Genomic DNA, 461,373 nt, shown 5'->3' with positions numbered 1-461,373 from the left:
AGTCATCCAATACTTCATAAGTCATTTTGGGTGTTAGGTTTTTTGAGGCAAAGTAAGTATTTATTAATGGACGAAGGGTACTAGGTTTTTGAAAAGTAATAAAATCATAAGCCATCAAGTCCTCAATTGCATAGCTTTGGTTGCTTGAAAGAGGGTGATCCATCCCGACAACAAAAATGACTGGTTGTGTATGGAAAGGGGTAATTTTCACATCAGGGAATTGTTCCATATCAGGAAAAGAGTCATTACCCGCAAAAAAAACGACATCGTATTTACCATCCTGCAGCTGATACAGCAGATTAACCGTATTATTTTGATTTCCTCTAATTTTTACGGGACTGATTTTTGAGTACTCCGCCAGCAGATTGGTAATAAAGATTGGTCCTAAAGAATACACAAAACCTAAATCAATCTGGCCGCTTAAAGCATTAGTAAGAGCATAAATTTCTTCCTTTCCCACCTCCAGCTCGTTTAATGATCGATAGGCTCTTTTCTGAAACAGTGCGCCATATTTATTCAGCTGAACCCTTCTGCCAATTCGATCGAAAAGCTGAACCTCTAGTTCTTTTTCCAAATTATTGATTGATTTGCTTAATGCTGGCTGACTAATAAATAAATCCTCTGCGGTCTGCTGCATATTTTGGGTCTCTGCTAAATGCAAAAAATAGTGCAACTGTTGGATATTCATCAAATCCCTCCTCGCTTCTAGTATAACTCAACCGATAACTTGAAGTTATTAAAATCAGAAAAAGTGCTATTGGATTATATGAAAACGCTCGCTTATGATAAATAAAAAAGGATACCCGTTCTATTTTTTGAAGTATATAAACGTCTAACGAGGAATGAAATGAAGCCTATGAGCTACTAAGTAGAAGGGAATACGGCGTTAAAATCAGAATCATTTCTCAAAAAGGAAGACCAATAGATTAATAAGGAGGAAGCAGATTGGGTAAAACAAGCAAGTCAAAGATTATGACAGCAGAAGCAGCTGCTCAATTGGTTAAGGATGGTGACGTAGTTGGCTTCTGTGGTGCTGGTGGGGGAATTACTGAACCAACCACAGTCATCACAACCTTAGCAGAACGGTTTAAAGCAGAACAGCATCCGCAAGATTTAACCTTGATCCACACAACGGGGTTAGGGGATCGAAATGATCGAGGGATGTCACCATTGGCTCAGTCAGGCATGGTTAAGCGCATCATTGGCGGTCACTGGGCTCAGTCGCCTAGATTAGCTGAAATGGCTGAAAGGAATGAAGTCGAGGCTTACAATTTCCCTCAAGGAGTCATTTGCCAGTTAACGAGAGCTGCGGTTTCCAAACAGCCAGGGATTTATACTCATGTAGGTTTGGGAACCTTTATTGATCCAGATCAGGCTGGCGGCAAGCTAAACGAAAAGACACAAGAGGAATTAGTAAAAAAAGATACCATTGATGGCAAAGAGTATCTTTTTTATAAAGCAACGCCGATTGATGTTGCAATCATTCGTGGAACCACAGCCGACAGTGACGGCTATATTTCGATGGAGGATGAAATCATTTATGCGGATGCCTTAGTTTTGGCACAGGCTGCTCACAATAATGGAGGAAAAGTAATTGTTCAGGTTCAAAAGGTAGTGAAGGCTGGGACATTGCATCCGCGACAGGTGAAGATTCCTGGTTTTTATGTAGATGCATTGGTAGTAGACGAAAATCAAACGCAACTGTACAGTGGCGGTGTAAATCGGTTTTTGTCTGGTGATTATACAGCTTGTACCGATTCAACCGAGCTGATTACCTTGAATCAACGAAAGGTTATCGGACGCCGAGCACTGTTCGAAATCGCTGCTGGCAATGTTGGCAACGTCGGTGTCGGAATTGCGGACGGGATCGGTATTATTGCTCGTGAAGAAGGACTGCAGGATGAATTTACCTTAACCGTTGAAACCGGGGCAGTTGGTGGCGAATCGGCGCAAGGAATCTTCTTTGGAGCGACTTTGAATAGTCGGGCATTGATGGAAATGCCCGCTCAATTCGATTTTTACGATGGCGGCGGCTTGGACGCCTGCTTCTTAAGCTTCGCCGAGGTAGATGCTAAAGGAAACGTTAACGTGCATCGCTTCAACGGCAAAATTGTCGGTACCGGCGGCTTTGTCGATATTTGCCAAAATACTCAGAAGGTGGTCTTCTGCGGCACTTTAACGGCGGGCGGCTTAAAAACTGAAATTAATGAAGAAAAAATTGAGATTCAACAGGAAGGCCGCTTCAAGAAGTTTATTGAAGAAGTGCCAGAGATTACCTTTAACGGAACCGATGCGATTGCTCGGGGACAGGAAGTCTATTATGTGACTGAACGAGCAGTCTTCAAATTGACGGAGGAGGGGTTAGAGCTGATTGAGATTGCTCCAGGAGTGGATCTTGAAAAAGATATTATGCAGCAAATGGCTTTCCGACCAAACATTGCGGAAAATCTGCAAGTGATGGACGGGCGCCTATTTAATCCAAGTGTTATGGGAATCCAAGAAGAATGGTTAAACAACCAATTAGGAGGAAAATAAAATGACAGAACTACCATTGAAAGTCGGCGATTCGTATTCTTACACTAAAACGATCAGCGAGTCGGATGTTTACATGTATGCAGGGATTACTGGCGACTTCAGCCAAATGCACATGAATGCGGAGTTTATGAAAACAACGCCTTACAAAGAAAGGATTGTTCATGGGGTACTAACCTTTTCCTTTGGGTGCACCGCTTCAACGATGATTCAACAACAGGCAAAAGCAGACATACCAAGTGTTTCCTATGGTTATGACAAATTACGCTTCATAAAGCCAGTCTTTTTTGGTGATACGGTTACGGCGAAATATACGGTGAAGGAAGTCGATACTGAAGCAATGAAGACCTATGCTGATGTGGAAATCTTTAACCAGCATGATGAGATATGTGTCTTTGCACTGCACATTTTGAAATTCATTCCTGAAGAGGAGCTGGATCAATGAGAATTTGTTTTTTAGGCGCAGGAGCCTTAGGCAGCTCGATTGGCGGAACCCTCGCTAGAAATGGCAAGGAAGTCTATCTGGTTGACCAATGGCAGGAGCACGTGGATCAAATCAATCAGCATGGCTTAATCTTTCTTGAAGACGACCAGGAAGTCAGCATTCCGATTAAAGCAGTCACTGATCCCTCGACATTAGAGGAGATGGACATTGTAGTTGTTCTTGTAAAATCCTTTGCAACTGAACAGGCAATGAAGCAGGCTATCCCTTTAATTGGAGAGCAAACGGTCGTTTTGTCGCTGCAAAATGGGTTAGGCAATGAGGAAATTATTGAACAACAGGTAGGCAGCGAAAAGATTATCGGCGGCAAAGCCTACGTTGGAGGTGTATTAGTTGCTCCTGGCAAAGTCATTCCAGGGGTGGTAGGTAAAGAAATCTGTATCGGTGAGATGGATGGTCAACAGACCGAACGGATTCAAAAAATTGCCAATGAATTGAACGACGGCGGCATCATCACCAAAATCAGTGAGAATATCAAAGGCATGATTTGGGATAAAATGCTGATCAATGTTGCTACTGGGGCTGTGGCAGGGATTACAGGTCTGCCCTATGGGGATCTCTATCAAGTTCCAGAGATTGAAGAGACAGCGTTTGCCGCAATTGAAGAAGCCATTGCGGTGGCTAAAGCTAATAATATTACTCTTTCATCAGAAAATCCACGAACGGTTTGGGAAAAGGCAGCAGTCGGCTTGCCGTATGGCTTCAAGACGTCCATTTTACAAAGTCTTGAAAAGAAACAAAGATCCGAAATTGATTTTATCAATGGTGCCGTTGTACGCTGGGGTAAAAAAATGAGTATTCCAACTCCGTTTAATCAAGCGTTAACTGCTTGTGTGAAGGGGATTGAAGTGATAAACGAGGGCGGCTTCCGTGAATAAAGCATACATTGAACATGTGGCTGTTTATGTCACTGATATTGACTGGTATCTTGAATTTTTTGAAAATACCTTGAACTTTACCGAGCGCATGCGCAAAGAAGAAGCCGGACAACCAAGACAGGTTTGGCTGTATGGCGGCATTCAACTAATTGAAGTTCCGGAAAATCATACTGCTGGCAAGCTGGGACATTTAGGTATTATGGCTGAAGATCAGCAGACTGCCTTGGAAAAAATTCGCACTTATGAAGTGAAAACCTTGCCTCAAGGTGAAAATTGGTTAGAGCTGCCAGATGGTCTATGTCTGGAGATTCTGCAGGCAAAAACAGGAACTGTAGAAAAAGCCTTGCAGGTGGCTCCTTGGCAATAATTATTGAAGGAGAAAGAACATGAAAAAGATTTTAATGCTGCATGGAGTAAATCACAACATGTTTGGCCAACGTAATCCGAAACATTATGGAACCGTGACTCTAGATGAAATTAACCATAACATGGCCAGCTTAGCCAAGGAGCTGCAGGTTGACATTGCACACTACCAAACTAATAATGAAGGCCAGATGGTAGAACGAATCCACCAAGGCTATCAAGAAAAGGTTGACGCGGTGATTATCAATGCAGGAGCTTGGACTCATTATAGCTACGCAATTCGCGATGCGTTGGAAATATTAGAGGTGCCGTTCATAGAAATGCACATGTCCAATGTGCATGCTCGAGAAGAGTTTCGGCATCATTCAGTCCTTGCCGAAAAAGCAGCAGGCGTCATCTGCGGCTTTGGCTTTGAAACCTACCAGCTAGCTTTGCGAGCAGCTGTGTCGATTAGTCATTAGAGCCTTTTTAAAGCAAGTTAGAAATACTGATTAACAATAGCGCATCGGTTAAATAACCTGCTGAAGAGGTAGGAAATCGCCATACAGTTTTCAGCCGTGTACAGATATTTCATCAAATTATTAAAATTTTGTTCTTAAAGATGCATTTTTGCTATACTGTATGCATAAGAGAGGTGCAATTTTTTGGATAAATTATTTATGACGTTTATTGTGTATGCCTTTATCGGCTGGCTATGGGAAAGTATTTACTGTTCGATTAAAGCCCGGCATTTTGTCTATCGCGGCTTTTTACTTGGACCCTATTGTCCTGTATATGGCTTTGGTGTTTCTGCTGTGCTGCTGCTAGTTCCTAGTAATGCAGGGACACTGCTTAATCTGTATTTCAATATTGTAGTAATTGTAACCATCATTGAATTTGTCACCAGCTGGCTCTTGGAAAAGCTGTTCAACATGAAATTGTGGGATTATACTCACGTTCCGCTGAATATTGAAGGTCGAGTAGCTGTGCCAGTTTCCCTGTTTTGGGGTGTTGGCTGCTTATTGCTGATTAAAATTATCAATCCAATGATTCAAGATGCAATTCATGATTTTATTACTGCTACCAACCATCTAGGTCCCATTATTTTGGCTGCTTTGTTTGCCAGTGATGTCCTTTCCACACTCTTTTTCACTCTTACGACGAAAAAAGAAGTGGAAACTGTGGTGGATACCTCTGATCCTGAAAATGCCGCAATAAAAGAGTTCCGCTTGAAGCATTTGGTGACCAATCACAAATCTTCTGCTGGCCGAAATAAAGTGTTGAAACTGTTGGAGAGCAGACCAAAACAGCTCAAGCACCATAACTTGAGTCGAATCATCAAAAACTACCCGAACTTGAAGTTCCACAAATAAACGCAGAATCACCTAAAGTCAATGAATGCCCAATATAAAGGGGTTCATTGGCTTTTTTTAGGCGCCTTCCAAAAAGATTATTTCCGTTTATTCCGTTTGCGATTCTTTTTCTTACCGGTTTTCTTTCGTACCACCTTTTCTATCTCAAGGTCCTTTTCTTCTTTTGTTTTTTTACCATAGGCAGTTGAATTTTTCCAGCTGGGCATTCGATCCGTCGGGGTCTTGCCAGCCTTTTTCTTCTTCGACTTGTCTGAAGGTTGTCTCTGCTCCAGCTGATCAGCAGGCGGTTGAGCGGACGTAGTTGACTGAGCGGTATTCGAGTTTTCTTTGACACCATTCTTCGGCACGGATTTTTTTGTTGATTGTTTGTTAGCTGGAGCTTCTTTCGGTTGGTTTTGGACTGATTCTTTTGGTTTATGGAAGGGATCTTCTTCGTTTCGAACGTCAAAGTCGCGGAAGCGTTCATCGATGGCAAAATCCACCCAAACGACTTCGGTAAACTGGCGCAGGCCATCCTTTTGGAAAATGGTCAACTCGCCAAAGATATTTAAAAGATCGATGCGTTCTTTGGTTGTTAGACAAGTGACGACATTGCTCAGACTCCAGGTGTGCATTTTATTCTTTTCGTCCAGGAAAGAGGCCTTCAAGTTTAACTTTCTTTCACCGGTTTGTACACCAGAAGTAAGTGCTGGGCGCAGAGGTTTTATGTGTAGACGAGTTTCCTCGGTAAGCTGGTGGTATTCTTTTTGGTTTTTATATAAATGGCTGATAACCAGTTGCCACTCTTCTTGTGTAAAATAATCCTCAAAATAAATGCATAGATGGCGAACGGAAGCCGGAACTTCTCCCTCTAAAAATATCTTACGAATCAAATTCTTCGCCAAATAAGAAAAATCACCCACATAAAAAGCATTGCGAACCATAACGACTACAGCCGCTTGGATTAGATGCGCCACATTTTTTGAATGATGCGTCGCCTCCTCTTTTGAAGCTTGATAAGCTTGTTCAAATTTTAATTCAAGATTTTCCCGTTTTCGAGTGCTAAAGATCGTCCGTTTTTGAAGTTCAGTTGTTTTCATAGGTAAGGCTCCTCTTTTTAAGTAATTATTTTTTAGTAGTCAAAATGAATAGTTGCTTCTTATCAAGTTTACTATATGAAAAGTCTCTGAATTAGCAAATATTTTTAAAAAAATTAAACGAAAAAAATAAAAAACGATTGACTGATTTTCCAAATATCCTTTTGCACGAAATAAAGGGTTTTCGGTAGTTTTAAAATAACGATTTCAGAATAATTTGGTTAAGGTAATTATTTTTATTTCAGGAAAAAATAGATATGTTCTGAATGGATAGCCTATTTTCACCTATAATCAAAGAAGAATATTTAGAGGAGGAGACTTATGAAGTGGATCAAACGAGTGTCAGCTGGCTTATTGATAGCACTGACTACAAGCATTCTTCTTTATATTGTTAGCTTTATACTGATCTGTCCTGCAATAAACGATGCCAGAGCAAAAAAATTCGAAAAAAGCTATGCCTCAATAGCATTGCCTCCCGAAACAGAACGGATTGAAACCTACAGCTTTTGCGGGAATACAACTGGAACCGGCAATCACGTGGAAATTTGGGCTGGAGTTCTAGTCAAATCAGAGCTTTCTGTCCCAGAGATAAATCGGTGGTTTGAGACGGCGGCACTTCCTGAGCCAGCTTATGAGCGATTGGTTTGGTCTGTGGCAGAGGATCTGTCTGCTAACTATCCAGCAATGAATAGTTTGATCAAATTTTCTCAACTGGAACAGCTGGAAAAATCTGAAGGGTACTACATCATCGGGAGTTTTCATGACGCAGCCACACAACATGACAGCAGAGGACATTAAGTATGGTTTTGCTAGAGGGTATCAAGAGCGCATTTAAGTATTTAGACAAACTTTGGATCTTAAATAACAAATGATATAATAATTGCAATTAAGAACTGGAGGGGTCTAAGCATGAGCAAGAACCGAACGTTCGAAAAAGTAGAGGAAGCTGCGTATTTAACTGGTGTCTAAGAAAGTGCGAAAAACGCAAAAGCACTTCAGACAATTAGGTTCAATTAAGGAACCACAGCTGTTGGGTGTTCGGGAGCTTGATTTAAGATCACGTGAAAAGGTGAGGGACGTATTAGGTGAGTGAGAAGAAAGAAGTCAAACGGATTGTTGAAAAATACCATAAAAGTATATTTGAGTTATCGGAAAATGCAACGATTGAAGAGTTTAAGACGGTGATGAAGTATGTAGTTGAGCAAACGAATTTAAAGCAAGAAGATTTAAGAGACATGGAAAAGTAAAGGATTCGCAACATCATACTTAGTTTGACAGGAAGAGCACACTGCTTTTTATTGAAAGGGAGATTTCTATATGAGAAGAATAACTTTATTATCTTCGGTCTTAATATCCATTTTCTTGCTGACCAGCTGTAGAAATGTGGGTGAAAAGGATAGCAGTAGTTCGGATAGTCTGGTCTCTACTCAAGAAGTATCATCAATAAGCCAACATTCAAGCTCTAAAGAAACAGCGGCTGTTAGCACTACCAGCACCTCGGAGACAAGGGAGTCTGTCGTGGATACTAGCAATCTATCTGCTGATCAAATGAAGCAGTGGGTTGCAGCCATATGGCGTAAAAGGACCAACGTGGATCTTTTACAGGATTCGAAATACGAAATTATTTTAGAAACCAAAGAGGACCAGCTATTATATGCTAGAGTTGAAGCAGCAGATGTCCAGATCGACACACTAGATGTATTTAGAGTGAATAGTGACGGATTTTTGGAAGAAGCAGGATATTACTTGAGCCAACCGGACCAAGATTGGATTGTAGTATCCAAAAAATATTTAGATACCAGCATGGTGGAGCGGAAAGCACCGGCTGAAGAGACTAGTCAGCAGGGAGGACCATCTGATCATGAAAGAGCCGAAATGGTCAGAACAACAATGCAGCAAAATCAAGGCTTTGACGAAAATGTTTTGGCTGCCATCCCGGATGAAGAAATACTAGCTGCTAACGCTGGCAACGCAACGAACAGTCAAATTGCTCAAACTGCAGACAATTTACTAAAAAAATATCCTGAATTGCAGCAGCCTTAGGATAGAAAGTATAAATTAAACGGATTGTAGAGAAAGGGCGATAAAAGGATGACTGACCAACAGATATGATTGCAAAAAAATTTGAAATCTGTTGGTGAATAGGCTCTGTAGCAACGAAATTGGTTGAGATAGAAAATTAAGAGCAGCGAAAGCAGTTATTAACTATTTTTTGAAATAGATGCTTTTTGAAAAATCTTTTCCGGTTTTCGAGAAGCGTCTATTACGTTTATTTATGAAGTGATGTATTGATGTTGCTAGACGAAATCGTCTAAAAGCCAAGATGATTTTTGCTTCAGCAGCAAGAAAGAAGGAGAAAATGAAATATTTTATTGCGGATCTTCATTTTTATCATGAAGCTGTGATTACGTTTAGCGATCGTCCATTTCAGGATGTCACCGAGATGAATAAACAGTTGATTACTAATTGGAATAAGGTGGTGAAATCACCAAAGGATGAAGTTTATATTTTGGGCGATTTCGTTTACAGAGGAACGGGTGAACAAGCGAATCGAATCCTAAAAAAGCTGCGTGGCAGAAAATACCTGATTAAAGGAAACCACGAAAACTATTTAAAGGATGAGGATTTTGATTCTACGCTGTTTGAATGGGTGAAGGATTACTATTCGTTTAAATACAATAAAAGAAGATTCGTCTTATTTCACTATCCTATTTTGGAATGGGATGGCTTTTATCAAGGAGCCATTCACTTATATGGTCACGTTCATAATACGCGTGCGGCTTACTTCAAAGATATGTTAGGAGTAACTGCTATGAATGTCGGAGTAGATATGATTGGCTACAAACCCATCAGCATTGATGAGGTGGTACAGGTTGTGAGTCAAAGAGAACTGGCTTAGCAGCACATTTTGCAACCATCAATGATAGGAAAAAGTCATCGCACGCCTTTTTGGTCTGCGATGATTTTTGTTTATGTAAATAGGTTTCTACTGTAAATTATCCACTGATTCCTCTAATGCTTGGAGATTCTAGAATAATTTCGCGGTTTTTTTAAAAGGAATTAGGAGGGAAATCCCAGGTAGCGGATGAGTATTCAATGAACCGAATAGTCCAGAACTATAAAAAAAATCCTTTACTTTTCTAATGTTACCGATTACAATTAACTTGTACCCGGTTGTACATGCTGTGATAGTCTTGTACACTGTTGATTATGCTTGTACATTTACAGCGGGAACAAAACGAATATCGGAGGTGATCAAATGATCATTAACAGAGAGGTTTCAAAGCCAGTTTATCTTCAAGTAGCAGATTATTTGCGAAACAATATTTATGCTGAAGAATGGGGGAAGGGAGAACAAATACCGTCTGAAAATCAAATAATGAAATCTTTAGAGGTTAGCAGGGGAACAGTAAAAAAAGCAGTGAATTTACTGGTAGAAGAAGGTTTGCTGTATCAGATTCAAGGAAAGGGCACGTATGTAACCGAGGACAATATTTCTTACTCTCTCGGCAAAGGATTGCTCTCATTCGCTGAATCCTTGGAGGGTCAAAAATTAGCTTATGAAACCGAGGTCATCACTTCTGAGTTTCGCAAAGCAACGAAAGAGATCGCTTCAAGGTTGAATCTTTCCGTCGGAGAAGAGTATTTGTACATGAAACGAATTCGGTCTGTTGAAGGTGAAAAGGTAATGCTGATCGAAAACAGGATCAACAGCAAGCTGTGTCCTGGAGTGGAAAACCATGATTACAACAAAGAAAGTTTGTTTAAAGTGATGGAAGAGGTCAGCGGAAAGCACATTGCTTACTCTGAAAGTAGATATGCTGCCAGAGTGGTCGGGGAAAAAAGAGGCAAAGAGCTAGAGGTTGCTCCAGACTCACCGGTCCTACATCTGGAACAATTAGTCTATTTAGAAGGAGGATTGCCGGTAGAATTCGGAAATGTATGGCTGAAGGCGAACAAGTACTACCTTGGAACGGTACTTCAAAGGGAGGAAATGTAAGCATGCCGTTAGTAAATGGTTATACACTATTAGACATTATCAAAGAAAGAAAAGTGATCGCAGGTGCTTTTAATACCACGAATCTGGAAACAACAGTAGGAATTTTAAGAGCAGTTGAGGAAAGTGGCATCCCCACCTTCATTCAAGTGGCACCGACCAATATTAGCTTGGCTGGTTATGAATATATCGTGGATATGGTTGCTCGCTATGCTGAAGATATGGACACACCGGTGGCCTTGCATTTGGATCACGGGAAAAAATTTGAAGATGTTAAACGGGCAACTCGGGCTGGCTTTACATCGGTAATGATTGATGGTGCAGCCTATGATTTTGAAGAAAATATTGCATTTACCAAAAAAGCAGTCGATTTTGCCAAAGCCTATGGGATTCCGGTAGAAGCTGAGTTAGGTGCTATTCTTGGAAAAGAAGATGATCACGTCAGCGAGGCGGATTCGAAAACCGATCCGGCCCAAGTCAAAGAGTTCGTGGAACGAACTGGCTGTGATATGTTGGCTATTTCAGTAGGAAATGTCCATGGTTTGGAAGATGAACCGCGAATTGATTTCGCTTTACTAGAAGAAATCAATGAAGTTTCACCAGTACCGTTAGTCATCCATGGTGGATCAGGGATTCCTGACGAACATATTCAGCAAATGGTTCATTTCAATGTTGCCAAGATCAACATTGCCAGCGACTTGCGGCAAAGTTATATTAAAAGCGTTGGAAGAGCGTACGAAGAAAACAATCAGGAAGCGAACTTAATCAAAGTCCTTCAAAACGCAGAGGATGCGGTATTTGAAACTGTGTATGCCAAAATTTTGAGCATGAATGCCGTGGAGGTTTGCCAATGAGTGAAGCACTAACTAATGTAAAAAATATTTTTGTGAACATTGAAGCGAAGGATTTTCCTGAGTTAATCAACATCATTTCTCAACCATTGATTGATGATCAAGATGTTGTGACAGAGTATCCAGAACAGGTAATTAAGCGAGAAGAAGGCTTTCCGACCGGCTTGCCAACTGAACCGATCGGCGTGGCAATCCCACATACCGATGCCAAATTTGTTCATAACAATCGCGTAACAATTGCTACCTTAAAAACCCCAATACAAATGGAAGTTATGGGCGGGATGGATGACACAAAGATTGAGGTATCAATTGTCTTTTTATTGGCGTTGGGTCAGTCAAATAAGCAGTTAAATATTTTGCAAAAGCTGATGGCTATTTTACCAAAAGCTGAATTATTGGAGCGGATTAAACAAGGAACAAAAGAAGAAATTTATCAAATAGCAAGAGAAGAAATCAACCTTTAGGAGGAAAAAAGATGGCTAAAAATTTATTGTTTGTGTGTGCAACAGGTATCGCAACGTCAACCGCGGTAACGGAAAAGGTAATGGAGTTCTTGAATGAAAAAGGAATGAATGATGTGAACTATTCTCAAACAAATGTAGCTTCTGTACAGCAAAATTCAGATGATGCGGATTTGATTGTTTCAACTACGAAAATTCCATATGAATTAGAAACACCAGTGATCAATGGTTTGGCGCTAATTACAGGTGTGGGTGAAGAGAAGGTATTAAACGCAATTTACGCTCAATTAAAAGGAGAATAGTATGGAGAATATCTCGCAAACTTTATATGATGTGGTACAGTACATTCTGGGGTTTGGACCGACTGTAATGCTGCCTCTCGTTTTGTTTATCTTAGCACTAGTTTTCAAAATAAAACCAGCGAAGGCATTGCGTTCATCCTTAACTGTGGGAATTGGTTTTGTCGGTATTTATGCAATTTTTGATATTTTGACCAATAATGTAGGTCCTGCAGCGCAAGCCATGGTTGAGCAAACAGGAATCAATCTTCCAGTAGTTGACTTAGGTTGGCCGCCTTTATCAGCAATTACTTGGGGATCTCCTATTGCACCATTTGTTATTCCGTTAACCATGCTGATCAATATTATCATGCTGGCAATTAACCAAACGAAAACTGTTGACGTGGACATGTGGAATTACTGGCACTTTGCGCTTGCAGGAACACTTGTCTATTATAGCACAGGAAGTTTCTGGTTGGGAATCCTAGCGTCAGCAGTGATTGCGATTATTGTCTTGAAAATGGCTGACTGGGCAGCTCCTATGGGGGAAGAATATTTTGGACTGGAGGGCATTTCGATGCCAACCGTTTCTTCTATTACATTCTTTCCGATCGGTTTGCTGGGCAATCGGATCATCGATATGATTCCAGGAATCAGAAAAATTGATATTAATCCGATTAGTATCCAAAAGCGTTTTGGTATTTTTGGCGAACCGATGATGGTTGGTACCATTTTGGGACTATTACTGGGTGTAGCAGCAGGATATGATTTGAAAGATATTTTATCAACAGGGATCAGTATCGGAGCAGTTATGTTTATTTTACCGCGGATGGTCCGTATCTTAATGGAAGGCTTGCTTCCAATTTCTGAAGCTATCAAAAAATTCTTAAACAGTCGCTATCCAGATCGTGACGATTTGTATATTGGATTAGATATTGCTGTCGCAGTAGGAAATCCAGCGATTATTTCAACAGCTTTGTTATTGACACCTATTGCAGTAGTATTGGCCTTCATTTTACCGGGAAATACCGTGTTGCCATTGGGTGATTTGGCGAATTTGGCGGTTATGGCTTCGATGGTGGTTCTTTCTACTAAAGGAAACGTGTTCCGTGCCGTTTTAATTGCTATTCCAATCATGATTGGCGATTTGTATATTGCTTCGGCGATCGCACCATTTATCACAGGGATGGCTAAAGATGTGAATTTCAGTTTTCCAGAAGGTTCCAGTGGTTTGGTTTCCAGTTTCCTGGATGGCGGAAATCCCTTGCGCTTCTGGCTGATGCAGATATTTAATGGCAACATACTTGCTCTGATTTTAATTCCGGTTGTTGGCATTGCTTTGTTCTGGTTGTACAAAATTACCTACAAGCAAACGCATATGGTGGAAGAGCCTTCAGCAGCAGAAGGGAAGTCAATAAATGGCTAAAAAGTTTTCCATAACAATTGATATCGGAACGACTAATTCTAAAGTCTCCCTTTTTGAGATCGCCACTGGTAGATTGGTTTCTCGTGAAAGCTTTCAAACAAGTAAACAACAGGATCAGTTTGGTGAATTATTTGATTTAGACAAAATTTGGCATCAATTGTTGGAAATCTTGACGACTTTTGTAGCAAACAACACTGGAGACATTGATTCGATCAATATCTCCAGTGTCGGTGAAGCTGGTGTATTGGTGAATTCACAGGGGCAGGTAGTGACACCGCTAATCGCTTGGTATGACAAGCGTGCTGCGGAGTATGTAAATGCCCTGACCGAAAAGCAAAAGCAGCGTATCTATGAAATTACTGGATTGCCGGCCCACACGAATTATAGTCTGCCTAAAATCAAGTGGTTAGTGGATCATTTCGCCCTTTCTGAGGAGCAAGCTTTGACCTGGTTAAACATTCCCGACTTGTTTTGCTTCTATTTGACAGGAGAAATGAAGACGGAATTTTCGATGGCTAGTCGAACGATGTGCTTTGATTTGCAGCAGCGATGTTGGTCCCAAGAAATTTTGGCCATTTATCAGCTGCAGGAGCAGATTTGTTTTCCGCAGGTGATTGGTTCAGGAGAGATTGTTGGCTGGACTTCTACAGGGCAATCTGATTTATTGAAAGAAGAACGCATATCGGTACGAATTGCGGGCCATGACCATATGGTAGGGGCTTTGGGAATCGATATTCACGAGAAGGATTTGCTGAATTCCACTGGAACGACTGAGGGATTACTGTTGATCAACAACCAACCATATTTAGAATTAAAATCGTTTCAGGAATCGTTGTCGAATGGTATTTTTACCGATCCGCATTATTATACGCTGTTCTCTTCGATGCCGACCGGCGGCAATGCCTTTGAATGGTATCAAAACTTTTTCAACATTAATCAGGCTGACTTTGAACAGGACTGCAAGGAGTTGTATCAGCAGTATTTGCAGGACCAAATTTCATTGGAGGATCCTGTGATCTTAATTCCTCATTTGAATGGGTCAGGTGCCCCTTTTAAAAATGGTCGGTCTCGTGGGTTAATGTATGGGATTAGTTTGGAGACCCGCAGAGAAGATGTCTTGTTGGGGATTATTTTAGGGCTGTGTCTGGAGATGAAGCAGGTCGCTTCTTGTTTCCAAATGGAGCAGGTTAATCGGGTAATCGCCATTGGTCCGGTAATAAAAAATCCTTTGTGGGTTCAATTAAAGGCCGATGCCTTGAATAAGGAAATCAGTGTTACCAAGATGGAAGAAGCAGTTTCCTTTGGGGCTTTGAAAGCAGCATACCCAGACTTCAGCTATCCAACGGATTATCAAGTTATAAAGCCTAATGCCAAGCAAGTTGAGTCCTTTAATAAATTATTGGACAAGTATTCCTACTTGTATGAGTCTAAACGATTTTTAGTAGAAGAAAATTTTCACCAAGGGTCTTTGGATGAACAAACAGCTCTTGGGAAAAGTTTATAAATCAAACAGTTTTTTCAAGCTTTTTCAAAAACGAAAATAGTGTAAACTAAGTCAGCCATAAGAAATGTTTTCTTTTGGCTGACTTTTTATGTACAAAGTTTTTAAAATTCTACTGTGCTGAATGACTTAAATTATCCGCTAATTCCTCTAACGCTTGGCGATCACGAATAAGGTAATAATTTTTTTGTTTTTCTAAAATCTGTGCATCACGAAAATTAGTGATTGTTCGTAAAAGGTGGCGATAGCTGACATTTAGAATGGACGCGCAGGTAGTCAGGCGGGTTGAAAATTTCCCGTTGTCATGATGGGCTAAGATAAATTTTGCAAGCCGAGTTTCGACTGGCTCAGTTAACGAATTAGCTAGATTAATGCCTGAATTTAGACGGTAGCTCAGCAGTTGGCAAATATTTTGTAAAAAACAAACATCCTGCTGCAAGGCACTGCGGTACTTATTCAAAGGAATGGAGACACAAATACACTTAGTGACTGCTTTAACACTGCTTTTCGGTAAAAGCCCCCATAAAGAAGACGCTTCTCCCAAGGGTGTAGCTGGTGTGGCAAAATCAATACAAATATTTTGAGTGTCGGAAGGATAGGAATAGACCATCACACTGCCTTCCACTAAAAAGTATAAAAAGTCCGAGGTGGTTCCTGTTTGAATTAAGTGCTCATCCTTTTCAAAGGACTGCAGAGAAGCCATCGCTAAAATGTCTGAATCCATATAATTTTGCAGGTCATGCAGCTTTACGTAGGCAGTCAGCTGCTGAACGTCGCGAATCTTCTTCATGAAAAACCACTCCTAAAGCATTCTTTTCCTCATTATAGCTTAGAATAGATAAGGGCTCAACACGAACGATTATTCTTATTCCTTTGTAAATTGTATGTAAAAATCGTGTAAAATAGGACGCATGTCACTTCTTTATTTTTGAGAACTTGCTATGATTTAGAAGTAATAGAAATTATTTCCAACAGGGGGAGAAAAAATGCAGTTCAAACAGTTAGCAAAAGGCTTCATGGGTGTGATGTTACTAGCAGCTTTATCTGGTTGTGGTTCAGGAAATACAAGTGATAGCTCAGAGGATGCAAGCAAAGAAAAACTGGTTGTCCAGTTCGTACCAACCAATAATGATGGCAGTATGGAGGCAAAAGCAAAACCCTTTGCTAAATATTTATCGAAAAAGTTGGATCGTGATGTAGAGGTAACTTTGGCGACGGATTATTCAACCATTGTTGAAGCCATGTCCTCAGGTCAAGTAGATGTGGGCATCATGCCGCCAGCGGCCTATGTACAAGCAAAAGATATGGATGCAGCTGAAGCAATTTTGACTTCACAGCTAGGTGATTATGACCAAGAAACGGGCTTGCCGTTAAAAGATAAGCTAACCAACACCTTTAAGGGAGAAGTACTGGTTAAAGCAGACAGCGATATGAACAAGCTGACGGATCTAAAAGGAAAAAATATTGCCACACTGAGCCCGAATTCAGCCAGCGGCTACATTTATCCCGTGGCAGAATTAAAGGATGCTGGAGTTGATCCAACCACTGATGCCAAAATGACAACTGTTAATGATATTCCAAGTGAAATCACCGCTGTTTTAAATGGACAAATGGACGCGGCGTTCGTATTTGAAGGAGCCCGTAATATTTTTGGTTCAAGCTTTTCCGACAATGATCTAATGAAGGATTTGAAAGTATTGTATTTGACTGAAGGCGATATTCCGAACGATGCAATTGCCGTTCAACCGGATATGGACAAAGAATTAAAAGATGAAATCAAAAAAGTTTTCTTGAGTATGAAGGATGACGAAGAAGGAAAAGAAGCGATGTCTTTATGGAGTCATCAAGGCTATGAAGAGGCTGCTGATTCAGCCTACGACACCATCCGAGAATACACTAAAAAAGCGGCAGAATAAAACAGCAGCGAGTGTCGACGAACCTGTCGACACTCGTTTAAAAATGGAGAACGAGCATGATTATTTTTGAAAATGTTTCAAAGGTTTATCCCAATGGGGTGATTGGCCTGCAAGATATTCATTTAACCATTGAAGACGGCGAGTTTGTCTCAATCATCGGGCTAAGTGGTGCAGGAAAGAGTACCTTACTGCGGTCAATTAATCGGTTAGTCCCGATTACGGATGGCAATATTCAGATTAATGGAACATCCATTACTAAAGCCAACAAGCGTGAGCTGCGAATGATTCGTCGTCAGATCGGTTTGATCTCTCAGAGCTTTAATCTGGTGAAACGCAGTACGGTTCAGAAGAATGTTCTATCTGGCAGATTGGGCTATTATTCCACTTGGAAAAGTATCTTAGGGTTGTTTACGCAAGAGGACTATCAGCGAACAAAGGAAGCGCTGGAAACGGTCGGTCTATCGGATAAGCTGCAAACGCGGAGTGATGAACTTAGCGGTGGACAGCAGCAGAGAGTATCGATTGCCAGGGCGTTGGTTCAACAGGCGCCGATTATTTTAGCGGATGAACCGGTGGCCTCTCTAGATCCTATCACCACTCAAAAGGTAATGGAGGATTTGAAAAAAATTAATCAAACGATGGCGAAAACGGTCATTGTCAATCTTCATTCGGTGCCATTAGCTCGTGAGTTTTCCACCCGGGTGATTGCTTTAAAAGCAGGACAGGTAGTGTTTGATGGCTCACCAGAAGCTTTGACGGATGAACAATTAACGCAAATTTACGGCAAAGCAATTTTTGAAGAAAAGGCAGGAGAAAGCGATGAGATTGAAAGAGACCGTTCACTTTAATTGGTACAAGCATCTGCTGGTTCTGCTATTTTTAGTCCTTTGTTTTTCAGCAAGTGTCCGTCTGACCTCAGCTGACTTTTCAGTGGTAGTTACTAATTCCAGCCAAATGACTGCTTTTTTAGCTCGGTTCATTCATCCTGATTTTAGTTATTTACCAAAGCTGGTGAGTCCGATGCTTAAGACTTTGCAGATGTCTTTAGTAGGAACAGTGATCGGAGTAGTTCTAGCTATCCCGATTAGTTTTCTAGCGACGACTGTAGCGACTGAAAATCGGTGGTTGTCAACGGTTTTTCGCTTCTTGTTAGGGTTAATCCGAACGATTCCGAACTTATTATTAGCAGCACTTTTTGTGGCGATTTTTGGGATCGGAGAAGCAACTGGGGTACTAACAATTGCTGTGTTTACCTTTGGGATGGTCTCTCAGCTGATGTTTCAAGCGATTGAAACAATCGACTTTGGCCCAATTGAATCGGCTGCTGCAGTAGGAGCGACTAAACTGCAAATCGCAGTCTGGTCAATTGCACCACAGGTTTTGAGTCAATTTGCCAGTTATGCATTTTATGCTTTTGAAGTGAACGTGCGGGCATCGACGGTGCTGGGTTATGTAGGAGCTGGCGGTATCGGAGTGATCTTGAATTCGTCGCTAGCCTTGTTGAATTATGAACGAGTGTCGATCATTATCCTAACAATCTTAGTGACAGTAACCTTGGTGGACAAATTGAGTGAACGGGTAAGGAGGTCGTTACTATGATGATTCGCGAGATGAATAGAAAAACCCTGCTTTCTTTCGCCGTTTTGCTGCTCCTGATTGTATTGTCAGCATTCAATTTAGACTATTCTGGCTTAAGTACCTTTTCTCTTTCAATGGGGATGGATGTGTTGCGAGGACTTGCTCAACCGGATTGGCATTTTCTATACGATGGCAGTGGGGAGGATTTAGTGAGTTTGCTGCTGCTGACGATTGGTATTGCCTGTTTGGGTACAATGATTGCGACCGTTTTAGCCATTCCACTGACGTTGCTAAGTGCTGTGAATTTATGGAAGGCCCATCCTTTAGTAACTAAAATCGGGAAATTTGTTTGCAATGTACTGCGGGCTTTTCCTGAATTAGTCTTTGCAATTATCTTTGTTAAAGTGGTTGGACCGGGTCCTTTTGCTGGTGTAATGGCAATCGGCGTCCATCAAATTGGGATGCTGGGCAAGCTGTTCACCGAAGAAATGGAAGCGATGGATGAACGTTTAACCGAAGAGGTGGAAGCTGTCGGAGCAAACTTCTGGCAGACGATTTTCTTTGTGCGGGTCCCTTATTTAATGCCGATCTACAGCTCTTTAGCTTTAAACCATTTTGAAATTGCGGTCAGAAGTGCAGCGACTCTTGGTTTAGTTGGGGCTGGGGGGATTGGGGCCCCGTTGATTTTCGCAATTCAAACCCGGTCTTGGAGCAAGGTTAGTATTATTTTGATCGGTGTAGTTGTCACCGTGTTTATTTTAGACCAAATAACCGGAATTATAAGAAAGAAATTGAGATAAGCTATGAACATATTGCATATATCAGATATACATTTTCGCAGAGAATACGAAACCAGTGAAGAAGGCTATAAGGGGATGCTGGCAACTATGCAAAGTCCGCTTATTCCGCTGGGCGAGTGTTTGAAGCACCTGAAAAAGCACACAACCCTTGATTTAGTAATCATTAGCGGAGATTTGACTGAGGATGGCGAGATTGAAGACTATCGCTATTTGAAGGAATGGCTGCAGGGGGCTCTAGGCGAGACCAAGATGATTGTAACTTTAGGCAACCATGATATTAAGGAGAACTTTTGGGTTGGCTGGTTTGAGGAAGCCGCAACTTCCAAGCCCTACAATGAAGTAGTGGCGTATCCAGAGTTCACGGTGATTTCCTTTGATAATTCCAGCTATGGTTATGCGGATGGGATTGTTGATGAGCAACAGTTTCAATGGCTGGAAAAGACCTTAGACGAATGGAAGGATCAGCCGATTATTTTAGTGACGCATCACCATTTATTGCCGCAGCAAAGTAATATGCCTAAATGGCCGGGAGCGGAACGGTTTTTATCCGTGATTGAGCCCTACGATATTCGATGCATTTTAAACGGACATACGCATCATTTTTTTATCGATGAAATTAATGGGATTCCTTATTTTACTGTAGCCAGCATGTCCTTTGTTGGAGAAGATGTAGGGGAAGGGCTTGTACGTTTTGAAGAGCGGCATGGCTACAATCTCTATCAGTTGGAGCAGGGCAGAGTGACTCGGCAAACTTCAGAGAATTTTTTGTCCGGCCATGTCTTAAAAATTCTCGATATGCGTCAATAAGAAATGAACGTCAAGAGACCGAATCGTTTGTCCTTCGGTCTCTTCAGCATGAAAAATGAATAGGAGCGATACGATTGAAGATAACCTTTCTTGAGACCAGTGATATGCACGGCTATGTCTATCCCACCAATTATGCTGGTGAGCGTGATCTAGCCTTTGGTGCAGCCAAGGCAGCAATGAGATTGAAGGAATTGCGGTCACAAGCTGAGGGACCCGTTATTACGATTGAGAACGGCGACTTTATTCAAGGCTCACCGTTAAGCTATTACATTGCCCAAGGAGAGCACTCAGTAAGTGCTTTGACCAAAGTCATCAACTTAATGGATTACGATGTTCAAGTTATCGGTAATCATGAGTTCAATTATGGTCGAGACTATTTGCAGTCGGCTATTACCAGCTACAAAGCACCGGTATTAGCAGCCAATATTTTGAATGAAGCGGGAGAGCCCTACTTTGGCAAAGCTTATACTATTATTGAAAAATCCGGAATAAAGATTGCTGTTTTAGGATTGGTCACCCAATACATTCCGCATTGGGAGAAGCCTGCCACCCTCGAAGGAATTACCTTCGAAAGCATTGTTGAAACAGCTAAAAAATATGTGCCAATGCTAAAGCAGCAAGCAGATCTGGTGGTAGTCAGTTATCACGGTGGTTTTGAAAGAGATTTGTCGACTGGTGAACCAACAGAAGCGTTGACTGGAGAAAACGAAGGGTACCGATTAGTGCAGGAAGTATCAGGTATTGATGCTCTTTTCACGGGGCATCAGCATCGAACCATCGCTGCAACGGTTAAGGGTGTGCCGGTAGTACAGCCAGGATACCGAGGAAGTCAGATTGGCGAAATCCAATTAACTGTTGAAAAAAAAGCTGGAAAGGTAATCGTTACGAATAGTTATACTGCTTTGCATTCGCTTGAAGAGGTCACAGCAGATCCGCAAATTCTTGCTGCTGTAGAGCCAGTCGAGGCGGAATTAGAAAACTGGCTGGATCAAACCTTAGGACGAGTTGAAGGAAATATGCAAATTAATGATCCAATGGGCGCGCGTTTAGTGGAGCATCCCTATATCGAATTTATCAATCGGGTACAGCTGTCCGCCAGTGGTGCACAAATTTCTGGGACCGCCCTGTTCAACAATGAAGGAAAAGGCTTCGGCCAAACAATTACCATGCGAGATGTCATTACGAACTATATCTATCCTAATACCTTGGCTGTAATTAAGGTCAGCGGAGCAGATCTGCGCGCAGCATTGGAGCAAACTGCCAATTACTTAGCTGTTGAAAATGGAAAAGTCGTCTTCAATCCAGCTTTTATCAAACCAAAGCCACAATACTATAACTATGATATGTATGAAGGGATTAACTATACGATTGACATGAAACAACCGGCTGGTCAGCGAATTACTCATCTGACATTCCAAGGCCAGCCAATCACGCCTGAACAAGAGCTGGAAGTAGTCACGAATCAGTATCGGGCCATCGGTGGTGGCAATTATGCCATGTTTGATGCTGAGAAGATCGTACGAGAGATTCAAGTAGATATGACAGAACTTATCGCCGATTATTTGAAGCAGCATCCAGTGATTAAGGCTGAGACCAACCAGAACTTTCAGGTAGTTTTGTAAAAAACGAAAAACAAGTTATATGTACAGCAAAGGGGGAGCGAACGAATGCTTCCTCTTTTTTATGGCAGAACTACATTAGGAGAATAGAGAGTGCTCGAAAATAGATACGAAGTTCTTTTTTTTGTAGTTTGTTGTCAGTATTCAGTACAACAAATACAAAATATTGAAATGTAAACGGTTTTATTGTATCCTTAGGGAAAGAAAAATTGTAGGAGTAATTGATATGAATAAAGAACATATGAAGTATTTTGATGACATAGACTATCACATCATCAAACTACTTAAGGATGACGCACGAATGTCTTCATCGAAAATTGCGAATAAGCTGGGAATCAATGAACGAACAGCACGAAGAAGGGTCGATCGTCTGCTTGAAACAGGGGCTATGCGAATCACAGCAATACTAGATCCTAATGACTTTGGCTATACAAACATAGTGGACATGTATATGCATGTCGAAGAGGAAAAGTATGAACAGACCCTTACGCAGTTTAAAGCGAACTCTTCCGTTGCTTATGTAGCAAAAGGGTGGGGAGACGACAATCTAATCATTCAATCACGATTCAAAAGCAGCGAGGAAATGAATTCATTCTTGAATGAATTTGTCGCAAACCTGGAAGGGGTGAAGCTGTCTCATTACGTTATGGTACCTAAAATTCTATCCAATATTGATTCCTGGATGCCGAATGAAGAAGATTTTAAACAAACCAATAAATTGGATCAAAAATAGTTTAATGAGTGGAAATAGAGCTGGCGTATACCGTCAGCTTTTTTTATTTACCCTTTTTATTTAAATAATGAAATGGGGATATTTTATATATTTTTCTGACAACTCACGTCTAACTCTTATTGACAGCGTTTGCAAACGTATGTATAATACGTAATATATTAACAAAAGTACATATATGTATCTATATCATGTCCGATTCGGACATTAGGTATTTTGATCAAATACCTAAAAAATTAGGAATGAATGGGGAAGGGGTAAAAAGAAATGGTAAGACACTTTTTGGATTTAATGGATTTTTCGAATGAGGAAGTTTACAAAATGATTGATCTCTCTCGCAAGCTTAAACGTGCAGACAAGCTGGGTGCTTGTCCTAAGATTCTTGAAGACATGAGTTTAGGAATGATTTTTGCTGAATCATCGACACGCACACGGATATCCTTCGAGGTTGCGATGACAAAGCTTGGTGGTCATGGACTGTACCTGCGACCAGGAGAAATTCATCTGGGCAAATCTGAAACAGTTAAGGATACAGCTTTGGTTATGTCGCGATTGCTGGATGCGGTAGAAATCAGAACCTGCGAGGATGAGGACATTGCTGAGCTGGCTGAGCATGCAGATGTTCCGATTATTAACGGAATGGGAACGTATTTACACCCTGTCCAATGTCTTTGCGATCTGGTGACAATGAGCGAACACCTGCCAGAGGGCAAAGAAATTTCTGATATTACTTTGACATTTATTGGCGATGCAACTATTTATGAAAATGTGGGTACAGCGCTCTCTCATATTTTGCCGCGATTGGGTGCGAATTTTATCTACGCGGTTCCAGAAGGTTATGAAGCAGAAGAAAGCTTTTATGCACCTGTGCAAAAAGCAATTGAAGAAGGCGGAGGCACCTTCAGCATTATGCATGATCCAGTTGAAGCAGTAAAGAATGCTGACTACATCTATTCTTCTGTTATGTGGTACGAAGGCTTTGATTCGGATCGAGAAAAACGGACAAAAGATTTTCTGCCAAAATATCAAATAAACGAGGAGCTGGCTGCACAGGCCCCAGATCACGCAATGTTTATGCATTATCTACCTGCACAACGAGGCTATGAAATGACTGATGCGATCATGGATCATGAACGCTCACTACTTTGGGATCAGGCAGAAAATAGATTGTACGGCGAAATGGGCTTGCTGGTTTATTTGTTGGAGCCTCTGAAGAAAAAGGCTTCCGCGGAAGTGAAGGCGCAAGAAACTGCACGAATAGAAACATGGATCGCCGAAAACATGTAACGATCCGGAAAGGATTAAAAAAATGGAACAGGAAAATAGTACAAAAGCGTTAGGAAAAGTAGACGTGTACTTAGGGATTATTTGCGCAATACTTTTCGCGGATGTTATCGTCTCAAATACATCGCTGGGTCCTTCTGTAATAGCTTGGTGGCTTATTATCGGTATTCTATTTTTTATCCCCAATGGCTTGGTAACCGCCGAATTAACTGGAACCTATCCAGACAAGGGAGGAATTTACGGCTGGATTAAAAAGGCATTCGGCTCGAAATGGGCTGCCCGGACCTCCTGGTTTTATTGGATTAATTGTGCTCTTTGGATGCCTTCCGCTTTCATTTGGGTTAGCGGTGCATTATGCAATACATTTTTTCCAAATGCCGGCTATTTTGTAGAGGTGTTGATTAGTATTGTGATCACTTGGGTGGTGATCTGGCTGGCAACACGACGGATGTCGGAAAGCAAGTGGATTGTAAATCTGGGTGGTGTTAGTAAAATACTGATTTTCTCATTAGTTATTCTTGCTGGGATTTTCTATTTAGTTAATGGAAATTCAAGTCAAAATGTTGTTACTGCACAAACGATGATGCCGACAGTCGGCGATGGACTAGTTTATCTGCCGGTCATTTTGTATTGCTGCTGTGGAATGGAGATATTGGCGGCCAATGCGCATGAAATGCAGAACCCAAGGAAGGATTTGCCTAAAGCTGTTATGCTTGTGGTTATTCTTACCATTGTGTTTAATATGTTTGCTTCATGGTCTATTCTGCAGGTAGTCCCAGTTGGGGAATTGGATCTAGTCACTGGTTTGAATCAGGTGCTGCGGGTTGCTTTTCAGGCAGATTGGATTGTCATGTTAAGTTCACTAGTTCTTCTATTTAGTGTAAGCGTCCAGATTATTACTTGGTCGCAAGGAGGAGCTAGAGGAGCATCGGAGGCTGCACAGGAAGGTGAGCTTCCGGCTTTCATGGGGAAAGATAGTCCGAAAACGGGGGCACCAACAGGAGCATTGATTGTCACAGGAATTGTCTCAACGGTAGTGATTGTTATCTATGGCTTTATGGCAAGCAGCGCAGCAGATTTGTTCTTTACACTTCTGGCGTTCAGCTCTATTCTGTTTTTTGTTCCCTATGCAATCATGTTTCCGGCTTATATGAAGCTTAAAAAGATTGATGCCCATGCTGACCGTCCTTTCACGGCCCCAGCCGGTCCGGTTCTTGCCGTGATTTGCGAAGTTGTTTTGATTATTGGAATGGTCCTGTTTGTTTGGGTACCTGGACAACCCTTTGATACAGCTTATTCTTTGCCGATTATTATTGGCTTGATTGTCACGGTATTGATTGGCGAGTATATTGTAAACAGACAAATTAAAAAGAATACTAAACAAACCGACATGCTTAAGGAGGTAAGATACAATGGCGAAAACAATCAGTAGTACACCCAAAAAAGATGGATTCCGAATGCCCGGTGAATTCGAGCCGCAAGCAGGAATTTGGACTGGCTGGCCCCTGCGGCCGGATGTCTGGCGTGCCAATGCGCGACCTGCGCAGCAAACTATGCTGGAGGTCATCAAAGCAATCGCAAAATTCGAACAGGTTACCGTTATTTGCACCGAGGCATATTATGACTATGCGCGAACAGCTTTGCCTGAAGATGAAAACATACGTCTGATAGAAATGTCCTATGATGACTGTTGGCTTAGAGATTGCGGAACTACCTTTGTGGTGAACGACAAAGGAGCCTTACGAGGTGTAGACTGGGATTTCAATGCATGGGGCGGGTTAGAAGAAGGCTTTTACTTTCCATGGGACAAAGATGACAAAGTAGCGAAAAAAATGTTGGAGATCGAAAACAAGGATAGATACAAAGCGCCATTTATTCTAGAAGGCGGTTCGATTCACAGTGATGGCGAAGGAACCATTTTAACCACTGAGGAGTGTTTGCTGGAGCACAACAGCAATCCAGAAATGGGAAAAGAAGAATACACGGAAGCCTTAAAGGACTATTTAGGAGCCGAAAAGGTAATTTGGATTCCTAAAGGGATTGCTTATGATTCTGTTTATGGCCATGTAGACAATATTGCTTGTTTTGCAAAGCCTGGTGTAATCTTGATGAGCTGGACAGATGATGAAGCAGATGAACAATATGCCATTTCGCGAGAAGTATATGAATTTTTGTCCAAACAGACAGATGCAAAGGGAAGAAATTTCGAGATTCATAAAATTACGCAGCCAAATCCAATCTTTTATACGAAGGAAGAAGCGGAAAGCTACAATTTCACAGATACAACCACTTCTTATGTAGAAGGGGATCGAATTGCTGCCTCGTACATTAATTTCTTAATTGTGAACGGGGGAATTATTTATCCGACCTTTAATGACGAAGAACAGGATGCAGAGGCCAAACGAAAGTTAGAAGAAGTTTTTCCGGGTCGAGAAGTAGTTGGGGTGATGTCGCGGGAACTGATTATGGGTGGCGGAAACATCCATTGTATGACCCAGCAACAGCCTAAAGTCTAAAGCTGGAGGGAGAAGCAATGTCTAGAATTGTTGTCGCTTTAGGAGGCAATGCGTTAGGAAACACCCCTAAGGAGCAGGAACAGCGAATTAAAAAAGCAGCGGCTGCATTAATTGGCTTGATTGGTTCAGAAAATGAGATCATCGTCAGCCATGGAAATGGTCCTCAGGTGGGAATGATCCATTCGGCTTTTGATCTAGCCAGTAGGCAAGATGACAGTATTCCAACCATCGATTTGCCAGAATGTACAGCGATGAGTCAAGGCTACATCGGTTATCATTTACAACAAGGACTAAAAATGGAATTGCAGCGCCAAGGGATGCCCTGGAATGTAGCAACGGTTGTAACTCAGATCGAAGTTTATAAAGACGATCCTGCTTTTGAACATCCAACAAAGCCAATTGGACGTTTTTACGATCAAGCAACCGCCGAGAAAATAATGAGCAAAGATCCGCAGCAACGATTGGTTGAAGACTCTGGACGAGGGTGGCGCAGAGTCGTCGCCTCTCCTAAGCCCATTGATATTGTTGAAAAGGATTCCATTCTAAATTTGCTTAACAATGAGTATATAGTCATTGCTTGCGGTGGAGGCGGGATTCCAGTTATCGAAGAACAGAATCAGCTGGTTGGAATTCCAGCCGTAATCGATAAAGATTTTGCGTCAGCTAAGTTAGCAGAGCTGGTAGCTGCTGATTGCTTGATCATTCTTACCGCAGTTGATCAGGTAGCTATTAATTTTGGAAAACCAGAGCAAGAAAATATTGGTGAAATGTCGGTTGCACAAGCTAAAAAATATTGTGAAGCAGGCCATTTTGCAGCAGGCAGCATGCTGCCCAAAATTCAAGCAGCCATCGAATTTGTCGAAACTGCGCCAGGACGAAAAGCCATCATTGCTTCACTAGAAAAAGCGCCATTGGCAGTAAAAGGAGAATCCGGTACATTGATTTATCACTGATGCCGGACTTATATCAAGAATGGAATTTTGGTAAAGCAGGCTATTTGTTTATGGGTCATTCGGATACTGACAAGCAAGCAGTTTCCGAATTTATAGAATGATTTGAAAGAGGGAACGATCTTCTGTTCCTTCTTTTTTTGTTTTCTTTTTGCGGGCAAAAGAGTACTCTATAGTCAAAGAAACGCATTGCTTTCTTAATTTTGTCATCATAAGGAGTGGTAGAATGTGCACAAGTCTCACTTTAACCAGTCATGCAGAACATCATTTTTTAGCTAGAACAATGGATTTTGGGTTCCAGCTTGACGGCAGACCGGTTGTAATTCCTCGAAATTATGAATGGAAATCTCAGCAGGGAATACAAAAAACAAAGTATGGCTTCGCTGGTACAGGCAGAAATTTGGAAGAATACTTTTTAGCAGAGGGTGTTAACGAAAAAGGCTTCGCTGTGGCAGAGCTGTATTTTCCAAATGAAGCGAAGTACAATACAACGACTCAGAAAGAAAAAGTAAATTTAGCTCCCCATGAATTTATTATGTGGTTATTAGGTCAGATAGGAAGTATCTCTGAACTAAGAGAAAGAATTACAGAAATTAATTTAGTGGAAGAAGCCATCCCGATGCTGGGCTTTATCCCGCCGCTGCATTTCATTGTTACAGATAAAACGGGAGAGACAGTGGTTCTCGAATCCGATAGTGGGGAAATGGTGGTTAAAAGTAATCCAGTGGGAGTCATGACCAACAGTCCTGATCTTAGCTGGCATTTGAAAAATTTGAATAATTACTTGAATATTCAACCCACTAATTTTCCAGCCAAAAAAATTGACGAGTATGTGATTCAACCTTTTGGGCAAGGATCAGGGACTTTTGGCTTGCCAGGAGGCTATACATCACCTGAACGTTTTGCTCGAGCAACCTTTTTGCGAGCGTTGACCGATACGGGCGAAACAGTCGAAGAAGGAGTAAACGCAATTTTCAAAATACTTAACAACGTGACGATTCCCAAAGGTGTAGATATTAAGGACGATGGTTCCAGTGATTACACGCAATATCGAGCGGCGCTTGATGTGACTGAGTTAACCTACTATTTTAATCCTTATGAATCTCCAGAAGTATTCAAGCTTACTTTAGATGAAACGTTGCTAGCTAAGAAGGAACCGACAGAATTTGCTTATGCTGCGACCTTCAAGACGACCGACTTAAATACAAAGAATACTTGAGTTAAATAAGAACGAAAATCAATATAGACTAACAAACAAGCGACTTACTCGTAAAAAGAGCAGGTCGCTTGTTGGTTGTTGTTACTCGTTTGAATTTGCCAAAAGAATCTATGTTCTAAAACTTTTACAAAATTGGAATATAAATGTCCGTAAGACTTTTGTCCCTCATATTTTTAGGCGGCTCGGTAATGTACATTTCAAAGGGTACGGCATCTCGTGGTTTAGCCTTGTCTTTAAACAGCCATTCTTGATACATATATTGCCATGCCTCGCCGTACTGAGCAGCCGACAGCTCAAAGTGTCCCACACCAAATTTACCAGAAATACTGGATTCGCAAATTGATCCACTTTCGGTTACTTCAGCATCAACTGAAATCGTCATTGCGACACTTGTGCGCAGGTTTTTACCATCTGTAATAAAAGGATTGTCGTCATAAATGGTTAAAACCTTTGTTTTGTCAGGAATAATTAGGTTCTGAGCAGTTGCAAAGTCAAATAGTTCTTTGAATAGCTTTCTACTCTGCTTTCTAAATTCAGCATAGCTTCCTCTAAAACGAACATAGATAATTCTTTGGTCGGTTAATTCTTCGGTAGTAATAGTGATTGGTTCAAGCATAATCATTGCCCTCCTTGTATTTACTCTGTCTTACAAAGACTATTATTCCACGAACCAGTGAGCAGTTCTTGACGATTCTTGCTGTTTTCGATAATTTAAGGGGCTTACGCCAAAATGTCTTTTAAACGTTCGGCTGAAGGAACTGGAATCATTGTACCCATAGTCCAGCGCAACAGTTGTTATGGAAGTCTTCGGGCTGACACATAAAAAAATTGCAGCCCGCTCTATTTTGAAACGGGTAACAAATTCGTTAACAGTTTCCGTGGAATACAGTTTAAAAATCCGATGAAAATGAAATTCAGACAAATGAGCATTGCTTGCTAAATCCTTTAAGGATAAAGGTTCCTTTAAGTGCTGTTCAATGTAATCCTCGGTTTTATTGATGAGTCGAATGTAGGTCTGTTTAGAAATTGCTTCGTTCGTTTGCTTCGTCATTTCATTAGTTCCTTATCTATTCATTCGGCAGGTGGGTTACCCACTCTAGATGATTATAGCAAATTCATTAACTTGATTAAATTTGGAAAGGACCCTTTTTCGCTGTTGCCATTTAGCCAAGGGGATTGACTTAAACGAAATATACTATAAAGTTTAATCTATTAACCTACCTGATTTGAGAGGAGTGAACGTTATGACACCTACTGGAAATTTTCCCTTTGCCATTCACGGCATCATTGGTCAGCACTGGACTTCCAACAGCGACAGTAATCTGCGTATTTTATTTGGCATTCGCGGTAGCTGGCAAATTCTAACCGAAGAGTCTGTTTATGAGATGTCAGCAGAAGACGTGCTGGTTTTAAATGCTTTTCAGGCAGCACAGGTTACGGCAACCAGCGTAGATTCGGCCCTTTTTTTAATCGAAATTTATCGAGAAGAAATAGAAAATCAGTTAAATATCCAGTGGACTCCGGTTTTTGATTGCAATTCAATGGCCGAGAAACAGTTTGCCTACCAGGAAAAAGAATTCAGCCAGCTTAGGGAAAAACTGCTGGCCTGTCTCGCCACCTTTTATGATTTAAAGGAGCAGAATCAGTTTGCTGTTTACGAAAAATTCTTCAGTATGCTGAGCTTTCTTAAAAGCCATTTCCAGAGGTCCGATTTCCAGATTCCGGCAGCTTATGATGAAAAAATTCAACAGGTCTTAACCACTATTCATTTAAATTACATGAAGCCGCTGACCTTGCAGCAAATCGCCGAGGAGACTTTCTTGTCTTACCATTACTTATCTCGCAAGTTCAAAGAAGAGGTGGGTGTTTCGTTTAAGGAATATCTGACGACCTATCGGTTAAAAAAATCGGCAACTGCTTTGCGAATTTCGGAGCAGTCGATTTTAAAGATTGCATTGGAAAATGGCTTCACCAATAGCAAAGCCTTTCATTTAGCTTTCAAAAATTATTACGGAATCACTCCCAATGACTATCGCCATCAGCAAGCTTCTGAGATGCTCGAAGTTGGCGATGGAAAGAAAGTAAAGGCAGATAATTTTGAGCTGTTGGAGATTGAAGCAGCCATGCTGGTATTATCCAATTTTATGGTACAAAAGGATCCAGAGGAGTTTCTAGAGCCGAAGCAGCTGGAACGACAGATTCCCTTAACTAAACCATTAAAACCGCGGAACACCCTGCCGAAAATTTTAAATATCGGCCATTGCAGCAATTGGTTGCGAGGGGATGCTCAACAGGCGCTGTTAGAAACCTGTCAGGGAATCAGTTTTGACTACCTGCGTTTTAACGATGTACTGATTGAAAATCAGCTGATCATCGATACCTTTGAAATTTTACCGAACCATGCGCAAATGAGCCGTTTAATCAGCTTTGCGATGGAAAATCATTTGACTCCAATCATCCATTTTAAGATACCTAAAGACAATCAGACTGAATTTTCGAGTTGGCTGGAACCTCGTTTGAAGGTACTTCAGCGATTGGTGGATGAGTTCGGCGACAGTTCGAATACGTGGCATCTGGAATTCGATCTTGATCCGCTGCCAGTCAATTTAAAGGAAAATTTCTTATTCTTTTACCAGCAGATGCAACGTATTTTTGATCAGCCGACGATTGGTTTAAATGTAGGGGCTTTGTATCGTTCACCAGTTGTTGATCAGTTAGAAGAATTTTTAGCTGATCTGAATGAACAGCACCTAACGATTGCGTTTGTTGATTACCGCAGTGACCCTAGTGATGACTATTTATGGGATGAGCTTCCCAAAAATTTATTGAAGGATTACCAGGAATACAATTTGACAACGTTAAAGGCTTTGCTGGAAAAATACCATTGCGGTGGAAAAGTTTTCCTCAGTGAATGGAACACCTTAATTGGTAAAGGGACTACGCTGAGAGGAACCTTCTTCCGATCTGCTATCATGTTTAAAGATATTCTTTATTTAGCGGCAGAAATTGAGGGGATCGGTTTTTGGCTAAACAATAGTATTCAGTCAAATAGTCCGGAACAACCTCTTACTGGGCAAAATCGCTTAACCTTATATGTGGGCCATCAATTGAAACGGCCAGTCTTTTTCGTTCTTCAAATGTTTGATCGAATCAAAGGATCGGTTTTGTATCAGGAGGAATCCATTTACCTGACGCAGCAAGGACAGACACGCTATTTATTGTTGCTGAACCCTACGTATTTTAACCCGGCGATGAGTATCGATGAGACGTACATGATGTATCAATCGCAGCTGATCAAGCTAGAGCTGCTGCACCTGGAGTCAGGTCCTTATCAAATCAATACCTATACGTTAGATAAGGATCATGGTGGGATTTATAATGAAGTTTTAAAAACCAGTGGGCTGGAATTAGTGGATCAGGAAGCAACCGATTATTTAAAACAAGCAATCCTGCCTCAATTGGAAATTTCTTGTATCGAGGTGGAGGAACAGTTGACGTTCAAAGAGCTTCTCAGCTTCAACGCCTGTCGCCTTATTCAAATAAAGCCGTTGCACAATTAAAAGTGTAACGGCATTTTTTGTCTTCGAGAATATTTTTGTCAAATTCCAGCAAATAAATCTTATTTATGAGACAAAATGTGCAACTCTTTGTGAATCCGCTTTCTTTATACTTTAGATATACCAAACGGGGCCCTAAAAAAATAAAGAGGTGTAGTAGATGGACAGAAAGGTTCAAGAAACAACTGAAGTATCCGCCGTCTCCAAAAAAAGCAGTGTAGGCATTGTGTTTGCATTAATGGCAGGTTATTCCATGGTTTATATGGATAAGTCGATGGTTTCCACAGCAATTATTCCCATTTCACAACAGTTTAATTTAGATTCTGGTCAAACAGGATTGATTATGTCGTTCTTCTTCTTAGGTTATTCCTTAATGCAAATTCCTGGCGGCTGGCTAGCGGATAAGATAGGTGCCAAAAAAGTGCTGATGCTGTCGTTAGCGATTATTTCTTTCTTTTCTTTTGCTTTTGGCATGGTCAGCGGCTTGATGCTGTTTATGATGATTCGCTTTTTTGCTGGTGTCGGTCATGGCGGCTATCCGCCAAGTGTTTCTAAAGCCGTTGCCAATAATTTTCCGCAGGAACGACGGACATTTATTCAATCCATGATTTTATCAACTTCAGGGATCGGCGGGATATTAGCCTTTACTCTAGGTGCGAATTTAATTAGTCAAAGCTGGCGCTTAGGCTATATCGTTCTGGGCAGTCTATTTGCAGCAGCGTTTATCTTAGTCGGCATTTTTGTACCAAAAGATCTTCAGCTATCTAAGAAGGAACAGGCCGCTAAAATTCCATTTAAAGAAGTCATTGCTAATCGTAATGTGTTGACGTTGTTTGTTGCGATGCTTTTATTGAACTTCCTGCTTTACGGAAATATTTCCTGGCTGCCAACGGTCTTAGCCCAAAAATTTAGCTTAGAAATCACGCAAGTGGGTTATTTACTGGCGGTTAATGCAATTTTCCAAACGATCGCTACTATGTTTGCTGGAGTCCTGCTGTCGAAATTATTCTTAGGCAAAGAAAAAATCTTCATTCTTGGGGCAACCATTATCTCAGCGATCTTTGTCGTAGTGTTTGTTTTATCTAGTAATTTAATAGTAGCGATGGTGGCTTTGATTCTGTTAAGCATGATCTCAGTTTCGGCCTTTACCGCTATCTTTACTCTGCCGCATAAAATCATGGATGGTTCAATTATCGGCTCGGCCATTGGCATCATTAATACTGGCGGAACATTGGGCGGCTTTTTGGCACCAATGATTCTAGGTCAATTGATTAATCTAGGCGGCGGTTCGTTCACTATTCCATTCGGTTTTATGGCATTGGCAAGTATATTGTGCGGATTAACGGTATTAACATTAAAAGATAGGAGTCAAGAATAATGACAAATCCCAAAGAACAAATTTCCCAAATGATTGAAGCAAAACGTGACAAATTTATTGCAGCAGCTGACCGTATTTGGAGCACGCCAGAGACGCGTTTTGCCACTGAAAAATCAGTCCAGCCCTTCTATGAAATTTTGGAAGAAGAAGGCTTCGAAGTTGAAAAAGGCTTAGCCGATATGGATCATTCCTTTGTGGCAACATATGGCTCTGGCAAACCGATTATTGGTATTTTGGCTGAATATGATGCACTTAGTAACTTAAGCCAAGTTGCTGATTTGGGTGAACAAAAAGCAGAAGTACCCGGCGGCAATGGTCATGGCTGCGGCCATAACTTATTAGGAACAGGTGCGCTAGCAGGAGCAGTCGGCATCAAAGACTATATTGCGGCCAATCAGCTGGAGGGAACTATCAAATTGTTTGGTTGTCCAGCAGAAGAAAGCGGCTATGGGAAGGCTTATATGGCTAGAGCAGGTTTATTCGATGAATTAGATGTGGCTCTATCTTGGCATCCTTGGGATATTAGCGGGGCATGGTCCATTAGCAGTCTGGCAGTTTATCAAGTGTATTACCATTTCAAAGGAATTTCAGCTCACGCAGCAGCTGCACCAGAACAGGGCCGTAGTGCGTTAGATGCAGCAGAATTGATGAATGTCGGTGTACAATTCCTAAGAGAACATATCATTGATGATGGTCGTGTACATTATGCCTTTACAGATGCTGGCGGTGAATCAGCGAATGTCGTGCAGCCAACGGCAAGCTTGTATTACTTCATTCGGGCACCTAAGATTGAACAGGTGGAAGAAATTTATCAACGGGTAAACAAAATTGCGCGAGGCGCAGCGATGATGACCGAAACAGAAGTAACGATTGATTTTGATTCTGCCTGCTACAACTATTTACCAAATCATGCAGTAACCACAGCGATGTACGAAAATCTTTTAACTGAAGGAAAAATGAACATAGGCCAAGAAGACCAGGATTATGCACAGCGCTATTACGACAGCTTAACCGATGCAGCAAGACAGTCCTTAGTCATTCGCGCAAAACAATTTACACCTGAAGCAGATGAGGCGGAAATCCAACGCTTGGGTTCATTACCAATTGCTGAACAAATTCAGCCCCTCGTTTTTTCTAGCGCGACCGCCGGATCAACGGATGTGGGGGATGTCAGCTGGGTCTGTCCAACTGCTCAAATCTTTGTCGGCTGCGAACCGCAAGGAACACCTGCTCACAGCTGGCAATGGGTAGCAAATGGCACATCTTCAGTGGCTCATGAGGGCTTATTAGCTGCAGGGAAAACGATTGCCGCAACAGCCTATGACTTGCTGACCAAACCGGAATTAGTTCAACAGGCTAAAGAAGAACATCAAAAAACATTGGCTGGTGAAGTTTACAAATCGGCCATTCCAGCTGAGGTTTTACCAAGATAAACAAAAAGGGGCTATTCAATGGAACAATTAAAGTATTCAAGTATTTTTGATATCATAGGCCCCATCATGATCGGTCCCAGCAGTTCGCATACTGCTGGGGCTGCTCGTATTGGGAAGGTTGTACGTAAAATTTTTGGCGAACGACCAGATACGGTCGATATTTATTTGTACGAGTCCTTCGCCAAAACCTATCGCGGGCATGGCACTGATATCGCACTAGTGGGTGGTTTATTGGGAATGGAGCCCGAAGATCCGCGCCTCAGTGATTCCTTAAAAATTGCTCATGAAGAAGGCATGGAAATTCTATTTGTACCGAAGCAGGAAAAAGCCGAACACCCTAATATGGTGCAGCTAAAGCTCACTCGAGGGACTCACGTCTTAACTGTTACCGGTATTTCCATCGGCGGCGGAAATATCCAAATTTCTGAAGTGAACGGCTTTAAGCTGTCTTTATCCTTAGGAATGCCGACCTTTGTTATTGTGCATCAAGATGTACCAGGGATGATTGCTCATATCAGTCAGCTCTTTTTTGATGCCGAGGTCAATATCGGTACGATGTCCGTTTCCCGCGAAGCAGTCGGGGAGAAGGCTATCACAGTTATCGAAATCGATGAACGCAACGAAGCAGTCCAAAATAAAATAAAAGCGATCGATTCAGTATTCAGTGTTTCTTATTTCGAATAAAGGAGGCTTTCGATGTTTTACAGTATTGAAGAGCTGGTGGAACAAAGTCAGGACTATGAGAATATCAGTGAGCTGATGATTGCTACCGAAATCCAATTAAGCGGCCGTACACGGGAAGAAATTATTCGTTTGATGGAGAAAAACCTGATAGTCATGGAACAGTCCATTGACGAAGGTGTAGCCGGGGTTAAGTCAGTGACCGGACTAACTGGCGGCGATGCGACTAAATTGAACAGCTACCTTGATTCAGGAAATTTTCTAAGTGGTGAAACGATCTTGACTGCGGTTAGAAATGCGGTTGCTGTCAACGAAGTGAATGCAAAGATGGGTTTAATCTGTGCCACGCCAACTGCTGGCAGTGCTGGAGTAGTTCCCGGTGTTTTGATGGCCTGTCGCAAGCGTTTAAACTTGAGTCACAGCCAACAACTCGAATTCCTCTTCACTGCTGGTGCATTTGGTTTAGTCATTGCCAATAATGCCTCAATTTCTGGCGCAGAAGGCGGTTGTCAGGCAGAAGTTGGTTCAGCCAGCGCGATGGCTGCAGCAGCCTTGGTTCAAGCCAATGGCGGTACAGCCCACCAAGCGGCCCAAGCTGTCGCAATTACTCTGAAAAATATGATGGGCTTGATCTGTGATCCAGTCGCGGGCCTCGTTGAAGTTCCTTGTGTGAAGCGAAATGCTTTAGGCTCCTCACAGGCCTTTATTTCAGCCGATATGGCCTTAGCTGGGATCGAAAGCGTTATTCCTCCCGATGAAGTCGTTGAGGCGATGTATCGTGTGGGGCGCCAAATGCCTAGTATCTTCAAAGAAACCGCAGAAGGTGGGTTAGCAATGACACCAACCGGTCAAAGACTGGCCAAAGAACTGATGGTCAAGGATTAAAAAATGAAAGCATCGAAGTTTATTGTTTCGGACAATAGACTTTGGTGCTTTTTTAGATTCTTTTAAATGAATTATTTTATCATTCTTCAGTTTTTTTATGATGCGATTAATCAAACAAAATAATTGCAAGCCTTATCATTGTTGAAGTATCAGCTCTCGTCTGAATTACCAAAAAAAACCTCGACAGATAGCTAAAGTTTTTCAAAAATTATCAGACAAAACACTTGCATCCGAAAGGAAAGAGCGTATAATGACAAGTTGTCACATGACAAGGTGTCATTTGTCATTTAAAAGAATTTTTTTAAAGGGAGGAGGGAAAGATCGTGCCTAAAGAAACCTTTTATCATCTGTCGGAAAAAAAGCAGCAGCGCATCATGGATTCGGCGAAAAAGGAATTCTCCAGAGTACCATTAGGAGACGCTTCGATTGCTCAGATTATCAAAGACGCAGGGATTCCCAGAGGCAGCTTCTATCAATACTTTGAAGACAAAGAGGACTTATATTTCTATTATTTTCAAAGTATGCGCCGAAATTTTCAGCAAGAATTGAATTTGGCAGTTGAACAGGCCGAAGGAAATTTATTTGACGGATATGAGCTTTATTTTTCCAAAATGGTTAAAGAGGTTTTACAGGGAACACATGCAGCTTTTTATAAAAACATGTTCATGAGTATGGATTATCGTTCGTTTAATAAAGTTGCCCCTCATTTTGGTAAAAACCCCCATGCTGCATGTTCTCCAGAACAGCAGTATAAAGAACAGTTTCAGGAGTTTTACGAGCGAGTAGATATAACTCTTTTGAAGGTAACCAATCAGAAAGAATTGAAGCTTTTGGTTAAGATGCTGATGCACATGGTTTTTTCGACGATTGCCGAGGGTTATAAACAAATGAAAGAAAACGATGACCACTCCATTGACGAGGTCATGGCGGAATTTAATTTGAAGTTAAGCTGGTTAAAAAGCGGCGCCACCAAAGAACGAATAGATAAGGAAGGTAATAAACGTGAAACTATTTAATTATTTACGCAAATACTGGTATGCCATCCTCGCGGCGCTGATTCTGTTAGTTGTCCAAGCGCACAGTGATTTGACATTACCAGGTATTACATCAGACATCGTGGATGTAGGGATTCAACAAGGTGGATTAGAGACAGCTACTCCAGATACCATCCGAGAATCAACCCTTTCAGCGATCGAGCTCTTCATGACCGATGCTGAAAAAGAAACAATTAAAGAAAATTACAAAAAGACGACAGAAACAGTTAAAGGAAAAGACATTCCTGTCTATGAGCTTCATCTAAAAGATGGCATGACAAAAGAAAAGCTAGCTAAAATTTTTGAATTGCCAATGTTTATGCTGGCTACATCCCAATCAAAAGAGTCAAAGGATGGACAGGAAGCTAAAGAAATTTTAGACGAATACAAACAATTAGGGACAGAGGGCAAGCAAGCCCAAGAATTGGGAAAAGAAGCCCAAGAGTTAGCGCAAGAAGCCCAAGAAGCGGGAGCAGCAGCACAAACGGCAGCAGCCTCTGGTGATCTGGCAACCGCACAGGCAAAGGGTGCTGAAGCAACTCAAAAAGGCGAACAAGCGCAAGAAAAAGGCGAGCAAGCCAAATCTATTGGTGATTCTATCACCCAAACACAAAAGGAATTACCTGCAAAAGTCGAAGCTGCTCGGAAGGAAACGAAAGAGGGCTTAGGCGATGTCGGGCAAGATTCTTTGAAGACGGTTGGGGTTCAAGTAACCTTAGCTGAATACAAAGCACTCGACAAGGACACCAAACAAATTCAAATGGATTATATGATCAAACGAGGAACAGAAATGCTGATTCTGACATTGATTTCAGCAGTCGCAGCCATTTTGGTTGGTTTAATCGCTTCGCTGGTTTCTTCTTCAGTCGGTAAGAGCTTGCGGGTGGGTCAATTTGACAGAATCCTGCAATTCTCAAACACGGAAATGGAGAAATTTTCTCCAGCATCCTTGATTACACGTAGTACAAACGATATTCAACAAATTCAAATGGGTCTGGTAATGACGATTCGGCTGGTTCTGTATGCTCCGATTTTAGGAATCGGCGGTGTTTACGAAGTCTATAAAACCGGAACAGGCATGGGTTGGATTATCGCATTAGCTGTCGGATTAGTTTTGATTTTAGTGTTAACTCTATTAGGCTTTACTATGCCAAAATTCAAGAGTTTGCAAAAATTAGTCGACCGAGTGAACTTGGTTTCTCGAGAAATCATTACTGGCTTACCAGTTATTCGGGCCTTTTCTCGTGAAAAATACGAAGAAAACCGGTTCGACGTTGCCAATACAAACCTGATGAAAACTCAAATGTTTGTGAACCGCAGCATGTCAATCATGATGCCAATTATGATGCTGTTGATGAACGGGATTTCTGTATTGATTGTCTGGGTCGGTGGTCACAATATTGATTCTGGTCAATTACAAGTTGGGGATATGATGGCTTTCATTACCTACACGATGCAAATTGTTATGGCCTTTATGATGCTTTCAATGGTTTCAATTATCTTACCTCGTGCCAACGTTTCTGCAGGGCGTGTGGATGAAGTCTTAGCAACAGAGCCAACAATCATTAATCCGGAACAACCACAAGACGACCATGATTTCAAAGGTCAAGTGAAATTTGAAGGAGTAATCTTCCGTTATCCAGATGCTAATGAAGACGTGCTGCATCATATCAATTTTACTGCTAAACCGGGAGAAACCACGGCCATAATCGGTTCCACTGGTTCAGGGAAATCGACAGTGGTTAACTTGATTCCAAGACTATTTGATGTAAGCAGCGGCAGAATCACTATTGATGGTGTTGATATTCGTCAAATGAGCTTGCATAAGCTGCATGACCTGATCGGCTTTGTTCCGCAAAAAGGGGTTCTATTCTCTGGAGATATTGAATCCAACATTAAGTTTGGGAACATCGAAGGTATATCCGATGAACAAATGAAAAAAGCCGCTCAAATTGCTCAAGCAGAAGAATTTATTAATGACAATGAAGCTGGCTATGAACGCCATATCTCTCAAGGAGGAACCAATGTCTCCGGGGGACAAAAGCAACGTTTGTCTATTGCACGGGCATTAGCAAAAGATCCTAAAATTTTAATCTTCGATGATTCACTTTCAGCCCTAGACAACAAGACCGACATTGCTTTGCGTCGTGCTCTAGCTGAAAACGTCAAAGGCATTACACAAATCATCGTTGCACAAAAAATTTCAACCATCCTTCACGCGGATAATATTATCGTACTAAATGAAGGGCGTATCGTGGCGCAAGGAACCCACGATGAACTGATGGAAACATCACCTGTATACCAAGAAATCGCTTCTTCACAGTTGAGTAATGCCGAATTAGGCTTGGAAGCAGAATAGGAGGGGAAGGAAATGGCAGAAAATAAACAGCAACGCCCGCAAGGCGGACGCGGGCCAATGGGCGGCGGCCGAGGAATCGCTCCTGGCGAAAAAGCCAAGGATTTCAAAGGCACCATCAAAAAATTAGTTTCCTATATAGCAAGTTATAAGATCCCCGTCTTCTTCGTCATGATTTTTGCGGCGGCATCGACTATTTTCAATATTTGGGGACCAAAAATCCTATCAAAAGCAATTACCGAATTATTCAATGGCTTGATTAAAAAATATCAAGGCACCGGAAGTATCAATTTTGATAAGATCGGACACATTTTACTCTTCATGCTGGGACTTTACTTAGTTGCTTCCGTTTTCGGAATCATGCAAGGTTGGATTATGTCCACCATTACACAAAAAATTACGTACCGTATGCGGAAAGAAATTTCAGAAAAAATCAACCGCATGCCAATGAACTACTTTGAAAGCCGGACAACCGGTGAAGTCTTATCACGTATCACGAATGATGTGGATACCTTAGGACAATCCTTGAACCAATCAGTTACTCAGTTGATTACATCCGTCTTCACCATTGTCGGAGTCATTGTCATGATGTTATCGATCTCCGTACAGATGACCGGGATTTCTATTCTAATCGTACCGATTTCCTTGCTTTTGATTACAGTAGTCATTAAGTTCTCACAAAAGCATTTCAAAACCCAACAAAAATACTTGGGGATTATTAATGGACAAGTCGAAGAAACAGTCGGCGGCTACAACATTGTGCATCTCTTCAATGAAGAAGAAAATGCCCTAGCCGAATTCAAAAAGCAAAATGAAGTATTGTTTAAATCCGCTTGGAAATCTCAATTTCTTTCTGGATTGATGCAGCCAATCATGAACTTTGTTGGTAACCTAGGGTATGTAGCCGTAGCGATTATCGGTGGGATTTTAGCCTACAATGGAACTATCACAGTTGGTGATATCCAAGCCTTTATCCAATATGTACGTAACCTAACACAACCAATTGCTCAGCTGGCACAAGTATCAAACATGCTGCAATCCATGGCAGCAGCAGCTGAACGTGTTTTTGAATTCTTAGGTGAAGAAGAAGAAGCTCAAACCGTCGAAAACCCAGTCAAAATCGGCAAGGTTAAAGGCATGGTTGACTTTGATCACGTTAAATTTGGTTATACACCAGATAAAATTATTATTAACGATTTCAGCAGTCACGTCGATCCAGGACAAACCGTTGCAATCGTTGGACCAACCGGTGCTGGTAAAACCACAATGGTTAAACTGCTGATGCGCTTCTACGATGTTAATTCAGGAGCAATCAAAATCGACGGGCACGACATTAGAGACTTCAACCGTGCAGATCTACGCGAAAATATCGGGATGGTTCTTCAAGATACTTGGTTATTCAAAGGAACTATCATGGACAACCTGCGCTACGGAAGACTTGATGCGACGGACGAAGAAGTATACGCAGCAGCCAAAGCCGCTCACGTAAACCACTTCATCGAAACCTTGCCTGGCGGCTACAACATGGAATTGAACGAAGAATCATCCAATATTTCTCAAGGACAAAAACAATTGCTGACGATTGCACGTGCTATCTTAGCAGATAAACCAATCCTGATCTTGGATGAAGCAACCTCTTCAGTCGATACTAGAACCGAAGTATTAATCCAAAACGCCATGAACAACCTAATGACCGGCCGGACTTCCTTCGTTATCGCTCACCGTCTATCTACGATTAAGGATGCAGATAAGATCCTTTACATGCAAGACGGCGATATCAAGGAACAAGGAACACACGAAGAACTATTAGCCAAAGATGGTTATTACGCTGCGTTGTACAATTCACAGTTTGATGAGTTGGCAGGGTAGGAAGTTAGATAATAAAACTACCAGTGAAATGTTGATGAGACATTTTGCTGGTAGTTTTTTTGTAGTGTGAAGGATTGTCTTAAAATTCTTAGAAACATTTCTGTGAACAATTTTTTGGATAAGGAATCTCATATAGCCTTTTTTGAAAGTCTTCAAAATAAATGGAAATGATTAACCATCTGCGAGAATCAATCAAACTATTCTTACAGGTGGTCGATCACTCTATTGGACTAAAACAGCATGGCTTCTTCTATGATGCCTTTGAGCCCTATACGCAGTAGGTGATTGATCATGGTACTTTTTGAAAATCTTTGAGAAATAAGAAGGACTGCTAAAACCGCAAACTTTACTAATATAATCGACAGACCAATTTGTTGTAAAAAGAAATTCCTCGCTTTGAGAGATTCTAAATTCAACAAGATATTTTTTTAAAGGTGTTCCGACGTGCTTTACAAAAATGCTAGAAAGATAGGATCGATTAATGTTTAATCTGTTTGCAATATCGTTTACAGTTAGCTCTGTTCCATAAAAATCTTCAACGATAGCAATAGCTTTCCGAACATAATTCTCTGCAGAAAAATTATCAGAGTTGAATACTTCTTCCTTCGTATACTCCTCATTACCAATTTTTGACAAGAGAATTAAAAACAACCCATTTATATATAAGTCATTAATGGTAGTGCCTATATTGACTTCAATAATGCTTTCAAGTAAATTTTTGATTTCTTCAAATTTTTTGTTGTCTATTTCTCTAGTGAGTGTCGGGTAGCTTAATCCCAATCTACTCATGAAGTGACTAGCCAAGCCTCCATGAAATCCTACCCACGAATAGGTCCAAGGATCAACTTCATCCGCTTGATAAAAAATCATTTGATCCGGTTCAACAAGAAAAAGCTGACCAGCTTCAATCAAATATTCTGTCCTATTTACAATTAACTTTCCCTTTCCAGAAAGAACAAAATGTAAAAGATAATAGGGTCTTGAACCAGGACCGTATGAATGAAGTGCTAGACACTCTGAATGGCCACAGAACCTTATTTTTAGATCATTCCAAGCAGAGTCACGATAGAGATTTAAATTTTCTATTTCCATTTAACAAACCTCCCAAGTGTAAAATTTAACCAACAAAAGTTATAGAGTAGCCAACAAATATAGCTAACGATATGAGACAAGTCTATTATATTATATAGTCATTAGCAATACATGATTTGAAATAGTCTTGCAAATAATGGTTTTGCTGCGCTTACAAAAAAAATATTTTGATCGATGTTTTATATGCATGTTATTTTAATGGTATTATCGTGATGGAGGGAGAAAACAAAAGTGTTAGTCTGTGATAGAGTTGAAAACCAGATCTTGTGAACAGTATCTTATAGCCAACAAATAAGATTTTCCTTAAAAAATGAAAAGGTTTGCTGAATGAGACTGATACTCTATGTTTCAATTCATGACTATATTTTTTAGAAAGACAAAGGTTTTAGAATAGTTAAACGATATCAATTGATTACAAAATCAACGATATATAGATTATATTTTCGAAAGGATGAGAAATTTGAGGAATTTTGCAAAAACGCCACCAAAGGGATGGAATAGTTGGGATGTATATGGCGCATCAGTTACTGAAGAGGAAGTACGCCGCAATGCAGTTGTAATGGCGACTAAATTAAAACAACATGGATGGGATTATGTAGTAGTAGATATTCAATGGTATGAACCAGGTGCTGATTCTGCTGCATATCATGTGTTTGCGCCATTAAACATTGACGAATTTAGCCGAGTAATGCCTGCTGAAAATCGTTTCCCTAGTGTTAAAGATGGAAACGGATTCAAATCTTTAGGTGATTATATCCATAGTTTAGGATTGAAATTTGGAATTCATATTTTGAGAGGGATACCTCGTGAAGCTGTCCATAAACGGATGAATATTAAAGGGTCAGATAAAACAGCCGATCAAATCGCAGTTAATAGCATTTGTCCTTGGAACTCGGATATGTATGGTGTAGATGTAAGTATGCCTGAAGGACAGCTTTATTATGATTCACTACTAGAAATGTATGCGGAATGGGGAGTTGACTTTATCAAAGTGGATGATATTGCTTACTCTACTATCTATCGTGAAGCACACCTTGCCGAAATTACCGCTATCAGAAAAGCCATTGATAAAACTGGAAGAGAAATTGTTTTATCCTTATCGCCAGGACCAGCACGTTTGCAAGACGGGAGTTTCTTACAAGAAAATGCAAATATGTGGCGACTAACAGACGATTTCTGGGATGATTGGGAATTATTATATGATATGTTTGATCGCTGTAATTATTGGTCACCGTTCATCAAACCAGGAAATTGGCCGGATTGTGACATGCTGCCTTTAGGACACATTGGTATTCGGTCTGGAGAACGAGGAATGCCAGATCGAATGACAAATTTCACGAAGCCAGAGCAAAAAACCATGATTACATTATGGTCAATATTCCAATCGCCATTGATGTTTGGTGGAGAATTGGCAGACTTGGATGAATGGACATTGGGACTTTTAACAAATGAAGAAATTAATGCTATGCACACAACACTCAACAAGCAGAAGCAAGAATTTAGAAATGAAGAATGGATCGTTTGGTCTGGAGAAAATGATCAAAACAACTATATAGCTATTTTCAATGTTTCAAACACCGATCAGGCTATCCCTTTGGACTTGATGAACGAATATATTTCGATGGATCAAGCAATTGAATTATGGTCAGGAGATACGAAAGAAATGTTTGATAACAAACTTGAGAGTCACGGCTGTGCAATCTTTAAACTGTAATTAGGTCTAAAAAAAAGCTAGTCGTATACACATACTAATTTACGTTGGAAGGTTAGTTTTTTCAGATTAACTAACCTTCCTGAATAATATGCTGGCTACTGATATCAATAAAAAGACATTATTCATTTTGTGTTTATCAATAGACGAAGAAAGGTTTTGAATATAATGGATACAATAGGTAAAAGCCTAAGTATTAAGGAAAAAATGGCTTATGGGTGTGGGGATGCGGCGAGTAATATCATTTGGGCTTCAATGGGTGCTTTCATGATGTTCTACTATACTGATGTTGTAAACATCAGTGCAGCAACCATTGGTACTATCTTTTTAATCTCTCGAGTGATTAATGCGATTGTAGCACTGACAACAGGTTGGCTAATTGATAATACAAAATCAAAATATGGTAAAGCAAGACCATGGTTATTATGGTTTGCAGTACCATTTGCAATTGTTACTTTTGCGATTTTCTCTGTTCCAGATGTTGCGAAACTGTATCAAATCATTTATATATTCATTGCTTACAATGCCATGATGAGTGTTTACTCGCTAATTAATATTCCTTATGGATCAATGGCAACAATGATGACGAAAGATCAGTACCAAAGAACACTGTTGAATATTTTTAGACAATTATTTGCTCAAATCGCTAGTTTGCTGGTTACAGCATTTACGTTACCGTTAGTAAAAGTTTTTAGCTCTTTTGCTGGTGAAAAAACAGCTTGGAGTATTGTTTATGGTATTTTTGGCGCTGCGGCGGGTATATTATTCATTCTTTGTTTCTTAGGGACTAAAGAGCGTATCCATGAAAACGAAGTAGTCAAGGAAGAAAAAATCAATATTGCTAAAGGAATGAAATCGGTACTGAAGAACAATTATTGGGTGATGCTAATGGTAATCTCTATCAGTATCAATATCTTTTTTCAAGCAATCAGCACTGTAAACACGTACTATTGTAAAGCTGTTTTACATAACAGCAATATGATTGGAATTTTGAACACAGCTTATATAGTTCCAGCCATTATCACATTCTTTTTTGTTCATTTAATTGTGAAGAAATTTGGTAAGGGGTATACTACAATGTTTGGTTGGATTATCATCTGTGCTAGTTATGTTGTATTATTGCCGTTTACAGAAAACCATCTAGCATTAATTATTACTTCAGGGTTACGTGGTGTAGGGTATTGTTTCTTATTGGCTGTTTCATCTGCAATGGTTAGCGATGCGGTTGAATATGGTGAATGGAAAACGCATGTACGTGTTGAAGGTTTAACTTTTAGTATGCAAGGTTTTGTTGGGACAATTGCTGCTGGTTTGGTAACGGCATTCATCGGAGGAGTACTTGATTTTAGTAAGTATGATGGAACACTTAGTTTCGGTCAAGAACAGCCAGGCTCTGCAGTTTCTGCAATCAAGATATTGTTTATTGCAATGCCATTTATCGTAGGGATTCTAAATGTTATCTTACTTAAGTTTTATAAGTTGGATAAAATGTACCCTAAAATCATTGAGGATTTAAACGTAAGGAATAGTGTAGCTACAAATTCTTAGTTGGAAATAATTTTTGCAGACAAAGTATAAATTGTTTGCAAAAAATTATCAGTTGAAAGAAAGCGCTTCAAAAGGAGGGCACTAATGAAATCAGTAACTGTTGAAGACGACCAAGAATATAAGGAAGACAAAAGGCAGCGTAAGGGCTTTAAGACATCTCTTTCAGAAAAAATCGCTTATGGTATGGGGGACGTTGCTTGTAATGTAGTCTATGCGCTGACTTCAGGGTTGTTAGTCTATTTTTATACGAATGTTATCGGTGTTCCTGCTGGGGTGGTAGGAACGATCTTACTGGTGTCGAGAATATTCGATGGTATTTCAGATTTAGCGATCGCACAATTAATGGACAAAATTAATTCGAAACATGGAAAAGCTAGGGCTTGGATTCTATGGATGTCTGTTCCTTACGCGCTAACAGCTGTTGCACTTTTTGTGGTACCGGCTAATGCGACATTAACAGTCCAAACGATCTATATTTTTATTTCTTACAATTTATGCACAACAATTGTATATACTGGATTGAATTTACCGTATTCAGCGATGGCGCCACTGATGACAAATGATGATGATGATTTGGCCAAACTCAATTTATTTAGAATGTCAATGTCACCAATCAGTAACATGATTGTGACAGCATTAACTCTTCCATTTATCAATAGGCTGGGTGGTGATCAAAAAGCTTGGATTACTGTGACAGCTGTCTACGGTGTTGTTGCATTTGGTATGTTGATTTGGACTTTTCTTGGTACCAAAGAAAGATTTCATACAACCGCAGCGGCCGAGGCCGAGGCACTTCCATTTACACAAAGGCTAAAAGCAGCCGGACAAAATAAGTATTTCATCATCATGTTTATGACTGTCATTTGTTTATCAATCTATCAAAACGTTAATGGGACAGTATCTACATACTATGCTCAATATATTTTGGGAAATGCTGAATTGATGGGCTTGATGCAAACATTCGAAAAAATTCCATGGATTTTGGGAATCATGTTTATGGCTCCGTTAATTAAACGGTTTGGTAAACGAAACTTAGTTCTTTGGGGAGCAATCTTATGTGTAGCAGCACAAGTACTAATTATATTCAGCCCTAAGAATTTGAATTTAATTCTTTTTTCTGCAGTGTTAAGAGGACTTGGCGAAGCCCCAATAAATGGGTTAACATTTACTATGATTGCTGATGTGATTAATTACGGTCATTGGAAAACGGGGATTCGTGTACATGCATTGATCTTTTCAACTTTCACAGTAGGACAAAAGTTTGGAGGAGGAATTACTGGTTGGGCTATCGGCCAACTATTAGAAGTCTCTGGTTTTACTGGTTCTGTCAGAGAAGTCCCTTCTGCAATATCTATGGTACAAAATCTGTATATTTATGGAACTATTATTGCATGGGTAGCAGTAGCTATTTGTATGCTGAAATACAATTTAGACAAAGAGTATGACAAGGTAATGTTGGATTTGGAAAAACGAGAAAGTGAGAAATTATCGGTTTAAAGTTATGTGGTTATATTTTTCATTTCAGATTTTTAATATGCAGGCCAATCATTTTATTGATAATGATTGGCTTTTTTTTGTCTGAACCAGGGATTTGTAAGGGATCTATGATTATTATTTTTTAATATTCTTTTTGCGAACTAATAGTGAAGTGAATAATGCAAAGTATAACAAGTCCAAAAAGAGATAGCGTATTGTCATACAGGCAAAAAATAATGAGGATCTTTTTAAATGTAGCTGCTAATACTAAACGAATAATTTGCTTACTCGACACATATTGCTTGTGACAACTGCTAATGAATGTACGAAAAGTAAAAATTATCAGAAGATAATCAATCGACTCGTTTCCTTAGAAAATAAGTAAAAAAGAATGTCGAACACTCCATGTTCCTTGTTTGTCGACAGCCTAAATCGAAGAGAAATTACACTCTTCGATTTTTTGCTTTGATAAGAAATCGAGCAGCTATTCAAAACTACATAACCAAATAGAAAAACTCGAGCAGTCAGCCCTATTACCAAACTTTATAAACTGCCTTAACACTTTCATGATTAATGATGAAAAAAGGCGGTCTTTTATCAAAGATGGAAATCTACTATGATAAATATAAGAGATAGTGAGAATGTCAGTTTAACATTCGAATCAAACGATTTTTTTCTCTTAAGGAAAATTATTACGTTAAGTCGAGGAGGTGAAAAAATGGAAAAAAGTATGCGACGACGAAATCAATTACTCTCCTTATTGCTTTCAGAAAGCGAATATAGAGCAACCGATTATTTTAGTGATAAGCTGGAAGTTTCAACTCGGACAATTTTGAATGATGTCAATTTTTTGAATAAGGAATTAGCCAAAAAAGAGATCGAGATCGTCAAAGTCCCTCGGCATGGAATCAAGTTAGTTGGGATTGATGGAAATATCAGCCATATCTGGGACATTTCTTTAGAAAACGAGGGAGATGTTTATGATGTTTTAGGCAGGAGAGAAGCGATTCTGCGGCAATTATTTATGCGTCCGACAGGTCAATTTCTCGAAGTGATGGAAAGGCATTTCTTTATCTCTGATTCGACACTAAAAAAAGATTTGGATTATTTACAACATTATCTGCGCCACTTTGAGGTAAAAATTTGCCAAAACAAAGGAAAAGCGTTCCTTAAAGGGCCCGAAGCCAATATCCAACAGTCTTACCAGAATTTTTTGATGACGAAATTCCCCGATACCTTGCTGGTAAACAACGATGAGTTGATCGTTCAATTAAGCAATTATTTCTCGAAGACCTTGATTCAGTTAGTCAAAGATACGTTAGAAAAATTTTCGGATATCTTTTACAGCGACATTTCAAATAAATATTTTTCAGCAATTTTTCTTACACTTTTATGTTTGCTTACTCGCGCAGAAAAGGGCTGCCACATGACGATTGAAGAGAAGAAGAAGAATGAACTGGAGGATTTGGCACTTTATACTCAATCCTATGAAATTTGTTCCTTCATTTCAGCGAAGCGTTCAATTGAGCTTTGGTATCCTGATATTTATCATTTGTCTGAAACGTTGTATGCCATGAACGTCAAGCCGTACCATAAATCAACGAAAAGTTATAACAGCTGCTACCAGGAAGTGGTAGAAGAATTGACGTCTGACTTGGGCAATTTATTAAATATCGATTTTTCTGGCGACCAAGAATTACATGATTCATTGATGAGTCATATTGTTCCGATGATTTATCGTTTGCGTCGCAACATATTGATCAAAAATCCTTTTATGGAGGAAATAAAAAATCGGTACCTACTATTATATTCCATGATGTGTTATGCCACGAGTAGTCTAGCTCAGCGCTTTTCGATTGAAATTACAGGTGATGAGATTTCTTTTTTAGTAATTTATTTTCAAGTTTCCTTGGAACGAAAGTATGGAGTGAGTTTTCGCAATATCTATGTGATTCTTTCGCGAGGATTGATCACAAGTGATTTGATTTACACGAAAATTCGTCGAATCATTCCTCATACCGACAAAGTGATTCAACTAACTACGAAAGAATTTGAGCAGGTGACATTGAATTTTCATGATGTTGTCGTTACTACGGATAATACCTTAAAAGCAAGGAACATCGTATACATCTCTCCAATGATCAAGGACGAAGAGATCAGTCGAATCGTTCATACTTACTATAAACGTTACAACGCAACCGCAAAAGAAAATTCTCACGTTCAGCACCAATGGATCAATCCAGAGCTTATTTTCCTTCAACAGCATGTGGAGAATAAGGAAAAGTGTTTGAACTTTATGATTGAAAAATATCAAGAGCTGGGAATTGCAAAAGAAAATTTTGGTGAATCCGTTTGGGTTCGAGAAAAATTAGGAGATACCAGTTTTTCTGTCAGCGTTGCCATTCCCCATGCAGATCCTAGTGAAGTCAATCAAACATCGATTGGAATCATGACGCTAGATAAGAAAATAAATTGGGGAATCAACAATGTTAATGTGATTCTGTTTTTCGCTATTTCAGATACGGACATTGATACGGCGAAGAGTAAAATCACCGGTTTGCTTGAATTTATCGAGAAGGAGGAAAATGTTGAAAAGCTGATTCAAGTAACGGATAAGCAGACTCTTTTAGAATTAGTGATGGGTGAAGGGAGTGCAATCTAGGTGGCTGACTTTTGGGATGAAATGTACTTAGATGAACATTTAGTAGATTTAGAAATAAACGAAGTAGACAATTTTTCTTCATTGGCGGCATTAGCCAATCGTCTTGAAAAAAATCAGTGTGTGAATGGAGAGTTTAGTCGAGCAATTCAGGACCGGGAAAAAGAATTTTCGACGGGCTTGCCCTTAGAAAATGTCGGGGTTGCGATTCCTCATACTGATTCGGAGTATGTTTTTAAGCAGTCGATGGCCATTGGTATTCTGAAGAATCCAGTGATGTTTGAAATGATGGGCTCACCAGAAGTCTTAGTTCCAGTAAAAATCATTTTTATGCTGGCGATCAAAGAGCCTAAGAAACAACTGGAATTTTTACAGGCATTGATCGAGATGTTTCAAAAAGATGAAAAAGTCTTAGCAATTGTTCAAGCCAAAACGGCAACGGAAGCCGTCAAAAAAATGAAGCAGAATTTAAAATGAGGACGTGGAAAAGATGAAAAACATTCTATTAGCTTGTGGTTCAGGTATTGCAACATCAACAGCAGTAAACGGAAAAATTTCAAAAATTTTGGATGAAAATGGGTATAAAGGAAAGTATAAAATTACCCAATGCAAAATTTCAGAGGCACCAAATAAAGCAGTAAATTATGATTTTTTGATTTCTACAACCGTGATACCTAAAGGCTTGGACTGTGAATCTGTTTCGGGTGTGTGCTTTTTAACGGGGGTCAATACGAAACCAACGATTGACAGAATTATTGAATTGATGGAAATGTAATCAGTAGTTAAGAATACGAGTAGAAAAGGGGAATAGTCATGGATGCTATTATCAATGTGTTTCAATTTATTCAGGGCTTGGGTGTATCCGTTGTAATGCCAATTGTGATCTTTATCATTGGTTGTGCCTTCAGAACAGGTGTGGGTCAGAGTCTTCGCGCAGGTTTGACGGTAGGGGTAGGCTTCATTGGTTTGAACTTGGTCATCAACTCGTTATTAGGAACCAGTCTTTCGCCAGCGGTGCAGGCGATGGTGGATCGTTATGGATTAAGTTTATCGACGATTGATGTGGGATGGCCGGCCTCTGCGGCGATTGCAATGGGCTCAACGGTAGGATTGATCATCATTCCATTAGGCTTGTTGGTAAATATTGTGATGCTGCTGACAAATACAACGCAAACAGTGGATGTAGATATTTGGGATTACTGGCATTTTGCTTTTACTGGTGCTTTGGTAGCCATTATCACTGATACTTTGTGGTTGGGAATTTTTGCGGCAGTTGTCAACATGGTCATCATTATGGTTTTGGGAGATGTTACCGCTTCAGAGGTGGAAAAATCGCTAGATCTGCCGGGGGTTTCACTGCCTCACGGATTTACCACCGCCTATGCTCCGATCGCGATGGTGATTAATAAATTGATCGATATGATTCCAGGCGTAAGAAATATCAATATCAACATGGATACAGTGCAAAGAAGATTCGGTGTATTTGGTGAACCAATCTTAGTAGGTACCTTTTTAGGAATAATTATCGGGATCATTGCAGGGTACGATGTGACACAAGTATTGACATTAGGAGTTTCATTAGGAGCCGTTCTGGTTTTGATCCCTAAAATGGCTGCTTTGTTGATGGAGGGTTTGATGCCGATTAGTGACGCTGCCAGCGAATTCATCCAAAATCGATTCCAAAACCGCGGAAAAATTTATATTGGCTTAGATTCTGCAGTTGGTGTAGGACATCCGGTAACATTAGCAATCTCATTTATTTTAGTCCCCTTGTTGATTTTCTTAGCAGTTGTCTTGCCAGGAAATACGGTCATGCCATTTGCTGATTTAGCTGTTATACCATGGATGTTCGTATTAATCACACCTATCGTAAAGGAAAACGGATTTAGAGGATTAATCGTCGGTTTGATTGTCTTGATTTTCGGGTTGTGGATCGCTACAGACTTAGCGCCAATGATTACGACTGCTGCGAACAACGTGAATTTCCAAATGCCAGAAGGCGCATCGCAAATTTCATCTATTTGTGACGGTGCGAATCCATTGACTTGGGCGTTGGTCCGCTTAAATGGTCTCGGCTATATTGGTACGGGAGTTGGGGCCTTTGTTGCTTTGGCAATGGCTATCTGGAACCGTAACCGAATCAAAAAAGAAGCTTCGCAGTTCCACGATGGAGGAGAAGCTGCATAATTCTTTTGTATGGAAAAGGGGAAAGAACATATGAAACGATTCGAGTATGATAAAACATTGTACTTTATCGATGTCCCTGTTACAGGAGTAGTCTCATTAATTGTTTTTCTCATCGCAGTTGGCTCAATCATCACCAATCACATACCAGAGCTAATGTTCCTAATTGGAATCGTTGCTTTTTACAGCTTTTGGAACGCACTTGTGGCAAAAGTTACGCCAAGAGAGATAAACGTTGATGGAGAAATGCTAACTTTGCGTTCATTTAACCGAGTAGATGCCTACGATTTAACCCTGTTGAAAAGCTTTAAAATTCGTGAGTTCCCAACGGCAGGAAAAATGTTTCTGCGAATGGATGGCGGCGGAGTGCTAAAAGGACGTTATTGGTTGAATACGAAAAATTATAGTGAGGGTCAAGAGCTGTTTCGATTATTACTGGATATGGAGTATGAAAAACATCCAGAGTCATTGAAAGCTCGTGCTAGAAGAGTAAATACGGAGTATATTGCTCTTGCCAAAAAAAAAGAGGCTAGATGATGTTAGAAAAAGAAAAAGCAGAAATGATCGCTGCAGGAATAAAATTGGATCGCTACGGCTTGATCTCCTTATCGGGAGGAAACGTAAGTGTACGAGTGAACCCAGAGACGTTACTAGTTACGCCTAGCGGAATGATGTACGAAGAGATGGTTCCCGAAGATGTCTTAGTAATGACTATGGATGGCAAGGTAATTGAAGGAGAACACCGTCCGAGTGTTGATACGGTCGCTATTCGCTACATTTTCCAACAGATGCCTACAGTTGACGCCGTCATTCACACCCATCAACCCTATGCTACGGGAATTGGTTTGGTGGTGGATCAGATCGATTGCGACGTTACAACACTTGCGAATACAGCAAAAGGTCCAGTAAATGTGGCTCCTTATAGTTCAGCAGCCAATATTGATATGGGTTATGCAGTGGTTGACCATATCGGAGATCAATTGGCCGTAGTGCTGAAGAATCACGGGGTCGTAACTGTGGGTAAAAACCTGAAAGAAGCCTTATACGCTGCCGTATATCTAGAAGAAGCTGCTAAGACATTATATGTAGCGCACTCTTACGGAGGCGATATCGCTAAACTGAACGAAGAACAGATTCAGACTGCTGTTGAAGTATTTAAAGAGTATGGTCAAGTTAAATAGTAAGTAGTGTTAGCTTGAGATAAATGATTAAAGCCTATCTGCCGTTTTTTGGCAGATGGGTATTTTTGTGTTTGTAGAGGAAGAGAGGACGGATTTGTTGCGGGGGATTTAAGCACATAAAGAGGTTGCTGATGTTTGGTCATTTCCTAATACATTAAAGTAGTGATCCATTTTTTATCTGATACTCGTTAACGATTTTTTAATTAAAACATTTCCCTTCCCAAAAATAAACTAAAAGAATACACGAAGAACTACCAACCAAATGCGGTTATTACACTACACTTTACAATTCACAATTTGATGAGTTCGCTGGATAGGCGTTCTGATTTTCTACAGATAAGTTGTAGGAAAATGAGGTTCTGCTGAAGCTGAATGATTTATCTAGCACAGCAATAATCCACACTTTTAATTGTCCAGATATTATATTTTTTGTTTAGATTTCAAAAAACTCCTCCATAAACAGAGGGCATAATCGTAAATTGAATTATCAAACGTCTGCCAATTAGAAATGTTGCTGAAACAAAGATTAGCCAAGTATCTTTACATATATAAAGGACTCGGTCAAACGTTCGATAAGAAGTTTGAGAGTAATTTCATAGAGCTAATGAATAGTACTTTGTCACTTTGTGGTGACAAAGTATGTAATGCGATGTATTTGTAAGCGTTATACAATGTGCTTAACAACACGAGGAGGATATATATGAGTGGGATTATTGATAAGAGAACAATATTTTTAGACAGTATTTTTGCCGATAAGCAAAGTTTACTACAAGATATTGCAGACACTGCAGTTGAACTTCAAATTACTGATCAAGCATCAGAGATTTTTAAGGAACTAAATGATCGAGAAAATACACTGTCTACTTCAGTGGGAAAGGGAATTGCAATTCCTCACTGTAAATCAAACATCGTCAAAAATTCAAAAGTATTTTTATATCGTTTGAAGGAAGAAATAGCTTGGGATGACGAAGAGAATATTAAACTAGCATTTGCTATTATAACTAATAATGATAGTTCCGATCATTTGTCCATCTTGGCGAAACTTTCTAGAAATTTGCTAAAAGATACTTTTTTGAATCAGATTAAAGAAGCAAAAACTTCCGAAGAAGTTTTTGAAAAAATCACTAGTATTTTAGATTAGGAGTGGAGATTATGAAAAAAATCGTAGCAGTTTGTGCTTGTCCAATGGGAGTTGCTCATACTTATATGGCTGCTGATGCAATCGAGGAAGCAGCAAAAAAATTAAAAATGAGTGTAAAAGTAGAAACTCAAGGAGCTGGCGGAATCGAAGATAAGCTAAAACCAGCAGATATTTCAGAGGCAGATATGATCATTTTTGCAACTGCAGTGAAAGTCAGTCAGATTGAGCGTTTTGAAGAATATGAAGAAAAAATCGTTCGCGTGACATTAAAAGAAGCTATTAATGAAAGTGAGAGGATCATCTCAGACAATATCGCAAAGGAGAATGAATAATGAATAAGCAAAAATTACAGGATTTGCAACAGCATTTAATGACAGGAATTTCATACATGATTCCTATCATCGTTCCTGCTGGAATTATCATGGGAATCGGAATTATGTTTGGTCAGCTAGCCGGTTTTGATGCTTGGGATGCGACGTTGTTAGATGGTAATGACAGTGTCCGAAAATTGGTTGGTTGGTTAACTCAAGTAGCAGGTGCGGGTATGATGGGTTTAATGTTCCCAGTATTTTCGGCATTTGTTTCTTATAGTATTTCGGATAAACCAGGTTTAGCTCCAGGGTTCATCGGAGGCTATCTAGCAAATGTTATGGGATCTGGATTTTTGGGAGCAGTGGCTGTTGGTTTGTTTGCTGGTATAGTAGTTCAGTTTTTAAATGACCATTTAAAATTTAGTCGTACCTTCAGACCAGTGAAAACGATGTTTATCATTCCCGTTTTCTCTACTATTTTTGTCATTATATGCAGCTATTTTGTCATTGGTCCAATTGGATTGATTCTGGTGGACTTGATCACAAAATTTATTAACGCAGTTGGGGAAACTGGAGAAGTGGCACTGGCTTCAGTGATTGCAGGTTCAATGGCATTTGATTTAGGCGGACCAGTAAATAAGACTGCACTGGCGCTGTCCATGCAACTGAATACTGATACAGGAGCTAATGCTTGGGTACCAGCAATGATTGGCGCAGTTATTCCAGCCATTGGAATTGGCCTGGCTACATTATTAGATAAACTAATTTTGAAGAAAGCAGTCTACAATGATCAAATGAAAACCGATGGAATTGCTTGTTTCATATTGGGTTTTATGGGAATATCAGAAGGAGCTATTCCATTTGCAATCAAAGATCCGTTGTTTATGATGCCCTTAAATGTTATCGCATCTGCTACTGGCGGCGCATTGGCAGCCCTTTTTGGAACGAAAGCTGTAACAGGTGTGCCTGCGGCCATTTGGGGTTGGCCGTTAGCAACGAATCCATTAGGTTGGGTAGTTGCAGTAACGGTGGGATCTATGATAGTTTGTGCAGGTGCTTTGATTAGAGGCAGCCAACTAGCAAGAAGGAAAGAGAAAGAAAAAGAAGCAGTGGTTTAACCAAGATGGACTGAATTCTGGGAAAAGAGGGTAAGGATGAATCAAACATTGAATAGAATAATAGACCTTCTCCTGCAAAGCAATCAACCAGTATCCAGTGCTCGGTTAGCCGAAAGCGTAGGAGTCAGTCAACGAACTATCAAACGATATATGAAAGAAATTCCCGATTCTCTTCTGGATGTTTCATTTAATATTCAATCAGATAAAAATGGTTATCAATTAAATATTGGACAGGCTGATCGGATAAAATTATCAGAACGTTTAGTAAATACAGATGAAACACAAGATCGAATCGAAGAAGAAGCGAATCTATTCATGTATTTAGTTTTAAAAGGAGAAGCAACGATCGATAATATGGCAGATCACTTCTTTTATTCCAAAAATACCATAGTTAAAAAAATAGAATTATTGAGACAAGAGCTTTCTGAATATAAAATTGAAATAACTCGTTCAAACAGAGGGCTGGTATTAGCAGGTAGTGAGTCAAATATCCGTAGAGCGATCTTGATTTTCTTAAGATTGGAAGATCCAGAATGTCAGCAGTTAATTGACGACTATTTCCAGGAGAAAGATTTCACAGGGCAAATCTATCAGTTATTAATTGATGAATTGATTGCCGCTGATATCTCATTCTCTCAAGAACAAATACACTTGATTTTTAGAAATATTCTAATTGCTTTGATTAGAATCCCTTTCGTTAGTGAAGAACAATATCAAGAAGAGGATGTTCTGATCTATAAAAACTATATTGTCGTAATGAATCTGGATCGTAAAATCCAAGAAAAATTTAAACTGCATCCGAACCAATCAGATTTATTTTATTTGTCTGTCTTATTTGGAAATATCATGTTTACAGAAGAAAAAGAACGCGAAATACGCATGTCATTTTTTTATGCTTTAGAAAAATTGGATAAGCAATACAATGAAGTTTTTTTGGATAATAGTCGGATTACAAACAATCTATGGAAACATGTGATGATCAGTATACAACATCTTACTTTTGGTATATTTCTTCAAAATCCTTTAAAAGATATGATCAAGAAAAAATATTTTTTGGCATATGAATATGCTACATTTTTTTCGAATGAATTGTCTAAGCTTTTGAAGATCACTTTTTCCGATGAAGAAATTAGTTACTTTGCTCTCCATTTTCAAACATATCTTGAGGAGATGAAGGAAGAAGAAGTTTATCGAGCGATCGTTGTTTGTGAAAATGGTGTGGGGACGTCTTCTCTTGTAAGAATGCAGTTGGAAGCAAGATTTTATAACTTGAAAATAAAAAAAGTAATTCCAAGGTATCTTGCAGAACAACAGAATTACGAGGATATTGATTTTATTATTTCTACTCACCATCTGGACGCTGTTTTGCCGAAGGAAGTTATTTATGTAAATGCAGTTCTGACCGACCAAGATTTTAAAACAATCAATAACTTCTTGCGTTCATCCATGAGTACCAGCTATTTAAAATCACTTTTTCATGAAGAACTGTTTTTCAGTCATGCCAAGCTGAAAAATCGTGGAGACGTCCTTGGTTTTATCAGTGATATCTTGATCGAAAAAAATCTGTTGAAAGAAAACGAAAGAGATCAGATTATTGAAAGAGAGAATTATGCAGCGACAGACATTCTTCCAGGAGTGGCAATCCCGCATTATGTAACGAAAGAAAAAACCTTTTTTTTCTTTGTAAAATTAGAGCAACCAATTCTGTGGTCAACAGAAAACGTTTCTTATATTCTTTTTGGAGGTATAAATGTTCAAGAAAGAGAAAGCAAAAAAATCTTTCCTTACTTGGTTAAAAAATTTCAAAAAGAAGAGTTTAGAAAACGCATAGATCAAATGGACTCTTTTGAGGAGCTACTACAAATTTTAAATGAAGGATAGATGCAATTATGTTAAACATTGGCTATATTGGATTTGGAAAAAGTGCCACTAGGTACCACATTCCCTATTTGTTAACACGCAAGGATAAAATCAGAGTCAAAAAAATTTATTCGCCTATAGTGAATAAAGAACTGATCGAACCATTAGGATTAGAAAGGACTAGGTTTTGCGAAACATTGGAGGAGTTATTGACAAGTACAGATGTTGAAATGATTACTATTTGTACCCCACCCACCACTCACTATGAACTAGCGATGAAAGTATTAAAATCAGGCAAGCATGTGTTAGTCGAGAAACCTTTTTGTGCAACGGTAGCAGAAGCAGAAGAAATTTTTACTTATGCCAAAGAACATAAGTTGATTGCGATGCCTTATCAGAATCGACGGTATGATAGTGAAATGATTGCTGCTAGAGAGGTGATCGAATCGGGTGTACTGGGTGATATATTTGAAGTTGAATTTCATTTTGATCGCTATCGTCCAGAAGACGAACGCCCAGAAGGAACTGTTTATGACGGTGAATTTTATGGGTTGGGCATTCATCTGTTAGATAAAGGAATCTCTTTATTCGGTATTCCTGACAAAGTATTTTATGACATTCGCACACTTCGCAAAAAAGAGAACCCAGACGATACCTTTGAGATGCAACTTTTTTATCCAGATCGGAAAATTATTCTAAAAGTGAATCAACTGATTGCTGCTGAGTATCCTTCATTGAGAATGAATGGAAAACTGGGAAGCTTTGTTAAATATGGAATGGATATGCAGGAGACGTACCTAAAAGAGACTATTATGCCTGATCAAGAAGGATTTGGTGAGGATAAAAATCAGATCATCTTGTCTATCGCTCACGGAGAAGAGATAGAAATTCAAGAAAAGTCAACGCCAATTGGTGATTATGGTAAGGTTTACGATGCAATGTATGAATCAATCAAAAATGGTCAGGAGAAGCTAGTCAGTGATGAAGAAGCACTGACAAATATGCGTATCCTTTCAGCAGGAATAGAAGCAGCTACGCCTCGTTTGGTTGAGTTATAAAAGAAACAGATTTTGAGAGTGATTAGCAAGATAAAATAAGAGCAGAAGAGAAATCATTATCGATTTTCCTTCTGCTTTTTACATGATGAGCTTAGGGCATCAAAAAACTTAAAAGGAACCTCGAGTTGCCATGCTCGAATTGCCAACGTTGCTTGAGAGAGAATGATTAATGAGCAAAAATAGGCTAGTCTGCTTTTTCGTCAGACTAGCTTGCTTCATTTAGTAAAACGTACTCGGATACAGAACTTACACATGCAATAGAACTGTAGAAACTCCCCACCCTATAACACCAAAGTGTTTTCTTATACGTCTGTAACCGGAATCAACCAATTGCACAGCTGGCACAAGTATCCAACATGCTGCAATCCATGGCGGCTGCTGTTGAGCGTGTTTTAGAATTCTTGGCGAGGAATAATCATCCAACATCTCTCAAGGACAAAAACAACTGCTGACGATCGCTCGTGCTATCTTAGCAGACAAACCAATCCTGATCTTGGATGAAGCAACCTCTTCTGTCGATACCAGAACCGAGCTGTTAATCCAACAAACCATGAACAACTTAATGGCTGGTCGGACATCCTTCGTTATCGCGCACTGTCTATCTACGATTAAAGATGCAGATAAGATTCTTTACATGCAAGGCGGCGATATCAAGGAACACACGAAGAACTACTAGCCAAAGATGGTTATTACGCTGCGTTGTACAATTCACAGTTTGATGAATTGGCAGGGTAGAAAATAGTCGATAGAAGTCAGTGAAATGGCGCAACTCGTTCGTTTCACTGACTTTTTTTAATTGTTTAGGCTTAGACTTGTTTTTATCGGAATGTTTGAAATAAGACTAGTACAAATCTGAGTACGAAATTTTACTTACTAATAGTAAGATGCTATGGTGAACTTAAGAAACGAGTAACGAACATTCGAGGGCGTTATTCCATACAGGAGGTTTTCACCATGACAGTTATTATTCCAGCCTTTCAACTAAGTGCCACTGCACGTATTGGTAGTGTGGCTTTGAAGGTAGCTAATTTAAAACAGATGACTCGTTTTTATCAAGAAGTGATTGGACTGCAAATCTTAGAACAAACCCCAGTCAAAAGTACCTTGGGTGTTGACAATACGACATTACTAGAATTATATGAGGTGCAGGAACCGTTGCCTGTGACGCCTAAAACAGGGTTGTATCATGTGGCCTTTTTATTACCAACTCGAAAGGATTTAGGGAATGCGCTGCTGCACTATTTAACGATCAAAGCGCCTTTAATCGGTGCCAGCGATCATGGCTACAGCGAATCCCTTTATTTAAATGATCCTGAAGGCAATGGCATCGAAGTCTATCATGATAAACCGCAAAGCCAATGGGATATTCGTGACGACGGTGAGATCGTAGGTGTGACACTTGAGATGGATGCTGAAGGGGTCATTGCTGCCAAGGATGGTAGCCGAGATGGTTTTCCAGCCGGAACGACGATTGGTCATGTTCATTTGAAAGTAGCAGATCTGATAGAGACAGAAAACTATTTTACTGAAGTTCTGGGATTGTCCTTGAAAAATAATTTTGGCGATCAAGCGAAATTCTTTGCGGCAGGGGATTATCATCACCATATCGGGTCTAATGTCTGGTTAGGAAAAGATATTCCAGCCATGACAGAGAAGGATCTGGGATTGGATTATTTCAGCTTCGTAGTACCAGACCAAGCAGAGTTGGATCGTCTGGAGAATCACTGGAAGAATCAGATCGATTATACTAAAGACGAAAACGGCAATTTAACAGTCGTCGATCCCAATGGCATTACCATGAAGTTTGAAAGCTAGAACAGGCAGAAAGCTGACGGATAGCTATGAGAAGAGTGCTAAAAGAAGAAGTGGTTGCAGATTCATTGCAGCTGCTTTTTTCGATGTCAGGCTAGAAAATGAAATTACCAGCGGAATGTCCGCTCAACATTCCGCTGGTAATTTTTGGTGAGCTAATATTCTTCTTCCTTCAGACCGAATACAAAGTTTTCAAAATCCTTGGCTAGAAAAGTAATCGTATAATCAAATTCTTGATCAATATGAACGACCGCAGGCTCTTCCTGAGTGCCATATTTTTTATAATCTAAGAAAACCATGTCATGACCAGCAGAAGGACAGTCACAGATAGCAATACCAATATCTGGATAACCCCATTCCTCAATCCAAAATCGACTGCCAAATTCTCCCAGCAAGGCATTTTCCCCAGCCAATCCAATATTCAGAAAACCATTAATCGCAATTCCTGTCTCGGACCAGCTTGTCGGTGTCTTTGTTTCAAATTCTGTCCTAGTTGGGATTCCCCCATTATGTTTTTCCATGAAAGAAACATAGGAATCTGACAATTTATAACCTAACTGCTCCTCAATAATTTGTCTATCAGATACAGTGAAGTCAGCTCCTTCATAATGTTCTTTTGCATAAGTTGATTCTTCCCAAAAGGATTGAAAGTCGAAATTTTCCCAAACGTCCATAGGTGAAGCCTCCTTAATTAATTATTTTTATTGCTAGTAAGACAATGAATTCAGCATCTTATCCGCAAACATCAATTTAATAACAACTTTGTGTCATTATAAAAAATCACTCCCGCTTGAGTAAGCCGAACAACTGATTCTTACCATGATGGATAAGATGATAGTTTGTTCGGTTTTTTTGCAATTATTTAGATGATATGGAAGAAGGGAAAATTAACTTTAACACTTTCGTCACATTTTTGTTTTCGGATACCCCTAACTTCAGTCGTGGGAGGAGAAAACAATTGGCTTAGCCGAAAGGCGCTCCTTTTCCGAATCCTCCTTCGATAAATACCTCTTTCAATACGTCTTCCCGAGCAACACGCTCATTTTTTTTCAGTTAGAACATTGATACCAGCTTCGTAATCAAGAGCCTCTGCAACCTGTTCCAAAATTGCGTTACGCATAAATTCGGAAACACTGACTCCTTCAAATGTAGCCAGAGATTTCACTTTTTTATAATCTTCTTCAGGTATGCGGATTGTAGTAGTCATAATTGTTCAACTCCTCTATGTCTAAAGCTTTTTACGCAATTTCAAGGTTTATTGGCACTAACTGCTGAAGTGTCCATGAATTTTGAGGATACAACTTTGTAGGTAGCTGGATAGCCATTAGAAAGATCCTGTTGCTCTAATTGTCCCGAACTATTTATCCGAAACATATCAAGCGTATCGATCTGTTGCTCGCTGTGTTCTACTCGAACATAGGCATAACCGTCATGATTTTCTACAGATAATTTGTAGGGAAATGAGGTTCTTCCCGAGCTGAATTGTTTATCTAGCACAGCACTAACCCACTCTTTTAATTGATCAGAAGTTAAATTCTTTGTATCGACAGTTGTGCTAGAAGTGTTTTCTGTGGGGTTCTCTTCTGGGCTGAGAGACCAAGTAATAGTGTGTCCATTATCATCAGTTGTCCAAGAATCAAATGAAATAAGCCCATCAGTTAAAGTGTAAGGAATATTTCGTTCTCCAATAGCTAGCGTATCATCGGTCAATGTGTATGAGGTATCGTGATCTGGTCTATAAGTACCTGCTAGCTCTACATGGACAGTAGAATCATCAATAAAGTAAAATCCAGCTACTCCATCATGTATTAAGTTTTGAGGAGCCTTATTCTCTTCCATTGCTTTAGTGGCATCTTCACCATCATATAGGACTGGCGCCATAGAGAATCTTTGCCCCACTAGCAGTTTTCGTGCGTTACTTATAGTATCGGATGCATTATCAAACGAATCAGCGGTATCGTTGCTCTGTTTTTCCGAACTACTATTGATAATTCTACTATCAGTTGTTGAACTACTAATAGATTTTTTTCCAATACTGCTAGTTTGTTTAGTAGAGGTCGCTGTTGTATTTGTATGGGATTGTTGACAAGCACCCAGTAAAAATATGGTTGCTAATAGAGTTGCAGCAAAAATTTTCCTTCTCATTTTAGTCCTCCTACTTATGATTAACATGTAAGTTTATTTAATAATATGATTATATCTCACCAAGGTTGCATTGAATAGATCCCATATTAGGGGTAGTAAATGATTAGGGTAATGCAAATCTGGGTTATTCCATACTATACTGCTAATTTTTCTTTTTTTTCAACTGATTATTTAATAAAAAATAGAACCATTTATAAGCATGTGAATAAGAATCAGGTTGACAAATAAACCAAGTTGAATAACACTTGTTATATGGGGAAGTCAAAGCGAGGTATAGGAGATGGGTAAGAAAGTATTTATCAGTCATTCAAGCAAGGATCAAGCGTATGCAACAATTTTTGTAGAACTACTTAAAAATTTTGGTTTCCGAGAAAAAGATATTTTCTGTAGTTCGATGTATGCTACTGGTGTTAAGTATGGTGAAAAAATTTTTGAACGCCTAAAAGACGAATTAACAGATGGACCAATCATGCTTTATTTGCTGTCGCAAAATTATTACGAAAGTGTGGTTTGTTTGAATGAGATGGGAGCATCCTGGATGATGAGTGAAAAACATTATCCCGTGGCGCTGCCTCATTTTGACGTGGGAAAAATAGTTGGAGCGCTTGGTTCAGATCAGTTAAGTTTGATTGCGGGAGATCAGTTCAAGGCTGAAGATCTATTTTATTTAGTAGAAGAAATCAGCTCAAGTGCCGATGTTTCTTGGCCGGGGTCTGTTAAATTACAACCCATTATGTATATTAAGCCAATTCAAGAGCAGATGAATGAAGCTTTATTGGAGAGTGAGTCTTTACGTCCTGTAGAAGATGATGACCTCTTTGAGACTGTACTAGGAGAAAAAAGAGATGTTATGGGAGCAAATAAAGGAAAAGTTTACTGTTACAAACTTCCTAAGAATATCCTACCTGAATATTTAAAACCATTAGATGATATTGAGACAACTGAGAAAAAGCAATTCTTGTTCATTTGGACAACACAGGGAGAATTTGAAGAAGGAGACAAGGTTCGCTTCCGGTTAAAAGCAAGCGAGCAGAAAGATTTTCGAGATGTTGGGGTATGCCGTAATGTTTATGTGGATTTTATTGAGTCCGTTTAAAAGTAAAATAATTCGTTTTTTAAAAGACTAATATTTTTCATCAGCAATGAAGGAGTAAAATAATTGAGTACTAGAGAGCAAGCAATCTTATATTGGATTCTAATTGCTATATTGTTAATCGTCTTATTTGGAAGAAAAAATGGTATTTTAGATTCTTTAAGAGATGTTATCAAGTATACAATAGAACTTCTTCTAAATCCGATTTCAATTGTAATATTAGTAGCTAATCTTATTTATTTAGTACTAGCTTACTATTTCGTGTATACAAATAAGCTAGGGATATCTCTATGGTATATAAAAGACTATTCGATTGTTCTACTTTTTTCGGTATATCCAATTGTTGAGTATTTAAAAGAAACAGACCTTAAACAGTTGGCACGTAATAAAAAGACAGAATTATTCGGTATTGCTGTAGTGCCCTTATTTATTAACTCTTCATACACCTTACCTGTTATTTTAGAAATGATATTAGTATTTGTCTTAATAGTTCTCGCATTGCTTAAAACCATTGCAGATCATATGGACGATGCGAAGATTGTTTCTAATTTTTTCAATTTCTTTTTAGTGAGTATTTCTTTGTATATGCTTCTTAGTTCATTTGCTCAATTTGTTAAGAATATTGATGACATTTTCACGCTAGATTTTTGGTTGTCATTTGGATTAGAACCATTGGTTTGGATAATAAATATACCAATAATTATCTTAGCTAGAGAGATGATAAAAATTGAGAGAAAAATATTATTTAGTGATCGGAAGAACAGGCTAAGGTCATATATATATTATTGCAGGGTACTCTTAAGAAGAAAGTGGATGTTTAGGAAATATAAAAATATCAATTACCATCTATCTAAATATATTCAGGAAGCAAAGGAATTATCTGCTATTGGTGGGAATAGAATTTACATTAAGCTAAATAGGAATGGTTTATCTAACGAGGAATTAATAGCTATTGCTACTGATGCTATCTTAGGACTAAACACAGTTACTAAGATTACTACTCAAAGAGAAAAATATCCAAATGTTGTAGAGATTGTAGATGAGAACGAAAAAATATGTATTTTTTGGCAAGACAATTTTTTAGCTCCAAAATGGAGAGATACAAGAATTGACGGATTAAAGACAACCGAATTGTTAGAGGGTATTAAGTTAGTTGTGCACTGAAAAAAATATTAGGTTTAATTTATGTGAATGGTAATCCTTCATATAAATTAAATTTAGAGAGGACAGATAAAAAACGTGGAAGAAAATTGAGGGAAATAAAGAGTTATTCAAGTCAATAAAGACAGCTATGAAATATTTTGAATTGGAGTTAAATGGAGATTGGATGGAAAAACTTAGGTCATCGTACGAACGAAAACGCTGAGGGGATTTCGCGGGATATATTGTGTGTGTTGAGAATATTAGAGCTAGATAAGAAAAGGAAATATAGGAAAAGCATGATGTCTAGTTGAGACGCTGCAATGGGGGCTTAAATTGAAAGAAATTAAAACGATAGACACAGAAGAGGCAGCTAATAATTTTTTGAAGCTTCTATCTGAAAATAAAACTTATTTTCTAAATGGGGTTTGGGGTAGCGGCAAGACCGATTTTATAAAGCAAGTAGAAAATTTAGCTAGTGTTAAAACAAAGTTAAAATTTGTATATCTTGATTTATGGAACGTAAAAGATGAACGAACCGTTACGAATATTGCTTTCAATAATTTTTATAGATTTAGATCATTCTTTTTTAAAATACTCGTAATACTTTGCGTTGTGATTTCTATTTTGATGACCGATTTCGTTAATTTGGGATTTGAATCAATATTTCGTGATAGTCAATTATGGTGGGTTCTCAAAATAGGTGGGGTTGTTGCAGTGTGGCAATTTTTTAAAGTTAAGTCTGATCTGTTCTTTAATTATGGTTTTAAAAGGCAATTGATCTTTTGGGAAAGAAAGGCAATAAAAAATAAAGTTTTGATAATTGATGATTTCGATAGAGTATCTTTTGATAAGCAACAAGAGGCATATAAGTTATTCAATACTTTGAATGGTAAATTACCGATAGTTTTTTTAGGAGATTTTACAAAAGTTTCTATGAATGAAGATAACTATTTGCAAAAAATTATTGATCGGTATATTGAGCTACCTTATTCTTTACATCCAAAAAGAATTTGGGATTCCTATTTTAGTGAGTTAGAAGGGATGCTTGATTTTGAGATAAAGGATGATTTGAAAAGTCTATTTATTCATGGAAATAGAAATATCCGTGAACAAGTCCATTTCAATGATTATGTAAATCTTGAATTTTTCGAACGTGAGAAGCTCGGTCATGTCCAAGTAAACCAACAATTACTGTTGATTTATCTGTACCTCTTTCACAAACGTTATTACAAAAAGATGCTTGCTGGTTGGCTTCCAGATTATACTGTTAAAGAAACAGATGGTGATAACAATACAAATTGGTTGTATTATTCACACACCAACAATAAAATATTCAAAAGTGAGTTTGAGAAAATAATTTATGAAATTCTAGATGACAACGAAGAATATCCCAAGGGATACAGAAGCAACGAACAAGGTTATTTTGTACTTGAAAGCATTTCGAATTTGTCAATGAAAGAGGCATTAGATATTTTGAATGACGATACACAAATTAGAAAAAGCTTTATAGATCATGGAGCGAGAACAGATGATTTTTATGGTTTCATGATTGCAAAATATAAAAAGTGGTGGCCACATACTCGGCATGATCAAGTAGCGAGTAGTTTAATACGAGGAGAAAAACTGTTTGTAAATGATGAAATCAAATGGATAGAAGAACTGGTATTTCAGCTCTTAAGAGAGGGAAAAATGTCTGATTTAACCAATTGGTTTATTGATGAAATTGTCAATAGAGATCTATCTTATTTGACATTTGATACTAATTACGAACAAGCGGTCTATATAAATAAATATTTTGTAGAAAAATATTTGGAGAACTTTGATTTATCTCAAAAAATACATCTTTATAATTTCTATCAGATTTTAAAACACAAACAGGTGCTTGAATTATTCAAAGAACAAATAATAGAAATCGTAGTAGATAAAGTAAAATATCAAGAACAGAAGAAAAAAGCCTATCTTTTATCCATGTTAGTTCTCAATGAGGAGAACCATTGGATTGAATTTAAGGATTGGGACGAAACTATCAAGAGTAGGGTATCGGATTTAGATGATGCAGATTTTATATTATTTTGGAGGCTATATAGAATTTTAACTGTAAAGAATAATAGTTTGGATAATAAACTGGAAGAAATAGATAAGCTAGAGTTATATACGGGTCGAATTGATCCAGGAAACTCAGAAGATATAGAAGAACAATTTGATAGGGAGATGATTGGTTTAATTTCTGGAAGATTGCAAGTAATATCTGCCAAATATGATACTCCCCTTTTCTATACAAATGGAAAAACTACAAGAACCGATCTTTAGATTTTAGTAGTAGTGTTACTAAGAAAGCCTATACACAGAGCGTTATAGGCTTTTTTAGTGTAATAAGGATTAAAATAAAGTGTATGGAAATTGAATTTTTGCTGTATAAAACCACTTAAAGTCCAAAATACTTAGATAATTCAGTACTACAAGACCGGCTACATTTTTGTGATAGAATTTTTCAATTGAATACCAATAATACGTTATTTTTCCATAATAGCCGAAATTATATGAGCAAGATATTCTTTGATAGGCATACTTTTTGTTTCATAGCATTGGATTTTTTTTTCAGCTATCTTAGTATTATCAAAGAATAGATTATACTTTGCAATGTAGATTAAATCATTAGTAGCAATGTCTAGTATATTGTCAGTATTCAAGCCTTTATAAAGATTTACTTCAGATAGAACTTTATTTACCTTTTTCAAGAGTTTTTCGCTTTCTTCCTTTGTAAGTTGTATCGGTTTAAGTTTAAGGACTTTCCAGTCTCCTCGGGCAATATCTATAGGAGAGAACGTTTGCATTATTTTTCGTGTTTTATTGTAGTATAAGCTTTTTGAGTTCATTTGATTGATCTCTTTAACAGTTCTTCGAATGAAAGTTTCTTCATCGTTAGCAAACATATAACCATCATTCACTAATTGATTAAGGGTCTGTTGTATTTCTTTTTTAGAAGAATTATAAACTTTATTCGAATATGTTTTAATACTATTTACGATTTCGTTTGGAGTTGGGTAGTAAGTTCTGTATTTGAAATGCTTGATAAACACATCATTGGCTATGTCTCTTAAAATTTGCTCTGACACGTAGTTGTACAAAGTGAATTTATCTGAATTTTTTGTAAAGAATAATTTGAAATCAAAAATTCTTTCATTACTATAAATTATGTCTCTCATACATAATTTCGAAGAAATTGACATCAAAACAGGTTTCTTATTATAAGTAATGGAAATTATGAAAACACCCTGATCAACAGAATCAACAAAAGCTTCTGGGGCCAATTTATTATTCAGTTGATTAGTGTAACTCTTTAAGAAGTTTATAGTTTCAATGTTTTGAGCAATTTGGGGTGAAATGACACCGTTGTTTCTTTGTGTTGCGGTTATAATTTCTTTTGCATTAGGCTGCTCGTTTTCGATTTTAATAGCCAAAGAACGTGGTAGAAAAATAAGCTCGCCCTTGTCATTGTTAGGAAATTCATTGATTTCTTTGCGTAATAAAGAAAAAGCCTTAAGTTGTTCTTCTAAGTCGCTAGCTTCAAGATAACTATTGGCTTTGTTAGAACCGAATTTTACATATCTTCTTACATAGGTCTTTAGCTTTTTTTCAATAGATTTAAACTCATCAATGTAATTCTGAGGCAAAATATATTTTGTTGAGTTGATAAAATCTCCTTGGTAATAAATTTCTCGAATATTTGGGATAGATTTTAAAAGTTCATTATAACGCGCTAATTCTTTAGCATTATTTACCAAACGATTGGCCTTTTTTAATGCACTGAAGTTATTTATACAGGTTCCACCTATAGTAATAACTTGCTCTGTATATATATTTTTGATATCAAATAATTCTACTAAATCAGGTCTACCACACAAACTGCACTTTATTTTTTTTTCACTATTGATTTTTGGAATATTATTTATTGCTTCCCATTCATTGGTACAGACTTTGATTAATTCTTCTTTTTGCATTTTGAGAATATCCAACTGTTTAGAGGATAGAGACTTCTCATCCGGCATGATTTTTCTATCTTTTTCGAGTAATGGTAATAGAAAGTGGAAGTTAGCATCATTCTTTACGGCAGTGCTGTAATTAAGCAGTCTACAATCAGTTTTCTTTAATAAAGCTTGCATAGAGACCTCCTGATAAAAATTAAAATTCTATTCTATTATATCACTAAAAGAACTTATGTTCACTTTTTAATTTTTTTAAAGCTGAATATTTCAATCTAAAAATAATTAAAAAAAGCCGGAATACTTTAGTATTCCGACTCTTTAAGCTAAATATACAGCTAGTTATTGATTTAGTTGGTGGGGATTCTGGTGGGGAACATAGTAAATTTAGCTCTATTTTATCCATTATACAACAACAGAAATGCTGTTAAATCAATGTTATGGCTTCAACTTCACTTACTCTTTTATTCCCACTCAACCGTAGCAGGCGGCTTACTCGTAATATCATACACAATCCGATTCACATGATCCACTTCATTGACGATCCGCACAGAAATCTTTTGCAAGACATCCCATGGGATACGAGCGAAGTCGGCAGTCATGCCGTCGATTGAGGTTACTGCACGGATACCGATTGTGTAATCGTAGGTACGGCCATCACCCATAACGCCAACTGAACGGATGCCTGGCAAGACAGTGAAGTATTGCCAGATGTCGCGGTCTAAGCCGGCATTGGCGATTTCTTCACGCAGGATGGCATCTGATTCGCGGACGATTTCTAGTTTTTCTTCAGTGATTTCGCCAAGGACACGGATACCTAAGCCTGGTCCTGGGAAAGGCTGGCGCCATACGATTGAGTCTGGCATGCCAAGCTGAGTTCCTAGTTCGCGGACTTCATCCTTGAATAAAGTGTTTAATGGTTCGATCAGCTCAAATTGCATATCTTCTGGTAATCCACCTACGTTGTGGTGAGATTTGATGGTTTGAGCTGTTTCGGTACCGGATTCGATTACGTCGGTATAAAGGGTTCCTTGAGCTAAGAAGGAAATGCCTTCTTTACCAGCTAGTTTAGTTGCCTCATCATCAAATAGGTAAACAAATTCATTTCCAATGATTTTACGTTTTTGTTCTGGGTCAGAAACGCCAGCTAGTTTGTTTAAGAAACGGTCTTTGGCATCGACACGGATAATGTTCAGGCCGAATTTTCCGCCTAAAGCTTCCATTACCTGTTCGCCTTCGTTTTTACGTAATAAACCGTGGTCAACGAAAATAGATGTTAATTGGTCACCAATGGCTTTTTGCAGCAGCACACCAACAACAGATGAGTCTACGCCGCCGGATAAGCCAAGTAAAACTTTCTTATCGCCGACTTGTTCGCGGATTTTTGCGACTTGCATTTCGATAAAGTTGTCCATGCTCCAGTCGCCTTTACAATGACAAACTTCGTAAGCAAAGTGGCGCAGCAAATCGTTTCCGTATTCGGAATGACGCACTTCTGCATGATACTGGATACCATAGAAGTTGCGAGATGTATCTTGAATTGAAGCAATTGGACAGTCAGCAGAGGTTGCAACTGTTTCAAAGCCTTCGGGTACTTGAGTAACAAGGTCGCCGTGGCTCATCCAAACCGTTTGCTCTTTAGGGGTGCCTTCGAATAAGACAGCATCATCAGAAGTAACCTCCAGTAATGCTTTTCCGTATTCACGGTTTTGAGCTGGTTCAACTTTTCCGCCTAGGTTGTAAGTAATCAACTGCATGCCGTAACAGATTCCCAAGATTGGAATACCCAGTTCAAAAATTGCTGGATCAATCGAGAAGGCACCTTCATCATAGACACTGTTCGGTCCACCGGAAAGGATAATTCCTTTTGGCTTCATAGCTTTTACTTCTTCAGCAGTGATGCGGTGGCTCATTAGTTCTGAGAAAACACCGAATTCACGGATACGACGAGTGATCAATTGGTTGTACTGGCTACCGTAGTCCAGCACAATGATTTTTTCAACGTCAGTCATTTCGTTGGCAACGTTTGTCACAATTATTCCCTCTATTCTTATAGTTTTATTTCAAAAGCAGAGCAAGCTCGGCTTTTTTTGCATGAATTAATAAGGTGGTCTAATACTTGCGTAAATAGACTTCATCAATTTTATGATGCTTGGCCTTGTGCATGATAATATCAGCTCGGCCGCGTGTTGGCAAGATATACTCTTCTAAATTAACCAAATTCACTTTTTGCCATACATCTTCTGCCATTTCGAGAGCGGCTTTGCGATCACCGATGGCATATTGATAATAGTAATTGTCTGGGTCCTGGAAGGCCGTGTCCAACAAAGCCTCAAAACGTTCCAAATACCATTTCTCAATCAAATTGGAATCAGCATCGACAAAGACTGAAAAGTCAAAAAAGTCGCTGATATAAATTTGCTGGTTAGCCGGCAGCTGCAAGGTATTGATTCCTTCAACAATTAGAATATCCGGCTGATGAATGGTTTCGTATGACCCCTCAACAATATCGTAAACATTATGGGAGTAAATCGGAATTTGAATGTTTTCCTGCCCTGATTTAACTTCGTTCAAGAAAGTAATCAGCTTTTCCATATCATAGCTTTCAGGAAAGCCTTTGCGATCCATAATTCCCCGGTCCTCTAAGACTTTGTTGGGGTAAAGAAAGCCATCCGTAGTGATCAGCTGGACTCGTTGATGCTTGAACAAACGACCTAGAAGGGTTTGTAGCAGTCGAGCAGTGGTACTTTTTCCGACGGCAACACTTCCAGCGATGCCGATGATAAATGGCGGCATTTTCACGTATTTATGCAGGAAAAGTCCTTTACTCAAACTCAAGGATTCCGCCTCTTTTTTGTATAAATGAATTAAATGGCACAATGGAATATAGACATCTTCCACATCCTGCATGGAGATGCGGTCATTTAAGCTTCGAATACTTTCCAATTCTTCTTCGGTCAAAGGGGTATGTCCGCTGGTATAAAAATCTTGCCACTGTTCCCGCGGAATACGATAGTAATTGATCTTGTCCTTCATGACGGCCTCCTTTGATAACTGCGCTTAATTTTATCACAAAAAGGCGGTTTTCTGGTGGGTTTTACAGGAAAACCGCCTTTTTTTCTTCTATAAAAGGATGTATACGTCATTTTAACGGAAAAAAACACCGAAAAGCTATGGGAAATCAGGGAGTTTCATCTATTTTTTAGAATTGGTCACCAGAAGAGTATGATTGGCGACTTCGTGCTATCATAGTAGAAAAGAGGAGGCACACGTGATGAAAACAATTGCTTTATATGGCGACAGCTTAATGACAGGCTTGATGAATGGTGAAACTAGTGATATTCTCAATCAGTACGTGGTCAACGAACTGGCAGACATGGGATTTCCTGGTTATGAGATTTTGGAGTTTGGCAAACGAGGAGAAGGCTCCGCTGAGGGGTTGGAACGCTTAGACGAAGTAGTGGCAGCCAATGCTGACTTTGTTGTGATTTGTTTTGGCACGAATGATTCGGTTAAATACAAAGACCCGATTGACGTTTATGGCGACAATCTACGTAAATTGATTGGTGCTTTTTCCACAGAGAAGGTGATCGTGTTAACTCCTGGCTATGTGAACACAGAAATCCGCATCGAAGCTAGCAATGATCGCCAGCAGGAATATGCTGAAATGGCAAAGCAAGTAGCGAAAGATATGGGTGTTAATGTGATTGATTTGTATCATCACATGACAATTTATCCCGCACCGAAGGAATTCCTTCAGGATGACGGCTTGCATCCATCTGATGAAGGGTACCACTTCTTAGGTGCCTTAATTGCCAGAGATATCAAAAATAAATTATTGACTATATAAATGCTGAACGTTGATGTTAATGTGGATCAGCCAGAATGGTCGGACATCAAACGAGTAAAAATTTTAATCATTAAGGAGAAACAATGAGCAATCACTATTATTCAGAAAATCCTGAGACCGCTCACGATCTAGAGCAGTGGTCCTTTGAGCTGATGGGCAGGAACTTTCACTTTGTAACAGACAGTGGTGTGTTTTCCCGTCAAACAGTTGATTACGGTTCGCGAGTATTAATTGAGCAATTCGACAATAACGAGTTGCCGGAAGGATCGATTCTAGATGTTGGCTGCGGCTATGGTCCAATTGGTCTGGCTTTGGCCTATGGAACAGGCCGCAAGGTGGAAATGATTGATGTTAATAATCGTGCAGTAGCTTTGGCTCAGGATAACGCCAAGCGCAACGGGCTAGAAGAGCAAACGGACATTCATCAGTCCAACATTTATGAAGAACTGCATCAGGATGCTTATGCAGCGATCGTCACCAATCCACCGATTCGTGCAGGTAAAAAGGTGGTGCATCAGATTTTGGCTGATGCAGAACCATTGCTGAAAATCGGTGGTACTTTAACAGCCGTGATCCAAAAGAAACAGGGTGCGCCAAGTGCCAAGAAGAAAATGGAAGAGATTTTCGGTAATGCCGAGATTGTTTCCAAGGATAAAGGGTATTATATCTTAAGAAGTAGGAAAGAATAACCAGAGTTGCCGTAAATGGAGAAAATTTACGGCAGCTTTTTTTATCAGTCGTACTTTTCGCAGTTACGTTAAGACAGAAAAGGGTTGTCGATTAAGAACAGATAATCCAATAGAGAAGTTTAGTACGATGATATGCGTGAGAGGATCAGACCCATTTTTCCGTTCTTTGGAAAAATGGTCCCTTAAAGAGGAACTAGTTATCAGTCGTACTTTTCGTAGTTACGTTAAGACAGAAAAGGGTTGTCGATTAAGAACAGATAATCCAATAGAGAAGTTTAGTACGATGATATGCGTGAGAGGATCAGACCCATTTTTCCGCTCTTTGGAAAAACGGTCTCTTAAAGAGGAACTAGCTATCAGTCGTACTTTTCGCAGTTACGTTAAAACAAAAATGGACTGTCGATTAAGAGCAGATAATCTAATAGAGAAGTTTAGTACGATGATATGCGTGAGAGGATCTAGCTGCTCTCAAGCACACAGCAGGCAAATTTCTTTTTACCAATTAGTGAGAAAGGCTTGCAGGATTAGAAGTAATAACGGTATAATCACATTAAATCAAACTATTTCACAAATGTGATTGTTAGGCTGTTTAGATTTGGGGGAAACGAACGATGTATAAAGATGAAGATAAACTGCTGGTTCGAATTGCCGAGATGTACTACCAGGAGGACAAGAATCAAAGTCAGATTTCCAAGGAATTGAATATTCACCGCAGTACCATCAGCCGTCTGCTAAAGCGCTCCAGAAATGAAGGGATCGTTACGATTTCCATTAATTATGATAAAGCAGGCACCTATGATTTAGAAAAGCAGCTGCAGGAGAAGTACGGGTTAAAAAAAGCAGTCATTGTACCCTCTGCACCGGAGTTAAATCGGACCCAAAAGGACAAGCTCTTAGCCAGTGGTGTTGGGGAGTACTTAACAGAGATTTTAGCGGATGACATGATAATTGGTTTTTCCTGGGGAGAAACCATGTCAGCAATTCCCGAAGGCTTAGGAAGTTACACAGTGAAAAATATTACTTGTATTCCAATGATTGGTGGGCCATCAGGTCGGCTAATCAGTGACTATCATGTGAACACCATTTCTTACGAAGCGTCGAAAAAAATGAATGGTCGAGCCCTGCTGATTGATTCGCCTGCCTTTCCAGAAACGATCGCCTTGAAAAAGGCTCTAATGGAAAATGAGTTCAACCAAGAGTTGATTGATTATTGGCGCAAGCTGGATATTGCTATTTTAGGCATTGGCAGTCCTAACTTGAAGGCCAGCGAAAGCTGGAAACAATTCTATGGTGAAGATGTTTTGGCTTATTTGGAAGGTAAAAAAGTTATTGGGGACGTGGTTTCCCGCTTCTACAATTCAGAAGGCCAGCACATTGAAAACGAATTGGATGATCGCTTAATTGGTATTGACATCAGTGATCTGAAACGGACGCCTTACCGCATTGGGATTGCTTCGATGGTGGACAAAGCGCCAGCAATCGCCAGTGCCTTGAAGGGTGAATACATTAATGTTTTAGTAACGACGGAGGAAACAGCGAGGAAAGTACTTGAGGGGTAGGAAAATCCTACCCTTTCTTTTTAAGGAGGAACGGCGATGCAGGTGATTCGGCTGCTGCAAACAACGTTAATTTTGCTTAATCGCAAAAAAGTTACTGCTAACGAGCTGGCAGAACGATTCCAAGTGACTCCGCGGACAGTCTATCGAGATATTGATGCCTTGAGCTTGGCGGGTGTGCCGGTCTATTCGATCAAGGGACGCAACGGCGGGATTTTTTTGGATGAATCTTTTCATGTAGATAATACGTTGATGGAAGAGGAACAGGATGACCTGCTTTTAGCCTTGCATTTACTGCAATCGATCGGTTTGGCTGATACCGAAGAGCTAATGGAGAAGCTGGGAAGTGTTTACGATTGGAGCAATTGGCTTTCGGTGGACTTGAGTCAAGAAGGCTCGATTCACAGTGAGACCTTTGCGAAATTGAAGCACGCCTTATTTAATGAGCAGGAAATTCAATTTACCTATTACACTGAATATGGTCAGACCCGCTTGATTCGGGCAGCGCCAAAACGTATTTTGTATAAATATCAAACTTGGTATTTGTTAGCCTATCATTTTTCTAAAGACGCTTGGGAGGTTTATCCTTTACGAAGGGTAAAACAAGTGGTTTTTGGGCCTAGGCTCGTATCTCCACTACCGCCGGAAGAATTAGACTTTCCCAAAATTACGGTTAAGCTGCGCTTCAGTAAACGGATTTCCTACAAACGTTATGATGAATTTTCCGAGCTTGTGTTGGTGGATAATCCTGATAGCAGCTTCGAAACAACGATGGATTTTGCCATTTTCGATGATTTATACCGCTTTTTGCTGCCACTGGGTAAAAATGTCCAGATTCTAGAGCCGCAATGGGTAAAGGAGAAGGTCGTAGCATATACACAGTCTTTTTTAGAAAATCAACTTTAATATGACAGGTTCTGGCACTTTGATCCGTTATGATTAAGCAAAAGGAGGCGCTAGCTATGACATTTGAACAAATTGCTAAACCGGATCAATGGATTGTCTCACAAACCTTTACGGTACGAGTTGAGGAAATCCCCAAAATTATCGGCCCCACCTTCATGAAATTAGGTGGTTTGTTGCAGGAAGAAGAAATAAGAATTCTAAGTACACCATTTGTCTCTTATAAGAATATGGAGGACGAAGGAAAGCTTGATGAAAATGCGATTGAGATGGAGGTTGGGTTTCCAATTGCGGAAAAAGTAGAAGTTCCTAGTGAAGTAGATTGCTATTACTTGCCATCTTATCAAGCTTTATCTGCACTGTATGTTGGCCGCTATGAAGATATGACTGGGATCTACTTGGAGATGCTTCAGGAAATCAAAAACATCGGCGGGAAATTTTTAGGGATTTCCTACGAATATTATTTGAGCGATGAAGAGATTCCGCCGGAAAAACAGGAAACAATTTTAGAATTAGTGTATGAATCTAAGTAAAAATAGAACAGTGACAACTTTCGTTGGTTAACAATAAAGACAAGAAATTTTGGTTTTACAGCAAAATTTCTTGTCTTTAAATTTGTTCTTCCGTGTTTAGGATTTCTAGTTAACCATTGGTGGAGTTCCTTCGGCATTGCCAACAATCGCATCCATTTGAATCAACGCGCCTTTTGGCAGCTCGCTGACACCGACGACGCGACGGGCAGGCGTACCTTCTGGGAAAAATGTCCGATATACTTCGTCTACCGCAGTCATATCTGACATGTTTTTCACAAAAATATTGACCTTCACTACATCTTCCATTACATGGTCGACGCTCTCGATTACGGCTTTGATATTCTTTAAACATTGCTCTGCTTGTGCTTTTACATCATCAGCAACGATCTCATTAGTAGCTGGTGCAATCGGTAATTGCGCCGAAAGATTATTATAATGAGAAAAGGCGACGGTTTGTGTGCCCAATGAACATTTCCAAGCAGCAGAAGTATTGTTCGCTTCAAGGATTAATCCGTGACGATCCTCTACGGCTTGCGGCGGCGTGCCGTCGCCATAAGACACCACGGCTTCAATCTGCACATCTGCCCCTAGCGGCAAATCTTTAACTGCCACGACAGTCCGTGCCGGAAGATAACCCACCGTTCTTGCGATTCCAGAGTCAGGGAAAAACGTACGATAGGCATCGTTAACCGCTTTCATTTCGCTCAAATTTTTAACAAAAATAGTTGTTTTAACGATATCATCCAATGGAACATCAACACTTGTTAAAATTGCTTTGATATTTTTTAAGCATTGTACAGTCTGTACCTTGATATCACCGGCTACCATTCGACCAGTTTGTGGATCAATCGGTAATTGTGCGGACAGGTTTGTGTAGTGAGAAAAAGCGACAATTTGACTAGATAAAGCACAATGAGGTGCTGTCTCAGTGTGATTGGTCAGCTTAATTAAATCACCTGCCTGTGGTGCTTCTGGAATCGTTCCTTCACCATTTGAGAGCAAGGCTTCTACTTGAATCAGTGCATCCATCGGCAAAGAGTCGACTGCAACGACTGTTTTTGTTGGAAAATAGTTTGTAAAATACGTTTGGTATACTTCGTCCGCAGCATCTAAATCGCGAAAATCCTTGATAAAGATCGTCAATCGTACGACATCGTTCATAACATGATCGATACTTTCGACGATGGCTGCCACATTTTTAAAAGCTTGCTCAGCTTGTGCTTTGAAGCCGCCATCAACTAATTTTCCAGTTTGCGGGTCAATCGGCAATTGTGCTGAAAAATTATTGTAATGGGAAAAAGCGACAGTCTGTGAACTTAACTCATCCATTGGTGCATTTTTTGTGTTTCTTGCTAAAACTACGTTGTCTTTACTCATAATTACTTCCTTTCTGGATCTGTGATGTGTGGATGAGCCCTCAGTGTAGCCGTGCCTAGGGTCAATCCTAAAAACCTTAATAGAATAGGCATGATGAATCAAATTCTCTTTTTTAATACAAGGGCTCCTTTCATTTAACCACCATTATAAATAGCCTCTTTACCATAGTAAAACGAATGATTATAATACATCCATAAGCAATTCTAATGGAGGATAAAAAATGATCTCAAAATACAGTGTGTTTTGCCAAGTGATCGAAACTGGGAGTTTTACAAAGGCCGCGCAAAAATTAGGCTATTCTCAAAGTGCGGTCAGTCAGATTATCAAATCGTTGGAACGGGAATTAGGCACCCTTCTGGTTAATCGAGGAAAAGACGGTATCCTCTTGACGAGCGACGGAGAACAATTTTTTCCCTATTTGCAAGCGATCGAAGTTGCTGAAAAACAGTTGGCAAAAAAGCAGCGGGAGCTGCATGGCTTAGAAGCCAGTACAATCCGTATTGGTGCATTTAACAGTGTCAGTAAAAATTTCCTGCCACAGCTGATGGGAATGTTCAAGCAGGAGTATCCGCAGGTCAGCTTTGAGCTTTTTCAAGGAGAGTCCTCCAGTATTGGCAGCTGGATCAAGAATGATCAGGTTGATTTCGGGTTTTTAAATCACCATAGTGTCGAAGGGGTAGAGACACAGCCGATTTATCACGATGAGATGTTGGCGGTTTTGCCTAAGGATCACCCATTATCTGCTGAAAATAAAATTAGTTTAAAGCAGCTGGCACAGGAGACCTTTATCCTTTTAGACGAAGGAGAGTTTAGCGTTGCATTGAAGTCCTTTTCTCAAAAACAGCTTGAACCCAACATTCAGTACACAATCTATGATGACTCTGCAATTCTGGAGATGATCCAGCGGCGTATGGGGGTGTCAATTATGTATAGTTTGACATTGGCTGGCTTGCAGGATAAGGTAGCGATTCTTGAGATCACAGAACAACCAGAGCGAACGGTTGCTCTTGGCTGGCGCAACTGGCAAACGATGTCTCTGGCTTCACGCCGATTCGCAGAATTTATTTTAGAGAATATATCCAAGCTTCAGCCAGAGGGAATTCATGGAGTAAGATTTGTGGAGCGATAGGTTGCGAAGGAAGCGATCATTCTCCGAAAAATAAGCTGGATCATCATAAAAGGACAATGCCTGTTTTTACGATGATCCAGCTTCATTCGAAAGTTTCTTACTAATGAGAGCGATACAAAGTGCAGCTATAGCTGCGAAGGCTAGTTATTCTACGCTTATACAACTGTAGCTCTGCTTCAATCAAGTCCCCCAAAAAAGCGTCAGGATTAATCAGTTAGCACATTTTTTGCTACTAAATGAGGAAAATTTTCTAACAGCAGTTGAATTAGATAATACCGCTCCTGTAGATTGACTGAAAGCTGCAGCAAATCCTCCATCGGTTTCAATGCTTCCTGCAGCAAGACATCCAGAGCACGTCCTTGCGTTTTTACCCAGTCCTCATCCTCTGGCGTAATGGCCAGCGGCTGCTCCTTGAAAAGAATTCGTTCCAGTAAACACCCTGTATGAATAAACAGCTTAGTCAGAAGATTGTTGCTGAAGTTTTCCTCCAGCTGTTTTTCCAGCTCTTCGATAAAATGCATCAGCATAGGTGTAATCTTGTTGGCTGACAAGTACATCAGATATTTATCTAAGGTTTCTTGACACAGCTGCAGAACTAAACTTTGAGTCGCTTTCTCGATGGAATGTTCCTTCTGTGCTGGGGCTCGTTCTTCTCCTAAAAGATACAGCAGCTGATTCAGCCCTTGTCCCATTAAAATATCATTCAAGGAGAGGAACGGCGAGGTTAGATTCTTGGGTTCAATACTGCCGATGACACTAACCACTTCTTTGTCCTGAGAAGTGGAACGAATTAATTGACCAACTTCCTGCTGGGTTCCGTTCAATGGAATGATCTGTACATCATAAATGTGGTTCTCACGCAAAAAGTCGCCGATGATTTTTTCCAGAAACAGGGCTACCCCTTCGCCAGAAGAGCAGACCGTATAAATGACCCGATTCATCCGAATCGACAGGTACTCCTTGATTTTCCGCTGCAGCTTGTCGTTTTGCAGTTCGGACATTTTGGCGATATCTGCGACAATGTGTTCTGCAGTTCGCGAAGTGAACAGGACCTTTCGGACACTTTCCAGAATAATCAAAATATCTGTTGTTTCCATTACATAGAAATTCTGATCCTCTGATTGCTTGATTTGCTTGTCCAGCTGAATCAAGGAACCCATATCCACAAAGAGAATCCACGAGTGAGTGGAAGGGAAGCTTTTGACCACCTTTTCAATCTCTACCACTGTTTCAGTTGGACTCATTGTCAAAGGCATATCTAATCCTAAAACAATATCCGTATTCAACAAATGGTTGATCGTATTGGCCAAGCTAGTAGCGGTAGCTTCACCATGGGCCACCACTAAAAAACGAATCTCCTGGTTTTGCCGTCCTTCAATCAACGTATGAATGATGGTAGCTAAAACGGTCAGCTCATTGGTATCACAGACGATATTGAAGCGTTTCTCAATGATTTCAACCATTTTTTTGGCGGTTTTAACTGCCTGATCGGATAAATGAATTTCATCCTCAGGGAACACTGTATTCACTCGTTTACCATTGGACTGCTGAATATTTCGGATAAACAACGCCAAAGACAAATAAATATTTTCCTCAAAATTCAGCTTATATTCCTCGACTAAAAGCTCTGCCAGCACTGCTGATATCTCTTGGGTCAGAGGATCGAACAATACTGAGTAGCTGTCTTCGTATAAGGTGTTTTTACTAATTTCCAAGGTATATTCATGGAACAACTGCTCTAAATCAACACTGCCTTTAGAGGTCAGTAGCTGATTCAAATAGTAATTAACAAAATCATGTTCAATGACTAGTTGGTCAGAAGGTTTTTCCTTCGGAGTAGGATAAATCACCAGCTTATCCGTTGGCAGCAGCTTTTCTACTAGGTTTCTTTTTTCTTGGGATAAGGCTTCCTTGCGCTGCACAATGTACGTTGGCAGCATTTTACTAGTGACATGAACCCGGGAAGAATTATTTTGCCGAGTTTCTAAATAAGCCCGGGCAATTGTCAATTGCAGATCGCTGCGCAGCTGGCCTAAGTTGCCCTTTGCTGGGTAACAGCTCAGCAGGAACAAAGCATTGCGAGAAAATTCCACCGGAGAATGCAGCTTTTCCGCTTCCTGTCGACTGTAAAATTCAAGCAATTCCAAACGTTCCTTGGCTCCCCGTTCTTCCAGATTCGGCAACCAAATTGTCGCGGGAATTCGTCTTAAAAAGGTAGTTAACAAGTGGTTGCTGACGGTTTCGGTGGTTGCACCAATGATCAATACCTTGGAGGTTCGTTCATTGGTCGTTTCTCCCATCCGGCGATAGGTGTGCTGATCCATGAAATGAAACAGCATCTCCTGTCCCTCTGGAGGCAACCGATGAATCTCGTCTAAAAACAACACCCCGCCATCTGCAGCCTCAATCAATCCCGCCCGTTCCTCATCCGCACCGGTGTAAGCACCTTTGCGGGTACCAAATAGCATACTCATTAAAAACTGAGGATTGGTAGCATAATCGGCACAATTGAAACGAATGAAGGCACTATCCTCTTTAAACACGCCCTCGGTTTGTCCATAGTGATACATCACTTCCGCAAATAGGCTCTTACCGGTACCAGATTCTCCCAGCAAAAGGGTATGCAGCCCAAAAGGTGGATACAGAATCGAGGCCTTCGCTGACTGAATAATTGGGGATAAGCTGCCAGCGGCCCCAATCAATGAACGGAAGGGGTCGCCTTGATCGTTTGCTTGGACTGGAGCCTCCAGTAATTCGGCCGCCGACTGGAACAATAGATCCTTGGACTGGATTTTTCCACCCAGCAGGACAGCGATTTGTTCCGCATCCAAATAGCGTACGGGCTTGCCTTTAATTTTGATCAGTTTCAATTCCCTATGAAGCTGATTTAAATCCTGAGAAACGTTGTTCCGCAAGATATCTGTTTGCTCCGCCAGATCCACCGAAGTAATTCCGACTTTTTTATCCGATAAATCACTGCGCTGAATGTTTTTCGTATATTCTTTTACAAGCGTATGAATTTTATTGATCCGTTTCATTATTTCCTCCTATCCGTATTCATAAATCGTGTTATCCGTCTTATTTTTTTCATTCTAACGGAAAGCGTATTGATTATCAATCAGCTACCGGCTTTTTTTATCATCTGAGTCGAGGGAATACGGTTCTTAATCCGTATTGGCACGGCACTTGCTTTATAGTAAAGCGAAGAGGAGGGATCAGCTGTGAAGGAAGTTGCAGTCGTATTAATGAGTCATGGTTATTATGCGCAGGAGGCACTAAAAAGCGCTGAAATGATTATTGGAGAATTAGATAATGTCGCCACTATCGCGGTGACACCGGAGAAAGATTTGGATGCTGTAGTAAGTGAATTACAGGAAGTATTAGAAACGGTGGATGATTCAAATGGGGTGCTGTTGCTTTCTGATATTTTAGGTGGAACCCCAAGCAATGTTGCTGGAACAATCGTTATGACAAAGGAAAATGTTTTAGGCATTACCGGCTTCAATCTGCCAATGCTGCTGGAATTATTTGTGAATCGACAAAAGACATTGGAAGAAATCAAGGAGATTCTTTGTCAGTCGCATCAAAACAGCTTCAACGTATTGAACGATATTTTATCACGAAAGGAAGACGAAGAAGATGAGTATACAATTAGTTAGAATTGATGATCGCTTGATTCATGGTCAGGTAGTGACAGGTTGGGTGAATGAATATGGAATTGAACAGATTATTATTGTGAATGATAAGTTAGTAAACGACTCGGTTCAAAAATCCGTTTTGATGATGACCGCACCAGCCAATGTAAAGGTTCATGTATTTGGAGTAAGCCAATTCAATACCATTGTTAAGAAAAATCCAATCAAAAAGAAAACCATGCTGCTGTTCAGCAATCCGATTGATGTTCAGGATGTTCACCAAAACGGCTTGTCATTAGAATCAGTCAACGTCGGTGGTATTCGATACAACGAAGAACGCAACAACCGCCTGTCAAAAGCAGTATCAGTGACAGATCAGGAAAAAGCTGCTTTGGATGCGATGATTGCAGATGGGGTAGATGTATTTATTCAAATGGTACCAAAAGACAAAAAAGAAACATTAAGCTAAGGGGGAAATGGGATGTTACAATCGGCTATTCTTGTTGCAATCTGGGCTGGGATTTGTTCCTTGGATGATAAGGGGCCACAGTTTGGGTTGCGCAGACCGTTGCCATGTGGGGCAGTTGTAGGGTTATTATTAGGAGATTTAGGCCAAGGCTTAGTAATTGGTGCAACACTTGAGTTAATGTGGATGGGCGTCGGAAACGTTGGGGCATACAGTTCACCGGATGTAGTGTCGGGTGCAGTTGTAGGAACAGCTATGGGAATCCTGACTGGCGGGGGCGTAGCTGCCGGAGTCACCATCGCGGTTCCAGCCTCAATTCTTTGTCAGCAATTATTAGTTTTATGGAATACCGCTGCCAGCTTTATTATTCACCAAGCCGATCGAGCAGCTGAAAATGGCGACTTCGGTAAAATCAAGTTTATTCAATATGAAGGAGTACCATTTCTCTTCTTGATCCGTGCAGTGCCAGTATTTATGGCAATCTATTTAGGATCAGACACAGTCGAAAATATTTTGAATGCTTTACCAGAATCAATTATTAATGGATTGAGTACCGCCTCCAGCATGATTCCAGCAGTTGGGATTGCTATGCTGTTGACTATGATGTTAAAAGGCCGGATGTGGGTTTTCGTTTTGCTAGGCTTTACGCTAGTTGCTTATTTGGATCTACCACTTTTAGCTGTTTCTTTCATCGGAATTGCGGCAGCTGCGGTCTATGATTTGGCAGCCAATCAGAAAAATAGTGCTCCAGAAGAACAAACGGTTAATCAAGTATCAGAGGATGAGGAAGGGAGCTATGATCTCTAATGATGGAAGAAAGTAAAATTACTAAAAGAGAATTGAATAAAGCCTTTTGGCGAACAAATGTTGGTTCGATTTCTTTTGGCTATGAGCGTATGCAGACATTAGGGATGCTTTACAGCATTCTTCCCAGCTTAGAAAAGCTCTATCCTGAAGAGGATAGTGAAGGTAGAAAACGGGCAATGAAACGGCATTTGGAATTCTTCAACGGCATGACTACTATGAATGGCTTAATCGCAGGTGTAGTAATTGCCATGGAAGAGAAAACCAGTGAGGATGAGAAGGAATCAGTTATTGCCTTGAAAACAGGAATGATGGGACCATTAGCCGGTTTAGGGGACAGTTTAATGAAGTTCACTTGGCTGCCAATCTGTGGCAGTATCGGTGCTTCCTTAGCCTTGGAGAAAAATGCTTTAGGTCCGATTTTGATGCTGGTAATGTTTGCCTCAGTCAACATTTTGATGCGCTATTATGGTGTTCACTATGGTTATAAAAAAGGTATTGACTTGCTGACTACGGGCGGTAGTGCTATGATTCAACGAATTTCTACGATGGCAAATGTTTTAGGTTGTACTGTCGTAGGCGGTTTGCTGGTGAATACAGTTAAAATGAGTGTCGGTATCAGTTATAAAATTGGTGAAAATGAAATTGTTGTTCAGGAAATGCTGGATAAAATCATGCCGAACCTTTTACCAATGCTTTTAACAGTGGGCTTTATCCTAGCCTTGAAAAAGACTAAAGGGAAACATGCCGTTTCTTTCATCGTTGGCACCTTGGTCTTTGGTGTGCTGCTTTCAGTATTAGGAATTCTTGCATAAAATTGGAGGACGATCAGTGATAAAACAACCATATACCTTACCAGATATTGATTTTTATCGGGAAGGCGACCAGTGTGAAGTAACCTTTTTGAATCCTGACCAGCAAGCTTGTCAGCTGCTAGTGGGTAAATCACCCGAAGAAGTAACGCAAGTATTAACGGAAACATCGTCAGCTTCATTTTCTTTTGAATTAAAGAAGGAACAGGGGCCTTATTATTACCAAATAGAAGGAGCCGTGAATAGTCCGATCTTTGGTGAACGATTGCTGCCTTTAACGGGTGCAATTAATGTTCGAGACATGGGTGGTTACCGTACTAAAGATGGCCAACAGGTGAAATGGGGGCTGTTGTACCGTGGCGATCAGCTGAGTCAATTGACGGAAGCCGACATTACTTACCTGAAACGAATAAATTTCCATAGTATTATTGATTTCCGCAACGACCAGGAAAGGGAGTTGAATCCTAATTATTCCTTTGCCAGTGTCAAAAACTATTACAAGTGTGATCCTAATTCAACTGTTTCCGAAGCGGCTGGGGCAGTCGTCAGCTTTGAAGAAGAAAATAAATTGATTGTTAAGAATTTAGAGAATGGCGCGGTACCACCAGAGGAATTAAATGGTTCTGGCATTATTTTCCATAAAAATTATCGTGAATTTGTGACTTCTGATCATGCTAAGGAGTCTTTTCGGGAGATGCTGAAGGCATTGCTGAAGGAAGAAAATTTGCCAGCCTTTATGCATTGTCGCGGTGGTAAGGATCGAACTGGTTTTGGTGCTGCGTTAATTTTAGCCATTATTGGTGTTGAACGTGAAGAGATTATCAAGGATTATTTGATTACTCAAGATGTTCGAGAAGAACGTACCAAATTCAAGATGGCACAATATGCCAAGTATACAGATAATCAGGATGTCTTAGATTATTTAGAAGCGATGATCGATACTCGAAGAGATTATTTAGAATCTAGCTTCGCAACAATTGATGAGAAGTATGATTCAGTGGAAGACTACGTAAAATCAGCACTGGGAATTACTTCAGAAGAAGTTCAAGCATTGAAAAACCTGTATTTAACCGCATAAAAAAGCCGATGACTAAGCAAATAGCTTGGTCATTTTTTTAGCTTCTTTCAGCACAAATGTGAATTACAATTAAATAAATTGCAAAAAGTTGTTGACAACGTTTTCTTAAGAGGCTAGAATACAAAGTGTAACAAACGTTAAATGTAAATCACAAATGTGTAAAAGAGGTGCGAAAATGGATTGGCTAGAAATAGAAGGTAAAACAGTGATTGTAACAGGCGGATCTTCAGGGATTGGGGCAGCAATTGTCAAGACGTTGTGTGAGTTAGGTGTACAGGTGGTTAATGCCGATCTGCGAGAAGGCAGCTTCCAGCACGAAAATCTTCTGTTTAGCACCACAAATGTGACAGATCCTGAATCCGTCCAGCAAACTGTTGAAAAGACAGTAGCAACCTTTGGTAAAATCGATGGCTTGGTTAATAATGCCGGTATTAACATTCCAGCATTGTTAGTAGATGAGAAACAAACCGAAGCTGGAAAATTTGAAATCAACGAGGCGATCTTCAGCAAAATGATCGACATCAATCAAAAAGGTGTTTATTTAATGGGACAGGCTGTTGGACGAGAACTGGTCAAACAAGGCACAGGTGTAATAATCAATATGTCCTCCGAGTGCGGCTTAGAAGGTTCCGAAGGTCAAAGCGTTTATGCAGCAACGAAAGCCGCTGTGAACAGCTTTACACGATCATGGGCCAAAGAGCTAGGTAAAAAAGGAGTTCGTGTGGTGGGAATCGCTCCAGGAATCATGGAAGAAACGGGACTGCGAACGATTGAATATGAAACAGCGTTGGCTTATACGCGGGGCATTACTGTTGAACAACTTCGAGCAGGGTATACCAACACCAAAACAATTCCCTTGGGACGCGATGGAAAATTAACTGAAGTGGCTGACTTAGTGGCCTATTTCCTTTCTGATCGCTCAGGCTATGTAGATGGTGTAACCGTAAATGTAGCTGGCGGCAAAACGAGAGGCTAGGTGAAGAAGATGAACAAAGTAATTTTAGTGGCTCATGGCCAACTAGCTCATGAGATGAAACGCTCGGCCGAAATGATTTTCGGTGAGCTCTCGGATTTCCAGTCAGTGGAATTTTTGAAGGAGGAAGGCTTGGACTCAATCCAGCAGAAAATCAGCCAAGCTATGACAGATGAAACAGCCGATTATTTAGTTTTAGCTGATTTATTTTGTGGGACTCCTTACAATGCAAGTTGTGCAGTTGCCATGAAAAATACGCAACAGACTATTGAAGTTGTTTCAGGAATGTCTCTGCCATTAGTATTAGAGGCAGCTAGTATGCTTCAAGGAAATAATTTATCTAGCATTGTGAAACATATTACAAGTGTTGCTGGCGATACAGTCAAATCTTTTAGCGAACAATTAATTGAAGAAGAGGAGGATTTCTAAATGCAAATCAAGTTAGCACGTATTGATGACCGATTGATTCATGGACAGGTGGCAACTGTTTGGGCCAAAGAGGCTGGTGCGGAACGAATCATCGTAGTTAGTGAAGAGGTAGCCAATGATGAGGTACGTCGTACACTGGTAAAACAAGCGGCACCTCCAGGAATCAAAGCCAATATCGTCAATGTCGAAAAAGCAGTCAAGGTTTACAACAATCCTAAATATGCCGATGAAACAGTCTTTTATCTGTTTACCAATCCAGGAGAAGTACAGGCAATGGTGGAGAGTGGCGTGCCTATTCAATCAATTAACATTGGCGGTATGCACTTTAAGAATGGCCGGACTCAGGTAACGAAGGCTGTCTCAATCGATCAAAAGGATGCAGTGGCGTTTAGAAAGCTGACTGAAATGGGTGTGGAGTTGGATTTACGCGTCGTAGCGACCGATGCAAAAGGTGACTTTGAAGCGAAATTAAAAGAAGCTGGTTTTTAAAGAGAGGGGTTAAGTACCAATGGAATTATCAATGATTCAAATTGTTCTTATTTTTCTTTTTTCATGTATTTGCGGGATGGGCAGTGTATTAGATGAATTTCAAACCCATCGTCCATTGATTGCCTGTACCGTAGTAGGGTTAATCTTAGGCGACGTAACTACAGGAATTATTCTAGGCGGAACCTTAGAACTGATTGCATTAGGCTGGATGAACATTGGGGCAGCTCAATCTCCAGACTCAGCTTTGGCCAGCGTCATTTCAACGATTCTCGTTATAGTTGGTCATCAGGATATCCAAGCAGGGATTGCGATTGCCTTGCCAGTTGCGGCAGCCGGACAAGTTTTGACGGTCTTTGCTCGAACGATTACGGTGGCCTTCCAGCATGCAGCGGATCGTGAGGCTGAGAAAGCGAACTTTAACAAGATTATCTTTATACACTTTAGTGCCTTGTTCGTTCAGGCTTTGCGGGTAGCTATTCCGGCAACAATTGTCGCAGCTTTTGTTAGTGCTGAAATGGTAACAAACATGTTGAATATGATTCCAGACGTTGTAACTGGTGGTTTGGCAGTGGCGGGTGGCTTTATCGTAGTAGTCGGTTATGCGATGGTCTTGAACATGATGAGCGTAAAATATCTGATGCCATTTTTCTTCTTAGGCTTTGTTTTAGGCGGATACTTGGATTTCAGTTTATTATCCTTCGGGATTGTCGGATTAATCATTGCGTTAATCTATGTACAATTGAATCCGAATTTTAAAAAGCAGGAAGCTGCTGGCGGAATGGTAGCAGCAGTAGCCGGCGGCGATTTAGCAGACGATGAACTAGAGGACTAGGAGGAGTTAACGATATGGAAACTACGGTAACAGAAACTAAAGCGCCCGTGCAGTCAAAAATTACTAAGCAGGACTTAATGCGTACGTTCTTTTTTTCAAACTTTCAACAGGCATCCTTTAATTACGAACGAATTCATGCCTTAGCATTTTGTGTGGACATGATTCCAACAATTAAAAGAGTTTATCATACAAAAGAAGAACAAGCTGAAGCACTGAAACGCAACATGACATTCTTCAATGTAACACCAGCGGTTTGTGGACCGGTTATTGGTGTGACCATGGCGATGGAGGAAGCAAAAGCCTCTGGGGCAGATATTGACGAAGGAACCATCAACAGCTTAAAGATCGGATTAATGGGACCACTTTGTGGCGTAGGTGATCCACTAGTTTGGGGAACCTTACGTCCGATAACCGCAGCGATGGGTGCGTCCCTGGCATTAAGTGGCAATATTCTTGGACCACTATTGTTTTTCTTTGCTTTTAATGCGGTGCGGATCTCCATGAAATGGTTTGGATTAACTTACGGCTTCAGAAAAGGAATGGATATTGTTTCGGATCTGTCAGGCAACTTGCTGCAAAAATTAACCGAGGGTGCCACAATCTTAGGCTTATTCATTATGGGCGTACTGGTTACCAAGTGGACCACTATTAATATACCGCTGGTTGTTTCCAGAACTGCGGGTGCCGATGGTCAAGAAGTTATTACAACGGTGCAAAATGTATTGGATGATTTAGTTCCAGGTCTTTTAGCACTAGGCTTAACACTATTAATGATGCGCTTATTGAAGAAAAAAGTCAGCCCCATTGTATTGATCTTTGTCTTGTTTGCGGTGGGGATTATCGGCTACGGATTAGGAATTTTAGCGTAAATATTGGAGGATAATGATGAAAACGAAAGCAGTTCGATTGTATGGCAAAAAAGATTTGCGTTTGGAAGAATTTGAATTACCAGAAATCAAAGACAATGAAATTTTAGCATCAGTTATTACTGACAGTATCTGCATGTCTACCTGGAAGCTGGCCAATCAGGGCGGCGATCACAAGAAAGCACCAGACAATGTAGCAGATAATCCGATCATTGTCGGTCATGAATTTTGTGGTGAACTGCTGGAAGTCGGCGGCAAATGGGCCCACAAATACAAAAAAGGCGAACGGTATGTTGTACAGGCCAACCTGCAATTAACAGATCGTCCTGATTGCCCAGGGTACTCGTATGCTTATACCGGTGGCGATGCTACCTACATTATTATTTCAGAAGATGTAATGAATCAGGATTGCTTGATTCCTTACAAGGGGGAGACGTATTTTGAAGGATCACTGATTGAACCCTTGTCTTGTGTGATTGGTGCTTTTGAAGCAAATTATCATTTAAAAGACGGCAGCTATGAACACCAAATGGGGATTAAACCAGATGGGAATTTGTTAATCATGGGCGGTACTGGTCCAATGGGTCTGTTGGCTATTGATTATGCTTTGCATGGACCGATTCGTCCGAAGCAATTGATTGTTACCGACCGCGATCCTGAAAAATTGGCTCGGGCGGAAAAACTATACCCAAGTCAAGACGGTATTACAGTTCAATACGTAAATGTTGGTGCAGTAGAAGATCAGGTAGCTTTACTTAAAGAAAAAATTGACGGTGGCTTTGATGATATCTTTGTAATGGTACCAGCGGAACAGGTTGTAACTGATGCGGCAGATATGCTAAATCCAGATGGTTGTTTGAATTTCTTTGCTGGTCCACAAAATAAAGAATTTTCAGCCAAAGTGAATTTCTACGATGTACATTATTCATTTACTCATTTTGTAGGAACTTCAGGCGGTAATACTGAAGACATGCGTAAAGCGGTGAAGTTGATTGAAGATAAACAGGTTAAGGTAGCGAACGTGGTTACCCACATTTTAGGGCTGGATGCAGTGGCTGAAACGACATTGAATCAACCAGCAATTGGTGGTGGTAAAAAATTGGTTTACACTCATAAACAAAGTGACTTAACCAAACTGTCGGAAATTGATCCAGACTCTGAGTTAGGAGAAATTCTAGCTGAAACTGACGGAATTTGGAGTAAGAAAGCAGAAGAGTATTTACTGAAAAGTTATCCTGAAATATAAACATGAAAGACTAGCCGATCAATTTCATAAGGGATCGGCCAGTCTTCTTTTTTTGTTTATAAAGAGCTTTTAAGAAATTGTACCGTATTAGTGTACGCTTCCTCAGCATAACCTTCGCCGTGGACAGTTCCTTTGATTAGTTTAATTTCAGAGGGAACACCTTGTTCTGCCAAAGATTTCTGCAGCTTGTAAACTCCTGATAATGGTACCAGCTCACTCAAGGAGTTGGCCAAGAAAAGCGGCCCACTATTGGCGGAAACTCGTGATAAAGGATCGGCCTGCTTCAGTAAGTCCAGATCCTGATTAACATAGTTTAGAATGAACCATTTGTAGAATGGATCGTTAGAGCCGTCCTGATCGATTTTGGAACTATCCTGTTGATCAAAATGAGGCTTCTGATTTTGGGAGGCAACCACTTCAGGGTGTTCAACTACCCAATCATACAAGTCAATAATTCCTGACCAAGATGCTGCTGGAATACCTTTAGATAAAGCTAATTCAATCGCCAAATTGCCACCAGCTGATGAACCCAATGCAGTTATTTTATTTGCAATATGATAGTCACTTCCAGCCAACCAATCATAGACTGCCAGAAGGTCCTTTCGAGCAGCCGGGAAAAGATGATCTGGTGCTAGACGATAATTAGATACAATTACTAGAAAATTGTCAGCAGCCAGTCTTTCTGCCAAAGTTGTTTCCTTGCTTTTATCGCCTCGGAACCAGCCGCCACCGTGGATTAAAATAATCGCTGAATCGATTTTATCAGGCTCATAAATATCTAAAGTTAGTTGATTCTTTTGATCATAAACAACATCTTTCTTCATTCCAATGCCCTCCCTAAATTAGATCGTTCTCAGGTGTTCTTTCTGGTTGCAATTCTGCTATTTTTTGTAAAATTGCCAATAACTCTTGATGAGCATGATCGTATGAATCAATTTGATCACCAAATTCTTGGTTGAATCCATCCAAACCACCTTTTACAAAAGAGTATTCATATTGATAAACAGCGTCATATGCCTGAGTAAATTGCTTCAGTAAATCGGTTTGCTGATCCAGTTGTAAAGTTAATTGGATGGTCCGGAAATCCGTGTAGCCTAGTTCAAATTGAACAGCCCAAATCCGTATGAATTCATGCTGATTTTTGATATGCAGGAAATGATGTTCCGTATTCCAACTTAAGTTTTTAATAGCTCCTAAAACATCTAACATTTTTCTGCCTACTTTCTGTGAGTGCCTAGAGTATTGTTTGTTTTAAATGTTACCAATTTCTATTATCTAACTTACGCCTATTTTCTTTTTTTATAAAACATTTTTACCTGTTAAGGATAGTCTTTAATAAAAGTAAAGATTAGGATTCTGAGTTTCTGATTTCTTTAAATATAGGATTTTTTGAAAAATGCTTTCTTTCTAAATATCTCTTTGCTAAACTGAGGGAAAACAGGTGAAAGGAAATGCTGGATGAAAATCACAATAAAAGAGATTGCAGAGATGGCTGGTGTTTCAGTAACGACAGTTTCACAAATTTTGAATAATAAAGGCAGTCGCTTCAGTGAGCAGACGCGAAAGAAAGTCTTATCGATTGTAGAGGAATACCAATACAAACCGGACTTTTTTGCAGCAAATTTAATTAACAGACATTCCAAAACTATCGGAATGATTGTTCCAGATGTAACAGATTTCTTTTTCTCTAAGATTATTGAAGGGGTGGAAAGCTACCTAAATCCGCTAGGCTATATGATTATCCTATGCAATTCAAGACATGATAAGGAGCAAGAAATTCGTTATCTAAATGAATTGTCTCACCGTTCAGTAGATGGTATTTTGCTAGCAACGCCAAGCCATCTATCCCCCGAACAGTCATTGGAAAGTGATTTTTATTGTGATCGTCCGATCGTGTTGATTGACCGTGGACTAAACGAACGTGACTGGGGCCAGCTTTTGGTAGAGGAGTATGCGGGAGCACAAGAAGTTGTTCGGATGCTGGTGAATAATGGCCATCGTCATATTGGGATGCTTAAGGAAACAGAAGGTTACTATCAATTGTCTGAACGAGTAAATGCTTATCGGCAGGTTATCTTTGAATATCAGCTTCCCTTTGATGAGAACTACATTAGTAAAGGAGATATGACAATTGCTGGAGGCTATAAAGCCGCGAAAGAATTGCTAAAAAATGATAAAATTACTGCTATTTTTTGTGGAAATGACGAAATGGCGATTGGCTGTTATCAGGCAATTTACGAAAGCGGACGTAAAATTCCCGACGATATTTCGGTTGTGGGGTTTGATGGATTAGAAGTCAGTCAATACATGGTACCGCCGTTGACAACAGTGTTCCAGCCGAGTTTTGAAATAGGATTTTCAGCAGCTAAATTTCTAGTGGACGCAATCAATTTTCCTTCTCAGAGAATCCCGAATAAAATCTTCCAAACTAAATTAATTATTCGTGAGAGTGTGGAAAGAATAGTTGAGGCTTGACAATTTAGCTTCTTCTCGTTATAGTAACGATGGTAGCGTTTCCTAAAAGCGTTTCCGTTTTGAGTAAACTGTTTTACTAAAGTGGTTTACCTTTTGGTTTTTTAATGTATAATTAGTTTGAAGTTTGGAGGCAATGCTATGAGAATGGTGGACTTGATCGAGAAGAAACGTGATGGAAAAACCTTAACGAAAGATGAAATTGAATTTATTGTTAACGGCTACACAGCCAAAGAAATCCCTGATTATCAGATGAGTGCCTTATTGATGGCCATTTTTTATCAGGATATGACAGATGAAGAAATTTCCAACTTAACCTTAGCAATGGCAAACTCTGGAGAAATTATTGATCTTTCCTCCATTGAGGGAATTAAGGTGGATAAACATTCTACCGGCGGTGTAGGAGATACAACGACATTGGTTTTAGCACCTTTAGTAGCTAGTGTGGGTGTACCTGTTGCTAAAATGTCTGGACGAGGCCTTGGCTTTACCGGTGGTACATTAGACAAATTTGAATCCATTCCTGGTTTTCGTATCGAGTTATCCGATCAAGAATTCATTGACATTGTCAACAAGAGTAAGGTTGCTGTGATTGGTCAATCGGGGAACTTAGCACCGGCTGACAAAATGCTGTATGCACTGCGGGATGTAACTGGAACAGTTGGATCTATTCCATTGATTGCCAGTTCTATCATGAGTAAGAAGATCGCTGCTGGCGCGGATGCTATTGTGTTGGATGTGACTACTGGCGAAGGTGCATTCATGAAGAACTTGGATGACGCAAAACGATTGGCGCAGACGATGGTGCGTATCGGCAAACTGGCAGGTCGGCAAACAATGGCTGTTATTTCTGATATGTCGGAGCCTTTAGGTGAGGCAGTAGGGAATAGTTTGGAAATTGTTGAAGCAATTGATACACTTAAAGGTGAGGGCCCAGAGGACTTAACTGAAATGTGTTATGTTTTGGGCAGTCAAATGGTAGTATTAGCAGGCAAAGCAGAAACATTAGATGAGGCACGACAACTGTTGAAGAAAGCACTGGATTCTGGTAAGGCACTAGAAAAATTCCGCGAAATGATTGAAGACCAAGGCGGTGATAGCTCAGTAGTGGATCATCCTGAAAAATTGTTGACAGCCCGTTATCAAAGCGAGCTGCCAGCCAAAGAAACTGGCTATGTAACCAAACTGGTGGCAAATGAAATTGGAATTGCAGCAATGCTGCTAGGTGCCGGACGCAAAACTAAGGAAGATGCTGTTGATCATGCAGTTGGTATCAAGCTTCACAAAAAGATCGGTGAAGAGGTAGTGGCCGGTGAATCGCTGTTAACTATTTATGCTAACACTGAAGATATTCAAGAGGTAGAAAAACTACTTTACGAAAATATTGAAATTGGCAGCCAAGCGGTTGAACCAACATTAATACACGGTATTGTTACCGAATGAGAGGATGGAACACATGGAATTAAATCGAATGATTGATCACACGATCTTAAAGGCAGATGCAACGAAGGATGATGTGATGAAAATTATCGAAGAAGCAAAAAAATATCATTTTTATTCAGTCTGCATTAATCCTACTTGGGTAAGCATGGCAGCTAAGGAACTAAAAGGTGCACCGGTTGCAGTCTGTACCGTTATTGGTTTCCCTCTAGGGGCTAACACTTCTGAAGTGAAGGCTTTTGAAGTCAAAAATGCAATTGAAAATGGTGCAGATGAAGTAGACATGGTGATCAACATCGGCGAATTGAAAGATGGTAATTACGGTAAGGTGCAAAAAGATATCGAAGCCGTTGTAAATGCTGCGAAGGATCAAGCTTTAGTAAAAGTGATTATTGAAACTTCTCTGTTAGACCGCGATGAAAAAATCAAAGCCTGTGAATTAGCAAAAGCAGCAGGTGCAGATTTTGTTAAAACATCGACTGGTTTTTCAACTGGAGGAGCAACTATTGAAGATGTGAAGCTGATGCGGGAAACTGTGGGTCCAGAAATGGGTGTGAAAGCTTCTGGTGGTATTCACAACGCAAAAGAAGCAATGGCAATGATCGAAGCCGGTGCGACTCGTTTGGGTGCCAGCTCGGGCGTAGCGATCATGAACGGTTTATCTGGAACAGGCTACTAATTTCAAATTCAGCAATTAGGAGACAACATGACAGCAAAAAAGGAATGGATCGATGTAGCAGTCGACGCTTTAAACAAGGCTTATGTACCTTACTCACATTTTCCAGTAGGTGCTTGTCTAGTTACAAAAGATGGTAAAATTTATCAAGGTTTAAATATTGAAAATGCTTCTTACGGCTTAAGCAATTGTGCAGAAAGAACAGCTTTTTTCAAGGCTGTATCTGAAGGGGAAAGGGAATTCAGCCATTTAGTGATTGCGGGGCATACGCCCCAACCAATTTCTCCCTGCGGAGCTTGTCGTCAAGTCATGGCAGAATTTTGTGAACCAAGCATGCCAGTAACCTTAGTCGGTGACAACGGTGTTCAAAAAGAAATAACCGTTGAAGGATTACTGCCATATATGTTTACCGACAAAGATTTATAAACTTGTTCATTCAGTCATCTGACTGTTGAAAAAATACCATACTTTAGGGGGCTTTACAGAAATGAAAAAAGCAAAATTATTTGGTCTAGGCGCAGTGGCGTTGGCTTCAGTGCTATTACTAGGTGCATGTGGCGGCGGTGGCGGCACAACTGACTCATCAGGCGGCGGTTCAGCTTCAGGCGGCGATGCAGATCACAGTGTTGCAATCGTAACAGACATCGGCGGGGTAGATGACCGTTCATTTAACCAATCAGCTTGGGAAGGTTTACAAGCCTGGGGTAAAGAACACAAAATTGAACGCGGTACTGGCGGATATGATTATATCCAATCAGACAATGCATCACAATACACGACCAACATTGATTCAGCAGTTTCTAACGGATTCAAAACAATTTTTGGTGTAGGTTACCTATTGGCTGATCCAATTTCAGCAGCAGCAGACACAAATCCAGACACAAACTTCGTAATTATTGACTCTGTTATTGAAGACAAAGATAACGTTGTTTCAGCAACCTTTAAAGACAATGAAGCAGCTTACCTTGCAGGTGTAGCAGCAGCTCATACAACTAAGACTGACAAAGTTGGTTTCATCGGTGGAGAAGAAGGCGTCGTTATTGACCGTTTCGAAGCTGGTTTCGTTAAAGGTGTAGAAGACACTGCTAAAGAAATGGGCAAAGAAATTCCTGTAGATGTTCAATACGCAGCATCATTTGGTGACCCTGCAAAAGGGAAAGCTTTGGCAGCAAACATGTTTGATAATGATATTGACGTAATTTACCATGCTTCAGGCGGTACTGGTAATGGTGTATTCTCAGAAGCAAAAGCTCGTAACGAAAAAGTTGCAGCAGATGACAAAGTTTGGGTTATCGGTGTAGATAGCGACCAACAAAATGAAGGTAAATACAAGGACAAAGATGATAAAGAAAGCAACTTCTGTTTAACTTCAACACTTAAAGGTGTGGGTGCAGCAGTACAAGATATCTCCACTCGTGCGTTGAACGACAAATTCCCTAGTGGCGAACACTTAGTATTTGGTTTGAAAGACGGCGGCGTTTCATTAACAGATGGTTTCTTATCTGATGAAGCAAAAACTGCAGTGAACGAAGCTAAAGAAAAAGTCAGCGATGGCGATGTAAAAGTTCCAGAAAAACCATAAATAAATAGTTTTACCATAACCTCTTTTTAGAGGTTATGGTATCCTTCTTTGTTTAATTAAGCTGCACAGAGTGCGCGGTTTAATTAAGGGAAGAACCCCTTTGATAGTTAATGGATGTCTAGGTCTTAAAAAGTGATAGGATGTGAAAAAAGAGTGGCAGAAGAACAATATGTCATTGAAATGCGCAACATCACCAAACAATTTGGCACCTTTAAAGCCAATGACAATATCAATCTGCAGATCCGCAAAGGCGAGATTCACGCGCTTTTAGGGGAAAACGGTGCCGGAAAATCGACACTGATGAATGTTTTGTCAGGGTTATTGCAACCCACTTCTGGTGAGATTTTAATGGACGGACAAAAGGTCGATATCTCCAGTCCCACTAGAGCCAACCAACTGGGAATTGGAATGGTCCATCAGCATTTCATGTTGGTAGATGCATTTACCGTTACCGAGAACATCATTTTAGGCAGTGAGCCTACCAGCGGAATTACATTGGACAAGAAGAAAGCTGCTGAAGAAATCCAGCGATTGTCGCAGGAATATAAGCTGCAGGTTGATCCAAGTGCATATGTCCGGGATATTTCAGTAGGGATGCAGCAGCGGGTCGAGATCTTGAAAACCTTATACCGTGGCGCAAACGTACTGATCTTTGATGAACCAACAGCCGTATTAACACCACAGGAAATTGATGAATTAATTGAAATCATGGACGGGCTGGTTAAGGAAGGCAAATCAATTATCTTGATTACTCACAAATTGGATGAAATTAAGAAGGTAGCTGATCGTTGTTCTGTTATCCGACGCGGGCAATACATCGGAACTGTTGACGTAGCAGATGTCAGCTCACAGCAATTAGCTGATATGATGGTAGGTCGTTCGGTTTCCTTTAAAACTGACAAGAAACCGGCAACTCCAGGAGAAGTAGTTTTATCAGTCAAGGAGTTAGTCGTTAAAGAAAGTCGTGGACTGGAAGCTGTTAAAAAACTTAGTTTAGATGTGCATCGCGGGGAAGTTCTGGGAATCGCCGGAATTGATGGCAATGGACAATCGGAATTAATTCAGGCATTAACGGGTTTGCGTAAGGTGGAAAGTGGTTCCGTTACACTTAACGGTGCGGACATCACAGGTAAGAAGCCTCGTCAGATCACTGAATCTGGAGTGGGGCATGTGCCAGAAGACCGTCACAAGTACGGATTGATTTTGCAATTATCTTTATCAGAAAACATCGCTTTACAAACTTATTATCGTACACCTTTAAGCAAGTCGGGTGTCTTGAATTACAGCGAAATGGACAAATATGCAACTCGGTTAATTGAAGAATACGATGTACGTACAACAAGTGAAAAAGCTCCTGCTGGTTCACTATCAGGTGGTAACCAGCAAAAGGCGATCATCGCTCGTGAAGTTGACCGCGATCCAGATTTGTTGATTGTCTCTCAGCCAACTCGTGGGCTGGACGTAGGGGCGATCGAATATATTCACAAACGTCTAGTAGAACAAAGAGATAAAAATAAAGGGGTTCTTTTAGTAAGTTTTGAATTAGATGAAATTTTGAATGTCTCTGATCGAATTGCCGTAATTCATGCAGGAGAAATCACTGGGATCGTTGATCCAAAAGAAACCTCTGAAAATGAATTAGGTCTGTTAATGGCTGGTTATAGCTTGGAAGAAGCAAGGGCAGAATTACAGAAGGCAGGTGAGGCAAATGAATGATCGTGCAGAGAGGATCAGAAATATACTAGTACCAATTATTTCAGTTGTTTTAGGCTTCGTTTTGGGCGCGTTATTGATGCTGATAACCGGTTATAATCCGATTGTTGGATACAATGCGATGTTTAGTGCGGCCTTTCAAAGTACGATGTCCGTAGGAGAAATCCTAGTTGGTGCAGCACCTTTAATATTCACTGCGTTAGGATTCTCGGTAGCGAACTCAGCAGGATTCTTTAATATCGGGCTTTCTGGACAAGCATTGTGCGGCTGGGTTGCTAGTGTTTGGGTTGCTTTAAGCATGCCAGATTCTCCTAAAATTGTAGTTGTAGGGCTGGCAATTATTGCTGGCGCCTTAGCCGGAGCGGCAGCTGCTGCAATTCCTGGGGTTTTACGAGCATTTTTTGGAACAAGTGAAGTTATTGTAACAATTATGATGAACTACGTACTACTCTATGTAGCCAATCATATTGTCAACAATGTCATGTCTGAGGATATTATCTCAAACAAAGGGGTAACCAAAATCGTTGGCATGAACGGAACACTCCGGGCACCATGGCTCACACAAATTTTTGGCGGCTCCCGAATCAATTTGGGTATCTTTTTGGCATTGATCTTTTTAGTAGTTGTTTGGTTCTTAATGAAGAAAACAACATTAGGTTTTGAAATTCGTTCGGTTGGTTTGAATCCATTTGCTTCTGAATATGCAGGGATGAGCAGCAAACGTACAATTATTGTTTCTATGATTATTTCAGGACTTTTGGCAGGTCTGGGTGGTGTTGTTCAAGGGATTGGTACCTTCAATAATTACTTTGTGCAGGGAGCATCAATCAGTATTGGGTTTGACGGAATGGCCGTCTCCTTGCTAGGAAACGGCAGCTCTATCGGAATATTATTGTCGGCCTTGCTATTCAGCGTACTGAAGCTTGGTGGACAAGGGATGCAGTTTGCCGGAATTCCAAGCGAACTAGCAAACAGTGTTATTCCATTAATTATCTTCTTTGTTGCCATTAACTATGTTGTTCGTTTAGGTTTGGCAAAGGTTTCTGGAAGTAAAAAACAGGTGGAAGTTGTTGAGGAAAAAAGTAAGCCAAATGAGGAAAATCAAGAAGGGGGCGAGTTGTAATGAATATGCAATTACTAAGTTCATTAATTACCCAAACGTTAGTGTATTCAGCGCCTCTGATCTTAACGGCTCTTGGTGGCGTATTTTCTGAACGAAGCGGGATTGTAAACGTTGGTTTGGAAGGAATCATGGTAATGGGTGCCTTCACTTCTGTGGTATTCAATTTAAGCTTCGCGGATCAGCTTGGAGCTATGACCCCGTGGTTTGGAGTGCTGGCAGGTGGGATAGCCGGAGTAATCTTCTCCCTGTTGCACGCAGTAGCAACTGTTCATTTTCGAGCCGATCATATTATCAGTGGGACGGTAATGAATTTACTGGCACCTCCTTTAACGATCTTTTTAATCAAGGTTATTTATGGGAAGGGTCAAACGGATACCATTCAACAACAATTTGGGTATTTCAGTTTTCCTGGTCTTAGCAAAATTCCGGTAATTGGCGATCTGTTCTTTAACAATACAAGTTTACCGGCTTACTTTGCTATCTTGGTAGCAGTTATCTCTTGGTTCATTATCTTCAAGACAAAGTTTGGTTTGCGCCTGCGTTCAGTGGGTGAAAATCCATTGGCTGCAGATACGCTAGGAATTAATGTGTATGCTTTACGCTACTCAGGAGTTCTAATTTCAGGCTTCCTTGGTGGGATGGGTGGTGCGATTTTTGCTCAGTCAATCGCTGGACGTTTCGCTTCAACTACCATCGCCGGACAAGGTTTTATCTCAATGGCAGCGATGATTTTTGGTAAATGGAATCCATTAGGTGCAATGGGTGCGGCAATTTTCTTCGGATTTGCCCAAAACCTAAGTATTGCTGGAGCTAATTTACCATTGATCTCTGAAATTCCAGATGTCTATCTGCAAGCAGCACCATATGTATTAACAATTGTAGTTCTAGTGTTATTCCTAGGAAAAGCCGCTGCACCAAAAGCAGATGGTGTTAACTACATCAAGTCAAAATAAAAACTTTTTGTATCAAAGGGTGGGACTATGGGACACGTTTCTTAGTCGCGCCCTTTGCTAGTTCCACTTTTTGCAGTTTATTTAGCTAAAGTAGTTTTACATGAAGTATAGACTGTATAAAGCAAAAGTTCTTAGTGGAATAGTATACGTATGAAGATGAGACAATTTTCCTAAGAAAATTGTTACCTTACTAGTGAGTTAGTTTCTCAGTCCAACTTTTCGCAGTTTGGACATAGTTGATAATCATATTCATGACTATCAAATAAACTAAGCTGTTTAGTTGGATGAGATACGTACAAAAATAGCAGTTTTTTTTCTCAGAAAAATTACCACTTTACTAGTGAGTTAGTTCTCAGTCCAACTTTTCGTAGTTCTTATTTAGTTGGTAATCACCCTCACTTTACTTAGTCTGAGAAACAAAATATACTGTAACAACAAAAGTTGACCTTCGATTCTTAGATGAATAACGAATTTTGTCTAAGATTGGAAAGTGAATGATGAGTTAAGGTTTAATTTCGAAGACTTCTAACAAAAGTCTTTCGTTTTATCATTGGAACAAATCAATCAGAAAGAAGGAATTAGAAAATGTTTAAACGCATACATTTAGTTGTAATGGATTCAGTCGGGATTGGTGAAGCACCAGATGCAGATAAATTTAATGATGTAGGTTCAGATACCTTGGGACATATCGCAGAAGAAGCAGGATTGACTATTCCCCACTTGGAACAGCTGGGTCTTGGCAGTATTCGTCCGTTAAAAGGGGTAAAAGACGTAGAAAATCATGATGGTTATGCAACTAAATTGGAAGAAATTTCTGTAGGCAAAGATACCATGACTGGACATTGGGAAATTGCCGGTTTGAATATTCAAACGCCATTTCGTGTGTTTCCAGAAGGCTTCCCGCAAGAATTACTAGATAAGATTACTGAGTTTTCTGGCCGAGGAATTATTATGGGCGCAAATAAACCATACAGCGGGACCGAGGTTATTGCTGATTTTGGGGAAGAGCAAATGAAGACGGGTGATTTAATTATCTACACGTCAGCTGATCCGGTTCTGCAAATTGCTGCACATGAAGAAATCATTCCACTAGAAGAATTGTACCGTATTTGCGAATACACACGTGAAATTACTAAAGACGATCCTTACATGATTGGTCGGATTATTGCTCGACCTTACTTAGGCGAACCTGGGAACTTTACTCGGACGAGCAACCGTCACGACTATGCATTAGATCCTTTTGGTAAGACTGTTTTAGATTCTTTAAAAGAAAACGGCAAAGATGTGATTGCAGTTGGAAAAATCAACGATATTTTCAACGGACAAGGAATTACTGATTCAGTTCGTACCAAGAGCAATATGGACGGTGTTAATCAACTGCTGAACGTCATGAAAAAAGACTTTACCGGTTTAAGTTTTACTAACCTAGTTGATTTTGATGCCTTGTACGGTCATCGTCGTGATGTTGTAGGCTATGCTCATGCGATTGAAGATTTCGATTTGCGCATGCCAGAAATTTTAGATGCCATGGAGGAAGATGATTTATTACTGATCACCGCTGATCACGGGAATGATCCAACTTATCCAGGAACAGATCATACCCGGGAATATGTTCCTTTGTTGGTTTATAGCAAGCAATTAAAAGGAAAAGGCAAATTACCACAAGGATATTATTCAGATATCGCGGCAACGATTGCCGAAAATTTTGATGTACCAGCAACTGAAAATGGTGAAAGCTTCTTAAAATTATTAAAGTAAACACGAGTCAGTTAAAAGGTCAGAATTACTGTCTTCAAAAGATAAGCATAGGTAATTATAGGAGGATATTATGATTGAGTTACAAGAAAAGATTCAGCAAACAGCAGCATTTATCCAAGAACGAGGTGTTGAAGAGGTCGAGTTTGGTTTGATCTTAGGTTCAGGTTTAGGTGAACTGGCAGAAGAGATTGAGGATCCAGTGATTATTTCTTACAACGAAATTCCACATTTTCCAATTTCAACTGTAGTGGGACATGCAGGTCAATTGGTTTACGGCACACTGGCGGGAAAAAAAGTCTTAGCTATGCAAGGCCGCTTCCATTTTTATGAAGGCAATCCAATGGAAACTGTTACCTATCCGGTTCGTGTAATGGCCGCTTTAGGTATTCATTCAGTAATAGTAACCAATGCTGCTGGTGGAGTGAATGAACAATTTACTCCAGGCAATTTGATGCTGATCACGGATCATATTAACTTTATGGGAACCAATCCATTAATCGGGCCAAATGATGAAAATATGGGTCCACGTTTCCCGGATATGAGTTCGGCTTATAACAAAGAGTATCAAGAAAAAGCACGTGAAACTGCTGAGAAGCTTTCACTAGATTTAAAAGAAGGCGTCTATATGGGCTTCACTGGACCAACTTATGAAACACCAGCAGAGATCCGTATGGCTCGCGCAATGGGGGCAGATGCTGTTGGGATGTCCACTGTTCCAGAGGTTATTGTAGCAGTTCATAATGGTTTGAAGGTATTAGGAATTTCTTGTATCACCAACTTAGCAGCTGGTATGCAGGCTAACTTGAATCATGCGGAGGTCGTGGAAACAACTGAACGCGTCAAGGAAGACTTCAAAAAATTGGTAAAAGAAACTTTAGCCGTTTTATAGTAAAATTAACAGAGACTAAAAAACAGGAGTGAAGAAAAGAATGAGCGTCCATATCGAGGCCAAAGAAGGCGAAGTTGCTGACAAGATTTTATTACCAGGAGATCCATTGCGAGCGAAGTTCATCGCGGAAAATTTTTTAGAAGATGCAAAATGCTACAATAATGTTCGCGGCATGTTAGGATTTACTGGTACGTATAAAGGTGAACGTGTATCAGTTCAGGGAACGGGTATGGGAATGCCATCTGCTGGTATCTATGCCCAAGAGCTGATTCAATCCTATGGTGTGAAGAAATTAATTCGCGTGGGGACTTGCGGTGCTTTATCAGAAGATGTTCATGTTCGTGACTTGGTTTTGGCTCAAGGAGCAGTAACCAGCTCTTCAATGGTAGCGAAGCACTTCCCAGATTTTCATTTCCCACCAATTGCGGACTTTGCTATGTTGAAAAAAGCTTATGAAGTTGCGGCAGAGAAAGGCTTCACAACTCATGTAGGAAATGTTTTATCGGAAGATACTTTCTATAAAGATGATATGTCACCAACATTCCGCTTGGCAGAGTATGGTGTGATGGGTGTAGAAATGGAAGCGGCGATCCTTTATTACTTAGGTGCAAAATTCCATGTTCAAGCCTTGGCAATCATGACTGTAAGTGATCATATGATCACAGGGGAAGAAACTACTGCTGAGGAACGACAAAATACTTTCAAAGATATGATTCATGTTGGACTAGAAACAGCCATCGCAAAATAATTCAACGAGCCACTTCTGAATGCAGAGGTGGTTCTTTGTGCATAGGAGGATGCTTGTGAAAATGACAATTCGCAAACGTTCAGTTGGCAATATTCCATTATTGGAGGTTGTGGCTGAAGAACAAATTTATGAGCCGTTGCCATTAATCATATATTATCATGGCTGGCAAACAGCGAAGGAACTAGTGTTGACTCAAGGGCGTAAGTTAGCTGCCAAAGGATTTCGGGTATTATTGCCGGATGCTGCGAACCACGGTGAACGAAAGGTTCGCGTGTCGGAAATTCCTTCGTTAACTTTTTGGGATAGTATCCAAACCAATCTGTTTGAGTTTGGTTATTTGGTCGATTATTTTGAAAACCTAGGCTTAACTACCGGCAAAATTGGTGTGGGTGGGGTTTCAATGGGGGGGATTACTACCTGTATGCTGCTAACGGCCCATCCAGAAATTGATGTGGCGGCCTGTGTAATGGGGTCGCCCTCACCAATAAAATATCGGGATCGAATCATGCAGCATGCTACTGCTGCCGGTTATTTTTTGCCTAGGGATTATGAGCAGTTAACTTCATGGCTGGCGGCGTATGATTTATCGCTTCATCCTGATAAAACAACTGGCCGGCCATTACTGTTTTGGCATGGGATGCAGGATGAGAAGATCCCTTATCAGCATGTGTCAGACTTTGTTAGGTCTCAGTCAGATTCATTAAATATTACGTTTATTAGTGAAGAGGAACGTCATTTAGTTAAAGTTCCGACGATGGAAATGATCAGTGATTTTTTTGCTGAACAGTTTTATGGGGAATAAGCAGAGTGGCTTTAGCTTTTTGATTTTTTGGATTATCATAGACAACAGGGAGGGATTTTATGGATAACTTTAATTTTCATGTAACCACAGATATTCGCTTCGGAAAAGATCGCTTAGCAGAGTTGCCAGAAGTCATGAATCATTTTGGTAAAAATGTACTTTTAGTATACGGTGGCGGCAGTATCAAGAAAGTTGGTCTGTATGACAAAGTAATGGAACAGTTGACTGCCAATGGCAATCGTGTATTTGAATTAGCTGGGGTTGAACCTAACCCTCGAGTAGAAACAGTCCGCAAGGGTGCTGAAATTTGTCGTGAGGAAAACATCGACGTATTGTTGGCAGTTGGTGGGGGTTCGACAATTGATTGTGCAAAAGTAGTTGCTGCTGCGACCTTGTATGAGGGTGACGCGTGGGATATGGTGCTGCAGCGCCGTAAGTTTAGTGGTCCAGCTTTACCATTGGTGACGATTTTGACGCTGTCGGCAACCGGCAGTGAAATGAATAGTGGTGCTGTGATCTCCAATATAAACACCAATCAGAAATTAGGTTTAGGTAGTCCAGCGATGTTGCCGAAGGTTTCTTTCTTAGACCCGACCAATACCTTTACAGTAAACAAATACCAAACAGCGGCAGGTTCTGCTGATATTTTCAGTCATTTAATTGAGAACTATTTCAAACGGACAGAAGGAACGGATGTTCAAGACTCAGTTTCTGAAGGGTTAATGCGCTCAGTAATCAAAAACTGTCCGATTGCATTGCAGTATCCAGAGGATTATGACGCACGCGCCAATCTAATGTGGGCTAGCACGCTGGCTTTGAATGGCTTAACTGGCAACGGAAAAACTGGCTCTTGGTCATGTCATCCGATGGAACATGAGTTAAGTGCTTTCTACGATATTACGCATGGAATTGGGTTAGCGATTTTAACTCCTCGCTGGATGGAATATGTACTAAATGATGAAACTGTTGCTAAGTTTGCCCAGTTCGCCTGGAATGTCTGGGGTGTGGAAGAACGAGTACCAATGCTGGCAGCTCGAATAGGTATTCAAAAGACCTATGACTATTTCAAGTCTTGCGGTATTCCTATGACCTTGCCAGAAGTGGGAATCACTGATGACAAGTTTGCGATTATGGCACAACAGGCAGTTGATCATAATGCGATCAAAACAAGCGCCTATGTTCCATTGGATGTGAAAGATGTGGAAAATATTTTTGAGGCGTGCTTGACTGAAAGCAGCTTCGTTTAATTGAGAACAGTTATTTTATCTGAATAAGGATAAAATGACTGTTTTTTCACAAAAATTATGGATGAAATTTATGAAGAATCGAGAAACAAAATTTTGGCTCATAAAATCATCTTCACAAACTATTATCTAGGCTTTCATAGTGGGTGCTTAGTCAGTTAATGCACAGTGATTGAAGAATAGGTTTTTCAAGTGAACAAAAAACAAACCAGTAGATACCTTATAAAGTATCCGCTGGTTTGTTTGTGCAGCTTGGGTTAGATGCTTGAGCCACCGCCACCGGAAGAACCGCCTCCGCCAGAGAAACCGCCGCCTCCACCGAAGCCACCGCCACTAGAGCCGCCGCCAAAACCGCCGCCACCCCAGCCAATGAATGGAGGACCACCGCGATAACGGCCATTTCTTCCACCACGACCACCACCGCCGAATAAGATGAAGATAACTGCGATAAAGATAATCGGTCCAATAATCTCGAGCAGACCACCTGAGTCATCCTCTTCAATTGCTGCCAATTCGTTGTCACTTAAAGCATGTTCATCCGCGGGATAATCATAGTTTTTATCAATTAGCGTAGTAACACTGTTAAACACTTTCTGCAGTCCACGATTGATGCGGACAGAATCGTCAGATTTTAAATCATCCTTCGCCTGCTGCAAAATATTTCCAGAAATACTGTCAGTAATGACACCTTCTAAACCGTAGCCGACTTCAATCCGCACATTGCGGGCGCCATCGTTTAAGGCATAAAGAATTAGAATTCCATTGTCTTCCTTAGCATTTCCGATCTTCCATTTCTCAAACAGGTCGGGGGCATAGCTGTCAATATCGTCACCACCAGTTGACTTGATTGTTGCCAATACTACCTGTGGTTGTTCCTTTTTTTCTTTATAAACCAACCCTTTATTCTCAACTAAGTCCTTGGTTTGATTGGATAAAATATTTAGCTGATCATAATAAAAATGAGTAGGGGCAGCTGGCAATGTTTCAGCTTCACTTGATATTGGAAGCCAAAACAGCAGCAATGCTAACAAAGGCAACAGCCATAAAAGCCATTTTTTCATGGTTATTCACCAGAATTTCCGAAATCAACTTCGGGTACATTTTCAGCGCCTGGTTGCGCTTCAAAATAAGGCTTTTTACCTAACCCCATTATATTAGCAAAAATATTTTTGGGGAAAGAAACCACTTTTTGGTTATAGGTTTGAACAGCCTCGTTATACCGTTTGCGTTCGACTGAGATTCGGTTTTCAGAACCTTCCAATTGCGTCATTAACGTTTGAACATTGTCATTTGATTTTAGTTCTGGATAATTTTCATTTATGACGTTGACTAAAGTTCCAACGGATTGATCTAAGGCTTGACTAGTTTCAATTTTTTCTTTATCCGTTGACGCATTGCCGTAAGCCTTGCGAGCTTCGGCGATGTCGCCAAAAACTTTCTGTTCTTGACCCATGCTGCCCTTAACTGAATTTACTAGGTTTGGGATCAAATCTGCCCGTCGTTGCATGACATTATCCACTTGACTTAGTTGCGCTTCTACCGCTTGTTCTTCTTTGGCAAGACTGTTATATTGTGTGATGCCAAAAACGGCTAAAAGTCCCACAATGACTAAGACGATTATGCCGCCGCTTACACCTTTTTTCATAGTATATTCCTCCTTGTAGTAACAATATTTTATCACGAAACTGGGCAAAAGACCTAAGGCTAAGGATGTATCTTAAAAGACGACTCACGAGGAGTCGTCTTTTTTTTCGGGCATAATAAAATGGAGAATCCTCGCCAACGTTTTTTGCAAAGTTGTAGCAACTTTTGGACGAGACAGCAGATACAAAATCAGCAGAGAACCACCGATTAAAACCATCAGCTGAATAACTGGATTTTCAATATATTCGGTTCCTTGAACTAAAGGGGCCACCAAGTAAATATGCAGTAGGTAGATGGCTAAGGTACGTTGTCCCCAAGTGGAAAAGAGATGTGGTTTGTTATTAGCCAAGGTAATAAAGACGAAGACGAAGGCAAAGCCCATCCCGTAAAGGAAAATAATCGTCAACAGATTCTGCAGCAGCGGCACTGAAAAGGCATTATACGCTCGGTCCCGCCAAAGCAGTTCCGGCGGCAAGTTATTACGAGTCCATAGGTAGGCAGTTAGGACAGCAAAGACGATGATACCTATACTAATCGCCTTACTATAAGGGATCCGCCGCAGGTTTTTAATCAGCTTTTGATCCGTATAATAGCCAACTAGGAAGAAGGGGAAAAAACCTAGCGTACGGGCCATGGCCATATAGGTTCCAAATTCGGTTAGAAAACCCGAAAAAATTCCGACAATAAAACTAAGCAGCAGTACATAACGAATTTTTACTAAATCCGGCAGCATCAAACGCCAAATGAACATACAATATAAAAACCACAGCGTCCAACCGGGGGAAAGAATGGAAATCTCTTCAATTTTCCCTAAGGCCAGCATAATCACACTTAAAAATAGATTCAGTAGCAAATAGGGAATCAAGAAGGTCTCTACCGCTGTTCGTCGTCCTTTTTCTAAGTTTTTTGAGAAATAGCCGGAAATAAAAATAAAGACCGGCATGTGGAATAAGTAAATAAAGACGTACAAAAATTGCCCTACTTTGTTTTCCAGTCGAAAATATTCTAATGCGTGCCCCAAAACCACTAATAAAATTAAAATACCCCGAATGTTGTCGAAAAGAAATTCGCGATTCGGTTTTGTGATCGTGGACACCTCCTTTGTTTATGCTAAAATGAAGCAAAGACTATTTTTAACTATTGTAGCACCTACCAAGAAAAAAATCTTCTTTATTGAAGGATCGAAAAGGAGAAAGCCGATGCGCTATTCAGCGAAATTTGTGAAGACAGTCTTTAAAGTGATTAATATGAAAAAGCTAGTGGGCTTCACGATGGTGGACCCGCCAAAACGTCGAAATTTGAATGCGAGACAATTAAGCCGTACTGATATTCCACAGGTTATTAATCAGGTGGACGGTCATGAAGTAGTGACGCTGTTTCCAGCTCATCCTACTAATTTGCATGTTTTCTATCTGCATGGTGGAGGATATGCCTTAGAGGCTTCTCCTTTTCATAAAGATATACAAGAGCGTTTTGTTAAACGCTACAATTTGAAGGTTAGCTACTTTGACTATCCGCTGGCACCTGAGAATACAGCAGAGAAAACTTTGCCAATCACAGAAGCCGCTTTACGTCATTTGGCGAATCTTTATCCGGATGATCACTTTCGGTTGTTCGGTGATTCTGCCGGAGGCGGTTTGGCAATGAGCCTAGCGCAACGCCTGCGGGATGTGAAGTATGAAAAGCGTCCTAAGAAGGTGGCGTTGGCTTCACCTTGGTTGGACGCTACCTTGAGTGATCCACGCACCGATGCACTGCAGGAAAAAGACGTGGTTTTAGAGAAAGATTTGTTAAGCGAAGCTGGTGAGAACTACGCTGGTGAACTGCCTTTGGATGATCCGATCGTTTCACCGATTTATGGTCGGTTTGATAATCTTGGTGAGCTGCTGGTGATTGCTGGTACCGATGAAATTTTATATCCGGATGTCTTGCGTTTGCAGGATCGAGTAGCTCAAAGTAAGAATACAACGATGACTCTGGAAATTGTTCCGGGGATGATGCATGATTTTGTTGTTTACCCTTTGAAGGAATCGCTGCGTTATATTGATCAAATGGGCGAATTTTTTCAATAGGATAGGAAGGAGTTATTGAACCAAAAGTGAGAGACAGATGTAAATTTGTTTTCCGTCAAAAACTGATTCAGCTGGCACCAGTTTTTGGTTTGGCAGCTTTGATTTTGCTGACAATCCACTTGCGGCGCATGGGTGTCTTTGCTTCTCCTCAGGATTTGCAGGCCTTCATTAAACAGTTCGGCAGCTTTGCGGTCGTTGTGTTTATTATTGTTCAAGGGATTCAGCCGATTATTCCTTTTATACCTGGAGGCATTGCTACGGTTGTGGGCATGCTGATGTTTGGTAATATCCCTGGCATCCTATACAGTTATGTCGGTCTAGTAATTGGCGAGTTTGGTTTGTTTCTATTGTCTCGCCGCTATGGGCCACGCTTTGCCCGGTTAATCTTATCAGTAAAAAATTATCAAACCTTTGAAAATGCTTTGCAGAGCCACACCAAGAAAATTCGATGGCTGTTGATTGTCTGTTTTATTTTTCCATTCTTACCAGATGACATTGTTTGTCTAGTTGCTGGTATGACGGATTTAACCTTTAGGGAATATGCCAAAATTGTTCTAGTGTTCAAACTATGGTCAGTCGCAAGCTATGGATATTTAATTGTATTTGTATTAGATAAAACGATTCTTTTTTAGGAGGACGATCATGACGATACGCTATGGGATTATTAGTACAGCTCAAGTGGTTCCACGCTTTGTGGCAGGGGTAAAGGAAAGTATGGATGGAGAGGTAACAGCGATTGCTTCCCGGCAGCTAGCTAAAGCAGAAAAAATGGCACAGGAATTGGTGATCCCTAACGCCTATGGCAGCTATGAAGAACTCTGTCAAAGCGACGAGGTTGATATTGTCTATGTGGCAGTTTACAACAAAGGGCATTTTGATGCAGCCAAGCTGGCATTGGAGCATGACAAGCATGTTTTGTTGGAAAAGCCTTTTACGATGACCCGTCGCCAGGCGGAAGAATTATTCGCGATGGCTGAAGAAAAGCATCTGTTTTTAATGGAAGCACAGAAGTCTGTTTTCCTGCCGATTACTGAGCAAGTAGTAGAGCTGTTGGCGAAAGATACAATCGGCAAAGTACATTGGATGAAGGCTGTCATGGCTTATCCTAATATTTACCATATTAACTGGTTTAGTTCTTTGGATTCTGGCGGTGGTATTTTACGAGGAGCTGGGACATATCCTTTGGAGTACATGCAGTTTTTAATGCAGCAAGCCCCTAATGAAGTGACGGGTACAATGGTTTTTCCGCCAGAAAAATCTGATACACAAGCTAGTCTTTCGGTAACCTTCTCCGATAACACCATCGGTTCTTTATTTATGACGGTGGACCTGGATCTGCCAGCCGGGATTACTTTATATGGAGAAAAAGGTCAGATTTACATACCAAATTTTTGGAAAACGAAAGAAGCCGAAGTTACTTATCCCGATGGACGGATAGAAAAAATTATTGCACCTTTCCAAAGTGAATTTGTTTTTGAAGTAGAGCATGTAAATGAATGCCTTAAGCAAAAGAGGTTGACCAGTCCAGTAGTTACAAAGGAAATGACCGTGCAAACAGTAAGAATCATTGAAGAAATGTATCAGCACTACCAAAAATGATTGGCAACAGACTAAATTGTATGCTATAGTCTGTCTTATGCGACGAGTCGAGTGGATCAATTACTGATCCTTCGATCCAGAGGCACATGAGTTTTCTCACCTGTCGGATTTTACAGGGTGTCGGAAAGAAGCTTAGTGGACGAAGACTCTTTCTATCGTTTCGGCGATACTGGGAAGTCTTGGATATCTTTCGGGATATTCAAGGCTTTTTTTGTTTTCTGGGAAATTCAATATTTTTTTATAGATGCCATTCAAAACAACTAGTAGACTAACGAGGATGCAAGCGAGAAGCTTGATGTCATAGCTACTTATCTCATATTATCGAGCAATCAATCTGTTCAATGGAAAGTTGAACAATTATATCTAAATTATTTTGTTTCTAGTGAACTTACGAGGAGAGACTGACATGGGGATTTCTTCTGAGTCATTAGCATCACTTGAAAAAGCAAAAATTCAGGCAATCTTTGCTTGGATTAACGAAAAATTTCCACAATTAGAACCAATCATTAAATAGAAAACAGCGATCACTGATTTTTCGATGTTTTAAAACCAAGTCGTTCTATTTCCATCACACTACCCTCCTTGTTACAATTGAGAAAATAAGGAGGTGCTTGTATGAAAGCATTGGTACTAACGGAGATTGAAAAGATGGAAGTTCAGGATATTAAAGAACCAAAGCCTTTGCCTAAAGAAGTGAAAATCCAAATGAAATATGTAGGAATTTGCGGTACTGATAAACATTTGTATCAGGGGTTGCCGGGATCAGCCACTGCGACACCACCTATTGTTTTAGGTCATGAAAATTCAGGTATTGTTGTTGAGGCAGGTCATTTAGTCGATAGCTTGAGAGTGGGGATCGGGTAACGATTGACCCTAATATTCCTTGTCTGCATTGTCGCTATTGTCATGAAGGCAGAATTCATTTATGTAAAAATTTAGAGGCTGTAGGAGTCACACGCAATGGCGGGATGGAAGAATTTGTAACCGTTCCGGAACGCTGTGTCTATAAAATTCCAGATACTTTATCTTACAAAGCAGCTGCTATGACTGAACCGGTCAGCTGTGTGGTTCATGGCTTCCAAGAATTGGAGATAAAGCAGCACTACAAAACCTTAGTTATTGGTGATGGTTTTGTAGGACAATTGTTTATTAGTCTGCTAAAAGCCCGTAATGTAGGTGAAATCTATGTCAGTGGTCACAATGAGAAAAAAATTCCTTTATTGAAGGAAATCGGAGCAGATGTGGTCTTCGATCCCGAAAAGGAACAACTTAACGAGACTTTTGATGTAATTATCGAGTGTGTTGGTCGTTCTAACACGCAAGAGCAGGCTATCCAAATGGCTGCCCGTGGGGGGCAAATTCTTATGTTTGGCGTAGGAGATCCGAAAACTGAAATTAAAGTCAATGCCTATGATATTTACTTCAAGGAATTAATTATTAAGGGCGCCTTCATCAATCCTCATGTCATGGAGGATGCAATTAGTATTTTAGATCATCAAGTAATTAACGTAGAAAAATTGATTACCCATGAACTAACTTTGGAGGAAGTCGAAGCCGTTCTCTCAGGAGAAAATCAGGAAAAAATCACTAAGGCAGTTGTAAAAATTTCTGAATAAAAAATACCTTTGATGACTCATCCTTACGAAGTAGCAGTCATCAAAGGTATTTTTTAAACGATAAACAAGAATTTGTACAAAGCAATCGCAACAATCGAAGCGGTAATTGGTGCCAAGACAGGGACCCAAGCATAGCTCCATTGAGAGCTGCCTTTATATTTTAAGGGCAACAATGCGTGTACAACTCTTGGCCCAAAATCTCGAGCAGGATTCAAACCTGGTCCGGTTGGTCCACCCAGAGAAGCCACTAAGGTCCAGACTAAGAAGCCCAATGCAAAGTGAGCAGTTCCTAAATTATCTTGAAAGAAAGGGGCTTTGGTGATCCCAATTGCTCCTAGGAATAAAATAAATGAACCAAAGAATTCATTAACAAAACCGTTGAATTTTGAACCTACGCTGTTAATTGTTGAAAAGGTTCCTAATACGTGAGCAGTGTCTTCGGTTTGATCGTAATACGGTTTGTAACATGCTACGACAATTAATTGACCAACCATTGCTCCTAAAATCTGTACTACGATATAAGGAACTACTTCCGTCCAAGGGAACATCCCGTTCATGGCTAAACCAATTGTAAATGCTGGGTTAATATGGTTTCCGCTGATAGAACCAAACATCATTGCGGGAATCATAACCCCACAACCATAACCGACAGCAATCAGCATCCAGTCGCTACCGTATCCTTTGGTTCCTTTCAAATCAACATTGGCAACTGCACCATTACCTAACATAATCAATAATGCCGTACCGATAAATTCAGCAGCTAAACGCTGAACTAATGAATAATCCATGATAACCTCCTATGAAATTTTTGTAAAAGAATTCAGTAAAAAATCCATTCTATATGTTAATCCCTTTTTTTGTCTGTGACAAATGATAACCCTTGTAAAAAGAAGAGTGGTCAAAATAAGGTGTTTTTTCTCCTATTATTGAAAGTATTTAGGGTGAAAAATAAACGATAGATGCTCAATAAGTTGGAAGCAACCTCCTTTTACCCTCCAATTTCAAAATGTTGATCAGTCATCTATAGGTCAAATGAAAAATTTGCTATACTAGCTTTAAAAAGGGAGCTGGAAGTATGGGGTATCAAGTCATCGATGAAGAAAAATGGAAACGCAGGATTCATTGTGCTGTATTTCGTGATAGTGTGGAGCCGTCATTTTGTGTATCTTTTGAGTTGGATATTACTAATTTTTTACAGAAAACGAAGCAGCAGCAACTGTCTTTCACTTTTGCTTTAATTTATGCAGCAACAAAATGTGGAAATCAAATTGAAGAATTTCGCTATCGTTTTCTGGGTGAAAAAGTTGTTTTATACGATCAAATCCATACCGCTTTTACTTGTTTGAATCCTGAGACAGAATTGTTCAAGGTCGTAAACGTACCGATGACTGAATCAATGGAGAAATATGTAACCTTAGCTAAAAAAACAGCTGAGGAACAAAAAGATTATTTCACTGGACCTTTAGGTAATGATATTTTTCAGTTTTCGCCTTTACCTTGGATCAGCTTTACCCATATTTCCCACACAAACTCTGGCAAAAAAGATAATGCTACACCGCTGATCGATTGGGGAAAATATTTTGAACGGCAGGACAGAATTCTGCTGCCATTTTCAATTCAGGCGCATCATTCCTTTGTGGATGGTCTGCATATGGGGAAATTCGCCAAGGCATTGCAGGAATATTTGGATACGTATTAAGTGATAACCAGACTAGGGTTCAATTACTAGAAGCCTAGTCTTTTTCTTTGTCCACAAAACAGGTACACTAGTTGTGTACTGAATTTTAGCAGGAGGAAAAAGCATGTTTAGTGAAGAGAGCTTCAAGGTATTTGAAATAGATGGCTTAGAGAATCGGATGACGGCGATTCGCTCTGAGATTCAACCCGTTTTTCAGGAGCTGAACGAATATTTTCAGGAGAAGTTATCCCCAATCGCTGGGGAAGAATTCTTTATCCACATTGCTCAGCACCGTCGACGAACGACCAATGCTCCAGAAAACACTTGGTCTGCTTTAAGTTGCAAAAAGCGCGGCTATAAAATGGAACCTCATTTTCAGCTGGGGATTTGGCCTGAGTATGTATTTATGTGGCTGTCGTGTATTGATCAGCCGAAGAATGAACAAGCGATTGCTGAAAAAATGTTGGATAATCTGCAACTATTCAGCGAGTTATCCTCAGATTTTAAAGTATCAGGGGATCATACGAAAGTCGAAGTTCAAGATCTGTCAACAGAAACAGTGGAAAAGCTGTTAATAAGATTCCGTGATGTGAAAAAGGGAGAATTCCAAATTGGCCGAATTATTTCAAAAGACAGTTCATTGTGGAAAAATCCCGCTAAAGCAAAAAGCTACATGTTAGAAACTTATCAACAAGTAATGCCAATCTATCAGGCAATTATTCAGGAGGCAGCAGAATGACATTTGAAGAAATTTTACCGCAGTTGAAAAAGGGCAAGAAAATTATTCGCAAAGGCTGGGGCGGGTTTGAGTTGTATGTGACCTTGGTCGAAGGCGAAAGGTATGAAGAGGCACCGGTAACCCCATATTTTTTGATCAAAACAGCCGATGAGGGCTTTTCCAGCTTTGCTCCAACTGTATGCGACATTTTGGCTGAGGACTGGGAGACTGTGGAATGATTCGCTATTCAGAATTCGCCGGCAAGGTCGTAGTAATTTCTGGGGCTGCTTCAGGGATTGGGCAAGCCCAAGCCAAGGCTTTTCTAGCACAGGGAGCAACAGTTGTCGGTTTAGATCGACAGCCAATGGAGGAAACTGCCGATTTTTTTCCTTATCAAGTAGACCTTAGTGAGAAAGCACAGGTGGAAAACACCGCCAAGAAAATTTTAAAAAGATATCCCCATGTGGATATTCTGATTAATACAGCGGGGATTTTAGATGACTATTTACCGACGTTATCCACACCAGAAGAATTGTGGATGAAGGTGTTTCAAACCAATGTCACTAGTATCTATCGGCTAACCAATTTGTTTTTACCACAAATGTTGGAACGTAAATCTGGAGTCATTGTGAATATGGCTTCGATTGCCGGACTGATTGCCGGAGGTGGTGGTGCGGCTTATACAATGGCTAAGCACGCAGTTGTAGGATACACGAAGCAGCTGGCCTTGGATTATGCACAGGAGGGTATCCGGGTAAATGCGCTGGCGCCAGGCGCAATCAAGACTCCGATGAATGCGGCTGATTTTGCAGGGGATGGCGCAATGGCTGAATGGGTGGCGAAGGAAACGCCGATGAAACGCTGGGCTGAACCGCAAGAAGTAGCAAATGCCGCATTATTTTTGGCTAGTGAAGGAGCAAGTTATCTACAGGGGATTGTTTTACCTGTGGATGGCGGATGGACACTTAAGTAAGTTGCTTTTTTTCGTTGGTAGCTTATCAAAAAAAGCTATAACAGATGCCGTTGACAGTCTATCAAGTTTGCCGTAAAGTATTCTTCAAGAGAAATAATCCTTCCATTGAAGAGAAGAGTAGTCTTGGAAAACGTTGTAGAGAGGTTCTGACTGGTGAAAAGAACCACGGAAACAAGATGAAGATGGTCTCTGAGGAAAAGTCGCCGATAGATAGGCGTCTTCGGTTTAGTCAATCGGTATTTTGACTGCCAATGACTATTTGTTGTTGGCGAAAGGAGAGCTTGGCTCTCGAAAAAAAGGTGGTACCACGTGCAATCGTCCTTTTATCAGTCGTAACTGGTAAAAGGACTTTTTTATTTAAGAAAATAGGAGGAATCAACATGGCAGAAGTAGAAAGTTTTACCCTGGATCACACGAAGGTAAAGGCACCCTATGTTCGATTAATTGCAGAGGAATCTGGGGCAAAGGGCGATGTGATCGCCAATTATGACCTGCGATTTTTGCAGCCAAATGAAAAAGAAATACCAACTGGAGCCATTCATACCTTGGAACATCTATTGGCTGATTTATTGCGAGACCGCTTAGACGGCATTATTGATATTTCACCATTTGGTTGCCGTACTGGCTTCCATCTAATTACTTGGGGCGTGCCAAGTTCCACTGAAGTAGCGAAAGCCTTAACGGATGTACTAACAACTATTGCCGATGAAACTAAATGGGAAGATGTCCAAGGTGTGGATATCGAGAGCTGTGGCAATTATCGCGACCATTCACTGTTTGGCGCAAAGGAATACGCGAAGCTGGTGTTAGCTGAGGGTATCAGTGATGATGCGTTTGAACGACATGTGGTGTAAATGAATAAAAATTATTCCCTAAAAGACTTGTCTTAACAAAGAAATTTTCTTTGTCTAAGACAAGTCTTTTTTTGTTCTGTAATTTGAAATTTCCTCATAGCAACATTGACATCCCTTGTTAACCATGGTTATTTTAAACACACAACTCTAATCACATTTGTAAGCGATTGCTTTCTTGTGTCCACTTAAATGGACATAAGAAAATGTTTGCGGTTCCAAAAAAAACTTATAGTAAAAGACAAGGAGGTTGACAATATGCAGCTAAGTAAACGAGAAACACAATTGATTGAGTTGTTTATCAAATATGGAATGACATTAACCGGTCAAGAATTAGCTGAGTTTGCCAATGTTTCGACCAAAACGATTTATCGTACCATCAAAAAAATCAATGAAGCTTCAGAAATTGGTGAAATTATTGTTTCAGAAGTTGGTAAAGGATTTCGTTTAGATTATGAAAAATATTTAAACGAAAGCGTCCAAAAGCGCAATGATAATCAGGCTCAGGGACCCAGAGAACGGCGAAATGCAATTTTATTAACACTGCTGTTTAAATCACCCCGCAAAGTGCTAATTCAAGAAATATTTTTTCCCTACTACGTAAGCGATACGGTCATAAGCAGCGATCTAACTCGTATCACAGAGTTTCTCAGAGAATACCAACTGAAACTAGTTAAGAAAGGGCAACGGATTGCGATTGAAGGAAATGAGAAAAATATCCGCAAAGTGGTCAATGGATTGCTGAGTACCAACACCTTATGGGATGCTGATTTTACAACTCAAAAGCATAAAATCAGCGCTTACGACATCAATTTTATCACCTCGCTGCTAGAATTTATTGAGAGTGAGTTGAAAAGCGGCATTGTTTATCCCTATAACATGAACATTTTTTCTCATATTTATATTCTGATCAAACGGGTGCGAGAAGGTGAGATTCGTGGCGATCAATCCTTTGAACTATTGGATAAAGAAGAAGAGAAACTGATTGAACGTCACCATGAATTGTATCGTTTATCAGAAAAAGTTATTAGTAAAATGAATGACTACTTGAATTTAGTTCTACCTGAAAGTGAGACTTTTTATCTCTTTCAATATTTAATTTCGTCGCGTATTGAAAATGAAGTAGTTAAGGTTACGTATAAATCGCAAACAGCACTGAAAATGACGGATTATTTTTCCAAGCGAATGAGTGAGCTGATGGGGATTCGTATCGACCAGCAGCCTAATCAGCAAGACCTCTACGAACATGTAGAGCCAATGCTGTATCGCTTAAAGAACGAGATTATTGTCAAAAATGATTTGTTGAATGATATTAAGCTGGAATACAGCGAAGTTTTTAACCAGGTGAAGCAGGTTAGCCAAGAAGTTCAAGAGATTTTTCAGGTTAATGAAATATCGGGAGACGAGATTGGCTTTCTAACTCTTTATTTTGTGAAATACAAAGAAATGATCCATGCTAAGAAACGAGTGCTGATCATGTGCAGCAGTGGTGTAGGAACATCTGAGCTTTTAAAGGTAAAGGTCCGCAAAGCCTTTCCTGAATTGGAAATTGTCGATGTATTGTCATTACGACAGTATCAAAAGAAGGCCCATGAATACCAGAACATTGATTTAGTATTAACCACGGTCCATTTAAATGCAGACATACAGGTACCAACTATTTTAGTGAATTCTGTATTTACCAAGCAGGACGAAAAACGAGTGAAGGAAATGTTAGGAGAGATTGACTAATGACAAAAAACATGATGGAAGATTTCAGTATCGCAGATGTAATTACTGAAGATTTAATTACTTTAGAAATGGCAGCGAAGGATAAAAGAGAGGCGATTATCGAGCTGACTGAACTATTAGCTGAAAAAGGAATTGTTACCGATGTGGCAGGATTTTCTGAAGATGTATTCAAACGTGAAACTGAAGGTATGACCGGTATTGGAAATGGAATTGCCATCCCTCATGGTAAGTCAGACAGTGTTCGTCAAACCTCATTGGTGGTAGGCAAAACCAAACAACCGATTGAATGGGAATCTTTGGATGAAGAGCCAGTTCAGGTGATTATCCTATTTGCAGTGAGGAATACCGATGCTAACACGATGCACATAAAATTGTTGCAAAAGGTAGCAATGTTGTTAGCAGATGAAGAATTTATTGAAAATATGATCTCCACAGAAACTAAGGATAAGATGCTGGAGTTGCTGTCCAAAGAACCAGAAGAATAGAAACAAAAGAACAGTCATCTTACTTGTAGCATCAAAGAGGAAATAGGAAAAACTCGAATAGTCAATAGGGAAATCTGATTATTATCTTTGGTTCTGCAAGTCGCTAATAAAAAGGAGGAATTTTTATTATGAAAATTGTTGGAGTAGCTGCTTGTACTTCGGGGATTGCCCATACGTACATTGCTAAGAAGAAATTGGAAACGGCCGCTAAGAGTTTAGGACACCAAATACACATCGAAACGCAAGGAACAATTGGAACGGAGGATGAACTGACTGCTCAGGAAATCAGAGAAGCTGATGTTGTAATTATTGCCGCTGATATCAAGATTGGAGGAAGAGATCGTTTTACCGGTAAAACGATTGTTGACATACCTACCAGCATGGTAATCAAAGCACCAAAAGGTTTGATTAACAAGATTGAAGAGGAAGTAATGAAGGCATAAAAATAAGGGGGACAAAAAAATGATGAAAAAGCTTCAACTAAAGAAACATGCGTTAACGGCAATTTCCTACATGTTGCCTGTCGTTGTCACAGCGGGGTTGTTGATTGCTATCGGGAATTTAACCGGTGGAGCGGTGATTGAAAACTACAAGACTGCTTATTCTGTACCTGATGCACTAGTTTCACTGGGGGTTTTAGGCATGGGTCTGCTGGCTCCGGTTATCTCAGGAGCGATTGCTTACTCCATCGCCGATCGTCCAGGAATTGGACCTGGATTGTTTATGGGATTAATTGCTAATTCCATTGGTGCTGGCTTCTTGGGTGGAATGTTAGGCGGTTACCTAGTTGGTTTCTTCGTACTGTTTTTGGTCAAAAATCTAAAGGTTCCAGTTTGGGCACAAGGTTTGATGCCAATGATGATTGTTCCGCTATTATCTACCTTAATTATCGGATTATTAATGTTCTTTGTCATTGGTGTACCAATTGTTTGGGCAACAGAAGCATTGACTGAATTCTTAGTTGGGTTACAAGGCTCTGGTAAATTTTTGTTTGGTTCTATTGTCGGTGGAATGGCTGCCTTTGACTTTGGGGGTCCAGTAAATAAAGTAGCTTCTTTATTTGCGGACGGTATGTTGCTGGAAGGTATTCAAGAGCCGGAAGCGGTGAAGGTGTTAGCTTCGATGGTACCGCCATTTGGTGTAACGATTTCTTGGGTCTTATCTCGAGTGTTCCGCAAACCAAAATATTCTAAAGAAGAACAAGACAATATAAAAATTGCCTTCCCAATGGGCTTATGTATGATCACTGAAGGGGTTATTCCTATTGCAGCGGTTGATCCAATTCGAGTAATTGTATCCTGTGTCGCTGGGGCAGCCATCGGCGGCGGACTAAGTATGAGCTGGGGTGTTGGCTCACCCGTTCCATCTGGTGGGGTATTCATTATTCCAGCTATGACTGATCCATTAAAATTTACCTTAGCGTTATTAATCGGTTCGGCGGTTACCGGTATCCTGCTGTTTGTCTTAAAGAAAGAGCCAGTCGAAACACGTGTAGTTGATGAAGAAGAGGAAGATGTTGATTTTTCTTCTATTAAATTAAGCTAAAAAAGGGGATCAAAACCTATGTATGTCTCAATGAAGGAAATGCTGCAAAAAGCCAATCGAGAGAAATATGCTGTTTTGGCTATTAATTGCTTCAATCTAGAAACAGCCAAAGCGGTGATTGAAGCCGCCGAAGAGCTGCATGCACCAATCATTATTGACCTGCTACAGGACCATTTGAAGGAGCATCTGGATCAGCGCTATTTGACACAGCCGATCATTCGTATGGCTAATAATGCCAAAGTAGAGGTAGCGATCAATTTGGATCATGGACAGGATGTTGCATTTGTGAAGCAATGTCTTCATGAAGGTTTTTCCAGTGTCATGATGGACGCTTCCATGTATCCATTAGATGAAAATATTCGCATTACCAAAGCGATAGTAGAATTGGCCGAGGTATACAATGCTAGTGTTGAAGCAGAGGTCGGCGATATGGGAGCTGTGGCCGGCGACCATTTTACCAATGATGAAATGTATACCAATCCTGACGAGGCCATTCGTTTTATTAAGGAAACGGGAGTGGATTGCCTTGCACTATCTTATGGCTCCAGCCACGGAAATTATCCGGAAGGCTACGTTCCAGAATTCCGTTTTGACATTGTTGATAAGATCAAATCTGCGACTAATCTGCCGCTGGTTCTTCATGGTGGTTCGGGTGCCGGCACCGAAAATATTTTGAAATCGATCGAACTGGGTATTAATAAAATCAATGTTGGTTCCGACTTTATGAAGGGACAACTGCAGGATGTTAGAGAGCAGCTGGCTAATAACCCAGAAATCGATTATCCAACCTTAGTCCATCATACGATGGCTGCCGGACAAGCAGTAGTTAAACAGTATATAGAACTTTCGGGTTCTAAAAATAAATCACTATAGAGGAGTCTATGCCAAATGTTAATCAATATGAATCAAATGCTGGAAATTGCTAAAGAGGAAAAATTTGCCGTCGGTGCCTTCAACGTTGCGGACAGCAACTTTTTGAGAGTTGTAATCGAAGCCGCTGAAGAAAATGATGCGCCAGCAATCATTGCGGTGCATCCTACTGAGTTGGATTTTACCAAAGATGAGTTTTTCCAGTATGCCGTATCACGAGCAAAAAATAGTTCCGTACCTTTTGTCATCCATATGGATCATGGCGATAGTTTAGCAAGTATTATGCGAGCTATTCACTGTGGTTTCAGCTCGGTTATGATTGACGGTTCGTTGCTGCCATTTGAAGAAAATATTACTATTACAAAAGAAGTTGTAGAGGTTTGTCACAAGATTGGTGTGTCCGTAGAGGGTGAACTAGGAACAATTGGTAATACTGGAACAACTATCGAAGGCGGCGTGTCTGAAGTCATTTACACTAAACCAGAAGATGCGGAAGAATTTATTGAAAAAACCGGGATTGATACTTTGGCTGTAGCAATCGGAACAGCTCATGGAATTTATCCGAAAGATATTAAGCCTAAGTTGAAAATGGATGTTTTAGAAGACATCAAAAATCGTGTAGATATTCCCTTAGTATTGCACGGTGGCTCAGCCAACCCAGATGAAGAGATTGCCAAAGCAGTGCAAATTGGCATACAAAAGGTCAATATCTCTTCTGATTATAAATATGCCTTCTACAAAAAATGTCGTGAAATTCTTTCGACTACGGAATTATGGGATGCAAATGCAATTTATCCAGAATGCATTGATGCAGCGAAAGCAGTCGTTAAACAAAAAATGGAATTGTTTAATTCAATTGGACAAGCCAAGGTGTACCGAGATAAAAATATTCAACCTTGGAGACAAGGCCAAGCATAAAAAACAAAGCCAAGGAGCAGTCCTTGGTTTTTTTGAGGGGATAAAAAATGATGAATGGCAGTATTTAACCTAACAAGTTTAGGTGTTTTGAAGTGACGTTATGAAATCATAGTAGCCTGGCTGACTACCGTAATGCAGTCTATGATGAATCGAGTAAGGAGCAGGTTAAGTGAATTAAAGTTGTATCTATATTAACGGTAGGGACTGGTGGCAATGTAAGAATTGAGCAAAAAGTTTTTAAAGGCAAGAGTCATCTAGAAATGAGTCCTTTTTTTGCTAAAAGATATGCGGAAGATACTTACTGACAAAAATTAATCAACAATTTTTGAGATATTGAATGGATACGTGATAATTAGGAAAGTTGAAGAATATATTGTAAAGTGGGGCATACTTGAAATGAGGGGATGAATGGGGCATTGCAGCTGGTGAAACAAGAGCTAGATTAACACTGCTGTTCTCATGTTTTTCCTGAAAATACAAAAGATGTAGACTTAAAAACATGCTACAATGAGAAATAGTAAAAAATGAAGGAGTGTACGAATGAAAATTTTAAAATCTATCGGTGCTATCCTTAGCGTTTTCATATTTTTTATTGGAGGCATGGTTTTTAGCAGTCTTGTTACAAGTGTTTTGGGAGACTTTAACGTGTTTATTCGCTACACGATTGGCTTGCTTGTACAGATTACTATCTGTATTTTAGGTATTTTTCTAGCAAGCAAAATCTAACGAGAATCGCTAAGTGATTATGGGATTGAGTGGAGAAAAAGTGATATGCCTAAGTTGTTACTAGGTTTAGCAATTGGGATTATCGCTTTTCTGATTGTATGTGCTCCGCTATATTTAACCGGCGCCTATTCATTGAAAACTGGCAGTTACTCCACTAAAGATATTGCTTTGGATTTTCTGATGTTTATCGCGGTTGGCTTTTCAGAAGAATTTTTGTGTCGGGGCTTTCTACTGCACCGTTTCCTGCGATTTGGTCCTTTTAAGGCACTGGCTTTATCAGCTGCGATTTTTTCTTTGTTGCATTTAGCTAATCCAGGAGTTACCGTATTGTCATTGCTTAATATTTTTCTGGCAGGTATTTTTATGGGGGCAACGATGTTTGCGACTAACAGCATCTATACGGCTGTAGGTGTTCATATTACGTGGAACTGGGTACAAGGAGCCATCATGGGAATTCCAGTCAGCGGGACTACCAGTGATGGGTATTTCGTAACAAACATTGTTAGCAATAATACCTTAATAACCGGTGGTGTATTTGGAGCAGAAGGATCACTTTCTTGTACGATTATTTTAACGCTTTTGAGCCTGTTGCTGTTAGGCTATGCTCAAAGAGCCAACAAGCTGAAATATTTTCAACCAGCAATGTAAAGGAAAACATCAAACCGGCTCGCAGATAAGATTTCTGCGGGTTTTTATTATGAAATTCGATAGTAGAAATTAGGGACCTGTTTTCCCTAGATAGTAAAACATTTCTCGGTTAAAAAGTTCAGCTAACGATGCAATTCGCTATTGATTTCCTCTAGCTATAATTGTTTCTCCTATTTTGTAATTTTGCAGAAAGGTAATGATTTTTTTGTTTTTATCACAAGCTTCGCGATTGCCTCGGCAATAAAGTTGAATCTGGATTTTCTCAACAGCTGAAGCAGTTATTGACTGTCTTATAGAAAAAAGCTAAATCCGATGCTTTTTACTAGTTTGCAAGCTTTTCTACAGCAAGGGGGGTAAGAATTACAAAAATGGTAGTCACTTTTCATAGGTTAAATCAATCATTCCCATCTTATTTTATGCTAGAATAGCGTGAATCAATTGTATTGTAAAGGAGCTATTATGACCTATAAACGAATCAAACCGATTGGAGCCTACTGTCCAAACTGTCAACGTCGATTAGACATTCTCTTGAGCAATAACAGACAAAGCAATCTCTGTCTCTGTTTTCGTTGCCAGACAGTTTACGAAATAAATGACTCTACTTTGCAAAAATTAATAGTCAGCAAACAAGTTTCGAAATCTGAAAAACAGCAGCTTATGAACGTGATACAAACTTTACCAGAAAAATATCAGTATAAAGGCCAAGGTAGTCAGTTACGAAAAACGGATGCAGGATTTCAACGGAGCTGGCTCAGCTTAGCAGCTTATGAGCAGCAATTTGGCGAACCGTTAGGCTACAACCATTGTGATTTGCGGAAATCTTCTAATAGCTGCAAATGGTGTGGATCGGATTTGCCTAAGGGACGTCGTTCTTTCTGCAAAGACAGCTGTTCCCGTAATTATTCTAAGACCACGTTCACCAAGCGGCATATGGCTAGCCTCCCCTATAGAATTGCCTGTCGTGACCGCTTTTATTGTCAGATTAGTGGTGAAGATCTTGCACAAAATAATCGCTATAACCAGCGCATTCCAGCTAGTAACGGAAATTTGGCGATTCATCATTTAATATTTGTGTCAGAAAACGGAACGGATTATGAACAGAATTTGTTGACTCTTTCGGCAGAGGTCCACCGAGACTATCATGCTGGCGATACAGTAATCGCCGCAAAGATTCATGAAATTCGAGATCAACGATCAAGAGAATATTCAGCAAAAATGTTTTTTAGCTAGATAGTTAAGCAAAATAAATGCCTCCTCCTAAAGTCCTACAAAAATCTTATACTTGCGCATGACGCATGGAATCACATTTCATCTTACAATTTTCTTAACAGAAAATTAGAGGAGGATAAGAATGAAGAAACTATTGATTGGATTAGGTGTTGTTTTATTAGCAGGGAGCAGTTTCTTTTTGTATCAAAGTACGCAAGCAAAGGCCAATGAAGATACTAAATATGTTGAACTGTACAAGGTAGAAAAACAAACACCTCTACATTTAAAAGGTCAAGTTCAGCCAACAAAAAAACAAACAGTGCTGATTGCGGAAGATAAAGGGAAAGTTCGTACTATTCACGTCAATGAAGGGGATCACGTCTTGAAAGGAACAATTTTGGTGACTTACGAATGGGGCGAACAAATCCGAGCAGCATATGATTCTGTTGTCACTTCTATTAATGAAGATGCTAAAAATGATCCTCAGCAATCTTTGATGGTTTTAAAAAGCGAAGAATCAGCTATCAAGGGAACAGTTACCGAATACGATAAGGAAAAAGTTGCTTTGAATGAGCCAATTGAAATTCAATGTACTAACAATGATCGTATTGTAACTGGACGCGTGACGAATATTGCTGAAATTAACAATGAACCTTCTGATGAAACGACTACTTCAATTGTAACTTATAACTTCTCGGCAGTTCCCGATGAAACGATTCCAGTGGGTTATTCAGTAGAATTGCTGATTCCGAGAAATGAATTGCATTTACCAATAAAAAGTGTTGTTGAAAAAGATGGTAGTTACCGTGTTTATAGTGTGAAAGATGGTAAGGCAGTAGAGAAATCAATTACAGCGGTCAAGGGAAATGGTTATTATATTTTGCAATCAGGGATCAATGTCGACGAAAAAATTGTTAAGGATGCAACCAACATCAAGGATGGGATGGATGTGACTGTTCAATGATTGTCATGAAGGATATCAACAAATTTTACACGGCTGACCAAGAAAAAATCCACGTATTAAAAAACATCTCTTTAACGATTGATGAACACGAATTTGTCGCTGTTATGGGTCCATCTGGCTCAGGTAAGTCCACTTTGATTAACACTATCAGCTTTTTAGATGGTGATTTTGAAGGAAGTTATACTTTTAATGACGAAAATGCCTATCGCTACAAAGATGAACGATTATCAGCCTTACGAAATAAGTCGGTAGGTTTCGTTTTTCAGGCTTTTCAACTAATTGAAAACAATACAGTTATGGAAAATGTCGCCTTGCCTCTATTATACGGTGGGATGAAATCACGACAAACTAAGCCACTGGTAATGGAGGCGTTGAAAAAAGTCGGGATTGCGGATAAATACAATAAATTACCAAAGCAGCTTTCAGGAGGTCAACAGCAGCGAGTAGCGATTGCCCGTGCGATTGTCGGCAATCCGAAATTTATTGTTGCGGACGAACCGACGGGTGCTTTAGACAGCCATACTTCTGAAGAAATTATGCACTTATTTAAACATCTGAATGAAGAGGAAAAAGTAACAATCTTAATGGTAACTCACGATCCAGATGCCGCAGCTTACTGTCAGCGAGTGATTACTGTAAAAGACGGCGAAATTTTGGAAGAGGGTGTGGCCCATGCGGTTTAGCGAAGTATGGAAAACCTCATTGAAAGCCATTGGTAAAAATAAACGTCGCAGCTTTTTAACAATGATCGGTTTGGTCATCGGCGTCTCAGCTGTAATTACTGTCTTTTCAATTGGGCGAGCTTTTGAAAATTATGCTTCTGAATTTATTGGATTGGATCAATTTGACGGCAGTGTGGGGCTAACCTTTAGTCCAACTGATGAAGCTTTTGCCGCAAATCATCTAGACGGATTCACAGAGGAAGATATCACTCGTATTGAAGCGTTACCCGGTGTAGAGAATGCAACATATTACACGGGGCAGCGAAATGGAGTGAAATATGGTGAACAGACAATTGATGATGCAGTGAATGACAAACGCTGGAGCTGTTTCAAGTTGTTGAAGGATCAAGGAACAGCGGTTCTCTATGGGCGAGCGATTCAAGCTAGCGACGACATTAATGAAAATTCCGTAGTAGTAATTGATGAAGTAGCTGCTGAAGCGATTAATCAAGAAGAGCCAGCTGCCTTAATTGGTCAGTCTGTTCAAATTGGTGGACATCTATTTGAAGTAGTAGGAATCATGCCGGAACGAGAGAGCAATGGTATTATCTCAACTGAAGAAGACAACGTGGTGGCAGAAATACCAGAAAATGTGTATCAAAAATACTTTGATATAGAAGATCGATCGATGGTACAGGTTAAAATGACCCCTGCTGCTAATGTAGAAACGGTGACCAAAGAGACAGAAACAATGTTGAAAAAGTACGGATCACAAAAGGATTTAGGCAGCTATACTAGTCAGGATTTAGCCGGACAGGTAGACACATTGCGTACGTTGCTAACGAGTATCACTTTACTAATTTCAGTGGTCGGCGGGATATCGCTCTTCATTTCCGGTATCGGAGTGATGAACATGATTTATATCTCCGTTTCAGAACGGACCAAAGAAATTGGCGTTCGACGAGCGATGGGGAGCACAAAAGGCAATATTATGATGCAATTTTTATTAGAAGGGATTTCTTTAACTTTAATTGGCGGAACGATTGGGTATCTATTAGGAATGGTATTTTCTTACTTAATCAGCTTGTTCACGCCGTTAAGTGTTCAGCCAGATTTATTTACTGTTTTATTGGCCTTTGGTTTGTCAGTGATAATTGGGATTATTTTCAGTTGGCTTCCAGCGAAAAGCGCTGCCAGCAAAGATATTGTTTCCTTGTTGCGTTAAATGTAAGAAACCGATAAGCTGTACTAAAAATAAAAAAGGAAGGTGAAGTGGATGTTTTGTCGAGCCCCCAACTAACCAGCAGCTCGTGATCCTCCAGCAATAATTTCAAAAAAATAAAAAATTGGAGGAAAAACAAATGAAAGAACAGGATGTAGACGAAAAATTAGCCAGCTCGTTAACTGCTGAAACAACTGATCTCTTGCCTTATCTAGGCTATTTATTGCAGGATTTATGGGAGTTGGGCAGTGTTCCGGGCATCATGCAAGCCTTAATCGAAGAGAATATTAGAACCACACCTCAAACAAAAGTTATTGACCTCGGCTGTGGCAAAGGTGCAGTAGCGATTACTTTAGCTGAGGCCTTGAATCTTCAGGTAAAGGGGATTGACTTGTTGCCGGAGTTTGTTAAGGATGCGAAAGAGAAAGCAGCAGAGTATCAAGTAGCTGACCGCTGTGAATTCACTGTGGGCGATTTAAATGAAGTAGTGAAGAATGAGCGAGACTACGACATAGCTGTCTTTGGTGCTGTTGGTGATGTACTCGGTGAACCATTAGTCATGCTTCAACAATTAAAAAGAGTGATTAAGGATCAAGGCTTTCTTTTGATTGACGACGGATATTCAGTTGGAAATGCTGAAAATATTCGTTACCAAAACTACGAATACCTGACTTTAGTCCAATGGAAAGAGACATTCCGACAGGCAGGATTCAAGGTGGTAGCCATGCAGGTTGTTGATACAGATAATGAAAAAGAAATGAATGATCGCAACAATCGGTCCATTCGAAAACGTGCCGAAGAACTGAGCTGGAAATTACCTGAGAAGCGAAAACTTTTCATGTCCTATGTCCAAAGTCAGGAGAATGAAACAGAAGATATTGCAACAGATGTCGTAGGAGCTACATGGCTGCTGCAGGCAGAGTAGAAAAATGGGATACGGCCTATTATAGCCGTATCCTATTTATTTGGAGTAAGAAAATGAGCGAGGTAGCCGTTGAGAAATCAGGTGGCCTAAGTATCCGGCTGCCACAGCCTTAATTAATCCTGGAATCAAGAAAGGAATCATTCCTACAGAGAAAGCACTAGGCCAAGACATGCTGGCACCAAATTTTAGCCATAAGGCCCCGAAAAATAAGGTGACGAAAGCTCCTAAAATATTCGCTAAAATTGACCAGAAATAATTGGAAGAAGTCTTTTCAATCATCCATCCAGTAATCAATCCATTAAAAATGAATCCAACTAAAAAGCCGCCAGTAGGACCAAAAACTACCCCAATTCCAGCGCTGCCCCCAGCAAAAACCGGCAGCCCAATGAAACCCATCAACAAATAAATTAGAATAGCTAAGGTTCCTGTTTTCTTCCCCAATATTGTGACTACAAAACCGACTGCAAAAGTTTGCAAGGTTAAGGGGATCGGACCAAACGGAATGGTAAATTGTGATAATACTCCAATGGCAGCAGCGAACATTCCAGCTAAAACCATTTCACGACTAGATAATTTCATTATATACCTTCTTTCGTTAACTTGTAATCTTATTATGGTTAACGAAAGTATACCGAGGGTTCGGCAAAATGTAAAGGAAAAATTTGGTACAATTGAAAAAAAGAATTGTCGTGGAAAATCAACCGGTTAAAATCAGTAAGTATTTAAACACAATTGGTGTAATGTATGTTCAAAACTGAAGGAACAATTATCAGAAAATTGTGCTTGAAAATATTTTAAATAAACTCACTGGTAAAAGCTGAGAACATGCAATGAGGGATAATCTCTTTCAAAACTTTGCGATGTTGGAGAAAGTTAAAATGATGAGTACAATGGTATATGGATTAATTCATAACGAGGCTTTAGCAGAACAGATAGAGTTAGTCAGTATTTATCTAGGGGTACCGTAGACCGCTACACAGCAAATCACAATGAAGAAATAGCATTAACAGAAAAGAGTTGATTTTTTTAGAAAATAAAAAAGCTCAAAACCCACAAAGAGTTTTGAGCAAACTGTAAAAATCTTACAGTAATTTGTTGTAGTATTCAACGACTAGAGCTTCGTCGATATCTGGGTTCAATTCGTCACGTTCTGGTAAACGAGTTAATGAACCTTCTAATTTTTCATCATCAAAGCTTACGAAAGATGGACGGCCTAAAGCTGATTCAACAGCAGCCTTAACAGTAACCATGTTGCGAGATTTTTCACGGATAGAGATTACTTGACCAACTTCTACTTCGTATGAAGGGATGTCAACACGTTTGCCATCAACCATTACGTGGCCGTGGTTAACTAATTGACGAGCTTGGCGACGAGTTGAAGCCAAACCTAAACGATAAACAACATTGTCCAAACGACGTTCTAGTAAGATCATGAAGTTAACACCGTGTTTACCTTCTTTGATTTTGCTAGCGCGTACGAACATGTTACGGAATTGACGTTCATTTAACCCATAAGTGAAACGTAGTTTTTGTTTTTCAGCCATTTGCAAGCCGTATTCAGATTTTTTTCCACGGCTGTTTGGTCCATGTTGACCTGGTGCATATGGGCGACGTGCTAATTCTTTGCCTGTTCCTGATAGAGAAATACCAAGACGACGAGATTGTTTCCATGATGGTCCTGTATAACGAGACATTTAAAAATTCCTCCAATAAATTATATTTGGAGTAAAATAATCCGTTGAAAAATTCACATCCGTGTAGTTCGTTCTTCAATCTTCACCTTTGCAGCCGCGGTTACGCAATTGAACCTATTTAAGGCAACGAACTGGTGACGGGCTATTATTTTTCTGCTGCATTATTTTACACAAAATTCAGTATAACTGATTTTAATAAGGTAAGTCAAGTCAGAATTAAGGCGTTATCCCTAAGTATCTTTTTAAAATTCCGTAACAATTTTAGGTTTTCATTGCTTTTTCACCAAATTACTTTGCATATTTCACAAACTTTCACTAGAATAGGCATACATGCGTAGTTACTAATAGAAGGCAAATACATAATATGGAGAAGTGGAATGGAAAGAAAACTAATTGCACTAGACATTGATGGTACATTGTTAAACAGTCAAAGAAAACCGTTGGAAAGCACGATGAGGGCGTTAAAAACTCTTCGTAAAGCAGGACACTTGGTTATTATAGCAACTGGGCGTTCACGTTTATTGGCTGGAGAGGTAATTCATCAGCTGGGCTGTACCAACTACATCGTATGCAATGGATCAGCTGCATTTTTAGATCATGAGCAGATTTACAGGCACCTTTTGGATCGTGAAGCATTAGTTCGATTAATCGAATTTGCTAAAGAACGCAAGAAAGATATTTCTTTGTTTAGTTTAGATTCAATTGGTCGAGTGACAGATTTTGATGTCCCATTAGTTGCAGACGCTATGAGTTCTTTCGGTGGTATGATGCCTAATTTCTCACCAAATTTTTTGAGTCGCCATGAAGTTTATCAAGGCTGTGCCTTTTTTGACACTACAATGGATGAGGAATTTTCAACAGCTTTTCCAGAATTTCGCTTTGTTCGTTGGCACTCAAACAGTGTAGATATCGTTCCACGTTACGGGTCTAAAGCACAAACTATTTCAGCCTTAGCTCAAAAAGTAGGTATTAAAGCTGAAAATGTAATCACTTTTGGTGACGGGAATAACGATGTTGAAATGTTGCGTTTAGCAGGTACCGGTGTTGCAATGGGGAATGCAGCTGCTCACGTACAGAAAGCAGCGAATCTTGTAACAGATACAAATGATCATGATGGTATTTACAACGCTTTACGAAAATTAGAATTGGTACACTAAAAAAAATAGGTTAGACCGGCTGATGGCCGGTTTTTTTTTTGCATTTTATTTAAATAAGTGTTATTTAAAACGTTCTTTGTCTATAAAAGCTTGTAAAAAAAACTCATAGCTGATAGCATATTAAGTGTGTTTATAAAAGGTTTTTCTAATAATGTCTTTATTCTTTTTAATCTATCTGAGTTTAATTTTATTGTTATTATATACAATAGATTAAAAATGTGTTTTTGGTTTTGGGCAGCAAAAACGATTTCTTAATTTTGATTAGAATAATGAGAAAAAGATTACAAACGATAGTTGCTATGGAACGATAAAAGCCTCTTTTGCTACTTAGAAGATGGCTAAACAGTTGCAGTGCTACCATTTTTAACTAAAGCAGCTATTTTTGTTATACGGATAAAGAGCAAGTTAAACGAGTGCAATCAAGAAAGGGTGAGAAAAATGCGTAAAATAAACCAAAAACCAGGTCAAGTGAATTTTATCCGAGCGCTAATGGATTATTTCCAGGGATATGCTGATTTTAAAGGGCATTCTACCAGAGCAGGGTATTGGTGGGTGAAGCTAGTAATCGGATTTTTCCATCTGATTTTTTTCGCGATTCTATTTCAAGCTGATATTCCAGTCATGTGGGATGCAGCAATGCTTTTTAGATACGGCTATCTCGATCAAAGGACACTTAACAAAGAAATCCTAACCTCGCTTTTACGTGTACTGCCGATTATTGTATTTTACTGTTTAATCTGGCTGGGGTTATTCCTGCCCTCGATGGCATTGTTGTGCCGCAGGATGCGAGATGTGGGACTGAGGGGACGAGGATTTGCTGCCTATTATATAACGATTGTTTTGTTATTGGTTTTGCAATACGCACTGCATCTTCAAAAAACAATCATTGGAATGTCCTCACAAGGAGAACTGATTATCGGTCTTTGTATGCTACTTAACGGCTGTTTAACTTTAATTTTGATTGTCTTTACATTACTACCAACCAATCAGTTAGCAACTGCTAGCAACAACTCAGCAGCACGCTTTTTCTTTAGGGAAAAGCGTGCTAAACCGGATAATATCAGTTTGGAGAAAATAGCAAAAAAAAAATCAGTAAAGCAGGTGGAACCAATAAAACCAGAAGAGTCATTGAAAAAAATGGAGTTAGAAAAAAAAGTAAAACCGAAAACTCAATTTCATTCTGCCCAAAAGAAAAAAACGGCGGAAGGTTCGGGTATTCGAACTAAAAAGAAATCGGGAGTACTAGTTGAAATATCAAGGAGATTGGAAATGGGGCGCTATTTAAATGCAGCATTTTATGCTATTTTCTTTTGTTTGAGTGCTATTTTTTTAGGAATTGGTTTTGGAGGAATGGATGATATCAGTGCGGATATCTGTTTTTTCGTAGCCTTGATAACCTATGCGAGTGCTTTACTGCTGTTTCTGCTGCAATTAGTGTTAAATATTGTAGGTAGTTTCCGGTCTTTTCAAATTTCGACAGAGCAGATTGTTTTATTTTGCGCTTGTCTAGGCTTAGTATCCATGTATATTGGTAACGCGACATTTTCATTGATCATTACTCTAGTCGTTTTATTTTTGGATAAGAAAACGTATCAAATGCTTTTGAAAAGTAACATTACTAGAAATTTCGAATACACTTTATCATTTTTCAAATTGATCTGGATAACATTCTACGGAGCAATGTATGCAGTAGGTGAGTTCCACACAGCTATTTACGGATTTGGTGCAAAATGTATGAGTCAACTTTATACTTCACCGTTTTTTGCAGACCTTGCAAGCAATTTATTTCCAACGTTATGCACTTTTGTTCTATGGCCTGTATTACTCTTAGTTCTGCATTTTGTAGTATCCGTTACGGTACAATCCAATAAAAAGCACACAACCAACCGGAAAATCGATGAACGAATTACTTTAACAGAAACAAATGTAGAATAAGTGAAGGAGCTAGAATTCTATTATAGGGTTCTAGTTCTTCTTTTTTAAGACTGAACTATCTTTCGAAAATTAGAAATAAAATATCGGTTCTGTATGTCAAGATAGATTCGCAATTCTGCAAAAAAACTACTATAATAGTACAAGATGTTAACTAGAGAAGGGGAAAAAGTGTGCGGTTATTATTTGTAGGGGATGTTGTTGGCTCGTTAGGTCGAAAGATGATCAGTGATTATTTGCCGCGGTTAAAAAAGAAATATCATCCGCAATTGACCATTGTTAACGGTGAAAATGCAGCTGCTGGTCGCGGGATTACTGAGAAGATTTATAAAGGCTTTTTGCAAGATGGTGTAGACATTGTCACGATGGGCAATCATACCTGGGACAATAAAGCAATCTTTGATTTTATTCAAGATGCAAAAAAAATGGTGCGGCCAGCGAATTTTCCAGAAGGAACTGCAGGACAAGGAATGGTCTTCGTCAAAATAAATAATGAAGAAATTGCGATCATTAATTTGCAGGCTCGTTCATTTATGGTAGATTTGGATGATCCATTCCGCAAGGCTGACCAGCTGATTGCTGAGGCTCGATTACGTACACCGTTTATTTTTGTTGATTTTCATGGGGAAACAACCAGTGAAAAACAAGCCATGGGGTGGTATTTAGATGGTCGGGTATCAGCGGTTGTGGGGACTCACACTCATGTTCAAACCAATGACTCGCGCATTTTGCCTAAGGGGACTGCTTATTTGACTGATGTAGGTATGACCGGCCCCTACGATGGTATCTTAGGAATGAGAAAAGAGCCTGTGATGGAGAAATTCTTAACAGCTTTGCCGCAGCGTTTTGAAGTAATAGAAAGTGGACGTTCACTGCTGTCTGCTTGTGTAATCGATCTGGACAAACAAGGATTAGCCCAAAAGATTGAAGCAGTTCAGATTAGTGAGGATCGTCCGTTTCGTGAATAAGGAGTGATTCACCATTTTAGAAAACGAAACTGAAATTAAAAAAGAATTAAACAATGTAACAGAGCTCTTAGCTGAAAACGACGTGATTCAACGCTATCAGACGATTAAAGGTCGGATAGACGAGAATACGTCTTTACATACGTTACAAGAAGAAATTCAGCAAGCACAAAAGGATGCTGTGCAGTTTGCTCATTATGGCAAACCACTTGCTGAAAAAGAAGCGTTGAAAAAGGCAGATACCTTAACTAATCAGTTAAATCAGCATCCGTTAGTAACAGCTTATCGTGAACAATTAGGAGAAGCAAATGATCTATTGCATCATCTAACATCAATGATTCAAACCGAAATTAATCAAGCACTAGAGGAGGAACAATGATGCCTCAGAAAACCAAAAACACCCCTATGATGGAGCAATATTTAGCCATCAAGAATCAATATAAAGATGCTTTCTTATTTTATCGCTTAGGCGATTTTTATGAATTGTTTTACGAAGACGCGGTTCAGGTAGCTCAGTTATTAGAGCTGACCTTAACAAGTCGTAATCGCAATGCGGATGATCCAATCCCAATGTGTGGGGTTCCGCATCACTCGGCTCAAGGCTATATCGATACTCTGGTGGAACAAGGCTACAAGGTTGCGATTTGTGAACAGATGGAAGATCCTAAAGAAGCCAAAGGTATGGTGAAACGAGAAGTAGTTCAACTAATTACACCAGGAACTTTGATGGAAGGCAAGGGAATTGATGCTAAGGCCAATAACTTCTTAACAGCTGTTGTTCAATCCGGACAACAATTTGGTTTTGCCTACGCCGATCTTTCAACCGGGGAGTTAAAAACTGCTCTGCTTCAGGATGAAGAGGCAGTGATGAATGAAGCTACAGCTTTGCAAACCAAAGAATTGATTTTAGGAAGTGAAATTCCTTCCGAACTGCAAAAGAATTTAGGTGAACGTTTAGGGTTAGTCTTCTCAATCCAAGAAACAATTGAAGACAATGCGGAGTTTAGTTTTTTAACAACTGACATTGAGCACCCTTTAGAAAGAGAAGCAACAGGTAAACTGTTAACTTATTTAGCAGTCACGCAAAAACGTAGCTTAGGACATATTCAAAAGGCTGAAGAATACCAGCCGGAGCATTTCTTAAAGCTGGATTATTTTTCGAAAACCAACTTGGAGCTGACTCGTTCTATTCGAACCGGAAAAAAACAAGGAACTTTACTATGGTTGCTGGATGAAACTAAAACCGCAATGGGTGGCCGGTTATTAAAGCAATGGATTGATCGTCCACTGATCCAAAAGCGACAAATCCAGGCTCGCCAAAGAATGGTTTCTTCTTTGCTGAACGCCTACTTTGAGCGAATGGATTTGAATGAAACTTTGACGAGAGTCTATGATCTGGAGCGTTTGGCTGGCCGAGTTGCCTTTGGGAATGTCAACGGTCGTGACTTAATCCAACTGAAAACGTCACTGGCTCAGGTTCCGCGCATTCGGGAACTGCTGCAAGGAATCAATCAAGGGGAATGGAACGATCTATTAGTTGACATGGAACCCATGAACGACCTTGTTGAATTAATTGATTTAGCAATTAATGAAGATGCTCCGCTGCAAATAACAGAAGGTAACGTTATTAAAGATGGTTACAATGAACAGCTGGATGAATACCGCGAAGCGATGAGGAACGGGAAGACTTGGCTGGCAGAGTTAGAAGCAAGAGAACGAGCAGCAACCGGCATTAAGACTTTGAAGGTTGGCTATAATCGTGTATTTGGATATTATATAGAAATTACTAAAGCGAACTTGGCGAATTTGGAAGAAGGCAAGTACGAGCGTAAACAAACCTTAACTAATGCGGAACGCTTTGTCACTCCAGAATTAAAAAAATTAGAAACTTTGATTTTGGAGGCAGAAGAAAAATCGGTCGCTCTAGAGTACAACCTATTTCTTTCTGTACGGGATGAAGTGAAGAAAGCTATCACTCGATTGCAGAAGCTGGCAAAAAGCTTAAGTTCCACAGATGTACTGCAGAGTTTTGCCACAGTCAGTGAACGCTATCAATACATCCAACCCGAGATTAAAGCTAATAGTCATGATCTGCAAATCAAAGAAGGTCGACATCCAGTTGTGGAGAAGGTTTTAGGACATCAGGAATATATTCCTAATAGTGTTCACATGAATTCAGATGAAATGATTTTGTTAATTACTGGGCCTAATATGTCAGGAAAAAGCACTTACATGCGTCAATTAGCTTTAATGGTTATTATGACTCAAATGGGATGCTTTGTGCCGGCTGAAAGTGCTGAAATGCCGGTTTTTGATCAAATCTTTACCCGGATAGGTGCTAGTGATGATTTAATTGCGGGACAATCTACTTTTATGGTAGAAATGATGGAAGCCAACCAAGCCCTGCGCCACGCGACACCAAACAGCTTAATTCTCTTTGATGAATTAGGACGAGGAACAGCTACTTATGATGGAATGGCCTTAGCTCAAGCGATTATTGAATACATTCATAAAACCGTAAAAGCTAAAACTCTATTCTCCACTCACTATCATGAGTTAACAGTGTTGGAAGAACAGTTGCCAGAACTTAAAAATGTTCATGTTGGTGCTGTTGAGCAAAATGGCGAAGTGGTCTTTTTGCATAAATTAATGGACGGTCCAGCAGATAAAAGTTATGGGATTCATGTAGCGAAGATTGCGGGTATGCCAACGGATTTACTTTCACGAGCAGCTACTATTCTAACCGCACTAGAATCAGATAGTCCGGCACCTCAGGCTGAAATAGTCAAAGAAGATAATGAGCAATTGTCCTTGTTTAATGAAGTTTCAACAGCCGAGTTAGGAGTAATTGATCGTTTGAAGAAAATCAATTTACTAGAAATGACTCCAATGGATGCACTAAACTTGTTATATGAGTTGCAAAAATATATTTAATTAACGAGGAGAGATACGATGGGGAAAATCCAAGAATTATCCGAGCGTCTAGCCAATCAGATCGCCGCTGGTGAAGTAGTTGAGCGGCCGGCGTCAGTGGTAAAAGAGTTAGTGGAAAATGCCATCGATGCCCATGCAACTCAAATCGATATATTAATTGAAGAAGCTGGTTTGAAAAAAATTCAAGTGGTTGATAATGGTGAAGGGATCGCCCAAGACGATGTTGAGAATGCCTTTAAGCGCCATGCAACCAGTAAGATTCATAATCGGGATGACCTTTTTCGTATTCGTACGTTAGGGTTCCGTGGTGAGGCCTTACCTTCAATCGCGTCTGTCTCAGAATTAACCATTGAAACGGCTACTTCTGAAGAAAGTCAAGGTTCGTACTTGCATCTAAAAGGTGGCAAGATTGAAGAAAATCGTCCAACTGCTTTACGAGTTGGAACAAAAATTACTGTTGAAAATTTGTTCTTTAATACTCCAGCTCGTCTGAAATATGTCAAGAGTTTGCAAACAGAATTAGCGAATGTTGGTGACATTGTAAATCGCATGGCTTTAAGCCATCCGAAAGTTGCCTTTCGCCTTGTTCATGATGGACATAAAATGCTGGCTACCAGTGGTAACGGTGATTTAAAGCAGGCGATTGCAGGTATTTACGGAATTGTAATGGCAAAAAAAATGTTGGAAATTACAGCCCAGGATTTAGACTTTGCTTTAAAGGGTTACATCTCTCTTCCAGAGGTCACGCGTGCCAGTCGAAACTACCTTTCAATTATTATTAATGGACGCTATATTAAAAACTTTGCCTTGAACAAAGCTATTGTGAATGGCTATCAATCAAAATTGATGGTAGGACGTTTTCCCATCGCGATAATCGAAATTGAAATGGACCCTTTGTTAGTGGATGTGAATGTCCATCCTACTAAGCAAGAAGTTCGTTTATCAAAAGAAAAAGAACTGATGGCATTAATCAGTCAAACTATTGCCGACAGCTTACGTCAAGTGAATTTGATTCCTGATGCTAGCGAATCGCCCAGCTTTAAACGCAAAGTAGAAACAGCTAAGACCGAACAATTGGATCTGGCTTTGGAGCAACCGACTGGTAAAAATAGCGGATTGACTTTTAATCCAGAAACTGGTCGTTTCTATATTGATCCGCGAGAAGAAAATGAAACTGCCTCAGTAAATGGAAAAAAAATAATTGAACCAGCCGATAGACCCCCAATTTCAATTATTGAGGAATCCTTAGCAAGTTCTTCAACACCTGAAGCTGAGAGCGAAATGATTCTAGAGGATTCCGTTACTAATGAAGCTTTGGGGGCTCCAGCAGAGTTAGTGGCTGACGATGAAGCAGAAGAGTTACACGAAACAATGGAGCATCCAGAATTTGATTTAAGTACCCTGACTGGCGAACGTGAAGTTGAGAAAGCAATAAATAAATTGACGCATGAAAAGCCCAAGGAACGATTTCCAATGCTGGAATATTTCGGCCAAATGCATGGGACCTATTTGTTTGCTCAAAGCAAAGATGGATTGTACATTGTTGACCAGCATGCGGCTCAGGAGCGAATTAAGTATGAATATTTCAGGGAGAAAATCGGAGATGTTTCCAATGATTTACAAGAGATGCTTGTACCTTTTGTTTTAGATTATCCTAGCAACGATGGTATCAAGCTGAAGGAACAAAAGACTTTGCTTGAAGAGGTTGGTATTTATTTAGAAGAATTTGGACCAAACAGCTTTATCGTACGAGCTCACCCAACCTGGTATCCAGCAGGACAAGAAGAGAGCATTATCCGTGAAATGATCGATATGCTTTTAGTTACTGGTTCGGTTAGCGTGAAGAAGTTTCGTGAAGCAACGGCTATTATGATGAGCTGCAAGCGATCTATTAAAGCGAATCATCATTTGAATGAAGCGCAGGCTCGAGTGCTACTGACTGATTTAGCTAAATGCGAAAATCCTTTTAATTGTCCTCATGGTCGACCTGTATTGATTCACTTCAGTAACAGTGATATGGAGCATTTATTTAAACGAATTCAAGATCCGCATTAATAGGAGGAACTGACATGGCAGTTATATTGGCTTCGCAATCACCTCGACGAAAAGAATTGCTGGCTTGGTTGATCCCGGAGTTTACTGTACAGCCCGCTAATGTTGATGAGGAAATCAAATCAGGGCATACACCTAAGGAATATGTGCAGGAAATGGCTCGACAAAAAGCAGCAGCCATTGCTGGATGCAATCCCCAAGATTTGATCATTGCTTCTGATACTATTGTTGTATTAGAGGACAAAATTTTGGGTAAGCCTAAGAATCGTCAGGAAGCATATGAAATGCTGGAATCTATGAATGGTAGTAGTCACAAGGTTTATACGGCTGTGGTTTTAAGGCAAGGTAATCACGTGGAGGAAGCCTTGACCTCTGCGACAGTTACATTCTATTCTTTAAGCGTTGAAGAAATCGAGAACTATTTGAATACTGGTGATTATAAGGATAAAGCTGGGGCTTATGGTATTCAACACCAAGCAGGGGTATTTGTTGAAAAAATTGAAGATGACTACTACAGCATTGTTGGTTTCCCAGTGGGAAAAGTAAACCAAATGTTAAAAAGCTTCTCTTTTTAAGCAAAGAGTTCGTCTTTTTCAGCTATTGCTCTTATTATGTATGTAGAGGAGCGTGATGAAAGATGGAACAAGAAGATATCAAGAAAAAACTTTCGCAGGTAGAATATGCTGTTACACAGGAAAATGCTACTGAACGACCTTTCACTGGAAAGTATGACAATTTCTATAAAAAAGGAATTTACGTCGATATTGTTAGTGGTGAACCACTTTTTTCATCAAGCGATAAATACGATGCGGGCTGCGGCTGGCCAGCTTTTTCTAAACCATTAGAAAAACGCGGCGTTAAAGAAAATGCTGACTTTTCCCACGGAATGCATAGGGTAGAAGTTCGTAGTAAAGAAGCTGATTCACATTTGGGCCACGTTTTTACTGATGGTCCTGAAGATAAAGGCGGCTTGCGCTACTGTATTAATTCCGCCGCTTTGCGATTTATTCCTTTTGAGGAAATGGATACACAGGGTTATGGCGAATATAAAAATGATGTAGAATAAAAGACTGGGTTAAGTGTACCCGGTCTTTTTTGTCTCGCTCATTTGTGCTAAAATAATGAGAACATATGTGCAGAAAGGAAAAAACATGTACGAATATATTACGGGAAAACTTACATACATCAGTCCAGCCTATGTGGTCTTAGATGTGCAAGGAATTGGCTATCAAATCGCAGTTGGCAATCCATATCGTTACAGCAGCAAATTGGAGCAAATAATTACTATTTATGTTCAGCAAATCATTCGAGAGGATTCCCATGCCTTTTATGGGTTTGAAACCCTGGCAGAAAAACAATTATTTTTACGATTGTTGTCGGTTTCAGGTATCGGACCTAAAAGCGGTTTAGCCATTATGGCTAATGAAGACCATCAAGGCTTGATTCAGGCTATTGAAGCAGGAGATGTTACTTATTTAACGAAATTTCCAGGAGTGGGCAAGAAGACCGCTCAGCAAATGGTGCTGGATTTGAAAGGTAAATTGGCAGAGCTGGTTGAAAATCCTATGTCCTTATTCAATCAAGGTGATAATGAGAATGCACTAGAAGAGGCAATCGAAGCATTACAAGCATTAGGTTACAGTCCTAAAGAGACCAAGCGGGTGGAAAAGGCTTTAGCAAAAGAAACATATCAAAGTACCGACGAATACTTACGCGCGGCTTTAAAACTCATGATGAAAAAATAATTTCGAGATTGACAAGAAATCTTTTACAAGGAGGACGGTATTTTGGAAGAAGAGCGTATTTTATCGCCAGAAACAGACGAAGTAGAAAAAAGTATTGAAAAATCGCTGCGTCCACAGTTCCTCTCGCAATATATTGGTCAAGATAAAGTAAAAATGGAACTAAAAATCTATATTGAGGCGGCGAAAAATCGTGAAGAAGCATTAGACCATGTGTTGCTTTATGGTCCTCCCGGATTAGGGAAAACTACCATGGCTATGGTTATCGCTAATGAAATGAATGTAAAGATCCGGACAACTAGCGGTCCGGCGATAGAACGACCAGGAGATTTAGTAGCGATTCTTAACGAATTGGAACCAGGTGATGTTCTATTTATTGATGAAATTCATCGCTTACCAAGGGTGGCTGAAGAAACCTTATATTCAGCGATGGAGGATTATTATGTTGATATTATGGTGGGACAAGGAGCCACTGCCCACCCAGTTCATTTTCCTCTACCGCCATTTACTTTGGTCGGAGCGACAACACGAGCAGGGATGCTTTCGGCTCCATTACGGGATCGATTTGGTATCATTTCACATATGGAATATTATGAGCAAGATGATTTGCGGGAAATTGTACTGCGTTCAGCCGATATTTTCGCGACAGAAATCGTTGAAGAAGGAGCGATCGAGATTGCCCGCCGTTCACGAGGAACCCCGCGAATTGCCAATCGTTTGTTAAAACGAATCCGTGATTTTGCTCAAGTTCAGTCTAACGGTACAATTGATCGTTCGATTGCAGATCAGGCCTTGCGTCTACTTCAAGTAGATCAGGCAGGCTTGGACCATGTAGATCAGAAATTATTGCGAACCATGATTGAATTATATGGTGGTGGCCCAGTAGGATTGAGCACCTTGGCGGTGAACATTGGTGAAGAACGTGAAACAGTAGAGGATATGTATGAACCGTATTTAATTCAAAAAGGTTTCATGAAGCGTACGCCGCGTGGGCGCGTGGTTACACCGATGGCTTATGAACATTTTAATTATCCAGTCGATCCGATAGAACAGAGGTAAAGATATGGCGGTAAACAATCGAGCCAAAGAACAGTTAGTCAATGCTTTAGTTCAGCTATGTTTAACGCGTCCTTTTGAAAAGCTCACTGTGCAAGAGATTAGTCAGGCGGCTAATGTGAACCGTCAAAACTTCTATTATCATTTCAAAGATAAACGAGCACTGCTGCGCTATGCTTACTATCAATGTGGACTCAATTATTTAATGTCTTCAGGGGTAACTATTGAAAATTGGGAAGAAGCAGTACTAAAGATGTTGAAGGAAATGCAGCAATTTCATCAATTCTATTTAAATACAGTGCAAGCTGATCCGGAGATTCTGTCAAAAGAATTTATCGGATTAGCCAAAAGTTTATTTATTCGACTGTTTGAAGATGTAGATCAAGATGGTGTGCTGTCTAATACAGACAAAGATTTTTATGCGCGATTTTTGGCGTATGGTTGTGGCGGGATTTTAACTGATTGGTTGTTGACTAACGCAAAAGAACAGCCGATCGCCATTGCGGCTCAACTGTTCCGATTTGCTAAAGATATTGAGTTTTTTGCGTATCGTTTGTATGAACAGGATCAATCCTGAGGTAGGTCATTAACAATATATTTTAAAGTTTTACCTTGGATATTGGCAATGGCATTTTTTACTACGATTTCAGCCATTTGATCCCGCGCCTCCACACTAGCATTACCGATATGAGGAGTTAATAATACGTTATCAAATTGTTTTAAAGCCTCTGTTACTTCGGGTTCAAACTCATAAACGTCCAGTGCGGCACCAGCAATTTTATTTTCAGTTAAGGCTTGAACCAGTTCTTCTTCGTCAATTAAAGGGCCGCGAGCAGCATTAATGACAAAGGCCGAGTTTTTCATTTTTTCAAAGGTCTGATAATTTAATAAGTGATGTGTTTCATCTGTTAAAGGTGCGTGCAAAGTGAGAACATCTGCTTGTTGGATGACCTCTTCTTGGGTGCGAAATTGTGCATTAAGAGCTTGTTCTTGTTCAGCGGGTAATTGATGCCGTTGGCTGTAAATAATTTTCATGCCAAAAGCGTTCATTTTCTCTGCAAGTGACTGACCAATTTTTCCCATGCCTATGATGCCTAAAGTTTTGTCTTTTAACTCATGTCCCAAGAAGAAAAGGGGAGCCCAGCCATCAAATCCGATGCCATGCATTAAGCGATCACCTTCAGCAATTCTCCGGGACAAGGAAATAATCAGTCCAGCGGTGAGTTCAGCAGTGGCATTAGTCGAAACAACCGGAGTATTGGTTACATAGATTCCCTTTTCCTTAGCATAAGCGGTATCGATATTATTAAAACCAGCGCCAAAATTGGCAATTAAACGCAAATGTGGTGCTTGATCGATGATGTCTCGGTCTACAGTTGTTGATAACGGACAAATCAATACTTGGCAATCTTGAACTTTTTCTAAGAGTTCTTTTTTTGGAATCACGCCTTCATTTTCAAAAATTTCGTAATCTAAGTCTGCTTCATCCAGTAACTTAGTGCCCCTTGTTGGAATTTTGGCAGAAAGAAAAATACGACTCATAGTATCAACCTCATTTCTATGTATAGAATATAGCACGAAATTATTTTTTTAGCTTGAAGGAGGCAATTTAATGAAATCAATTCTTTTTGTATGTATGGGTAATATTTGTCGCTCACCAATGGCGGAAGCTATGTTTCGGAATCAATTTGAACAACGGAGCGAATCGGCAGAATTTACTGTAGATTCAGCAGCAACTAGTCGTTGGGAAGTTGGTAATTCTCCTCATCACGGTACGCAAAAAATCTTAAAAGCGCACGGTATCAGCTCGAAAGGTATAAGGGCACGTCAAATAACAACGGATGATTTCTACCGCGCGGATTATATCATTGGAATGGATCGTGAAAATGTGGAGGATTTAATGCTCTTAGCACCGGAAGGGACACATAGGAAAATTCATTTGTATTTAGACTTAGTCCCTGAAAAAAAAGGCCAAGGAATTCCTGATCCTTGGTATACTGGTGATTTTGACGAAACCTATAGTTTAATTGAAGAAGGTTTGCCATACTGGTTAACTTTTTTTGGAGAGTAGTTTTTATTGTAATTTTGCTCAATTTTAAGTAAAATCAGAGTACAGCCAAGGAGGAAACTGACATGAAGAAGATACCTGAAAAAGCTAAAAAAAATTTAATTAAGGCCTTTTCTAGTTCATCCTTCCGTTTTTTGTCTGATTTTCTAAATGATTCTGCTGATAAACGTGCACAAGAGCAGGCGAATCAAACGATAATGAGTCAACTCAAAACAGCTGCCTTACACAATAGTTTAGTTGTTTTGCAAGTACAGAATGAAAAAGATTCGGAAAAATATGAAACCGTCTCAGGTTGGCTGCCTAAAGCGATTGGCAATGATTCTTTAGTTGTTCGTACGCAAGATAATCAATTGCAAATGCTGACGGTAGATCGTATAAAGAAGGTGACTACGTTGGCACCTAACGGCGATCAGGAGCGAGTATCACGTTAATTGTTTGTATTAGGTAAATAGTGTGCTATACTATAAGAGTAAAAAATACTAAAAGAATAATACTGTCACAAAGGGGAGCCTTCGGGCTGAGAATGAGGACACTCTAAACCCTAGTACCTGTATCGGTCATGCGAGCGTAGGAATTGTGATGAAGTAAATATATTTACTTCTCCTTTGTGAACTGTATGTTCAAAAGGAGGAGTTTTTTTATGCACAACAAAACGAGAATTATGGTGGAAGGAACAATTGTAGCTGCATTAGCTTTTATGCTTTCGCTGATTCCCACTAACATCGGCAGCAGTTTCACAATCTCATTAGGAATGATCCCATTAACAATTTTTGCTCTGAGACGGGGATTAAGACCCGCTCTGTTATCAGCATTCATTTGGGGAATCCTACATTTTCCAGCAGGAGATGTTTACTATTTAAGTCTCTCACAAGTATTAATTGAATACCCGATAGCATTTACCTTTGCTGGTTTTGCCGGGATTTATGCAACCAAAGTTCAACAAGCTTTACTGAACAATAACTCTCGAGAAGTAACAAAAAATATTATTTTAGGCAGTTTGGCCGGGACTGGGGCTCGATTCTTTTGGCACTTTATTGCCGGCGTAGTCTTTTGGGGTAGCTATGCATTATGGGGAATGAACCCGTGGATGTTTTCTCTTATCATGAATGGTGCCAGTGGGATAGCCACCGGAATTTTTACAGCGACAATTACAATAATTGCTGTAAAAAAGGTACCACAGCTATTTTTACCTCGTGATGCCGCTAAATTGGAAATAAAAAGTAGATAAACGAAAAAACCACTTTTGTCAGTTATGATAAAAGTGGTTTTTTAGCGAAAGGCAAAGGCTAAATCATCTTTCTCCAACGACAAGCTCCATTTTTGGCGACCAAGGTCATAAGTTAATGTCCCCATTTTTTGATCTTGTTTATAAGTAGGTTGGTGTTTGCGCCAACCTTTTTCGTCAGATAAATAAATTGGTACGCGATAAAGTTTATTTTCAAGCTTAGCTTGTGAAAAACAGAAAACAGCTCCTTCTTGAAAGATCGGATACAAATCTTTCAAGATTTCTCCATCTAAGTGAGCAACAGAGGCGCCTTTGCGGAAGAAAGAACGTTTGTCATTGACTTTTTCTAGTGCGATACGAGTAATTTTATTGGCTAGAATTCGGTAAAATTCATCTAAGTAACGGTAATATACTCGCAAAGTTTCGCTGCCCAAATTGAAGTAAACAAAATTATTTTGCAATTTATAAAAGAATGGTGAGTGCAAATGGGTCCGCATATGACCAAAATATAATAATTCAGAGATTTCTAAAGGTGTTAATTCTTTTAATAAAGCTGGATTTGTAAAGTCAATCCATTTATTTGCAGTGGATTGAATAAAGTGTTTATTAGTAAAAAAATGGTGAACGGCCTGTGTTCCACTGATAATTTTTAAGCCACTGTGTGTATCAAATTCACCAATTTCAACTGCTGGATCCAGTAACAGCAAGTGATCTGGTTGATGAACAATGCCCTCCACAAAATCTGATGGAGAAAGTCCTTTTGAAAAAACGGCATTACTGGTTGTATCAATGTATACAAAAAGCATATCTGGCAAACTGTTCACCCTCTCAAATCGTCATCATCATCATTTTAACCTATCAATTAAAAAAAAGCTCGTTTCTTTTATTTTAAAATTACATTACAACTGAAAACGCTTTTGCAATAATTTTCACAAGAAACTTTCAGTATAATAAGATTTCTGAATCGGAAAAATATGAGTGGATTATTTTCCTTAAAATATCTTAAAACTAGTACTTTGAACGGAATGATTTACGCCTTCATTATGGTATGATAAAATCGAGTATAATCTGGAGGACTGTTCATGAAAAGGAAAAGAAAAAAACACAATTGGCTGATTAATTTTTTTTTACTTTTATTATTATTAGTCGGTTTAGCATTAATTTTTAATAATCAAATAAAAAACTTTCTTATTCAGTATAATGGCGACCGTTATTCTGTTGCAAAATTATCTAAAGAAGACATTGATCGAAACTTGCAGGAGGACATGCCTTTTGATTTTGATGCGGTAGTTCCCGCTAGTACCGAAGCAGTTATGCGCGCTCAATTAAGTAATAAACGTTTACCAGTTATTGGTGGTATTGCGATCCCTTCTGTAGCTATTAATTTACCTATTTTCAAGGGTCTATCCAATGAAGCCTTGTTATACGGTGCTGGTACATTAGAACCTGATCAAAAAATGGGCGAAGGAAATTATGGTTTAGCGAGTCATCGGGCAGCAGAAGCAGGATTATTGTTTACACCATTAGATAACATCCAAGAAGGTGATAAGATCTATCTGACAGATCTGAACAATATTTACACTTACCGGACGGCTCTTAAAGTTCGAGTACAGCCTACGGAAGTTAAGTATTTGGATGTGCTTCCTGATAGGCGTCAAGTTACTTTGGTAACATGTGGGGAAATCGATGGAATTACTAGGATTGTTGTACAAGGGGAACTAGAGGCAGTTACACCAGTCGGAAAAGCAACACAACCGATGCGCGATGCTTTCAACATGGAACAACGAACGTATTAATCAAAAACCACAAAGCTATCAGCTTTGTGGCTTTTCTTTTAGGAGAGGATGCTAATGAAGGTACATCACTTATATCCATCAGAACAATTAAATTATAAAGAGGCAATCCAGCAAGCACGATTGCTTTTTCCATTTGATAGTTCTCATCAATGTGCTTCTAAACGAATGGTGCAAGCGATAAAAAAATACCAAGTTTATTCCCTCACTACTCAAAAAATCCAAGTATTTATCGAAGTTCATAAGACTGACGGAAATTGGCAGGTTCATAATTTGCTAACAACGAAAGAAATGACTTGGCAAGAAGGGATTTCCTTAGTGGAGACCGCCGCCCGCCAAGAATTTGTTCAAGAAATAATCTTAATGTTTTCTGCGTCAGATCCGTTAGCACACTGGCTGCGGCGACAAGGTTACACGGAACAACAAAATGGCTGGCTTAAAAACCTAAATTATAAGACTGGTTTAGTATTAGGTGGTGGAGGTGCGCGAGGTGCTTATCAAATTGGTGTTTGGCAAGCACTGTTAGAGAAAAAAATTGATTTCCAGTGTGTCGTCGGCTGTTCCGTAGGTGCTCTAAATGGAGCTTTGATGGTACAAGGTGATTTAACTGCTGCACAAACGCTTTGGCAGGAAATTGCAACAGATAAAGTTTTGGAGGTAAGCTTTGAAGCGCTTGAACAAGCTGATTTTGTGGATCATGTTCAGCAACTGCGACAATTTATTTTTGAGGCTATTAGACAAAAAGGCTTGTCAACAGCACCATTGTACAAATTACTGCAAGAGCATCTGGATGTAGAAAAGATGACCAAGAGCATGCCTCTGTATATTGTAGCTACTCGTGTTCCCACATTTCAGGAAGTCGTGGTAAAATTAAATGACTGCTCGCAAAAGGAAATGCTGTCTTGGTTGCTAGCTTCATCAGCCTTTTTTCCGTTAATGTCTATTGAACAAATTGATGAGCATTTTTATGTTGATGGAGGATATCGTAATAATATACCTATAGATGTTGCACTAAAACAGGGAGCAACTGAATTAATTGTAATTGATGTTCACGGTCCAGGAATAGATAAAACCGTAACGATACCTAGTGATGTTGCTGAAATTCAGTTAGCTACGAGCTGGAATTTGGGCGAGATGATGTTATTCGAAGCCAATCGTGCAAAGGCCAATATTAAATTAGGTTATTTGGAAATGAAGCGATGTCTGAAAGAGAATCAGGGACAGCGATATTTTTTTGAAAACACAGAAGATTTTCCTCGAATGACCCGTAAGTTTGTGGTTTTTATGCGAAGAAAATTGTCAGTTCCACTAAAAGAGTTGGCCGAGATTCAACAGAAAAATTACCACCAGCCCTTAGAGAAATTGAGTCTTTCGTTACTAGAACAGTGGAGCGAATGGTTGCATATTTCTCCGCTAAGCACTTATAGAATCGACGAATTAGCAGCTATCGTTTGTCATAATGTTGAGGAGGATCCAGAGTTGACTTATATTCTGTCAGTTAAGGAGCATTTATCCCAGCGTTGGTTGGAAATGAATCGTTTATCTAATTATAATCGAACCGTGAGATTGTACCGGCAAAAGATTAATAATTGGGAACGGGCCTTTTATATCTGGCCCCTACCCACTTTGCTGGTTATGTTTATAGAATTTATTCAGGAGGAATTTACATGGCAGGAGAATTCAGTTACGAAATTGTAGAAGAAATTGCAGTATTGTCGGAAAATGCAAAAGGTTGGCGCAAGGAGTTAAACTTGGTTAGTTGGAATGGACGTCCCCCAAAATTTGATTTGCGAGATTGGTCACCAGAGCATGAGAAGATGGGCAAAGGTGTGACTTTAACAAATGAAGAATTTGAAGTGTTACAGAAAATTATTAAAGAAATGTAGAGGGTAAATATGAAAAGTATGACTGGTTATGGGCAAGGAACGGCTTTGAACGAAGCATATGAGCTGAGTATTGAGTTGAAAAGTGTAAACAATCGATTTTTAGATTTGCAAATCCGGATGCCCAAAGAACTTAATGCCTATGAGACAATACTACGTAAAATTGCGAAGGAACAGGTTCAACGTGGTCGAGTAGATATGTACATCAATTTAATGCCTTTAAAGACGGGAAATAAAGAAGTTTCTATTCGATGGGAGTTACTGGATCAATTAATTGAGAGTCTAAAAACTGGTGCACAGGAACGTTATGGTGTAATTGATTTTCCGGTAAAAGAGATCTTATTAAAGAGTTTAGAACAAGATGATTATGTAATTCTAGTAGATCATAAAGAATCCGATGAGACATTAGAATTATTAGTGCATGAAGCCGCTCAGAAAGCCTTTGTACAGCTGGTTCAAAGTCGGGAATTTGAAGGAGTAGGAATTCAGGCGGTCTTGTCGGAATATCGAAATAATATTTTTGCGTTGCTTGAAGAGTTAAAACAATTTGTCGATATTTATGAAGCAGACTATCAGAAGCGATATGAAGAAAAACTTCAGGAATACCTTGGGAACACAATTGATCAAGATCGTTTATTAACTGAGATGGCGATCTTGCTGGAACGAGGAGATGTTCACGAAGAGTTAGATCGCTTAAGCATCCATTTGGAAAAAATGGATCATCTTTTGCAGACCGTTGGACCGGTCGGACGGGAACTCGATTTTCTTTTGCAAGAGATGAATCGGGAAGTGAATACCATTGGCTCTAAGTCTAGCCCCATTCAAATTAAGGATATCGTGGTACAATTGAAGACGATCTTAGAAAAAATACGTGAACAAATTCAAAATATAGAATAGGAGCATAGCAAAATGAAGTATTACGACATAACTTTCCACCAAAGTAATGGGCATAGCATCGTTAAACGTGCAGTGCCTTCTGATAAAAAGGGATTTGAAGTTTGGCAAGATGCAGTTGTTTCTTACGATGAAAAGGAGCTGCACATTTTAGTGAATGATGGGACCTATGTTGCACTAAATAGAGCATTTTTAGTGTCAACTACGGCTGAGGAAGTGTCTGATCCAGTGGATAAAGAAATTAAACAGCATGGTGAGTTACGAGATGTTATTAACACATTATCTAATATGGGTTTTTAAGAAATAGCAGGCTGTAGACGAATACCTCTTGAAATCTTCGCAAAAAAAGTGCACAATAAGCGTTAGCGAAAAAAGACCATGAAAGGGCGTTAGTATGTCTGAACGAGGACTGTTGATTGTGTTGTCTGGACCGTCGGGTGTTGGTAAGGGGACTGTTCGTAAAGCGATTTTTGAACGAGATGACAATGAATTTGAATATTCAATTTCCATGACTACCCGTCAAAAACGTGAAGGGGAAGTAGATAGTGTTGATTATTATTTCCGAACTCGCGAAGAATTTGAAGCGATGATTGAGTCTGGTGAAATGCTGGAGTACGCGGAGTATGTAGGCAATTATTATGGTACACCATTAACGTATGTAAACGAGACTTTAGATCGTGGGAAAGATGTATTCCTAGAGATTGAGGTTCAAGGGGCACGTCAAGTCAAAGACAAAGTACCCGATGGCGTTTTCATCTTTCTAACACCGCCAGATCTGGCTGAATTGAAAGCGCGGATTGTTGGACGTGGTACAGATACGCCTGAAGTGATTGATGAACGAATGAAAGTAGCTCGTGAAGAAATTGAAATGATGGCTCTTTATGATTATGCTGTGGTTAATGACAAAGTTCACTTGGCAGTAGATCGAATTAAGGATATTATTGTAAGTGAACATTATCGGGTCGACCGTGTAATAGGAAAATATATAAAAATGTTAAAGGAGATATAAGCTTATGATGTTAAAACCTTCAATTGATACTTTATTGGATCATGTCAATTCTAAATATTCTTTGGTAATTTTGGCAAGCAAACGCGCGCATGAACTAGATTCTGGTGCAAAACCAACATTAAACACTTTTGATTCAGTAAAAAGTGTGGGTCAAGCTTTGGAAGAAATTGATTCTGGAACGGTGATCAATGATCCTCACCCGGAAATTAAACGGGAACGATTGAAACTGGAAGAAGAAGAACGCAAAATGCAAAAAGAACGAGAACAGCGTGAATTGGAAGCACGTATTCGCAACGAACAAAACAACTAGGAACAGGTGTATTTACACCTGTTTCCTTTTTTATGTTGAATTTAATTCATTATTAGGATTTATTTAGTACAATACAGACATTAAGGAGGCGGAGATGGATGAAACTAGCACAAGTAATCGTAGATGTACCGTCGATGCAAACGGATCAGCCCTTTACCTATTTGATTCCGCCCCAAATGGCTGTTGATACTGGAATGCGCGTAGAGGTCAGTTTTGGAAGTCGCCATGTCCAAGGGTTTGTAGTAAATATAGCTGAAACTTCTGAGCTGCCTGCCGACAACTTAAAGGAAATTATTCGTGTTCTCGATTTAACGCCTGTTTTAAATCAGGAGCTTTTGCAGTTGGCAGATTACATGAAGGATACGACCTTTGCATTTAAGATTACCTGTTTGCAAACCATGTTGCCTAGTGTTATGAAGGCCAATTATCAAAAAAAGCTGTATCTATTGTCTGAAGACAGCCAACTAAAGGAACAAGTTTTTGACCGGAAAACTGAAATGACTTGGGATGAAGCTGAGGAACGCGGATTGTTGAAAAAAATGGCTCAGCTAAGAGAGCAGAATTTAGTAGAATTACGCTATGAAGTACATACGAAAAATAAAGTTAAAACAGAGCGATATGTCAAACGAACATTTGCCCAAAAGGATGTTGAATCAATCAAAAGTGGGATACGTAAGAACTCCTCTAAGCAAATTCAATTAGTCGACTATTTGGCAAACTTAGCAAATGACCAATTGATCTCGGTTAAACAGATGAAGGCGGAAGGCTTCACTTTAGCCAATCTGAATCTGGGTCAAGAAAAAGGGTGGTTAACCTTTGAAGAAGTGGAAAAATATCGAGATCCTTTTGCTGAAAGAGAATTTGAACAGACAACGGCTTTGAATCTTAATTCGCAGCAAAAAATCGCTTACCAAGCGATTCATGACAAAGCAGAATCCAAAGACCATGATGTTTTCTTATTAGAAGGTATCACGGGTAGCGGCAAAACAGAGGTTTATTTGCAAGTTATCTCGGATGTTTTGGAAAAAGGACAAACTGCTATGATGTTGGTACCTGAAATTTCGCTGACACCGCAAATGGCTACTCGTTTTAAGTCTCGTTTTGGCAATGAAGTCGCTGTTTTGCATAGCGGCTTGTCTCAAGGTGAGAAATATGATGAGTGGCGCAAGCTAGAACGAAAAGAAGCTCGAGTAGTAGTAGGAGCCCGTTCAGCAGTTTTTGCTCCTTTAGAGGATCTGGGGGTTATTATTATTGATGAAGAGCATGAGACTACGTATAAACAAGAGGAAACTCCTCGTTATCATGCTAGAGATTTGGCTATTTGGCGAGGTCGGTATCATCACTGTCCTGTTGTTTTAGGCAGTGCAACTCCCTCTTTAGAATCTAGAGCAAGAGCTCAAAAAGGCGTATATCAATTACTGACACTGACAGAACGAGCCAACCCAAATGCTGCCCTACCTCCAGTAGAAATTGTTGACATGCGTGACGAAATGCAGCGTCGTTTGAGTTCTTCCTTTTCAGAAAAACTGGAGACAAAATTGCGAGACCGTTTAGTACAAGGGGAACAGAGTGTTTTGCTGTTGAACCGGCGTGGGTATTCGTCTTTCGTGATGTGTCGGGATTGTGGCTTTGTTTTGCCTTGTCCTAATTGTGATATTTCATTGACCTTACATATGGATACCAAAACCATGCGTTGTCACTATTGTGGTCATGAGGAAAATATTCCTCGACGATGTCCAAATTGCGGTAAAGATAAAATCCGTTATTACGGAACCGGGACTGAGAAGGTACAGGAAGAGTTAGCGCAATTAATTCCAGAAGCTAGAGTTCTGCGAATGGATGTTGATACGACTAGACGCAAAGGAGCTCATGAGAAAATTTTGAATGCTTTTGGCAATCATGAAGCAGATATTCTTTTAGGCACTCAGATGATTGCTAAAGGACTAGATTTTGCTAATGTAACTTTAGTGGGAGTTCTTAATGCGGATACAGCGCTAAATTTACCTGATTTTCGTTCCAGTGAGCGAACGTTTCAGCTGCTGACTCAGGTAAGCGGGCGTGCCGGTCGCGGTGAGAAAAAAGGTGAAGTTCTGATTCAGACGTTTAATCCTGAACATTATGCGATTCAATTGGCTAAAGAACATGATTACGAAGGATTTTACCGGATGGAAATGGGGATTCGTCATCAAACGGATTATCCGCCGTATTATTACACGGTGAAGCTGACAGTTTCTCATCAAGAAGAGATGAGGGCTGCTCAAAAAGCGTATCAGCTGGGTGAACAGCTGAAACAGGCTCTAAGTCCGCAAAGTATTTTATTAGGACCAACTCCTGGAGCTATTCTGCGAGTTAAAAACCGTTACTATTACCAATTGATAATTAAATATAAAAAAGAAAACCAGCTTTATCCAACATTAGAAACTATTTTGCAGCAAAGCCAAAAGGAACAACGAAATGGACTTTTGATTGCTATTGACAGCGAACCCATGTATTTTATTTAGGAGGAAACCATGCACTATCCAATTTTGCTTCACCCTGACCACCGCTTGACCCAATCGGCTCAGTCAATTGAATATGTAACAGATGAACTTGTCCAACTACTGGATGATATGTATGAGACGATGGTAGCTCATGATGGTATCGGATTAGCTGCGCCTCAAATTGGTAAAAATTTGCGAATGGCTGTTGTAGAAGTTGATAAGGGTGACCGCTTTGACTTGATTAATCCAGAGATCATTGAGAAGAAAGGTACAACCATTGATGTTGAAGGTTGTCTATCCATTCCTGAAACCTATGGAACAGTTGAGCGAGCAGATGAAATAACTGTACGTTATTATGATCGTGAAGGTGATGAAATGGAAGTAACAGCTTATGGCTATTTATCCCGGGCGTTTCAACATGAAATCGATCATCTCGATGGTAACCTGTTTATCGATCAAGTAATTGATCCAATCGCACCTGAAGATTTAGAACGTTATATGGAGGAACATGCCGATGACTAAAATTGTATTTATGGGAACTCCTGCTTTTTCAGTCCCTATTTTGGAAGGCTTATTAACTGAGAATTATGAAATTGCGGCTGTAGTTACTCAGCCAGACCGTCCAGTTGGGCGAAAAAAGACGATTACACCACCTCCGGTTAAAGCCGCAGCTGTTGAGCACGGTTTATTAGTTTTACAACCTGAAAAAATCAGTGGCTCACCGGAAATGGAAAAAATTGCTGAATTGGCTCCAGATTTAATTGTTACTGCTGCTTTTGGACAATTTTTACCTGAAAAGCTGTTGCAAATTCCACGATTGGGGGCAATTAATGTTCATGCCTCCTTGTTACCAAAATATCGGGGTGGGGCACCTGTCCACTATGCCATTATGAATGGTGAAAAAGAGACTGGGGTAACAATCATGGAAATGATTAAAAAAATGGATGCGGGCGGCATTTACAGCCAACGCAGTATTTCCATTACTAAACAAGATGATGTAGGAACGATGTTCGAAAAATTAAGTCTTGTGGGTAAAGAACTGCTTTTAGAAACCTTGCCCAAAATTATTAACGGTGAAGTAAGTCCGGCTCCACAAAATGAGGCCGAGGTTACCTTCTCACCAAATATAACAAGAGAACAAGAAGCTATTGACTGGAACAAAACTGCTGAAGAGGTCGACAATCAAGTGCGGGGGATGCATCCATGGCCAATTGCTTTTACAACTTATGAAGATGCGCGTTGGAAAATTTTCAAATCTGAGCCAACAGCAGAAACAACCACAGCTGAACCAGGTACTATTATTTTAAGGACTAAAAAGGATTTGCACATTGCTTGTGGTCAAGGAAGTGTCTTAGCTATTCATGAACTTCAGCCAGCCGGAAAAGGCAAACAGGCTGTTCAAGCATTCCTTAATGGCAGTGGTCAGCAAGTTTCAGAAGGTCAAAAGGTGAAATAATGGCGAAAAAAATATCGAAGAAATTATTGCATTCTGTACGTTATACAGCTTTGGAGGCTGTGGAACGGATTAATCATGGCGGTGCTTATTCTAATCTGCTTCTTAATGAATTGATTAAGAAAAATCAAGTAGCTGACAAAGATACAGGACTGTTAACCGAGCTTGTTTATGGTACTGTCAGTCGCAAACGACTTCTAGCATTCTATTTGGCTCCTTTTACAACTCGGGCGAAACGAATCGATAACTGGGTACAAAGTCTTTTAGAACTTTCAGTGTATCAATTGATTTTTTTAGACCGCGTGCCAGATCATGCAATTTTAAATGAAGCGGTGGAAATTGCTAAAGCAAAGGGCAATCCGGGAATTGGTAAATTTGTTAATGGCGTTCTGCGCTCTTTGCAAAGAAATGGCGTTCCATCTTTAACGGATATTGCCAACCCAATAGAAAGATTGGCAACTGAGATTAGTTTACCAGATTACCTGACTGAAAAACTTTTACAAGAACTAGGAGTAGAAGAAACTCGCAAATTAGGTCTTTCATTGCTAGAACCCAGTCATGTAAGTGCACGAGTAGACATACAAAGGATTAGTCGTGAATCCGCCATTGAGCAGTTACAAGAAGAGGGAATTGAAGCAAGACTTAGTGATGTATCTCCCTATGGTATTATTGCTGACAAAGGATTTTTAGCTGGAAGCAAGCTTTATAAAGCAGGACTGCTAACTATACAAGATGAAAGTTCCATGCTGGTAGCACAAGTAATGAGAATTAACCCAGGTGAAAAAATTTTAGATGCTTGCTCAGCACCAGGCGGAAAAACGACACATATGGCAGCATTACTTGAAGGTAAAGGCAAAATTACCGCTTTGGACATCCATGAACACAAATTGAAGCTAGTTCGTGAAAATGCTGAACGGCTCCATGTATCTGAGGTAGTTGAAACCAAAGAGCTGGACGCTCGAACGGTAGATAAGCATTTTGCTCAAGAATTTTTTGACCGAATTTTGATTGATGCACCTTGTTCAGGTTTAGGATTAATGCGTCGGAAACCTGACATTAAATATCAAAAAAGACCGGAAGATTTTAAACAATTGCCGAAAATTCAACGAGAAATTTTAGAAAGTTGTGCACCGACGTTAAAAAAAGGTGGCATATTGGTCTATAGTACATGTACAATAACTTCTGAAGAAAACCAAGAAGTCACAGCAGCTTTTCTAAAGGCTCATCCAGAATTTGAAAAGATCGATTTAGCTGTAAATAATGTTTTACAACCAGCTATTCAGGATAAGATGTTGGTATTATACCCAGAAATGCTGATGACTGACGGCTTTTTCATCTGCGCGATGCGCAAAAATGACAAATGAGGTGGAACAAAATTGGAAATTCAATTTCAATCTGATATCGGTAGACGTCGCCAAATGAATCAGGATTATGCGAATGTTTTTGTGAATCAAACACAAAAGTCATTAGCAATCTTAGCTGACGGTATGGGTGGCCATTTGGCAGGAGATGTGGCCAGTAAAATGGCTGTCAATGGACTTGGTGCCGCTTGGGAAGCTTCAGACATTTCAGACAGTGAAAAAGTTGCGCAGTGGTTCATCCATCAAATTCAAAAAGAAAATCAAAAAATTTATCAAGAAGGCATTGAACACTCCGAGATGCAGGGAATGGGGACAACCATTGTCGGTGCTGCCTTATTTGATGATAATTTTACGTTAGCTCATGTTGGTGATAGCCGTGCCTATTATATTCACGACCATACGATACGTCAGTTGACTGATGATCATTCACTAGTGAACGAATTGGTGAAATCTGGCGAAATCACTGAGGAAATGGCCGCAGTTCATCCACAAAAAAATGTATTGACTCGGTCAGTTGGGGTATACGGTACTGTAGAAGTAGATGTTTCTCATCATACGTGTCATGCTGATGGCTATTTGCTTTTGTGTTCTGATGGTTTAACTAACATGGTAAGCGAAGAAAAAATTATGACCATCATCGAGGATGATCAACCTTTAGCTGATAAGACAAGTCAATTAATCGCTAAAGCCAATGAAGCTGGTGGAGCCGATAACATTACCGTACTATTAATCCACTTTGGGGAGGAGGTACCGGAATGATAGATATCGGGAAAATAATTAATGGCCGATATAAAATCATCGCTAGTATCGGAAGTGGTGGGATGGCCAATGTCTTTTTAGCCCACGATTTAATTTTGGATCGCGATGTTGCTATCAAAGTGTTGCGTTTTAACTTCCAAAATGATCAAACAGCAATACGTCGTTTTCAAAGAGAAGCCTTAGCGGCCACTGAGTTAGTTCACCCTAATATTGTTAGCGTATATGACGTAGGCGAAGAAGAGGATATGCAATATTTAGTAATGGAATATGTACGTGGTATGGATTTGAAGCGATACATTCAGACTCATTACCCAATCCCTTATACTAAAATTGTCGATATCATGCAGCAAATTCTTTCTGCCGTTAGTCTGGCACATGCCCATGGGATTATTCATCGTGACTTAAAACCACAAAATGTACTGATTGATCAAGAAGGTGTGGTGAAGATTACTGATTTCGGGATTGCAATTGCCTTATCGGAAACTTCCCTTACACAAACGAACTCTTTACTAGGCTCAGTTCACTATCTTTCTCCAGAACAAGCACGAGGAAGCATGGCAACGAAACAATCAGATATTTATGCTTTAGGAATTATTTTGTATGAAATGATGACAGGAAATGTTCCTTTTGATGGTGAATCAGCGGTAACGATAGCACTAAAACATTTTCAAGATCCGATTCCTTCGGTGAAAGTATTTGATCCGCAAGCGCCACAGTCACTTGAAAATATTGTTATGAATGCAACAGCGAAAGATCCGGCTGATCGCTATAAAACTGCAGAAGAAATGTCAGAAGATTTAGCGACTGCTTTATCTCCAGGGCGCTTAGATGAACGGCCGTGGGAGCCAACAGTTATGCATGATGAAACAAAAGTTCTGACGCCAATAACAGAGGAACTGCCATTGGAAGAAAAACAACCGGAGATTCCGAAGATGGTAAATAAGCCAGTTGAACCTCCCAAGAAAAAACGGAAGAAGTGGCCATGGATTTTATTGGCACTTTTAGTTTTAGCGATAGGAGGATTTGCAGCGTACATGTTTGCAAGTTCTAATCAAGAGTTAGCTGTTCCAGATGTTAAAAATATGACCGAGGCAGAAGCACGACAAACTTTGCAAGAGGCAAAGTTAAAGGTAGTAGAGCGTGCTGAGTCAATTCCTGATAGCGATGTTGAAGAAGGACATGTTGTTCGAACTGATCCGGAAGCTGGCAGTATGATTCGCCGTAATCGAACTGTTCGCTTATATGTCAGCAGTGGTGTAGGAAAAGTTGAGCTAGATAATTACACCGGTGAACAGATTAGTGATGTTCGAAAGACTTTAAGGGATTTAGGCTTCTCTTCTAGTCAAATCAAGATAAATGAAGATTATAATGACGAGGTTAATAAAGGGACCATTATTAGTCAAGATCCAACCGAAGGCAATGAAGTTGACCCTTCAAAGGACACGATTACCTTTGAAGTATCTAAAGGTCCTCAAACCTTTACTTTGGGAGATTATTCAGGTATGACTTATGAAGCTGCTGAAGCTGCTTTGTTAAATTTGGGAATCGATGGTGAACAAATTCAGCGAATTAATGAAGATAACGAAAGTGTAGCTGCTGGAATGGTAATAGGCCAAGATCCTATTCCGGGGACTAATGTGACAGCTGACAAATTAATCAAATTACAAGTCAGCAAAGGTCCTGCCAAAGTGACTGTGCCTAATCTAAATGGTAAAACACAAGCTGAGGCACAAATTGAATTAGAAAATCTGGGATTAAAAGCGACTGTTACTGAAGAATTCTCTGATAGTATTGAAGCTGGAAAAGTTATTGCAACCAGTCCAGCAAATGGTGAATCTGTAGATAGCGGAAGTACTGTTACCTTGAGAGTTTCAAAAGGTACAGAAGTGAAGCAACAGAATTTCAACGTAACAATTAATGCCAGTTATAAAGGGAATAATGAGCAAACTGAAACAATTACTGTTCTAGTAAAAGATGCGAATAATAGCAGTCTGACAAATAAGGCAACCTTCACTTTAGATTCCAGTACGACCTCCAATAGTCAAGCCGTACCTGTTACAATCAAAGATGGATCAGAAGCGACCATCCAGGTTCAAAGAGATGGTGTGACTGTGGTGACTAGGAACGTAAATGGTGAAACAAGCATTAATGTTCCATGATTTAGAAGATATCTTTTTCCGATTGGAGGAAGGTATCTTTTTTAGGTTTTTTTTACTGATATTTGTTTATTGAATATGGTACAATGGTTGCGAGAGAATGTATCGAAGGGAGTGAGGACCATCGAAGGACAAATTCGTAAAGCATTAAGTGGTTTCTATTATGTATTCAGCGATGGAAAAATGCACCAGACCCGAGCCAGAGGAAACTTTCGTAAACGCGGACTGACCCCGCTAGTTGGGGATGATGTAGTTTTTAGCAGCGAAGAAAACAGTGAGGGATATGTTTTGGAACTGTTGTCGCGAAAAAATGAACTAATCCGTCCACCAGTAGCAAATGTTGATTTAGGCGTCGTTGTAACCAGCTTAGTTGAACCAAAGTTTTCTTATAATTTATTGGATCGATTTTTGGTTACATTGGAAAGTAAATTAATTGATCCAGTCATCTATCTTTCTAAAACTGATTTGATGAAAGATGAAGTACAGGTTGCTGAAATTAAGGCTGTTTATGAATCTCTAGGATATCCTGTAATTGCAGGGCTAGCAGAAAAAGATCGCCTGACGGACTTATTCAGTGATAAATTAACTGTATTTATGGGTCAATCAGGTGCAGGAAAGTCGACATTGTTGAATGAGTTAGCACCAGAATTACAATTAGCAACAGGTGAAATTTCTGAAGCGTTAGGAAGAGGAAAACATACAACCCGCCATGTTGAATTATTGGAACTATTTGATGGATTAGTCGCCGATACCCCTGGGTTTAGTTCAATTGACTTTTTGGAATTATCAGTAGATGAGCTACCGAAAGACTTCCCAGAATTTCTAGCAGCTGCACCATACTGTCGCTTTCGGGAGTGCCGCCATGTAAAAGAGCCGGGTTGTGAAGTAAAAAGAAGAGTAGAATCTGGCGAAATCACTCAATCAAGATATGATAATTATCTGCAGTTTCTACAAGAAATTGAAAACCGACGACCTATTTATAAAAAGAAAAACTAATTTAGTACTAAGAAAAAGGAGTAGAATAAAATGAAAATTGCCCCATCAATTTTAAGTGCGGACTTTGCACGTCTAGGTGAAGAAGTAAAGATGGTTGAAGCAGCAGGTGTCGATTATATTCATATTGATGTAATGGATGGAAACTTTGTACCGAACATTACCTTTGGACCTAGTGTAGTAGCCTCATTGCGCCCAATTACTAAACTGCCGTTGGACGTTCATTTAATGATTGATGCACCAGAAAAGTATATTGAAGATTTTGCTAAAGCTGGATCAGATATTATTATGGCCCACGTTGAAGCAACTCCGCACATTCATCGTGCCGTTCAAATGATCAAACAAGCAGGAGTAAAAGCGGGAGTAGTATTGAACCCAGGAACGCCAGTAGAATCAATTAAATATGTGTTACCTCAAATTGATCAAATCTTGGTGATGACAGTAAATCCAGGATTTGGTGGTCAATCGTTTATCGAAGAAACTGTTGAAAAAATTGCGGAGCTGGATCAGTTGCGAAAAGATAATGGTTATCACTATGAAATTGAGGTTGATGGAGGTATTGTACCAGAAACAGCTGCTAAGTGTCGTGAAGCTGGTGCAGATGTATTTGTAGCAGGTTCGTATATCTATGGATCCGAAGATCCGGAAGCACGAATTGAGGCATTGCGGGAAGTTTTAAATTAATGAATATTCTATTGGTTGCGGGTGGGAATCCCCAGAAATGGCCGGATTTTCAAGTGTCAGATTTTGATTTTTTCGTTGGTATAGATCGTGGAACTCTCTATTTATTGGACGAAGGCATTCATCCTGATTTAGCAGTAGGTGATTTCGATTCTTTGTCCGCTCAAGAGCGTAAACTTGTTTTTGATTCAGTTGGGGAAATAGCTGAATCACCTGCTGAAAAAGATGACACAGATACGCAATTAGCACTAGTTAAGACTTTTGAACGCTATCCCTCTGCTAAAGTAACAATCATTGGTGCTACGGGTGGGCGATTAGATCACCTATTAGCCAATATATGGTTAGGTGTAGAACCTAGATTTCAGCCTTTCCTTCAACAATTTCAATTGAAGGACCAAACAAATACAGTTAGTTATCTGACAGCTGGTGAGCATGTAGTAATTAAGGAATCGGGTATGAAATATCTGGGTTATTGTTGTTTAACACCTATTTCAGCTTTGACATTGCAGGATGTAAAGTACCCACTGGATCATGTTGAAATTTTACAGCCTACTAGTTTAGCCAGTAATGAGTTTTTACAAAGCGAAGCAATAATAAGCTTTAAAACGGGTGTTGTTGCAGTAGTACAAAGTAAAGATTAAGTAAATACTGAGTCAGCAGAAAGCAAAAAAATTACAATTTGCGCTGCTGACTTTTTTAGTTGCTAAAATTCTCTAAAATCGCGCCTCGTTGCTTTTTTAAGCTGACGGTTAGTGGTAGAATTTAGAGTATCTTATTATGTCCCGAGGTGCCTTTGTGAGAAAGTTTAATCCAAATAAAAATATCATTATCCTACTGATTTTAGTTATTATTGTTATCGCGACAATTTCGATTACCGCAGCAAATCGTGCTCGTGAAGGAAAAACTAATATTGTACAATCCATGATTAATGATACTGTAGGAGTAGTGGACAAAGCCATTACTGCGCCAGGTCGCTGGATAACTGGCGGAACGTCAGCAGTATCTAATTTGATCAATGCCTATGAAGAAAATGAGCAATTGAAAAGCAAAATTGATCAATATGACGAAGTAGCGTTAGAAAATGAAAATCATGAAAGAGAAATTGAACAATTGAAAGAGGAGCTGTCGTTGAATCAAACGTTAACCAGCTTTCAAAAAGTAACTGCCAATGTGATTACTCGTTCGCCAGATACTTGGCAAGATATGCTTATAGTTGATAAGGGAAGTGCAGATGGTATAGAAGGAAATATGGCTGTAATGTCACAAAAGGGCTTAATTGGTCGCGTCGTTGAGGTAAATACGCATACGTCTAAAGTAGAGTTGCTTACGTCTGATAACAAAAGTACCAATCATTTTCCTTTAAAGATCACTTCTGATTCTGGTAATTCCTTTGGTATTTTGACCAGCTATGATGAAAAGAAACAACAGTTAGTTGCCACTAAAGTTACCAAAGAAAAAGACATCAAAGAAGGCGATGTTGTCCAAACTTCTGGGTTAGGTGGGAATTCACCAGCAAATTTACCAGTAGGTACAGTTGCAGAAGTTAAAACAAACAGCTTTGGTGTAGAAAGAGAAGTTTATATCAAGCCATATGCTCAAATGTACGATATCTCTGTTGTGACGATTGTGCAACGGATGGTGGAGGCGGGTGAATGATTGAGAAGGGTTATTTAAAGTATGTTGCCCCGCTGTTATTATTTATCTTTATGTTGCTGGATGCGCATGTTAATCGTTTATTTACACTTTTTTTCAGCGACGACTACCAAATGAATGCTCACATCATGATTTTGGTTTTGTTAGTTGTTTCTGAAGTTTTAGATAAACGATTCGCGATTGGTACGATGTTAGTCATAGGCGTTTTGTATGACTTATATTATATCGGTGTAATAGGTATCTATGCGGTTATTTTACCTTTGACAGCGGCATTAATCTATCTGTTTGGTAGGGTTATCCATCAGAGTATGCTAACTCTATTTTTTTCAATGATCATCTTTGTAACTTTTTTTGAGTTGGGTAGTACATTGCTGCAAATGGCCTTTCAACTTGCTCATGTCAACAACCAGTTATTTGTCACGCGTTTCTTGGGGCCAACACTAGGAATGAATATTTTGCTGTTCATCCTCTTGATTTTCCCCTTAAGGAAAGTCTTAATCCAAAAAAATGCTAGCTTAGAATAAATGAAATTTTACTGAAAACAGGAGTCTGAGGCTCCTGTTTTTTTATTGTGACAGAAACTATTTTAATTAGAACGAAAATGAAATGGTTTTGTAACAATGCTATTATACGCATGACATACAGCTATGGTAAACTCATCAATGTGTTAGAAAAAAAGTCTAATAAAATTCATAAACTAAAAACGTAAAAGTAGTCGGAGGATATAAGAGTGAAAAAAAGTTTGTTATCAGCATTAATGGTATGTTCAGTAACATTAAGCGCACTAGCAGCTCCAGCCGCAGCTTCAGCCGATGAATTCGATAATAAAATTGCTGATCAAGATGCGAAAATTTCTAATTTACAAGACCAACAAGTAACTGCAGAATCTCAAATCGGTTCTTTAGAAAATGAAGTTGCTGCAATCAATACAAAGGCACAAGACCTATTAAATGAACAAACGACATTACGTCAAAAATCAGAAGATCTACAAAAACAAATCAGTGCATTGCAAGAGCGAATTGAAAAACGTTCAAAAGCAATTCAAGAGCAAGCACGTGACGTTCAAGTAAAACAAAGCACTTCAAATGTAATTGATGTTGTTTTGAACGCTGAATCATTTAGCGATGCTGTAGGTCGAGTACAAGCAATGAGTACTATCGTGAAAGCTAACAATGACTTAGTTGAACAACAAAAAGCTGATAAACAAGAAGTTGAACAAAAAGAGGCTGAAAACCAAAAACAAATTGAACAAATTGCTGCTAACCAATCACAATTAGAAGGCCAAAAAGGTGAACTAATTGCTAAACAGGCTGACCTAAATGTTCAAAAAGTTTCATTAGCCGCTGAACAAGCAACTGCTGAAAGCGAAAAATCTGCTTTGCAACAGCAAAAAGCAGAAGCAGAAGCTGAACAAGCTCGTATTCAAGAAGAAGCACGTAAAGCTGCAGAAGCTCAGGCTGCTGCCCAAGCTGAGGCTGAAGCACAACGTAAAGCTGATGAAGAAGCTGCTAAACAAGCTGCAAAAACAGTTGCTTCAAGTGAAGTTGCAAGTTCAGAATCAAGCACAGTAGAATCAACAACAACTACTCCTTCGACTGAAGAACAAACAACACAATCAAGTACACAAGAAACACCAAATAGTTCAGAAACACCAGCACCAGCTCCTAATGAAAATGGAAACAATGGCGGTACAGGAACACCTACACCAGCACCAACTCCTGATCCAACGCCAGCACCAGTAGTTCCAACACCGACTCCAACACTAGCACCATCTGGTAATGGTTCGGCAATAGTAGCTGAAGCAATGAAACACATTGGTAAACCATATGTATGGGGGGCTAAAGGGCCTGAATCATTCGATTGCTCAGGATTTACCAGCTACGTATATCGTGTAGCTGCTGGACGTGAAATTGGTGGATGGACTGTTCCTCAAGAATCTGCTGGAACAACAATTTCAATCGATCAAGCGCAACCAGGTGACTTGTTATTCTGGGGTGGTCATGGTGGAACGTATCATGTTGCGATTGCTTTAGGTGGCGGTCAATACGTACATGCTCCTGCACCAGGACAAACAGTTACAACTTCTTCATATGCATACTTCGCACCAAGTTTTGCGGTTCGTATGTAATCAATTAAAATTTGTTGACCGGTACGAAGAAATTCGTATCGGTTTTTATTTTGGAGGCAGTGAAATGAAGAAACATAGTAAAAATGGAAATTTGTACTTAGGAATAGCCTTTGCTATGATCCTTATTTTATTTATTAGTTCTTCTATGACGTATGAGCAGCAAAGTCAAGTATCATTGTTGGATCGACTATTGGGTGGAGAGCCATTAAGAGGAATATTATCTTCTATTTCTTTTACCTATGCAGGGAGTAAAGTAAGCATTCCAGCGTTAGGTTATTCAAAGTTTGTTGAATTCTTCATCCGCAAAGAAGCTCATTTTGGAAGCTACTTTATTTTGGGAGGAAGCTTGTTTCTGGGATTACAACCAAAAATGAAGCAAAAGCAAGTTTTACTTGCGGGATTTTTTGCTTGGTTTTCAGCGACAGGTTATGCAGCTATGGATGAGTTTCATCAAATGCTGACTGGCGGAAGAACTCCATTGTTTCAAGATGTAATGTTGGATTCAACTGGAGCATTAACAGCTTGCTTATTGATTATTCTTTACACTAAAGTACTGAAAAAACGATAGCCCTTCTTTTCCTTGACGAACGATTTTTTAAAGATAAAAATGATAGTAGCGCTTCAACAAAATAGCTAGGGGGAGATACCATGTCAGGACACAGCAAATGGAACAACATTCAAGGTCGAAAAAATGCACAGGATGCAAAGCGGGGGAAAATATTCCAAAAAATTTCTCGTGAAATTTATATGGCTGCCAAAGCCGGTGGTCCCGACTCGAACATAAATCCTGCACTACGCTTAGTAATGGATAAAGCAAAAAGTGCAAATATGCCCAACGACAATATGATGCGGGCAATAAAAAAGGCTACTGCTTTAGGTGAAGGGGAACACTATGATGAGATCACTTATGAAGGTTATGGTCCGGGTGGTGTAGCGATTTTAGTACGTGCTTTAACAGATAATCGTAATCGAACAGCAACTAATGTGCGAGTAGCGTTTACTCGAAATGGTGGGAATTTGGGTGAGACGGGTTCAGTTAACTATATGTTTGATAGACAAGGCTATATTGTAATCGAACGCAAAACTATTTTAATAAACGAGGAGGAAATGTTAGAAAAGGTAATAGATTCTGGAGCGGAAGATATGGTAACCTCGCCAGAATTTTTTGAAATCTATACATCACCTGAAGATTTCACTAATGTTCGCGACCAATTAGAAGCAGAGGGGTTCACGCTAGCTCAAGCAGAGCTGACAATGATTCCTCAAATAACTATAAAATTAGACGAACAGCAAAAGCAACAGTTGGAACATCTAGTGGATAAATTAGAGGATGATGAGGATGTTTCAGAAGTATTTACTTCTGCTGAATAACGTAAAAAAACCGTTTGGAAATTTTCCAAACGGTTTTTGAATTAAAAGACTAATACAGGTGTTCCTAAATCAACTAGTTCAAATACTTGTCCCATTACCCCTGGTGGAGTATTGATACAACCATGTGATCCAACTGTTTGCCATAAGTTTCCACCATAAGCAGGCTGCCAATCAGAATCATGAATTCCAACTCCAGTCCAATCAATTGGCATCCAGTATTTTACAGGACTGGCATATTTACTGCCATCATCGTTGAAGCCACGTAAAGTAGTATTGGTTTCCTTGCTCCATACATAGTTTACCCCTGGAGGAGTAGGTGAAGAAGGTTTCCCGCTGACGATATCAGTTTCTAATGCAACGTTGCCATCTTTGTAAACCCACATGTGTTGGTTTTGTAAATCAACCTCCACATAAGTGTTGCCAATCAGAGCTTTACCTGAATCTGTTGTAGCACCTTCAACAATTGGAGAACGTGTAAAATCTTTTCCTTGAAGGATTTGTTCAGACAATGCTGCAGTTTCATCAGCAGTATTAATTGACCAACTGTAACTGCCAGCAGGAACTTCCACTTCACCACGACGGGTACTATTAAATTTAGTTGGTTGTGTTTTTGTGTTGTAAGTTTGGCCAAGTTCAGTCACATAGGCGGTCACTTTCTCTGGGTCTAAAGTAAGCTTACCTTCTTGATCAACCGTTAGCCAGTCTTGAATTTTATCAGAAGGAATATCAAACGTATTGCCATTAATAGCATACGTCGCTTTTACTTTAGCAACTTTATTCATTTCTTCCAATGATTTCTTCAATTGCGAATCATCTTTTTTAATCGTTGGTTTTGCTAAATATTCATTCATGCTGATTGTATGTTTGCCAGTTGAAACAGCTTCTGCAAATGCATTAGCGGCAGCATCAACATCAATAACAGAACCTTGTTTTTCAGCAACAATCTCAAAACCAGAATCCGTTTGTTTAATCGTTGCATTTTCCGTTGGTGTGCGTGGTCCGTTTACTTGAGCTAGTTCGACCTTCACCTGTTCCTTGATAGCATTCAATTCATTTTCATCTAATGTATTGCCAGCTACATCTTTTGTTTCAGCAGCTGATACCAATTGCATACCCCAACTAAACGGATTTTGCGATTCTTTAATAGAAGTTAATTCATCCGCATAATCTGTTGTCCATCCTAGGTCTTGCCGATTGATTTCTTTCCAATTTTTACCGTCGATTTGAATGACGAATGGTGAGTCAGACAAAGCTTTTTCCATTTTTTTGTTCGCGTCCACTACGGTGAGATTTTCAATCTCAACACCATTGACTACCGTATTAGGTAAAAATCGACTACTAAAATATGTACTACGGAAGGCATAACCCGCAACTAGTAGTACAAGAATACCAAGTACGATAATTAAGCCTGCTTTGGAACGGGAACGCTTTCTATCAGATCTTCGCATCGAAATAACTCCTTAAATTCACAGAATAGATGGTATATCGATAACAAATATACCACAGAACAAGCAAAAAGCGAGCTTTCTCGTACACTTTATAAAAAATATTTAAAAATACCATGAGAAATTCTCTCACGGTATTTTTAATGCTTCTATTTACTTTCGCTATCTAATTCGGCAAAGGCTTTATCCATAACTTCTTTTAATTGACTAGCAGAAGCATTCATTTTATCTTTTTCTGCGTCAGTCAATGGAATTTCAATGATATTTTGGACGCCTTTTGCATTAACAACTGCTGGTGCACCAATATAGATATCACTTTGTCCGTATTGTCCTTCTAAATAGACAGACAATGGGAAAACAGCACTTTCGTCATTTAAAATAGCACGAGTGATACGAGCTAAGGCAACAGCAATACCATAAAATGTTGCTCCTTTTTTCTCGATAATTTCATAAGCTGCGTCGCGTACACCGAAGAAGAGGTTCACTAATGCTTCTTCATCTACTTCGGGATTATCCTTAACCCACTCGTAAATTTGTAAACCGGCTACATTAGCATGTGACCATACCGGGAATTCTGAATCTCCATGTTCGCCTAAAATGTAAGCATGAACGTTACGAGGGTCAACATTAACTAATTCAGAAATTGCTTGACGGAATCGGGCTGTATCTAATGAAGTCCCTGAACCGATAACACGTTCTTTAGGGAAGCCCGAAAACTTCCAAGTAGAATAAGTCAAAATATCTACTGGATTAGCGGCAACTAAGAAAATTCCGTTGAAACCAGAAGCCACTATTTGTTCAACAATACTCTTATTGATCCGTAAATTTTTGTTTACCAGATCCAAACGAGTTTCGCCTGGTTTTTGTGGAGCTCCAGCTGTGATAACCACTAGATCAGCATCATGGGCATCGTCATAAGAAGCTGAGTAAATTTTCTTGGGTGAAGTGAAAGCTAATGCATGAGATAAATCAATTGCATCTCCTTCAGTTCTATTTTTATCGATATCGATAATACCGATTTCTTGGGCGATATTTTGGTTAACTAAAGCGAACGCGTAACTTGATCCTACGGCACCGTCTCCGACTAAAATTACTTTTTGATGGGTTTTAACATTTCCTGCAGCTGCAGTCATTGTGTACCAGTCCCTTCCTTTATTTGTTTTATCGTTGATATCATACCATTGATTTGTAAATTTTGTCACGTATTTCGCTCAAAACTAATACAGTTCTAATCGTTGTTATAGTGGAAAACGGTTTAAAGGATGAGACGAAAGGGAACAGTAAAATGAGAGTTCTTAATGAAATGCCTAACTTTTAACAAGTCTTAAAAGTAGGAATTGACCATTACAGTTTATTTTGTGTTATACTATGTAGGAACACTGGACCGCCTTATGGCAGTCCAGCATTTTGTCATGCTTAAGGTGAAAGGAAAAAGAATGAAAATGATAGTAGGCCTGGGAAATCCAGGGAAAAAATACGAAAGTACAAAACATAATGTTGGCTTTATGGCCGTTGATTTATTAGCAAAGCAACATGGAGCAACATTTAGGAAACATACATTTGAGGCAGAGGTGGCGGATTTTTTCGTAAATGGCGAAAAAATTCTTTTAGTGAAACCATTAACATTTATGAATGAGTCAGGAAGGGCTGTGGGGCCTTTAATGACTTATTTTGGTGTTTATCCAGAAGAACTAGTGGTTATTCAGGATGATTTGGATTTAGCGTTTGGCAAACTGCGCTTGCGTCAAAAAGGAAGCGCTGGTGGGCATAATGGAATAAAGAGTATTATTTCTCATTTGAATAGTCAAGAATTCAACCGGATCAAAATTGGTATCGGTCGACCAAATGGAAAAACGGTTGTTAATCATGTTTTAAGTACGTTCTCAAAAGAGGAGCAACCAGAAATTTTGGCTTGTGTGGATCGAGCAGCGGAGGCTGCAGAGTTCTTTATTGAAAGTAATGATTTCATTCAAACCATGAATCGATTTAATTAAGGAGGTGGTTCAGCCATGAATTTAATTGAAATAATTAATCATACACCACTAATCAAACAGTGGCATGAGCAGTTAGAACAACAAGCAAAGCGCCAATTGTTAGTTGGGTTATCTGGTTCTGCAAAGGCTTTGGTAATGGCTGGAGCCTATGAGAAATATCAGCGACAGATTATTATAGTCGTTCCAAATCTCTATTATAGCAACCAGTTGGCAGAAGAATTGCGTCAAGTTATGGATGATGTGTATCTTTTTCCAGTTGATGAGGTGCTATCTGCTGAGATGGCTTTTTCTTCACCCGAGGCACGAGCAGAGCGTGTCGAAACTTTAACAGCCTTAAGTCAAGGAAAAAAAGGTATTTATGTTGTGCCCTCAGCAGCTTTACGCAAATATCTACCAGCACCAACAACTTGGCAAAACAACCAGCTGCACTGGCAAATCGGAAGTGAAATTGATTTACAGAATTTAGCTCAACAGTTGGTTTTGATGGGGTACGAACGTCAATCGATGGTAGGCAAACCAGGTGAATTTAGTATGCGTGGAAGCATCGTCGATATTTACCCTCTTACTACGAGTTATCCGATTCGAGTGGAATTATTTGATATAGAAGTTGATTCTATCCGCTACTTTGAGGCTGATACGCAACGTTCAGTTATCAATTTAGAAGAGATATGGATTGGCCCGACGACCGAATTAGTATTTGATCAAACTGATTTGGACCGTGGGATTGAGAAGGTAAGTCAGTTATTAGAAAATCGCTTAGCTGTTACCAAAGAAAAAGCGGATCAAACGTTTTTAAAGGATTACTATGGCCAATTAATGGCTTCATGGAAAGATGGAATTCCAACAGAAGAAGCACGCTATTATACCGATTTGATGTATGGGGGAGAAACTTCTCTACTGCAATATGTAGATAGCAGTGCTTGGCTATTTATCGATGACTACGGTCGAATTATGGAGACCAATCGTGAAATGGAGTGGGAGGAAGCTGAGTGGCATACACAAAAATTAGCTGAGCTTCGAGTCTTTTCCGAGCAGCGCTTTGGACTTGATCTGAACAGTCTACTTAAAAAGACAAGTTTGGTTTCGTCTTTCTTTTCACTTTTCCAAAAAGGCATGGGTAATTTAAGATTTGAAGCTATTCATGCGTTTCAGTATCGTTCGATGCAGCAATTTTTTGGTCAGATTCCTTTGTTGAAAACAGAAGTGGATCGTTGGCAAAAGCAGCAGCAAACGGTCATATTTGTTGTTTCAGATCAAGAACGTCAAGAAAAACTGATACAGGAATTTCAAGATGCGGAAATCCAAGCTGTTCAATCGAAGAGTGATCAATTATTAATTGGAAAAACACAAATTATTGAAGGAAATTTATCCTCTGGTTTTGAATTGCCGCAAGATCATGTCGTTGTTGTAACTGAACGCGAAATTTTCCAGAAAGTCACTAAAAAGCGCGCTCGTCGTCAAACTATTTCCAATGCGGAACGATTAAAGAGTTATAACGAATTAAAAGCTGGCGATTATGTAGTTCATGCAAATCATGGTATTGGTAAATACATTGGTATGGAAACTATAGAAATTGATGGTGTCCATCAAGATTACATGACTATTCTCTATCAAAAAGATGATAAATTGTTTATTCCGGTTACGCAATTAAATCTAATCCAAAAATATGTTGCATCAGAAGCAAAACCACCTAAAATCAATAAATTAGGTGGCAGTGAGTGGAGTAAAACAAAACGTAAAGTTTCACAAAAGATTGAAGATATTGCAGATGATTTAATTGAGTTATATGCTAAACGGGAAGCCGAACGTGGGTATGCTTTTGGGCCAGATGATGAGTATCAAAAAGAATTTGAAGATGCATTTCCGTATACTGAAACAGATGACCAATTGCGCAGCTCAGCTGAAATCAAGCATGATATGGAAAAGCCGCGGCCAATGGATCGTCTGCTAGTCGGAGATGTTGGATTTGGGAAAACTGAAGTAGCACTACGAGCAGCTTTTAAAGCAATTAAGGAAAATAAACAAGTTGCCTTTTTAGTTCCAACTACGATTTTAGCTCAACAGCATTATGATACAATGATTGAACGGTTTGAAAATTTCCCTGTTAAAGTTGCTATGCTCAGCCGCTTTAGAACGAAAAAGCAGCAGCAGGAAACGATTGAACAATTACGCACAGGTCAAGTAGATATAGTAGTAGGAACCCACCGTATTCTTTCACAGGATTTGAAATTTGCTGATTTAGGTTTGTTGATAATAGATGAAGAACAACGTTTCGGTGTAAAACACAAGGAGCGACTGAAACAATTGCGCTCTCAAGTAGATGTATTGACACTGACTGCAACGCCGATTCCTCGTACCTTGCACATGTCTATGCTAGGCGTTCGTGATCTATCAGTAATTGAAACACCCCCAGAAAATCGTTATCCTATTCAAACTTATGTCATGGAAACTAATCCAGGAGCTATTCGTGAGGCAATTGAGCGCGAAATGGCTCGTGGTGGGCAAGTTTTTTATCTATATAATCGAGTCGAAACAATTGAACGCAAAGTTGAAGAATTGCAAATGCTTGTGCCGGACGCTCGGATAGGGTTTGCTCATGGACAAATGACGGAGGTTCAACTGGAAAATACTTTGCTGGATTTCATTGAGGGTCAATATGATGTTTTAGTGACTACTACGATTATTGAAACAGGGGTAGATATCCCCAATGTAAATACATTATTTGTAGAAAATGCTGATTATATGGGCTTGTCTACCTTATATCAACTAAGAGGACGGGTTGGTCGGAGCAATCGAATTGCCTATTCGTATTTTATGTATGAACCACAGAAAATATTAAACGAAGTTAGCGAAAAACGATTGCAAGCCATTAAGGATTTTACCGAACTAGGTTCTGGCTTTAAAATTGCGATGCGTGATTTATCTATTCGAGGTGCCGGAAATCTATTGGGGGCACAGCAACATGGCTTTATCGATGCGGTTGGGTTTGATATGTATTCTCAAATGTTGACAGAGGCTGTTGATCGTAAGCAAGGAAAGAATACGCAGACTGAACGAACTTCAGTTGAAATCAATATAGGTATCGATGCATATATTCCGGGAACTTACATTGAAGATGAGCGACAAAAAATTGAGATTTACAAACGAATTCGCGAGTTGGAAAGTCGGGAAATGCTGGATGAGGTGGAGGCTGACTTGGTTGACCGCTTTGGTGATTACCCAGATGAAGTAGCCAATTTACTGAACGTTGGACAAGTGAAAATGGATGGTGATCGCGCACTCATTGAAAGTATTGCTAAACGTGATCAACAATTAATTATCACATTAAGTAAGGTGGGAACCAAAGCTTATGCAGTAGAACAATTGTTTGAAGCCTTGAGTGCTACGAAATTGAAAGCTACTTTAGGTGTTGAGAAAGAGAAGATGGTCATTAAGCTGGTCATACAACCTAAAATGGATCAGGCAGTTTGGTTGCGAGAATTAACGAAATTTGTTAAGGCGCTGCGTGAACAAAAATACAAGGATTAGGAGCTGATGGCACTGGCTAACAAAGAAATGAAAGTCATGATGCGTGGTGCTTTTGTGCTGACTGCAGCTTCCTTTGTTGCAAAAATTTTAAGTGCCATTTATCGCGTACCTTATCAAAATCTGGCTGGAGATGAAGGCTTTTACGTTTATCAGCAGGTGTATCCTATTTATGGGATTGCCATGACCTTGGCACTTTCAGGATTGCCGCAGTTTATTTCAAAATATGTAGCTGAGAAAAATGGACCTAGAGAGCAGCGGGCCGCCCTTACTGAGCTATTTCCATTAGTTACCGGTTTAGGATTAATATTATGGGCAATTACTTTTTTTGGAAGTCGTCAAATTGCTAATGGAATGGGTGACGCAAGGTTAGCCTCGCTCATCCAAGTCGTATCCTTTACTTTTGTATTAATGCCTCTATTGTCAATAACCCGTGGTGAATTCCAAGGGAAATTAATGATGGTTCCTACTGCTGTTTCGCAAGTAGTTGAGCAATTAATTCGAGTGGGGGTTATTTTAATAGCAGCCTGGTCTTTTCAACAGTTTCATTGGAATGTTTACCATACCGGAACCGTTGCTATGGCAGGCGCTTTAGCTGGTGGAGCAGCGGCTGTTTTAATTTTGCAGTATTATCGTCGTAAAGTATTAGGGACTAGTACCCCAATCGTTTTTCTTAAAATTACTGATCGGTCTAAGACTCTCATAAAGAGACTCATTTTAGAGGGCGGTTTAATGACTGTTTACAGTGGCTATCTTATCTTGTTTCAGCTAATTGATTCTTTTACAATAAAAAAAGCGCTGGTTGACTCGGGGCTTACTGAATACGGAGCCAAGGTTGCTAAAGGAGTTTACGATCGTGGACAGCCTCTGGTTCAATTAGGATTGGTTGCAGCGTTAGCTCTGAGTTCTAGTTTCTTACCGGTTTTAACCCGCTATTTAGCTAAACATGACCGTCGCTTGTTCATCAAATCTAGCCAAATATTCCTAAGGTTGACTTGTGGGGTGGCTGCCGCTGCATCATTAGGCCTAGTATTGTTGCTCCCATATGTAAACTTTGCCTTATTTAAAGATTATTCAGGGAATCTCACACTAGTTTTGTTTGTTTTTTCCATTTTCTTGATGGCGATGATCCAAAGCTATCAAAGTATCGCACAGAGTCAGAACCGGTATCAAATTTCACTACAGGCTGCAGGCTGGGGCCTATTATTGAAAGTTTTAACAACCAATTTATTCACTCGAGTGTGGGGAACGGTGGGAGCAAGTATTGCTACTTTAGCGGGATTGACTGTCGCTTTAATTGTTTTGCACCGTGGCAGTGATTCGGCAATAACCAACTATTTAAAGGAAAGAAAATTTGGAAAGAAGTTAACTGTTTGTTTGGGCGGTATGGTAATCAGTTTATTTGGTTATTACACAGTGTTATCAGTATTAGGTAATCCAGTTCAACATCGCAGTCAAGCCTTGTTTGTTGCCTTACTGGGGGTATTAATTGGTGCTAGCATGTTCTTATTTTTATCAATTCGTTTGAAACTGCTAACAACTAGAGAATGGTTAATGCTTCCAATGGGTTCGAAAATATTACGATTAAAGTGGAGAGGAAAATAAATTTATGCGCTTAGACAAATTTTTGAAAATCTCAAGAATTATTAAACGACGTTCGGTAGCGAAAGAAGTAGCTGACAAAGGACGGATTCAAGTAAATGGAAAGCTAGCTAAATCTTCAACTGATGTCAAAATTGGTGATGTCATACGTGTTCAATTTGGGAATAAAATTATGGAAGCAAAGGTAGCTGCGTTGCATGAGTCGACTAAAAAAGAAGACGCTGCTGGAATGTATGAGATTATTCAAGAAACAAGAGTTGAAAATAACCTTAATTAAGGTTATTTCAAATAGACATTAGAATTTGAAATTGCTATAATAGGAAAGAAACTCAAGAAAAGAGGAGCTTGACGAAATGGGTGAAAAAAAGCTGAAGGTAGCCGCACTAGATACGCCTTATGCTAAAGAACAATATAAAAAGTTTCAAAAGCAACAGCGCCAATTGATTTTCAAACGTCGTCGTTTAACTGCACTTTTTTTGATAGCTGCGTTTGTTTTCATTATTATGGGCGTTCAATTATTTGGTGAGCATCAGCATTTAACTGAGCTAAAAGCGATTCAAGCTAAAACAGAAGCAGAATCTGCAAAGCTTGATCAACAGGTATCAACCTTGAAACAGGATGTTTCTTTGTTGCAAGATGACGATTATGTTGCTAAATTAGCGCGTAGCCGCTATTATTATTCCAAAGATGGTGAATTAGTGTTTGTTTTGCCTGACCAAGACAAAACTGCACAAAAATCGTCATCCGACGAAATTGTAAAGTCAGAAACTGCGGAATAAGCGGTTTTAATAAATAGGTAAAAAAATAGGAGGAACAATCTTTTTATGTCAATCGAAGTAGGAGCTAAGCTGCAAGGAAAAGTGTCCGGTATCACCAATTTTGGTGCGTTTATCGATTTAGGGGAAGGGAAAACAGGCTTAGTCCATATCAGTGAAATTTCCAATGGATTTGTTAAAGACATCCATGATGTATTATCTGTAGGCGATGAAGTGACAGTAAAAGTTACCTCTGTAGGTAATGATGGAAAAGTTGGTTTGTCTATTCGTAAAGCCCAAGATCAACCGCAACCTGAAAAGAAACCCTTTGTCCGAGAAAAACGTGAAAGTCGTCCAACTCGTCCGCAACCAAAGGGGAATTTTTCAAAGAACAAAAAAGAAGACTTCGATACATTGATGAGTTCCTTTTTAAAGGATAGCGATGATCGTTTATCATCCTTAAAGCGTAATACAGAAGGCAAACGTGGCGGCCGAGGCGGTCGACGCAACTAAATTAAGTGATTAGCTGAAATTCATCGTGAATTTCAGCTTTTTTCAATAGGAGAGACGAAATGGAACAGAAGTTTTTGCAACGTAATCCTGAACTTCAAACGGTAGAACGAATTTTAGTGGCAGTTTCTACTGGGGTAGATTCTATGGTTCTTTTACGATTGTTAGAAAAATTGAGCACACGTACTGGTTTGAAGATTGGTGTAGCTCACGTGAATCATCAATTAAGAAAGGAATCTGCTAAAGAAGCGATTTTTTTGAAAAACTATTGCTACGAGCATCACCACGAATTTTATGAAAAAAAATGGGAGACGCTACCTGAATCAGGTATTGAAGTTAAAGCTCGTGATTTTCGCTACACCTTTTTTGCCGAAGTGATGAAAGAAGCGGGTTTTCCATTGCTTTTAACGGCTCATCATGGAGACGATCAAATTGAAACGATGTTGATGCGTTTTACTCGAGGTGGAAGTTTATTAAGCCACGCAGGGATGCAGCGGAGACGTTCATTTGGTGATGGAACATTATTTAGGCCGTTATTATCTTTTTCAAAGCAAATGCTAGTTAATTATGCTTTAAAAGAAGAAGTTCCCTATTTTGAGGATTCAAGTAACGCTACTTTACGGTATGCTAGAAATCGTATTAGACATCAAGTGTTGCCTGTATTGAAAGAGGAAAATCCAAAACTTTTAGAACATAGTCAACAATTTCAGCAGCAGTTAACGTGGGCAGAAGATGGACTGCGAGGCGCTCTAAAAGAAAATTTAAACAATGTTGTTTACCAAAAACAACGATGGCGTTTTATACAAAAGGATTTACCATCTGAAGAGGGTTTACGTTATTATTTTTTGGCTTTCTTATTTGAAGAAATTTACCAGGAGACTCAATTGGTGGTCTCACAACGACAGCTTTTCCAATTGGTCCATTTATTCAGTAATGGAGAAGCTCAATGGAGTATGGATTTAGGAGAGAAGTGGCAGTTCTCCGCCAGTTATCAAACATATACGATAGCCAAAGAGAACGTTACTATTCAAGAAATCTATTCATTGAATAGTAACGAAACTATAGAATTATCTCCCAATGAGCAGTTAGTCTTAAAAAAGGATGGAAGTATTGAACGAAATGGGGACTATTCTGCAGTTCTCCCAACAATGGTTCGATTGCCTTTGATTGTAAGAAGAAGAGAACCGGGTGATCGAATTCAGCTTGCTGAAAATTTAAGAAAAAAGGTTAGTCGTTATTTTATCGATGAAAAAATCCCTCGAAATAAAAGAGAGCAAGCGTGGGTCGTCACGGACGCTGGAGGAGAAGTTCTAAGCGTCATCCCCTTTGTTAATTCCTATTTGAGTATTGGGAATGAAACTGATAGAATACACTACATACTGGACTATTATTTGTATCATTGAAAGGAGCCTCTCATGCAAGGAAAGGATATTGAAAGAGTCTTAATAGATCGGGCTGAAATTCAACAACGTTGTGCTGAATTAGGCAAAGAATTAACGAAGGATTATGTAGACAAAAATCCATTAGTGGTTGGTATTTTAAAAGGGGCTGTTCCGTTCATGGCGGACATTGTTCGTGAGATCGACACTTATTTGGAATTAGATTTCATGGATGTATCGAGCTATGGAAATCAAACAGTTTCCTCAGGTGAGGTAAAGATCATCAAAGATTTGGATACGAATGTTGAAGGACGCGATTTGTTGATTGTAGAAGACATCATCGACAGCGGCCGTACACTTCATTATTTGGTTGAATTGTTTAAATACCGCAAAGCCAAATCAGTAAAAATTGTTACACTGTTAGATAAACCGGAAGGTCGTATTGTTGATATTGAAGCTGACTATATTGGTTTTAATGTGCCAAATGAATTTGTAGTAGGATATGGCTTGGATTATGCTGAAATTTATCGTAATTTGCCATATGTCGGTATTTTGAAACCTGAAGTTTATCAATCAAATTAGTGACAGGAACAATTCACATTATGATATACTATAAAGGTCAGGATTGATAAAATTTTAAGAAAGCAACAATACGAGGAGGAAACGTATGAATAAAAACCCAAAGGGGGCTAAAAATGCTCTCTATTATATCCTCGTCATCTTGGCTATGGTCATGGTTGTGTATTTCCTTTTTGGAGACAATCGTACCCAATCGCCAGATATCGAGTATTCCACTTTCACTGAACAGCTAAAAGAAGGAAAAATCAAAGAATTCAGAATTCAGCCAGCGAGTGGGGTTTATAAAATCACTGGGGAATACAATGAACAGCAAGAAGTAGCTAATACTGGTGGTTTGAACATCATTGGTTCAACTGAAAGTTCAACTACACATTTTAGTACTATTGTATTGCCAAATGATTCTACATTAAGTGAAGTGACTAAACTTGCTAGCGAAAATGGAATCAAAACAGAAGTGCAAGAGGAATCCAGCAGTGGCATGTGGGTAACCTTACTTGTGAGCTTCTTACCGATCTTACTGATGGTTTTCTTCTTTTACATGATCATGGGTCAACAAGGTGGCGGCGGTGGCGGCAATGGCCGTGTCATGAACTTTGGCAAGTCAAAAGCTAAAGAAGCTGACAAGAAAGCCAATCGTGTACGCTTCTCCGATGTAGCCGGTGCAGAAGAAGAGAAACAAGAATTAGTAGAAGTAGTAGAATTCCTAAAAGATCCACGACGCTTCGTTGAATTGGGCGCTCGTATTCCAGCAGGTGTACTGTTGGAAGGACCTCCCGGAACAGGTAAAACCTTACTTGCAAAAGCAGTAGCTGGTGAAGCAGGGGTCCCATTCTATTCAATCTCTGGTTCTGATTTTGTGGAGATGTTTGTTGGGGTCGGTGCAAGCCGTGTCCGTGACTTGTTTGAAACTGCGAAGAAAAATGCACCTGCGATCATCTTTATTGATGAAATTGATGCTGTCGGTCGTCAACGTGGAGCTGGCATGGGCGGCGGTCACGATGAACGTGAACAAACTTTGAATCAATTATTAGTTGAAATGGATGGATTTGATGGCAATGAAGGTGTTATTGTTGTTGCTGCAACGAACCGTTCAGATGTATTAGACCCAGCACTGTTGCGCCCAGGGCGTTTTGACCGTCAAATTTTAGTTGGTCGACCTGACGTCAAAGGGCGTGAAGCCATTCTACGAGTGCATTCTCGTAACAAACCATTGGCAGATGACGTTGATTTGAAGGTTGTTGCACAACAAACGCCAGGTTTTGCTGGTGCAGATTTAGAGAATGTCTTGAATGAAGCAGCATTAGTTGCTGCTCGTCGTAATAAGAAGAAAATTGATGCTTCAGACGTGGACGAAGCAGAAGATCGCGTAATTGCAGGACCTGCTAAGAAAGACCGAGTTATTAGTAAGCATGAACGTGAAATGGTGGCTTATCATGAAGCAGGACACACCATTATTGGTATGGTCTTGAATCGCGCTCGTGTTGTTCACAAAGTAACCATTATTCCTCGAGGACGCGCCGGCGGTTACATGATCGCCTTGCCAAAAGAGGATCAAATGTTGATGTCTAAAGAAGATATGTTTGAACAAATTGTTGGTTTACTAGGTGGACGTACTGCCGAAGAAATCGTGTTTGATGCTCAAACAACGGGTGCTTCTAATGACTTTGAACAAGCTACTGCTTTGGCTCGAAGTATGGTGACGGAATATGGAATGAGTGATAAGCTTGGACCAGTTCAATATGAAGGCAATCACCAAGTGTTCGTTGGTCGGGATTACGGTCAAACTAAGGCCTATTCTGAACAAGTAGCTTTTGAAATTGATCAGGAAGTTCGTAAGATTTTGATGGAGGCTCACGATAAGGCTCGTCAGATTATTGAAGAACATCGTGAACAACACAAATTAATTGCTGAAAAACTATTAGAATTTGAAACTTTAGATGCTAAAGCAATTAAGTCATTGTTTGAAACTGGTCAAATGCCAGAAGGACAAGGTAGCCTTTATCCTAGCGAAAGAACTCAAGCCCAAACTTTTGAGGAAGCAAAACGTGCGTTAGAAGAAAAAGATGCTGAAAAGCAAGCTCTGGATGAAAAGAAACATAATGATCCAAATGGCGATGATGAACCAATCGAATCACCTGACGATACAAGCGACAATGAACAATAATTTTTGAGAGAAGCATGCCTTAGCTGGCATGCTTTTTTGTATTTCTTTTAAAGTGGTACTGGGAAGTTGAAAAAAAGTGTAAGTCCTAGTATGATGCAATCACGAGTAAGATTGTCTATAGGAAAGGCAGCAACAAGGATAAGGAGAAAAAGAAATGACTGATTATTTAGTAAAAGCGTTAGCTTATGGAGGCTTTGTGCGGGCTTACGCAGTAGATGCAACGGAGACAGTTGCTGAGATGCAGCGCCGTCATGATACTTGGAATACTGCGTCAGCAGCGCTAGGTCGTACAATGATTGGAGCACTAATGTTGGGTGCTACCTTAAAAGGTGATGACAAATTAACGGTAAAGATAAATGGTAATGGACCTGCTGGTGGAATTATTGTTGACAGTAATGGCAAGGGAGATGTGAAAGGTTATATTAAAAATCCGCATCTTAGTTTGCCATTAAATGAAGTTGGCAAGATTGATGTTCGTGGAGCGGTAGGAAACGAAGGGATGTTTACTGTTATTAAGGATTTGGGTTTAAAGGAACCTTTCTCTGGTCAGACGCCAATTGTTTCTGGAGAAATTGGTGAAGATTTCACCTACTATTTAGCTGTCTCTGAACAAACACCTTCTGCTGTTGGGGTGTCAGTATTAGTTGATACAGATGATTCGATTAAAACGGCTGGTGGATTTATGATTCAGATTATGCCTGGTGCTAATGATGAAGTGATCGATCAAATTGAAGAACAATTAAAAGAAACTGCTCGAATTTCCTCTCTGTTAGATCAAGGTCAAACGCCAGAAGAAATTCTGCAAGGACTTTTGGGGACTAATGATATAGAGTTTCTGGAAAAGATGCCTGTCCGGTTTAAATGCGATTGTTCAAAAGAAAAATTTGGAGCAGCGATAATTAGCTTAGGGCCTGATGAAATTCAAGCAATGGTTGATGAAGATCATGGTGCTGAAGCAGTTTGTGCTTTCTGTAATAATAAATATGAATACAGTGAAGCAGATCTCATGGAATTAAAACGAGAAGCAATGGGGGAAAAATAGAGTGAAGCCGTTAAACGGAACCTGGAAAATCGGTAACGTAGAAATACCCAATCGAATTGTAGTAGCGCCAATGGCTGGTATTACAAATGCTGCATTTCGTGTGACTGTTAAAGAGTTTGGAGCTGGTTTAGTTGTTTGTGAAATGATCAGCGATCAAGGTATTCATTTTCGCAATAAAAAAACGTTAGATATGCTGTACATCGATGAAAGAGAGCATCCCTTGAGTATACAAATCTTTGGTGGAAGTAAAGAATCATTGGTTGAAGCGGCGCTTTTTGTACAAGAGAATACGAAAGCAGATATAATTGATATCAATATGGGATGCCCTGTTAATAAGGTTATTAAAGCCGAAGCTGGAGCCAAATGGTTGCTAGATCCGGACAAAGTCTATGAAATGGTGCACGCGGTTTCTTCAGCTGTTGATATTCCGGTTACTGTCAAAATGCGCATCGGTTGGGATAGTAAACATGTTTTCGCTACTGAGAACGCCCTCGCTGCGCAAAGTGCAGGGGCTTCAGCGATAGCGATGCATGGTCGTACAAGGGTTCAAATGTATGAAGGTCGTGCTGATTGGGATATATTGACAAATGTTGCAAATCAATTGACCATTCCCTTTATTGGGAATGGGGATGTTCGAACACCTGAGGATGCAAAACGCATGATTGAAGAGGTGGGTGCAGATGGCGTAATGATCGGACGTGCTGCGCTAGGGAATCCATGGATGATTCATCGCACGCAACATTATCTAGAAACTGGTGAATTAATTGATGAACCAACACCAAGGGAAAAAATTAATACTGCGAAATTACATTTAGCACGTTTAGCAGATTTGAAAGGTGAGAAAATTGCCTGCCGTGAGTTCCGTCAACATGCGAGCTACTATCTAAAAGGAATTTCACGTGCAGCTAAAGTAAAAGTGGCGATTAATCAAACAGAAGAGAAACAAGTGATTGTGAATATTTTAGACCAATTAGTGGAATCGCTAGAAGCAAAGCAAAAAATTAGTTAATCTTTCAAGCCGAATTCTCTATTCGGCTTGATTTTTTATGGATAGATTGGCATTATAAGGAAGAGTACCTACATTAAAGGAGGAAAATTCGTGACTGATGAACAAAACAGCTTAGCGGAAATGAATGATCAAATGCGTGTCCGCCGCGAAAAAATGGAGGCTATTCGCGAAGAAGGCATGGATCCATTTGGGAAACGCTATGAGCGTACAGCAAATTCACAAGAATTACATGAAAAATATGACAGCAACACAAAAGAAGAATTGCATGAGTTGGCATTAACTGCTAGTGTTGCAGGTCGAATGATGACCAAACGGGGTAAAGGAAAAGCAGGATTTGCACATTTGCAAGATCGTGAGGGTCAGATTCAAATTTATGTTCGTAAAGACGAAGTTGGAGATGAAAATTACGAAGTATTTAAACGTGCAGATTTAGGTGATTTTTTTGGTGTTAGCGGTGAAGTAATGAAGACAAACACAGGTGAGGTCTCAATCAAAGCAAAAGAAATTACATTACTCACAAAGTCTTTACGTCCAATGCCTGAAAAATATCATGGATTGACGAATGTAGAACAGCGGTATCGCCAACGCTATTTAGATTTGATTAGCAACCGTGAAAGTTTTGATCGTTTTATGAGACGGAGTCAAATTATTAGCCAAATTCGACGCTATTTAGATGGTCTAGGTTATATTGAAGTAGAAACTCCAGTTTTGCACAATGAAGCTGGTGGAGCTACTGCGCGTCCATTTATTACACACCATAATGCATTAGATATAGATCTTTATTTGCGTATCGCTTTAGAATTACATCTGAAAAGACTGATTGTCGGCGGTATGGAAAAAGTTTATGAAATTGGGCGTGTTTTCCGTAATGAGGGGATTGATACTACTCACAATCCAGAGTTTACGATGATGGAAGTATATACTGCTTACACTGATTATCAAGATATTATGAACCTGACTGAAGGCATTATTCGTGATGCAGCCAAAAATGTTTTAAATGAAACAACAATTACCTATGACGGAGCATCAATTGATTTGGGTAGTGAGTTCAAACGGATTCACATGGTAGATGCGGTTAAGGAGCGAACAGGTGTAGATTTTTGGAAAGAGATGTCAATTGATGAGGCACGAGCTGCAGCGAAAGAGCATAACGTCGAAATCAATGAAAATATGGAAGTTGGACATATCCTCAATGAATTTTTTGAAACCTTTGTTGAAGAGACTTTGGAACAACCGACTTTTGTGTATGGTCATCCGGTAGAAGTCTCACCACTGGCTAAGAAAAATGACGAAGATCCACGTTTCACTGATCGTTTTGAATTGTTTATTGTGGGGCGCGAGTTTGCTAATGCTTTTACAGAGTTAAATGATCCAATTGATCAAAGAAAACGTTTTGAAGCACAAGAAAAAGAAAAAGAGCAGGGGAATGACGAGGCTCACGGTGTAGATGAAGACTTTCTTGAAGCTTTAGAATATGGAATGCCACCTACTGGAGGTTTGGGAATTGGAATTGATCGCCTAGTTATGCTTTTAACAGATGTGCAATCAATTCGTGACGTTTTACTATTTCCTACAATGCGCTAAAAAATTTAACTGATTTACTTGTAAGCGAGTAGATCAGTTATTTTTTTGTTATTTACGAACGAATATCAAGTTAAATAGTAGTAACGGTCGTTTATGAAAAAAAGTTAAAAAAAGTTGCGTTTTTCGTTGACCAGAGCCAATTATGTTGGTATATTATGTATTGTTCCAAAACGAACAATATACGTTCAAAAAAAAAATAAAAAAGTCGTTGACAGATGACTGTAAATCAGTTATTCTATCAAAGTCGCATCTGAATGACTCAAACAAATCTAAAAAACTTCATCGAAAAAAGTTTAGAAAGTTGTTGACATTGAGTTGGCAACCTGATAAGATTTAAGAGTTGCTGATGCAACAAGAAACAGTTGATTTTATCAAGTAGACCTTTGAAAACTGAACGAATAAAACAAACCAAATGTGTAGGGCGCTTCTATTATTATAGAAGCAAACAACATAGCAAGCAATTGCTAGCGAATCAATTTTTAAATTGAGCTTAACAGTCGCAAGACTGTTTCAAACACTTTTTATGAGAGTTTGATCCTGGCTCAGGACGAACGCTGGCGGCGTGCCTAATACATGCAAGTCGAACGCTTTTTCTTCCACCGGAGCTTGCTCCACCGGAAGAAAAGGAGTGGCGAACGGGTGAGTAACACGTGGGTAACCTACCCTCGAGCGGGGGATAACACTTGGAAACAGGTGCTAATACCGCATAACAAAGAAAACCGCATGGTTTTCTTTTGAAAGGCGCTTTTGCGTCACTCGAGGATGGACCCGCGGTGCATTAGCTAGTTGGTGAGGTAACGGCTCACCAAGGCAACGATGCATAGCCGACCTGAGAGGGTGATCGGCCACATTGGGACTGAGACACGGCCCAAACTCCTACGGGAGGCAGCAGTAGGGAATCTTCGGCAATGGACGAAAGTCTGACCGAGCAACGCCGCGTGAGTGAAGAAGGTTTTCGGATCGTAAAACTCTGTTGTTAGAGAAGAACAAGGGTGAGAGTAAAAAGTTCACCCCTTGACGGTATCTAACCAGAAAGCCACGGCTAACTACGTGCCAGCAGCCGCGGTAATACGTAGGTGGCAAGCGTTGTCCGGATTTATTGGGCGTAAAGCGAGCGCAGGCGGTTTCTTAAGTCTGATGTGAAAGCCCCCGGCTCAACCGGGGAGGGTCATTGGAAACTGGGAAACTTGAGTGCAGAAGAGGAGAGTGGAATTCCATGTGTAGCGGTGAAATGCGTAGATATATGGAGGAACACCAGTGGCGAAGGCGGCTCTCTGGTCTGTAACTGACGCTGAGGCTCGAAAGCGTGGGGAGCAAACAGGATTAGATACCCTGGTAGTCCACGCCGTAAACGATGAGTGCTAAGTGTTGGAGGGTTTCCGCCCTTCAGTGCTGCAGCTAACGCATTAAGCACTCCGCCTGGGGAGTACGACCGCAAGGTTGAAACTCAAAGGAATTGACGGGGGCCCGCACAAGCGGTGGAGCATGTGGTTTAATTCGAAGCAACGCGAAGAACCTTACCAGGTCTTGACATCCTTTGACCACTCTAGAAATAGAGCTTCCCCTTCGGGGGCAAAGTGACAGGTGGTGCATGGTTGTCGTCAGCTCGTGTCGTGAGATGTTGGGTTAAGTCCCGCAACGAGCGCAACCCTTATTGTTAGTTGCCATCATTTAGTTGGGCACTCTAGCGAGACTGCCGGTGACAAACCGGAGGAAGGTGGGGATGACGTCAAATCATCATGCCCCTTATGACCTGGGCTACACACGTGCTACAATGGGAAGTACAACGAGTCGCGAAGTCGCGAGGCTAAGCTAATCTCTTAAAGCTTCTCTCAGTTCGGATTGTAGGCTGCAACTCGCCTACATGAAGCCGGAATCGCTAGTAATCGCGGATCAGCACGCCGCGGTGAATACGTTCCCGGGCCTTGTACACACCGCCCGTCACACCACGAGAGTTTGTAACACCCGAAGTCGGTGAGGTAACCTTTTGGAGCCAGCCGCCTAAGGTGGGATAGATGATTGGGGTGAAGTCGTAACAAGGTAGCCGTATCGGAAGGTGCGGCTGGATCACCTCCTTTCTAAGGATAAGCTAGGATGCAGCAATGCAGCCTAGCGTTACGGAAGACTACACAGGCTTGTTTTTATTCGTTCAGTTTTGAGAGGTTTACTCTCAAAACATTTCGTTCATTGAAAACTGGATACAGAAAATAAACAAACAAACCGAGAAAAAACACCGCGTTGAATGAGTTTTTAATCGTTCAATTGCTTTTTTATTGATCGGACTTCTATCGCTAGAAGAGAAGATCAAGAACCAACCGTAAGGTTGATAAGGTTAAGTGAATAAGGGCGCACGGTGGATGCCTTGGCACTAGGAGCCGATGAAGGACGGGACTAACACCGATATGCTTCGGGGAGCTGTAAGTAAGCTTTGATCCGGAGATTTCCGAATGGGGAAACCCAACATCTTTGATAGGATGTTACTTTTCAGTGAATACATAGCTGATTAGAGGTAGACGCAGAGAACTGAAACATCTAAGTACCTGCAGGAAGAGAAAGAAAATTCGATTCCCTGAGTAGCGGCGAGCGAAACGGGAAAAGCCCAAACCAAGATGCTTGCATCTTGGGGTTGTAGGACTCCGATATGGTAGTTTATTCAAATAATCGAAGGACTTGGAAAAGTCTGCGAGAGAGGGTAAAAGCCCCGTAGATGAAATTTGGATAGCACCTAGGAGGATCCTGAGTACGGCGGAACACGAGGAATTCCGTCGGAATCCGGGAGGACCATCTCCCAAGGCTAAATACTCCCTAGTGACCGATAGTGAACCAGTACCGTGAGGGAAAGGTGAAAAGCACCCCGGAAGGGGAGTGAAATAGATCCTGAAACCGTGTGCCTACAACAAGTCAAAGCCCGTTAATGGGTGATGGCGTGCCTTTTGTAGAATGAACCGGCGAGTTACGATTACTTGCGAGGTTAAGTCGAAAAGACGGAGCCGCAGCGAAAGCGAGTCTGAAATGGGCGAATGAGTAAGTGGTCGTAGACCCGAAACCATGTGATCTACCCATGTCCAGGTTGAAGGTGCGGTAAAACGCACTGGAGGACCGAACCCACGTACGTTGAAAAGTGCGGGGATGAGGTGTGGGTAGCGGAGAAATTCCAAACGAACTTGGAGATAGCTGGTTCTCTCCGAAATAGCTTTAGGGCTAGCCTCAGAGTGAGAATGATGGAGGTAGAGCACTGTTTGGACTAGGGGCCCATCTCGGGTTACCGAATTCAGATAAACTCCGAATGCCATTCATTCATCTCTGGGAGTCAGACTGTGAGTGATAAGATCCATAGTCGAAAGGGAAACAGCCCAGACCACCAGCTAAGGTCCCAAAATGTATGTTAAGTGGAAAAGGATGTGGGGTTGCACAGACAACTAGGATGTTGGCTTAGAAGCAGCCACCATTTAAAGAGTGCGTAATAGCTCACTAGTCGAGTGACCCTGCGCCGAAAATGTACCGGGGCTAAACATACTACCGAAGCTGTGGATCGTACCAATGGTACGATGGTAGGAGAGCGTTCTAAGGGCGTTGAAGGCAGATCGTGAGGACTGCTGGAGCGCTTAGAAGTGAGAATGCCGGTATGAGTAGCGAAAGACAGGTGAGAATCCTGTCCACCGTATGACTAAGGTTTCCTGGGGAAGGCTCGTCCGCCCAGGGTTAGTCGGGACCTAAGCCGAGGCCGAAAGGCGTAGGCGATGGATAACAGGTTGATATTCCTGTACCCGTTGTTTTTGTTTGAGCAATGGAGGGACGCAGTAGGCTAAGGAATCAGACGATCGGAAATGTCTGTCCAAGCAATGAGTCTTGAGGTGAGTCAAATGCTTACTTCTTTAAGGACAAGTTGTGACGGGGAGGGAAATAACAGTACCGAAGTTCCTGATGTCACACTGCCAAGAAAAGCTTCTAGTGAGAAAACAACGGCCCGTACCGTAAACCGACACAGGTAGTCGAGGAGAGCATCCTAAGGTGAGCGAGCGAACTCTCGTTAAGGAACTCGGCAAAATGACCCCGTAACTTCGGGAGAAGGGGTGCTGATCTAACGATCAGCCGCAGTGAATAGGCCCAAGCGACTGTTTATCAAAAACACAGGTCTCTGCAAAATCGAAAGATGACGTATAGGGGCTGACGCCTGCCCGGTGCTGGAAGGTTAAGAGGAGTGCTTAGCGTAAGCGAAGGTACGAATTGAAGCCCCAGTAAACGGCGGCCGTAACTATAACGGTCCTAAGGTAGCGAAATTCCTTGTCGGGTAAGTTCCGACCCGCACGAAAGGCGTAACGATTTGGGCACTGTCTCAACGAGAGACTCGGTGAAATTTTAGTACCTGTGAAGATGCAGGTTACCCGCGACAGGACGGAAAGACCCCATGGAGCTTTACTGCAGTTTGATATTGAGTGTCTGTACCACATGTACAGGATAGGTAGGAGCCTTAGATGCCGGGACGCCAGTTTCGGCTGAGGCAATGGTGGGATACTACCCCTGTGTTATGGCCACTCTAACCCACAGCCCTAAACGGGCTGGGAGACAGTGTCAGATGGGCAGTTTGACTGGGGCGGTCGCCTCCTAAAGAGTAACGGAGGCGCCCAAAGGTTCCCTCAGAATGGTTGGAAATCATTCGCAGAGTGTAAAGGCACAAGGGAGCTTGACTGCGAGAGCTACAACTCGAGCAGGGACGAAAGTCGGGCTTAGTGATCCGGTGGTTCCGCATGGAAGGGCCATCGCTCAACGGATAAAAGCTACCCTGGGGATAACAGGCTTATCTCCCCCAAGAGTCCACATCGACGGGGAGGTTTGGCACCTCGATGTCGGCTCGTCGCATCCTGGGGCTGTAGTCGGTCCCAAGGGTTGGGCTGTTCGCCCATTAAAGCGGCACGCGAGCTGGGTTCAGAACGTCGTGAGACAGTTCGGTCCCTATCCGTCGCGGGCGTTGGAAATTTGAGAGGATCTGTCCTTAGTACGAGAGGACCGGGATGGACTTACCGCTGGTGTACCAGTTGTCTCGCCAGAGGCATCGCTGGGTAGCTATGTAGGGAAGGGATAAACGCTGAAAGCATCTAAGTGTGAAGCCCACCTCAAGATGAGATTTCCCATTTCTTTAAGAAAGTAAGATCCCTGAGAGAAGATCAGGTAGATAGGTCAGAAGTGGAAGTGCAGTGATGTATGGAGCGGACTGATACTAATCGATCGAGGACTTAACCAAAAAAACTCGGGAGAGTTTATTTTCTGATCCAGTTTTGAGTGAGCGAAGTTTACTCAAGTAAATAGTGTGGTGGCGATGGCAAGAAGGATACACCTGTTCCCATGCCGAACACAGAAGTTAAGCTTCTTAGCGCCGATTGTAGTGAAGGGTTTCCCTTTGTGAGAGTAGGACGCCGCCACGCAACCCATGGGGGTTTAGCTCAGCTGGGAGAGCATCTGCCTTACAAGCAGAGGGTCAGCGGTTCGAACCCGTTAACCCCCATATGAGCCGTTAGCTCAGTTGGTAGAGCATCTGACTTTTAATCAGAGGGTCACAGGTTCGAGCCCTGTACGGCTCATAAGTGTATGCGGGTGTGGCGGAATTGGCAGACGCACCAGATTTAGGATCTGGCGCCTTCGGGCGTGGGGGTTCAAGTCCCTTCACCCGCACTTAGAGAAAGCCGGCTTAGCTCAGTTGGTAGAGCATCTGATTTGTAATCAGAGGGTCGAGGGTTCAAGTCCTTTAGCCGGCATCAAATGCGGAAATAGCTCAGTGGTAGAGCACCACCTTGCCAAGGTGGGGGTCGCGGGTTCGAACCCCGTTTTCCGCTTTCCTAAAGACCAGGGGAAAAGACGCCGGGGTGGCGGAACTGGCAGACGCACAGGACTTAAAATCCTGCGGTAAGTGATTACCGTACCGGTTCGATTCCGGTCCTCGGCATTTAAATAGAATTTTGCGCCCATAGCTCAACTGGATAGAGTGTTTGACTACGGATCAAAAGGTTAGGGGTTCGACTCCTCTTGGGCGCGTTACGGGAAGTAGCTCAGCTTGGTAGAGCACTTGGTTTGGGACCAAGGGGTCGCAGGTTCGAATCCTGTCTTCCCGATTAATTGATGGGGCCTTAGCTCAGCTGGGAGAGCGCCTGCTTTGCACGCAGGAGGTCAGCGGTTCGATCCCGCTAGGCTCCATTTCAATTTTTATATTAGTCATTTTCGCGGTGTAGCTCAGCTGGCTAGAGCGTCCGGTTCATACCCGGGAGGTCGGGGGTTCGATCCCCTCCGCCGCGATTTTATCGAGCCTGGACCTTTAGCTCAGTTGGTTAGAGCAGACGGCTCATAACCGTCCGGTCGTAGGTTCGAGTCCTACAAGGTCCATTGCGGCTTTCTCATGGAGGATTACCCAAGTCCGGCTGAAGGGAACGGTCTTGAAAACCGTCAGGCGGGTAAAACCGTGCAAGGGTTCGAATCCCTTATCCTCCTTTTTAATAATATTACCGCGGGGTGGAGCAGTCTGGTAGCTCGTCGGGCTCATAACCCGAAGGTCGTAGGTTCAAATCCTGCCCCCGCAATTTAAAAACTAAAAACTGGTTCCGTGGTGTAGGGGTTAACATGCCTGCCTGTCACGCAGGAGATCGCGGGTTCAAATCCCGTCGGGACCGTTTGGCTCGGTAGCTCAGTTGGTAGAGCAATGGATTGAAGCTCCATGTGTCGGCAGTTCGATTCTGTCCCGCGCCATTTGATTGCGGGTGTAGTTTAGTGGTAAAACCACAGCCTTCCAAGCTGTTGTCGCGAGTTCGATTCTCGTCACCCGCTTTAGTTTTTATTAAGGGCCTATAGCTCAGCTGGTTAGAGCGCACGCCTGATAAGCGTGAGGTCGATGGTTCGAGTCCATTTAGGCCCATTCCCTTTTATAATCATTCTGGCCCGTTGGTCAAGCGGTTAAGACACCGCCCTTTCACGGCGGTAACACGGGTTCGATTCCCGTACGGGTCATTTTATCAATTGGAGGATTACCCAAGTCCGGCTGAAGGGAACGGTCTTGAAAACCGTCAGGCGGGTAAAACCGTGCAAGGGTTCGAATCCCTTATCCTCCTTTTTAATAATATTATCGCGGGGTGGAGCAGTCTGGTAGCTCGTCGGGCTCATAACCCGAAGGTCGTAGGTTCAAATCCTGCCCCCGCAATTTAAAAACTAAAAACTGGTTCCGTGGTGTAGGGGTTAACATGCCTGCCTGTCACGCAGGAGATCGCGGGTTCAAATCCCGTCGGGACCGCCATGCGGGTGTAGTTTAGTGGTAAAACCACAGCCTTCCAAGCTGTTGTCGCGAGTTCGATTCTCGTCACCCGCTTTAGTTTTTATTAAGGGCCTATAGCTCAGCTGGTTAGAGCGCACGCCTGATAAGCGTGAGGTCGATGGTTCGAGTCCATTTAGGCCCATTAAAAATCATCATTTTGGTTTTTGGGGAAGTACTCAAGTGGCTGAAGAGGCGCCCCTGCTAAGGGTGTAGGTCGGGAAACCGGCGCGAGGGTTCAAATCCCTCCTTCTCCGTTCTTTATAGTGGCCCGTTGGTCAAGCGGTTAAGACACCGCCCTTTCACGGCGGTAACACGGGTTCGATTCCCGTACGGGTCATAAGATGCTGAAAAGCATCTTTTTTTTGTGCTTTTGGAATTTGAATTGCGTTTTTGTTCCCAATTTTTGAATCTTTTTGGAGAATTATCAAAAAAGTGGTGTAACTTGTCGTTTTTCTGTTATAATCAGGTCGTTGCAAGTTCCCGATAGGCTCTAGTAATTGATAGAGGTGCCTTGTAACCGAATAATAATTAGGGGGAATAGAAAAATGAAAGAACGTCGTTTATTTACTTCTGAATCTGTTTCAGAAGGACATCCGGATAAGGTTGCTGATCAAATTAGTGACGCAATTCTAGATGCAATTTTAACAAAGGATCCAAAAGCTCGTGTAGCTTGCGAGACGTCTGTTACTACTGGATTGGTTTTAGTATTTGGTGAAATATCAACTACTGCCTATGTTGATATTCAAAAGGTTGTTCGTGAAACAATCAAGCGAATTGGATATACCCAATCTAAATATGGTTTTGACGGAGACACGGTAGCAGTCTTGGTAGCAATTGATGAGCAGTCTCCAGACATTGCTCAAGGTGTTGATGAAGCGTTGGAGATACGTGGAAAAGATCAGAATTTAGATGAAATCGGTGCTGGAGATCAAGGGTTAATGTTTGGTTTTGCAGTTGATGAAACACCTGAATTGATGCCTTTACCTATTTCATTGAGTCATCATTTGGTGAAACGATTGGCTGATTTGCGTAAGTCTGAAGAAGTGGCTTATTTAGGTCCAGATGCTAAATCGCAAGTAACGGTTGAGTACGATGAAGAAGGAAAACCATTACGTGTGGATACAGTTGTTATTAGCACTCAACATACTGAAGAGGTTGATAATGCTACCATTCAAAAGGATGTCATGGAAAAAGTAATCAATCATGTCATTCCTGCCAGTTTACTGGATAAAAAAACACGTTACTTCATTAATCCAACAGGTCGCTTTGTAATCGGCGGGCCTCAAGGAGATGCTGGATTAACTGGCCGTAAAATCATTGTTGATACGTATGGCGGTTATTCTCGTCATGGTGGTGGTGCATTTTCTGGTAAAGATGCAACAAAGGTTGATCGTTCAGCTTCTTACGCAGCACGTTATATCGCGAAAAATATAGTTGCAGCTGGTTTAGCTGAAAAAGTAGAAGTTCAATTGGCTTATGCGATTGGTGTCGCGCAACCTGTTTCTATTTCAGTCAATACTTTTGACACAGCTTCAGTTTCTGAAGAGAAACTGATTGAAGCGATTCGTGAGAACTTTGATTTGCGTCCTGCGGGCATTATTGAAATGTTAGATTTGCAGCGTCCGATCTATAGTCAAACAGCTGCTTACGGGCATTTTGGCCGAACAGATATAGAGCTTCCTTGGGAGCAAACAGATAAAGTTGATGCATTAAAGAAAAGCTTAAACATAAAATAAAATCGTACAGACGTAGAAAATAAATCTATGGAGTAAAGAGGCGGTTTCTGTTGATCATCTTGATCAGTAGGACCGTCTTTTTTCTGTTAATAGGAGGGGAAAATGGAAAGAAAAACGAATAAAAAATTAGTAACTACTGGAATTTTTATAGCTACTTTTATGACTGCAATTGAAGGAACGATTGTTACTACTGCAATGCCAACGATTGTCGGTTTGCTTCATGGCATGGAGATTATGAACTGGGTATTTTCAATTTATTTATTAACCAATGCGATGATGACACCGATTTATGGTAAGCTTGCGGATAAAATAGGTCGTAAGCCTATTTTTATTGCAGGGATTATTATTTTTGTTTTAGGATCGGCTTTATGCGGATTTTCGAATAGCATGATGACCTTAATTATTTCCCGAGCAATTCAGGGAATTGGTGCTGGAGCGATTATGCCAGTAGCCTTAACCATCATTGCGGATATGTATGAGTTTGAGCAGCGAACAAAAATTTTGGGTTTAAATAATGCTGCATGGGGAATTTCTAGTGTACTGGGACCTTTAGCGGGAGGATTTATTGTTGATACAATTGGCTGGCATTGGATTTTCTTTATTAATGTGCCAATAGGGATTGGTCTGATTTTCTTGATGCAATACTTTTTAGTGGAAGAGAAAAGGGAAAAGAGCACCAAAGAAATGGACTTTTTCGGCAGTATTTCGTTGATGTTGACGTTGGTAAGCTTATTGCTTGGGTTTCAGTTTTTAGGTGATAAGGGCATAAGTTCACAGGTAATAATTCTGTTTTTACTAACACTAGTTTTTGGAGGGACGTTCGTTTTTGCAGAGAAACGTGCAGAGGACCCCGTGATTGATTTGAGTTTGTTTAGGAATACGGCTTTTATGCTAGTGAATGGTGTAGCTTTCTTAATTAGTGGGTTTTTGATGGGTTTGGATGTCTACATTCCGATGTGGATGCAAGGTGTTTTGGGTAAATCTGCTGCAATTGGTGGATTGGTCATGGCCCCGTTATCAATCATTTGGATGGTGGGTTCCTTTTTATCTGGTCGCTTGTTGGTTCGTATGGCTGCAAAACGAGTATTGGCTATCGGTTTGATGGTCATCATGCTAGGGGCAGCAACCTTGCTGATTTTACCGATTCATAGTCCGTTTTGGTTATTCTTCATTATTTCGGGTGTGTTGGGCTTGGGTTATGGTTTGTCGTTAACTACAACAACCGTTGAGGCACAAAATAGCGTTCCGCAAAATGAGGTTGGAGTGGCTACTTCATTCAATACCTTGTCGCGAACGATTGGACAAACAGTCATGGTTTCAATTTTTGGAATTATTATGAATATTCAAATCGCTCACAGACTACCGACCGTTGGTGTGATCGGTGATCCTGATATTATGAATAAGTTGATTAATCCTCATACGGCAATGCAAATTGAACCCATGCTGCGTGAGAAATTAAGAGGAGTTTTGTTTAATGGTTTGCATCTCGTTTATCTGGCAGGGTTGATTTTGATCATTTTAGCGTTTGTTTTTACATTATCGGTTGGCAAAAAGCGAGAAAGTGATACACTATAAAAAAGGATTTTAGCCCTGTTCGATGAAAGAGCGAGCTGAACAAGGAGGAAAAGGAATGGCTTTCTTGCAAGTAAATGTTTATTCCAACGTATTGGAAATGGAAGTATCAATGAATGTACTGTTGCCGCAAACTACCCATAAAAAAATCGGAACCGTAACGCAGGGAGTAACTGAAGATGTACCGGTTTTGTACTTGCTTCATGGGATGGGCGGCAATCATAGTGTTTGGGAACGCCGAACCTCCATTGAACGTTATGCATCTATTTATCAATTGGCGGTGGTTATGCCATCGACTGATTTAGGTTTTTATACGGATACAACTTATGATATGAATTATTGGACTTTTTTATCTGAGGAGTTGCCAAAGATCGTACATGAGCTGTTTCCTCAGATCACTTATAAACGGGAAAAGACTTATGCTGCTGGTTTATCTATGGGTGGCTATGGTGCATTAAAGTTAGGTCTGCGTAAACCAGAAATGTTCGCAGCAGTGGCTTCTTTATCTGGAGCATTGATTTTGAATAACGTTGATGCTCTATTAACAACCCGCAAAGCTGCTTACTGGGAAGGAATTTTTGGTCCGTTAGATCAAATCAAGGGTTCAGCTAATGATCCAATGACTATGGTTGAAGAGTTGGCAGCAAGCAAAGATGAAGCACCTCACTTCTTTTTAGCTTGTGGTACAGAGGATTTCTTATATCCTGCTAGTCAGTTTATGGCGGCAAAGTTAGCGGAAAAGGATTGGGCTGTTACCTTTGAAGATGGTCCAGGAGAACATAATTGGATATTTTGGGATCATTGGATTCAACGAGTATTAGAATGGATGCTAAAAGGCAACTAGGAATTTCCTAGCTGCCTTTTTTTTTCTACACAAACCAAAATAGGGGGATTATTTTTTTGATTGATGAATTGATAGGTAAGAACGCTATAGTTTTCTTGCGGCAAGTTTGTGCAATAATCGAGTACGGCATTCTTTTCCTGATTCCCTCCATCATGGCCGTAGTAAATGACTAAAATCATTCGACCACCAGAAGATAGACGTTTCAAAATGGCTTTCATCGCTTGCTTAGTTGTATCAGGTAAAGTGATAATTTTCTTGTCACTGCTAGGTAAATAACCGAGATTGAAAATGGCTGCTTGAATTGGCTGACTTTCAGCGATTGTGGTTTCAATGGTTTCGTGTCCAGCTAAGAAAAGCGAAGAACGGGTAATCAATGCACCTAACTTTTCTTCGGTTTTAGTTAAGGCTTGCTCTTGAATATCAAAAGCATAAACCTGTCCATCGTTTCCTACTAATTCAGCCAAAAAAAGTGTATCATTGCCGTTTCCCATGGTGGCATCAATGACGTGATCACCAGGTTTAATAATTTCTTTGAGTAGGGTATGACTATAGCGTAAGGCTGTTTGCAGCATGGCTATTCTCCTGTCTAGCATTGAACTTTCCTTGATAAGAATTTCGCCAAAGCATTTCTTGATCGATAGCATTTAGAACTTCCCATTTTTTGAGACTCCACATAGGTCCCACTAAGGAATCCCAGGGTGCATCCCCTGTTAAGCGATGGATGATAATCTCCTCAGGTATCATTTCCAACTGATCACAGATAACAGAAACGTAATCTTCTCGAGTCATCAGTTGCAGCTTGCCTTCAGCATAATCGCGCAACATACGAGTGTTACGCATCAGATGCAACAGGTGAAGTTTAATTCCTTGAATATCGGAATCTAAAATGGTCCGCTTTACATTTTCTCGCATCATTTCCAGCGACTCTCCCGGCAATCCATTAATTAAGTGAGTGCATACATTGATGTTATGCTTGCGTAATCGAGCAACTGCATCGGTATAAGTAGAATAATCATGGGCACGATTGATTGCATTGCTAGTTTCCTCAAAAGTTGTTTGCAGGCCCAGTTCGACCCATAAATACATTCGTTGGTTCAACTCAGCTAAATATTCCACTACCTCGTTTGGCAAACAATCAGGACGGGTCCCTACTGAAAGACCCACGACACCAGGTAAATTAACGACCTGCTCAAAACGTTCGCGAATGACTTCGACAGGGGCATGTGTATTAGTAAAATTTTGAAAATAGACAATGTATTGATTGACGCTTGGCCATTTCAAATGCATCATATCAATTTCTTTTTGAAACTGTAGTGGCAAAGGGTCACTGGGAGCAACAATCATGTCACCAGATCCAGAGACACTGCAAAAGGTGCAACCACCATGAGCAGCAGTACCATCACGGTTTGGGCAATCAAATCCGCCATCTACTGGAACCTTAAAAATTTTTCCACCGAATTCTTGACGCAGGGCATAATTCCAAGAGTGATAACGTTTGGTGGGATCATCCGTATAGGTAAACACAATTATTTCCTCCCAATGGTTTTTAAATCGTAAACTAATTTTTGTTGGCGGTAATAAGGATAGGTGAACAGCAGCCAGCTAATTCCTAGTAAAAAACCACCTAATACGTCGGTTGGGAAATGAACACCCAAATAAATCCGACTTACTCCGATACCAAGGATCAATAAACCCAATAAAATTTGCAGAGCATACTGCCAAAATTTATTTTTGATAAATAGTCCTGTTGTAAAAATTAGTGTTCCGTACAAAATCATACTAGTTACTGAATGACCACTTGGAAAGCTGTAGCTATGTTCAGTGACCATATGAGGTAGAATGGTCGGGCGTGCACGTTGAAAGAATAACTTTAACAGCTGATTAACGACACCACTGATAATTACTAAGTTAGCACCTAACCAAATTGCTGTGATCCTTTCTTGGCTAAACCAGAATAATCCTAAAAATACAGCGGCCAAGATAACAATAGTCAAAGGGTTGGCAAATTTTGTTACCCATAGAAAAAATGTATCCATGGCAGGTGCCAGACTGTGAACACCTTGGATAATAGTCTCATCAAAGCCCTTCAAGGTTGTTGGATAAAAACGCACAATGTAGCAAAGTGCAGCAAACAGCAGCAACGTGAAGCTGCCAGCTAAATGATAATAAGGTTTATTTTTCATGATAATTCCTTTCTATACTAAACGCCATTTATTATACCATGAGCCTAAAGAGGCTTTAGCGATTTTTCTGATTCTTAAAAAGGAATTAAATTGAATTTATCAAGGGAATCTGCTAAGATGAAACTACTTGAATACTGATGCGTTGACAAGGAGTAGTAGAAGTTTTGGCATTTCAGAGAGTACGCGGTTGCTGTGAGTGTACATGCAAGGCCTTTGAACTTACCTTTGAGCATGATCAATAGGATCCGGTAAAGTGACCGTTATCTCTTTGAGGTTTGGCGTAAGCCAGATAAACATAGGTGGTACCACGTTTTCAACGTCCTATAGAAGATTGGCTTCTATAGGACTTTTTTTAATACAAATTAGGAGGAAGAGCAGTGAGTTACAATCATAAAGAGATTGAAAAGAAATGGCAGAAATACTGGGCTAAGCACAATGTCTTTAATACCCATGATGATCCAGAGAGTCCCAATTTCTATGCATTAGACATGTTTCCCTATCCATCAGGACAAGGCTTGCATGTAGGCCATCCTGAAGGCTATACGGCAACGGATATTATTTCACGCATGAAACGAGCACAAGGCTTTAATGTGCTTCATCCAATGGGGTGGGATGCCTTTGGTTTGCCAGCAGAACAATATGCATTAGATACCGGCAATGATCCGGCTGAATTTACTAAGAAAAATATTGAAACTTTCAAGCGTCAGATTAACTCATTAGGCTTTAGTTATGACTGGAACCGCGAACTTAATACGACTGATCCAGAATATTATAAATGGACACAATGGATTTTTGAGCAAATGTATGAAAAGGGCTTGGCTTATGAGGCGGAAGTTCCCGTGAACTGGGTACCTGAATTGGGAACAGTTATTTCTAATGAAGAAGTAATTGATGGTAAAAGTGAACGTGGCGGATACGATGTTGTTCGTAAGCCAATGCGTCAATGGATGCTTAAGATCACGGCTTATGCTGATCGTCTATTAGATGATTTAGAATTGGTTGACTGGCCAGAAAACATTAAAGAAATGCAGCGCAATTGGATTGGACGCTCAATTGGCGCCAATGTGACCTTTAAAGTTGCGAATTCAGAAGAAGAATTCACCGTTTTCACAACTCGTCCTGATACTTTATTTGGAGCTACTTATGCAGTGTTAGCACCAGAGTTGGATTTAGTTGGAAAAATTACAACACCTGAGCATCAAGAAGCAGTAGAAGCTTATAAAGTCGAAGCAGCGAAAAAATCGGAGCTGAATCGAACGGATTTGGCTAAAGAAAAAACAGGTGTCTTTACCGGAGCTTATGCTATCAATCCAGTTAATGGCAAGGAAATTCCGATTTGGATTGCAGACTATGTATTAGCTTCTTATGGTACTGGTGCGATCATGGCGGTTCCTGCTCATGATGAACGTGACTATGAATTTGCTAGAACATTTGGCTTAGAGATTGTTCCTGTTTTAGCAGGTGGTGACATTGAACAAGAAGCCTACACTGGCGATGGGGAACATATCAATTCTGATTTCCTTAATGGGTTGGATAAACAGGAAGCAATTGACAAAATGGTTGCTTGGCTGGAAGAACATAACTGCGGTAAAAAAGAGGTCAGCTATCGTTTGCGGGATTGGTTGTTCTCCCGTCAGCGCTACTGGGGTGAACCAATTCCTGTAATTCATTGGGAGGATGGCACTACAGGATTAGTTCCTGATTATGAGCTGCCATTGATCCTGCCTAAAACGGAGAATATTCAACCAAGCGGAACTGGTGAATCGCCGCTGGCTAATATCGAGGAATGGGTCAATGTTGTTGATCCTGAGACAGGAATGAAGGGTCGCCGAGAAACCAATACGATGCCGCAATGGGCGGGCAGCTCTTGGTATTTCTTGCGTTTTATTGACCCTCATAACAAAGAAACCTTAGCGGATTTTGAAAAGCTGGAACGTTGGATGCCAGTTGATCTTTATATTGGCGGGGCTGAGCACGCAGTATTGCATTTGTTATATGCTCGTTTCTGGCACAAATTCTTGTACGATATCGGTGTGGTTCCAACAGAAGAACCATTCCAAAAACTGTACAATCAAGGAATGATTTTGGGACAAAGTTTCCGTGATGAACGTGGGGCATTAGTTCCGACCAATCTGGTTGAAAAAGGTGACGGTGGCTGGTTCAACGTGGAAACTGGTGAAGAGCTGGAAGAAGCTCCAGCGAAAATGAGTAAATCATTGAAAAACGTCGTCAACCCAGATGATGTCATTCAAAAATATGGTGCCGATACGTTGCGTACCTATGAAATGTTCATGGGACCATTAGATGCGGCCATTCCATGGAGCGAAAATGGATTAGAAGGCAGCCGCAAATTCTTGGATCGAGTATGGCGCTTGATTGTTGACGATCAAGGGAAGATGCGAGATCACATTACTAAGATTAATGACGGAAAATTGACGAAAGTCTACAATCAAACCGTTAAAAAAGTGACGGAAGATATCGAGAATCTGCATTTCAATACGGCTATTTCTCAATTGATGGTCTTTGTTAACGAAGCTTATAAAGTAGATGCCTTAACCTACGAATACGTAGAAGGTTTTGTTCAGTTGTTGGCACCAATTGCACCGCACATTAGTGAAGAACTATGGCAAATTCTAGGACATGAAGAAGGAATTTCTTATGTTCCTTGGCCAATTCATGATGAAGAAGCTTTGGTGGAAAATGAAATTGAAGTAATCCTTCAGGTGAACGGTAAAGTCCGCAGTAAGCTGACCGTAGCGGTTGATCTGGAGAAAGAAGAACTAGAAAAACTAGCTATGGCTGACGAAAACATTTTGCGCAATATTGAAGGCAAATCTGTTCGTAAAGTGATCGTGGTACCAAATAAATTAGTCAACATTGTGGCTAATTAAACAAAAAAATGAAGCTGTCTCAATGCGAGACAGCTTCATTTTTTATTTAGGATGATACATCGTTACATAGGCATCCACAGCCTTTAGAGCTGCGGCCACATCATCAGCCGAGACTTTCATCGGCATAGTGTGAATTGTTTCCTCTTCAATTGTGGCCTGTTCGCCAATCTTAATCAAATCCTCGTAAGGAGCATCAGCCAAATACATGTCCTCCAAGGTTGTTGGCAAATCGAGTGTCTGATATAAATCAATATATTTATCTAATTCTTCCTGTGGGGCATTTTCTAGCATCAATTGAGTCAAGGTTCCATAAGCCACTTTTTCGCCATGAGACAACTCGTGAATTTTGCCATCTAAAACAGTAAAGCCGTTATGGATGGCATGGGCTGCGGCTAAACCAGCACTTTCAAAACCTAATCCGCTTAATAATGTATTGGCTTCTACAATTTGTTCAAAGGCATCAGTAACAACGTTGGCCCGGTTTGCTTCCATCGCTTTGAACGCATTTTCAAAAATGATTTCCTCGCATTTTTCAGCAATTGCCATCGCTGCTGCAGTTTGAGCACCGCCAGCCATCGTTTCACTATGGCTTTGGGCAACTGCACGAGCCTCGACTAAGGTAGCTAAAGCATCCGCAATACCAGCTGCCAATAATTCGGCTGGAGCATTAGCGACAACTTCGGTATCAATCAAAACTAAATCCGGATTTTTTTCATAAAAACGATAGCCTTCAAATTTCCCTTCATCAGAATAAATGACTGAAAGTGATGAGGTAGGCGCATCGGTTGAAGCAACGGTTGGCAGTACTGCGATTGGCAAATTGAAATTATCAGCCACTGCCTTGCCAGTATCAATAGCCTTCCCACCGCCTAATGCGACGATGACAGCAATATCTTCTTCTTCAGCTTTTTTTCCAATTCGTTCAATTTCGTCTTCTGAAGCTTCACCGCCAAAAATTTCTTTGATTGGTTTCATGTCTTCGTTTTTCATTGTTTCAAATAACTCTTCACCAACAATTTCCCAGACATCTTTATCAGTAATAATTAATACATTCGATCCCAAGGCTTTGATGTACTTCATACCATTTTTCAGCATCCCTTTGCCTTGGACATAGCGGGACGGACTTGCAAAAATTTTTTCCATCGTTCTTCCCTCCATTTAAATGAATACATTTAGTTTGTCATAGAAATTAACAGACATCCAAAAAAATGCTTTCACCCCAATTTGAAATCCGCCATTGAAATTTTCTAGAAAATATAAGTTGTGCTTGAATTAAATATTAGAGTTGACTTATCTGCGAAATTAGGCTAACCTAAAACTATAGAAAATGAGAATTATTATCAATTCATTCGAGGTGGGTAAAAATGATTATCTGTGAAAATATTAACGTCAGCTACAACAATCAAGGAACAGCTCTGGAGGATATTAATCTTTCGCTGGAGGGACCAACCATTACTGGGGTTATCGGACCCAATGGTGCTGGGAAGTCAACGTTACTGAAGGCCATTTTAAATATAGTTCCTCATAGTGGGAATGCCGTGATAGATGGAGAAGCTGCAACGAAACGACTAAGTTCTATCGCTTATGTGGAACAAAAAAGCGCGCTTGATTTTACTTTTCCTATTACAGTTAAGGAGTGCGTTTCTTTAGGAACTTTTCCAGCAGTAGGTTTATTTAAGCGACTTGGTGCTAAACAGTGGCAAGATGTTCAAGCAGCTTTAACAGAGGTAGGTATGGAAAAATATGCGGATCGCCAAATCAGCGAGTTGTCAGGGGGACAATTTCAACGGGTGCTAGTTGCACGTTGCTTAGTTCAACAGGCGGATTATATTTTTCTTGATGAGCCCTTTGTAGGGATTGACTCCGTCAGCGAAGGCATTATCATGCAAACATTGCAACAGCTAAAGAAACAAGGCAAAACAATTCTGATTGTCCACCATGATTTGGGTAAAGTTGAAACTTACTTTGATCAGGTCATTTTGCTGAATAAGGAATTGATTGCAGTGGGAAAAACAAAGGAAACGTTTCGTAAAGCCAATTTGATTCGAGCATATGGCGATACGATTTTTATCGGAGAGGAAGTTCGCCATGCTAGCTAATTTTATTGAAGGATTGCAGGAGTTTCATTTTCTGCAAAATGCCTTAATCACCGCTTTAGTTATTGGCGTTGTTTCCGGGGTGGTAGGCTGCTTTATTATCTTACGAGGGATGTCTTTAATGGGGGATGCTATTTCTCATGCGGTTCTGCCGGGAGTGGCGATTTCCTACATATTAGGAATTAATTTCTTTATAGGGGCCATTACTTTTGGAATTTTAGCTTCAGTTATCATCACTTTCATCAAAAGCAATAGTGTAGTGAAGGGAGATACAGCAATTGGGATTACCTTCAGTTCATTTTTAGCATTAGGAGTAATCTTAATCGGAGTTGCCAACAGTTCGACAGACTTATTCCATATCCTATTTGGGAATATTTTAGCGGTACAAGACATTGATAAATGGATCACGATTGGTGTAGCAGTCATTGTGTTGACCGTAATTATTTTATTCTTTAAGGAGCTGCTAATTACTTCCTTTGACCCACTAATGGCCAAAGCATTAGGAATGAAGGTAAATTTTTACCATTATTTACTGATGATCCTGCTGACTTTGGTAGCAGTAACAGCAATGCAAAGTGTTGGAACTATTTTGATCGTAGCTATGCTGATTACACCAGCAGCAACCGCTTATTTGTATTCAAATAGCTTGAAGACCATGATGCTGATTTCTGCTTGTCTGGGGGCTCTGTCTTCTTTGCTGGGGCTGTTTATCGGTTATACATTCAATATTGCTGTCGGATCCTGCATCGTCTTAACAGCAACCAGCTTCTTTATCATCAGTTTCTTTGTGTCACCAAAACAAAATTTTTTACGAAAGAAGGTAGCAAGTGAATGAAAAAAATTTTAAAGAGTAGTCTATTCGCCATTCTAGGCCTAGTGATATTTGCCGCATGTTCCTCCGAATCTGCTTCCACTAAAGAAGAGGATAATGGAAAATTGAAAGTGGTCGTAACCAATTCGATCTTAGCTGATATGGCTAAAACAATTGGACAGGATCGAATTGATTTGCATAGTATTGTGCCGGTGGGGAAGGATCCTCATGAATATGAGCCTTTGCCAGAGGATGTGCAAAAGACCAGTAAAGCCGATGTCATTTTCTACAATGGCATTAATCTGGAAACCGGTGGGAATGCCTGGTTTACCAAACTGGTGGACAATGCCAATAAGAAAAAGGATCAGGACTACTTCGCAGTTAGTGATGGTGTTGAAGTCATTTATTTAGAAGGACAAAGCGAAAAAGGAAAAGAAGACCCACATGCCTGGCTAAATCTGGAAAATGGCATTATCTACGCCAAGAATATTGAGAAGCAGCTTTCAGCCAAGGATCCTGACAATCAAGAATTCTATCAAGCGAATCTTAACAAATATGTAGATAAATTAAGCACATTGGATCAAGAGGCTAAGGAAAAATTCGCCGCAATTCCTGAAGACAAGAAAATGATCGTTACTAGTGAAGGCTGTTTCAAATACTTCTCCAAGGCTTACAATATTCCAAGTGCATATATTTGGGAGATCAATACAGAAGAAGAGGGAACCCCTGATCAAATTAAGGAACTCGTTCAAAATTTACGTGCTAGCAATGTTCCGTCTTTATTTGTTGAAAGCAGTGTAAATGAGAAACCAATGAAGACTGTTTCCAAGGATACGAATATCCCAATTTATGCCAAGATTTTCACTGACTCCGTTGCTGAAAAGGGTGAAGATGGCGACAGCTATTACGCCATGATGAAATGGAATCTGGATAAGATCTCGGAAGGTTTATCCCAATAAAAAAGGAAAGTACTCTGTCTTGTAAGATGGAGTATTTTTTTCTTGTTTGAAGGCACTGACAGCGTAATACCAGTTGAAAAAGAGGACCTAAAATGGGCACATTTTAGGTCCTCTTCTGGTGTCAGGTTATTTGTTTAAGTAATTCTCTACAATGACATAATCGCCTTCGTAAAACTCGTCTTTTCCGTTTAAGGTCATATAGTTGTCAGTTCCTTTACCAGCTAAGATAACGGCATCATTAGGGCCAGCAGCTTCTATAGCTTGTAAAATTGCTCGTTTACGATCTTCAATATAAGAAACAGAAACTTGCTCGTTTTGAATCGCCTCTTGGATTTCATCGGCAATTTTTTTCGGATCTTCAAAGTTAGAATCGTCCATAGTAAGAATGGCTGCATCGGCAAATTCACCAATCGCTTGTCCCAGTCCTTCACGGCGGGATTCGGCTTTGTTACCGGTAGAACCAGTGACGACGGTAATTTTACCTTTAGGATGGTTATCCTTGGCAAAGGATAGGATCGTCTTCATGCTCAAATAATTGTGAGCATAATCTACATAAATGTGGGCGCCATTTTCTTTAATTAAAAGATTCATCCGACCAGGAACTAGTGCTTCTGCTAGTCCTTTTTTAGCATTGGCAAGATCTGCACCTACCAATCGGCTGGCAATTAAAGCGGCCGAAGCATTTTCTTTGTTAAAATCTCCCGCTAAACGTATAGTGTATTCACCATTAAGACCTAAATCATCTGCTTCAGCTTGCAAAACGAAAGATAAGGGATGCTCCAATGGTTCAACATGGTAATCAGCTCCCATATCGCCATAGGTAATAACAGGGATATTTCGTTGTTGAGCCATTTCCAGCAGCAAATCACTATGGTCTGTCTCGTTTTGCAAAACAACTTTTTTTGAATTAGCAATCAGCTGACGTTTGCAGTAGAAATAATCCTCAAAGGTAGGATGCTCTATCGGTCCGATATGATCTGGTGAAATATTTAAGAAAATACCTACATCAAACGTCAACCCATAGACTCGAGCCACTTTGTAAGCTTGTGAAGAAACCTCCATTACAAGATGAGTCATACCATTTCCCACTGCTTGATGCATCATCTTGTACAGCTCTAAAGATTCTGGCGTTGTCAATTGTGACTTGAAGAAAGTAATGCCATCTAAGGTAGTACTTAATGTAGAGAATAAAGCTGTTTTTTGCCCATTCGAACGGTCCAGAATTTTTTTGGCGAAATAGGCTGTGGTTGTTTTGCCTTTGGTTCCAGTAATACCAATGATTTTCAGTTTTTCCTGGGGATGATCATAAAAGGCCATACTTAAAACAGCCAAGGCTTTTCGAATGTCATGAACGATGATAGCTAACTCCGCATCTACCTCGTAAGCTTGTTCAGCAATATAAACGGACAATCCTTGTTCTAATGCTTGCTCCAAGTAATCCTGCTTGAAATTATTTCCTTTACAGAAGAATAAAGTGTTCTCATCCACTTGACGGGAATCGTAGGACAATTGCTGAAAGTTTTTTTCAAAGGGAGCCGTCAAGCACCATTTAGCTGGTGTAATAAACTCTCGTAATAGGTTTTCTTTTTCTAAAATTGTTTGGATCTGCGTCAATGTTAAAGTCATGCAGCAACCTCCGTTACATTTTGTCTAAGTTATTATAGCACAGCGATTATTATGCAGTGTAAAAAAGGCCAAAGTTCATGAAGGCTTTATGAGAAAATCAGCAAACTTCAGCTTTTGCTAGTTGACCGCATATTTTCTTATTATTATAATCAATTTATGGCAAAAATGGATGCTTGGTGTTTTTGGATTGTTAGTATCAATTTTAAAATAAAGAAATACAGCTAAATTCAATTTCTGAATATCAAATTTAATTTTTGGGAATCTTGTCATTATTAGTCAGGAAGGCTTCATTTTAGAAGAAAGAATGGTTGGCATGGGCCAGCTGAAAAAAGAAAGCAGGTTATTATGGACAATCGCAAAGCGGCCTATCGACCCGTTTATAACCCGAAAGAGAAGGTGATTCAACAGGCTTCTTGGTTAACAAGCGGCACTTTTTATTCCTGCTTATTAGGAGCGGTATTGATTATTCCTTGGTACGCATGGATGAAGGGGCAAGGAAATATTGCGAATAGCTACTTCGATATGAGTTATACTTGGTTTGGTATTTTTGGATTGGTGGCTACAGGTGGACTTCCCAGTCTTTTGGCCCAACAGGTGGAAAAATACAATGCCATGAGTGAATATCGAACCAGTCAGCGGTTATTCATTCGCTGCCTGCAGATTAGCTTAGCTTCAGGTGTGCTGGCAGCAGGAGCAATGTTTTTCTTGGCTCCATTTTTAGCCGGCGTCTCAAGAGGCGGAGAAGACTTAACAGCAATTTATCGTTCTATGAGTCTCGCCTTGGTGTTTTTCCCAGTGATGCGCGTATTACAGGGCTATTTTCAAGGCATGCAGGACATGTTTTCCATTGGTTTATCACAGCTAGTTTATCGCGGACTGCATGCATTGTTTATTCTTCTGAGCAGTTTTTTCTTGTTACAGGTAGTTCAAAGTAATTTTCGTACTGCCGTCATCCAAAGTGTATTTGCTGCTTCAGTGGGCGCTGTAGGAGCTTTGGTAGTCTTACTGCTTTGTTGGCAAAAGGATCAGGAACGCTGGAAAATTCAGGGAATGCGCAGTTTGGATAAAATGGAAAACTCCATTCAGATGATTCTTTGGGAAGCCTTTTTAGAGGTTTTGCCTTATGTTCTTTTAGGGGGAGGTCTCCTTGGTTATAAACTAGTGGATCAATTGACGTTTATTCCAATGATGGCTGCTCATACTAATTACAGCAATGAACAGTTGCTAAACCTTTATGGACTGTTTCGAGCAAATCCAGATCGGATTGCAGTTCTGCCTGTTGCAGCAGCCGGAACCTTGCTCTTTCGTTACTTACCTTCATTATTGGAGCGAATTGCTAAGCGGCAGAAACGTGAAATTGTTCGGTTCATCAGTATTCATTTGCAGCGTTTTGTTTATCTTATTTTACCGGCAGTGCTTTGGTTGATGATCAATGTACGGCCCGTTTATACTCTATTTTATGGTGCCAATCTCTTAGGAAGCCGAGTAATGAACTTAGTCTTGTTGAGCAGTTTCGTTGCAGCCTTTGGACTGTTTACTGCTTTGTTGCTGCAAAGTCTGGAACTAGCGAAACCTGCTTTGTATTATTGGATTGCGGGATTAGTTTTGAAAGGAATCCTACAAGCACCGCTAATTGAATTACTGGAGGCTTATGGTCCTCATATTGCAACAATCTTAGGGCTGACTCTTACCTGTGGGTTGTCTTTTAGAAAAATCAAAAAAGCAACAAAAAGCAATTATCAGCTGGCCTTTCGTCGGATCCTGCTAATTGTGTTATTGGTATTGGTTTGTGGGGTGATTACAATCGGTGTCAAACAGCTTAGCTACCATTGGTTATCCCCAGACAGCCGTTTACAGGCATTGTTGATTTGTTTAATTACAGGCCTGCTCAATACCGGTTTATATCTATATCTTACCCTTAAAATTCGTCTAGGTGATAGATTGTTGGGCGCAAGAGCGAAACGTTGGCGTAAAAAAATGAGAATTAAATAGAAGAAAACCCGAGCAATCACACTCGGGTTTTATTTATGTTATGAAGATTTGTGGGTAACCAGAATTGGCTTGCTGTTTCGGCGATTGCGCCATTTGTCAAATTCAGTAATGATTAGAATCAACATACCAGCAAGAAGTGAAACACCCCATTCAACTAAACTCATAGGAGCTGTGTGGAAGGCTTGCTGCATGAAAGGCACATAGGTCAAGATTAGCTGCAGTCCGATCATAATTGCAATGATAACGAAAGCCTTCTTATTGGTAAAGAATTCCTTTGACAGGGCATACTGAGAAGTACGGATATTAAATAGATAGAAAATTTTGCTGATAACAATAATATTTACCATCATAGTACTTGCAGTAGTATGATCAATTCCACGATCTAAAATCCAATCGTAAGCCATCAGGGCGGTTAACGCCATCAGAATCGAAACGTAGGCCATCTGAAAAATATCATGACGGCTCATAAGGCGGCTGCCGGTTTTCTGAGGTGGTCGATCCATGATGCCTTCTTCAGCTGGTTCAAAGATGAACGCAAACTGAATTGTAATTGCCGAAACCATATTGATCCATAGCAGCTGAGTCGCCTGTAAAGGCATATCAATCTGCATCAAGATGGTAAATGCAATGATTAGACCTTCAGCAAAGGAAGTCGGCAGCAGGAAAAGAATACTCTTCTTAATATTGTCGTATATTCGGCGACCTTCACGAATGGCAACTGACATGGTAGCAAAGTTATCATTAGCCAAAATCATATCAGCGGAATCTTTAGCAACGTCGGTTCCTTTAATCCCCATTGCAACACCAATATCGGCTCGTTTCAAGGCTGGTGCATCATTCACTCCGTCACCAGTCATAGCAGTAACTTTGTGATTGGCCTGGAGAGCTTCGATGATCTCTAATTTATTTTTCGGTGTCGTCCGAGCAAATACTTGGTGGCTAATTGCAGCCGCTTCTTTTTCAGCTTGCGATAAACGATCCCATTCTGGACCAGTAATTGCTTTAATTTCAGGAGCTAAGCCTAGCTGTTCACCAATGGTTTTGGCAGTTACTGGGTGATCGCCGGTGATCATTTTAACTTCGACACCGGCTTGACGCATGTCCTTCAAGGAACCAATAACTTCTTCTCGCGGTGGATCAATGATGCCGGCTAAACCTAAGAAGTGAATCCCTTCAGCTAAAAGCTCGTGAGTAACCTCTTCAGTTGTTGACGAGACCGATTTATACCCTACTGCAACAACCCGCTTGCCTTCTTCAGAAAGTGCCAGCACCTGTTCGCTCCAAAAATCATGATCAAAGGCTGCTTCTTGAGTTTGAGCCATCGGAAACAGCTTATCCGGAGAGCCTTTAATATAAACTAAGCGCTGACCGTTTGGCTGCTGCACCAGCTTCGCCATGTAGCGATATTCTGAGTCAAAGGGCAGCATATCAATTTCGGAAACAGCTGGTGGGGCCTTTTTCAACTTTTGATATAAGGTTAAAAAAGAGCCATCTGTTGGTTCGCCATTGATTTGCCAGCGATTGTCTTCCTCAAAGAGCAAAGTATCGTTCGCTTCATAACCTGCTTCTAAAAAGCGTTGCACTTTTTCATCAGGAGCCACGATTTGACCATTTTCCAGTAGTTTTCCCTCTGGTTTATACCCGAAACCACTGACTGTATAGTGATGTTCATCAATCAATACATCGTTGACAGTCATTTCATTTTTGGTCAAAGTCCCCGTTTTATCAGTAGCAATCACATCCACCGAACCCAATGTTTCAACAGCAGGCAACGTTTTAACAATCGTGTGTTTGTTTTTAGCCATGTCGCTGACACCCATTGCTAATATGACTGAGGTGGTTGCCGGCAGCCCTTCTGGAATGGAGCCAACAATCATGGTAACAACTGCCAGCGAAAGAACAGAAAGGGAATAGGTGTCAAAGAATAGTCCGAATAAAAACAGCATAACCGCTGCTCCAATAACTACATAAGACACACCTTTACCCAAGCCATCGATTTGCTGCATTAATGGAGACTTGCGCTGTTTCACTTGACTGACTTCAGTAGAAATTTTCCCAATTTCAGTATCGGCTGCTGTAGCGATAACCACTCCCAAGCCGCTTCCGTTTGTAATGGAAGTAGAAGCAAAGGCCTTGTTGATTTGTTCAGCCAAAGGAACTTCTTCCTGTGGCAAATCAGCAGCAGTCTTTTCGATAGAATCGGCTTCTCCAGTCAAGCTGGCTTCTTGAATCCGCAGGTTGTCAGCATCGACAATTCGCAGGTCGGCAGGTACACTGTCTCCGGCTTCCAAAAAGACTACGTCGCCAGCAACTAAATCTTCGGTAGGGATATCCATTCGGGTACCATCGCGATAGACTGTAGCTTCGGTGGCCAGCATTTGTTTGATTTTTTCCAGGGCGTCTGAAGCATTTGCTTCCTGGTAGTAACCGATAAAAGCATTAATGATAACTACCAGACCGATAATGATGGCATCAGAAGAATGACCCATCAGTAAAGTTAAGAGCATCGCGACGATTAAAATGTAAATGATCATGTTATGAAATTGACGTAAAAACAGTTTCCATTTCGGGGTTTTCTTGGTTTCCAGCTTGTTAGGGCCAAATTGAGCTAAACGCGCTTGTGCTTCCTGTTGGCTCAGACCTTGTTCAAAATCTTTTTGTGGATAGCTTTCCTGCAATTGTTGCAGTTTCTGGTGATAATCTTCCTTCATGTGTAAAAAACACTCCTTATTTTAAATTAGAATACGCGAAAAAAGCACCTTGTCTTATGACAACGTACGTAAATAAGCCTATTCTTTTTGAAAATAAGGAACTTCGTAATAGTAAGACGTCTGCTGGGCGTCTGGGTCCATTTTTTTATCACCTCCGATATAGTTAATTTATCAAATAAAGTTGAATTAGTCAAAAAACTGAAAATAATTTAACTTATTTTGAATAAATGCGAGGTATTGAAAAGCAAAAGAAATGTTTCAAACTTTTACAGAAAGATTGCAATGTTTCAAGAGGATAAGTAAAAAATTATACATTTGCGTGAAGAAACCTTGAAGATAAGCCGTTTTTGGTCGATAAGAGAGGAAGGCAACTATTTCAAAAAAGTGCAGGTACTGCGTTTTGTTACATTTTTACACAGGATTGTAACCAAATGTCATAGGATTTTCACCCATGAAATACGAAAGGGTGGTAAAGTTACTCTCGTAGTCAAGAAGACGTAGAAACCTATATGGAGGAACTTAACATAATGAAATTAGGAAAAACATTCTTATTTGGATCTTTATTAGCAGCAGGAACTGGTATGGCTTTTGGTGGGCAAGATGCGCACGCAGCAGAAAAATATACTGTTGAATCTGGCGATACTTTATCAAAAATTTCACACAAGTTTGCTGGCGACAACAGCTTAGTTGATGCAATTGCTAAAGCGAACAAAATTTCAAACGTGAACATGATTTTTGCTGGTCAAGAATTGACAATCGACAAAGAAGGTAAAGCAGAAGCAACTCCTGCACCTGCAGCTGCTGAAGCAGTTAAAGAAGCTCCAGCACAAGAAACAGCACCTGCTGAACAAGCAGCGGCTCCAGTTCAAGAGGAAGCAGCACCTGTGGAACAAGCAGCAGCTCCAGTTCAAGAAACAGCACCAGTCGAACAAGCAGCAGCTCCTGTAACTGAAACAGTACCTGCAACAACTTCTTCAGCAAAAGAATGGATTGCCCAAAAAGAATCTGGTGGTTCTTACTCAGCATCAAATGGCCAATACATTGGACGTTACCAATTAAGCTCATCTTACTTAAATGGTGATTACTCAGCAGAAAACCAAGAACGCGTAGCTGATCAATATGTAACTTCACGCTATGGTTCATGGGAAGGCGCTCAGTCTTTCTGGTTAGCAAACGGCTGGTACTAAGATAAAACATTCGAGACTCCTTTTTGAGGGAGTCTTTTTTTGTTTGCATTTTTAACTGTCAGCTTGGTTGTCTTACTGATTTGTAAGCTAAAAAATCACCTTGTAAGTATTTCTTGGTGGTGTTCCTTGGTAGGATTATTTTTAGTAATCAGAAATATAACCAGGAGGCAACGAATGGATACATTGGATAGAACACTTTTCCATCTGATTAATAATTGGGGCAGCCGATCAAGTTACTTGGATGCGGTAGGCATTTTTTTCGCTGAAATGTCTCCGTATCTCTTGGCTGCTTTTTTGATCTTTTCATGGATAAGGAACAGAAATTATCCGGAGAAGCGGGAGACATTGCTAATTGCTGCGCTGAGTTTTGTAGTGTCAGAGGGTTTGGCTAAATTGATGGGGAAGTTTTATTATCATGTTCAACCTTTTGTTACTTTAGAAGCCAATCAATTGATTGCAAAGGATGTAAACAATAGTTTCCCAAGTGACCATACAGTTCTTATGGTTAGTTTCTTGTTCGTACTGTTTCTTGCTGGGTGTTCAAAAAGCAAATGGTTATATCTTTTTTGGGCATTCTTAGCAAGCATAGCAAGAATTTTTGTTGGGGTACATTACCCATCAGATGTATTGGTGGCGGCTTTAACAGCAATTGCGGTAGGCAGTGTGTGCTATTATTCGCTTAGAAGAGTAAGGTGGTTACGGCAGTTTGTTGACTGGCTTAGTAATATGGAGAAAAAGTTGGTTCATAGACGAACATAAACAGGGGCTGATTATGCCCCTGCTTGTTTTTCCGCAAAGTAATGGTCAATATGTTCTTTGATAGCAGCCGTGTCCTTTGTTACAAAGAGATCCCCTGGAAGCAGCAATGTCTTTTCTTCTGAATAGGAGACAAGTAGCTTGAATGGTTCGGGAACAATATACAAATCGGGTTCTTCTTCAATTGTACTAGGATCAAAATGTACATCGTAATGCGGGGACAGCTCCTTTTTCAAAGCATTAATTAACCGAATTTGACTAAAATGACCATAAGCAGTGATGAAGTGGTAATTGATACCTTGACTAACATAAACAACAAAACAAATCGTTTTCATGCGATTCCGCTCCTTAGCAGAAGGCTCGTAAATCCCTTCCGGATTGGTTTGGAAAATGAAATCAAGGACCGAACGTTTTTGTTTTTCAGTAGCATTTTCGATTCCCAATAGGTGATCGACACTTACCTCAAACAAGCGACTCATTTGAACTAGCAGCTCCAAATCGGGGTAGCTTTTATCCAACTCCCATTTAGAAATGGTTTGACGAGAAATATTCAGATAGTCGGCTAACTCCTGTTGTGTCAAATGTTTCTTTTGTCGTTCTTCCTTGATGCTTTTTCCTAACTCTATCTTCACTTTACAGCTTCCTCTCCAAATAACTAGTGTTTTGAATGAACCAATCCGTTGCTGCAGCAAAAAGTTGATGCAACGCGGCGTTGCATCAAGATGCTACCACAATCCAGGCAAGGCGCTCACTGTAATTTTCTTTTTCGTAAAAGGCTGAATGAGATGCAATTCATACGCATGCAGCATCAAACGGCTATTTGAATCTTTACTATACAATGGGTCACCAACAAGGGGGTGCCCCAGACTGGCTAAATGGACTCTAATTTGATGCGTACGACCAGTATCTAATCGACAATAGATTGCTGTATTTTTGCCAAGCGGCTGGGCAATAGATACATGGGTAATAGCCGATTTGCCAGTTTTTAGATCAATTCGACGTTTCCGACGATCATGGCGATCACGACCAATTTTTTTATTAATCGTCAGGTCTTTCGTCAGTTGTCCATGAACAATGGCTTGATAACGACGATAAATCTCTTTTTTTTCCAGCATCCGACCTAGAATAGGCAAAATAAACTGATTTTTAGCAAAAAGAATAGCTCCGCTGGTCTCCTTGTCCAAGCGATGAACAACGTGAGGCTGATTATCCGGTGATAAGTAAGCAGCCAGATGATTGAGCAAAGTATCCGTTTCGTCAGGCTGATTAGGATGAGTTTTCATTCCGGCGGGTTTATTGACAATAATCAGATGTTCATCTTCATAAAGAACGGTAATTAATTTTTTATTGCCTAATTGAATGGCGCGTTTGGGATAGTCATTATCTTCTATTACTAAAGTAATCTCATCATTTCCCCGAACCTGTTCTTGAAAATGGCAGAATTTTCCATTCACTAGGATTCCCTTACGCGTACGGATGAAATGCCTTACTTTTCTTGGAACCAGCCAGTCTTCTTCTAAGAGCTCTTTGACTGTCTTAGTAGGTGAATTCGCTGGTAAAGTGATAGTAAATTTCATTGGTTTCACTCCTCGCCCTTAATTGTAACAATCTTTGAGATGAAAGCAAAAATAAATTAGGTAAAAAGGTATTTTGTTTAAATGGTTCTTTCCCCTGTGTTTTCTGCAAATTAACAGATATTTAAGAAAAAAATCAGCTTTTCCTTGAGTTCTCATGCTAGAATAATGCCAATGTGTATCCGTCTGTAGACGTACGCGTAAAGCTTAAAATTGTGTTACACTAGGTCTGATTTTGAAGGAGTGGGGATCGATAAATGGATTTTCAGAAAATTTGGCAAAAAGTCAAAAGCGCATTAAAGACGTTTTGGATATGGATCAAGCCTTATTTGATTCGGTTCCACCATGCGCGCAAACGTATTTGGAAAAAATATCACGTGAATAAAATCCTGCTTCTATTGACGTTGGTTGTGGTTTTAGTTACCAGCATTTATTTATTTTATTTAGCTAAATCTGTCAATGTTGAAACGCTGCAATCCAGCTTGAAACAGTCAACCGAAATATACGATCAAAAAAATGAACAAGCCGGTACCTTATATGGTCAAAAGGGCACCTATGCAGAGGGAGATCAAATCTCTCCTTATATCAAGGATGCCGTGGTTTCGACTGAGGACCGCAGCTTTTACGAGCATCACGGCTTTGATATTAAAGGGATTGCCCGGGCCGCAGTTGGTACCCTGACTCGTGGAAGAATTACTGGCGGTGGGAGTACCATTACCCAGCAGTTAGCTAAAAATGCTTATCTCAGCTTAGACCAAACCCTTGAACGGAAGGCGAAAGAGCTGTTCATGGCGATCGAAATCGAAAAGAAATACAGTAAAGATGAAATTTTAACTATGTACCTAAACAATGCATATTTTGGTAACGGCGTATGGGGCGTGCAGGATGCCGCGCGCAAATACTTTGGTGTCGATGCCAATCAGGTGACGATTGGTGAAGCAGCAACCATTGCCGGTATGTTGAAAGGACCAAGTATTTACAACCCAATTGATAACTTGGAAAATGCTACAAATCGGCGTAATACCGTACTGAATGTGATGGTAGACAATGGCAAATTGGATGCCGCACAAGAACAGCAAGAAGCCCAGGTTGATCTAGGTTCGTTACTGAATGATACGTATACTGCTGGTGATGCTGGTTACAAGTATCCATTCTATTTTGATGCGATAATTGATGAAGCAGTGGATCGCTATGGCTTAAACGAAAAAGATTTACTGAATAAGGGGTATAAGATCTACACAGCATTGGATCAAAATTATCAGCAGCAAATGGAAGCTGTTTATGCCAATAATTATAATTTTCCAGCGAATGCTGCTGATGGAGCAATGCCACAATCCGCTTCTGTAGCATTAGATCCGACAACCGGAGGAGTAGAAGCGTTAGTTGGACGCCGTGGTGAACATGTCTTCCGGGGGTATAACTTTGCAACCCAGATGAAACGGTCACCTGGTTCCACCATGAAACCATTAAGTGTTTATGCACCAGCTTTAGAAGCAGGTTACAAACCGGATAGTATTTTACAGGATGTCCCACAAGAATATTACGATGCGAAAAACTATAGCGGTACCTATCAAGGTGAAGTACCAATGTACCAAGCAATCGCTCAGAGTCTAAATTTACCAGCTGTTTGGACACTTCATGAAATTGGATTAGACAAAGGATACAACAAGGCAAAAGAGTTCGGTATTCCGTTGGAAAAATCAGATAAATATTATGGATTGGCTTTAGGTGGCTTGGAGAATGGGACTTCCCCGATGCAAATGGCCGCAGCTTACGGCGCTTTTGCCAATCAAGGAAGAGTCTATAAGCCACACTTAATTACGAAAATCATTGATTCTACCGGAGCAGTTATTGAAGACAATAGTGATCCGAAATATGAACAAGTTATTTCAAAAGAAGTGGCGGACAGTATGACCAGCATGCTGCTGGGTACCTTCTCTAATGGTACAGCAGTGCAGGCTGCACCAGCTGGTTATACTATGGCTGGAAAAACTGGTACGACTGAAACCAACTTTGATGCTACCAAAGTAAATGACCAATGGATTATCGGTTATACACCAAATATCGTCATTTCTACTTGGTTAGGCTTTGAAAAAACTAGCGAGACTCATTACTTAAGCGGAACTAGTGGTGATGAAGTGGGGATGGTCTTTAAGGCCGAAGCAGAATCACTCTTGCCATATGCGAAGCAATCATCCTTCAATGTAGCTGATGCTTATGCAACAGGCGGCCAAGTCGTTCCTGCAGATGAGTTCGGCCAATCCAATGAAGACAAACAGTGGCAGGAAGATCTGAAAAATATCGGGGATAAAGCTACCGAAGGCCTCAATGGTTTTGGCGAGAAAGCAAAAGAAGGAATGCAGCAATTTGGAGAGAAAGCAAAAGAAGGTTTTAATCAATTAAAGGACAAAGGAATCCAATGGTTTCAGGATCAGGGAAATTAGACTTTGAACCCGTTTCCATTCATGTTATACTATGAAAGTAACTTTTAATAGAAAATGAGGGAAAATCATGACAAACATTTATGACACTGCCAATGGATTAGAAAGCGAAATCCGCCAATTACCAGAATTTAAAGCGTTAGAGGAAGCTTTTGCGAAATTAAAAGAAAACCCTGAAGCGTATAGTGCGTTTAAAGAATTCCAAGCTTTCCAACAAGAACTACAAGAAAAACAAATGACAGGCGAAGATTTTTCTGACGAAGATGCAGAAAAAGCGCAAGATCTAGCAACAAAAGTACAACAAGAAGAAACAATCAACGAATTAATGAGCAAGGAACAAGCTTTCAGCGTAATCATTAATGATTTAAATCGGATCATTATGACACCGATTCGTGACTTGTACGAAGGATAAAATTTATTCCCAGCAGAATGTATCTGCTGGGATTTTTTTATGTCTGAGAATGATGAAAAGAATCTCTTAAGGCGCTTTTTGTAAAGAACAGTTTATTCGTGTATTTTCTTTACTTGTGGTAAATTTCTAGTGTATTTCCAGCAATAAAACTACTTTGTTTTTGCTAAAGGAGATCTTATTATGAAACTATCACAAGAGAATACAATGACTGAAATTTACAACCTGATATTGAATTCCAAAACCCGGGACTGGGAACGTTCTTTGCTGCTGGAAGCAAAAGATGCCATAGAAACGGGAGCTAATTACAATGAAACTATTGCTAAGCTGGAGGCAGCCCTGCGACCTTTGGCAAGCAGGAACAATTTAACACCAGATGTGACTGATTTTTATCAGAAGCTTATGGGGGAATACCAGTCAGAGCTGGAATACGACAGCAGCAAGCATCAAGTTACCGATCCTCGCTATCAAAGTCGTGCTGTTTTCGCAGGAGGATGTTTCTGGTGTATGGTAGAGCCCTTTGAAGAGCGGCCAGGAATTATTTCGGTGTTGTCTGGTTATACTGGCGGAGAGCTTGACAATCCCAGCTACGATCAGGTTCTTGTTGGAAATACCGGGCATGTGGAAGCAGTGGAGATCATTTTTGATACGCGAATAGTCCATTATCAGGAGTTAATCGACTTGTACTGGCAGATCACGGATCCTACAGATGACTTTGGACAATTTCAAGATCGAGGCACTCAATACCGTCCAATTATTTTTGTTCAGGATGAAGAGCAAAGGCAAATTGCTGAGGCAGCAAAACAAAAAATCATTGACTCAGGATACTATAAAAAACCGATTGTGACTGAAATTCGCTGGGCTAGTACTTTTTGGCCAGCAGAAAATTACCATCAGGAGTTTTATAAAAAACAGCCGAAAAGATACAAAGCAATCAAACGATCCCGCCAACAGTTTTTATCTTATCAGCACCTGAAAGGGAATCTGCGAAAGGCGTTCACCAAGAACAGTTAAAAAAAGGAACAGCAGCAAATCATTAGATTGGCGGCTGCTCCTTTCACTTGACTAGTTGTCGGTTGCTCTGCGGAAAACCGGAATATCACTATGATCGCCGTAATCAACACGACCGATAGTTTTCAAAGCATCCATATCTTCTTCAGAAATGGTGAAGTCAACATCGGCATTATTTTTCATATGCTCGATATTTTCTGTTTTTGGCAAAGGCAGCAGATCCAGCTGTAGGCAATAGCGAATGGCTAGTTGGGGAATTGAGACCTGATACTTGTCTGCCATGGTAGTAATTGCTTCGTTACGCATCATGGCACCGTGAGCAATTGGCGAGTAAGCTTCTACTAAAATATCATTTTGCTGAGAAAAGTTAATCACATCGAGTGGTGTATGTCCGATATGTGCTAAGATTTGATTCACCATTGGTTTTACTTTGGCATTGGCTAAAAGGTTTTCTAAATCAGCCTGTTCAAAGTTGGAAACCCCAATTGCCCGCAGTTTTCCAGCTTCATAGGACTCTTCTAATGCTCGCCAAGCTTCTAAATTCCCCTCAAAGAAATGTTCCTCGTCGTTCTGGAATTCAGCCCAAGGTTTAGGACTGTGGATAATCATCAGGTCAATATAATCTAATCCTAATTTCTCTAACGATTCATCAATTGCAGTCAAAGCTTCTTTGTAATTTTTGATTTCAGCTGCTAGCTTAGTCGTTACAAAAAGATCCTTGCGATCTACACCCGATGTACGAATTCCTTCACCAACTCCAGCTTCATTTGTATAAGCTTGTGCCGTATCAATATGGCGATACCCCACACTAATGGCATCTCGAACATCCTTGGCTGCTTTTGCATTATCAATCATCCAGGTACCGAAACCAATTTTGGGAATTGTTACACCATTAGATAAAATAAAACGTTCATTCAACATCATTATTCCTTCTTTCCTTAGGATAATATCATCATAAACCTTAACCCTAACTTTAAGGCAAGCGATATGCTGACTTTTTTTAGTCTATGTCTAATTTCATGAATCCTACCTCAAAGGGGAGGTTGGTAAAGGTCTTAGTTTCCAAATGAACAAATCCATGTTCTTCGTACCATTTTTTTAAGCGAGTGTTTTCTTCAATAATACCAATTTTAATGGACTTTCCACCTCTCTCTTTGATTAAAGTCTTCACTTGCTGCATGATCATGCTGCCATATCCTTGATGGCGATATTTGGGTAGAATTGCTACCTTTTCTAAGGAATATTCCTGGTTTTGTGTGTTTTCTAACTGGAAGAAACCAATCATTGTATTTTGGTAAAAAACACCATATAAATTTTTGCCTAGCTTCAGATCATACAATAGATGGTTTGTTTGAGTAAAGGCACCATTGGTAGGGCAATTATCTCTGGTTAGTTGAAATTCTTCGGCAACCGTTGCGAAGCTTCTTCGAATGACTTCAGCTGCTTCCGCGGTGTCTTGCTTTGTCAGCTGTTTGAATTGGACCCTTTCACTTTTCTTCGCTAGTTTGCTATTAAATAGAACCAGCCCGCCCAAAATAAATAGACCACCAATCACCGTTGACCAGCCGGGTACCTCATCAATTAGCAGAAAACCTAAGATAGAAGTAAAAAAAGGGGTTAAATACATATAATTACTAACCGATGCTACATTGTCTGCTCGTTCAAAAGCCTTAGCCCAGCAAACATAGGCTACAGCACTGGAAAAAACGCCCATTAAGACAATACAAAGAATTGCGAGCCAAGAAGCCTGCTGTACCTGTTGGAAAGAACTAACTGAAAAAATGGAAAGTAAAATTGTTCCAGCAAAAATACTATAGGTAGTCACCTGAATTGCAGCATATTTTTTTACTAAGCGCTTGGAAAGCAGATTGTAAAAACTCATACAAAAAGCTGCTACAAAAAACCAGATTAAGCCATAATTAATCGTAAAACCGCCAGGCAGTAAAGTGATCAACAGCACCCCCATAAAAGAGAGGGAGCTGGCAAACCATTGAAGTTTGGTTAATTTCTCTTTGTAAATAAAGCTGGATAAAACGGAAGAAATCATCGGAACTGCTGCAATGATTACACTGCCAGTAGCGGCATTGACTGTTTCTAATCCCTTATTAAAAGCGATCATGTAAATGAAAAAACCGACGGCACCGGTTAAGAAAATCCAACCCAAATCCTGTTTTTCAACTTTTTTAAGTTTAATTATAGGTGCTAATAAAATTAGGGCAATTGAGGCTACAATGTAGCGTAAAAATGAAATGGAATAGGCTGAAAACTCTCCCATGATAAAGCGAGACAGCACATAGGAAATAGACCAGCACAAAATACTTGCCATGGCGTAGAAGTGATAGCTCTTTTTGTTCACAAATTCACGACTCCTTTCATGCTTACTGTATCATGAAAGGGCTAGTGATAGGAGAGAACTTTTTAAATTAAGCCGAAAAGTATCTAAAGTCATAGAGACTGTGAAAGTTGTATGGGTGGTTAACTAAATCTAAGGGAATCATTTTTCTAAGTGCAGGAAAAATGAGTATTGACTTCGTCCGCCTACCATCCAACTAAACAACACGAACGAAGAGTAGCTGATAGGTTTTATAGATTTCTTTCGCTCTGAATGAAACTGCGAAAAGTTGGACTGGCAAAAAAACACCGGAAGAAAAATCTTCCGATGTTAAAAGCATTTCTTATAATGAATGGTGGTCAGTTCTTGAGATTACGTCGCGACGTTGTTCAGGTGTTAAGTCACGGAATTTAACAGCGTAGCCAGATACACGGATAGTAAAGTTCGCGTATTTAGGATTATCGATGTCCTTATCCATTTCTTCCAACAGTTCACGACCAAATACGTTGACATTTAAGTGGTAACCGCCACGGTCAAAGTAACCATCAAGGACGTTACGCAGGTTATCAATTTGCATTTCTTCATCATCTGAGCGACCAAGTGCACCTGGGTTGATTGTTTGAGTATCAGAGATACCATCCTGTGCACATGAGTAGTTTAATTTTGCTGTTGAGTTCAGAGATGCCAACAGGCCATTTTTCTCACCTAAGAATTTGCCATCTTGATAACTTGGGTTTGCGCCTGGAGCCAATGGTTTACCTGCACGACGTCCGTCTGGTGTATTCCCAGTGTTTTTACCGTACACAACATTTGAAGTAATTGTCAATAATGACAAGGTTGGTGTTGAGTTGCGGTAAGTATGCTGACGCTTGATTTGGGCCATGAAGTATTCCAAGATCCAGTTTGCTTCTTCATCAGCTTCATCAATGTCATTCCCGTAAGTTGGGAACTCGTTTTGTGGAACGTAGTCCACTGCAAGTCCGGTTTCGTCACGGATGACTTTAACGTTACCATGTTTGATAGCCATTAAAGAGTCTGCTGCGTGAGAAATACCAGCGATACCAGTCGCAAAGGTACGTTTCAAGTCAGTATCCATTAATGCTAATTGAGGTGCTTCATAAGCATATTTATCATGCATATAATGAATCACGTTCAATGTATTTACATATAATTCAGCTAACCAGTCCATGATGTCTTTGTAGTTTTGGATAAATGTATCGTAATCCAACGTGTCGCCATCCATTGGTCGCATTCTTGGTCCCACCTGCATGTGAGTCATTTCGTCGACGCCGCCGTTGATTGCGTACAAGACTGCTTTTGCCAAGTTAGCACGAGCACCAAAGAACTGCATGTCTTTACCGATAACAGTTGCTGATACACAGCAAGCGATTGCTGCATCGTCAGAACCCCAGTATTGACGTAATAGATCATCATTTTCCAATTGGATCGAAGAGCTTTGCTTAGCAACTTTTGCTGCGTAAGTTCGGAAGCCTTCTGGTAATTTTGAAGAATACAAAACAGTCAAGTTGGGCTCTGGTGAAGGTCCCATGTTAGTCAATGTGTGCAGAATGCGGAAGTCATTCTTCGTTACTAATGAAGAACCATCCATGTTCATACCAGCAATTGACAGAGTTGCCCAGATTGGGTAACCAGAGAATAATTGATTGTATTCAGGAGTACGGGCAAATTTCACCATACGTAGTTTCATGATTAAGTGATCGATTAATTCTTGTGCTTCAAATTCAGTAATCAAGCCGCGGTCCAAGTCACGTTGAATATAGACATCCAAGAAAGCTGAGATACGTCCGATAGACATAGCTGCTCCATTTTGTGATTTGATTGCTGCTAGGTAACCGAAGTATAACCATTGGATTGCTTCTTTAGCGTTAGCTGCTGGAGCAGAAATATCAAAGCCGTAAGAAGCGGCCATATCTTTCATGTCTTTTAAGGCACGGTATTGTTCCGCAACTTCTTCACGCAATTGAATGACATCGTTGGTCATGGTTTTGTTGCCGACCAATTTATGGTCTTTCATTTTTTGTTCCATTAGATAGTCAATTCCGTATAAAGCAACGCGACGGTAGTCGCCGATGATGCGGCCACGGCCGTAAGCATCTGGCAAACCAGTGATGATTTTGTTTTTACGTGCTAAGCGCATTTCATCTGTATAAGCATCAAAAACACCTTGGTTATGTGTTTTACGCCATTTGCTGAAGATGAAAGACATTTGGTCATCGACATCGTAGCCATTTGATTCTAAAGCTTTATTCGCCATGTTGATGCCACCAAAAGGCATGAAAGCTTGCTTCAACGGTACATCTGTTTGTAAACCAACAATTTTTTCTTCTTCTTTAATCAGATAGCCTGGCTCATGAGAAGTGATCGTTGCTGGAATGTTGGTGTCCATGTCATAAACACCGTTTTTCTTATGCTGTACGTCAAATAGTTCTTGTAATTTGTCCCATAAAGTATTTGTACTTGGTGCTGCTTCTTCTAAAAAGCTGTCGTCGCCTGTGTACTCAGTGTAATTGCGTTTGATAAAGTCTAATGTGTTTACTTCATGTTGCCATTTTCCGGGAGTGAAACCTTCCCATTGTTCAAACTGTAATTTGTTTTTCATTGAAATTCTCCTTATTATTCGTTGTGTGACTAATTATTTTTTCCAAATATTAGTCGGGGGGTCATGCAATATACTAATCTGCTAAAAATATATGATAATTATTCTAATTATCAATTAGAGTGGAAATATGCAGAATAAGTATCCTTATTGAGATTGAAAGAAAGCGCTTCTTGATACCGAGAGTATAACAGATAATGTTGCTGTTTTGCTACTGTTTTTTCGAAAATAGTCAAAAAAACTAGATTTTCCGCTAATTTTATACAACAGATTGATATGCTGTATAACAGTTTATGATAAAATTTTAATGATACTATTTGTAATTTAACTATGATTAAATAAAAATAAGATGAGTAAGTATGTGAAGGAATTGCTAAAAAGGAGGTTTGTTTTTTTATGCTGCTGATTTATAGTAAAGTAGGAGGGGATTAAGATGGATACAGCCTTACAGCTTCGAAAAGCTTATGATAAAAAACAGTCACTCACCGATCAGGAAATTGAACAGTATCTTGCTGCATCTCCAATCGTAAAAAAGCTAACTAAAGACTGGGTTGAGCAGCCATTCTTCGCTATCTTTCGTTTGCTTTGTTTAGCAGAAATTCCTTATAGCCAACGACTTCCTTATACTCAAAATCTGATGGCGTATGTAATAGCAACTACTGCCACAGAGGAGGGCTTTTCTTATACCGGAAAAGTTGAGGGAATTGTCCCTTGCTACAACGTGATGCTGTTGGAAGCTTTTACTCGTTTGGGACAAGCAAAGTCACCAGAGGTTCAAGCAGCCTTAAATTGGATTAAAAGGTACCAAGTATTTGAACGCAATCATACCACCAGTTGGCCTCACAAAGGAATTTGTAAGCATGGTGGCTGTATGCTCAAAACTCCCTGCTATATTGGAATTGGAAAAACGGTGCGAGGATTAATTACTTACGCAGAGTACACTAGCCACAGAGATGAAGAAGTGGAAGTACTAATAAAGCAAGGAACAGACTATATGCTGAAGCATCAGCTTTTCCAACGACTTTCTAACCAGCAGCCGATTAGCGCGCATATTACCGATATCATGTTTCCGCAAGCCTACATGCTTTCGTTAACTGATTTAGTTTTCATTGCTAATAAAGCTCATTTATGGGAAGACAAGCAAAGTCAACCGCTAAAGGATTTATTACGAGAAAAAGAAATAGCTCCACAGCAATGGAAACTAGATTATATTTATGGGCACAAGGGGTACAAGGCCTTTGAAACCCGACGTAAAGCTTCCGAATGGATTGGGTATTTGTTTGCTGAGGTGTGTAAAACATAAAAAAGAGGCTGTGACATAAGTAGTCTCTAAACGAATAAAAAAAATACCCACCTCCCGAAAATCTATCAATGATTTTCAGTGAGGGGGTCATTTTGTCTATGTAAGAAGTCCTGAAGTTCGTCCTGCAACTGCCAACTTCATCATATTGAGGGCCAACACGAGGAGGCCGGTTTCTCTCTTCACTTTTTCCATACCTCGAACATGGTAACGAGTGAAACCTAAACAAGCTTTCATCCGACCAAAAACAGGTTCTACGTCGATTTTTCTTCGTGCATAGATTTTTCCTGTTTCAGGAGTTGAAAGCAGAGTGACTTGTTTCGCTTTAAAATATTCCCAGGAAGGGTTGACGCTTATTTTTCTGGTGTATCCTTTTTGTGTTAATGCGGCTGGAATAACTTGTTTATTCTGATCGTATTTCTCCGCTTGATATTCTTTAAAATCTTTTACGAACCCTTCATCATCTATTCGTTGACGGTAGGCATGAAAATTGCAACGAACACCCTTTGGATCCACGTAATAATCGGCTTCTTCATAATAGGTCCAGTTCATGACTTTTCGCTCATCCGTTTTCCATTTCTTACTTTGTTCCTTGAGCATTGTTGCATAAGGAATCAATGCAGTATACTGTGCGTACTCATCCTCTAATTGTCGATAATTTTTTTCTGACCCATATCCTGCATCAGCAACAATCACGGTTTCTTCAACCAAATCCATTTTGTCTAAAAATGGAAGTAACGTTTTTGTGTCTGTCGGATTTTGATAAACATCATAACCTACTATATATTGATTACAAGTGGCAAGCTGTAGATTATAGGCCGGCTTCAACTGGCCATTATGCATGGGATCTTCTTTAACCCGCATGAAAGTAGCATCTACATCCGTCTTTGAATAACTGTTGCGAGTTCCACAAAGAGTGAGACGAAGGTGATGTTCAGCCATTTTTTCGCGACGTTCCGTTAGTTTTCGTTTTTGTGATTTCACTGTTCGACGTTGTTGTTTTGCAGGATTAGGAGAGACCTTTTTGGTCTCTTGTATTTCCTGTTCCACCTCTTCTAAACGCAGCTCTAACCGTGTTAGAACTTCATCCAATCGGTCCAAGGTAAGGTCTGAACCTTCAGGAATATGTTTTACTTGATAGGCTTCTTTTAACTCGGTCATCAAGGTCAAGATCGTTTCACGATTCATTTGATCATACCGAAGTGTGCTCTTTTTCCAAACAAAACTGTATTTATTCGCATCGGCTAGAATCTTTGTACCATCAATAAAGAGGGCGTCATCAATTAATTGACGTTCCCGTAAATAGCTGGTTAATGATTCCAGACTTTGATTGACTAACGTTTCTACATCGTTGGAAATATGGAAACGTGCAATAGTGCGATAAGAAGGCACACGTTCCTGCGTCAACCAGCGTGCTGGCAAACTTTCTTCCGCAAGTTGTTCAATTTTACGGCTAGTAAATACGCTGCGAGTATAAGCAAATAAAACGAGTTTTAGCATTAAACTAAGATCGTACTCCCGAGGTCTACCAAAAAGATAAGGTTCCTTGAACTGAAGAGCCTCAACTAATTCATGAATAAACCAGGCAGTATTCTCTTTTTTTGGAACATAGGAAGTAGATATATTCAAAGTAAGCTGAGCCATGTTATAATTAGTCATGTGTTTTGGTCCTTTCGAGGATTAAAGTTTGAGTATAGGCGGCCACCTATACTCTTTTATTTTACCCAAAAATGCCAGTAAAAAGAACGATAATCGTCATTTCACCGGCATTTTTTTAAGACTTATGTCACAGCCTCATATCTTCAACGTGTTTCATCCGGTAAATGTGGGGATTCATCATTTGAAACTTGTCCTTTAGAATGATAGAGCCAGATGCCCAACAGCAGTGTAATAATTGTTCCTACAACATAAGTACCGATTACAAAGCTGGATTCGGCGGTAACAAACATTAAAACCATACTGAGAATCAAACAAGCTTCACCTAAAATGGAGCAAATGACTAAACCAGTCATGCCACCAGGTACTTGGTAGACACGTTGCATTGTGGCATCCCTTTTTCGTAAAATAATGGCTGCTGGAAACATAAACAGGTATGGAATCATCAAAATAATCACACTAAAAGAGAAGATCGTCCAAAAGATGGCATTGGCATCACCAGTCGTTGCGTAATTGACAATAATCAAGAAAGTAGCCACAATACCCATGAAATAATACAAGCCATCAGGTGTTCCATATTTTTTATTGCGATGCTTCAAGAAACGGTTTCGCTGATCTAATTTTGCAGCAATAAAAACTTCATTGGCGCCTAAGGTCCAAGAGACCATGTTGGAAATGAGAGTGCTCATCGATACCAAAATGATCACGTAAAAAACAGGCATTTGAAAACTGCCAAATACTTTGCATAGTTCCAGCAAAGCATAGTAAAAACCATCTACTGTATCAATTTGATTTGCTGGAATGGCAACTAATACTCCGTAGGTCCCGAAGATATAAAGGGCTGAAATAATTACCCCAGCAACTACTGTCATTTTAGGAATCGTTTTTCCAGGATTCGCAATTTGATTGCCAATTGAGCCAATCAATTCGAAACCCAGCAGATTATAAATTATGACTGAAATATAGCGCACGGTATTTCCAGGAGTAGGAATAAACGAAGCTGCGGAAAAATCATTTGCAGTTCCGTGTTGAAGGGCATAAACAATGCCCATAAAGCCGAAAATCAGCAGGACAGCTATTTTGAAAATTGCGGCGATATTCGTTACGGTGACAGACAGATCCACTCCACGGATACCAATATAAACAATTAACCAGCACATGACTAAAGCCAAACCGGCTAAAAAGAACGGACTGGCCTTTGGCATGAATGCATAAGAAAACCAACTGGAGAAGGCGACAAATACAGCGGGCATCCAGAAGGCGACATTCACCCAGTAAAACCAACCATTTAGTACCCCGATCTTATCACCAAAGGATCGTTTGATCCATAAATAAATTCCGCCATCCCCTGGATAATTACTTCCTAACTCAGCAGTTACTAAGCCATAGGGCAAAAAGAAAAGTACGGTAGTAATCAGCCAAATTGTAATCGAAGAAACGCCAATTGCTGAGGAGGCGACGAAGGAATCTAATACTAAAACACTGCAAATCGTAAATAAGATACTTTTTACCAAGCTTACTTTTTTTTCTTCCATGGTTCTACGCATTCCTTTCATATACTAGGGCACTGCAAATGGCTCAAGCAAAACCTTCGCATTTTTTGTGATTTTCAAAAGAACTAGCTAACATGGCACCTACGGAGTGTTATAATCAAGAAAAATGATCGGAGGCAAAGGAATGATACCGCTTACTGATAGTGTGTGGCAGAAAATCAATACCTTCATCTATTCCATTTACCAGACAGACACAATGGATGCTTTACGTGTGACCACACTAGAAAAGCTTCCTGAATTAGTCATATCAGACTGTTCTTTTTTTGATATGGCTCGGATTGAAAAAGGCCAGACACGTTACTTCAACCCGCTATCTTTAACGATCAGTCAAGAAAAACTGAATGAATACTTTGAATCGTTTATTTATGGTGATTATGTTTCCTGGATGTTTTCCCTTCATAAAAATTCTGTCGTTTATTGTGATTCAAAAATTGTTACGGAAGAAGTACGGGAACAAACTCCTTTGTATAATCAATGGCTGGAGCCAATGAATTTGTATTATAGCTGCGGAATAAATTTTGTACGGGAAAATACCCCTTATGGCTCGCTTAATCTATTCAATTCTCGTAAACGTGGCGATTTTACTCAGCAAGATTTAGCCATTTTAACGATTTTAGAGCCGCATTTTACCCTGAAGCTGACGCAGCTGTATCCCCATGGTCTGCCAATTTTATCTGACAAAACCGTTGAGCAACCATTGGATAAATTTCATTTAACGGAGCGGGAACAAGAAGTGGTTCGTTGGTTGTGTTCTGAAGCCAGCATGGAAGAAATCAGCCAGCAAATGTACATTAGTGTCCATACCGTTCGCAAACATGCGGCCAATATTTACCGCAAAACTAGCTGTAAAAATCGCAATCAGTTGATTGCCTTCATGAACAAAGCTTTGAACACATAAGAAGGTCGCTGAGAATCAGGCAGCACTCTCAGCAACCTCAGGTTATTAAGGTTTAGGTTTTTGCAGGGTCATACAATGAATGTTGCCGCCGCACAAGGACCATTCGCGACTCCAGATACGGACGATTTCACGATCAGGCATTAATTCCTTGAACATTTTGCAAGCAACCTCATCCATCGGATCATCAAACTGCGGTACCACTAATGCACCATTAATCATATAGCTGTTAATATAAGTAACAGCCAGCGGCAAGCCGCTTTCACGAGTTGCTGCGGTATCACTAATATCAATACCCGCATTTTCTTCCTCGCTAATGTAAAGAATTTCAGGAATCGGTACTTTATGGATTTCTAATTTACGTCCCTTAGCATCTGTTTCTTGACTCAGAATATCATAGGCTTCTTTTAATGGTTTGTATTGTGGGTTTTCTTCATCATCCGTCCAAGAAAGAGCGATTACTCCAGGTTTAATGAAGAAGCAGACATCATCAATGTGTCCATCGGTTTCATCAAAAGCCATTCCATCCTTAAGCCAAATAACCTTTTCTAAATTCATGTATTCCTTCAGTAAATCCTCGATCTCATCACGAGTCATTCCCGGATTACGATTGTCATTGAAGACACTGTTCTCAGAGATTATCAGGGTACCCTCACCATCTACCTGTGTTGCTCCGCCTTCCAGAATCATTTTAGCAGTCGCATCGTAGCGGTCGATATTTTCTAATTCTAACAGCTTTTGCGCAAACTGCGAATCCAGTTTCCAAGGGAAATACAGCCCTTCATCTAATCCGCCGTAGGCATTGAAGCCCCAGTCAACGCCGCGAATATCGCCTGTATCATTGATTACGTAAAACGGACCTTTGTCCTGTGCCCAAGAATCATCGGTGGACATCTCAATGAGCCGAACTTCCTCTGGTAAACGCGCCCGAGCATTTTCATACTGCGCCGCCGAACAAATTACACGGACCTCTTCATACGGAATCATCTTCTCAACTACATCCACAAAAACTTTTTGCGCTGGTTTACCGCCATCACGCCAAGTATCGGTGCGCTCTGGCCAAATAATCCAGGAGCATTCATGCTCTTCAAATTCTCCCGGCATCCGGTAGCCGTCTTTTTTTGGTGTACTGTCTTTGATTGATCGTGCCATTTTTTCCACTCCTTTATCTTTGTTGTGTTTAGTGTATGCCTAATCAACTAATTGAATAAATTAGTGAGGATAAGTATTTGTTAGGATTACTCAAATGAAGTAGAAATGAAGTAGTCTACTAGGGTAAGAAAAATCCAAGGTAAAAGTATCTTTACATTTTTTGAAGATAAGTTATAATTAGGTAAAGATATCTTTACGAAGGGGAAGCAGATGAAAGTCATTAATCATATCAAGGAGATTCGGGAAGCCAGAGGAATTCCGCAATATACGATGGCTGATGCTGTGGGAGTTTCACGTCAGACCATGACGGCAATTGAAAAAGGTAAGTACAATCCTAGCCTGGAGCTGTCTTTGAAGATTGCGGAGTATTTTGAACTGCCGTTTGAGGAAATATTTTATTTGGAAGGGAAGAAGAAGTGATGGGAAGATCTGGGTATGCTTTTTTTCGGGGAACTTTTGAGGTTAATATTTTTTGGGTTATTTTTTTCATAGTCTTACTCTTTTTAGAGATCTATGCAATTGGAGAAAGTTTTCTTTTTATTCTTCGAGCGCAAGACAAAACCAATTATGAGGTAGAGAACAGGGGCTTTATTAACGCCTTAGCCAAGAGCTTTGTGATTATTCTACTTCTTCATTTTGTCCAAATGGTTGTACGAGTGGTTCATTATGAGAAGACTGGGACGGATATCAATTTGTTGGTTAAACCTGGGTTGTTGATTTATGGTTTAGACGGCCCACCTAGAAATCATTTTGAATCTTTTGGAGTAGACTTAGTTATCTTGGGGATTTGTCTAGTAACAAGCCGTTTGCGCTATCGGACTTGGAGTTTGAAAGAAAGTTTCGCGGCGGGAGTTGCTGCTTTTAAAGAAAATCGACAGTTGAAGAAGAAATAGCAGGTATTAGGTGGAGTACTTTTATTGCCGTTTGAGAAAATAGGTTATTTGGAAGGGAAGAAAAAGTGATGGAATTGAGGACAGTTAGTTCTTTTTACCTAGCTGGTTTAGGGATAGGTACAAGAATTGTGGTATGGATATTTAGTTTTCTGTCGATCTATGGTTTCTTTTCTTCGCTTGTTTACCTCATCAAAGAAGTAAGTAGAAAGAATGATGAGCTGGTGAGAAGAATTTTAGTTCATGCGATGGCGATGAGCTTTGTGATTATTTTGTTGCTGCACTTTGGTCAGATGCTTACTCGATTGCTGGTTTTTATCAACACCGGTAATGATTATCATTTTTTAGTCTCGTCTGGGTTATACATAAGTAACTTGGATGTGAAAAGAGCTCATTTGGAATTTTTTGAAGTTGATCTTGGCGTATTTGCAATTTGTCTGCTAATAAGCCGTTGGCGCTACCGTACATGGACGTTAAAAGACAGTCTTACAACTTGGATAACTGTTACCGGTGAAGAGAGATATTCAAAGAAATAATCATTTTCCGACTAAAGTAGGAGGTCGGCATGATGGAGTTGTGTCATACTTTTATTAGAAGGAGTGACACTATGACTAGATCAATTGACGGTTTCAAATTAAAATTAATTGCAATTATTGCGATGGCACTAAACCATATTGGGAGCGGCTTTAGCCTGGGGGATTATTCTCCACCAATATATTTCTTCACTGAATTTATTGGAAAGCTGACTTTCCCGATTATGGCGTATCTGCTGGTTGAAGGGTTCTATTATACGAAGAATCGAACGAAGTATGCGGGAAGATTAGCGATTTTTTGCCTGGTTTCTGCCTACCCTTTTCATTTATTGTTTCATCCGAATCATCCATTTAGTGCGATTGAACTGGTTAACAACATTTTCTTCACACTCTTGATGGGACTACTTTTGTTGATGACTTGTGAAAAGGTTAAAAGTACGAGTGGTCAGGTCGTTTTAGCCTTTCTTTTCTCATTTACGACTATCCTGTCAGACTGGACTTTAATTGGTGTACTGATAATATTTGGTTTTTACAAATTACGGGGTCGTAAAATAGGCATCATTCTTCCTGTTATTTATGGGGCAGTATTTTTATTCGTAATTATGGCATTAATGCATGTCAGCGCCCCAGCGGTAGTTCCACTTTATGAAGTGTTTACTGGATTGGGAATTTTATTGGTTATTCCGATTTTATTGGCCTATAATGGCGAGCGCGGGTACTCTCCTACCTGGGTAAAATGGGGATTTTATGGTTTTTATCCGTTGCATCTGCTACTTCTCGTTGGTATTCGCTTTTTAATTCAATAAGTCTAAAGTCGTTAACAGAAATTCACTGCAATTTTTGTTAACGACTTTTTTTGCTTTTCGAACAAGCAAACTTTTATTGACAGAAAAAGCTCATGTGATAAAATGCAAGTAAATACTTGCATTTTAAGATTGGAGGTTGATTATATGATTTCGGGAGCTGAATTAGTAGTTAAGGCACTCATCCAAGAGGCGGTCGAGATTTGTTTTGCTTATCCAGGGGGCCAAGCGATTGATTTGTTTGATGCATTGTATCAACGAGAAGAATTTCGGGTAGTGCTGCCTAGGCATGAGCAGGGATTAGTTCACGCGGCAGATGGGTATGCGCGCTCAACTGGCAAAGTAGGAGTTTGTATAGTAACTAGTGGGCCGGGAGCGACTAACCTAATCACTGGTATTGCAACAGCGGGGTACGATTCGGCACCGTTAGTTTGTATTACTGGACAGGTAGCGACTCATTTAATTGGAAAGGACGCTTTTCAAGAGATTGATATGGTCGGATTATGCCGGCCAATTGCTAAATATGCGGTTACAGTTAAACGACGTGAAGACTTAGGCGCGATTCTCAAGAAGGCTTTTGTCATTGCACAAACTAGGAAACAAGGAGTGGTTGTGGTAGATATACCTAAGGATATTCAACAAGCCCTGGGGAGTGACAATTATCCAGAAGAGGTAACGATTCGCGGATATCAGCCGCAATTAGAAGCATCAGTTGAAAAGGTTCAAGCTGCCGCAAATTTATTGAATACAGCAAAACATCCTGTTGTTTTAGTGGGTGGAGGTGTTCATCGTGGTAAAGCACATAAAGTATTGCTGGCGCTGCTTGAAAAGAGCCGCATACCGGTTGTAACAACAATTATGGGAAAAGGTGCATTATCCAGCAATCATGAACTTTATATAGGTAATATTGGAATTCATGGTAGCTTTGTTGCGAATTATGCCATCATGAACAGCGATGTCCTTTTAGCGATTGGTACACGCTTAAGTGACCGAGTAACAGGGAAAAGTGAGACCTTCTGTCCAACTACGAAGCTGATTCATCTAGATATTGATCCAGCGGTTATCAGAAAAAATGTGAACGCTGAGCTGGCTATTGTGGGTGATGTTCAACGGATTTTGCCACAATTGACTAAGCAGGTTGCGTCTAGAACTTATGAAAACTGGCTGAAGGAATTGCAAGAAAAGAAAGCAGCTCAACCAATTGAAATGGCAGAAGCAGGTATAACACCAGAAAAAATTATTCGAAAAATAAATGACTGTTTTTCTAATACAATTGTCGTGACAGATGTTGGACAAAATCAATTGTGGACAACACAGTTTTTACAAGTAAGCAAAAATATTCAATTGCTTACTTCTGGTGGGTTAGGTACGATGGGGTTTGGTTTTCCAGCTGCTTTAGGAGCAAAGTTGGGAAATCCTGAGAAAAAGGTAGTTGTTATAACCGGAGACGGTGGATTTCAGATGAATTTGCAGGAGCTTGCTACCGCTGTAATGGAAAATATCCCAGTGATCATTTGTATCTTCAATAATGGTTGTTTAGGAAATGTTCGTCAGTGGCAGGAAATGTTTTATGATAAACGGTATTCCTATACCGATTTGTCCTTTCAAAAAACATCTTATGTACCTGATTTTATTGCTTTAGCTCGTAGTTATGGGATGGATGGAATACGAGTTACCAGTGAGGAGCAGATTGAAGAAGCGTTTACTCAAGGAATAGCGAATGCTGATAAATCGTTAATAATCGAATTTATGTTAGCCAGAGAACATAATGTACTGCCGATCGTCCCCCCAGGTCAAAGCTTAAAGGAAATGATTAGCTATGGAGAATAAAACAGAAAAAAGATGGCTGAGTGTATATGTTGAAAATGAAGTAGGAGTACTTGCAAGAGTTGCTGGATTGTTCTCAGGAAAATTGTATAATTTAAATAGCTTAACGGTAGGTGAGACTGAACAGTCAGATACTTCTCGCATGACGATTAGTCTATTCAGTGATGACCGTACGTTTGAACAGGTGAAGCATCAGCTGAATAATATGGTAGAAGTCATTCAGGTGGTTGATTATACTCAACAGCCATTTCATGCCAAAGAAGTCATGTATGTGAAAATTACTAATTATTCGGAAATGGAACCGTTGCTGTTAGTGGAGAATGAATTTACTTTTTCGATTGTTGATAGCAGCCCACAGGCATTAATAATCGAGAGTCTAGCCAATGAGCAAACAAATGATCGACTGATGCAAAAGTTGCAGCAGCTTTTTCCGGAGGGAATGGAGGTTGTCCGAGGCGGCAGTGTCGCCTTAACCCGTCTGCATAGTCGGTAACAAAGGAGAGTACAGTGAAAAATACGCGAAGCAATATCATGGAAGCCACGAAAAAGATGATTATCGAAAAAGGTTATCATTCCATGACCACTAAAGATATCGCGAAAGCAGCGCAGGTCAATGAAACTACGTTGTTCAGACAATTCGGGTCAAAAAAAGAACTGCTGCTGGCAACCTTAAAAGAAGCTGAGTGGATTCCAGATACAGATGAGAACTTGGTTGATCAGTTTCAATGGGACTTGAAAAACGATCTGCGCTTGATTATGGAGAATTATTTTCAACAAGTACCACCGGATATTGTTCGTTTTTCATTAGGACTACGAGCTCAAGATATTTATCAGGAAACATTGCCCTATGTTCAAAAGATACCAGCCGCTTTTACCCAGTTAATTGAAGAGTATTTGGTAGAGATGGTGAGGCAAAAGAAAATTAAGGTGGCTGATCCTCAAAAAACAGCAGAGGTTCTTTTCTCAAGTCTAATTGGTTTTGCTTTTCTGCATGCTTATTCCGATAATCAGCAATTTGAGAAGGAAAACAAAGCGTTTATTTTCCAAGCCGTGGAAATGTTTAGTGAAGGCGTGATTAGTTAGTTTTTAAATAAATCATGCTTGGGGCGGAATACAAAGGATTGTCAATTTGGTAAGCTTATCTTGCAGGAATTTAATAAATCTTGGAGGTATGGTATGGCTGACTACCAAATAATCAAATTTTCAGAATTAACCAATGGACAAAAGCAGCAGGCAGTTGATGTTTTTCTTGAGGGCTTTGGTCACATGATGACTTTTACTAAAGAGATTGAAAAATTGGAGGCGTTGTTTCTGGACTCCTTTAATCCAAGTTACATTTTACTTTATAGGGAAGCAGATCAAGTACTGGGAATTGTCGGGATTGCGACGAACAAAGTACGACCGATTAAATTTGAGAAAAGTCAGTGTCAAAAACTATTTGGGAATGTGAAGGGTAGTATGATCTGTAGGCAAATGAACGCTATTTTTCAAAGCAAAGTGGTAGAAGAAGAAACCGATCTGTACATTGATGTACTTGCTACAGCTAAGGCAGCTCGGGGCAAAGGCGTGGCGAGTAAGCTTATTCATTACTGTTTAGAATTACCAGACTTTCAAATTTGCCACCTTGAGGTTCTATCAAAGAACGCAAATGCCAAACGACTCTATGAACAGATTGGCTTTGTTGATTACAAGCATCAGCGCTTTTCACCAGCAATCTTACAGGGATGGGGTTACCCGATCAAAATGAAAAAAGCGATGAATAATTGCTAGCAGAAAACTTTTTTGGTCCTTGATCAAAAAAGTTTTTTATTTTGTGTTGACTCCCACGTTACGTGTGACTCTATACTATAAGTAAGCTAGCGAGGACGAAGTAAAACATATTTATAAGGAGAGAACAAACATGTTTAAAATTGGAGAATTCTCAAAACTATCTAATACCACTGTTCGAACATTGGATCACTATGCAGCATTAGGTTTATTAATTCCAGAAAAAATAGATACACAATCTAACTATCGGTATTATTCAGCGAGTCAGCTAGGATTGCTAAACCAAATCAAAATGTTGCAGCAAACAGGTCTGCCGTTGAAGACGATTAAGGAAATCATTGAAACGAACGATTTAGAATTCTTAGAACGACATTACACCATGCAAGAACAAAAACTGCAAGAAGATCTGGATGAAGTTATGAAGAAGCAGCGGATGATCTCCTTGCTCCAACAAAACGTGAAAGAAGGAATAGAAATGACTAAATATAATGTAGTAGTAAAAGAAGTAGCTGAAAGAAATGTATTAAGTGTACGGGAACGAATTGCTGATTATACTATGGAGGGCGAACTTTGGATGAAACTGCAACAAGGCATGCAGGAAACGAAAGCTAAAATGACTCAACCGTCAATGAATATGACCATCTTTCATGACAAGGAATTCGTCGAAAAAAATCCGGATGTTGAGGTTCAAACAACTGTAATCGGCGAATATCCAGACATAAAATCAGTCAAATTTGAAAAAGCGCCAAGTTTCATTATGGCTTCTGTAACCTTCAATGGTCCTTTTGAGCAAATGCCGCAGGTTACTCAAGCATTAGGGGAATGGATTGAAGCCAATGAATACAAGGTGGTAGGACCGATGATTAATATTGGTCATGTTTCACCAGCCGAAGATCCTAATCCTGAAAATTGGGTAACAGAATCGGGGTTCGTTGTCAGTAAATAAGCGAAAGGGGCGTCCTCTAAGTATTGGGGACGCTCTTTGACAACAGGAGGAATGATCATGACTTGTCCCGAGTGTTACAGCGAGCATTTTCGTATAACACCATTATTGAACCCTAGAGATTGTCTAGAAAATCATCAACAATATATTTGCGGTACCTGTGGACGTTGCATTTGTATTCAAGCAGACGAAAAACGTGGATTACGGCGTTGGAACTTTCCCTTCAAAACGGCGGAAATTGCACGATTGTTTTTACGTACAGCTGATGTGACGGCTGAGACCAATTGTGGTATTTATGAAATAATTAGCATCAGCGGTCGCAAATCTTACAAAATTTTCCCTCAGCAGTCAGATTTTGAACGTTACTTAAACAAACACAATAAGTTAACGATCCAAATGATGCCTGTTTACCAGGTGGATCATTTTGAAGAGTTTGCTCTAGCTGAAATTCGCCATCTGACAGCTGAGGAGATCACTGTCTATTTCCAAGAGCGAGAATAAACTGTTTCATTCCTAAATACAATTTGCCTCATTTTTTAGGTAAAATGACCCATTCCCATAAAAGCTAAGCGAAGATAGAGCACTTGTTTTGGATTTTAAGATCTTTTCTGTGTAAGGCTAAATACACTCGCAGTTTTTGGCAAGATTCAAGAGTCTTCTTTGTTTGCTTTATGCTAAACTGAAATAAAAGGAGGTAGATCATGAAGTTCAAAGGACCTATGCTGGTAGTGAAGGATATGGAAAAATCAAAAGCATTTTATACTAAGGTAATCGGTGTTCGAGTGATTGCAGATTTAGGTGAAAATGTAACTCTGACAGGAGGTTTGTCGCTGCAAACCGAAAGCTCATGGGTAGAGTTTACCCATTGTACGCCTGACTTTTTCAAGTATCAAGGCAATGATGCCGAAATGTATTTTGAAGAAGATGATTTTGACAGCTTTCGTGAAAAGCTAGCTAAGCTGGGGGTTGAGCAGCTTGGTGAAGAGATTGAAATGCCATGGGGACAAAAAGTAATTCGCTTGTATGATCCAGACAAGCACATTGTGGAAGTCGGTGAGGATTTGTCAGTAATGATGAAACGCCTTCAAGCAACTGGCCTGACTATTGAAGAGCTTGCTGAAAAAACAGGTTTAACACCTAAAATGATTGAACGGCTGTTGAAGTAAATTTAAATAGGGTAAGCAGTGGATAGAAAACTATTCGCTGTTTTTTTTCCGTAGAATCAAAGGGTAACCCCAGTGAAGACCTTAAAAAATAAGGTGAAACGATGGAAATCCCTTCGTTTTTAAGGTTGCTTGTTTGTGAGATAGAAATTTTACTAGTCTTTACTTAGGGTTTGATGGTACGCTTAATTCAAAAAGGGGGATGACTTATGTGTGGACGAACGGCTGATTATTCAAATTAATAATCAGGAGGATTTGTAATAATGGAAGTAATCATTCGAACAATGCAGCCGACGGAATATCCGTTGCTGGAAGAGTTTTTGTATCAAGCAATTTTTCAACGCGACTTGGAGAATTTGATTCCGCGAACGGAAATATATAAGCCGGAAGTACATGTTTACATTGAAGATTTTGGCCAACAAATTGAAGATTATTGTTTATGTGCCGAAACAGCAGGGAAAATTGTTGGCGCAGTTTGGGTGAGAAATATTGAAGGCTTTGGTTCAATTGATGATCAGACACCGGAATTTTCAATTTCTCTTTTACCAGAATATCGAGGGCAGGGGATTGGAACAGCACTGATGAAGCAGATGTTGGCATATCTCAAGCAGGCGGAGTACTCGAAAACGTCTTTAGCAGTACAAAAGGATAACTATGCGCTTCAAATGTATCAAAATGTCGGCTTTACGATTGTTGACGAGAATGAACAAGAATATATTATGGTCTGTTTTCTAGAAGAGCTTTCCGACTAAAACATCCGTCCAAAGTCTCTTTTTTGAAAAAGAAAGTTTGCGTATAATAGATGAAAAGATGAAAAAGTAGGGAATTAAGATGAAAAAAGAAACTGAGGATGCAAAACAAAAGCGAAATTTTGACAAGGTGAACAAGCGAGCGCAGGAAAATTTTCAAAGGTTGAACAGAAAGAATAGAATCCAGCAGCTTTGTTTGTTGCTGGTGATGATGGTTTTTTTAGGATTATTTGCGATAAGACTTTTACCAGGCAACTATCAAAGTTACGCTGAAAATAATCAAAAATATACCGCTCAGATTGAGCAATTGGAGTTGGAAAAATCAGCGATTCTCTCTGGGGAGAAGGAAGCAGCGACCGGAAATTTTAAAGAAACATTGGATGAGAATCTGGCTAATTTAAAGGACTATCCAGAACAGAATGATCTTTATACAGTGGATATAAAAGGTACGAATGCATCCATTCGCTTAAATCGTAATAACCTTTTTATCTCGGACAATGCCAATATGATGAATAAAGAGACTAAAAAGAAAATATATGATTTAAACAAACAATTGGCAGCCAGTACAAATGGTGCACAGCTGCAGGTCGTTACCGTACCAGCATTACCTTCGGGTGAGAGTATTGAATCTTATGCTGAAAAGATTTTCAATCAGCTGGGAATTGGTAACAAGGATGAGGATAACGGTGTTTTGTATTTAATCGCCTTGGGAGATCAGGAATTTCGTCTAGAAGTTGGTTATGGATTGGAAGGTTTGATTACAGATTCGACTGCTGATGACATTATTAGTGACGATGATGTAGTGGAAGCTTTTGAAGATAAAAAATATGATGTGGCAGTTAGCCAAGTAGTGGACGACGTGTTTAATATCATGAATTCAAAGACGGCTTTAGTAGATTCGCAAATTGCTGCTATCACTCGGACAAAACGCAATAACCAATTGCTTTACTGGCTGCAGATAATCATTTTATTGATTGGAATCCTCTTATTAGCAGGGGTTTTAATTAGCAGTTTTCGAGGTAGAAGGTTGATGAAGCAGTACTATCAGGGATTTCAAACTGACTTGGAGACTTTCCAACGAGGAAGAAGTACGCAGGAGAAAGCTGCTCGAATAATCAAAATAAAGAAAACATCCTTTTACTATTTGATGATGGCTGAGATAGGAACTATTTGGTCAGCTGGACAAGTTAAAAATGCAGTAAAGCGTGGAAGAATCCTAGCAAAATATCCAAAGGCTAAGAAACAGTCTTTGGGTCGTATTCTAGTAGGGGATACTCTGTATGGCTATAATGGCGATGTGATCACTACTGCTTACTTAGCTTCCCACTACAATCCGTCCAATCATTCAGACAGCGGTTCAAGCGGCAACAGTGGCGGCGGCTCTTGGGGTTCCTTTGGTGGAGGATCTTCCGGTGGCGGTGGTGCTTCTGGCGGCTGGTAAATACAAATAGAAAATGAGCCCCGCTTTATAGCGGTGGCTCATTTTTAGTCTCGTTGCTAGTCTCGTTGCTAGTCTCGTTGCTAGTCTCGTTGCTAGTCTCGTTGCTAGTCTCGTTGCTAGTCTCGTTGCTAGTCTCGTTGCTAGTCTCGTTGCTAGTCTCGTTGCTAGAAGAAACGGCAGGTTCATTTTTTAACTCTTCAATGATTTCTTCCACTGGTTTTTCTGAAGTTTCTTGAGGAAGAATTTCTGTTAAAGGTTGTACATTTGGCAGTTCTTTTTCTCTAAAGAAGAAGCGTAAAAAGCTGCTGTTGCTGCGGACAGTTATCTCATCTGTTGGCATTAAGGTGAACACAAACAATTCAATGGAGATAATTAGATTAAGAAACAGACACAGCATAGATGCTACATAATACCCTGGTGACCACGTACTAGCTACTTGAAAAGTAAATTGGAACATGCCTAATAAAAATAGTGCAATGTAGTGAACCAGTAGTCCCCGTCCTCGAAGTCCCGCATCTCGCATCCTACGAGTCATTAATGACAAGTTTGGCAGTAAGATGGCCAACGAATAAACAAAATAGAAAATTAAAATTGGCAAAATACGAAATAATGCACTGAATACTTCCCAAGCAATCTCATCATCAGACATATAATAGTCATAGTATCCATACATCATGCCGGTATTAATAATTGCTGAAAATAGCGTTGTAAATAAAATGAGTCCAAACAAAAGGCGAATAGACATCAAAATAAGTTGAACCCACCAATACCCTGCACGGGTTGTCCGCCCTTTAAACTCTACATATCCGACAAAAAAATCCTTAATGGCTTGTTTAAAGCCTACTTCTCCTGGAACCTGATTAATAACCTTCATTCATTTTAACTCCTTTATTGTCACTCCAAAATAGTCAATAACTCATTATTAAGAAACAATGGTTATCGTTCCTCCTATTGTATACACAACTCAAACAAAATAGCTATGTAATTTTAAAAATAAAAAAGAGAATTTGGCTGGTTCATTTTACAGAAAAAAATAGGTAACGAAAACGAACATATTTGGTTAACTATGGTTGGTGTTCATTTCTTCAGTGGTTGCCTATGATAATTACAAGAGGTGTGAAAAATATGAAGCGGGTAAAAAGTAATATTTCTGCTAATCTGAATTGTTTAAGAAGGCAAAGTCGCATGTCGCAAGAAGAAATTGCTGAAAGAATTGGGGTAACTCGTCAGGCGGTTGCCAAATGGGAAAAGGGTAACGCTCTTCCTTGTATTGTTAATTGTATTTTATTGGCAGAATTGTTTGATGTTTCATTGAATGATTTTGTCAATTACGATTCAAAACAAACGGGAATACCAATTCCATCAAAGAGTAGGCATTAGTTGAGAACAGTGACGATGAATGACCATGGTCAAATTGTTCTGTCAAAGAAAGCTAAGGAAACCATGGAATACAAGACAGGAGATGTTTTAGTTGTGTTGGGGGATTGTAATCCGTTAACCGCGGGAATTGTTTTGTTAAGCAGTGAAGTATTTTTCCGTCTGACTGGTCAATCGAAAGTTCGCTTGTCTGAGGATAAACAGCTATCAAATAATTGAGAAAAGGAAGAAGAGGGAGAACCATGGACTTATTAAAAATTGAAGGATTAACTAAGCATTATTCCAGTTTTACATTAGAAGATATTTCCTTTGCATTGCCCAAAGGACAGATCATGGGCCTGATTGGAAAAAATGGGGCAGGGAAAAGTACGACATTAAAATCATTGTTGAACCTAGTGCATCCAGATTCTGGCAAAATCGAAATGTTTGGGAAGGATTTCTTAGACAATGAAAAAGCCTGTAAGCAGCAAATGGGAATTGTATTAGGCGGAATTGATTTTTATGAGCAAAAAAGGGTGTCCTTAATTACTAAAGTGACAAAACGATTTTACCCAACTTGGGATGAATCAGCCTATGAAAAATACTTGTCAGTATTTTCTTTGGATCCTCAGAAAAAGGTGAAGGATTTATCGGCTGGAATGAAGGTGAAATATATGATTGCTTTGGCCTTGTCCCATGATGCCAAATTGTTGATTTTAGATGAGCCTACCAGTGGTTTAGATCCAGTCTCTAGAGATGATTTGCTGGAATTGTTTCAGCATTTGGTTCAAGGAGGCGAACGCAGCATTCTCTTTTCTACCCATATCACATCAGATTTAGAGAAATGTGCAGATTCAATTACGTACATCAAAGAAGGAAAAATGGTTGCCAATGCACCAAAAGAGGTTTTTTTACACTCCTTTGACTATTTGAAGAAGCCAGACGAGCACGCACTCTCGCTTGAGGAAATTATGATTCGTACGGAAAGGAAGAGTTACGATGTTTAATTTATTGTACAAGGAAATTCGTTTAGCAGCTCATCCTAATTTATTCATTTTTACCTGTATGGGGGTACTAGTTTTAGTCCCGGCTTATCCATATGGGATCATATTCTTATTTAGCGGGCTGGGCATATATATCAGTTTTATGTACGGACGTGAAACAAATGACATTTACTATACAGCTTTATTACCGGTTCGGAAACGTGACACGGTAAAAGCCAAATGTTTGCTGGTAGTGCTGGCAGAGTTGATTCAGATGCTGATATCTTTACCTTTTATTTTTTTACGATTGGCTATTTTGTCTAACGGAAACCCAGTTGGAATTGAAGCAAATGTAGCTTTTTATGGCATGGGGTTTTTCATTTATGCTGTTTTCAATGTGATTTTTTTGACTGTCTTTTTCAAGACAGCTTATAAGGCAGGGAAAGCTTTTGTATTAGCGATGATTCCTGCAATAATCATAATGACTTTAATGGAAATTATCGTTCATTTTCCTAATTTCTATTGGTTGGATAGCGTCAAGCAGCCGGAGCTGCTTCGACAGTTGCCTATTCTGATTATTGGATTTTTGGTTTATGTTTCAGCAACAATTGTTGCTTACCACGTATCGGTTAATCGATTTGAAAAAGTAGATTTGTAAAGTAGATTTATTAAGTACATCTGTGAATCCTGATGACAAAGGATTTGCAGATTTTTTGCGATCAAACAAATTTTGCTCCAAAAATGAGAGGTTCCAGCTAAGAAGCCATGCTATTCTAGATAGTAAGAAGGCTATCACTTTTCTTGCTTAGAAAAGGATACATAGATTTAGTTTAGCTTTTGGTATAGTGGAAAAAAGAGGAGGAATGAAAAATGGAACACAGAATTGTAGAATTAGACGCGTTTAAGATAGTTGGCTACAAAAAGGAGTCAACTAATGAAAATCAACAGGGGATGCAAGATTGCCCCGCTCATTGGGGTGAGATTTTATCTGCTGGGAAACAGGAGGCACTGCTGCCGTTGATTAATCGGGAGCCATTCGGTTTGATTGGTGCTAGCTTCTATAATGTTGATTCTAGTGATGCGAAACGATTCGACTACTATATCAGTGTGGCTACTACAGAGGAAACACCGGATGAGTTGGAAGAAATAGAAGTGCCAGCCAATACTTGGGCAGTTTTTCCAACGACCAAGGAAGCCTCTGGACAGACACAAGTTGAAATTGTCTCAAAATGGGGTCCCCAGTCAGAAGAGTATGAATTATTGAATACTGGCTATATGACAGGAGAGATGGCTTCAGGAGGACCAGATATGGAGGTTTACGGAAGTGGTGACGACATTGAAATTTGGGTACCAGTGAAGAAAAAATAGCTGAAGAAATCTCTGTTTTAGTGTGCTATGCTTAATAGAAGACTAAAACAGGAGCTAAACAATATGACCACAGACATCCAACGATTTACAGCGACTCTAGCTTATATAGAGGATCACTTATTTGGAGAAATTTCGTTGAAGACGCTGGCAAAACAAGCTTTGCTGTCAGAATATACATTTCATCGTTTTTTTACTTATTTAACGGGCTACTCCTTTTCTAATTACGTTCGCAATCGCCGCTTGTCTGAAGCGGTTGGTTGCTTGCGTCAAGGGGAGCTGGTTGATACGATTGCAGAGCAGTGCGGCTATGCAAACCGTTCTGCTTTTCATCGTGCCTTTGTGAAATTCCATGGCTTAACACCTGCTCAAGCCAAAGAAGAATTTGCTGCGGTTAATTATTTTCCGCCGATGCGTTTAACCATTCAAATCGATGGTGGAAAAACGTTAAATTATCGGATTGAACAGCTGCCAGCCTTTCAAATTGTTGGTAAAATGGCTAGCTATTTGCTGGACGAGCAATTGTTTCAACAAACAGGTCAACAGTGGGAGCAGTTTTTCACGGATCAAAGCTTACGAACGTTTGCGGAGACTGAGGCCACCAATAAACGTTTCTTTGGAATAAATCGGGCACCTTATTTTGCAGTAGCGAATCCGCAAATTGCGGACAGCGGGATGCTAAACTACTTCACAGGATTTGTCCTGACTGAGGGACAAACTAGCGAGTATCCCACGTTCTCAATACCTAAGCAAAGTTATGCGGTTTTTACCAGTGAGCGTTATGATTATCGCATAACTGAGAATGTGTCTAGCACCTATAATCAATTGCAGCAGCAGATATTCAATACGTGGCTGCCGCAAACCCATTATCAAAAAATTGAGGGGCCTGAGCTGGAGACGTACATCACGTTAGGTGAGCAAGCGTGTTTAGAAATTTGGTTGCCTGTCCATAAATAAAGGAGTGTCTAGCATGACTGTTAGTAAATGGTATCAGAAAAGAGAAGGCCAAGCCGAGCATTTGGTTTATTTGAATAAAGAAGGCAAGGAATTAGAGAAGCTGTTGACGCATGAGAAAACTATGATCATTCGTGGAGCTGCCGGCAAAAAGCTGCCTTTAGGTGGACGAGCAAAGGTTGGGGATATCGCCTATTTTGTTGAAACAGGCGGGAACTTGTTAGTTACTCATCGCGGTGTAATTACTCAGGTAATCGAAAGTGAAAAAATGACTAAAGAAGAATCTGCTGCTTTTATCCAACAGTTTGAAAAGGAATTGAATTTGTCGAAGAAGCAGCATGATCGCTGGGCTGGTAAGAAATATCTTGCTGTTTTTGAAATAGATCTTATTGAAGAGCTTGAGCCGTTTGCTTATAATCGCGGCAAAAATATGGATGATTGGGTCATTACGGATTCAATTGAAGAAATTAAAGCATAGCAATCGTCGGAAATCTGCCAATTCAGCTGGGGAGATTTTCGACTTTTTGCATGACGAAGACAATACCTCTTGACCTTCCTCTATACAGGAAGGTTTATAGTTGGGGTAGGAGGAGAATACATGTATACAATCGGTGAATTTTCTAAAATTTCTAAACTGACAGCTAAAGCGCTGCGCTATTATGATCAAGAAGGATTGTTGAAGCCCTCTGCTCGCGGCACCAACGGATACCGATATTATTCTGTTGCTGATTTAGACAAGGCTGAACTGATTCTTTTGTTAAAGCAGTTCGACTTCACTATTGCCGAAATGCAGGAAGTGTTGGCCTATGATTTGGAAGAAGCGGATTTAGCCGGCTATTTATTCGAAAAACGGCAAATGCTAGAGCAAAGAGTAACCCAACAAAAAGAATTAATTCGCCAACTCGATAACCTCCTGACAACAACTAAAATGAGGGAGCGAAGACAAATGAACTATGAAATGATGGTGGAACAATTACCAGCTGAACAAGTTGCTTTATGGTATTTCGAAGGGACCTTTCGAGAGATTGGCAGCTACACTGGCAAGCTGTTTCAGGAGGTCAAAGGCCGAGCAAACGGAGCCCCATTTTGTTTATACTTTGACGAAGAAGTGAATGAGATTGGAAAAATGGCGCTCGGCGTTCCGATTAAAAAGGCTTTTGCTTCTGATAAAGTAACAATTACTACTTTCCCAGCCAGGAAGGTATTGTCTACGATGCATATTGGTGAATACGACCGCCTGCATGAAGCGTATAAAGCGTTGATCGACTATGCGAAAGAACATCAGTTGACACTGGACACTCCTTGGCGAGAACTGTATCTAAAGGGACCTGGCAAGCTGTTTAAGGGAAATCCTGAAAGTTATCAGACCAAGATTCTTGTGCCGATAAAAGAATAGAAGTTGATTTAAGCTAATGAAAAGTAAAGCCAGGCTGAGTAGTATCTTCAGCTTAGCTTTACTTTATTTATGTCGTCTAATAAAACAATATTCGTCATAGGGAACATTGGGGCTGTGATGAGTTTCCACCAGTTCAAAGCCGAAATGCTGATAAATGGGGATATTGCTTTCAGTCATAGTCTCTAAAACGATATCTTGTCCCTTGGTTTGGCATTCTATAAGAATAGGTGTCAGCATTTTCCGCAAGACACCGGTTCCTTTGGCTTCTTTAGCAACAGCGACTTGGCAGAGGTAGTAAGCATTTTTAGTATATTTTTTATGCCAACGAGTGTGAATTTCAGTAATTAATTTATTTTTTTCTAGAAGAAGCTTCTGTTCCAGCCTAGGCATTTTTCTAAATGGGTTTGGGGTAGCTAAGCTATAAAATAGTTGGTGGGGCAGTGAAAATTTTTTCAAAGGAATGCCGGCTATTGCTCCAAGTAAAGGATCTTGATAAAGATAAATATCGCCATACTTTAAAAATATAGCGGTTTGGGCAGTCACTAAAGCAGTCAATGTTTCTTTGGGGGTAGCTAAATCTTGTGACAAAAAATTAAAGTGTTCCAGACCCCAAAAACGGTCAACTATAAAATCAGTAATGACTTGTAAATCTTCCATTTGTGCTCTTCTCATAAGTGATCTCCTCATTTCTCAGCTTGTTCTTTAATCTTATCTGACCTAAACTAGAGGAGAAGGATAATTCTACTATAGTGGAATTTCCAAATAGAAAAGGGTGATTAAATGGAGGGAAAGCTTTTTCGGCAGCTCCGTAAAGAGCGCGGCTTAAGTATGCAGGAGCTTGCCAATGAGTGGAACAGTGTGGCTTTTATCAGCAAATTTGAAAAAGGAAATACAAATATCAGCTTTAAGCGTTTTGAACAGCTGCTCAATGGCATTAATGTGACGATGGAAGAATTTTTGTATTTGCGTTCTCAAGCGGAAGAACAGTCGGTGTACAATTATCTGTCTGACCATCCCTTTTATTTATCCGGAAAGTTTGTTGCTTATCTGGATCAGATTTTTCACTGCAACCATCTAGCGAATAAATCTGGGGATTTTGCCAAAGGCCAAGAAGAGATGAGACAGCTGGAGAAGGCAATTGGCCAGGAGACCAATTGGGGCAAATTTTTAGGAATTCTCTGTCAACTGCTGGTATTGAACTATCAAGTGAATGAAGAGGGAAAAGCGAGGAAAACAGTTGATTTGGATCATTTGTTTAAGCAATCCCACACGCTTTCAGCGCCGATTGTCAGCTATTTGTACAAGATAGATAATTGGAGTGTTTTTGAAGTGATGCTGTTTCGTTTTTTTCAGTTTAGCTTTCCAGTAGAAACTACTAGGCAGTTGCTGCGAACGGCAGTTGCTCGAACGAAAAAGCAAGAGGGATTGCAGGCGATGCAAGGTATGCGTTTTGAACTGCTTTTCGGTACCTGTACCACTTTTATTAATTTCCAAAAGCTTACTTGGGCACAAGAAGTGCTGAAGGAAGCCGAGGAATTGTTGTATGATCAGGGGGATTTGCTGAATAGCAGTAAGCTGCTGTTTTATCAAGGCTGGCTGAAAATTGCTTCTGGCTCCGTTGAGATGGGCAAGCAAAAATGTGACCAAGCACTTTCTATTTTTCGAATTTTGCAGCAGCCAGAAATGCAGCAGGAATACAGTGACCTCTTTTCGACGATTTTGAAAAATCGTGAGGAGCCTAATAATTGTCTGGTATTTGCTTAAAAAAGCTGTTATTAAGAAGATTCTTAACAACAGCTCAAAGGCTATTTAGTCAATGCATTTTCGCAAGCCTTGAGAATTGCTTGGCTGCTCATGGTTGCTCCGCTGATGGCATCTACCTGCAAGGATTGCTTGTCAACGATTTCCGAAGCAATTGTCTCGGCTTTTTTGCCTAAGCCAGTTTGATGTTCCGTAATTTGAACCGCAGAAATCTTTCCATCAGCAATGGTTACGTTGACTTTAGCAATCACTGGTTTAAGGCTTGCTTCACCAGAATAGGTGCCATCAGGCAATTCTCGAGGGTCAACTTTAGTGATTGCTACATTCTTCAGCATACTTTTTGAATAAATAATTGCTCCAAAGAAAATGAGGCATCCGGCAGCAAGTACAATAATCAGCCCGGTTACTAATTTAGACATAGGCCTCAAGCTCCTTTTTTACGTAATCAATAAGTGGAGCAATCGTTTCTTCAGCAGTAAAGTCAATTTGCTGATTATAAGTAGCCAAAAATTCTCGATCTTCCTCATTAGGCTGCACACTTATTTTTTTCTCAGCATCTTTTTTCTTGAATGCCATCATTAGTCGGTGCATTTTTGATAATTGACCATAGTCAATTCCACCACGTAGATGAAAAATTTTAGTATTCTGTAATTGCTCTTTACTTAAGTTGTTGTTCAATATTGGACTATAATCCGTGACTTTAGGATCGGCTAACCCCACAGTGAACAAAATTAACTTTTCTCCTGAATGTTCCTTCAACAGCTTAAATCCTTTAATTCCACTAGCATACAACCCACCACCGAAGATCAACCATTCATAATTTTGCAGCTGTTCTTTAGTAGTTTTAGCTGCATCCAATAAAGGAGCCTGCAAGCTTTCGGCAATCCATTGAGCATATTGCTGTGTGGTTCCATAATGTGAACCATAAATTACTGCGACTTTTTCCATTTAACTTCCACCTCTCCTTATTCAAATGCCAATTGTTCTAGTTCTTCTACCCCTTCATACAGCTTCATAAAAATAATAAAAAATTGTTCGACTTCTTCATCGGAATAGCCTTCAAATAGTCGTCCTAGAGCTGTACTGTGCAGGGCAGCTACCTTGGCAAAATAGTCTACCCCTTCAGGCGTAATAGTCAGAAGTGACTTCCGTTTATCCTGGGTACTCTGCTTGATCTTTACTAGCTGTTTCTTCTCTAAAGACAAGGCTAGTTTTTTTGCGGTTTGGCGAGAGCTGCCTAATAGCTCCCCGATTTGAGTCAAGGTCAAGCCCTCTTCGGGTGCATTTTTCACCATGGTCAGCAGCATAAATTGCTTTAAAGTAACAGCTGGATCAAGTTTGTCAAAGGAAGTTTGCAGACGATTGCCTAAGATAAACAGGCTGGAAAAAATTGCTCGCTGTTGGGAATTTCGATTTTTACTAAAGGTTTCAATCAAATGATGGATATCCATAATAGCCTCCTCTTGAGTAACTAGTTACCTTTTTAGTATAGCATGGACAAAAGCAGAGAAAAATACGTCGCAGGTCCTAATTAGAGAAGTAGGTGCTGTTTTTTTAACAAATCAAAAAGAAACACATGTCCCAATAATTATACGAACAAACTTTCGCTTTGTTGTGGTAAAATAGATAGGATTGGAGGCGAAAGCAATGAAATTTTTACACGCAGCAGATTTGCACTTGGACCGTTCTTTTGAGGGACTGATCGACGTAGCAGATAGCTTTCAACCTTATTTATTGCAGGCAAATCAGCAAATGCTGACAAATTTAGTCGATACAGCAATTAAAGAGACGGTTGATTTTGTCTTATTGGCTGGTGATACATTTCATCAGAATCGGCCAACATTAAAAACACAGCGCTATTTCTTTTCTGAGATGGAACGTCTGCAGCAAGCAGAGATTCCAGTTTTTATGAATTTTGGCAATCATGATTATTATCAAGCAGAGCGTTACTGGTTTACCTTTCCAGACAATATCGTTTTATTTACAAAAGAAACAGTGGAAACCAAACGCTTTACTACTAAAGCGGGAGAGGATGTAGCTGTCAGCAGCTTCAGCTTTCAACATCCGACGATTGAACAGGAGATGCTTCCACAGTTTCCAGTGAAAAATAGCGGCACCTTTCATATAGGAATGTATCATGGTGGACAAATGCCCTATGCCCCGTTTACTGTAGCCAAGCTCATTGAAAAAGGGTATGACTACTGGGCTTTGGGGCATATTCATGTACCACAGATCCTATCGGAGCATCCATGGATTGTTTATCCAGGAACACCACAGGGGCATACCCAGAAGGAAACGCAGTTGTCTGGTATTCAATTAGTGGAGAAAAGTGATGGGTTCGTAAAAGTACGTTCTATCCCTATTGCAGAGGTTCAATGGGAAAAACAACGGGTCTCTTTGGCTCATGTCCGCAATAATCCTCAACTTTTTCAAGCGGTGAAGGAACAGGTGCAGTTTTCTCAGCCGACTTTATTGCAAATCGAGCTAACCGATGGTGAAACGCTCGGATCAGAATTGAGGTATCAGGTGGCATCCGGTGAACTGCGAATGATTTTGCAGGAAGAATTACCTGAACAGATTTTTTTGTGGCAGCTGACAATGACAGATACCTCAGAAGAGCGACCGTATTTAGCAGTGGATGAAGTGCTAGTGGATCAGCTCTTGACAACCTATGAAGAGCCGCAAGTTTTTCAAGCGCTGCTGCAGGAGTTAGATCAAAATCCTGCGATTCATCCGTTGTTAACCAATCAGTTTAAACAAGAGGTTATTGAAGAACTAGCTCAAACATTGAAGGAATCATATCGTTTTAGAAAACCTGTTTCTTCAGATGAGACGAATAGATAAGGGGGAGAGAGGCTCATGTGGATAAAAAAAGCAGAAATTACCGGCTTTGGCAAGTGGCGGCAGCAGACATTCTTGTTTGAGGCGAAAAACCAGCTTGTGTATGGGTTAAATGAAGCGGGCAAATCAACTCTCTATCAATTTATTCAGGCCATGCTGTTTGGCTTTCCTAACAAGCGGAAAAAGGGTCAGGATTACACTCCAGAGGATGGTAGCGGTTATGGCGGACGTTTAACGATCCTTACTCCTAAATATGGTCAGATTACTATCGAGCGCTATAAAAATAAGAACAAGGGCAAAGCTATTGTTCAGTTGGAAGAGGGGCAGCAGGGAACTGAAGAGTTGTTGGAAACGATTCTGTATCCCTTAAATCAGGAGCTTTTTCAACAGGTATTTACCTTTCAGCAGGAGCAGCTGCAGCAGCTGGAATATCTACAGGAGGATGCTCTGCATGAGGCTTTAGTTTCATTAGGATTATCCGGCAGCAACCAATTGTTTGAACGAAAAGGCAGTTTGCAAAAACGATATGAAGCGATCTATAAACCCCGTGGGCGTAAGCAAACCTTAAATCAGGCAGTGCAAAACTGGCAGGTTTTACAACAGAAAATTCAGCAAAAGGAAGCTCAGGAGGCAGATTTCCAGTCCTTGGTGCGTCAGGCTGATGAATTGCAAATGCAGGTGAGTCAGCAGGAAAGTATGCATCAAAAAGCCCAGCAGGAGCAATTGCAGTTGGAGCAGCAGCGTTTAAACTGGAACAATTATGCAGAATACTTGGCTTTACAGGAGTTAGATCTGACCCAGCGAGGCAGTGAAGAGGACCATCAGCAGCTGCAGGAATTTTATCAAGAGTATCAGCAGCTGAACAAAGAGCTGGAGAAGCTGCAGCAAGCATTGCAGCGACACAGTGGGATGGATCAGCACTCTGCGAAGTATTATTTCTATTTAGAGCATGAAGAAAAAATTCAGCAGTTATTAGAACAAAAGGTTGCGGTTCTCCGCCTACTGGATGAAGAGCAGCGCTTAGCAGTTCAGTTAGCGCAACAACAGGCAGCAAACTTCGGTTGGACGGCTGAACAGCCACCTCTGCCTTTTCCTGATAATCAGGTCATCACTAAATTATTTGGTCCAATCCAGCAAGGCCAAAAGCAAGTCGAAGAGCAATTGATTCGTCTGCAAATTGTCAAAGAACAACGAGATCAGACAGAAGCTGTTTTGAATCAGTATGAGAAACAACACCCTGAGCTGTTCAATCAGCCAAGACGCAAACCATGGGGCTGGTTAGCAGCAGGTGCCTCCCTTATAGCAGCTTTTCTACTGCCGCCACCTTGGCGTTATGGTTTAGTTGTACTTTCGGCATTAAGTATCCTGTGGGGATTGCGCAAGCCTAATTTGACTGTCAGCAAAGAAACCTGGCAGGAAAAGCTGGGGCAGCTGGATATTTACGAAGGACAGTTGGCAGAGTTAGAAGGAAAGCTGTCACAGCAGGAACAACAGCAGCAAACACTTCAGCAGCAATTGCAGCAAGAGCTGAGCCGCCGTCGACTACCGCTGCGGGAGTCTGAGCTGGAGATCCAGCAAGTGAATCAAGCTGCACAGCAATTTTTAGCTCAGCAGGAGCAGCAAACGGAGTGGATAAAAGCACAGCAAGCCATCCATCAGGAGCTGTTGAAGCAGGAACAAGAATTTAATTTCTTGCAAGAATGGCTACCGCTGCAGGGAAAAAATATAAGTGGAAAATTTGCAGCGTTGGAGCAGTATGCTAAAGAAATGGAGCAGATTCGTTTTGCCCAGACCTATCAGGAAAATACCATGCTGCAGCAGCGGATGAATGAAACTAAAAAACAGCAGCAGCTATTAATTAGTCAGCATCAAGCTTTATTGCGGCAGCTGGGATTGCATTACCCATCTGAAGTTCCAGCCTTTTTGCAACAGCAGCAGGAATTAAGACAAAAGAAGCAGCGGTTGCAAGATTTAACGAGAACCGTGGCACCTTTATTTCCAAAAGCCAGTTCGTTGGAAACAATTGAGGATAATTTGCGTATCTTAAGAGGTCGGCAGCAAACGAATCAAGAACACTTACGCCAATTGCAGGAACAAGAACAGCGCTTGCGTTTGCAGATTGATCAAATGCAAGCCGACGGAACCTTGGATGCCTGGTATCAGCAAGCCAGTCAACAAAAAGCGGTCGTTAACCAGCTGCTAAAGGAATATACAGCAGCTAAACTGGAAAGTCAGTTGCTGCAGGATATTGCCACAGAGTTATCGGAGCAGCAGCTTCCCGAATTAATGAAGCAGGCTAGCCGTTACTTTCAAGTTTTAACGGATTATGAGCAGGCCCGTTTAGATTTTCTAGATGGAATCGTGACGGTGAATCATCGGCCGGTATATAGCTTATCCACTGGGACCAAGGATCAGGTAATTATGGCAATTCGTTTTGCCTACTTGGCATTACAAAAGAACCATCCTTGGTGTCCGATCATTATTGATGATGGCTGGCTGCATTATGATCATCAGCGAAAACGGCAATTGGCCAAGCTATTTGCCGAATTTAGTAAAGATTATCAAATCATCTGTTTGTCATCTGACCAAGAAATGGTAAGCTATTATCAAGAGCTTCACCAACCTGTTTGGGAATTGAAGGGAGTTTCACGATGAAGAAAATTAAAGAATTGACTGTTGATGAGCAATTTGAAATGTACGTATTGATTAAGAATGCCGATGTTCGCTTGGCGAAAAACGGCAAGAAATTTATCGCCTTTACCTTCCAGGATACTTCTGGCACAGTAGACGGCAAGTTTTGGGATGCTTCAGAGGACGAAATTAAAAAATTTAAAGCGGGACAAGTCGTTGCCCTAACTGGGAAACGCGAAATCTATCAGGGAAATCCGCAGGTGAAAATTCTGCACCTCCGAGTAACGAAGCCTGAAGAACCTAGCGATCCAAGCTTATACATGGAGCGCGCACCGATTCGTCGGGAAGAGATGGAAGAAGAAATCAACCAGACGTTGTTTGAGATTACCAATGCTCACTGGAACCGGATTGTTCGTTTCCTATTAAACAACTATCAAAAGGAATTTTTTGAATACCCTGCAGCTAAACGCAATCACCATGCTTTTGCTGGTGGATTGGCCTATCATACGCTGACCATGCTGCGCATCGGAAAATCACTGGTTAAGGAATATCCGCAATTAAATGCTTCGCTGTTGTATGCTGGGATTATTTTGCATGATTTAGGCAAGGTATTGGAATTGTCAGGTCCTTCTTCGACAGAATATACCGTCGTTGGAAATTTAGTGGGACACTTGGTTTTAGTTGATGAAGAGATCAATAAAGCTTGTGCGGCGCTAAAAATCAATGATGCCGATGAAGATGTAGTAGTATTGCGCCACATGGTTTTATCTCATCACGGTTTGCTGGAGTATGGTTCTCCAGTACGCCCGCGTATTATGGAAGCCGAAATTTTGCATCAAATTGACAACATCGATGCTTCTATGCAAATGCTGTCCAGTGCAGTGAAAAATACGGAACCAGGAACATACACTGAACGTATTTTTGGTATGGATAACCGCAGTTTCTATGTACCAAAGGATATTTAATCGAAAATAGGCGAGAATTCTCCTAGGAGATGCATCGCCTTTCTTTTTACACAAAAAACAAAGGAGGAACACCGAATGGAGAATTTTGTTGCAGAAGATTTTGATTACTATAAACGCACGATCGAAATTATGTATCAAAAATACTACAACAAACGAATTATTTTGGTTGTGGCAGCCTTAGTGATTATTGGTGCCTATACGGCTTTCTTTCAAGAGTTTATGCTTCTGAATGGACTGATGATCCTAGTCTTAATTGGTGCTCTGGTTTTTCTAATGGGACAAAGAGGGAATTTTTCCGAAGTTTATGAAGAATTCCTGCAGGTGAATCAACCGAATGCCAAGATTGATCAAATTGAGGAAGATGAATACAGCTATAACATCAATGACAATCAAAACGAGAAGGTGCGCATCAATAAAAATGGGGTACGTAATTTGCCTTCCAAAAATAAGCAATACACCATGATGGTGGGCTTTGAAAAGACATTCTTTGCTAGACAGCCACTGCAGATTATTTACTATGATATGCTGGATATTACATACGAAGAAAAATTTCGCCTCAAACGCAATGGCTATAATAGTACACCAAGATTTTTACGCCGCTTCAGCTTAGGCAATATCAAAGCCAGCATCGGCAATCTGTTTGGTTTCATTTTCGGGAATATTTTTATTCTCTTTATTGTTTTTCGCTTATTGCGCTACATTCTATCAATGCTGCGTTCGTTTATGTAAAAAGCAGGAATGAAAGTCTCTCAAAGTGAGTATCCAACTTTGAGGGACTTTTTATTTTAACAAGATGAGATCTGAATCAAAGTACTGTTCAATAAACGCAATCTGCTTAGCGATTTCTTCTTTTGACAGAATTGTTCCCGTTGGTGCTGCCACCCATTTGTCCTCTACGTCGTCTTTTCGAACAACCACGGCAATTACTTCCCCTATAAAGGATACAAGTTTTTCTGTTTCCAATAAAACATATACATCTTGAGCTTCCCCATCTCCTGCAATAATGCCTTCCACAAAGCCATAATTTACCGGATAGGTGGTACCATAAGAATCAAGATAGCCTAACGGTCGATCAATGGTTACGGTAGCTTTGAATCGTTTCATTTGTATCCCCCTCTGTTGTTCGACTTCTTTTATTTTAACAGAAAATTCAAAAGACTTTTGAAAGGTATTGACAAAGAGTTGGAAAGACATTATAGTATAAACGTAAATAGACCGGCGGTCGGTCGAGAGGAGGGAACCTATGAGAATCGTAAAGGAACATGAGACACGGCGAACAGAAATTATTGATACTGCCGAACAGCTTTTTCTAACCAAAGGCTATGAAAAAGCGACAATCAATGACATTCTAAAACAAATCGGAATTGCCAAAGGAACCTTTTACCATTACTTTAAATCGAAGGAAGAGGTTCTGGATGCGGTAATTATGCGAGTAGTAGACACCGATCGGCTGATTGCCCAAGAGGTTTTGAAGGCAGACGGTCGAAGTATAGATAAACTTTTATTATTTCTGCAAAAACAGTCAGCAGCTAATAATGAACAAAAAAGTGATTTGCTGGATCAATTTCAGCACACCGAAAATGCTCTAATGAAACAGCGGGCTCTAGAAGGGACGCTGCGTTATGTTTGTCCGGTACTTGCGGAAATTCTTGAAGAAGGCAACCAGCGTGGTGAGTTTTCAGCTGTTTATCCACTGGAAAGTGTTCAATTTTTAATTGCTGGTATCCAATCATTATCTGACGAACGAGTCATTGGTGAAGATCTGGAAATAATGCAGCGCAAGCTATTTTCTTTTGTGGAGTTTATCTTTCGCATCTTAGGTATAAACGAAGCTGATTTAGACAAGGAAAAAGTTACCCAACAATTTCTAAAAATGTTTACAAATTAAACTCAATCCTTACGGTTGAGTTTAAAAAATAGAAAAGAATAGACTGACGGTCGGTCTATGAAGGAGGAATTGTAGATGAATCATCAAAAAACAATCGAAGAATTATCTTATCGCAGTGGTGAATCACTAGAGACATGTGAAGCAGTCATGAAAGGCTATGAATTATATGCCGAGAATCATTTAAAAAAAGCCCGACGAAACAATTTAGAGGAAGTTGCTCAAGCTATTGCTGAGAACACAGGATTGGAAACTCGGACATGTGAAAATATTTTAACTCAATTTTTTGATCTATTTGCTGAAAGAATCCAATCTATCCCATTTTTCAATCGGCAAGGAAGAAAATGAAAGGATGACAGTCATCGTAGTTTTAAGAATGATCGTCCAAATAATTGAACCTATAATTAATCAGGAAGTCGGAAAATAATTTTTAGTCAAACACCTAAGTGAGATCCTAGCAGACGAAAAAATAGGAGGAAGAAAAAGATGAAAAAAATAATTATCGCAATTGCAGCAGTAGTGAGTTTAGGAATGGTGTCTCAGGTAGTGGAACGAACCATTGATGAAGAAGCGGTAAAGACTACCGTTCAGACCCATTTTAAAGAAACACCAGATAAGAAGGACGAAGAAACAATCAGTTTTGAAGAAAACAGTTTTAGTGAGTAGTTAGGATTTTAGAATATGTAATGAGGACCCGAGATAATTTGTCTGGGGTCCTCATTTTTACTTGGATGACAAATGTCATGGATAGTCATGACGAATACGACTTAATTGCTAGGGGGGATTTCGATAAACTAAGCCTATAAAAACGAAGCGAGGGAGTCACTTAGATGGATAAACTGATCAATGTAAAAAATATGAGTATCACTTTTAAACGAAAACAAGCACTTGAAAAAGTTAATTGTGAATTGGTTCAAGGAGAAGTGGTCGGTTTGGTTGGTCCAAACGGTGCCGGGAAAACGACGTTAATGAAGGCCTTAGTCGGGTTTGTTCCTATAAGCAAGGGGGAGATTCAACAAGCAAGAGGAACCACGATTGACGCCTTGATTGAACAGCCGGGACTTTATCCTTTTTTGTCAGGCTGGGATCACTTGCAGCTGTTTGTTGAGGATCAGCAAAATATAGCAGCAATTGATGGGCTAATTTCGTTATTGGACATGAATGAATTTATTGGTAAAAAGACTAAGGGCTATTCATTGGGAATGAAACAGCGGTTGGGAATTGCGTTAGCTTTCTTGAATCAGCCGCAGGTGGTTATTTTAGATGAGCCGATGAATGGTTTAGATCCTTATTCAGTTAAGCTATTGAAGAAAGCTATTTTGACCTACAAGGAAGCCGGAACAACTTTCCTAATTTCCAGCCACATACTTAGTGAATTGGAGCAATTAGTGGATCGTGTCTTGCTGTTAAAGGCAGGGAGATTAGTGGAAAATATAGAGCATCCGGAGTTATTAGAAAATTTTGAGGACGATCTATTAGCCAAATTAGCCTAAGGAGAATGATGAAAATGAAACGTGCAGTGAAGCAGGAGCTATTTAAACTAACGAAGCAACATGTGATCTTGAAACAAACCTTGAAAGTGAGTGGGCTAATTTTGCTCTTTGCAGTAGTAACCAAATTTGGGAATTTTGACATTCTATCGCCGAATAAATTAGTGAAAACTTGTTTTAATAGTGGGTGGTTAATTGTTTTTTTCATGGTCTATCAGACCAGTCAGACTTTCTCAATGGAATTTCGATTTGGAACAATTAAAAATCTGTTGCAAAAAAATCAGCAACGTCGGACAATTTTCTTTAGTAAACTAATTACTTTGGTAGGTTACTCAATTTATTTGAATCTAGTAGCGTTAGTTGTGACAATCAGTCTCAGCATGATTTTGTTTCCAGAAGTTTCACTAAAGCAAACAGAAGTAATTCGTACATTGTTTGCTAATTTGCTGGGAAATTTTGTTGGGATGTGGCTGTTTGCTAGTTTGTCATTAATGATTTCTTTGATCGTTACCAATGAATCGCTGGCAAGTATGTTGGGAATTGCGACTTATTTCTTGTCTTCAATGCTGGCAGGCATGCAATTTATGCTGTTGGATAAGTTCAGCTGGCTGCGTTGGAATCCGCTAAACATGTTGAATTTGAGTAATCAGTTAATCAACAACAGCATGGAAAAGCTGACGCAGCTAGCAACGAACGAATTATTAATTGGCAATATTGTGTATATTTTAGGCTTTCTCTTGGTTGCTGATGTAGTGTTTAGCCGAAAAAAGATCTAATTAATATGGTATTATACGTAAGTATTAGTCGAAATTGTGCAGAAAGGAGCAGCCATGAATAAAATCAGCTTATTTCCTAAGGGAGAGGTGCTTAGCTCCATTATCTGGATGTTATTTCTATTAATTCCCATTTTATCCCTAGTTCCTTTTGATACGTTTGAAAAAATGTTTTTAGGAGCACTAATGCTGCTGTTCTGCTGGTTTTACCGGAATGCCCTTTTTCAAGGAAGGTATTTTATTTATTGGTTGATAGGGCAATATCTAATTGCTGCGTTTTATGCTTTAGAACTGGGATATATTTATCTATTCATGTTTCCCGCTTGGCAATTGGGCTTTGGTTTTTCCAAGATAAAAAAATCGTCTTTTTGGTTGTTGTTCTTTGGTCAGCTGGGAATCATTTTACTGGGATTGTTTTTTGGGCCGATGGAGCATCCAGTTTTTGGAGGCAATCAGATGGCGATGTCGCTACCTTTCGGCTTGTTTACTATTATTGCCCCTTTGCCAGGCAGAGAGGTTCAGAAATCTATTGAGCAACGCAAACAATTGTATCAAGCTAATCAACGATTGGAGGCTGTGATTAAGGGAGAGGAACGCAATCGGATTGCGAGAGAATTGCATGATTCTTTAGGGCAATCATTGTCGGTGATGACACTCAAGCTTGATTTAGCTCAAAAGATTTTGACAAAAAATCCGCAAATGGTTTCGAATGAGCTTCAGGAAATCGAACAGCTTTCTCGCTCTACCTTAAAAACCGTTCGGGAAATTGTTTCAGATATGCGAAAACGTACAGTTCGGGAAGAGCTAATTGAAATAAATCAGGCCTTAACTACAGCAAAAATTATTTTGACTACTGAGAATGAGGAGCTGGCAAACGATCTGTCAGCCATGCAGCAAAATGAAATCAGCAGTGTTCTCCGGGAAGCCGTAACCAATATCATTCGTCACAGTAAAGCGACTTTTTGTACGATTGTTTTTTCAATTGATGCAGACTGGCTTAAGCTTTCGATTAAGGATAATGGGGTAGGTGTAAAGGAACTAATCGCTGGAAACGGGCTAACTGGAATGACCGAACGGATTGAAAAGATACAAGGCACACTTTACATACAGGAGGATCGAGGAACCTGGATTCGTATATCGGTTCCTTTGGAGGAGGCTTTAAATGATTAGATTACTGATTGCCGAGGATCAAGGACTGCTGTCATCGGCTTTAGCAATGATTTTGAATTTAGAGGATGATCTAGAGGTTGTTGGAACAGCCAAGGATGGGGCGGAAGCAGCAACTCTGCTGAAACAGATGCAGCCGGATATTTTATTAACCGATATTGAAATGCCTCACAAATCAGGCCTGGAGCTGGCAGAAGAATTGAAGGAAAGCTCAATCAAGGTAATTATTTTAACCACTTTCGCTCGGGATGGCTATTTCGAAAAATCAGTAGAGGCTAAAGTGTCGGCATACTTGCTGAAAGATACCCCCAGCGATGAATTAATTGAGCATATTCGTTCGGCGATAAAAGGCAAGGTGTATTACGAACCTTCTCTGATCACTGGCTACATGAACAATCAACGAAATCCTTTGACCCCAAAAGAGCAGGAGATTTTGACATTGATCGCCAAGGGAGCCACCTCAAAGGAGGTTTCTGCTCAGCTGTATTTAACGGATGGAACCATTCGCAACTATATCTCGGAAATTATTAGTAAATTAGGCGCCAAAAATCGAGTCGATGCTGCAGCAAAGGCTAGAGAAAATGGTTGGCTGTAAGTTAAAAGTCTGGAAGATCATACACCAAATGATCTTCCAGACTTTTATTCGTAGTTGAGTGGAAACAGCCGCTGCTTGATCCAATCTTTGCATCGGCTTAATTGCCACAATATCTTTTGTTCGCTTAAAATTAATTTTTGATAAGCAGCGCTGCAGGTGCGCTTAAGCAAAGCGTGACGAAAAAGAAGGTGGCGTAGAAAGTCCAACAAGAGAACGGTGACACCGCCTGAAAATCCACAGTTGTAAAGATTAATGCCGGCGGTTAGAACATGAGCATGACGGGAAATCATTGCAAATACAGCACCTGATAGAATACCGGTCAGCAGACCATACTTTCTAGAAAAAGGTGACAAGGTGGCTGCAAAGAACAAGATAACAATAGTGGTTGTCGAAGTTACATCATGAAAAACAAACAATGAGGACAGCAGGACGCCGCAAGCTGGGAAGAAATAATAACGGAAACCAAAGTTGTACATACCGAAACCAGCAAAGGTTAAAAGGGTACCTACCAGCAAACCATTCAATGGAACCTGTAAAATTAAAGGGACCATCAAGCCGATTAAGCCATAGATTGAAAAACGAACTAGTTTTAACAGACTCAGTCGAACTCCTTTATGCAGTGCTTTATCAAACTTCAGGACATAGAGAGAATACATCAGTGGAGCAGTGAAAAGGATCAGTAAGAAGATCAATAGTGCCGAGCTGTGAGCAGCATTCAAGCGATGGGGAAGAATTCGGATGTTTAATAGGTTGCGGGTGGCAAAATTCCCTACGAATCCGATACAGCCGGCGGAAAAGCCCATATTGTAAAGGTTCATTTCTTTGGTATGTGCCTTTAAATAGTGAAAAACCGGAATACTGATATAGCCAATCACCAGACCAGCTACCAGGGCGATGAATTTGTTTTGGAGAAGAAATTGGCTAGGCGCTAGATAGATAATGCTGACCATTGGAGACAGGCAGGTGCTCAACAAGCCCATGACCAAGGATTCTTGTCTGGCTGCGGGTTTGTGATGCAGATATAGAAGACTTCCTAGAAGAATGGGGGCTGAATTGGCTAAATTTTTGCCAAAAAAAGAGAACCCGGAAAGCATCATGACAATGGGAATCGTTAAGGGACAAAAGCTGTGACGGTATTTTCTCAAAATAAACAGGCTCAGCAGAGTAAGCAGGCCGCTGTTGGTTAAGGCTGCTCCAGCCCCAGCAATCTCGACATAATCGCTAATCAGATTGCTGGGTGAGTGAATAATTTGGCTCATTCCTCGTATAATTGTTTCTGCGGGATAGAGCAAAATCGGTACACAAGTTAGCAGCAGGCCATACAGCAGCAGAAAGTTAAAAATTACCTGCTGTGATCGTGCGAACTCTTTTTTCTCCAGTCGTCCTCATCCTTTCTATCTAATCAATTTGAATAACTTTTACACCCATTTTTTGAATTTCCTTCAAGGTCTCTGGTGAACTGAATTGATCGGTGATCAAATAGTCAAAGACAGAAATGTCAGCAATTTTGAATTGGGAGGTTAAGCCAATTTTGCGATGGTCAGCTACTAATACTTTTCGTTTAATGGTGTGATTGATCATCAGCTCATTGATTTTCGCCTCATTAATAATTTTAGTGGTAACGCCGCTTTCCAGGCTGACACCGCTACAGCCGATAATACAGACATCTGCGTTCATGGATGAGATGGTATTCATGGCGATATCCCCCACCAAGGCTTCTTTAGGAAACCGCATTTCTCCACCAGTCAATATGTAATTGTAGTTGGCATTATGAGGCGAATAGTTAACTTTCAGATTATTCGTGACAATTGTTAAATGTTCCGAGTTCAAATAGTCAATCGTCTTTAAGGCAGTAGAGCTGGAGTTAATAAAGATTGTATCGTAATCCTGCACATGCTTGCTGGCCTCGCGAGCGATCGCCTGTTTGATTCGCTCCGGACCGGACTGATCGAAATCACGTTTGTTGTCGTAATTAAAAATGCAGTAGCCATATTTACGAATAATATCATTCTTTTCTTCTAACAGATTTAGATCTCGGCGAATCGTACTTAATGAAACGTCCAAAGCCTCTGCTAACTCCTGGGTTGTCATCTGATGATTGGCCTCTAGAATCTCCAGAATCTCGGCATGGCGTTTATCGATCGCAACTATCGAATTTTTCATACATGTCCCACCTTTTCCTGCAAAATTATCTCTTATAGAAGAAAACGTTTTATTTGATTCTATTATACAAGAAAATCAGCACTCGCGTTATAAAAAGTCATATAAAATTCAAACAATCATATAAAAGGGTTTTCACGACGCGTTTTACGATTTATGATTTATACATGGATCATAACAAAATCACGTCAGGAGAGATTTACAGATGAGCAAGCATGTTAACGAGGTTACAAAAGAGAATTGGATTCTTTCAACTTTTCCCGAATGGGGCACCTATTTGAATGAAGAAATTGAAAGTGAAGTCGTCGAAGCCGGTACTTTTTCTATGTGGTGGCTGGGCTGTACCGGAATTTGGTTGAAGAGTCATGAAGGGACAAACATCTTATGCGACTTGTGGTGTGGCACCGGCAAGCGTAGTCATGGAAACGGCATGATGAAAAAAGGCCATCAAATGATGCGGATGAGCGGTGTTCAAAAAATGCAGCCGAATTTGCGCACACAGCCATTTGTCATTGATCCTTTTGCAGTAAAAAATGTGGATGCTTTAGTAGTTACTCATATTCACTCCGATCATTTAGACATCAACACAGCAGCGGCAGTACACCAAAATTGTCCTGAGGCAAAATTTGTAGGGCCGAAGGAAGTTGTCGCAACGTGGCTAGGCTGGGGAATTCCAGAGGAAAAAACAATTGTTGTGAAGCCAGGAGACGAGGTAAAAATTAAGGATATCAACGTGGTTGCTTTAGAAGCCTTTGACCGAACAGCCTTAGTTACCTGTGAAGACCCAGAAGTTACTTTGAAGGGGAAAATGCCGCAGGATATGGATCAAATTGCGGTGAACTACCTATTTGAAACTTCTGGCGGTAATTTATATCATGCAGGCGACTCTCATTATTCCAATATGTTTGCCAAGCATGGCAATGAGCATAAAATTGATGTCTGTTTAGGTGCTTACGGCGAAAATCCACGAGGAATCACGGATAAAGTCACGTCAGTTGACATGCTGCGAATGGCAGAGTCTTTAAATACGAAGGTGGTCATTCCTGTTCATTATGACATTTGGGCGAATTTCATGGCTGATCCGAAAGAAATCACAGAAATTTGGAAATTCAAAAAGGATCGGTTACGTTACGAATTCAAACCGTATATTTGGCAGGTTGGCGGTAAATTTACTTATCCAACCAACAAGGACGACTTAGAATTCAATTTCTATCGCGGATTTGAAGATGCCTTCAGCGTTGAAAATGATACACCGTTTCCATCATTCCTATAGAAAAGAGGTAGAACCATGTTAACGTATTTTTACGACAATGAACTGATTCGTTACTCTGATAAAGAAATTACTGATTGGAAAGAAGCCATTGCTGAAAGCTGTCAGCTGCTGATGGACAAGGAAATTATTGATCAGCACTATGTAGATGAAATTATCCGCTGCGTTGAGGAGCACGGCCCTTATATCGTGATTGTTCCTCAGGTTGCCATGCCTCATTCTTCTGAGAAGAGTGAGGGGGTGTTTGGAACCGCCATTTCCTTTACTAAAATGAAGCAGCCAGTGACCTTTGAAAGCACGGATGGAGAAGAAAAAGAGGCACTCCTCTTCTTCACTTTGGCGGCAAAAAACGCAGAGGAACATATGGAAAATATCCAAAATCTATCTGAAATGCTGATGACAGACGGTTTGATCGACAGTCTGGCGGCTACTCATTCGATTGAAGACTATCAAGCGGTCATGGAACAATACCATCTATAGGGGGAGAAATAAATGGGGGATTTTTTGTTAAGTATTTGGACGTATTTTGCTGAGAACATTTTGACACAGCCAGCCTACTTGATTGGATTTATTGTATTGTTGGGGTACTTACTGCTGAAACGACCGATTTATGAATGTATCGCCGGCTTTTTGAAGGCGACAGTTGGGTATTTTATTTTGACGGTTGGTTCAGGCGGACTGGTTGGGAACTTTCGGCCGATTCTAGTCGGGTTGAAGGAACGGTTTAATCTAGATGCAATGGTGACAGACCCATATTTTGGTCAAAATGCGGTAGATGCGGGATTAATGGAAACTTTTGGTCGAACCTTCGGTGATGTAATGATTTTGCTATTAATTGCTTTTATCATGAATATTTTATTGGTTCGTTTCCAAAAATACACCAAATTACGTTCGGTCTTTACGACCGGGAATGTACAAATTCAACAGGCTGCTACAGCTTTCTGGATTCTATTGTTCTGTTTCCCGAATTTAGGCAGAGTGGAAGTATTAATTTTCATGGGATTAGTTCTGGGTTGCTACTGGGCAGTTGCTTCTAATTTAACAGTTGGTGTAACACAGGAATTGACAGAAGGTGCGGGCTTTGGGATCGCTCACCAGCAAATGTTTGGTATTTTTATCTTTGCGAAGCTGGCTGAATGGATGCGCAAACGGGATCAAAGGAAAAATAAAGCTGCGAATGTAGATAAGAAATTGGAAGACATCGAGCTGCCAGGCTTCCTATCCATTTTTAACGAGAATATGGTAGCGACTTCATTGTTAATGCTGTTTTTCTTTGGGATTATTTTAGTGGTATTAGGTCAAGATTATTTGGTTGAAGCTGAATTTATGGCAGAAGGTCAGAGCTTCTTATTCTATATTCTGACAACTTCACTGAATTTTGCGGTTTATCTAGCGATTTTACAATTGGGTGTACGGACCTTCGTCGATGAGTTGACTCAGTCCTTCCAAGGAATTTCCAATACGATTTTACCAGGTGCGGTACCTGGGATCGACGTGGCAGCAACGTTCGGCTTTGGTTCACCAAATGCTGTAACCATCGGCTTCTTGTTTGGTGCTTTAGGCCAATTCTTAATGATTGGACTATTAATTTTATTGAAATCACCAACGATCGTTATTGCCGGTTTCGTTCCATTGTTCTTTGATAATGCGGTAATTGCTGTCTTTGCTAACAATCGTGGCGGCTTTAAAGCAGCCTGTATCTTCCCGTTCATTTCAGGGATTATTCAAATTGGCGGCTCCGCTCTATTTGCAACCTGGATTGGATTATCACAATACGGTGGGTACCTGGGCATGTTTGACTGGGCAACCGCTTGGCCATTGTTTGCAGTCATTATGAAGTTCTTAGGCTATATCGGTGTCGCTGTAGTTGTAATTGGTTTACTGATTATTCCACAGCTGCAATACCGTAAAAATCCAGAAGGCTACTTCATGATTGTTGATGACTATGAGCAATACGCAGAAAAATTCTTGAATGACTAATGTAGGAAACTTGTCGGCCCAGCTTTGCCTGGGCCGCATAAAATAAAAACTAACCTAGGGGGATTTTAAAATGAGAATCTTAGTATCTTGTGCCAATGGATCAGGAACCAGCTTAATGATGATGAAGAGTGTGGAGAAAGCGATGAAGGAATTAAGTGTGCCAATTACCAAAATTCACCATTGTGCTCTTTCAGAAGGTAAAAGTTCGGCGGCACAATACGATGTTGTTTTTACACCAGTTAACTTCTTAAATATGTTTGACCAAGCAGTGAAGAAAGGCGTTACGGTCATTGGGATTAAAAATGTGATGTCGCCAAAAGAAATTAGTGAGAAGTTCGCTGAATCAGAACTATATCAAAAAATGGGTAAATAAGAGGAGTTTAGAATGAGTAAACCAAAGTTGCAAATTGCATTGGACCATAATGATTTAGAGCATGCCTTAGCAGATATTGTTAAGGTAGGAGAAATTGTCGATATTATTGAAGTAGGGACGATTCTTTGTCTGCAGGAAGGGCACAAAGCGATCAGCTGTATCCGCAGCATGTTTCCTGAGAAAACGTTAGTTGCTGATACGAAATGTGCCGATGCGGGTGGAACAGTGGCTAAAAATGTCGCAGATGCCGGTGCTGATTTTATGACGGTCATTTGCTGTGCTACGATACCCACGATGCAGGCCGCGCAAAAAGAAGTAAAGGAATTGCAGGTTGAGCTTTATGGTGATTGGACCTATGAACAGGCTGCTGCTTGGCGAGAAATCGGCATTAAGCAAGCCATCTATCATCAAAGCCGCGATGCCCTTTTATCAGGAGAAACCTGGGGCGAAAAAGATTTAACCAAAGTGAAAAAATTGATTGAAATGGGCTTTAATGTTTCTGTAACCGGAGGCTTGGATGTCGATACCTTGAAACTGTTTGAAGGGATGGCTGTGTACACCTTTATTACAGGGCGAGGAATCACCGCGGCACCAGATCCGGTGAAAGCAGCACAAGACTTTAAGGATGAAATTACTCGTATTTGGGGGCAGTAAGCATGGCTCAGATCGGAATTTATGAAAAAGCTTTACCAAAAGGAATCACTTGGCAGGAACGTTTTGCTTTGGCAAAAGAATTGGAGTTTGATTTTATCGAAATGTCGATTGATGAAACCGATGAACGCTTGGCACGGTTAGACTGGTCAGACGAACAACTTGCTCAGCTGCGAGAGGACATGTTTCAATCTGGTGTGAGAATTAATTCGATTTGCTTAAGTGGCCATCGCCGCTTTCCCTTTGGCTCCTCAGATCTTGAGAAGCAGCAAAAAGCCAAGGAAATAATGGATAAAGCCGTTCGTTTTGCTCATAAGCTGAGTATCAAGGTCATTCAAGTAGCTGGCTACGATGTCTATTATGAAGAAAAATCTGTGACTAGCCGGGAAGCCTTTATTGAGGGCATGAAGGAAAGTGTAAAGCAGGCTGCTAATTATGGTGTTATTCTTTCGATTGAGATTATGGACGATCCTTTTATGAACTCGATTGGGAAATTTTTGGAAATCAAACGACAGATTCGATCACCGTATTTACAGGTCTATCCAGATTTAGGCAATCTCTCTGCCTGGCCGGAAAACAACCCAGCCGTTGAACTGGAGGAAGGCATTGACTGTATCACTTCCATCCACTTAAAAGATACCTATCCGGTGACAGAGGATTCTGCTGGACAATTTCGGGATGTTCCTTTCGGAGAGGGCTGTGTGGATTTCCTTGGCTTGTTGAAGAATTTGAAGCGTCTGGATTATGATGGAACCTTCCTAATTGAAATGTGGAGCGAGAAAAGTTCAAATTTCAAAGAAGAAATTGAAGCAGCCAAAAACTATCTTTACCCTAAATTAAGAGAGGCGGGATACGATGTCGCGTGAAGAAATCATTCAAGAAATGAAGCAGCGAGTATTTGAAGCGAATCTAGAACTGCCTCAATACGGATTGGTGAAGCTAACTTGGGGAAATGTCAGTGAGATTAATCGAGACCTTGGGGTAATTGTCATTAAGCCAAGCGGTGTGAAGTATGAAAAGATGCAGGTGGATCAGATGGTAGTAACCGATTTAGCTGGAAATAGTCTGGAAGCTGACAGTATGAACCCTTCTTCCGACTTACCTACCCATGTGGTACTGTATCAGGCTTTTGAAGAGGTGAATGCGATTGTTCATACCCATTCTACTCATTCAGTGATGTGGGCTCAGGCAGGAAGAGATTTACCTGCTTACGGAACTACTCACGCTGATGCTTTTTATGGTACGATTCCTTGTACTCGGCAGTTAACAGAGAAAGAAGTTCAGGAGGCCTATGAAATCAATACGGGTCATGTGATTGTAGAAACCTTTAATGAACGAAGCGTAAAAGCCAAGGAAGTTCCGGGGGTTCTAGTCTATGGGCATGGGCCGTTTACTTGGGGAGACTCGCCCATGAAGGCAGTGGAGAACAGCTTGATTTTGGATGAAATTTGCCTAATGGCGAAAGAAAATGAGCAGATTAATCCTAAAATAAAGGCAATCCCACAATATTTGCTGGATAAGCATTATTTTAGAAAACACGGAGAAAAGGCCTATTACGGGCAAGGTTAATAGAGGAGTGAACCACTTAAGCGCGGAGGCTTAGGTGGTTTTTTAGCGAAAAAACTGCCTGCCGAAAATGGCAGACAGTTCAGTGATTTAACTGAATTGTTTTTTATCTAAGAAATCACGGACGATCCGCATCTTTTTCCGCGAAACCGCACAGCGCTGTCCATTGTTCATGGTGACCTCCAGCATTTCTTTATCGAGGGAGCGGACATTGTCTAAATTAACCACATAAGACTTATGAATCCGTTCAAAGTTTTTACCAAGATCGACCATTTCCTTGATTGCACCATAGAAATGAATTCTGCCAGTCATTGTGTGGATATAGAGAACATGTGGTTTGTGAGAAGTTTCGAAATATAGAATATCTTTGTAGTTGACGTATCGTTCACTTTTACCATTTCGAATTAGAAACTGTTCACGTTTTTCTGGCTGGATTTGCTGCTTAACAAAGATAGAATCCAAGCATTCGGTAATTGATTCCATTAGTTGTCCAGGATCGTCCTTTACGATGAAATCTAGGGCTTCAACCTTGTATTTAAAGATCAAAGGAACCGTTTCATCATGTGTGGTAACGAAGACAATTTTTCCTAAGGTATCGTATTCTCGAATCTTTTTGGCTAAAGTAACGCCGTCCATCTCGTTCTCACCCAGATCAATATCCAGAAAATAAATTCCAGTGGTATCAGGGTTTTCTTTGAGGTAGTCTAAGACAGCAGCAGGCTTGTCAGTCGATAACGCAATGTGCGCATCTAACTCTTTGATCATAATCTGCTTGTCAATGTATTCGTGGTAAAATTCCCGTAATGGTGCTTCGTCTTCACAAATGAAAATCTTCATCATACTAACGCCCCCTTAAAAAACAATTTTTTGAATAAAGTAATGATCGACAATTTCAGTTTCCAACAAAAAGTCGGCTTCTTCCATGATCTCCTGCAAATTGCTTAATCCAATGCCGCGATTTTGCCCTTTGGTTGAATAGCCCTTTTCTTCCAGCTGGTACAGCGGTGGTATATCTTCTGAACAGCTATTCTTAACAATAACTACGTTGCTGCCATCGTTTTCGAACACGGCAATCTGCAATTCACCGCGGTCAAGCTCGCTTAGAGCATCAATGGCATTATCTAAAATGATTCCCAAGGCACGAACCAATGGAATTTCATTTTTCTCTTCAACATAGAAATTCTTGTCAATTTCCAGTATCAGGTTTACTTTCTCACTTTCAATTATACTCAATTTTACATAAAAAATACTGCGTAAAGCCAAATTTTGAATTTTTGTCAGCTTACTAAGCTGAGTATTTGTGCTGTTAAGACTTTCAGAACTATGCTTGATTTGAGTATAATAGTAGTTTTTCAGTTCTTCAAATTTATTTTCCTGAAAATAGGTGTCCATACTCAGCAAAATATTTTGGTAATCATGCTTAAACTTGCGAACCTCTTCTGCATTCTTTTCAATAGTTTTTAAATAAGCAAGTTGATTCTCAAAGATCGCTTTCTTGCTTTCAGCTTCGAGACGCATTGACTCGCTGCGTTGGGCTAAAAGGACAATAGCAGCCAAGAATAAAAATAAAGCAAGAAGAACATCTTCAAGTATCTTAGTAATAACAGTTTCGTTATTAGGTATAGTCAGCTCAACTAAGTACTCGTTCTTCAATATTTCAAAGAAAAAAAACAAAAAGATCATTAGTAACATAAGTTTTACTTTGGGATACTTTTTTTGAACAATAACTATAGTCTTTTTTTCTAGAACAGCAAGTATTACAGTAATGAGTATAGAAATAAGACTTCCTATGGAGAAGGATATCAACAAAGATTCAGGATTAGTCTTATAAATAGTATTTGTCAAGAATGTGGTCAAGTCATCATTTACGAAAATCATGGAGCTATATATACCAGCTAAGAGGGGATCTCGTTCAGAATAATAAAATGAAACTAAAAAACAGAAAAACAAGACAATTAGCTTTAAAGTCACACTAGAAAAAGGTATGAACATTCTGATAACTACAGTCAGTGTGGTTATTAGAATTATATCGGTATATATATATTTCGATTTGAATATGAATAAAGAGAACAGCATAGGTAAAGTACCCAAAGTAATTAAAAGGTTTCCTAACAATATGAATCACTCTTTCTTTAGTGTCGATTATGATCGAATAATGGTCGATTTTGACTTTTCAAGGCGTTTCACTTGGAAAATTTTATAGAATGAAGGACAAGGGGGCGATTTTGTGAAAAAAATATTAGTATTAGTAGGTGCAATTCTATTTCTTATTTCTCCAGTGATCAGTGAAGCCGCTACTTTGTCAGATAATGAAGATGTTAAAGTTTCAGAAAAGCTACAAATTAGTCCTAGGGGTGTTTACACGTATGTCTTTTCTTACGTACCACCTAAGACATTCAATGGCAGAACTCGTATATACTATGAGTACATTTCAAAAGATAAAATTTATATTGGATACTATCAATAGATTTATTACTATGATTATGTTTCTAGACAGTCCAATTATAGCACAGAAAAAGAGCGTAACCATTACGCAATAAAATAAAAAGCTTGAAAGGTTTTCTATGGTTTTGACCATTATACCTTTCAAGCTTTTTGTTTTTTCGGATCTATTCCTCCCCCGCATACTCCAATATATCCCCAGGTTGGCAATCCAGTACAGTACAGATTTTCTCCAGTGTGTTAAAACGAATCCCCTTAGCTTTACCTGTTTTTAGAATTGAGAGATTTGCTGGGGCGATGCCTATTTTTTTAGCTAGTTCGTTGGAGGACATTTTTCGATCTAGCATTACTCGGTCTAAATTAATTTTTATCATTGGCAACACCCCCTTTGCTTTATATAAAAGCATCACTTTCTTTTTTTAGACGCATTCCTTGCTGGAATACCATAGAGATTACATAAATCCCTAGAACCATCAAGGCACCTTTAAATAGATAAAGGACATTATTAGAAGAATCTTGGCTAAGCAGATTTATATGGTAGAGATTGTTAACTATGGATACTAAAATCTCAGCCAAGGTTGCTGAGCCATAGTAAATGAAGGTCTTTTTTATTAGCTTGAGATTGCGTTCGTCAAAATAAAGTTCCTCATTTAAGTTTTGCAACAGGTTGCGAATACAATTCAGGTAACTGATCATCAAAATTATACTAACAACACAAAAGACTATTAAGTAGAAAATGATGAAGGTAGGAGACAACGAGCTATGAGCGATCTCCATGTTTGATGTTAAGAGTTGAGAAAGTTCCTGTCGTGAATCAGTGAACGCGATAGCAATAAACGTAAACGTTAGGATGATTCCAAAAACAATCTGTAGAATCAAGCAAACGGAGGCCAACAAGCCTAAAATAAATCGTTCGTACTTTTTCATATTTTTCCTCCTTGTGATAATCAATTAAATAATTGATTGGTTTTCTCTTTTCAGCAGAATACCTTGTCTAAATACCATGTAGATAACATAAATTCCCATAAGAGTTAATAAGCTGTCAACAATTTGCAGCCAGTCAAGGGACTCTAAATAATAAGCGCCGGGAATCTGAACAATCTGAAATAGTTGATCGACGAATACTACACTGAAATTTGTTAGAGTATAAAGTGTGAAAAAGATCAACGTATATTTAATTAGCTTGAGATTCTTTTCTTCGAAATAAAACTTTTCATTAATGTTTTGCAGCAGGTGACGAATGCAATTAAGATACAGGAACATGAATAGGCCGCTTATTGATCCAAAAATGATTAAAGTAGTAGCATAGGTACGTTCGTCTAAGGAGCTGCGGCTTAGGTCAACGGCTCTCAAAACAACCTGAATGAATTCTTGACGGCTATCGGCAGAAGAGAGCAACGACCAAAGAATGATCAAGGAGAACAAAACGAGACTTGCTTGAACCATTAGCGTAAAAAGACTTAACAGACCGACGACAGCTGTAGAATTCTTGTTCATTTTAATCCATCCCCTTTATTATAGTATAAAACAGAAATCTTTTTATGTAAAACGATATTTTAATATCGTTTTACAATATCGAAAAGTTTTTGTTGAGTGTTGAGCCGTCACTTTTCATTTTAGGTTATAAAAAGAAGATAAGCGGTTCTTTTTTTGATTAATAACTGCCAAAAACTAAGAAAAGCGATGATTCTGATTAAAAAAGGGCCAATTCTGACTTTTTTGTTAATTTTCTATCAAAATGGTATAAAATAAATTGTACTTAGGAGACAAGAGGAAGTGGCGTCTGTTAATGGGTATAGTCAGTGTTTGGCGCTCTCATTATAAAGAACAACTTCCCCAGATTCGTATAATGACATTCAAACTATTCAAACGAACAAAATTATCCCCAGGAGTGTTTGACGTGTAGCTTTCTTCTCTGTCTCCTAAATTGTTTTAAAACAGAAAATTAGACTACAAGACTTTCTAACCGAAAGCGTCCAGGCAAAAATTGCTTGGACGTTTTTTTTTGCTTAAATCGAAAATGTTCAGGGTATGCTGAAAAATCTAGGTCGTGGTAAGATAGAAACAGAGGTGAGTCGTGTGAAAAAAACAAATCAAGCAACACCTGACCAAACGTTAGTAACTGAACAGGTGAAGATTCCTAAGAAGCTTCACGGGTTAACTGAAGCAGAGGTTAAAGAACGTACAGAAAAGGGTCAGGTGAATCAAAGTGAAGAGGATTTATTGAAGACAGATGGCCAGATTATTAAAGAGAATACGGTTAATGTCTTTAACCTGTTGAATTTGGTGTTAGCTCTTTTTGTTTTGTTGGTAGGTTCGCCGAAAAATACGTTGTTCTTTGGTGTTGTAATAATTAATACGCTGATCGGAGTCGTTCAAGAGCTGCGAGCGAAGCATACGATTGACAAGCTGTCGGTATTGGCGAAAGATCAGGTAACAGTTCTACGCAATGGAAAGCTGGAACGGATAGATCAGGAAGCCGTCGTTTTAGGGGATACGATTTTCTTGAAAAATGGGGATCAGGTGCCAGTGGATGGTCAAGTGTTGACCGGTGATGGGATCGAAGTGGATGAATCTCTACTGACTGGTGAAGCTGATCGTATTTTGAAGCAGCCGGAGGATCGGTTATATAGCGGAAGCTTTGTGACTGCGGGTCAAGCCTTCTATCAGGCAACGGCTGTGGGGGCGGATAATTTTGCCCAACGGTTGTCTAGTGAAGCGAAGAGCGAAACGGGAAATAGTTCTCAACTAACTAAGGTATTGAGTCGGATGATTACGGTATTGACAGTGGTCATTGTTCCAGTGGGCTTAGCGATGCTTTATTCGCAATACCAAGCCTCTTCCTCCATTCGTCAGGCTGTTTTAGGAACTGTAGCAGCATTAGTGAGTATGATACCAGAAGGACTAATGCTATTGACTAGTGTAGCATTTGCGGTTGGAGCTGCTAATCTGGCGCGGAAAAAGGTGCTGGTACAGGCTTTGCCGTCAATTGAAACGCTGGCTCGGGTGGATGTCATTTGTCTAGATAAAACGGGGACCATTACCGATGGCACCTTGCGTTTTGAAGAAAGTATTTTAGGTCAAGTAACAGAAGAGCGATTTAAAGTTATCATGGCTGCTTTGATGAAGAATTTGACCGATGATAATGCAACAGCTCAAGCGCTGCGGCAAGCATTTCAAGCGGAGAATGACTGGCAGATGGAAAAGATGATTCCTTTTTCTTCCGCTCGTAAGTGGAGTGGCGTGACTTTCAAGCATGAAGGCAGTTACGTTGTAGGTGCACCGGAATTTATTTTTTCAACAGTGCCAGAGAAGTTTCAACGGGAAATTGAACCCTATATGGCTCAAGGTCATCGAGTGTTGGCACTGGCTTCCTATCCAGATGTTTTGGGTGAAACTTTTGAAAAGGAGCCGCAATGGCTGGCTACCTTGATTATCTCTGATAATTTACGGGAAAATGCCCAAGAGACTTTTGGTTACTTTGTTAAGCAGGATGTCCAGCTGAAGGTAATCTCTGGCGACCACCCATTGACGGTGTCCAAAATTGCTCAAAAGGCTGGGATTCAACATGCTGAACATTATGTGGATATGTCTGAAATAGACGATTGGACCAATTATCGAGTGCTGGTGAAGGCTAACACTGTTTTCGGTCGGGTTTCGCCGTATCAGAAGCAGCGTTTGATTCAGGCTTTGCAGGATGAAGAGCATACGGTCTGTATGACAGGTGACGGTGTAAATGATGTACTGGCGTTGCGTCAGGCGGATATTGGTGTCGCAATGGCTAATGGAAGCAGCGCAGCGCGTGCAGCAGCGGATGTAATTCTTTTAGAATCGGATTTTAAACGGATGCAGGATGTTTTGAATGAAGGCCGCCGAGTGATTAACAACATTGAACGGGTTGCTTCGATGTATCTGGTCAAGACGATTTATTCGTTGATCTTAGCCGTGATTTTCATGTTCTTAGCGAGTCCGTATCCTTTTGCACCCATTCAATTGACACCAATCAATGCTTTGACGGTGGGGATACCTTCCTTCTTCTTGGCATTGAAGCCAAGTTACGAGCGTATCAAGGGAGATTTTTTGAACAATATTTTGCGGGTTTCAGTCCCTGGGGCGGTAACAGTAGTTTCAGCAGTCATGCTGATTCAGCTGGCAGGCCATTTGTTCCAGCTGCCCTTTAGTGCGACTTCCACCATGTCAGTGTTCTTGACCGGCTGTGTGGGACTACTGGTGCTGTATTTGGTTTCATTCCCTTTGGACAAGAAGAAAATTGCGTTGATTATTGTTTTGGCAGCAGCCTATTTCAGTTGTTTTATTATTTTTCGTCAGTTCTTCGATTTCGACGTGCTCTACAACCGAAATCTATTCTTTGTCCTGCCATTAACCTTGGGTGTCTATTGGTTATTTAGAGGGTTAGCGGCCGCGATGAATAAGTTAGTTGAATTACGGGTGCGTTGGCAGGCTTATCGCCGGAAGAAAAAACGGTCGCGGGTAATATAAGGAGGAGCCAGATGGAATTGGAAAAGTTAAGGGGACAGGTAATTGTTTCCTGTCAAGCGTTGGAGAATGAACCGTTGTACAGTTCGTTCATTATGAGTAAAATGGCGCTGGCTGCCAAGGAAGGCGGTGCAGTCGGTATTCGAGCCAATTCAGTGGCGGACATTACCGCTATTAAGCAGGAAGTGGATTTACCAGTAATCGGTCTCATTAAACGAGATTATTCGGATTCAGCAGTGTATATTACACCAACCATTCGGGAGGTAGAGGAATTACTAACAACCTCAGTCGAAATTGTTGCGCTGGATGCTACCAAGCAGGAGCGGCCCAATCGAGAGCAGCTGTCGGACTTATTGGCTCGGATTCATGAAGCTGATCGTTTGGCTATGGCGGATGTTTCTACTTTGGAGGAGGCAGTGTCTGCTGATAAAATGGGCTTTGATCTTGTTTCTACCACATTGGCTGGCTATACAGCGTATTCCCGTAAAACAGAAACACCAGATTTTGAACTGTTGGCGGAAATCGTTCAACAGGTGAAAGCACCGGTTATAATGGAAGGACATACTGATCGGCCCGAGCAAGTGACTAAGGCGTTAGAACTTGGAAGCTTTGCGGTAGTTGTAGGTTCAATTATCACACGTCCCCAAGTTATTACTCAAAAATATGTGGCTGCGGCCAAGAAATTTCAAGCTGAATAAAGAAAAATCACGGAAAAGGCTTTCTTTTCCGTGATTTTTGGTATAATAGACTAAAAGTAATCGAAGGAGGCTTTTCTCTATGGCATTAACAGCATTACAAAATGGTTCAGATATTCGCGGTATCGCTATTTCCGCAGAGGGTAAAACGAAAAATTTAGGAACAGAAGAAGTTGTATTGATTGCAAACGGTATCATGAATTGGTTGGACAATCAAGGTGTTGAAAGACCCTTCACGATCGGCTTAGGGTATGATAGCCGTCTGACTGGACCAGAATTAAAGCAGGCGATGATGGATACCTTCCAAGCTGCTGGAGTGAATGTTTTAGACTTTGAATTGGCCACTACACCGGCTTTATTTATGGCGACGCAATTTGCTGAATTTGATTGTGATGCAGGAATTATGCTGACAGCGAGCCATTTGCCTTATTACTTCAACGGAATTAAGATCTTCAGTAAATCCGGCGGTGCTGAAAAAGCAGATATTGCGTATATTTTAGAACACACTGAAGCGCAGCCAGCCGCAGAAGGCAGCATTAAAAAGGCCGACTTGATTTCGGCTTATGCAGCAGACATGGTGGAAAAGATACGTAAAGGAATCGGGTCAGACAACAAAAAACCATTAGCTGGCATGAAGATTGTAGTAGATGCTGGGAATGGTGCTGGTGGTTATTTTGCTAGTAAAGTCCTGGATGTATTAGGTGCTGACACAGCTGGTTCACAGTTTTTAGAACCAGATGGCAGCTTTCCGAACCATATTCCAAATCCAGACAACAAAGAGGCCATGGCTAGTATCAAGCAGGCTGTACTAGATAATCAGGCTGATTTAGGGGTAATCTTCGACACGGATGTAGATCGCTCAGCCATTGTTTCCAAAGATGGTCAAATCATCAACCGCAACAATTTAATTGCTGTATTGGCAGTGATTGTTTTAGCAGAGCAGCCTGGCAGTACCATTGTGACTAATTCGCCAACCTCTGATCATCTGAAACGTTTTATTGAGGAAAAAGGCGGAAAGCAATACCGCTATATTTCTGGCTATCGAAATGTTATCAATAAAGCGATTGAATTAAATGAAGAGGGCATTGATTGTCCATTAGCCATTGAAACCAGCAGTCATGCTGCCTTCAAGGAGAATTATTTCTTGGATGATGGTGCCTATGTGATTGCTAAGGTCTTAATGCTGCTGCCGAAGCTGCAGCAGGAAGGCCGCAAGTTAACTGACTTGATGGCTGAGCTGGAGCAGCCGGTCGAAACCTTGGAGATTCGTTATGAGATTGCTGGCGATGAGTATAAAGAAACGGGCCGCAAGATGATCGAGAACTTCCGTCAACACTTACCAGAAAAAGACGGTTTCACCGAAAATCCGGAAAACGATGAAGGCGTTCGTTTTTCAATCACCGATCCTCATGGCAAAGGCTGGATGCTGTTGCGTTTAAGCTTGCATGAACCATTATTGGTGATGCAGATTGAAAATGATCTGCCCGATCAAATTCAGAAGCAGTTACCGATTTATCGCGAACTGTTGGCTCAGGAAGCGCAGTTTAATTTAACCAAATTGGATCAACAAATACAGTAAGTAGTTTGACTTGCATTTTTTCCTCCTTCGGCCGATGATGGTGCCAGAAGGAGGTTTTTTGATGAAAATTACCTTAAGCGAGGATGCCAAAGAACGAATTGCTCAGCAATTGGATCAACACAAATTGGTGCTATTAACCTTTGAAGATGGCGTAGGCGCATATTCCCAGCATGCCATGATTCATATGCAGACCCAATTTTCTATCAATATTATTAGCGACACCATGCCTAAAGAAGGATACGATGAAACGATTCCGACAAATTTAGTCGATTTTTGGATTAAGGGTTATTCAAAGGAGGACTTGCAGGAGAATATGCGAATTACCTTGAACTCTCGGTTAAGCACCTTTACTTTAACCGGTGATGGCGGTACGATTGATGATAATTTGGGCTTTATTGATTTTACAAAAAAGAGGTCTTAACTGACGTCTTTTTTCTTTTTTTTAGATTTGTTTGTTAGTATAGAGGAGAAAGGTGGAGGTATGAATGGCAAAGATTATGATCGTTGAGGATGAAGCAGTCATTCGTCAGTTGATCGGCGAAGAATTAACGAAATGGAATTTTGATGTGTTTGCGACAACTGACTTTAATGAAGTATTTGCAGATTTCGAACGAGAAGTCCCTCAGTTGATTTTATTAGATATTAATCTGCCGGTCTACGATGGTTATTATTGGTGTCAAAAAATTCGCGAGGTTTCGAAAGTACCGATCGTCTTTATCTCCTCTCGGAATACTAACATGGATCAGATTATGGCGATGAATATGGGTGCTGACGATTATATTACCAAGCCCTTTGAAGTGGATGTTTTAGTAGCGAAGATTAATGCCTTGCTGCGCCGTTCGTACAATTACGCAGAAGGCGGCGAGACCATGACTCACAATGGGATCACTCTTAACCTAGACAACAGCAGCATGGAAATTGGTGAAGAGGTAATTGATTTAAGCAAAAATGAATACCGTTTGCTTTACATATTGATGAAGCAGCATGGGAAAATTTTAAGCCGGGAAAAACTGCTGCGGGCCCTGTGGGATGATGAACGTTTCGTGGATGATAATACCTTGACTGTGAACATTAATCGTCTGCGTCGCAAAATTGAACAGGCGGGGATTCATGAGTATATTCAAACTAAAGTTGGCCAAGGCTACATTGTGCCGTAAAGGAGCAGGGAATGACATTTTTACGCTTTTTAAAAGATAAGCTGCCGATTTTTTTAGTCTGGATTCTTTTGAGTGCCTTGCTGGTCTTTATGGTTTGGTTAACCCCAGATTTACATGGTTTTATGGATAATTTAGGGTATTTACTATTGCTCCAATTGTTTTTGCTGCTGCTGTTCTTTGTGATTGACTACTACCGCAAGAAGGATTGGTTTCAGCAATTAGGTAAAAAGGAAGACTCCCTGCAGCAGTTCCTCGATGAAGCTGATACAGAAGAGGAAAAACTGGTGCAGGAATACATCAACCAGCAGGTTCATGAACACCACCAATTGATGCAGCAGATCATTAGTAATCAAAAAGATCAAAAGGACTATGTGGATTCGTGGATACATGAGATTAAGGTTCCTCTGGCAGCGGTCGGGTTGATTCTGCAGTCGATTGAGTATGATATTGATGATAAGAAATATACTCTGCTGCAAAATGAAGTGCAGAAAATTGATGAGTATGTGGAGCAGGTTTTGTATTATTCTCGTCTGGATGAATTCATTAATGACTATTTGATTCAGGAATATTCTTTAAAGAAGCTTATTCAGCCGGTGATTCGCACCCAAGCCAACTACTTCATTCAAAAGAACTTGCAGCTGGTTATGCCGGATGAGGATGCTCAGGTTTTAACCGATGGGAAATGGATTGCCTTTATTTTCCGCCAGTTGTTAAGCAATGCCCTCAAATATACTCCAGAAAACGGGAAAATTGAAGTAGTGATTACCCAGAAAAATGAAGGAGCTTATTTGCAGCTGAGGGATGAGGGGATTGGTATTCAGTCGGAGGATATGGGACGAATATTCGACAAAGGCTTTACAGGAGAAAACGGACGCAGTGCTGAACAGCATTCGACTGGTTTAGGCCTTTATCTGGCCAAGAAATTGGCTGAAAAATTGGGCGTTGAATTAACGGTGAAGTCGGAATGGGGCAAAGGAACCACAATGACCTTGTTTTTCCCTCGCTTGAATTACTATCAGGAAGGTCGCTAATAGACTTGTCAAACCTCGGTAATTTCTGATAAGCTGTCACATGAATCGTGCTGCCAATCCAACTTTTGGCACTCAGAAAGCTATATAAAATCTTCCCCTACAAATAGAAAAGAAACATGTAATTGAATCCATTAAAATGAACTAGGAGAAGATATGACAATTTTATTTGCGCTTGTTCCGATGTTTGCTTGGGGAAGCATAGCCTTGGTCAGCGGAAAATTGGGCGGGGATGCGAATCAGCAAACCTTAGGAATGACGATGGGGGCGTTTGTCTTTGCCCTTGTAACGTTTATGATTGTACGGCCAGCCGTTGAGTGGAAGACCTTGTTGATTGGCTTCCTATCAGGTGTCTTTTGGTGCATCGGGCAAAACAAACAGTTTCACGGAATGAAATACATCGGAGTATCAGTGGGTTTGCCGCTGTCTACCGGCTTTCAGTTGATTTTAAATACAATTGCTGGTGCGGTTTTTTTCCATGAGTGGACCAAGACTCGGGATTTCTTTTTAGGTTTTACTGCCTTGGCGCTTTTGGTTTTCGGGGCGTATCTTACTGCTCGACAGGACAGCGATTCTGGAATTAAAACCGATCATATGGTTTTAGATTTTGGCAAAGGCTTGCGAATGTTGCTTCTTTCGACTATCGGCTATGGTTCTTATACCATTCTTATTACTTGGGCAGGGCTTGACCCTTTAACGGTCATTTTTCCGCAGAGTATCGGGATGCTGGTTGGAGCAGGGGTGTTTGCTGTTGGTAAGACTACTATTAATAAATATGTTTGGCGCAATATACTCACAGGCCTGTTATGGGGAGCCGGCAATGTATGCATGCTGCTGACAGTACGATCAGTGGGGCTGGCAATTGGTTTTTCACTTTCTCAAATGGGCATTATCATTTCTACGTTAGGTGGAATTTTCTTTTTAGGTGAACACAAGACTAAGAAAGAAATGATCTACGTAGTGATCGGCTGTCTGCTGATTATTACTGGTGGTTTAGTACTAGGTTATATGAAAGCATAAGCAAAACCTGCTGCAAGATTCCAGTTGGAACTTTTGCAGCAGGTTTATTATTTTCTGCGAACGGGAATTTGAATCTCTGTCAGCCACTCTTCCATGGAGTCTTTATTCCAAATACCATCAATGTAGGATTCTCTCGGAAGATCAGCAATTTCATAATCGTTCTGATCGATGAAGGAAAGAATCGCCTGATAGCTTAAGGGCAGCTGCTCATAGGACCCTTTGTGCAAGGTGCAGACTGCATTTTCAACCTTGGGAATAACGGAAAATTCGAGGAAGGTATCCTCAGCTTTAGCGGCTGTCACCGCTTCGCAAATTTCTACCCGAACATCCTCTTCTTTATACTCGCCGTCTAAATAGCGGTTGAAGCAGTATTGCGGATTTGTGTAGCTGCACCCCAAGCGTTCCAGCTCCCGATCCATTTGCGGCATGTAATGGATTAATTCCCCATAGCTCGCAATTGTTAAGGTCATGGAGGCGATGGTAATTTCTGGCAAGGATTTTTCAATAATATCGTACTCTACCAGCTCTTCCTCGTCTGACAGGTAGCTTTCAATCACAGATAGCTCGCGAGTACGTTCAGCTATTTCTTCTAAAATTCGCTTCTTTTTCATTCGCAGCAGTTTGTCTTTGCCCACTCCTTGCTGGACTTTCCGGATCTCTTCCAAGGAAAAACCGATTTTCCGCAGGGCGATAATTTGATGAAGGTCCGGCAACTGACTAGCACTGTAGTAGCGGTAGCCGTTTTCAGGATCAACATAACGAGGAACCAGCAGCCCTTTTTCGTCATAGTGACGGAGAGCTTTGATGGTCACTTGATTCATTTGCGAAAATATTCCGACGCGATACAGATTTTCCTTTGATTCAACAAACATTTCTTTACTCCCATCTGAATGTTTTAGCTGAAACTAGTATACCAAGAATTCCGAAGATTAGCAGATAGAGCAGCGAGAATAGAGGCAGACTGTCGACTCCTTCTAAAGAAACAAGCTTCAGAAGCTGAATTCCTTGTGTGAGTGGCAGGATGCTAGCAAGTTTTTGCATCCCGTTTGGAAAAATCTCATAGGGAATCACTGCTCCTGACAAGAAAAGCATCGGGAAATAGACGAGGTTACACACCAGGTTTGCTTGTTTGATGGTTTTGCATAGACTAGCCATCATCATACCAATGCTGTACATAGAAAGCATAACTAAAAAGTAGCTGCCAATGAAGCCCAGCCAAGAACCAGTCATGCGATAATCTAAAACCAGCATGGCTACTAGCGTAACACCTAAAGCAGAAGCGAGTGCAGTTAAGACACAGACGGTTACGTGGACTCCTAATAACAGAAGCGGACTAGTGGGTGTGGTAAAAAAGTGCTTCAGAATTTTTTTGTCGCGGTAATCGGAGATAGTTAGAGGCAGACCCATGAAAGCAGTGGCACAAATACCGACTGTTGCCAGTGCTGGATAGCTGCTTTGCATAAAGGTATAACCTCCACCCCGTACCTGCTGATTACCAACTAGCATACTGATAAGCAGTAGGACTGCCATGGGCATGCCAATTCCGAAAAAGAGTCCATCAGGTGTTCGCAGAGATAATTTTCCTTCTACTCGCAAAACTGTTAAGTATTTTCTCATGCACTTTCCTCCATCTTCTGTAAGTAGTAGTCTTCTAAATTCAAGTAGTTTTCCTGCTGCTGCAATTGCTCTAAGTTCTGACGTTCGATAATCTGCCCTTTTTTCAAAAAGACCAATTCATCGCAAAGCTGCTCGGCCTCTTCTAAATAGTGGGTGGTTAAAAATATAGTTAAGCCTTGCTTCTTCAAGCTGTGTAAGATGCGCCAAACCTCCCGTCTGGCTTCAGTATCCAACCCAGTGGTCAATTCATCCAAGAAAACAATCTCGGGATTCGGCAGCAACGCCAAAACTAACGACAGTCGTTGTTTTTGTCCTCCTGATAAGCTATCTGCTCGTTGCTTCTGAAATTCACTCAAATCAAATTGTTCCAGAAGATCCCGGTAAGCCAGCGGTTCTCGATAGAGGGATGACATCTCCTGACAGAGTTCATCTACCCGGATATTGTTTTGAAAGTTCGAGGCCTGCAGCTGGACACCAACCTGTTCAAAGACTGTTTTTCGTTGCTTGCAAGCAGTTTGTCCCAGAATTAGAGCTTCACCGCTTTCTGGCTTCTTTAAGCCTAAAATACATTCAATTAAGGTTGTCTTGCCGGCTCCATTTGGCCCGAGCAGCCCAAAGACTGTTCCTTTCTTGACCTCCAGACTAACGTCCTTCAGTACTTGTTTGTTTCCAAACTGTTTGGATAAGTGATTTACAGTGATTATGCTCATTTCTTCGCCTCCTTGAAATAAGCATAATGTCTGCTCCAAGGGTAGAGTCAAGAGGGGGATTCGATGATTTAAGTAGTTAAAAATGAAATACGTTAGTGGTATAGGTACTAAATAGCATGAAGCTATGATTAGTTGAAGTATGAGAGGATAGGTTTTATAGCTAAATAAACTGCGAAAAGCTGGACTGACAGCTAACTCATTAGTAAGGGGTTCCTTTTTCCGAGTGCAGGAAAAAGGAAGTAGATTTTCGTACGCGTACCATTCTGCTAAACAGTTCTAAAGGTTATTTGGAATAAGATTCCTTTTTCGGTTTCTGAAATTATATTACTGCGAAAAGTAGAACTGGCAAAAAAACTAGCAGAAAGTAGCTTTCTGCTAGTTCAATGTTTATTTAGGTTTTGTGGTTAATTCCAACAATTTGCTTTTTAGTTCGTTTTCCATATGGTTGATTTCCAACTCAGCGGCTTGACGACGTTCTTTGCCTTCTTTTTGGATACGAAGTGTTTCTTCAAGTGTTTCAACCAAATCATTTTGGGTTTGCTGCAGGGTTTCGATATCAACGATTCCTCGTTCATTTTCCTTGGCTGTTTCGATTGTAGAAATTTTCAGCATTTCTGAATTTTTCTTCAACAGGTCATTGGTTGTTTCTGATACCTGACGTTGTGCCATGGCAGCATCTTTTTGACGTAATAATGTTAGAGCAATTGCCACTTGGTTTTTCCATAGTGGAATGGCCGTATTGATGGATGCTTGAATTTTTTCAGCCAATGCTTGGTTCGTATTTTGAATTAAACGAATCTGTGGTGCTTGTTGGATCGTAATTTGACGAGCCAATTTCAAGTCATAGGTCCGCTTGTCTAAACGATCCAAGAATTGCGTATAGTCGTTCACGATTTGGACATCCATTTGGTCGCCGCTGGCTTGTGCTTTTTCGCTAGCTTCAGGAATGGTTTCGAGCTTCAATTCCTCGATTTTCAATTCAGCTGCCGCGATATAAATGTTCAAGGCATCAAAATAATCCTTATTTTTCGTATAAAGCTGCTCCAACATTTGATTATCTTTTAATAGACCATCTTTTTCAGTATTCAGCTTCATCGCGATTTTATCGATTTGAGCACCGATCTTTTGGTATTTGGTAGTGATTTCATAAATAGACTGTTTTACTTTTCCGAAAACGCGTTGGAAAAGATTGCCTTCACCGACACGTAATTCATCTGGATTGGCTTCTTGCAGTCGGTACATCAACTGATTCAATGAATCACCAATCGGTCCAATGTCTTGTGCGGATACAGTGTTTAACATAGATTGAGAAAATTCGCTCAATTTAGTCTGGGCTGTTGCGCCATAGGTGATGACGGCTTGAGAATCATTTACATCAATTTTCTTGGCTAATTCACGAGCTTGGGCTTGGCGTTCTTCTGGCAGCTTATCGACTAAGCGGTCTGCTTGTTGTTGTTCCTGCAGATTTGAAATTTCTTGCTGCTGGACGGGTGTTAAGCTGTCAGTGCCAAATGGATTGCTTAACAAATCATCTAATGTGTCATTTACTGCTGGTTTGTTTTCCGGTTCCACCGTGGTTCCTCCTGTTCGAAAAAAATCTAGCTAGGCTAGATTTTTTATTCGCTAAATTGTTTTGACAGATCAGGATCTTTTTCGATGTTTTGTTTGGCAATTGAGATTTCGACATCCATGTCTTCTAAGTCGTTGGCAACGAATTGCTGATAATCTTTAACTACCAAAGCAGCCATTTGATCAATGATCTGTGCGCTTTCTTCTAGTTTACCATAAACTTCTTTCGACTTGACCTCATGATTGTTAATTTCGATATAATTATCGGTCAAATCACAAATGTTTGGCAAATGAGTGTAAAGAAATTGGCTGGCTTCGGGTAAGCGAGTGGGTTCCTTTACCAATTCTTTAAACAAAGCCTTGGCTGCCTTCAGCATATCGTGGCGCAAATCAATCGCTTTTAACTTCGCATTGTCCTTAATGTTGTTTTGCAGACGAACAATCTGGTTTTTTGATTGATTCATGGTTTCACGGAAAAGATCGATTTCACTATCCGTCATGCCAAGTTCGCGGTAATAGTCTTCCTTCTCTGAGCTGAGTATCGGCATTTCTTCCTTCTTCTGAACAGTTCGGCCCTTAATTCCCCGGTAAATTAAACGGATACCAGTGATAAGCAGTACTAATGTGACGAAATCGCCAAAATCACCTTCTAAAAAGCAGATGACCCCAATGATTATAATAATTATCGGGAATATTTTCTTTCGCATAATGATCCTCCTAATCTAGTAAGTAAAGCGGGTATCTAATGCATTAATTTTTCACGTATTACCTTACACGGACATCATAGCACGAAATTCTATAGAATTAGTATCGGACCAAAGATGGATTTTTTAGATTTAGAAAAAACATAATAATTATCTATGATACAATAAGTCCAAAGTCCGTTGTGTCATTCAAACCAACGAAGTATCCTTAAAGAAGAAAGGTGAAGACATGTTAGAATATAAAGATTTTGAAGAAAAGACCATTCAACGCAAAGAGATTTTTAAAGGCAAAATCATTGAGGTCGTAGTAGACGATGTTACTCTGCCAATGGGTGGCGAGGCAAAACGTGAATTAGTCTTTCATCATGGCGGGGTAGGAATCATTCCTATCACGAAAGAGAATAAAATGATCATGGTAAAACAATTCCGTAAACCATTAGAAAAAGTAGTTCTGGAAATTCCTGCGGGTAAGATTGACCCTGGTGAAGGACAGCAGCCGGGAAAAACGGCCCGCCGCGAATTGGAAGAAGAGACCGGCTACCGGGCTGAAAAGCTGGACTATGTAGCAGAAATGTATCTGTCACCTGGTTTTTCAAATGAAAAGCTCTACATATACTTAGGACAACAGCTGGAAAAAGTCGAAAATCCTCGTCCACAGGATGATGATGAAGTACTGGAATTGTATGAATTGACCTTAGAAGAAGCACATCAAGCTATTACAGATGGATTAATTTGTGACGCTAAAACCATCTACGCCGTTCAGTATTGGGAATTAGTGCAAGTTAAACAAGGAGAGGATCAGAAATGAGTCAATCGCCTCTGGTGACGCGAACAGAATTGCGAAAACGCAAAGAAGCTCAGGAACGCTTGGCTGAGCAGCAAAAAGCGGAAGCAGAAAAGGCTTATGCGAAAAAGCAGAAAGAAATCAGCAGCGTGTATCGCAAAGAGATAAAGAAAAACAAACCTTTGGAGAAAACTCGCAGCGGTGAAAAGGAACGCCAACGAGAGCGCAGCACCTTTTTGAATAAAGCTATTTTGATAGTTGTGGTATTATTAGTAATTGTAATGCTAGCAGTTTTCTTCATCTAGGATTCTACTTAAATAACGAAGTATGCCAGTTCTACTTTTTCCAGTAGTTCAACGTACGAAGAGCAGTCAAGAAACTACGAGAAATAAAGCTACGATTACCTAGTAGAATGGTATGCGAACGCAGAATAAAAGGTATTTTCGTAGAAAACTACCTAACCTTAATACGAAGTAGCTGCCAGTTCTACTTTTTCCAGTAGTAAGGCACACGAAAACAGCTAAGGGAAATTAAAGAAAGAACCACTTAGTAGAATGGTATGCGAACAGAGGATCAAAGGTATTTTCATAGAAAATTACCAACCTTAATACGAAGTAGCAGGAGGAATTCAAATGAAAATCGGTATCATTGGTGCCATGGATCAAGAAGTAAAAATTTTACGGGAACAACTGGAAGCGCCATTGTCCTGGGAACGTGCGGGAGCACTGTTTATTTCTGGTACAATCGGCAAGCATGAAGTGATTGTAGTCCGTTCAGGAATCGGTAAAGTAGCTGCATCATTGACAACTAGCCTGTTGATTCAGCAGTATGGCGTCAATATGGTAATCAATACCGGTTCAGCTGGCGGAATTGGTGCAGGCTTGCAAGTCGGAGATTTAGTTATTTCTGAAAAACTAGCCTACTTTGATGTGGATGCTACAGGCTTTGGCTATAAACCAGGCCAACTACCTGGCGGAATGCCGTTGTATTTCGAAGCTAGCCGCTATTTATTAGACAACATGACTAAGGCAGCAGAAAATACTGCTCATCATGTGAAGAAGGGCCTGATTGTAACTGGTGACACGTTTGTGGATGATCCAGCGAAAATTATCGGAATCCTAGCCAACTTCCCAGATGCTTTAGCTTGCGAGATGGAAGGGGCAGCGATTGCTCAAACAGCACAGCAGTTTGAGATTCCTTTCTTAGTGGTTCGAGCAATTAGTGATACTGCTGACCATCAAGCGACCCAAAGCTTTGATGATTTTATTGATGAAGCGGGTAAACGTTCCGCTGAAATGGTGGTTGAGTTTGTTCGTATTTTAAAATAGGGAGGCTCTTTTATGCGCGCACTGCTTTCGATTGATTATACCTATGATTTTGTTGCAACAGATGGAAAATTGACCACTGGTGAAGCAGGCCAAGCAGTTGAACCAGAATTGGTTTCTTTAACCAAAAATTATTTTAATCGTGGTGATTTTATAGTCTTTGCGATCGATGGACATGATCCTAACGATCAGTTTCATCCGGAAAATAAATTGTTCCCACCTCATAATGTTATCGGCACAGAAGGTCGAGCATTATATGGTTCCTTGGCTGATTTTTATCAGGCCAATCAAGCAGCAAAAAATGTTTACTGGATTGACAAACGTCATTACTCTGCTTTTAGCGGGACAGATTTAGACATTCGCTTGCGAGAACGAGGAATTACTGAGCTGTGTTTAGCAGGTGTATGTACCGACATTTGTGTGTTGCATACCGCAGTTGATGCCTACAACTTAGGGTACAAGCTGATCGTTCCTGAAAAAGCAGTCGCAAGCTTTGATCCTGTAGGGCATGAATGGGCGTTAAGCCACTTCAAAAATACCCTAGGAGCAACCATAATTTAAGCAGCTAGAAAAATAGGAGTAGTCAAAAGGGTGATATCAAGCTCTTTTGGCTGCTTTTTTGACTATTCGATTTTCAAGGAACGCAAGCAAATTAAACGTTTGGCGGATCAGGTGGTGCCTCACGACCTTTGGCTCTATTTTTGCGACGTATTCGCCATGAGAATTTTTCTTTGGTTAGTGTATAAGCACTAGCGATTGTCGGAGCAATGTTTTTTTGTTTTGAGCCGTTACTGTTTGCAGGGCGAGGGGATGTTTGAACTTCTGGTTCATTTTCCACTGATTGCAAATGTTGATTAAGTGCTGTTTGTGCTTGACTGTGAACGTACGTAGGAGCTGGTAGATCAATGACCGCAGCTGGCTCACCAAACAACTTCCCTCCTTCAAAAATAGGAGTTTCAATTGTTTCTACGTATTTGGCTTTGACAACTTTTTGGAACAAGCCGACGCCATCTTTTTCAAACAACCCTAAGCTGGCTAGCAGCTCTAGCGATTCTTTTATTTCTTCTGCTGATTTAGTAGTATCTGGCTCTTTAAAAGACCAGATGTGCTTGTTGCCTTCACTGTTCAGGAAGGTGGTGACTAAGCTGATCATAGTATTTTTCCTTTCATTTTTTTCGACTAAAGGGACGGACAAGGTGTCTATTTTCAAGGAATGGCTTCCTCGTTTGGACGGAATTTGGCAATTTGTGAGCTAAGCAAGGCTGTAGCTTTTTCGACAAACTTCTTAATTGGAAATAGCTTCAACCCTAGCTTGCGCAGTTCACTAGTTTCAAAATAATCCTTGAATAGTAGAAGAAGTGCTTCATGGTACGGGTAGCTTTTGTTCGCAAAAATAAGTGACGAACGAGATCTTTTAGCACTAAAGCAAATTCTTTTGCTCCCAGCTGATGACGTACCTGTAAAGCAAGTATCAGCTTCACCGTTGTTGTTCCGTCTTGCGTCTCTTGATAGTGATCCAAAATTCGAGTTTCTAAGGTTTCAAGCTTTAAATTAAAAAGCTGATGATGAGTAAAGGGTTGTTCTGTCATGTTGATTTCCTCCGTTTTGATTATTAATTATTTCGCTGATTTTTTCAGTTATAGCTTTCTTAAAATCTATGGGAATTTGAACTTTTTTGTTCGATTCGGCCGATGACTAGAAGTTAAATGAATAACAAAAAAATGTAAAGAGCAGTTATACGCCATAAATTGTACTTATAGACCATGTTCATTTTTATAAATCCCGGCTTAATAAGGTTTTCATTTTTTGAATTCTTTTCTTTTTGCGATTTTATGGCGTATAAGTACTAAAAAAAATTTTTAATAAAATGACCAAATAACCAGTATTTTTTGTGGGAAATATAGGTATAAAGAGCGCTATTAAAGGATTTTCGTTTGTTGAAATGTGATACGTTTGATTTGGAATAAATTCAAAACAACTGATTTTTCCGTTTTAAAATAACAAATTACTGGATGGGGCTGTTTGTTTTTTCGCCGGCTAAACGAACAAACAGCTGCTGTTCCTTTTTACAAAATTCTTCGTTTCAGTTTTTACTGCTCCCCGCTGACTGAAGAATAGTAGAATAACAAAGCCGATGCAAATGGGCTACTTTGTAAAAACCCCCTCTACTTTGCAAGCTTTTGATCAGGAATGCTATAAAATCAAGCTTCTCAAAAATGTTCTTGCAAATTAGAGGGGGATTAGGAAAGTTTTCTTTGCATACGTTTGATGAGAATTTTGTTTGGATAAGTAGATAAAAGCCTATGTTATGCGGTTTGCTGGGTCCTCTAAAATGAGAAAATTTTGGAGCGTGAGAAAAGAATAACTAGCTCTTCGGGATCTCCGGTAATAAGGAGCGGGATAACTTTGCCTGCATCATTTGCATAAATTTGATTCAAGGCTTATAGTGAAAAAGACTTTATTATGGAGATGAACACGTTATGTTGGATTATTTAGTGATTGCGGTGTTTGCCTTTTTTGGCGGATCGCTGCGGTATTGGATCGGCCTCATTTTGCCAAAGGTAGATGGTTTTCCATTAGGCACTTTAGCGGCTAATCTGATTGGTTGTTTTATATTTAGCTGGCTGGTGAAGCATATTTTAGATGATATGGATGTTTCTGCCCGTCTAATTTTAGGCCTAGGAGTTGGTTTTTGTGGCGCATTAACGACCTTTTCGTCTTTTGCCTTAGATACGATGCAGCTAATACAGGCCGGAAGCTGGGGCTTAGCCTTTTTATATCTCGTATTGTCCTTTGTTGGTGGGATTGCAGTGACCTATATTGGCGAAGTGATCTATCGTAAAGGAGGGCAGGCAGACTTATGATTAATTCACTATTAGTTGGAAGCGGGGCAGCTTTAGGGGCGATGCTGCGCTTTACCTTGAACAATTATTTTGAAGCCCAAACGAAGCGTTTGCCTCGCTCTACCTTTTTTATCAATTTAACCGGCAGCTTTTTGCTGGGAATTTTTTTTGGTATACATCTTTCGTCTTCTTGGTATCTTTTTTTAGGAACCGGTGTGATGGGGGGGTACACAACCTTCTCTACCTTCAATTTTGAGGTGTTGGTTTTATGGAAAAATGATCGGTCGATGTTTTATCGCTACTTGTTAGGTTCTTATGGACTAGGACTATTATGCAGTTTTCTAGGCTTAATGGTTGGAAGCATGCTTTAAAAAGGGAGAAAAACGATGATTGTTTTAATTACCGGAGCTTCTCATACAGGAAAAACGCTCTTGGCCCAGCAATTACTGGAGAAATACCACTATCCTTATTTGTCGCTGGATTTACTCAAGATGGGACTAATTCGCAGTGGAAATACAGAATTAACACCAGAAGATGATGAGGAACTGAAGGATTATCTTTGGCCGATTGCTTGTGAAATGATCAAGACCGCAATTGAGAATCAGCAGCATCTAATTGTTGAAGGCCTGTATATTCCCTTTGACTGGGAGCAGGATTTTGCTGCAGATTATTTAACTGAGATAGAATTTTATTGTTTAATTATGAGTGAAGCCTATATTGAGCAGCATTTTGATGATATAAAGCAATATGCCAATGCTATTGAGCAGCGGCTGGACGATTCTGCTTTGACAAAAACTTCGGTACTTGAAGAGAATGCGTATTATTTGGCGATGTGTCAGCAACACAAATGCAACTTTCTGCTGATTGACGACAGCTATCAATTGGAGATTGAACGATAAGAAAGACAGGATCTGATGTAAAATTCAGATCCTGTCTTTTTTCTGTTGGATTTCATGAGTACAGAGAAGGCAAAAATCTCTATAAGGAAGATTTTTTTAGAATGAGATGAAATTTATTTCATCGTAAGAAATAAAAACAAAAAAGTGTTGACTTTTTTCAGGAAGGGCATTATGCTTTATTTAAGAAATAAATTTCTGATTGAGAAATAAATTTCAATGAAAGGAGTAAAAAATGAATATTCTATTTACAGCCGAATATGATGAATTCCTTATCGAAGAAGTGAAAGAGTTGGGGAACGTGAATATCCAGGGATGGGCTAAGGGGATTGGGAAACTCTCCGAGGAAGAATTACTTCCATTGGTTGGCAATGTGGAGGTGATTGTAACTAGCTACGATGATATTACTAAAGCAATTATCGATGCGGCCCCAAACTTAAAACTCATCTTTTGTACCAGAGCAACACCGGTCAATGTGGATGTTGCATATGCACGAGAGAAAGAAATCAAAGTTCTATTCACACCGGGAAGGAATTCTGATTCTACTGCAGAACTGACAATTGGTCTGATGTTATCAATTGCCCGAAACATTCCTTTTGCCCATGAACAGCTCAAAAAAGGAAATTACACCAGAAGCAGCGATACAGATAATCAAGCAAAAGAAGGTTTGAAACGAGATGTAGTCTGGGGTGTTGGGCCTCAAAGTCCTTATGTTGTCTTTAAAGGGGGAGAGCTGAAGGGCAGAACTTTAGGGATTATCGGTTATGGAAGTATCGGTCGAAGAGTAGCTTCCATTGCACGTGGCTTCGGGATGCGGATTCTGGTTTTTGATCCTTATGTTTCAAACATAGATGTGGACACCTTGCTTACAGAAAAGGTCGGGATCGATGAATTATTGACGGAATCAGATTTTATCTCAGTTCATTTGAAGGTTTCAAAGGAGACGGAAAATTTCATTGATAAGTCTGCTTTTGCAAAAATGAAAGAGTCAGCCTATTTTATCAACTGCTCAAGAGCAGCGGTGGTGAATGAAATGGATTTAATCGAGGCATTGAGAATGAAGCAAATTGCTGGTGCTGGTTTGGATGTTTTTTCGACAGAGCCGATTCCAGAGAAGCATCCATTTATTCAGGAACTGGATAATGTGGTGATTACGCCGCATATTGCTGGAGCAACTACTGATGTCTTAACGAACCATACGAAGATGATCATCCAAGAATTAGATCGGTTTAAAAAAGAAGAGCCACTTCTTTATGAATATAAATAGTAGGAGGAGAACATGAGAAATTTCCAGTATTACAGTCCAACGAAAGTAATTTTTGGCAGAGGACAGTATTCTTGCTTAGGGGAAAATGCTCGTCAGTTCGGCCAACGAGCGTTATTAGTCGAGATCGAAGGGCCACTAAAGGAGCTAGGTGTTTTCCAACAAGCAATTGATTCGATGAAAGCAAAAGGCATGACAGTTTTTGAGCTAGGCGGTGTAACAGCGAACCCTCATTTGACTGTGGTTGATGAAGGAATCAAGTTAGCCAAAGAAAAAAAGGTGGATGTGATTGTAGCGGTTGGCGGAGGAAGTTCAATTGATACGGCAAAGGCGATTAGTCTTGGTGCAGCAAGTAAGACAGATATTTGGGACTATTTCACAGCGAGCAAGCAAGCGAGAGAAAAAAAGCCGGTCATAGCAGTTTCGACAATTGCTGCTTCGGGATCTGAAATGAGCTGCCATTGTATTTTGACGAATGATCGCAGCGCGAACAAAGCGGATTGGAAAAAGTGGGCGCTGCATGATGAACTATTATTTCCAGAAATTGCGATCGTAGACGCTGAACTGGTGAAGACCGTTCCTAAACGTCTAACGGCAGCGGGAATGGCAGATATTAATTCTCACGTTCTAGAAGGCTATTTCGACGATCAAGTGACGAATAATGACTTGGGCGATTATTTAGCTGAGAGTGTGGTATGTACGATTTTAGAAAATGATAGCGTTTTAGAAAAATTAGATGATATCGATGCCCGCGAGAATATCAGCTGGGCAGCAACCTTGGCGATGAATGGGATCGTTGATTGCGGACGAGATATGAAAGGATTTCCTTGCCATTGGATTCAGCATGCGGTAGGAGCAATGACCAACTCCTCTCATGGTGAAGGTCTTGCCGTAATTGAACCAGCCTGGTTGAAAAATGAGCTTAGGAAAGATCCGAAAAAATTTCTTCGTTTCAATCAAAACGTCCTGCATCTAGAACGCCGAGACGCGATGAGTGATGAAGAATATGCGGAAGCCGGCATTAATTATTTGAGAAAAATCTATGATGATTGGGGTTTGCCTTCCACTTTAAGAGAGCTAGGTGTAACGAAAGCAATGATCCCTAAAATTATCGAAGAGATCATGAACAACAATGAAGCCTATGAATTTGATCCAAAAGATATCCAAATAACTTTAGAAAGTTGCTATTAAAAAGGAGAGCTGAAAAAAAATGATGGAAAAAGAAAAAGAGCAAATTGTTGAGTATGGAAAAAAACTGATTACAAGTGGTTTGACGGCAGGAACTGGAGGGAATATCAGTATCTACAATCCTGAAGAAAACTTGATGGCGATCAGTCCAAGCGGAATCGACTATTTTGAAACGAAAGTTGAAAATGTCGTAATCATGGATCTGGATGGAAATATAGTAGAAGGTACGTGTAAACCTTCCAGCGAATGGTCCATGCATATGATTTATTATCAAAAGCGAGGAGAAGAAATTCGAGCTGTGGTACATTCTCACTCGACCTACAGTACTGTACTAGCCATTTGTGGAATGGACTTGCCAGCAACAGATTATCAGGTAGCAATTGCTGGTGGCAACAATGTTCGTTGTGCAAACTATGCGACTTTTGGTACACCAGAATTAGCTGAAGTATCTTTTGAAGCAATGAAAGACCGTTATGCCTGTTTCTTAGCCAACCATGGATTATTAGCTTGTGGTCCTTCCATTGAACAAACATTTGCCGTTGCTGAAGAAGTTGAGCGCTTGGCGGGCTTACATTACATGGCGTGTACACTAGGGAAACCGATGGTATTAGATGATCAAGAGATGGAATTAATGATCGAAAAATTCAAAACCTATGGACAGGTACAACCTGTAAGTTAAAAGACATTTGTAAAACTTCCATGCACAGGGTAAAATGAATTGAAATTAATTTCATGGGAGGAAATAAAAAATGGAACAAGATCAGTTGGAACTAATGAAGGTCGTAACAGAAAAATACTATTATCAAAACATTAATCAGGCACAAATCGCGACAGAATTGAATTTATCTAAGCCGACCGTTTCTCGATTGTTGAAAAAGGCAAAAAAAGATGGGTACATCAAAGTAGAATTGAATTTTCCTACGACGTACCAGCAAAGCCTTGGAGATCAATTAGCCGATACCTTTAATCTTCGAAAAGCCTATGTTTATGATACGCAATTGACGAATAAGAATTTGATTATCGAAGAGATGTCTGATCAAGTTTCTTTGTTTCTTGATGGATTAATCCAGGCTGGGCAAACAATTGGGTTGGCTTGGGGGCGTACACTGCACGAGCTCTCGGAAAACATCAAAGGAAGCGAGAAGCAGCAAACGAAGGTCATTCAAATTACAGGGGCTGCCGCAAGGAATAGTTTGGTGACGAATAGTGAGGCGATCGTCATCAATTTTTCAAAGTGTTATGGCTCGGAGTGGTTCCAGCTGCCGGTTCCTGCATTTGTTGATTCGGAAGAAATCGCGTTAGCATTAAAGAAAGATAGTCAAATCAAGAATGTGTTGGATACGTTTAAAGAAATTGATGTCGCTTTGTTCAGTGTCGGTGAAATCCACAAGAATGCGATTGCTGTAGAAGCTGGCTATTTTGGAGAAGCGGATTACCTCGATTTATTAGAAAAAGGGGTAGTCGGTGATATCGTTGGAACCTTCCTAGATAGTAACGGGAATGTCCTTGAGCTTGGCCTGTCGAAACGACATATCGGAATCAGCGCACAGCAATTACGCGAAATTAAGAGCAAAGTTTGTGTAGCGATCGGTGCGGAGAAGAAAGACATCCTGAGAGCTGCTTTAAGGGGTGGCTATATTGATTATTTGTTTACAGATACCGTAACGGCGAAGGAGATATTGATGTGATAAAGGTATTTCTTCCGATAAATTTGTTGAAGGGGATAGATTAAGGAGGAAAGAGATGGATGTGGATTCAAAAAAATTTGTTTCGGAAATTTTTATTTCCTTGGATGTCACTAAAAAGAATTTGATCGAACTCTATCAAGATGTTGGACAGGAGTTATTTGAAAGAGGATTCGTGACAGCAGACTATGGCAAACAACTATGCATGCGAGAAAAAGATTTCCCCACGGGTTTAGTTACAAAATTCGGGAATGTAGCAATTCCTCATACAGATGCAAAATATGTAAAAAAGCCTTTCATTTATGCAATCCGCTTAATAGAAGATGTAGAGACGTATCGGATGGATCAGCCAGAGATAGCAATTCCAGTAAAATTACTATTTGTCCTTGGTTTTACGAAAAGTGAGGATCAATTGGTGTTATTGACAAAAATGATGCAGACATTGAATAATGAAACTATCTCTAATCAATTCAAACAAGTGGATTCCCCAAAAATATTCAAAGAAGTGTTGAAACAACAACTATAGGGAGGTATAAAAAAATGAAAGCTGTAAAAGTTTTATCAGTATGTGGTTCGGGAACAGTAACAAGCTCAATGGTAGCTAATAAAGTGAAGGACATGCTAAAAGAACGTGGCTATTCTTCGACAACCGTGGAATCAAATCCTGGTAGTGTAGAGACTAACTTAGATACAGGTGGATTTGACTTAATCGTTTTTACTAGCCCACTGAAGAAAAAGGACTATGGGATACCTGTTATTAATGCGATTGCTTTGATTACTGGTATGGGTGAAGAAGAGTTTGAAGAAGAGTTGGATGCATTTGTAGCAAATCTTTAAAAGGAGGAGTCCACTTTGGATAATGTGTTAGGGGTATTAACAAAAATTATGGAAGCGTTCGGCCCATCAGTGGTTGTTCCTTTTGTCCTGTTCTTTATTGCATTGGCTCTGAAGGTTCCTGTGAAGAAAGCATTCAATTCCGCGTTAAGTGCTGGAATCGGATTGACCGGGTTTAATATGATTATTACGGCGTTCACGCCGATTGTGACTCCAGTGGTAACACGAATGGTAGAAGACACGGGGATCAATTTACGAATTTTAGACGTAGGTTGGCAAGCGGCCAGCGTAGTTGCCTACTCAACAGAAGTTGGGATGCTCTTTTTAATTATTGGATTAGCACTTCAAACAATCCTATTTTTGACGAAGTTTACCAATATTTTTATGCCATCAGATTTATGGAATAATTGGCAATTTATGTTGTGGGGTTCGATGGTCTATTTGACAACAAGAAATCTTTGGCTAGCGATGGGCTTAATGATTTTACAGAATTTATATGTTTTAGTCTTTTGTGAAACGATTGCCAAACGATGGTCGAAATTCTACGGTTATCCTCGGACAGTGATCGTTGCACCCTTGATGGCGTGTACTGTTCCCTATGCAATCGTCATGGATAAGTTATTGAACTTGCTTAAGCTGGATAAAGTAAAATTGAATCCAGAATATCTTGAGAGTAAGTTAGGTTTCTTGGGAGAACCGGCTTCATTAGGTTTTATTTTAGGCACAATTTTAGGCTTTTTTGGAAATCTTACCCGATTAGGGGAGTTAAATGCTTGGGGTGAAATGTTAATCTTAGGGATATCCATGGCAGCTGTGATGTCAATTTTTCCAAAAATCGCAGGAATTTTCGCAGGAGCCTTCTCAGCAATCACCGATGCGTCACGAAAAGCAACGAAATCTGGTAATAAAGGTCGTATCTGGTATTTGGGAGTCAATGATGCTGTCGGATACGGTGAGCCTTCTACACTGCTAACTGGGATGCTATTGATCCCAATCATGCTGGTAATTGCGATCTTTTTACCGGGAAATCAGGTTTTACCAATGGTAGATTTAATTGCGATTCCTTACGTGATTCAAATGATCATGTCCGTTTCCAAAGGCAATATTGCCAAAGGACTGATTTCAGGAGCGATCTATTTCTCAATCGGCCTTTTGACAATCACTGCGGTAGCTCCAACATTTACCCAAGTCGCTATCCAAACGGGTGTTTCAATTCCGGCAGGTGCAATGCTGATCTGTTCCTTTGCAAATATGAGCAATCCGATCTTTGCTCTCTTGTTTTTTGCCTTTAATTCGCAAAGTCCGCTATTGATTGGCCTTTCTGTTGCCGTATATCTGGGACTGTTGTTCGTTACTAAAACTAGAAAAAATCAACTTGAGGATTACTTAGAGCAAAGCAATGTTGAAGTTAAAGCTGATACAGCGATTTAACTGTGATGCTAGGAGGCCGTGACATAACTCTCTAGAAAAAGCCATTGGAATGACGGGAATCCCCTGTTCATTCCAATGGCTTTTTAGGTGAAATAATAGAGTAAAGGTAGCAGTTTTTACTCTATTTCTAATCCTTGAAAAGAATCTTTAGTCATTTTTTTAGATTACTGACGTCACAGCCTTTTACTTTTTGTCGTCATCAGGCAGCTGATTGTTTAGGTCCGTACGTACAATTAAGACATCGCAGCTGGCGTTGCGGATGACGTATTCAGAAACTGAACCGATAAACAACCGTTCTACGGCATTTAGTCCAGTTGCACCCAGCATGATCAAATCAATATCATTTTCTTCAGGGATTTGAGTAGCAATCATCAATTTTGGTGCTCCGTATTCGATTACCTTAGAAATATTTTCACAGCCAGCATTTTTGGCATACTTCTCGTAATCGTTTAAGGTTTGTTTGGCCATTTCAGTTGCTTGTTCGGCCAAGACATTGTCAAAGGAAGAAACCGTTTGGAAAGCGCGGGTGTCAATTACATGAGCCAGCAAAAGCTCCGCATCGTTTCTTTTGGCAACATTGACAGCTTTTTTGAAGGCAAGCTCTGCTTCAGATGAGCCATCGACAGCGGTCATAATTTTTGTATATTGTTGTTCCATTTTCCTCAGCTCCTTTTCTACCTATATTTTAAAACATTTTGGCGTAAAATCATATCTTTAAGAGGATTTCGTTTTTTGAGCCAACTGAATACTGAATAATGCAGCAAATAAAATGACTGCAATCAGGTAAATCATTGAAGGGGTGGAGTGATTAATAATAGCAATAAAAAAACCAATAATCCCTAATGCGGCATATAGAAGTCCATAGTGGCGCAAAAAACGTTTGCTGGCTTCTTTTTTTGACAATAGCATCAGCAAGCCGTCAGATTTTTGAATTAAATAATAGCTGCAAATCAGTAATAAAATCGACATTGCTATCATCAGTAAACGAATCATCATTTTTTCCTCCTAAATACAATAAAAAGCAATTTGCATATGCAAATTGCTTTCATCCAAAAGAATGGAAAACTCCGTCGATGCCGTTATTTACCCGATAGTATTGATCCCGCAAATTCAAGCAGGTGGGTTCCATGGTCTAAGCCTCGAACTACCAAATGATAAGGCTTGTTACCAGCTTTGACACAAGACAGATCCCAATATATCAATAAAAATGTTCGGTCAACACTGAAATGGGCAACGCGCACATCACAGAATTTTCAACTCAATCATAGCATAGTCATTCGTAAGACGCAATCAAACAAATCTGGAATTTGAAATCTTCATGTTTTTCAATGCGTCTTTCTTTATGTTCTTATTGTAGTCGATAAGTAATAGAATTGTCAAAATAATTGTTCCTATTTTTTCTTTTTCCATTCCTGAATTCGATGGTATTGCTGCCCCAAGGCTTGTTCGTATTTGCCCGTGGTTTTGGGCTCATAATAATGAGCGTTTTTCAACTTATCTGGCAAGTACTGCTGATCTACCCAAGCATTTTCAAAGCTGTGAGGGTATTGGTAATCAATTCCTCGACCCAAGTCTTTAGCACCCTTGTAATGACTGTCCCGTAAATGATCGGGCACGTCGCCGGCCTTACCAGTTTGAATATCAGAAATCGCGGCATCCAGCGCTACGTAGGCGGAATTGGACTTAGGCGACAAACATAGATCAACAACTGCATTGGCTAAAGGAATTCGGGCTTCCGGAAAGCCCAGTTTTTCAGCGGCTTGAACTGCTTGAACCGTTCGTGCGGCTGCAGGTGGATTGGCTAATCCAATGTCTTCATACCCCATCACCATCAAACGCCGGCAAATAATTGGCAAATCACCAGCTTCGACAAGTCGACCCAAATAGTGCAGGGCGGCATCTACATCACTGCCGCGAACCGATTTTTGAAAGGCGGAGATTACATCATAATGAGCATCGCCATCCTTGTCGTGAGTCAGTGCTTTGCGTTGCACACATTCTTCGATGATGGGCAAGGTTAAATGAATCTGACCTTCAGCGTTTTCTGGTGTTGATTTGGTAGCTAGTTCCAGTCCATTCAAGGCACTTCGCAAATCGCCATTGGTAGCTTGCGACAAAAAGCGTAAAGCTTCTTCATCTAATTCGACTGGATAAGAACCTAAACCACGTTCTTCATCCGTTAAGGCCGCTTTGACAGCCAGCTGGATGTCTTCTTCGGATAGAGGTTTTACTTCAAAAATTTGTGTCCGGCTGCGGATCGCCGGGTTAATTGTAATATAAGGATTCTCGGTGGTAGCACCGATCATGATAATTCGGCCGCTTTCCAAATGAGGCAGCAAAAAATCCTGCTTCGTTTTATCTAAACGATGGACTTCATCTAATAGTAAAATGACAGTGCCGCTCATTTTGGCTTCTTCTGCGACAATCTGCAAATCCTTTTTCGTGTCTGTAGCGGCATTCAGCATGCGAAAGGCATAGTTGGTGGAACCGGCAATCGCGCTGGCAATACTGGTTTTTCCAGTACCCGGTGGTCCATACAAGATCATTGAGGAAAGCATTCGAGCTTCTACCATCCGGCGAATAATTTTTCCCGGACCAACCAGCTGCTGCTGGCCGACGACTTCATCTAGGTTGCGGGGGCGCATGCGATAAGCTAATGGTTGCTGCATGGTGTCCCTCCTTTTTTAAGAATCAATCCACGATTGCTCATGGATTGGGAATGTATGTTCTATTATACCATTTTTTTCTGATAAATTATAGGAATCTGAAAGGGTGAACGTGGTATCTAGCCTTATTATTGTGTATGATGGAAGAGGTGAATTAGATGAAAAAAACAATCGAATTTTTTAACACACATACGACGGAAGAAGTGGCCGAATTTTTGTTGGGAATGTACGTGGAGCATGAGACGCCGCAAGGAAATTTAGGTGGCTACATTGTCGATTGCGAGGCTTACTTAGGACCGGATGACGAGGCGGCCCACAGCTATGGCATGCGGGATACACCAAGAGTTCATGCCATGTACCAAGAACCAGGAACTATTTATCTTTACACGATGCACACACATTTAATTTTAAATATGATTACCCAACCAAAGGGCACCCCGCAGGGAGTAATGATTCGGGGAATCGAACCGGCCGAGGGACTGGAAATAATGAGCCGCAATCGTGGAGGTCAAACGGGCGCCGCCATTAGTGATGGACCAGGTAAGCTGGTGCAGGCGATGGGAATTAATCGCGAGCTGTATGGTGAATCAATTTTTACCAGTGCTTTGCATTTAGTTCCAGAAAAACGTCGCTACCCGCGAGAAGTAGAACGTGTGCCGCGGATTGGCATTCCGAATAAAGGAATTTGGACCGATTTACCGTTGCGCTTTACGGTGAAGGGCAACCCTTACCTATCCAAACAAAGAAAAAGTCAAGTCATGGCGGATCATGGCTGGCAATAAAAAACGAATAAAATGGAAGAACGAATGGAGACTTATACATGGCAAAAGAAACAATCATCACCTATTTAGATGCCTACTTAGGCAAAAAAATTCCCGATTATGAATTAAATTTAGATTGGGATACCCGTAATCGTACCTTTGAGATAGCTTTTCGTTTGTATGCTGAAAACAAGCAGCAGCTGGAATTAGACGATGTGGATGGGGTTGCTTCTGAAGAAGAAGTGATCGAGTTTGAGGATGCCGTAATTCTGGTCGATCCTGAAAAATCCAAAGTTGACCCAGAGGACTATTTGGCAGTAATTCCATATGAAGGAAAAAAAGGCATGAAAAAAGCCGAACTAAAGGCAATAGTTGATTATCTGCGAGAAGTGATGGAAGACGGACAAAGTGATTTGCTGGACTTTTTAGCTGATGACAGTGAAGAAGCAGTCTTTGAATTAACTTGGTCTGACGAAGAATTTCGTAAGCATGTAAAAGGCGATGATGTGTATCTGCCTTATCCTAAATATTAAAAACAAGGAGACTGAACATGAAGTGGAATGAAGTAAAAGTGACAACGGCTAGTGAGGCGGTTGAAGCAGTAGCGAATATTTTAATGGAAGCTGGCGCTAGTGGAGTGGCCATTGAAGATGCTTTAGATATTGCTAATTACAAAGAGGATCAGTACGGGGAATTACTGGATCGTGATACCTTCACGAATTTAGAAGAAGGTGCGGCAGTTAGTGCCTATTTTCCAGAAACGATCTTTTTACCAGAAATCATGCCATTTATTAAGGACCGGATTAATTTGCTGCCGGAATTTGGCTTAGCGATTGGTAAAAATGAAATTACGGTCAGCGAAGTGGAAGAAAGCGATTGGGCGACTGCTTGGAAAAAATATTATCATCCCGTGCGAGTGACCCGCTACTTAACGATTGTACCGAGCTGGGAAACTTATGAAGCACAGTCTGCTGAGGAAAAGATTATCACCCTTGATCCGGGAATGGCCTTTGGAACAGGAACTCATCCAACCACTAATCTAACACTTCAGGCCTTGGAAACAGTGATTCGCGGTGGCGAAACTGTCTTAGATGTAGGGACTGGCTCAGGAGTGTTAAGTATTGCTTGCTCATTGATGGGGGCTAAAGAAATTCATGCTTACGATTTAGATGAAGTTGCTGTACGCTCTGCGCAAGAAAATGTAGATATGAATAAGGGAACAGAAAATATCAAAGTAGCAGCTAACGATCTATTAACGGGTGTCGAAAAATCAGCCGATATTATTGTAGCCAATATTTTAGCGGATATCATCACGTTAATGGTTCCTGATGCGTGGCGTTTGCTGAAAGCCGATGGAACCTTTATTATTTCCGGGATCATTGAGGACAAAAAAGACATGATTCTAGAAGAAATTTACAGCCAAGGCTTTGAAGTGGATCGGATTTTCCAACAAAAGGATTGGTACGCAATGATTTTGAAGAAACCAGAGGAAGATTAACATGCAGCGCTATTTTATTGATGAAGCGTATCAACCCAGCGTTCAGCTGACTGGTGAACCTCACCATCACATGCTGCGAGTGATGCGAATGACTGCTGGAGCTGCCGTTTTCTTAGTGTTTAACGATCAGACCGCTATCAAGGCTGAAATTACTGCCATTGATTCTGAAAGTGTCCAATTGAAAGAAATCGAAAAGGAGAGCTTCATCCGTGAGCTGCCAGTTAAAGTTACTCTTGCTAGTGGTCTGCCCAAGGGAGAGAAATTAGAACTGATTGTCCAAAAAGCAACGGAGTTGGGTGCCCATGAATTTTTAGCTTTTCCGGCTGACACTTCAGTAGTCAAATGGGACAACAAAAAGCAGCAAAAGAAACAGCAGCGCTTAAACAAGATTATTCAAGAAGCTGCTGAACAATCGCATCGTCAGTTTTTACCTCATCTAGCATTTTTAGCCAGTGAAAAAGAGCTGATTTCAACTTTTGCAAAGTATGATGAAGTGTTGATTGCTTATGAAGAATCGGCTAAGCAGGGAGAACAGGCGCAGCTGGTGCAAACTTTGCAAAGTGCAGCCCATGGCAGCAGGCTTCTAGTGATCTTTGGTCCAGAGGGCGGTTTTTCACCCAAAGAAATAGAAAGCTTCCAACAAGCAGGCGCAAAACTTTGCGGGTTAGGCCCTAGAATTTTACGCACGGAAACCGCTCCGTTGTACGTGATGAGTGCGGTGGGCTTTTATTACGATTTACTTAATGATTGATTGAAATGACTAAGACATGTCTGTATAATAAAAACAATTATTTCAAAATAACTATATGAATCACATTAAAGATTCCCTGCACGAAAAGTGGCCTTTACCAGGACCATCAACAAAGGAAATCAGGTTCTTTAATGGGATTCATATAATGCCAGACACGAAGAAAAAATACGTCCCGAGGAGGATGTCTGATGGCAAAAGATGTAGAACTAACTGGACCAGACGTGATTGAGCTGGTCGCAGGCTATATGAGTAAAGAGCATGTGGCGTTTGTAAAGAAGGCCTATGAATATGCTCTTGAAGCACATAAAGAACAAATCAGAAAATCTGGAGAACCTTACATTATTCATCCGATTCAGGTGGCTGGGATTCTAGCAGACTTACATATGGACCCTCATACCGTTGCAACAGGTTTTTTACATGATGTAGTGGAAGATACCGAGGTTACCTTGGAGGATCTGCAGAAAGAATTTGGTTCTGATGTTGCTTCATTGGTTGATGGGGTAACTAAATTAGGGAAGATTAAATATAAATCCCATGAAGAACAATTAGCAGAAAATCACCGAAAAATGCTGCTGGCTATGGCGCAAGATTTACGAGTAATCATGGTTAAGCTGGCGGATAGACTGCATAATATGCGCACTTTGCGTTACCTGCGGGATGACAAACAGCGGCGAATTGCCCGTGAAACCTTGGAAATCTACGCACCGTTGGCTGATCGCTTAGGGATGAGCCGGATCAAGTGGGAGCTGGAAGATACGGCACTGCGCTATTTGAATCCAAAGCAGTATTACCGAATCGTTCACCTGATGCAAAGCAAACGTGAGGAACGGGAAAGCTACGTTAAGGAAACGGTGGAAGAAATTAAGAAAGCTACCCATGAACTGGAAATTGAAGGCGATATTTATGGTCGACCGAAGCATATCTATTCCATTTACCGGAAAATGCGGGATCAAAAGAAACAGTTCGATGAAATTTATGACCTGCTGGCTATTCGAGTAATAGTTGATTCCATCAAGGATTGTTACGCTGTATTAGGGGCCATCCATACAAAATGGAAGCCAATGCCTGGCCGTTTCAAGGATTATATTGCTATGCCAAAGGCCAACATGTATCAGTCGCTGCATACCACGATTATTGGCCCAAGCGGGAATCCGGTAGAGGTGCAGATTCGAACCCATGATATGCATCAAATTGCCGAGTTCGGGGTTGCGGCTCACTGGGCCTATAAAGAAGGCAAGACAGAGAAATTAGAAGAAGGCAATGATAACAAGCAGCTGGATTGGTTCCGGGAGATTTTGGAGCTGCAGGATGAAAGCTACGATGCTTCTGAGTTTATGGAAAGTGTTAAGGGCGATATCTTCAGCGATAAAGTGTACGTGTTTACCCCTAAAGGTGATGTGACTGAGCTGCCAAAAGGTTCAGGACCATTGGACTTTGCTTTTAGCATTCATACCGACGTTGGAAACAAGACGACTGGTGCCAAGGTAAATGGCAAGATGGTTCAGCTGGATTACAAGCTGAAAAACGGGGATATCATTGAAATTATGACCTCGCCAAATTCCTTTGGACCAAGTCGTGATTGGCTAAGTATGGTGAAAACCAGCAAGGCTCGAAATAAAATCAAACGATTCTTCAAAACTCAGGACCGCGAAGAAAATATTACGAAAGGTCATGAAGCCGTAATTAAATGTCTAAACGATATGGGCTTTGTTCCAAAAGAAGTCTTAACAAAAGACAAGCTGCAAAAGGCGCTGGATAAATTCAATTTCCATAGCGAAGATGATCTATATGCCTCGATTGGTTTTGGAGAATTGAGTGCGTTAACTTTTTCTAATCGCTTGACGGAAAAAGAACGCCGGGAACAAATGAAACAGAAGAAGCAAGAAGCGGTGGACGAGCTGGTTAATCAGCCAGCCAAAAAAGAACCAGAAAAAATCAAGGTTCGCCATGAAGGCGGAATTGTCATTCAAGGAATTGATAATCTGCTGATTCGTATTAGTCACTGCTGTAACCCAGTACCAGGTGATGATATTGTCGGCTATATTACGAAAGGTCGGGGAATATCGATTCACCGTGCCGATTGTCCAAACATCACTAAGCAAAAGGACATTCAAGAACGATTGATCGAAGTAGAATGGGAAGATACGTCTAATATTAAGCAGGACTACAATGCTGACCTGGAAATTTACGGCTTTAATCGGGATGGTTTACTAAACGATATATTGAATATTGTTAGTGGAATGACTAAGCAGCTGGTTAGCGTAGAAGCCAAGCCTTCAAAAGACAAGATGGCAATGATCCGCTTAACCATCAAGATTCAAAACCTGAATCATCTCTATTCTATAGTAGATAAAATTAAAACAGTTCCCGATGTATATAGTGTGAAACGTACAAAAGGATAAGGAGGCCCCTGATGCGAGCAGTCATTCAACGAGTAAGTCAGGCGTCAGTTGCCATTGACGAACAGATAATCGGTAAGATCGATAAAGGTTTTATGATTCTATTAGGCATTCATGAAGAGGATACCCAAGAAGATGCAGATTATTTAATTCGAAAGATTCCTTTGCTGCGGGTTTTTGAAGATGCAGAAGGAAAAATGAATCAGAATATTCAAGACGTAGCAGGCAGTATTTTGAGTGTTTCTCAATTCACCCTGTATGCTGATACGAAAAAAGGCAACCGCCCCAGCTTTATTAAGGCGGCTCGACCAGAAACGGCGATTCCTCTTTATGAATATTTCAATGAGGGATTGCGTCAGCAGGGGTTGATTGTAGAAACTGGCGAATTTGGCGGCGACATGGATGTGGCACTGGTTAATGATGGACCTGTAACTATCATTTTTGATACGAGAGATAAATAAAAGACTTGAGAAACTCAGAAATGGGTTTCTCAAGTCTTTTTGTATTTATTGAATAAGTCGGGCGATAATTCATTAAAGGAAGGTACCAATAAATCAGTTTTTTTCAGCTGCCCCTTTGGATCTATACCGACTGCAAATATGCCTGCTGTCCGTAACCCTTCAATTCCAGCTTGTGCATCCTCAAAGCCCACGACTTCTTGAACCCCTAAATTGAGAGCTGCTGCAGCCTTCAAGAAAATTTCTGGGTCTGGCTTTCCTTTACTTAAGCTTGCTGGATCGACTACGGCTGCAAAAAAGTCCGTAACCATCAGTTGTTTTAAAATGTGTGTGGCATTATGAGAGGCTGAAGCCACAGCACAAAGTATTTCTTTTTCTTTAGCCGCTTGCAAAAAGGGGTGTACGCCAGGTAATAAATCTTCAGCAGTCAACTGCTCCAATAACTGGCAGTAGTGGCGATTCTTTCTGTCCGCCAGCTGCTGTTTCTCCTCTTCAGTAAAGTGAGCTGCTTGCCCTCCATGGTCCAAAATCAATTCTAATGAATCTCTTCTGCTAATGCCCTTTAAGCGTTCATTGAAGGCTAAATCAATTGAGATGTTCAACTCAGCTGCCAGCTTCTGCCAAGCCGTAAAATGCAACGGGGCAGTATCCGTCAATACACCATCCAAATCAAAAATAAATCCCTTAATCATTTGTCTGCTCCTTTAAAAAGTCAGGAAACAAAAAGCTCCCTGACCATCATTTTTCATTATCGTTTTGCATCCCAATAGCCGCAAAATGGATCAATCGGGTTAATGCCCTTGAATGCTGACTTGCCTACCAGTTTTTCCACTAATACTTTAGGGTTAAATTCATTGGCTGTATAGGCATTGATGTAGGTTTTTATCATGGGCACATCTTGCAAATGATAGGGATTAGCTATCGAAGCAAATAATGTGGGTAATTCCTCAACGAACCAAGGCACATCCAAGCCCATTGGTGGCAGCCAATTGATACGAACGGTTGTCTGATTGCTAGCTGTCTTAATATTGGCAAAGTAGATCACCAAATCAAAGGCACCAGTTAGATCCTCAACAGTTCCTCGGGATAACAAGTCACCATGGAGCTCTTTTTGGAAAAGAGTCGTTTCAAAGCCTTCTTGGGCTAAGTGTTGAAGGAAGTCTTGACTGACTGGCGGCTTGCCGCTGGCACTGACAACATCCCCTAAGACAATGACTAGTACCTTGGGCGTGTCTGCTGCGGAAATTGGCAGGAGCTGTTGTGTATCCTTGACTAAAGTAATCGATTCATCCGCTAATTCATAAGCCCACTTTTGGTGCTCAGCACTGCGTAAAACCTGTAAAGCCTGAGTATCAGGAACGACTTCTTCTTTATCGAATAGACCTAAGGCTGCTTTAGTAGCTAAAATCCGCAGCACTGCTTCCTCTAAACGTTCCTCAGAGATGATTCCCGTTTGATAGCCAGCCATCACTGATGTGTAATCTTCAGCGAGATTCCGTGTGAATAAAAGCATGTCACAGCCTGCAGCAATCGCTTGAGGCAACAGTTCTCTGCGTTTACCACAGCTTGAAAAGCCAGCCATGTTGGTAGCGTCTGTAACAATTAATCCGTTAAAATTCATTTTTTCTCGGAGCAATCCCTGCAATAACTCCGGCGAGAGAGAGGCCGGTAAAATATCTTGATCGGTGATCTCAGGATTTATTTTTCGACTATAAGCTGGCTGCATAATATGCCCCGCCATTACAGTTTTTGCTCCAGCCGCGATTAATTCCCGATAAATGACACCATAGGTTTGGTCCCATTCTTCAACAGAAAGACTGTTTACTGAAGTAAGCAAATGCTGGTCACGATCATCCACACCATCACCAGGGAAGTGCTTGATCGATACCGCAACGCCTTCTTCCTGACAACCTTTGATGTATTGCAGCGCTAAATCTTTCACTCGGGCAGCATTAGAGCCAAAGGTACGAACGTTGGTTATCGGATTCGCAAAGTTGTAATTAATATCCACTACTGGAGCAAAGGCCCAATTACAGCCAACTGCTGCTCCTTCTGAACCGGCAACTTTACCCAGCCGGTAGGCATGCTTTTCATCCTTAGCAGCAGCTACTTGAATGGCTCGGCCAAAAAAAGTACCATCGTTGCCGATGCCGTCACCGCCAGCTTCTAAATTAGCAGCCAACAGCAGGGGAACGGAGCTGGTTTGCTGAATGAGGCGATGGATTCCTTGAATTTGCTGGCTTTCGCCTGGTCGATACATCATGGCTCCTGGCGAATAATCAGCAATCACTTGCTTAATTTCATCAGTGTTGCGGTAATCGCCATGAAGACAGAACAGCTGGCCAATTTTTTCTGTTAAAGAAAGCTGAGCAGCAATTTGTTTTACTGTAGCAATTTGTTTATCTGTCAGGTTAAATGGCTTTGTTGTCAAATCAATCATACTATTCCTCTTTATCTATTTATTTTTCAGTTAAAGCTTCTTCTAAGGCCACTTTCTCCTCTTGTTTTTCCTCAGTAACATCGCGGTACAAGAACAGGGTTGCTGCAAAAGAAATAATCATCGCTATACCTATTGCGATCACACTCATCCAAATACCAGTAAAGTCACCAGAAGCTGGATTCAAGTAGCAGGGAAAGGCAAAAATTCCCTGACCGCCCATTTGGTAGAATTTTACTCCCAGTACCATTGCTAAGGCTCCGCCAATCCCAGAAGAGACACAGCTGATAATAAATGGTTTTTTCAATGGCAGGGTTACACCATAAATTGCCGGCTCAGTGATTCCAAAAATAGCTGGGAAAATGGCAGCAGTAGCAGTATTTTTGATTCGTTTATTTTTGGTACGAATAACAATTGCGATCAAAATCGCTAATTGAGTAAATGACGCCGTACAGGTAGCCGCAAAAATCGTATCGTAACCAAGCGTTGCCAAGTTGTTGATGACAATCGGGATCATACCTTGATGGATTCCGAACATAACGAAAATTTGCCAGAAGCCGCCAACAAAAGCACCAAATAGTACAGGACTGAAATTATAAAGTACCTGTACAAAAGCGCCGATAATAGTAGAAGCCCAGGTTGCCAAAGGTCCAATGACAATAAAGATAATCGGTACGGCAATCAACAAGGTAACCAGTGGCACAAAGAAATTTTTAACGGGTGCTGGAGCAATTCTTTTTATCTGCTTTTCAATGATGGAAGCAAACCAAACAGCTAAAATGGCGGGAATAACCGTTGAAGAATAGTTGGTTAATAAAACAGGTATTTTGAGAAAGGTTAAAAATACATTGGATTCAACAATGGTTCCCGAAAATAAGGTTTCAAGTGGTGTTTCAGTAATTGAATTAATGATAGCTGGATAAATCATTGTGGCTCCGATGGCCATTCCGGTGAACTCATTCACCTTGAATTTCTTAGCAGCAGTATACGCTAAGAAGATCGGTAAAAAGTAAAATAGAGAATCGCCGACCGCATTCAAAATGACATAGGTACCGTCAGTTACCGCTAACAATCCCGAAACAGACAAGATTGCCAAAATTCCTTTAATAATCCCACAGGCTGTCAACAAGCCTAAAAGCGGCATAAAAATTCCAGAAATCGTATCCACGAAACGATTAAATAAAGACTTGTCCTCCGCAGATTCCTCAGGCTCTTCTTCCTGCTCAGCTGCTAAATCCAATCGTTTCATGACTTCCAAATACACGGCTTCTACCTTCATGCCAATAACGACCTGATATTGACCACCCTGTTGAATTACATCGACCACATCTTCCGATTGCTTTAACAAGTCAGTATTGGCTTTTTCCTCATCCTTTAACACAAATCGCAACCGTGTGAAGCAATGCGTCAGCGAACGAACGTTATCTTTACCACCAACATGCTGAATAATCATTTTTGCAAGATTTTTATTATCTGCCATGGTTTGTTCCTCCTTTGTATGAATACGTTCTCATTATAAGGAGAATTAGCGGAAGATGCTTTCCGATTATTGAGTAGATTTTTGGCAATTATTGACTTTTTTAAGGTATTTTGTTCGATAAACACAATACTAATCTTCTTTTTTTGATTTTGTTAATTTGAATTGTCTTCGATATTGGCTGGGAGTTGCAGCATAGGCTGTTTTAAAAGCATTGATAAAGGCCTTGTGGTCAGCAAATCCGCTAGTATAAGCGATCTCAGTTAAATTTTTTTCAGTGGTCAGCAATTCTCGTATCGCTTTATTCAAACGAACCTTTTTCAAATAATCCTTAAAGGAAATACCGATATAGGATTTAAAGTTGCGGGAAAAGAATTCTGGATTCAAATGAACCGTAGCAGCCGCTTCAGCTAAGGTAATTGGTTCAGTAAAATGAGCATTGATGTATCCGATAACAGTCTTGTACCGTTGAGCGTATTTAGATTGTTGAGTGGAAATCTGATGCTCCTGCAGGCAGTGAGAAAAGAGTAGATACATAATTTCACTGGCTTTGCTTTGCAGCAAAAAGGTAGCCCAAGGGTCCTCTGACAGATAAATGTCGCGCAGTGAAACCAATAATTCTGTAAATTGATTCGTCTGTTCATCAGCCTTTTCCAAAGAAAACATATAGTGATCCAGCTGGGGAATCTGCTTTTTCAAGAATTCGTAGGAAACAATCAAGGTGACTCCTTGGTAGTTGCCATTGTTTTCCAGCAAAAATTCATGGCTTTCTTCACTGTTAATCATCAACAAATCCCCATGCTTTAATTGATGTTTTGTTCCTTCCTTCCATATGATCATAGGATCACCCAAGATTAAAACAAACTCCAAGCTCCGGTGCCAGTGCAGCGAAAGCGAATCATGGGTTCGTCCTTTTTCCAAAAAGATGTTATGTGGAATAACTTTAACGGGATAATTTTTTTTCATGTGATGGATTTGATATTTGCCCTTCATCGAATCAGCGCTCCTTTTCAAGTAAAGTTCATCTAATCATATACCAAATTTGAGTGCTTTGTCTTTTTGTTAAGTTTACAATCAGAAGAAGACTTCTTTCAGGCCGGATGCTTGATTATCAGTTTTTGGAAACTTGTTTTCTTAGTAAGAAATATCATTAATGTAAAAATGTTGTAAAAAAGAACGAAACAAGAAAGAAAAAATGAGTTTTTGCTAAGAAAATCAACAAAAAAACTAGTCCTGCCATACGTCACCTGATAAACTAAAAGTACATTTCTTTGAAGGAGGAAAAAAATGAAAAAGCAAAAATGGAAGCGGTTTATAAAGGTGTGGCATATTGCTTTAGTAACGGGGCTGCTGATGGGGACAGCTGCACCAATAATAGGCTTGGCAGAAGAGACGTCTTCGCAGGCTTCGTCTGAAATAAAGCAAACGACGGCTAGCTCTTCTAAGGAAAAAGGAACAGCAGAGTCAGCAACAAAAACGAGTCAAACAGTCGGCAATGCGCCGGAGCAAACAACAGCCTCTAGCGAAAAAGAAATCACTTCGCGAGCAGCTGCTGATACAGGCACTAAAAAATTAACTATTTTAGGTACGAGTGATGTCCATGGACAGCTGTGGAATTATTCTTATGAGGATAATAAGGAGACGCCAGTAGGTCTGGCTCAAGTGAGCAGCGCAGTGCAAGCCGCCCGCAGCCAAAACGAAAATGGAACGGTCCTGATTGATAACGGAGACATGATTCAGGGAACGATTTTAACGGATGACCTGTATAACACCAGGGAAGGTTATAAAGACAAGGCACACCCGATGATTAAGGCCATGAATTACATGAAATACGATGCAATGGTTTTAGGAAATCATGAATTCAACTTTGGCCTGCCATTAATTGAAAAAATTAAGTCGGAAGCAAGCTTCCCAATTTTATCGGCGAATACCTATAAGAAGGCTGACGGCAGCAATTTTGTTGGCAGTACAATCGTAAAGGAATTAGATTTAGATGGCGATAGCACACCGGATATAAAGGTAGGGGTTATTGGGTTAACTACTCCGCATATTCCTCAGTGGGATGGAGATAAGGTTGCTAGTCTAGAATTCGCCGCGCTAAAGGACGGAGCTGAGAAGGCAGTTCGAGAACTGGAAGGAAAAGGTGCCGATGTCATCGTAGCTTCAATCCATGCGGGAAGACAGGACGACGATCCAGCTGCAGCTGCTGATACCGTAATTAACAATGTTCGTGGGATTGATGCTTATTTGCTGGGACACGATCATCGCTCATTTGCAGAGACCGTCACTGGCGTAGATGGTAAGCAAATTCCAATTGCTGGACCTAAGGATACTGGCACACAAATGATGCGAATTGATTTGGATGTGGCAAAGGAAGACGAGCAGTGGGTCGTCAAAAACTCAGCTTCACAAATTGTTGATACCACCAAATACCCAGCAGACACTCAGCTGAAGGCAGAAACGGATGAATATCATAACAAGACCAAAGAATTTATTGATGCTGTTATCGGTAAAGCTACGGGTGATTTCTTGCCAAAAGAAGAGATCAAAGGCATTCCAGAGGCACAGCTGCAGCCAACAGCAATGATTTCCTTAATTAATAATGTTCAGCGTTCTGTTACTGGTGCTGATTTATCAGCCTCAGCCTTGTTTAAAGCAGACAGCAAGCTGCCTGCAGGTGACTTGACCTATTCCAATGTTTTTGATATCTACAAGTATCCCAACACCTTGGTTAAGGCCAAAATTACTGGCGAAAACCTGCTGAAATACATGGAAAATCAAGCGGCTTATTACAATGCACCAAAGCCGGGAGATGTTACATTAAGCTTTAATCCAGAAATTCGTGTGTACAATTACGATATATTTTCAGGTGTTGATTACGTGATTGATGTTTCAAAGCCCGTGGGTGAGCGAGTGACAGCAACCATCGGCGGTCAACCTGTGGATCCAGCCAAAGAATTTACGATTGCCATTAATAACTATCGCTATGAAGGGTTAGTTGGCTCAGGTATTTTGGCTCCAGATAGTTTACTCCTGAATACCGATCCTCAAACCTTGCGAGGCCTAATTGTTGAATATATCAAAGACAAAGGAACGATTGATCCAGCCAAAGAATTAGAGGATAACTGGGAAGTTGTAGGAACCAACTTTGAACAAAACTGGCGAGATCTGGCCAAGCGGTTGGTAGATGAAGGCAAACTTACAATCAAATCATCCGCAGACGGACGTACACCGAATGTCGTTCCGATTACTAAAGCAGATATTCGTGAGGCATTGGCAGCAGAGGGGGCTTCTCAGCCGGTAACGATCATGCACACCAATGATGTTCATGGCCGTTTGGAAGAAAATGCTGGAAACAAAACTTTAGGAATGGCTAAGCTGAAAACAGCCAAAGAGTCGCTTGCACCGACCTTGATGATTGATGTCGGCGATGTTTTCCAAGGGTTGCCGATTTCTAATTATTCTGAGGGTCGTCAAATGGCTAAGGTTCTGAATGAAGTTGGCTATGATGCGATGGTGGTAGGAAACCACGAATTTGATTTTGGCTATGACGTAGCAATGGAATACAAGGATTTGTTGAATTTCCCAATCCTTTCAGCCAATACTTATAAGGATGGAAAGCCAGCCTTTGAAGCTTCGACAGTGGTTGAAAGAAATGGTCAAAAATTTGCTATTATCGGGTTAACCACGCCTGAAACAGCAGTGAAAACTCATCCGAAAAATGTAGAAGGAGTAACCTTTGATGATCCACTAAAAACAGCGATGGCAGAGATCGACCGCTTGGATAGTCAAGGAATTGATGTCTTTGTTGTAGCAGGTCATTTAGGAATTGATGAAACGACTCCAACAAAATGGCGTGGTGATTATGTAGCAAAAGAGTTAGACAAGGCCTACACGGATAAAAATATTGTCTTTTTAGATGGACACTCTCACACCGAAAGTGAACAACGTTTTGGCAAGGTTCTTTATGCTCAAACCGGGAATTATTTGAACAATGTAGGAGAAGTAACAGTGGACGTAGCAGATCCCGAAAAAAGTACGGCTGTTTTACATTCATACGCTAGCTTAAGCAGTTATGAACCGAATGCGGCAGTTGCTGCTTTAGTTCAAGCTGCTAAAGATGAATTCGATGTCGCAAACAGTGAAGTACTGATTCCAAATAATACGATTTTCTTCAATGGACAACGGGAAAATGTTCGTACTCGCGAAACCAACTTAGGCAATTTAATCGGGGATGCCATGTGGGCTTATGGACAAGAAGGCTTTAGCGAACCAACGGATTTTGCCATGATGAATGGTGGCGGAATTCGTGAAAATATTGAAGCAGGGCCGATTACTAGAGGAGATATTATTGCAGTCCTACCTTTTGGAAATAGTATTTCTCAAATTAAGGTCGAAGGTTCGCAAATAAAAGAAATGTTTGAATACTCTGTTCGTTCAGAGGCACAAAAGGATGCTGATGGAAATGTTATTACAGATGAAGCAGGGCAGCCATTACTAGGTGCCAATGGCGGATTCCTGCATATTTCTAAATCAGTGAAATTCTATTATGATTCCAATAAAAAAGCTTCCACCGATGCCTCAGCGGGAGAGCGAGTTCTTCAAATTGAGATTTACAATCGCAAAACGCAAGAATTTGAGAAACTCGACAGTAAGAAAACCTACAACATGGCAACGAATGATTTCCTTGCCGCAGGTGGAGACGGCTATGATATGTTAGGTGGATCGAGAGAAGAGGGTCCTTCCTTAGATAGTATTCTAATTAATTACTTGCAAAGTGCAACTAAATTAAGAATATTGGATGAAAACAATGTTGACCTAAATGATTATCAAGTTGAGCTGTCTCAGGATCGGATTATCCCAATGTCAGAAGCCAAGTTTAATGAACTGAACAAACCAGCACCAGAGCCGGGCAAAGACGGCGAAGATGGAAAAGATGGCGAAAATGGACAGAACGGTCAGAATGGCCAAAAGGGGGATAAAGGCGACCAGGGAGATCCAGGAAAAGCTGGCGTTGGAACTGATGGGAAAACGGGGACTGACGGTAAAGCAAACCAAACAGGTGTGATTACTCAAACTGCACAGCCAGTCAGCACTAAAAAGCAATACCCTAGTACGGGTGAAAAAGTTGCTGCATATGGTTTTGCAGGATTACTGGTTGTTGCTGGATCCGCAGGTACCTGGATTTGGTACAATAAGAGAAAAGCGTCGTAAGCGGTTCGTCTAAGAGAAGAAAATACTCGTTATAGAGAGTTCTTCTCTTTTTTGATCACTAATGAAGTAAAAGCAGCAAATGAATTTTGAAGAATAGTCTTCAGTTGTTTTTCAATGTTCCTAGACCCGAACTTTCCCAAAGGTTTTGGGTCTTTTTTGCAAGGAAAACTATCAAAAATACCAGAAATAGGTGATAATTGAAAAAAAGTCAAAGGAGCAATGGAATTAATGCGAACACGAATAGAACGAGATTCAATGGGAGAAATTGACGTACCGGTGGATGCGTTATGGGGAGCACAGACTGAACGCAGCCGTCAAAATTTCAAAATCGGAGGCGAAAAAATGCCGCCTGAATTGCTGGAGGCCCTCGTATTAGTCAAAAAAACTGCGGCTGCTGCTAATCAGGTCACCGGTAAATTATCCAATGAAAAAGCAGAAGCGATTAAAACAGCAGCGGATCAATTGTTGAAAGAACAACGCTGGGATGCGTTTCCTTTAGTTGTTTGGCAAACAGGCAGTGGAACGCAAAGCAATATGAACGCGAATGAGGTGATTGCTCATTTAGCTAGTGACAGCACATTACAGATCCATCCGAATGATGATGTAAACATGTCACAAAGCTCCAATGATGTCTTTCCTACCGCTATTCATGTGGCAGGTACCTTATCAATTGAAAAAAAACTGCTGCCAATGATTGAAAAGACCGTAGCTGCGCTAAAGGAGCTAGAAGAGGCGAATCGTGAAGTTATTAAGATCGGTCGCACGCATTTGCAGGATGCGACGCCGGTTACTTTCGCTCAGGAAATCAGCGGCTGGCGGGTTGGTTTGGAACGTAACCGCAAAATGTTGATTGAAAGTCTAGCTGAATTAAAGCAGCTGGCAATTGGCGGAACCGCTGTTGGAACGGGTCTAAATGCTTCACCAGCTTATGAGGAAGCCTTCTTAGAAGCGTTGCATGTGGAAACTGGGATTTATTTTATTGGTGAAGAAAATAAATTCCATGCCTTAGCGAATCGTGATGCAGTTGTATTTGTCAGTGGTGCTTTGAAGGCACTCGCAGCAAATTGCATGAAAATGGCCAACGATGTTCGGTGGCTGGCTAGCGGTCCTCGCAGTGGCTTGGGAGAAATCTCGATTCCTGCTAACGAACCTGGCAGTTCAATTATGCCCGGTAAAGTGAATCCAACCCAATGTGAAGCTTTGTCAATGGTTGCTATACAAGTGATGGGGAATGACGCCGTTATTGGGATTGCTGCTTCACAGGGGAATTTTGAATTGAACGTTTATTTACCGGTAATAGTCTTTGATCTTTTGCAGAGTATTCGCTTATTAAGTGATGCGCTAGAATCTTTTACCGAACACTGCTTAGTCGGAATCACCGTGAATAAAGAACGGATGGCAGAATTGCTTTCCAATTCGTTAATGCTGGTAACGGCTTTAAACAGCCACATTGGTTATGATAAAGGGGCAGAAATTGCCAAGAAGGCTTTCAATGAAGGAACTACCTTGAAGGAGGCTGCGCTGGCACTCGGCTATGTTACTGAAGAAGAATATGATCAGTGGGTACTTCCCAAAAAAATGATTGGAGAAAACAGATGAACATTTATGAAGAGGCTTTAGAAGTCCATAAAAAATGGCGGGGAAAAATTGGGGTTGCAGCAAAGGCGAAAGTAGTAGATCGTCATGATTTATCCTTAGCGTACACACCTGGCGTGGCTGAGCCTTGCCGCGAAATTCAAAAGGATGTTAGCAAAGCGTATGACTATACTTGGAAGGGCAATACAGTGGCTGTTGTTACCGATGGAACTGCTGTTTTAGGTTTAGGAGATATCGGACCAGAGGCTGCTTTGCCGGTAATGGAAGGCAAGGCTTTGCTGTTTAAGGAATTCGCTGATATTGATGCCGTGCCCATTTGTTTGGATACCAAGGATCCACAAGAGATCATCCAAATTGTTAAAGCGATGGCACCCACCTTTGGGGGAATCAATTTAGAGGATATCAGCGCCCCTCGCTGTGTCGAAATTGAACGGGCGCTAATTGAAGCCTTGGATATTCCTGTCTTTCATGATGACCAGCATGGAACAGCAGTAACTGTTACTGCTGCTCTAATTAATTCCTTGAAGCTGGTGAAGAAACAGCCGGAAGACTTGAAGGTGGTTGTTTCTGGAACTGGTGCTGCAGGTAGTGCGATTATCCATATGCTGGTTCATTTTGGGATTAAGCAGATCACTGCCTTCAATAAATTTGGTGCCTTACATGAAGGAATGAAGGATGCTACCTTTGTAGAAGAAGAGATTTTAGCTTTGATTCAGCCGAAGAATTTTACCGGAACGATGGCTGAAGCCTTTGAGGGAGCAGATGTCTTTATTGGGGTGTCGGCACCTAATTTGGTGACTAAGGAAATGGTCGCCTCCATGAATCAAGGCAGTATTATCTTTTCGATGGCTAATCCTGATCCCGAAATTACTTATGATGAGGCTATTGCTGGAGGGGCAGCGATTGTAGGAACTGGCCGTTCGGACTTTCCGAACCAAATCAATAATGTCCTAGCCTTTCCAGGGATTTTCAGAGGAGCGTTTACTGCTGAAGCGAAAAAGATCACCCCGAACATGCAATTAGCAGCGGCTCATGCCATTGCTGATTCCATTGATGAAGAACGCTTGACCAGCGATTTCATCATTCCATCAGTTTTTGATAAACAGGTAGTTGAAGCGATCACTCTTAAGGTGGCTGAGGCGGCTGTTAAAGATGGTGTAATACGGTAGTAACAGTAAAAACCTCCTACTGTAAATAGAAATTGTGGTATACTAGCAAGGAACGATTTGTGATCAAAGGAGGAGCCTCATGGCAGAAAAAGAAACATTTTATATCACAACGCCGATCTATTATCCAAGCGGTAAGTTGCACATTGGAAATTCGTATACGACGATTGCCTGTGACGCAGTAGCTCGATACAAGCGTTTGATGGGCTACGACGTATTCTATTTGACGGGTGTAGATGAGCACGGTCAAAAAATCGAGAAAAAAGCCGAAGAATTAGGCGTTGAACCGAAAGAGTACGTAGATAAAATGGCCGGAGACATTACTAAACTATGGAAAACCCTAGATATTAGTTACGATAAATTCATTCGTACAACGGATGACTATCATCAAGCAGGGGTTAAAAAGATTTTTGATCAGCTGTTAGATCAAGGAGACATTTATCTTGGTGAGTACGAAGGCTGGTATTCAGTCTCGGATGAAGAATACTTCACTGAAACACAATTAGATGAAGCTTATCGTGATGAAGAAGGCAAAGTCATTGGCGGGAAAGCGCCAAGCGGACACGAAGTTGAATTGGTTCGTGAGGAGTCTTATTTCTTCCGGATGAGCAAATATGCGGATCGCCTGCTGAATTATTACGAAGAGCATCCTGAATTTATTCAGCCGGAGTCTCGTAAAAACGAAATGATTAACAATTTCATCAAGCCAGGCTTGGAGGATTTAGCGGTTTCGCGGACAACCTTCTCATGGGGGATTCCGGTAAATGCCAATCCAGAGCATGTGGTTTACGTGTGGATTGATGCATTATCGAACTATATTACTGCTCTAGGCTATGGTTCAGAAGATGACAGCCTCTTCCAGAAATATTGGCCGGCAGATGTTCACATGGTAGGAAAAGAAATTGTTCGTTTCCACACGATTTATTGGCCAATTATGCTGATGGCCTTAGACTTGCCATTACCTAAGAAAATTTTTGGTCATGGTTGGTTAATGATGAAGGACGGTAAAATGTCTAAATCTAAAGGCAACGTTGTTTATCCAGAAATGTTGGTAGAACGCTACGGCTTAGATGCTTTGCGTTACTATTTGCTGCGGGCGGTACCATTTGGTTCGGACGGCGTCTTTACCCCAGAAGATTTTGTCTCACGGGTAAATTACGATCTAGCCAATGATCTTGGCAACCTATTGAACCGAACGGTTGCGATGATTAATAAGTATTGTGAGGGTGTTGTACCGAAATACAAATCCTTAGTGACGCCATTTGACAGTGAATTATCAACAACTGCTGCGAATGTTGTTAGTCGCTATCGTGAATCCATGGAAAAAATGGAATTCAATACTGCCTTGGCTGAGATTTGGGTATTAATCTCTCGTGCCAACAAGTACATTGACGAAACTGAGCCTTGGATTTTAGCCAAAGACGAAGAGAAAAAAGAAGAGCTGGACAGTGTGATGGTTCATTTAGCTGAAAGCTTACGAATTGTTGCCATTTTGTTACAGCCAATTATGACACAAACACCGAAGAAAATTTTTGAACAGTTAGGGTTAAACCCTGACAGTATGCAGTTAGAGAAAATTCACTTTGGCGAATTCCCTGAAGACACCAAAGTCATTCCTAAGGGCAAACCAATCTTCCCACGGTTAGATATGGAAGAAGAAGTTGCCTATATTAAACAAAAAATGTCTGAAGGCAGTCAGCCGGAAGAAGAAGCTATCAAATGGAACCCAGAAGAGACTGAATTGGTTTCAGTCAAAGACAAGGAAATTAAGTTTGATGTCTTTGATAAAGTTGAATTGAAGGTTGCTGAAGTCATCGACTGTAAGAAGGTCGAGGGAGCTGATAAGCTGCTTCAATTCCGTTTAGATGCGGGTGATAAACAAGACCGCCAGATTCTTTCAGGGATTGCTGAATTCTATGCTGACCCTGCTTCGTTAATTGGTAAAAAACTGGTTATCGTTGCTAATCTGAAGCCTCGTAAAATGCGTGGCGAAATCAGTCAAGGGATGATTTTGTCAGCAGAAACACCTGACGGCAGCTTGAAAGTGGTTGAGGCGCCGAAAGATATGCCGAATGGCTCTATTGTTGGATAATACAGTCAAAAAGGCTTGAAATCTCCAAGATTTCAAGCCTTTTTCTTTCTGTTGAAAAACAAGTCAAACCTAAGGCAATGCTTTCCATGGATAATCAACCGGAAAAAAATTTCAAAAAAATGTTGACAGCGTTTTCTCTCTTTGCTAAGATGAATATGAATTAAATAGACCACTGATGGATAGTGATTGTTTAAATACAAGCTAAACCTGATGACGTAAGACAAAGTTTATTTGTCGTACGCTCATTGGGTTTTTTTGTTGTTCTCCAGGAGGTGAAAAAAGAACACTGATTATCGGAAATCAGATTGACATCAATTACTTAAAACTCTATCATTTTAGTGAGAGAAAAATTTAAAAGCTACTAAATTTCTCTGCAACGTACAGCGTAGAACGGGGGAAGCTTTACATGCAGATCCAGAAGATCTTGAATAACAACGTTGTAATTGCCACAGATTCTAAAAATAACGAAAGTGTGGTAATGGGCCGGGGTCTAGCCTTTCAAAAAAAAGTGGGGGATGAGATTTCAGAAGAATGTATTGATAAGAAATACCGTTTAGCAAACCATGAATTATCTCAAAAGCTGCAAGAATTATTGGAAGACGTTCCGGTAACTTATTTAGAATTGGCCAATGACATTATTGAAGAAGCAAAAAAAGTTTTAAAAGATCCATTGAGCGATCTACTCTATGTTTCAATTACTGATCACTTGTATTCAGCGATTCAACGAGTAAAATCTGGCGTCCGCATTCGCAATTTACTTTTATGGGATATCAAACGTTTTTTCCCGGAAGAGTTTGCTATTGGGAAGAAAGCGGTTGCTGAGATTGAAAAGAAATATCGGATTGATTTAGGAGAAGATGAAGCCGGAAACATTGCTTTACACCTCGTCAATGCTCAAACCGAAGCTGACAATGAGAACGTATATGAACTAACCGAATTGATGCAAGAGATTATCCAGATTACCAGCTATTATTTTAAAGTTCAGTTTGAAGAAGACTCGGTCTACTTTTATCGATTCACAACCCATCTACGATTCTTTGCTTCTCGTATCATGAGCAACAATCAGTTGAGTGATGAGACCGATGATGAATTGCTGTTGATCATTCAAAAGAAATATAAGAACGCCTATCAATGTGTCGAAAAAATCGCAGAATTTATTCAGAAAAAATACCATTATCCAATGTCAAATGATGAGAAATTATACTTAACGATTCATATTGCTCGACTCGTTCAGAAGGTCGACACAACATAAGGGAGGAATACCTCATGGGAAAATACCATGATTTAGCAGAGAAGATCGTCGCAAATGTTGGCGGAAAAGAAAATATCAACAGCTTGACCCATTGTATTACACGGTTGCGTTTTAAATTAAAGGATGAAAGTAAGGCAAATGATGAGATTCTAAAAAACATGGACGGCGTAGTTACAGTCATGAAAAGTGGCGGTCAGTATCAAGTGGTTATCGGAAACCATGTGCCAGAGGTATACGCAGATGTCTCAGAGGTAGCAAACTTAAGCCAAGCAACAGTCACTGAAGACGGCGAAAAGCAAAACATTTTTAATCGCTTGATTGACATCATTAGTTCTGTATTTCAGCCTTTCCTAGGCGCATTAGCAGCATGTGGGATGTTAAAAGGACTTGTTTCTTTACTTCTAGCAATGAACGTCTTGGACCCATTGGGAGGAACCCATATGGTCCTGAATGCAGTCGGAGATGGCTTGTTTTATTTGATGCCTGTGGCAGTAGCTGCAGCAGCCGCAAAAAAATTCAATATGAATCAATATGTGGGAATGGCAATCGGTGCAGCTATGTGTTACCCTGCTTTGCAGCTGGCTACATTAAGCGAAGCTGGAGAGCCGATCCGTATACTGTTTGAAGGAACAATGTTTGCTAGTCCAGTATATACAACGTTTTTGGGGCTTCCATTGATTGCAAACAACTATACAAGTTCGGTCGTTCCAGCAATCTTGATCGTTTGGGTGGGAAGCAAAGTTCAAAAGGTTGCTAAAAAAGTTTTACCAGAAGTGATTCAGAGTTTCTTCGTTCCGTTTTTCGTATTAGTGATCGCACTGCCATTAGGCTTTTTAGTAGTTGGTCCAATCATCAGCTCACTAACAGGTATTTTGAGTACAAGTTTCGATGCATTAATGAATTTCTCACCAATATTGTTTGGTTTAGTTCTAGGTGCATTCTGGCAAGTATTAGTTATTTTCGGTTTGCACTGGAGTGTTGTTCCAATCGCCATTATCCAATTAGGAGACATGGGCTATGCGACTGCTTTGGTGGCAACATTTGGTGCGAGCTTCGCGCAAACAGCTGTTGTGTTTGCAATGTATTTCAAACTAAAAGATAAAAAATTAAAAGAGCTTTGTATTCCAGCCGTTGTTTCAGGAATCTGCGGTGTAACTGAACCTGCAATCTATGGCTTGTCTCTTCCGAAAAAACGTCCATTCATTTATTCAATGGTTGGTGGTGCACTGAGTGGTGCTTTCCTAGCAGCGATGGGATCTACACAAAATACGGTTGGGCCATTAGGGGTTTTCGCAATTCCAACGTTTATTGATGCTCAAACAGGAAGTATGAGTGGTATGTATTATTCGTTGATCGCAATTGTTATTGCTTCAGTAGCTGGCTTTGCATTGACCTTCTTCTTCTGGAAAGACGATACTGCCGTAGAAGAAATTAAAGAAGAACAACCAATGATGACCACTCGTAAAGAAAATGTTTCTTCACCGATTGAAGGATCAGTTATGCCTTTATCAACGGCTAAAGACCAAGCTTTTGCTCAAGGTGTATTAGGTAAAGGGGTAGTAATCCATCCAACAAAAGGTGAAGTTGTTGCACCATTTGACGGAACAGTCATGACTCTATTTCCAACAAAACATGCAATCGGGTTAGTTTCGGATAATGGATTGGAATTGTTGATCCACATTGGCTTAGACACGGTTCAATTAGATGGAAAATATTTTACAGCACATGTTGCTCAAGGTGACAAAGTTAAACGTGGCGACAAGTTGGTAAGCTTTGACCTAGAGGCAATCATCTCAGCTGGTTACAGTGTAGAAACACCGATTATTGTGACCAATGCAGCAGACTATTTAGATATTTTGGATTGTGAGCAAAAAGAGGTATCTGGAGAAGACGAGATTCTTACAGCATTAGCTTAAAATAAATAAAAAAGGAGGAAGTTTTCCTCCTTTTTTAATTCGGACGAAATGATTCCGAAAATTGCAAACGGAATTCCGGCGATTCCTCCATGATTTCAGAACTTGTCTTTCGTGTATCGACGGTTTCTCCAATAGCAATTAAATGGTTAAGGTTGTGAGAATACTCTTCAGCAAAAATACAGCTGTACAAAACATCCAGCAAATAGGAAATTGAGGTATTGATGGTAAAGTTGCCGATTTTTGAATAGAGTCGTTCGCGTGTCGTTAAACGCAGCGTGGTATTACTTAGTTTCGCCAACGTATTATCTCCAATACTGGTTAGTCCGATAAATGGAATGTTGCCCTGTTTTAAAATTTCAGCAGTTTGTAGAATCATTTCATTTTCTCCCGTATAGGAGATAAGAATACAGCAATCATTCGGCTGGCAGTTATACGCCTCATAGGCAGTCTCATAAAGGGTTTGGCAAGGAGTAACGTTCTTACCGATACGACGCATTTTTAAAGCGAAGTCTTGTGAAATTAAAGTATTAGCATTGCTGCCAAAAACTTTGATCTGGTTGGCCTTTAACACCAACTGTTTCGCTGCCTGCAAATTATCGTGATTCAATAGACTCAAGGTATCATCAAGGGTCGTTCGCTCCAACGTAGCAATTTTGTTGGCAATGGTCATTACGCCATCCATTGAATCAAACGGCAGATTGGCATCGACTGTATCAAAATAGGTTTGCAGATAGGTTTGTTCCTCTAGAAGAGCAGTCTTCAGCTCCACCCAACCGGCGAAGCCAAGTTTTTTTGACACACGAATTAAGGTTGAAGGATGAACGAATGTTGCCTGAGCGATTTCTTTAATCGTCAATTCATCAATGGCAATTCCTTTATCTAAGATATAAGCGACCAAAGCTGATTCAGCAGCTGAAAAGTCAGTTTGCTTCATTTTTTCACTAATTAACATGGAAGACACCTCTTTTTACAATATAATTAGTCTTATTGTAAATGAAAAAAAATCGTTTGAATAGGGTTATGGATTTTCATCCCTTGAAACAGAAACGATATTTACAAATGTATCGACTAATTCGTGAATTTTTGTAAACGCAGATGCAATCAAAGCGTTTACTATTGAACAACAGGTTTACATATCTGATAATGATATTGTAAATAAAAACAAGGGAGACGATTCAATGACTCAAGGTGTTAAAATTGCGACTATCGGTGGAGGAAGCAGCTATACTCCGGAATTAATGGAAGGTTTTATCAAACGCTATGATGAATTACCCATTCGTGAGATTTGGTTAGTTGATATTGAAGCTGGAAAAGAAAAATTGGACATTGTTGGCAAAATGGCGCAACGGATGTGGGATGCTTCACCTTACGATGTAAAAATTTATATGACCTTGAATCGTGAAGAAGCGTTGAAGGATGCCGATTTTGTAACCACTCAATTTCGGGTTGGGTTACTAGAAGCCCGCATTAAGGACGAACGTATTCCAGCCTACTATGGCATGCTTGGTCAAGAGACCAATGGAGCAGGCGGGATGTTCAAAGCCTTTCGAACAGTGCCAATCATCTTAGAAATTGTTGAAGATATGAAACGCTTATGTCCGGATGCGTGGTTGATTAACTTCGCTAACCCAAGTGGCATGGTGACTGAAGCGGTCGTTCGTTATGGAAAATGGGATAAAGTGATCGGTTTATGTAATGTTCCAGTAATGGCACAGATGATCGAACCTGAAATGTTGGGCAAACAACTGGATGAATTGATTTACAAGTTTGCTGGCTTGAATCATTTCCATTGGCATAAGGTAACAGATGCTCACGGGAAAGATGTAACACAGGACATCATCAATAAAATGTATGAAGGCGACGAAACAGGAATGCCGAAAAATATTCATGATATTCCATTCCCGAGAGAGATTCTAGAACAAATGCAAATGATTCCTTGTGGTTACCATCATTATTATTACCAAGAAGAAGAAACTCTTGCTCATGCATTAGAAGAGTACCAGACGATCGGTACACGTGCCCAACAGGTGAAGAAAACAGAAACCGAATTGTTTGAATTATACAAAGATCCAAACTTAGATTACAAACCAGAACAATTAAGTCAACGCGGCGGTGCTTACTATTCTGACGCAGCTTGTGAATCAATCGCTTCGATCTACGCGAACAAAAATACGCAATTGGTCGTTTCAACGAAAAACGATGGTGCAGTGCCAGATCTTCCGGCAGACTGCGTGGTTGAAGTTTCAGCGTATATCGGTGGACAAGGGGCCCGTAATGTTGCCTTTGGCGAATTACCAACAGCCGAACGCGGCTGGCTGCAGGTTATGAAAGCAATGGAATTGTTAACCATTGAAGCAGCGGTAACCGGTGATTACAACACAGCCTTACAAGCATTTACCATCAATCCAATGGTTCGCTCGGGTAAAACAGCTCAACGCATCATGGATGAATTATTTATTGCGCACAAAGAACATCTGCCAAACTTTAAAGAAACCATCGAACGCCTGGAAAAAGAAGGCATCGAGGTTCAGGATGAAGTGGCACGTGAATTAGACTTAGAAAAAGTATAGAAAGCAGGAATTGATTAATGGGATTTAGAAAAGACTTTTTATGGGGCGGCGCAACAGCTGCCAATCAATGTGAAGGCGGCTATGATAAAGACGGACGCGGGTTAGCAAACGTAGATGTTGTGCCAATTGGCAAGGATCGTTTTCCAGTCATCGCTGGTCAAAAGAAAATGTTTGAATTTGATGATGAGCACTTTTATCCAGCAAAAGAATCGATTGATATGTACACACATTACAAAGAGGATATTGCTCTATTTGCAGAAATGGGCTTCAAAACCTATCGTCTATCGATTGCCTGGAGTCGGATCTTCCCTAAGGGTGATGAAACAGAGCCAAATGAAGAGGGTTTAAAATTCTATGAAAATATGTTCAAGGAATGCAAAAAGTATGGTATTGAACCTTTAGTAACGATTACTCACTTTGATTGCCCGATGCACCTAGTTGAAAAATATGGCGCATGGCGCAGCCGTGAGCTAGTTGGTTTCTATGAGAATCTATGTAATGTCATCTTCAAGCGTTACAAAGGCTTAGTAAAATACTGGTTGACCTTCAATGAAATCAATATGATTCTGCATGCCCCATTTATGGGCGCAGGTCTTTACTTTGAAGAAGGCGACGATGTTGAACAAATCAAGTTTCAAGCAGCCCATCATGAATTGGTAGCCTCAGCAATCGCTACTAAAATTGCTCATGAAGTCGACCCTGAAAACCAAGTGGGTTGTATGCTAGCAGCGGGTGCCTATTATCCGTATTCACCAAAACCAGAAGATGTTTGGGCTTCTCGTTCAGATGATCGTGAAAACTACTTCTTTATCGATGTACAATCACGAGGGGAATACCCAGCGTATGCTTTAAAAGAAATGGAACGTAAAGGGATCGAGATCAAAATGGAGGAAGGCGACAAAGAATTACTAAAAGCACACACTGTCGACTTTATTTCTTTCTCTTATTATTCTTCTCGGGTATCAACCACCGATCCAGAGTTGTTGGAACAAACAGAGGGCAACATCTTTGCTTCAGTAAAAAATCCTTACTTGGAAGCAAGTGAATGGGGCTGGCAAATTGATCCGCTTGGCTTGCGTATAACAATGAATGACATTTACGATCGTTACCAAAAACCATTATTTATTGTGGAAAATGGATTAGGCGCAGTGGATACTCCAGATGAAAATGGCTACGTGGAAGATGATTACCGGATTGACTATTTAGCAGCACATGTTCAAGCGATGCGGGATGCAGTAGACGAAGATGGTGTAGATTTGTTAGGCTACACTACTTGGGGTTGTATTGATCTAGTTTCTGCTGGAACTGGTGAAATGAAGAAACGCTATGGCTTCATCTATGTGGATCGCGACAATGAAGGAAACGGCACGTTGAAACGCAGCAAGAAAAAATCCTTCGACTGGTATAAAAAAGTCATTGAAACAAATGGTGAAGATTTAAGCAACTAGTTTGCTCGAATAGTCTGAGTACGGCAGCCCCCGTTGTCGCGCTCAGGCTATTCTTTTTTACTAGCTAAATAATGACGTGCCAAAGCCAATTGAGTTTCTCTTTGCTGCCTAACCTGCAACAAATCCTTAGGAAAAAGGATATTCATAACTTTGATACCATAATCAGCTGAAACTAAGGCATGTCCTCGCATGTGACCGCTGGCGATTGCTTGGGCAAAGACACGGGCAGCATATTTACTAAGTTCAGTAGAAGATTCCTGTGCTAATTCATTTGCAGTAAAACCTGCTTGTCTCAATACGTGAGCAGAGCATTCTCCATTAATTCGTTGCTGCAGCACGTTTATACTCTGAGGAATTCTAGGGTCCTTTTGAAGTGGAGGATCTAGGTATTGTAAATAAGCTAATGCTTGTTCCAGAGCCCACTCAGCCACTAAAGCATGAGGAAGTTGTTCCAAAGTCATTTCCAGCTGCATGCGCAATTCAGGATCATCTGCCAGCTTAATCTTTGGTTTGGTTGGCAATTGCCTGTTCGTTGTCAGTTCATGCTCATTCCAAGAATACGTGTGCTTCATGTCAGCCTCCCAAAAAATCTTTTACAGGCTATTATAACAAAAAAGACCGGCTTCGCCAGTCTTAACACTATTTATTTGTACTTCTTTTTTTTCGTAGAGTAATGACAAACAACATTGCACCCATTGCTAGTACTGTTACCATGACTTGATCCATTTTTTATTTCCTACTTGTTGTTCTCATTTGTTGTATTTATTATACCAAGAGAATCAGGACGAAACTACTTACGGAATAGCCACGCAATCTTACAATGGTGAAAGTTAGCGGTCCAAGGTAATTTTTTCAAAGTGATTGTCATCTAATTGATAGTATAGTTCGAGATTTTTTGCATTCAAATAAGCTGCGGCGATTTTAAGGTCCTGTTTCGTCCACATCGTGGCAGGAGTGCCATACAAGTATTCTGCTATGTAAAACAAAGAACCATTTGTATTTTGATAGGAAGTAATTAAATGGGTACTAACCATCGTTGAAGCACAATAAAAAGATAATTCTTCTGGTGCTTTGTAGGGACTGATTGTTTTGAAAAAAGGGGTTCTGGTTGCCATCATTTGACTCACTTCCTTCCTATAATAGTTATAAATTAGAACTTCTTCAGCCTTATAGTAACAAATAGTCAATTTAGCGACAAAATTAATGCTTGCATGGACGAAAAAATAGTTGACAACGCAACTAATTATTTCTAGTATGAAGAGGGAGGGGAAGTCATGGTACAAAGCTTAGGGCGTCTAATTTCTATTTTATACCGAAAAAATCAAGGCTATTTGAATGACGCACTGGCACCGCATGATCTGACGGCCAGTGAACAAGCAGTCTTAATGTATTTATATAAACATAACGAAATTTCGCAAGAAGAAATTGCCCACTATCTGCAGCTGGATAAGGCATCGATCACACGCACACTGCAATCATTAATTAACAAAGAGTTTGTCACCAAGAAAAAAGATACACTGGACAAGCGGTGCAATGTGGTCTCAATTACCACTAAAGGTGAAGCCATCAAGCAAACAATTGCCGAAAAGCTGCAGGCTTGGAATCAATTCCTGCTGGAAGATTTTGACGAAGAGCAGCAGCAGTTTATTTATGACAGCCTGCTGGAGATCGTTGAAAAAGTAGAAAAACACGAGGGTGAAAAAAATGGACGAAAGTAAAAATCCGTTAGGGACAGAAAAGGTATCAAAATTAATTATTCAGTTTTCCATTCCAGCGATTATCGGAATGATTGTCAATGCGCTGTATAATGTGGTCGATCGAATTTATATCGGTAATGCGCCCAGCCTGGGACAAAACGGTCTGGCTGGAATTACCATTGGTTTTCCGATTATGATTATTTTGATTGCGATTGGTTTGCTGTTTGGTGTAGGTGGGGCGACCTTGTTTTCCATTCGTTTGGGTGAAAAGAAGGTGCGAGAAGCGGAAGAGGCGATGGGGAATGCCTTTAGCTTGTTAATAATCAGCGGATTGCTGTTTATGCTACTGGGGCAGTTGTTTTTAACTCGGGTACTGACACTTTTTGGTGCGAGTGCTACTGTTCTGCCGTATTCAATTGAGTATATGCGCATCATTTTCTTTGGTGCAATTTTCCAAATTGTTAGTTTAGGCATGAATAATTTTATGCGAGCGGATGGCCAGCCTAAACTGGCAATGATCACAATGTTTATGGGGGCCGGCGTCAATATTGTTTTGGACCCTGTGTTTATTTATGTATTTGATATGGGAATGGCAGGTGCAGCTTTTGCAACAATTTTGTCCCAATTTATTTCAATGGTTTGGATTTTAGCATACTTTTTAGGCAAACGCAGTCATCATAAAATTCATGTTAGGAATATGCGTTTAAAATGGGCAACCTCCTCTCGCTTAACTGCACTGGGATTGCCGTCATTCTTTATCCAATTAGCTAACAGTTTGTTAAACGTTGTTTTAAACGTAAATCTTACGGCTTATGGTGGTGATATTGCTGTTTCTGGTATGGGAATTGTCAACAGCATCCAAACGATTCTTTTAATGCCTATTACTGGCTTAGTACAAGGCACACAACCAATTATCAGCTTTAACCATGGCGCGAAGAAATTTCAGCGAGTTTGGCAGGCGCAAAAGATCGCGATTACTTCTGCTACAGCGATCGTGGTTCTTGGCTGGATTGTTACTCGAATAGCTCCTGAGCTGCTGGTTTCGATGTTTAATCGGGACCCAGAATTGATGTCCTTTAGCTCTTTTGCCCTACAGGCTTGGTTCTCTTGTTTGCCAGTTATTGGTTTTCAAATCGTAGCGTCAAATTATTTTCAGGCGACTGGAAAAACCACAATCGCAATTATTTTGACACTTACTCGTCAATTTTTACTGCTGCTGCCAGCAATCTTTATTTTCTCTAATGTTTGGGGATTAGAAGGAATTTTGTACGCTGCTCCGTTTTCTGATGCGGTATCTGTTTTACTGACAGGCAGTTTGTATGTCCTAGCAATGCGAAAATTAAGACATGAAATCCGGCTGAATGATCAGTTGGATTTTGAATAGTATACAAAAGATCCGCAAGCTCAAAAAGCTTGCGGATCTTTGTGTATCTATATCTAAAAGCGAGTCGTTTTATGGATAGTGGGTTTCTTTTGATAGTCAGGACCCTTAAAACGATTTTTGAAGCGTTTTGGCAGTAACAAAGCCAATAGCTCAAAAGGGGTAGCCAGAATAGTCCAAGCAACCTGTCGAGCATTTGGATGATACCTGTAGACTTTCGTAAGACTGACATGCAGAATAATTAGACCTGGAACCAGCAGCAAGGCGGTTTGCCAATGCTCATTCCATCCAGTGAAGTGCTGCAAAATACTAAGACCTAACGGATACAGATAAAAAAGTGTGGTAATCATATTTACGCGCCAGCTTCTAGTTAACAAACGAATGTTTAACAAGAAAAAGATTGCTGACAAAACAATCCCTAATGGCGGGAAAAGACTTACCAGAAAAGAATAAACGATGCCCCAAATGATTAATCCCGGGCCCTTGATTAAAGCTGTGACTAATATCAATAAGCCGATTGTCCATAATTGATTCTGGATCGTGGCGACACTTAGGAAACTAAAAATCGCTAAAACCACCCAATGCCAGATACTGCTCAACGGCGCTTTTTTCGGGAATTTTTGCTTCAAAGCTTTGGCCGCATTTGGATAATCTCGTTGAAAATTATGCATAAAAAGCCTCCAATTCAGATAGTTGAAATAAATGGCCAGTTTCTAAACGAACGAACTGACATTCTATATCATTATAGAAACTTTCTGCTCAACTTACATCCGACTAAAGACTGAGCACCAGTTAATCATCTTCACGAGTACTGATTTATCCACCATAAGTTAAAACTACCTATAGAAATCGGCCATTTCTGCATTTACTAGAAGATTGTAGTAAAATGGTAAACGGACAAGAAACTACTACTTGGATAACAAGACATAGATAAAATGTAAGGAGCGAGTATGTATGCTTTTTGATTCACACACACATTTAAATGCGGAACAATTTAAAGATGAAATTCCTGAAACTGTAGAGCGAGCTAAAGAGCTTGGTGTTACAGAGATGGCTGTTGTAGGCTTTGAAACACCAACGATTGAAAAAAGCTTAGAGCTTAGCCAAACCTATGAAGGCATCTACTCGATTATTGGCTGGCATCCTACTGAAGCGGGCAGCTATACAAAAGCGATAGAGGAAAAGCTGATCCAGCAATTAACCTTGCCAAAGGTAGTTGCTTTAGGTGAAATCGGTTTGGACTATCATTGGATGGAGGACCCAAAAGAAGTACAAGACAAGGTTTTTCGTCGTCAAATTGCTATTGCAAAAGAAATGAACCTGCCTATCAGCATCCACACGCGGGAAGCTTTGGAGGATACTTACAACGTATTGAAGGAAGAAGACATCCGTTCTATCGGCGGGATTATGCACAGCTTCAGTGGCGATGATGAATGGGCCAAGCGTTTCCTAGATTTAGGAATGCACATTTCATTTTCTGGTGTTGTTACCTTTAAGAATGCGCCAGAAGTTCAAGCGGCTGCCAAGGCAGTGCCTTTAGATAAGCTGTTAGTAGAAACAGATGCGCCGTATTTGGCACCGATGCCTTACCGAGGCAAACGCAATGAACCTGGGTATACTCGTTACGTAGCAGAGAAGATAGCTGAACTGCGGGAATTATCGTTAGCAGACGTTGCGCAGCAGACAACCGAAAATGCCCGTCGCTTATTTAGGATTGGTGCCCATGACTGAGACAGCATTTGAAGAAATTATTGTCGTTGAAGGCAAGGATGATACCAAACGATTAAAAGAAGTCTTTGGAGAAGTAGATACCATCGAAACACGAGGCTCAGCGATTAATCAAGATATTTTGGAACAAATTGAACACGCGCAAGATACTCGTGGTGTGATTGTCTTTACCGACCCTGATTTTTCAGGGGAAAAAATTCGAAAAACGATCATGGCGGAAATCCCCGATGCCAAGCATGCCTTTTTGTCGCGCAGAATGGCAGCTCCTGCTAAACGAGGGGCAAGCTTAGGGGTTGAACATGCCAGTGATGAGGCGATCCTTGAGGCTTTGAGGCAGGTTGTTACACCGATCGAAACAAAAGGTACGATTATACCTAGACAAACCCTGATGGAATATGGTTTAATAGCGGGAGCTCAAGCCCGAGATAAACGAGAACGTTTGGGAGAAGAACTGCGTATCGGTTATACAAACGCAAAGCAACTGGAGAAGCGTTTAGCCATGTTTCGGATTACGGAAGAAGAATTGCACGCGGCGATGAAGAAAGTCGAGGAGACTCTGTGAATAAAGATATAGCGACACCCTCAAGAACGAAAGAAATTTTAAAAAAGCACGGCTTTTCATTTAAGAAAAGCTTAGGTCAAAATTTTTTGACTGAGCCGAATATTTTACAAAAAATTGTAACGACAGCAGGAATTGATGCGCAAACCAACGTGATTGAAGTCGGTCCTGGTATTGGAGCGCTCACCGAACATTTAGCTAGAGCTGCGCATCAGGTTTTAGCCTTTGAAATTGATGATCGCCTGATTTCTGTACTAGCGGATACCTTAAGCCCGTATGAGAATATCAAAGTGGTTCATCAGGATGTCCTGAAAGCAAACTTAGTACAAGAAGCCAAATACTTTGATCAGGCTGGACCGCTTAAAGTAGTAGCAAATCTGCCTTACTACATTACGACACCCATTATGATGCATTTCTTGGATTCAGAATTGCCAGTTGATGAAATGGTCGTAATGATGCAGCGAGAGGTGGCAGATCGTATTTCAGCTGAACCAGGAACCAAGGCTTACGGTTCCTTAACAATTGCTGTGCAATATTATATGGAAGCAACAACTGCCTTTATCGTTCCTAAAACGGTTTTTATTCCGCAGCCCAATGTGGATTCAGCCATTCTGCGTTTAGTCCGTCGGGAACAGCCAGCAGTAACGGTAACCAATGAAAAAGAATTTTTCCGTTTAACGAAGGCAGCCTTTGCGTTGCGTCGAAAAACACTTTGGAACAATTTACTGCACAGCTACGGTAAAGATGAAATCAGCCGTGCCTGGTTGGAAAAAAGTTTAGAGCAAGCGGGGATTGATCCAAAACGAAGAGGCGAAACCTTGTCTTTAGAAGAGTTCGCGAATCTTTCTAACGCACTAGAAGCCAATAAACCGATACGAGAAGAATAATTCTTTTCGTATTTTTTATTAAAAACGAGAAGCAGCTCTGCTATCTTATCTAGAAATTAATTATACTGTTTGCAAGGAGGCATCACATGAAGAAATTAATTTACGGCTCTATGGTCGGGCTGTTGGCCTTGGGATTGCTGTCGGCCTGCAGTCAAAAAGAGAAAAAAGAAGAAACCAAACAATCAGCGGCAGTGGAAACACCTGCAAAAAAAGGGGACACCATTGAAGCATCGGACTACAATGATGTGGATAACTGGTTAGCTAAAACAACAGATCCTACTGATCCAGCTGATGTATTCATTTTATATCCGACTGCTTATCAAAAGCAGGGGAATCAATCACCCGTTTCAAAAATAGACAACTTAAGCATGAGAGCAGGAGCACAGGTTTTTTTGGCCAACCAAGGATCAGCTTTTGAAAGCAGCGGGAATGTCTTTGCACCCTATTACCGTCAGCTAGACGCGAATTGGTTATTAACTCAATCAAAAGAAAAACAAGAAGAATATGTCAACGGGGTGCCTAAAGCAGATGTTTTGGCAGCTTTTCACTACTATATTGAGAATTACAACAATGGCCGGCCATTCATTTTAGTCGGACACTCTCAAGGGGCGGCGATGGTCAAAGAAATTTTGTTTGACTATTTGAAAAAGAATCCTGAAGTAAATGATCGTATGGTGGCAGCTTATGTTCTAGGACAATCTGTTACACAAGCAGAGCTGGACGCCAATCCGCAAGCGAAATTTGCCAGCGGTCCGGATGATACTGGCGTAATTGTTTCTTACAATACCGTCTCTGAGAACTTCACAGGAGAGCTGTCTACCAGCGCTCCTGGAGCGATTGCCATTAATCCAATCACTTGGACCAGAGATGAAACACCCGCACCAGTAGAGGCGAATTTAGGCTCTTATGTACGTAACGATGAAGGTAACTATGAAAAAGCAATGGGGATTGCAGATGCACGAGTAGATACGGCTCGAGGGCTAGTCATTTGCTCAACTGCTGACGTTTCTCGTTATGCGATGCCAGAGAGTACACGGAAAATATTCCCGGAAGGCTCCTTCCACAACAATGATATTAGCTTTTATTACTACAATCTGCAGCAAAATGCTGAAAATCGAGTGGCTCAATATTTAGCTGCTCATCCGCAAGCGCCAGCTGCTGAAGAGTCTGTCCCCACAGAAACGACTGGCGAGCCAGTCCAATAATTGATTAGAACTAATCTAACGCCGCTTTATTGCCGCTTAGATTAGTTCTTTTTTTGATGAGTTTGTACATCACTAAACAAGCAAAGGAGTCGTCAATTTTCTAAACTTTTCGTATAGTAAATGGAGAAAGTGGGGAATTAGTATGGATTATCGTGTTTTACTTTATTACCAATACACACCAATTGCAGATCCTGAGCAGTTTGCTAAGGAGCACTTGGCTTTTTGTCGCGCGTTGGATTTAAAAGGACGTATCTTAGTGGCCGAAGAAGGCATTAACGGAACCTTGTCAGGAACCAAGGAAGCAACCGACCGATACATGGATTTCATGCATCAAGATGAACGCTTCAAGGATACCTTTTTCAAGATGGATGAAAGCGAAGAACATGCCTTCAAAAAGATGTTTGTTCGACCTCGCAAGGAATTGGTTTCTTTAAACCTAGAAGAGGATATCAATCCTAAGATGTTAACCGGAAAGTATTTAGAGCCGAAAGATTTTAAAGCAGCATTATTAGATGAAAATACTATAGTTATTGATGCGAGAAACGATTACGAATATGATTTGGGACATTTTCGTGGAGCCGTTCGACCAGATATTCGTGCCTTTCGCGAGTTGCCTGAATGGATTCGTGCAAATAAAGAACAGTTTATGGACAAAAAAGTAGTGACCTACTGTACTGGCGGGATTCGTTGTGAGAAATTTTCTGGTTGGATGCTGCGGGAAGGATTTGAAGATGTGGCCCAGCTCCATGGCGGAATTGCTAACTACGGAAAAGATCCGGCTACCAAGGGTGAACTTTGGGATGGTCAAATGTATGTCTTTGATGAACGAATCAGTGTAGAAATCAATCAGGTCGATAAGCAAATTGTAGGCAAAGAGTGGTTTGATGGAACTCCTTGTGAACGGTATATTAACTGCAGCAACCCCGAATGCAATCGCCAAATTTTAGTTTCCGAAGAAAATGAAGCACGCTATTTAGGCGCTTGTTGCTATGACTGTGCACGCCATGAGCATAATCGATATGCAGCGGAGCACGGATTATCTGAGGCTGAAAAACAAAGCCGTTTGGAAAAAATAATGAATCGTTAGAAGCATGAGCATCATGCTTCTTTTTTTGTGTCTTGACACATTCGGTAGTTTCAACTAAACTAGAACACAGTCATCTATGTCAAGACACTTGGAGGAAACAATGAAAAATAATTCTGTTAAACATTTAACAATTTCAGCTTTACTAATTGGGTTAGGAGTGCTGATTCCAATGATTATGCCGAAGGTGGTAATTCCGCCGGCCTCTTTCACCTTAGCCAGTCATGTACCCGTCTTTATTGCGATGTTCTTTTCACCAGGGATGGCAGTGGCGGTGGTCTTAGGAACGGCATTTGGTTTCTTCATTTCGACTTCACCAATTATTGCTTTACGCGCACTGTCCCATGTAGTATTCGCAGTAATAGGCGCATACTATTTACAAAAGCATCCTGAGATTGTATTCAAAAAAGGCCAATTCACTTTAGCCAACGGCAAATTTCAACTATTTAATTTAATTATCGCTATTATTCATTCTGCGGTTGAAATGGTTGTGGTCAGTGTCTTCTACTTTATGGGGAACATGCCGGATACTTACTACTCACAAGGATACATCTATACCGTTTTTGTACTGATGGGAATTGGTGGTGTGGTCCACAGCTTGGTGGATTACAATATTGCCTACTTTATTTCCGGCACGTTATACAAGCATTTCAACTTACCAATCTTTGATAAAGCAATCAAGCATGAGAAAGAATTGAAGAAAGTAATCGCGTAATCGCAGTTTTTACTGCGATTTTTTGCGTTTTAGGGGTCGTAAAAACAACTAAATATTTTTTGTTTTATAAAAAAAATGAAAAAAGAAGACAAAAATCGCGTGTTTAAAGGGGTTAGAGCACTTTAATAACAAACATTGAACAAAAAGAATTTTCTAAAAAAGCAAGACTATAATATTATTTTATTGTATAGTAATAGAAAGTTTAATTTTTACAAAATTAATAAAAAAGAGGGAAAGCATGATTAGAATACTACTACTAAGCAAAAATGTCTTGTCTGAGCAAGAACTGTTACAGAAGCTGCAACGTTTGAACTTCGAAGTGTTTACATCTTCAAGTACGCTGCACTCGTTGATTGCTGGGGATCCCGGGGCTGATTTAGCCGATTATTTTTCCGTTGTGATTCTAAGTGAAACCATCTCCTGTCGAGAAGTCCAAACCGTTTTGCCGCGATTAGTAAAAGAAGGCCGCCTAATTTTCCGTAAAACTGACCGTTCATTTGTTGAGGAAGAGAAGTCTATCTTAAGTCAGGAACAAATTACTGACTGGATGTATTCTGAAGCCTCTACAGAAGAAATACGAGAATTGATTGCTTCCCCTTTTTACATTATGGGGGCAGAGAATGCAGCAACCCATACTTTTACGCAAGATCAATTCTCAAAAGTTGACAATAAGCAAATGGAAAATGTATTGGCTTCTTTATCAGCCAGTGAATTCAAGATTTTCCAAAAGTTAAAGCAGGAACGAGGGCATACTGTCGCTCGAGAAGAACTGTGTCAATTATTGTGGACAGAATCAACTCAATCAAGAATGGTTCAATTGTCCTCATTAATAAAAAATATGCGGGTAAAATTCAAAGCTAATGATATTGATGGTGAAATCATCCAAACTGTCTGGCGCAAGGGCTATATTTTAAAACAATAAGCAGAAAGGTTCGGCTCCCAACAGCCGAACCTTTTTTGGTAGAAACAGCTCTTAGAATTCCTGCAGCCATGAAGTAAGTCTTTTTTTCGTAAAAGTTAAAAACTTCGTGTTAAAATGAAACGGTTGAAGGAGGCACTCATGGCAAAAAATAGAGTTTATTTAGTATTCGCTGCATTGTTGGGACTTGTTTTAAGTGCATGCAGTACCAATTCTGGAACTGACAATACCAAAGAAAATCAGCAGTCATCTACTGCAGCAACAACTGAAGCACCAAGTGTATCAGAAAAAGGACAGGTAAAGGACATGTTGGATCAAATGACAATCGAGGAAAAGGTAGGTCAGCTGTTCCTTGTCCGGGTTCCGCCAGAAAACCAGTTGGAAGATATTCAAACCTATCATTTAGGCGGCTATTTGCTGTTTGATCGGGATATGCAGGGGGAAACAACTGATTCTCTGCAACAGAAAATCAAAAGCTATCAGGAAACGAGCAAATACCCTATGCTGATTGGTTCTGATGAGGAAGGCGGGCTAGTTACTCGGCTGAGCCGCAACCAATTAATCGACCCGCCATTTCCTAGCCCACAGGAACTCTATCAGGCTGGTGGCTGGCAGGCAATCGTAGATGATATTACTCGTAAGGGCACCATTTTTCACGAATTAGGCATTCAAGTAGGGATGGCCCCAGATGCTGATGTTTCTACTGATCCAGAATCATTCATCTATGACCGTACTATTGGTATGGATGCTGCTGGTACCAGTGAATATGTGACAAAAAGCGTAGAAGCAATGAAGCAGGCTCAAATAGGTTCAACGTTAAAACACTTCCCTGGATATGGTAATAATCGGGATTCCCATGTGGAAATTGTCACTGATGATCGTTCATTGGAAGAATTGCGCGGTAATGATTTCATACCTTTCAAGGCAGGGATTCAGGCTGGCGCAGACAGTATCATGGTTTCTCATAATATTGTGAATGCCCTTGATTCAGAACGACCAGCGTCTATTTCACCCAAAGTTCATGAAGTGATTCGCCAAGAATTAGGCTTTGATGGTGTGGTAATGACCGACGATATGGATATGGCAGGATTAGCGGCCTTCACCTCTCAAGAAGAAGCCGGGCTTCAAGCCTTACAGGCTGGTAATGACTTGATTCTATCCTCCAGCTATAGCAGTCAAATACCTTACATTCTGCAGGCAATTCAAAAAGGCGACTATAGCGAAGAGCAGCTGAATCAATCAGTTGAACGAGTGCTGCATTGGAAAGCTGAGTTGGGTATTCTAAAGCAGTGAACAGAAACAATTTAATATCGCAGGAAACCTCCAAATAATATCGAATTATTTGGAGGTTTTTATGGATAATAATTTAGAATTGCTTAAAAGCATAAATGATAAATATGCAAATTTTGAGAGCAAAACTTTACCACTATGTGCAGCTGAAAATGCAATGTCAGATTTTTCTAAACTGCCTTTAGCATCTTCAATTCAAGAAAAGTACATTATGGGTGGTACTTTGAGTTTGCAAGTAGATCATAATTTTATGGAAAGCGGAATACTCTTTGAATATTATCAACTTCTTACTAAACTTGGCAAAGAGCTTTATGGAGCTAATTATACTGATGGCAGGACCTTAACTGGAATGAACGCTCTAACAACCGTTTTGATGAGTGCTTTTAAAATTGGCGATAAAGTACTGTTAAGCTCGGAGGATGTTGGAGGACATGGGTCCATCCCTTTAATATGCAAAAGATTGGGATTAGATTATGATTTTCTTCCTTATGATTTTGAAGCTTTTGATTTTGATTATGATCAAATTAACGAAATGTTGAAAAAAGAAAAAATATCCGGAATAGTTATTGGATTATCGGACATACAATATACACCTCAAATTGAAAAAATTGATTTGCAAAATACAATTCTAGTATATGATGCCACACAGACACTAGGATTAATTGCGTATAATCCTAAGGCAAATCCATTGCTTACAATGCCTGAAGAAAACAAAATTCTACTTTTGGGGGCAACACATAAAACGATACCAGGTCCGAGTTGTGGATTAATTATGGCGAGAAATATTAGTTTTGCGGAAGAGATTGATTCCAAAATTAATCCAGTATATATACGAAATGTTCAAATGCATCAACTCCTAAGTCTTATTTATACACTAGTAGAATTTCAAGTTTACGGTAAGCAATATATAGAAAAAATAATTGATAATACTAAGACACTTTCCAAGTTAATAGAACCAAATTTTAATTTGATAAAAAAGGAGGACACTTATTCATTAACACACCAAATTCATTTTTATTTAGATCCTGGTAAAATCGACAATTTTTACCAAAATGCGAGTTTTCATTCTGTAACTTTAAATAAGAGAACAAAAAAAATTTATAATTATAGTGGAGTTCGAATTGGAACACAAGAAATAACTCGATATGGTTATGAGGCCGACGATTTACGCTTAGTTTCTGAAGTTTTAAATCTATTACAAGAAAATCAAACTAAACTAGTTAACAAAAGAATATCTGACATTTTAAGAATTCTTACAGAAAAGAAAACCGTTAATTACTGTTTTAGATGAGATCATACAACGGAAAAGAGAATGACATCATCTAACAATAAGTTGCAATTTATTGAGGCTATCAATAGTCCAATCTTTCTTAATTAAGTTTGCTTCAAAGTCTAATCCAGTATTCACCAATTTATTCAAAAATTGTTCTTGATTATCTTGTTGGTTAGAAAGTGCATATAAAACTAATTGTATGTGTAAGCTGTGGATATTTAACTTCGCTTCCTGAGATTTAGTTAGAAGCTTCTTCAATTTATTAATGTATTGCTCTTTGCTAGTATTAGTATCCATGTTCAACTCAGACAATATTATTCCCAATCTGCAATATATGTATAAGTTTATATCTGATATATCGGATGCATATTCTTCTGCCATTAAATAGTATTTAATGGCAGCTTCAAAATCCTCTTCTTCTCTTAATAAATCAGCTAACGAAAAGTAAAAATCATATATAATCCGATGACTTCGACTTTTAAAGTAAAGAATTGACTCTTGTAGGATATTTTTGCTTTCATCGATATTGTGACATTGTCTTAAATACATTGAAAGGTGTCTATTAGCCCTGTATTGAAGATGTTCCAATTTAACAGGATTCCTGTTGATTACTTGAGTAATTTCCTCAAAGTAGTCTTGATATTTTGTCGTTCTCTTGTGATCATGTTTAACTAAATAAGAACAAATTAATCCATAAAGCGTTTTAACATATATAGTTCCATAATTCTCTGTGTCATTCAAATACAATGCCCTTACTTTTTTCAATAGTAGAGAATAGTCCTGTATTATTAAGTCGATCGATATTCCTTCATGTGCGTGAATATGAGCAATTAACAATTGACAATCTAATTCATATATCTGTTTAGTCTCTTTCGAAAATTCACTTTTATCAAGACTTAACAGGATTAATTCTAGGTCTTCTAACGCTACTTGGTAATTAGTAACTAAATGTGACAAATCAGCTTTTTTAAACAAAAATCGAAAATCCATATCTGTTAAATTTCCTGTTGCCAGTAATGTTCCGTATTCGATAGACAAATTTTTGAAAAAGGTATCAGCTTCAGAATATTTGCCAATTCCCATTAAGCTGTAGAGTTTCCCGTAAGTAAAATAAGTTGCTAATTGCCGGTTGATACTAGATTTATTTTCAATCATTTCAAACAAATCAAAATAGTTATACAAATCGTCGTAAGAATCACTAACAAATAGTTTTTCATATAAGTTAACAATAAAACAATATTCACTGTTAATTTTTTCGTTCTTGGAGCAAAGTAAGTGAGCCATTGCTTTCTTATCATCTGAACTTTTTAATTTAACAAACTCAGTATGGTGGAGCTTCTGATACTCCTTATTATCACGATGGGTGAAAATTTTATGAAACTCCAACTCTATCAATTTATGAATATTTACAGTATCATTTGTAAAATCATAACGGACAAGATGTTTATCACATAGTGAGGTCAATTTTTTTTTATCATAAGATAGATTATGAATATTAGCTGAGTAATTAAATATACATAACACAATTAGCTTTCTAAATAAAAAGTATGATTCTTCTTCATACCACAAAGACTCTAATATACCAAATAGATAGGAATTTTTATCTGGAGAATCTTTTTGATTAGAGTGATTGTTTCGTAATATCAAGTCAATTAGAACAGGTAAACCCGAACTGATCGTGAGAATTGACTTGAGATCAATATTACTTTGTGAAGGATAGAATTTAGTAATTAATTCTTTAATTTCTATATCAGTAAAAGTTTTCTCTCCTATATTGAACTCTTCAGTTTTGATCTGAATAGGCCTAATAGGTTCCTCGGAGACAATTAAGAATGAAATTTTATCACTACTCATTTTCTTTATCAAAAGTTCTATTTCTGTTCTTTGTATCGGATCTCTCTTTACTCCATCAAAAATGAAACATATGTTCTCAGATCCATTTTTTTCTAAACTTTTTAAAACATCAGGGAGCGTTTTTATTTCTAAATTGCTAGACAAGGAAATGGTTTCAACTATCGATTGTTCTATAGACTCATTAGTCTTCAAAGAAAAATAAAAAGCAAAGACCTCAGTATTCGGTACTAAATATAAGTATTCTTTAGATAAACTCTGAGAGTTGTTAAGTATTAAAGATAACTGTTTAGCTAAGTAGGATTTTCCAATTCCACTTTGGCCATAAACATTTATATTTTTATGATTTACCAACTGGTCTCTGAGCATCATTAATTCCTCTTTACGATCAACAAATGTTAATATTTCGGGTGAATCTGGTGTTATCTTAATACGATTATTTTCTATAAAAGAAATGATCCCATCATATATCCCAAAAAAAGTTATGGCACCTGTCCCCAAAAACATAATATTGTTATATATATTTTTAAAAAAAGATACTCCGAGTCCGTTATTTATTATCGTTATAACAAAGTAGATTATGGAAACTACTATAACTAGATTAATGATGTATCTCAAAGATCTCGAAAAAGAGTGGTAAACTGATTTAATCTTTCGTCGCATGAAGCTGAAACCTCCAAATAATTCGATATTATTTTATGGTTTAGTATACCATATGATTTGATCAGTATTTTTAAAAATATTGATTAAATTTAAATACGGAGGAAAATCATGAAGGATTTAATAGAAATTTTTTTACGGAAGAAGTCGTTAGAGAACTTGTCACTAAAATCATTACAAGCATATAGTTTTGATTTAACAAAATTTACTTCTTTTTGTATGGATCGAAATTTAGAGTTAGCAGATGGAGTTATAGAATACATGAAATTTTTAGTTACTACTGAGATATACAAAGTGAATACGAAGCGACGTAAACTAATTACTCTGAAGATGTTTACTGAGTTTCTTATAGATAATCAGCATATAGAAGAAATGAGAATCCCCAACGCTTTAGTGAGGAAGGAGAGAAATCTACCTAAAACTTTGACTCTTTCTGAAGTTGATAAATTACTTGAAGCGGTATCTGTTTCTCGTGAATCTATAAAAAAGAAAAGAGATCAGTTAAGAGATGCCGCGATACTTGAAGTGATGATTAACTTGGGTCTAAGAATAAGTGAAGTAAGCAATATGGATTTACGAGACTATAATACTGCAGATGGGAAAGTTGTAATTCATGGTAAAAATAGAAAAGAAAGAGTGCTGTTTCTCATCAATAAGAAAACAAGAGAAATAGTTGATAACTATTTGTCGGTTAGAGATCAGTACAAACCTAAAGACGAGGAAGCATTTTTTTTAAATAAATATGGATATCGTATGTCTATATTTGGTATAGAAAATATATTTTTTAAATATAGAAATATTTCTCAGATTAACGAGCAATCTACGCCTCATTACTTGAGACACAGCTTTGCTACAGAATTACTAAATAATGGTGCGAATCTGAGAGATATTCAAGAATTACTAGGCCATTCGAGTATTTCAACAACTGAAATTTATACTGAGGTCTCCTCGGTTAGAAAGAGAGAAGTTTTATTGAAGTACGGAATGCGCAGAGAACGCTAAAGAGCTCATATAAAAAGAGGTGTTGATAGTAGGCCATCAACACCTCTTTGATCATACTCCTTGATTAGAAAATTGTGCTTGGTACAGACGTTTATAGTAACCGCCAGCCTGCAGCAGTTCATCATGTGTTCCAACTTCCACAATCTGACCTTGATCTAAAACTAAGATTTGATCAGCATTTTGAATGGTGGATAACCGATGAGCAATGACAAAGCTAGTGTGTCCAGACATCATTTTTAAGAAAGCATTTTGAATATTTTTCTCAGTTAAAGTATCAACTGAACTAGTTGCTTCATCTAAGATCAGCATGGGAGGACGACTAATCATTGTCCGAGCAATCGTCAACAGTTGCCGTTGCCCATCTGAAAGTTTTAGACCAGCTTCGCCAATTACGGTATCCAATTTCTTCGGCAGACGCATAACAAATTCATACATATAAGCATCTTTCAATGCGGCATAAATTTCTTCATCCGTTGCTTCTTTTCGACCGTAACGCAAATTGGCTCTTAGACTGCTGTCCATCAACCAAGTTTCCTGTAAGACCATTCCGAAATGTTTTCGTAGACTTTCTCGCTGGATTTCGCGAATGTCGGTATCATCAATTTTGATACTTCCCTGATCAACCTCATAAAAACGCATCAGCAAATTTACTAAGGTAGACTTGCCAGCCCCAGTTTTGCCAACAATCGCGATCGTTTCACCCGGTTTTACCTTCAAGTTAAAGTCTTCGATTAGTTTTTGACCAGGACGGTAACTGAAGTATACATGATCAAATGTTACTTCACCCTTTACTTGATCCAAAGTGATTGCCTCAACAAGATCCGGTTTTTCAACCGGCTGATTCAATAAATCAAAGGAACGATCCAAACCAGCGATCGCGGTTTGCAGCTGAATGGTAATTCCTGACAGCTCAATGAATGGTTTGGTAAACTGACTGGAATAAATCGTGAAACTGGAGATCATGCCAATGGTATTGCCATAAGAGCCCTGCAATGCCAACAAACCGCCGACTAAGCCGACCATTAGATAGCCTAAGTGATCGACAAAACGTGAAGACGGATTGGTGAGGGAAGAGGCGAATTGCGCCTTTTGCCCACGTACATACAACTCTTGATTGATCCGCTCAAAATTTTGCTGGTTAACCTCTTCACGTTGGAAGGACTTCACGATCTTTTGATTGCCCACCATTTCGGTAATGAAACCGGAAATTTGTCCAACGATTCGTTGTTGACTCGTAAAGTATTTTTGCGAAGTCCGAGCTACAATATAAGTAATTAAGAATATAATCGGAGTTGCTACCAATACGACTAAAGTGAGTAATGGGCTGAGATACAACATGAAAACCAGTGCAACCAGCACGACTGACATGCCCGAAAAGACTTGGTTAAATACTGCCGAAACAGCTATGGATATATTATCCATGTCATTCGTAAAGCGACTTACGATGTCTCCCTGAGAGGACTGGTCGTAATAGCTTAGCGGCAACTGATTCAAATGGCGGAAGGTTCTATCCCGCAAGCTGGCAACTGAATCAAAGGCTACCTTATTTCCAATTCGTTGAATCAAATATTGACTGACCACAGTAACTAAGAATAGACCGATAAATAGACGCAAAATATAGAAAAGATGGTTAAAATCGACTTGTCCAGCACTCACCATTTGATTAATACCTACACCAATATAGTAAGTCATCATAACTGAAGTAATACCGTTGGCAAATCCTAGGATAACCGCAGCAGTTAATTCTTTCGGATAAGCGGCTAGATAAGGACCAAATAACTTAAGCGAACGAAAGAAGCTTTTCTTTTTATTCATGAGATTCGCCTCCTTCAGCCTGTGAGTCCGCCAATTCTTGATACATTTCGGAATCCTGCATCAATTGCATATGGCTGCCCTTTGCTACCAGCTTGCCATTGTCTAGCAGCAGAATAGTCGGTGCATCCTGAATTGACCGTAAACGCTGAGAAATGATAATGACAGAAGCATTCAACTCTTTTTTCAAGGCAGTTCGCAAATCCAAATCGGTTTGATAATCCAAAGCAGAGAGAGAATCATCCAAAATTAGCAGCTTAGGTTTACGAATTAGCGCTCTAGCAATCGTTAAACGTTGTCGTTGACCGCCAGAAAAGTTTTTTCCGTTTTCGAAAATCGGCGTGTCTAATCCTTCTGGCAAGCCTTTAACAAATTCCGTTGCCTGAGCAGTATCCAGCGCCTGCCAACATTCTTCGTCAGTGGCATCCGGTTTTCCCCACTGCAAGTTTTCCCGAATTGTTCCAGTAAACAAGACAGCCGTTTGTGGAACCATGGCGATTTCGTAACGCAATTGCTTCAAAGGCCAATCCTTTACATCATTGCCTTCAACGAATACCTGTCCATTAGAAGCGTCATAAAAGCGTGGAATCAATTGAATCAATGTCGATTTTCCGCTACCAGTGGCGCCAGTAATTCCCAAGATTTCATTTTCCGGCAAATCAAAGGTAATATCCTCCAGAGCCAAGCCTGAATCTTCTGTATAACGAAAATCTACATGGTCAAAACGAACCAGTGGAGCAGAGGTATCCGGCTCTACGGCTTTGGATTCCTCAACTAAAGAAGGCTCGGTATCAAAGACTTCATTGATCCGGTTGGCTGAGGCAGCTGCTCGAGTAAATAGCACTACTAGGTTGGAGACAACAATCAATGCTAGGAGCATTTGATTCATGTAATTGATTAATGCTAAAACCTGCCCTTGTTCTAAGTTTCCAATATTTACTTTAAAGCCGCCAAAATAAAGCAGTGCAACGACACCAATATTCATAATCAAGGTAGTGCTAGGAGACAGTAAAGCCGAAATATTCGCAACTTTCTGGTTTAGATCCGATAATTCAACGGTCTTCTCGCTGAAATGATCAGTTTCTGTCTTGGTACGAGCAAAGGCACGAATGACTCTTACTCCGCTTAAATTTTGCGTAACTAATTGGTTCAATTGATCCAGCTGATGCTGAACTTTTCGATACAAAGGAACAGAATAGTAAATAATGAAATACAAAATTAAACAGAAAAAAGGCAATAGAATCAAAAAAATAAGCCCCATTTGCCAATCAATATAGAAGGCCATAATGACTGAACCAATGCTTAAGAAAGGCGCACGTACTACCAAGCGAATCAACATAGCCAAAGCCTGCTGCATTTGATTGATATCGTTGGTCATTCGAGTAATTAAAGTATCTGTCCCAAAACGGTTCAATTCTTTATGAGCAAAGCGGTTGATGTGGGTCATCAGTTGATTTCTCAGTACAGTGCCGAAGCCCTGCGAAGCAATCGAGGCATAATATTGACAAACCAGAGCACAAAGCAGGCCAAGAATAGACAATCCGAACATCCACAAAGCCATTTCAATGACCTTTCCTTGATTGTTTTTGGCAATTCCTTCATCAACTAAGCGAGCCATAAACAAAGGCAAAACCAGTTCGAAGACAGCCTCTAAAAATTTAAAAAAGGGGCCAAGAATCATTTGTTTTCGATATTCTTTGGCATAACGTAATAGCCGAACCATAGTAAAATTCCCTCCTTAAAAATAGGGTTCTCTCCCATTGTAGCTCATTTTGTTAGAAAACGGACGAAATTTGATACGAGATTTTGCAGAAATCTGGTAGAATCAAACAGAAGGAGGGGAACGATGGAACGAGAATTTTCAATTGTTGTGCTTTTATTTTTTTGTTATTCCTTGATTGGCTGGGTGTGGGAAACCATTTATTGTTCGATTAAAGCCAAGAAATTTGTGTATCGAGGCTTTCTGTTAGGACCAATCACACCTATTTACGGCTTTGGTGTACTGGGGGTTTTATACTTTATTGCACCTTATCAGAACAATGAGCTTGTGGTTTTTTGTCTGGCTTTCATTCTAATAACCGCATTAGAATACGTTACCAGCTTTTTATTGGAGAGACTATTCCATGCCAGTCTTTGGGATTATAACCAAGTCCCCCTTAACATTAATGGTCGAGTGGCTGTACCGGTTTCGATTTTCTGGGGGATCTGCTGTTTACTAATTGTTGAAGTAGTAAACCCGCGGTTAATGCTGCTGGCAGCTAACTGGAGTGACCGTTTTGGCATTTTTCTGCCTATTGGATTACTGATGCTGATCAGCTTTGATTTAGGCTTTACCTTAAGTAGTGTGCCAGCTTTCCGTCGCGGATTAAATGAGTTAAATGAAGCCATCCAAGAAAAGAAGGGCCAGCTGCAGCAGACAGTGGAGGAAAACAAGGACCTTTCCAGTTTGCGGCTATCAGAAATCAAGCAGCAAGTTTCCGATCACTACGATTGGCTAGCAGAGCTGCGTCAGCCAAAAGAAGGCAGCCGACGCTTGCCTCGTTTGAATTTGCAGGAGCGCCGCTTCCTGTCGGGCTTTCCTAATATGCAGTCCAAGGATTTTAGCAGTTCAATCGAAGAAATTCGAAAATTGGTGAAGGAACTGCGCAAAGACAGCAAATAGTTAGGAGTGATACGTATGATTGATTTACATTGTCATATTCTTCCTGGGATGGATGATGGTCCGCAAACCCTCGATGAAAGTATAGCCATGGCCCACGAAGCAATTCGGCAAGGGATTACACATATTCTATGTACGCCCCATCATAACAACGGTCGTTACGATAATCCAGCTTCAAAAATAATTCCTGCTGTTCAAAATCTGCAGCAGGAATTAGACCGGCGAGGAATTGAATTGACGCTGTTTGAAGGACAAGAAGTACGGATAACGGGGGAACTGATGGAGGCAATCCAACAGCAAGAGATCTTGTTTACTGACTTGGACAATCACTACTTGTTAGTAGAATTTCCAACATTGGAAGTACCTGCATATGCTGAGCAGCTCTTTTTCCAGTTGATTGGGCAAGGCTATACGCCAGTGATTGTACATCCAGAGCGAAATGCCTTCTTTGGTCAAGATCCGAATCGTCTACTGCCTTATTTAGAAATGGGCGCGTTGACTCAGTTAACAGCGCCCAGTATTACGGGCTTCTTTGGCAGAAAGATTCAAAAAACGGCTAAAACGATGCTGGAGAACAAACTCGTTTACATGGTTGCTTCCGATGCCCACAGTATTCAGCATCGTGGTTTTTATTTAAAAGAGGCCTATCAAGAAATTGAGAAGAATGTTGGAATCGATTATGCGCAGGCCATGGAACAGATGGCAAAAGATTTGCTGAATGGGGATCCGGTTCAGCGGCCGGGCTTTCAAAAGATAAAACGAAGTCGCTTTTTCTAAAAAATGCGATGCACAAGAAGAGCTTATTTCCGTCGAAGTTAGAGGGAAATAAGCTCTTTTGGCTGTTCCCTTTGCACATACATTTTATGTAATTTAGTTTCCAGATTGTAAAAATCAAGTTTCGAGGGTTCCTTTGGAATAGCCACGTTTGGAATTTTTGAATACCCATTTGTAATCGTTCGTTTAGTGGAAAGAACTAAATCAATCGTTTGAAAATCAATTAAACAATCGTGATGAGTATAGATTTCCAAATTTATATGTCCTAAAAATTCAGTTTTAATCCGATTAATCAGCCGATGTTCTTCCAGATTTGATAAATCTGACACAAAAAAAATACGTAAAGGCTCCTCCATTTTAGGGATAGGAGTAATTACTTCAAATAATAATGGATAAATACTCAATAAATAATCCGTTTCTTTAAAAAGGGAAAACCCCGTTTCGTGATAGAGCAGGTGAATCAATTCTTTGGTTTTCATTATTAGATGCGGTGAAACCATCGTATTGAACTGAAACATAGATTCGGCAGAAGCAGATTGTTCTCTGTTTTGAAAAAGCTGGCAATATAAGTGAGCACTGTACAAGCACTTATTAATCAGCTGGAGCTCGTCTTTCGGGACAATAAAGTTATGATTCAGCGATAAATGATCTTTTAATGTATGCACGGATTGAGATAATTGCGTATTTTTTTCTTGATGAAAGTTGAGAAAAAGCTTACGAATATAGGTATCATTGAAAGCTTCATCTCTAGTGAAAATATATAGAAATAGAAAACCGACTTCGTCTCTTCGATGTGCTTGTTTAGGCAAAACATCTCTTAACTCATTGGCAAAGCGAGTGAACAGCTCATTGTTGTCGATGTTCTCCGATAATTCCTTGGTTAAAATGACATACTTCTCCTGCTTCGTTCGTTCAATACAAACCGCAACCATGCAAAATACTTTCATATATTCATAATCAGACAGACATAGATGAAAAAAGTCGATGATCTTTTTGACCAGTCTTTCAGTTAACAGCTTTGTTGTACTCGTATAAGGCCAGTACCCTTTTGCATAAGAGTTGACTAACAGAAAATAGCTTAATTTCCGAATTTGAATTTCATTTCCTAATAAATTTAGGGATCGTCGCTCGATAGCAATGCCCATCGGCAGAAGTTTTTTGCGGAATTTGTTAATCATTCGCCATAAGGAAGATTCACTAACGTAGAAATTATGGGAAAACTGAATAATTGAATGTATCTTTCCGAAAAAAATATCCATCAACAACTTGTAGTTAATCGTTTGCTCGATCATGAAGAAGACTAAATCACTTAACGTTGGATCAAAGTCATAAGATAAGAAAAATCCTTTGCGTTCATGCTTCTCTAAACAAATGTCCGCGTTCATGGAAAAGGCGGAGATATCTTCTTCAATAAAAGCAAGATATTTTAAAATAGTTCGCTGGTTGATGCCCAATTGTGAAGACAATTCATCAATGGACAACCAGGTTTTCTTCTCCTTTAGTAAATAAACAATTTTAATCTTAGTAATCGTTTCCTTATCAAACAGTGAAGCTAAATAATCAATTGAAAACATCCTTATAGACTAACCCCTTTCCTACCTAACAAACCAGACATGCAGTAAAATCTCCTAATAAATGTTTAACTCATAAAATAATTAATTAAAAAATGAAAACATGATTTTCTGTGTGATTGCAGGATTTTTAACTTAATAGAAACAAAAAAATCTGTTTTGGACTATTTAAATATTATTTTATACTTTAAAATCCTGTTTGATCGGTCAAAAAAAGACGCTAAACGAACAAAATTAGACGTTTAATTGGTTAATAGTTAGCTTATTATTAACCGTGCTTAAGGGAACATCGAGGGTTAGTGAGGTGTTCAGTTTACAAAAGAGGGGAAATAGTTTGGGTGATCGTATAAGAAGTTATTTTTTTTTGATATTACTAATGATTTTTCCATTGGTAGATATTTTCAATGGCGTTTTTATCACATATGGGCATGAAGTTCCTCTGGGGATTGCATATAGACTATTATTTATCTGCTTTATTCTATATAGCGTGCTGTTTCAAGGAATCAGGCGATCAGGAATCTTTTTTCTGTTACTTCTTTCATTGGTCTCACTGATTTTGGTTTGTGTCATTCAGTCCTTTTACTTTAGAACGGGGATACCAGCTTTGATCAAGGAGCTTTCATACATTATCCGTTTTTCCTTATGTTTATTGATTCCTTTTTTTGCTGAACAATATCAAGAACAGTTTTCGCTGAAAAAAATGGCTTGGTTAACCATTGTATTAGATAGTTTCTTGGTTGGCGGTTTAGTCATCCCTTATCTCTTGGGGATTGGCAATAATACCTATGACGAAACAGCTGGATTTAAAGGCTTCTACTTTGCAACAAACGATATTGCCTATGCCTTCTTGATTCTGTTGTTTTTAATTGGCTGGTTTTTAATCCGCCGGGAGAAACCCTTCCAAACCATAGTATTATTGGTTCTTTATTTTTCTAATCTGTATTGTCTAGTGATTTTGGGAACGAAATCAGGCTTGCTGGCAGGTGTTTTGTATTCTCTTTATTTGGTCATTTATTTTATTTCTCACTATCGGAGCCGAACCCTCTACGAACAATTCTTTGTGTTTGAGTTTTTACTGCTGCTGTTTTTATTGCTAGTAGTGAAAGGGAAAGAATTTATACTGAAGTCTTTGTCTAGTGTAATTACCCGATTTGTTTATTTCAAAACGTTGTATCAGGACGATTGGCTGCGCCTGCTTCTGAGTTCTAGAAATGTTTATTTGAGGGATGCTGATGAACAATTTTTACAAACACCCAATAATCAGGCCATCTTTTGGTTTGGCAGCGGCTTTGAGAATCGGTGGGACTGGTATGGACGAAAGGGCGGGCTTATCGAAATGGATTTCTTCGATATGTTTTTCTCTTATGGAATGATTGGTTTAGTTGTGCTTGTTCTAGTAGTGAGCTATTTCTGGTTCATTATTCTTAATAAAGGCACCAGTAAATTTGGGTTGTTCCTGTTACTCTTCACAATTATTTACAGTTTCTTAGTAGGCCATGTATTCTTTTCGGCACTATCGGCGACGGTATTTGGCGTTATGGCCATGTTTATTCAAGAAATAAAGAAGGAGCAGCTAGGCTGAATATGAAAAAAATTATTATGGTTGGACCAGACAGTAAGGGAAAAGGGGGCATCTCAACCGTTATTCACAATTTTATCCATTCCTTCAAGCAAGAGGAATGGCAGGTTTCGTATGTATGCTCCTGGAAAGCGAGTGCTAAACTTCTTTACTGTTTGCGCGCCTGGTGTCAGCTGTTTTTTCTTACCCATACACAGCAAATTGAGATTGTTCATATCCATGTTTCTCAAGATGCCAGTTTCTATCGAAAGGCCATACTTCTGACAGCGATTAAAAAGAATGCCAAGGTGATTTTTCATATGCACGCGCCTCAATTTGATCTTTTTTATCAAAGGAAGAGTACCAGAGGTCAGAACAGAATTGAAAAAATTTTTAATCGTGTAGATTTGGTAGTTGCTCTTAGTGAAGAATGGGCCCAATTTTATCAGCAGCTTACGACTACTAAGGTGCAGGTGATTGAGAACGCAGTAAATGTACCTGAAGTCTTTCACTATCAGGTGCACTCGAAGAATGTATTAACCTTCGGACGTATATGTGAACGAAAAGGAAGCCAAGATATCGTGACGCTTGCTAAGAGAATTGAGAAAAAACTGCCGGATTTACGTTTCAGTTTATATGGGGATACTGATGAGACAACAGTCAAGATTATTCAGCAAATCAAGGATTTAGATTGTCGCAATGTTGAACTACATGGTTGGACCGATCAACAAGAAGAGTTATTAAAGGATTGTGCTTTGCATTTGCTGCCTTCTTATCATGAAGGAGTCCCCATGGCAATTTTGGAAACTATGGCAAATGGTGTCCCCAATCTGGCAACCGAAGTAGGAGGAATAAACCAGGTGGTTAAGCATCAAATAAATGGGTATCTAGTTTCTCCTGGAAGTATTGATGAGATGGAACACTATCTATTGGCGTTCTTCAGTGATCCTGAAATGCGTTGTCGTTTTTCAAATCAGGCAAGAATGATGATCGACGAGCATTTTTCTATTCCAAACTATCTTCAGAGCTGGAATAGGGTGTATCAATCTTTAACTAAATAAGAGGAGAACGGCATGGTGTATTCATTTAAAGATTTTTTGCTTTTTTTGTGGCTCCGTAAAAAGTGGTTGAGTATCGCAACGTTGGCAGCTATCGCAGTTGTTTTCAGCAGCCTAGTCTTACTAAAAGGATTTGATTATTCAAAAAAGGTTTCATTTTTATTACCAGTGACAGAAGTCCAAACTGCAAAAAAATGTCGAGAATGAACAAGAATTGGAGAATCGAATCATCGCCAGCAACATTAAGCTAGTCGAAACTTACAAAGAAATGGTGAAAAGTGACCAAGTAATGGAGGAATTACAGAAAAAATTTCCGAATCAATCAAAATCAGACCTGACAAACGCACTGACTGTAACCAGTAGTATCAATTCTCAAATCTTTACGGTTGTCATTACAACAGATAATCCCAAAATCAGTCAAAAGCTGGCCGCTGATTTAAGTAAGATTTATCCGCAAGTCGTAAAAGACAGTCAATTACCAAGAGAAGTTTTTCCACTAACGGCTGAAGCAAACGATTTTTATCGTTCGCCAAGCATAGTAAAGGTTCTGACGTGCACGGTTCTTTTCAGTCTATTTTTAAGTACGACCAGCTGTTTTATCTGGGTCTCCTTGCGTGAACGGAAGTTTTTGCGAAGTCCAGAAGCTGTTTCCAGTTTAGTTGAAGTGGACGTACTCGGTGTAGTGAACAGGTACGAAATATAAGAGAGGAGGTAGGGCAATGAAGGCACTACTAGTTAGTTTTATTGACAGTTCAAATATTGGAGATCGCCTAATTGCAGAAACCTTGGATAAGCAGCTGTTAACTGACTGTGAAACGAAAAAATATAGTTACAAATTGATTGAAGAATCGCAAGTAGTTATAAAACAGACAGTTGTTCCTCGTTCAAAGCTTCATGAAATTTATTACAAGTATTTTCGAAGTATTCCGTTTTTAGGCAATGTTGTGACAAAGGGGAAATGGCTTCGCGGCAGACATAGAATGTATGACTTGAAGGACATCGCAAATTTTGAGCAAGCGTTGACTCAAGCGGATCTGTTAGTAATAGGCGGTGGAAATGCCATTTTTGATTTATCATCGGCTACCTTGTCTGCTCAAAGATTTGATCAGGTGGTTTCACTAGCTAAAAAACATCAGGTCCCCATTTTTGTCAGCTCAATTGGAATTGGGCCATTTTGTACAAACAAGCAAGAAGCTGCAGCAGTTGAAACACTAAAAAAATGTGAGTATGTCACGTTTCGGGATCAACGATCACTGAATTATTTACCAGAGGATCAGCACTCTGCAGCTTATGGTTCAGTAGACCCAGTTTTTTTACTGCCAGCTACTTTGCCTTTTGAACAATTAAAGGCTAAAAAGCGGCTGAATCAGCGAATAGGTATTTGTGTGATTGATTATCGGATTACCGGATGTTCTCACAAAGAGTATCTAAGCTACTTAACCCAAATGAAGCAATTGATTCAGCGGTTGGCTCAAATGAACAGTGAAATTATTTTGTTTTCATCTGAAATTCAAGATTATGAAACGCTCGAAGCGATTTACGCCAGTTTTGAAAACTATTCGCAGGTCACTTCTGTCTTAATCAAAGACAAGGAAGCCTTGCTGAAGTTGTACGAAGGGTTGAACTTAGTGATTGGAACGCGAATGCACTCAATGATTGTTGCAGTGTCTCAATATATACCGATTATTGGTTTATCTTGGCAGCAAAAGGTGAAGGAAATGTTTCGAAATCTCAATTTGGAGGATGACGTGCTGCCAATTGAAGAACTGGCCCCGAATCTGGATTTGCTAATTGAGAAGGTTCAAACGAAGCTGACAAATAATCCACAGGAACTGATGAAAATGAAAGAGTGTAAAGAAGCCATGCAGGGAAAATTTGCGATCAATCATCAGATTATGCACACGCTAGAACAGCGTTTCCAGGAATGATGAATCAATATAAAAAGTTAGTCAATGATTCGCTCATTCTGGCTATCGGCAGCTTTGGCAGCAAGTTGATTACGTTTTTCTTAGTAGGGTTTTATACCTACTATTTAACAACCGCTGAGTATGGAATGGCTGATCTGCTCCTTAACAGCATAAATCTAGCTCTGCCAATTGTCAGCCTCAGTATATCAGAGGGGGTGCTGCGTTTTACCTTAGACAGCAACCAGCAGCAGGAAAAGGAAAAACTATTACATACTGCTTTAAAGATTAATAGCTGGGGAATTGGAATGATTGGATTCATCTTGTTTGGCAGCTATTTTCTTATTGGATCTGGTGGACTTTCGTCGGCAATCTGGCTGTTCAGCTTTAGTTTACTGGTTTTGCAATCCTTTCAGCTTATCCTTATGCAATACATCAAAGGAATGGGGAAATTAAAGGTTTATGCTGCAAATGGTATCTTATTGTCCCTATTAACGTTGTTGTTTGGATTTCTGCTTTTTCGTCGAATGCAGGATAAGTTGACTGCCTACTTTTGTTCCTTAGCATTGGCTAATGGACTATCACTGATCTTTTTAATGGGAAATGCTTCGTTGCATACCTGGCCGACGAAAGCGAATTGCTTGAATAGAGATCAAACTAGACAGCTGATTAAATATAGCCTGCCTTTAATTCCTAATTCTGCTATGTGGTGGGTATTGACGACCTCCAGCCGTTTCATAATGACCTTCTTTTTAGGAGTAGCCAGTAACGGAATGTATGCAGCTGCCAGCAAAGTTCCCAACCTATTATCAGTAGTCGGTTCTATTTTTTTGCAGGCTTGGCAGCTGTCAGCGGTGGAAAACCATCGAAAAAAGAATGCTTCCGTCTTTGCTCAAAGAGTTTTTAATTACTACAGCACCTTGCTGATTGTATTTTCCAGCTGCATTCTGTTGTTCTTGGATCCGTTAGCTTCTATTCTGCTGTCGAAAGATTTTTATTATGCAAAAGCATATATACCGTTGCTGTTGATTAGTAACTTTTTCTCCTGTATCTCAGGCTTTTTCGGCACTACTTATATAGTAGTAAAAAAAACACGCGGCGTTTTAACTACTTCTTTGGTGGGAGCAGGAATTAGTTTGATTGCCAGCTGGTTGCTTATCCCGTTTATCGGAATTAATGGAGCTTCCTTGGCTTCTGCGTTAGGTTTCTTTGTAATTTTTTATCTTAGAAAGCGTCAAACTCGTCAGCTAACGAAAAGTCAGTTGTCTACCAAGCGAATGAATGGGCAGGTGATCTTGCTGCTCCTTCAGATCGGACTGCTTTACTGGTCCCCTGTGTCAAAGGGAGCAACAGTCCTGCTGCAAGTCTTGTTGCTAATTTTTATGGGGTTGATAGGGATCGTGCATCAGCCTGTTAGAAAGGAATAATCCAATGAATAAAATAGAACTGTTTGGCTTACCGATTGACGATGGCACTCTGACAGAAACGGTTGAGGAGATTGTCACCCGGATTCGACGAAATGAAGTAATAGAGCACGTTGGAGTTAATTCAAATAAAGTCGTGTTAAGTCAACGAAATGCACATATTAAACAAATCATTCAGCAAGCGGATATGGTGAGTGCCGACGGTTATTCAGTTGTCAGAGCCTGTCACTGGATTAATAAGACAAAAATTGAGCGAGTGACCGGAATTGATACGATGCAGGCGCTCTTAAAACGAGCAGAGGAAGAAGCGTTTAGCGTGTATTTTTTAGGAACAAAGGAAAGTACATTGGAAAAGCTATTGACGGCAGTGCAAAAGCAGTACCCAAAATTACGAATTGCAGGTGCGCATCATGGCTATTTCAAAGACGCGGAACAGGTGGTCGAGGAGATTGCGGCCTGTCAGCCGCAACTATTGTTTGTTGGTATTACTTCTCCTTATAAAGAAGAATTCGTCAATAAATACAAGTATCAGTTGAAAGCCAATTTGATCATGGGGGTTGGCGGAAGCTTTGATGTTTTAGCCGGAGAGATTTCACGAGCGCCAAGATGGATGCAGCGCAGCGGATTAGAGTGGCTTCACCGGTTTATGAAAGAACCGCTGCGCCTATACAAACGCTACATTTTTGAAAATTTGTACTTCGTTTATTTAACACTACGGGAGAAGGCGAAATGAAGAAAAAGCGTGTGTTGCTGCTGACTTACGGTAAATTGCCTGTTCCAGCTGTCCGTGGCGGCGCAATTGAAACTTTGATAGAAACATTAATTGAAGAAAATGAGCGGCACCAATTAGTGGAACTATTCGTGATTTCTCGAGAGGATTCAGCGATTGAGTCTTTCAATCAGAAACATCAAGCTACTCAAATTATTTCAGCAAAGACGAAAGAACATCCGATATGGTGGTTTTTTCAAAAGTGCATGAATAAGGTTCTTGCTGCGTTTGATGGAAAAAAGCGTACGTTAATCCCCTATCCGGTTCTTATAGCCGAGGCCAAGGATGTTTTGCAGGAACAACCAATGGATTGTGTAATTGATCTAAATTGTCCAGAACGAGTTCTAAGCCTGAGAGAGTTTTATCCCGGCAAATTAGCTGTTTATTTGCATAATGACTATTTGAATCAACGGACATCACATGGGAAAAGCATATTCCAACAGTTGGATGGCATAATTTCAGTTTGCGACTTTTTAAATCAGCAAGCCAAAACGATTCCTGTTACTGGAACTGAACCACAATTCTTTCGAGTAAACAATGGCATTGATCTAGCTAGCTACCGCCCGCCTGAAATGGAGGAGCGCAAAAGCTGGCGCGAGAAATTCAATATAGAGGAGAAAGATTGTGTAATTGTTTTTTTCGGCAGGATCACGGAAACGAAGGGGGTTCACCTTTTATTGAACGCGTTGAGCCAAATTGAATATAAAACCAAGGTCAAGGTGTTGATTATAGGAGGAAATACCTACAGTTCGGCTCAGCAGGATAGCTATGTCAAAAAGGTCAAGATGCAAGCTGAGAGACTTCCTATCGATGTTGTCTTTACTGGGTATGTTGACAAGGAACAAATTCCCAACTATTTGAAAGCTGCGGATATTTGTGCAGTTCCATCAATTTTTCATGAGACTTGCTGTCTATCTGCTGTAGAAGCGCAAGCGATGGGGATTCCGGTTATCGCGACAAAAATTGGCGGTATTCCTGAATACATCAGTCAGAACAGTGCTCTACTAATTGATTACGATAAAAACTTTGTCGAAAATTTTGCTAAGGGTCTTGATCAGCTGATTCATCATCCTGAGTTCAGACATCAATTACAGGAGCAAGCGATTAAGCAACGGAATCGCCACTCGAAGGAGCGTTACTATCAGGAATTTGTTGCAAGTGTCGAAGCCTTACTCGCGGATTAGTACAAAAGAAATCTCAATTATAAAGGAAATGAGGACTATTCAATGAAAATTTTAATTTTAACCAAGAATTTATTGGCCGAAACTGAATGTCAAAACAAGCTCCAGCAATTAAATAATGAGGTGCTGTGCAGTACCAGTTTAGTGAAGGATAGTTACATGACGCCAGGAAAGACAGAAGCGATTCTTTCCTATTTTAGCTTAGTTATTTTGAGTGAGACTATCTCTTATCAGGAAATAAAGGCAGTCGTTCCAATCATTCGAAAACATGCGACGGCAATCGTTCGAAAGTTTGAAAGTGACTATACTAAAGACTTCGAGGAAGAGCAAACGGAATATGTTATTGATCAATGGATAAGAAAAGACGCTTCATTAGAAGAAGTGAGAGAGCTTTGTCAGGCTATTACTCAAAGAGAAAGTGACAACCAAGTAGAGATTTTATTCTCTAATGGGAAGGGTGTATTTAATAAAGGGCAGTATCATTTTTACGATATTGGTTTTTCTAAACGTGAAAGTGCTTTGCTGCTGTCTTTATACGAATGCCGAGGATCCTATCTTTCTCGTGAAGAATTGTGCGGGAAAATTTGGAAGGAAAAGCTGGTTTCAAATTCGCAGCGTTCAGCATTGTCGACTTGCGTACGAAATATTAAGTCTAAGGTACGCAAGATTGGCATTCCATGTGAACCGATTGAAACAGCTTGGGGCAAGGGATACCAGATTTCAGATGAATTCTATCAATTGATTAAGGTATAAACGTATAGTCCATTTGACAACGGCTTATAAATAAAAAGTTCGTAATTGAACAAAAAATGAATGGATCCGCACGATATTTCTGCTTTCATTCAGATTTAAAGCGATTTTTAATAAAAAATAGTAAAAAACGAGTAATTAATTGATGGTTCAAAAAAACGAAAGTGTTCTACTATTGGATTGTTGCTTTGAATCAGTTGAAAAAACAATAGTCAGTATTTTGGGAGTAAAAAATAAATCGGCTCAGGTTGTCGATCTGTTGGAAGTGAAAGAATGAATAATATTTATGAAAAGAACTCCACAGCAGAACGAGTTGAATTAGTACAGCAGTCTGTTTCTGATGATTCGGCTTATTTCTTTGGCAAAACGAAACGCACAGTGGATGTTATGGTGAGCCTTTTGGGGTTGGTTGTCTTGTTCATTCCCTTTGTGCTGGTTGCCGTTTTAATAAAACTAGAAGATCCGAAAGGGTCGGTTTTCTTCAGCCAGACTCGTGTGGGAGCAAAGGGGCAGCCTTTTATTTTGTACAAATTTCGTACGATGTCGGTGGATGCTGAAGAAAGACTGAATGAACTATTGGATAAAAATGAGATTCAAGGATATATGTTCAAAATGAAATATGATCCGCGGATCACCCGTACGGGCCGGTTTTTGAGAAAATTTAGTATTGATGAATTTCCTCAGCTATTTAATGTTTTAAAAGGAGACATGTCACTTGTTGGGCCTAGACCAGCTTTACCGTGTGAAGTAGACAAGTACTCCAATTATCATCGGTTAAGATTACGAATCAAGCCAGGCTGTACCGGACTGTGGCAAGTCAGCGGACGCAACAAATTGCATTTTGAAGAAATGATCAGATTAGATCTAGCCTATATAAATAAAGGAGATTTGTTTTTTGATTTGAAAATCATCGCTAAAACATTGTGGGTAATACTTACACATGACGGCGCATATTGAGCAAGTACATAAATAATCGGGAGCTGTAAATCATTATGGATGAATCGTTGAATTTCTCTTTCCTATTCAGAATAGTAAGAGAAAAATTAGCAACAATTATATTTTGTAGTATCGCAGGCCTGTTAATTGGCGGCTACATTTCTTTTTTTTGGATTACCCCGCAATATAGCTCTCAAACGCAAATGATTGCTGCTACTAAAGCAAATGAGGAGGATTTATCGAGTGAAATCACGGCTAATTTGCAATTGGTTAAGACCTACAAGGAATTGGTGTTAAGTGATCTAGTGCTAGGCAGAGTCCAAGCGAAACTAAAGGCTGAAGAAAATACTTCTATGTCTTTAGGGGAATTAAGAGCAGCGATCACCTTGGAACAGCAACAAGAATCACTTTTTTTCTCGATTCGAGCAATAAGTGACAGACCAAGGTTATCTGCATATCTAGCGAATACCACCTCTGAAGTTTTTCAGGAGGCTTTAGCTGAAAGTCAAATTCCGGGTGAAATATCGATTACGACTGAAGCAACTGCTAGTCAGTCACCAGTTTCACCAAATCACAAATTGAATTTGGTCTTAAGCTTGTTTGTGGGTGGAATGCTCGGCTTTATTTTTGTACTGCTGCGTGCCAGTCTGGATCAGACAATTAAGTCTGAACAGGTCATTTACGATATCTTTGGCTGCAATTCATTGGGGATTATTCCTTTTACCAGCAATACGGATATGAAAATGACTTCTAAAGATAAAGAACTATTGAGCAGAAATCTTTCTGATAAATCAATCACTGTTTCACGGCGTCAAAGAAAAAGAATCTAAATAAGGAAGAAAAACCAACATGAAAGAAACCGAAACACGTTTAATTTCGATTGAAAACCGATTCTCTCCCATTACGGAACAGTATCGCAATGTCCGTACCAGTATTCAATTTGCCGCAACTTCTGGCAATCCATTGAAGCTGCTGCTGATTACTTCGACAGAACAAGAAGAGGGAAAAACAACCTTGGCTGCTAACTTAGCAGTTGTAATGGCTGAAACCAATAAAAAGGTTTTGCTGATTGATGGGGATTTACGACGAGCCACTGCTGGAAAGTATTTTAATGTATTGTCTTCACCAACACAGGGATTTAGCACACTGCTAAGCAATTATCGACAATTACCAGAAGAGGTTATTCAAAAGACCCCAATTAAAAATTTAGATTTTCTTCCGGCGGGGCCGATACCGCCGAATCCGTCAGAGCTGTTGAATTCGAATCGATTAAATCAACTCTTCGTTATGCTGGAGGAGCAATACGACTTAATCATTATTGATTCACCGCCGTTGCTGGTAGTAACGGATGCTCAGCTGTTTTCTTCGAAGGTGGATGGTGTGGTTCTAGTAGTAAGAGAAAATCGTACTAAAAGAAATAATTTAGTCAAATGCAAAAATTTATTAGAACGCTCAAATGCTCGCCTGATCGGGGTTGTATATAACGGAGCTAAGTCAATGAATGATGGGCACTATAAATACTATAAGTATTAGGAGGTGGTTGATGAATAGGACGAGGTTTTATCTCAAATAAAAGGGAAGAAGAAAGGGGAAAAAGAAGTGAAGAAAAAGAAATTATTAACTATTGGGGCCAGCGGCTTGATGCTGCTAAACGCCGGGCTATTGCCTGTAGTGTCATTAGCAGAAGAGAATACCGCACCAACAACTGAGGAGGCAGCACCTTTACCAGAAGGAAAACTTCCGGAAGAATCTACTGCTGCTACTAGCGAGTCAACTTCAGAAGCGCCTACATTAGAGGTGCCGATAGATACCAGTGAAGAGGTTGCACCGGCACCAGAAGAAAGTGCTGAAGTACCGACCGCTGATACACCAGAGCAAGAAGAGCAGGCAGCGCCTGGTAGACAAACTCGTGATATTGGTTTAGTTGCGTGGGGAGAAATTGGCTTAAAGACCTCAACGGGCAAAGAATTAGTGATTAACAATAAAAAAACAGAAGGTATTTTAACTGTCGACTTAACTGTTAAGCAATTAGCCAATTTAGGTGTTTCTGACAAAACTTTTTATCAAGTCAAATTACCAAATGAGTTCAAACCTTTATTGCAGGATCCACGTTTTATCAACTATCTTTCTGGTCAAATGAAGGCCTGGAATATGGGGATTCCAATAAAATCTTATAATTACAAATCGACTGATATTAAAGTTGATCCTGACAGTGGCTCGTTAATTATTCAAAATCCAAAAGTTTCAACGATAATTGGGATTGTTCCAACTGTTTACTGTACAGTAAATATCGACTTAGGTGGATTTGTTTCAGATACTGAAATTCGTATACCTAACTCATTAGACGGTAAATACCACTTCAGCACAGCCTTAGCTCAGGACAATAACGTAATCGACTGGACTGTCGGTGGCGCGAAAGAATCGAGTGGATTCTTAGAATATGCTAAATTGGATCCTGCTTATGGAACAGAAAAACCTGTTTTAACAGCCTCTGATCGTAAAATTGTTTTAGGTGATAATTTTAGCGGAGCCTTTGCAATGAAGGGCGTTTCTGCTGTAGATAAAGAAGACGGTGATCTTACTAAGGATGTCGTATTACTTGATAATCAAGTTCAGTCAAATGTTCCTGGTACGTATCCTGTCACTTATAAAATCACGGATAGTGACGGTCTAACCGCGACTAAAACAATCAACGTAACCGTCGCAGCTAACTCGCTGCCGGTTATCCATGCAGAAAATAAAGTGATTGAAAAGGGTGCACCGTTTAATCCATTAGAAGGTGTTACGGCTAGTGATGAAGAAGATGGCGATTTGACTTCTAGTATAACCATTCGTTCTAACTCAGTAAATACCAATGTTGCTGGAAAGTATTACATTACTTATGCAGTAACAGATAGCCACAAAGGTGTTACGACTAAAGATATTGAAGTAGAAGTGAAGAGTACAATTAACAGTATTACTCCTAAAGATTATACAGTTGGCCAAGGCTTAATTACTGGTACGTATGAAGGGGATGTCTCTTACCTTGAATTTTATGTAGACGATAACCTTGTTTCTAGTGGCGGTACCTTGAAAGACGGTAAATTTACTTATGAAGTAAACACTGGTTTAATCAAGAAAAATTCAAAAGTTACTTTGGTTGCCTATGATAAAAATAAAAAGAAATTAGACGAGAGACCAGTTAAGGTATTGTCAAACTATACTGGTACTGTTTCAGCATACGATTATACAGTTAATGATGAATATATTCGCGGTACTTATACTGGCGATGTGAAGAAAGCCAAAGTGATCGTGAATGGAAAAGCCTTAGCTTTAGGCGGCTCATTTAGAGATGGTGAATTCAGCTATTGGGTTGGTAAAAATGCAATCAAAAAGGGCGATAGTGTCTTAATCAACGGCTATGACGTAGATGGTGATGTCTTAACCCAAAATAACAAAGTCAATATTATTGCTGCTCCAGCCGCAACAGGTACAATTTCACCGAATCCTTTCCCATTGGGTTCAGAACAAATTACAGGAACTTATACCGGTGATGTGAAAAAAGCTCGTTTATATGTCAATGATCAACTCATCTCACAAGGCGGAAGCTTTAAAAACGGTACTTTTACTTATTATGTAGGTAAAAATGCGTTGTCTAAAAATTCAAAAGTACGTTTGGTGGCTCTTTCAGCGGATAATAAAGAATTAGACAGCAAAGTGGTACAAGTAGAATCCACAACTTCAGGAGCATTGTTAGCGGAAGCTTACACAGTTGGTGATGAATACATTACTGGATCATATAGTGGTGATGTGAAAAAAGCTAAAGTTATAGTAAATGGCACTGTTCTTTCATTAGGCGGTTCATTCACTAATGGACGTTTCTCTTACTGGGTAGGTGCCAATAAGATTAAAGCTGGAGAGAGCGTGTTAATCAACGGCTACGATCAAAACAATGTTTTACTAACACAAAACAATAAAGTAACGATTAAACCAGCGCCTTCTTTAAAAGGAACAATTACACCAGATTCTTATACAGTAGGCAATGGTGAAATTTCTGGTAAGTATACAGGCGATGTACGTAAAGCACGTTTAAGTATTAACGGAAATGTTATTTCTTGGGGCGGAAGCTTCAAAAACGGTCGTTTCACTTATTACGTTGGAGACTCAATTAAAAAGGGTGATGTTGTTACCTTAAATGCTTATGGAACAAATGATGTTCTCTTGCAGGAAAATGTCAAAGTACCATTCGCGGATGCTTCGTATACTGGCAGCATTTCTCCCAATAGCTATACTGTAGGTTCTGCTGAACTTACTGGCAGTTATCAAGGAGATGTGAAACAAGCACGACTATACGTAAATGGCGGATTGATTTCAATTGGCGGAAATTTCAAGAGCGGTTCATTCACCTATTACGTAGGGAGTTCAATTAAGAAGGGCGATACAGCGTATTTGATTGCCTATGCTCCAGACGGCAAGGAATTAGATCGTAAAACAATTTTAGTAAACTAGCGAACGGAGATTTTGAATGAAAAAATTAGTATTGAGCATTCTTGCAATTTGCTTTCTTCTGGCTGGATGCAGTACGGCAAGCGATAAAAAAACAGCCAACAGTGATGGAGACGGAGCTGCGCCAGTAGCAGAGGTTGCAGTAAAAGATGGGTTGAATACACCTTTTACAGCTGATGGTATTGAGATGAAGCTTACAGAAGTATCCAGCAGTGAGTCAGTTGATCAGGCAGATAAGCCTAAACAGTTGATTACCTTTACAGTAGAAAACAAAAATATTGGAACTGAGGATAAAGGAATTGGCGCCATCGATTTTCGATTAGTTACAGATAAAAAGGATAAAACCTATCCTGTGACGGAAGAAATGGAGGCATTTGGCGGTGTGCTGAAGCCAGACGAATCTGCAAAAGGCAAGCTTTATTATCTGATTGAACCCGATGAAAAACCAACAAAATTGGAATACGCACCCGCAGACAAAGCCTTGAAAACTTGGGACCTGCAATAATCGATTTTTTCATCCTCTTACTTTCGCAAATAATCATTGATCTTTTATTGCTTAGCTCCATCTTTCGCAGCTTCTGCGAACAATTTGAGAATCTTGGAAGAGAAGTATCCAACTGCTCTTCCAAGATTCTTTGCTATAAGAAATGAAAAGGAGATACATAATGCCGATAAAAGTAATGTCTGTTTTCGGAACCCGACCGGAAGCAATCAAAATGGCACCAGTAGTAAAAGCATTGGAAGCAGATGCTCGTTTTCAATCACAGGTAGTAGTTTCTGGACAGCATCGAGCTATGCTGGATCAGGTTCTGGCGTTCTTTGAAATCATTCCTGATATTGATTTAGCTATCATGAAGGAAAAGCAAAATTTAACGGATGTGACCACTCGAATTATTAGTCGGTTAACTCCGGTTCTAGAGACGGAAAGACCCGATATTGTGCTGGTGCACGGCGATACTACAACTACTATGGCGGCAGCGTTAGCCGCATTTTACCAAAAGATTACCATTGGACATGTCGAGGCAGGTTTGCGAACCTGGAATAAATATTCGCCCTTCCCCGAAGAAATGAATCGTCAGCTAGTTGATAACCTGGCAGACCTTTGCTTTGCCCCTACCAAGGAGAGTGCTGAAAATCTAGTCAAGGAGAATCAAGCGGCAGATAAAATTTTTGTGACAGGCAATACGGCTATTGATGCGATGAGCTATACCATCAGCCCCGAGTATACACATAACTATCTACCTGATAATGGCAAACAAAGACTATTGGTAACCATGCACCGCAGAGAAAATCTTGGAGAGCCTATGAGAGAGGTCTTTCAAGCGCTCGCTCGAATCGCAGCCGAAAAACCAGCAATTGAAATCATTTTTCCTATGCATAAAAACCCCTTAGTTCGAGAGCTGGCACGAAAGGAATTAGGAAATTTCACTAATATCAACTTAATTGAACCGCTAGATATCTTTGATTTCCATAATTTTGCCCAGCGCTGTGACATCATTTTGACCGATTCTGGTGGTGTTCAAGAAGAAGCCCCTTCCTTAGGTGTTCCTGTACTTGTTCTACGTGATACCACAGAACGACCAGAGGGAGTGAAGGCGGGAACCTTGAAGTTAGTTGGTACTGACGAGGAAACTGTTTACCAAGAAACGATCAGACTTCTAACGGATGAAGCAGTCTATTCTAAGATGGCCAATGCTGTGAATCCCTATGGTGATGGCCATGCTAGTCAACGGATTGTTGATATTTTAGCCACACATCAAGAAATTAGTTTTACATAGTTGCCAATAGACGACTGCAAGAGAATAAAAATGGAGTGGACAAATGGGAAAAAAACAAAGAGCTTTTCGGCGAACGAGAAAACTTAAAAAAATATTGCGGATATCAGTTACCAGTTTATTGATGAGTTTATTACTAATCATTGCAGTCGGCGGAAAGGTACTATATGACGTAAAAGGAACAACAGACGCTGCTTACGAATCTGTTGAACGAACGCAGAAAGCAAAACCAATTGACTTGAAACGCAAGGAGCCCTTTAGTGTTTTACTGCTTGGTGTAGATACCGGTGCATTAGGTCGTACTGAACAGGGACGTTCAGATACGATTATGGTGGCATCAGTTAACCCAATAACAGAACAAACAACGTTAGTCAGTTTGCCTCGAGATACGTATGCTGAAATTGTTGGGCAGGGTTCATTTGATAAAATTAATCACGCCTATGCCTTTGGCGGAACAGCTATGACCATTGCTACCGTTGAAAAATTACTGGACATACCGATCAATTATTACGTAACGATTAATATGGAAGGAATCGAGTCTCTTGTTGATGCAGTAGGAGGTATTGAAGTATCCAATCCCTTTGCTTTCACGTATGAAGAAACCGAGTTTCCAATCGGCTTGCAGCATTTAAATGGAAGCAACGCATTAAAATACGTACGCATGCGCTATGATGATCCAGAAGGAGATTATGGCCGACAGGCAAGACAACGACAGGTCATCGAAGGAATCATGAAGCAAGCGGTCAGCATTAGAGGGTTAACCGGTTATCAAGAAATACTTGCGAGTTTAGGTGACAATATTAAGACAGACATCCGTTTTAAGGATGCGGAATCAATAATCAGAAACTATCGTGGGGCTTTTAGTAAAGTAGAATCTGAACAGGCTAAAGGAGAAGGATTCATGCAGGATAACATTTCTTACCAGCGGCTTTTACCAGACGAATTAGCGAGAATTCAAGTGCTGCTGAAGAAACAGCTAGCCAAATAACGGAGCAAGCGAAAAAGAAACAGCCGTATTTTGTCAAATATGATACATTTTGTAATAAACTGTAACCTTCATGCAACATCGTTGTCCTTTTTTTTGCGTATAATAGCCACAGGGAAGACAGAAAGGTGGAAATGCAGTGAAGGGGAAGATGTTTGGTATTTTTGCGACAGTTTTATTAAGCACAAATATGCTTACACCAGTGTTCGCTCAAGCCGAATCAATGGATAAGCTAGATGAAAAAGCAACGACTATCGCACGCCAAAGTGACAAAATCAGTGCAGAACTACAGCTCGCATTAAACGATGTGAACAAAACCTATCAAGAGGTAAACGGAATCCGCAGCGAGATTGAAGCCAATCAGCAAACAATCGAAAAGACTAAGTCAGAGATTGCGGAAACGGAAAAGAATATAGCACAACGTAAAGAAGTCATAGCAGAACGAATGAAGGAAGTGCAGCTTAACAGCACAACCGATCGAACCATTACAGCTCTGCTTGAGGCAAAAGACTTCAATGACTTTTTGAATCGGGCTTACGCAATGTCAGTGATTCAAAAGGCCGAAAAAGAAAAAGTGACTAGTTTAAATGAGGCGAAAGCTAAGTTAGATGAATTGAAGACAACTCAAGAGACTACCCAAGCAAAGCTGGTAGCTAACGAAGATAATTTGAAGACAGAGTCTTCTCAGCTAGATAATAAAATGGAAAATCTGAAGACTGAGCTGGCAGATAAGAAATCAAGCCTTGAAGAAATCAGTCAAGCCAAAGAAGTAGAGCAAGCGCGTCTAACCGCAGAAAAAGCTCAAAAAGAAAAAGCGGAAAAAGAAGCGAAACAAGCGGCGGAGAAAGCTGAAGTGCAAAAAGCTGCTGAAGCAAAAGCGCAGCAAGAGCAAGCAGCTGCTTCACAAGCACAACAAAGTGCATCGTCCAGCGCAACTTCAGAAACACAAACGCAAGAATCAGTACAACAACCGGCTGCTCCGGAACAACCAGCAGCACCGGCACCAAGTACACCGACAACATCTGGACGTACAATTCAGATGCAGTCAACAGCGTACTCTTGTGCTGAGTCAGTAAACACCTTTTACACTGCACTAGGAATTGACCTTCGTCAAAATCCGCAGGTAGTCGCAGTGGATCCTTCCGTAGTTCCACTAGGATCAATGGTAGAAGTTTCCGGTTATGGAATTGCGATTGCCGGTGATACTGGCGGAGCAATTAAAGGAAATATTGTAGATGTCCACTTCCCAACTGTTGAACAATGTATTCAATGGGGACGTCGGTCTGTAACCTTAACCATCATTAGCTAAAATGATCGAAGACTGAAGAGTGTATTCTCTTCAGTCTTTTTTTGTTCCTTAAAAGTAAGAGCTACAGTGGACCTCTGAAAGGTAGCGAATGCAACTGGATAAAAAAAAGCTGTGAAATAGGCAAGAACGTTTTAAAAATCTAAGAGTTCAAAGCGGCATTGATAGTTTAGTGAAACAATTATTTAGTTTTCAAGGAAACAAGGACGTCATGTACAGCTGTACATAACCAGAATAATTATATTCCAGATTAACTTGAGGAATCTGGCGGAATATCCCGTCGTTGCTCTTTGGCCTTTCTACGCAGCTTCCGTCTGAACATTTCTTTGACTATGTTGTAGGGTTTCTCTGATGGATCAGGATTTTCTTTCTCGCTTTTTGTAGCTATTTCAACAGATAGATCATGGTGGTTAAATGTTTCAGTTGGTACATTTATATGAACTTCCTCTTTAATGAAGGAAGATAAGGACACTTTTGGGACTTGTGGTAACTCGCGCCAAGAGCTTTTGGCTTTCAACTCTTCAAGACTAGCGATACCAACCTTTTCTGGTAAGGTTGTTCCTCCTTCAGACTTTTCTTCAATCGGCGCTGGCTCACCGAACAATTCATTCCCCTCAAAAATTGGTCGTTCGATAGTTTCTACATAGTTGGCTTTCACGACTTCTTGGAATAGGCCGACACCATCTTTTTCAAACAACTCTAGACTGCTTAGTAATTCCAATGATGCTTTGATTTCTTCTGGACTTTTCGTAGTGTCAGGATCTTTAAAAGTAAAATTGTGTTGCTTACCTTCGCTGTTTAGGAAGGTGGAGACTAGTTTGATCATGTTTATAACTCCTTTCGGCTTTTATTTGCATAAGAGAGACGGACAATCGTTTTAGTTATTCTCAGGTAATTTCAGTTTCGGACTCAATTGGAAAAATTTTAGCTATCTGCAACTTGATAAAAGACTTGGCACCTTCAATAAAATTGCGGACAGGTTTCAATTTTAAACCCAATAATCGTAATTCACGGGTTTCAAAATAATCTGCAAAATACCAAAAGAAGCGTTTCATGGTTTTCGTCGCTTTTGTATTCATAAATAAGTAACGAACTAAGTCTTGCAATACCAGAGCGAACTCCTTCGCTCCAAGTTGGTAGCGGACACGTAAAGCAAGCAATAGCTTAATAGTCATAGTGCTATTTTGGGTCTCCTGATAATATTCCATGAGCCTTTGCTCGATCGTTTCAAGTTTGAGAGTAAACAGTTGTTGGTGCGTGAAGGGTTGTTCTGACATAATGGATTCCTCATTTCTTCATTGTTGTCTAAGAAGCCGCTATTCTTAATGCTCGTATCCTGTTTGTAGTTTGTAACTAATTTTAAGAGCGTCCATTCTTTTTCTGTTTGGAGTTGTTTACCAGCTGGTGACTTAACCATACTTGAATAACACGGATTTGAAAAACGACGAAAGTGGTTGGGCATGTCCCAAATTGACAGACATATTTTTGAAGAATCCTAATTTGATAGGGTTTTACTAATTTTTATCCCTATTCAAGCTAAAAAAACCACCGTTTTGGGACATATAGAAAAATTTTCCCATGTCCCAAAATGACCTGAGTACTTTGTGAATAAAGCTCTTTGATTGCTTGATAACAAGCTGTTTTTGTTAGTGAATGGCTAGTAAAAGAGGCTTGGGAGAGTTTGATTTTGGCTTCCAGATCAGAAATTAGATAACAAAGAATCTTTATTACGGGAGCTGATGTGATTGTTTACTTGGCAAAAATATATCAACTAGCATAAACATTCTCAGAAAAGTATACCGCTTATTTAGTTTCTAAATAGTTTAGCATTCAAAATGAACCATTTTTCTTCATTTTGAGTATAGATAAGCAGTTAGCGGTACAAATGTAAGATAAATATGAGAGCTAGATTAGATGACAGATATTACAAAACAGTAGATCAATGAGAACTATTTTCCAGCTTTTTGTTTTTTTATGAAAAAGCACCGATTCTTTCAGAAAAACAAAAAAAGTTATCTACTTGAAATTGTTGTTATTTCCAAGATTGGCCAAGCGAAAAAGAAATATTTTTTCTTATTAGAATGAACCTAATAATGTTTCGGAAACAGAATTATATAAATAATATATAAAATAATAAATACAACTGAATTAACCCGAACAGGATAGCTTTTTGCGATGTTTTTTAATCTGAAAGTTATAATAGTGTTGTTGTATTTTTGTGTAGATGAAAGTATAATGTGAACAGTGATTAATTAAAATGGCGTAGTTTGGCCTGTGTTCATTTTGGTCATGCGGTTATTTTTAGTTGGTTGCTCATTAAATCACGGGATTCAGAGTCTAACTCTTTTCCAAATAAAACTAAAAAAGGAGGTCTGTCGAATGAAAAAACTTGTTAGTGTTGTTTTAGCAGTAATGGCAGTGTTCTTATTAGCTGCTCCTTCTGCACACGCGGATGGCGCGATCACAGCAGACGAGCAACGTATTTTAACAGAGATGGACAAAGGCGTTACTGTAAGTGGCAAGAATTTTGCTTTTGCAAGTTCAGATCGTGCACAAGCAGAAAACTACTTGAAACAACACGATGTCTCTACTGCACAGGTTGATGCGGTTGTTGGATACATCCAACAAGCACGCGCGATTGCAGCTGCTCAAAAAGTGGATGTTTCAAACATCAATTCATTACCTGAATTGATCAAAGCATTCCCAAGTAACGTGATCAATGAGTTGAAGAACATTGTTACTTCAGCAGCAAACGTGTTGGGTCTATCTGTAACTTATGGGCCAGGAACTGTTACTATTTCTGAAAAAACTGGAAATAACGGTTCAGCAACAGTTAAAACTGCAACTCCAGGCAAAAATACTGTTTTTGCATCTGGTGGCGCAGTAAAACAAACTGGTGCTAATTACGCGGTTAGTTTTGCATCATTCGGAAGTTTATTGGTACTCGCAGCAGGTGCGTTTGTCGTAGCTAAAAAGCGTGTTGCCTAAGAAAACTTCTTGGCTAAAGAGACTTGGGGCGGCAATTGTTGCCCCAGTTGTTTTTTTAGTAATCGGATACTCTCTCATGTACGTAATCGGAAAACCTGTCATTCAATTCGTGACATCAACGATAGAATTATTCTTACTAACAGATGCACCGACATTTGATGCGCAAGCAGCGGAGGATTTCACTGCTATAAAGGAAGAAGAAGTTCAAGAGAAGGTTAATGAAAACAACGAGCTTCCATCTAGCGAACTAACTTATCCAGTTGGCGGACAACAGTATGGAAAGATTCTTGTTTCACCAATCGGATTGGATGTTCCGTTGTATTTTGGAGATACTGATGAAATGTTACGTTTAGGTGCTGGACAATTTATGGGCTCAGTTTACCCTGGTGAACAGGGAACAAGCTTAATTGGCGGACACAATGTTGATGGTTTTGGGAAATTAGCGATGATCAATATCGGTGATGAGATCCAAATTCAGACAACCTATGGCAATTATATATTTACTGTTTCCAATAAAGAAGTCGCAAATAAAGACGATAAAGCAATCAACGATTTGATCTATCAACGAGATAAACGGATTGCACTTTTATATACCTGCTATCCAATTGATAGCTTAGGGATGACTGATGAGCGGTTATTTGTCACTGCTGATTACACATCAGGACCAATGATTAATGAGAATGAATAGGAGAGAAGCATGAGCACATCGAAAAAATTTGCCCGTTGGCTGTTAGCCTTCATCAGTTCTCTGTTACTATTCTCGTTGCTGGCCCTGACCTGTGTTAAGTCCACCTTGTTCAATCAAGAATTCATGGTTGATCAGATTCATCAAGCAGATTATGTAACAAGAGTACAAAAAGACGTTACCCAACGCATTCAAGACTTTGGGCGAGGAAGTAATATTCCACCGGAAGAGTTAGCTGAAGTGGTGCCAAGAGAAGTTGTCGAAGAAAATGTTGATAACTACATTCGCGGTATCTACACAGGTGTTCCTTTTAATATAGTTGGTAAAGATAAACTTAGTAAGAACATTCAAACAGCCGTTGATCGTTATGCAGCGGAAAAAGGAATCGATATTGACGAAGCAACTCAAGCGAATATTGATCAGTTGAACGATACCGCTGCTGGAGCATTCGAATCCTACATCGCAATTCCTTACCTATTAGAATATGGACAAAAAGTGATGGCCTACAATCAAACATTGACGCTGTTAATGATCATTGTTGGGGTGGCCTTTTTACTTGTCTTTATTGGCTTAATGATTACCACTAAATGGCTGCATCGTCGTCTCCGTTTTGCCGGAGCTGTTATTGGTGGTGCGGGTCTAATGTTAACAGCTTTACCATTATACATTTATTTCAGCGGAGTGATTGACCGTTTAGGGATCACATCTGAAGGAATGTATCACTTCATCACTAATTACTTAAAGGCTTTTGATTTAACCTTTGTTAAGGCAGGAATTATTAGTTTAGTCTTAGCAGTGATCTTAGTGCTGATTAGTGAAGTTTTACGTCGCAAAAATGTTAGTCGGGTAAAGGGAGAATAAAATGGAAGAAACAATTAGCTTAGGGGAAATCTTTGACATCTTAAAGAAACGCATCGGCATGATACTTGTTACTACACTAGCAAGTATCTTAATCGCGGGTGCTGTTACCTTTTTCATCATTACCCCTAAATACAGTGCCTCAACACAAATGATTGTCCAGTCGAGTGCAGCTGAAAATCCAAATACTAATCTACAAAATGATATCAATGGTAATGTTCTGCTGATTAATACATATAAAGATATGATTACCGGGGATTTAGTTATCGATACTGCTCGTGATCAATTGCAGGCAGAAAACAATTACAATTTGACGAGTGAAAACTTGAGAGCGATGGTGGAAGTTGAACAATCACAAAATTCTCAAATGTTTCAGGTGATTGCGACTGCTGAGCATCCACAAGAAGCAGCCGTTATCGCAAACAAAGTATCACAAATTTTTCAAGAAAAAGCACAAGAAGTATTAGCTGTTAATAAGGTGACCATTACTTCAAACGCTCAAACACCTACAAAGCCCGTTTCGCCGAACAATAAGCTGAACTTAGCAATTGGTGCAGCTTTAGGAATTATGTTGGGTGTAGGTATTGCTTTCTTGTTAGAACTAGTAGATAAGACAGTTAAGGACGAACGTTTTGTGATAGAAACTTTAGATTTACCTATTCTAGGACAAGTAACTGAAATGAACAAAAAAGAATTAAGTTATAGTCGGAATGCACAAAGTCCAAAAACGACTCACAAAACGCCGACTAAAGCAGCCACGGCTGCTGGCAGCCGCCAATCCAGGAAACGTGTGTAGGAGGAAGTTATGGCAAAGAAAAAGAATGAAATATTACCAGTTGCCTTAGTGGCCGCAACCGATAACTTCTCAACTACTACCGAGCAATATCGGACCATTCGAACAAACATCAGTTTTTCATCTGCTGACAAAGACATTAAAACCTTGGTCATTACTTCATCTGGTCCTTCAGAAGGAAAATCGACAACTTCAGCGAATCTTGCTATTGTTTTCGCCAATGCCGGAAGTAAGGTCTTATTAGTCGATGCTGATTTAAGAAAACCAAGTGTAGCTATTAGCTTCCGTTTACCAAATGCAACCGGATTAAGCAATTTACTGACAAACCGTGAAGCATCTATTGATCGGTATTACCAGGCAAGCTCAGTGGATAATTTATATGTAATGACTAGTGGACCCAAACCACCGAATCCATCAGAATTATTGGGTTCACAAAGAATGCTGGATATTATGAGTGTGATGCGAGAAGAATTTGATGTGATTATTTTTGATATGCCACCAGTGGCAACTGTTACAGATGCACAAATTTTAGCAGCACATACCGATGGAACACTATTGGTTATCCGTGAGCGAAAAACAAAGAAGCAAGATGTCATTAAGGCAAAAGAATTATTAACGCTAGCGAAAGCCAATATCTTAGGGGTTGTATACAACGGTAAGAAAAAAGGCGATGCCGCTGGTTATTATTATTACGGCTAGGAGGAACAAGGATGTTGGATTTACATTGTCATATTTTACCAGGAGTCGATGATGGCGCCCAAACAATTGACGATAGTATAAAAATGGCGAAGAAAGCCGTGAAGCAAGGTATCACCCACATCCTTTGTACTCCGCACCATAACAGACATTATCAAAATCCCAAGGATGAAGTGATTCCTGCGGTTGAAGAATTGCAAGCAGTCTTTGATGATAAAGGAATTCCTTTAACATTATTTGAAGGACAAGAAGTACGGATACATGATCAACTAGTTCAAGAGATAAAAGAGGATCGTATCCTTTTTGCAGATGTATATGATCAATACGTATTAATCGAGTTTCCGACAGCAGAGATTCCACATTATGCAGAAACGGTGCTTTATGATTTACGTCAGATGGATAAGGTTCCGATTATTGTCCATCCAGAAAGAAACCTTGGCTTTCAAGAAGAGCCGAATCAGTTATTAATCTTTCTAAATATGGGCTGTTTAGCTCAACTAACTGCACCAAGTATTGTTGGTATATTTGGGAAAACAGTTCAGAAATTGAGTCATCAATTAGTCGAAAACGGACTAGTACAAATGGTGGCATCAGATGCTCACCGCCTGAAGCAAAGGGACTTCTATTTAAAAGAAGCTTCGGAGTACATAGTAAAACATTTCGGGGAAACACGTTGGGAACAAATGGATCAAGTGTGCCGTGATATTATCAATGGCGATCCAGTAGCACCTTTTAATTATCAGGAGTTAATGTGAAGGAGCGGGGAAGATGGACAAGCACGTAGTAAAAGACGACGTTCCACCTGTTGGGAAAGTAGAGACGGTTTGGTTGGATAAAGATAAGATTAATAACCGTATTGGATTCCAATGCGTGAAACGAATAATAGATATTACATTAAGTGCAGTAGGACTAGTTTTTCTAATCCCAGTCTTCATTGTTGTGGCTATTTTGATGAAGAAGGAAGAGCCTAGAGGACCAGTCTTTTTTAAGCAGACACGGGTAGGCAAGAACGGTAAAGAATTCACCATGTACAAATTCCGTTCAATGTGCATTGATGCGGAAGAGAAGTTGGCTGATTTACTAGCTGAAAATGAAATTAAGGGTGCAATGTTCAAGATAAAGGATGACCCAAGAGTGACAAAGATTGGAAAAGCAATTAGACGAAATAGTATTGATGAGTTGCCACAGTTACTTAACGTACTTAAAGGAGATATGAGTTTGATAGGTCCTCGTCCGCCTTTGCCGAGAGAAGTTAGAGAGTATAGTCGGTATGACATGCAGCGTTTATTGGTTAAGCCTGGTTGTTCTGGTTTATGGCAAATTAGTGGAAGAAACGATATGAATTTTGCGGAGATGGTGGAATTAGATGTCCAGTATATCCGAGAGCAGAGTTTGATAAATGATATTAGGCTTATTTGGAAAACAATTCAAGTAATGCTCCGTCCAAACGGAGCATATTGATAGTAAAAATTATGCTGTGAAATAAAAAAACTTTCAACAAATTATCATTCAAAATTATAAAATGAAGGATATATGATAGGAGATATCAGAGTGTGAAAAAAAAAATTTGCTTGATAGCTTCATCCGGGGGACATTTTGAACAAATATTAATGCTAAAAAAACTAGAGAATAAGTTTGACATATATTTTGTAACAGAAAGAACTAAGTACACTGAAAAAGAAAATGCTGTATATTATATAAAACAGGTGAACCGCCAAGAAAAAATAATTTTATTGAATCTCATTTTTGTGTTTTTTCAGTCTTTAAAAATTTTTATTAAGGAAAAGCCAGATGTCGTAATATCTACTGGGGCATTATGTGTAGTTCCAACTTGTATTATAGCAAAATTATTTCGTTGCAAACTTATTTTTATCGAATCTTTTGCTAAAGTTACTACTCCGACACTCACTGGAAAAATGATTTATAAATTCTCAGACCTATTTATTGTTCAATGGGAAGAGTTGAAAGAAATCTACCCGAGGGCTGTCTTTTTAGGAAGCATCTATTAGGAGGGCTGTCTATGATATTTGTAACATTAGGTTCTCAAAAATTTCAATTCAATAGACTTTTAGAATATACGGACAAACTTCTTGAAGATGGAATAATTGATGAAGAAGTTTTTGCCCAAACTGGTAGTAGTAATTATGTATCAAGAAACTATTCATCGCAAACATATCTTAAAAGATCTGAGTTTCAGCACTATATGAACCTTTCTAATTTAGTAATAACTCATGCTGGCACTGGAGCAATAATAAATGCTTTGAAATTAGGAAAGAAAGTTATAGCTGTGCCAAGGTTGGCTGAGCATGGTGAACACATTGACAATCATCAGAAGGAAATAGCTGAAATTTTTGAACGAATGAACTTAATTATGTATGTAAATAGTTTTCCAGAATTGAGAAGTTCCATAAAAAAAGTTTCAAATAAGAAATTCGACACATTTGAAAGTAAAAATGAAGATTACATAAAATTTATAACCGAATTTATAGAAGACATGGGACAATAATATGATCATATTTAGAGATTTGAAGTACTGGAAAAGTAAAACCCCATCGAAATCGGTTGTTGCTGTTTTGCTAAATCCTAATTTCCATGCTCTGGTTTGTTACAGACTGGCTAGTTTTCTTTCCAAATTTCATCTTTCATTTTTTTCAAAGATAGTGTGGGTATATTCTCGCATACTGTTTTCCATTGACATTGATTGGCGTGCTACAATTGGTGAAAAATTCTTTATCTGTCATGGAATTGGGTTGGTGATAGGCTCTGGGGTTTTAATTAAGGATGAAGTTACTATTTACCAAGGAATGACTATTGGAGGAAGAAGCAAGGTTAGAGAAATTGAAAACAAGATGCAAAATTTTCCTGTTATTTATAGTGAAGTCACTATATACTCTGGTGCACAATTGTTCGGACCAGTGATAATAGGTAAAGGAGCTATTATTGGAGCAGGGGTAATGGTTTTTTCTGATGTCGAGAAACAATCAATTTTAAAAAATAGACAAGAAATATTTTATTAGATAAAGAAAAGCCAAATATAATTTTTTTGTTAAAAACTATTTTTTGTATTTTGGATAGAATTGATGAGAATGTTGATTCCCAATTTCATTTCACTCAGGCATGAGTTGCTATGATATACACTAGTGATTAAAGAGTATATCATATTCTATTTTATATAAGAAATAAAAAGTTATGAATAAAATATTCTGGTGGTGAAAAATTGAAAATTACCATATTAGGTGCTGCAGGTTTTATTGGAACAAATCTTTCAATCAAGCTTCTTAATGATGAAAAGAATGACTTATTATTAGTGGATAAATCAAAAAAATATTTTTCAGAACTCACAAAGGAAAAGTTAGAGTATAGTAATTATCGTATCTTTGAGTGTGGTTTTAATAATGAAACTGATTTTGATGAGATATTAAAAGGACAAGATGTTCTTTATCACTTGGTTAGTACAACTGCACCTAGTACGTCGAATCAAAGAATATCTGAAGAATTACAGGCTAATATTATCGTTACCACTCGAATGCTGGATGCTTGCGTGCGATGCGGTGTTAAAAAAATTATTTTTCTTTCTTCAGGTGGAACAGTTTACGGGAAAGAAGTAGAATGTCCTCTAAATGAAGAAACTTCAACTTATCCAATAAGTTCATATGGAATTCAAAAGATAACTATTGAAAAATTGCTATATCTATATAATTACTTACATGGAATTGAATATAAAGTAATTAGATTGGCCAACCCTTATGGTCCTTTTCAGCGGCCTAACGGAGTTTTAGGAGCAGTAACTACTTTTATATATAAAGCTATAAAAAAAGAAGAGATACGTGTCTTTGGAGATGGGACTGTAGTACGTGATTTTATTTACATTGATGATGCTATTGAAGGGATTTTGAGAATCGCAAATGGTCATTCTAAGTACAGCACCTACAATTTAGGAAGTGGAGTTGGTATAGATTTGAATAAACTATTAAGTATTATTAGTGAAACTCTTAATATTGATTTGGATATTACTTATCTAGAGAGCAGAGAAGCTGATGTTCCTGTCAACTACTTAGATATTTCCAGGTATGAAAAAGACTTTGGGAAATTCACACCATTGTCGCTTGAGAATGGTATAAGAAAAACCGCAGAATTTATGAATAAAAGAAATGTAATTCAATGATTTTAGAGAAGCAAAAAGTAGTGTTGGAGGGGAATTTTGAAAAAAATTTTAATAATACTGTCGACATACAATGGTAGCAAATATCTTGACCAACAATTACAAAGTATATACATGCAAAAAACTGATTGTAAAATTAATTTATTAGTTAGAGATGATGGTAGTGAAGATAGCACACTAAAAATCTTAAATAGATGGAGTAAAAACCTTGATATCAAGTTTATTGAAGATAATGATCAATTGGGAGCGGCCAAAAGTTTTTGGAAATTAATTAATTTGGTCAATGATGCCGATTATTATGCTTTTGTAGATCAAGATGACATTTGGGAGCCAGATAAGATAGATACTGCTGTTAAAGCATTAGGAAATAATAATTTTCCGCAGTTGTGGTGTTCAAATTGTAGTCTGATCGATTCTGATGGTAATGTGATTAAGGAAAAAATGCATGTAAAAAGACCTGAGTTAACAGTAATTTCTCAGATTGTTTGCGGTTCGATCCAAGGATGTTCAATGATATTTAACAAAGCTACTATGAAGGCAGTCAAGAAAAAGTCTATCTCGGAGATACCAATGCATGACATTGTCTTTCTTACATATACATTAGCAGAGGGAGAAGTTATTTTTGAGGAGAGGCCTATGTTTAAATATCGTTTACATAAAAATAATGTGGTTGCAAAAAGTGGTAAAGGGATTGTAAAACAAATAAAAATAACATTGCAAAACTGGTTTGGGAAACAGACGAAAAATTCAATTTCAAATTATTCAAAAGAATTTGTTCGAAATGAGAAACAAATGTTAGAAGATGAGGTGGCAAACTTACTTCTTTCATTAGGAAATAGAAAAAAAAAGCTTATTCAAAAAATTTGGATTATTCGACATCCATTGGTAATAACAACAAATAAAAGAGGCTTGCGATCATTTAGGATAAGGGTATTATTAGGTATTATTTAAAAAAGTCTAGGAGTTCAGTCATGAAACTATCTGATATTCGTATAATGCACATAACTAATAATTTTGAAATTGGAGGTGTGCAAAAAATTATTTACCAACTTTGTAATATAACAAAAAAACATTTTTCTGAAATTATAACTGTTTCAAGTGGAGGAGTATATGTTGATAGAATAAACAAATTGGGAATTGAACATGTCACAATTCCTGACTTAAGTACCAAAAATATAAAAGAGATATTGAGTATTATTCAGATATTGAAAAAGACAATAAAAAAAAATGATATCAATGTTATTCATTGCCATCATCGGATGGGAGTTTTGTTTGCTAAATTGGCGAGTCCTCATACTAGAATTGTATATAATAATCACACAATATACTCGGATAAGCCTAAATTGACACACGCGATATTACGTAATGTTGAAATAATTGCTGATGGTGAACAAGCTGCAAAAAATGTTGCTGAATATTTCGGGATATCAGAGTTTAATATCACAACAATTAATAATTCTGTAGAAGAATACCAAGAAGAATATGTTGAGATTGAAGAAATTTCTAGAGAACGCAAAAAAAATAAGTTTATTGTAATGAATTCTGCCAGACTACATCCTCAAAAAGGGATAAATTACTTCATTGAAGCAGCTTGTATTTTAGTAAAAAGAGGTTATGATATTTCCTTTTTTATGGTTGGAGATGGTCCTTTAATGGAAGAAATGAAAAGACTAGTAGAACAAAAATCCTTAAAAAAACACTTTTTTTTCTTGGGTTTTAGAAATGATATAAAGAATACTATTTCTCAATGTGATTTGTTGGTTCTAACATCAATTTATGAAGGATTGCCATTGACCCCAATGGAAGCTTTCTCAGTAAAAAAGGCCGTTATTGCAACTGATATACCAGGAAATAGGGAAGTAGTTGAGAATAATGTTAGTGGATTATTAGCGGAGACAAAAAATCCTATTTCAATTGCTGAAAAAATTGAATGCTTATACAAAGACAGGAAATTGTTGAATGATCTGAATATTAACTCATATAAACAATATCATGAAAAGTTTAGTATGAAGGTCTTTAAGCAGTCTTATTTAGATTTTTATTCAGATTTATAAAAATAAATTTTACTATGATAAGAACTATACTTCAGAAAATTAGTAATAGAATCTTACGAATATGAGGTAATGAAATGAAGAGAAGTGTTAAAATATTGGCTTTTTACTTACCACAATATCATAGATTTCCAGAAAATGATGAATGGTGGGGAGAGGGTTTTACAGAATGGAAGAATGTCAAGAAAGCAATACCATTATTTAGGAAACACAGACAACCTCGTATTCCTAAATCTGAAGATTATTATGACCTTTTAGATCCAAAGGTAATTACAAAGCAAATGAATATTGCAAAGGCGAATGAAATAGATGGATTTTGTTATTACCATTATTGGTTTGACGGAAAACTTCTACTTGAAAGACCATTAGAATTGATGTTACAAATGAAAACAAAAATTGATTACTGCTTTTGCTGGGCGAACGAGCCTTGGACGAGAGCATGGGACGGTAATACAAGCGATGTACTTATGCCCCAAAAGTATGGTGAAGAAAAAGCTTGGGAGGAGCACTTTCAATATTTGCTCCCTTTTTTTGAGGATAAACACTATATAAAAAAAGATGGGAAGCCGCTATTTGTAATATATCGTACGAATAATATACCTAATTGCAATGAAATGATCCTATACTGGAACAAAAGGTGTAAAGAACAGGGGTTTGATGGAATTTCAATTGTTGAAGAGTTGAATTCTTTTCAAACAGAACCCATATGCAAAAATTCAGAGGCATTATTGGAATTTGAGCCAATGTACACATTAAAATACGGACGCTCAAAGTTAAGGCGTGTTCAAGATAAATTGCGAACAATGATCCACAACAAGATATATAACAATAGATTACTTGTTTATAACTATGACATAGTATGGAGAAATATTGTCAAAAGATATTCTAATTTGAAATTTGGAAAAACTTTATATCTTGGAGCTTTCGTAGACTGGGATAACACGCCTAGAAAAGGAGAAAAAGGTTTAGTAATAGATGGAGCCTCGCCTCTAAAATTTAAAAAATATATAAAAATGCAGCTAGATAAGGCTAAAGAGATAAATAGTGAATATATATTTATTAATGCTTGGAATGAATGGGGGGAAGGGACCTATCTTGAAGAGGATGAGGACAACGGAGATCAATATTTGAAAGCAGTAAAAGCTTTGAGCAAGGAATGAAATTATGTATAAAAATAAAGCTGTTTTTGTCTTCCATGATACAGACTATTTTAGTGGTGGTACTCGCTCCTTATTAGATTTACTAGATTCTTTCATTCAAGACAATAGGTTTGAATGTATTGCGATTGTCCCAGATAAAACGGGAACGGCTGTTAGCTATTTAAGAAAACAATGTATCAGTATAATTTATTCACGCTACTATCAAATAAATTATCTTACGGACGAAGGAGTGTTAAAATATTTATTTAGACTCCCTAAAAGACTAAAAAGACTAGTAATAACTTTGATAAATGGAAGAAAGTTATCAAGAAAATTAGAGGCTTACAACATCGATAGTGTCTACAGTAATACAGGTTTCATAATTACAGGACTATTAATAAAAAAATATATTCCTAACGTTACCCATTTGTGGCATTTACGTGAATTTGGTGAAGAAGATCATCATTACGGAATCCTTTTTGGTAGAAAAATCTACTATTACTTACTTAACAAGTATACTGATGAAGTAATTTTAATTTCAAAAGCATTAAATAAAAAATTTGAACAGCACATAGTTGTTCCTAACATTTCAATTATCTATGACGATGTTTCTGGAAACTATATTCAGCCTGCAGGAAAAAAATATGTAGAAGGCGAAACTATGAATATATTAATGGCTGGATTAATTTGTGAAGGTAAAGGACAAATACAAGCATTAAAAGCTGTAAAGATTCTAAAATCTAAAAGTGTGCCCGTTAAGTTGTTTTTAGCAGGGAGCTTCGTCAATAATCAATATAAAAATTTGTTAGAAAAATTCGTTTCAGATAATAATTTGGAATCTGAAGTCCAATTTATGGGAATGGTAGAGGATATAAATGGACTAAGAAGGAAAATGAAATTTGGTATAATAGCATCCTCATCTGAAGCATTCGGAAGAGTGACAATTGAAGGAATGTTAAGTGAGATGTGCATGATTGGAGCCAATGTAGGGGGAACTAAAGAACTGATTGAAAATGAGAGTACTGGACTACTGTATGAAAATGGCAATTATATTCAACTCGCAGAAATAGTACATAAGTTGTATTGTTCTCCTAGTTTAGTAAACGAAATTAGGCAACAAGGCTTTTTAACAGCATTAAGGTTTACAGAAGGTAAATGTTCTGAATCAGTAAAAGAAATATTAATGAAAAGCCAAAATACTTACAAAGGAGTAAACACATGAAAATAGGAATTATGACTTTTCATTTTGCATACAACTATGGTGCTGCACTGCAAGCTTACGGATTGTGTACTTTTCTTAGGAAAAACGGTTATGATGCTATGATAATTGATTATATGCCAAAAGAGTTAGAGCATTTATATACACTTAATCCATTTTGTGTTAGTAGAAAAAAGGAGATATTTAGTAAACTCAAAAAATACTTTCATTGTAAAAAGCAATTCAAAAAATTTGATAATTTTTTAGAAAAAAACGATTTGTGTACGGATAAGATTGATAGGGATAAGTTAAGCAATTTGAATAATATTTTTGATGTATTTATTGTTGGAAGCGATCAAATATGGAATCCCAAAATCTTGACAGACTCGGCTCCTTATTATTTAGATTTTGTTACTTCTGACAGACGAAAGATTGCATATGCAGCAAGTTTCGGCGTTAACAAACTATCACCTGAAAATTTCGAAAAATCAAAAGAGAATTTGAAACAATTTGATTGGATATCAATCAGAGAAAAAAGTGGTGTTGATATTGTAAACAATGTTGATATTAATGCAGAACTTATATCGGATCCAGTATTTTTACTGGATAAAGATGATTGGGAGCTACTAGAAAATCCTGTAGATATCCCAAAACATTTTATATTTTATTATGCTCTTGAATACAATGCGGATTTGGATAGAAAAGCAATAGAATTGAGTCAACAAGAGAAGGCTAAAATTGTAATTGTTCATTCCACTTGTGAGCGTATTTCGAAGATATCTGATGGAATAAGGATGGACAATATAGGTCCTGAAGAATTTCTTTATCTGATGCGAAATGCAGCTTATGTAATAACAGACTCCTTCCATGCTACAGCATTTGGACTAATATTTTCAAAAAATATAATAAATATTTCAAGTGAAACGAGGAGTATGCGAGCTAAAAACCTCTTATTAAATGTTGGATTAGAAAATTGTATTAATGAAAATGAGATTATTGTTCAAGGAAATGAAAATATAGGTAAAAAAATTACTGATATGAGGAAATATGCCTCAAATAGACTGTTAAATGTTGGATTAAATCAAGGAGAATTTTTATGAGACTAGGGTTAGGAACGGATATTTTTGCAAACTTTTTTCTTTTTTTAGTTACAATTGTGTATATTTTTTCGCCGATTATTGGCTTTTTTTTCTTGCTTTGTTACTTGTTTTTTGTTTTTGTTCTAGGAAAAACGCTGTACATGTTGATACCGATGGTTTATTTAGCAATAAATTCAGCTTTAGGAGGAACTGTCGCCTTCCAAGGAATATCACATCTCCAGCTTTTAATTAGTATTACTCTAATTGCTGTTCTACTAAGAAAACCTAACGTCGCTGGGTATATAGTGAAGTGGTGTATAAATAATCCCTTTTTTTTATTTGCAATAACTTTGTTACTTATTTGTTGTTTACGAACAGGTAGCGGACTTACCATTTTCTTTTATTTATCTATACTTGTATTGACAATTGTTAGTACAGTTGCAATAACTGGAGATATGAAAACTATTTTTAGTGCAATTATTGTATCTGCAAATCAAGTATTTCTATTTGGAATGGTTGAACTTTTATTGCAAAAAACCTTCTTTTATTCTGCTTGGACAGGTGAAGAAAGATACAGATATGGAGTCTTACGTGTAGGAAGTACAGTATCTGACCCTAACTATATTTGTCTTACATTAATACCTATTGCTTTATTATGTTTCTATCTATTTAAAATCCACAGAGAAAAAAAGTATAGTGTATACTTTGTAGCCTATTTATTCCTTTGTTTTTTAACAATGTCAAGAATAGGAATTTTAGGATTGCTGTTTACGATATACTTAATTGTTCGTTGTTACTATTTTGATAGATTAAAATATGGGCAAAGGATATTTATGAATTTTGTAGCTGTTTGTGTAGTCGCCACTTTACTGGTCATGCTTCTATCTATTTTTTTTAGTACTGAAAATTCAAGACTTCTATCAAGTAATTTTACAAGAAACATAACGATTCGCTACGGTATAAATCTATTTACGGATAATTTTTGGAGAGGTGTAGGATTGTACCAATTTTATAATTATGCGCAACCACTTTTTTATAGTCAATATGGTGGTCGATTCATAGAAAACCTAACAGTAATGAATATGCCTTTAGAAATAGCTATAGCGTATGGAGTTCCTGGTTTAATAGCTTTTGGGCTATTGATTGGGAATTCTTTATTAAAAGCTAAAAAATTTTTGAATAGAACATTATTTACCAATTTGATGGGTATGTTGACAGTTTTTCTAGGTATTTCCTTGACCCTTGATGGAGCAACCTTTCCACTACTTTGGATATTAATTGCACTACCATTTTGTGCAATCGAGACAGTTAAACAAGAGTTTAAACTGAAATATGTCCAGTATAAATTGAACTGATTTTAAAAAGGGAGAAAATATTTATGAGAAATACTGCGCTAAAAAATGCAAAGACAGGATTTTTGACACAGATGGTAATATTAGTGTTAGGATTCGTGATCCCTCGCATAATGCTCGTAAATTATGGCTCTGATGTTAATGGACTAATTACAACTATCACTCAGATTTTTAGTTACATGGCTTTGTTAGAAGCGGGTATTGGCCAAGCTACAAGAAATATGCTTTATGATCCTATTGCCAAAAGCAATAAAAAGCAAATATCCAAAGTTATGTCAATATCCAATGCTTACTTTTGGAGGGTTACGGTTTACTATGCTATTGGAGTTATCATCTTATCTTTCTTATTACCTTTTGTTTTAAAAACTAATATTGATTTTTGGATGATTTTTTTGGTAGTTCTTTTTCAGGGGATGTCAGGTGTTGTAAAATTTCTTTATGTTGAAAGCTGGATTCAATTATTGATGGCTGAAGGAAAACAATACGTACAGTCCAATATCACATTGTTAAATATGGTCCTAACATATTCAATAAAAATAGTATTTGCTTGTTTAGGTATAAACATAGCTCTAATGCAATTCGCATTTTTCTGCGTGTCATTGGTACAACTTTTTGTCTATAAAAAATATATTACTAAAAATTATAGTTGGATTAAATTAGAAAAAGGTAAAGTAGCGAATGAAAAGCTACCAGATAGAAATGCTTTTGTTTTGACAGAAATTGCTTGGACAGTTTTTTCTTCTACGGATGTTATAGTCATAGGTATTGTTATTGGTACGGCAATGACTAGTGTTTATGGAATCTACAATATGGTATATTCGAATTTATCCTTAGTGCTAAATGTAGTATATACTGGTTTAATTTATATACTAGGACAATCTTTTCATGTAAGTATTGATAAATATAGGATAGTTCATGATGCTTTCGAATCATTATTTGTTATGGCAATTGGAATTCTGATGAGCTGTTGTTCAGTAATGATGCTCCCCTTTGTTCAAATTTATACTTCTGGAATTTATGATATAGACTATATCTATCCGTATTTTCCTCTGTTATTTGGTCTAATTCAAATCTTTTCATGGTCCAGATATATTGTAGGTAATTTGAGTGGAATAGCCGGATACGCAGAGAATGTGTGGAAAGTGTCTGCTATAGAAGCACTGATAAACCTTATTTTATCGATAGTGCTATCGTTGATATTCGGTATATATGGCATTCTGATTGCAACAGTTTTAGCATTAATAATAAAATTAGTATACTTAATATATTTGGGTAATGTTAAGATTATGAAGCGGAGTGTGAATAAAAGTACAATCAAAATATTTGTAAATTTAGTAATTTATTGTGTGATTTCATTATGGTCAATAGTTAATCCATTATCTACAGAAGGATTAATACCATTTTTCTTACACGCGGGTGTTACTTTAATGCTAACATCACTAGTCTATTTAGTTGCAAATTTAATTTTAGATCGTGCATCTATCTTGAAGCTTGTGTCGGTAATTTTTAGAAAGGAAGTTTAAGTTAATGAAAAAGAAGACATTGATAATTGTAATAATTTATATAATATATATAATTGCAATCATAATTGGTATTAGATTAGATTCAAATGCTCTTCTTACGAAGTTTGCTGTGTTAACGCTTTATTCATCAACACCAATAATTTTTTTTCGTAATAACCTGCATGTTAGCCAATTAATAGATAGAATTCGTGGTTTTTGGATAAAAAAGAGACTGAAAGAATGTGGAAAAAGGTTTCGTGTGGGGAAAAATACCAATATAATGTATCCTGATAAAATTAGCTTTGGAAATAACTGTGATATTGCTGATAATGTTGTACTTGCACCTTTAGTAAATCACCATAAGCAAAGATATCCATCATTAATAAAAATTGGAAACAATGTACATATAGGTAACTCGAATAGAATTGCTTCCATGAATCAAATTTTAATCGAAGATGATGTTCTGTTTGCTGCTTTTGTCCATATTACTGATCATTCACATGAATATCAAGAGGTTGGTACTCCAATATCCAATCAAGGAGTTTATAGTAAAGGTCCAGTAACAATAAAAAGAGGAGCTTGGCTTTCTTTTGGTTGTCATATTCTTTCTGGAGTAACAGTCGGAGAATGCTCCGTTGTAGCTGCTAATGCTGTAGTCACAAAAGATGTCCCAGACTATTCAGTAGTTGGCGGGAATCCTGCTAGAGTTTTAAAGAAGTATGATTTCGATTCTTGTAAATGGGAGTCAGTATAATAGAATTCTGATTGTTTGTTTGGTCAAAGCAACATACCAATAATTTTTTGACTTTCATAAAGTTAAAAGAAATACGCTAGTTATTTCAAACCAATAAAATAAAGTGTGAAAACACATTTGAGGAGAAGTGTAAATGTCTAGTAATACTACTATTTTAAAAAAAATGATTCCTAAGAGGATTGCAAGAAAAATTTCTAAATACAAGAACTATAGAATGGAATTATATTTATTTAAGGAAGATCGAAGGCAATTCCTTGATAATTATGCAAAGTACGATACTAAAACAGAAGAGCAACTTAAGGGTAGAATTATTCTTTATAGTCATGCAATTGAAAAAGGTTTGTCAAGAGAAGATACAAGACTTGGTTTTGGTAAGGAGGTAATAAATTCTTTAGCCGAAATGTTGGAGTTATACTTAAAGAAAGACTATAGTCTAAATAACTCAGCCTATCTAAATGGATTAAGTGTAGTGAAAGAATATATTGGAATTCATAAAAAAAATAATTTTGATATCAGTGCCTTTCTTGATAAACATACGGAATTAGTTAAAGTGGCTTTAAATAGTGAAGACAACATTGGTGGAGTGAAATTTGTAGATAATAGTGCTAAAATGAGAAATCAAAACTTAAATTTTGAACTTTTGGCAAATAATAGAGTTAGCATAAGAGATTATGCCAATGAAGAAGTTGACATAAGAAAAATAAATCATGCGATAAAAATAGCAACAAAATCTCCCTCTGTTTGTAATAGACAAAGTTCTAGAATATATGTAATTACCAATAAAGAAATTATAGAAGACGCATTGAAATTACAAGGAGGATTTAACGGCTATGAATTACCTCCGGCACTGATTTTAGTAACTGTCGATAACAGTTATTTTGTTAGTGTTTATGAAAGAAAACAAGGATATACTGATGGAGGAATTTTTTCTATGTCCCTTCTTTATGGACTTGAATTTGTAGGATTGGCTGCTTGTGCTCTAAACACTATGTTTGATGAAAAAAAGACAAAAGAGACAAAAAAGCTTCTTAGTATCCCGGATTCTGAAAATTTAGTTATGTATATTTCAACAGGTAATTTTAAAACTAAGAATAGTGTTCCCAAATCTTTTCGTTTTGATGTAGATGAAATTACAAAGTATATATAAAATGCAATTTGAGTAGCCATTAGAGTAATATATTAAAAATAGTATAAATGTGACAAAAAGCCAAATACAGACTTTGATCTTGTTTAGATGCTCTTTTAGAGTTAAGTGAAGGTAACATAAAATGCCTCTCAGTTTTATCCGATAAGAAAGATATTGGTATTAATGAAGCAGTAAACAAAATCTCTCAGAGTGAAAATAATATACAAATAGCGAAAATCGATTTGCGAAAAATTAATAATTGGTTATTAAAACCTAAGATGATTTTTCTAGGTCTTAATAGTTTCAAAGAATACGGTAAAGGAAGTTTTATAATGAAAAAAGTATCTATATTTGGTCTAGGATATGTGGGAATAGCTAATGCCCTATTACTTTCGCAAAAGGATTCTGTTGTAGCTTATGATATTTTGAAACAAAAGACTGAGTTGCTTCAACAAAAAAAATCACCTTTAGATGATAAAGAGATCCATGATTTTTTGATACGTAAAAATTTGACTGTGACTTTCACAACAAGTTTTGAAGAAACAGTTCTCTTCGGAGACTACTTAATAATCGCAACACCAACTGATTATGACGAAAAGAAAAACTATTTTAATACATCAACTGTTGAAGACGTTATCGAAAAAGCTTTAGTCATTCGCCCAGATGCAACGTTTATTATTAAGTCAACTGTTCCAGTAGGATATACTGAAGAGCTAAAAGAAAAATATCAAACCGATAATATTATTTTTTCACCTGAATTTTTACGTGAGGGTCGTGCGTTATATGACAATTTACATCCATCTCGTATTATTGTTGGGGAGTGTTCTGAGCGTGGTCAACAGATTGCAGATATGTTTAGCCGCAATGCTGAAGATAAGGATATTCCAGTGTTGTTGACTCATTCAACAGAAGCTGAGGCAATTAAGCTATTCTCTAATACGTATTTGGCTTTACGTGTTGCTTATTTCAACGAGCTTGATACATATGCTGAATCACGCGGACTTAATACTAAACAAATTATTGAAGGTGTAGGTCTTGATCCACGGATAGGTACTCATTATAATAATCCATCTTTTGGTTATGGTGGTTATTGCCTACCTAAAGACACCAAACAGCTAAGAGCAAATTATGATGAAGTTCCAAGTAATATCATTGGGGCAATTGTTGATGCGAACACAACTCGAAAAGATTTTATTGCTAATCAAATCTTAGAGAGAAAACCTAAGATTGTTGGTGTGTATCGTCTCACTATGAAATCCAACTCTGATAACTTTAGGTACTCTTCTATTCAAGGAGTGATGAAACGTATCAAAGCTAAAGGAATTGAGGTTGTGGTTTACGAGCCTACTTTAGAAGATGAAACTTTCTATAATTCTCGAGTAATTGATGATTTAGACAAATTCAAAGAGATTTCTGATGTAATTGTCTCGAATCGCTATGAAGAAGAATTACAAGATGTAGAAGATAAAGTTTACACGCGTGATATCTTCGGAAGAGATTAATATCTTTTAGATTATCAATAAGAAAGTATTGCTTGTAGTAGTCTCTATACCACGAGCAATACTTTTCTGCTATAATAACCAAAACCAGAAAGGTTTCACCTCCACCATGAAAAAAATCATCGCAGGAATTCTATCATTAATCGCTAGTTATGGCGTTATATACTATTTAGTTATGCCGACATTGATGCATTATCCGCGCTTGGCGGGGATGATGCATCGTTTTGTTTATACGGATGAGGCGTTGTGGGCGTTTTTGTTTTTGAGCTTGTGGTTGTTCTATATTCAGTGGGAGCGGCGGCAACTGTGGACGGTTTATTTGTATTTGTTTTATAGTGTGTATGCGTTGTTGATGTTTATTGTGTTGTTTACGAAGGCGGAGCATTATCATGCATTGAATCTGGATATTCGGCAGGTGCCGTTGCAGTCGGATGCGGCTGTGATTGAGTTTGTGTTGAATATTGGATACTTTATTCCGTTGGGGATTTTGTATGGGATGCGGGCACGATTGGTTGAGGCAATTGTTTTGTCTTTGGTTACGATTCTTGGTATTGAGACGCTGCAATATGTTTTCTATTTGGGGACGTTCGATGTTTGGGATGTTCTGACCAATTTTGCTGGCTGTATGATTGGGTATGGGTTATGTTGTCGGTTAAAGAGGCAGTTTAAAAAAGGTTAAGTCCGTCGTGGCTTAACCTTTTCTTTTTAATGGACGCGATAGCGTAAGCGAAACTTATGGGGAGAGTAGCCTTTGTATTTGCTGAAGATTTTTGAGAAGTGGGAATAGCTGGAGAAGCCGGTAAGCTGGGCGACTTCTTCGATTGAATAATTGGTTTTTCGCAGCAGCTCGCTTGCTTTGTTTAAGCGGAATTGGATCAGGTATTGCTGCGGGCTGGTGGTAATATATCGTTTGAACAGTTTGAAAAGGTAGCTGCGTTCGATTTTGATTTGGTCACAGATGTCGGTAATTTGTAATTCGTTATTGGCGTAATGTTGCTTAATAATGTCCATGGCGTTGAGAACATATTTCTCTCCTTCACTGGTGGAGAAGCGCAGGAGTTCTTCGTTTTGGGCAATCAGGCAATTGAAAAATTCGTAAATTTTTGCGTGGGCTCCGTAGAGCTGATTGCTTTCGGCAAAGTCGTAAATGGCTTTAAACAACGTGTCAATAGTTTCGAGGTGGTTGTATTTATACGTGAAGCTGCCTTCTAATAGTCCGGCTTTTTTTAAGATGGTTTCGCATTGGCTGCCGCGGATGCCGATCCAGCGGTAGCTCCAGGGGTTGCCTGAGAGCGGGTAGTAATTGTTTTTGGTATCGGGGGGAATGACAAAGCCTTCGCCAGCGGAAAGTCGGTGAACTTCGTCGTTAATAAAAAACAGGCCCTCGCCTTCTAAGATAAAGTGAATCAGGTAGTAATCAATTTTTTCGTATTGATATGGTTCGCGTGGTTTGACATCTTCAAATCCGCATTCAAAAAGAGTCAGCTCTTGGCTAAGTAGTTCTTGCGTTTGAAAGGTTCCTACAGAATTAAACATATTTTCTCCCCTTATTCAACATGATGACATATAGTAGCAACAAAATCCCCTTGGAAGTAGTCTTATTATAATTTATTATGAAAGCGTAATCAATGGGTCCGGACCCCGATTATCGAATTACAGTTAGGAGAATGATTATGGAGACACGGAAGAAAATAAGTCCGGCTGCGTTGTTGTTAATGACGTTTACGGCAGTGTTTGCGTTTAACAACATTATTAACAACAGTATCAGCATTGGACTGGCTTCGATTCCAGCTTATATCTTTGCGACCCTTTGTTACTTTTTCCCATTTGGTTTGATGATTGGGGAGTTTGCTTCAGCCAATAGTGAGTCTGAATCAGGCGTACACAGCTGGATTAAATCATCTTTAGGGGAGAAATGGGCCTTTTTAGGTGCTTGGTCGTACTTTTTTGTTAATTTATTTTACTTTACTTCGTTGCTGCCGCAAATTTTGATTTATGCTTCCTATACTTTCTTGGGGCGGAATGTTTTTGCGGGAAACCAGGCGACATTGATCATTTCGTTAGTATCGATCGTCCTTTTCTGGTTGGCGACTTATGTATCGATTAAAGGGGTTAGCTGGATTTCGATTATTACCAGTGTGTCGGGAGTGGCGCGGTTATTATTGGGAATTGGTTTTATTGTCTTAGCCTTTATTGTGGTGACCTTTTTAGGGGAGCCGGCTGCCCAAACCTTCACTGCTCAGTCTGTGGCACCGAAATTTAACTGGACTTTTTTCATGACGATGGCTTGGATTCTTCAGGCAGTAGGCGGTGCAGAAAGCGTGGGTGTCTACATTAAGGATGTCCGTGGTGGAAACAAAGTATTTGTGCGGACGATGTTAATTACGACTTTATCTATCGGTTTAATATATTGCTTAGGTTGTGTGGCAGTAGGATTAGTGGTACCGCAGGAAACCTTAGCTAATAACTATTCGAATGGGTTGTTTGAAGCTTTCACAATTTTAGGCCATCACTTTGGGATTGGCAACATTGTGACAAATATTGTGGGGTTGATTATGCTGTTTAGTGCCTTGGGTTCTTTGGTGTTGTGGACAGCGGCTCCAGTGAAGGTTTTGTTTTCGGAAATTCCTGAAGGGATCTTCGGGAAATGGATGACTAAAACCAATGAGGAAGGGAATCCAACCAATGCGTTACTGGTTCAAGCGATTGTTGTAACGGTATTGTTGATTATTCCGGCTTTAGGAATTGGTTCGGTGGATACGTTGCTGCAGACGCTAATCAATATGACAGCGGCGACTTCATTGATTCCGGTATTGTTCTTGTTGATTGCATACATTGTGCTGCGCTTGAAAAAAGAGGACATGCCTAGAAGCTTTAAAATGGGAAGTCGGAAAACAGGGATTGTTGTAGGTAGTTTGATTTTGGGCTTTTTCTTGGTGGCCTTCTTCATTTCGACTTTCCCGTCTCCTTTTGAAATTATGGCTTATTTGCAAACGGGCGTTGTAGCTGAAGGTTCAGCTAATCCACTGTTTGTTTTAACCTACAATGTCTTGGGAATTGTCATCTTCTTGGGCTTTGCCTGGGTTTGTTACCAACGCTATGAAAAAAAGAATAAAGCATTAAAAGGAGCCAATGAGCATGCATAATTTAAAACGCTGGGAAAATCATCAGCTGAATCATATCAACCGTTTGCCGGAAAGGGCGCATTATTATAGTTATTTTAGTCAAGAGGATGGGCAACAGGGCTACACTCAGGCACGAAACTATCAAAGCTTGAATGGGGATTGGCGCTTTCTGTTCTTAGCAGCTCCGGAGTATTCCCCCGTTGATTTCTACCAAGTGGACTGCCAAGAGGAGCAGTGGGATACGATTCTGGTTCCGAGTAATTGGCAGCTGCAGGGCTATGGCAAGATGCACTATTCAGATTTATGGTACAATTTTCCGATTATTCCGCCAAAAGTACCGACGGAGAATCCTACGGGGATTTATCGGCGAACGTTTGAGCTGAATGAGGTAGAGGCCAATGAACGCTATTTACTGAAATTTAATGGCGTGGATTCGGCTTTTGAGGTTTACGTGAATGGGGCGTTTGTGGGCTACAGCAAGGGCGCTCGGCTACAAAGTGAGTTTGATCTTTCTGACTTTGTGCAGTCTGGAAGTAATCAGCTAACGGTTCGAGTTTTCCAATGGTCAGATGGAACGTATTTGGAGGATCAAGACATGTGGTGGCTGAGCGGGATTTTCCGCGATGTCGAATTCTATTCGCTTCCTCGTGCTGGAGTGTATGATTTAACGGTAGTCGCGACTACCGATGATACGTATCAAATAGGTCAGTTAATGGTGACTCCGCAGCTTTCGTCTGTTGAGGAACAAACGATTCGTTATCGGCTAAGCTTGGCTGATGAACTAGTTATGGAGAAAACATTATCAGCTGGTGAAGTGCTTCAGGAAGAGTTGGAAGCCGTGAAGTTTTGGTCAGCTGAGACACCTACCTTGTATTTGCTTGAAATTGAAGTGCTGCAGGAAGGTTTAGTTGAATATATTCCATTGAACATAGGGTTTCGTCGAGTGGAGGTCCAAGGGAAGCAATTCTTATTCAACGGGCAGCCAATCATTCTAAAAGGGGTGAATCGGCACGATTATAGTCCTGAGAATGGACGAGTGGTAACTCGAGAAAGTATCGAAAGTGATATCCAATTGATGAAGCAGCATAATATCAATGCCGTTCGAACTTCTCATTATCCTAACGCTCCTTATTTTTATGACTTGTGTGATGAATACGGTATGTATGTGATTGATGAAACGGATTTGGAGTGTCACGGTTTTGAGTTGACCAACGACTACGACTGGATTTCCAATAATCCTCAGTGGGAAGCAGCCTATGTGAATCGCCTGTCACGGATGATTCATCGCGATAAGAACCATCCTTCGATTCTTATGTGGTCGCTGGGAAATGAATCGGGTTTTGGGAATAATTTCCGGACGATGGCAGCCTTTGCCAAGGCGACCGATCCAACACGTTTGGTTCACTATGAAGGGGATTTCGAGGCTGAGGTTACTGATGTGTATTCAACTATGTATACTTGGCTGGAGCATGATGAAAAATTAACCATGACTGAAGTGATTGAAAAGACGCAAAAGCCCCACATTCTTTGCGAGTATGGGCATGCGATGGGCAATGGTCCCGGAAATCTGAAGGAATACCAAGAATTGTTTTATACACATGATCAATTACAGGGTGGATTTATTTGGGAATGGTTTGATCAAGGGATTCAATCGGTTGATGATACCGGAAAGACCTACTATAAATACGGCGGTGACTTTGGTGATGTGCCGAATAATAGTAATTTTTGTATTGATGGTCTGCTGCAGCCGGATCGGACCGTTTCTACCAGCTTGATTGAGCTGAAGAAAATTTTCGAACCGTTTGAGTTAAATGTAGTGAATCGTCAGGCAGGAGTCTATCAGCTGATCAATCATCTAGAATTCACCGCTACCGATGCGTATGATTTTTATTATGAACTGCAGGTTGAAGGAGAAGTAGTTGAAGTGGGTGCTTTAACTATACCAGCAATTAAACCACAGCAACGAGGAACCTTCACTTGTCTGACTAAAATTAATGTAGGATCTGAACAACTGGTTACCTTGCATGTAATTACTCAAGCGAAAAAAGCGACGAAATGGTGTGAAGCTGGTTTTGAATTGAGTCGTTCAGTAGTGAAGGTACAAGAGCCTCAGCTTTTAAAATCAACGACGGAGGCACCTGTGGCGGTTGAAGAGCAACAAACTAGCCTGCAGATAGCGACGAATAATGGGCTCTTTATTTTTGACAAAGTGCTTGGTGAGCTTACTATTAAACGAAATGATCAGCAGCTGAGTGGTCCAATGATGAACTTCTGGCGAGCGCCGATCGATAACGACATGTATCTGATTGAGGAATACTACAACAAGTATTTCATGAATTTATGGCATGAAACGTTAATTGACTTTAGTTATGAGTCCACGTCGGACCGATGTGTAATCACAATCCAAAAATATTTGGGAACGACAAACAGCTCTTGGTATTTCGATATTCGTCAAAGCTATACTATTTTCGGCGATGGAAAGATGACTGTAATGATCGATGGCATTGCGACTGGTCGAAAAGATCAGGCACCCGCAATGATTCCACGTATTGGAGTTAAAATGGTCTTGCCAAAAGTCTATGAGTCGGTGACGTATCGTGGCTTGGGCCCTCATGAAAATTATTGCGATTCTCGTGAATCGGCTTATCCAGGGGTGTTTAAAGATACGGTGGCTGGAATGTATGTACCTTATGTGTATCCGCAGGAGCATGGAAATCGAATGGAAATGGACTATTTGGAGTTAAACGGCGACAATCAAGCCATAAAAATTCAAGCAGCGGACAAATTAAACTTTAGTGTGTCTCATTTTGCTGATAAAACCTTGGAAAAGGCAAAGCACACCAATGAGCTGGTAGAGGACGAGGCGACTTACCTATACTTGGATTATAAGCAAAATGGTCTTGGCAGCAATGCCTGCGGACAGGATCAGTTGCAGAAATATCGTTGTACCTTTGATGATTTTTCTTTTGGCTTTACTTTTGAATAGAGGGTAAAACTTCCGCTATCTTTCCGTCAACTATGATAAAATGAACTCGTAAGTTGTTGATAGGGGGAGTACAGATGACGGAGGGTTTTTCCTTTCGAGGGTTGAATTTAATACCAATTGGGGTAGCATTAAGTCCAGAAGAGCTAAAGACAAGGATGACGTTTGAGGGTGCGATTAGTTATGAACGTTTGAAGGATTCGAGCTTTGTCTATTTTATGATGACTAAGCATGACTTGGAAGAGCTGCTGGAGAAGCTGGGACCGCTTGATCCAGAAATACCGGCTTTGTATCAGATTAAGGGTTCGTTGATTTCAAGTCGTTTAAAGGATGAAACAGTGGATGGCTATTATTTGCCAACACAATGGGGCTTCATCCGGGTAAATTTATTGGAAGAAGAGGAGACGTCGAAATAGACGCCCCTCTTTTTTTGTTTAGCGAAAGCTTCCCCAGCTTGCCCCAGTTCGGATAGTTCCATTCGAGGGTCCCGTTGCTAAATAGGCCATATTCCCATCTGCTCGCGGCTGCCGAATCCAGACATAGCTGTTTTGATGAGCAAAGGCATCGTAATGAACCTCAGCCCCTGCTGGCAGTACGGCCCAACTTTGGGCATCAGCAGAAGGTTCTGCTCGGAGATGAATCGCGGTATTCAAGGTAAAGATACCTTTTTCCGCGGTTCCCCAACTTGGAGCAGGTGATGGAGCAGCTGTAGATGCGCCATCGGTAAAGTAGCTAAGCGGCTTCGTGCCTGCCAAACGGTTTAAATCCAAAGCGCCTGCATAACCTGCAAGTCGGCCAACCGAGGTATATTGATGCAAATCGTAGTGATTGGTTGCCGTGGGATTCGCCCCTTGATAGCTGCCAGTATTTGCGCCATAAGTTGGCAGCCAAATACCGTCAAAATTCTCGGTAACTAGATTGAAGGTGCTGTAGAGGTGATTGGCAATATAAGCCCCGACTTTTTTACCGGATAAATCTTTGAGTTTGCGACGACAGCATTCTATGCCGCCGCGCATGTCCGACATGGATTGTTCTTCAACATCCAGCCAATAAAAGGTTGGATTGTACTGTTTAGCACGTTCGTAGAAGATCCGAGCTTCTTCCTCCATGTCATTGTGGTTGACGCCTCGAACCCAAGCATAGACGGCGACTGGTACACCTAAGGCTTGGAAATTCTCAATGTGTGTTCGGTAATGCTTGTCTTCATAAGCTGAGCCGTATTGTACACGGACGATTACGTGAGCAACCTGTTCAGCCAGCTGTTGGTAGTTCATTTGCGACGGCACCTGCCATTCGCTGATATCTAAAATAATTGGTTGGGTCATGTTCTCTCTTCTTTCCTTCAGGTATTTGGCAAGCTTGCTAACCCAATCATGCCTGAAAGGTCCGGTAGAAAACAACTGCAATAATTATACTTTAAGAGTAAACTCCTCGTTCTTCATTTATTGATACAAGCGAAGTTGGTATTCGAATTTTTCAACTATAACAAAAATTAGTTCTGTTGGATAAAGACCTGAAGAGATTAGTAATAAAATCAAGGGCTTTTGTTAGAGAATTCCAGAGATTTAAGAAGGCGGAGGAATAGTAAGTCTGGTGCTGATTTCTTCGGACTGAGAAAGCGAGTCAGTCCGAAATGTAGCCTTTTTTTGTCTATGTATAATAAGAAGCTAGCTAGACTTGCAGGAGGTTGCACTAGTAGCTACCTCCTGATAATCAAAGCTTAACAGTTGGAATTGGGTCAACTAAGGCCCGTTTTAATCCATTTTCGAATTTTTGGCGAATAGAAAGATCAACTAAGTCATTTAGATACTTGATGTCAGAAATCGTCGGAAAGATATCTGTCACGATGCAATTTTCCTTCTTTAGGGTGGTTAAGCAGGTGATAATAAAGTCGAAATCGCTTAATTCGGCCTCATTATCAGGTGCATTGCAAAACTCATCATAATCAATTACTTCAAAAGCCAGATTATTCGTAAAGGAGTTGTTCAACTGATAAGAAAATAGTTCGCTGTGTTCTTTATCATAGGTATACAAAACGCCAACCCGTTTCTTTTCCTGATGCTCATTGATTAACCGTGTTAAGGTGGTTTGATTGATCAATAGTGAGTACATTAATTCATAAAACAATCCATCATTTCCGATGGCCGTTCGTAAGTGCAGAATTTCCTGGTAAAGCTTCTCAGAAAGTTCTTTTGAGAAACAGCTGTTTTGTTCGAAAAAATTTAGGACAAAGCGCTGTTTTTTCTTGTTCAAAATATAATTAGGTCCTACATAAAGCAAAAGAGCTACGTCAATGACACGGTTATCGTCAAAAGAATGCGGGCAATCAAATAGGGCATACAAGGTTTCGAAAAAGGTAATGATCGAGCTCTTTTTTCTAACCAATTCGGGCATCGTGATCGTTTCCTCCAAAAACTGGTACAGTTGTGAAAAGATGCCATTGAGATAGCCAGAAAAGTTTACAGAGAAGGTCTCCTCGAAATCTTGATAGCTAAATACAAGGTTAAATTCTTCAGCATTATCAAACTCCTGTGTTAGGAATTCTGGAAAATGTTTGCTTAGCTTAATAATTACCCAAATCCATGTTTTAAGACGTTGCTTGTCTTGAAGCCCGCCAACTAGAGGTAAATTGGTGAAGCTTAGAACAAGCTGATCCAATAGTTGATTCTCCTTAGGTGAAATATAGTCATCTAAAAAATCATACTTTTCGAACATATAGGCAATGAAAAAAGCACAAATTTTATGATAGTCTCCCTGGAATCTAAACGGAGAATCACTCAAGGAAAAACCATAGGATTCACAAACCTGCTTTAGGGTGTGACGTAATTGGTTGCATTGAGACCGGCTAATACCAAAACGTTGAACAATTTCCTTCGTTTGAATAAAAGGATTCAGGAAAATGATCTCCAACAATTGGAGCTGAATCGATTGCTGATAGAAATAGCGATAAATTGTACTATAGTTGGTACGGTTATTCCGTCTAAGAAAATAGGTACCTTTCCCCTTTTGGATATAGAAAAAATCGGTTGATTGTTTTACTTCATCAATATAAGTGCGAATGGTCTGTTTAGAAGCGCCGGTCAATGACTCCAATTCTTCAATGGTTATCTCATTCTTTTCTAAAAAAGCCTCCATGATGAGTAGCTGAGCTTGATGTTTTGTCGATAATAATTGCTTCATAGGTCCACTTCCTTCAGTAATATGTGTATTTGATGAATATCCATTTAGAACAAGGATATAAGAATCAGTGATAATTTTAACCTCCATTATAACAAAAAAATAATGGAAACGAATAGGAAAAATATTTTTTGGTATTTTGTATCTATTGGTTAAAAAAATAATTTTTGAAGATACAAAAAGAATCAGTGTATTAGAATAAGCTAATAAAAGGTTCATTAGCATATGAAAAACTAGTTTTTGCTGTTAAAAATAAAATAATGAAGAAAAATGAGTTGAATAGAACTAATTTTATGTTGTTAGATGTTGATTGTCTTGACAATCTGTCACTTATTAACTGAAAGTTATAAATAATGTTTTTCGGTTTTTATTGCTCTTGGAATAAACTCACATTATACATTTAGATATGAAATGAAGCCAATAATTGGCATTTTATTTAGAATAAGTAAGGGTTGTTCGAGGCAAACAGCATCCATATATTCAAAGGAATGGAGATTTTTTAATGCAAAAAATTTTAGTGTTAACTAGAAATGTTTTAAATGAACAAGATCTACAGGAGAATATTCAACGTCTTAGTCATGAAGTATACTGCACTTTTTGTGATTTTGACCAATTAAACAATAAAGTCTTCTTGATGAATATCGTTAATTTTTTCCCAGTAGTGATAATTAGTGAGACAATCTCGGATCATCAAATGGCAGAAATTTTGAAGGTTTTGAATACAAGTGATATCAAAGTCTTCAGAAAAGTTGAGTGCCTGCCGGATAAACAAGACCGGGAACAATATGCATCATTGGAAATTGATGATTGGATCGAAGCTTCTGATACCTTTGAAGTGCTGCGTGAGAAACTGGAGCGCACTTCATCTGCTAATACAGCGCAAGTAGAGATGACTAATGGATCTTCCAGCATTAACACACCGAACCAATTTTATTTGGCAGAAGGTGAACAATTCTTGCGGGCATTGCGTAAGCTTTCCAGCAATGAAAGAAAAGTTTTCTACTATTTAGTATCCGTAGAAAACAAAACGATTTCTCGAAAATCGATTTGCGAACATATTTGGTCAGACGAGCTAACAAACTCTCAGCTTTCTTCATTGTCTAACATTGTTAAAAAGATTCGTGGTAAGTTCCAAGATGTCGGTATTCATGATGAAATCATCAAGAACCATTGGAAAAAAGGCTATGCCTTTACTGACAAGTTCTGGCAATTGATTCAACTGGCAAAATCAGAAGGTCAATTAGCTGGATAATAAGAGTCACGGATAAGAGAATACAAAGAGTAACGCAGGTTAGAAAATTCGCCTGCGTTACTCTTTTCTTAAGGAGAGGAAATATTGAAGAAAAAATTATTGACAACGGGATTGCTGGCTATTCTTATCGGTGGCAATCTAATAAATACGGCCGTCGTTTTTGCTGAAACTGTTCCAGCAAAAGCTGAGAGCCAAGAGTCAGAGTCGGTTTTACCTAGTACCACGGATTCATCAGCTGCGATACCAGAGGCGACAACGACAGAAAAAGTACCAGAATCAGCTGCCACTACTGCTTCTTTGACTGAAGAAACAACAAGCAGCAGTGAGACGGAAAGTTCATCAACTCCAAAATCTGCTGCAGCATCCAAGGCTACCAGTGTGATTACCGATTCTTTATTGGCTAAGGGAACATTGCTAGCAATGGATGGTACCGAATATAGCCAAACGGAACGGACAAGGACCTTGAATAATACACCGGTTCGGTTGATGCTGGATTTTGTGATTGAAGATCAGGATTATGCGCCAGGATCTACTTATGAGCTGACGTTGCCGGAGCATTTAGGTTTTTCAGCTGGAAGCGGCACGATTAAGAATCTTGAAGCAACCTGGCAGGTATCACCTGAGACGCGGACCTTGACGATCCAATTTGCTCAACGCATCACGGATGCAACCTTTTCATTAGAGTTGAAAAGCTACCTATATACAGATAGCCAGCCGCTAGTGGATGTAGCAATTGATAGTCAGCAAAAAAATAGTTATCCGATTGATTTATATGAGACTGTCGATCCGATTCGCTACAGTGAAACCAAAGCGGTAATGGGGCTGAACGGTACGGTTTATTACAATTTGGATCGGACTTTAGCTGGTCAGGAAACCTTGACCCTTTCCTTGACAGATACTCCAGGAGCAGTATTTGAAAAAGAGGAGCAAGCACCTTTAAGTGTTTACGAATACGATGTTGATATTAAAGGAAATGTCTTGCCGGAAAGTGAGCATTTGCTAAGTGAAGGCAGCGATTATACGCTAACCAGCAATACCTTATACGATACCTCAGTGGAAATTAATCAGCTGAATCAGCAGAAAGCATACGGCGTGCGGCATAATTTTACAACCGGACTAGAAGCTGTCACAGATTATACATATTCATACAATAAGGGCTATCCTACAACTGGCTTTGGTTCAGTTAAATTGAAGCGAACCACGGCTCAATATGGTGGTCTATCCTTAACTGCTAAAAGCAGTAAAAATCAAAAAGAAGTGTATTACCGCTCGTACGATTCAGTGATGTCTGGCAGCATGTATAATAAAGGGGATTATTCCCTCTATATTCACCAGACTCCTACGAAAATGAAGGCTGGAGAGCAAATTATTTTAACGAGTCAAAATGGTCAAGCGTTTGAAAGTATTCAACTGACAGCCAATACAGGTGCCTTTGAAATGGTTAATGTGGATGAATATTTTGATGTGAAAAAGGATGGTGCTACCGCTACTGTAACGGCGAAGAAAGACAGTACGTTGCGCATTGGAATGTTTCGGGTGAAGGTTCCCTTCAATGGTAAGGACATCATTATCAATGTGGAATCGCCATTAATAAAGGGAAAATCTTTTAAAATTGTTGAGGATACATTTGTACAGCCGATTTCTATTTTAAATCCTAACAATGTAGAAACAGCCTGGGGGAACTACACTGAAAATGGGGCCTACATGTCAGATACTACCGTGGGTGTTGAAGGAAGTACTAGTGCACCAATTAAAAATCTAGAAATTGCCATTGAGCATCCGAAGTATTTAACGCTTCGGCAGGTGCCTGAGGTTTCCTTCTATTACAAGTTGGGACAGGATTATACGATTACACCAACTGAAAAAGGTAGTGTGATTAAATTTACTACCCCGATTACGCATTCAGTTCAGATTGATTTAGGCTTTAACTACGTTCCCGACAGTCTAGCCGTAAATGTTGCAATTCCGATTGATAAACTGCCAGTAACTCTTAAGGCTGATGGGTACGAAACGATAAATACCACTGTAACTACTGGAAGGAAGCAATATTCGGAAGCGACGCTGCAGGCTAAAGAGAACCAGTTTTTGGTGAATCCTCGACAGGATACTAGAGAGAATCTTGTGGTGCAAGCGAAAGCTCCAGAAAAAACGGACGTCGTTTTTAATATTTACGATATATCCAATGATAAGGAAGTAGGCGTTTACCCTCAATATTGGTATTATGGATTGTTTTTAAAGAATCCTATGAATGAACAGGATGAAGGCTATCCAGAGGTGGCTTATGATAAAGAGAGTCAGACGTATACCTTTGATTTTGGTAATACCAATAAGCGTTACATTATTGAGTGGAAGTATGCCAATGGTTGGAGTGATGGACCAGCAGTAGCGGTTCAAGGACGGAATAAGGATCCACTTTATAACGATCGAGAATTGACCGCAACTGCTCAAGTAACCAATAAAGCTAGTACAATTATTGAAGCAGCGCAAAGTGCGGTTCCTGAAGTCAATAATCTGACCACTACTACGGTTAAAACGCAAAATATTGATGATAAGACTAAAAAGGTTGTTAATCCGACGATTGAACTGTTTACCAAAGGCAATACCAATGCGTCGATTGATTTGAACTCGATTCGTGTGTCGGGTGTTTCTCAGGAAAGCTATCAGGTTGAAGCAACTGCCACAGGGGCGAAGCTTATTTTTTCTGACTATACCTTAACGCAAAATATCGAAATAACCTATAATGTGATTTCGCAAAATGCCGGACAGGTTTCGACGGCAGCGACAATCAGCTCTGAAAGTACCGAAGGGCTTAACGAGGCATCTCGTACGGCTGAAACAGCAACTTTAAACTTGAAGTTTTCGGCTGGTGATTCTGAAGGAATCGTTTATAAAACACAAGCAGAATTCCAAGTATTTGATTCTGATGAGAAAACAAAAGCAATTTCTGAGGTGGACTTGAAGCTGGTGGATAAGGTGACGGGTCAGACGTTAACCTTTACTACTGATGAAACAGGCAGCTATTTGTTTGATGAAATTATGTCTGGTAAATACGATTTGTATGTGGCCAATGCACCGGCTGGTTATATAATTCCAGACGAATACCTTCAAGGCAAAGAAATTCAGCTGGTCAAAGAGAAAAATACGATTTTGGTGTATTTAGATCCTGTGCCAGATTTTAGCAGTGTTGCTGCTAAAGACTCAACACTTTATACTGGGGATTCTTGGACGGCTTCAGATAACTTTGTGTCAGCGACTAATACGGCTGGCGAAGAAATGACCTTGGATCAGTTAACTGTTGAAGGTACTGTGGATACTGCAGTTGCCGGAGATTACCCAGTGACTTATAAAAACGGGACTAAGAGCGCAGTTGCGATGATTCATGTGCTAGACAATCAAGAGCAGATAGCTGCTAAAGATTCGACGATTTATGCTGGAAGTCAGTGGAAATCAGAGGATAATTTTGTTTCGGCTAAAGACAAAACCGGAGCAGCCGTTCCTTTTAGTCAAGTTTCAGCAGCTGGTTCAGTTGATACAAATAAACCGGGGCAGTACGAAATTACTTATTCCTACAACTCTGCACAAGCGGTTGCGATTGTAACAGTCATAGCGGATCAGACAAGTGTGGAAGTAAAAGATTCTACCATTCATGTGGGGGATAAATGGACGGCTGCTGATAACTTTGTCAGTGCCACGAATCAGGCCGGAGAGTCGGTTGACTTGGATCAATTGACGATCAAGGGTGCTGTGGATACCAGCAAAGTCGGCAGCTATGAAGTGATCTATCAAAATGGTGCAAAGAGTGCAACAGCGACAATAACGGTGGTAGACGAGCACGAAACGATTGCAGTGAAGGATTCGACAATTTATGTAGGAGATGCCTGGGAGGCAGCTGATAACTTTGTGTCAGCAGCTGCTAAAGATGGCAGTTCGGTTGAATTCAATCAAGTGGTGGTAGCAGGCACGGTTGATCCAGAAAAGGCTGGTACTTACAAGGTTACCTATAGTAATGGAACAGCTAGTGCAGTTGCAACGATTGTGGTAAAAGACAATTTAGCAAGTCTCTCTGTAGCAGATTCAACGATCTATGTTGGTGATGGATGGCAACCAGCCGATAATTTTGTGTCAGCTGCCGATCGTGATGGCAAAGCAATTAATTTCAAAGATGTCCGATCAAAAGGTGAAGTAGATACCAATAAAGTAGGAGTGTATGAAGTAACGTACACCATTGCACAGACGGGTAAATTTAGTGAGAATCTTTTGCAAAAACTCCTAGCTACCGAAAAAACAGTAAGCGCGACGGCCAAGATTAAGGTAGTTGAGAAGAAAAAGGACGACGAGAAGACGGATAACTCTACTGGAACGAAGGATAAAGATTCTACAGATTCATCAGATTCAGTAGGTTCAGCAAATACAGCAGGTCCAACGAATACAGCAATTCGAAAAGTAACGCCAGCCAACAGCCAGACGCTTCCTAAAACGGGAGAAAAGAGTCAAACCTGGTTGTACGCTTTAGGGATTGTTTGTATAGCTGCCGCTGGCTATCTTTGGTGGCGGAAGAAAACAAAATAAATGGATAGTTGATTGAAGCAGCTCATTGTTTTTCAGAACCGAGAGCTCTTGTTTAAATTCTACAAACTACTATACTATAGCTAGTGAGAAACTTTACCAAGACAGTAGTAAATGAGAGTTGGAGGAATGAAAAACGATGAAACTAGCCATTATTCTAGAAACGAAAGAACACGAGAAAGCTTGGAACGCCTTCCGCTTTGGGGTTGCCAGCTTGAAAAAGCAGCACGAAGTCAAATTCTTTCTAATGGGTGAAGCGGTGGAAGTTGAAGCGATTGTTGATGAAGAATATGATGTACCGGCTGAAATGAAAAAGCTGGAAGAAAACGGTGGAGAGCTGTTAGCCTGCGGTACTTGTCTAAAATCACGACAATTGGAGGATCAGACCAGCTGTCCGATTTCTACAATGTTTGATTGTGTGGAAATGGTGGAGTGGGCAGATAAGGTCGTTACTTTTTAAGTGTCTCAAACAGATTCTTTGCTATCAGCTATTGAACATGCTACCTTTAACTTATAAAAAGTAAGTAAGGAGGATGAACGATGAAAGCTTTATACGATGCCGGACAAGCTGGTGGCAAGAATTTACTGTTGCTTCACGGAACAGGTGGCGACGAACGTTCATTAGTAGATATCGCCCGCTTTTTAGATGGCAGCGGCCGTATTCTCTCTTTTCGCGGCGAAATCCAAGAAGAGGGCATGAATCGCTTTTTCAAACGCAATGGCTTAAATCAATTTGATTTCGAGAGTTTGGAAGAAGAAACGGACAAGCTGCTATCTGCGATTGAGAATGAGAGTAAGGACAAAGGTGTAGCCATGGAGGATTGGATACTTGTTGGATATTCCAATGGTGCCAATATTGCGGCTCATTTATTATTGGAGCGGGAAACACCCTTGAAAAAAGGCCTGTTTTTCCATCCAATGTCTTTAGAGGTCCATACGAAGACCTTTGATTTATCCGATAAACAGGTCTGGCTGTCTTACGGCGGCGATCGTGACCCAATTGTTAGTCAAGAGTCCTTTGATGAGCTGGTCACGGCCTTCCAAAAACGCAATGGAAATGTAACTGTTGAAAAAACAAGTGCGGGTCACCAAATTAATATGGAAGAACTGCAGTCTGCCCGTAATTGGTTAGCAGGGATGTAAGCAGATTAGTTGCAAAAAGCGTTAATAATGCCTACTCTTAACTAAAGAGGAGGTCATGATTATGACAGACACAAGCAAAGAAATAAAAGATGCAAAAGACAAAACAAAGGGTAAAGCCAACGAAACTGCTGGCAAAGTCAGAGGAGACAAAAGCCAAGAGCTAAAAGGCAAAGGCCAATCCCTTGGTGCTGACCTTAAGAATGATGCTCGCCACCTAGGTGATGAGATCAAAGAAGAAGGCCACAAGTTAAAAGAAAAGTTCAGCAAGAAAAAAGAAGATTAAAATTACTGACTGACGATCCTAACGGATGGTCAGTTTTTTTGTGGGTAAAGAAAAACAGCAGCCAGCCTCTTTTTCAAGAGATTCTAGCTGCTGCCTAAGGGTCTTTTTCGAAAGACCGCTTCATGTTATTCTGTTAGGAATTTCTCAATTGCTTGACCATTCTGCTGTGCATCCAATTCAATCACACTACCACTTTCAGTATAGTCGTTGAATTGCCAAGAGCCATCCACAGGAACAGCCAAAGTTTCTACTTTTTCGGTTTCGCCTAAAGCAAAGTCTTTTCCGACACTTAACATAGTGCTTTCTGGTACGTTAGTTTCAACATATCCCAGTAGCTTGCCGGTTGTTTTAGGCAGTTTTGTTAAGGTAGTTACATTAGTAATTTGGCTGGCAATAGCCTCCATTACTTGCTGCTGGCGTCGAACTCGACCAAAGTCGCCTTCCTCGTCTTCACGGAAGCGCGAATATTGAAGCAAGGTATTGCCATCCATTTTTTGTTTGCCCTTTTCAATGAAAACACCGTCTAAATCCAAATCTTTTTCCGCATCAATGCTGACACCTTTAGGGAACAACGTATCTACGGCATCTTTGAAGTGATCAAAGTCAATAACGACATAATATTGAATCGGCAGATCAAAGTTTTCTTCCAGTGTTTTTCGGACTAGTTCAATTCCACCGTACGAATAGGCAGCGTTGATCTTGTCCATCCCGTGCCCAGGGATATCTACATAGCTGTCTCGCATGATCGATACCAATTTGGGGACCTTTTTGGATTGGTCATAGTGGGCGACCATCAACGAATCCGATCGTCCGCGGTCTTCTCCGCGGGAATCTGAACCGATAATCAGCACATTCAAGTCGTTAACGTCGGGTGCTTTTGTCCCGTTAAACTCAATGGATGCCTCAGTCGTTTTATTTTTAGATGATTCATAGCCGTTAATAAAAGAAAAAGCAAAATAGCCTTCTACGAGTACAATAACGCCTAGCAGGATCAAAAAACCCCGTTTGACAGCTTTCATAAATAACCCTCATTTCTAGTGATCTCGTGCTTATTATGAACTTTTTTCACCAGATGGGTAGTCTTATCATGGAAAGAAATCGAAACTTAGAAAAAAATCAAAAAATGTTCGCCTTTGTTCGTAAAACAATGGTTGTCTTTTATACCGTATATGATAGAATGATAAAAATACTATGAAGTGAGAGAGTGATAAAGATGAGAGAAGTCAACGTGGCTGTTGTAGGTGCATCTGGCGCAGTCGGCACACAAATGATCAAAATGTTAGAAGAAACATCCATGCCTTTAGGCGAAGTGAAATTTTTAGCTTCCTTCCGTTCTGCAGGCAAAGAATTAACTTTTAAGGGTGAAACCAAGATCATTGAAGAATTAGTGCCTGAATCCTTTGAAGGCGTTGATTTAGCTTTGTTCTCAGCAGGCGGCGGCATTTCCGCTAAATTTGCTCCAGAAGCAGTAAAACGCGGAGCAGTCGTGGTGGACAACACGAGTCACTTCCGGATGGACAAAGAGGTTCCCTTGATTGTACCTGAAGTGAATCCTGAAGCATTACGAGACCACAAAGGGATTATTGCGAATCCTAATTGTTCCACTATTCAAATGATGGTTGCTTTAGAACCTGTTCGTCAGGCTTTTGGCTTGAAACGAATCATTGTATCAACCTATCAAGCTGTTTCCGGTGCGGGAAATCAAGCGATGGAAGAGTTGAAGAATCAAACGCAAGCCTTTTTAAATGATGAACCTATGACAGCAGAGATTCTACCATGCGGTGGAGACAAAAAGCATTATCCGTTGGCCTTTAACGCATTGCCGCAAATCGATGTATTTGCAGAAGAAGGCTATACGTATGAAGAATGGAAAATGGTTAATGAAACAAAGAAGATTATGTCAGACGACAGCATCCAAGTTTCAGCAACCTGTGTTCGAATTCCGGTCTTGTCAGGTCACTCTGAATCAATCTATGTAGAAACGGAAAAACCAGCAACAGTTAAGGAGATTCAAGAGGTTATCGCCAATGCAGCTGGAGCGGTCGTGGAAGACGATCCTAGTCAACAAATTTATCCACAAGCATTAAACAGTGTTGGCAAAAAAGAAACCTTTGTGGGGCGGATTCGTAAAGATTTAGACGTCGAAACTGGCGTGCACATGTGGGTAGTTTCAGATAACCTGCTAAAAGGTGCCGCTTGGAACTCCGTCCAAATTGCAGAAAAAATGGTGGAAATGGATTTACTGTAAATAAACGCGTGATTCAGGACGTTCTTTGAAAAAAGAACGTCTTTTTTGTTATTTAAAATAGGAGGATAAAATTCTTTCGAAAGGACACTCTTTTTCTGAAAGTAAATAAAGGAGTGAAAAAAGTTTGTAAACACAGGAAAGTTTGAGGATCATGATTAAGTTGAAATGAGTAGAAGAAGATAATAAATAAAAGATTGGTTTTGTTGTATAAAATACATCTGTTATATTACGTGTTATAGTTAAAAAGTTAATGAAATATAAAATAAAAGAATTGTATTGTTAGTATATTAACATCACATGCTTGATAAATATTCTGGAAGGATAAAAATACCTTCTCGATCCTTGACATATAAGCGTTTTTCGTATAAATATCCTATACAGTTTTTAGGTAATCCAATAATGTCTTCCGGCTATAGAAAACAAATGCTTTAAATGTTTTAAAAATTGATAAACTCCTTGTTTTTTAATAATTGTTATATTATTATAATTGTATAAGAGTAAGTAGTCAGGACTTTGCCAGGGAAGTTGAGTTGAGCAACACCTAACTGGTAATTACGTCTTTGTTTTACAAGAAGGAGGTGCTCGATTCTGTTGGAAGAAAGTGAAATGGACATTCGTGAAGAAGAGAACCGAGACGCAACGGGAAGCAAAGGAAATGAAAAGAAATTACAAAAGTCATTACCACAAAAAGTTACAGGATGGTTAGCAATCGCTATCTGCTTATTGTTGCTCCCCATTCTAATAGCCAATCTGGCGATTATTGTAAAGGGCAGTTTAAACCCCGATGAGATTCCAACGGTATTGGGGTATGCACCGATGGCGGTTGTGACCAACTCAATGAACACAGGAGAAGCAGACGCAATTCGCGCGGGGGATTTAGTGATCACGAAACAAACCGATCCAGACACCTTAGAGGTGGGAGATGTGATCATGTTTAAGAATAATCAAACAGCGATCATTCACCGTATTGTTGGATATAATGATGCGTCAGACACTTTTGTTACCAAGGGTGATGCGAATAATTTGGAGGATTTAGATCCGGTAGAAAAAGGAAAGATTATTGGTAAATTTACACAGCGTGTGCCCAAAGTTGGAGATTTTATTTTATTTTCTCGAACACCTTTAGGCATGCTGATTTGTATCGGTATTCCGATAATACTGTTTTTGGGTTATGACTTTGTTGCTAAGCGTCTTACGCGTCGCAAAGAAGTTAGATCATAAATTAAAGGGGAAGAAAAGAAGGGATGAAAGAAATGAGTAATGAAAAGAAAACAATGACACAGCGCAAGAGCAATAAGTCTATAAAAACCGCTGTTTTATTATTTGGGGCAGTTTTGCTGACGACAAGTCTTTTAGGAGGTACGTTAGCAAAGTATACAGGAACAATTGGTGAAGCTAGTGATAGCGCACGAGTGGCAAAGTGGAATGTGGATGAAAAAATGAAACCATTTGATCTATTTGCCAATTCATATGTAAGCAAAGCTGGTGGAAATATTCCAGGTACTAACGAACCAGTAACAGTCAAAGGTGAGGGAACGACTAAGGTTATTGCTCCGGGTACACAAGGAGAAGCGATAATCAAAGTTGATGATACTATTACTGCTAGTGAAGTAGCCTACAAGTATAACTTTATGATCGACGCAGAGGATATGGATGGAACAAATCCTGTTTCAGCGGTAATTCCGTTTTATCGTAATGGGAATGAGAAGATTCCCACAGCACCAACTGCAGCTATTAAAGGTTGGAATGTTGACAAAAATGCAAGCAATAGTTTTGATGCTTGGCTGCCACTAGAATTTAAAGTTACTCAAGGCGCTTCAAAAATACTTTATGATGGTTTTACCAGTGGTGAAGATGGAACTGCTCAAGCCAAACGGTTAAGACAAGCCTTAACGAGTGTTGAATCTGATGTAATTTATCCTCAAAGCACTCCTAGTGATATTTCAACTATCTTAAACAATTCATCCGTCAAAATCGAGTGGAGATGGCAATTCGATCGAAATAAAGACGATCAAGATACGCAATTAGGCTTGAATGCCAACGGAACTGGAAATGAAGTACCTAATTTTGTAATTAAAATCGCTGCTGCAAAAACGCAAGTCGATTAATTCCTATTTAAGAAGCTGTTTTCAGCTTCTCAAAAGGTTGTCTAACCTTAGACAGCTTTTTGAGAGATTGAAAGAAGGGGAAAATGATGAAGAAGGATCTGCTAGTTAAAGTAAAACAGCTCTTGTTGATTTTCGCAGCGTTTTTCCTCTGTTTGACCATACACACGCAGGCTAGCTATGCTGCAGCCGAGGATTTTGTTTATGTGGAAGATCAATATGGTGAGCGTTGGCGTCCTGGTGAGATGACCAGTACCAATATTTTTACTACTATTATCGTAGATACAGCTGCCAAAACGACAGCTGACGGTGAAAAATTAATTGCTCCTGGAACGAGCGGTGAGTATTCTTTTACGATTCATAATACATATGAACATCCGATTGACTATACAGTGATTGGCAAAGATCAGAACATCGACGAATTGCCTTTGGATTTTAAGCTGCGAGTAGCTAATGGTCCTTGGATTACCGAAGGAAGTGATCGGTGGAATTTATGGTCAAATACCTTTCCTTTAAGCTATACGCGAAAGCTTGAATCTGGTATGAGTGAGACAATTAATCTGCAATGGCAGTGGCCCTTTGAGCGCAGTCGTGATCTTGGCGATACGAATTATGGAGAAATAGCAAAGACGAGAGAGTTGATTTATCAATTAACGCTAAATGTACTCGTAGAAACGGATGACGGTCAAGGGAAACCTAAACCGGTTGATACATCTGTAAATGATAGGAAAGGCTCAGGCTTCTTCTCTGACAAAAAGTGGCGGACGTATCCTCAGACTGGGGAGTCATTAGCCAAAGCCAGTATCGTTATTGGTTTTTTGATTCTCTTTTTCGTCTTTATTATTTTTCGCTTGCGCAAAGGACAGCAAGATGAAAACAATCGTTAATGGACTGAAAAATCTTATGATTGTCTTTTTACTACTGATTCTAACCTTCAATCTTTACAGCTTATACCAAAGTAAGAGTAACGACAGCCGCTTCCCAATGATACTTAGATACGGTTATGCTGTTGTGGCCTCTGGAAGTATGGAACCGACGTTGTCACAGGGAGATCTAGTGATTGTTCACGAGGAGACTGACTACGAAAAAGATGACATCATTACTTTTATTCAAGAAGGCGATAATCGAACAACTACACATCGGGTTATTGAACGTGAAGCCAAACAATTTATTACTCAAGGAGATGCCAACAATGCTGAGGATCAGCCAATTGTGGATGAACAAATCTTCGGAAAAGTGGTAGTTACACTCCCTCTAATCGGGTATATAATCCAGTTTGTGCGTACACCAGTAGGTTTATTAGTAAGTATAAGTTTGTTTTTTCTACTGTTCTACTTGGATACTCGGCGAAAATAAAAGGCAACATAGAAGCCAAAAATTAACCCAAATAACCAGTGAATGAAATCAAAAGGCCAAGCAGCTTTTTGATTTTTTTGTGCAGAACCTTGTTGTAGCAACACCGGAAAGACTTTTCTACCTAAATTTTATAGACAAATGGTCTGATTGAATTTACGATAGAAGCAGCAAAAGAACGGGAGAAGAGCATGAAGATTGGTGAACAACTAAAACAAAAACGACTGGAAAATAATTGGACACAGGCAGAGGTAGCTGAAGAGCTGTTTGTATCTGCTCGTTCAATTTCCAACTGGGAGAATGGAAGAAATATGCCGGACATTGAAAGCTTGATTCGTCTGGCACGACTTTATCGACTTTCTCTGGATGAATTATTAATGGAGGGATCGGAAATGGTAGAAGACTTAAAGAAAAAGGAACAGGCAGCACAATTGAGCCGAATCTTATTTTTTGGACCAATAATGACTAGTACTTTGCTGCTGATTTTGATGTTCATCCTGCCAAGTGGCTTGAATCGAGGTTGTCAATTTTTGATTGTAGCTGCGGCGGGCACAAACTTTGTTCCATGGCTTTATCTAAAAATGAAGATTGATCGGTTAAAAGGTCGTGAGCATGACTGGGAGAAAGAGATCAGAAACAGTAAAATAATCGCCTTTGCGGCATTAATTCTGATCTTACTTTTTGTCGCTTATCTGTATACGCTATAATTCTAAAAAAATAGGCTGCTCGAGACTAAAAAGACACGACTTTTTATCCTTTTTCACTATTTCCTATATATTTTTTATACACTTTACCTTAAAATTGTGAATGAAAGTTCTTTATTGGAGGATTGTGATGAAAAAAAGGCAAAAGGTTGTTGTTTACGGATTGATTTTAGTGATCCTGCTAGCTACAGGGATTAGTATAAAAATGGGATTGAGTAATCGCAGTGAAGAACAAAGTGAGCCGCCCGTTCAGAACACTGTCAGTCCTTTAACGGAAAAAGAAGAGGAACAATTGAAACAGGCCGATAGCTTGGCTATGCAGTACGATTATGATGGTGCAATCAAGCTGCTTCAAGGGCAGGATTTCACAGGAGTGGAAGAACGGTTGCTTGATTACAAGCTGCGAAAGAATGAGACCATTATGTGGTCTGACCCTGCGCTGTTTTCACACCTATCGATGCAGCCGCTTGTTCCTCTGCCGGAAAAAGCCTTCAGCTCAACTGGAACGGTGGATTATCAGGGCAATCATGTAACGACGGATGAATTTGAACGTCTGCTTAACGAATTATATGAACGAAACTATGTACTGGTGCGCTTGTCTGACATTGTGAAAAAAACGAACGATGGCACGTGGCAATTTGTCGGAGTGGCTTTGCCGGAGGGGAAAAAGCCGCTAATTTTGTCTCAAGAAAATGTTTCTTACAACGAAGAAAACTCTGAAGCAGGACTTTCCAGTAAATTAGTAGTGGATAAGGACAATCGGGTGAAAAGTTGTTATCGGGCTGGTGAGAATGAACTGGCTGGAAATTATGATATGGTACCTTTAGTGGATCAATTTGTCTGGAAGCATCCGGACTTTTCTTATCGCGGATCAAAAGGAGCTTTGGCAGTAACTGGTGCAGACGGTGTTTTTGGCTATAATGTTTCCGCAAAGAAGAACACCAAAGAGAAGCAGCGGGCAAAAGCTGTGGCTGATCGTTTAAAGGAAACCGGCTGGACACTGGCTTCCTACTCATGGGCACCAATCAATTTTGACCATTCTAGCTTGGCAATGATTCAAGCGGATACTATTAAATACCAAGAAGAGGTGGAATCGGTTATTGGTGAGACACCGTTGCTTTTATTTCCAGCAGGTTCAGATATTGGTACATGGCAGCCATATAATGAATACAATCAAGCGTATCTTTATTTAAAGGACGCAGGTTTTTCTGTCTTTAGCCAACAAAACGCCACCCAAGAATCCTGGGGAGAATTCACCCCAGAGTATTACCGGAATTCACGGATAATGGTAACCGGAACGGCTTTGGAGAACGGGCATTCCAGTTTGACGCCATTTATGGATATTGCAGATGTAATAGATAAAGAAGTACGGGGATTCCCCTAAGTAAAGGAGGCTGAAGGCCTTCTTTTTTTGTAAGCAATTTAAAAAAAGGGGCAAACCTTCAAAATGAAGAAAAGTTTTTTACCTAAAAACTTCAAAGTAGAAAGCAAGGATGTTTTATCTATCGTCAATCGGAACAGTTTGCGATTTTGAGCTTCTAAATCTTTTTAAGGGTTTCAACAGATTCTAGCTCTGTTCATGGTTTTTCAGCAAAAATCATGTATAATAGCTAGTGAGTATAAGCACAGACCGAACTGTTACGGGGTCTGAGGAAGCTGAAACCAATAGATAAAAAATATAAGAGGTGGCTATTTTTGAGTACAATCAAAATGATCCCCTTCAGCGGAGTACGTGAAAATGGTAAAAACATGTATGTGGTTGAAGTGGATAACGATATTTTTGTCCTAGATTGCGGACTAAAGTATCCAGAAAACGAACTGTTGGGAATCGACATTGTGATTCCTGATTTTACCTATTTAATTGAAAATGCTGATCGAGTGGCGGGAGTATTCTTAACTCACGGGCACGCAGATGCGATCGGTGCTTTGCCTTATTTAGTATCTGAAGTGAATGTTCCAGTTTTTGGTACGGAGCTGACGATCGGATTGGCGAAGTTAAGTGTGAAGGACAATGAAGACAGCAAAAACTTTAAAGATTTTCATGTTATTGATGAGCATACGGAGATTGATTTTGGTTCAGCCAGTGTCAGCTTCTTCCGGACAACGCACACAATTCCAGATTCCGTTGGGATTAGCCTGAAAACCGATGAAGGAAACGTCGTTTATACTGGTGACTTCAAATTTGATCCGACGGCTATTCCAATGTATGCAACCGACTACCGCCGCTTGGCAGAGATCGGATCGGAAGGTGTCTTGGTGCTATTCAGTTCTTCTTCTAACGCTGAAAATGCGATTCAAGTCGCTTCAGAACGAGAAATTTCCGACGAAGTATTCGATACCATCAAATACTGGGAAGGCCGGATTATCGTCGCTTCGGTTGCGAGCAACCTGCAACGGGTTCAGCAGGTGCTAAATGCCGCTGAAAAAGCCCATCGCAAAGTAGTACTAACCGGTCAAGATTTCGAACGAATTATCCGTACAGCAATGCGTTTAGGCAAGTTGGAAGTTCCTGAGGATTTGTTTATTACTCTGAAGGAAATGAAAAAGTACAAGCCTGAAGAATTAATCATCCTAGAAACTGGACGCATGGGTGAACCAATTAAGTCGTTGCAAAAAATGGCGAACGGTTCTCATCGCAATATTCGCATTGAAGAAGGTGACTTGGTCTACATTACCACTACACCAACTACGGCAATGGAAACAACTGTGGCAAAGACTGAAGACATGATTTACCGTGCTGGTGGAATCGTGAAGAATATTTCAGAAGATCTGCGCGTTTCTGGCCATGCGAATCCCCGTGATTTGCAGTTGATGTTGAATTTTATGTCACCGAAATACTTTATTCCAGTCCAAGGAGAATACCGTCAATTAGCTGCACATGCTGATTTGGCTCACGAATTGGGGATGGCTTACAAGAATATTTTCATCACAGGACGAGGCGATGTGCTGGAGTACAAGAACAACCATCTAAGCTCATCCGGCAGTGTTCCTGCGGATAACGTCATGATTGACGGAATTGGAGTAGGCGATATCGGTAATATTGTCCTGCGTGATCGTAAAGTTTTATCTGAGGATGGTATCTTTGTCATCGTCGTAACGATTGACCGTAAAGGCAAAAAGATCGTTTCAGCCCCACAAATTACGTCACGAGGCTTTGTTTATGTGAAAGCAAGCCGAGATCTGATTAAAGAAAGCGGCGAAATAACCGAAGAAATCGTTGTGAAGCATTTGCATTCGGATGATTTTGAATGGGCCAAACTGAAACAAGATATCCGTGACAAGCTAAGCCGCTACCTATTTGAACAAACCAAACGTCGTCCGGTGATTCTTCCTGTCATTATGGAAGCCAATCAACGCCGTGGACGCCGCAAATAAATAGTAAGCTAGAAGACACAGTCGAACGTAACAATCGTTTGACTGTTTTTTTTTGACTCTTGAAAATACCGATCTCCAGAAGTTAGATTTTTGGTCTAACTTTTGGGGGTCGGTACATTTTCTTATCTATTAAGGTAAAGCAGGCAAACTGTCCATCCAAAAAGGCTCTAAGTTGTTCCCGTCTAAATCTACCACTTCCAATTGAAACATGTGCTCTTCTGGAATATCCATATCCAGTTCATAGAAATTGCCTCCATTTGCTTTTGCTGTTTCAGCAAACTGTTTGACAGCATCTGCATTTTCCATGCTGAAAGAAATCAGGGCACCACTTTTCAATTTGGTATCGGGAATTTCTTTGTGATCTAGAAACTTGCGATAGAAATTATGAGTTAAAAGCATGACGAAAAAATTTCCGTCCCAAACCATCGCACTTGATTCTTCATTTGAAAAATCATCATTTTTTTTGAACCCTAATGCTTGATAAAAAGCAGTAGAGTCTTGAAGATTGGACACTGGAAAATTAACAAAAACCGCTGTTGTCATTGTTCAATCAGTCCTCTCCATTTATAGTTCCTAAATAGTCTCATAACTACAGGAAAGTTGTCAAAAATAAAGGATTACAAGAATGATCTCGGGTTTGAATTCAGAATCAATGATGGTCAGTAAAAAGGGACCGCTAGAAAAAAACCAAGGAGAACGGGCTATTCTTCTTAGGCTTTCTTACGTTTTTAACTTATTAATCATTCTTGAAAATACCTAGTGATAGCGATTACTTTTACTGCTATAATAAAGAAGCTAACAGATAACTGAATCGTGAACGGTGGCTATCTCTTGGGAGGTGGTACTTATGGAGATAAGTACAAAATCTGAAGAAGGGAGAGGCCTTTTGTCAACTGCTGAAGCTTTGCAGCTGATGCTGGCATTTGGTGGCTTTGTGCTAACCTTTGTCGGCGTAGTTGTAGCTTTAATTGAACTAAAAGACAAAAGAAAATAACCGTTCAGCGATACCAAGATACGGTTATTTTCTTTAACTAGAATTTCTGTAGCTGCCGTTCTTGAAACGGTGTTCAAGTTAGCATTAGGGGCATGTTACCAGCATGCTCCTTTTACACCTCTATAGTAGCATTTTCTGCTTAAAAAGTATAGCACTCCATCCATAGAAGTAGTCTCGAGAACAAACAGTAACGCCAATCTTTACTGACGGACTAAAGCCACAAATAAGCAAAAATGAAACGCAATCTAAAGGCTCACTCTGCACAAGACTCTCTTCAAAGAATCAATGACTACAATCCATCACTAAAAAAACAACTGGTTCATTCAATTATCAAAGATCGCAGACTGCCAACAAAACGGCAGAAAAAAGCTAAATTCCAACCTCAATTATGTAGAACTTTTCTACTCAAAGCAGAGGTGCTGCGCGCATAACACCTCAAAAGCACCGTTTAAGACGGTGACTGTGAGTAGAGGTTGGTATTATTTCTTGTTGTGTCGATCAAGGGTAATGATCAAGGTCGCAAAAGCAATTGCCAAGGTCAACGCCTGATACACAGTCATGGCGGGAAATCCTTTCCTAGGTTAAGCATTTTTTTCGCATCCCTCCTTTATAGAAGTTCAGCCACCGCCATAAACACTGCTAAGTCAGATATCACCTCCTTTACAAACCACAAGGGCAGGGTGGGAAATCACTCTAGCGTTTTTTCTTTTTGCCTTTTTTCTTCTTCTTGGCTTCGTGAAAGGCTCGGACTCGATCAACTTGGGCCTTTCTTGGGTTAACGGGCTTCTGGATTGTCTGATTATCGATTATTGGCGAGTTACTTTCTGTTTCATTCGATACAGTTTCCAGTTGTTGGGATGAAGCACTTGGTACAACAACGGAAACTTCATTAGGCGCTGCTTTCTCAACAACAGCTGCCAGTGAATCAGAGTTCAATAAAGGAGCCTTCAAAGAAGTAGTTGACACCACCGCTTTTTTCTCAATTGACTTCATTGTTTCTGGCACTTGAACAATGGTTTCCGCCGTTCTTGGTGCAACAACCTCTTCTTGAATTATTTCTTCAAGTACATTTTCTTCTGGTTTTATTTCATTTAAAACAGGTACTTCAGAGATTTGCGGTGCTTCTTCAGCTACAATATGAGCTGAAAAGATATTGCTTGGATCAGCGATATAAGCTTCTGGTGTTGGCTTCGATAGATCAAAAATCGGTGTTTCAATAGTTTCCACGAATTTCGCAGAAACGACCTTAGTAAATTGTCGGATTCCGTCTTTCTGAAATAGATTTAACGTAGTTATGGTGTCTAAGGCTGTTTTGATTTCCTCTGGACTCTTCGTTGGATCTGGATCATTGTAGCCCCAGCGATGGGTTCTTCCTGCGGCATTTTCAAATACGGCTGCTAGTTTAAACATATTTTTTTCTCTCCTTAATTTTTTTATCTTTATATAGTAGTTTTTCAGGAACTTTCTAAAGTGTCCTGTTCATTTCCTTCAACACTTGACGGGATGACTTCCATTAATTCTGTAGTGACATGTGCAGGTGGAAAACACCGAGCTGATAAGATCTCCCACTCATTCTCTTCAAAATATTCTCTAAAGAAATAGAAGTAACGGCGCAGGGCACGAGTAATCCGATTGTTGGCAAAAAGATGCTTAACTAAATCCTGCAGGAATAATTCAAAATCAGATTCGCCTAGCATATGGCGAACTTTCATGGCTAACAATAGTTGAATCGTCACAGAACTATCCTGGGTTTCTTGATAGTAATGAACAATTTGTTCTTCTAGTTTGTTGCTTTTTAAATGAAATAGTTGGTATTGAGTGAAAGGCTGTTCAGTCATCGGTGGTTTCCTCCTTCAGCTCCCGCGGCGCTCTAGCCGCGGGGCATACTTGTGTTTAAAATAGTGGTGTTTCTTTGGTAGTAACAAATTCTGCACTTTACACTGAGAAGAACTGGCGGATGCCATCCTTCTTGAAGAGGTTTAGAGCAGTTAGTTCTTCTAAGCTTGCTTTGACTTCTGCTGGAGTCTTAGTAGTATCCGGTTCGTTATAGCTCCAGGTGTGCGTTTTGTCCGCTTCGGTTTTGAAGCGAGCGATTAGTTTTGTTTCGGGCATAGCTTCCTCCTTGGGTTTATTTAGTAACACGAGTTTGGTTGGTGACAATGATGCTGTCTAGACTGCTGCCATCTCCTGCTAAGTCAGCCATGACTTCGCCTAACTTTGTAATGTCTGCTTCTGCTGGGTTTGTGACGATGTTGCTGAAGTTCACTTTCTTTTGTTTGTCTTTGCCTGCTTGTTCGATTTGTACTTGTAATTTGGTGCCTAACTGCTGGATCATTTGGGTTCCTCCTGTGAGATCATTTTTTTGTTCCGGCCGGTGACTAAACAATAAACTAAAGGAATAAAAAAACAAAAGGAGACTTTTGCAAAATACCAGAGACTTTTGCACGATTTTTTTGGAGACTGTTGATTTGATCGCAAAGTATAATTTACTAAAAATAAAAGTCTAGGGGGATTTGCAAAAGTCTTGTGAAAGTAACGAATAGCCAATAATCCTGCTATGATAGGGATTGTTGGCTAAAAAGGCTTCTGATGGAAATTGATGTACAGTGTAAAAATAACTATAGAAACAAAAAAAGAATAACTATATCGAAAATTCTGGGGATATAATAAGGGCAATTTCTCCAAAAAAATCGCTGCAGATCCTTAGTTAAAAACAAGAATCTGCAGCGATCTTTTTAATTAATAGTAGATTGTTTCGTTTTAAGCTAATACAGTCGAGCCTCTATATCTGGGCAATCCGCTAGTTGTTGATACCAAAGTAGATGTTCCTCTAATTTGTAATGATTGAAAAACATGCCGGGACTCATGTGCCAGCGTTGAAGCAGGTCTTGGGTGTTTAGCAGCTGTCCAACTGGTGTAGCAGGAAGAGAAACGTAGTCTAAGGGACAGCCATCTGATTTTAAACTGGAGGCATAGTCTTGCCGATACGTCGCCAAAGAATAGACAGCTTTGCTGGCTAAATTGATTAATGAACGTTTGGAAATCGGCAGCTCCCAGAGTCAATCCGTGGGTCAGGATCACAGAGCAGATCCCTGCCTCCTCTCGAACGTAATCAATAGCTAAATGACTGAACCAGCTAGATTCTTCCGGTTTAACAATCGGGAATAGAGCAAAATGCTGATTCACGATGGGTACCTTTAATGATGGTAACGCCTTCAACGATTGGCAGGTTCGTCGCATCAGGTGATAATCCATTAAGCGATGCGTTTTAAAGAATGTATTGATGGTTTCTAAGGGATTTTCCTTAGATAAATAAAGCAGTTTTTCTCGTATAACCAGCGACCCTTTTCCATAGAGGACAAACGAGGATGCTTTGTCCTCTATCGAACTTAACCCAGTTTTTTGGTAGAAGATGATCCAATGTTCTCCGGTTGAAAAGTGCCCAGCTGCAAAATCAGCGAAGCTTTCCTCGATTAACTGACGATCATGATTTTTGGCAGCATTTTGAACATCCATAATATACTTGTCCCCTTCTTTGGTATATTCTAAGATATCTCCATCCTGCAAGCCACATTCCTTAGGGAAAAGCACCCCAGCTGATTGCCTATTTTTCGGACCTTTAGTTCGCCCATCATAAACCACTCCTTCTTTTTTATCAGAACATGTTCTAACTCTTGCAGTAAGCTGTGGCAACATATTGCTGCTATTTTTTTGAAAAACTTGTTATAATCACAATGATTAGAAAGAAGGATGTTTTATATGAGGACTTATCAAGATGATCCATCGGTACAAAAAAATCGCTGGTGGATATTAGTCTCGGTAGCCTTGTTTGCTTTCATGTCCACCTTGGATTCTAGTATTGTGAACATCGCTTTACCAACTATCTCAAGAGATTTAAATGTACCAATGAATGAGGCGGAATGGGTGGTTTCCATCTATTTAATCGTTGTTTGTGCCTGTCTGCTGCTGTTTGGTAAAATCGGTGACAGCTTTGGAAAGATTAAGGTGTATCGAATGGGTACCATCATTTTTACGGTGGGCTCATTGCTTTGCGGTTTCAATCATTCGCTAGAGTTTCTGCTGTTTAGCCGCGTGATTCAAGGCATTGGCGCCAGCATGACCATGGCAACTAATTCAGGAATTGCCACAGAAGTCTTCCCAATGCAGGAACGCGGAAGGGCATTAGGGGCAATTGGTGCATTTGTTTCCTTGGGATCGATTGCTGGGCCAGGAATTGGCGGCTTGATTTTGTCGCAATTTTCGTGGTCCTATATTTTCTGGATCAATGTTCCAGTGGGAATTATCACCATTTTAATCGGTGAAAAATTCCTGCCGAAAGATTTAACTATGTCCAAACGCAAGATCGATTTCTTAGGCTTCGGAACCTTTGCGGTAACGATTATAAGCTTTTTCGGCAGCATCTTCATCGGCCAAGAAATTGGTTATTTACATGCGCTGCCTCTAGGGCTGTTTGGCTTAGCACTGATCGCTTTTCTCCTTTTCATCTATGTAGAAAAACGAAAAACTGATCCGTTGATCGTCTTCTCCATCTTTAAAAATAAAATGTTTACCATGAGCTTAATTACAGCGGTATTGATCTTTGCCTCGAACTTTTTTGTCAATGTAGTGATGCCCTTTTATTTACAAAGTGCACGAGGGCTTTCGGCTAGTTATTCCGGTCTCTTGCTAATGGTATTTCCGTTATTAATGGTAGTGGGTTCGCCCATCAGTGGATACCTTACAGACAAGATTGGTTCACCAATTCTAGTTATTACAGGTTTAGCCATGCTTTCGTTAACTCAGATTTTGTATATTTTCATGAATGAAACAACACCTATCTGGTATTTTGTTATTGCAACAGCCATCATGGGCTTGGGAAACGCACTATTTCAGTCACCAAACAACACGATGGTTATGAGCAGTGTAACCAAAGAGAATTTAGGTGTAGCGGGTAGTATGAATTCTTTTGCTCGGAATTTAGGAATGGTGATTGGGATTGCCTTGGCAACAACGATTCTCTATGGTGGAATGAGTGTAGCTTATGGGGAACGGGTAACCACGTACATTGCCAATCGACCAGATATTTTTGTTTTTGGAATGCGCGTTACCTTTATCGCTTCCTTCGCATTGTGTTTTATTGCATTAGTTATTTCTGCCGTTCGATTCAGAAAAAAGAAGAATGCCTAGTTGTATCAGATGCTTTTAATTGCATTGAAGCTAATGATAGGTAAGGGCTGATAATTAAGAAATTGGTTCAGTTAATCAGTGGAGGATTCTATGGAAAATACAGTAAGTGACATTCAAGGTAAATGGTTGATTCAAGCGTCAAATTTTCCTATGTGGCTCTCAGGTAAACGACTCAATCCCTCCATCACCTATCGTGCGATTAGCAATGAAGCTGAGCGCCTGCTGGATTTAGTAGAGTATCAAAAGCCAAATGGCAAACGTAAATCTATTGTTGGGATAGATACGGTTGTTAACAATGGGTTTGAATGGCGTGGGAAAGGTCTTTTGAAATTATTGCGGAGTCATTGGTCTGTGGCAGGCAAGAACGAAACAATTCTGGTCATTCGTTTTGAAGCTTCTTTGGTAACTCCTGCAGGCGTCGATGTTCTGATAAGAGCAACGGATGATAAAAATGCCGATTTCAAAGAAATTCTAGCAAACTCCTTTGAGAAATTTGGATTGACAGCGGCGGAATTCGAAAGTTTGACTTGGCTTTAATGATCAGATTCCGTGAAAAAATATATAAAAGCAGACACTAGCAATCGGGAGCCATTTAGCCTGAGGTGCTTTGGAAGGAGAAAAAAATAGTGAATCAAGTAGAAGCCTATTTAACTCAAAAAGGGATTCATTTTACTGTCCATGAGCTGCCAGTCGAGCAAGCGGATGGAACTGCAGTCTTAACTGAAGAACCTGCGGATCACAACAAAATCTTTAAGACGCTAGTTATGAAAGGGAATAAGACGGGCGTAATAATCGCAGTTGTTCCCTTGGATGCACGAGTGGATTATAAGAAAGCGGCGAAAGCAACTGGGAACCGTAAAATCGGCTTGCCGCCAATGGAATTTGTATTGGAACATACTGGATACGAACATGGAGCGAATACACCAATTGGCATTCACTTAAATCATCCTGAATACTCAATGGTTTTTGATGATAGCATTCGGGAGTATAAACAGGTGATTGTTTCTAGCGGTGAAATTGGCAAAGCTGTTGAATTAGCTGCGAATGATTTATTGGAACTGTTACACCCTGAAATTGAAAATATAGTGAAATAATCAGTGGAAGTCAGTTGTTTAGTTGTAAAACTTGCAGGTGACTTCTTTTTTTTGACCCCTTCTGTTATACTAAAAAAGATGAAACTGTACTAATGGAAAAGGAAAACAGGAGGAGTAGCAGTGGCAACTAAACATGATTTAATTTTAGAACACATTGAAAGTTTGCCCGTGGGTGAGCGCATCTCAGTCCGCAGCATTGCCAAGAATTTGAGTGTCAGTGAAGGAACGGCTTATCGGGCCATCAAGGACGCGGAGAATATCGGATTGGTTTCGACGATTCAGCGGGTGGGGACGATCCGAATCGAACGCAAATTAAAGAAAAATATTGAACGCTTAACCTTTGGTGAAGTGGTTCGAATTATTGAAGGCGACGTTTTAGGCGGTGCCAGTGGATTAGATAAAGATCTAAATAAATTTGTTATTGGGGCAATGACAGAAGAAGCAATGCAGCGCTATATTACACCGGGATCATTATTGATCGTAGGAAACCGGTTAGGTGCGCAACGATTGGCTTTAAAAGACGGCGCAGCTGTTTTGATTACTGGAGGATTTGACACAGAACCAGAAATTTCGCAGTTGGCGGATGAATTGGAATTGCCGGTTTTACGTACGACCTATGACTCCTTTACTGTAGCTACAATGATTAACCGTGCGTTAAGCGACCAGCTAATTAAAAAAGATATCATGCAGGTCAGCGATATTTACATGCCTTTAGAAAAGACTCATTATTTGCAGGCAGGCGAACCGATTGCTAGTTATCAAGCATTATCTGATGAGACTGGCCATTCACGTTTTCCAGTTGTAAACAAAAATATGCGGGTAATAGGCATCGTGACTGCCAAGGATATTTTAGGCAAAGCAGACAATCAGCTGCTTGATCGGGTGATGACCAGAGAACCGATCGTGGTTAAAACGAATATGAGTGTGGCTTCTGTCAGCCATCGCATGATCTGGGATGGACTGGAAATGATGCCAGTAGTCAAAGATGATTTAACCTTATTGGGGATGGTTAGCCGCCAGGATGTTATGAAGGCAATGCAACTGGTTCAGCGACAGCCGCAGATGTCTAACACCATTTCGGACCAGATTGTTGGTGATATCGTGATGATTGATAGCGACCGAGAAGGTAATCCGTTAGATGTACCTTATTTTAAATTCGAGGTTAGTCCGCAAATGGTCAATAGTGTCGGAACGATTTCATTTGGGGTATTAAGTGAGCTGCTAGCCAATGTGGCCCAACGTACTTTGATGATTGATCAACGACGGAATACTTTAATTGAGCAGATGAACCTGCATTATTTACGTCTCATTCAGTTGGAAAGCGAAATTGAAATTCGAACGAAAATATTTGAATTTGGTCGCCGTTCAGCGAAATTAGATTTGGAAGTCTACATTGATAATGTGATTGTGGCTAAGGCCTTAGTGGTTTGCCAAGTAATGGAGCGTTCTTAGAAAGAGGATACTATGAAAACAATGGAAGCAATTAGTGCAGCAATTAAGGAATATGACCGGATTATTATCCATCGACACCAACGTCCAGATCCAGATGCCCTTGGTTCTCAGGTTGGACTGGCGGAAATCCTGCGCTACAATTTTCCTGAAAAGGAAGTTTACCAAGTTGGCGGATCAGTCGAAGGGCTAGAATTTTTAGCTGAGATGGAAACTATCGAAGATCGTTTGTATCAAGATGCTTTAGTAATTGTAACTGACACTGCCAACTCACCAAGAGTCAGTGATAAACGCTTTTCTTTAGGTGACAAGCTGATTAAAATTGATCACCATCCCAACGATGATCCCTATGGCGATATTGTCTGGGTGAACACTAAAGCGAGCAGCTGCAGTGAGATGATTGCAGATTTTGCCTTTGATCAGGATCTGAAATTAAATGAAAATGCAGCTCGTCTTTTGTATGGTGGTATTGTGGGTGATACAGGACGGTTCTTGTATCCAGCTACTACATCACATACGCTGAGAGTAGCAGCTAAATTGGTAGATCATGACTTTGACGCGACTAAGCTGAATCGTGAAATTGAACAGATTTCCTTGAAGGTCGCAAAACTTTCAGGTTATCTGTATCAGAATTTAGAAGTAGATGAAAATGGTGCGGGACAAGTTGTATTGAGCCAAGAAATTATGAAAAAATATGATATTGTGGATTCGGAAACCTCTTCGTTGGTTCCTTTGCCTGGAGTGATTGATCATGTGCTTGCTTGGGGGTTGTTTGTTGAACAACCAGAAGGCTACTACCGTGTACGATTGCGTTCAAAAGGGCCGGTTATCAATGAGTTAGCTAAAAAACATCACGGCGGCGGACATCCCTTAGCCAGTGGTGCCAATGCTCATGATGATAAAGAGCGAGCGGAAATCTATCGAGAATTACAGGCTTTGTGTGCAGAATTTAAGCGTTAAATTTTTTTCAAGAAAGCGGTTGACAAAATGGTTATTGGTCTATACAATTAGAATTGTTAACAAATACTGTTTCATGTGACTAGATCATACTAGGCATGGAAGGAACTCACAAGGAAGCGACCTTGTGTTTCTTCCATGTCTTTTTCTTTGGCCAAGAACTAGTTGAAATAGTGAAAAATTCTGCAGAATGAGGAAGAGTATGAAAATTAAAAAGATTTTGAATCAAAATGCAGTGTTGGTAGATGATCATGGGGAAGAGAAGGTAGCTATAGGCAAAGGGGTAGGCTTCAGCAAGCAAAAGAATGACTTGATTTTTCCTAAGGATGTCGAGCATTTGTTCGTTATGGAGCCGGAAGGACAGCAAAAGTTACAGAACTTATTGAATCAAATTGATGAGAAGTATTTCTTTGCGGCTGAGCATATTATCGATCATGCGGAAACCGTCCTAATGGAAAAATTAAACGAGCATATTTTTGTTGCACTCACGGATCACATTGCTTTTGCGGCACAAAATATCACCAATGGCATTGTCATTCGTAATAAGTTGTTAAGTGAAATTGAGGTTCTGTACAATGAAGAATTTGCTATCGCACAATGGGCAGTGGATTATCTAAATCGCACGTTAAGCATTCCTTATGGCTACGACGAAGCGGGTTATATTGCCATTCATATTCACAGTGCTCGTATGGGGAAAAGCAATAATTACTCTAGTATTCGTGAAGTGACGATCATTTCTGAAGTCATCAACATTATTGCCGAAGAGGTGGGTGTTGATATCTATTCAAAGGAAATGGCCTTAGATTATTCTCGTTTAGCTAACCACCTGCGTTTACTTTTGCAGCGGTATCAAAAACAGCGCTATGCTTCTCTAGACATGGATATTATTGAGATGGTTCGCAGCAAGTATACGGAAAGCTACCAAATTGCTAAAAAGATTCGAGTTTTTTTAATGAAAAATTATCAGCTGGCAATCACTACAGAGGAGTTAGGGTATCTAGCGATTCATGTAGAGCGATTGCGGGGGGCAAAAAATGATTTTAAAGGGGAAGAATAAATAATGAAAGCTTATATGCAGCGAATGGGTCGTTCATTGATGCTACCGGTGGCTGTTTTACCAGCAGCATCAATTTTAGTAGGGATCGCTAACTGGATTGTGGGAATGGGTGTATCCAATGCAGCTACCACTTTCTTGATGAATAGTGGATTGGCAATTTTAGACAATTTGGCATTGCTGTTTTCAGTCGGATTAGCGTTAGGGATGTCGAAAGATAAAGATGGAGCTGCTGCTCTAGCAGGGCTGGTTGCATACTTAGTACCTAAAGCAGTTTTAGCTTCGGCCTCAGTTCAGTTATTACTAGGCCTTGGAGATATCGCAGATGTAAATCCTGCATTTAACAGTATGGGGAATAATGTATTTGTAGGGATTATTGCGGGTCTTACCGCAGCGGAAATGTACAATCGCTTTAGTGGAGTAAAACTCCCAATGGCCTTGTCGTTCTTTAGCGGAAAACGGCTAGTACCTATCATGTCAGCAGTAGGAATGTTAGTGATTTCTGGGGCCCTATTGTTCATATGGCCAGTAGTTTACAACGTGCTAGTAACACTAGGTGAAGGAATCTCTGGTTTAGGATTTATCGGGGCTGGCTTGTATGGGCTATTTAATCGGCTGCTCATACCTACAGGGCTGCACCATGCATTAAACTCTGTTTTCTGGTTTGATGTAGCAGGAATCAACGATATCGGGAATTTCTTAGCTGGTCAGCAAGCTATTGATGAAGGTTTAGCAATTGTAGGGAAAACTGGTATGTATCAGGCTGGCTTTTTCCCAGTGATGATGTTCGGTTTACCAGCAGGAGCATTAGCGATTTATCAATGTGCAAGACCTGAAAAGAAAAAAGTAACGGCTTCTTTAATGATTGCAGCGGCGTTTGCTTCCTTCTTTACAGGTGTTACTGAACCTCTGGAATTTTCTTTCATGTTTGTTGCATGGCCTGTATATGTCCTGCATGCTATTTTCACTGGATTGTCTTTAGCAGTAAGTGCATTCTTCCAATGGACAGCTGGTTTTGCCTTCAGTGCAGGATTTGTTGATTATTTCTTATCCTTGAAAAACCCAGTGGCAAACCAACCGCTGATGTTGATTTTACAAGGCTTGGTTTTTGCCTGCATTTATTACTTTGGTTTCCGTTTTGCTATCACTAAGTTCAACCTAATGACTCCAGGACGTGAAGAAGGCGATGGAGAAGAAATGCCAGATATTGATACTACTGGAGATAGCAAACATGCTGTAATGGCGCAAAAGATTTATGATGCACTAGGTGGGGCTACCAATGTAACGACAATTGACAATTGTACAACTCGTCTTCGTATGCAAGTACAAGATACTGGTGCTGTTGACCAAAGCAAGATTAAAGCAACTGGAGTACCTGGTCTGAAGGTGATTGATGATAAAAATATTCAAGTAATCGTCGGAACGGAAGTACAATTTGTAGCCGACGAAATGAATCGTCTGCATCACGGCGCTGCTGGAACAGCGAATGCCGCTGTTGAGAAAGTAGCTGTAGAAGCAGTGTCGAAGAATCAAGAATTATTTGCAGTAGCCAATGGTAAATTACTACCGATTACTGAAGTTTCTGATGATGTCTTTTCAGAGAAAATGATGGGTGATGGCTATGCAGTTTTACCAGTATCTGGCGAAATTTTTTCACCAGTAGCTGGTACGATCTCCAGTGTATTCCCAACGAAACATGCGGTAGGAATTACTACTCCTACGGGTGTTGAAGTATTGCTTCACATGGGATTAGACACAGTGGATCTTGGCGGAACACCGTTTACTGTTTATGTAAAAGCGGGACAACAGGTTGGACGCGGTCAAATGATCGCTCAAGCCGATTTGGAAGCAATTAAAGCGGCTGGAAAGAAAACCGACATGATTGTTGCCTTTACAAATGGTGAAAAAGTAGAACAGTTGACGATTGAAGCAGCAAAAGAAGTAAGTGCGAATGATATTGTTGGCGAATTAGTTAGTAAATAAGAGAAGGACGGCTTTCTTTAGAGGGAAGCCGTCTTTTTTTAGCATAGAGAGAATTCACCAATATTGACGCTTAGCTAATGATGGCAATCTTTAGGATGTCCGGCTGGACAAACTAGCTTTGTTGCATAAGTTAAATAGAGTGAGTTCGTGCAAAACCGAAAGAAAGTGAGAGCAGCCCTTTTCAAAGAGGGCTTTTTTCGCTAAAATAAAGCATCAAATAAAAAAGGAGACAAGACATGTCATTACCAAATTGCCCGCTATGCCAATCAGAATATACGTACGAGGACCGCAATATGTTTGTATGCCCGGAATGTGGACATGAGTGGAAAGAAGACGCAGAGGCGTCTGCTGAAGAAGGACTCGTTGTCAAAGACAGCAACGGCAACCTTTTACAGGATGGCGACAGCGTTACAGTGATTAAGGATTTGAAAGTGAAAGGGGCTTCTAATCCGATTAAACAAGGAACAAAAGTCAAAAATATTCGCTTAGTTGAAGGCGACCATGATATCGACTGCAAAGTGGATGGCTTTGGTCCTATGAAATTGAAATCTGAATTTGTTAAAAAGCTCTAGAGAGTTTCTTAGGGCCAGCTTCACACTTTTTTCATTGCTTTCTGTTACACTATTAATAGAAAGATAAGATAGGGGAAATGTATATGTACGGCTATGGATTTGGATTCTTTGATCCGACTTTCTTTTTAGTTATCCTCGGATTGGTGATTAGCGGTGCTGCTTCAGCTTATGTCAATTCCACATTTCGTAAATATGACGAAGTGCGCAGTCGTAACGGACTGACTGGAACACGAGCTGCCCAGTATATTTTGCAAAATCAGGGAATCAACGATGTCGGTGTACAGCAGATCGCAGGGGATCTAACGGATAATTATAACAGTGGAAACAAGATATTAAGCTTGTCAGAAGCCACTGCACAATCTACTTCAGTTGCTGCAATTGGTGTTGCTGCCCATGAATGTGGTCATGCAGTACAAGATGCGAAGGGGTATGCTCCCTTGAGAATTCGACACGCAATTGTGCCAGTTGCTAATTTTGGTTCAACGATTGCTTTTCCAATTATTTTGATTGGAGTATTCATGAGTTGGAACTCAACACTGATTAATATCGGGATCGCAGCCTTTTCGTTAGCGTTGGTTTTCCAATTGGTTACTTTACCAGTGGAATTTGATGCTTCTCGACGGGCACTAGCGATTTTGCGAGATGGCAACATGCTGGAACCAGATGAATTACAAGCAGCTCGTAAAGTACTGACAGCCGCTGCAATGACTTACGTTGCGGCAGCCTTAGCAACCTTCTTGCAATTGCTGCGTCTAATTCTACTATTTGGTGGCAATCGCAATCGAAATTAAACAAAAGCTGTAAGCATCTAATTAGGATGTTTACAGCTTTTTTGTAGGCTTCATTAATAAAAATGCTTTGAAATTGCTAAAATCATTGTGTTGTGGCGTTTCATATACGCCGATAGGGACGAATCCCCTTTGAGCATAGAAATTTTTGGCTAACTGATTCTTATCGCTGACATAGAGATAAAGAGCCTCTCCCAACTGCTCTGCTGCGGCTAGAAGTGCCTGGGCGACGCCACGTTTGCGAAAATCAGGATCAACAAATAACTGTTGAATTAACAGTCCCTTCAGTGGTTGTGGTTCGAATAAATTGTCCTTCGCTAATTTTTCCAACAGTCCCTCCTCTGCGATTAACAGGAAGCCGATAATTTGATCGTTTAAGGTAGCTAAATAGACTTTTTGGGAAAGGTCGAAGGCTTCGTGATCAATAATTCCTTCGCCATCAATTGTTGACAAGTGCTTTAAGCTGTATTGTTTGGCTTGTTGGAATTTTGGATGAGAGGCAAGACATTCGTTAATGATCATAATTGTTCCTTTTTTTCTATTCAGTATAGCAAGCCGAACGAGAATTAACTACTATTACTTTCAAAGTAAAAAAGAGAGAGTTCTTATTATTGTTCATCTTTAGAGTGTGGTATGATTAAATTAGCAAATAAAGGAGCTGATACCCATGAAAAGAGCAACGAAAATTAAGATCGGTGTAAGTGTCATTGCGGTAGCTAGCGTTGCCACAGCAGTGATTGCCTCTGGCAAGATTCTGGACAAGGCCCGTCATGTTTCGAATCGCCATAAAGTGAAAAAGTTTGTGAGTGATAAATTCGACGGCAATGAGAAAGTAATGGACATCGTCGACAAGCTATCTGACGATGATTTAGACAACCTGATGAACATCCTTGGTAAGATCAAAGATGGGAAGAAACGTGTCTCGGTATACGGTGATTCCATCAAAGAAACCACGGATGATTTGAAAGATAAGATTATGGGCTTTGTGGAAAACGTAATCGATTAATGAATAAACACCTGTTACCAGCGAGTACTAAGCTGGCAACAGGTGTCTTTATGTTTAAAGCTAACGCAACTGATCACGTGCCTTTACGGGAACTTGAGCTGGTAAAATCTCTCGCCAACTGCGAACGTTTTGTCCTTTGGTGACCACTTCTAGATAACGTCCGGAAGCAACATGTTTATTAAATTTCTGGTAGCTGATTTTTCTAGCTTGCCCATAATTGTCATAGCTGGTGGTAACGTAGACTGGTTCTTCCTGGGTAGTACGTGCGATAACCGAATCAGAGCTGTGAGCCGTTCTGATATAAACCTTCTCTTCTTTGACGAAAGGATTGAGGTGGTCAGCGGTTGAGGCCCAGCGATGGACACAGTCCTTGGTTAAGTGAGGCTGTATCAATAAGAAGCTTACTACAAATAGAAGGAAAAGAAGTCCGTATTTATATTTTCTCATGCTCGCCCCTCCTTGCTAAAACACTCTACCTTTATCATACAACCAAGAAGTTTTTTTAAAATCAGTCATAAGTCTGAATATCGTAAAATTTTTACTGACTTTTGCGTAAAATATGCTAAAGTTAAAAACGAGGTGAAGCGTGTGGAACGAATCAGTTCATTTACTGAAGAAGAAAAAAATGAGTACATGCAAGAAGCAATTAAGGAAGCTCAGAAGGCTGAGAGGATTGCGGAGGTACCAATTGGAGCGATTATTGTACATAATAAAGAAATCATTGGTCGTGGCCATAATCTGCGGGAGCACAGTCAGGATGCGACTAGTCATGCTGAAATGTTCGCGATCCGTGAAGCTTGCAAAGGTTTGGACAGCTGGCGCTTAGAAGAATGCCAACTGTTTGTCACCCTGGAGCCCTGTCCTATGTGCAGCGGTGCAATGATCTTGTCGAGGATAGAGGAAGTCTATTTTGGTGCATTTGATCCAAAAGGCGGAACAGCTGGGACCTTAATGAATTTATTAACAGATGAAAGATTTAATCATCGAGCCTACGTAGAAGGCGGTATTTTAGAAGAAACCTGCGGAAAATTACTAACTAATTTTTTTCAGCATTTACGAGAAAAGAAAAAACAAATGAAAAAGACTAGCCAAGAAGACTAGAATTTGTTATACTAATTTTTGCCGAAAGGCTAGGACAATGTCGGGCTTGTGAATTGTGTCAGATCTGGAAGGAAGCAGCACTAAGCAGGATCCGGCATGTGTCTGAAATTAAATAGACAATCATCCAACAGGCTGAGGCCTGTTTTTTTTTTCGAAAAAAGATTGCGTTACCTGCTTTTCTTATACTATTATGAAGTTGAAGGGTATTGGCAGCAATTAGAAATGAAAAAGTGAAGGGGCGACTAATACAATGAAAAAAGCAACGCCTAAAAAACAAACATGGTCGGGGAAATATCCGCGTTTAAGTATAGCAGCCGGAATTGCGCTTATTATTTTGGGGATAGCTGTTTCTGACAGTGATCTGCTTAACTCCTCCAGCTCAATAGCATCCAATGACTATGCAAACGAGGAGTATTGGGAAGAAGACGAAGCGTTGGATTACATCGATGAAGTGAAAAACTGGGACCGCGGTACTTATGAAAACATCCAAGTAGCAACCACCAATGTGGAGTACGACGAGGATGACGAAACATCGATTGAAACCTATTCTCATGGTGATTCTTATGAAGAGCTTGTGGAAGCTGTAGGACCACCAACTAGAACCTTTACCAACAAAGGAGATGCTACCCGTCCGTCGATTGTGGACGCTGACTGGGAGAAAGATTTTGAGGATGGCGGCTACATTTCGATCAATATTCGCTATGAAAAAGATACAGGACAGATTATTTCGAAAGACTGCTATGGCAGCTTTTAAACAAAGAAACCCGTGAAATCTACTTGGATTTCACGGGTTTCTTATTTATTACTGTAAAGTATTTGAAGAATTCGTATCATCTTTAAGCAGCTGACTTTCTCGACGAATATGATAAATCTTATGGATATTAATAATCAAGGTTTTGATTACCGCATAAACTGGAATACATATCAGCATACCAAGGATTCCGGCCACACTTCCCGCACCGATTAACACTAAGATAATAGTAAGGGGGTGAATATTCAAAGATTTACCAAACAACAATGGTTTGATTAAGTTTCCATCCAACTGCTGAATCACTAAAACAGAAAGCCCCATGTACAAAGCCTGCAAAGGTGAGACAAAAAATCCTACAATAACTGCTGGTACCGCACCAATAAATGGTCCAACATAAGGAATAATATTGGTCACACCACAGAAGATCGCCAATAATAAACTATAAGGTTGTTTAAAAATAGTCATAGCAATGAAGCTCAAAATCCCAATAATAAACGCATCTAACACCGTACTGCTGATATAAGCAGACAGAGTTTCATTTAATTCCCGGACCGTCTGACGTAACTCTTTCCGAATGGTTAAAGGGAAAAATTGTGATATCGCATCAAGAAACTTGTGACCATCCTTGAACATAAAGATCAAAATGAATGGAACGGTAAATAGCAGCACGAAAAACTGCATGGCTACACTAACAATTCGTGACAGACTGGAGGTCACACTAACGATTGCTAAATTAATCAAGTTATTAATCGTCAGGTTAGCAGAAGCCAGCTGTTCTTCCAAATTGAAGTTCTTGAACTCCTCCCGCTGGGCCAGCTCAGTCATCCATTTTCCAGTTTCTTCAGCATATACCGGTAAGTTTTGAGTTAACTGAACCGTTTGCTCAATTAACTGCGGAATTACGTTCATTGCTGCCAAAACAATAATAATCGCAATTACCACAAAAGAAATTAAAAAGCCGAAGACACGAGGAATACCACGCTTTTCTAAGAATACGACGATGGGATCGAACATATAATAGAGAAATCCAGCTACCAATAAGGGCAGTACCACTGCTGAAAGCATGCCTAAAACAGGTTCAAAGATATTAGGCATTTGCAAAATAAAGTAAATTCCGATAATCGTCAAGACGATTTCGGCTGTCCAGAAGAACAATTTAGACTGTTTGAAACGTGAGAGCATAATAGCCTCCTTTTATATGATAGCTTCATCTTATCATTTATTATGCAATGAAAAAATCTTTTTTAAGAAATTAAAGAGAAAGTTCGGGAAGCTTTCTATTCTTTTTTCAATAAGTTTGAGAACAGTTATTTCATTGAATCTGGTTAAGGTTAGGAGTACACTGAAAGAAATTAGTTGGAGGTGTTGCAGGTGAGAGAAAAAAAAGCCTTTCACGTTAACGGGTATGCAGCGTTGTTTGTTTTAATTTTGATTATGATCGCTGGAGTTTGGTTTATCTATTTGGGAAGCAGCCGGAATCAAATCGGTTTAATTATTTTAGCAATAGCTTTATGGATAATCTCCTTCTTATTCATTAGCTCCCTAACTATTGTCAGTCCAAATCAAGCCAAAGCCGTACTGTTTTTTGGAAAATATGTAGGAACGATCAAAGGCAACGGTCTGTTTGTAACCACTCCTTTGACGCAGAAAATTAAAGTCTCTATGAAGGTGCGCAACTTTAACAGTTCTCTATTGAAAGTAAATGATTCAGATGGAAATCCTATTGAAATTTCCGCAGTGGTTGTTTATAAGGTTGTTGATACGGCCAAAGCATTGTTTGATGTCGATTATTACTTAGATTTTGTTGAGATTCAAAGCGAAACGGCGATTCGCCACATTGCCTCTCAATACCCTTACGATACCTTTAATGATGACGATTTGACTTTACGAGGCAACACCACCAAGGTTTCTGAGGAATTAGCCAAGGAATTACAGGAACGTTTGGCGATTGCCGGCGTAGAAGTGATTGAAACACGCTTAAATCACTTAGCCTATGCAACTGAAATTGCGAATGCAATGCTGCAGCGTCAGCAAGCCCGGGCCATTCTTTCAGCTCGCCAAACGATCGTTGAAGGAGCGGTAACGATGACTCAGATGGCTCTTGAGCAAATTGAGGATGGGCAGGATATCCATTTTACAGATGATCGCAAAGTCCAATTAATCAATAATCTGCTGGTTTCAATTATTACCGATAAAGGGACACAGCCGGTCATCAATACTGGGGACATGAGCGATAAGTCTAAGACAGGAGGCAACAAATGAAGAAGCTGTATATTAAGCAAAAGGTTTTTAGCATCAGTGAAAAATTCACCATTATGGATGATCAGCAAAATCCTCGCTATTACGTAGAAGGAAGTTTCTTGAGAATTCCGAAGACTTTCCGAATTGAAGATGAACAGGGGAGAGAAATCAGTAAAATTACTAAAAAAACTATTAGTTTGTTACCAAAATTCTTTGTAGAAATTGATGGTCAAGACATGATTGAAATCTCTAAACACCTAACATTTCTCAAGGCGCAGTATTCTATTGAGGCAGAAGGAATGTCGGTGGAAGGAAACTGGTGGGATATGGATTTCATTGTGGAGAAAAATGGGCGTCGAATTGCGGACATTAATAAACGCTGGATTTCTTGGGGAGATACTTATGAGGTGACTATTTTAGATGAATCGTATGAACATCTAATCATCTCTTTAGTGATTGCAATTGATCGAGTGAAAGAGGATGAACGAGCATCTAACAATAGTTAAGGCCGGTTATAGGCCTTTTTTTTGTGGGATGGTAATTGTTTCGTTACAATGAAAGAAAAAGGATTTGATAAAAAATGGAACGACCTTCGACAAAAGCGACCCGCTGGATCCAATTTATCGGTGGCCGCAACTTAATTTTTACTTTAATAGCTGGTGTACTGTTAGGGGCCTTAATCTTCATTTTCTACTTGGTGCGCTTCATTTTTGAGCCAGTAGGAATTATTCTAGGAACGTTGTTTGCTCCCGTGTTATTGGCATTGATCTTGTACTATTTACTGGACCCAATTGTTAACTACTTTGAGGTGAAAGGTGTTAAGCGAATTTATACGATTATTGGTATTGGCTTAACTCTGGTTCTACTACTTGTCGCCTTCGGAATCTGGGCAGTTCCTAGAATCTATAGTCAAACGCTTAGCTTGGTAAACGATTTTCCACAGCATGTTGATAACTTCAATAATACGGTTCAGAATTTTGTTGCTGGAACGATGTTTGAAGAACCAGCGCAAGAATTTTTTGGCTCGTTAGAAGATGTAGTGGGACAGGTTATTAATATTTTATCTGATTCTCTAGGTGACATTCAACAATTTGTTGGTGATCTTTTTTCAACCGTCAGCGGCTTTTTTATCATCTTGCTGACAGCACCAATTATTGCCTTCTTCCTATTAAAGGATGCAAAGAAGTTTAAGCATTACTTTCTCAAGCTGATGCCGCCAAAATTCCGAGAAGATGCCAATGAACTGGGGGGAATTCTTGATATTCAGGTAGGCAACTATTTGAAAGGGCAGTTTATTGTAGCTTTAGCGAACGGTTTAATCGTCTTTATTGGTTTTCTAATTATTGGCATGCCTTACGCGTTACCCTTGTCATTATTAGTGACCATCACTTCTTTTATCCCATATATAGGACCTTTCATTGCATTTATTCCCTGTGCGGTGATTGCGTTGCTGGAATCTTTTCAATTGTTGTTGGCATTAATTGTTGTCTGGATTATTGAACAGGTGCTCAACGGTAATGTAATTGAGCCTAAGGTATTAGGCGAACAGCTAAGGGTTCATCCAGTGACAATAGTATTGGTTTTATTGGTGATGGGGAATCTGTTTGGTCTATTCGGTTTAGTTTTTGGAGTGCCGACATATGCAATTATCAAAGCTTTCGGCGTATTCTTATTTCGCAAATTCAAACAGCGGTATAATCGATATTATGGCAAGGATGATGGCGAATATGAAGACACTGAATTTTCACAGGATGAATATATTAACGACTAAATATTTCAGATTTTGACTAGTTTTAGGATAAAAATCATTGCAAAATGTCTGTCTTTGATTTACTCTAGATTCATGCGGTCGTGGCGGAATTGGCAGACGCGCTAGCTTCAGGCGCTAGTGGTAGAAATACCGTGGAAGTTCGAGTCTTCTCGGCCGCATTGAATAAAAAGACTTTATTTTACACAGTATCTTGATAGAAAAAACGAATTACAATTAGTACCAGCTCGCTTCATCCTACCTATGGATGAAAAGCTGTCCTAATGTAATTCGTTTTTTTATTCATTCTGCTCAACTGTTAACAGCTGCTGCTTAATAGCTAGGCCTTCTGCACTTGATCCGGAGTAGCCAGTGAGTTGGCCACCCTTTCCGATGACTCGATGGCAGGGAATAATAATCGGTAAGGGATTTTTTCGATTGGCTTGGCCGATTGCACGAACCGCTTTCGGTCGTTGGATTTGTTCCGCGATATCCTGATAGCAACATGTTTTGCCATAAGGAATTTGGGCAAGGGCATGCCAAACTTCTTGTTGAAAGGAAGTACCGTAAATAAATTCATAAGGTACAGTGAAGGCGGTTAGTTGGCCATCAAGAAACTGCAGAATTTCTTCTTTTGCTTGTTCAAGTATGACTGGATTTGCCGTCTTTGATTCAGAAATCTTAGTGTAGGAAACAGTAGTTAACGCATGTTCGTTAGCATCTAACCACAGAGTGCCTAAAGAAGTATCAAATTTCATGGAATAAGTGCCTCCTGTTCAATAATTATCGTACGATTATGGTACTATAGAACCAATAAAAAGCGGTAAGAGAGAAGCGAAATTATGGAAAAAATTATTCTTTTACATACGAACGATTTACATTCTCACCTGGAAAATTGGCCTAAGATTCGACGTTTTTTGCAAGCGCGTCAACAAGAGGATCAGCATAACAATCAGGCGGTTATTACAGTTGATCTTGGGGATTTTGTTGATCGCTGGCACCCCTTGACGGAGGCTACCAATGGACAAGCCAATGTTGAATTAATGAATCAAATCGGCTATGATGCGGCAACAATCGGTAATAATGAAGGAGTTGGGAATTCCAAAGACGACTTGAATCATTTGTACGATGATGCCAATTTTGATGTGATTCTAGATAATTTATTTGATAAACTTACGCTGCAAGCCCCAGAGTGGTCAAAGGTTTACAAGATCATTACGACAGAAAATGGAACAAAGATAGGGCTGATTGCCTTTACCGCTCCCTTTCCATTAACTTACAATCCGAATGGATGGGATATTCGCCAGGTGGAGGATATGATGCCGGATTTGATTGCACAGCTGCGGTCGCAGGTGGATGTACTAGTATTGATGAGTCATTTGGGTATAAGTGCGGATCGTTCCATTGCTCGGGCACATCCTGAGATTGATGTGATCTTAGGATCCCATACGCATCATTTATTTGAGCAGGGCGAAAAGATTGGCAATGTTCAGGTGGCTGCAGCAGGTAAGTATGGTTATTATGTTGGAGAGGTGCACATCTATCTGGATGATGAACATCAGATCCTGCGAACCTCTGCTCACACTTATGCGACTGATAAAATGTTGGAGCTGCCAGAGGATCAAGTAGAAATTACCGGGTATTTAACGGAAGGCCATCAATTGCTTTCTGAGAAGGTGGTAGCCGATCTGCCATTTTCCATGAGTGTGGATATTCATGGGAAACATCCGATGATTGAGTATACTTTGCATGCAGTAAAAGAAAAGGCTGAGACTGACGTTGCTATTTTGAATTCGGGTCTCTTTTTAAGCGATATTCCCGCCGGAGTTGTGAATCAAGATCAGCTTCATACTACGTTGCCACATCCGATGCATTTGATTCGAGTGACTCTGACGGGGAATGAACTGGTCCGCTTAATTTTGGAAATGGAAAAGAACCGTCATTTTCTAATTAATTTCCCAGTAATCGGTATGGGTTTCCGAGGGAAGGTTTTTGGACATTTGGTGTATGAAGGTGTATCCTTCGATGCGGTTAACCATCAAGTCTGCTGGCTAGGTGAGCCAATCGATCCAACGGCAAACTACACTATTGCAACGGTGGATCATTATATGTTCCTACCATTCTTTCCGACAATTGAAATAGCTGGGACTGCTGAGTTTTTATTCCCTGAATTTATTCGCAGCGTATTGGGGGACTATCTAAAAGCTCACTACCCAATCCAATGAAAACAAGGTATAATAGCAAACAGGTGGTGAAACGATGACAACTAAAGAAAATAAAACTGTGACCGATGAAGTGGCAGAAGCGTTGGAAGAAATCGTCGAAGCCCCCGCTGAAGAGAAGAAAAAAGGTGAGCTTGTCGTAAGAGTGGATGAGACAAACCTATTAATCGGTGAACGCCAATACCGGATAGCGGTAGACTATCGCGAAGGCTTTGATGCAGAACGATTAGGTGAACGCTTTAGCGAGGTGCTCTCTCGTTATGATTATATTGTCGGCGATTGGGGTTACGATCAACTACGTTTAAAAGGATTTTTCCGAGTAGATGATCGAAAAAGCAATGCTGAACAACGTATTGATACATTAGAAGATTACTTATACGAATATTGCAACTTTGGCTGTGCATATTTCGTCATTGAACGAATGGGCGTCAAGCGACAAAACAACAATCGTAAAAAACGGAAAAAACGCCGCAGCACGAACCAAGCCCACATTGAAGAAAAGAAGACTCCTGTCAAAGAAAATACTAAGAAAAAACCAGTAATCAAGAACCGTAAACCAAAAAAAGAAGCGGCGATGAAAACAAAAGAAAACGATGGACGTTTTGTCATTCGCCAAAGAGAAGAGCAATAAAACTATGAAATACAAAGGTTATTTGATTGATTTAGATGGTACGATTTATCGTGGAAAAGAACCGATTCCTGCTGGCCGGCGTTTTGTTGAACAACTTCAGCAGCGTGGAATCCCATTTCGCTTTTTAACTAATAATACGACCAAGGAACCTGAAACAGTTGCGGCTCGCTTAGTGAATGAATTTGATATTCACGTTACAGCAGAAACGGTCTATACTGCGACGTTGGCAACCATTGATTTCATGAAGGAGGCCAATAGAGGAAACAAAGTTTACATTATTGGCGAATTAGGCTTGCGAGATCCTATTTTAGCTGCTGGCTTTGAATGGGACGAAACTGCACCAGATTATGTGGTGGTTGGGTTAGATAATGAAGTAACTTATGAAAAATTTGTCGTGGCCACATTAGCAATTCAAAAGGGTGCACTGTTTATTGGGACGAATTCCGATAAAAACATCCCGACTGAACGGGGACTGCTTCCTGGTGCAGGCTCTGTCATTGCTTTTTTAGAAACTGCTACTCAACAAAAAGCAATCTACATTGGAAAACCTGAAGTGATTATCATGGATAAAGCTGTTGAACTTTTAGGTTTGGCAAAATCGGATGTGGTCATGGTAGGAGATAATTACTTGACAGATATTCGAGCTGGAATTGACAACGGGATTGATTCCTTACTGGTTCTTTCGGGATTTACCCAAAAGAAAGACGTTCCCAATCTACCCGTTCCGCCAACTTATGTTGTTGAATCTTTAGATGAGTGGAATTTTGATGCATAGCTGGCAGCGTTGGGAAAGAGTGGGATTAGTTTTTTGGTCGTTAACCCTGTTGACCTTGGCGATTACGTTGACTATTAATGCCCGCTGGCTCTATCAGTGGGATATCCAGCAGTTAGATCTGTTGAATTATACAACGGTATCCGAAAAGGAATTACTAACGAATTTCTATCACTTAATGCGTTATTTGAATACACCCTGGATCACGGAATTGGCTTTACCAGACTTTCCGGTCTCAGCGAGTGGTGCGCTACATTTCTATGAAGTTAAGCGTTTGTTTCTGTTAAATTATGGCGTACTTGTGTTTACCTTGATTCCCAGCATTCTCTATTTGCGGCACTTGATTAAGCAGAAACGCTTGTGGACGTTGGTTCAGCCTTTTAAAATTGCGGTGGGGATCCCCTTAATTGTGGCTGTTGTGATGGCAATGGGTTTTGATCGATTCTTTGTGGCCTTCCATGGAATCTTCTTTAACAATGATGCTTGGATATTTAATCCAGCAACCGATCCCATCATCAACGTATTGCCAGAGGAATTTTTCCTGCATAGCTTCGTTCTGTTTTTCGTTTTATTAGAGGTTTTTTTCATTTTACAAATACTGATTGGAAAATATGCTTTAAAAAAGGTTTAAAACGAATAATTTTTGAGAAAAAATTTAAAGCGGTGTACTTAACTTTCTAGTTGAGTACATCGTTTTTTTTTAGTTTGTTACAAAAGTGGTAAACAAGGGTAATTGTTGAAAGTTTACACTGACACAGGGGAAGCTGACTAATTTCTTTATTAAGTATTTTAATAGGATAGTTGTTCTTTTTTGTTGAAAAATATGAATAGGATATCGTTTTTTTTAGCATTACTAAGAACGATTCTCACTGGAATCGATTGTGAAAAGGCTTTATATAAGGGTATAATAATAACAAATAAGAATCGTGGTAAAGAACTTTTTAGTCGGTTTATTGATAATGATTTCACAAGCAGAGTTATTAATCTGTCAGCGATAGTAACGACTAGTTTCACGAGCTGGACAAGAGCTATAGAGACTCTTCTTATTACAGGGAGGATTGTGTATGAAAACATTAGTGAAAGCAATGGCAAAATTTAAAGGAGGTGTGAAGGTTCCTCATAATAAAAATACAGCAGAAAATGAAAGCGTTATAATAGAACCGCCCAAAATAGTTATCATTCCCTTGCAGCAGCATATTGGCGGTCCGTGTGAGCCTACTGTTAAGTCGCGAGAGATTGTTACGGTCGGCCAAGTAATTGGTGACTCAAAAGCGTACGTGTCTGCTCCAATTCATGCCTCTGTTTCTGGAAAGGTAAAAGGAATCAAGCCGGTTTTATTAGCAAATGGTCAAACCTGTGACGCCATCCACATCGAAAATGATGAGTTGTATACGCGAGCACAAGAACCAGCACCTATTCAAATCGATTCTAAAGATGACCTATTGAATGCTGCAAGAGATAGCGGTTTGGTAGGAATCGGCGGGGCTGGTTTTCCTTTGCATGTAAAGCTTGCGATTAAGGAAGAGACACCGATCGATATACTGGTTATTAACGGCGCGGAATGCGAGCCCTTTATTACTTCTGATTATCGAGAAAGTTTAGAGTATCCGGAACGGATCATTGCAGGGATGCAGGTAGTCATGAAGCAGTTGAATATTTCCCACGGGGTAGTGGGGATTGAGAGTAACAAACCAAAAGGATTACAAATTTTAAGAGATCGGTTGAATGAATTGGCAGATCTTGATCCAGCCATTGATATAATGGAAATTCCTTCTCTATATCCTCAAGGAGCAGAAAAAATGTTGGTCTATGCAACAACAGGCCGCAAAATCCCACCAGGCAAACTTCCATCTGAAGTGGGCTGTTTAATCATGAACATTTCCACGATTTCTCGTTTACAGGAATACCTTGAAACTGGTCTTCCATTGATTCAAAAGAGGGTTACAGTGGATGGCAATGTTGCAACACCTAAGAATGTTGTTGCCCCAATCGGAACACCTATCAGTGAAATTGTAAAATTTTGTAATGGGTTTATTGATGAACCCAGCAAAGTGATTTTAGGAGGCCCTATGATGGGGATTGCTCAATATTCGCTTGATCTGCCCATTACAAAGCAAACGAATGCAATCACTATTTTGTCGGAGACACAAGCACTGCCGGAAGAGTCTCCGTGCATTCGTTGTGGGCGCTGTGTGACTGCTTGTCCTATGTCGTTATTGCCGGTTCAAATCGAACGTTGTGCGCGGAATAAAGATCTAGAAAATTTGAAAAAGCTAAATGTATCGGCCTGTATGGAATGCGGGTGCTGTGCATACGTTTGCCCCGCGGGACGAAAATTGGTTCAGTCAATGAAGCAAGCCAAATTATTGGAAAGAGAGGCAGTCAAATGAACAAGCTACCTGTATCCATTTCACCTCACCTGCATTGTGGCCGCAGCAGCCGCAGCATTATGCTAGATGTGATTATTGCCTTGACTCCCGCTATCATTGCCTCAACCATAATTTTTGGCTTTCGTGCACTTATGTTGATTCTAGTAACGGTGGCTGCCTGTGTCTTAAGTGAATATGTCACTAGAAAAATTTTTAAACGACCAGATACCATTCATAATCTAACTGCAGTAGTTACCGGGATTTTATTAGCGTTGAACTTGCCAGTAACGTTGCCCTTTTGGATGGCTGCTTTAGGGGGAGCCATTGCGATCGTAGTTGTAAAAGAATTCTTTGGTGGGGTAGGACAAAACTTTGTTAATCCAGCAATTACAGCACGGATTATCCTTTTAATGTCTTTTGCTTCTCAAATGAGTACTTGGCAGCCGCCATTTGATTATCGAATGGCAGCAGGGGTAGATGTGATTTCTTCAGCTACCTATTTTTCTGCTCGTCAGACCGGACAAGAAATTCCATCGTTAATGGATATGTTTTTAGGGATACGGGCCGGAAGTTTGGGAGAGACCTGTGTATTAGCTCTGCTGATAGGTGGGGGGTATCTAATTGCTCGAAAAGTAATATCGCCAATTATCCCGCTTTGTTTTATTGGAACTGTTGCGATCCTTTCAGTTTTGCTAGGTGACAACCTGTTGTATCAAATAATGTCAGGCGGGTTATTATTAGGAGCCTTTTTCATGGCAACGGATTATACCACGTCTCCTGTCACTAGGAATGGCAAGATTATTTTTGGAATAGGTTGCGGTATCATCACGATTTTGATTCGCTTTTTTGCTGCTCTTCCAGAAGGAGTTTCTTATGCCATCTTATTAATGAATATCCTGGTTCCTCATATTGAGAATCTTACAATTCCGAAAGTCTTTGGTGAGGAGGCAAAAGCAAAATGAAAAAATCAAACGTGATCTTTTCAGACACACTCTGTCTCTTTATCATTTGTCTGGTAGTTACCTTTGCAGTTGCAGGAACACGTGCTGCATTCAAAGATCGCATCGCAGAGCAAGAATGGGCCCAAACACAAAAGGTCATGAACAAGCTGATTAAAGCAGATAATTTTAAGAAAGTGAAAGTTTCCGGGGAAAATCAGGCCTTCAAGGCTCTCGACTCATCGGGAGAAACTCTGGGTTATCTTTTTATAACCAATGCTTATGGATATGGCAGCGAGGTGAGTGTCATGAGTGCTATTTCAGAAGGTAAAGTTGTGGGAATTGATATTTTAGATGCTTCAAATGAAACCCCGGGTTTGGGGCAAAATGTAACGAAAAAGGGATTTGTTGATCAGTTTTCTGGACTGATTGGTTTGCCGGAAGTTGTGAAAAGCACGCCAACGGGAGAAAATCAGGTCGAAGCAGTTACTGGAGCAACGAAATCTTCAAAGGCTGTAGCAAAATCGGTCGAAGAGGCTCTTGCTCTTTTTGAGCAAGTAATAGCTTCAGAAAAATAAAGGGGGGAGATTCCATGGAAAAAGAAAAGCTATCTGCTATTTTTACAAAAGGGTTAATTGTTGAAAATCCAGTTTTGCGTCTCGTGTTAGGTACTTGTCCGACTTTGGCAGTAACTACCTCTGCTATGAATGGATTAGGGATGGGAGTGGCAGCGACAATTGTACTTTTTAGCTCAAATATCGTGATCTCCCTTCTGCGTAAAGTGATTCCTGATCGGGTAAGAATTCCTGCGTTTATCACGATTATTGCTGGTTTTGTGACTGTGGTCCAATTAATGGTTAAAGCATTGGCACCTGCGTTAGATGCGACACTGGGGATCTATTTACCTTTGATCGTAGTAAATTGTATTATTCTGGGTCGTGCAGAAGCTTATGCTAAAAATCATCCGGTCGTTCATTCAGCTTTAGATGGTTTAGGAATGGGTGTTGGTTTCACAATGGCTCTTCTTTGTATGGGGGGAATTCGTGAATTAATTGGAAGCGGTACGTTATTGGGATTTTCAATTACAGCTGGCTTTGTTCCACCAATGACAATCATGCTGCTGCCTCCAGGAGGATTTTTCGTATTTGGCATGCTAGTTATGGTAGCGAATAAATTGGGAGACCGTACCACTAAGGAAGTAGACTGTTCATCCTGCCCAATTTCTGAAGCCTGTACAACAGTTTGTGAAGGGGAGGAGGGTGACAGGTAATGCAGACTTTCGTAACTATTTTAGTAGCGGGAATTTTAACAGATAATTTTGTTTTGTCACAATTTTTGGGAATCTGTCCCTTTCTGGGCGTATCAAAAAAATTGGATACTGCAATTGGAATGTCTTTAGCGGTCACTTTTGTTATGGTTTTAGCGACCTTGGTTACTTATCCAATTTACAGCTCCTTGTTAGTCCCTTTAGGATTAGACTATTTGCAAACGATCGTCTTCATTTTAACGATTGCTGCACTAGTTCAGTTAGTTGAGGTCATAATGAAACGGTACATGACTCCCTTATATAATGCATTGGGAATTTATCTGCCATTGATCACTACCAACTGTGCGGTGCTGGGTGTGACTATTTTGAACTTCTCAAAAAACTATACCTACATTCAATCAATCGTTAACGCATTTGCTGCTGGGGTGGGATTTTTAGTAGCTATGGTGATTTTTGCAGGGGTCCGTGGACGTTTGGAAGGAAATGATATTCCTAAATCATTACAAGGACTACCGATCACGTTGGTTGCTGCAGCACTTGTTGCTTTATCGTTTTTAGGATTTGCTGGTTTAGCAGAAGGGCTATTCCAATAGGGGGTGTAAATAAATGGCTGAAATCATAATACCTATTAGCATTGTCAGTGGAATGGGGTTAATCGCAGGAGTCATTCTCTCAGTAGCGACCATCATTTTCCATAAACCAGTAGATGAAAAAGAAGAGGCTCTGCGAGACGTATTGCCGGGAATTAATTGCGGTGCCTGCGGATTTTCTGGCTGTGATGGATATGCTAAAGCTATGGCGGAAGGTAAAGCGGGCGTAACGAACTGTACTCCTGGCGGATTGTCTACTCGTCAGGTTTTGTCAGAAATCTTAGGTGTGGAAGTTGGAGAGGTTCAAAAGATTGCCGCATTTGTACGCTGTAATGGGACCTGTGAAGTTACGAATAAAAAAATGGACTATGCTGGTACCGAAACGTGCTATGCCGCTAATCAAATCTTTGGGGGACCACAAGCCTGCCGCTTTGGTTGTATGGGCTTTGGCGATTGTAAAGTCGTATGTGATTACGATGCGATTGATATAATTGATGGAGTTGCTCAAATCAACCCCAATAAATGTGTCGGTTGCTTAAAATGTATCACTGCCTGTCCAAAAAGTTTAATAAACATGCTGCCGGCAGAAGACACGTCGATTGTTGCTTGCTCAAATCAAGAAAAAGGCGGGGGCGTAAGGAAAATCTGTAGTGTGGGGTGTATCACCTGCAATCGATGTGTGAAGGCCTGTCCGCAGGAAGCGATTCAAATGGAGAATAATGTGGCAGTAATTGATCCAGAATTATGTACCAACTGTGGTGAGTGTCGAGAAGTCTGTCCGCAGAACTGTATTTTGGAGATGCCTCTGAAGGAAACAGTCGGAAGCTGATTTTCCAAGGCTGATTCCAAATTAGAAAAAATAGTTGAATTGAATGATGATGTGCCTAGGCGTTCAGCTACGGGAATTAAGCAGGTATGTCGGCGCACGCAGTCGTTTTGCTGTAACGCATTAAGAATAGTACTCCGAAGACAGGTTTTCCTATTTTGGCGATCATCCGTTTTATTTCTGAAAACCTTCGAAGACTCGCCCATTGGAGCGTAACATTTGAGAAAATCGAATCGGAACGTAAGATTGCTTCGGTTACACCGCTTATTTTTTTTAGATCCTGTGACATTCTTATAGTCACAGGATCATTTTTTTATAGATAAGAAGATCGGAACGAAACCTTTTCTAATTTCTAGTTCAATTTAATCTGAATGCGAATAGAGTAAACCTACGGAGTTAAAAATACTATGTTATATAACAGTAGATATTTTTCTGTTTCTGATATATAACAGATTCGTTTTTTTAATATAAAACAGCATAAGAGTTAGAACTATTCTTATTTATAAAAATCGAGAAAAATGCAATACATTCAATAAAACCACTGTTCATATACATTACAGAATGATGATAAAACGGAAAAACTTCTTTGAGAACAGTTCTCATTATCATTTGCTAGTTTTGCCACAATCTCTGCTTTTTTTTGTTATAATTATCTTGATACGAATTACTTACTGCTAGCTTAATCATTTTTTTCAACTGTTTAACTTCACCTATTTAGTCTTAAAATGAAGACTAGATGCGCAAGAATAGAAGTTTGCTCTGGCAGTATTATCGGTTATCTAGCTTTTTAAATAAAGCGCTTTTAAGACTTGTCAATACTCAATAAAGATTATTGATACAAAATCATACACAAAAGGAAGGATGACAAACATGGCATTAGCGAAAATTGTTTACGCAAGCAATACTGGAAACACAGAAGGAATCTCAGAAATTTTGGAGGATGTTTTAAAAGAATCTGGAGTAGAAGTAGAACGTGTTGAAGCAGACGATGCAGAAGCAGATTTTTATGAAGATGCAGATATTTGTATATTAGCTACTTATACTGATGGTGATGGCGAACGACCTTTTGATTTAGAAGATTTTTATGAAGAATTACCGGATCAAGATTTGTCTGGAAAAGTATATGCAGTTGTTGGAAGTGGAGATAGCGAGTTGTATCCTGATTATTTCTGTCAAGCTGCTATCGATTTTGACGAAGCTTTTGCAAAAACAGGTGCTAAAAAGATTGGTGAAACAGTGATGATCGAAAACGATGCGGATGATGAAGATGAGGAAGTTTTAAAAGCACTTGTTAAGTCTTTAGCTGAAGCGTAGGGGATTCAGGAAAAGGTTGGGGTGATAATTTGTTTAAAGTAGTGAAACGAAAAGAATTGGCACCGACAGAATTTGAAATTTATGTCGATGCTCCAAGAATCGCCAGTAAAGCAAAACCAGGACAATTCGTCATTTTACGGATCGATAATCAGGGGGAACGGATTCCTTTGACGATCGTGGATACTGATTCAGAAACAGGCTTAGTTCGCCTGATTTTTCAAGTGATTGGAAAATCAACGGCGCAATTAGCAACTGTAATGGAAGGTGAATCCTTGAGTGATGTTGTGGGTCCTTTAGGAAAACCAACAGACATCGAAAACTATGGAACAGTTCTTTTAGTCGGTGGTGGAGTGGGGATTGCTGCTCTATTCCCAATTGTAAAAGGCCTAAAGGAAGCGGGCAATCGCGTAATTACTGTTCTAGGAGCGAAAAATGCGGAGCTTTTGATCCTAACTGAAGAGTGCGAAAAATACTCGGACGAATTGATTCTAATGACCGACGATGGATCAGTTGGACAAAAAGGTCTGGTTACTCAAGCGATGGAAGAGGTTTTTGCTAGGGAAACTGTTAACAATGCATGGGCAATTGGGCCAAGTATCATGATGAAGTTTTGTACTATTACGGCGCAAAAATATCAAGTGCCGATTTATGTTTCATTAAACCCAATTATGATTGACGGAACAGGAATGTGTGGAGGCTGCCGAGTAACCGTTGCAGACAACATTAAGTTTGCTTGTGTTGATGGACCGGAGTTTCTTGGTGAAGAGGTAGACTGGGATGAATTTATCAGTCGGATGCAGCAATATCGTCCAGAAGAGCTTCGTGCCAATGAAATTTATGAAAAGCAGGTGAGTCAAAATGGCTAAGGCTAAAAGAAGTTATACAAAAACACCGATGAAAGAGCAAGCGCCTGAGATTCGTTGTCATAATTTCGATGAGGTTGCTTTAGGCTACACACTTGAAGAAGGTCAGTTGGAAGCAAGCCGCTGTTTACAATGTAAAAACGCGCCTTGTATTGAAAATTGTCCGGTAATGATTGATATCCCAGGATTCATTAAAGCGATTGAAGAAGGCGATATGCCAAAGGCTTATGAAGTTTTGGGCCGCTATACCAATCTACCAGCCATCTGTGGACGAGTATGTCCTCAAGAAAAGCAATGTGAGATGGTCTGTCGCTTAGGTCGTTCGAAAAAATTTGAACCAGTTGCAATTGGTAAGCTTGAACGTTTAGTTGCCGATTGGGCCTTGGATCAACCAATTGAATACAAAGAGGTCACTGGGGAGAAAGGCAAAGTTGCCGTCATTGGCTCCGGACCTTCAGGTTTGACTGCGGCCGGCGATTTGGCGAAATTGGGTTATGAAGTCATCGTTTATGAAGCATTGCATGCACCGGGTGGTGTGTTGACTTATGGGATCCCTGAATTCCGTCTACCTAAAAATATTGTGAACAACGAAATTGAACGAATCAAAGCACAAGGTGTTGCCGTTGAAACCAATGTTGTTGTGGGAAAAACAATTACGATGGACGAGATTATGGACGAATTTGATGCGTGCTACTTGTCAGTTGGAGCAGGTGCACCGAATTTCCAAGGGATTAAGGGCACTTCTTTAAAGGGTGTTTATTCGTCTAGTGAGTATTTGACGCGGATTAATTTGATGCATGGCTATCAATTTCCTAAATATGATACACCTGTTCAGGAATCTAAAAATGTTGTAGTTATCGGTGGCGGGAACGTTGCCATGGACGCTGCGCGTTCAGCTAAACGGCTGGGTGCAGAAAATGTATCCATCGTTTATCGACGCTCATTAGCAGAATTACCAGCCCGAGAAGAAGAGTACCATCATTCGGTTGAAGAAGGTATAAACTATCACTGGTTGACAAATCCTGTTGAATATATGGGTGATGAGAACGGTAACTTAGTAGCCGTTAAATGTGTGCAAATGGAGCTTGGTGAGCCTGATGACTCTGGTCGAAGACGTCCAGTTGTAATCCCTGGCAGCGAATTTATTATTGAAGCGGATACTGCGATTGAAGCGATTGGTCAAGGGGCCAATAAAGTCTTGCTAGATACCTTCCCAGAGCTTTCTTTAAATAAATGGGGCTATATTGATGCCAGCGAAGAAACTTGTGCTACCTCTATTCCAGGTGTTTATGCCGGTGGAGATATTGTAACCGGAGCCGCAACCGTTATTTTGGCAATGGGTGCTGGTAAGATTGCAGCAAACGAAATTGATAACTATGTTCAAAATAAAAAGTTGCAGGAGCAACCGGTCTGAGCGGAGGACAAATTGATGAAAACGATGAAAACGATGGATGGAAATACGGCAGCTGCTCATATTTCTTATGCGTTTACCGAAGTTGCAGGAATCTATCCGATCACACCAAGTTCGACCATGGCGGAAATCGTAGATGAATGGTCAGAACAAGGCCGTAAGAATATCTTTAACGAGCCAGTTAAGGTAGTTGAAATGCAGTCAGAGGCAGGAGCTGCTGGGACCGTACACGGCTCGTTAAAAACAGGGGTCTTAACAACGACTTATACAGCTTCTCAAGGGTTGCTTTTAATGATTCCTAATATGTTTAAAATTGCGGGGGAACTGCTGCCGACAGTTTTCCATGTGGCGGCTCGGGCAGTCTCTACTAATGCATTAAGTATTTTCGGTGATCACAGCGATGTTATGGCTGCACGTCAAACCGGATTTTGTATGCTGGCTGAGGGCAGTGTTCAGGAGGTAATGGATCTTTCGGCAGTTGCGCATTTAGCAAGTCTTGAAGGCAAGTTGCCTTTTATGAACTTTTTCGACGGGTTTAGAACGAGTCATGAGCTTCAAAAAATTGAAGTCATTGATTATGAAGATTTGAAAAATATGGTGAACTGGGAAGCTTTGGAAGAGTTTCGTGCGCTAGGCATGAACCCGAATCATCCAAATGTTTCAGGTACTGCGCAAAATCCGGATATTCATTTTCAACAAAGAGAAACGGTCAATCGCTATTATGATGAAATGCCGATGATTGTTCAAAAATACATGCAGAAAATTAATGATCTTCGTGGTACAGATTATGACTTAACTAACTATTATGGTCATCCGGAAGCAACGGAAGTTATTGTAGCCATGGGATCAGCTTCACCAGCGATTCAGCAAACGGTGGACTATTTGAATGCTCAGGGCCGTAAAGTCGGCTTTATTGATATGCATTTGTATCGCCCGTTCCCAGCTGAAAATATGTTGGAAAAATTACCGTCCACGGTAGAAAAAGTAGCGGTTCTAGACCGCACAAAAGAGCCGGGTTCAGATGGTGAGCCTTTACTATTGGATGTACAAAGTGTGCTTTATCGCCATTCTAATCGTCCGATCGTTATTGGCGGTCGCTATGGAATTGCTTCAAAAGACGTGACACCAGATCAAATTGTAGCTGTTTACGATCATTTATTATTGCCAGTTGAGGATATGAAGCAGCGTTTTACGATCGGAATCAATGATGATGTAACTCATATGTCTTTACCTCAGAGAGAAGTATTGGATTTAACACCTAAAACAACTTTCCAAGCAAAATTCTGGGGACTTGGTTCAGATGGAACAGTGGGTGCCAACAAACAAGCAATTAAAATAATCGGAAACAATACTGACTATTTTGCGCAGGCTTACTTTTCTTATGATTCGAAAAAATCAGGAGGGGTAACCATTTCTCATTTGCGTTTTGGGAAAGATCCAATCCTGTCAACCTACAATGTAGAGGGCGCCGATTTTGTTGGTTGTCACAACAATGCCTATATTCACCAATATGATTTATTGCGTGGACTGAAAGACGGCGGAACATTCTTGCTTAACACAGTTTGGGATGAAGCAAAAGTTAAACAAGCCTTACCAAATCGGATTAAGCGCTATTTAGCAGAGCATCAAATTAATTTTTATATCATCAATGCGATGGATATTGCGCAAAAGATTGGTTTAGGCGGTCGTATCAACACGGTGATGTCTACCTCATTCTTTGAATTAACAGATATCATGGATCGTGAAACCTTCCTGCCTTTACTAAAAGGAGAAGTGGAAGCTGCTTATGGGAAAAAATCGAAAGTTGTAGTGGAGCGGAATTGGCAGGCGATTGATGAAACCTTTGCTGCTCTGAAAAAAGTTGAGATTCCGGTTGAATGGGCTGAATTAGAAGTTCGTCCAGCGCCAAAAGCTGATCAAAGTAAACCTGCGTACGTTCGTAACATTTTAGAACCAATCAATCGTCAAGAAGGCAATCAGTTGTCAGTCAATGACCTGATCGAAAATGGTATGCTGGGTGGTGTAATGCCATTAGGAACTGCGGCATATGAAAAACGCGGAATTGCTTTAGAGGTTCCAGAGTGGATTCCGGAAGCATGTACCATGTGTAACGAGTGTGCGTTTATTTGTCCTCATGCAGCGATTCGTCCATTCTTAGCGAATGAAGAAGAGATGGAGCAAGCACCAGAAGGCTTCATCACTCGTGATATGCGTGGTAAAGATGGATTGAAGTACCGAATCCAAGTTTCTTTGGAGGATTGTACAGGTTGTGGGCTTTGTGCTGAGGTTTGTCCAGCTAAGGAAAAAGCGCTGGTTATGAAGTCTTATGAAGAGCAAAAAGAACAAGCGATCAATTGGGCTTTTGCGATGACCCTTCAACAAAAAGAAAACCCAGCGAAAAAGTTTTCAGTCAAAGGTTCTCAATTTGAGCAACCATTACTTGAATTCTCAGGGGCGTGTGCAGGTTGTGGTGAAACACCTTATATTAAGTTATTGACGCAATTATACGGTGATCGTATGATGATTGCGAATACGACGGGGTGTTCATCAATCTGGGGTGGTTCATCTCCAGCGACACCTTATACAGTTAATGTAGATGGTCGTGGGCCAGCATGGAGTAATTCATTGTTCGAGGACAACGCCGAATATGGTTTAGGCATGCATATTGCCAATGAAACTAAACGAAATCGAGTAGCAAACAAAATGCATGAAGCTCTGGCTCAAGATTTAGGTTCTGAAGATACAAAAGCCTTAATGCAAAATTGGATCGATCATATGCTGGAGGGTGAAGGCTCACAACAGCGGGCGGCCAAGTTAGCAGCGACTCTTTCTGAAGAAAACGATCCGGCCTTGCAGTCAATTTTGAAAGATAAAGATATGTTTGCGAAACCTAGCCAATGGATTATTGGTGGTGATGGTTGGGCATATGATATCGGATTTAGCGGGATTGATCATGTGTTAGCTTCTGGCGAAGATGTAAATATCTTTGTAATGGATAATGAATTATATGCGAACACTGGCGGTCAAATGTCAAAAGCAACACCAACAGCAGCAATTGCAAAATTTGCGGCTGGTGGTAAGAAGACTAAGAAAAAAGATTTGGGCATGATTGCAATGACTTATCGGGATGTCTATGTAGCACAAGTAGCAATCGAAGCAAACCCTGCTCAGACCTTGAAAGCGATTCGAGAAGCCGAAACGTATCCAGGTCCTTCAATTATTATCGGTTACACACCTTGTATCAATCACGGAATCCGTGGCGGTATGAGCAAATCAATTGAAGAATCAATCGAAGCTGTTGAATCTGGTTATTGGCAGTTGTATCGTTTCGATCCTCGTCAAGCAGATAAAGGCAAAGATCCGTTACGTATTGACTTCAAGAAAGCTGATTTCAGTAAAATGAATGACTTCTTAGAAGGTCAAACACGTTTCTCTGCCCTGCATAACATTAAACAAGATACAGCAGAGGTAGAGGAAATGCTGAATCAAACGGTAGATGATGCCGAAAAACGTTTAGAAAACTATAGTGAATTAATGAAGTCTAAAGAGTAAAATTATTCATACCAATAAAGCTCCCGTACAAAACACTTTTCATACCGAGTGTTTTGTACGGGAGCCTTTTGTTGATACACAGCAAGATTGATCATAGAAAGTAAAACGATTGCTCTTGCGTGAGTAGGATACTGATTTTACTATCTAGTAAAATCAATTAATCAGGTCATCCAAAGTTTCGGGATCCTCATGAGCCAAACGACTGGCAGCAGAAGCAGCAATTGCCCCTACAAGATCATCCAAAAAGGTATGCACTGATTTGCCATCATGGGAATTCAGTTTCTTCAAAATACCTGGTTTTACTTTATCAATATAACCATAGTTTGTAAAACCGATTGAACCATAAACATTAACAATTGATAAAGCCATGATTTCATCGACACCATATAACCCTTCGTCTTCTTCGAGAATTTCTTGAAGTGGAGAATCCAGCAATTTTTGCTCTGCTAATTTATCCAATTGAATTCCCGTGATAATTGCATTGTGAACTTCTCGCTTTGTTAACACGCGATTAACACTATGAGTACACATGTCCATTGTTAGTTTATCGATGTAGTCTTTTTGAAGAAAAAAAACAAGTTCTGCAATATCTTTGATGGTCACACCCCGTTCAATCAATAGCGCGCGCGCCTTCTCCTCCAGTGCGGTTGTTTCAAAAACCATAATATTCCTCCGTTATCCTTGAATTTTTGGAAAAAAGCTAGTGCTGTGCCCCGGTTGTCTCCGAGCCTCTGGATCAATATAATGCAAAGCGTTGTTAACTGCTGTGGGAGCTTCTCCTGATCCGGTAGCAATTAGTTTTACTTTTCCATCATAGGTAGTAATGTCTCCACAAGCATAGACCCCAGGGATAGAAGTACTCATATCAGAATTCACAAGCACTGCCTGGCGAGTGCATTCGACCCCCCAATTTTTTAAATGGTCTAATGATGAAGTAAAGCCGTAATTAACAATTAGATGATCCGCAGCCAATTTCATTGTCTCATCTGATCGAACTTTTTGCAAAGTCACAGTCGTCAATTCGCGATCACCAGATACTCCAGTGACGATGTAAGGCGTCAGAATATCAATGGTGGAGTCCTTCAGTTTTTCGACACTATGCTCATGTCCACGAAATTGATCCCGCCGATGAACAATGGATACTTTTTCGGCAATGGGTTCCAGCATCAGAGCCCAATCAATCGCGGAGTCTCCACCGCCAGCAATGACAACTTTTTTGCCGGCATATTTCATCAAGTCATTAACATAGTAATCAATACCTCTATTTTCAAATACATCGCTATTATCAACTTGCAAACGTCTTGGTTGAAATGAGCCATTCCCAATTGCTAAGATGACGGCTTTCGTATAATGAGCTCCTTTGTTAGTGGTGAGCTCAAGGTATCCATCATGCTGCTTTAGATCAATTACTTCTTCTTCTAAGCAGTAGGTATGCGGGAATGTTTGCAATTGCTTCTCTAAATTCCCGATCAAGTCCGCAGCTTTGACCACTGGAAAACCAGGAATATCGTAAATATTTTTTTCAGGATAAAGAGCTGTCAGCTGACCACCTAGTTGTGGCAAGCTATCAATCAGTTTCGTCTTTCTTTGGCGGATTCCAGCGTAGAAAGCAGCGAACATTCCTACCGGGCCCGCTCCTACAATCGTTATATCAAAAATGTCCATTGTATTTTTCCTTCTTTCTTTACTATCGTGGTATTGATTGTATCAAACTTTCTTGAAACCTTCCAAAATGTAAACGTGGATGGATAAGAAACGATACCTTCTAAAAAACAGAGAAATAAAATCAACTAAACCGGTTTGAGTTTCAAGGAAATAAAAAAAGACTAGTCAATCAATCGAATTTACGTGGAAAAAAACAGAAAGTTTGTTATGATGGAACGAGATAAATTAAAGGAGGATATACCTGTGACTCAATTTCCACAATTAAATTTAGCGGATCAAAAAGGTCCAAAAGCGACAATCAAAACAAATATGGGAGATATTGTAGTTCAACTATTTCCTGAGGAAGCACCAAAAACAGTAAAAAACTTTGTTGAATTATCTAAAAAAGGCTACTATGACGGTGTAATTTTCCATCGTGTTATTCCTGATTTTATGATTCAAGGGGGCGACCCAACAGGTACTGGTATGGGTGGAGAAAGTATTTATGGGGACAAATTCGAAGATGAATTTTCTCGTAATGTGTACAATTTACGTGGCGCGTTGTCAATGGCTAATGCTGGTCCAAATACAAATGGCAGTCAGTTCTTCATTGTTAATAACCAAAATGTTCCAGCTAATATGATGACTCAATTAGAAGAAGCTGGATTTCCTGGTGAAGTTGTTGAAACTTATAAACAAGGGGGGACTCCTTGGTTGGATTTCCGTCATACTGTCTTCGGACATGTTGTTGAAGGAATGGATGTTGTTGATGCAATTGGTGCTACCAAGCGTGGACCTCAGGATCGTCCAGTTAATGATATCATAATTGAAACCATTGAAATAAGTGAATAAAGAAGCCTCTTTAATGATCTGACCCTAAAAAAGCTATCTTTTTTAGGGTCAGTCTATTTTTTATTTTTAGTTTAAGGCAGTTGCGATTCGTTTGAGCCCTTCTAGTAGGGTAGCGTTAGGACAGGCAACATTTAAGCGCATATGTTGTTTTCCACCTGGTCCGTAACTAATCCCCGTATTCAACACGACTTTTCCTTCATGAACAAGCTGATTCTCCAATTGCTCATCCGATAGTCCATAATCCGAAAAATCGATCCACAGTAGGTAAGTTCCTTCAGGTTTCATAATTTTTGCTTTTGGCAGATACTTGTCGAAGAAGGTGAATGTATCATCAATATTTTTTTGCAAATACACCAATAACTCATTGAGCCACTCTTCACCAGTACGATAAGCTGCCTCCATACCAACTAAACCAAAGGTATTAATTTCTTGCTGAAAGTTTTCGGTTTGTTTGTGCTCTAATTGCTTATGCAATTTAGGGTTTTTGACAAAAGCAACAGAATTCTTGACCCCAGCTAAATTAAATGTTTTAGTCATGGAAGTAAATTGTATGGTAAAGTCTTCAAATTTATCTCCAGCATTTGAAAAACTAGTCATTTGATTTGGTAAGAAAACAAGATCTTGATGAATTTCATCACTTAAAACTAAGACTTGATATTTTCGACATAACTCACCAAACTGATTTAATTCTTCTTTCGTCCAAACACGTCCGCCCGGGTTATGAGGATTGCACAAAATTGCTAGTTTAATATGGTTCTGTTTAATTTTTTCTTCCATATCTGCGTAGTCCATTACAAAGTGTCCGTCTTTTTCAAGCAATCTGCTGCGAACAATTTTTCTTTTGTTTTCATTAAGGATCCCAGCAAATGGGGGGTAAACAGGATCGTGAATCAAGACCGCATCGTTTGGTTCAGTGAATGCCTGAATGGCAGTAGCTAATCCAGCTAGTACACCGCTGAAAAAGAAAATCTCATCTTTGGTTATTGATAAATGATGCTTATGCTTTTCCCAATCAATGATTGCTTCATAAAGTGAATCTGGTGTTGTAGTGTAGCCGAAAATACCATGTTCGATCATTTCTTGGTAAGCTTGGATGATACCAATGGGAGCTTTAAAATCCATGTCAGCTACCCATAGAGGTAATAACTCTTCTTCTTGATACGTATGGCAAATCTGATCCCACTTAACGCTGTTTGTACCTTTTCGATTGAATTGTTCATCAAAATTGACCATGTTTTTCCTCCTAATTTTGCAAACTTCTTTTTTTGTTGTAAATACAGTATAATAAAACTTGCGGAAAGAGGGAACTAAATGGGATATAAAATTGGACAAATTATAAAAGGAGACATTACCGGTATTCAACCATACGGTGCTTTTGTTTCTCTGGATAATCATACGCAAGGGTTGATCCATGTTTCTGAAATTCAAGCAGGCTTCACTAAAAACATTCATCAGTACTTAGAAATTGGACAAAAGGTACAAGTACAGATCATTGATATTGATGAATATACTCAGAAAATAAGTTTATCATTACGCACATTAGCAAATCATCCACCGGCATCACCGTATCAACGAAAACGATATTTCACTAATCGTAACAAGAATATCGGGTTTCGTTCCATACAAGATGAGATGCCTCGTTGGATTGAAGATACTTTGCGGTATTTAAGCAGTACAAAGAGTGAAAATTGACAATTTATTTTCACGAGCCAATATCTTTGTTTCTGAAAATATGATATGATAGAATCCAGTTGAGACTAAGTAGCTACCATAGGAGTGAATCAGTTTGACAAAAGAAGTATCTGGAACGGTAATGTTGAATCTAGCAGATGGATCAAAACGCTTTTTAGTTCGTCACGAAGGTACTGCAAATGAATTTGCTCGTACTGAAATCAAAAAGGAAAATACTGTTTTAGCAAGCTTCCTAAATTTTTTGAAGAGTGTGGTTCAAATCAACATCAATGAGATAAGTTTAGTTGAATTGACAAATACACAAGCAAACGGTATTAGTTTACCGTTATATGTCTTCGAAATGAATCAAGAAGAGGTAACAGAGCTTCCTGAAGGTTTTGTTTGGGAAACACCGGATAGTGTACGTGAAATTTTGCATACATTTGAAATTGAAGGTGTACCACTTTTTTAAAAGAAGTACATACAAAGAGCACAGTGAATATTTTCATTCACTGTGTTTTTTTGAGAAAATAAAAATAAGTAGTTGACGTGTGCTTGGATAAATGGTAAATTATTGGAGTTGCCAATTCGTGCCGAGAAACAAACACAACTTTTTCGAAAAAAGTTTCAAAAAAGTTATTGACAAGCAGCTGGTGATCTGATAAGATTTAAGAGTTGCTGATGCAACAAGAAACAGTCGATTTTATCAAGTAGACCTTTGAAAACTGAACGAATAAAACAAACCAAATGTGTAGGGCGCTTCTATTATTATAGAAGCAAACAACATAGCAAGCAATTGCTAGCGAATCAATTTTTAAATTGAGCTTAACAGTCGCAAGACTGTTTCAAACACTTTTTATGAGAGTTTGATCCTGGCTCAGGACGAACGCTGGCGGCGTGCCTAATACATGCAAGTCGAACGCTTTTTCTTCCACCGGAGCTTGCTCCACCGGAAGAAAAGGAGTGGCGAACGGGTGAGTAACACGTGGGTAACCTACCCTCGAGCGGGGGATAACACTTGGAAACAGGTGCTAATACCGCATAACAAAGAAAACCGCATGGTTTTCTTTTGAAAGGCGCTTTTGCGTCACTCGAGGATGGACCCGCGGTGCATTAGCTAGTTGGTGAGGTAACGGCTCACCAAGGCAACGATGCATAGCCGACCTGAGAGGGTGATCGGCCACATTGGGACTGAGACACGGCCCAAACTCCTACGGGAGGCAGCAGTAGGGAATCTTCGGCAATGGACGAAAGTCTGACCGAGCAACGCCGCGTGAGTGAAGAAGGTTTTCGGATCGTAAAACTCTGTTGTTAGAGAAGAACAAGGGTGAGAGTAAAAAGTTCACCCCTTGACGGTATCTAACCAGAAAGCCACGGCTAACTACGTGCCAGCAGCCGCGGTAATACGTAGGTGGCAAGCGTTGTCCGGATTTATTGGGCGTAAAGCGAGCGCAGGCGGTTTCTTAAGTCTGATGTGAAAGCCCCCGGCTCAACCGGGGAGGGTCATTGGAAACTGGGAAACTTGAGTGCAGAAGAGGAGAGTGGAATTCCATGTGTAGCGGTGAAATGCGTAGATATATGGAGGAACACCAGTGGCGAAGGCGGCTCTCTGGTCTGTAACTGACGCTGAGGCTCGAAAGCGTGGGGAGCAAACAGGATTAGATACCCTGGTAGTCCACGCCGTAAACGATGAGTGCTAAGTGTTGGAGGGTTTCCGCCCTTCAGTGCTGCAGCTAACGCATTAAGCACTCCGCCTGGGGAGTACGACCGCAAGGTTGAAACTCAAAGGAATTGACGGGGGCCCGCACAAGCGGTGGAGCATGTGGTTTAATTCGAAGCAACGCGAAGAACCTTACCAGGTCTTGACATCCTTTGACCACTCTAGAGATAGAGCTTCCCCTTCGGGGGCAAAGTGACAGGTGGTGCATGGTTGTCGTCAGCTCGTGTCGTGAGATGTTGGGTTAAGTCCCGCAACGAGCGCAACCCTTATTGTTAGTTGCCATCATTTAGTTGGGCACTCTAGCGAGACTGCCGGTGACAAACCGGAGGAAGGTGGGGATGACGTCAAATCATCATGCCCCTTATGACCTGGGCTACACACGTGCTACAATGGGAAGTACAACGAGTCGCGAAGTCGCGAGGCTAAGCTAATCTCTTAAAGCTTCTCTCAGTTCGGATTGTAGGCTGCAACTCGCCTACATGAAGCCGGAATCGCTAGTAATCGCGGATCAGCACGCCGCGGTGAATACGTTCCCGGGCCTTGTACACACCGCCCGTCACACCACGAGAGTTTGTAACACCCGAAGTCGGTGAGGTAACCTTTTGGAGCCAGCCGCCTAAGGTGGGATAGATGATTGGGGTGAAGTCGTAACAAGGTAGCCGTATCGGAAGGTGCGGCTGGATCACCTCCTTTCTAAGGATAAGCTAGGATGCAGCAATGCAGCCTAGCGTTACGGAAGACTACACAGGCTTGTTTTTATTCGT

General features: G+C 39.9%; 436 protein-coding genes, 26 tRNA genes, 4 rRNA genes, 2 other RNA genes, 5 pseudogenes, 2 riboswitches and 2 other annotated features (1 of these 477 only partly in view). Of the genes and pseudogenes, 377 read left to right on the top strand and 96 right to left on the bottom strand.

The features are described 5' to 3' along the window. Positions 1–688: the 5' portion of a LysR family transcriptional regulator gene (locus IGI49_RS12190; protein WP_429964689.1), read on the bottom strand. It extends 221 nt beyond the left edge of the window; only the first 688 of its 909 coding nucleotides appear in the window; it begins with the start codon at positions 686–688; its stop codon lies off the left edge, out of view. A gap of 257 nt (positions 689–945) precedes the next feature. On the opposite strand from IGI49_RS12190, the gene IGI49_RS12185 reads away from it, so the two are divergent. The 6 genes from IGI49_RS12185 (at position 946) to IGI49_RS12160 (ending at position 5,627) form a co-directional block, all read left to right on the top strand. Continuing rightward, positions 946–2,535 (top strand): acyl CoA:acetate/3-ketoacid CoA transferase, encoded by a 1,590-nt coding sequence (locus tag IGI49_RS12185; RefSeq protein WP_429964688.1) that lies wholly within the window; start codon positions 946–948, stop codon positions 2,533–2,535. 1 nt (position 2,536) lies between these two features. Continuing rightward, complete coding sequence (locus tag IGI49_RS12180; RefSeq protein ID WP_429964687.1) at positions 2,537–2,977, top strand: MaoC family dehydratase; 441 nt, start codon at positions 2,537–2,539, stop codon at positions 2,975–2,977. Further along, entirely contained in the window at positions 2,974–3,912 is a 939-nt protein-coding gene (locus IGI49_RS12175; RefSeq protein WP_429964686.1) for a ketopantoate reductase family protein, read from the top strand. The genes IGI49_RS12180 and IGI49_RS12175 overlap by 4 nt, the downstream gene beginning before the upstream one ends. Further along, on the top strand, positions 3,905–4,279 hold the full coding sequence (locus IGI49_RS12170) for a VOC family protein (protein WP_429964685.1): 375 nt from the start codon (positions 3,905–3,907) through the stop codon (positions 4,277–4,279). The genes IGI49_RS12175 and IGI49_RS12170 overlap by 8 nt, the downstream gene beginning before the upstream one ends. 19 nt (positions 4,280–4,298) lie before the next feature. After that, positions 4,299–4,736, top strand: a complete 438-nt coding sequence (gene aroQ, locus IGI49_RS12165) for a type II 3-dehydroquinate dehydratase (protein WP_429964684.1) — start codon at positions 4,299–4,301, stop codon at positions 4,734–4,736. A gap of 198 nt (positions 4,737–4,934) precedes the next feature. Beyond that, positions 4,935–5,627 carry a putative ABC transporter permease gene (locus tag IGI49_RS12160; protein WP_207700926.1) on the top strand — a complete coding sequence of 231 codons (693 nt, stop codon included), beginning with the start codon at positions 4,935–4,937 and terminating at the stop codon, positions 5,625–5,627. Between the two features lie 77 nt (positions 5,628–5,704). Here IGI49_RS12160 and IGI49_RS12155 read toward each other — a convergent pair whose 3' ends face one another. Then, positions 5,705–6,706, bottom strand: a complete 1,002-nt coding sequence (locus tag IGI49_RS12155; RefSeq protein WP_429964683.1) for a hypothetical protein — start codon at positions 6,704–6,706, stop codon at positions 5,705–5,707. Positions 6,707–7,024: 318 nt separating this feature from the next. On the opposite strand from IGI49_RS12155, the gene IGI49_RS12150 reads away from it, so the two are divergent. The 10 genes from IGI49_RS12150 (at position 7,025) to IGI49_RS12105 (ending at position 15,220) form a co-directional block, all read left to right on the top strand. Next, positions 7,025–7,501 carry a hypothetical protein gene (locus tag IGI49_RS12150; protein WP_429964682.1) on the top strand — a complete coding sequence of 159 codons (477 nt, stop codon included), beginning with the start codon at positions 7,025–7,027 and terminating at the stop codon, positions 7,499–7,501. Positions 7,502–7,788: 287 nt separating this feature from the next. Further along, positions 7,789–7,950: a hypothetical protein gene (locus tag IGI49_RS12145; protein WP_207700858.1), complete on the top strand. Its 162-nt coding sequence runs from the start codon at positions 7,789–7,791 to the stop codon at positions 7,948–7,950. A gap of 70 nt (positions 7,951–8,020) precedes the next feature. Next, positions 8,021–8,746 carry a hypothetical protein gene (locus IGI49_RS12140; protein WP_429964681.1) on the top strand — a complete coding sequence of 242 codons (726 nt, stop codon included), beginning with the start codon at positions 8,021–8,023 and terminating at the stop codon, positions 8,744–8,746. Between the two features lie 316 nt (positions 8,747–9,062). Next, positions 9,063–9,602 carry a metallophosphoesterase gene (locus IGI49_RS12135; RefSeq protein WP_429964680.1) on the top strand — a complete coding sequence of 180 codons (540 nt, stop codon included), beginning with the start codon at positions 9,063–9,065 and terminating at the stop codon, positions 9,600–9,602. Positions 9,603–9,962: 360 nt separating this feature from the next. After that, positions 9,963–10,703, top strand: coding sequence for a GntR family transcriptional regulator (locus tag IGI49_RS12130; protein ID WP_207700855.1), 741 nt, complete (start codon positions 9,963–9,965; stop codon positions 10,701–10,703). Between the two features lie 2 nt (positions 10,704–10,705). Then, entirely contained in the window at positions 10,706–11,554 is an 849-nt protein-coding gene (locus IGI49_RS12125; protein ID WP_207700854.1) for a class II aldolase, read from the top strand. Beyond that, the gene (locus tag IGI49_RS12120; protein WP_207700853.1) at positions 11,551–12,015 is read left to right on the top strand and encodes a PTS sugar transporter subunit IIA; all 465 of its coding nucleotides are present in this window, start codon (positions 11,551–11,553) and stop codon (positions 12,013–12,015) included. Before IGI49_RS12125 ends, IGI49_RS12120 begins: the two co-directional genes overlap by 4 nt. Positions 12,016–12,026: 11 nt before the next feature. Further along, positions 12,027–12,314 (top strand): PTS sugar transporter subunit IIB, encoded by a 288-nt coding sequence (locus IGI49_RS12115; RefSeq protein ID WP_207700852.1) that lies wholly within the window; start codon positions 12,027–12,029, stop codon positions 12,312–12,314. 1 nt (position 12,315) lies between these two features. Continuing rightward, entirely contained in the window at positions 12,316–13,716 is a 1,401-nt protein-coding gene (locus IGI49_RS12110) for a PTS galactitol transporter subunit IIC (RefSeq protein WP_429964679.1), read from the top strand. Continuing rightward, a complete protein-coding gene (locus IGI49_RS12105; RefSeq protein ID WP_429964678.1) occupies positions 13,709–15,220 on the top strand; it encodes an FGGY-family carbohydrate kinase in 1,512 nt (503 codons plus the stop codon). The genes IGI49_RS12110 and IGI49_RS12105 overlap by 8 nt, the downstream gene beginning before the upstream one ends. Before the next feature lie 109 nt (positions 15,221–15,329). Here the strand turns inward: IGI49_RS12105 and IGI49_RS12100 are convergent, their stop codons facing one another. Then, a complete protein-coding gene (locus IGI49_RS12100) occupies positions 15,330–16,007 on the bottom strand; it encodes a cyclic nucleotide-binding domain-containing protein (protein WP_429964677.1) in 678 nt (225 codons plus the stop codon). Positions 16,008–16,203: 196 nt separating this feature from the next. On the opposite strand from IGI49_RS12100, the gene IGI49_RS12095 reads away from it, so the two are divergent. From IGI49_RS12095 to IGI49_RS12040, 12 genes are all read left to right on the top strand, one after another. Beyond that, positions 16,204–17,133: a phosphate/phosphite/phosphonate ABC transporter substrate-binding protein gene (locus IGI49_RS12095; RefSeq protein WP_207700848.1), complete on the top strand. Its 930-nt coding sequence runs from the start codon at positions 16,204–16,206 to the stop codon at positions 17,131–17,133. A gap of 56 nt (positions 17,134–17,189) precedes the next feature. Next, on the top strand, positions 17,190–17,981 hold the full coding sequence (phnC, locus tag IGI49_RS12090) for a phosphonate ABC transporter ATP-binding protein (RefSeq protein WP_429964676.1): 792 nt from the start codon (positions 17,190–17,192) through the stop codon (positions 17,979–17,981). Continuing rightward, a complete protein-coding gene (gene phnE / locus IGI49_RS12085; RefSeq protein WP_429964675.1) occupies positions 17,953–18,732 on the top strand; it encodes a phosphonate ABC transporter, permease protein PhnE in 780 nt (259 codons plus the stop codon). The genes phnC and phnE (IGI49_RS12085) overlap by 29 nt, the downstream gene beginning before the upstream one ends. Beyond that, positions 18,729–19,511, top strand: a complete 783-nt coding sequence (phnE, locus tag IGI49_RS12080) for a phosphonate ABC transporter, permease protein PhnE (RefSeq protein WP_429964674.1) — start codon at positions 18,729–18,731, stop codon at positions 19,509–19,511. Before phnE (IGI49_RS12085) ends, phnE (IGI49_RS12080) begins: the two co-directional genes overlap by 4 nt. 3 nt (positions 19,512–19,514) lie before the next feature. Beyond that, complete coding sequence (locus tag IGI49_RS12075; protein WP_429964673.1) at positions 19,515–20,318, top strand: metallophosphoesterase family protein; 804 nt, start codon at positions 19,515–19,517, stop codon at positions 20,316–20,318. A 74-nt stretch (positions 20,319–20,392) separates the two neighbouring features. Continuing rightward, on the top strand, positions 20,393–21,940 hold the full coding sequence (locus IGI49_RS12070) for a bifunctional metallophosphatase/5'-nucleotidase (protein WP_429964672.1): 1,548 nt from the start codon (positions 20,393–20,395) through the stop codon (positions 21,938–21,940). Between the two features lie 223 nt (positions 21,941–22,163). After that, complete coding sequence (locus IGI49_RS12065) at positions 22,164–22,670, top strand: Lrp/AsnC family transcriptional regulator (protein WP_207700842.1); 507 nt, start codon at positions 22,164–22,166, stop codon at positions 22,668–22,670. 264 nt (positions 22,671–22,934) lie between these two features. Further along, positions 22,935–23,954 (top strand): ornithine carbamoyltransferase, encoded by a 1,020-nt coding sequence (gene argF, locus IGI49_RS12060; protein ID WP_429964671.1) that lies wholly within the window; start codon positions 22,935–22,937, stop codon positions 23,952–23,954. Between the two features lie 22 nt (positions 23,955–23,976). Continuing rightward, the gene (locus tag IGI49_RS12055) at positions 23,977–25,383 is read left to right on the top strand and encodes an APC family permease (protein WP_429964670.1); all 1,407 of its coding nucleotides are present in this window, start codon (positions 23,977–23,979) and stop codon (positions 25,381–25,383) included. Beyond that, a complete protein-coding gene (aguA, locus tag IGI49_RS12050; RefSeq protein ID WP_429964669.1) occupies positions 25,364–26,467 on the top strand; it encodes an agmatine deiminase in 1,104 nt (367 codons plus the stop codon). The genes IGI49_RS12055 and aguA (IGI49_RS12050) overlap by 20 nt, the downstream gene beginning before the upstream one ends. A 17-nt stretch (positions 26,468–26,484) precedes the next feature. Beyond that, on the top strand, positions 26,485–27,420 hold the full coding sequence (gene arcC / locus IGI49_RS12045; RefSeq protein ID WP_429964668.1) for a carbamate kinase: 936 nt from the start codon (positions 26,485–26,487) through the stop codon (positions 27,418–27,420). Positions 27,421–27,643: 223 nt separating this feature from the next. Beyond that, positions 27,644–28,636, top strand: a complete 993-nt coding sequence (locus tag IGI49_RS12040; protein WP_207700837.1) for a choloylglycine hydrolase family protein — start codon at positions 27,644–27,646, stop codon at positions 28,634–28,636. 124 nt (positions 28,637–28,760) lie between these two features. On the opposite strand, the gene IGI49_RS12035 is transcribed toward IGI49_RS12040, so the two are convergent. Together IGI49_RS12035 and IGI49_RS12030 are read right to left on the bottom strand one after the other, a co-directional pair. Next, positions 28,761–29,252 carry an AraC family transcriptional regulator gene (locus IGI49_RS12035; protein WP_429964667.1) on the bottom strand — a complete coding sequence of 164 codons (492 nt, stop codon included), beginning with the start codon at positions 29,250–29,252 and terminating at the stop codon, positions 28,761–28,763. Positions 29,253–29,294: 42 nt separating this feature from the next. Then, complete coding sequence (locus tag IGI49_RS12030; RefSeq protein WP_429964666.1) at positions 29,295–29,687, bottom strand: helix-turn-helix domain-containing protein; 393 nt, start codon at positions 29,685–29,687, stop codon at positions 29,295–29,297. Between the two features lie 193 nt (positions 29,688–29,880). On the opposite strand from IGI49_RS12030, the gene IGI49_RS12025 reads away from it, so the two are divergent. The 8 genes from IGI49_RS12025 to IGI49_RS11990 all read left to right on the top strand — a co-directional run bounded on the left by IGI49_RS12025 (position 29,881) and on the right by IGI49_RS11990 (position 41,829). Next, positions 29,881–32,196 carry a helix-turn-helix domain-containing protein gene (locus IGI49_RS12025; RefSeq protein ID WP_429964665.1) on the top strand — a complete coding sequence of 772 codons (2,316 nt, stop codon included), beginning with the start codon at positions 29,881–29,883 and terminating at the stop codon, positions 32,194–32,196. A 157-nt stretch (positions 32,197–32,353) separates the two neighbouring features. After that, positions 32,354–33,571 (top strand): MFS transporter, encoded by a 1,218-nt coding sequence (locus tag IGI49_RS12020; protein WP_429964664.1) that lies wholly within the window; start codon positions 32,354–32,356, stop codon positions 33,569–33,571. Further along, positions 33,571–35,004: an amidohydrolase gene (locus tag IGI49_RS12015; protein ID WP_429964663.1), complete on the top strand. Its 1,434-nt coding sequence runs from the start codon at positions 33,571–33,573 to the stop codon at positions 35,002–35,004. Before IGI49_RS12020 ends, IGI49_RS12015 begins: the two co-directional genes overlap by 1 nt. A gap of 18 nt (positions 35,005–35,022) precedes the next feature. After that, positions 35,023–35,688, top strand: a complete 666-nt coding sequence (sdaAB, locus tag IGI49_RS12010; RefSeq protein WP_429964662.1) for an L-serine ammonia-lyase, iron-sulfur-dependent subunit beta — start codon at positions 35,023–35,025, stop codon at positions 35,686–35,688. 12 nt (positions 35,689–35,700) lie between these two features. Further along, positions 35,701–36,570 carry an L-serine ammonia-lyase, iron-sulfur-dependent, subunit alpha gene (gene sdaAA, locus IGI49_RS12005; RefSeq protein WP_429964661.1) on the top strand — a complete coding sequence of 290 codons (870 nt, stop codon included), beginning with the start codon at positions 35,701–35,703 and terminating at the stop codon, positions 36,568–36,570. Positions 36,571–36,893: 323 nt separating this feature from the next. After that, complete coding sequence (locus IGI49_RS12000) at positions 36,894–37,586, top strand: TetR/AcrR family transcriptional regulator (RefSeq protein WP_429964660.1); 693 nt, start codon at positions 36,894–36,896, stop codon at positions 37,584–37,586. Beyond that, a complete protein-coding gene (locus IGI49_RS11995) occupies positions 37,573–39,963 on the top strand; it encodes an ATP-binding cassette domain-containing protein (RefSeq protein WP_429964659.1) in 2,391 nt (796 codons plus the stop codon). The genes IGI49_RS12000 and IGI49_RS11995 overlap by 14 nt, the downstream gene beginning before the upstream one ends. A gap of 12 nt (positions 39,964–39,975) precedes the next feature. Further along, positions 39,976–41,829: an ABC transporter ATP-binding protein gene (locus IGI49_RS11990; RefSeq protein WP_429964658.1), complete on the top strand. Its 1,854-nt coding sequence runs from the start codon at positions 39,976–39,978 to the stop codon at positions 41,827–41,829. A 222-nt stretch (positions 41,830–42,051) separates the two neighbouring features. Here the strand turns inward: IGI49_RS11990 and IGI49_RS11985 are convergent, their stop codons facing one another. Continuing rightward, entirely contained in the window at positions 42,052–42,921 is an 870-nt protein-coding gene (locus tag IGI49_RS11985; RefSeq protein WP_429964657.1) for an AraC family transcriptional regulator, read from the bottom strand. 451 nt (positions 42,922–43,372) lie between these two features. Between IGI49_RS11985 and IGI49_RS11980 the strand changes: the two genes are divergently transcribed. The 16 genes and pseudogenes from IGI49_RS11980 (at position 43,373) to IGI49_RS11905 (ending at position 60,983) form a co-directional block, all read left to right on the top strand. Beyond that, complete coding sequence (locus tag IGI49_RS11980; RefSeq protein WP_429964656.1) at positions 43,373–44,635, top strand: glycoside hydrolase family 27 protein; 1,263 nt, start codon at positions 43,373–43,375, stop codon at positions 44,633–44,635. A gap of 165 nt (positions 44,636–44,800) precedes the next feature. Continuing rightward, a complete protein-coding gene (locus IGI49_RS11975; protein ID WP_429964655.1) occupies positions 44,801–46,180 on the top strand; it encodes an MFS transporter in 1,380 nt (459 codons plus the stop codon). A gap of 84 nt (positions 46,181–46,264) precedes the next feature. Next, complete coding sequence (locus IGI49_RS11970; RefSeq protein ID WP_429964654.1) at positions 46,265–47,677, top strand: MFS transporter; 1,413 nt, start codon at positions 46,265–46,267, stop codon at positions 47,675–47,677. Positions 47,678–48,374: 697 nt separating this feature from the next. After that, positions 48,375–50,318, top strand: a complete 1,944-nt coding sequence (locus IGI49_RS11965; protein WP_429964653.1) for a BglG family transcription antiterminator — start codon at positions 48,375–48,377, stop codon at positions 50,316–50,318. After that, the gene (locus IGI49_RS11960) at positions 50,319–50,792 is read left to right on the top strand and encodes a PTS sugar transporter subunit IIA (RefSeq protein ID WP_429964652.1); all 474 of its coding nucleotides are present in this window, start codon (positions 50,319–50,321) and stop codon (positions 50,790–50,792) included. It begins immediately after the preceding gene. Positions 50,793–50,805: 13 nt separating this feature from the next. Continuing rightward, on the top strand, positions 50,806–51,090 hold the full coding sequence (locus IGI49_RS11955; protein ID WP_429964651.1) for a PTS sugar transporter subunit IIB: 285 nt from the start codon (positions 50,806–50,808) through the stop codon (positions 51,088–51,090). Positions 51,091–51,128: 38 nt separating this feature from the next. Continuing rightward, positions 51,129–52,502, top strand: coding sequence for a PTS galactitol transporter subunit IIC (locus IGI49_RS11950; RefSeq protein ID WP_429964650.1), 1,374 nt, complete (start codon positions 51,129–51,131; stop codon positions 52,500–52,502). 30 nt (positions 52,503–52,532) lie between these two features. After that, positions 52,533–53,036: a hypothetical protein gene (locus tag IGI49_RS11945; protein WP_429964649.1), complete on the top strand. Its 504-nt coding sequence runs from the start codon at positions 52,533–52,535 to the stop codon at positions 53,034–53,036. After that, positions 53,036–53,680: a class II aldolase/adducin family protein gene (locus IGI49_RS11940; RefSeq protein ID WP_429964648.1), complete on the top strand. Its 645-nt coding sequence runs from the start codon at positions 53,036–53,038 to the stop codon at positions 53,678–53,680. The genes IGI49_RS11945 and IGI49_RS11940 overlap by 1 nt, the downstream gene beginning before the upstream one ends. A 700-nt stretch (positions 53,681–54,380) precedes the next feature. After that, positions 54,381–54,821, top strand: a complete 441-nt coding sequence (locus tag IGI49_RS11935; protein WP_429964647.1) for a PTS sugar transporter subunit IIA — start codon at positions 54,381–54,383, stop codon at positions 54,819–54,821. 11 nt (positions 54,822–54,832) lie between these two features. Next, positions 54,833–55,153: a PTS fructose transporter subunit IIB gene (locus tag IGI49_RS11930; RefSeq protein WP_429964646.1), complete on the top strand. Its 321-nt coding sequence runs from the start codon at positions 54,833–54,835 to the stop codon at positions 55,151–55,153. Further along, positions 55,153–56,250 carry a PTS fructose transporter subunit IIC gene (locus IGI49_RS11925; protein ID WP_429964645.1) on the top strand — a complete coding sequence of 366 codons (1,098 nt, stop codon included), beginning with the start codon at positions 55,153–55,155 and terminating at the stop codon, positions 56,248–56,250. Before IGI49_RS11930 ends, IGI49_RS11925 begins: the two co-directional genes overlap by 1 nt. A gap of 36 nt (positions 56,251–56,286) precedes the next feature. Beyond that, positions 56,287–58,131, top strand: coding sequence for a BglG family transcription antiterminator (locus IGI49_RS11920; protein WP_429964644.1), 1,845 nt, complete (start codon positions 56,287–56,289; stop codon positions 58,129–58,131). A gap of 8 nt (positions 58,132–58,139) precedes the next feature. Further along, positions 58,140–59,168: an oxidoreductase gene (locus IGI49_RS11915; RefSeq protein WP_429964643.1), complete on the top strand. Its 1,029-nt coding sequence runs from the start codon at positions 58,140–58,142 to the stop codon at positions 59,166–59,168. 415 nt (positions 59,169–59,583) lie between these two features. Further along, positions 59,584–59,903: pseudogene (locus IGI49_RS11910) on the top strand (ATP-binding cassette domain-containing protein); the annotation flags it as partial. Positions 59,904–60,122: 219 nt separating this feature from the next. After that, positions 60,123–60,983, top strand: coding sequence for a VOC family protein (locus IGI49_RS11905; RefSeq protein ID WP_429964642.1), 861 nt, complete (start codon positions 60,123–60,125; stop codon positions 60,981–60,983). 152 nt (positions 60,984–61,135) lie between these two features. Here IGI49_RS11905 and IGI49_RS11900 read toward each other — a convergent pair whose 3' ends face one another. The 3 genes from IGI49_RS11900 to IGI49_RS11890 all read right to left on the bottom strand — a co-directional run bounded on the left by IGI49_RS11900 (position 61,136) and on the right by IGI49_RS11890 (position 63,125). Then, positions 61,136–61,654 (bottom strand): SMI1/KNR4 family protein, encoded by a 519-nt coding sequence (locus IGI49_RS11900; RefSeq protein WP_429964641.1) that lies wholly within the window; start codon positions 61,652–61,654, stop codon positions 61,136–61,138. Between the two features lie 365 nt (positions 61,655–62,019). After that, positions 62,020–62,187, bottom strand: a complete 168-nt coding sequence (locus IGI49_RS11895; RefSeq protein ID WP_429964640.1) for a DUF6290 family protein — start codon at positions 62,185–62,187, stop codon at positions 62,020–62,022. 41 nt (positions 62,188–62,228) lie between these two features. Then, a complete protein-coding gene (locus IGI49_RS11890; RefSeq protein ID WP_429964639.1) occupies positions 62,229–63,125 on the bottom strand; it encodes a hypothetical protein in 897 nt (298 codons plus the stop codon). Between the two features lie 280 nt (positions 63,126–63,405). On the opposite strand from IGI49_RS11890, the gene IGI49_RS11885 reads away from it, so the two are divergent. The 3 genes from IGI49_RS11885 to IGI49_RS11875 all read left to right on the top strand — a co-directional run bounded on the left by IGI49_RS11885 (position 63,406) and on the right by IGI49_RS11875 (position 67,671). Then, on the top strand, positions 63,406–64,221 hold the full coding sequence (locus tag IGI49_RS11885; protein WP_429964638.1) for a toll/interleukin-1 receptor domain-containing protein: 816 nt from the start codon (positions 63,406–63,408) through the stop codon (positions 64,219–64,221). A gap of 63 nt (positions 64,222–64,284) precedes the next feature. Beyond that, positions 64,285–65,382: a hypothetical protein gene (locus tag IGI49_RS11880; RefSeq protein WP_429964637.1), complete on the top strand. Its 1,098-nt coding sequence runs from the start codon at positions 64,285–64,287 to the stop codon at positions 65,380–65,382. A 312-nt stretch (positions 65,383–65,694) separates the two neighbouring features. Further along, positions 65,695–67,671, top strand: a complete 1,977-nt coding sequence (locus tag IGI49_RS11875; RefSeq protein ID WP_429964636.1) for a P-loop NTPase fold protein — start codon at positions 65,695–65,697, stop codon at positions 67,669–67,671. A 203-nt stretch (positions 67,672–67,874) separates the two neighbouring features. On the opposite strand, the gene IGI49_RS11870 is transcribed toward IGI49_RS11875, so the two are convergent. The 3 genes from IGI49_RS11870 to coaA form a co-directional block, all read right to left on the bottom strand. Continuing rightward, the gene (locus IGI49_RS11870; RefSeq protein ID WP_429964635.1) at positions 67,875–69,524 is read right to left on the bottom strand and encodes a hypothetical protein; all 1,650 of its coding nucleotides are present in this window, start codon (positions 69,522–69,524) and stop codon (positions 67,875–67,877) included. Positions 69,525–69,808: 284 nt separating this feature from the next. Further along, a complete protein-coding gene (gene guaA, locus IGI49_RS11865; protein ID WP_429964634.1) occupies positions 69,809–71,377 on the bottom strand; it encodes a glutamine-hydrolyzing GMP synthase in 1,569 nt (522 codons plus the stop codon). A gap of 79 nt (positions 71,378–71,456) precedes the next feature. After that, positions 71,457–72,380, bottom strand: a complete 924-nt coding sequence (coaA, locus tag IGI49_RS11860; RefSeq protein ID WP_207700805.1) for a type I pantothenate kinase — start codon at positions 72,378–72,380, stop codon at positions 71,457–71,459. 238 nt (positions 72,381–72,618) lie between these two features. On the opposite strand from coaA, the gene IGI49_RS11855 reads away from it, so the two are divergent. The 5 genes from IGI49_RS11855 to IGI49_RS11835 all read left to right on the top strand — a co-directional run bounded on the left by IGI49_RS11855 (position 72,619) and on the right by IGI49_RS11835 (position 76,875). Next, on the top strand, positions 72,619–73,194 hold the full coding sequence (locus IGI49_RS11855) for an SGNH/GDSL hydrolase family protein (protein ID WP_429964633.1): 576 nt from the start codon (positions 72,619–72,621) through the stop codon (positions 73,192–73,194). Positions 73,195–73,277: 83 nt separating this feature from the next. After that, a complete protein-coding gene (locus IGI49_RS11850; RefSeq protein ID WP_429964632.1) occupies positions 73,278–73,883 on the top strand; it encodes a class I SAM-dependent methyltransferase in 606 nt (201 codons plus the stop codon). A 611-nt stretch (positions 73,884–74,494) separates the two neighbouring features. After that, positions 74,495–75,442: a sugar-binding transcriptional regulator gene (locus IGI49_RS11845; RefSeq protein ID WP_429964631.1), complete on the top strand. Its 948-nt coding sequence runs from the start codon at positions 74,495–74,497 to the stop codon at positions 75,440–75,442. A gap of 36 nt (positions 75,443–75,478) precedes the next feature. After that, positions 75,479–76,345, top strand: a complete 867-nt coding sequence (locus IGI49_RS11840; RefSeq protein WP_429964630.1) for a helix-turn-helix transcriptional regulator — start codon at positions 75,479–75,481, stop codon at positions 76,343–76,345. A gap of 56 nt (positions 76,346–76,401) precedes the next feature. After that, the gene (locus tag IGI49_RS11835; protein ID WP_429964629.1) at positions 76,402–76,875 is read left to right on the top strand and encodes a GyrI-like domain-containing protein; all 474 of its coding nucleotides are present in this window, start codon (positions 76,402–76,404) and stop codon (positions 76,873–76,875) included. A gap of 105 nt (positions 76,876–76,980) precedes the next feature. On the opposite strand, the gene IGI49_RS11830 is transcribed toward IGI49_RS11835, so the two are convergent. Next, positions 76,981–78,252, bottom strand: a complete 1,272-nt coding sequence (locus tag IGI49_RS11830; RefSeq protein WP_429964628.1) for a Rid family hydrolase — start codon at positions 78,250–78,252, stop codon at positions 76,981–76,983. Between the two features lie 220 nt (positions 78,253–78,472). On the opposite strand from IGI49_RS11830, the gene IGI49_RS11825 reads away from it, so the two are divergent. Beyond that, complete coding sequence (locus IGI49_RS11825) at positions 78,473–79,381, top strand: LysR family transcriptional regulator (protein ID WP_429964627.1); 909 nt, start codon at positions 78,473–78,475, stop codon at positions 79,379–79,381. 206 nt (positions 79,382–79,587) lie between these two features. Here IGI49_RS11825 and IGI49_RS11820 read toward each other — a convergent pair whose 3' ends face one another. After that, complete coding sequence (locus tag IGI49_RS11820) at positions 79,588–82,419, bottom strand: sigma 54-interacting transcriptional regulator (protein ID WP_429964626.1); 2,832 nt, start codon at positions 82,417–82,419, stop codon at positions 79,588–79,590. A gap of 183 nt (positions 82,420–82,602) precedes the next feature. On the opposite strand from IGI49_RS11820, the gene IGI49_RS11815 reads away from it, so the two are divergent. From IGI49_RS11815 to IGI49_RS11765, 11 genes are all read left to right on the top strand, one after another. Further along, a complete protein-coding gene (locus IGI49_RS11815; RefSeq protein WP_429964625.1) occupies positions 82,603–83,040 on the top strand; it encodes a PTS sugar transporter subunit IIA in 438 nt (145 codons plus the stop codon). After that, complete coding sequence (locus tag IGI49_RS11810) at positions 83,021–83,485, top strand: PTS system mannose/fructose/N-acetylgalactosamine-transporter subunit IIB (RefSeq protein WP_429964624.1); 465 nt, start codon at positions 83,021–83,023, stop codon at positions 83,483–83,485. The genes IGI49_RS11815 and IGI49_RS11810 overlap by 20 nt, the downstream gene beginning before the upstream one ends. A gap of 12 nt (positions 83,486–83,497) precedes the next feature. Then, positions 83,498–84,289, top strand: coding sequence for a PTS mannose/fructose/sorbose/N-acetylgalactosamine transporter subunit IIC (locus IGI49_RS11805; RefSeq protein WP_207700794.1), 792 nt, complete (start codon positions 83,498–83,500; stop codon positions 84,287–84,289). Further along, positions 84,289–85,101, top strand: coding sequence for a PTS system mannose/fructose/sorbose family transporter subunit IID (locus tag IGI49_RS11800; RefSeq protein WP_207700793.1), 813 nt, complete (start codon positions 84,289–84,291; stop codon positions 85,099–85,101). Before IGI49_RS11805 ends, IGI49_RS11800 begins: the two co-directional genes overlap by 1 nt. Before the next feature lie 16 nt (positions 85,102–85,117). Next, the gene (locus IGI49_RS11795) at positions 85,118–86,176 is read left to right on the top strand and encodes a tyrosine-protein phosphatase (RefSeq protein ID WP_429964623.1); all 1,059 of its coding nucleotides are present in this window, start codon (positions 85,118–85,120) and stop codon (positions 86,174–86,176) included. 175 nt (positions 86,177–86,351) lie between these two features. Then, complete coding sequence (locus IGI49_RS11790) at positions 86,352–87,152, top strand: SDR family oxidoreductase (RefSeq protein WP_429964622.1); 801 nt, start codon at positions 86,352–86,354, stop codon at positions 87,150–87,152. Positions 87,153–87,161: 9 nt separating this feature from the next. Beyond that, positions 87,162–87,578: a PTS sugar transporter subunit IIA gene (locus tag IGI49_RS11785; RefSeq protein WP_207700790.1), complete on the top strand. Its 417-nt coding sequence runs from the start codon at positions 87,162–87,164 to the stop codon at positions 87,576–87,578. Further along, the gene (locus IGI49_RS11780) at positions 87,579–88,067 is read left to right on the top strand and encodes a mannose/fructose/sorbose PTS transporter subunit IIB (RefSeq protein ID WP_429964621.1); all 489 of its coding nucleotides are present in this window, start codon (positions 87,579–87,581) and stop codon (positions 88,065–88,067) included. A gap of 19 nt (positions 88,068–88,086) precedes the next feature. After that, positions 88,087–88,899, top strand: a complete 813-nt coding sequence (locus tag IGI49_RS11775) for a PTS mannose/fructose/sorbose transporter subunit IIC (protein WP_207700788.1) — start codon at positions 88,087–88,089, stop codon at positions 88,897–88,899. 14 nt (positions 88,900–88,913) lie between these two features. Next, positions 88,914–89,768 (top strand): mannose/fructose/sorbose PTS transporter subunit IID, encoded by an 855-nt coding sequence (locus IGI49_RS11770; RefSeq protein WP_429964620.1) that lies wholly within the window; start codon positions 88,914–88,916, stop codon positions 89,766–89,768. A gap of 16 nt (positions 89,769–89,784) precedes the next feature. Beyond that, positions 89,785–91,011, top strand: a complete 1,227-nt coding sequence (locus tag IGI49_RS11765; protein WP_429964619.1) for a zinc-binding dehydrogenase — start codon at positions 89,785–89,787, stop codon at positions 91,009–91,011. Positions 91,012–91,067: 56 nt separating this feature from the next. Here IGI49_RS11765 and IGI49_RS11760 read toward each other — a convergent pair whose 3' ends face one another. Next, positions 91,068–91,835 carry an alpha/beta hydrolase gene (locus IGI49_RS11760; protein ID WP_429964618.1) on the bottom strand — a complete coding sequence of 256 codons (768 nt, stop codon included), beginning with the start codon at positions 91,833–91,835 and terminating at the stop codon, positions 91,068–91,070. Between the two features lie 13 nt (positions 91,836–91,848). Next, complete coding sequence (locus tag IGI49_RS11755; protein ID WP_429964617.1) at positions 91,849–92,220, bottom strand: hypothetical protein; 372 nt, start codon at positions 92,218–92,220, stop codon at positions 91,849–91,851. Positions 92,221–92,469: 249 nt separating this feature from the next. Between IGI49_RS11755 and IGI49_RS11750 the strand changes: the two genes are divergently transcribed. The 13 genes from IGI49_RS11750 to IGI49_RS11690 all read left to right on the top strand — a co-directional run bounded on the left by IGI49_RS11750 (position 92,470) and on the right by IGI49_RS11690 (position 106,414). Next, complete coding sequence (locus tag IGI49_RS11750; RefSeq protein ID WP_207700783.1) at positions 92,470–93,486, top strand: LacI family DNA-binding transcriptional regulator; 1,017 nt, start codon at positions 92,470–92,472, stop codon at positions 93,484–93,486. 138 nt (positions 93,487–93,624) lie between these two features. After that, entirely contained in the window at positions 93,625–94,926 is a 1,302-nt protein-coding gene (locus IGI49_RS11745) for a pyrimidine-nucleoside phosphorylase (RefSeq protein WP_207700782.1), read from the top strand. 13 nt (positions 94,927–94,939) lie between these two features. After that, positions 94,940–95,602 (top strand): deoxyribose-phosphate aldolase, encoded by a 663-nt coding sequence (gene deoC / locus IGI49_RS11740; protein WP_429964616.1) that lies wholly within the window; start codon positions 94,940–94,942, stop codon positions 95,600–95,602. A 27-nt stretch (positions 95,603–95,629) separates the two neighbouring features. After that, positions 95,630–96,025 carry a cytidine deaminase gene (locus tag IGI49_RS11735; RefSeq protein WP_207700780.1) on the top strand — a complete coding sequence of 132 codons (396 nt, stop codon included), beginning with the start codon at positions 95,630–95,632 and terminating at the stop codon, positions 96,023–96,025. Positions 96,026–96,086: 61 nt separating this feature from the next. Beyond that, positions 96,087–97,181: a BMP family lipoprotein gene (locus IGI49_RS11730; RefSeq protein ID WP_429964615.1), complete on the top strand. Its 1,095-nt coding sequence runs from the start codon at positions 96,087–96,089 to the stop codon at positions 97,179–97,181. 180 nt (positions 97,182–97,361) lie between these two features. Further along, positions 97,362–98,897 (top strand): ABC transporter ATP-binding protein, encoded by a 1,536-nt coding sequence (locus IGI49_RS11725; protein WP_429964998.1) that lies wholly within the window; start codon positions 97,362–97,364, stop codon positions 98,895–98,897. Beyond that, positions 98,890–100,017: an ABC transporter permease gene (locus IGI49_RS11720; RefSeq protein ID WP_207700777.1), complete on the top strand. Its 1,128-nt coding sequence runs from the start codon at positions 98,890–98,892 to the stop codon at positions 100,015–100,017. Before IGI49_RS11725 ends, IGI49_RS11720 begins: the two co-directional genes overlap by 8 nt. Further along, complete coding sequence (locus tag IGI49_RS11715) at positions 100,017–100,970, top strand: ABC transporter permease (protein ID WP_207700776.1); 954 nt, start codon at positions 100,017–100,019, stop codon at positions 100,968–100,970. The genes IGI49_RS11720 and IGI49_RS11715 overlap by 1 nt, the downstream gene beginning before the upstream one ends. A 585-nt stretch (positions 100,971–101,555) precedes the next feature. Continuing rightward, positions 101,556–102,728, top strand: coding sequence for a phosphopentomutase (gene deoB, locus IGI49_RS11710; RefSeq protein ID WP_429964614.1), 1,173 nt, complete (start codon positions 101,556–101,558; stop codon positions 102,726–102,728). Positions 102,729–102,798: 70 nt separating this feature from the next. Continuing rightward, complete coding sequence (locus IGI49_RS11705) at positions 102,799–103,617, top strand: purine-nucleoside phosphorylase (protein WP_429964613.1); 819 nt, start codon at positions 102,799–102,801, stop codon at positions 103,615–103,617. Between the two features lie 40 nt (positions 103,618–103,657). Continuing rightward, positions 103,658–104,365 carry a purine-nucleoside phosphorylase gene (deoD, locus tag IGI49_RS11700; RefSeq protein ID WP_207700773.1) on the top strand — a complete coding sequence of 236 codons (708 nt, stop codon included), beginning with the start codon at positions 103,658–103,660 and terminating at the stop codon, positions 104,363–104,365. A 55-nt stretch (positions 104,366–104,420) separates the two neighbouring features. Then, positions 104,421–105,167 carry an alpha/beta fold hydrolase gene (locus IGI49_RS11695; protein ID WP_429964612.1) on the top strand — a complete coding sequence of 249 codons (747 nt, stop codon included), beginning with the start codon at positions 104,421–104,423 and terminating at the stop codon, positions 105,165–105,167. 59 nt (positions 105,168–105,226) lie between these two features. Beyond that, positions 105,227–106,414 (top strand): iron-containing alcohol dehydrogenase, encoded by a 1,188-nt coding sequence (locus tag IGI49_RS11690; RefSeq protein ID WP_429964611.1) that lies wholly within the window; start codon positions 105,227–105,229, stop codon positions 106,412–106,414. Between the two features lie 254 nt (positions 106,415–106,668). On the opposite strand, the gene IGI49_RS11685 is transcribed toward IGI49_RS11690, so the two are convergent. The 3 genes from IGI49_RS11685 to IGI49_RS11675 all read right to left on the bottom strand — a co-directional run bounded on the left by IGI49_RS11685 (position 106,669) and on the right by IGI49_RS11675 (position 109,151). Beyond that, the gene (locus tag IGI49_RS11685) at positions 106,669–107,472 is read right to left on the bottom strand and encodes a TPM domain-containing protein (protein ID WP_429964610.1); all 804 of its coding nucleotides are present in this window, start codon (positions 107,470–107,472) and stop codon (positions 106,669–106,671) included. Between the two features lie 2 nt (positions 107,473–107,474). Continuing rightward, positions 107,475–108,056, bottom strand: coding sequence for a LemA family protein (locus tag IGI49_RS11680; protein WP_207700769.1), 582 nt, complete (start codon positions 108,054–108,056; stop codon positions 107,475–107,477). Between the two features lie 84 nt (positions 108,057–108,140). After that, complete coding sequence (locus IGI49_RS11675; protein ID WP_429964609.1) at positions 108,141–109,151, bottom strand: acyltransferase family protein; 1,011 nt, start codon at positions 109,149–109,151, stop codon at positions 108,141–108,143. A 103-nt stretch (positions 109,152–109,254) separates the two neighbouring features. Between IGI49_RS11675 and IGI49_RS11670 the strand changes: the two genes are divergently transcribed. The 4 genes and pseudogenes from IGI49_RS11670 to IGI49_RS11655 all read left to right on the top strand — a co-directional run bounded on the left by IGI49_RS11670 (position 109,255) and on the right by IGI49_RS11655 (position 113,342). Beyond that, the gene (locus IGI49_RS11670; protein ID WP_429964608.1) at positions 109,255–110,127 is read left to right on the top strand and encodes an alpha/beta hydrolase fold domain-containing protein; all 873 of its coding nucleotides are present in this window, start codon (positions 109,255–109,257) and stop codon (positions 110,125–110,127) included. 26 nt (positions 110,128–110,153) lie between these two features. Then, on the top strand, positions 110,154–110,759 hold the full coding sequence (locus tag IGI49_RS11665) for a TVP38/TMEM64 family protein (RefSeq protein ID WP_429964607.1): 606 nt from the start codon (positions 110,154–110,156) through the stop codon (positions 110,757–110,759). Positions 110,760–110,769: 10 nt separating this feature from the next. Then, positions 110,770–111,726 (top strand): Gfo/Idh/MocA family protein, encoded by a 957-nt coding sequence (locus IGI49_RS11660; RefSeq protein ID WP_429964606.1) that lies wholly within the window; start codon positions 110,770–110,772, stop codon positions 111,724–111,726. Between the two features lie 615 nt (positions 111,727–112,341). Continuing rightward, positions 112,342–113,342, top strand: a pseudogene (locus tag IGI49_RS11655) (zinc-dependent alcohol dehydrogenase family protein). 53 nt (positions 113,343–113,395) lie between these two features. On the opposite strand, the gene IGI49_RS11650 reads toward IGI49_RS11655, so the two are convergent. Further along, positions 113,396–114,130: an MIP/aquaporin family protein gene (locus tag IGI49_RS11650; protein WP_429964605.1), complete on the bottom strand. Its 735-nt coding sequence runs from the start codon at positions 114,128–114,130 to the stop codon at positions 113,396–113,398. A gap of 287 nt (positions 114,131–114,417) precedes the next feature. Here IGI49_RS11650 and IGI49_RS11645 point away from each other — a divergent pair, with 287 nt between their 5' ends. From IGI49_RS11645 to IGI49_RS11560, 18 genes are all read left to right on the top strand, one after another. Continuing rightward, the gene (locus IGI49_RS11645; RefSeq protein ID WP_429964604.1) at positions 114,418–115,041 is read left to right on the top strand and encodes a CatA-like O-acetyltransferase; all 624 of its coding nucleotides are present in this window, start codon (positions 114,418–114,420) and stop codon (positions 115,039–115,041) included. A 103-nt stretch (positions 115,042–115,144) separates the two neighbouring features. Next, on the top strand, positions 115,145–115,759 hold the full coding sequence (locus tag IGI49_RS11640; protein WP_429964603.1) for a DUF1054 domain-containing protein: 615 nt from the start codon (positions 115,145–115,147) through the stop codon (positions 115,757–115,759). Next, positions 115,756–115,977, top strand: a complete 222-nt coding sequence (locus IGI49_RS11635) for a DUF2829 domain-containing protein (RefSeq protein WP_429964602.1) — start codon at positions 115,756–115,758, stop codon at positions 115,975–115,977. Before IGI49_RS11640 ends, IGI49_RS11635 begins: the two co-directional genes overlap by 4 nt. Next, positions 115,974–116,711, top strand: a complete 738-nt coding sequence (locus tag IGI49_RS11630) for a 3-oxoacyl-ACP reductase (RefSeq protein ID WP_429964601.1) — start codon at positions 115,974–115,976, stop codon at positions 116,709–116,711. Before IGI49_RS11635 ends, IGI49_RS11630 begins: the two co-directional genes overlap by 4 nt. Before the next feature lie 96 nt (positions 116,712–116,807). After that, positions 116,808–117,037 (top strand) — a binding site (T-box leader). 54 nt (positions 117,038–117,091) lie between these two features. Next, positions 117,092–117,565: an S-ribosylhomocysteine lyase gene (locus tag IGI49_RS11625; protein WP_429964600.1), complete on the top strand. Its 474-nt coding sequence runs from the start codon at positions 117,092–117,094 to the stop codon at positions 117,563–117,565. A 255-nt stretch (positions 117,566–117,820) separates the two neighbouring features. Next, entirely contained in the window at positions 117,821–119,293 is a 1,473-nt protein-coding gene (locus IGI49_RS11620; RefSeq protein ID WP_429964599.1) for a BglG family transcription antiterminator, read from the top strand. After that, positions 119,293–119,778 carry a PTS sugar transporter subunit IIA gene (locus IGI49_RS11615; RefSeq protein WP_429964598.1) on the top strand — a complete coding sequence of 162 codons (486 nt, stop codon included), beginning with the start codon at positions 119,293–119,295 and terminating at the stop codon, positions 119,776–119,778. The genes IGI49_RS11620 and IGI49_RS11615 overlap by 1 nt, the downstream gene beginning before the upstream one ends. Before the next feature lie 128 nt (positions 119,779–119,906). Then, positions 119,907–120,221, top strand: a complete 315-nt coding sequence (locus IGI49_RS11610; protein ID WP_429964597.1) for a PTS fructose transporter subunit IIB — start codon at positions 119,907–119,909, stop codon at positions 120,219–120,221. A gap of 19 nt (positions 120,222–120,240) precedes the next feature. Beyond that, positions 120,241–121,323 (top strand): PTS fructose transporter subunit IIC, encoded by a 1,083-nt coding sequence (locus tag IGI49_RS11605; RefSeq protein ID WP_429964596.1) that lies wholly within the window; start codon positions 120,241–120,243, stop codon positions 121,321–121,323. 18 nt (positions 121,324–121,341) lie between these two features. Next, positions 121,342–122,196, top strand: coding sequence for a class II fructose-bisphosphate aldolase (locus IGI49_RS11600; protein WP_429964595.1), 855 nt, complete (start codon positions 121,342–121,344; stop codon positions 122,194–122,196). A gap of 15 nt (positions 122,197–122,211) precedes the next feature. Then, on the top strand, positions 122,212–123,111 hold the full coding sequence (locus tag IGI49_RS11595) for a ketose-bisphosphate aldolase (protein WP_429964594.1): 900 nt from the start codon (positions 122,212–122,214) through the stop codon (positions 123,109–123,111). Positions 123,112–123,651: 540 nt separating this feature from the next. Beyond that, the gene (locus IGI49_RS11590; RefSeq protein WP_429964593.1) at positions 123,652–123,837 is read left to right on the top strand and encodes a hypothetical protein; all 186 of its coding nucleotides are present in this window, start codon (positions 123,652–123,654) and stop codon (positions 123,835–123,837) included. A gap of 45 nt (positions 123,838–123,882) precedes the next feature. Further along, positions 123,883–124,485: a CPBP family intramembrane glutamic endopeptidase gene (locus IGI49_RS11585; protein WP_429964592.1), complete on the top strand. Its 603-nt coding sequence runs from the start codon at positions 123,883–123,885 to the stop codon at positions 124,483–124,485. Between the two features lie 459 nt (positions 124,486–124,944). After that, entirely contained in the window at positions 124,945–125,715 is a 771-nt protein-coding gene (locus IGI49_RS11580) for a hypothetical protein (RefSeq protein WP_429964591.1), read from the top strand. Positions 125,716–125,836: 121 nt separating this feature from the next. Next, complete coding sequence (locus IGI49_RS11575) at positions 125,837–126,658, top strand: efflux RND transporter periplasmic adaptor subunit (RefSeq protein ID WP_429964590.1); 822 nt, start codon at positions 125,837–125,839, stop codon at positions 126,656–126,658. Further along, the gene (locus IGI49_RS11570; RefSeq protein ID WP_207701579.1) at positions 126,655–127,341 is read left to right on the top strand and encodes an ABC transporter ATP-binding protein; all 687 of its coding nucleotides are present in this window, start codon (positions 126,655–126,657) and stop codon (positions 127,339–127,341) included. The genes IGI49_RS11575 and IGI49_RS11570 overlap by 4 nt, the downstream gene beginning before the upstream one ends. Continuing rightward, positions 127,331–128,545 carry an ABC transporter permease gene (locus tag IGI49_RS11565; protein ID WP_429964589.1) on the top strand — a complete coding sequence of 405 codons (1,215 nt, stop codon included), beginning with the start codon at positions 127,331–127,333 and terminating at the stop codon, positions 128,543–128,545. The genes IGI49_RS11570 and IGI49_RS11565 overlap by 11 nt, the downstream gene beginning before the upstream one ends. 136 nt (positions 128,546–128,681) lie before the next feature. Beyond that, the gene (locus tag IGI49_RS11560; protein ID WP_429964588.1) at positions 128,682–129,467 is read left to right on the top strand and encodes an SAM-dependent methyltransferase; all 786 of its coding nucleotides are present in this window, start codon (positions 128,682–128,684) and stop codon (positions 129,465–129,467) included. Between the two features lie 36 nt (positions 129,468–129,503). Here IGI49_RS11560 and IGI49_RS11555 read toward each other — a convergent pair whose 3' ends face one another. Further along, positions 129,504–130,046, bottom strand: coding sequence for a biotin transporter BioY (locus IGI49_RS11555; protein ID WP_207701576.1), 543 nt, complete (start codon positions 130,044–130,046; stop codon positions 129,504–129,506). Positions 130,047–130,549: 503 nt separating this feature from the next. Further along, positions 130,550–131,161 carry a 30S ribosomal protein S4 gene (gene rpsD, locus IGI49_RS11550; protein WP_429964587.1) on the bottom strand — a complete coding sequence of 204 codons (612 nt, stop codon included), beginning with the start codon at positions 131,159–131,161 and terminating at the stop codon, positions 130,550–130,552. A gap of 377 nt (positions 131,162–131,538) precedes the next feature. On the opposite strand from rpsD, the gene IGI49_RS11545 reads away from it, so the two are divergent. The 11 genes from IGI49_RS11545 to IGI49_RS11495 all read left to right on the top strand — a co-directional run bounded on the left by IGI49_RS11545 (position 131,539) and on the right by IGI49_RS11495 (position 143,576). Continuing rightward, complete coding sequence (locus tag IGI49_RS11545) at positions 131,539–132,318, top strand: Cof-type HAD-IIB family hydrolase (protein ID WP_429964586.1); 780 nt, start codon at positions 131,539–131,541, stop codon at positions 132,316–132,318. Between the two features lie 438 nt (positions 132,319–132,756). Continuing rightward, entirely contained in the window at positions 132,757–134,253 is a 1,497-nt protein-coding gene (locus tag IGI49_RS11540) for a DUF805 domain-containing protein (RefSeq protein WP_429964585.1), read from the top strand. A gap of 170 nt (positions 134,254–134,423) precedes the next feature. Beyond that, entirely contained in the window at positions 134,424–135,218 is a 795-nt protein-coding gene (locus IGI49_RS11535; protein ID WP_429964584.1) for a TIGR00282 family metallophosphoesterase, read from the top strand. A 13-nt stretch (positions 135,219–135,231) separates the two neighbouring features. Continuing rightward, positions 135,232–135,594: a YlbF family regulator gene (locus tag IGI49_RS11530; protein ID WP_207701609.1), complete on the top strand. Its 363-nt coding sequence runs from the start codon at positions 135,232–135,234 to the stop codon at positions 135,592–135,594. Next, positions 135,594–138,149: a DNA mismatch repair protein MutS gene (gene mutS, locus IGI49_RS11525; RefSeq protein ID WP_429964583.1), complete on the top strand. Its 2,556-nt coding sequence runs from the start codon at positions 135,594–135,596 to the stop codon at positions 138,147–138,149. Before IGI49_RS11530 ends, mutS begins: the two co-directional genes overlap by 1 nt. A gap of 18 nt (positions 138,150–138,167) precedes the next feature. Next, positions 138,168–140,204 (top strand): DNA mismatch repair endonuclease MutL, encoded by a 2,037-nt coding sequence (gene mutL / locus IGI49_RS11520; RefSeq protein ID WP_429964582.1) that lies wholly within the window; start codon positions 138,168–138,170, stop codon positions 140,202–140,204. A 14-nt stretch (positions 140,205–140,218) separates the two neighbouring features. Beyond that, positions 140,219–140,776: a Maf family protein gene (locus IGI49_RS11515; RefSeq protein ID WP_429964581.1), complete on the top strand. Its 558-nt coding sequence runs from the start codon at positions 140,219–140,221 to the stop codon at positions 140,774–140,776. A 62-nt stretch (positions 140,777–140,838) separates the two neighbouring features. Continuing rightward, a complete protein-coding gene (gene msrB, locus IGI49_RS11510; protein ID WP_429964580.1) occupies positions 140,839–141,267 on the top strand; it encodes a peptide-methionine (R)-S-oxide reductase MsrB in 429 nt (142 codons plus the stop codon). Positions 141,268–141,352: 85 nt separating this feature from the next. Further along, the gene (gene ruvA / locus IGI49_RS11505) at positions 141,353–141,946 is read left to right on the top strand and encodes a Holliday junction branch migration protein RuvA (RefSeq protein WP_207701567.1); all 594 of its coding nucleotides are present in this window, start codon (positions 141,353–141,355) and stop codon (positions 141,944–141,946) included. A gap of 39 nt (positions 141,947–141,985) precedes the next feature. Then, positions 141,986–143,002, top strand: coding sequence for a Holliday junction branch migration DNA helicase RuvB (ruvB, locus tag IGI49_RS11500; RefSeq protein WP_207701608.1), 1,017 nt, complete (start codon positions 141,986–141,988; stop codon positions 143,000–143,002). A 4-nt stretch (positions 143,003–143,006) separates the two neighbouring features. Beyond that, positions 143,007–143,576: a TetR/AcrR family transcriptional regulator gene (locus tag IGI49_RS11495; RefSeq protein WP_207701566.1), complete on the top strand. Its 570-nt coding sequence runs from the start codon at positions 143,007–143,009 to the stop codon at positions 143,574–143,576. Here IGI49_RS11495 and IGI49_RS11490 read toward each other — a convergent pair. Then, a complete protein-coding gene (locus tag IGI49_RS11490; RefSeq protein ID WP_429964579.1) occupies positions 143,567–144,541 on the bottom strand; it encodes a 2-hydroxyacid dehydrogenase family protein in 975 nt (324 codons plus the stop codon). The genes IGI49_RS11495 and IGI49_RS11490 overlap by 10 nt on opposite strands. Before the next feature lie 70 nt (positions 144,542–144,611). On the opposite strand from IGI49_RS11490, the gene IGI49_RS11485 reads away from it, so the two are divergent. From IGI49_RS11485 to thiT, 3 genes are all read left to right on the top strand, one after another. Next, positions 144,612–145,070, top strand: a complete 459-nt coding sequence (locus tag IGI49_RS11485; RefSeq protein WP_429964578.1) for a low molecular weight protein-tyrosine-phosphatase — start codon at positions 144,612–144,614, stop codon at positions 145,068–145,070. 62 nt (positions 145,071–145,132) lie between these two features. Beyond that, positions 145,133–145,498 (top strand): hypothetical protein, encoded by a 366-nt coding sequence (locus IGI49_RS11480; protein WP_429964577.1) that lies wholly within the window; start codon positions 145,133–145,135, stop codon positions 145,496–145,498. A gap of 61 nt (positions 145,499–145,559) precedes the next feature. Then, positions 145,560–145,658, top strand: a riboswitch (TPP riboswitch). A gap of 49 nt (positions 145,659–145,707) precedes the next feature. Further along, entirely contained in the window at positions 145,708–146,295 is a 588-nt protein-coding gene (gene thiT, locus IGI49_RS11475) for an energy-coupled thiamine transporter ThiT (protein ID WP_429964576.1), read from the top strand. A gap of 41 nt (positions 146,296–146,336) precedes the next feature. Here thiT and IGI49_RS11470 read toward each other — a convergent pair whose 3' ends face one another. Beyond that, positions 146,337–147,107 carry a hypothetical protein gene (locus tag IGI49_RS11470; RefSeq protein ID WP_207701561.1) on the bottom strand — a complete coding sequence of 257 codons (771 nt, stop codon included), beginning with the start codon at positions 147,105–147,107 and terminating at the stop codon, positions 146,337–146,339. A 267-nt stretch (positions 147,108–147,374) separates the two neighbouring features. Here IGI49_RS11470 and IGI49_RS11465 point away from each other — a divergent pair, with 267 nt between their 5' ends. The 21 genes from IGI49_RS11465 to IGI49_RS11365 all read left to right on the top strand — a co-directional run bounded on the left by IGI49_RS11465 (position 147,375) and on the right by IGI49_RS11365 (position 167,216). Beyond that, positions 147,375–148,088 carry a class A sortase gene (locus tag IGI49_RS11465; RefSeq protein ID WP_429964575.1) on the top strand — a complete coding sequence of 238 codons (714 nt, stop codon included), beginning with the start codon at positions 147,375–147,377 and terminating at the stop codon, positions 148,086–148,088. Positions 148,089–148,142: 54 nt separating this feature from the next. Further along, positions 148,143–149,783, top strand: coding sequence for a patatin-like phospholipase family protein (locus tag IGI49_RS11460; RefSeq protein WP_429964574.1), 1,641 nt, complete (start codon positions 148,143–148,145; stop codon positions 149,781–149,783). Then, complete coding sequence (locus IGI49_RS11455; protein ID WP_207701558.1) at positions 149,753–149,971, top strand: YdbC family protein; 219 nt, start codon at positions 149,753–149,755, stop codon at positions 149,969–149,971. Before IGI49_RS11460 ends, IGI49_RS11455 begins: the two co-directional genes overlap by 31 nt. 9 nt (positions 149,972–149,980) lie before the next feature. Next, entirely contained in the window at positions 149,981–150,865 is an 885-nt protein-coding gene (locus IGI49_RS11450) for a YicC/YloC family endoribonuclease (RefSeq protein WP_429964573.1), read from the top strand. A gap of 12 nt (positions 150,866–150,877) precedes the next feature. After that, positions 150,878–151,162: a hypothetical protein gene (locus IGI49_RS11445; RefSeq protein ID WP_207701556.1), complete on the top strand. Its 285-nt coding sequence runs from the start codon at positions 150,878–150,880 to the stop codon at positions 151,160–151,162. Positions 151,163–151,256: 94 nt separating this feature from the next. Further along, on the top strand, positions 151,257–151,871 hold the full coding sequence (gene gmk, locus IGI49_RS11440; RefSeq protein ID WP_429964572.1) for a guanylate kinase: 615 nt from the start codon (positions 151,257–151,259) through the stop codon (positions 151,869–151,871). Between the two features lie 4 nt (positions 151,872–151,875). After that, positions 151,876–152,181 carry a DNA-directed RNA polymerase subunit omega gene (gene rpoZ / locus IGI49_RS11435; protein ID WP_207701554.1) on the top strand — a complete coding sequence of 102 codons (306 nt, stop codon included), beginning with the start codon at positions 151,876–151,878 and terminating at the stop codon, positions 152,179–152,181. Positions 152,182–152,279: 98 nt separating this feature from the next. After that, positions 152,280–154,682 (top strand): primosomal protein N', encoded by a 2,403-nt coding sequence (priA, locus tag IGI49_RS11430; RefSeq protein ID WP_429964571.1) that lies wholly within the window; start codon positions 152,280–152,282, stop codon positions 154,680–154,682. A gap of 9 nt (positions 154,683–154,691) precedes the next feature. Continuing rightward, complete coding sequence (def, locus tag IGI49_RS11425; RefSeq protein WP_429964570.1) at positions 154,692–155,183, top strand: peptide deformylase; 492 nt, start codon at positions 154,692–154,694, stop codon at positions 155,181–155,183. Beyond that, positions 155,176–156,117, top strand: coding sequence for a methionyl-tRNA formyltransferase (gene fmt, locus IGI49_RS11420; RefSeq protein WP_429964569.1), 942 nt, complete (start codon positions 155,176–155,178; stop codon positions 156,115–156,117). The genes def and fmt overlap by 8 nt, the downstream gene beginning before the upstream one ends. After that, positions 156,117–157,478 carry a 16S rRNA (cytosine(967)-C(5))-methyltransferase RsmB gene (rsmB, locus tag IGI49_RS11415; protein WP_429964568.1) on the top strand — a complete coding sequence of 454 codons (1,362 nt, stop codon included), beginning with the start codon at positions 156,117–156,119 and terminating at the stop codon, positions 157,476–157,478. Before fmt ends, rsmB begins: the two co-directional genes overlap by 1 nt. A 12-nt stretch (positions 157,479–157,490) precedes the next feature. Continuing rightward, entirely contained in the window at positions 157,491–158,234 is a 744-nt protein-coding gene (locus IGI49_RS11410) for a Stp1/IreP family PP2C-type Ser/Thr phosphatase (RefSeq protein ID WP_429964567.1), read from the top strand. Beyond that, on the top strand, positions 158,231–160,393 hold the full coding sequence (pknB, locus tag IGI49_RS11405) for a Stk1 family PASTA domain-containing Ser/Thr kinase (RefSeq protein ID WP_429964566.1): 2,163 nt from the start codon (positions 158,231–158,233) through the stop codon (positions 160,391–160,393). Before IGI49_RS11410 ends, pknB begins: the two co-directional genes overlap by 4 nt. Positions 160,394–160,468: 75 nt before the next feature. Next, the gene (gene rsgA, locus IGI49_RS11400) at positions 160,469–161,386 is read left to right on the top strand and encodes a ribosome small subunit-dependent GTPase A (RefSeq protein ID WP_429964997.1); all 918 of its coding nucleotides are present in this window, start codon (positions 160,469–160,471) and stop codon (positions 161,384–161,386) included. Between the two features lie 30 nt (positions 161,387–161,416). Beyond that, positions 161,417–162,067 (top strand): ribulose-phosphate 3-epimerase, encoded by a 651-nt coding sequence (gene rpe, locus IGI49_RS11395; protein WP_207701546.1) that lies wholly within the window; start codon positions 161,417–161,419, stop codon positions 162,065–162,067. Continuing rightward, on the top strand, positions 162,067–162,705 hold the full coding sequence (locus tag IGI49_RS11390) for a thiamine diphosphokinase (protein ID WP_429964565.1): 639 nt from the start codon (positions 162,067–162,069) through the stop codon (positions 162,703–162,705). Before rpe ends, IGI49_RS11390 begins: the two co-directional genes overlap by 1 nt. 154 nt (positions 162,706–162,859) lie before the next feature. Continuing rightward, positions 162,860–163,720, top strand: a complete 861-nt coding sequence (mreC, locus tag IGI49_RS11385; protein WP_207701544.1) for a rod shape-determining protein MreC — start codon at positions 162,860–162,862, stop codon at positions 163,718–163,720. Then, on the top strand, positions 163,717–164,241 hold the full coding sequence (mreD, locus tag IGI49_RS11380; protein WP_207701543.1) for a rod shape-determining protein MreD: 525 nt from the start codon (positions 163,717–163,719) through the stop codon (positions 164,239–164,241). The genes mreC and mreD overlap by 4 nt, the downstream gene beginning before the upstream one ends. Positions 164,242–164,447: 206 nt before the next feature. Next, positions 164,448–165,845: a PcsB-like coiled-coil domain-containing protein gene (locus IGI49_RS11375; RefSeq protein WP_429964564.1), complete on the top strand. Its 1,398-nt coding sequence runs from the start codon at positions 164,448–164,450 to the stop codon at positions 165,843–165,845. A 64-nt stretch (positions 165,846–165,909) separates the two neighbouring features. After that, complete coding sequence (locus tag IGI49_RS11370) at positions 165,910–166,413, top strand: VanZ family protein (protein ID WP_429964563.1); 504 nt, start codon at positions 165,910–165,912, stop codon at positions 166,411–166,413. Between the two features lie 80 nt (positions 166,414–166,493). Then, positions 166,494–167,216 (top strand): YebC/PmpR family DNA-binding transcriptional regulator, encoded by a 723-nt coding sequence (locus IGI49_RS11365; protein ID WP_429964562.1) that lies wholly within the window; start codon positions 166,494–166,496, stop codon positions 167,214–167,216. A gap of 41 nt (positions 167,217–167,257) precedes the next feature. Here the strand turns inward: IGI49_RS11365 and IGI49_RS11360 are convergent, their stop codons facing one another. Together IGI49_RS11360 and IGI49_RS11355 are read right to left on the bottom strand one after the other, a co-directional pair. Continuing rightward, positions 167,258–168,664 (bottom strand): L,D-transpeptidase family protein, encoded by a 1,407-nt coding sequence (locus tag IGI49_RS11360; RefSeq protein WP_429964561.1) that lies wholly within the window; start codon positions 168,662–168,664, stop codon positions 167,258–167,260. 146 nt (positions 168,665–168,810) lie between these two features. Next, positions 168,811–169,794, bottom strand: a complete 984-nt coding sequence (locus tag IGI49_RS11355; RefSeq protein ID WP_429964996.1) for an L-lactate dehydrogenase — start codon at positions 169,792–169,794, stop codon at positions 168,811–168,813. Between the two features lie 303 nt (positions 169,795–170,097). On the opposite strand from IGI49_RS11355, the gene pth reads away from it, so the two are divergent. The 43 genes from pth (at position 170,098) to IGI49_RS11140 (ending at position 196,250) form a co-directional block, all read left to right on the top strand. After that, positions 170,098–170,655, top strand: a complete 558-nt coding sequence (gene pth, locus IGI49_RS11350) for an aminoacyl-tRNA hydrolase (protein WP_207701539.1) — start codon at positions 170,098–170,100, stop codon at positions 170,653–170,655. Between the two features lie 15 nt (positions 170,656–170,670). Beyond that, positions 170,671–174,183, top strand: a complete 3,513-nt coding sequence (mfd, locus tag IGI49_RS11345; RefSeq protein WP_429964560.1) for a transcription-repair coupling factor — start codon at positions 170,671–170,673, stop codon at positions 174,181–174,183. A gap of 12 nt (positions 174,184–174,195) precedes the next feature. Continuing rightward, on the top strand, positions 174,196–175,785 hold the full coding sequence (locus tag IGI49_RS11340; RefSeq protein ID WP_429964995.1) for a putative polysaccharide biosynthesis protein: 1,590 nt from the start codon (positions 174,196–174,198) through the stop codon (positions 175,783–175,785). Positions 175,786–175,789: 4 nt separating this feature from the next. After that, positions 175,790–176,059: an RNA-binding S4 domain-containing protein gene (locus IGI49_RS11335; RefSeq protein WP_207671819.1), complete on the top strand. Its 270-nt coding sequence runs from the start codon at positions 175,790–175,792 to the stop codon at positions 176,057–176,059. Positions 176,060–176,135: 76 nt separating this feature from the next. Then, the gene (locus IGI49_RS11330) at positions 176,136–176,561 is read left to right on the top strand and encodes an FtsB family cell division protein (RefSeq protein ID WP_207701537.1); all 426 of its coding nucleotides are present in this window, start codon (positions 176,136–176,138) and stop codon (positions 176,559–176,561) included. A gap of 45 nt (positions 176,562–176,606) precedes the next feature. Further along, complete coding sequence (locus tag IGI49_RS11325; RefSeq protein WP_207701536.1) at positions 176,607–177,050, top strand: S1 domain-containing RNA-binding protein; 444 nt, start codon at positions 176,607–176,609, stop codon at positions 177,048–177,050. A 59-nt stretch (positions 177,051–177,109) separates the two neighbouring features. Further along, on the top strand, positions 177,110–178,450 hold the full coding sequence (gene tilS / locus IGI49_RS11320) for a tRNA lysidine(34) synthetase TilS (RefSeq protein WP_429964559.1): 1,341 nt from the start codon (positions 177,110–177,112) through the stop codon (positions 178,448–178,450). A 12-nt stretch (positions 178,451–178,462) separates the two neighbouring features. Then, positions 178,463–179,008, top strand: coding sequence for a hypoxanthine phosphoribosyltransferase (gene hpt / locus IGI49_RS11315; RefSeq protein WP_429964558.1), 546 nt, complete (start codon positions 178,463–178,465; stop codon positions 179,006–179,008). Positions 179,009–179,093: 85 nt separating this feature from the next. Further along, the gene (gene ftsH / locus IGI49_RS11310; RefSeq protein ID WP_207701533.1) at positions 179,094–181,169 is read left to right on the top strand and encodes an ATP-dependent zinc metalloprotease FtsH; all 2,076 of its coding nucleotides are present in this window, start codon (positions 179,094–179,096) and stop codon (positions 181,167–181,169) included. 154 nt (positions 181,170–181,323) lie between these two features. Beyond that, a complete protein-coding gene (gene hslO, locus IGI49_RS11305) occupies positions 181,324–182,211 on the top strand; it encodes an Hsp33 family molecular chaperone HslO (RefSeq protein ID WP_429964557.1) in 888 nt (295 codons plus the stop codon). Position 182,212: 1 nt separating this feature from the next. Further along, positions 182,213–183,220, top strand: a complete 1,008-nt coding sequence (dusB, locus tag IGI49_RS11300) for a tRNA dihydrouridine synthase DusB (RefSeq protein WP_429964556.1) — start codon at positions 182,213–182,215, stop codon at positions 183,218–183,220. 120 nt (positions 183,221–183,340) lie between these two features. Next, entirely contained in the window at positions 183,341–184,804 is a 1,464-nt protein-coding gene (lysS, locus tag IGI49_RS11295; RefSeq protein WP_429964994.1) for a lysine--tRNA ligase, read from the top strand. Positions 184,805–185,323: 519 nt separating this feature from the next. Further along, positions 185,324–186,882: ribosomal RNA gene (locus IGI49_RS11290) — 16S ribosomal RNA — on the top strand. 252 nt (positions 186,883–187,134) lie between these two features. Next, positions 187,135–190,046, top strand: a 23S ribosomal RNA gene (locus tag IGI49_RS11285). Positions 190,047–190,111: 65 nt separating this feature from the next. Continuing rightward, positions 190,112–190,227 (top strand): 5S ribosomal RNA (gene rrf / locus IGI49_RS11280). Together the 16S, 23S and 5S rRNA genes with 25 tRNA genes alongside form the textbook arrangement of a ribosomal RNA operon. A 7-nt stretch (positions 190,228–190,234) precedes the next feature. Further along, positions 190,235–190,307 (top strand) — tRNA-Val (locus IGI49_RS11275). Between the two features lie 3 nt (positions 190,308–190,310). Then, a tRNA-Lys gene (locus IGI49_RS11270) sits at positions 190,311–190,383 on the top strand. A gap of 9 nt (positions 190,384–190,392) precedes the next feature. Further along, a tRNA-Leu gene (locus IGI49_RS11265) sits at positions 190,393–190,474 on the top strand. A 10-nt stretch (positions 190,475–190,484) separates the two neighbouring features. Further along, positions 190,485–190,557, top strand: a tRNA-Thr gene (locus tag IGI49_RS11260). Between the two features lie 6 nt (positions 190,558–190,563). Beyond that, positions 190,564–190,635 (top strand) — tRNA-Gly (locus IGI49_RS11255). Positions 190,636–190,659: 24 nt separating this feature from the next. Continuing rightward, positions 190,660–190,745: transfer RNA gene (locus IGI49_RS11250), tRNA-Leu, on the top strand. 15 nt (positions 190,746–190,760) lie between these two features. Then, positions 190,761–190,834, top strand: a tRNA-Arg gene (locus IGI49_RS11245). Positions 190,835–190,837: 3 nt separating this feature from the next. Further along, positions 190,838–190,911, top strand: a tRNA-Pro gene (locus IGI49_RS11240). A 9-nt stretch (positions 190,912–190,920) separates the two neighbouring features. Next, positions 190,921–190,993: transfer RNA gene (locus IGI49_RS11235), tRNA-Ala, on the top strand. Between the two features lie 25 nt (positions 190,994–191,018). Next, a tRNA-Met gene (locus tag IGI49_RS11230) sits at positions 191,019–191,092 on the top strand. Positions 191,093–191,105: 13 nt separating this feature from the next. Continuing rightward, positions 191,106–191,179 (top strand) — tRNA-Ile (locus tag IGI49_RS11225). Positions 191,180–191,194: 15 nt separating this feature from the next. Continuing rightward, positions 191,195–191,284, top strand: a tRNA-Ser gene (locus tag IGI49_RS11220). 15 nt (positions 191,285–191,299) lie between these two features. Then, a tRNA-Met gene (locus IGI49_RS11215) sits at positions 191,300–191,373 on the top strand. Positions 191,374–191,390: 17 nt separating this feature from the next. Continuing rightward, positions 191,391–191,463 (top strand) — tRNA-Asp (locus tag IGI49_RS11210). A 3-nt stretch (positions 191,464–191,466) separates the two neighbouring features. Next, a tRNA-Phe gene (locus tag IGI49_RS11205) sits at positions 191,467–191,539 on the top strand. Between the two features lie 7 nt (positions 191,540–191,546). Continuing rightward, a tRNA-Gly gene (locus tag IGI49_RS11200) sits at positions 191,547–191,617 on the top strand. A 14-nt stretch (positions 191,618–191,631) separates the two neighbouring features. Next, positions 191,632–191,705: transfer RNA gene (locus IGI49_RS11195), tRNA-Ile, on the top strand. A 20-nt stretch (positions 191,706–191,725) separates the two neighbouring features. Next, a tRNA-Glu gene (locus IGI49_RS11190) sits at positions 191,726–191,797 on the top strand. Positions 191,798–191,808: 11 nt separating this feature from the next. Then, positions 191,809–191,898: transfer RNA gene (locus tag IGI49_RS11185), tRNA-Ser, on the top strand. Between the two features lie 15 nt (positions 191,899–191,913). Then, positions 191,914–191,987: transfer RNA gene (locus IGI49_RS11180), tRNA-Met, on the top strand. Positions 191,988–192,004: 17 nt separating this feature from the next. Next, a tRNA-Asp gene (locus IGI49_RS11175) sits at positions 192,005–192,080 on the top strand. 1 nt (position 192,081) lies between these two features. Next, positions 192,082–192,152: transfer RNA gene (locus IGI49_RS11170), tRNA-Gly, on the top strand. 14 nt (positions 192,153–192,166) lie between these two features. Continuing rightward, positions 192,167–192,240: transfer RNA gene (locus tag IGI49_RS11165), tRNA-Ile, on the top strand. 24 nt (positions 192,241–192,264) lie between these two features. Further along, positions 192,265–192,352: transfer RNA gene (locus tag IGI49_RS11160), tRNA-Ser, on the top strand. A gap of 11 nt (positions 192,353–192,363) precedes the next feature. Further along, positions 192,364–192,435, top strand: a tRNA-Glu gene (locus IGI49_RS11155). Between the two features lie 128 nt (positions 192,436–192,563). Next, positions 192,564–192,646, top strand: a riboswitch (SMK box riboswitch). Further along, the gene (metK, locus tag IGI49_RS11150) at positions 192,644–193,834 is read left to right on the top strand and encodes a methionine adenosyltransferase (RefSeq protein ID WP_429964555.1); all 1,191 of its coding nucleotides are present in this window, start codon (positions 192,644–192,646) and stop codon (positions 193,832–193,834) included. It overlaps the preceding riboswitch by 3 nt. 102 nt (positions 193,835–193,936) lie before the next feature. Next, positions 193,937–195,409: an MDR family MFS transporter gene (locus tag IGI49_RS11145; protein ID WP_429964554.1), complete on the top strand. Its 1,473-nt coding sequence runs from the start codon at positions 193,937–193,939 to the stop codon at positions 195,407–195,409. A 55-nt stretch (positions 195,410–195,464) separates the two neighbouring features. Next, a complete protein-coding gene (locus tag IGI49_RS11140) occupies positions 195,465–196,250 on the top strand; it encodes an alpha/beta hydrolase (protein WP_429964553.1) in 786 nt (261 codons plus the stop codon). Here the strand turns inward: IGI49_RS11140 and IGI49_RS11135 are convergent. The 3 genes from IGI49_RS11135 to IGI49_RS11125 are packed head-to-tail and all read right to left on the bottom strand — an operon-like array spanning position 196,247 to position 198,433. Next, positions 196,247–196,822 (bottom strand): class I SAM-dependent methyltransferase, encoded by a 576-nt coding sequence (locus IGI49_RS11135; protein ID WP_429964552.1) that lies wholly within the window; start codon positions 196,820–196,822, stop codon positions 196,247–196,249. The two genes, IGI49_RS11140 and IGI49_RS11135, sit on opposite strands and share 4 nt — an antisense overlap. After that, positions 196,797–197,777: a TIGR01212 family radical SAM protein gene (locus IGI49_RS11130; RefSeq protein ID WP_429964993.1), complete on the bottom strand. Its 981-nt coding sequence runs from the start codon at positions 197,775–197,777 to the stop codon at positions 196,797–196,799. The genes IGI49_RS11135 and IGI49_RS11130 overlap by 26 nt, the downstream gene beginning before the upstream one ends. Continuing rightward, a complete protein-coding gene (locus IGI49_RS11125; RefSeq protein ID WP_429964551.1) occupies positions 197,777–198,433 on the bottom strand; it encodes a phosphatase PAP2 family protein in 657 nt (218 codons plus the stop codon). Before IGI49_RS11125 ends, IGI49_RS11130 begins: the two co-directional genes overlap by 1 nt. A gap of 133 nt (positions 198,434–198,566) precedes the next feature. Further along, positions 198,567–198,760, top strand: a binding site (T-box leader). 50 nt (positions 198,761–198,810) lie between these two features. On the opposite strand from IGI49_RS11125, the gene leuS reads away from it, so the two are divergent. Next, positions 198,811–201,324, top strand: coding sequence for a leucine--tRNA ligase (leuS, locus tag IGI49_RS11120; protein WP_429964550.1), 2,514 nt, complete (start codon positions 198,811–198,813; stop codon positions 201,322–201,324). Positions 201,325–201,366: 42 nt separating this feature from the next. On the opposite strand, the gene IGI49_RS11115 is transcribed toward leuS, so the two are convergent. Next, positions 201,367–202,467, bottom strand: coding sequence for a glycerol dehydrogenase (locus IGI49_RS11115; protein WP_429964549.1), 1,101 nt, complete (start codon positions 202,465–202,467; stop codon positions 201,367–201,369). Between the two features lie 221 nt (positions 202,468–202,688). On the opposite strand from IGI49_RS11115, the gene IGI49_RS11110 reads away from it, so the two are divergent. Genes IGI49_RS11110 through IGI49_RS11100 form a run of 3 tightly spaced genes read left to right on the top strand, consistent with a single transcriptional unit; the run spans position 202,689 to position 205,190 of the window. After that, entirely contained in the window at positions 202,689–203,423 is a 735-nt protein-coding gene (locus tag IGI49_RS11110; protein WP_207703058.1) for a metal ABC transporter ATP-binding protein, read from the top strand. Continuing rightward, complete coding sequence (locus tag IGI49_RS11105; RefSeq protein WP_429964548.1) at positions 203,413–204,255, top strand: metal ABC transporter permease subunit; 843 nt, start codon at positions 203,413–203,415, stop codon at positions 204,253–204,255. Before IGI49_RS11110 ends, IGI49_RS11105 begins: the two co-directional genes overlap by 11 nt. After that, positions 204,252–205,190 carry a metal ABC transporter substrate-binding lipoprotein gene (locus tag IGI49_RS11100; protein ID WP_429964547.1) on the top strand — a complete coding sequence of 313 codons (939 nt, stop codon included), beginning with the start codon at positions 204,252–204,254 and terminating at the stop codon, positions 205,188–205,190. Before IGI49_RS11105 ends, IGI49_RS11100 begins: the two co-directional genes overlap by 4 nt. Positions 205,191–205,316: 126 nt before the next feature. Here the strand turns inward: IGI49_RS11100 and IGI49_RS11095 are convergent, their stop codons facing one another. Beyond that, complete coding sequence (locus IGI49_RS11095; protein ID WP_429964546.1) at positions 205,317–206,816, bottom strand: UDP-N-acetylmuramoyl-L-alanyl-D-glutamate--L-lysine ligase; 1,500 nt, start codon at positions 206,814–206,816, stop codon at positions 205,317–205,319. A 345-nt stretch (positions 206,817–207,161) separates the two neighbouring features. Between IGI49_RS11095 and IGI49_RS11090 the strand changes: the two genes are divergently transcribed. Further along, positions 207,162–208,808, top strand: a complete 1,647-nt coding sequence (locus IGI49_RS11090) for a polysaccharide biosynthesis C-terminal domain-containing protein (protein ID WP_429964545.1) — start codon at positions 207,162–207,164, stop codon at positions 208,806–208,808. Between the two features lie 38 nt (positions 208,809–208,846). Here the strand turns inward: IGI49_RS11090 and IGI49_RS11085 are convergent, their stop codons facing one another. Next, positions 208,847–211,519, bottom strand: a complete 2,673-nt coding sequence (locus tag IGI49_RS11085) for an HAD-IC family P-type ATPase (RefSeq protein ID WP_429964544.1) — start codon at positions 211,517–211,519, stop codon at positions 208,847–208,849. 527 nt (positions 211,520–212,046) lie between these two features. Between IGI49_RS11085 and IGI49_RS11080 the strand changes: the two genes are divergently transcribed. Both IGI49_RS11080 and IGI49_RS11075 read left to right on the top strand, forming a co-directional pair. Further along, positions 212,047–212,706, top strand: coding sequence for a LysM peptidoglycan-binding domain-containing protein (locus tag IGI49_RS11080; RefSeq protein WP_429964543.1), 660 nt, complete (start codon positions 212,047–212,049; stop codon positions 212,704–212,706). Positions 212,707–212,880: 174 nt separating this feature from the next. Beyond that, positions 212,881–213,465 carry an undecaprenyl-diphosphatase gene (locus tag IGI49_RS11075; protein ID WP_429964542.1) on the top strand — a complete coding sequence of 195 codons (585 nt, stop codon included), beginning with the start codon at positions 212,881–212,883 and terminating at the stop codon, positions 213,463–213,465. A gap of 11 nt (positions 213,466–213,476) precedes the next feature. Here IGI49_RS11075 and IGI49_RS11070 read toward each other — a convergent pair whose 3' ends face one another. Both IGI49_RS11070 and IGI49_RS11065 read right to left on the bottom strand, forming a co-directional pair. Beyond that, positions 213,477–214,094: a helix-turn-helix transcriptional regulator gene (locus tag IGI49_RS11070; RefSeq protein ID WP_429964541.1), complete on the bottom strand. Its 618-nt coding sequence runs from the start codon at positions 214,092–214,094 to the stop codon at positions 213,477–213,479. A gap of 93 nt (positions 214,095–214,187) precedes the next feature. After that, entirely contained in the window at positions 214,188–215,039 is an 852-nt protein-coding gene (locus IGI49_RS11065; RefSeq protein ID WP_429964540.1) for an RluA family pseudouridine synthase, read from the bottom strand. Positions 215,040–215,293: 254 nt separating this feature from the next. Here IGI49_RS11065 and IGI49_RS11060 point away from each other — a divergent pair, with 254 nt between their 5' ends. From IGI49_RS11060 to msrA, 3 genes are all read left to right on the top strand, one after another. Further along, positions 215,294–217,480, top strand: a complete 2,187-nt coding sequence (locus IGI49_RS11060; RefSeq protein WP_429964539.1) for a PBP1A family penicillin-binding protein — start codon at positions 215,294–215,296, stop codon at positions 217,478–217,480. 67 nt (positions 217,481–217,547) lie between these two features. Beyond that, entirely contained in the window at positions 217,548–217,889 is a 342-nt protein-coding gene (locus tag IGI49_RS11055) for a YlbF family regulator (protein ID WP_207703047.1), read from the top strand. 180 nt (positions 217,890–218,069) lie between these two features. After that, positions 218,070–218,900 (top strand): peptide-methionine (S)-S-oxide reductase MsrA, encoded by an 831-nt coding sequence (gene msrA / locus IGI49_RS11050; RefSeq protein ID WP_429964538.1) that lies wholly within the window; start codon positions 218,070–218,072, stop codon positions 218,898–218,900. A 51-nt stretch (positions 218,901–218,951) separates the two neighbouring features. On the opposite strand, the gene IGI49_RS11045 is transcribed toward msrA, so the two are convergent. The 3 genes from IGI49_RS11045 to pflB all read right to left on the bottom strand — a co-directional run bounded on the left by IGI49_RS11045 (position 218,952) and on the right by pflB (position 223,849). Then, complete coding sequence (locus IGI49_RS11045; RefSeq protein WP_429964537.1) at positions 218,952–219,818, bottom strand: aldo/keto reductase; 867 nt, start codon at positions 219,816–219,818, stop codon at positions 218,952–218,954. A 79-nt stretch (positions 219,819–219,897) separates the two neighbouring features. Next, on the bottom strand, positions 219,898–221,253 hold the full coding sequence (locus tag IGI49_RS11040; RefSeq protein ID WP_429964536.1) for a GNAT family N-acetyltransferase: 1,356 nt from the start codon (positions 221,251–221,253) through the stop codon (positions 219,898–219,900). Positions 221,254–221,572: 319 nt separating this feature from the next. Further along, positions 221,573–223,849: a formate C-acetyltransferase gene (pflB, locus tag IGI49_RS11035; RefSeq protein ID WP_429964535.1), complete on the bottom strand. Its 2,277-nt coding sequence runs from the start codon at positions 223,847–223,849 to the stop codon at positions 221,573–221,575. Between the two features lie 430 nt (positions 223,850–224,279). Between pflB and IGI49_RS11030 the strand changes: the two genes are divergently transcribed. Then, on the top strand, positions 224,280–225,149 hold the full coding sequence (locus IGI49_RS11030; RefSeq protein WP_429964534.1) for a hypothetical protein: 870 nt from the start codon (positions 224,280–224,282) through the stop codon (positions 225,147–225,149). 120 nt (positions 225,150–225,269) lie between these two features. Here IGI49_RS11030 and IGI49_RS11025 read toward each other — a convergent pair. Continuing rightward, positions 225,270–226,805, bottom strand: a pseudogene (locus IGI49_RS11025) (IS1182 family transposase); the annotation flags it as partial. A gap of 143 nt (positions 226,806–226,948) precedes the next feature. Continuing rightward, a complete protein-coding gene (locus tag IGI49_RS11020; protein ID WP_429964533.1) occupies positions 226,949–228,337 on the bottom strand; it encodes an APC family permease in 1,389 nt (462 codons plus the stop codon). Between the two features lie 142 nt (positions 228,338–228,479). Between IGI49_RS11020 and IGI49_RS11015 the strand changes: the two genes are divergently transcribed. Continuing rightward, positions 228,480–229,253 (top strand): helix-turn-helix transcriptional regulator, encoded by a 774-nt coding sequence (locus tag IGI49_RS11015; protein ID WP_429964532.1) that lies wholly within the window; start codon positions 228,480–228,482, stop codon positions 229,251–229,253. A 45-nt stretch (positions 229,254–229,298) separates the two neighbouring features. Here the strand turns inward: IGI49_RS11015 and aguA (IGI49_RS11010) are convergent, their stop codons facing one another. After that, positions 229,299–230,402, bottom strand: a complete 1,104-nt coding sequence (gene aguA, locus IGI49_RS11010; protein ID WP_429964531.1) for an agmatine deiminase — start codon at positions 230,400–230,402, stop codon at positions 229,299–229,301. A 210-nt stretch (positions 230,403–230,612) separates the two neighbouring features. Here aguA (IGI49_RS11010) and IGI49_RS11005 point away from each other — a divergent pair, with 210 nt between their 5' ends. The 13 genes from IGI49_RS11005 to IGI49_RS10945 all read left to right on the top strand — a co-directional run bounded on the left by IGI49_RS11005 (position 230,613) and on the right by IGI49_RS10945 (position 240,518). Continuing rightward, positions 230,613–230,822, top strand: coding sequence for a helix-turn-helix transcriptional regulator (locus IGI49_RS11005; RefSeq protein WP_207705226.1), 210 nt, complete (start codon positions 230,613–230,615; stop codon positions 230,820–230,822). After that, positions 230,822–231,295 (top strand): hypothetical protein, encoded by a 474-nt coding sequence (locus IGI49_RS11000; protein WP_429964530.1) that lies wholly within the window; start codon positions 230,822–230,824, stop codon positions 231,293–231,295. Before IGI49_RS11005 ends, IGI49_RS11000 begins: the two co-directional genes overlap by 1 nt. Positions 231,296–231,363: 68 nt before the next feature. Next, positions 231,364–231,828 (top strand): hypothetical protein, encoded by a 465-nt coding sequence (locus IGI49_RS10995; RefSeq protein ID WP_429964529.1) that lies wholly within the window; start codon positions 231,364–231,366, stop codon positions 231,826–231,828. A 71-nt stretch (positions 231,829–231,899) separates the two neighbouring features. Further along, entirely contained in the window at positions 231,900–232,631 is a 732-nt protein-coding gene (locus IGI49_RS10990) for a TraX family protein (protein WP_429964528.1), read from the top strand. A gap of 144 nt (positions 232,632–232,775) precedes the next feature. Further along, entirely contained in the window at positions 232,776–234,458 is a 1,683-nt protein-coding gene (ilvB, locus tag IGI49_RS10985; protein WP_429964527.1) for a biosynthetic-type acetolactate synthase large subunit, read from the top strand. Beyond that, complete coding sequence (gene ilvN / locus IGI49_RS10980; RefSeq protein WP_429964526.1) at positions 234,448–234,948, top strand: acetolactate synthase small subunit; 501 nt, start codon at positions 234,448–234,450, stop codon at positions 234,946–234,948. The genes ilvB and ilvN overlap by 11 nt, the downstream gene beginning before the upstream one ends. Before the next feature lie 14 nt (positions 234,949–234,962). Further along, positions 234,963–235,538, top strand: coding sequence for a TetR/AcrR family transcriptional regulator (locus IGI49_RS10975; RefSeq protein ID WP_429964525.1), 576 nt, complete (start codon positions 234,963–234,965; stop codon positions 235,536–235,538). A 93-nt stretch (positions 235,539–235,631) separates the two neighbouring features. Next, on the top strand, positions 235,632–236,225 hold the full coding sequence (locus tag IGI49_RS10970) for a GNAT family N-acetyltransferase (protein WP_429964524.1): 594 nt from the start codon (positions 235,632–235,634) through the stop codon (positions 236,223–236,225). A gap of 130 nt (positions 236,226–236,355) precedes the next feature. Continuing rightward, positions 236,356–237,168 carry a MerR family transcriptional regulator gene (locus IGI49_RS10965; protein WP_429964523.1) on the top strand — a complete coding sequence of 271 codons (813 nt, stop codon included), beginning with the start codon at positions 236,356–236,358 and terminating at the stop codon, positions 237,166–237,168. A 57-nt stretch (positions 237,169–237,225) separates the two neighbouring features. After that, entirely contained in the window at positions 237,226–237,666 is a 441-nt protein-coding gene (locus tag IGI49_RS10960; protein ID WP_429964522.1) for a hypothetical protein, read from the top strand. A gap of 200 nt (positions 237,667–237,866) precedes the next feature. Continuing rightward, positions 237,867–238,331: a VOC family protein gene (locus tag IGI49_RS10955; RefSeq protein ID WP_207705236.1), complete on the top strand. Its 465-nt coding sequence runs from the start codon at positions 237,867–237,869 to the stop codon at positions 238,329–238,331. 260 nt (positions 238,332–238,591) lie between these two features. Next, entirely contained in the window at positions 238,592–239,080 is a 489-nt protein-coding gene (locus tag IGI49_RS10950; RefSeq protein WP_429964521.1) for an N-acetyltransferase family protein, read from the top strand. Between the two features lie 79 nt (positions 239,081–239,159). Then, the gene (locus IGI49_RS10945) at positions 239,160–240,518 is read left to right on the top strand and encodes a TPM domain-containing protein (protein ID WP_429964520.1); all 1,359 of its coding nucleotides are present in this window, start codon (positions 239,160–239,162) and stop codon (positions 240,516–240,518) included. Positions 240,519–240,543: 25 nt separating this feature from the next. On the opposite strand, the gene IGI49_RS10940 is transcribed toward IGI49_RS10945, so the two are convergent. Beyond that, positions 240,544–241,392, bottom strand: coding sequence for a DUF805 domain-containing protein (locus IGI49_RS10940; RefSeq protein ID WP_429964519.1), 849 nt, complete (start codon positions 241,390–241,392; stop codon positions 240,544–240,546). Between the two features lie 224 nt (positions 241,393–241,616). Here IGI49_RS10940 and IGI49_RS10935 point away from each other — a divergent pair, with 224 nt between their 5' ends. The 8 genes from IGI49_RS10935 (at position 241,617) to IGI49_RS10900 (ending at position 246,572) form a co-directional block, all read left to right on the top strand. Continuing rightward, complete coding sequence (locus tag IGI49_RS10935) at positions 241,617–241,898, top strand: helix-turn-helix transcriptional regulator (RefSeq protein WP_429964518.1); 282 nt, start codon at positions 241,617–241,619, stop codon at positions 241,896–241,898. Continuing rightward, positions 241,899–242,114, top strand: coding sequence for a hypothetical protein (locus IGI49_RS10930; RefSeq protein ID WP_429964517.1), 216 nt, complete (start codon positions 241,899–241,901; stop codon positions 242,112–242,114). Between the two features lie 23 nt (positions 242,115–242,137). Further along, positions 242,138–242,881 (top strand): ABC transporter ATP-binding protein, encoded by a 744-nt coding sequence (locus IGI49_RS10925; protein ID WP_429964516.1) that lies wholly within the window; start codon positions 242,138–242,140, stop codon positions 242,879–242,881. Next, a complete protein-coding gene (locus tag IGI49_RS10920) occupies positions 242,874–243,515 on the top strand; it encodes an ABC-2 transporter permease (RefSeq protein WP_429964515.1) in 642 nt (213 codons plus the stop codon). The genes IGI49_RS10925 and IGI49_RS10920 overlap by 8 nt, the downstream gene beginning before the upstream one ends. 212 nt (positions 243,516–243,727) lie before the next feature. Further along, positions 243,728–244,225, top strand: a complete 498-nt coding sequence (locus tag IGI49_RS10915; RefSeq protein WP_429964514.1) for a GyrI-like domain-containing protein — start codon at positions 243,728–243,730, stop codon at positions 244,223–244,225. A 63-nt stretch (positions 244,226–244,288) separates the two neighbouring features. Further along, positions 244,289–245,179 carry a helix-turn-helix domain-containing protein gene (locus tag IGI49_RS10910; protein WP_429964513.1) on the top strand — a complete coding sequence of 297 codons (891 nt, stop codon included), beginning with the start codon at positions 244,289–244,291 and terminating at the stop codon, positions 245,177–245,179. A 13-nt stretch (positions 245,180–245,192) separates the two neighbouring features. Continuing rightward, positions 245,193–245,654, top strand: a complete 462-nt coding sequence (locus IGI49_RS10905; protein WP_429964512.1) for a hypothetical protein — start codon at positions 245,193–245,195, stop codon at positions 245,652–245,654. A gap of 120 nt (positions 245,655–245,774) precedes the next feature. After that, positions 245,775–246,572, top strand: a complete 798-nt coding sequence (locus IGI49_RS10900) for a MerR family transcriptional regulator (protein ID WP_429964511.1) — start codon at positions 245,775–245,777, stop codon at positions 246,570–246,572. A 63-nt stretch (positions 246,573–246,635) separates the two neighbouring features. Here the strand turns inward: IGI49_RS10900 and IGI49_RS10895 are convergent, their stop codons facing one another. Beyond that, a complete protein-coding gene (locus IGI49_RS10895; protein ID WP_429964510.1) occupies positions 246,636–247,244 on the bottom strand; it encodes a GNAT family N-acetyltransferase in 609 nt (202 codons plus the stop codon). Positions 247,245–247,352: 108 nt separating this feature from the next. Here IGI49_RS10895 and IGI49_RS10890 point away from each other — a divergent pair, with 108 nt between their 5' ends. Continuing rightward, entirely contained in the window at positions 247,353–248,336 is a 984-nt protein-coding gene (locus IGI49_RS10890; protein WP_429964509.1) for a helix-turn-helix domain-containing protein, read from the top strand. Positions 248,337–248,377: 41 nt separating this feature from the next. Here the strand turns inward: IGI49_RS10890 and IGI49_RS10885 are convergent, their stop codons facing one another. The 3 genes from IGI49_RS10885 to IGI49_RS10875 are packed head-to-tail and all read right to left on the bottom strand — an operon-like array spanning position 248,378 to position 249,784. After that, a complete protein-coding gene (locus IGI49_RS10885; protein WP_429964508.1) occupies positions 248,378–248,752 on the bottom strand; it encodes an FMN-binding protein in 375 nt (124 codons plus the stop codon). Continuing rightward, the gene (locus IGI49_RS10880) at positions 248,745–249,281 is read right to left on the bottom strand and encodes a flavodoxin domain-containing protein (RefSeq protein ID WP_429964507.1); all 537 of its coding nucleotides are present in this window, start codon (positions 249,279–249,281) and stop codon (positions 248,745–248,747) included. The genes IGI49_RS10885 and IGI49_RS10880 overlap by 8 nt, the downstream gene beginning before the upstream one ends. Before the next feature lie 17 nt (positions 249,282–249,298). Further along, a complete protein-coding gene (locus IGI49_RS10875; protein WP_429964506.1) occupies positions 249,299–249,784 on the bottom strand; it encodes a MarR family winged helix-turn-helix transcriptional regulator in 486 nt (161 codons plus the stop codon). A gap of 196 nt (positions 249,785–249,980) precedes the next feature. On the opposite strand from IGI49_RS10875, the gene IGI49_RS10870 reads away from it, so the two are divergent. From IGI49_RS10870 to IGI49_RS10855, 4 genes are all read left to right on the top strand, one after another. Then, positions 249,981–251,177 (top strand): metallophosphoesterase, encoded by a 1,197-nt coding sequence (locus IGI49_RS10870; RefSeq protein ID WP_429964505.1) that lies wholly within the window; start codon positions 249,981–249,983, stop codon positions 251,175–251,177. 15 nt (positions 251,178–251,192) lie between these two features. Continuing rightward, the gene (locus IGI49_RS10865) at positions 251,193–253,829 is read left to right on the top strand and encodes an AAA family ATPase (protein ID WP_429964504.1); all 2,637 of its coding nucleotides are present in this window, start codon (positions 251,193–251,195) and stop codon (positions 253,827–253,829) included. Beyond that, positions 253,826–254,770, top strand: coding sequence for a 3'-5' exoribonuclease YhaM family protein (locus IGI49_RS10860; protein WP_207705254.1), 945 nt, complete (start codon positions 253,826–253,828; stop codon positions 254,768–254,770). The genes IGI49_RS10865 and IGI49_RS10860 overlap by 4 nt, the downstream gene beginning before the upstream one ends. A 75-nt stretch (positions 254,771–254,845) precedes the next feature. After that, positions 254,846–255,499, top strand: a complete 654-nt coding sequence (locus IGI49_RS10855; protein ID WP_429964503.1) for a hypothetical protein — start codon at positions 254,846–254,848, stop codon at positions 255,497–255,499. Positions 255,500–255,550: 51 nt separating this feature from the next. On the opposite strand, the gene IGI49_RS10850 is transcribed toward IGI49_RS10855, so the two are convergent. After that, the gene (locus IGI49_RS10850; RefSeq protein ID WP_429964502.1) at positions 255,551–255,874 is read right to left on the bottom strand and encodes an inorganic pyrophosphatase; all 324 of its coding nucleotides are present in this window, start codon (positions 255,872–255,874) and stop codon (positions 255,551–255,553) included. Positions 255,875–256,013: 139 nt separating this feature from the next. On the opposite strand from IGI49_RS10850, the gene IGI49_RS10845 reads away from it, so the two are divergent. From IGI49_RS10845 to IGI49_RS10815, 7 genes are all read left to right on the top strand, one after another. After that, positions 256,014–256,658: a TetR/AcrR family transcriptional regulator gene (locus IGI49_RS10845; protein ID WP_429964501.1), complete on the top strand. Its 645-nt coding sequence runs from the start codon at positions 256,014–256,016 to the stop codon at positions 256,656–256,658. Between the two features lie 75 nt (positions 256,659–256,733). After that, positions 256,734–257,003 (top strand): hypothetical protein, encoded by a 270-nt coding sequence (locus IGI49_RS10840; protein WP_429964500.1) that lies wholly within the window; start codon positions 256,734–256,736, stop codon positions 257,001–257,003. Between the two features lie 138 nt (positions 257,004–257,141). Further along, positions 257,142–257,321 (top strand): hypothetical protein, encoded by a 180-nt coding sequence (locus IGI49_RS10835; RefSeq protein WP_429964499.1) that lies wholly within the window; start codon positions 257,142–257,144, stop codon positions 257,319–257,321. 164 nt (positions 257,322–257,485) lie between these two features. Then, the gene (locus tag IGI49_RS10830) at positions 257,486–258,148 is read left to right on the top strand and encodes an ABC transporter ATP-binding protein (RefSeq protein ID WP_429964498.1); all 663 of its coding nucleotides are present in this window, start codon (positions 257,486–257,488) and stop codon (positions 258,146–258,148) included. 14 nt (positions 258,149–258,162) lie between these two features. Continuing rightward, entirely contained in the window at positions 258,163–258,921 is a 759-nt protein-coding gene (locus IGI49_RS10825; protein WP_429964497.1) for an ABC transporter permease, read from the top strand. 54 nt (positions 258,922–258,975) lie between these two features. Continuing rightward, a complete protein-coding gene (locus tag IGI49_RS10820) occupies positions 258,976–260,088 on the top strand; it encodes a sensor histidine kinase (RefSeq protein ID WP_429964496.1) in 1,113 nt (370 codons plus the stop codon). Continuing rightward, positions 260,081–260,680 carry a response regulator gene (locus tag IGI49_RS10815; protein ID WP_429964495.1) on the top strand — a complete coding sequence of 200 codons (600 nt, stop codon included), beginning with the start codon at positions 260,081–260,083 and terminating at the stop codon, positions 260,678–260,680. Before IGI49_RS10820 ends, IGI49_RS10815 begins: the two co-directional genes overlap by 8 nt. Before the next feature lie 44 nt (positions 260,681–260,724). On the opposite strand, the gene IGI49_RS10810 is transcribed toward IGI49_RS10815, so the two are convergent. Both IGI49_RS10810 and IGI49_RS10805 read right to left on the bottom strand, forming a co-directional pair. Then, entirely contained in the window at positions 260,725–261,972 is a 1,248-nt protein-coding gene (locus IGI49_RS10810) for a DUF1576 domain-containing protein (protein ID WP_429964494.1), read from the bottom strand. 106 nt (positions 261,973–262,078) lie between these two features. Continuing rightward, positions 262,079–262,843: a DeoR/GlpR family DNA-binding transcription regulator gene (locus tag IGI49_RS10805; protein ID WP_429964493.1), complete on the bottom strand. Its 765-nt coding sequence runs from the start codon at positions 262,841–262,843 to the stop codon at positions 262,079–262,081. A 202-nt stretch (positions 262,844–263,045) separates the two neighbouring features. Between IGI49_RS10805 and ulaG the strand changes: the two genes are divergently transcribed. From ulaG to IGI49_RS10770, 7 genes are all read left to right on the top strand, one after another. Next, on the top strand, positions 263,046–264,113 hold the full coding sequence (gene ulaG / locus IGI49_RS10800) for an L-ascorbate 6-phosphate lactonase (protein ID WP_429964492.1): 1,068 nt from the start codon (positions 263,046–263,048) through the stop codon (positions 264,111–264,113). A 15-nt stretch (positions 264,114–264,128) separates the two neighbouring features. Next, complete coding sequence (locus IGI49_RS10795; protein WP_429964491.1) at positions 264,129–264,590, top strand: PTS sugar transporter subunit IIA; 462 nt, start codon at positions 264,129–264,131, stop codon at positions 264,588–264,590. A 12-nt stretch (positions 264,591–264,602) separates the two neighbouring features. Further along, positions 264,603–266,090, top strand: a complete 1,488-nt coding sequence (locus IGI49_RS10790) for a PTS ascorbate transporter subunit IIC (protein WP_207702788.1) — start codon at positions 264,603–264,605, stop codon at positions 266,088–266,090. Positions 266,091–266,160: 70 nt separating this feature from the next. Continuing rightward, the gene (locus tag IGI49_RS10785; RefSeq protein ID WP_429964490.1) at positions 266,161–266,463 is read left to right on the top strand and encodes a PTS sugar transporter subunit IIB; all 303 of its coding nucleotides are present in this window, start codon (positions 266,161–266,163) and stop codon (positions 266,461–266,463) included. A gap of 12 nt (positions 266,464–266,475) precedes the next feature. Continuing rightward, entirely contained in the window at positions 266,476–267,117 is a 642-nt protein-coding gene (locus IGI49_RS10780; RefSeq protein WP_207702790.1) for a 3-keto-L-gulonate-6-phosphate decarboxylase UlaD, read from the top strand. Between the two features lie 2 nt (positions 267,118–267,119). Then, positions 267,120–267,980: an L-ribulose-5-phosphate 3-epimerase gene (locus tag IGI49_RS10775; protein ID WP_429964489.1), complete on the top strand. Its 861-nt coding sequence runs from the start codon at positions 267,120–267,122 to the stop codon at positions 267,978–267,980. Then, on the top strand, positions 267,970–268,683 hold the full coding sequence (locus tag IGI49_RS10770) for an L-ribulose-5-phosphate 4-epimerase (RefSeq protein ID WP_429964488.1): 714 nt from the start codon (positions 267,970–267,972) through the stop codon (positions 268,681–268,683). The genes IGI49_RS10775 and IGI49_RS10770 overlap by 11 nt, the downstream gene beginning before the upstream one ends. Positions 268,684–268,770: 87 nt before the next feature. Here IGI49_RS10770 and IGI49_RS10765 read toward each other — a convergent pair whose 3' ends face one another. Next, positions 268,771–269,520 carry a LytR/AlgR family response regulator transcription factor gene (locus IGI49_RS10765; RefSeq protein WP_429964487.1) on the bottom strand — a complete coding sequence of 250 codons (750 nt, stop codon included), beginning with the start codon at positions 269,518–269,520 and terminating at the stop codon, positions 268,771–268,773. 12 nt (positions 269,521–269,532) lie between these two features. After that, positions 269,533–270,372: a sensor histidine kinase gene (locus IGI49_RS10760; RefSeq protein ID WP_429964486.1), complete on the bottom strand. Its 840-nt coding sequence runs from the start codon at positions 270,370–270,372 to the stop codon at positions 269,533–269,535. Between the two features lie 535 nt (positions 270,373–270,907). Between IGI49_RS10760 and IGI49_RS10755 the strand changes: the two genes are divergently transcribed. Continuing rightward, positions 270,908–271,147 (top strand): hypothetical protein, encoded by a 240-nt coding sequence (locus IGI49_RS10755; protein WP_429964485.1) that lies wholly within the window; start codon positions 270,908–270,910, stop codon positions 271,145–271,147. Positions 271,148–271,289: 142 nt separating this feature from the next. Here IGI49_RS10755 and IGI49_RS10750 read toward each other — a convergent pair whose 3' ends face one another. From IGI49_RS10750 to IGI49_RS10740, 3 genes are read right to left on the bottom strand one after another with little or no spacing between them, the layout of a single operon-like run. Continuing rightward, positions 271,290–271,502: a helix-turn-helix domain-containing protein gene (locus IGI49_RS10750; RefSeq protein WP_429964992.1), complete on the bottom strand. Its 213-nt coding sequence runs from the start codon at positions 271,500–271,502 to the stop codon at positions 271,290–271,292. Positions 271,503–271,515: 13 nt separating this feature from the next. Beyond that, a complete protein-coding gene (locus tag IGI49_RS10745) occupies positions 271,516–272,049 on the bottom strand; it encodes a DUF2975 domain-containing protein (RefSeq protein WP_429964484.1) in 534 nt (177 codons plus the stop codon). Positions 272,050–272,073: 24 nt separating this feature from the next. Next, complete coding sequence (locus IGI49_RS10740) at positions 272,074–272,619, bottom strand: DUF2975 domain-containing protein (protein WP_429964483.1); 546 nt, start codon at positions 272,617–272,619, stop codon at positions 272,074–272,076. A gap of 582 nt (positions 272,620–273,201) precedes the next feature. On the opposite strand from IGI49_RS10740, the gene IGI49_RS10735 reads away from it, so the two are divergent. The 7 genes from IGI49_RS10735 to IGI49_RS10705 all read left to right on the top strand — a co-directional run bounded on the left by IGI49_RS10735 (position 273,202) and on the right by IGI49_RS10705 (position 281,098). After that, positions 273,202–275,622 carry an HAD-IC family P-type ATPase gene (locus IGI49_RS10735; RefSeq protein WP_429964482.1) on the top strand — a complete coding sequence of 807 codons (2,421 nt, stop codon included), beginning with the start codon at positions 273,202–273,204 and terminating at the stop codon, positions 275,620–275,622. 11 nt (positions 275,623–275,633) lie between these two features. Next, positions 275,634–276,317 carry an N-acetylmannosamine-6-phosphate 2-epimerase gene (locus IGI49_RS10730; RefSeq protein ID WP_429964481.1) on the top strand — a complete coding sequence of 228 codons (684 nt, stop codon included), beginning with the start codon at positions 275,634–275,636 and terminating at the stop codon, positions 276,315–276,317. Between the two features lie 79 nt (positions 276,318–276,396). Next, positions 276,397–277,893, top strand: a complete 1,497-nt coding sequence (locus tag IGI49_RS10725) for a phosphomannomutase/phosphoglucomutase (RefSeq protein WP_429964480.1) — start codon at positions 276,397–276,399, stop codon at positions 277,891–277,893. A gap of 61 nt (positions 277,894–277,954) precedes the next feature. Beyond that, positions 277,955–278,314 (top strand): iron-sulfur cluster biosynthesis family protein, encoded by a 360-nt coding sequence (locus tag IGI49_RS10720; RefSeq protein ID WP_207702802.1) that lies wholly within the window; start codon positions 277,955–277,957, stop codon positions 278,312–278,314. 64 nt (positions 278,315–278,378) lie between these two features. Next, entirely contained in the window at positions 278,379–279,050 is a 672-nt protein-coding gene (gene sapR, locus IGI49_RS10715) for a two-component system response regulator SapR (protein WP_207702803.1), read from the top strand. 11 nt (positions 279,051–279,061) lie between these two features. After that, positions 279,062–280,081: a two-component system sensor histidine kinase SapS gene (gene sapS / locus IGI49_RS10710; protein ID WP_429964479.1), complete on the top strand. Its 1,020-nt coding sequence runs from the start codon at positions 279,062–279,064 to the stop codon at positions 280,079–280,081. A gap of 153 nt (positions 280,082–280,234) precedes the next feature. Continuing rightward, the gene (locus tag IGI49_RS10705) at positions 280,235–281,098 is read left to right on the top strand and encodes a GRP family sugar transporter (RefSeq protein ID WP_429964478.1); all 864 of its coding nucleotides are present in this window, start codon (positions 280,235–280,237) and stop codon (positions 281,096–281,098) included. Between the two features lie 47 nt (positions 281,099–281,145). Here IGI49_RS10705 and IGI49_RS10700 read toward each other — a convergent pair whose 3' ends face one another. The 5 genes from IGI49_RS10700 to IGI49_RS10680 all read right to left on the bottom strand — a co-directional run bounded on the left by IGI49_RS10700 (position 281,146) and on the right by IGI49_RS10680 (position 285,701). After that, positions 281,146–281,970, bottom strand: a complete 825-nt coding sequence (locus tag IGI49_RS10700) for a MerR family transcriptional regulator (protein ID WP_429964477.1) — start codon at positions 281,968–281,970, stop codon at positions 281,146–281,148. A gap of 4 nt (positions 281,971–281,974) precedes the next feature. Beyond that, positions 281,975–282,715 carry an ABC transporter permease gene (locus tag IGI49_RS10695; RefSeq protein ID WP_429964476.1) on the bottom strand — a complete coding sequence of 247 codons (741 nt, stop codon included), beginning with the start codon at positions 282,713–282,715 and terminating at the stop codon, positions 281,975–281,977. Further along, entirely contained in the window at positions 282,712–283,425 is a 714-nt protein-coding gene (locus tag IGI49_RS10690) for an ABC transporter ATP-binding protein (protein ID WP_429964475.1), read from the bottom strand. The genes IGI49_RS10695 and IGI49_RS10690 overlap by 4 nt, the downstream gene beginning before the upstream one ends. Positions 283,426–283,812: 387 nt before the next feature. Then, complete coding sequence (locus IGI49_RS10685) at positions 283,813–284,997, bottom strand: toxic anion resistance protein (RefSeq protein WP_207702809.1); 1,185 nt, start codon at positions 284,995–284,997, stop codon at positions 283,813–283,815. A 44-nt stretch (positions 284,998–285,041) separates the two neighbouring features. Then, positions 285,042–285,701 carry a 5-bromo-4-chloroindolyl phosphate hydrolysis family protein gene (locus tag IGI49_RS10680; protein WP_429964474.1) on the bottom strand — a complete coding sequence of 220 codons (660 nt, stop codon included), beginning with the start codon at positions 285,699–285,701 and terminating at the stop codon, positions 285,042–285,044. Between the two features lie 226 nt (positions 285,702–285,927). Between IGI49_RS10680 and IGI49_RS10675 the strand changes: the two genes are divergently transcribed. The 4 genes from IGI49_RS10675 to IGI49_RS10660 all read left to right on the top strand — a co-directional run bounded on the left by IGI49_RS10675 (position 285,928) and on the right by IGI49_RS10660 (position 288,368). Then, positions 285,928–286,506: an NUDIX hydrolase gene (locus tag IGI49_RS10675; RefSeq protein WP_429964473.1), complete on the top strand. Its 579-nt coding sequence runs from the start codon at positions 285,928–285,930 to the stop codon at positions 286,504–286,506. After that, a complete protein-coding gene (gene macP, locus IGI49_RS10670; RefSeq protein WP_207702812.1) occupies positions 286,503–286,787 on the top strand; it encodes a cell wall synthase accessory phosphoprotein MacP in 285 nt (94 codons plus the stop codon). Before IGI49_RS10675 ends, macP begins: the two co-directional genes overlap by 4 nt. Positions 286,788–287,114: 327 nt before the next feature. Next, positions 287,115–287,810, top strand: coding sequence for a 5'-methylthioadenosine/adenosylhomocysteine nucleosidase (locus tag IGI49_RS10665; RefSeq protein WP_429964472.1), 696 nt, complete (start codon positions 287,115–287,117; stop codon positions 287,808–287,810). Positions 287,811–287,822: 12 nt separating this feature from the next. Next, a complete protein-coding gene (locus IGI49_RS10660; RefSeq protein WP_429964471.1) occupies positions 287,823–288,368 on the top strand; it encodes a cysteine hydrolase family protein in 546 nt (181 codons plus the stop codon). 91 nt (positions 288,369–288,459) lie between these two features. On the opposite strand, the gene IGI49_RS10655 is transcribed toward IGI49_RS10660, so the two are convergent. Both IGI49_RS10655 and IGI49_RS10650 read right to left on the bottom strand, forming a co-directional pair. Further along, positions 288,460–288,960 carry a DUF2922 domain-containing protein gene (locus IGI49_RS10655; RefSeq protein ID WP_429964470.1) on the bottom strand — a complete coding sequence of 167 codons (501 nt, stop codon included), beginning with the start codon at positions 288,958–288,960 and terminating at the stop codon, positions 288,460–288,462. Between the two features lie 53 nt (positions 288,961–289,013). Continuing rightward, a pseudogene (locus tag IGI49_RS10650) lies at positions 289,014–289,396 on the bottom strand (hypothetical protein). An 891-nt stretch (positions 289,397–290,287) separates the two neighbouring features. Here IGI49_RS10650 and crcB (IGI49_RS10645) point away from each other — a divergent pair. From crcB (IGI49_RS10645) to IGI49_RS10600, 10 genes are all read left to right on the top strand, one after another. Continuing rightward, positions 290,288–290,671 carry a fluoride efflux transporter CrcB gene (gene crcB / locus IGI49_RS10645; protein ID WP_429964469.1) on the top strand — a complete coding sequence of 128 codons (384 nt, stop codon included), beginning with the start codon at positions 290,288–290,290 and terminating at the stop codon, positions 290,669–290,671. Next, complete coding sequence (gene crcB, locus IGI49_RS10640; protein ID WP_429964468.1) at positions 290,668–291,021, top strand: fluoride efflux transporter CrcB; 354 nt, start codon at positions 290,668–290,670, stop codon at positions 291,019–291,021. The genes crcB (IGI49_RS10645) and crcB (IGI49_RS10640) overlap by 4 nt, the downstream gene beginning before the upstream one ends. A 15-nt stretch (positions 291,022–291,036) precedes the next feature. Continuing rightward, positions 291,037–291,549 (top strand): adenylate kinase, encoded by a 513-nt coding sequence (locus IGI49_RS10635; RefSeq protein ID WP_429964467.1) that lies wholly within the window; start codon positions 291,037–291,039, stop codon positions 291,547–291,549. A gap of 232 nt (positions 291,550–291,781) precedes the next feature. Beyond that, positions 291,782–292,813 (top strand): 2-hydroxyacid dehydrogenase, encoded by a 1,032-nt coding sequence (locus IGI49_RS10630; protein ID WP_429964466.1) that lies wholly within the window; start codon positions 291,782–291,784, stop codon positions 292,811–292,813. A gap of 12 nt (positions 292,814–292,825) precedes the next feature. After that, positions 292,826–294,001: an iron-containing alcohol dehydrogenase gene (locus IGI49_RS10625; protein ID WP_429964465.1), complete on the top strand. Its 1,176-nt coding sequence runs from the start codon at positions 292,826–292,828 to the stop codon at positions 293,999–294,001. Between the two features lie 19 nt (positions 294,002–294,020). Beyond that, positions 294,021–294,677: an L-fuculose-phosphate aldolase gene (locus IGI49_RS10620; RefSeq protein ID WP_429964464.1), complete on the top strand. Its 657-nt coding sequence runs from the start codon at positions 294,021–294,023 to the stop codon at positions 294,675–294,677. A 70-nt stretch (positions 294,678–294,747) separates the two neighbouring features. Then, on the top strand, positions 294,748–295,686 hold the full coding sequence (locus IGI49_RS10615) for a sugar-binding transcriptional regulator (RefSeq protein WP_429964463.1): 939 nt from the start codon (positions 294,748–294,750) through the stop codon (positions 295,684–295,686). Between the two features lie 55 nt (positions 295,687–295,741). Beyond that, positions 295,742–296,209, top strand: a complete 468-nt coding sequence (locus tag IGI49_RS10610; RefSeq protein WP_429964462.1) for a PTS sugar transporter subunit IIA — start codon at positions 295,742–295,744, stop codon at positions 296,207–296,209. Positions 296,210–296,223: 14 nt separating this feature from the next. Continuing rightward, positions 296,224–296,520, top strand: coding sequence for a PTS sugar transporter subunit IIB (locus IGI49_RS10605; RefSeq protein ID WP_429964461.1), 297 nt, complete (start codon positions 296,224–296,226; stop codon positions 296,518–296,520). A gap of 24 nt (positions 296,521–296,544) precedes the next feature. Beyond that, complete coding sequence (locus IGI49_RS10600; RefSeq protein WP_429964991.1) at positions 296,545–297,948, top strand: PTS galactitol transporter subunit IIC; 1,404 nt, start codon at positions 296,545–296,547, stop codon at positions 297,946–297,948. A 183-nt stretch (positions 297,949–298,131) separates the two neighbouring features. Here IGI49_RS10600 and IGI49_RS10595 read toward each other — a convergent pair whose 3' ends face one another. From IGI49_RS10595 to IGI49_RS10580, 4 genes are all read right to left on the bottom strand, one after another. Continuing rightward, positions 298,132–298,605 (bottom strand): universal stress protein, encoded by a 474-nt coding sequence (locus IGI49_RS10595; RefSeq protein ID WP_207702827.1) that lies wholly within the window; start codon positions 298,603–298,605, stop codon positions 298,132–298,134. A 57-nt stretch (positions 298,606–298,662) separates the two neighbouring features. After that, the gene (locus IGI49_RS10590) at positions 298,663–298,944 is read right to left on the bottom strand and encodes a hypothetical protein (RefSeq protein WP_429964460.1); all 282 of its coding nucleotides are present in this window, start codon (positions 298,942–298,944) and stop codon (positions 298,663–298,665) included. Between the two features lie 64 nt (positions 298,945–299,008). Continuing rightward, positions 299,009–299,202: non-coding RNA, 6S RNA (gene ssrS / locus IGI49_RS10585), on the bottom strand. Between the two features lie 137 nt (positions 299,203–299,339). Continuing rightward, entirely contained in the window at positions 299,340–300,617 is a 1,278-nt protein-coding gene (locus IGI49_RS10580; protein WP_207702829.1) for a replication-associated recombination protein A, read from the bottom strand. 155 nt (positions 300,618–300,772) lie between these two features. Between IGI49_RS10580 and IGI49_RS10575 the strand changes: the two genes are divergently transcribed. The 6 genes from IGI49_RS10575 to dtd all read left to right on the top strand — a co-directional run bounded on the left by IGI49_RS10575 (position 300,773) and on the right by dtd (position 306,484). Continuing rightward, positions 300,773–301,396, top strand: a complete 624-nt coding sequence (locus tag IGI49_RS10575; protein WP_429964459.1) for a DNA-3-methyladenine glycosylase — start codon at positions 300,773–300,775, stop codon at positions 301,394–301,396. Between the two features lie 38 nt (positions 301,397–301,434). Further along, the gene (locus IGI49_RS10570; RefSeq protein WP_429964458.1) at positions 301,435–301,908 is read left to right on the top strand and encodes a DUF3013 family protein; all 474 of its coding nucleotides are present in this window, start codon (positions 301,435–301,437) and stop codon (positions 301,906–301,908) included. 17 nt (positions 301,909–301,925) lie between these two features. Further along, positions 301,926–302,873 carry a 50S ribosomal protein L11 methyltransferase gene (prmA, locus tag IGI49_RS10565; protein ID WP_429964457.1) on the top strand — a complete coding sequence of 316 codons (948 nt, stop codon included), beginning with the start codon at positions 301,926–301,928 and terminating at the stop codon, positions 302,871–302,873. A gap of 1 nt (position 302,874) precedes the next feature. Beyond that, positions 302,875–303,624, top strand: coding sequence for a 16S rRNA (uracil(1498)-N(3))-methyltransferase (locus IGI49_RS10560; RefSeq protein WP_429964456.1), 750 nt, complete (start codon positions 302,875–302,877; stop codon positions 303,622–303,624). A 188-nt stretch (positions 303,625–303,812) separates the two neighbouring features. Next, positions 303,813–306,026, top strand: a complete 2,214-nt coding sequence (locus IGI49_RS10555; RefSeq protein WP_429964455.1) for a RelA/SpoT family protein — start codon at positions 303,813–303,815, stop codon at positions 306,024–306,026. 11 nt (positions 306,027–306,037) lie between these two features. After that, positions 306,038–306,484: a D-aminoacyl-tRNA deacylase gene (gene dtd / locus IGI49_RS10550; RefSeq protein WP_010756710.1), complete on the top strand. Its 447-nt coding sequence runs from the start codon at positions 306,038–306,040 to the stop codon at positions 306,482–306,484. A 29-nt stretch (positions 306,485–306,513) separates the two neighbouring features. On the opposite strand, the gene pgmB is transcribed toward dtd, so the two are convergent. The 4 genes from pgmB to IGI49_RS10530 form a co-directional block, all read right to left on the bottom strand. Continuing rightward, a complete protein-coding gene (pgmB, locus tag IGI49_RS10545; protein ID WP_429964454.1) occupies positions 306,514–307,173 on the bottom strand; it encodes a beta-phosphoglucomutase in 660 nt (219 codons plus the stop codon). 56 nt (positions 307,174–307,229) lie between these two features. Then, positions 307,230–308,921 (bottom strand): glycoside hydrolase family 3 protein, encoded by a 1,692-nt coding sequence (locus IGI49_RS10540; protein WP_429964453.1) that lies wholly within the window; start codon positions 308,919–308,921, stop codon positions 307,230–307,232. A 19-nt stretch (positions 308,922–308,940) separates the two neighbouring features. After that, the gene (locus tag IGI49_RS10535; protein ID WP_429964452.1) at positions 308,941–310,398 is read right to left on the bottom strand and encodes a PTS transporter subunit EIIC; all 1,458 of its coding nucleotides are present in this window, start codon (positions 310,396–310,398) and stop codon (positions 308,941–308,943) included. Positions 310,399–310,527: 129 nt separating this feature from the next. Next, a complete protein-coding gene (locus tag IGI49_RS10530; RefSeq protein WP_429964451.1) occupies positions 310,528–311,388 on the bottom strand; it encodes a helix-turn-helix domain-containing protein in 861 nt (286 codons plus the stop codon). Between the two features lie 294 nt (positions 311,389–311,682). Here IGI49_RS10530 and IGI49_RS10525 point away from each other — a divergent pair, with 294 nt between their 5' ends. The 6 genes from IGI49_RS10525 (at position 311,683) to IGI49_RS10500 (ending at position 323,631) form a co-directional block, all read left to right on the top strand. Next, complete coding sequence (locus tag IGI49_RS10525; protein ID WP_429964450.1) at positions 311,683–315,609, top strand: 5'-nucleotidase C-terminal domain-containing protein; 3,927 nt, start codon at positions 311,683–311,685, stop codon at positions 315,607–315,609. Positions 315,610–315,837: 228 nt separating this feature from the next. Then, positions 315,838–317,208 carry a class II fumarate hydratase gene (gene fumC / locus IGI49_RS10520; RefSeq protein WP_429964449.1) on the top strand — a complete coding sequence of 457 codons (1,371 nt, stop codon included), beginning with the start codon at positions 315,838–315,840 and terminating at the stop codon, positions 317,206–317,208. Continuing rightward, positions 317,205–318,374, top strand: a complete 1,170-nt coding sequence (locus IGI49_RS10515) for an NAD(P)-dependent malic enzyme (RefSeq protein WP_429964448.1) — start codon at positions 317,205–317,207, stop codon at positions 318,372–318,374. Before fumC ends, IGI49_RS10515 begins: the two co-directional genes overlap by 4 nt. A gap of 79 nt (positions 318,375–318,453) precedes the next feature. Then, entirely contained in the window at positions 318,454–320,463 is a 2,010-nt protein-coding gene (metG, locus tag IGI49_RS10510; RefSeq protein ID WP_429964447.1) for a methionine--tRNA ligase, read from the top strand. 406 nt (positions 320,464–320,869) lie between these two features. Then, positions 320,870–321,715 (top strand): BglG family transcription antiterminator LicT, encoded by an 846-nt coding sequence (licT, locus tag IGI49_RS10505; RefSeq protein ID WP_429964446.1) that lies wholly within the window; start codon positions 320,870–320,872, stop codon positions 321,713–321,715. Between the two features lie 14 nt (positions 321,716–321,729). Next, positions 321,730–323,631 (top strand): beta-glucoside-specific PTS transporter subunit IIABC, encoded by a 1,902-nt coding sequence (locus IGI49_RS10500; RefSeq protein ID WP_429964445.1) that lies wholly within the window; start codon positions 321,730–321,732, stop codon positions 323,629–323,631. 34 nt (positions 323,632–323,665) lie between these two features. On the opposite strand, the gene IGI49_RS10495 is transcribed toward IGI49_RS10500, so the two are convergent. Next, the gene (locus IGI49_RS10495; RefSeq protein ID WP_207702846.1) at positions 323,666–324,583 is read right to left on the bottom strand and encodes a MurR/RpiR family transcriptional regulator; all 918 of its coding nucleotides are present in this window, start codon (positions 324,581–324,583) and stop codon (positions 323,666–323,668) included. A gap of 226 nt (positions 324,584–324,809) precedes the next feature. Between IGI49_RS10495 and IGI49_RS10490 the strand changes: the two genes are divergently transcribed. Continuing rightward, the gene (locus IGI49_RS10490; RefSeq protein WP_207702847.1) at positions 324,810–326,201 is read left to right on the top strand and encodes a 6-phospho-beta-glucosidase; all 1,392 of its coding nucleotides are present in this window, start codon (positions 324,810–324,812) and stop codon (positions 326,199–326,201) included. A gap of 17 nt (positions 326,202–326,218) precedes the next feature. Then, positions 326,219–327,649 carry a 6-phospho-beta-glucosidase gene (locus IGI49_RS10485; RefSeq protein ID WP_429964444.1) on the top strand — a complete coding sequence of 477 codons (1,431 nt, stop codon included), beginning with the start codon at positions 326,219–326,221 and terminating at the stop codon, positions 327,647–327,649. Between the two features lie 47 nt (positions 327,650–327,696). On the opposite strand, the gene IGI49_RS10480 is transcribed toward IGI49_RS10485, so the two are convergent. Both IGI49_RS10480 and IGI49_RS10475 read right to left on the bottom strand, forming a co-directional pair. After that, positions 327,697–328,221 (bottom strand): putative immunity protein, encoded by a 525-nt coding sequence (locus IGI49_RS10480; RefSeq protein WP_429964443.1) that lies wholly within the window; start codon positions 328,219–328,221, stop codon positions 327,697–327,699. Positions 328,222–328,479: 258 nt separating this feature from the next. After that, on the bottom strand, positions 328,480–328,767 hold the full coding sequence (locus IGI49_RS10475) for a hypothetical protein (protein WP_207702850.1): 288 nt from the start codon (positions 328,765–328,767) through the stop codon (positions 328,480–328,482). A gap of 156 nt (positions 328,768–328,923) precedes the next feature. Between IGI49_RS10475 and IGI49_RS10470 the strand changes: the two genes are divergently transcribed. Both IGI49_RS10470 and IGI49_RS10465 read left to right on the top strand, forming a co-directional pair. Next, complete coding sequence (locus IGI49_RS10470) at positions 328,924–329,367, top strand: MarR family winged helix-turn-helix transcriptional regulator (protein ID WP_429964442.1); 444 nt, start codon at positions 328,924–328,926, stop codon at positions 329,365–329,367. Continuing rightward, positions 329,354–330,730, top strand: a complete 1,377-nt coding sequence (locus IGI49_RS10465) for an MATE family efflux transporter (RefSeq protein ID WP_429964441.1) — start codon at positions 329,354–329,356, stop codon at positions 330,728–330,730. Before IGI49_RS10470 ends, IGI49_RS10465 begins: the two co-directional genes overlap by 14 nt. A gap of 53 nt (positions 330,731–330,783) precedes the next feature. Here IGI49_RS10465 and IGI49_RS10460 read toward each other — a convergent pair whose 3' ends face one another. Continuing rightward, complete coding sequence (locus IGI49_RS10460; RefSeq protein WP_429964440.1) at positions 330,784–331,398, bottom strand: hypothetical protein; 615 nt, start codon at positions 331,396–331,398, stop codon at positions 330,784–330,786. A gap of 283 nt (positions 331,399–331,681) precedes the next feature. Between IGI49_RS10460 and IGI49_RS10455 the strand changes: the two genes are divergently transcribed. The 9 genes from IGI49_RS10455 (at position 331,682) to IGI49_RS10415 (ending at position 340,405) form a co-directional block, all read left to right on the top strand. After that, entirely contained in the window at positions 331,682–332,458 is a 777-nt protein-coding gene (locus IGI49_RS10455; RefSeq protein WP_429964439.1) for a TatD family hydrolase, read from the top strand. Next, positions 332,451–333,017, top strand: a complete 567-nt coding sequence (rnmV, locus tag IGI49_RS10450; RefSeq protein ID WP_207702855.1) for a ribonuclease M5 — start codon at positions 332,451–332,453, stop codon at positions 333,015–333,017. Before IGI49_RS10455 ends, rnmV begins: the two co-directional genes overlap by 8 nt. Continuing rightward, a complete protein-coding gene (gene rsmA, locus IGI49_RS10445; RefSeq protein WP_429964438.1) occupies positions 333,014–333,901 on the top strand; it encodes a 16S rRNA (adenine(1518)-N(6)/adenine(1519)-N(6))-dimethyltransferase RsmA in 888 nt (295 codons plus the stop codon). Before rnmV ends, rsmA begins: the two co-directional genes overlap by 4 nt. 86 nt (positions 333,902–333,987) lie before the next feature. Beyond that, complete coding sequence (locus IGI49_RS10440) at positions 333,988–335,106, top strand: DUF3089 domain-containing protein (RefSeq protein WP_429964437.1); 1,119 nt, start codon at positions 333,988–333,990, stop codon at positions 335,104–335,106. A 142-nt stretch (positions 335,107–335,248) separates the two neighbouring features. Continuing rightward, positions 335,249–336,193, top strand: a complete 945-nt coding sequence (locus IGI49_RS10435; protein WP_429964436.1) for a rhodanese-related sulfurtransferase — start codon at positions 335,249–335,251, stop codon at positions 336,191–336,193. A gap of 100 nt (positions 336,194–336,293) precedes the next feature. Then, entirely contained in the window at positions 336,294–336,905 is a 612-nt protein-coding gene (locus IGI49_RS10430; RefSeq protein WP_429964435.1) for a hypothetical protein, read from the top strand. 238 nt (positions 336,906–337,143) lie between these two features. Further along, entirely contained in the window at positions 337,144–337,827 is a 684-nt protein-coding gene (locus IGI49_RS10425) for a helix-turn-helix domain-containing protein (protein ID WP_429964434.1), read from the top strand. A 138-nt stretch (positions 337,828–337,965) separates the two neighbouring features. After that, the gene (locus IGI49_RS10420; RefSeq protein WP_429964433.1) at positions 337,966–339,117 is read left to right on the top strand and encodes a glycoside hydrolase family 3 protein; all 1,152 of its coding nucleotides are present in this window, start codon (positions 337,966–337,968) and stop codon (positions 339,115–339,117) included. A gap of 61 nt (positions 339,118–339,178) precedes the next feature. Further along, a complete protein-coding gene (locus IGI49_RS10415; protein ID WP_429964432.1) occupies positions 339,179–340,405 on the top strand; it encodes an aminotransferase class I/II-fold pyridoxal phosphate-dependent enzyme in 1,227 nt (408 codons plus the stop codon). Positions 340,406–340,432: 27 nt separating this feature from the next. Here IGI49_RS10415 and IGI49_RS10410 read toward each other — a convergent pair whose 3' ends face one another. Then, positions 340,433–342,901 carry a hypothetical protein gene (locus tag IGI49_RS10410; protein WP_429964431.1) on the bottom strand — a complete coding sequence of 823 codons (2,469 nt, stop codon included), beginning with the start codon at positions 342,899–342,901 and terminating at the stop codon, positions 340,433–340,435. A 108-nt stretch (positions 342,902–343,009) separates the two neighbouring features. Between IGI49_RS10410 and IGI49_RS10405 the strand changes: the two genes are divergently transcribed. Beyond that, positions 343,010–343,900, top strand: coding sequence for a tyrosine-type recombinase/integrase (locus IGI49_RS10405; protein ID WP_429964430.1), 891 nt, complete (start codon positions 343,010–343,012; stop codon positions 343,898–343,900). A 51-nt stretch (positions 343,901–343,951) separates the two neighbouring features. Here the strand turns inward: IGI49_RS10405 and IGI49_RS10400 are convergent, their stop codons facing one another. Together IGI49_RS10400 and IGI49_RS10395 are read right to left on the bottom strand one after the other, a co-directional pair. Further along, the gene (locus IGI49_RS10400) at positions 343,952–345,715 is read right to left on the bottom strand and encodes an ABC transporter ATP-binding protein (RefSeq protein ID WP_429964429.1); all 1,764 of its coding nucleotides are present in this window, start codon (positions 345,713–345,715) and stop codon (positions 343,952–343,954) included. Next, on the bottom strand, positions 345,708–347,435 hold the full coding sequence (locus tag IGI49_RS10395) for an ABC transporter ATP-binding protein (protein WP_429964428.1): 1,728 nt from the start codon (positions 347,433–347,435) through the stop codon (positions 345,708–345,710). Before IGI49_RS10395 ends, IGI49_RS10400 begins: the two co-directional genes overlap by 8 nt. Before the next feature lie 123 nt (positions 347,436–347,558). Between IGI49_RS10395 and IGI49_RS10390 the strand changes: the two genes are divergently transcribed. Both IGI49_RS10390 and IGI49_RS10385 read left to right on the top strand, forming a co-directional pair. Continuing rightward, the gene (locus tag IGI49_RS10390) at positions 347,559–348,374 is read left to right on the top strand and encodes a putative ABC transporter permease (protein ID WP_429964427.1); all 816 of its coding nucleotides are present in this window, start codon (positions 347,559–347,561) and stop codon (positions 348,372–348,374) included. Positions 348,375–348,389: 15 nt separating this feature from the next. Continuing rightward, complete coding sequence (locus tag IGI49_RS10385; protein WP_429964426.1) at positions 348,390–349,148, top strand: tyrosine-protein phosphatase; 759 nt, start codon at positions 348,390–348,392, stop codon at positions 349,146–349,148. A 38-nt stretch (positions 349,149–349,186) separates the two neighbouring features. Here IGI49_RS10385 and IGI49_RS10380 read toward each other — a convergent pair whose 3' ends face one another. Next, positions 349,187–350,719, bottom strand: a complete 1,533-nt coding sequence (locus IGI49_RS10380) for a helix-turn-helix domain-containing protein (protein ID WP_429964425.1) — start codon at positions 350,717–350,719, stop codon at positions 349,187–349,189. A gap of 361 nt (positions 350,720–351,080) precedes the next feature. Here IGI49_RS10380 and IGI49_RS10375 point away from each other — a divergent pair, with 361 nt between their 5' ends. From IGI49_RS10375 to IGI49_RS10300, 16 genes are all read left to right on the top strand, one after another. Continuing rightward, positions 351,081–352,298: an O-antigen ligase family protein gene (locus tag IGI49_RS10375; RefSeq protein ID WP_429964424.1), complete on the top strand. Its 1,218-nt coding sequence runs from the start codon at positions 351,081–351,083 to the stop codon at positions 352,296–352,298. 2 nt (positions 352,299–352,300) lie between these two features. Further along, on the top strand, positions 352,301–353,335 hold the full coding sequence (locus IGI49_RS10370) for a glycosyltransferase family 4 protein (protein WP_429964423.1): 1,035 nt from the start codon (positions 352,301–352,303) through the stop codon (positions 353,333–353,335). Positions 353,336–353,546: 211 nt separating this feature from the next. Further along, positions 353,547–354,035: a YveK family protein gene (locus IGI49_RS10365; protein WP_429964422.1), complete on the top strand. Its 489-nt coding sequence runs from the start codon at positions 353,547–353,549 to the stop codon at positions 354,033–354,035. A 16-nt stretch (positions 354,036–354,051) separates the two neighbouring features. Then, a complete protein-coding gene (locus IGI49_RS10360) occupies positions 354,052–355,260 on the top strand; it encodes a polysaccharide pyruvyl transferase family protein (RefSeq protein WP_429964421.1) in 1,209 nt (402 codons plus the stop codon). After that, positions 355,260–356,663: a lipopolysaccharide biosynthesis protein gene (locus tag IGI49_RS10355; RefSeq protein WP_429964420.1), complete on the top strand. Its 1,404-nt coding sequence runs from the start codon at positions 355,260–355,262 to the stop codon at positions 356,661–356,663. Before IGI49_RS10360 ends, IGI49_RS10355 begins: the two co-directional genes overlap by 1 nt. A gap of 4 nt (positions 356,664–356,667) precedes the next feature. Continuing rightward, the gene (locus IGI49_RS10350; protein ID WP_429964419.1) at positions 356,668–357,393 is read left to right on the top strand and encodes a WecB/TagA/CpsF family glycosyltransferase; all 726 of its coding nucleotides are present in this window, start codon (positions 356,668–356,670) and stop codon (positions 357,391–357,393) included. Continuing rightward, the gene (locus IGI49_RS10345) at positions 357,390–358,613 is read left to right on the top strand and encodes a glycosyltransferase family 4 protein (protein ID WP_429964418.1); all 1,224 of its coding nucleotides are present in this window, start codon (positions 357,390–357,392) and stop codon (positions 358,611–358,613) included. The genes IGI49_RS10350 and IGI49_RS10345 overlap by 4 nt, the downstream gene beginning before the upstream one ends. Before the next feature lie 42 nt (positions 358,614–358,655). Beyond that, positions 358,656–359,363: a winged helix-turn-helix domain-containing protein gene (locus IGI49_RS10340; protein WP_429964417.1), complete on the top strand. Its 708-nt coding sequence runs from the start codon at positions 358,656–358,658 to the stop codon at positions 359,361–359,363. 270 nt (positions 359,364–359,633) lie between these two features. Beyond that, positions 359,634–360,317 (top strand): sugar transferase, encoded by a 684-nt coding sequence (locus IGI49_RS10335; RefSeq protein WP_429964416.1) that lies wholly within the window; start codon positions 359,634–359,636, stop codon positions 360,315–360,317. Positions 360,318–360,352: 35 nt separating this feature from the next. Then, a complete protein-coding gene (locus tag IGI49_RS10330; protein WP_429964415.1) occupies positions 360,353–361,126 on the top strand; it encodes a YveK family protein in 774 nt (257 codons plus the stop codon). Positions 361,127–361,145: 19 nt separating this feature from the next. Further along, complete coding sequence (locus tag IGI49_RS10325) at positions 361,146–361,829, top strand: CpsD/CapB family tyrosine-protein kinase (RefSeq protein WP_429964414.1); 684 nt, start codon at positions 361,146–361,148, stop codon at positions 361,827–361,829. A gap of 66 nt (positions 361,830–361,895) precedes the next feature. Continuing rightward, complete coding sequence (locus IGI49_RS10320; protein WP_429964413.1) at positions 361,896–364,784, top strand: immunoglobulin-like domain-containing protein; 2,889 nt, start codon at positions 361,896–361,898, stop codon at positions 364,782–364,784. Between the two features lie 16 nt (positions 364,785–364,800). Continuing rightward, positions 364,801–365,286, top strand: coding sequence for a DUF4352 domain-containing protein (locus tag IGI49_RS10315; RefSeq protein WP_429964412.1), 486 nt, complete (start codon positions 364,801–364,803; stop codon positions 365,284–365,286). 160 nt (positions 365,287–365,446) lie between these two features. Continuing rightward, positions 365,447–366,559 (top strand): non-hydrolyzing UDP-N-acetylglucosamine 2-epimerase, encoded by a 1,113-nt coding sequence (gene wecB, locus IGI49_RS10310; protein WP_429964411.1) that lies wholly within the window; start codon positions 365,447–365,449, stop codon positions 366,557–366,559. A 43-nt stretch (positions 366,560–366,602) separates the two neighbouring features. Then, entirely contained in the window at positions 366,603–367,544 is a 942-nt protein-coding gene (locus IGI49_RS10305) for an LCP family protein (RefSeq protein WP_429964410.1), read from the top strand. A gap of 136 nt (positions 367,545–367,680) precedes the next feature. After that, complete coding sequence (locus tag IGI49_RS10300; RefSeq protein ID WP_429964409.1) at positions 367,681–368,850, top strand: 3D domain-containing protein; 1,170 nt, start codon at positions 367,681–367,683, stop codon at positions 368,848–368,850. Between the two features lie 247 nt (positions 368,851–369,097). Here IGI49_RS10300 and IGI49_RS10295 read toward each other — a convergent pair whose 3' ends face one another. Both IGI49_RS10295 and IGI49_RS10290 read right to left on the bottom strand, forming a co-directional pair. Then, a complete protein-coding gene (locus IGI49_RS10295) occupies positions 369,098–369,673 on the bottom strand; it encodes a DUF2922 family protein (RefSeq protein ID WP_429964408.1) in 576 nt (191 codons plus the stop codon). Between the two features lie 61 nt (positions 369,674–369,734). Beyond that, the gene (locus tag IGI49_RS10290) at positions 369,735–370,124 is read right to left on the bottom strand and encodes a hypothetical protein (RefSeq protein ID WP_429964407.1); all 390 of its coding nucleotides are present in this window, start codon (positions 370,122–370,124) and stop codon (positions 369,735–369,737) included. A gap of 1,102 nt (positions 370,125–371,226) precedes the next feature. Here IGI49_RS10290 and IGI49_RS10285 point away from each other — a divergent pair. From IGI49_RS10285 to IGI49_RS10180, 22 genes are all read left to right on the top strand, one after another. Beyond that, a complete protein-coding gene (locus tag IGI49_RS10285; RefSeq protein ID WP_429964406.1) occupies positions 371,227–371,835 on the top strand; it encodes a hypothetical protein in 609 nt (202 codons plus the stop codon). Positions 371,836–371,911: 76 nt separating this feature from the next. Further along, complete coding sequence (locus tag IGI49_RS10280; protein WP_429964405.1) at positions 371,912–372,523, top strand: class D sortase; 612 nt, start codon at positions 371,912–371,914, stop codon at positions 372,521–372,523. A 9-nt stretch (positions 372,524–372,532) separates the two neighbouring features. Beyond that, positions 372,533–373,381: a hypothetical protein gene (locus IGI49_RS10275; RefSeq protein ID WP_429964404.1), complete on the top strand. Its 849-nt coding sequence runs from the start codon at positions 372,533–372,535 to the stop codon at positions 373,379–373,381. A 1-nt stretch (position 373,382) separates the two neighbouring features. Further along, complete coding sequence (locus tag IGI49_RS10270) at positions 373,383–374,174, top strand: YveK family protein (RefSeq protein ID WP_429964403.1); 792 nt, start codon at positions 373,383–373,385, stop codon at positions 374,172–374,174. Between the two features lie 9 nt (positions 374,175–374,183). Then, positions 374,184–374,870 (top strand): CpsD/CapB family tyrosine-protein kinase, encoded by a 687-nt coding sequence (locus tag IGI49_RS10265; protein WP_429964402.1) that lies wholly within the window; start codon positions 374,184–374,186, stop codon positions 374,868–374,870. 11 nt (positions 374,871–374,881) lie between these two features. After that, complete coding sequence (locus tag IGI49_RS10260; protein ID WP_429964401.1) at positions 374,882–375,622, top strand: tyrosine-protein phosphatase; 741 nt, start codon at positions 374,882–374,884, stop codon at positions 375,620–375,622. 13 nt (positions 375,623–375,635) lie between these two features. Then, positions 375,636–376,328, top strand: coding sequence for a sugar transferase (locus IGI49_RS10255; RefSeq protein WP_429964400.1), 693 nt, complete (start codon positions 375,636–375,638; stop codon positions 376,326–376,328). 92 nt (positions 376,329–376,420) lie between these two features. Continuing rightward, the gene (gene pssD, locus IGI49_RS10250) at positions 376,421–376,876 is read left to right on the top strand and encodes a PssD/Cps14F family polysaccharide biosynthesis glycosyltransferase (protein WP_429964399.1); all 456 of its coding nucleotides are present in this window, start codon (positions 376,421–376,423) and stop codon (positions 376,874–376,876) included. Between the two features lie 11 nt (positions 376,877–376,887). Then, positions 376,888–377,373 carry a PssE/Cps14G family polysaccharide biosynthesis glycosyltransferase gene (gene pssE / locus IGI49_RS10245; RefSeq protein WP_429964398.1) on the top strand — a complete coding sequence of 162 codons (486 nt, stop codon included), beginning with the start codon at positions 376,888–376,890 and terminating at the stop codon, positions 377,371–377,373. 1 nt (position 377,374) lies between these two features. After that, the gene (locus tag IGI49_RS10240; RefSeq protein WP_429964397.1) at positions 377,375–377,884 is read left to right on the top strand and encodes a serine O-acetyltransferase; all 510 of its coding nucleotides are present in this window, start codon (positions 377,375–377,377) and stop codon (positions 377,882–377,884) included. A gap of 200 nt (positions 377,885–378,084) precedes the next feature. Further along, positions 378,085–379,032, top strand: coding sequence for an NAD-dependent epimerase/dehydratase family protein (locus IGI49_RS10235; protein ID WP_429964396.1), 948 nt, complete (start codon positions 378,085–378,087; stop codon positions 379,030–379,032). 36 nt (positions 379,033–379,068) lie between these two features. After that, on the top strand, positions 379,069–379,980 hold the full coding sequence (locus IGI49_RS10230) for a glycosyltransferase (protein ID WP_429964395.1): 912 nt from the start codon (positions 379,069–379,071) through the stop codon (positions 379,978–379,980). A gap of 20 nt (positions 379,981–380,000) precedes the next feature. Further along, on the top strand, positions 380,001–381,083 hold the full coding sequence (locus IGI49_RS10225; protein ID WP_429964394.1) for a glycosyltransferase: 1,083 nt from the start codon (positions 380,001–380,003) through the stop codon (positions 381,081–381,083). Between the two features lie 74 nt (positions 381,084–381,157). Next, the gene (locus IGI49_RS10220) at positions 381,158–382,240 is read left to right on the top strand and encodes a glycosyltransferase WbsX family protein (RefSeq protein WP_429964393.1); all 1,083 of its coding nucleotides are present in this window, start codon (positions 381,158–381,160) and stop codon (positions 382,238–382,240) included. A gap of 4 nt (positions 382,241–382,244) precedes the next feature. After that, complete coding sequence (locus IGI49_RS10215; protein WP_429964392.1) at positions 382,245–383,441, top strand: glycosyltransferase; 1,197 nt, start codon at positions 382,245–382,247, stop codon at positions 383,439–383,441. After that, positions 383,438–384,517, top strand: a complete 1,080-nt coding sequence (locus IGI49_RS10210) for a polysaccharide pyruvyl transferase family protein (RefSeq protein WP_429964391.1) — start codon at positions 383,438–383,440, stop codon at positions 384,515–384,517. Before IGI49_RS10215 ends, IGI49_RS10210 begins: the two co-directional genes overlap by 4 nt. Then, entirely contained in the window at positions 384,514–385,851 is a 1,338-nt protein-coding gene (locus IGI49_RS10205) for an O-antigen ligase family protein (protein ID WP_429964390.1), read from the top strand. Before IGI49_RS10210 ends, IGI49_RS10205 begins: the two co-directional genes overlap by 4 nt. 23 nt (positions 385,852–385,874) lie before the next feature. Beyond that, complete coding sequence (locus tag IGI49_RS10200) at positions 385,875–387,371, top strand: polysaccharide biosynthesis C-terminal domain-containing protein (protein WP_429964389.1); 1,497 nt, start codon at positions 385,875–385,877, stop codon at positions 387,369–387,371. A 4-nt stretch (positions 387,372–387,375) separates the two neighbouring features. Beyond that, entirely contained in the window at positions 387,376–388,104 is a 729-nt protein-coding gene (locus tag IGI49_RS10195) for an acyltransferase (protein WP_429964388.1), read from the top strand. Positions 388,105–388,237: 133 nt separating this feature from the next. Beyond that, the gene (locus tag IGI49_RS10190; RefSeq protein WP_429964387.1) at positions 388,238–389,251 is read left to right on the top strand and encodes a nitroreductase family protein; all 1,014 of its coding nucleotides are present in this window, start codon (positions 388,238–388,240) and stop codon (positions 389,249–389,251) included. A 311-nt stretch (positions 389,252–389,562) separates the two neighbouring features. Further along, the gene (locus IGI49_RS10185) at positions 389,563–390,732 is read left to right on the top strand and encodes a nucleotide sugar dehydrogenase (protein ID WP_429964386.1); all 1,170 of its coding nucleotides are present in this window, start codon (positions 389,563–389,565) and stop codon (positions 390,730–390,732) included. A 106-nt stretch (positions 390,733–390,838) separates the two neighbouring features. Next, complete coding sequence (locus IGI49_RS10180) at positions 390,839–391,408, top strand: VanZ family protein (RefSeq protein ID WP_429964385.1); 570 nt, start codon at positions 390,839–390,841, stop codon at positions 391,406–391,408. Positions 391,409–391,434: 26 nt separating this feature from the next. Here IGI49_RS10180 and IGI49_RS10175 read toward each other — a convergent pair whose 3' ends face one another. After that, positions 391,435–392,265 (bottom strand): AraC family transcriptional regulator, encoded by an 831-nt coding sequence (locus tag IGI49_RS10175; protein WP_207704134.1) that lies wholly within the window; start codon positions 392,263–392,265, stop codon positions 391,435–391,437. 131 nt (positions 392,266–392,396) lie between these two features. Between IGI49_RS10175 and IGI49_RS10170 the strand changes: the two genes are divergently transcribed. The 3 genes from IGI49_RS10170 (at position 392,397) to IGI49_RS10160 (ending at position 397,253) form a co-directional block, all read left to right on the top strand. Continuing rightward, on the top strand, positions 392,397–393,875 hold the full coding sequence (locus tag IGI49_RS10170; protein ID WP_207704135.1) for an amino acid permease: 1,479 nt from the start codon (positions 392,397–392,399) through the stop codon (positions 393,873–393,875). Next, on the top strand, positions 393,868–396,840 hold the full coding sequence (gene ebgA / locus IGI49_RS10165; RefSeq protein ID WP_429964384.1) for a beta-galactosidase subunit alpha: 2,973 nt from the start codon (positions 393,868–393,870) through the stop codon (positions 396,838–396,840). The genes IGI49_RS10170 and ebgA overlap by 8 nt, the downstream gene beginning before the upstream one ends. A 74-nt stretch (positions 396,841–396,914) precedes the next feature. Beyond that, positions 396,915–397,253 (top strand): hypothetical protein, encoded by a 339-nt coding sequence (locus IGI49_RS10160; RefSeq protein WP_429964383.1) that lies wholly within the window; start codon positions 396,915–396,917, stop codon positions 397,251–397,253. Positions 397,254–397,271: 18 nt separating this feature from the next. Here IGI49_RS10160 and IGI49_RS10155 read toward each other — a convergent pair whose 3' ends face one another. Together IGI49_RS10155 and IGI49_RS10150 are read right to left on the bottom strand one after the other, a co-directional pair. After that, entirely contained in the window at positions 397,272–398,162 is an 891-nt protein-coding gene (locus tag IGI49_RS10155) for a GH25 family lysozyme (protein ID WP_429964382.1), read from the bottom strand. Between the two features lie 388 nt (positions 398,163–398,550). Beyond that, the gene (locus IGI49_RS10150; RefSeq protein WP_429964381.1) at positions 398,551–400,017 is read right to left on the bottom strand and encodes a helix-turn-helix domain-containing protein; all 1,467 of its coding nucleotides are present in this window, start codon (positions 400,015–400,017) and stop codon (positions 398,551–398,553) included. 499 nt (positions 400,018–400,516) lie between these two features. Between IGI49_RS10150 and IGI49_RS10145 the strand changes: the two genes are divergently transcribed. The 5 genes from IGI49_RS10145 (at position 400,517) to IGI49_RS10125 (ending at position 407,258) form a co-directional block, all read left to right on the top strand. Then, on the top strand, positions 400,517–401,266 hold the full coding sequence (locus IGI49_RS10145) for a winged helix-turn-helix domain-containing protein (protein ID WP_429964380.1): 750 nt from the start codon (positions 400,517–400,519) through the stop codon (positions 401,264–401,266). An 84-nt stretch (positions 401,267–401,350) separates the two neighbouring features. Continuing rightward, on the top strand, positions 401,351–405,835 hold the full coding sequence (locus tag IGI49_RS10140; RefSeq protein WP_429964379.1) for a bacterial Ig-like domain-containing protein: 4,485 nt from the start codon (positions 401,351–401,353) through the stop codon (positions 405,833–405,835). A gap of 136 nt (positions 405,836–405,971) precedes the next feature. Next, on the top strand, positions 405,972–406,292 hold the full coding sequence (locus IGI49_RS10135; protein ID WP_207704142.1) for a DsrE/DsrF/TusD sulfur relay family protein: 321 nt from the start codon (positions 405,972–405,974) through the stop codon (positions 406,290–406,292). 80 nt (positions 406,293–406,372) lie between these two features. Next, a complete protein-coding gene (locus IGI49_RS10130) occupies positions 406,373–406,975 on the top strand; it encodes an alpha/beta hydrolase (RefSeq protein WP_429964378.1) in 603 nt (200 codons plus the stop codon). Positions 406,976–407,030: 55 nt separating this feature from the next. Continuing rightward, positions 407,031–407,258, top strand: coding sequence for a CsbD family protein (locus IGI49_RS10125; RefSeq protein ID WP_429964377.1), 228 nt, complete (start codon positions 407,031–407,033; stop codon positions 407,256–407,258). 125 nt (positions 407,259–407,383) lie between these two features. Here IGI49_RS10125 and IGI49_RS10120 read toward each other — a convergent pair whose 3' ends face one another. Continuing rightward, on the bottom strand, positions 407,384–408,277 hold the full coding sequence (locus tag IGI49_RS10120) for an LCP family protein (RefSeq protein ID WP_429964376.1): 894 nt from the start codon (positions 408,275–408,277) through the stop codon (positions 407,384–407,386). Between the two features lie 194 nt (positions 408,278–408,471). Here IGI49_RS10120 and IGI49_RS10115 point away from each other — a divergent pair, with 194 nt between their 5' ends. The 8 genes from IGI49_RS10115 to IGI49_RS10080 all read left to right on the top strand — a co-directional run bounded on the left by IGI49_RS10115 (position 408,472) and on the right by IGI49_RS10080 (position 417,043). Further along, positions 408,472–409,506: an aspartate-semialdehyde dehydrogenase gene (locus tag IGI49_RS10115; RefSeq protein ID WP_207704145.1), complete on the top strand. Its 1,035-nt coding sequence runs from the start codon at positions 408,472–408,474 to the stop codon at positions 409,504–409,506. 591 nt (positions 409,507–410,097) lie between these two features. Then, positions 410,098–410,727: a signal peptidase I gene (locus IGI49_RS10110; protein ID WP_429964375.1), complete on the top strand. Its 630-nt coding sequence runs from the start codon at positions 410,098–410,100 to the stop codon at positions 410,725–410,727. Between the two features lie 32 nt (positions 410,728–410,759). Continuing rightward, the gene (locus IGI49_RS10105; RefSeq protein ID WP_429964374.1) at positions 410,760–411,614 is read left to right on the top strand and encodes a hypothetical protein; all 855 of its coding nucleotides are present in this window, start codon (positions 410,760–410,762) and stop codon (positions 411,612–411,614) included. A gap of 83 nt (positions 411,615–411,697) precedes the next feature. Continuing rightward, entirely contained in the window at positions 411,698–412,498 is an 801-nt protein-coding gene (locus IGI49_RS10100) for an LPXTG cell wall anchor domain-containing protein (RefSeq protein WP_429964373.1), read from the top strand. Beyond that, complete coding sequence (locus IGI49_RS10095) at positions 412,482–412,967, top strand: signal peptidase I (protein WP_429964372.1); 486 nt, start codon at positions 412,482–412,484, stop codon at positions 412,965–412,967. The genes IGI49_RS10100 and IGI49_RS10095 overlap by 17 nt, the downstream gene beginning before the upstream one ends. Before the next feature lie 188 nt (positions 412,968–413,155). Further along, on the top strand, positions 413,156–413,671 hold the full coding sequence (locus IGI49_RS10090; RefSeq protein WP_429964371.1) for a helix-turn-helix domain-containing protein: 516 nt from the start codon (positions 413,156–413,158) through the stop codon (positions 413,669–413,671). A gap of 127 nt (positions 413,672–413,798) precedes the next feature. Next, complete coding sequence (locus IGI49_RS10085; protein ID WP_429964370.1) at positions 413,799–415,052, top strand: hypothetical protein; 1,254 nt, start codon at positions 413,799–413,801, stop codon at positions 415,050–415,052. Between the two features lie 311 nt (positions 415,053–415,363). Beyond that, positions 415,364–417,043, top strand: a complete 1,680-nt coding sequence (locus IGI49_RS10080; RefSeq protein ID WP_429964369.1) for a ribonuclease J — start codon at positions 415,364–415,366, stop codon at positions 417,041–417,043. Positions 417,044–417,172: 129 nt separating this feature from the next. Here IGI49_RS10080 and IGI49_RS10075 read toward each other — a convergent pair whose 3' ends face one another. Further along, positions 417,173–417,586, bottom strand: a complete 414-nt coding sequence (locus IGI49_RS10075) for a VOC family protein (protein WP_429964368.1) — start codon at positions 417,584–417,586, stop codon at positions 417,173–417,175. Positions 417,587–417,890: 304 nt separating this feature from the next. On the opposite strand from IGI49_RS10075, the gene IGI49_RS10070 reads away from it, so the two are divergent. Further along, entirely contained in the window at positions 417,891–418,037 is a 147-nt protein-coding gene (locus IGI49_RS10070) for a putative holin-like toxin (RefSeq protein ID WP_010758334.1), read from the top strand. A 479-nt stretch (positions 418,038–418,516) separates the two neighbouring features. On the opposite strand, the gene IGI49_RS10065 is transcribed toward IGI49_RS10070, so the two are convergent. The 6 genes and pseudogenes from IGI49_RS10065 to IGI49_RS10040 all read right to left on the bottom strand — a co-directional run. Continuing rightward, positions 418,517–418,597, bottom strand: a complete 81-nt coding sequence (locus tag IGI49_RS10065) for a putative holin-like toxin (protein ID WP_242704509.1) — start codon at positions 418,595–418,597, stop codon at positions 418,517–418,519. Between the two features lie 133 nt (positions 418,598–418,730). Further along, positions 418,731–419,447 carry a DUF2922 domain-containing protein gene (locus IGI49_RS10060; RefSeq protein WP_429964367.1) on the bottom strand — a complete coding sequence of 239 codons (717 nt, stop codon included), beginning with the start codon at positions 419,445–419,447 and terminating at the stop codon, positions 418,731–418,733. 44 nt (positions 419,448–419,491) lie between these two features. Beyond that, positions 419,492–419,875, bottom strand: coding sequence for a hypothetical protein (locus IGI49_RS10055; RefSeq protein ID WP_429964366.1), 384 nt, complete (start codon positions 419,873–419,875; stop codon positions 419,492–419,494). 97 nt (positions 419,876–419,972) lie between these two features. Further along, a complete protein-coding gene (locus IGI49_RS10050; RefSeq protein ID WP_429964365.1) occupies positions 419,973–420,149 on the bottom strand; it encodes a DUF2922 family protein in 177 nt (58 codons plus the stop codon). Positions 420,150–420,165: 16 nt separating this feature from the next. Beyond that, entirely contained in the window at positions 420,166–420,372 is a 207-nt protein-coding gene (locus IGI49_RS10045; protein WP_429964364.1) for a hypothetical protein, read from the bottom strand. A gap of 1,106 nt (positions 420,373–421,478) precedes the next feature. Beyond that, a pseudogene (locus tag IGI49_RS10040) lies at positions 421,479–421,669 on the bottom strand (AbrB/MazE/SpoVT family DNA-binding domain-containing protein); the annotation flags it as partial. A 127-nt stretch (positions 421,670–421,796) separates the two neighbouring features. Between IGI49_RS10040 and IGI49_RS10035 the strand changes: the two are divergent. The 9 genes from IGI49_RS10035 to IGI49_RS09995 all read left to right on the top strand — a co-directional run bounded on the left by IGI49_RS10035 (position 421,797) and on the right by IGI49_RS09995 (position 431,124). After that, positions 421,797–423,224, top strand: a complete 1,428-nt coding sequence (locus tag IGI49_RS10035; protein ID WP_429964363.1) for an MFS transporter — start codon at positions 421,797–421,799, stop codon at positions 423,222–423,224. A 90-nt stretch (positions 423,225–423,314) separates the two neighbouring features. Beyond that, complete coding sequence (locus tag IGI49_RS10030) at positions 423,315–423,761, top strand: hypothetical protein (RefSeq protein ID WP_429964362.1); 447 nt, start codon at positions 423,315–423,317, stop codon at positions 423,759–423,761. 89 nt (positions 423,762–423,850) lie between these two features. Next, the gene (locus IGI49_RS10025; protein ID WP_429964361.1) at positions 423,851–424,318 is read left to right on the top strand and encodes a YbaK/EbsC family protein; all 468 of its coding nucleotides are present in this window, start codon (positions 423,851–423,853) and stop codon (positions 424,316–424,318) included. Between the two features lie 120 nt (positions 424,319–424,438). Further along, positions 424,439–425,770 carry a DRTGG domain-containing protein gene (locus tag IGI49_RS10020; protein ID WP_429964360.1) on the top strand — a complete coding sequence of 444 codons (1,332 nt, stop codon included), beginning with the start codon at positions 424,439–424,441 and terminating at the stop codon, positions 425,768–425,770. 12 nt (positions 425,771–425,782) lie between these two features. Beyond that, complete coding sequence (locus tag IGI49_RS10015) at positions 425,783–426,727, top strand: DHH family phosphoesterase (protein WP_429964359.1); 945 nt, start codon at positions 425,783–425,785, stop codon at positions 426,725–426,727. A 199-nt stretch (positions 426,728–426,926) separates the two neighbouring features. Then, complete coding sequence (locus IGI49_RS10010; RefSeq protein ID WP_207704171.1) at positions 426,927–427,781, top strand: PRD domain-containing protein; 855 nt, start codon at positions 426,927–426,929, stop codon at positions 427,779–427,781. 3 nt (positions 427,782–427,784) lie between these two features. Then, the gene (nagE, locus tag IGI49_RS10005) at positions 427,785–429,761 is read left to right on the top strand and encodes an N-acetylglucosamine-specific PTS transporter subunit IIBC (protein ID WP_429964358.1); all 1,977 of its coding nucleotides are present in this window, start codon (positions 427,785–427,787) and stop codon (positions 429,759–429,761) included. Positions 429,762–429,997: 236 nt separating this feature from the next. After that, entirely contained in the window at positions 429,998–430,333 is a 336-nt protein-coding gene (locus IGI49_RS10000) for a zinc ribbon domain-containing protein YjdM (RefSeq protein ID WP_207704173.1), read from the top strand. An 83-nt stretch (positions 430,334–430,416) separates the two neighbouring features. Beyond that, a complete protein-coding gene (locus tag IGI49_RS09995; RefSeq protein ID WP_429964357.1) occupies positions 430,417–431,124 on the top strand; it encodes a zinc metallopeptidase in 708 nt (235 codons plus the stop codon). A gap of 30 nt (positions 431,125–431,154) precedes the next feature. On the opposite strand, the gene IGI49_RS09990 is transcribed toward IGI49_RS09995, so the two are convergent. After that, on the bottom strand, positions 431,155–431,643 hold the full coding sequence (locus IGI49_RS09990; protein WP_429964356.1) for a GNAT family N-acetyltransferase: 489 nt from the start codon (positions 431,641–431,643) through the stop codon (positions 431,155–431,157). Positions 431,644–431,788: 145 nt separating this feature from the next. Here IGI49_RS09990 and IGI49_RS09985 point away from each other — a divergent pair, with 145 nt between their 5' ends. Continuing rightward, positions 431,789–432,127 carry a hypothetical protein gene (locus IGI49_RS09985; protein ID WP_207704176.1) on the top strand — a complete coding sequence of 113 codons (339 nt, stop codon included), beginning with the start codon at positions 431,789–431,791 and terminating at the stop codon, positions 432,125–432,127. A gap of 60 nt (positions 432,128–432,187) precedes the next feature. Here IGI49_RS09985 and IGI49_RS09980 read toward each other — a convergent pair whose 3' ends face one another. After that, positions 432,188–432,574: a YxeA family protein gene (locus IGI49_RS09980; RefSeq protein WP_429964355.1), complete on the bottom strand. Its 387-nt coding sequence runs from the start codon at positions 432,572–432,574 to the stop codon at positions 432,188–432,190. Positions 432,575–432,715: 141 nt separating this feature from the next. On the opposite strand from IGI49_RS09980, the gene tadA reads away from it, so the two are divergent. The 3 genes from tadA (at position 432,716) to IGI49_RS09965 (ending at position 433,982) form a co-directional block, all read left to right on the top strand. Further along, positions 432,716–433,228 carry a tRNA adenosine(34) deaminase TadA gene (gene tadA / locus IGI49_RS09975; protein ID WP_207704178.1) on the top strand — a complete coding sequence of 171 codons (513 nt, stop codon included), beginning with the start codon at positions 432,716–432,718 and terminating at the stop codon, positions 433,226–433,228. Between the two features lie 26 nt (positions 433,229–433,254). Then, an RNA gene (gene ffs, locus IGI49_RS09970) (signal recognition particle sRNA small type) lies at positions 433,255–433,341 on the top strand. A 137-nt stretch (positions 433,342–433,478) separates the two neighbouring features. After that, positions 433,479–433,982, top strand: a complete 504-nt coding sequence (locus IGI49_RS09965; protein WP_429964354.1) for a hypothetical protein — start codon at positions 433,479–433,481, stop codon at positions 433,980–433,982. Positions 433,983–434,030: 48 nt separating this feature from the next. Here IGI49_RS09965 and IGI49_RS09960 read toward each other — a convergent pair whose 3' ends face one another. Next, positions 434,031–435,161, bottom strand: coding sequence for an AI-2E family transporter (locus tag IGI49_RS09960; protein ID WP_429964353.1), 1,131 nt, complete (start codon positions 435,159–435,161; stop codon positions 434,031–434,033). Between the two features lie 189 nt (positions 435,162–435,350). On the opposite strand from IGI49_RS09960, the gene IGI49_RS09955 reads away from it, so the two are divergent. From IGI49_RS09955 to IGI49_RS09940, 4 genes are all read left to right on the top strand, one after another. Continuing rightward, entirely contained in the window at positions 435,351–436,241 is an 891-nt protein-coding gene (locus IGI49_RS09955) for an SPFH domain-containing protein (protein WP_429964352.1), read from the top strand. After that, a complete protein-coding gene (locus IGI49_RS09950; RefSeq protein ID WP_429964351.1) occupies positions 436,238–436,726 on the top strand; it encodes an LURP-one-related/scramblase family protein in 489 nt (162 codons plus the stop codon). Before IGI49_RS09955 ends, IGI49_RS09950 begins: the two co-directional genes overlap by 4 nt. 74 nt (positions 436,727–436,800) lie before the next feature. Continuing rightward, complete coding sequence (locus IGI49_RS09945) at positions 436,801–437,991, top strand: AI-2E family transporter (RefSeq protein WP_429964350.1); 1,191 nt, start codon at positions 436,801–436,803, stop codon at positions 437,989–437,991. A 74-nt stretch (positions 437,992–438,065) separates the two neighbouring features. Next, positions 438,066–438,149, top strand: a tRNA-Leu gene (locus IGI49_RS09940). A gap of 117 nt (positions 438,150–438,266) precedes the next feature. On the opposite strand, the gene IGI49_RS09935 is transcribed toward IGI49_RS09940, so the two are convergent. Further along, positions 438,267–438,725: a methylated-DNA--[protein]-cysteine S-methyltransferase gene (locus IGI49_RS09935; RefSeq protein ID WP_429964349.1), complete on the bottom strand. Its 459-nt coding sequence runs from the start codon at positions 438,723–438,725 to the stop codon at positions 438,267–438,269. Between the two features lie 84 nt (positions 438,726–438,809). Here IGI49_RS09935 and IGI49_RS09930 point away from each other — a divergent pair, with 84 nt between their 5' ends. The 14 genes from IGI49_RS09930 to nifJ all read left to right on the top strand — a co-directional run bounded on the left by IGI49_RS09930 (position 438,810) and on the right by nifJ (position 454,722). Further along, positions 438,810–440,192: a bifunctional metallophosphatase/5'-nucleotidase gene (locus IGI49_RS09930; protein WP_429964348.1), complete on the top strand. Its 1,383-nt coding sequence runs from the start codon at positions 438,810–438,812 to the stop codon at positions 440,190–440,192. 34 nt (positions 440,193–440,226) lie between these two features. Continuing rightward, complete coding sequence (locus IGI49_RS09925; protein WP_429964347.1) at positions 440,227–440,820, top strand: YutD family protein; 594 nt, start codon at positions 440,227–440,229, stop codon at positions 440,818–440,820. A 4-nt stretch (positions 440,821–440,824) separates the two neighbouring features. Continuing rightward, a complete protein-coding gene (locus IGI49_RS09920; protein ID WP_429964346.1) occupies positions 440,825–441,595 on the top strand; it encodes a TIGR01457 family HAD-type hydrolase in 771 nt (256 codons plus the stop codon). Continuing rightward, a complete protein-coding gene (locus IGI49_RS09915) occupies positions 441,588–442,223 on the top strand; it encodes a TIGR01906 family membrane protein (protein ID WP_429964345.1) in 636 nt (211 codons plus the stop codon). Before IGI49_RS09920 ends, IGI49_RS09915 begins: the two co-directional genes overlap by 8 nt. A gap of 433 nt (positions 442,224–442,656) precedes the next feature. Continuing rightward, positions 442,657–443,982: an electron transport complex subunit RsxC gene (gene rsxC, locus IGI49_RS09910; protein ID WP_429964344.1), complete on the top strand. Its 1,326-nt coding sequence runs from the start codon at positions 442,657–442,659 to the stop codon at positions 443,980–443,982. Further along, on the top strand, positions 443,979–444,923 hold the full coding sequence (locus tag IGI49_RS09905) for an RnfABCDGE type electron transport complex subunit D (RefSeq protein WP_429964343.1): 945 nt from the start codon (positions 443,979–443,981) through the stop codon (positions 444,921–444,923). The genes rsxC and IGI49_RS09905 overlap by 4 nt, the downstream gene beginning before the upstream one ends. After that, a complete protein-coding gene (locus tag IGI49_RS09900) occupies positions 444,920–445,477 on the top strand; it encodes an FMN-binding protein (RefSeq protein ID WP_429964342.1) in 558 nt (185 codons plus the stop codon). The genes IGI49_RS09905 and IGI49_RS09900 overlap by 4 nt, the downstream gene beginning before the upstream one ends. A gap of 14 nt (positions 445,478–445,491) precedes the next feature. Next, positions 445,492–446,169: an electron transport complex subunit RsxE gene (gene rsxE, locus IGI49_RS09895; protein WP_429964341.1), complete on the top strand. Its 678-nt coding sequence runs from the start codon at positions 445,492–445,494 to the stop codon at positions 446,167–446,169. After that, positions 446,169–446,759, top strand: a complete 591-nt coding sequence (locus IGI49_RS09890) for an electron transport complex protein RnfA (protein WP_207701990.1) — start codon at positions 446,169–446,171, stop codon at positions 446,757–446,759. Before rsxE ends, IGI49_RS09890 begins: the two co-directional genes overlap by 1 nt. Before the next feature lie 13 nt (positions 446,760–446,772). Then, entirely contained in the window at positions 446,773–447,585 is an 813-nt protein-coding gene (locus IGI49_RS09885; RefSeq protein WP_429964340.1) for an RnfABCDGE type electron transport complex subunit B, read from the top strand. A gap of 867 nt (positions 447,586–448,452) precedes the next feature. Next, positions 448,453–448,896: a flavodoxin gene (locus IGI49_RS09880; protein ID WP_207701992.1), complete on the top strand. Its 444-nt coding sequence runs from the start codon at positions 448,453–448,455 to the stop codon at positions 448,894–448,896. Between the two features lie 29 nt (positions 448,897–448,925). After that, positions 448,926–449,762: a sulfide/dihydroorotate dehydrogenase-like FAD/NAD-binding protein gene (locus IGI49_RS09875; protein WP_207701993.1), complete on the top strand. Its 837-nt coding sequence runs from the start codon at positions 448,926–448,928 to the stop codon at positions 449,760–449,762. Further along, a complete protein-coding gene (gene gltA, locus IGI49_RS09870) occupies positions 449,755–451,173 on the top strand; it encodes an NADPH-dependent glutamate synthase (protein WP_429964339.1) in 1,419 nt (472 codons plus the stop codon). The genes IGI49_RS09875 and gltA overlap by 8 nt, the downstream gene beginning before the upstream one ends. Before the next feature lie 15 nt (positions 451,174–451,188). Then, the gene (nifJ, locus tag IGI49_RS09865) at positions 451,189–454,722 is read left to right on the top strand and encodes a pyruvate:ferredoxin (flavodoxin) oxidoreductase (RefSeq protein WP_429964338.1); all 3,534 of its coding nucleotides are present in this window, start codon (positions 451,189–451,191) and stop codon (positions 454,720–454,722) included. A gap of 153 nt (positions 454,723–454,875) precedes the next feature. Here nifJ and IGI49_RS09860 read toward each other — a convergent pair whose 3' ends face one another. Together IGI49_RS09860 and IGI49_RS09855 are read right to left on the bottom strand one after the other, a co-directional pair. Next, the gene (locus tag IGI49_RS09860; protein ID WP_429964337.1) at positions 454,876–455,385 is read right to left on the bottom strand and encodes a phosphatidylglycerophosphatase A family protein; all 510 of its coding nucleotides are present in this window, start codon (positions 455,383–455,385) and stop codon (positions 454,876–454,878) included. 12 nt (positions 455,386–455,397) lie between these two features. Then, positions 455,398–456,387, bottom strand: a complete 990-nt coding sequence (locus IGI49_RS09855; protein WP_207705471.1) for an NAD(P)/FAD-dependent oxidoreductase — start codon at positions 456,385–456,387, stop codon at positions 455,398–455,400. A 243-nt stretch (positions 456,388–456,630) separates the two neighbouring features. On the opposite strand from IGI49_RS09855, the gene IGI49_RS09850 reads away from it, so the two are divergent. Beyond that, positions 456,631–457,218 carry a peptidylprolyl isomerase gene (locus IGI49_RS09850; protein WP_429964336.1) on the top strand — a complete coding sequence of 196 codons (588 nt, stop codon included), beginning with the start codon at positions 456,631–456,633 and terminating at the stop codon, positions 457,216–457,218. Between the two features lie 66 nt (positions 457,219–457,284). Here the strand turns inward: IGI49_RS09850 and IGI49_RS09845 are convergent, their stop codons facing one another. After that, complete coding sequence (locus IGI49_RS09845; RefSeq protein ID WP_429964335.1) at positions 457,285–458,451, bottom strand: MalY/PatB family protein; 1,167 nt, start codon at positions 458,449–458,451, stop codon at positions 457,285–457,287. A gap of 78 nt (positions 458,452–458,529) precedes the next feature. On the opposite strand from IGI49_RS09845, the gene IGI49_RS09840 reads away from it, so the two are divergent. From IGI49_RS09840 to IGI49_RS09830, 3 genes are all read left to right on the top strand, one after another. Continuing rightward, positions 458,530–458,910 (top strand): CvfD/Ygs/GSP13 family RNA-binding post-transcriptional regulator, encoded by a 381-nt coding sequence (locus IGI49_RS09840; RefSeq protein WP_429964334.1) that lies wholly within the window; start codon positions 458,530–458,532, stop codon positions 458,908–458,910. Between the two features lie 94 nt (positions 458,911–459,004). Next, positions 459,005–459,361: a hypothetical protein gene (locus tag IGI49_RS09835; protein ID WP_207705474.1), complete on the top strand. Its 357-nt coding sequence runs from the start codon at positions 459,005–459,007 to the stop codon at positions 459,359–459,361. Between the two features lie 382 nt (positions 459,362–459,743). Further along, positions 459,744–461,302, top strand: a 16S ribosomal RNA gene (locus tag IGI49_RS09830). Positions 461,303–461,373 lie beyond the last annotated feature (71 nt).

It is taken from the genome of Enterococcus sp. AZ071, from assembly GCF_050499065.1.
Taxonomy (GTDB): domain Bacteria; phylum Bacillota; class Bacilli; order Lactobacillales; family Enterococcaceae; genus Enterococcus_A; species Enterococcus_A ferrettii.
Note: the sequence above shows the minus strand (reverse complement) of the source record. Positions and strands in the feature narration are given on the sequence as shown.

Coding starts and splice junctions, on each gene's coding strand:
- IGI49_RS12180 (WP_429964687.1), top strand. CDS start 2,537: ATGACAGAACTACCATTGAAAGTCGGCGATTCGTATTCTTACACTAAA.
- IGI49_RS12175 (WP_429964686.1), top strand. CDS start 2,974: ATGAGAATTTGTTTTTTAGGCGCAGGAGCCTTAGGCAGCTCGATTGGC.
- aroQ (WP_429964684.1), top strand. CDS start 4,299: ATGAAAAAGATTTTAATGCTGCATGGAGTAAATCACAACATGTTTGGC.
- IGI49_RS12160 (WP_207700926.1), top strand. CDS start 4,935: ATGACGTTTATTGTGTATGCCTTTATCGGCTGGCTATGGGAAAGTATT.
- IGI49_RS12155 (WP_429964683.1), bottom strand. CDS start 6,706: ATGAAAACAACTGAACTTCAAAAACGGACGATCTTTAGCACTCGAAAA.
- IGI49_RS12150 (WP_429964682.1), top strand. CDS start 7,025: ATGAAGTGGATCAAACGAGTGTCAGCTGGCTTATTGATAGCACTGACT.
- IGI49_RS12140 (WP_429964681.1), top strand. CDS start 8,021: ATGAGAAGAATAACTTTATTATCTTCGGTCTTAATATCCATTTTCTTG.
- IGI49_RS12135 (WP_429964680.1), top strand. CDS start 9,063: ATGAAATATTTTATTGCGGATCTTCATTTTTATCATGAAGCTGTGATT.
- IGI49_RS12130 (WP_207700855.1), top strand. CDS start 9,963: ATGATCATTAACAGAGAGGTTTCAAAGCCAGTTTATCTTCAAGTAGCA.
- IGI49_RS12125 (WP_207700854.1), top strand. CDS start 10,706: ATGCCGTTAGTAAATGGTTATACACTATTAGACATTATCAAAGAAAGA.
- IGI49_RS12120 (WP_207700853.1), top strand. CDS start 11,551: ATGAGTGAAGCACTAACTAATGTAAAAAATATTTTTGTGAACATTGAA.
- IGI49_RS12115 (WP_207700852.1), top strand. CDS start 12,027: ATGGCTAAAAATTTATTGTTTGTGTGTGCAACAGGTATCGCAACGTCA.
- IGI49_RS12110 (WP_429964679.1), top strand. CDS start 12,316: ATGGAGAATATCTCGCAAACTTTATATGATGTGGTACAGTACATTCTG.
- IGI49_RS12105 (WP_429964678.1), top strand. CDS start 13,709: ATGGCTAAAAAGTTTTCCATAACAATTGATATCGGAACGACTAATTCT.
- IGI49_RS12100 (WP_429964677.1), bottom strand. CDS start 16,007: ATGAAGAAGATTCGCGACGTTCAGCAGCTGACTGCCTACGTAAAGCTG.
- IGI49_RS12095 (WP_207700848.1), top strand. CDS start 16,204: ATGCAGTTCAAACAGTTAGCAAAAGGCTTCATGGGTGTGATGTTACTA.
- phnC (WP_429964676.1), top strand. CDS start 17,190: ATGATTATTTTTGAAAATGTTTCAAAGGTTTATCCCAATGGGGTGATT.
- phnE (WP_429964675.1), top strand. CDS start 17,953: ATGAGATTGAAAGAGACCGTTCACTTTAATTGGTACAAGCATCTGCTG.
- phnE (WP_429964674.1), top strand. CDS start 18,729: ATGATGATTCGCGAGATGAATAGAAAAACCCTGCTTTCTTTCGCCGTT.
- IGI49_RS12075 (WP_429964673.1), top strand. CDS start 19,515: ATGAACATATTGCATATATCAGATATACATTTTCGCAGAGAATACGAA.
- IGI49_RS12065 (WP_207700842.1), top strand. CDS start 22,164: ATGAATAAAGAACATATGAAGTATTTTGATGACATAGACTATCACATC.
- argF (WP_429964671.1), top strand. CDS start 22,935: ATGGTAAGACACTTTTTGGATTTAATGGATTTTTCGAATGAGGAAGTT.
- IGI49_RS12055 (WP_429964670.1), top strand. CDS start 23,977: ATGGAACAGGAAAATAGTACAAAAGCGTTAGGAAAAGTAGACGTGTAC.
- aguA (WP_429964669.1), top strand. CDS start 25,364: ATGGCGAAAACAATCAGTAGTACACCCAAAAAAGATGGATTCCGAATG.
- arcC (WP_429964668.1), top strand. CDS start 26,485: ATGTCTAGAATTGTTGTCGCTTTAGGAGGCAATGCGTTAGGAAACACC.
- IGI49_RS12040 (WP_207700837.1), top strand. CDS start 27,644: ATGTGCACAAGTCTCACTTTAACCAGTCATGCAGAACATCATTTTTTA.
- IGI49_RS12035 (WP_429964667.1), bottom strand. CDS start 29,252: ATGCTTGAACCAATCACTATTACTACCGAAGAATTAACCGACCAAAGA.
- IGI49_RS12030 (WP_429964666.1), bottom strand. CDS start 29,687: ATGACGAAGCAAACGAACGAAGCAATTTCTAAACAGACCTACATTCGA.
- IGI49_RS12025 (WP_429964665.1), top strand. CDS start 29,881: ATGACACCTACTGGAAATTTTCCCTTTGCCATTCACGGCATCATTGGT.
- IGI49_RS12020 (WP_429964664.1), top strand. CDS start 32,354: ATGGACAGAAAGGTTCAAGAAACAACTGAAGTATCCGCCGTCTCCAAA.
- IGI49_RS12015 (WP_429964663.1), top strand. CDS start 33,571: ATGACAAATCCCAAAGAACAAATTTCCCAAATGATTGAAGCAAAACGT.
- sdaAB (WP_429964662.1), top strand. CDS start 35,023: ATGGAACAATTAAAGTATTCAAGTATTTTTGATATCATAGGCCCCATC.
- sdaAA (WP_429964661.1), top strand. CDS start 35,701: ATGTTTTACAGTATTGAAGAGCTGGTGGAACAAAGTCAGGACTATGAG.
- IGI49_RS11990 (WP_429964658.1), top strand. CDS start 39,976: ATGGCAGAAAATAAACAGCAACGCCCGCAAGGCGGACGCGGGCCAATG.
- IGI49_RS11985 (WP_429964657.1), bottom strand. CDS start 42,921: ATGGAAATAGAAAATTTAAATCTCTATCGTGACTCTGCTTGGAATGAT.
- IGI49_RS11980 (WP_429964656.1), top strand. CDS start 43,373: ATGAGAAATTTGAGGAATTTTGCAAAAACGCCACCAAAGGGATGGAAT.
- IGI49_RS11975 (WP_429964655.1), top strand. CDS start 44,801: ATGGATACAATAGGTAAAAGCCTAAGTATTAAGGAAAAAATGGCTTAT.
- IGI49_RS11970 (WP_429964654.1), top strand. CDS start 46,265: ATGAAATCAGTAACTGTTGAAGACGACCAAGAATATAAGGAAGACAAA.
- IGI49_RS11965 (WP_429964653.1), top strand. CDS start 48,375: ATGGAAAAAAGTATGCGACGACGAAATCAATTACTCTCCTTATTGCTT.
- IGI49_RS11955 (WP_429964651.1), top strand. CDS start 50,806: ATGAAAAACATTCTATTAGCTTGTGGTTCAGGTATTGCAACATCAACA.
- IGI49_RS11950 (WP_429964650.1), top strand. CDS start 51,129: ATGGATGCTATTATCAATGTGTTTCAATTTATTCAGGGCTTGGGTGTA.
- IGI49_RS11945 (WP_429964649.1), top strand. CDS start 52,533: ATGAAACGATTCGAGTATGATAAAACATTGTACTTTATCGATGTCCCT.
- IGI49_RS11940 (WP_429964648.1), top strand. CDS start 53,036: ATGTTAGAAAAAGAAAAAGCAGAAATGATCGCTGCAGGAATAAAATTG.
- IGI49_RS11935 (WP_429964647.1), top strand. CDS start 54,381: ATGAGTGGGATTATTGATAAGAGAACAATATTTTTAGACAGTATTTTT.
- IGI49_RS11930 (WP_429964646.1), top strand. CDS start 54,833: ATGAAAAAAATCGTAGCAGTTTGTGCTTGTCCAATGGGAGTTGCTCAT.
- IGI49_RS11925 (WP_429964645.1), top strand. CDS start 55,153: ATGAATAAGCAAAAATTACAGGATTTGCAACAGCATTTAATGACAGGA.
- IGI49_RS11920 (WP_429964644.1), top strand. CDS start 56,287: ATGAATCAAACATTGAATAGAATAATAGACCTTCTCCTGCAAAGCAAT.
- IGI49_RS11915 (WP_429964643.1), top strand. CDS start 58,140: ATGTTAAACATTGGCTATATTGGATTTGGAAAAAGTGCCACTAGGTAC.
- IGI49_RS11905 (WP_429964642.1), top strand. CDS start 60,123: ATGACAGTTATTATTCCAGCCTTTCAACTAAGTGCCACTGCACGTATT.
- IGI49_RS11900 (WP_429964641.1), bottom strand. CDS start 61,654: ATGGACGTTTGGGAAAATTTCGACTTTCAATCCTTTTGGGAAGAATCA.
- IGI49_RS11895 (WP_429964640.1), bottom strand. CDS start 62,187: ATGACTACTACAATCCGCATACCTGAAGAAGATTATAAAAAAGTGAAA.
- IGI49_RS11890 (WP_429964639.1), bottom strand. CDS start 63,125: ATGAGAAGGAAAATTTTTGCTGCAACTCTATTAGCAACCATATTTTTA.
- IGI49_RS11885 (WP_429964638.1), top strand. CDS start 63,406: ATGGGTAAGAAAGTATTTATCAGTCATTCAAGCAAGGATCAAGCGTAT.
- IGI49_RS11870 (WP_429964635.1), bottom strand. CDS start 69,524: ATGCAAGCTTTATTAAAGAAAACTGATTGTAGACTGCTTAATTACAGC.
- coaA (WP_207700805.1), bottom strand. CDS start 72,380: ATGAAGGACAAGATCAATTACTATCGTATTCCGCGGGAACAGTGGCAA.
- IGI49_RS11855 (WP_429964633.1), top strand. CDS start 72,619: ATGAAAACAATTGCTTTATATGGCGACAGCTTAATGACAGGCTTGATG.
- IGI49_RS11850 (WP_429964632.1), top strand. CDS start 73,278: ATGAGCAATCACTATTATTCAGAAAATCCTGAGACCGCTCACGATCTA.
- IGI49_RS11845 (WP_429964631.1), top strand. CDS start 74,495: ATGTATAAAGATGAAGATAAACTGCTGGTTCGAATTGCCGAGATGTAC.
- IGI49_RS11840 (WP_429964630.1), top strand. CDS start 75,479: ATGCAGGTGATTCGGCTGCTGCAAACAACGTTAATTTTGCTTAATCGC.
- IGI49_RS11835 (WP_429964629.1), top strand. CDS start 76,402: ATGACATTTGAACAAATTGCTAAACCGGATCAATGGATTGTCTCACAA.
- IGI49_RS11830 (WP_429964628.1), bottom strand. CDS start 78,252: ATGAGTAAAGACAACGTAGTTTTAGCAAGAAACACAAAAAATGCACCA.
- IGI49_RS11825 (WP_429964627.1), top strand. CDS start 78,473: ATGATCTCAAAATACAGTGTGTTTTGCCAAGTGATCGAAACTGGGAGT.
- IGI49_RS11820 (WP_429964626.1), bottom strand. CDS start 82,419: ATGAAACGGATCAATAAAATTCATACGCTTGTAAAAGAATATACGAAA.
- IGI49_RS11810 (WP_429964624.1), top strand. CDS start 83,021: ATGAGTATACAATTAGTTAGAATTGATGATCGCTTGATTCATGGTCAG.
- IGI49_RS11805 (WP_207700794.1), top strand. CDS start 83,498: ATGTTACAATCGGCTATTCTTGTTGCAATCTGGGCTGGGATTTGTTCC.
- IGI49_RS11800 (WP_207700793.1), top strand. CDS start 84,289: ATGATGGAAGAAAGTAAAATTACTAAAAGAGAATTGAATAAAGCCTTT.
- IGI49_RS11790 (WP_429964622.1), top strand. CDS start 86,352: ATGGATTGGCTAGAAATAGAAGGTAAAACAGTGATTGTAACAGGCGGA.
- IGI49_RS11785 (WP_207700790.1), top strand. CDS start 87,162: ATGAACAAAGTAATTTTAGTGGCTCATGGCCAACTAGCTCATGAGATG.
- IGI49_RS11780 (WP_429964621.1), top strand. CDS start 87,579: ATGCAAATCAAGTTAGCACGTATTGATGACCGATTGATTCATGGACAG.
- IGI49_RS11775 (WP_207700788.1), top strand. CDS start 88,087: ATGGAATTATCAATGATTCAAATTGTTCTTATTTTTCTTTTTTCATGT.
- IGI49_RS11770 (WP_429964620.1), top strand. CDS start 88,914: ATGGAAACTACGGTAACAGAAACTAAAGCGCCCGTGCAGTCAAAAATT.
- IGI49_RS11765 (WP_429964619.1), top strand. CDS start 89,785: ATGAAAACGAAAGCAGTTCGATTGTATGGCAAAAAAGATTTGCGTTTG.
- IGI49_RS11760 (WP_429964618.1), bottom strand. CDS start 91,835: ATGAAGAAAGATGTTGTTTATGATCAAAAGAATCAACTAACTTTAGAT.
- IGI49_RS11755 (WP_429964617.1), bottom strand. CDS start 92,220: ATGTTAGATGTTTTAGGAGCTATTAAAAACTTAAGTTGGAATACGGAA.
- IGI49_RS11750 (WP_207700783.1), top strand. CDS start 92,470: ATGAAAATCACAATAAAAGAGATTGCAGAGATGGCTGGTGTTTCAGTA.
- IGI49_RS11745 (WP_207700782.1), top strand. CDS start 93,625: ATGAGAATGGTGGACTTGATCGAGAAGAAACGTGATGGAAAAACCTTA.
- deoC (WP_429964616.1), top strand. CDS start 94,940: ATGGAATTAAATCGAATGATTGATCACACGATCTTAAAGGCAGATGCA.
- IGI49_RS11735 (WP_207700780.1), top strand. CDS start 95,630: ATGACAGCAAAAAAGGAATGGATCGATGTAGCAGTCGACGCTTTAAAC.
- IGI49_RS11730 (WP_429964615.1), top strand. CDS start 96,087: ATGAAAAAAGCAAAATTATTTGGTCTAGGCGCAGTGGCGTTGGCTTCA.
- IGI49_RS11725 (WP_429964998.1), top strand. CDS start 97,362: ATGCGCAACATCACCAAACAATTTGGCACCTTTAAAGCCAATGACAAT.
- IGI49_RS11720 (WP_207700777.1), top strand. CDS start 98,890: ATGAATGATCGTGCAGAGAGGATCAGAAATATACTAGTACCAATTATT.
- IGI49_RS11715 (WP_207700776.1), top strand. CDS start 100,017: ATGAATATGCAATTACTAAGTTCATTAATTACCCAAACGTTAGTGTAT.
- deoB (WP_429964614.1), top strand. CDS start 101,556: ATGTTTAAACGCATACATTTAGTTGTAATGGATTCAGTCGGGATTGGT.
- IGI49_RS11705 (WP_429964613.1), top strand. CDS start 102,799: ATGATTGAGTTACAAGAAAAGATTCAGCAAACAGCAGCATTTATCCAA.
- deoD (WP_207700773.1), top strand. CDS start 103,658: ATGAGCGTCCATATCGAGGCCAAAGAAGGCGAAGTTGCTGACAAGATT.
- IGI49_RS11690 (WP_429964611.1), top strand. CDS start 105,227: ATGGATAACTTTAATTTTCATGTAACCACAGATATTCGCTTCGGAAAA.
- IGI49_RS11685 (WP_429964610.1), bottom strand. CDS start 107,472: ATGAAAAAATGGCTTTTATGGCTGTTGCCTTTGTTAGCATTGCTGCTG.
- IGI49_RS11680 (WP_207700769.1), bottom strand. CDS start 108,056: ATGAAAAAAGGTGTAAGCGGCGGCATAATCGTCTTAGTCATTGTGGGA.
- IGI49_RS11670 (WP_429964608.1), top strand. CDS start 109,255: ATGCGCTATTCAGCGAAATTTGTGAAGACAGTCTTTAAAGTGATTAAT.
- IGI49_RS11660 (WP_429964606.1), top strand. CDS start 110,770: ATGACGATACGCTATGGGATTATTAGTACAGCTCAAGTGGTTCCACGC.
- IGI49_RS11650 (WP_429964605.1), bottom strand. CDS start 114,130: ATGGATTATTCATTAGTTCAGCGTTTAGCTGCTGAATTTATCGGTACG.
- IGI49_RS11645 (WP_429964604.1), top strand. CDS start 114,418: ATGGGGTATCAAGTCATCGATGAAGAAAAATGGAAACGCAGGATTCAT.
- IGI49_RS11640 (WP_429964603.1), top strand. CDS start 115,145: ATGTTTAGTGAAGAGAGCTTCAAGGTATTTGAAATAGATGGCTTAGAG.
- IGI49_RS11635 (WP_429964602.1), top strand. CDS start 115,756: ATGACATTTGAAGAAATTTTACCGCAGTTGAAAAAGGGCAAGAAAATT.
- IGI49_RS11630 (WP_429964601.1), top strand. CDS start 115,974: ATGATTCGCTATTCAGAATTCGCCGGCAAGGTCGTAGTAATTTCTGGG.
- IGI49_RS11625 (WP_429964600.1), top strand. CDS start 117,092: ATGGCAGAAGTAGAAAGTTTTACCCTGGATCACACGAAGGTAAAGGCA.
- IGI49_RS11620 (WP_429964599.1), top strand. CDS start 117,821: ATGCAGCTAAGTAAACGAGAAACACAATTGATTGAGTTGTTTATCAAA.
- IGI49_RS11615 (WP_429964598.1), top strand. CDS start 119,293: ATGACAAAAAACATGATGGAAGATTTCAGTATCGCAGATGTAATTACT.
- IGI49_RS11610 (WP_429964597.1), top strand. CDS start 119,907: ATGAAAATTGTTGGAGTAGCTGCTTGTACTTCGGGGATTGCCCATACG.
- IGI49_RS11605 (WP_429964596.1), top strand. CDS start 120,241: ATGATGAAAAAGCTTCAACTAAAGAAACATGCGTTAACGGCAATTTCC.
- IGI49_RS11600 (WP_429964595.1), top strand. CDS start 121,342: ATGTATGTCTCAATGAAGGAAATGCTGCAAAAAGCCAATCGAGAGAAA.
- IGI49_RS11595 (WP_429964594.1), top strand. CDS start 122,212: ATGTTAATCAATATGAATCAAATGCTGGAAATTGCTAAAGAGGAAAAA.
- IGI49_RS11590 (WP_429964593.1), top strand. CDS start 123,652: ATGAAAATTTTAAAATCTATCGGTGCTATCCTTAGCGTTTTCATATTT.
- IGI49_RS11585 (WP_429964592.1), top strand. CDS start 123,883: ATGCCTAAGTTGTTACTAGGTTTAGCAATTGGGATTATCGCTTTTCTG.
- IGI49_RS11580 (WP_429964591.1), top strand. CDS start 124,945: ATGACCTATAAACGAATCAAACCGATTGGAGCCTACTGTCCAAACTGT.
- IGI49_RS11575 (WP_429964590.1), top strand. CDS start 125,837: ATGAAGAAACTATTGATTGGATTAGGTGTTGTTTTATTAGCAGGGAGC.
- IGI49_RS11570 (WP_207701579.1), top strand. CDS start 126,655: ATGATTGTCATGAAGGATATCAACAAATTTTACACGGCTGACCAAGAA.
- IGI49_RS11565 (WP_429964589.1), top strand. CDS start 127,331: ATGCGGTTTAGCGAAGTATGGAAAACCTCATTGAAAGCCATTGGTAAA.
- IGI49_RS11560 (WP_429964588.1), top strand. CDS start 128,682: ATGAAAGAACAGGATGTAGACGAAAAATTAGCCAGCTCGTTAACTGCT.
- IGI49_RS11555 (WP_207701576.1), bottom strand. CDS start 130,046: ATGAAATTATCTAGTCGTGAAATGGTTTTAGCTGGAATGTTCGCTGCT.
- rpsD (WP_429964587.1), bottom strand. CDS start 131,161: ATGTCTCGTTATACAGGACCATCATGGAAACAATCTCGTCGTCTTGGT.
- IGI49_RS11545 (WP_429964586.1), top strand. CDS start 131,539: ATGGAAAGAAAACTAATTGCACTAGACATTGATGGTACATTGTTAAAC.
- IGI49_RS11540 (WP_429964585.1), top strand. CDS start 132,757: ATGCGTAAAATAAACCAAAAACCAGGTCAAGTGAATTTTATCCGAGCG.
- mutS (WP_429964583.1), top strand. CDS start 135,594: ATGCCTCAGAAAACCAAAAACACCCCTATGATGGAGCAATATTTAGCC.
- mutL (WP_429964582.1), top strand. CDS start 138,168: ATGGGGAAAATCCAAGAATTATCCGAGCGTCTAGCCAATCAGATCGCC.
- IGI49_RS11515 (WP_429964581.1), top strand. CDS start 140,219: ATGGCAGTTATATTGGCTTCGCAATCACCTCGACGAAAAGAATTGCTG.
- msrB (WP_429964580.1), top strand. CDS start 140,839: ATGGAACAAGAAGATATCAAGAAAAAACTTTCGCAGGTAGAATATGCT.
- ruvA (WP_207701567.1), top strand. CDS start 141,353: ATGTACGAATATATTACGGGAAAACTTACATACATCAGTCCAGCCTAT.
- IGI49_RS11495 (WP_207701566.1), top strand. CDS start 143,007: ATGGCGGTAAACAATCGAGCCAAAGAACAGTTAGTCAATGCTTTAGTT.
- IGI49_RS11490 (WP_429964579.1), bottom strand. CDS start 144,541: ATGAGTCGTATTTTTCTTTCTGCCAAAATTCCAACAAGGGGCACTAAG.
- IGI49_RS11485 (WP_429964578.1), top strand. CDS start 144,612: ATGAAATCAATTCTTTTTGTATGTATGGGTAATATTTGTCGCTCACCA.
- IGI49_RS11480 (WP_429964577.1), top strand. CDS start 145,133: ATGAAGAAGATACCTGAAAAAGCTAAAAAAAATTTAATTAAGGCCTTT.
- thiT (WP_429964576.1), top strand. CDS start 145,708: ATGCACAACAAAACGAGAATTATGGTGGAAGGAACAATTGTAGCTGCA.
- IGI49_RS11465 (WP_429964575.1), top strand. CDS start 147,375: ATGAAAAGGAAAAGAAAAAAACACAATTGGCTGATTAATTTTTTTTTA.
- IGI49_RS11460 (WP_429964574.1), top strand. CDS start 148,143: ATGAAGGTACATCACTTATATCCATCAGAACAATTAAATTATAAAGAG.
- IGI49_RS11455 (WP_207701558.1), top strand. CDS start 149,753: ATGGCAGGAGAATTCAGTTACGAAATTGTAGAAGAAATTGCAGTATTG.
- IGI49_RS11450 (WP_429964573.1), top strand. CDS start 149,981: ATGAAAAGTATGACTGGTTATGGGCAAGGAACGGCTTTGAACGAAGCA.
- IGI49_RS11445 (WP_207701556.1), top strand. CDS start 150,878: ATGAAGTATTACGACATAACTTTCCACCAAAGTAATGGGCATAGCATC.
- gmk (WP_429964572.1), top strand. CDS start 151,257: ATGTCTGAACGAGGACTGTTGATTGTGTTGTCTGGACCGTCGGGTGTT.
- rpoZ (WP_207701554.1), top strand. CDS start 151,876: ATGATGTTAAAACCTTCAATTGATACTTTATTGGATCATGTCAATTCT.
- priA (WP_429964571.1), top strand. CDS start 152,280: ATGAAACTAGCACAAGTAATCGTAGATGTACCGTCGATGCAAACGGAT.
- def (WP_429964570.1), top strand. CDS start 154,692: ATGCACTATCCAATTTTGCTTCACCCTGACCACCGCTTGACCCAATCG.
- fmt (WP_429964569.1), top strand. CDS start 155,176: ATGACTAAAATTGTATTTATGGGAACTCCTGCTTTTTCAGTCCCTATT.
- rsmB (WP_429964568.1), top strand. CDS start 156,117: ATGGCGAAAAAAATATCGAAGAAATTATTGCATTCTGTACGTTATACA.
- pknB (WP_429964566.1), top strand. CDS start 158,231: ATGATAGATATCGGGAAAATAATTAATGGCCGATATAAAATCATCGCT.
- rsgA (WP_429964997.1), top strand. CDS start 160,469: ATGGTACAATGGTTGCGAGAGAATGTATCGAAGGGAGTGAGGACCATC.
- rpe (WP_207701546.1), top strand. CDS start 161,417: ATGAAAATTGCCCCATCAATTTTAAGTGCGGACTTTGCACGTCTAGGT.
- IGI49_RS11390 (WP_429964565.1), top strand. CDS start 162,067: ATGAATATTCTATTGGTTGCGGGTGGGAATCCCCAGAAATGGCCGGAT.
- mreD (WP_207701543.1), top strand. CDS start 163,717: ATGATTGAGAAGGGTTATTTAAAGTATGTTGCCCCGCTGTTATTATTT.
- IGI49_RS11370 (WP_429964563.1), top strand. CDS start 165,910: ATGAAGAAACATAGTAAAAATGGAAATTTGTACTTAGGAATAGCCTTT.
- IGI49_RS11365 (WP_429964562.1), top strand. CDS start 166,494: ATGTCAGGACACAGCAAATGGAACAACATTCAAGGTCGAAAAAATGCA.
- IGI49_RS11360 (WP_429964561.1), bottom strand. CDS start 168,664: ATGCGAAGATCTGATAGAAAGCGTTCCCGTTCCAAAGCAGGCTTAATT.
- IGI49_RS11355 (WP_429964996.1), bottom strand. CDS start 169,794: ATGACTGCAGCTGCAGGAAATGTTAAAACCCATCAAAAAGTAATTTTA.
- pth (WP_207701539.1), top strand. CDS start 170,098: ATGAAAATGATAGTAGGCCTGGGAAATCCAGGGAAAAAATACGAAAGT.
- mfd (WP_429964560.1), top strand. CDS start 170,671: ATGAATTTAATTGAAATAATTAATCATACACCACTAATCAAACAGTGG.
- IGI49_RS11335 (WP_207671819.1), top strand. CDS start 175,790: ATGCGCTTAGACAAATTTTTGAAAATCTCAAGAATTATTAAACGACGT.
- IGI49_RS11330 (WP_207701537.1), top strand. CDS start 176,136: ATGGGTGAAAAAAAGCTGAAGGTAGCCGCACTAGATACGCCTTATGCT.
- IGI49_RS11325 (WP_207701536.1), top strand. CDS start 176,607: ATGTCAATCGAAGTAGGAGCTAAGCTGCAAGGAAAAGTGTCCGGTATC.
- tilS (WP_429964559.1), top strand. CDS start 177,110: ATGGAACAGAAGTTTTTGCAACGTAATCCTGAACTTCAAACGGTAGAA.
- hpt (WP_429964558.1), top strand. CDS start 178,463: ATGCAAGGAAAGGATATTGAAAGAGTCTTAATAGATCGGGCTGAAATT.
- ftsH (WP_207701533.1), top strand. CDS start 179,094: ATGAATAAAAACCCAAAGGGGGCTAAAAATGCTCTCTATTATATCCTC.
- hslO (WP_429964557.1), top strand. CDS start 181,324: ATGACTGATTATTTAGTAAAAGCGTTAGCTTATGGAGGCTTTGTGCGG.
- lysS (WP_429964994.1), top strand. CDS start 183,341: ATGAATGATCAAATGCGTGTCCGCCGCGAAAAAATGGAGGCTATTCGC.
- metK (WP_429964555.1), top strand. CDS start 192,644: ATGAAAGAACGTCGTTTATTTACTTCTGAATCTGTTTCAGAAGGACAT.
- IGI49_RS11145 (WP_429964554.1), top strand. CDS start 193,937: ATGGAAAGAAAAACGAATAAAAAATTAGTAACTACTGGAATTTTTATA.
- IGI49_RS11140 (WP_429964553.1), top strand. CDS start 195,465: ATGGCTTTCTTGCAAGTAAATGTTTATTCCAACGTATTGGAAATGGAA.
- IGI49_RS11135 (WP_429964552.1), bottom strand. CDS start 196,822: ATGCTGCAAACAGCCTTACGCTATAGTCATACCCTACTCAAAGAAATT.
- IGI49_RS11125 (WP_429964551.1), bottom strand. CDS start 198,433: ATGAAAAATAAACCTTATTATCATTTAGCTGGCAGCTTCACGTTGCTG.
- IGI49_RS11115 (WP_429964549.1), bottom strand. CDS start 202,467: ATGGAAAAAATTTTTGCAAGTCCGTCCCGCTATGTCCAAGGCAAAGGG.
- IGI49_RS11110 (WP_207703058.1), top strand. CDS start 202,689: ATGATTATCTGTGAAAATATTAACGTCAGCTACAACAATCAAGGAACA.
- IGI49_RS11105 (WP_429964548.1), top strand. CDS start 203,413: ATGCTAGCTAATTTTATTGAAGGATTGCAGGAGTTTCATTTTCTGCAA.
- IGI49_RS11100 (WP_429964547.1), top strand. CDS start 204,252: ATGAAAAAAATTTTAAAGAGTAGTCTATTCGCCATTCTAGGCCTAGTG.
- IGI49_RS11095 (WP_429964546.1), bottom strand. CDS start 206,816: ATGACTTTAACATTGACGCAGATCCAAACAATTTTAGAAAAAGAAAAC.
- IGI49_RS11090 (WP_429964545.1), top strand. CDS start 207,162: ATGGACAATCGCAAAGCGGCCTATCGACCCGTTTATAACCCGAAAGAG.
- IGI49_RS11085 (WP_429964544.1), bottom strand. CDS start 211,519: ATGAAGGAAGATTATCACCAGAAACTGCAACAATTGCAGGAAAGCTAT.
- IGI49_RS11080 (WP_429964543.1), top strand. CDS start 212,047: ATGAAATTAGGAAAAACATTCTTATTTGGATCTTTATTAGCAGCAGGA.
- IGI49_RS11075 (WP_429964542.1), top strand. CDS start 212,881: ATGGATACATTGGATAGAACACTTTTCCATCTGATTAATAATTGGGGC.
- IGI49_RS11065 (WP_429964540.1), bottom strand. CDS start 215,039: ATGAAATTTACTATCACTTTACCAGCGAATTCACCTACTAAGACAGTC.
- IGI49_RS11060 (WP_429964539.1), top strand. CDS start 215,294: ATGGATTTTCAGAAAATTTGGCAAAAAGTCAAAAGCGCATTAAAGACG.
- IGI49_RS11055 (WP_207703047.1), top strand. CDS start 217,548: ATGACAAACATTTATGACACTGCCAATGGATTAGAAAGCGAAATCCGC.
- msrA (WP_429964538.1), top strand. CDS start 218,070: ATGAAACTATCACAAGAGAATACAATGACTGAAATTTACAACCTGATA.
- IGI49_RS11045 (WP_429964537.1), bottom strand. CDS start 219,818: ATGTTGAATGAACGTTTTATTTTATCTAATGGTGTAACAATTCCCAAA.
- pflB (WP_429964535.1), bottom strand. CDS start 223,849: ATGAAAAACAAATTACAGTTTGAACAATGGGAAGGTTTCACTCCCGGA.
- IGI49_RS11030 (WP_429964534.1), top strand. CDS start 224,280: ATGGATACAGCCTTACAGCTTCGAAAAGCTTATGATAAAAAACAGTCA.
- IGI49_RS11020 (WP_429964533.1), bottom strand. CDS start 228,337: ATGGAAGAAAAAAAAGTAAGCTTGGTAAAAAGTATCTTATTTACGATT.
- IGI49_RS11015 (WP_429964532.1), top strand. CDS start 228,480: ATGATACCGCTTACTGATAGTGTGTGGCAGAAAATCAATACCTTCATC.
- aguA (WP_429964531.1), bottom strand. CDS start 230,402: ATGGCACGATCAATCAAAGACAGTACACCAAAAAAAGACGGCTACCGG.
- IGI49_RS11005 (WP_207705226.1), top strand. CDS start 230,613: ATGAAAGTCATTAATCATATCAAGGAGATTCGGGAAGCCAGAGGAATT.
- IGI49_RS11000 (WP_429964530.1), top strand. CDS start 230,822: ATGGGAAGATCTGGGTATGCTTTTTTTCGGGGAACTTTTGAGGTTAAT.
- IGI49_RS10995 (WP_429964529.1), top strand. CDS start 231,364: ATGGAATTGAGGACAGTTAGTTCTTTTTACCTAGCTGGTTTAGGGATA.
- IGI49_RS10990 (WP_429964528.1), top strand. CDS start 231,900: ATGACTAGATCAATTGACGGTTTCAAATTAAAATTAATTGCAATTATT.
- ilvB (WP_429964527.1), top strand. CDS start 232,776: ATGATTTCGGGAGCTGAATTAGTAGTTAAGGCACTCATCCAAGAGGCG.
- ilvN (WP_429964526.1), top strand. CDS start 234,448: ATGGAGAATAAAACAGAAAAAAGATGGCTGAGTGTATATGTTGAAAAT.
- IGI49_RS10970 (WP_429964524.1), top strand. CDS start 235,632: ATGGCTGACTACCAAATAATCAAATTTTCAGAATTAACCAATGGACAA.
- IGI49_RS10965 (WP_429964523.1), top strand. CDS start 236,356: ATGTTTAAAATTGGAGAATTCTCAAAACTATCTAATACCACTGTTCGA.
- IGI49_RS10960 (WP_429964522.1), top strand. CDS start 237,226: ATGACTTGTCCCGAGTGTTACAGCGAGCATTTTCGTATAACACCATTA.
- IGI49_RS10955 (WP_207705236.1), top strand. CDS start 237,867: ATGAAGTTCAAAGGACCTATGCTGGTAGTGAAGGATATGGAAAAATCA.
- IGI49_RS10950 (WP_429964521.1), top strand. CDS start 238,592: ATGGAAGTAATCATTCGAACAATGCAGCCGACGGAATATCCGTTGCTG.
- IGI49_RS10945 (WP_429964520.1), top strand. CDS start 239,160: ATGAAAAAAGAAACTGAGGATGCAAAACAAAAGCGAAATTTTGACAAG.
- IGI49_RS10940 (WP_429964519.1), bottom strand. CDS start 241,392: ATGAAGGTTATTAATCAGGTTCCAGGAGAAGTAGGCTTTAAACAAGCC.
- IGI49_RS10935 (WP_429964518.1), top strand. CDS start 241,617: ATGATAATTACAAGAGGTGTGAAAAATATGAAGCGGGTAAAAAGTAAT.
- IGI49_RS10925 (WP_429964516.1), top strand. CDS start 242,138: ATGGACTTATTAAAAATTGAAGGATTAACTAAGCATTATTCCAGTTTT.
- IGI49_RS10920 (WP_429964515.1), top strand. CDS start 242,874: ATGTTTAATTTATTGTACAAGGAAATTCGTTTAGCAGCTCATCCTAAT.
- IGI49_RS10915 (WP_429964514.1), top strand. CDS start 243,728: ATGGAACACAGAATTGTAGAATTAGACGCGTTTAAGATAGTTGGCTAC.
- IGI49_RS10910 (WP_429964513.1), top strand. CDS start 244,289: ATGACCACAGACATCCAACGATTTACAGCGACTCTAGCTTATATAGAG.
- IGI49_RS10905 (WP_429964512.1), top strand. CDS start 245,193: ATGACTGTTAGTAAATGGTATCAGAAAAGAGAAGGCCAAGCCGAGCAT.
- IGI49_RS10900 (WP_429964511.1), top strand. CDS start 245,775: ATGTATACAATCGGTGAATTTTCTAAAATTTCTAAACTGACAGCTAAA.
- IGI49_RS10895 (WP_429964510.1), bottom strand. CDS start 247,244: ATGAGAAGAGCACAAATGGAAGATTTACAAGTCATTACTGATTTTATA.
- IGI49_RS10890 (WP_429964509.1), top strand. CDS start 247,353: ATGGAGGGAAAGCTTTTTCGGCAGCTCCGTAAAGAGCGCGGCTTAAGT.
- IGI49_RS10885 (WP_429964508.1), bottom strand. CDS start 248,752: ATGTCTAAATTAGTAACCGGGCTGATTATTGTACTTGCTGCCGGATGC.
- IGI49_RS10880 (WP_429964507.1), bottom strand. CDS start 249,281: ATGGAAAAAGTCGCAGTAATTTATGGTTCACATTATGGAACCACACAG.
- IGI49_RS10875 (WP_429964506.1), bottom strand. CDS start 249,784: ATGGATATCCATCATTTGATTGAAACCTTTAGTAAAAATCGAAATTCC.
- IGI49_RS10870 (WP_429964505.1), top strand. CDS start 249,981: ATGAAATTTTTACACGCAGCAGATTTGCACTTGGACCGTTCTTTTGAG.
- IGI49_RS10865 (WP_429964504.1), top strand. CDS start 251,193: ATGTGGATAAAAAAAGCAGAAATTACCGGCTTTGGCAAGTGGCGGCAG.
- IGI49_RS10860 (WP_207705254.1), top strand. CDS start 253,826: ATGAAGAAAATTAAAGAATTGACTGTTGATGAGCAATTTGAAATGTAC.
- IGI49_RS10855 (WP_429964503.1), top strand. CDS start 254,846: ATGGAGAATTTTGTTGCAGAAGATTTTGATTACTATAAACGCACGATC.
- IGI49_RS10850 (WP_429964502.1), bottom strand. CDS start 255,874: ATGAAACGATTCAAAGCTACCGTAACCATTGATCGACCGTTAGGCTAT.
- IGI49_RS10845 (WP_429964501.1), top strand. CDS start 256,014: ATGAGAATCGTAAAGGAACATGAGACACGGCGAACAGAAATTATTGAT.
- IGI49_RS10840 (WP_429964500.1), top strand. CDS start 256,734: ATGAATCATCAAAAAACAATCGAAGAATTATCTTATCGCAGTGGTGAA.
- IGI49_RS10835 (WP_429964499.1), top strand. CDS start 257,142: ATGAAAAAAATAATTATCGCAATTGCAGCAGTAGTGAGTTTAGGAATG.
- IGI49_RS10830 (WP_429964498.1), top strand. CDS start 257,486: ATGGATAAACTGATCAATGTAAAAAATATGAGTATCACTTTTAAACGA.
- IGI49_RS10825 (WP_429964497.1), top strand. CDS start 258,163: ATGAAACGTGCAGTGAAGCAGGAGCTATTTAAACTAACGAAGCAACAT.
- IGI49_RS10820 (WP_429964496.1), top strand. CDS start 258,976: ATGAATAAAATCAGCTTATTTCCTAAGGGAGAGGTGCTTAGCTCCATT.
- IGI49_RS10815 (WP_429964495.1), top strand. CDS start 260,081: ATGATTAGATTACTGATTGCCGAGGATCAAGGACTGCTGTCATCGGCT.
- IGI49_RS10805 (WP_429964493.1), bottom strand. CDS start 262,843: ATGAAAAATTCGATAGTTGCGATCGATAAACGCCATGCCGAGATTCTG.
- ulaG (WP_429964492.1), top strand. CDS start 263,046: ATGAGCAAGCATGTTAACGAGGTTACAAAAGAGAATTGGATTCTTTCA.
- IGI49_RS10795 (WP_429964491.1), top strand. CDS start 264,129: ATGTTAACGTATTTTTACGACAATGAACTGATTCGTTACTCTGATAAA.
- IGI49_RS10790 (WP_207702788.1), top strand. CDS start 264,603: ATGGGGGATTTTTTGTTAAGTATTTGGACGTATTTTGCTGAGAACATT.
- IGI49_RS10785 (WP_429964490.1), top strand. CDS start 266,161: ATGAGAATCTTAGTATCTTGTGCCAATGGATCAGGAACCAGCTTAATG.
- IGI49_RS10780 (WP_207702790.1), top strand. CDS start 266,476: ATGAGTAAACCAAAGTTGCAAATTGCATTGGACCATAATGATTTAGAG.
- IGI49_RS10775 (WP_429964489.1), top strand. CDS start 267,120: ATGGCTCAGATCGGAATTTATGAAAAAGCTTTACCAAAAGGAATCACT.
- IGI49_RS10770 (WP_429964488.1), top strand. CDS start 267,970: ATGTCGCGTGAAGAAATCATTCAAGAAATGAAGCAGCGAGTATTTGAA.
- IGI49_RS10765 (WP_429964487.1), bottom strand. CDS start 269,520: ATGATGAAGATTTTCATTTGTGAAGACGAAGCACCATTACGGGAATTT.
- IGI49_RS10760 (WP_429964486.1), bottom strand. CDS start 270,372: ATGTTACTAATGATCTTTTTGTTTTTTTTCTTTGAAATATTGAAGAAC.
- IGI49_RS10745 (WP_429964484.1), bottom strand. CDS start 272,049: ATGAAAAAGTACGAACGATTTATTTTAGGCTTGTTGGCCTCCGTTTGC.
- IGI49_RS10740 (WP_429964483.1), bottom strand. CDS start 272,619: ATGAACAAGAATTCTACAGCTGTCGTCGGTCTGTTAAGTCTTTTTACG.
- IGI49_RS10730 (WP_429964481.1), top strand. CDS start 275,634: ATGGAATTGGAAAAGTTAAGGGGACAGGTAATTGTTTCCTGTCAAGCG.
- IGI49_RS10725 (WP_429964480.1), top strand. CDS start 276,397: ATGGCATTAACAGCATTACAAAATGGTTCAGATATTCGCGGTATCGCT.
- IGI49_RS10720 (WP_207702802.1), top strand. CDS start 277,955: ATGAAAATTACCTTAAGCGAGGATGCCAAAGAACGAATTGCTCAGCAA.
- sapR (WP_207702803.1), top strand. CDS start 278,379: ATGGCAAAGATTATGATCGTTGAGGATGAAGCAGTCATTCGTCAGTTG.
- sapS (WP_429964479.1), top strand. CDS start 279,062: ATGACATTTTTACGCTTTTTAAAAGATAAGCTGCCGATTTTTTTAGTC.
- IGI49_RS10705 (WP_429964478.1), top strand. CDS start 280,235: ATGACAATTTTATTTGCGCTTGTTCCGATGTTTGCTTGGGGAAGCATA.
- IGI49_RS10700 (WP_429964477.1), bottom strand. CDS start 281,970: ATGTTTGTTGAATCAAAGGAAAATCTGTATCGCGTCGGAATATTTTCG.
- IGI49_RS10695 (WP_429964476.1), bottom strand. CDS start 282,715: ATGAGAAAATACTTAACAGTTTTGCGAGTAGAAGGAAAATTATCTCTG.
- IGI49_RS10690 (WP_429964475.1), bottom strand. CDS start 283,425: ATGAGCATAATCACTGTAAATCACTTATCCAAACAGTTTGGAAACAAA.
- IGI49_RS10680 (WP_429964474.1), bottom strand. CDS start 285,701: ATGCGAAAGAAAATATTCCCGATAATTATTATAATCATTGGGGTCATC.
- IGI49_RS10675 (WP_429964473.1), top strand. CDS start 285,928: ATGTTAGAATATAAAGATTTTGAAGAAAAGACCATTCAACGCAAAGAG.
- macP (WP_207702812.1), top strand. CDS start 286,503: ATGAGTCAATCGCCTCTGGTGACGCGAACAGAATTGCGAAAACGCAAA.
- IGI49_RS10665 (WP_429964472.1), top strand. CDS start 287,115: ATGAAAATCGGTATCATTGGTGCCATGGATCAAGAAGTAAAAATTTTA.
- IGI49_RS10660 (WP_429964471.1), top strand. CDS start 287,823: ATGCGCGCACTGCTTTCGATTGATTATACCTATGATTTTGTTGCAACA.
- IGI49_RS10655 (WP_429964470.1), bottom strand. CDS start 288,960: ATGATCAGCTTAGTCACCACCTTCCTGAACAGTGAAGGCAACAAGCAC.
- crcB (WP_429964469.1), top strand. CDS start 290,288: ATGTTGGATTATTTAGTGATTGCGGTGTTTGCCTTTTTTGGCGGATCG.
- crcB (WP_429964468.1), top strand. CDS start 290,668: ATGATTAATTCACTATTAGTTGGAAGCGGGGCAGCTTTAGGGGCGATG.
- IGI49_RS10635 (WP_429964467.1), top strand. CDS start 291,037: ATGATTGTTTTAATTACCGGAGCTTCTCATACAGGAAAAACGCTCTTG.
- IGI49_RS10630 (WP_429964466.1), top strand. CDS start 291,782: ATGAATATTCTATTTACAGCCGAATATGATGAATTCCTTATCGAAGAA.
- IGI49_RS10625 (WP_429964465.1), top strand. CDS start 292,826: ATGAGAAATTTCCAGTATTACAGTCCAACGAAAGTAATTTTTGGCAGA.
- IGI49_RS10620 (WP_429964464.1), top strand. CDS start 294,021: ATGATGGAAAAAGAAAAAGAGCAAATTGTTGAGTATGGAAAAAAACTG.
- IGI49_RS10615 (WP_429964463.1), top strand. CDS start 294,748: ATGGAACAAGATCAGTTGGAACTAATGAAGGTCGTAACAGAAAAATAC.
- IGI49_RS10610 (WP_429964462.1), top strand. CDS start 295,742: ATGGATGTGGATTCAAAAAAATTTGTTTCGGAAATTTTTATTTCCTTG.
- IGI49_RS10605 (WP_429964461.1), top strand. CDS start 296,224: ATGAAAGCTGTAAAAGTTTTATCAGTATGTGGTTCGGGAACAGTAACA.
- IGI49_RS10595 (WP_207702827.1), bottom strand. CDS start 298,605: ATGGAACAACAATATACAAAAATTATGACCGCTGTCGATGGCTCATCT.
- IGI49_RS10590 (WP_429964460.1), bottom strand. CDS start 298,944: ATGATGATTCGTTTACTGATGATAGCAATGTCGATTTTATTACTGATT.
- IGI49_RS10580 (WP_207702829.1), bottom strand. CDS start 300,617: ATGCAGCAACCATTAGCTTATCGCATGCGCCCCCGCAACCTAGATGAA.
- IGI49_RS10575 (WP_429964459.1), top strand. CDS start 300,773: ATGAAAAAAACAATCGAATTTTTTAACACACATACGACGGAAGAAGTG.
- IGI49_RS10570 (WP_429964458.1), top strand. CDS start 301,435: ATGGCAAAAGAAACAATCATCACCTATTTAGATGCCTACTTAGGCAAA.
- prmA (WP_429964457.1), top strand. CDS start 301,926: ATGAAGTGGAATGAAGTAAAAGTGACAACGGCTAGTGAGGCGGTTGAA.
- IGI49_RS10560 (WP_429964456.1), top strand. CDS start 302,875: ATGCAGCGCTATTTTATTGATGAAGCGTATCAACCCAGCGTTCAGCTG.
- IGI49_RS10555 (WP_429964455.1), top strand. CDS start 303,813: ATGGCAAAAGATGTAGAACTAACTGGACCAGACGTGATTGAGCTGGTC.
- dtd (WP_010756710.1), top strand. CDS start 306,038: ATGCGAGCAGTCATTCAACGAGTAAGTCAGGCGTCAGTTGCCATTGAC.
- pgmB (WP_429964454.1), bottom strand. CDS start 307,173: ATGATTAAGGGATTTATTTTTGATTTGGATGGTGTATTGACGGATACT.
- IGI49_RS10540 (WP_429964453.1), bottom strand. CDS start 308,921: ATGATTGATTTGACAACAAAGCCATTTAACCTGACAGATAAACAAATT.
- IGI49_RS10535 (WP_429964452.1), bottom strand. CDS start 310,398: ATGGCAGATAATAAAAATCTTGCAAAAATGATTATTCAGCATGTTGGT.
- IGI49_RS10530 (WP_429964451.1), bottom strand. CDS start 311,388: ATGAAGGGCAAATATCAAATCCATCACATGAAAAAAAATTATCCCGTT.
- IGI49_RS10525 (WP_429964450.1), top strand. CDS start 311,683: ATGAAAAAGCAAAAATGGAAGCGGTTTATAAAGGTGTGGCATATTGCT.
- fumC (WP_429964449.1), top strand. CDS start 315,838: ATGCGAACACGAATAGAACGAGATTCAATGGGAGAAATTGACGTACCG.
- IGI49_RS10515 (WP_429964448.1), top strand. CDS start 317,205: ATGAACATTTATGAAGAGGCTTTAGAAGTCCATAAAAAATGGCGGGGA.
- metG (WP_429964447.1), top strand. CDS start 318,454: ATGGCAGAAAAAGAAACATTTTATATCACAACGCCGATCTATTATCCA.
- licT (WP_429964446.1), top strand. CDS start 320,870: ATGCAGATCCAGAAGATCTTGAATAACAACGTTGTAATTGCCACAGAT.
- IGI49_RS10500 (WP_429964445.1), top strand. CDS start 321,730: ATGGGAAAATACCATGATTTAGCAGAGAAGATCGTCGCAAATGTTGGC.
- IGI49_RS10495 (WP_207702846.1), bottom strand. CDS start 324,583: ATGTTAATTAGTGAAAAAATGAAGCAAACTGACTTTTCAGCTGCTGAA.
- IGI49_RS10490 (WP_207702847.1), top strand. CDS start 324,810: ATGACTCAAGGTGTTAAAATTGCGACTATCGGTGGAGGAAGCAGCTAT.
- IGI49_RS10485 (WP_429964444.1), top strand. CDS start 326,219: ATGGGATTTAGAAAAGACTTTTTATGGGGCGGCGCAACAGCTGCCAAT.
- IGI49_RS10480 (WP_429964443.1), bottom strand. CDS start 328,221: ATGAAGCACACGTATTCTTGGAATGAGCATGAACTGACAACGAACAGG.
- IGI49_RS10475 (WP_207702850.1), bottom strand. CDS start 328,767: ATGATGGCAACCAGAACCCCTTTTTTCAAAACAATCAGTCCCTACAAA.
- IGI49_RS10470 (WP_429964442.1), top strand. CDS start 328,924: ATGGTACAAAGCTTAGGGCGTCTAATTTCTATTTTATACCGAAAAAAT.
- IGI49_RS10465 (WP_429964441.1), top strand. CDS start 329,354: ATGGACGAAAGTAAAAATCCGTTAGGGACAGAAAAGGTATCAAAATTA.
- IGI49_RS10460 (WP_429964440.1), bottom strand. CDS start 331,398: ATGCATAATTTTCAACGAGATTATCCAAATGCGGCCAAAGCTTTGAAG.
- IGI49_RS10455 (WP_429964439.1), top strand. CDS start 331,682: ATGCTTTTTGATTCACACACACATTTAAATGCGGAACAATTTAAAGAT.
- rnmV (WP_207702855.1), top strand. CDS start 332,451: ATGACTGAGACAGCATTTGAAGAAATTATTGTCGTTGAAGGCAAGGAT.
- IGI49_RS10440 (WP_429964437.1), top strand. CDS start 333,988: ATGAAGAAATTAATTTACGGCTCTATGGTCGGGCTGTTGGCCTTGGGA.
- IGI49_RS10435 (WP_429964436.1), top strand. CDS start 335,249: ATGGATTATCGTGTTTTACTTTATTACCAATACACACCAATTGCAGAT.
- IGI49_RS10430 (WP_429964435.1), top strand. CDS start 336,294: ATGAAAAATAATTCTGTTAAACATTTAACAATTTCAGCTTTACTAATT.
- IGI49_RS10425 (WP_429964434.1), top strand. CDS start 337,144: ATGATTAGAATACTACTACTAAGCAAAAATGTCTTGTCTGAGCAAGAA.
- IGI49_RS10420 (WP_429964433.1), top strand. CDS start 337,966: ATGGCAAAAAATAGAGTTTATTTAGTATTCGCTGCATTGTTGGGACTT.
- IGI49_RS10415 (WP_429964432.1), top strand. CDS start 339,179: ATGGATAATAATTTAGAATTGCTTAAAAGCATAAATGATAAATATGCA.
- IGI49_RS10410 (WP_429964431.1), bottom strand. CDS start 342,901: ATGCGACGAAAGATTAAATCAGTTTACCACTCTTTTTCGAGATCTTTG.
- IGI49_RS10405 (WP_429964430.1), top strand. CDS start 343,010: ATGAAGGATTTAATAGAAATTTTTTTACGGAAGAAGTCGTTAGAGAAC.
- IGI49_RS10400 (WP_429964429.1), bottom strand. CDS start 345,715: ATGAATAAAAAGAAAAGCTTCTTTCGTTCGCTTAAGTTATTTGGTCCT.
- IGI49_RS10395 (WP_429964428.1), bottom strand. CDS start 347,435: ATGGTTCGGCTATTACGTTATGCCAAAGAATATCGAAAACAAATGATT.
- IGI49_RS10390 (WP_429964427.1), top strand. CDS start 347,559: ATGGAACGAGAATTTTCAATTGTTGTGCTTTTATTTTTTTGTTATTCC.
- IGI49_RS10385 (WP_429964426.1), top strand. CDS start 348,390: ATGATTGATTTACATTGTCATATTCTTCCTGGGATGGATGATGGTCCG.
- IGI49_RS10380 (WP_429964425.1), bottom strand. CDS start 350,719: ATGTTTTCAATTGATTATTTAGCTTCACTGTTTGATAAGGAAACGATT.
- IGI49_RS10370 (WP_429964423.1), top strand. CDS start 352,301: ATGAAAAAAATTATTATGGTTGGACCAGACAGTAAGGGAAAAGGGGGC.
- IGI49_RS10360 (WP_429964421.1), top strand. CDS start 354,052: ATGAAGGCACTACTAGTTAGTTTTATTGACAGTTCAAATATTGGAGAT.
- IGI49_RS10355 (WP_429964420.1), top strand. CDS start 355,260: ATGAATCAATATAAAAAGTTAGTCAATGATTCGCTCATTCTGGCTATC.
- IGI49_RS10350 (WP_429964419.1), top strand. CDS start 356,668: ATGAATAAAATAGAACTGTTTGGCTTACCGATTGACGATGGCACTCTG.
- IGI49_RS10345 (WP_429964418.1), top strand. CDS start 357,390: ATGAAGAAAAAGCGTGTGTTGCTGCTGACTTACGGTAAATTGCCTGTT.
- IGI49_RS10340 (WP_429964417.1), top strand. CDS start 358,656: ATGAAAATTTTAATTTTAACCAAGAATTTATTGGCCGAAACTGAATGT.
- IGI49_RS10335 (WP_429964416.1), top strand. CDS start 359,634: ATGAATAATATTTATGAAAAGAACTCCACAGCAGAACGAGTTGAATTA.
- IGI49_RS10330 (WP_429964415.1), top strand. CDS start 360,353: ATGGATGAATCGTTGAATTTCTCTTTCCTATTCAGAATAGTAAGAGAA.
- IGI49_RS10325 (WP_429964414.1), top strand. CDS start 361,146: ATGAAAGAAACCGAAACACGTTTAATTTCGATTGAAAACCGATTCTCT.
- IGI49_RS10315 (WP_429964412.1), top strand. CDS start 364,801: ATGAAAAAATTAGTATTGAGCATTCTTGCAATTTGCTTTCTTCTGGCT.
- wecB (WP_429964411.1), top strand. CDS start 365,447: ATGCCGATAAAAGTAATGTCTGTTTTCGGAACCCGACCGGAAGCAATC.
- IGI49_RS10305 (WP_429964410.1), top strand. CDS start 366,603: ATGGGAAAAAAACAAAGAGCTTTTCGGCGAACGAGAAAACTTAAAAAA.
- IGI49_RS10295 (WP_429964408.1), bottom strand. CDS start 369,673: ATGATCAAACTAGTCTCCACCTTCCTAAACAGCGAAGGTAAGCAACAC.
- IGI49_RS10290 (WP_429964407.1), bottom strand. CDS start 370,124: ATGTCAGAACAACCCTTCACGCACCAACAACTGTTTACTCTCAAACTT.
- IGI49_RS10285 (WP_429964406.1), top strand. CDS start 371,227: ATGAAAAAACTTGTTAGTGTTGTTTTAGCAGTAATGGCAGTGTTCTTA.
- IGI49_RS10280 (WP_429964405.1), top strand. CDS start 371,912: ATGTACGTAATCGGAAAACCTGTCATTCAATTCGTGACATCAACGATA.
- IGI49_RS10275 (WP_429964404.1), top strand. CDS start 372,533: ATGAGCACATCGAAAAAATTTGCCCGTTGGCTGTTAGCCTTCATCAGT.
- IGI49_RS10270 (WP_429964403.1), top strand. CDS start 373,383: ATGGAAGAAACAATTAGCTTAGGGGAAATCTTTGACATCTTAAAGAAA.
- IGI49_RS10265 (WP_429964402.1), top strand. CDS start 374,184: ATGGCAAAGAAAAAGAATGAAATATTACCAGTTGCCTTAGTGGCCGCA.
- IGI49_RS10260 (WP_429964401.1), top strand. CDS start 374,882: ATGTTGGATTTACATTGTCATATTTTACCAGGAGTCGATGATGGCGCC.
- IGI49_RS10255 (WP_429964400.1), top strand. CDS start 375,636: ATGGACAAGCACGTAGTAAAAGACGACGTTCCACCTGTTGGGAAAGTA.
- pssE (WP_429964398.1), top strand. CDS start 376,888: ATGATATTTGTAACATTAGGTTCTCAAAAATTTCAATTCAATAGACTT.
- IGI49_RS10240 (WP_429964397.1), top strand. CDS start 377,375: ATGATCATATTTAGAGATTTGAAGTACTGGAAAAGTAAAACCCCATCG.
- IGI49_RS10225 (WP_429964394.1), top strand. CDS start 380,001: ATGAAACTATCTGATATTCGTATAATGCACATAACTAATAATTTTGAA.
- IGI49_RS10220 (WP_429964393.1), top strand. CDS start 381,158: ATGAAGAGAAGTGTTAAAATATTGGCTTTTTACTTACCACAATATCAT.
- IGI49_RS10215 (WP_429964392.1), top strand. CDS start 382,245: ATGTATAAAAATAAAGCTGTTTTTGTCTTCCATGATACAGACTATTTT.
- IGI49_RS10210 (WP_429964391.1), top strand. CDS start 383,438: ATGAAAATAGGAATTATGACTTTTCATTTTGCATACAACTATGGTGCT.
- IGI49_RS10205 (WP_429964390.1), top strand. CDS start 384,514: ATGAGACTAGGGTTAGGAACGGATATTTTTGCAAACTTTTTTCTTTTT.
- IGI49_RS10200 (WP_429964389.1), top strand. CDS start 385,875: ATGAGAAATACTGCGCTAAAAAATGCAAAGACAGGATTTTTGACACAG.
- IGI49_RS10195 (WP_429964388.1), top strand. CDS start 387,376: ATGAAAAAGAAGACATTGATAATTGTAATAATTTATATAATATATATA.
- IGI49_RS10190 (WP_429964387.1), top strand. CDS start 388,238: ATGTCTAGTAATACTACTATTTTAAAAAAAATGATTCCTAAGAGGATT.
- IGI49_RS10185 (WP_429964386.1), top strand. CDS start 389,563: ATGAAAAAAGTATCTATATTTGGTCTAGGATATGTGGGAATAGCTAAT.
- IGI49_RS10180 (WP_429964385.1), top strand. CDS start 390,839: ATGAAAAAAATCATCGCAGGAATTCTATCATTAATCGCTAGTTATGGC.
- IGI49_RS10175 (WP_207704134.1), bottom strand. CDS start 392,265: ATGTTTAATTCTGTAGGAACCTTTCAAACGCAAGAACTACTTAGCCAA.
- IGI49_RS10170 (WP_207704135.1), top strand. CDS start 392,397: ATGATTATGGAGACACGGAAGAAAATAAGTCCGGCTGCGTTGTTGTTA.
- ebgA (WP_429964384.1), top strand. CDS start 393,868: ATGCATAATTTAAAACGCTGGGAAAATCATCAGCTGAATCATATCAAC.
- IGI49_RS10160 (WP_429964383.1), top strand. CDS start 396,915: ATGACGGAGGGTTTTTCCTTTCGAGGGTTGAATTTAATACCAATTGGG.
- IGI49_RS10155 (WP_429964382.1), bottom strand. CDS start 398,162: ATGACCCAACCAATTATTTTAGATATCAGCGAATGGCAGGTGCCGTCG.
- IGI49_RS10150 (WP_429964381.1), bottom strand. CDS start 400,017: ATGAAGCAATTATTATCGACAAAACATCAAGCTCAGCTACTCATCATG.
- IGI49_RS10145 (WP_429964380.1), top strand. CDS start 400,517: ATGCAAAAAATTTTAGTGTTAACTAGAAATGTTTTAAATGAACAAGAT.
- IGI49_RS10135 (WP_207704142.1), top strand. CDS start 405,972: ATGAAACTAGCCATTATTCTAGAAACGAAAGAACACGAGAAAGCTTGG.
- IGI49_RS10130 (WP_429964378.1), top strand. CDS start 406,373: ATGAAAGCTTTATACGATGCCGGACAAGCTGGTGGCAAGAATTTACTG.
- IGI49_RS10125 (WP_429964377.1), top strand. CDS start 407,031: ATGATTATGACAGACACAAGCAAAGAAATAAAAGATGCAAAAGACAAA.
- IGI49_RS10120 (WP_429964376.1), bottom strand. CDS start 408,277: ATGAAAGCTGTCAAACGGGGTTTTTTGATCCTGCTAGGCGTTATTGTA.
- IGI49_RS10115 (WP_207704145.1), top strand. CDS start 408,472: ATGAGAGAAGTCAACGTGGCTGTTGTAGGTGCATCTGGCGCAGTCGGC.
- IGI49_RS10105 (WP_429964374.1), top strand. CDS start 410,760: ATGAGTAATGAAAAGAAAACAATGACACAGCGCAAGAGCAATAAGTCT.
- IGI49_RS10100 (WP_429964373.1), top strand. CDS start 411,698: ATGATGAAGAAGGATCTGCTAGTTAAAGTAAAACAGCTCTTGTTGATT.
- IGI49_RS10095 (WP_429964372.1), top strand. CDS start 412,482: ATGAAAACAATCGTTAATGGACTGAAAAATCTTATGATTGTCTTTTTA.
- IGI49_RS10090 (WP_429964371.1), top strand. CDS start 413,156: ATGAAGATTGGTGAACAACTAAAACAAAAACGACTGGAAAATAATTGG.
- IGI49_RS10085 (WP_429964370.1), top strand. CDS start 413,799: ATGAAAAAAAGGCAAAAGGTTGTTGTTTACGGATTGATTTTAGTGATC.
- IGI49_RS10075 (WP_429964368.1), bottom strand. CDS start 417,586: ATGACAACAGCGGTTTTTGTTAATTTTCCAGTGTCCAATCTTCAAGAC.
- IGI49_RS10070 (WP_010758334.1), top strand. CDS start 417,891: ATGGAGATAAGTACAAAATCTGAAGAAGGGAGAGGCCTTTTGTCAACT.
- IGI49_RS10065 (WP_242704509.1), bottom strand. CDS start 418,597: ATGACTGTGTATCAGGCGTTGACCTTGGCAATTGCTTTTGCGACCTTG.
- IGI49_RS10060 (WP_429964367.1), bottom strand. CDS start 419,447: ATGTTTAAACTAGCAGCCGTATTTGAAAATGCCGCAGGAAGAACCCAT.
- IGI49_RS10055 (WP_429964366.1), bottom strand. CDS start 419,875: ATGACTGAACAGCCTTTCACTCAATACCAACTATTTCATTTAAAAAGC.
- IGI49_RS10050 (WP_429964365.1), bottom strand. CDS start 420,149: ATGCCCGAAACAAAACTAATCGCTCGCTTCAAAACCGAAGCGGACAAA.
- IGI49_RS10045 (WP_429964364.1), bottom strand. CDS start 420,372: ATGATCCAGCAGTTAGGCACCAAATTACAAGTACAAATCGAACAAGCA.
- IGI49_RS10035 (WP_429964363.1), top strand. CDS start 421,797: ATGAGGACTTATCAAGATGATCCATCGGTACAAAAAAATCGCTGGTGG.
- IGI49_RS10030 (WP_429964362.1), top strand. CDS start 423,315: ATGGAAAATACAGTAAGTGACATTCAAGGTAAATGGTTGATTCAAGCG.
- IGI49_RS10015 (WP_429964359.1), top strand. CDS start 425,783: ATGAAAACAATGGAAGCAATTAGTGCAGCAATTAAGGAATATGACCGG.
- IGI49_RS10010 (WP_207704171.1), top strand. CDS start 426,927: ATGAAAATTAAAAAGATTTTGAATCAAAATGCAGTGTTGGTAGATGAT.
- nagE (WP_429964358.1), top strand. CDS start 427,785: ATGAAAGCTTATATGCAGCGAATGGGTCGTTCATTGATGCTACCGGTG.
- IGI49_RS10000 (WP_207704173.1), top strand. CDS start 429,998: ATGTCATTACCAAATTGCCCGCTATGCCAATCAGAATATACGTACGAG.
- IGI49_RS09995 (WP_429964357.1), top strand. CDS start 430,417: ATGTACGGCTATGGATTTGGATTCTTTGATCCGACTTTCTTTTTAGTT.
- IGI49_RS09990 (WP_429964356.1), bottom strand. CDS start 431,643: ATGATCATTAACGAATGTCTTGCCTCTCATCCAAAATTCCAACAAGCC.
- IGI49_RS09985 (WP_207704176.1), top strand. CDS start 431,789: ATGAAAAGAGCAACGAAAATTAAGATCGGTGTAAGTGTCATTGCGGTA.
- IGI49_RS09980 (WP_429964355.1), bottom strand. CDS start 432,574: ATGAGAAAATATAAATACGGACTTCTTTTCCTTCTATTTGTAGTAAGC.
- IGI49_RS09965 (WP_429964354.1), top strand. CDS start 433,479: ATGAAAAAAGCAACGCCTAAAAAACAAACATGGTCGGGGAAATATCCG.
- IGI49_RS09960 (WP_429964353.1), bottom strand. CDS start 435,161: ATGCTCTCACGTTTCAAACAGTCTAAATTGTTCTTCTGGACAGCCGAA.
- IGI49_RS09950 (WP_429964351.1), top strand. CDS start 436,238: ATGAAGAAGCTGTATATTAAGCAAAAGGTTTTTAGCATCAGTGAAAAA.
- IGI49_RS09945 (WP_429964350.1), top strand. CDS start 436,801: ATGGAACGACCTTCGACAAAAGCGACCCGCTGGATCCAATTTATCGGT.
- IGI49_RS09935 (WP_429964349.1), bottom strand. CDS start 438,725: ATGAAATTTGATACTTCTTTAGGCACTCTGTGGTTAGATGCTAACGAA.
- IGI49_RS09930 (WP_429964348.1), top strand. CDS start 438,810: ATGGAAAAAATTATTCTTTTACATACGAACGATTTACATTCTCACCTG.
- IGI49_RS09925 (WP_429964347.1), top strand. CDS start 440,227: ATGACAACTAAAGAAAATAAAACTGTGACCGATGAAGTGGCAGAAGCG.
- IGI49_RS09920 (WP_429964346.1), top strand. CDS start 440,825: ATGAAATACAAAGGTTATTTGATTGATTTAGATGGTACGATTTATCGT.
- IGI49_RS09915 (WP_429964345.1), top strand. CDS start 441,588: ATGCATAGCTGGCAGCGTTGGGAAAGAGTGGGATTAGTTTTTTGGTCG.
- rsxC (WP_429964344.1), top strand. CDS start 442,657: ATGAAAACATTAGTGAAAGCAATGGCAAAATTTAAAGGAGGTGTGAAG.
- IGI49_RS09905 (WP_429964343.1), top strand. CDS start 443,979: ATGAACAAGCTACCTGTATCCATTTCACCTCACCTGCATTGTGGCCGC.
- IGI49_RS09900 (WP_429964342.1), top strand. CDS start 444,920: ATGAAAAAATCAAACGTGATCTTTTCAGACACACTCTGTCTCTTTATC.
- rsxE (WP_429964341.1), top strand. CDS start 445,492: ATGGAAAAAGAAAAGCTATCTGCTATTTTTACAAAAGGGTTAATTGTT.
- IGI49_RS09890 (WP_207701990.1), top strand. CDS start 446,169: ATGCAGACTTTCGTAACTATTTTAGTAGCGGGAATTTTAACAGATAAT.
- IGI49_RS09885 (WP_429964340.1), top strand. CDS start 446,773: ATGGCTGAAATCATAATACCTATTAGCATTGTCAGTGGAATGGGGTTA.
- IGI49_RS09880 (WP_207701992.1), top strand. CDS start 448,453: ATGGCATTAGCGAAAATTGTTTACGCAAGCAATACTGGAAACACAGAA.
- gltA (WP_429964339.1), top strand. CDS start 449,755: ATGGCTAAGGCTAAAAGAAGTTATACAAAAACACCGATGAAAGAGCAA.
- nifJ (WP_429964338.1), top strand. CDS start 451,189: ATGAAAACGATGAAAACGATGGATGGAAATACGGCAGCTGCTCATATT.
- IGI49_RS09860 (WP_429964337.1), bottom strand. CDS start 455,385: ATGGTTTTTGAAACAACCGCACTGGAGGAGAAGGCGCGCGCGCTATTG.
- IGI49_RS09855 (WP_207705471.1), bottom strand. CDS start 456,387: ATGGACATTTTTGATATAACGATTGTAGGAGCGGGCCCGGTAGGAATG.
- IGI49_RS09845 (WP_429964335.1), bottom strand. CDS start 458,451: ATGGTCAATTTTGATGAACAATTCAATCGAAAAGGTACAAACAGCGTT.
- IGI49_RS09840 (WP_429964334.1), top strand. CDS start 458,530: ATGGGATATAAAATTGGACAAATTATAAAAGGAGACATTACCGGTATT.